We start from the raw sequence: 461,373 nt of genomic DNA, 5'->3' as shown, positions 1-461,373 counted from the left end.
CTTTCAATAGGTCATTGCTGTACAATTGAAAATCATCCAAGAATTTGTACTTGAAATCCTGCCTTACATCTCCAGTTGTTCCCGAAGGGAAATATACGCTCATCACCGAGGCTTTATCAAAGTCCGCACGGATAACTCTACCTTCAAAATCATAATCTTCATGGCCACAACCATATTCAATATGATTTGGGGTAATCCTAGTGAATATTGCAGTACCGCTATAGCCTTTTTTCTGGGCAGGGTACCAATAGTGTTCATAGCCCATCTCCTCTAATAATACCAGTTCAGGAACCTGATCTGGGCTTGCTTTAATTTCTTGGATACAAATTACATCAGGGCTTTCGGCCTTGAACCAATCCAACCAGCCTTTTTTCAAAGCAGCACGGATTCCGTTCACATTATAGGTAATGATCTTCATCTTAAGGGAGTTTGTAAGTTTTGGATTTCATGGAATCAAAAAGCTTGGTAAAGAAGCCTTTCTTAGGCGGAAGTCCTTGAAGCTTGCGCTCAAGATCCAATGCCTGCCTTCTATCCAATAATTTCATCGCAAAACGCTCATCGTTATATGGGCGGTCGTTGTCATCGGTTTTCACGGCAGCAATGCTATCCACAACACCGATTCCTTCGATTAATTCGCCAAATACGGTGTATTCACCATCCAGATGCGGGGTTCCACCAATTGTGGTATAGGTTTCTCTTTGAAGTGGAGTCAATTTTTTGCCTTTCAACCTGAATTTTTCCAAGGAATCTAGAGCGACTTCAGTAAACACGCGGCCTTGAACCAGGTAAAATTGAGATGCCGAGGATTCTTTGGCAGGATTATTATCCCGAGCAGCACCTAAAGCCCCTTTCTTATGGATGATATCTGCTTGAATTTCGGCAGGAACCTTATAATCAGGACCACCATTACCCAGTTGCTGCCTGCTACCTGCATAGCGGGAGTCAGGGTCACCACCTTGGATCATGAAATTATGGATCACACGGTGAAACAATAAGGAGTCGAAATAGCCTTCATTGACCAATTTGACAAAATTATCCCGGTGTTTTCGGGTTTCGTTATAGAGTTTGATAATTCCGTTGCCTTTACCGGTTTTTACTTCAACATAGTAGTTTTTAGGAGTCTGTGCATACACAAAGCTCAAGCCCATCACAAAGGCAAACAACAATACAATTCTTCTCATATATTAAATGAAATTTACATCTTCAAAATAATCAATTATCAAGGACTTGATAATCATTTCCTGCTCCATTAGGGTGTAATTAGGAATCGGCTTAATAAGCTTCCAATGTGGCCAGCCTTGTTCATCTTGCCCTTCAAGTTCATAGAATCCTAAACTACTGAAAAGCCTACAGGTTGCGATGTGCATCAATTCTTCTTTTTCTCTTTTTGAAAACTCCTGAGGTCCTTTTCCCAACTCCTGAACACCGATCAAGAATAGCATGACCTTGATGTCAGGAATGTCCATATCGAAGTTTTTGGCGATTGCACCTTGCAGTTCCGCCCACTTCTTATTTATTTCTGCTGCTTGCATGGATTTAATTTTCTGACCAGTCTTTAATGAGTTCTTTACATCTGGATTCAATCAGTTCAAAGACTGGAACGAACATGTTTGAATCGTAGTATGGATCAGGAACAATATCATCGATCAGAAACAGGGAAACTTTATCCTTATCTTCTTCAGAAACGGCCATTGCCACAACGTCTGAATAGTTTTGTTTGTCCATCACCAATATATGGTCGTATTTAGAAAAAAGGGAAGGATTAAAATGTTGGGCTCTTTGATTTGAAATATCAATACCTCTTTCTTTCGCCACTTGGATAGAACGACGATCCGGCGCTTGACCAACATGCCAATCACCCGTACCTGCAGAATCTATTTCCCATGACAATCCATTCTCTGCAACCATGTGCTCCATAATGCCATGAGCCAACGGAGACCTGCAAATATTCCCTAAACACACCATTAGTATTTTCATGGTTTCAAATATAACATTATCTAGTTAGTATTGAGATGTGAGATATGAGATATGAGACAAAAGAAATTTATAGCGGCCAGTATAGGGGGAGATAAGAAATAGCTTCCTCATATGGTGATTCTGAGCGAAAGCGAAGAATCTGGAGCCTTTTATTATTTTTTGGATGTCATCCTTAACCGAAGGTTAAGGAACTGTTCGGATGTAGGGTCAATTCTTGGGTTATTAAAAGTCTCCTTTTCTAGCTGAGGATTTCTTAAGCGAACGGTTCCTATTTGCTTCGCAAAAGGATGACAGCATTCCCGTGAAAAAGAAGCGTACAGATTCTTCACTTTCCGTTCATAATTAGAAATGCGGTAGAGAGGGATACTGAACGAGTCATTCTAAATCTCCGATTTAGGACCTGTAAGCCAATGTATTCAAAAAAATAGTTGTTTAGGCCTGCATTATTCCAAGGTATCTCAAATAAAATCCCTCGCTAGGCTAGCTCCTACGGTCTTGTGTCTATTGTCTTATGTCTATCAGTCTAAAAAGCAAAAGGGGCCACAATCTCTTGGGCCCCTTTTGCTTTTTAATATTTTTACTAGTATTTCAATGGAACATTGAATTGTACGGTACTTCCTTTTTCAGGCACACCGGTAATACGGACGATGTCTCGACGGGTGCTACCTAGAGCAGACTCTACATCATCAACATTATTTACTGGTTTACCATTTACTTCAGTAATGACCAATCCTCTTTCAACGCCGAAGTATTCGAAAACACCACCTCTGTGTACTTGTGAAACAACTACACCGGATTTGATGCCTAATTCTTGTTTGCGCGCATTGCTTGCAGGCACAAAACTAGCACCTAATTTATTGAATATCTCTGTTGCTGACGCACTAGATTCTGAATCTTCTGTTTTAGGTTTGCTTTCTTCACCTTTCAAGGTCAATGAAACGTCTTTCTCTTTACCGTCACGTTTGAAAGTGATCTTCACTTTATCACCTGGACGTAAGCGAGCAACATATTCTTGTAGGTCTGGAGTTCCATAGATTACGCGGCCTTCAACCTTGGTCAAGATATCACCAGATTTAATTCCGGCAGCTTCTGCAGCTCCACCTTTTAATACATCACGTACATAAAGACCGTTTACATCTTCAATACCTTTCTCGGCACGTAACTGATCGTTGATTTCAGTAAATGTTACACCCACATAACCACGTTTAACACTACCGAATTCTTTGAAGTCATCGACAATCTTTTTAGCAAGGTTAATTGGGATAGCGAATCCATATCCAGCATAAGTACCGGTTGGAGATGCAATAGCGGAATTGATACCGATCAATTCACCTCTAGCGTTTACCAAGGCACCACCACTATTACCTCTGTTGATCACGGCGTCAGTTTGCAAGAATGATTCAACAGCATTGCTGATCATTTGCTCTTGCTGCCCCATACCTCCATAACCACGACCTTGAGTCGGTTCATCTAAGATACCGATACGACGGCCTTTAGCACTGATGATACCGGCTGTAACGGTAGATTGTAATCCTAGTGGATAACCTACTGCTAATACCCACTCGCCAATCTGAACGTTATCTGAGTTGCCTAACTTCACCATAGGTAAGCCAGTTGCATTTACTTTAATCAAGGCCAAGTCAAAGTTCGGGTCTCTTCCGATCACCTTAGCTTCGTATTTACGTTTATCGGTCAAGACCACTTCGATCTTGTCTGCCTCTTCCACTACGTGGTTGTTGGTTACGATATAGCCATCAGGAGAGATCAGTACACCAGAACCCGACGCTGTTGCAGGACGAGCCTGACCGCGTTGTTGGGGTACTCCAAAAAATTCCTCAAACATATCGAAAGGCGATCCGCCACCACCACGGTTACCGCGGCTTGCCATTGTTACTTGAATGTGTACTACACCCGGAGATACTGCGGCTGCAGCTTGGGTAAAATCCGGATTTCCAGTAGAAGAAAGAATCTCTTCACCAGGGTTGTTTGCATAATATACTTTTTGACGCTCTTCAAACGTCATGTTGTCCATCTGTTTGTTTTCAAAGAGCTTAAACCCACCCACGGCTATGGCTCCTCCTATGATGGCTGCTAATAAAGTTGCACCTATCTTTTTCATATCTATAATTAATCTAACTTTTTTATTTATGTTTCCTAATTCAAATGTAATACCATTCAAAAGGCCTTAAAGACTTTTGTCAGTTAAATAATGTTAAGGAGAGCCTACTATGTCAGGCATTTAACAAGATTTAACAAAAGTTCGGTTTATTGTAACAAGAATATTAAATTTACGGCAGAAACTCAACAAAATGTCAAAAGAAATCCAATTCTATAAATACCAAGGTGCAGGTAATGATTTTATCTTGATTGACAACAGAAAGGGCTCGTTTGATGCCAATAACCAACAATTGATTCAGCAGATTTGTGACAGGAGATTTGGAATTGGTGGGGACGGATTAATGCTGCTTCAAGATACAAATAATTATGATTTCCAAATGCTTTACTTCAATGCAGATGGAAAGGAAGGCACCATGTGTGGGAATGGGGGGCGCTGTTTGGTAGCCTTTGCCAGAGACTTGGGAATCATCTCACGCGATACTGTCTTTTTGGCAGTAGACGGAAGGCATGATGCTCAAATTCAGCAAAATATTGTAAATCTTGGCATGATTGACGTGAATGAATACAGCATGGATGGGGAAGCATTTGTCCTAAACACAGGTTCTCCACATTATGTCGAGTTTGTTGAAGATTTGGCACACAAGAATGTCTTCCAAGACGGCTATGCCATTCGGAACAACAGCACCTATGGCGAAAAAGGAATCAATGTCAACTTTATCGAAGCGGAAGAAAACGGATATTTCGTAAGGACCTTTGAACGTGGTGTAGAGGATGAAACCTATGCCTGTGGCACTGGCGCTGTCGCTTCAGCCATGAGTGTTGCTTTGAAATCGGGCAAAGACGGTGATTTTCAAATTCCAATCCGGGTATTGGGTGGGCAGCTTAGCATTTCTTTCCACAAAGTGGGCCATCAATTTAGCAAAGTGTATCTTTCGGGACCTGCAATCCAAGTATTTCAAGGAAAAATCGATATTTCATAATAATTTAACCTCCTTAATTTTGGAGAAAAAGACCTAATACACGTATATTAGTAGCTTTTTCTACAGAGTCTATAGGATGCAGCAGGTCGACACAATAACTTCATATCGTTTGGTTTACTCATTAGGGAAGCACCCCTACTTGGGCTACCTGATTGAACCCCATATTGTACAGCTCAACCAGAATGGATCTTATTCTCTCTCCTATAAAAGGGTATTCAGCAATACCGTAGACGAATTTTCGGATGCATTGGATGAAATCGATTACGAACTGATCCGTCTTTGTGATGAGATTGAACAAACGCAATTGATCAAAAGATTCCATAAGAAAGCCATCCGACCCGCCGATTACTTCTCCAAGATCTTTGATCAAAAGATTTATGAGCATATCCGTCCAAAGATTGAAAGCCGCTTGCTGCACATCTTGAACAACATTGGCGACAAGCCACTGTTCTTGATGAGCAAGGATGGATATCCGGCAGAACAGGAACTCAAAATAGCGGATAAACCAACCAGCATCTTGTTCCATTTCAGAAGGAATGAAACGGAAACACGCTATTTCCCAACCCTCAAATATGATGGGCTCCGCATGGAATTCATGTACAAGAATGCGGATGTGATCGTCAATCAACAGGCCTGGTTGCTTTTGGAGAATGTTCTCTATCATTTTGATGAGGAACTGGAGGGCAAGAAATTGACTCCTTTTTTGAACAAGAGGTTTATTTCAATCCCAAGGAATACGGAGAAAAAATACTTCGAAACCTTTGTGACCTCATTGATCGAGAAGCACCATGTTTATGCCGAAGGTCTCGAGATCATCAATTATAGGGAACAGGCGATTCCTCAACTAAGGATTGTCTATAGTCCAGACCAAGAGGCTCAATTGCAATTGTATTTTGAATATGGGGAATATAGTTTTCCTGCCGGTGCACAGCATCCCGTAACGGTTCGCTATGTCTATGACAAGGAAAAGGATTCCCATCAATTCTACAGAATAAAAAGGTCTCTGCAATGGGAGGAAAAGAAAGCCAAGACCTTGGAAGATTATGGCTTGGAACGAGCGGATGCCCTATTTGGATCATACCTGCCTGTTACCGGGATCAATGGCTATCGGATTTCCAGCATTGAATGGGTCAATGAGCATCTTTCGGAATTGACTGAAGCCGGTTTCCACATCGTCCAAAACCATAATGATAAAAAATTCCTGATCGGCAAGACTACTATCAGCATTGAGGTCACGGAGAAGAATGACTGGTTTGATATTTCAGCGATCGTAAGATTTGGCGAGTATGAAATTCCTTTTATCAATCTCCGTCAGCATATATTAAACCGGATCCAGGAATTTGAATTACCAAATGGTGAAATTGCGATCATTCCTCAAGAATGGTTTTCACAATACGAGCATCTTTTCCAATTTTCTTCCCAAAAGGAAGGTATTCGATTAAATCGAACACATATCGGCTTGTTACACGATGTCACCGAACATACACAAGTCAGTATGCAACGGAAGCTGAACAAGCTTGGCGAGTTTGATGAAATTGCAGACATCGAGGCCCCAGTGGAATTTAAGGGATCTTTACGCCCTTATCAGAAAGCTGGTTACAATTGGTTCCATTTCTTGCAGGAATACCGCTTTGGAGGTCTTCTGGCAGATGATATGGGCTTGGGTAAAACCGTGCAGACCTTAGCATTATTACAGCATCAAAAAGAGAATCTAGCCGCTGATCAGCCTAAGACCTCCCTTTTGATCGTGCCGACTTCCCTGATCTTTAACTGGCAAAAGGAAGCAGAAAAGTTCACTCCTAAATTGCGGGTCTTGTTACATACTGGAACTTACCGCAGCAAGAACAATTTTGCTTTCAGCCATTTTGATTTAGTGATCACGACCTACGGCGTGGCACGTATTGATGAGGAATTATTATCTGGTTTTTTCTTCAATTATATTATTCTGGATGAAAGCCAGAACATCAAAAACCCAAGGTCAAAATCCTTCTCCGCGATCAAACATATCAAGGGGAAGAACAAATTAGCCTTGAGCGGTACCCCTATCGAGAATTCAGTAGCCGATATCTGGTCACAGATGTCTTTTGTCAATCCTGGACTTTTGGGCAGTTACACTTATTTCCAAAAGGAATTTGTCCTAGCTATTGAAAAAAAGAAGGATGAGGAGAAAGCTAGACGTTTGCAGGCTATCATTAAACCCTTTGTCTTGCGAAGGACCAAGTCTCAGGTTGCAACGGAATTGCCACCAAAATCAGAGCAGATTTTCTACTGCAGCATGACCGAAGAGCAATCTGAATATTACGAGAAGGTAAAGTCGGAATACAGGAATGCCCTATTGGACGGCGCTTTCACAGGGAAAGCTACTCAGATCGCCCTATTGCAGGGTCTTACCAAGCTCAGACAATTGGCAAACCATCCTCTGATGATCGACAGCCAATACAAGGATGGTTCCGGAAAATTTGATGCAGCTATAGAGACCATGGATTCTATCCTGAAAGAAGGAAACAAGGTCCTGATTTTCTCCCAATTTGTAAGGCATTTACAGATTTTCAGGGAATACTTCGACAAGAATAAAATCCGATATGCTTATTTGGATGGATCTACCACAGATAGGAACAATGCCGTAAAAGAATTCAAGGAAAATGAAGAAACCCAAGTTTTCCTGATTTCCATTAAAGCTGGTGGCGTTGGGTTGAACCTAACGGAAGCGGAATATGTTTTCATTTTAGATCCTTGGTGGAATCCAGCAGTAGAGCAACAGGCCATAGACCGTAGCCATCGAATCGGACAGACTAAAAATGTATTCATCTATAAATTCATCGCGAAGGATAGTATTGAAGAGAAAATCCTCGCTCTCCAAGGTATGAAAAAGTCCTTGGCAAGTTCGTTGATCAGCACGGAAGAAAGCTTTGTGAAATCACTGAGCAAAGAGGACATCAATGAACTATTTAGCTAATCCAATTTTGCTAAATATTACAATTCGCAGCTCACAGGTATTTTTCTTATAAATCAGGTATTTATCCTAGAATTGATGGATATCGATGCTTCTATATTGAGAAACAGTAATTGCCTTTTATCCCACACCTCAATTAACCCAATTTTATCTTCTAGCCAAACTAAATTTAACTTCTTACTAAATGACAGTGGCAATTTTTACCCTCTTTCTATAATCTATTATTAGCTCTCTTTGAAGAAAACCTAACCCAAACTACAAGAACAAAAATTTCACTTCCAATTGTAGATTACGATTAAAATTCCCCTCCTCCACATACACACAAATATTATCTTGAATTAAATTTTAACCGTTACACTTTTTCTTAAAAAGACTGTATTGTCTTTTAAGATTATCGAATTTAAGGCATATTAATCTTTTGTGTTTAAACAATTACAATTTTTCTCATTATTTAATAACTGAATTAAATATATTTACATAATAGTACAGCAAACACCTAAAAAACCATTCAAATGTACAAACTAGATTTTTTCACGGAATATTGTCAGTTCTACCTTGTGAACAAGACAGAGGTCAGTGAAACAGACAGCCTCGATTTCTGGAGTGACGAGGCACTTGAAGAGCGCTTAGCGGTGGACAGGGATGTGCTGGGTGTATCAGTAGAGAATGATTTCTCCATCGTGAAGGGCGAGCTTGAAGTTTTAAATTCCCCAATTGAAGAATTGGATCCCCATGCCGACCATATTGTCGAAGGGAGCCTGAAAATTACAACTGGGGCCATGGAAATACAAGATTGCCCAACAAGCGAAACCATTCTTTCTGTTCCACTGGACAATGACGATTACAGGGTTAGGATTTACTCCTATAACTTGGACATGCCCTATAACCAAAACAACCCAGGAAAGCTGCATGATCATTATCGGATAGAAGTTTGGAAAGAAGCTCCTTCTGAACGGAAAGTACTGAAACTATGGTCCCCAAACTATTAAGTAAAAAATGATACTTTGATTAACGCCTTACAAAGTATCCTTCAACGCTTAATGCTCAGCCCCTTTATTATCCTTCTCCTCATCACTGTACAATAGAAACCTATCAGCAAATAGTTGGTTCTTCTTCAAGTCAAAGTAGGTATGGCTCCTTATTTTGCCTTCTATATTGATGTCCTCCGTAAATTCATAATAATGTGCCTTTTTGAGGGCTTCTTTCTGAGCATTGTCAATTATTAGGAAATCGACTTGATAATAATAATCGTCAGGGCTAGATGAGGCTAAACTCAAGTCTTTGGCATTGAATGGTACGATTTGAATGGTCCTATCTTTTAAAGTCCATTCCTGAGCCTTTATTCCAATAGCTTTATTAACGTCCGTTTCAAGGTTGGGCTTTCCTAATTCTTTATAAAGAAGAGATAGTACGCTGTCCCTAGTCTCCTTAGATTTATAAAAAGCCAAGGCTTGATAAGCTACTGGTTTTTTATGGAGGTCAGTCAGCACGGAAACAGTCTTGAAAAAAAGTGGCCCATAGGCAGCGATACTATCTTTGAAAGGACTTTCTAGAAGATATCCGAAATCTTCCTTGGGAACTTGGATATGAAGGGCGCTAATAACAGGGTCTTTAATCCGATATGCCAGCTTCTCCTCACTTAGCTCATGTTGTTTTAATGATTCAAGGCTGGCTTCATTTTCTTCGACCATCCATTTTCCAAAAACAGCCATAACATCTTCGTCGAACTTAGAGTTCTTCAACTCCAAAGTATTGCCATGGTTATTGTTTTCCATTCCTTCTTTACAGGAAATCAATAAAAGAAGTAGCATACATAAACTGATTAGGGAATTTCTCATAAACGGAATGATTGGGATGATCTACACTATAAATATACCCAATTTACAGTTGGGTATAGCGTTAATTTCCAAACATTTGTGAATCTGGTTAAGTCCAAAAGAAGAATAGCCCCAAAAGAAAATGGGCAATAAGTCGCCTTATTGCCCATTCAATAAATCAATTATTCCTTAAAGAGCGGCTCTAAAGTTAACCACGCTTTCAGTTACTTCTGGAAGACTGTTTTCCCAGTTGTATTCATATTCAGCAGAAAGCATTCCTTTGAAATTCTGACGCTTTAATTCTGCCTGTACTTCTTTCATTCCTAATTTACCTGTTCCCCAAATCACATCGTGTGCTTTTTTGTCACCAAATGCATTTAAGTCTTTAAAGTGAACATGGTACACTCTGCCCTCCAATTTTTTTAGGCACTCAATAGGATTTAATCCTGATCTCATCCAGTGGCCAACATCAGCTGCTGCTCCCATTCTCTTACTTCTTCCTTCTAAGGCTTTAAGCACTACATCAGGATTCCAATAATGTGATGGGTCTGGGTGGTTGTGGATCGCTACTTTGATATCGTATTTATCACAAAGTTTTGAGATATAGTCCAATTGGTTTTCCGCTGGCTCGGCATTGATTACCTTAATATCAAAGTCTTTTGCAAATTGGAATACTTTTTCCCATTCAGCTTCATCCTTTGCACCAACAACGCCATAAGCATGTACAGTAATTCCCCTATCTTTTAAAAGTTTCTTTACTAATTGACGTCCTTCAGGTGATAGTTCATAAGTCATTTTCTCGGTGCTACCGCCACCTACCGTTTGGCCTGGAAAGGCTTCTACATAACGTAGGTTTGCCGCAGCGATCTTATCCAATGCCTCCGCAAAAGAAAACAATCTGAAGGTATAAGCTTGAGAACCTAAATGCCAGCCTAACTTTTCTTCAGGAAATGGTCCTTTGGCCTTTGCGGTTCCTTTTGCCGCAGGGACATTGCTAGAGCAGGATGAGAAAATTACCAAGGCAACTGCCATGCATCCTACAAACAATTTACTAAGTTGTTTCATATAATTTGATTTAAGTTGAGTTCTTAGTCTTGAAATTTTGGCACAGCTATCTGGATTCGCTCGATGACTTCATCCTTGCCTAATACCTCGGCAATCTTGAATACATCAGGACCGAATTTCCCTCCAACCAACATGATACGGAATGGCATCATCAATTCACCCATCTTCATCCCTGAGTCTGCGATCTTTTGCTTGAAAAGAGGCTCAAGTGTTGCAGCATCCCATGAGGACTGATCTTTGAATAGATCGGCTACTTCATTAAAGAAAGATGTCTTGTCTTGATTCCACTTAGGTTTTACTGCATCGATATCGTAATTTGCTGGCTTTTGAAAGAAAAATGACGCTTGCTCCCAAAAATCTTCTATGTAAGTTAATCTTTCTTTAACTAAATCAAGAATAGTTTCCACAAAATCATCTCCATATTCCGCTGTTTGAACAGCATGTTTCTCTAATACTGCCTTCACTTCTGGCAAAAGTTCTGTATTAGGAGCACGTTTAATCCATTCTTGGTTGTACCATTTCGCTTTTTCGAAGTCGAATTTAGCACCAGCCTTGCTGATACGCTCCACAGAGAATTTCTGGATCAGCTCATCCATATCAAACAGCTCTTGTTCGGTCCCGTCGTTCCAACCTAATAGCGCAAGCATATTGACAAATGCCTCCGGAAGGAAGCCTCTTTCACGGAATCCGGTGGTCAGATCACCTGTTTTAGGATCATTCCAATTCATCGCATAAACCGGGAATCCTAAACGGTCGCCATCACGTTTGCTTAGTTTACCGTTTCCATCAGGTTTCAAGATCAATGGAAGATGCGCCCAATTAGGCATTTCATCTTTCCAACCTAGGTATTCCCATAATAAGATATGTACTGGCGCCGAAGGCAACCACTCTTCTCCTCTAAAGATGTGGGAAATCTCCATGGCTCTATCATCAACCACAACCGCTAGGTGGTAGGTAGGCATACCGTCAGCTTTCAACAGGACCTTGTCATCAACAAGATTTGTCTCAAAGCTCACTCGACCACGAATCATATCATCAAAGGATACTACTTCGTTTTCTGGCATCTTAATACGGATGGTATGTGCTGCACCCTCAGCCAACAAGCGTTCTGTTTCCTCTTTCTCTAGGGAAAGGGAATTCCTTAAACTCATGCGGTTATCGTGGGCATAGCGAAAGTTAGGATGTATCTTTCTCTGTTCTTCTAGTTCTTCAGCAGTGTCAAAGGCATAGTAAGCATGTCCTTTTTCCACAAGTTCTTCAGCAAACTTCCTATACGAAGGCTTACGTTCGCTTTGACGGTAAGGACCAAAGTTGCCAGGTTGGTTAGGACTTTCGTCAGGATTCAAACCACACCATGCTAAACATTCCATAATATATTCTTCGGCACCGGGAACAAAACGGGTCTGATCGGTATCTTCAATACGTAAGATGAACTCGCCATTATTGTGTTTCGCGAAAAGATAATTGAACAATGCGGTACGGACGCCGCCTAAATGTAATCCGCCTGTAGGACTAGGTGCAAAGCGGACCCTTACTTTTTTGTCTGAACTCATAAACACAAAATTAAGCAATTATTACTTTTCTTTCTCGTAGCAATCTTAAAATGATTAATTTGGTTGAATTGAAGAGTTATGAAGCAACATCCCTATCGGTACAATAAACAACAATGGAAGTTTTTCCTTTTTTTATTTGCGGCATTAATTGCTGCTGCATCGTTGCTTTATTCTAATTATTTAGTCAAGAACCTTTCAAAATCAGAGCGGACCAAGGCGGAAGTCTGGGCTATGAGCACCCAAAGTATTGTTTCCATGCCCGATGTGGACGATCAGTTCATCAGTTTTATCTACGCCGTGCGGGACAGTCTTTCCCTCCCTGCCATTATCACCAAGGAATCTGGGGAAATCATTTTCTGGAGAGACCTGGATAGCACAAAGACCAATATCCATCCCTCCGCTCAGGATTCGTCGATTTCCTTGGTCTATGATCCTCCTTACTTCGAAAAGCAATTAGAGAAAATGAAAAAAGCCCATCCGCCAATCCATATTTCCTTGGATACCGGCGAGAAGTGGCTCGTATATTACCATGATTCCAAAGCGCTGAGCCAATTGAGGATTTTCCCTTATATACAACTATCCTTGATTGCCGTCTTCCTGATTGTAGCCTATACTGTATTTAATTCCATCCGGGATTCGGAACAGAATTTAGTTTGGGTGGGTATGGCGAAGGAAGCCGCCCATCAGCTAGGGACTCCTATTTCTTCTATGATGGGTTGGCTTGAACTGGCCCGGATAACCTACCAAGGAAAGGACAACTCCCTATTGGACGAAATGGAAAGGGATGTGCAGCGACTGGAAATCGTAGCAGACCGTTTTTCCAAAATCGGATCAACTCCCTCATTATCAAACCATGTCATCTTTAAGATTGTAGAAGATTACGTGAATTATTTCAAGGTGCGGACCAGTAAAAGGATATCTTTTGAGCTGACTGGAGACCAACAGGTAGAAGCCAAATTGAATGTACAGGTATTTGACTGGATCATCGAAAACTTACTGAAGAATGCTGTAAATGCCATTGAAGGAGAAGGAAAAATCACGGTCAACATTTCGGAAAACATTGCAAAAGAAGAAATTTTTATAGACATTAGTGATACAGGAAAGGGAATCCCGAGATCAAATTGGGAAACCATTTTCCAACCAGGATATACCACCAGACAACGAGGCTGGGGATTAGGCTTAAGTCTCACCAAGAGGATGGTATATTATCATCGAGGACAAATTTTTGTTAAAGAATCTGAATTAGGAAAAGGTACAACATTTAGAATTGTATTAAAAAGTAATTTACGCTATGAACCAACTCAAATCTGACGAATACCCAGCGATTTTCAATGACTATATCGAAACCATTACTGGCGACGTTATGGAAGAATTGAACGAACAAATCGAATCTTTTCCTGAATTTATTGCGAGTATCCCGGAAGAATTGGGCACTTTTACTTATGCCGAAGGGAAATGGACCATCAAAGAAGTGCTGTGCCATATCCTGGATGCGGAACGGATCATGACCTACAGGGCCCTGAGGTTCGCCCGCAACGATATGACCGCATTGGCATCCTTTGAGCAAGACGAATTCGTTGCCAATGGTAGACACAACGAAAGAAAACTAAAAGAGATCTCTGAAGAATTTGTCCACCTTCGAAAAGCAAATATGTTCCTGTTCAACTCCTTTGATGACACAGAACTAAATAGAAAAGGAATGGCTTCGGATCGCTTGATCAGTGTGAGAGCCTTCTTATACATAATTGCAGGACACCTAAACCACCATGTTACTTTATTGAAATCCCGTTATCTAAAAGATCAAAATTTAAACAACAATGTGGTATAGAGAATATAGTCTAGAAGAAATTAATGGCCTCTTCGCCATCAATATGACTGGTTTCTTGGACATCAAGGCCGTTTCCATCACTCCGGACTGCCTTGTGGCCGAAATGCCAGTAACTGAAAAAGTAAAACAACCCTATGGCCTATTGCATGGCGGTGCCTCCTGTGTATTGGCAGAATCAGTAGGTAGCATAGCTTCCAATATGGTCATCGATTCCAATGAATGGGCTGGTGTAGGATTGGAGATCAATGCCAACCATATCAGACCAGTAACGAAAGGTTTGGTTCGCGCAACTTGCAAGGCTTACCATATCGGAAAGACTACCCATGTATGGGACATCCAAATTCACAACGAACGTAATCAGCTGGTATGCATTTCAAGGCTTACCATTGCTGTGATAAAAAAACCAACAGCCTAAAAAAACAATTTGTTCCAACATCTGTTGAGCCTGTATCATAACGATATGGTTTTATGATACGGTTTAGGTTTTTAGAAGAGACATTAGCTTAATGTCTCTTTTTTATTAAATAAAAATTTCTTCTGCCCTGACTTCCTAGACTCTTGACTGAGTGGAATAAATGGATTTTTTCTTCCAAATGCAATCGATTGCTTGTTATTTTGCGTTTTAAAATACCGAATTATTTTATTAGCCTTGTAGCTACCTTATTATTAATTTGTAAATCAAATTTATGAGTAATCAAAATAATCAATCGACCGTAGGGCCAATGATCATCATATCATCCCTTTTTTTCATTTTTGGTTTTGTCACTTGGTTAAACTCCCTTTTAATCCCCTATTTAAGGATTGCCTGTGAGCTTTCCGAAGTACAATCTTACTTTGTGACCTTTGCCTTTTATATCGCTTACTTGGTAATGGCACCGGTATCCACTTGGGTGTTAAATAAATTTGGTTTTAAAAACGGGATGGCCGTTGCCTTGGGTATCATGGCCTTCGGAGCATTATTATTTATCCCAGCAGCATATACTAGAACCTATTTACTGTTCCTTTCTGGACTGTTTGTTATGGGTGGTGGTTTGGCTATTTTACAGACGGCATCAAACCCATATATCACAATCATTGGCCCTGTGGAAACTGCGGCTAAAAGAATCAGTATTTTAGGGATCTGTAATAAATTAGCTGGAGCAATCGCAACTACATTATTCAGCTACTTATTGAAAGTAGATGAAGTTGATAAACTTCAAAACGAGATCCTATCTTTATCACCTGCTGAAAAATCAACTGCCTTGGATAACATGGCTCTTGAGGTGGTAAATCCTTATATCGGTATTATAGTCGTATTGTTAATATTAGCCTTCTGGATATCTAAAACCCATCTCCCAGAGGTAAAAGGAGATGAGGAGGAAGATGCTCAACATCATAATTTAACTGAATCTAAGCAGTCTATATTCGATTTCCCGCATGTATTATTAGGCTTTGTTGCTCTTTTCGCTTATGTTGGAGTAGAGGTATTGGCTGGAGACACCATCATTGCTTATGGTAAATACTTGGGTATTCCTTTGGCAACCGCCTCATTCTTCCCTTGGATTACCATGTTATCGATGGTTGCTGGTTATATCATCGGTATCATCGCCATCCCAAAATATTTAAATCAAGAAACCGCATTAAAACTTTGTGCAATTCTAGGTATCATCATGACCATTGGTATTGTTTTCACAGATGGAATCTTATCATTGGCTTTGGTCGGCCTGTTAGGTTTTGCAAACTCGTTGGTGTGGCCGGCAATATGGCCATTAGCGTTGAAAGGTGTGGGTAAGTTCACGAGTGCTGCATCGGGTATTTTGGTGATGGGTATCGCCGGTGGAGCAGTAATTCCATTGTTATATGGACAATTAGCCCACGTAACTAATTCGCACCAAGCCTATTGGATCGCTTTACCTTGTTATCTATATATCCTGTACTATGCCGTTTCAGGGCACAAAGTCAGGAAAAAGACACATGCTTAAAATTAAGCAAGGCAATGGAGTTAGTGTACTAACTCCATTGTTTTTTTGAAGTTTTTCTTATCTTCGAATATTCTATTAAAATGATTATGAAAAAATTAGCATTAAGTATCCTTGTTGCGGCAGGGCTTGTATTGACGGCTTCACAAGCTGAAGCACAATTAAAGCTGCCTCAACCAAGTAGTACCCAGTTTATCCTACAGGATTTGGGAACCGAACAGATTAGTGTGGTTTATCAGCGCCCAAGTGCTAAAGGACGTGTTATTTTTGGAGATCTAGTTCCTTATGATCAAATATGGCGTACGGGTGCAAATGATGCAACCAATATCACATTCCAATCAGAGGTTATGATTGAAGGTAAAAAACTAGAAGCTGGTACCTATGCTTTATTTACCATCCCAGGAAAAGAGGAATGGACTATTGTTTTCAATACGAATGCAAAACAGTGGGGTGCTTATACCTACAATGCTGAAGATGACGTATTGCGTGTAAAAGTAAAACCTACAACATTAGAAAGTCCAGTTGAGACTTTCACCATTGAATTTGATGATGTTCATGAGCAATCTCTAGACCTATCATTAAGCTGGGAAAAAACAAAAGTTTCTTTCAATATCGCTGTAGATCAAAAAGAAGAGATCATGGCTGACATCGAAGAAGCCATGAAAGGTGATAAAAAACCTTACTTCCAAGCGGCTATGTACTATTTCAGCAATGATATTGATATGCAGAAGACTGTAGCTTGGATGAAAGAAGCTGATAAAGGAAACACCAAAGCGCCACATATCAAATATTGGAAATCAATTGTATTGGCGAAAGCTGGTGATAAAGCAGGAGCGATCAAAGCCGCTGAAGAAGGTTTAGCGATTGCAAAAGCGAGCAACAACCAAGAGTATGTGAAATTGAATACTCAAGCGCTAGAAGCAGCTAAAAAATAAATATTATTTTAAAAGAGAAAGCGGAGGTCGATAATACGGCCTCCGCTTTCTCTTTTATAAAATCTTCAGGTTTCTCTATTTAAGTGCATTAAATAAGATCTCTACCGGATGAAGCGCTCCAGTTCCCGTACCATCCATGATCTGATGTCTACAACTTGCTCCTGGAGCCGCAACCAAGGTCTGTTCAGACTTTCCGCGAACTGCCGGAAACAGCACCAACTCACCTATCTTCATGGATAACTCATAATGCTCTTTCTCATAACCAAATGACCCCGCCATACCGCAGCAACCAGAAGGAATCTCTTTAACCTTATAATTCGCAGGAATCTCCAAGATCTTTGAAACAATGGATGACAATCCCCATGCTTTTTGCTGGCAATGTCCATGCAAAAGTATGTTTTCTTCCTTCGAGACAAACTGGTTAGATGAAATATTACCAACCATATATTCTTCCCAAATAAACTCTTCGATTGTCAATGCAAATGGCGCAATCCTTTCCGCATCAGCGATCAAATGTTCATCCACAAGGTCGACATACTCATCCCTAAAGGTCAAGATGGTCGATGGTTCCACAGACACCAGTTTTGTATTAGAATTCAACCTTCCACGGAAGGTCTCCACATTCTTATTCGCTAATTTCTTGGCTTCACGGAGCAGGCCTTTCGATAATAAAGCTCTCCCTGAAAACGCATGCGGCACCATCAGCACCTCATAGCCTAACTTCTCTAGAAGAATGATAGCTTTCTTGCCAATTTCCACATCATTGAAATTGGTAAACTCATCACAGAAAAAGTAAACGGATTTGATCGGTTCTTTATGCCCAGAAAAAGGTTTATCCTTCCCTTGGAACCATTTCCTTAAGGTTTTCGAAGCAATTTTAGGGATGTGTCTTTCAGGAGCAAAGCCTAGAACATTCTTCACTAGACCTGAAGTCAGTTTTGACTCCACAACCCAATTATACAGGCCTGATATCGGCTGCATCAACTGCGTTAAAGTATCCACATGGGCTATCATTCTAGAGCGGAATGGAATACCGTGGCTATCGTAGTAAGCCTGAAGGAATTCGGCCTTCAACTTAGCCATATCAACGCTGGATGGGCATTCAGATTTACAGCCTTTACAGCTAATGCAAAGGTCCATGACCTCCTTGATTTCCTCATGGTCAAAAGGATTGGCCTTCTCCGAATTGGTCAGCATTTCGCGCAGAATGTTGGCTCTCGCTCTGGTCGTATCCTTTTCATCCTTTGTGGCCATATAGGAAGGACACATCGTACCTCCTGATAAATGCGACTTTCTACAGTCACCAGAACCATTGCACTGTTCAGCATGTTGTAAGATAGTCTGCCCCTTATACCTAAATACAGTCTTGATCTCTCGATTAGTTTGCCCAGGCTTATAGCGCAGGGAGCTATTCATCGAAGGGGTGTCCACTATCTTCCCGGGATTAAAGATCCCTTCAGGGTCCCAAGTATTTTTAATCTCTTTTAGCAATTGGTAATTATGCTCTCCGATCATCAGTGGTATAAATTCTCCACGCAATCGGCCATCACCATGTTCTCCACTCAATGAACCATGATACTTCTTAACCAAATGAGCAATCTCAAGAGCTATTTCACGAAACAATAGATTCCCTTCCTCAGTCTTCAGGTTGATAATGGGCCGTAGGTGCAGTTCGCCTGTTGCCGCATGGGCATAATGAACCGCATATAGATTGTACTTCGTTAAGATCTCATTGAAATCCTTGATATAGGCAGGTAGATCCTCCACATCAACGGCGGTATCTTCTATCACCGCAACGGGCTTCTCATCCCCTGGTACATTGCTCAACAAGCCCAACCCGGCTTTCCGAAGGTTCCAAACCTTCTTCTTATCATCTCCCAAAACCAATGGGAAGTGATAGCCTAGTCCATGGGCCAAAAGATCCTCTTCAACAGCCTTTACCTTGCTCAGGATTGCCTCTTGATCTTCCCCGTCATACTCCGCTATTAAGATTGCTTCAGGATCACCTTCCACAAAAAAGCGGTTCTTGGACTGCTCCAGATTACTCTTCGTACATTCCAGTATATATTTATCCATCAGTTCACTGACCAATGGATGGTGCTTCAACACGATAAGATTACCCTTTAGGGCATCTTCCAAAGAATTAAAATGAACGCAAAGCAACCCACTTGGATTTACCGGCAATGGATTGGCATGTACTTTTATTTCGGTAATGAATGCCAACGTACCTTCCGACCCACAGATCAGTTTGCAGAAATTAAAAGGTTCTTTCCCTGCTGTAAAAGGATCGGTTTCCAGAAGCATATCAACGGCATAGCCCGTATTCCTACGATGGATAGAAGGCTTTGGAAAGTTCTCACGGATCTGCTCCTGATTATGATAGTTCCCCAGCATACTGCGGATTTCATGATAGAGCCGCCCTTCTAAATCGGATTGCTTGCATTTGTTGTCAAACTCTTCAAAGCTCAACGCTTTAAAAGTTACTTCAGAGCCATCGCTCAGCAAGGCCTCGACCTCCAGTGTATGCTCTCTTGCACTTCCGTATATCAACGAATTGGATCCACATGAATTATTTCCAACCATACCGCCAATCATAGCACGGTTTGCCGTGGAGGTTTCAGGACCAAAATATAATTTATAGGGCTTTAAGAAAAGGTTCAGTTCATCGCGGATCACACCCGGCTGAACACGTACCCAAGATTCTTCTGGATTGACTTCCAGTATCTCGGTAAAATACTTAGAGACATCCACCACGATTCCAGCTCCCACGACCTGTCCTGCCAACGAGGTCCCTGCTGTCCTTGGAATCAATGAAGTCTTTTGTTCTCGGGCAAATTTAATAAGCAAAAGAAGGTCTTGCTTATCTTTGGGGTAAGCTACTGCAAGTGGCAACTCACGATAAGCAGACGCATCTGTTGCATACAACAGACGCATCTTTTCATTCCAATATAGTTCACCACTTAGTTGTTCCGAAAGCAGGGTTAACTGCTCTTCCATAAGTTATGATCCTTTAATTTGTGATGTATAGGTACTTTCAAATATTTTATCGGCATTGTTCGTTTCGAAGCCGTCACGACGATGCTCTCGCTTAATTTCCGCTTTGGCTAAATCTTTAAATTGGGGCAATACACTGCGTTCGGCAAATTCTACATAACTACCTGCAATTTCCAATGTTTTACCATCAGCAAAATTGGCGTCATACAAAGCTGAAACGGTACTGCTCTGTCTCAAGAGGTTATCATCGCTTGTTTTGATCTTGCCACCAGAAGTATTCAATTTAATGCCAATGCTTTCCAAAAATGCATTGAACTCTTCTAGGGTATTATATCCATCCTTCAACTCATGGATAGAGATGGTATAATGATTTAAATAATAGCGATTATAGATAACCCAAGCAGCATATTCACTCTCTGCAAGCAAGGTTTCATATTCAGTTGAAGTAGGTAGGTCCCATAAAGGCTTCTGCAAGAAGTCAGCCACTTGCTGTCCATTGTTCAAATCCAGCTGATCTACCGGGTCAGAAGTTATTGCAGCAGTATATTTCAGGATGATTTCTTGGGCAGCTTGGCTCAGTTCAGTTACCCTTAATTGGGAAACAAATATTCTAGGATAGCTATCCGCTGGGGGTGCATACCAATGTGCGTCTAGTTTCTTGCCTTCAAAATAATAGTAATCCATCTTTTTGTAGCCAAAAGAAAGGAAGATCTTCTCGAAGGAAGCAATTCCTAAATTCGGGACACCTAAAGTACGGAATGCAATATGGTCATTTACGATGTCAGCTTGTGATTGTACCACCCCACGCTCAAGCAGCGCTTTGGTGATCTTATCTACATCTGAAACATTCGCTCGGTAATGTTCAAACAAATCGTTCAACACTATATCAATAGGCTTTTTTTCGTCGAAATGCATAACAATGAATTTAGTCTTATAATTTGAATAAAGTTATCTAAAAATTATCAAACAAAAACTATTGTTCAGTAAAAAAGAGATAACAAAAAATATTATTCAGGAAAACTACAATTCTTCCGCTAAAATCTTCTCCAATTCCTCCGCGGTCAGGTTCATATTGATATTTCCATCCTTTGCGAAGGAAATCTCTCCGGTTTCTTCCGACACAATAACGGCGACAGCTTCTGACACTTCCGTAACACCGATTGCTGCTCGGTGCCTCAGACCAAACTGCGGCGGCAGATCTTCACTATCCGACAATGGAAGTACCGAACTCGCGGTCATGATCCTGTTGTCTACAATAATGACAGCACCATCGTGCAATGGGGAATTTTTGAAAAATATACTCTCCAATAATCTTTTGGAAATCGGCGCATCGATCACGGTCCCACTGGTTTGGTAATATTCCTCATCGAAATACCTTGAAAACACCAAAAGTGCTCCAGTTCTCGACTTGGACATATTCTGGCAAGCCTCTACGATAGGCTTGATAAATTCCACATTCTCTCTATGGGTAGATTTCTTACCACCAAAGATGGACCATAAGAACTTTTTCCGTCTCAGGGAGATATTTTTACCGATATGTAAAAGGAAGCGACGTATTTCCTGCTGGAAAACGACAATCAATGCAATGGATCCCACAGAGATAAATCCACCGAATATCTCGGTCAATAGGCGCATCTCCATCTGCTTTACAACTAGATAGATACCGTAAAACAAACCCACACCGATTAAGATATTTACGGCTATAGTCCCTTTGATCAAGCTATAGACATAGTAGATGATAATTGCCACGAGCAATATATCGATGAAATCCAGTAGCCTGAAGCCACTTAATAGATTGAAGTCCAAACCATCCATACTTCCTGCAATTTAAAAAATATTATCCATTGATGAACCTATTTAAAATCATAAAATGATAGGAATATGGCAGTGCAAAACAGTAAATTTGTAAAAAGGAGCTAAACTATGACTAAACTTTCTGTAAATATCAATAAAATCGCTACCCTGAGAAATGCCCGTGGTGGAAATGTTCCAAACCTTCTTGCTGCAGCCTTGGCTTGTGAGAAATTCGGCGCACAAGGAATTACCGTACATCCAAGACCTGATGAGAGGCATATCCGCTATCAGGACGTTTATGACCTAAAAGCTAATATCAGTACCGAATTTAATATCGAAGGCAATTGCCGCGAGCAGAAATTTATAGACTTGGTCCTTGCCAATACACCAGCACAGGTTACTTTGGTTCCTGATGAAGAAGGACAGATAACTTCAAACCATGGTTGGGACACCATCAAACATCGTGATTATTTGTCTGAAATGGTGAAGCTTTTCAAAGATCAAGGAATCCGAGTTTCCATCTTTGTCGATCCAGTGGAGGAATTGGTCGAGGCTGCCGCTGAAACCGGAACCGATCGTATTGAACTGTACACCGAAGCTTATGCAACCGATTTTACCAATGATCCGGAACAAGCAATCGAACCTTATGTCAAGGCCGCACTAGCCGCCCAAAAGGTAGGCTTGGGATTAAATGCAGGCCATGATCTTGACCTCAATAACTTACAGTATTTCCATCAGAACATCCCTGGTCTATTGGAAGTCAGTATCGGCCATGCCTTGATTTCCGATGCTCTGTACCTAGGTCTGGAAGAAACCATCAAAAGATACTTAGCTTGTCTGAAATAGAATAGACAAAGCCGCAAATAAAAAATGGGAGACAGTAATACTGACTCCCATTTCTATTTTATTTCGACCTTAATGAATCGGTCTAAAGATTCTATTCCATCTAATTTTGGACAGGAATGAACCATTTTCGTCCCAGCTCAACCAAGTAAACAAGGCTTTACCGACAATATGGTCTTCCGGCACAAAACCCCAGCCTCTCGAATCCAATGAATTATGGCGGTTATCCCCCATCATCCAATAGTAATTCATATTGAAAGTATAGCTGTCGGCTTTCTGTCCATTGATATAATAGCCATCCGATTTCTTTTCAAAAGTATTCCCTTCATATACTGAAATAGCTCTTTCGTACAATGGCACCGTCAATGAATCTAATTTCACGGTCCATCCTTTTTTAGGAACCTGGATTGGCCCAAAGTTATCATAGTTCCAAATGATCCCATTGGTATACATTGGGAAAGCTTGGAAACCTGGATTGGCATCCCCGGGCTCATAAACAATCTCTTTGAATTCTTTGATGTTAGACCATTTCTTCACTTCTTCAGCCTCAGATTTCGTCATGTGCATCGCATACTGACCCATACTTGGATCTGTATACAGCATGTCCATTTCGATACGCATATCCAACAATTTCTGCAGGTTAAGACCATTCGGATCAGTGATCACCAAATAGTTGGTTTGAAAATCCTCATCTGTAAAAGCAGGCTCTCCATTGACAAACAGTTTCGTGCGTTCCATGGAAATAACATCGCCTGGCATCCCTACACAACGCTTAATATAATTTTCTCGTTTATCGATGGGTCTATTGAATGGTGCATCAGCTTCCATTGGGTAGTTGAATACAACCACATCATTTCTTTTGATGTCCTGAAATCCCGGAAGTCTCTTATACGGGATTTTGATTGCTTCAGAATAAGCTTTACCCCCTGTGATAGGCATGGTATGATGCGCAAATGGAAATGCCAAAGGAGTCATCGGAACCCTAGGGCCATAGTTCAACTTACTTACAAATAAGAAATCACCAACCAAAAGGCTTCTTTCCATCGATCCAGTCGGGATCATATAAGCTTCAATTAAGAAGCCACGGATCAATGTAGCGGCAACTGTTGCAAAAATAATGGCATCTGCCCATTCCCTAGCTACTGATTTTTTATATGGATATTTCTTTTTGAATTCTTCGGTAGTGGACTGTCCTAGATATTTCACATTAGGATCTCTGCCCCACATCGGCAATACGATAAATGGAACTAAAACTGCAGCCGCATTTTCCCAAAATCTACGTTTCCCAAAAGATTTGATCAGGTTTAATAAGAGATCATACCCAATAAAGATATTTACAATCGGAACAAATAGCCACACTATCCACCAAGTTGGCCTTCCGACCAATTGCGCCATGACATATTGTGCATAAACAGGAACAAAAGCTTCCCATCCTTGCTTGCCTGCTTTCCTATACAATAAGTAAAGTCCGTAAGCAGAACCAATGATGTATATGGCTAAAATGATATACCACATATATTATTTATTAAAATCAAACATTTCAGTCACCTGATAGAACCCTTTTTTACCTAAAAGCCATTCAGCCGCAATAACCGCACCCAAAGCAAAACCTTCCCTGCTATGGGCAGTATGCTTAAATTCGATTTGGTCAACCTCTGAGCTGTACAGCACGGTATGGGTACCAGGAACCTCTTCTATCCTCAAACTTTCAATCAGCAATTCATTTGGTTTTGGAATAACTTCCTCGCCTGATCCCTCCACCGAATTGACCCAGGATTTCTTTTCATCACTGTTCTCCAAAATTCCTTCAGCAATGGTGATTGCTGTGCCGCTTGGCGCGTCTAATTTATGGATATGGTGGATTTCTTCAACCTGAACATCGTATTGTTTATAGGGATTGACTGCCTTTGCCAACATCTTGTTGATATGGAAGAAGATATTCACGCCAATACTGAAATTAGAGCCATATAACAAGGCTTGATCAGCTTCCAAACAAGTGTCTTTTACTTCGTCCAAATGTTCGTACCAACCGGTAGTACCAACTACTAATGGCAGGTTGGATTCAAAACAAAGACTGATATTTTCTAAGGCTGCATTTGGAGTACTGAAATCAATAGCCATATCTGCATCTTCCAGATCTTCGGAAGTAATGCTGTCCCTATTTCTTTCATCAACGATCAGAACCACTTCATGCCCTCTTTTCATGGCGAAGCGCTCGATCAGTTGCCCCATTTTTCCATAACCTAATAAAACGATTTTCATATAGTTAATTGGTTTTTATTTAATGGTAAAGGTCATTTTCAAACCCGGAGATACAAATCCATTTCCAGAAAAAGTACCCATCCCCGGTGTATAAGCGTAATTTGGAAGTAAAGTCGGTGAAACTTTAAAACTTAGATCATTGCTGATATTCCAACGGTTCTTTAAGATTGAATCCACATAGGCCTCAACCACGTTCAATCCGTACCAACCTACAGTCAGCAAGATCGTCAGATCTCGGTTCCTACGTCCATAATCTTTCTGTTGGACCAAGCCCTGAACAGTCCAGCTACTATTGATCCCTAAGGATTCATGATTGGAAGGCTGTCCAAATTCTTCCCGGTACTGTAACTCATTTAAGAACTCCTTATAGTACCATTGCCAGTAATTAAAGGTCAGACCTGCACCCACAAATCCTCCATAGATTACTGGAACTTTAATCCACCAAAGGCCTCCGTTGGTATATTGTCCCCAACCAGGTAATATCAAAGACCTTTTCCATGCTATCCTGGTCAATCTTTCGATTGCCAACCTTGCCGAATCCTTACGGATATCCTTATAATAAAATTTCTCGCGCTCCTTTTCAGCTTTTATTCTGGCTTTCCGTTCTGCGCGAGTCTCTTTTTTGACAGTATCTTGTGCCGCTTTCTTCAGAGAATCCTGCACTTGAACCATCTTCGTAGAGTCAGGAATGGTATCTTTCACTTGGCTTTTGAGGCAAGTAAAAGAAAAGATCATCCCAAAGAGCAGTAAAAATTTATACATTACCAGTCTAACAACTCTAAAATTCGGCTCAAATCATCCTCCGAATTAAAAGGAATCTCAATGGCTCCTTTTCCTTTCGTAGATTTCACGTTCAATTTTACACGAGTGGCAAATTTTGAAGCCAGGTCATCCTCAATCTTTTGATATTGAAAAGTCAATGGAGCCTCTTTCTTGCCCTTTTGCTTTTTATCCTTAGCTTGTTGAACTTCACGGACCAATTGCTCGGCCTTACGAACCGACAGTCCTTTTTCAACAATCTCTTTGAAAATAAATAATTGCTTATCGATCTCACCGACATTGATCAAGGCCCTAGCATGTCCCATGGATAAATCGCCATCACGGATTGCCGCCTGGATCACAGGAGGAAGTTTTAACAAACGAAGGTAATTGGTCACCGTAGAACGGTTCTTACTCACGCGGTCACCCAACTCCTCTTGTTTCAGACTACACTCTTCGATCATACGCTGGAAACTCAATGCAATCTCAATGGCATTCAGGTTCTCTCGTTGAATGTTCTCGATCAAAGCCATTTCTAGCATCTGTTGATCGTTTGCAGTCCTTACATAAGCAGGGATTTCGGTAATACCGGCCAATTTGGATGCTCTCAACCTTCTTTCACCAGAAATCAATTGGTATTCATTCTTTCCAATCTGACGTACGGTGATAGGTTGGATCAAACCTTGTACCTCGATAGACTCTGACAGTTCCCTCAGGGCTCCTTCATCAAAATCTGTCCTAGGCTGAAAAGGGTTGATCGATATCTGTTCTACTTTAATAAAGTTTATGCTACCGGCAGGAGAGCTCGGTGTCTTGCTCGCAGGAACATCGGCCGTCTTGTCTTTAGGACTGCTGATCACTTCTTGCTGAAGCAATGCCCCCAAACCCTTGCCTAATCCTGTTTTCCGCTGTTGTGCTGCCATACTATACTGTTACAGTTTGCTTATTCTCTTTTAATAATCCATTCTTCTCCAAAATCTCACGCGCAAGGTTCAAATAATTGATTGCTCCTTTACAAGATGCATCATGCATGATCACTGAAATCCCGAAACTTGGGGCTTCACTCAAACGTGTATTTCTCTGAATAATTGTATCAAACACTAAATCATGGAAATGCGTACGCACCTCTTCCACCACTTGGTTCGATAACCTCAAACGAACATCGTACATCGTCAATAATATACCTTCGATCTCCAGTTCGGTGTTCAATCTTGTCTGTACAATTTTAATCGTATTCAACAACTTACCCAATCCTTCCAATGCAAAATACTCACATTGTACCGGAATGATCACTGAATTTGAAGCTGTAAGTGCATTGATGGTAATTAGCCCTAAAGATGGCGAACAGTCAATGATCACAAAATCATAATCATCCTTCACTTCATCCAAAAGCCGTTTCATCTTATATTCACGCTCCTCCAGGTTGATCATCTCAATCTCCGCACCGACCAAGTCGATATGGGCTGGCAATAGATCTAAATTTGGAGTATCGGTGGCTTGTATTGCTTCTTTTGCTGTCACATCATTCACCAAACATTCATAAATGCTGGTTTTAATGGCGCGAGGATCAAAACCAATTCCAGAAGTGGAGTTTGCTTGCGGATCAGCATCCACCAACAAAGTCTTATATTCTAACACAGCTAAACTCGCAGCAAGATTGATGGAGGTGGTTGTTTTACCAACTCCTCCTTTTTGATTGGCTATGGCAATAATCTTTCCCATTGTGATTCCTCAATTTTTGAAAATAATGTCGACTGGCATTCTTCCCCTTCGATATGCAAATTAACATACCTTAATGATATTAGACACTTAAATGATGTTAAATTTGCTAATTTTGAAGCGAATCTCATTCTATCCAGTCAGGATGCTAAGATACGAAAAATAGATTTAGGTATTGATACCGAACGCTATTGCTTTTTACATGTAACATCAAACAATGAATTTAATTATCTCAGGCACAAATAGAAAACGTTCCAACTCATTAAAAGTTGCAAAATTTTATCAAAAGGAATTGTCAAAAAGAGGCGAAGAGTTTGAGATACTTTCCCTTGAAGATCTTCCTCTTGATATCATTGACACGGATCTCTATGGAAAACGCAGTGAAGCCTTTGCCGAGATACAGGAAAAAGTGTCCGCCGCTAAAAAATTCGTGTTTATCATACCTGAATACAATGGTTCCTACCCAGGTATCCTAAAGGTCTTTATCGATGCCTGCGCCTTCCCCGCCTCCTTCTACCATAAAAAAGCGGCCTTGGTTGGCGTATCGACTGGTAAATATGGGAATATCCGTGGAGTCGATCACTTTACTGGCGTCTGCAATTACATGCGGATGCATGTATTACCCTTAAAGATCCACATCCCTTTGATCCAGAACGAATTGAATTCAGAAGAAGAGTTCCAAGACCCCATTTCCTTGAAATTTATCATGGAGCAAATCGATGAAATTGAACGCTTTTAATCCCAAGCTCCTCTTTTAATTTCCTCTGTCAAATTTTCTTTATACTGGCCAATCTACTGGGTGGTCCAAAAATTTTATTGATTTTTATTTTTACATTTAATCCTTTGTAAAATTTTAAAAATCAACAACTATGTCGACCAACCCTATCAAATCCTTGGCAATCGTACTTTCATTAGCCTTGGCTTCCTGCAACCAAACTTCATCCGTAAAGGAAAGCTCAGTAACATCAGATTCTAGCATATTTTTCAACGCAAAGGACTTGACCGGATGGCATGTTTACAACCGTGGAAACATGGAATCCAAATGGAAGGTGGACAATGGCGAACTGATTTGCGACCCGAAGGCAAAGGGTGAATTCGGAGATCTGATCAGCGACAAAGAATATCAAGACTTTGAACTAGATTTTGAATGGAAAGTCAAAAAAGGAGGCAACAGCGGTGTTTTCATCAATGTCCATGAAGACAGCACCTATGCGGCAACCTTTGCCACCGGACTGGAGATGCAACTGCTGGACAATGCCAATGCCGAACCCAGACACCAAGTCGATTCGACTCACTGGGCGGGCTGTCTTTATTCAGTAGAATGCATTGGCAGCAACTCCAAACCAAACCCTTATGGCGAATGGAACAAAGGCAAGATCAAACAGCAAGACGGACAGGTGACCTTCTGGCTCAATGACAAGATTACCTTCCAAGACAGTATCAATAGCCCTGCATTCAAGCAAAAGATAGCCAATAGCAATATGAAAAACTATCCCGCTTTTGCTACCTATCCAAAAGGAAAGATAGCTTTCCAAAACCATACAGACTCGGTTGGTTTCAGAAATATCGTGATCAGGGAATTATAGCCCAGAATGACCAAAAGGAGCAATTTCTTTAATTAAATATTAACCCAGACGACAAAATATAATCCCAATGTCATAAAGGAACTATTATTTATAATCATTCTAAATAATACCTACTTTTACTCCAGCAAAGAAAACAGTTTCAATTATACAGAAGTCCTGTTTACCCGCATGAAAATAGGCATGCGGGTAATGCAGGCACAATAAAAAAACGGGATTGGCTATATATGGACAACTGTCGCCTAAGAATTCTCTCCAAACATGACCAAGGCTTCATCAGTATGCCGGAGGGTCAGAATATCATTCACCTTTGTTTCAATAATATTCTCATCAACTTTAGTAAAGAAGATTTCATTATGTTCCGAAAGATCGTAAAGGACATCTATGCAGACAACAGTCCTGTAGCTTTTCCAGATGGCCGAGAACGGATCCTCTTGAATAGCCCCTATTCAGGAATTAATTTCTCCTTTAACCACTTTGAAATGACTGAATTGGTCAGGTCCCTAGATGAGGCTTTTTACATGGAAAGAATCTATTCATTTTTGCAATAAGCAGGCTTCAAGAAGCTTCTTTCCTATATTCTCTCCTTTCCGAAGGTCAGCTCGTCCAGCTGAAAAACAAATTAATTATTTGGCTTTGAATAATTTGCCAATCCAGTAGCAAAAAATATCTATAAAATATTTTGTAAATCAGAATTAACACCTATATTTGCACACCGCAACAGGGAAAAGGAGAATTAGCTCAGCTGGTTCAGAGCATCTGCCTTACAAGCAGAGGGTCACTGGTTCGAATCCAGTATTCTCCACCAAAAAAGACCAAGCTCAGTTCATTCAGAGCATTCCGACTAAGGTCGGAACTGGTCAACAAAAAAAGGAGGCTTAGCTCAGCTGGTTCAGAGCATCTGCCTTACAAGCAGAGGGTCACTGGTTCGAATCCAGTAGCCTCCACTACCGAAAGAAAAGCATCAAGAAATTGATGCTTTTTTGCTTTACCCCTGTTTAGTTTCAAACCAACGAGCTAAAATAATGTTGCCCCTATAGGGCAATACAACTCCAATAAGTTTATTTTAACAGTGTCACCTTGAGAAACGAAAGGTCTCGGAACTCTACAAACCATGATTACATTTGCGGCGGTCAGGTTCTACAAAAAATGTTGCCCCCATAGGCAATACATCTCAAATAAAGGTTATTTTAACAGTGTCACCTTGAGGAACGAAAGGTCTCGGAACTCTACAAACCATGACAGCATTAGCGGCGGTCAGGTCCTACAAACAATGTTGCCCCCATGGCCAATTCATCTCAAATAAAGTTTATTTTAACAGTGTCACCTTGAGGAACGAAAGGTCTCGGAACCATACAAACCATGGTTGCATTTGCGGACAGGTTCTGCACCTTTCGGTGTAGAATGACAGGATCAAAGTGGGGAAAACCAGACAGATTCTTCACTGATCGTTCAGAATAGAAAATACCCAAGAGATGGATTCAGAGCGCAGCGAAGAATCTATTTCTTGTTATTTATAAGAAAACGGAGTCATTCCGAAATCGTAAGATGAGGAAACTATTTCAAATGAAGAGTGGAACGTTCCGAGACCCTTCGGGCTGGCCCTCAGGGTGACACGAAAAGGTTACAAAAAAATATTTCACCCCCGCTGGGGGTTGGGATTAGATCATATTCAAAGATAGCCCCTAGCCACTATCCTGACCTCATTCGAGACACATTCGGAATTTTCGCAATATGTCTCGAACATGCCTCGAATAAAACCCAAATCTCATCAACAAAAATCCCTTCAAAAACCTACACCTTTTCACAAGATTTACCCTGTAATCCACACAAAAATCTCCCTCCCTGGCAAAAATTTTCACCAAGTCTAAATACTAAATACTCTCTACTAAATACTACTAAACGCTAATCGTAAAACTTCCAGGATACACCAAACCTAAGGTTTGCAGGCGCCATTGGATAACGTCTTACACTGTAATACCCATTAGGGTAGACATGTTGGTTGACGAAGTTATAGCTTAAGAAAAGATTGACACGATCAATGTTTCCGGTAAACCATAGGTCGGCAATTGGATAAGTGGAGAATTCGATCCCTGCGTTGTCATTATAGAACTGCCCGGAGTTGATGGAATAGGAAGGCGTACGGAATGGGGTATTGAAGCGCACGTCCATCCCCAATCTAAAGTCCATAACATTGTATAGCTTATTTGCATAGTAGAAACTGTGCCAAGTATACAACTCAGGAGTCGCCAATACTGCCATCGCATCAGACTTTTGATAGACTACACGATTGTCCAAGTGGAATCGACGGAACTTGAAGTTCTGGCCGACGGTCAGTTTCAGAAGGTTCAGGTTTCCTTCTTGGGCAGGCAAGATGTTTCTAGCACCCAATATATTGTTGTCCGGATTTGGTACTTCTTTAAAATAAGTATAATTGTTGATCAAGAAATATTCAAGCTTACCATTGAAACCCAACTTCTCATTGGCATATTGGAAGGAAAGGTTTTGGGTCTTGATCTTTTCAAGATTCAGGTCTTCCTCTTTCCAAGAGTGGTAAGAGAGGTTTGCATTTTGGAATATCATCTCTGGCGACTTATTCTGGGAATAAGCACCGATTCTTAATTTCCCTAAGGTTTCATTCAAATGGATGTCTGCATAGGCCTCATATAGGAAATCACCAAAATTTCGTCCAACCACAATCTGGTTGGCGGTAAAGTTGACATCCACTTTGTCGGAAAACTTATAGCCTATGGCACCCTTCACCATGGAGTTTTGATAAAACTTGTTCAACACACTATCCGCATACCAGATCAGGTCGTTTTGGAAGCCCAGTTCGACCTTTGCCTCATTCTTGAGGTTTTTCCCTCGGAGATAGAAACTATAGGTAAAATCGTTGGAAATGGTTGTTATTTTGGTTGTATCCTCTACCCGCACCAGGTTGTTGAAAGGTAGGGCATTATAAAGATCCGCTTGGTTCTTGAAGAAGATAAATTTCTGTTGTCTGATACTGGAATTATGGGCAATGACATTCGTGGGATGAATTTCGGCATCAGGGCCATTTCCACTAACCGTATCGATCCTACCCATAAAATAGGATTGCCTAATAAAGAAGCCGAGGTCCTTCCATTTGCTGTACGGACGATTGGCCTGAATACCATCTAATTTCACTGGGTAACGAGAGGGCGAAGTATTACTGGAAGTATCCCTGAACAAGGTATCGTTCCTAACCGAACCGTTCTCTGTCGCATCTAGGGTATTGAAGGTAAAGTTGGACAAGAGGTTGTACCTTTTGCTCGGGGATTCGTACCAAGCGAATACGGCTCCTTTTCGATCACTATATTGTTGGTTATTATAAAACCCGTCGGTATTGGTAGCATGGTATTCTGCACCTATATTCAGGTGGGGATTGATATTCTGCGCCAATTTAGCTCGAAAGACTTGATCGTCGAAGAAGAAACCAACAGCATATAGTTCCGAATACCGAGCTCGAGCACGGTAGTACTGGATAGAATCCGAATGCAGGAGGTATCGTTCCATGGCATGGTAGCCCGATTGAAAACCAATGGTCTTATTTGGGTTGAACAACAAATCACGAGTCGCCAAGCCATAAGAACCCAGGTTGATGGATGGATCCCAAGGGAGGTTCTGTTTATTGTAATATTGGAAATTGACATGGGAAGTATCGATCTGAAAGGTCTTGGTTCCCTGTTTCATTGTTTTCAGGTTGGTAAACCTAACGTATTTAGCCGTGAAGATCACCGAGTCTTTCTTATTATCCTCTGCATTACGCGCAGAATCCAATGCAGAACTGAACTCATCTTCAGTCTGGGCGTATAGTTTAGGAACAAGGCTAAACAACAACAATACAAACAATAACCTTCTTAGCATACTCAAATCAGGAACGGTACAAAATTTATGCCCTCAAAAATAGCGCAAAAAACCAAAATTATTGCAATGCAATCAATTCTTTTAAAATACTTGTCATTTTTGGTTCTGCCTGAGCAGCGACTTCCACTATTTCTTTGAGCGACACCGGTCTTAAATTCGGGTGGAAACCTTCATCTGTGATCACTGAAATCGCAAAAACAGGCAAGCCCATATGGTTGGCTACGATCACTTCAGGAACCGTACTCATCCCAACGATATCACCACCGATAATGCGCATATAACGGTACTCTGCCCTGGTTTCAAGATTAGGCCCCGGTGCCGAAACATAAACCACTTTATGCGTCCTATACCCTAGGTTACTGGCGATCTCCATGCCCTGTTCTATCATTTTGAAATTATAGGGCTGGCTCATATCTGGGAAACGAGGACCTAGATCCTCATCGTTGGTACCCCTTAATGGATTGTCTGGAAGTAAGTTGATATGGTCTTCGATAATGCCGATATCGCCTTTGCGGATATCAGGGTTTAAGGAACCTGAAGCATTGGACACAAATAGTTTTTGGATACCTAGACCTTTCATCACACGAACCGGGAAAGTGATCTCCTGCATGCTGTAACCTTCATAATAATGGAGTCTACCTTGCATGGCTACCACCTTACGGCCATTGAGGGTTCCAAAGATCAATTTTCCGGTATGGAATTCAACGGTAGAAATGGGGAAATTGGGAATATTGGAATACATCATTTGAAATTCCACTTCAATTTCCTCAACAAGTTTTCCAAGGCCTGTGCCTAAGATAATTCCGAATTCTGGGGTGAAATCGCCGATTTTACGACGGATAGATTGGATAGATTCTTCAATCATTTGATACATGTGTGCAAAAAAACTAGTTAATCAAACTTACTGTTATTTTTTTGCACACACAAATCAAAGGAATAGGCTTACTTTACAGCTGTCATGGGCTTTCTAACTTTCCCTGGGGAAGTTAACCATAACAAGATAAAGGTTGTCAAGCCATTATATACGATTAGTTCGAAACCGATTTTATATTCAGTCATCGGTAATAAGTAGGTCGTCAACAAGTACATCAATATCGGCGACACTACACAGATATAAGGTACAAGGTTATCCTTGACACGCATCTTGGTCAGGATACCGAAAGAGAACAAACCTAACAATGGACCATAGGTATATCCCGCAATTTTGAAGATCGCTGAAACTACAGATTCATCGTTGATGACATGGAACAACAAAATAACCAATAACATGACGATGGAGAATGCAAAGTGTACATAGTTACGTTGTTTGACCAATTTGGGATCATTAGGATTTTCTTTTTTATTGAAGTTCAAGAAATCCACACAATAGGATGTGGTCAAAGCCGTCAAAGCAGAATCCGTTGTTGCAAAAGTTGCTGCCGTCAGACCCATCATAAAGATAATTCCAGGCACAATGGACAGGTGTCTCAATGCGATTTCAGGGTACAGGTAATCCGACTTGCCAAGATCAGCAATATTGATTCCGTTTGCATCGGCATAGAAATATAAAAGGGCACCTACCGCTAAGAAGAATAAATTGATCACCACAAAGATACCAGTAAAGGTCATCATATTGGTTTGAGCTTCCTTAATGGTTTTCATGCTCAGGTTTTTCTGCATTAGATCCTGATCAAGTCCGGTCATGGCAATAGTCACGAAGATACCGCCGATCACATGTTTCCAGATATTCCTTGGATCACCCAATAAGTTCTCCCAAATGAACACCTTAGAATAGGTACTTTCTTTAACCTTTTCGAATGCCTCCGTTACGGTCCAACCTAAGCCGTCTGCCATAAAATAGATGGACAAGACTACAGCTAAAAGCAGGAAAGTTGTCTGTAAAGTATCGGTAATAATAATAGTCTTTAATCCGCCTTTATTGGTATACAACCAAATAAGAATAAGACAGACTGCCACTGTTAAGATGAATGGCACATTCCAAGCATCGAAAATATAGCGCTGTAAGACAATGGCAACGAGATATAACCTAAATGCAGATCCGATGGTCCTGGAGATCAAAAAGATCATAGCTCCGGCTTTATAACTTTTGTGGCCTAAACGTTCTTCCAAATAGGTATAGATGGAAGTTAGGTTCATGCGGTAATAAAGTGGCAACAAGACATAGGCGATGATAATGAAGCCAATGGCATTCCCGAGGACAAATTGGAAATAACTGAAATTATTGGGATCGCTCAGGCCTGCAGGCGTATTGCCCACATCACCGGGAACCGAAATAAAGGTAACTCCCGATAGGGCGGTACCGATCATACCAAAGGCAACCATGTACCATTTGGCATTTCTGTTTGCGACAAAGAACGTGGAGTTATCTGAGGAATTCCTGGATGTAAAATAAGCTACAGCCAAAAGGAGCCCAAAATAAACCACAATAAAAGTTAGCAGGATAATTGGTGACATAGGTAGATCTAAATTTTATTTATTAAGGTTAAAATTATCGATCGCTTTTCGAACATTTCCGAATTCTTCGATCAGTGCGGTTGCAGTCTCTTCGTCAGTTCCGGTTTCCGCCATCACCATACGAACCCCTCTTCCGACCAATTTATGGTTAGAAAGCTGCATATCGACCATTTTATTTCCTTTAACTCTTCCTAATTGGATCATGACAGCAGTGCTGATCATGTTCAATACAAGCTTTTGAGCAGTCCCAGCTTTCATACGCGTAGAACCCGTCACAAATTCAGGGCCCACGATCACTTCAATAGGGTATTTTGCGCGAGCAGCGATCGGTGAGTTTCCATTACAAACCAAGCAACCGGTTGCAATGCCTAATTCATTAGCTTTATCAAGTCCGCCGATAACATAAGGTGTGGTTCCAGATGCGGCTATTCCAAGGACAAAGTCGTTTTCATTGATGGCGTATTCTTCTAGGTCTTTCCAAGCTTGTTCAACATCATCTTCAGCGAATTCTACCGCTTTACGGATCGCAGTATCACCTCCGGCGATCAATCCGATCACCCAGTCAAAAGGCACACCATAAGTAGGAGGACATTCAGAAGCATCTAGAATTCCCAAACGACCCGAAGTACCGGCACCGATATAGAACAATCGACCACCAGCTTTCATGCGGTCTGCAACAACCTTCACTAGGGCTTCGATTTGAGGGATAACCTTTTCAACTGCCAACGGCACTGTTTTATCTTCATTATTAATATTGGTCAGGATCTCAAGAACCGACATCTTATCTAGGTCTTGATAGTTGGAATCTTTCTCCGTGGTGTTGATCATAGCCTTCAGCATTTGCAATACATTCAATAACTTTTCGTAAATATGCGACTTTTTGCTAAAAAACGCAAAAACACGCAGGTTAATTTTATATCTCGTCGAGTGGGACGAATTTATAATTTTTATTCTTCAATAAATCAATTAACCTTTCTAATTGATTAAATAATTTATCTTCTCTTTTAGGGTCTGTGCCGAGGTGAACAATAATCTGGAATCCATTTAGTCCATTGCTCTGTTCATACTCAGTTAATTGTTTCAGAATCCCTTCTGAGGACAGATACCTTGTACCCATTTCAGGATAAGTGTAATCTGCCGCTGTTCTTAAACCTGGAGTAAAATTATACAGGTCCATGCCTAATTCCTTCGTCCAGGCTGCAATTTGCTTATTGTACCATTCATATGGAGCAACAAATTTGTCCATTCTCTTGATACCGATTGCATGGAGCTTGCCTAAGTTTACCTGTAAATCATTGACAAACTCCGTTTTAGATAGCAAAAGGCTATCTCTATTCTCCCAAGGTGCATACAATAGATGTTGGTCAGAATGTGGACCTACATAATGTCCTTGGCGATATAATTTGTAGAGCAACTTTGCCGATTTCTGATCTTCCAGAAATCTTCCTGTAACAAAAAAGCTCCCTTTTACTTTTTCTTTTTCGAGTGTTTCTGCAACTGTTTGCAGTCCTTCCCTGAATTCGTCACCCGTAAAAATCAAGCTGACCTGCCTTTTACTGGTATCGCCCCTAATGATGGCGCCTTGTGAATCCGTTAATCTTTTTTTTTTGATTCACTCTCTTTTGCCGACAATAGATAGATCAAAGAAGCTGTACCATCCATAGTTGGTTCATTGGTGCTATAATCACCGAAATCGTCATGATAAACCACCAAATCACTTTGGAATGGAGCATATACATCCGGCTTGTACAATTGGATCCCGATCAGATTATTGTAGATCGCTGAATATACCGGTCCATCAACCAATCCCCCATCAATTGGGTAATTGTGTAAATATGTAAACGATGAATGTGGCTCGGTTGGTGTGTCACCATGAGCAGGTAATCCATAAACCATACTGGTTCCCCAAGGATTTACTCCGAACAACCAATCTATATTAGCTTGTTCTAACTCTTGGAACTGCTTGTCACCCGAAGCTTCACGGTACCAAAGACATTGGATAGCAAAGGAGGTCGTCAAGTTATTGCTGCACCAAATAAAAGGAACACCGCGGTAGAACATGTTGTCCTTTGCACGAGCATTTACCGCTTCGATTCCATCTTTATAATAGCCTAGGGCTTCTTTCTTTACCTTTCCATCTACAGATTTTGCTAATTCAAAATGTCCAAGGTTAATGAAAGGATAATATTGATAGTGGTTAGCAGTATCGCGAACCATCCAAGGCGTAACTTTTTCCTGTCGGGCAAAGTCCATCGCTTTTTGGATATGTTCTTGGTCTTGGTTCAGGTTGAACATAGTCGCTTCGGCCAATTCCATATCATCGACCCAGTTATCTTCTGCATAAATATAAGGAGATTTAACTGATACCGTCTGGGTTACACCCGGTTTGATATATGCATATTGGTAAGCAGAACCAGCTTTCTCCTTTAAAAGGGAAGCATAATCCGCGTTCTGATCTTTTAATAATTGATGCCCCAATCCAAAAGCACTCACGAATTTTGCCGCAGTGGAACTGGTCCCTGTGGTATTGTTCATGAATTTTCCTCTTTGTTGCGGCTTGCCATCAATAAAATAAACTGGTCTTTCATGTCCTCTTCCATACACAGAGTCTTGACCCGGTAAGCGCATAGCAGTATGATCACGGTCGTCTGCGATCTGGTTGAACATGATATTCGGTTTAGGATGCATTTTCACCAACCAATCTAATCCCCAGATTGCTTCATCTAAAACATCAGCAATCCCGTTTTTTCCATCCAGCCCGTTTGCTTGTTTCTCATCAGTGAAAACCGAAGGAAAATCACGATAGGCCGCTAATAAATGATAAGTTGCATTAGCTGATGTGGTAGCATATTGCAAATAATCCGAAGCATCATGCCATCCTCCAGCAACCTCTACACGGGTACTATCCGGCATGCCAACCGAGCTGGCATACATGGTAAAGCCATCGTGGGTATGGCAAGAATCTTGGAGGAAAGGATTAAACAGGGTCCTTTGCTGGCGCATGTATCGCAAGGTAAAGTCAGCGGTGCCTTTATACACATCTTCGTTGATCTTAAAGCTTGGAGACTTGGTGCCATCATCGGCGAGCAGGTAGTATTCGCCATTTTTATTGAACTTACTGAAATCCAATCTATAGCCCAATTGGAAAGGTCCATATTGACCGAATTGCTTACCAGATTTCCCTGTGTAAACGGCCTTATTGTTGTTTTTGTCTATTAAACTAAATTTCTTGATCCCTTTATTTCCTTTAGTCACCCATACAGCCACCTTTTTATTATCGGGAAGATAGCCTAATTGGTTAATCCTTATCCAGGAATTCTCTTGTGCAAATGCCTGAAAAGCACATACAAGTAAAATAAGCAAGGAAAGCACTCTATTCATCATTATTGGTTTAGTAGGTTAGCATTACGATTTTTCCGTCCATTGTACTTACAACAACTCTATCCTTCAGCATTAATGGCGGATTGATCATACCATTGGAAATCTTGTATTGCCAAGCTGTTTTTCCAGTTTTAGGTTCAACAGCAGACAACAATCCTTTGTCGCTGGGTACAAATATATATTTTGCGTTGGTATAAATTGCAGTTGGAGCTAATTCATATGGTAATTTTATTTCAGCCTTCCAATTTACATCCATCTTGTCGGCATTAACAGGTACTCCGATCAGCTCGCCATCCATGGTTTTTGCTAGGACTAACTTCCTATCTCTTGAAATTCCCATGGACTCTCTAACGCGGTATTCATCTTTCTTTTCACGCCAAATGGTTTGGCCCGTTTTTAGATCGATGGCTGTCATAAAGCGATCTGGAGCGACGATGAAAACGCGATTGTTTTCTACGACTGGATAACATGCCGCTGCAGAGAACATTCTATTGCTATGGCCATTGTCCCACTTCCAAACTAATTGACCGGTCTTTTGATCTAGGGCATAGAAACCGTTTTTCCAACTTCCAAAAATCACTTTATTATCAGCTAAGGTTGGCAAAGTCGAAACATACCCTTGAACATCGTTATAGCTCCAGATTAATTTTCCAGTCTTAACATCAATACAACGGAAGATGCCATCTGATGCTCCGATGTAGGCTTTACCATTTTTAACCGCTGGTGAACCTAGCACAGCTTTATCAGCTTCCAGCTTCCAAAGTTCTTTTCCAGTTTTCGCATGGATTCCATAAATAAAATGGTCTGAGGAACCTACCACTACCACGCCTTTATGTACTGCAGGAGTGGAATATACTTTTCCAGCAGTCTTGAAGGTCCATTGTTGTTTTCCGGTTTTCAGATCCAATGCATAGACCTCACCAACCGTATTGGCAGTGTACATCCATTTTTTATCGGCCGTAATACCGGCACCAATATCCCCATGATCCTCGAATTCCCAAACCACTTTGGCTTGGCTATTCGCATTCAATGCGTAGTTTGGTCGTTTTACACCTTGAGCAGCATTAGGAGATACACGTTTAAGCGGGAGTTTTAACCAATAATCTTCGGTAATCATCAGAGGTCTTCTGACCCTGAAAAATACCGAGTCGGAAGAAACCGTTATAATATTATATCCACCAACAGCATCCTTTGCACGCAGATTAGATCTAGCCATTACACCTGGGATCCCTTCCCAATCATACAGTTTATTGATGTGGCCATGACCACAAAGCGCCAATTGCACGTTTTTGGTCTTGATGCGATCGATATTCTCATACCAGTTATTCAAGGAAGAATCTAAAGGATAATGGTTGATGGCGATCAAGGGTTTATCTTGATCAGGATTGGCCTTAAAGATTGAATCCATCCATACCAGGTTTTCCCTAGGTACTTGACCCGGACTCATACGCATATTAGGCCCTGAGGTAGTCCCTATAAACTGAACTCCATTGTGTTCGAAAAAGAATGTTTCTGTACCAAAAACCTTACGGAAAGAGTTAGCTCCACTCTCCGACCAATTACTGTCATGGTTTCCCGGAATGACATATAGTGGTAAGTTTAGGCTGTCCAAAATCTGCTTTGCCAAAGTCAGTTCCTCATCGGAACCAAACTCAGTGACATCACCCGACAGGATCACGAAGTCGATGCCTTGCTGCTGATTTAAGTCCAGAACCGTTCTGCGTAAATCATCAGCTCCTGTAGCACCACCAACATGGGTATCGGTTACTTGAGCAAATCTGAAAGTCTGAGAAAATAGGTTTAATGGTATTAGGAACAGCAAAAATAATAGTCTTCTCATAGCATAAATATAGAGCAAAAGGTCAATTGCTTGACCTTTTGCTTAAAATTTTCATTAATTCCAACCCGGTGTTTGGGTCAAAGTATAACCTTGGTCTTGGTATGCTTGGATCAATCCAATACTTACTGGAGAAAGGTAGTTTTTAGGTAGGACAGGTAAACGGTTAGTGAAATTTCTAACCACATAGTAACCTTCCATTTCAGCATCATTCTTTCCATCATAAGTTACGATGGTACCATCTGCTTTTTTAACCTGTAGGCGATCTATGAAAGCCTTTAAGATTTTTCCAGGATTTTTCTTGTCGCCGAAATCTTTCAAACCGATAACCCATGAACCTAATTTATAAGTATCATCATTAAAGTTAAGGTTTTCCAATTTTTTCCAACGGCGGATATCTTGGATACGTGCATATTCGAATACAAATTCCATACGACGCTCGCGACGGATTTCCCACATTAGTGAAGATACATCAGCATCTTTATTAGGATCTGCAGGAATAGCACCAAGCATCAAAGGTTCTGTCTGTTTAACTCCCTTACCTACAGCAACTGCATCCAATGGTCTTTTACGGATGGCATTGATGGATTTATCCAAGTCAGCTTGAGAAACCGCAGCGCCACCGTAGTTTTCAGCTAAGATCTGTTTTGCCTCTACCCAGTTTAATACCACCTCAGCGTAACGAGCTACTGGTGCATCATTGGTGTTGGTATTTGAGCTCCATTTAGCAGGATATGCTTTTCCAGAGTTCAAAAAATCTAAAGCCTCCCTACCCGCAAATTTATGGGCATAAACTAAAGTACCTACAGCTGGTGAGTTTACCGTATCCATAAAAGTAGCTTCGAAACGAGGGTCACGAGTTTTTACCAATTCTTTTAATCTGAAGTTTTTAGCATTGGCTACTCCAGAGTTTTGGTAAGTCTTGCCATCGTTACAGATGAACGCTTCGATTAAGTTCAAGTTTGCTGAACGTGGTTGGTTTTCTGTACCATTGCTATAAGAAGCTACCGCATGTCTGATTGCCAAAGCATCATCATAGGTTCTGAAGAAAATAACCTCAGGGTTTCCAGCTAAGCTTTCCGATGCGAATAAGCTCTTGAAATCAGAACCAAAGGTATATTTACCTGATTCCATTACGTATTGCGCAGCATCACGAGCTAGTTCCAAGTATTTCTTTGCTCTAGTTTTATCTAGATTGTGGTAATGTTGCCAAGAACCTTCAAATAACATCATGTTGGACATCAAAGTGGCTGCTACGTATCTATTCAGATTGCTAACTCCATCATTATCACGCATGTTTGCCAACACATATTTAAAGTCATCATATACATGATCCATTACCTCAGCACGAGGCGTACGGTCTTTGTATTGTTCGTCCAAATTGGTCGGGTCAACGATATCGCCATAATATGGAACATCACCGAAATTACTAACCAAACGGCTATATTCATAAGCTCTAAAGAAACGAGCAACTGATGACCAGTGCTTGTATTCATCTTCTGTCAACTTTGGTTTTGCTAAGTTTTCGATACGGTTCAACATTAAGTTCGCTTTTCTGATCCATACGAAGTTCCAGTTTGGACCTGGGTGTTCAGCACGTAAAGATGCTACCGCCGTACTTGACGAACCGCCAGGATCAGTAGGCAAACTTGACAACAGGGCTAACTGTTGGTTTTCGGAAGTTAAATCGTCGGAAAAGTTATAACCAGTTAACGGCGTATAAGCTGTCCCGAAGCTGGAGTTATAGCCAACAAAGAAGTTGGTATAAAAGTCATTAGCAAAAAGACGTAGGTCATTTTCATTTCTCCAGTAGGTCGGCTCTGAGTCCACCATGGCGTTTAACTCCGGTCTATCTAGCAGGGTATTACAGCTGCTGAAGAACAGGGCTGAACCTAAAAATAAATATGATAATTTTTTCATTGTCGTAAGGATTAGAAGTTTAACTGTACACCGAATGAAGCAGATTTGAATGATGGAGTACCAACCCCAGTTCTACCTGTGTTATAGTTACTTTCATTAAACATGGAGAATCCAGAAACCACCTCTGGGTCGATTGGCAAGCCATTCAATTTATCCCATGTAAAGAAGTTTTCTAAAGCCACATAAACACGTACATTGCTCAATTTAGCTGGAGCGATAAAGCTCTTAGGCAATACATATCCGAATGTGATGTTCTTGATTCTAGTGTAAGATAGATCCAATAAGTATTTAGACTGAACCTGCATGTTGTTGGCATCGTTGCTACCCGCATTGTTGAACGCAGCTGGATAGAAAGCCCCTGTGTTGTCTGGCGTCCAGTAATCATCTACGATTGCTGCTGGCATAGCACCATCCGCGGTATTATAACCAGCGATTGCCAATGCACCATTACCCCACATTGCACGTTGTCCTGTTCCCTGGAAGAAGATAGAGAAATCGAATCCTTTGTAATCTGCGCCTAAACGTAAACCGTAGTTATAACGTGGAGTCGTGTTACCAATGATTTTTCTATCACCTGGATTATCTACTGTACCATCACCGTTATCGATTTCACCATCACCGTTCAAATCCTTGAATTTCACATCACCAGGACCGAAGTTGAAGGTATTAGTGTTTTCTAAACGTGGTTGGTAAACTCCATTAGGATCTTTCAATTGGTAAGCTTTACCATCACCATTTGCAAAGTATTTGGTCATGTCTTCGGTCAAAGCGATCAACTTAGGTTTTCCATCAGCGCCTAATACGAAGTCATCCATTTGGTAAAGTCTGTCGGTTTCATAACCCCAGATATCTCCATAAGCAGAACCATCATAGTAAGAACCTGTGGTTCTTTGGCTAGTCACATTATAGAATCTTGAGATCGCATCATCAAAGTTTGCACGAACATTGATGCCTAGACCATTATTAAAGCGGTGGTTATAGTCTACTGCTACTTCATAACCTTTTGTTTTTAAAGTACCGAAGTTTCCAAGAGGTGCAGCGCCACCAGTAGTCCATGTTGTACCTTGCAATCCAACGAACATGTTGTTGGTATTACGAACATAGTAGTCGAATACCAAACCTAGTTTGTTGTTTAAGAAACGAGCATCAACACCAAAGTCGATAGTTTCCAAATCTTCCCAAGAGATATCTCTTAAGCTGAAAGTAGGCGTTGGTACGCCATAGTATTTATTCTGACCACCGATCCATAATGTCTCGTATGGGAACATGTTTGGTGTATATAAACTTGCAGGAACGGCTTGGTTACCGATTACTCCGTATGAACCTCTAAATTTCAAATGAGATAATGCTGGTTTTGCCCATTGCATGAAGTTTTCTTCTGAAGCCACCCATCCAGCAGAAGCTGATGTAAACCATCTCCAGATCAAATCATCCACGAATTTTGAGGATCCATCATAACGTGCATTCGCTTCCAAAAGGTATTTGTTTTTGAAGGCATAGTTTACACGACCGAAGAAACCTACCTGACTAGTCCAGAAAGTACCACCAGAACCTGTTACTGTACCTGAAGCAAGATCGAATTGCGGATTGCTCAAGTCAAGTAGGTTAGTTTTTTGAGTCCAGTTGTATTTACCATAATCAGACACCAAGTTAGAGCCCAGCATAAATTTGAATTCATGGCCGTTTTCAAGGTTTAGATTATAAGTAGAGAAAGCATTGAAAGTATGTTTGTACTCATATGCTGCACGAGCATATACATGGTCAGGGTTTGCTCCTGGCGCCGTATATTCATGAGTATTTAAGTCATACGCTGCGATAGCTCCTGGAGAACCTGCAGGTACTACAGCACCTGTATTATCCACATAAACCTGGTTACCATTGGCATCTAAACGTTGAATCGGAGCGATCCAGCTATTTGCTGCTGTAAAACGAGTACCCGGTCTAAACCAATCGTAATCTTCATTGGTAAAGTTGTAATCCACATCTAATCTCCAGTTCTTGGTCATATTGACTGTTGCACCAGCATTCAAGTTGATGTAGTTACGTTTCATTGATGCTTCGTTTGCATCTTCGTATTCTGACCAAGGGCTACGGATTTTGCTTCCATTCTCATCCAATCCCATTGGATAAACTGATGACCAGCGGTACATGTAGTACCAAGGATCGGCAGTGGTAGAGTTGGTGGCATAAGGATAAAGCTTTTGACGTTGGGCAAACATTGCTCCGGCACGTAAAGTCAAGTAATCACTTACATCTGTTGATACCCTTACTGCTGCATTTGCTCTCTTAAATTTATCGGAGTCTCCTGCTTTCAACATACCGCTTTGAGCGATGTGTCCAAAAGTAGCGGTATATTTAGTCCTACCTACAGAACCATTTAAGGATGCATTATTCGTAATGGTTGGCGCCCATTCTCTAACCATGTAATCGTAAGGATCGTAGGTTCTCAAACCTATTTTACGAGAAGTATTGGTTGGGTCAACAACCCAGTCACGTCCGAAAACAGTTGGATCATTTGGACCTAAAGTGGATCCATATTTATCATCCCATTCTTTCGCCATTTCATATCCTTCCGGTGTTACATAGTAGAAAGCACCAGAAATATTTGATCCAATACGTTCCATGGCATCTTTGGTATATTTCAAGGCATTGATCCTACCCATTTCATATTGTTTGAAAGGGTTCTGGAACGAGAAGTTATTGGAATAGGAAATATCGATTTTTTCACCTTTAGCACCGGTTTTGGTGGTAATCAAGATAACACCGAATGCAGCTTTAGCACCGTAGATCGATGATGAAGCGGCATCTTTCAATACCGTAATGGACTCGATATCGTCAGGGTTTACATATTGGATACTTGGGATCTCTACGTTATCCAATAAGATCAGAGGATCTCCTGAAGCCTGCAAGGAAGCAACTGCACCACGGATTTTGATACGTGGATCAGAACCTACCTCACCCGATGGAACCGTCACGGTCAAACCAGGGGTTACCCCTTGAATACCACGACCCACATCTGCGATCGGACGACCTTCCAAGTTATCTTTTACACTGATTGTTGAAACGGCACCAGTTAAGTTACCTTTCTTTTGAGTACCATAACCCACCACAACAACCTCATCCAACAGGTCGCTGGAAGATTGAAGCGTTACGTTCATGGTATTTCCAGCTACGGTAACTTCTTTGGATTCATATCCCACATAGGAGAACCTTAAAGTCGAACCTACAGCGGCCGAAATTGAGAATTTACCTGATTCATCTGTAGAGGCTTTCACGGAGGAGCCTACTACCGAAACAGTAACACCAGCTAGGGGACCATCCGGACCACTTACCGTACCTGTTACGGTATTTTGCAGCACCGATGAAGCATTGGTCCAGCTAGCATGGTTTCCAAGTGCAACAACACCTTTGTTTGTCTCAAAAGACGCATAAGTCGGCATTGTTAAACCCAGAGCGAGAGAAAAGAGTATAAGTCTTCGCATTGCTTTAAGATTAATAATTTATAATTTTTGTTATCATAATTCGGCTTATTCCCATCTAACTGAAACAACCGAGTTTGTTTGCGTGATAAAATGTTTTCCAAGCATCAAATGTCCCATTATGCGAATAGGCTCAATTAAATTGAGCCCTCACATGCTTGTTTTTCATTTGAAGTCTGGGTAGATCAAATATTTTGTTCTCATTTTCTTGTAATCATCCAATTCAGGTTTCCAGCTGGCACGGATTTCATCTTCTGTCTTTCCAGCAATGATTTGCTTTCTAAGTTCATCCGTTCCGGCTAGCTTGTCGAAGAATTCTGCTCGCACAAAAAACTTAGACTTGTCTGGCATTTTATTATAGAAATCGAGTATGTATTTTAAGGTAAATTTCTGTTTGTCGGCATCTAGACCTCTTAAGTCTAGTCCATAATTGGTAGCGCCCTTTCCTTCTACGTGTTTAGCCATACCTGCTTTTTCACCTGGAGTAAAAGTAAAATCTCCATAAACAGGGTCAGTAAACCCAACCACTTGGAAAGGCCAGTCTGTACCTCGGCCAACTGAAATATCAGTTCCTTCAAATAGACATAATGAAGAATAAAGGCGTACGGATAAATGGTTTGGTAAACTTGGTGATGGAATAACAGGAAGGTCGTACATGCTATCGTGTGTATATCCTTGAACTGGGATTACGGTTAATTTGCATTGGCTACCATTCTCTAACCACTTCTCACCATTGATCATCTTTGCTAATTCCCCAACAGTCAAGCCGTGGACCATAGCAATTTTATGGTAAGAAACATTGGACTTGAATTTATCGTCTTTACGAACAGGTCCATCAACCTGGTCACCACAAGGATTAGGTCTATCTAGTACGATCAGTTCTTTGTTGTGTTTAGCGCAAAGCTCCATAACTCGGTGCAAAGAAGTGATGTAAGTATAGAACCGGGCACCCACATCTTGAAGATCGAAAATCATGACATCAACCGACTGAACGATTGAATCTTGCTTTTCATTCCCGCCATATAGGGTAAATAAGGGAAGACCCGTTTTAGCATCAACATCATTGCTGACCTTTTCGCCTCTTTCGATATCCCCACGAAATCCGTGTTCAGGAGCGAATCCAAATTTAAGGTCTACTTTCTCTCTTAACAGTACATCCACCAAATGTTCCTTTTGCGGACCTACAACAGAGGTCTGGTTACCCATCAAACCGACTTTCTTTCCCTTCAACAAAGGCAAGTAAGCAGTAAGCTGATCGGCAGCAGGTACAATGGTTTCTTGTTTTACAGTTTCAACGACGGGCTGTGAGGCATTTGAAGAGCTATTCTTCTTAGTTGAACCACAAGCACTTGTCAATAATAAACCAAGAACGGCAGAATATAAGAGTATGTTTCCCATTAATTAAGATTCGGTAAATTAGTTTCGCAATAAAAACTGGATAAAATTAAGACAAATACCGCACAATAAAGCAAATGAAACTGCAAAATCTGTCATATTCCGCAAAATAAAACGCAAAACACGCATGAATCAGAAATTAGAGGTGTAAAAATCTGCATGAATAATAGAATAGAATCCTTGAAATTTAACTGATTAAAGCATTTAGCTCCGCAACCGATTGCATGAGGAAGTGTAAATACTACACATATAAGTAACATTTACGTGACACTATCGTTACAGTAAATATTTGTAAAATAAAAAAGCAGGAAAGAACATACTTTCCTGCTTTTTTATAAAATATTTTTGTTTAAATACTATTCTATAGCTTCACCAGCATAGTCGCCTTCGTTTCCTAAACGGTCAATTGGCTTTACTGCAACAGCATTTAATTTATGTCCATCCTTGCTCTTAGGCAAGCTCAATTCGGATTGTGGACCATCCAAGATCTGAATGTCCCAAGTATCTCCATAACGCGCATAAGTAACCCATTTAAATACTTGTTCTGGCTGTTTGTGGAGCCATTTCACAAATACACTGCTCGGTTGATTGGTCAACAACAGGGTTGGCTTCAAGATCGGATTAGCAGACAACCATGGGGATGCCGGAACTAAAGCTTTCTGCGAATATGGACCATCATGCAATGCTTTTAATAACATGGGGTTTTTGGTCAATCCCGCAATACTCCAATGCACTGCACCTACGCTATTCGGAATAACTTCGCGAGTAACCGCAATTTGGCGTTTGATCTCATCCGCTCTGTTGGCAGCTCTAACTTCTACAGTATTTAAGCCCGGCCATAAGTGGCGGTTATGCTTGTTTTCAGATTGCCACCATTTCAATAAGCTGGTAAAGCTCTGTCTCGGTGGATCGATAGGCCAATATAATTGAGGTGTGAAATAATCAATCCAACCTTCATTCAGCCATAATTTTGCGTCGGCATATAATTCATCATATTGGGAAGAACCAGTAACCCCAGAAGGATAACCTGGTTTCCAGATACCAAAAGGACTTAAACCAAACTTAACGGAAGGTTTTTCCTTTTTAATCTCTGTATAGATACGTTTAATGAATTTATTGACATTATCTCTTCTCCAATCAGGGCGGGTCAGGTTGCCACCATTCTTTTTATAGGCAAACCAGGTCTTATCATCTGGAAAGTCTGCTCCACCATTATAAGTTGCATAAGGATAGAAATAATCATCAAAGTGAACTCCATCGATATCATAACGTTTCACAATATCCATGACCACCGAAGCGGCATGGTTTTGCGTTTCTTGACTCGCTGGATCAAACCAGTACATTCCGTTCCTAAGCCTAACTACATTCTCTGGTGACTTGCGGACTAGGGATTCGCTGGTTACCTGGCCTCCATTGCTATGGTGCGCGCGGTAAGGATTTAACCAAACATGCAGTTCTAACCCTCTTTTATGGGCTTCCTCAACCCAGAATTCTAATGGATCGTAATAAGGGCTTGGTGCTTTTCCGATGGTCCCGGTCAAGAAATATGACCAAGGCTCTAAACTGGATTTATACAGGGCATCAGCAGAAGGTCTTACTTGGAAGATCACCGCATTGAAATTGTTGTTTTTCAACATATCCAATAGTTTGATAGCCTCTTGCTTTTGTTGTTCTGTCGATAGATTGTTTTTACTTGGCCAGTTGATATTGGCTACTGTTGCTACCCATGCTGCTCTAAATTCGCGGGGTACATTAGGTAAGTTTGCCTTGAATACCGGTTTTTCAACAGGCTTCTTTTCCGCCACTTTCTCACCTACAGGTTTCTTGGCAACCGGTTTCTCAACGGGTTTTTCATCAGTTTTTGGAGCTTCTGTTGGAATCTCCTGGGTAACCGTAGCGGTTGGCTGCTGCAACACTTTTCCTTGCCTTCTCTTCGACCCACAGGATAATACCACCACCGTCATCAGCACAAAAAGACAAAGACTTAAGATTTTTCTCATCATAAATTCATTCTTAACCCACAAAATTAAGACTTTTATGGGCTATCCTACTAATTGTAACTTATTCTTTATATGTTAAATAATTCTTTTTCCTTGAAAAACAATTTGTTGTACTTGGAAATCTTGGTCAAAAACCAGGACATTGGCGATAGATCCTGAGTTCAGATTACCTAGATCATGGCGACCAAAAAGTCGTGCAGGGTATAATGTGGCCATTCGCAAGGCTTCTTCTAGACTGATTCCAACCTTTTCGACACAGTTCTCTACGGCCTTCAGCATCGTCAAGGCAGATCCGGAAAGAGTGCCATCCGGCATGGTATAATGATCCTCATTGAAAACATGCTGATATATCCCTTTGTCACATTTTGCTACGGCATCTGTAATCAGGAACAAGCGTTCTCCCATTAATTCTTTGGATATCTTGACTGTTTCAAAATCGGAGTGAATCCCATCCACGATAATTGAAGCGCAAACCGCATCATGATTGAAAGCTGCGCCCGGCAAGCCAACATCACGATGATGGAGCGGTGACATGGCATTCCAAAGATGGGTCACGGCAGGAACTCCATGGTCAAAAGCATGGGTTGCTTCCTTATAAGTGGCTGCACTGTGCCCGGCTGTTACCAACACGCCTTTTTCATTTAGGTAGTCAATACATTCTTGCTCGGTAAGCTCAGGTGCTATGGTCATCATTTTAACCACATCCTCTTTGCCTTCAACAACTGACCCTAACAGTTCTAAACTAGCTTTTTGAATCAGTTCCGCAGGATGCGCCCCTCTTTTGGCTGCATTTAGGAATGGCCCTTCCAAGTGAAGCCCTAAAGCAACTTTGGGTTTTGCTTCTTCAAAAACTTGAATGGCTTGATTAAACAGCTCCAAGGTATTGGTCGCCAAAGTGAGCACAAAAGAAGTACAGCCTTGTTTTAATAGATTCTGTTCTATGCGATGGATGGAATCCACGGTCAATTCAGCAGAAAACAAGTCTTCACCTGTTCCATAAATCTGCAAATCAATCAATCCGGGACTTATATTTGCTCCTTTCACGTCCATTAATTCGAAACCCTCTGGGACATCGGCTTCTGAGACAATACCAGCGATTAGTTCTGAATCTATTATGAGAGCATGTTGTTCATATATTTCATATTCGGTAAAAATCCTACCGTTTACTAGGGCAAGTTTATGTTTCATCCTGCAAGTTACTTATTGTTCGCTTTTGTTGAAAATCCAAGTGCCTAATCGTATATTAGACCAGCGAAATGAGATTTCTGTCCTATATCAGAACCTCATTTTTTAAGAATTATTATCAAAGAACAATAAAATCATGGCACAAAAAGAAATTCTGAATACAGATAAGGCTCCAGCAGCCATCGGTCCATACAACCAAGCAATAAAAGCAGATAAAACCCTTTATGTTTCGGGTCAGATTCCATTGATCCCAGAAAGCATGGAATTGATCACGACTGGTGTAGCTGACGAAGCTCATCAAGTATTGAAAAATGTAGGCGCAATCTTGAAAAACGCTGGTTATGACTATTCAGACGTTGTAAAGACTTCTATCTTTTTAAGCAGCATGGACTATTTTGCAACTGTAAATGAGGTTTATGCCGAATATTTCAAAGAAAACCAACCAGCAAGGGAATGTGTTGCGGTAAAGACCTTACCTAAAGAGGTAAATGTGGAGATCTCCGTAATTGCCTGGAAAGGATAAAGAATAGTAGAAAAACTATTAATAAAGGAATGCCAACAATTTACATTGTTGGCATTTTTTGTTGATTCCTATTGCTAATTATCAAAATTTCCCCTTACCGAAAAACAGTATGCCATTTCAACTGTTACTCACCCATATCTATATTACGGAAAAACAGCCATTTATTTTAAGAAGGTAACCTAGGTCACTTTTTTAATGAAAGAAGCTTATGATATTTATTCACGAAAAAACACTACTATGAGATTAAAAGGCAAAGTCGCCATAATTACCGGTGCAGCATCGGGGATGGGTGAATCCATGACCTATTTGTTTGCAAACGAAGGCGCAAAAGTAATAGCAACCGATATACAAATTGATAAATTGAATGCCATCGTGGAGAAATTGCAGTCCGAAGGCTTTGATGCTGTCGCTGTAAAACATGATGTTTCAAATAGAGAAGCTTGGTTTAATGATGTCATCCCTGCGGCATTGAATAATTTTGGAAAGATAGACGTTCTGATCAATAATGCGGGAATTTCAGTCCCTACTCCATTTGAAGAGCAGGATGAGTCGCTTTGGAAAAAGACTTACGACATCAATATCAACAGTGTGATGCTGGGGATGCAGGCGGTTCTTCCCCACATGAAGGAAAACGGAGGTAGTATCGTGAATATTTCTTCGATAGCCGCATTGACCGGAATGTCTGGACCTGGCTCTTACACCGCATCTAAGGGTGGTGTATCTGCAATTACACGTGCAGCAGCCGTAGATTTCGGCAAGATGAAAATCCGCGTGAATGCAATCAACCCCGGCTATATTATGACCCCGATGGCTGAAGCTCACCTGAATAACCCGCAGCACAAGCCTTATTTTATGTCCATCATCCCGATGAAGGACTATGGAAAAGCAGAGGACATTGCCTTGGCGGCTTTATTTCTAGCTTCTGAAGATGCCCGCTATATTACAGGGGTAAATTTGGCAGTGGATGGCGGAACAACCATCATTTAACCCTAAATCTATCTATATAAAACAGTGAAAAGCTCCTCGTTTCTGGGGAGCTTTTGTTGTAAACAAAGCTTGAGTTGAAAGTTTTTATTATTTTAGTGGGATTAACTATCCCATGGCAGATTTATCGTTAATAACTCCCATAGAATATCTCAAAGGCGTAGGTCCGCAGAAAGCGGATGTCCTCAAGAAAGAGCTCCAGATCTTTACGATTGGAGACCTTTTGCAGGATTACCCATTCCGGTATATCGACCGAACGAAATTCCATAAGATCCGAGAACTGCATCCCGATATGGTTGGCGCTCAGGTATTGGGCAGGTTGATGAGTCTCCAGGAGGTTGGCAAAAAACGGGCTAAACGCCTGGTTGGCCAATTCAAGGATGATACCGGGATGATGGAATTGGTTTGGTTCCAAAGCATTGCATGGTTAAGAAAAGGCCTTAAGGTCGGCTCTGCTTATATTATCTACGGGAAACCAACGGAATTTAATGGAGCAATTTCCATTACCCATCCCGAGATGGAACTCTACCAGCAACAAGGAAAAAAGGTCGGAAACATGACCATGCAACCCGTCTATTCTTCCACGGAAAAACTAAAGAAATTCAATCTGGATTCCAAAGGCATCCAAAAGCTTCAACAAACAGCCTTAGAAACTACTTTAAGGACGGTTGCTGAGACTTTACCTCCTTATATTCTTGATAAATACAAACTCTTACCGCTTCAACAAGCCTTGCTGAGCATTCATTTCCCTCAAAATGAGCAGTTGATGAAGGCCGCTATAAACAGATTGAAGTTTGAGGAGCTCTTCTTTATTCAACTCCGTTTGTTGAAAAACAAGCAGCTGAATACCCAACGATATAAAGGCCATCAATTCAACAAGGTCGGAGACAAGTTCAACACCTTTTTCAATGAAAGGCTGCCCTTCCCACTTACCAATGCCCAAAAAAGGGTGGTTAAGGAAATCCGCATCGACTGCAATACGGGCGCTCAAATGAACCGATTGGTGCAGGGTGATGTGGGTTCTGGAAAGACGGTGGTTGCTTTAATGAGCATGCTCTTGGCTATCGACAATGGCTACCAAGCCTGTATGATGGCTCCCACAGAGATCCTTGCTACTCAACATTACAATGGTTTAAGGGAATTATTGGGCGATGATATCTGCACAGTTAAGCTTTTGACAGGCTCAACACCAGCAAAGGCTAGAAGGATCATTCACCAAGAATTGGAGGACGGCACGCTGGATATCCTGATCGGTACCCATGCCTTGATTGAGGACAAGGTGAAATTCAAGAATATTGGTTTTGTGGTTATTGATGAACAACATCGTTTTGGAGTGGAACAAAGAGCCAAATTATGGCGTAAAAACCTCATTCCTCCACATATGTTGGTGATGACCGCAACGCCAATCCCTAGGACTTTGGCGATGACCATGTATGGTGATCTCGATATCTCCATTATTGATGAATTACCAGCCGGAAGGAAACCGATCAAGACGGTTCACTTTTTCGAAAACCAACGCTTACGTGTTTTTGGATTCATGCGTGAAGAAATCGCAAAGGGTCGCCAGGTCTATATCGTCTATCCTCTGATCAAGGAGAGTGAAAAGATGGATTTGCTATATCTAGAAGCAGGCTTAGAAGGCTTAATGCGAGAGTTTCCATTACCCGATTTTAGGATCAGTATTGTTCACGGAAAGATGCCTGTGAAAGATAAAGACTTCGAGATGCAGCGATTCATCAAAGGGGAAACCCAGATAATGGTTGCTACGACGGTGATTGAGGTAGGGGTAAATGTGCCGAATGCATCCGTGATGGTCATTGAAAACTCCGAACGCTTTGGTCTTTCCCAGTTACACCAATTAAGAGGTCGAGTGGGTCGAGGAGCAGAGCAATCTTTCTGTATCCTTATGTCCAGCAACAAATTGAGCAAGGAAGGCAGAACCCGATTGGAAACCATGGTGCGAACAAATGACGGTTTTGAAATCGCAGAGGTGGACCTTCAACTCCGTGGCCCTGGTGACCTTTCAGGCACCCAGCAATCAGGAGTGTTGGAAATGAGAATCGCCGATCTTGCTAAAGATCAAGCCATCCTTTCCGAGGCAAGGCAATTGGTCATCCAGATCTTTAACGAGGATCCAAACCTGCAGGAAGAACGCAATCAACTCTTAGCCCAGTATTTAAGCAGAAGCTCCCCTGCTATTTCTTGGGACAAAATCTCGTAAAAACCGTAACTTTGTAAACTTGTTTCTACTTAAACAAGGTTTAAACAGGCTAGAACCATTTCATTGGCGGGCTTGTTCACTATTTAAAAACAATAAATGGCAAGATTTAAGATATATGACACGGCAGTAAAGCCAGAAACAGCAGTATTGGTGAGTGTAATCACTCCCGATGTTTCGGACGAGACCGCCAAAGAATATTTAGAAGAATTAGAATTTTTAGTGACTACCGCAGGTGGAGTAACCAAAGGTATATTCACCCAGAAGTTAGCTTTTCCAGACCGTGCAACCTTTGTAGGATCAGGTAAGCTGGATGAAATCAAAGAATTTATCCAAGCGGAAGAAATTGACATCGTGGTGTTTGATGATGAACTTTCTCCTTCCCAATTGAGGAACATCGAGAAATATTTCGGCATCAAAGTGCTTGACCGCTCCAACCTGATCTTGGATATCTTCGCTAAACATGCGAAAACCGCTCAGGCAAAGACCCAAGTGGAGCTTGCCCAACTGCAATACCTATTGCCCAGATTGACAAGAATGTGGACCCACTTGGAGCGTCAGCGTGGTGGTATTGGTATGCGTGGTCCGGGTGAAAGCCAGATTGAGAGTGATAGACGGATGATCTTGAATAAAATCTCTCTGTTGAAGGATAGGTTAAAAGTCATCGACAAACAAAACGAGACCCAACGCAAGAACAGGGGCGAGATGATCCGCGTGGCATTGGTCGGCTATACCAACGTTGGTAAGTCCACCATCATGAACATGGTCTCAAAATCTGATGTATTGATCGAGAACAAACTCTTCGCTACGTTGGACACAACGGTTAGAAAGGTCGTAATCGACAACCTTCCGTTCTTATTGTCAGATACCGTTGGATTTATCCGCAAGCTTCCTCACCATTTGGTGGAATGTTTCAAATCTACCTTAGATGAGGTTAGAGAAGCTGATGTCTTGATCCATGTGGTTGACATCTCCCACCCTTATTTCGAAGATCATATCCGAGCGGTAAATGAAACCTTAAAAGATATCGGTGCAGTTGACAAACCAATCATCACCGTATTCAACAAGATCGATGCCTATAAACCTCCTGTTGAACTGGATGAAGATGGCGAAGAGATCAAAGTGACCTTGGATGATTTCAGAAACTCTTGGATGGCAAAAAATGCCGATCCAGCGATCTTTATCTCTGCAACCAACAAAACCAACGTAGAGGAATTCAAGGAAAAACTATATGATATCATTGTGAAAATGCATAACGCCAGATATCCATATAACAACCTGTTGTATTAGTAGAATAAAATGCAAAACAAAGAAGTAAAGTTTATTGATTGGGGATTATTGGATTATCAAGATGCCTGGGACAAACAAGAAGAGATTTTTGCAAAGACCCTCGCCATAAAACACGATAACCGAGTAAATAACACACAGGATCCAACACCAAACTTTTTGATATTCACCGAACATCCTCATGTCTATACACTTGGTAAAAGTGGACATTTAGAATACCTGTTGCTGGATGAAGAAGGATTAAAAGAAAAAGAAGCCACCTTTTATAAGATCAATAGAGGTGGCGACATCACCTATCATGGCCCCGGACAGATTGTAGGCTATCCGATCTTAGATCTGGATAATTTCTTCACAGATATCCACCTGTACCTAAGAACCTTGGAAGAAGCCATTATCCTGACTCTTGCTGATTACGGAATCGAAGCCGGCAGATACCCCGGATACACGGGAGTTTGGCTAGATTCTGACAATGAAAAAGCAAGGAAGATCTGCGCTATGGGCGTTAGAGCTTCTCGTTGGGTCACCATGCACGGTTTCGCCTTTAATGTCAATGCTGATCTAGCCTATTTTGGCAATATCGTCCCTTGTGGAATTGATGACAAAGATGTCACCTCCATGGAAAGAGAATTGGGCCATAAAGTGGATGTAGAAGAAGTGAAAGCCAAACTCAGAAGCCATCTGGCGGAGCTATTTAAAATGGAACTGCAATAAAAATATGCAATACAAAAAAGGAGCTGTTATGATCATAACAGCTCCCTTTTTGTACAACTTACTCTTGGAATTACCCCGTAATGATCTGAATCGATTGATAGGAGAATTCTTCCACGTATATTTCAGTTTGAATCGGCTTACTGATCTCAAACAGCGGAGTCGACTCTGTCCGTTTAGCTACCGACATCTTAAATTCTTGGCAATGCGGCTGAAAGACCTGCTCTACCAACTCAACCGAATTGTTCTCACCAGAAAGGTGACCCAATATCAAATGTTTCAAGCGGTCGGACTTATTTTCAATAAAAGCGTCTAAAGAGATCTTATTGGACAAGTGACCCCAGCCTCCTTTAATTCTGTTTTTCAGATGATAAGGATACCTTCCGGTCAACAACATTTCCTCATCGTAATTTGCCTCCAAAAACAGAATATCCGCAATACGGATTGCCTTCTTCACATTATCACATATCCTTCCCAAATCAGTAAGGACAGAGATATTCAACTCTCCATCAGAAACCAAAAAACTGCAAGGTTCTTGGGCATCATGGTATTTAGGGATACCATAAACTGAAAAATCCGCTAAATTGATAACAGAATTCGGCTTGATGAAATTGATAAGGTAATTCGGCAACTGCAATCTAGATGAGACATAGGTCCCCTCCGTCAGATAAACAGGGATCTGATACCTTTTCAAGAAAACAGAGAGTCCAGAAATATGGTCGGTATGTTCATGGGTGATAAAGATGGCATTGATGCTGGCAGGGTTTATCCCCAAAGATGCCATCCTTAAATGCAGGTGCTTGCTATTGATTCCGGCATCAATTAAGATGGAAGTATTGCCCTTAGCAATATAATAGCTATTTCCGTTACTTCCAGAAGCTAGTGCCGCATATCGAATCATTTTACAAAGATAGAAAAATCGAAAATAAAAGAGCCGCCCTTTTGGGCAGCTCTAATTCTATTTTGAAAATATTTCTTTTTGAATTAACACTCCGGCAAACTCAGGGGAACTTTAATCGCCAATCCACCATCTGCCGTCTCTTTATATTTCACATTCATATCCTGCGCAGTGTCCCACATGGTGCTCACTACCGCATCCAAACTCACTTTTGCCTTGTCAGGATTCGATTGAAGAGCCAATTGAGCAGCCGTAATCGCTTTAATGGCTCCCATGGTATTTCGTTCAATACATGGAATCTGCACGAGACCTCCGATTGGGTCACAAGTCAGTCCAAGGTGATGCTCCATAGCGATCTCAGCCGCCATCAAGACCTGCCTTTGCGAACCTCCCAGACACTCGGTCAAAGCACCCGCAGCCATAGCGGATGAAACCCCAATCTCTGCCTGACAGCCTCCCATCGCAGCAGAAATGGTTGCCCCCTTTTTAAATATAGATCCTATTTCAGAAGCAGTAGCAATAAATTGAATGATCTTATCTTCCTTATAGCAATCGTGGAACACGATGTAATATTGCAGCACCGCAGGAATCACCCCTGCTGCACCATTGGTAGGAGCAGTCACCACGCGACCAAACGAAGCATTCTCCTCATTCACCGCCAGAGCAAAGCAGCTCACACAATCTAAGATATAACCGAAATCTCTACCACCTGCACGGATTGCCTCTACCCAACTGTCAAAATCCGAATATTCTCTACCCTTCAGCATCTTTTTGTTCAGTTTAGAAGCCCTTCTTTCCACATGCAATCCACCCGGCAAGACCCCATCCGTATGGCAGCCCTTATAAATACATTCCTTGATAGTCTGGAAGATCTTTAAAACACCATCCCGCGTTTCCTGCTCCGAGCGCCAAGAACATTCGTTTTCCAAGACCAACTCCGAAATTTTCAATCCGGTCCGCATACAAGAAACCATCAGTTCTTGAGCGGTATCAATTGGAAAGGGAAGGTCGATCTCCGACAATACGCTTTCTGTATCATTTTCCTGAACCACAAATCCACCACCTATAGAATAATAGGTTTCAGAGATGGCTTTTCCATTGTCCAAGAAAGCCTGGAAAGTAACGGCATTCGGATGGAATGGAAGACTTTGGTCATAAAGGAAAAGTAAATCGTCAGCATAAGAAAAATCAATTTCCCTTTTTCCCCCCAGATCCAACTTCTTGTTGGATTTGATGCGATTGACCTTTGGCAGGACATCATTTACATCAAAGGTCACAGGGTCATCCCCACTCATGCCCAGCAGCACTGCGATATCAGTACCATGACCGATACCAGTCTTTGCCAAAGAGCCATATAGAAGGATCTTGACCTCCTGCACATGCTCTAAAGCCTCTCGTTTCTGCAACGCTTCAACGAATCGCTGGGCTGCTCGCCAAGGGCCTAAAGTATGCGAACTGGATGGTCCAATCCCTATCTTAAACATATCAAATATCGAAATCTGCTCTTTTGCCATAATTCTCAATCTACATAGCAAAATTAGTCTTTCTTTTGAATAAAAAAAGCCAGTAAAATTTACTGGCTACTTTATTTTTATGTTAACAAAATTGGATTACAACCCTTTTCCGTTTTCTAAATGCTCAGAAATAGTTACAGGTAATTTACCTTCTGGTTTAATTTGTTTCAACAACACCTTTAGAACAGCTTTTTGCATGAAAAAATCATTTTGATATCCTAAAAGAACGGATGAACTACGCATCACATCCACAGAATTCATCGCGTATGGATTGGTAAACATCACTGAAATCGTTCTTCTACCCGCAATCTTATCGATAAAATCTTTTGTAGCATCGTTCAACAGCAATTCACTGCGTGGTCTACTGCGATTATCATGGATGACTAAAACAATCTGACGGTTATCTTTAGAATCCTTCATCAAATCTTTCAATTGCTCTTCTGTTTCATCACCTTTGATAAAAAACTGATCAAAATCTGTCAACTGCAAAGCCAGACCCTTCTCAAAATCTTGAACCTGATCAATCCCCACACTTACAATCGAAGTTGATTTCTTAGGATCAAATCTCTTCAAGCCACGATCAGATTTCAACAGAGTAACCGCTGCATCTGAAATACGTTGAACCAAGCTTTGCGCAGCAGGTGTATTCAAATCCTCATAAAGTCTATTGGTATTAACCGGTTTCACTTGGTTTAAACCCAACCATAATTTTGCTGCCAATACTTTTTTCACTCTAGCATCGATATCAGCTTGAGACAGTCTACCCGATCTAATCGCTTTCTCAACCAAATCAATGGCACGACCACTGTTCTCAGATACTTCCAATAGATCATGTCCAGCTTCAATAGCCATCACATCAGCTTCCCCATTTGGGAAGAATTTCTTCACCCCACTCATATCCATCGCATCAGTCACAGTCAGGCCTCTAAAGCCCAACTCCGTACGGATAATGTCCGTTACCACTTTCTTAGAAATAGAAGAAGGGATATTTGGCGTATTGTCCAATGCCGGAATATTCATGTGTGCCACCATCACAGAAGGAGCACCATCTTTGATCAACTGTCTAAACGGATACATTTCAAGGCTATCCAATCTTGCTCTATCAAACTTCAATTGTGGCAGATCATGGTGCGAATCCACATCAGTATCCCCATGGCCAGGGAAATGCTTCAATGATGCCAGGATACCGCCTTGAACCATCCCGTCCATATATGCTTTTGCCTTTTCAGTAACCTTATACTTATTGTCACCAAAAGAACGGAAGTTAATGACAGGGTTCTTAGGGTTGTTATTGATATCCACAACGGGCGCAAAGTTAAAGTGCATACCCATGCGGTGGAAATCACGCGCAACTTGTCTACCCATTTCATATAAGAGATTATTGTTCTGGATAGCCCCCAAAGTCATCTGATAAGGGTATGAAATCGTCGAATCTGGCATACGCATACCCAATCCCCACTCTCCATCAAATGTAATCAACAAAGGAACCTTGCTCGCCTTTTGGTATTGGTTGAACATATTTGCATGTCTTACCGGCCCTCCTTGGAATACCACCAATCCACCCAACTGCTCCTTTTCAATCACCTGTTTTACGGAGTCAACATATTTTTGCCCCAAGTTCGTATGGGCTCTCACCAAAAAAAGCTGACCTATACGTTGCTTCGGTGTCAAGGTATTGAACACAGAATCAACCCAGGAATGCTTTTGATTGATAAAATCTACGAAATTGGGTTTGTTCTGAGCGAATGCTGCAGAAATAAGCATCATGGATAGCAATCCAAAACTGAAGAGTTTCTTAATCATCACAATATAGTTTACACGAAATAAGGCATTTTTACTTGTTTTTTAAAATATTTTGCGCTTTTAAAAAACAACACGCAGGAACACGCAATACTAAAGGTTGTATTTTTCCTCAACCAAAGAGGCTAATTCGGATGCATTCTCGAGCTCCCCACAGGCCTCTTTTTTCCATAACATATCAATGATCAGCAATAAATATTGCGTTTCCAGGTCTGGATTGGCATAACCCAATTCTTCAAACGCTTTATGGACGATGGGTTGAACGGGCTTAATGAAGAGTTCGTGTTGAGATTTGGAGAAACTATGATGAGAAAGTCTTTCTTGCAATTTCCAGAACAAAGGATCATCGGCTACCAATTTACTCGGGAACTGAACCATGTTCTTTAGAAAATCTTTGGCCCCCTTATAGGTCATCATCCCTTTATGGTGAAGGAGTACCTTCCTATAACCAGACTTCACGATATGTGCCAACAAAGCATCTTTGTTTCCGAAATGCTTAAAGATAAGTGCTTCAGAAACTCCAGCTTTTGCAGCAATCTCCTTGGTCGAGGTATCAAGGTATCCCTTAATTGCAAATAACTGTAAGGCAGTTTGCAAAATCTTTTCCTTCCTACTAAGTGTCGTTTCTTTCATTGATTATTAATAAGCAAATATATCCAATTTTTCTGAAAATGTCCTTGTCAACGGATTTGGCCCCTCTGTAACATCTCTAATGCGACTCGCCTTTCCGAGATTTTCAATTCTGCTGTAACCTATTGATAATCTATCTTTTTCAATTTTTCGGTTTTTACCATTGTCATAACAACAATGTATCTTTTTTGTGATTATCAGGCTGTTATCGTCTAAAAATTATATAATTGAAAAAAATCCATCAAACCTTACCATGAAATACCTGCTTACCTTATGTTTAGTTTTATTAAGCTGTGCCTGTGTATTGGCTCAAGTCAATATCGCTGGAAAGGTACAAGACAAAACAAAGGGTAGCAACTTACAGGATGCCAGCATCCAACTCCTTAACCTGAAAGACTCAACCATCCGCACCGCCAAATCCAATGAGAAAGGCGACTTTTCTATCCCAAGGGTAGCGAATGGAAACTATAAATTGACAGGTACCCTATTAGGATTCAAAAAATTCGAGCGAAACATCGTGGTAAAACCTTCCATGGAAACCTTAATGGTCGGTTTAGAGCCCGGAGAAATCGTGATTGAAGAAATCACCATTGCTCCTCCTCCGAGTGTGGCCGTCAAAGGTGACACCATGGAGTTCAATTCACGCAATTTTGCCACTAGGGAATACGCTGATGCTGATGAAATGGTCGCTCAGGTCCCAGGAGTAACCATCGATGAAGATGGAAAAGTTACGGCTCATGGCGAAGAAGTCACCAAAATCATGGTGGATGGAAAGGAATTTTTCAGTACCGACCCTAAAGTAGCACTAAAAACCCTCCCAGCTGACATTATTGACAAGCTTCAGATCATCGATGAGAAATCCGAACAGACTAAATTCTCTGGATTCGACGATGGTAAAAGGTCCAAGGTCATCAACATCGTCACCAAACCCGACAAGAAAAAAGGCTTGTTCGGAAAGTTCAATGCCGGAAAGGGAGATTCCGATAAATTCTCCATCAACTCCGGTGTCAATGCCTTCCGTGGCGACGAAAAGATTTCCATCAACGTCATGGCAAACAACATCAATGAAACGGAATTTTCAGAGCAAGGCCGAGGTGGATTCAGAAGGGGAAACAACAATACCGATCGCGGTCTATCTGACACCTATGCCGCTGCAGCCAACTATACCAATACTTTCCTCGACAAAAAGATGGAAGTAAATGGAAACTATAGGTTCCGCAACAGCAGCACCTTTACCAACACCCTATCAGATATTGAATTTACGACAGGAAGCCGCGCTAATCAGTTCCAAAACCAGCAGCAAACCGGAAACAACGGGAATATATCCCATAACCTACGGGGTCGATTGAAATGGGATATCGACAGCATGAACCGTATCGATATTAACCCTAACCTTTCTTATACAAAAACTGATCTTGCCAATAGCTCCATCAGTAGCATGAGCAAGGACAGGACAGAACCTTTGAACAATTCCAACCGAAATTTTAACAATAATAATGAAGCCCTCAATTTTGGTGGCGGCATGACCTATATGCACCGCTTCAAGAAAGCGGGGCAAACCATTTCCCTAAGTCTTGACGGGAACAAAAGCAGCAACGAAGCTTTGGGAAAAACCTTGGCATTCAACCAATACTACAAAGACGCAGTCTTGGACCGCATCGACACCAACAACCGCGAAAGCACCACCTACGGATATGGAAATGGATACAACGGTAGACTTTCATATACCTATAATGTCTCCAAGATCTCCAGATTGCAGGCCAATTACGGCATGCGCAATACCAGCAACTACTCCGATAGGAAAACCATGGAGTTTTTAGCCGAAACCGGTCAATATGAAGAATTGAACGATCGATTATCCAATGAATTCCGAAACGATTTTACCCATCATAGCGCTGGGCTTTCTTATTCCTACAACAAACAGGATACCTTTAGATTCCAGGTCGGAATGAACTATGAACACGGCTACCGGGTAAACAACCGAACCGTTCCCATAAACTTGCGAACCACTGCAGACTTTGGCGCCTTCCTTCCTGAATTGACCGTAGCTTATTACTTCAACAAGGAAAGACGATTGGAATTTAACTATAACGGAGCGACCAATACGCCTTCCATTGATCAATTGCAGGATTATATCGACAATTCCAACGAACTGTTCGTCCGGAATGGTAACCCTAATCTAAGCCAAGAATACACCCACAGGCTCCGCCTTCAATATCGAGACGTGAACCGCAGCAATGGCCGGAGTTTCAACAGTAGCCTCAATTTTGACTACACCAACAACAAGATCATCAACTCCACCATGACCACCGATAGTACCATCACCTTGTTTGAAGATATTATCCTCGGTGCCGGCGGACAATATATGGTTCCTGAAAACATCGATGGAGTATTCCAACTGCGAGCCAACAATAACTATGGGCTTCCATTAAAAAAGCTAGGCTTCAACTTGAACTTGAACAATTACATGTATTACAACCGTAACTATGCCATCCTCAACAAGGACCTGATGCCAAACCACAGTTATGGCTTCAGTCAGCATGTCGGCATATTCACCAATTTCAGCAAAAAGATCATTATTGGATTCAATTACAATCTCAATATGAATTTCACCAATAACCCAATGAGTGAAATAACCCATTACAGGATCACCAACCACAGGATCAGCAATTCCTTGAACCTGGAATTCTTCAAGAACATGACTTTGGGCTACAATTATTCCTTCTACCGTAATGGTGGTATAATGGGCGCTGAGGCTATCTCTACAAACTTGTTGAACGCTTCGATCGGTTATAAGATCTTGAAGAAAAGAAATGCTGAAATCTCCTTAAAGGCTTTTGATTTGTTCAACAATGCCCGAAATGTCAATCGCCGGGCTTCAGAGATTTCAATATCAAACATTACCTCAAATACCCTGACCAGGTACTTCCTTTTGAGTCTGAACTATAATTTAAGAAGTTTTGGAGGAAGGTCGGACCGAGATTAATCCTGATTGCCATATGCAGACACTAAACCTTGCAGATCCGACCAGCTCTTGGAACTAATCGGGCTCTTATAGCTTTTAGGGTCTGTCTCGATCCGGTTGATTTTTTGACCAAGGTATTTCTTACGGTCTGCAGGTACAGGATGCGAAGAAATCCAGCTGACATCCCCATCCGAACTCAAGTACACATCAAATAATTCCATAACCTTCATCAGGCTATTAGGATCAATATGGGCTTCTTCTAAATACTCCACCGCCATTTCATCGGCTTCTTTTTCAAGTTTCCTGGAAAAAGCTTGCCCAGTCAAGAAATTGGTCACCTCTCCCGTCCCAGAACCGGAAAGCAAAAGATCCAAACCGAAATTAGTGATCAATGAACGCATCACATGGTTCTTTTCACAATGGGCGATCTCATGCGCCAAGATGGCTGACATGTAATCCGCACTATCTAAGAAATTGATCAAGGCGGTCGTCACAATGATTTTATCATCAGGAAGCGCAAAGGCATTCACCTCTTCGCTCTCGACCAACAATAGATCGTAGTTTTTTGTAGGGATATAGTTTTCCTTTAATAGGGGAATAAATAGCGAATCTAGGGTGCTGTCGATCTGCTCATCCTCAATCACATCATACAGGTCACGAACTTGTTCCAAGACCAACTTACCCAATTTAGATTCTAAGCGGACCTGATTTTGCTGAACCTGAAATAAACTGGTCCAATTCACTTGCAACAGCAGTAAATAACAGACTGCAATACCCGCAGCTAAAATCAGAAACTTGCCTAGTATCTTCATTTTTTCAAAAGATTATCGGTAATATCTGAAAACAGAAACCAACGTACATGAATTCCTTTCCTGGTCTTTATGGAAGTATAGATCGTGGAAACAATTTCAATCCCATTCAATAGTAAAATCAAGATGATATAGGCGATATAAGCATTGCTCACTTCTTGCTTATGGAAAATAATCGCCAAGGTCCACCAAAAACCAACAGTATTGAAAAAGAAAATGGCAAATTGCGATATGAGCGCTTGGGTACAATGCCACTTCACAAAACGGGTAGACTTCCGATTTCCCAAATAGAAAATCACGGTTGCCAATAGATTGAATATTGGCAAGGGTAGTCCAATAAATAAAGCAAACAAAGACATCAAATAACTATTTGACGCATATTCACGTTCATCCTCAGTAATCTCCCTCGGATTAAAATCTAAAGACCCTTCGATATGTTCCATGCCCAATTTAAAATAATTAATAAAACCAGAATGGCACTGAATGCCTTATGTTGCTGAAGAAATTTCTCTGCCCGACTATATACCTTAAAATAATAATCTCGCTTAGTCAGCAGATCAAGCAACATCAATAACAAAACAGTGATGATAATGATGCTTGACACAATCCCCAAGGGATTGATCATAAAAGCATCTACGATCTTTCCGTTAAACAGTGCTGATATAGACCTTGTCGTTCCGCAGGAAGGACAAGGATAGCCAGTAACTAATTTTACTGGACATAGTGTGACGTTTGCGGCAGCATAATAATCCAGCAACAACCAGACAATCCCAAAGAAACAAACTATTCCTGTCGTAATATACAGTCTGTTCCTTGGACCTCGCATTGAATTAGTAATTCAAAGATGTGATCAGCTTTTCGAAATTCTTGGTTTTTGTTGCTCCCATGATCAGGAACCAATCAATGATAGTCCAAATACCCAAACCTCCACAAGTCAATAATTTAGCGATCCCCAAACCAGTATCTCCAATCATAAAACGGTCGATTCCAAAGGATCCAGCCAAAATGGAAACAATCAATACAGTAGTTGGATCTTTATATTGTTGGATCTGAACATTCGTGTATTTGCTCTCATCCGACCTCGTTAATAAATCCTTGATCTCCATCAATTGATATGACTCAAAAAACTTGTTGTTTGACATTAAAAACATGTCTACTTTCTGACTATCCATTTCGCTTTTCTAATTTAGATTATAATAAAAAATCCATTTACCTATTGAAAGATAAACGGATTTTTCGAAATATTTTAATAAACTTTTAATTTTTCACCAACTTCTTGTGCTTACGCTTAGAGATTTTCTCAATGTTGACAGGTTGTGGAACTTTCACATAATATCCTGTGCCATCATACTCACGTTTCTTCGGATGCGACTTACATGCATCAGAACAGCAACCATCTAATTCCCAACCACATTCATCACATTGCGTAAAATGCTCATTGCAAATCGGGTTTGCACAATTGATCATTTTTGAAGTTATCTTTCCACAGTTTTTACATGTTGAAACAACTGTTGGGTTCACTGAGTTGACTGGAACTGTAACACGATTATCAAAAACATAGCACTCCCCTTCAAAATCTTCTCCAGCTGCTTCCTTACCATATTTTATGATCCCCCCGTGCAATTGATATACATCTTCAAATCCCTCCTTCAACAAAAGAGCGGATGCTTTTTCACACTTGATACCACCCGTACAGTAAGTCAAGATTTTCTTGCCCTTTAGGTGTTCCAACTCTTTCACTTTTTCTGGAAATTCACGGAAATTCTCAATATCCAATGTAACAGCGTTTTTAAAACGACCTACATTATGCTCATAGTTTGAACGGACATCTAGGATAACCACATCCTCTTGATCCTTCATGGCCAAGAAGTCCTTAGGTTCCAAGTGCTTACCGGTTTGTTTGTTAGGATCGATCTCAGCAGGATTTCTCAAACCTGAATGCACGATCTCCTCTTTGTAACGACAATGCATCTTGATAAAAGAAAGCTCCTCTACATCATCCACCTTAAATTCGGTTTTTGCAAACCTTGGATCCGCATGTACATGCTCCATATAGGCTTTACAAGCTTCTGGAGTACCTGAAACCGTACCATTAAGACCTTCTTCAGCAACGATGATACGTCCTAATAAGCCAAGTGATTTACAAAATTCTAGATGATCTTCTGCGAACTTTTCCGCATTCTCGATAGGGCTGTAGCAATAGTACAGCAATGTTTGATATTGTGCCATATATTCATTGATACCGCTGCAAACGGCGTTTAATGTTTAAAATTATGCTGCAAAGATAAAAAAATTGGACGAGCAAAAATTGATATTCATCACTTTTTGACCAATGGCTTCAATAAATACTCCAGGCCATTGAGTTTTATTTCATAGAGGGTCTCCAATAAGATCCCGATTTTGCCCGGTGGAAATCCCTTTTGTTTGAACCAAGCCAAATAGGGCTCCGGCAAGTTCATCAAAAGATAGCCTTGGTACTTTCCAAAGGGCATCCTACTGTTTGCCAGCTCCACCAAAAGGTTGGGATTTAAAAAATTAGTCTCTTGTTTTGCCATGCTTCAATCGATGTACCACTAATCGCATCGCGATCACACCATGGTTAATAAGGTTTGGTACAAAACCATAGTATTTCTTAAAGATATCATAGCGCTCCTTCAAGCTCTGCTTATGTCGCTGTTGGGACATCCCACCAACTAGGTATTTGGCAACATAATCTTTTACATTGACTACCTTGTTCGCCTTTTGGGCTGCACGGATCACCCAATCGATATCTGAACTCAATTTATATTGCAGATCATAGGGCGCTGTTAAGCTCCGCTTGATATAGATCGCCTGATGACAGACGTTCATCCCATATTTAAAGGATTGCCAATCAAAATGGTCTGGTGTCTTATGGCGACGATCGCCAATGATCTCTCGATCCTCATTGATCAATTTGGTCTCTCCATAATAGATATCCGCATTGTCCTCATTACCGAATATCTTTTCCAAGGTATTGGCAGCAAAAAGCTCATCCCCCGAATTCAAGAACAGCACATAGTCACCAGTTGCCAGAGCCAAACCCTTGTTCATGGCATCATAGATTCCATTATCCTTCTCAGATACCAAAATATTGATCGTTTCTTTATACTCGGCAATGACATCCAAGGTACCATCCGTAGATTTCCCATCCACCACAATATATTCAATATTGGGGTAAGTCTGTTGGTCCACAGATGCTAGGGTAAATCCGATATCCCTGACATTATTGTAAACAATGGTAATGATTGAAACCTTAGGATAAGCCATGCTTAAGGATATTATTAATATAAGTCAACCCTGCAAAAATAGGCATTTGAACCTTATAAACGCAGTGGAAAAATACTTAAAAACGCCATTGACATTTTAAATCCCATAAAGAAATGAAGGGAGAAAATGTTTATTCATGCAGAGAACCCTCAGAGAGGGTGAAATGTTTTTCTAGCCCCCTTTTGTATCACCTTGAGAAATAAAATTTTTGGTAAAATTTATCGGAAGATGATGATAGCAAATCGCAAGGAAAAAAATTGGCTTATTATATTCTAGAGTTATAACCCCATCGGGGTTATATTATTTTAGATAATTGGCTCGCTAGCCTGGATGTTGCGCAAAAACGATGTTCGATTAATCGAACATCGTTTTTGCATTAACCCTTTTTTGTTCGATACCAATGCTAAAATAATTCTGCCCATCCAGGGCAGTAAGTCGCAAAAAAGACATCCTTTCCAGTGTCAGCCTGAGGAACGAAGGGTCTCGGAACTATTCAAACCATGATTGGAATGGCGAACAGGTCCTCAATCTTCGATTGAGAATGACAAGATCATGAGGGGCATTATCGTACAGATTCTTCACTAATCGTTCAGAATTGGAAGTGTCTCAAAGAGGAATTCAGAGCGCAGCGAAGAATCTATTTTTTGTTTTTTTAGGATTGCTGTCATCCCGAATCGCAAGATGAGGGAACTGTTTTTTTATTGCTTATGCCGGTAAAGAAGATTTATTGAAAAAGATTTCACCCCCGCTGGGGGTTTTCCGGTAGACAATGCACACTTCTACAAAGATTTCACCCCTTCCAGGGGTTTTCTACAAACATCCACCCTTCCGAAGGAAGCCCTTTAGCCCCCGGCTCATTTCCAATGGCGGAAAAATGGAAAGAATGCCGATGCCCTGTGCGATGGGATTGGCCTTGGAATGCTTTTCCCAGATTATCCCATCAAAAGGGATGATCTGGAAAAAGATATTCCCGACATCAAGGCATTCTTTTCATGTGCGGATGACTGTGCGAAAAGCCATCTTAAATGAGCCGAAGCCTTTACGGATTCGAGCTGTTTTTGGTATCCGTGAGCTCCTTCGTCGGTTTGGTACTTTTGGGCTTCAAAAGCAACAAAGATTCCCTCCAAAAAGATTAAACATTCAGCCACAAAACTGTTAAATGCTCCTAAATTTTTTATCAGCTTTACTTACCTAAAAAAATAAATTGTACATTGATTGCAAAATATTAACGATTATAAATTGCTTTGGCCCAATGTCTAAAATTAAGAAAGCTGTCTTAACTTATTTCCCGATACATAAATTTTTCCATGCGCGTTCATTTTCACAAGAGGGCGAGGACATGGTCCTTAGAGGATTTTATGAAGGTCGTAAAAACTACAAAGGATTCTATGTGGATGTAGGTGCCCACCATCCCTATAGATTCTCCAACACCATGTACTTCTATAAAAAAGGATGGCGTGGTATCAATATAGAACCTTCCCCGGAAGCTATGAAATGGTTCAATTGGTTTAGGACCAAAGACGTCAATCTCAATATCGGCATCAGCGAAAGTCCGCAAGAATTGACCTACTATTGCTTCAATGAACCCGCACTAAACGGATTTTCCCAAGAAATATCTGAAAAAAGAGATGGCCTGAATGCCAAATACCATTTGATAAAAACGATCCCCGTACCAACATTACCTCTAAAAGAGGTCTTGCAAAAGCACCTCCCAAAAGGAAAAAAGATTGATTTCCTATCTGTCGATGCAGAAGGATTTGACCTGATCGTCCTCAACAGCAATGATTGGCAGCAATATAGGCCAACATTTGTCTTGGTAGAAGAGGAATTGTCTATCGCTGACTTGAATAAATCGGAAGTCTTTCAATTGATGCTTGAAAAGGGATACTCTTTGGTAGCAAAAACCAAAAGGACTTTATTCTTTAAGAATTTAGAAGAGAATTAAGCCTTCAGTTTTCGCATCTTCCGTTCCAATAGCTTCTTTTCTATGAATTTCGCCAACCTTTCGAAGAAGGTTCCCTTTCGATTTTTATAGAAATGCTTAATGGCCTGGAATGCCAAGGGATCTTCTTCCAAGATAATCGGGAATTTGCGAACAGGCTTTTTGGAAAGCTCCACCCGATAGACCTTATCTACATCGGAATGGGTACCCGAACCGTCGGTCCCCGTATTTTGGATAAATGAAAAACGCGGATACAATACTAAGCCGCCTCTGTTGAATACCGATAGGTACCAACGAATTGCCCAGGAATTGATTTTACCCGCCTTGAACTGTTTGACCTGCTTCCAGAAATTTTCCGAATTATCTACGCTGAAAGCCTTCCTTTGTTTACGGGTAAAATCCTTGGTCAACTCTTCAATATCGGGATTGAAATGTTGCCAAGCCCTATCCCATGTTGCCCAGCCCCAACTATTGGCTACCCGGAAGAAAAAGGATTGCGGCAGTTTCTTGGGCTTATCCACAGGATACATATAGCCCGATATCTCCATCACCTTTTCCTGATCTTGATATTGGTTCAGTGCATCATTGAAGTATTGAAGGGCAAAACTGGAGGTTTCCAGGTCATCCTCCAAAACAATGATCTTTCCATGTTTCTGTACCACCTGGGTTACCCCTTCAATGATACTGTTGGCAAGCCCCTTGTTTTGAGAACGCTCGATAATATAGATATGCTTAAACTTCCAAGGTTCCCGGATAATGGAACGAACTTGGTTGACCGAATCGATATCTTGGGCCGTCTTGGCACCATCTGAAAAGATGTAGATATCGGATTGTTCCGCCAAACTGTTGGCCTCAAGAGCTGATAATGTCTTACGGGTATGTACGGGTCTATTGTAAACAAATAAAGCGATTGGTGCTAGCATGTGAAAAGGAAAATCAATCTATTCTAAATCAAATATATGAGTAAATCTTGTAATGCATTAAGTATAATGCTTTTTTCTTATGCTGTACAAGAATCTTTCCTAAATTTGTTGATTAATCCAATACATGAGCGAAAACACGAAAAACATCACCCTCAACGGGCTATTCTGGAATGCCTTAGATCGATTCGGTAATCAGGCCATCGTCACTATCGTCGCCATCATTACTGCCAGGATCATAAGCCCCGATGAGTTTGCTGTGATCGCCGCCTTGGCGATATTTTCCATTATCGCTACAACCTTTGTGGATAGCGGATTAGCAACTTCGTTGGTCAGGACCAAAGTAGTGGATGAATTGGACTATTCGTCCATGTTCATCTTTAACCTCTCTGTAAGCGCCATTATTTACCTGATTCTCTATTTTGCATCCCCCTATATCGAAAAATACTACAATATCCCAGGCCTTGCACTATATGCTAGGGTCTTGTTCCTGCAGATAATAATCCAATCTTTTAGTATTGTACAATACGTAAAAATCCTCAAGAAGTTTCAATTCCATTTAACGACCAGGGTCAATGTATTGGCAGTTCTTTTTGCCGGCATTATTGTGATCGTTGTTGCCTTATTGGGCTATGGGGTATGGGCATTGATTTTACAACCGCTTTTGTACACGCTGTTCAGGACAATCATGCTATGGATATGGGGCGATTGGAAAGTAAACTTCGCTTTCAGTGCAGAATCCTTAAAAAAGCACCTTTCATTCTCCCTATCCTTTATGGTTTCAAATATGTTGGGAAAGATACTATCCCCTTTTTATGCTTCTTTTATCGGAAAACATTACACTGCTGACCAAGTAGGGTACTATTACCAAGGGAATAAATGGGGAGAAACGGCAGGACAGACCATTACCGCCATTTTGCAAGGAACGACTTTGTCTACCTTGACCCCTATCCAAGACGACCTCCCAAGGTTCTTGAATGCCAGCCGAAAAACATTGTCAAGCCTTGCATTCGCATTGATCCCGATCAGCTTTCTGGCCATTGCAGTGGCAAAACCAGGCTTTGTTTTCTTCCTAACGGACACCTGGGTTTCATCGATAATTTTGTTCCAAATATTATGTTTCGCCAGCATCTTCACTTCATTGACCGACCTGAATGCGAACTTCCTGAATATCAAAGGACGCTCTAAATTTTTCCTGAGCTTGGAAATCATCAAAGTTTCCTTAGCCATCATAGCCCTGTTTTTAACCTATAAACATGGCCTGGTCATGATTGCTCTTGGCCTCGTTGCCGTTAGGATCATTTGCTATATTATTGCAGCGAGCATGAGCGGAAGAGTTTATGGCTACAACCTGTTTATGCAGGTTAAAGACCTTTTACCAACTACCCTTATATCCATCATAGCAGCAGGACTGGCTTATTTACCGCTGTATTTTAACCTTATCCCGAATTACTTGCTTCTCATCATTGTACAAAGCCTTATATTCGTAGTTATTTATGTTGGAGCCAACCATTTGATCAAAAATGATATCTGGATGGAAATATTGGGCATGTTAAAGAAGAAATTAGCGAAAAAATCTTAATGGAAGTTGCAAAAGGAAATTGGGTAGGTTATCAAACCGTATTCTATAATCTTAAAACCGGAAAATATAGCCAAGAGATCAATGAAGTCATTGATTACGCCAATCTGGAAATTGATCCAGAGGGCTTAGCTGCCTATCTAGATTTTGGCTATAGCGTATTTGGACATACACCGGTCAAAGACGTAAAATACCTCTTGCCCAACCAAATACTGTCTCTTGAAAATGACAGGCTTTCTATCAAAGAGGGGAATGATGACACCTTAAACCTCTTGGGCAAAAAATCTCATGAAGACGATGTCTTCCATAAATTAAGCACTGCTCTCCATAATTGGGCCGATGGATTTAAAGATGATATCCTGATCCCCACCAGTGGTGGTTTTGATTCCAGGTTGATGAATGTCCTTTTGGAAGACAAGAGCAGGATCCACGCTTATACATATGGTACCTCCTTAAACCAGGATGAATCGCGGGAGGCCGTATATGCAGGTTTGTTGTCCAAAAGATTGCATACCCAATGGAAAAGAATTCCACTTGGCAAGTTCAATGTCTATATGGATCAATGGTATGACCAATTTGGTCCTGCTGTAGCGGCATCTGGAACTTACCACATGGAATTTTATGACAAGATCAAGCAATTGGAAGCCGGCAACCCTATGCATCTCTTGAGCGGCATTATTGGTGATGCCTGGGCTGGAGCTGTCAAAGTGCCCATGATAGATAGCGCAGCCTCTTATCGTACTCTTGGATACACCCACGGAATGAGTGCCGATTCTAAATTGGCGATGGACATAGATTACAGTAGCATCGTAGAGCCTATTTATGATCGTCAAAAAGAACATTTAGGTTCACCTGAATACCGCATCATCACCGCCATGCGGACCAAGATGATGATGCTTCAGTATTTGATTTCTGTGCCCGCAAAAATGGGATACCCTGGCTACTCTCCATTCGTAGATGAGGATATCGCCATTTCCATGTTGAACCTTCCTCTGGATAGAAGGGAGAATCGGGCTTGGCAAAGGGATTTCTTTAGAAAAAACAACCTCCTTTTTGAAGAGGAAAAACATAAATACACCTATCAAAATTCACTCAATTATTACGCGCTGCTCAATGAGAGGCTGACCCCATTAAATGTGGAATTATTGAAGGAATGCCTCAATCCGGAATATTTAAACTGGATCAACCAAAAGATCATGCACATCGGAAGGAAGGAAAAGATCTTCCAAACCTTGATGCATACCCCTAAGGTCAAGGGAGTTTTGAAACTATTAGGTGCAAAAAACGATTTGTTGGAAGCTTATTTTGCTTATATTACAATCAAACCGATTGAAAATTTATTGATAAGAAGAAATGCCAGCCACATCCAAGCATAAGTTTGTCTTTGTTGGAGATATTGTTTGTGAAAAAGCACCGCAATTTTCCCCAAGCCTCAAGGAACTTTTCAACTCAGCAGATTTGAAATCCTGCAATTTTGAAGCACCACTACAGGGGCTGGGCCAACCTATCCATAAAACAGGTCCTTTGGTAGCCCAAAACAAAAATGCTCCAAACTGGCTGCAAGACCTCGGTTTCAACTGTTTTTCCCTAGCGAACAACCATATTTATGACTTCGGTGAAGATGCCCTCCTGAAAACAATGGAACAATTCCCGAGAAAAGAAATCTTGGGAGTAGGCTCCGAAGAAGAAGCCTATGGCTTAAAAACTTGGACTTTTGATGAGGTCAAATACGGTTTCTTGGCCTATGGAGAAAATGGATATGGGGCATTGAACGGAGACCGCTTGGTTGGACATGCTTGGGTAAATGCCAAGCGCGTAAACGCTGATATCCAACAGTACAAGAAGCAGGTTGATGTGCTGATCGTGCAAATCCATGCCGGTGTTGAATTATTGGATGTGCCTATCCCAGAATGGAAAGACCGCTATAAGGAATTGATTGACCTGGGTGTTGATGTCATTATCGCCCATCACCCCCACGTCGTACAGGGAATCGAAGAATATAATGGCAAATTGATTGCCTATAGCCTTGGCAATTTTTATTTTGAATATCCCGCAAATCATCCACAATGGAATGTGGGTGGAGTATTGGAGCTGGAATTCGAAAACAAAAAGCTGAGCAAGCATTTCCTACATATCGTAGAAAAGAAAAAACAGCTCGTAGAATTGAAGGACGAAAAGCTCTCTGCAAATTTTGTGAAGCCTCTTTCTGCCAAGTTGGGAAATGAAGAATACCTGGAATATGTAAATAGGAAGGCATTGGAGGAATGGAAAAAACACCATGCTTCCTATTATGCCAAGCCATTTAATGGATTAGCAGGCTACAGTGTCTTTAAACTACTTAAACATGCCAAGCGGACCCTTTTCAACCGCAGGATCAATTACAACCTTATTTGGCACAACCTTTTTATAGAAAGCAACAAATGGCTCGTTGAAAGAGCCATTCGTTTAAAAACCTTTGGAAAGAAACCAAATTAGATAATGGTTATCTGTTTACTGAATTCTTCTAAACTTGGATGCTTTGGATTTAAGTCCGTGATGAGATAGGTTATATCTTTCAATGGACATACCCTAAGTTTCTGGTTGGAGTTCAATTTCTCCACGATACTCAATACCCCTAATTTCTGCGAGCATTTGATCATCGCTTTCTTGATCTGAACGACCTCCCAATCGGAATCGGTCACCCCCTCTTCAACAGAAAGACTGTTGGTCCCTAAAAGACATAGATCTACCTTGATATCAGACAGTTCATTGATGACCTGCGAGCCTGATACCACATTGGTATTTCTCGAGAGCTTACCTCCTAAGAGGAAAACCTCAAGGTTCTCTTTCTCCGCTAATTCCAACGCGACAAGTGGACTGATCGTGAAAAATGTACACTGCACATCCTTTGGAACCAAACGTGCCAACTCAATCATACTGGTCCCGCCACCAACTAAAATAGTCATTCCGCTTTGAATCAACGAAATAGCCTTCGAAGCAATCTCTTTCTTAGCTTCTTTGGCATATACATTCCCTTCTTGGAAAGGATATTGAAAAGACTTAGATAATGCACCCCCATATACTTTTAGCACTTTACCGCTCTCTGCCAATTCGTTTAAATCACGACGAATGGTATCTTCAGAAACATTCAGCTGAACGCTTAGATCAGAGGATAAAACTTTATTATGTATGTTGATTTGATGTATTATATAGGCTTGCCTTTCTTCTTTTAACATAATTTTTACGCGATTTTGTAATTAAAATTATAAAATAAATGGGATTATCCATATTAATTCTAATCCTCTTTATCTTTTTGATCTGATGATTTCTTGGCCACAAAACGCGGCTTGAATCCTACTGGTTTCGTTGTTGTTTGGGTAGATGGTTCTTCAGTTGGAGTACTTGATTGCTCAGGATTGGGATCCTGGTCCTCCTGGTTAGTAGCTGCTTTGGTAACACCAGCTTTAAAACGTGGTTTAAAGCCAGTTGGTTTAGATGTAACTTCTTCTGTAGCTGTAGTTGCTGCATCATCGGATGCAGATGGTTCCTCTGCTATTTTATTTTCTTGTACAGATTCCGCACTGGGCTCTTCCTTCTCCTCCAGCTTCTTAGGAAGGTTCGCAGCCTTAAACCTTGGCGTAAAGCCTTTAGGTTTAGGCGCTTCTATGGAAGCTTCTTCTTTTGCTTCAGGTGCTGATTCCTCTTGAGCTTCACTTTCTACCTTCTTCGGTAGATTCGCGGCCTTAAACCTTGGCGTAAAACCTTTAGGCTTTGGCGCTTCGATTGTGGCTTCTTCTTGAGCTTCAGGCGCTGCCTCTTCTTTATTTTCGTCTTCTACCTTTACCTTCTTCGGTAGATTCGACGCTTTAAACCTCGGCGTAAAACCTTTTGGTTTCGCTGGGGTCGCTGCCTCCTTGTTCTCTTCGGTATTATCTGCCGGAGTTTCCGCTTGGCTATCTTTTGGCTTTTCTGATTCTACTTTTTTAGGAAGGTTTGCTGCTTTGAACCTTGGTGTAAAGCCTTTTGGCTTAGCAACAGCTTCCTCGCCCTCTTTAGGGCCGTCAGCCGGCTTATCGGACACACTGCCTTCTATTGGCCCGTCCAATCTTTCAGGCGGAGCAGTCGCCTTAAAACGAGGTTTAAAGCCTGCCGGTGCTTTTGCAGCTGGCTTCTCTTCTGTTTCCGCTGTTGGCTCAATCGCATTCTCCTCAACGGTTTTGACAGCAGCTTTGAACTTAGGACGGAATCCTGCTGGCTTAGCAGCAGACGGAGCAGTGCTCGCCGAGCTTCCAGTTGCTGCTGAAGTCGATTCTGCCTTGACTTCCCCCTTCTTCGGTTCCGTAATTTCGATCTCTTTCAAGAGGTAATCTTTTCTGAGCCTATTGAACCAGAACTTCTTGCTATGATCAAAGCTTTTTTCACCCATCAAGGCATAATCCCTATCAAATTCATGATAGAGATCAGGCTTCGCTTTTTGCAAAGCATTGATGTCAATTTTCTTTTTCGTGAAAAACTCGGTGAACGAAAGCATATACAAATGTATACATTTAGACCAAAAAACGCACAGGAACTGAACTTTCTTCCAATCCTCCTACATATAAACATAAAAAGAGGGCAAGCCCTCTTTTATGTTTTCATATCCTAATCTGGATTAGTCCATGTTGTGATATACTGCTTGGACGTCATCATCCTCCTCGATCTTATCGATCAATTTTAGGACGTCAGCAGCTTGTTCTTCAGACAAGGTTGTATGCGATAATGCGATACGTTCTGTTTTAGCAGAAGAAACTTCAATACCTTTTTCTTCCAACAGACGTTGCATGTTTCCAAAATCTTCAAAAGAAGTCTGTACCACGATGATATCGTTTCCTTCTTCATCAGCCTCCACATATAACTCTTCCAGACCGCCATCGATCAATTCTAATTCTAATTCTTCCACATCCAATTCATCTGTAGCCGGAAAACGGAAAACAGATTTCCTTTGGAAGATAAAATCTAGAGATCCAGTTTTACCTAGGGAACCTCCAGCTTTTGTAAAATAACTTCTAACGTTTGCTACGGTTCTGTTGGTATTATCAGTAGCAGTTTCGATCAATACCGGTACACCATGTGGACCGTATCCTTCGTATACAAATTCTTCGTATCCTTTTGAATCCTTCTCAGAGGCTCTTTTGATTGCCGCTTCAACACGGTCCTTCGGCATGTTTACTGCCTTGGCGTTTTGAATAGCGGTACGTAAGCGGGAATTGTTCTCCGGGTGAGGACCGCCTTCTTTTACTGCGATTGCAATTTCTTTTCCAAGACGCGTAAATTGAACGGCCATCTTGGCCCAGCGTTTAAATTTTCTTTCTTTTCTAAATTCGAAAGCTCTACCCATTTTATTTTAGTTTTGTTTTAAGATTCTCCAGCATGTCTTTTGCCATCCCTGCCAGATCAAATGTCGGCTTCCAGCCCCAATCTGCTCTTGCTTGATCATCATTGATGCTCTTTGGCCATGAATCAGCAATTGCTTGACGCGGATCATTGTCTGAATAGGAGATTTCAAAATTAGGGAGAATTTTTTTAATTTCTTCAGCAATTTCTGTCGGAGTAAAACTAACCCCCGAAAGATTGTAGCTGGAGCGGATCGTCAAACCCGCTGAAGGAGCGTCCATTAGCTCGATGGTGCCGCGAACCGCATCATCCATGTACAGCATCGGTAACTCAGTGCCTGCATTTAGGAATGAAGTATACTTACCTTGACGGATAGCCTCAAAAAAGATATGGACAGCATAGTCGGTGGTACCCCCTCCCGGCTCTGTACGCCAAGAGATAATTCCTGGATAACGGACACTGCGGATATCCAAGCCATACTTATTATGGTAATATTCACATAAACGTTCACCAGCCAATTTACTGATCCCGTAAATGCTGTTTGGATCCATCACACAATATTGCGGTGTGTTCTCTTTTGGAGAATGCGGGCCAAATACGGCAATGGAACTAGGCCAGAAGATCTTCTTGATCCCCAACTCTACAGCTAGGTCCAATACATTCAAGAGACCGTTCATGTTCAGGTCCCAAGCTTTCTGTGGGTATTGCTCCCCAGTAGCCGATAGCATCGCTGCCAATAAATAAATCTGAGTAGGTTTATATTTAAGGATCAAGGCTTTGATCGCTTCTTTGTCCAAAACATTCAGGGTTTCAAAGATCTCGCCTTCGGCAATCTCTTTAGGTTCGCGTATATCTGAGGTGATGACATTCTCGTTTCCGAACTTGATTCGCAATGCTGCAGCTAACTCTGAACCAATCTGACCATTGGCTCCGATCATCAAAATGACTTCTTTCATTAGAGAAATGATAGTTTTATAAATTTAGTTATTTCAATAACTTCTAAAATAATATGGCGAAATTACCAATTAAATGCCTGAATATGATGCTTCCCAACATTTTGCGCAAACGTATGATTTAATTTTTTACAATCAAAAGGCATTCGGACGTTTACGCTCTGTAAAACCGATTTTTCAATGAAACATTGTCAATAAAAACCCATTTTGTCTGAACGTTTTTCATTAAATAGCAAATCCTGTTGAACTTTATTCCATCATAGTGATAATCAATTATTAAAAGCGAAAATATTCCAAAAATGTTCAGGTTTATTTAGTATGTTTGTTACCTTAAGAAAATCAATAATAATTAAAATTTTAAGCAAATATTATTTATGAAAGTTGCAGTAGTAGGCGCGACTGGTCTAGTCGGGTCAGAAATGTTGACAGTGTTAGCGGAACGTAATTTCCCAGTTACAGAATTGATTCCTGTTGCTTCTGAAAGAAGTAAGGGTAAGGAAATCGAATTCAAGGGAAAGAAGTATAAGGTCGTGACTGCATCTGAAGCTATTGCTCTTAAACCTGATGTAGCCCTTTTCTCGGCCGGTGGTAGCACTTCTACGGAATATGCGCCTCTGTTCGCAGAAGCTGGAATTACCGTTATCGATAATTCTTCGGCTTGGCGTATGGACCCGAGCAAGAAATTGATCGTCCCTGAAGTAAATGGTGATGTATTGACTGCGGAAGACAAAATCATCGCAAACCCGAACTGCTCAACCATCCAGATGGTTGTGGTGATGAAGCCTTTGCATGAAAAATATAAAATCAAACGTGTTGTCGTTTCTACCTACCAATCCGTAACTGGAACTGGTGTAAAAGCTGTTGATCAATTGATGAACGAGCGTAAAGGTATCGAAGGTGAAAAAGCTTATCCTTACCAGATCGACTTAAACGTAATTCCTCATATCGATGTTTTCCAAGACAATGGATACACCAAAGAGGAAATGAAAATGATCCAAGAGACCAACAAGATTATGGGTGATGATTCGATCAAGGTTACGGCTACTACAGTACGTATCCCAGTTATCGGCGGTCACTCGGAATCGGTAAATATTGAGTTTGAAAACGAATTCGACTTGGCAGATGTTCGTGCCGCATTAGCAGCGCAAGAAGGTGTGGTGGTTGTAGACAACCCTGCAAACCTGGAATATCCAATGCCTAAGGATGCACATGGTAAAGACGAAGTATTCGTTGGCCGTATCCGTAGAGATGAAACACAAGAAAAAACATTGAACTTATGGGTAGTTGCGGATAACCTTCGTAAAGGTGCAGCAACCAATGCCGTTCAAGTGGCAGAACTTTTATCTGCTAAAGGACTTATCTAAAAAACACTAGATATTTCAATAATTAAGTAAAGTGGCAACCCCAAAAAGGTTGCCACTTTACTTTTGTATCATAGCCCTAAAAATTCCCGCAACTTTATCCCGAAGGAAACCCGTCGCTTCGATAAAAAATGGAGCTGTTGCTTCGAGCCTTGCTTTACTCTCGTTCGAGACATATTCGGAAAATTCGGAATATGCCTCGAATAAGACCAAGCTTATTTCCAAGAAACCTCTTCTAAAAAAAGACCCCGCAAAACGAGGTCTTTTCATGCTTAACAAGAAGGTTGGTAAGGCTAAATTCAATAAAAAAGGGATGACCTGTAGGACATCCCTTTTCTATCGTTATATAAAATTATTATCTAACTGGAGTGAACACGTAAGTGTCATCGAAGAAGGTGGTACCGTTGTTACCTGTAGTGATATAACCTTTTCCTTTGATTGCAAAAGAAACTGCATTTTCACGTGCTGAAGGTAATGATTGGCTTCCATCAGACCAAGAGTCATCAGAAGGATTGTATTTCCAAACAGTAGTAACTACACCTGATTGAGAACGACCAGACACAACATAACCGTTGTTTCCAATAGCGAATGCACCTGCTCTAAAGCGTCTAGCGTCTTTGTTGTCTGCGTTTAATGCTTTTTTAGGAACCCAATTGGTACCATCAAAAGAATAGAAATCTTCTGTAGGAACTCCGTTTGAGTAACCACCACCAACATAAGCAACATTATTGATTACGAATGCATAAGCATCACCTTTTTTGTTACTGAATGAAGTTTTGATTTCAGTCCATTTATCGGTAGCTGGATCATATTTATAGAAATCTGAGAAAGTCTCATCTGTAGCTTGAACTTTTCCTAAACCTACGTAAGCAGCATTTCCTAATGTGAATGCTACAGCACCATGACGTGCATCGCCTGGGAAGTCAGCCACTTTTTTCCAAGTGTTGGTTGCAGGGTCATATTGGTAAAAATCTTTAAATGGGGCAGAAGTTTCACCATCTGTACCATATCCTAGACCAATATATCCTTTTCCAGCAACAGCAAAACCTACTGCGCTATGTCTTTTTGGACCGGTAAACTCTGCTTTCTTAACCCATGAAGAACCGTCGAATGCATAAGAGTCACTTAATAACTCATTTGTTTTCATTTGTCCACCTACCAAGTAAGCGACATCACTGATAGTAAATGTTGCAGCTAAATTTCTTGGCTTACCTGTGAATACAATAGATTTTTCCCATTCAGTTGGACCTGAATCAGTATCTGTTGATTCCTCTTTTTTACATGAGTTAAAGGTTGTAATTGCGAAGGCTCCTATCAAAAGTAGTACAAGCCAATTTCTCTTATTCATAGACTATTTAAATTTTGTATATACGATATTTAATTTAACTTTCGGTTTATTTCTTTCTGTAGCAATCACAGAAGTGTATGGCGTAAAACCAAGGCCAGCCGTTGGAGACAAAGTTAAGAATAATGATTTTTCTTCTGAATGTGGCTCCGTAGCAGATTTAATATATTGAATCAGATTAAAAAGGTATCTTCCTTTTTTACCTGCATTATCTCCAACTAGGTAAGTTGCATATTGGGGGTCTCTACCAAACGGTATAGATACAAATGAAATTGGCGCTCTTGAATCTGCAATCATCAACATTGGATTCGGAACTGCCGGCATAAGACCTGTATGTGGGGTTTCTAACTCGATTTCTAATTCTGCCTTATTGATAGCAACTCCAGGTTGCGATAAAAAGTCTTTTAATGCTGGGAACTTGATTTCTGTCACCACGCCTGAACCTCCTTGGAAATAGGCAACACCTGATGTACTGGTACTGGCAATGGCTTTAGTAGAACTTAAGCCTTCAAATGCCGTTCCTTGTACGTTCTTGTCAAATTGATTGTATTGGAATGCCTTTTCAGTCATGTTCAACACTTTCGATCCTGTTTTCTTGAAGCCATCAGTTCCTAAATAGGAATAGTTAACCTTAACCTGTAAGGTATCAGAGAAACCTACGATGGCAGTATTGCTTTCAGCAGGCACCAAACTCAAGCCTTTAAAGTATTCTTGGAAGTTGGACGCTGAATTGAATGCGATATCAGAAGCTTTGATCTTATTAAAGAACTCAGCACCTAAGGCATCATTCAAGCGAATGGAAAGCGTATCTTTCTTGGTCTTCTTAGGACGGAATGTAACCGAACCCAATGCATCGGCAGCATAATTGAACTTTTGGGATCCAAAAATCGCAGGTCCTGTGATGTAAAACGGATTAGGGATTCCACTAGATGAATTCTCTAAGGTTTTAGTTTCAAGGGATTGGGTCAATCGGTGTGCAGAAATGGTCTGCATCTTGGTGGTATCTCCATATGCAATTCTCCAATAACTAGGCACCATCACTAGGTTTAACGAGTCAAACTTAGCATTGGTAGGGATTTCATTTGTAATACCTGTTGGGTTTAGCCTGAAATATGAAGTAGACTTTAAACTACCGGTAATGGGTTGATTGATCTTACCGACCAATACCACTCCGCTACCTGAAGTAGGGATATAGGGCATTTGTAAGGTGGACACAGTAGCGCTCAGCGTATCATCTGAGGTTACGTTTAGGTTGTCTAAATTATCGTTATCCAACGAGATTGACATATCCTTATCACAACTTACTGTAAAGAGTGCAGCACTTAAACCAAGAGTAGCAAAAAGAATAATTCGTAATTGTTTAATCATAAAATCATTAGTCTAGCAAAAGTATGGATTGCAGAAGTTTATCCCATGTTATTAAATGTTAAAATAAACATCCAAAAGCATGATTAATGGACTTATTGACTTCTTCCATGAAAAATCTTTTGTAAGCAGCATAAATCTATTGAGCAAATAACGTATTATTAAGCAGAAATGCGACAATTTAAGTAGCACTTTGTTAATCAGTGTTATAATTTGTTAAAAGCCCACCAATATTTATGCGGAGCAAATCTACTAATTTAAATTTGTTTTAATTATGTTAAAAAAGTATAAAATATTGCTCGCTTCCATTGTCCTCACTATCGCCGGGATCATCGTTGTGCTGGGTTTTTGGTTATTTGGAAGTTATTTCGGCCACAAACAGTTCTTTTTGGGAATGACCGAACACGAGCTATTTGATGTGGTTCAGGACTTTTACAATGAAAACGAAGAGCAAATCCAAAAGGAAAACCAAAATCAACGAAAGGACAGAATTGATAGGCTTTCCATTGCTTTTAAAGAAAAATATCCGCAAATAAATGTCGATACCATAAAAAGTATCTTCGAGAACCAGAATTTCAACCGCAAGAACGATCGACAGAACGTAACTGATTCCACAGGCAATTCCAAGAACAAGATGAGCCGGCATTTTATTTCATCCTATGTCGTGCGCACCATCAATTGGAATGAAGCCACGATCGACTCCTTGCAGATCCGCCTGGAAAAATCCTTACGGGAAAGAGATATGTATTCCCCTTTTGTATTACAGATATCCAATCTGCCTAATGAAGAGGAGCGCAATAAGGAATTTTACCATCAACGCTATAAGGAAAGTAAATCTAGGCCCATCGTGATCGACCAAAGCGAGAACCTTTACCTCGAGGTGGATTTCATCAATCCTACTGTTTACTTATTAAAGCAGATCGGTTGGCAACTTTTATTCTCCTTAATCTTGATCATCGCATTGATCGGAACATTCTGGACCTTATTGGTCACCATCCGCAAGCAGAACCAATTGGCGATGATGCGTAAAGCATTTGTAAACAACATGACCCATGAGCTTAAGACTCCTGTTTCGACCGTAATGGCAGCCATTGAATCCATCCAGCGCTATGGTGCCAAGGATGATAAGGAACGTATGAATAGGTATCTATCCATTTCTAGACAGGAACTGGAGCATCTTTCGGACATGATCGAAAGGGTACTGCAGGTGGATGTAGCGGAAACGAATGGCGTACTGCTCGAGAAGACTTGGTTTGACCTGGAGTCCTTGATCGATGAATCGATGGAGAACGCCAAGCTATTCGCCAAAAAAGAAGTGGATATACAAAAAACGACATCTGGGAATTCCTTCCAGATCTTTGCCGATCAAGCGCATATAAAAAATGTGATCAGCAATCTTTTGGATAATGCCATAAAGTATGCCGGCGATCAAGTAAAAATCAATATCGCACTATCTGAAAACGGGGATAGATACAAGCTTTCCATCCAAGATAATGGAATAGGCATCCCAAAAGCCTATCAAAAGGGCGTGTTTGACCTTTTCTTTAGGGTACCGTCTGGAAATGTACACAATGTGAAGGGATTTGGACTAGGCCTTGCCTATGTCAAGCAAATCGTACAGCAACATCAAGGTACGATAGATTTGAGCAGCGAGGAGTCAGTTGGCAGTACTTTTGTTATAGATTTACCAAAAGAATCCTAATTCGATGGGATGAAGCGGATGTAATTTGATTAGCCAATTCAATTTAGGGAAATGACAAACATCTTATATGTAGAAGACGAGGAAAGCCTAGCGATGATTGTTTCCGACAGTTTGGAGGAACATGGTTTTGAAGTGAGGCATGTGCTGAACGGGCAGCAGGCCATTGTATTCCATAACAAGTATAAACCGGACATTATCGTATTGGATGTGATGATGCCGATCATGGACGGCTTTACAGCAGCCAAGGAAATAAGGAAGACCGACATGCTCACGCCTATTATCTTCCTTACTGCCATGACGCAGACAGAAGATGTGGTAAAGGGTTTTAAATTGGGCGCGAATGACTATATCCGAAAACCTTTTAAAATCGAAGAATTGATTGTCCGGATCGAAGCTGCGCTCAAAAAAGTGGGCCAAAGCATGTCCCCGACCAAGCTTATCCTCGGCAATTACACCTTAGATAGCGGAAAAAATACCCTTAGTATCGGGGATAATGTGGAAAAACTTTCTTACAGGGAGTCTGAACTGCTGAAGCGATTGATCGAAAACAAGGATAAGGTTATCCCTCGCGATGAAATCATCCGTACCTACTGGAGCAATGACACGTATTTTACTGGCCGTAGCCTAGATGTATTCATCAGCCGAATCCGGAAATACCTGGCTCAGGATGAAAGGATCAAGATCACGAACATCCGCGGAGTGGGCTATATGCTGTCCGTCGATTAAATTTTATTACATTAGAACTATGAAGGCACTGATAATTGTAGATGTTCAATACGATTTTTTACCGGGTGGATCATTGGAAGTCGCTAAAGGCGACGAGATCCTTCCTATTATAAACAGTATCCAAAAAGATTACGATTTAGTGGTTGCCACGCAAGATTGGCATCCCCAGGACCATCTGAGCTTTGCCAGCAAACATGAAGGAAAATTGCCATTTGAGGTCATTGACCTGGATGGGCTTGAACAGGTCCTTTGGCCAGACCATTGCGTTCAGGAAAGCTATGGCTCGCAGATCTCTGAAGATCTGGACAGCAGCCGCATTGAGGCCATCTTTAGAAAAGGCATGGACCCTAGGATCGACAGCTATAGCGGATTCTATGATAATGGCAAAAGGAAAGATACAGGATTGGCAGGTTATTTAAAGGCAAGGAAAATCGATGAAGTCCATGTTTGTGGCTTAGCAGCCGACTTCTGTGTATTCTTTACGGCAATGGATGCGATTTCTGAAGGCTTCAAAACCAGCATAATTTCCAAAGCGACAAAAGCAATAGATAAAGGTGCATTCATGGAAAAGAAAAACACCTTTATCCAAGCTGGGGGATCATTGATCTAATTATTTGCCCCAACGCCATTCTCCTGAAATCATTAAAGGCTCTTTCAATCCTTTAGATTCCAAGAATTTCACAATTTCATCATCTGAAAAACGTTGTGCAGGAATTGCTTTGGCGTTCGCTAAGGCATATAGGTAGGCAGCACCTACTTTAACAGTCTGCTCCAACCCTTTTTTATCGACTAGGCTGAATACATCATTGTCGGAATGGTAATACAAGCCGGCATTATTAGGCAATTTGCCTCCCGTAGCAGATCCAGTCGGGATCCCTTGCATCATAAATGGCTGGTGGTCGCTATGCAATCCTGCCCCTGAAGCATTGGTATTCTTAAAATCGGTATCTACTGTAGCATAAATGCCTCCTAAGGAATCCAACAAAGGCATCATTTCTTCTCTACTAGTGGAGAAGCCAGTCGGTGCATTGGTCATGTCAAAGTTCAACATATATTTGATCTGACCAAGAGTGCCATTTTTAATAGCTTCCGCGACATAAGCTTTTGAACCCAGCAAACCTTGTTCTTCACCCATGAACAGGACGAAATCAATGGAACGCTTTGGTTTTAGATTAAGTTTCTTGAAAGCCCTTGCCATATCAATAATGGCATAGGAACCTAAACCATTGTCGATAGCTCCGGTCGCAAGATCCCAACTGTCTAAGTGACCACCGATCACGATCTTCTCTTCCGGTAGCTCAGAACCTTTGATGGAAACGATAATGTTTCTGGCAGTTGCTTCATCTGCCTTATTGCGCATATTGATTTGGGCTTGTACCTTTTCTTTGGATAGGGTCTCCTTCCATTTCATACCGTCTTCAAATCCGATACAGATGGCCGGGATATCAATGAGTTTCCCGGTAATGGATGCTGTTCCGGTTAGCAGCACATTGCCCTTCACGCTGTTGATGAATACGATTCCTTTAGCACCGTATTTTTCAGCTAAGGCTGTTTTTTCTGAACGATGTAGATTTTTAAGTTTCTCTCCAGAATTAGGGAGAATGTGCAGGTAGACCAAGGCAATTTTTCCTTTGACTTGATCCCCAACCTTTTGATAGTCGGCCTCTAAGCCATTCCCAAGATCAACTAAATCAGCATTTAGATCGACCTTAACAGGAGAATGAGCCAAAGAAACTGTAGGAACATCGGAATTGTTTAGTTTTAAACTCAGCGATTCCCTAGCCCAGCTCTGGGCAGAAAAAGGTTGGTATTTGACGTCGTAGCCATAGGACTTCAAGAGGTTGAACACATGCTCTTCAGCTTTTTTGCCGTGCTCTGAACCGGTCAGGCGGTGCCCTAGGTTTTCCGTACTATACTTTAAACGTTCATAGGCTTCCGAATTGGTATTAATATCTTCATAAATACGCTGGAAGTCGGTTTTTAGATTATCTTGCGCGGAGGCAAACTGATAACTTAATAAAAGGCAGATTAGGTAAATTCTTTTCATAATAGATGAATTTACGAAATCATTCTTAATTCGCGATTATTTTGCGAATTTCCATTGCACGTAATTGATGTTTTTGTCCTCAGCCAAATACTTTTTCTCATAGTAGGTCTTGATGGACAATACCTCGTCCACTAAATCAGAATGATAAAGATCTGTGGTTTCCTTCAGTTTTGGCAAGCCTTGTAGCTCGATCTGCTCCACGGTATAAGCGAAAAAGCCATCGTTATCTGTTTTAAGATGCATGATACCTTCTGGCACAAGGATCTCTTTGTATCTCTCCAGAAAGACTGGATTGGTCAAGCGTTTCTTTTCACGGCTATCTTGAGGTTGCGGATCCGGGAAGGTAATCCAGATCTCTGCGATCTCACCTTTTTCAAAATGCTCCAAGATGGTTTCAATTTGGATCCTCAAAAAACCTACATTATCAATTCCTTCTTCAAGGGCAGTCTTGGCCCCGCGCCAAATCCGGTTGCCTTTATAGTCAATACCAATAAAATTCTTTTCAGGAAACAATTTCGCAAGGTTAACGGTATATTCACCCTTACCACATGCCAATTCCAATATCACAGGCTTCTCATTCTTGAAGAATTCCTTAGCCCATTTACCCTTAAATTCTTTTCCTGCATCCAGCTGCACCACATTCTTAAAAGTGGATACTTCAGCGAATTTTCTTAGTTTATCCTTACCCATAGCTGATAATTAAGTCGCAAAATTAACCTTATATTTGTATAAATAATACTTCAGGTGGAAAAACAAGCGAAAATTTACGTAGCAGGACATAGAGGGATGGTCGGATCGGCTATTTACCGCAAGTTAAAAGAGTTAGGATTCGAAAACATAGTGGTTAGGACTTCCAAGGAATTGGACCTCCGTGACCAACAGACCGTGAAAGAATTTTTTGAAACTGAAAAACCTGAATATGTATTCCTTGCCGCAGCTAAAGTGGGGGGTATTATGGCTAATAACGTTTACAGGGCAGATTTTATCTATGAGAATTTGGCCATCCAGAACAATGTTATCCATTATTCCCATGAGAATGATGTCAAGAAATTGATGTTCTTAGGCTCCAGCTGTATTTATCCTAAAATGGCCCCTCAGCCTTTGAAAGAAGATTATCTGTTGACCGGAACCCTTGAACCCACCAATGAACCTTATGCTATTGCCAAGATCGCTGGTATCAAGATGGTCGAGTCTTATAGAATGCAATACGATGATAATTATATCTCGGTCATGCCGACTAACCTTTATGGCATCAATGACAATTATCATCCAGAGAACTCCCACGTATTGCCGGCATTGATCAGAAAGTTCCATGAAGCAAAAGTCAATAACAGCCCCACAGTAAATATTTGGGGTTCTGGTAAGCCTTTGCGCGAATTTATGTTTGCAGATGACCTAGCAGATGCCTGTGTTTTCTTAATGGAAAATTACAATGACCTTCAATTTGTGAATATTGGAGTAGGCGAGGATATCAGCATCCGCGAGCTAGCTGAATTGATAAAAGAGGTGGTCGGATTCCAAGGTGAACTGGAGTTTGACAGTAGCAAACCCGATGGCACTCCAAGAAAATTAATGGATGTAAGCAAATTGACCAGCTTAGGCTGGAAAGCAAAAACCAACCTTAAAGAAGGAATTAAATTAGCTTATGAGGATTTCTTGAAAAAGCAAGAAGCTTAAAAACCTTTAATAGGCTTCGCTATCTTTCGGAATACCGTACTTATTGTCCTGAACACTCTCTTCAGCTGTAATCATTGGAGGATGGTTAGGCGGAATAGGGTTGGCAGCAACGGCTTCCAGGGTCTCTTCGTTTTTCTTTTTCTTCTTTTTGCTTTTCGGTTTGATCAAAGCAGTTAACCTATCGATAACAGCAGTAACTTTGCTTTGATTTACTTGGCTGGCAACGGTTTCAGATCCAAAAAGCACAAGGCCTTTCTTCAACCATCCGGCATTCTTCAATAAAGTTCGGTTTAATACTAATGGAAGTCCCAATTGCAAGGTTTTAGTCAACCAATCGGCTTTGTTGTTCTTGTTGGTAACCTGACTGATTCCTGAAAACAACCCTTTCACGGTGGAAACACCCGGCACACGGTTGAAGATCATATTGGCAATACGCGCAGGAGCTTCTACCTTATGTTTCAGCAATTCATATTGATTCAATAAAAAAGCTTCTTGCTCCTTCTTCTGTACCTTAAGGCGAGCAATCTCTGCTGTCAACTCATCAAAATTCGTAACCTTTGTTCTCATATCCTGATTAAACTCGTTCTTTTTCTTCCTTTAATTCTTCCTCAACTTCATTTACGGCCTCACGCACCTCTTCTTTGATCTCTTCAATCTCATCATCATGATCATCGGCATCCCACTTAGACATAATACGCTTGATGGACATGTTCATGAACTTCTCTTCTAACTTTGGCTCAAAGGCCTTGATCAATAGCAGAACTAGAAAAAAGATCCCTCCTGTTGCCAAAAACCCTAAAGAATAGCTCCCCAGTACTTCCCCTAAATAAAAGCCTAAGGCCAGGGAAACAAAAAACACAATCAGCAAAGACAATAAAACCTTACTGCCATCTACGATCAGAGAGCCCATGATCCTTGAGGATCTGGATAAAGCTTTTAATTTCGCTAGTTCAATCTGGGTCTCAATGTATTCTTTAGACTTATCGAATACTTCAGAAAATGAAAATTTTTGTTCTTCCATGCACGTAATTCCATATCATAGGTTCCAAGACTATCGAGAGATAGTCCTGGAGCTATTATTTAAAAATTTTTAATAATCTAAGGTTTGCTTTTGCACTATGCGTGCTCTTCGATCTCTTCATCGATCGCATCTTCTGCTTTGCCAAGCTTAGATTTTACCGCCGCAACGATTTTATCTTTAAAATCAGTCAGCTGATCGAATTGTTCTTCTGCGCGTTCTTTGATTGCATCAGTTAAATCAGCTAGTGATTCATTCAATTTCTCTCTAGTCTCACTTCCTTTCTCAGGTGCGAAAATAATTCCTAAAACTGCACCTGCGGCTAGTCCAGCCAACAGCGCTGTTACAATTTTACCGTTATCCTTCATTTTATACTGCAATTTAGTTGTTAAACCAATTTCTATTTCTTTTAATACTATTATAACAAAAAATAGACCGAATCGTTTTATTTATTAAAAATTTACCCAATCCCGTCAATTTCAGACTACACAACACAAATTGTGATTCAGTAAAATTTAAGAAATTGTTAGCATTAACCATACATCATTTGTTTTATATATAATTTATTTACTTTTAGTGATATTAAATATCGCTTAAATGTTAGTAAAAACCTATTGCAGTGCAGTCTTCGGTATTAATGCTACGAGCATCACCGTTGAAGTCAATGTTACACCTGGATTATATTACTTTATCGTCGGCCTTCCTGACAATGCTGTCAAAGAAAGTATCCAAAGAGTAGAAAGCGCCATATTGTCAAATGGTTTCTATATGCCCCGCCAAAAGATTATCATCAACTTAGCTCCAGCAAATATCCGAAAAGAAGGCTCATCTTATGACTTAGCGATCGCCATAGGAGTATTAGCCGCCTCTAGACAGATTATTTCGGACCGCTTGAACAAATATGTATTACTCGGAGAATTATCCTTAGATGGAAAGATCCATCCTGTTAAAGGTGTGTTGTCAATTGCATTGCAGGCAAAACAAGACGGCTTTCATGGTATCATCTTACCGATCGAAAATGCTGAGGAAGCAGCTATTGTTTCAGGTATCGAGGTCCTGGGGATCAGGTCCTTTAACGAAGCGGTTCAGTTCATTATTGGGGCAACTAGCATTGAACCCACCCTAGTTGACATCAATAAACGCTTCGAAAAACTAATGAATAGTTACGATTTGGACTTTGCTGATGTAAAGGGTCAGGAGAATATCAAAAGAGCATTGGAGATTGCAGCTGCAGGTGGACACAATGTTATTCTGATTGGTCCTCCAGGTGCTGGAAAGACCATGCTTGCGAAGAGATTGCCAACCATCTTGCCACCACTGACTGTTGACGAGTCCTTGGAGACCACCAAAATACATTCTGTTTCTGGGCAACTGCCTAGCTCCACGTCCTTGATGACCATTCGTCCTTTCCGCTCACCCCATCATACGATATCAGATGTCGCTTTGGTTGGTGGCGGTTCGTATCCACAACCAGGAGAAATCTCCTTAGCCCATAATGGGGTATTGTTCTTGGACGAACTGCCAGAATTTAAAAGATCCGTTCTGGAGGTGATGCGACAACCATTGGAATCTAGATCCATCACAATTTCTAGATCGAGGTTTAGTGTGGATTACCCAGCAAGCTTTATGCTGATTGCCGCTATGAATCCGTGCCCCTGTGGCTTTTATAACCATCCAACCAGACGGTGCATCTGCGGTTCTTATGCGGTCCAAAAATATATCAGTAAAATATCTGGCCCTTTACTGGATAGGATAGACATCCATATTGAAGTCACTCCGGTCGAATTCAACGAACTGAGCAGCCATCAATCTTCTGAAAAAAGCGAAGCTGTAAGGGAAAGGGTAATCAATGCCCGTAAGGTACAAGAACAGCGATTCAAAAAACATCAGCATATCCATAGCAATGCACAAATGAGAGCAAGGAACATCCAAGAAATCTGTATTATTGACGATGGTGGAAGGCGCCTACTCAAGATGGCCATGGAAAGACTGAATCTTTCCGCAAGAGCTTATGACCGAATCTTAAAGGTCGCCCGAACCATAGCCGATTTGGAAGGCTCGATTGAAATCAGCAATGAACACCTTGCAGAAGCTATCCAGCTAAGAAGCCTAGACCGAGAGAATTGGACGGGATCCTAATTATTCCATCTTCTCAATCTTCCTATTGCAACTCACCTTCCACGCAAGCCTTAAACTTATTCAATACCGATTGACAAAACTCGACCTGCAACCCCAATTCCGTTTTCTCTTCTGGTTCAAATTGCTCTATCAATGCAATATTTCCATCTTGCTCTTTAAAATGGATCACGGATTTCCGGCCATCTTCCTGCAAAAGCTCAATCCTTTCATTTGGAACAACAAAGGTATACTCCCCCTTATAGTTAAACCCCTCCGAACCGTCTTTCTTCTCCATTCTAAAATCAAAGCTCGCACCAGTCCTTACCTCATTTATCACTGTCGGACAATGCCAATCCTCAAATGGAACATTCCAGATCTTCACATACTCCTCCTTGGTCCAAACTTCCCAAACTTTCTCCTTGCTTGCCTTTATGATTACCTGAGCTTCTAATGTATCTTTCATAGTATCTTTCGATTTAACCAAAACTATTGGATAAAAACTTATTTATACTTGCCCTATGACAAGAATTAACTGATCCAGCCAAACGAAATATCCCTCCGCTTGTTCCTAAAGAAAAAAATAAACCATGAATCCAAAACTCATTTGGGCAAATTATAGTGTAAAGTCAGCAAATCGCACACATGAATTCTATAGCAAACTAGGCTTTGTATCCAACACGCCCCCAAATAGCACAGACCTTAAGCTAGCGAGCTTCTTTTTTGGAGAGAACAATTTTGTCATCCATTTCTTCGAAGAAAATTCCGGACAAATTGACAAGTATATCCAAGCCGGTTCCAAATCCGATGGAATAATATTTACGCTCTCTGCAGATACAGAGCAGGAAGTACAAGAATTTGAAAGATTAGTAAAGGAAGCAGGTGGAAAGATTATCCAACCGCTAATAAGAGACGAAAACAACTACTATGGCTTTGCCTTCTCAGATCCAGATGGGCACAAGTTCAATGTCCTATTAATGGACAACATGTAAAAGAGATCTTAAAACTGTGCAATAAAGTGCTTGATAATCCAAGGATAGGTAATAATGGTAAACAGCAAACCCGTTAGAGCGCCAAACAAATGGGCATCATGATTAATGCCATCATTCGAATTCTTGGAAGCCCAGATACAGTAGCCCAAATACACAAAAGCAAAAATATACGCTGGCATAGGGATAATCATAAAGATCCCCAACATCATCTTTGGATTAAACAGGATATAACTGAACAGGACGGTACTGATAGCTCCCGAAGCACCAAGGCTGTGATAGCCATAATTATCCTTGTGTCGAATAACCGTAGGGATATCACTTAAAACCAAAGAAATGATATAGAGCAGGGCAAACAATAGGTGTCCCATTGGACCACTTATTTCCACAAAGATCTGCTCAAGACCAAATCCAAAATAATAGAACGTGATCATATTAAAGATCAAGTGCATCCAATCCTTATGGATTAATCCACTTGTCAATATCAAATACCATTTACTTTTAGAGCGAGTAACCGAATAAGGATGCAGCATCAACTTCTCAAACCACTGCGGATTAGAAAAGACATAAATACTTAAACCGATCGTAAGGGCAAAAATCAAACTGGCCACTGGAGTAGCGGTAAGGTAATATTGTATCATCTAAAAACGGTCTTCTAATAAGAATAAATAGAGCTCTTTTGGTCCATGCGCCCCCAATACCAATCTTTTCTCGATATCGGCGGTTCTACTCGGCCCAGTAATGGTCGTAATCATGGTTGGTAGGTCATCCCCATATTTTTCCTTGATTTGCGCCATGGCATGTTTGACATCCATAACCAATTGGGAAGCTCTGGCAATGACAATATGAACAGGAGGGTATACGCTCAATCTACGGCCTGACTCCGAAGCATTAGAAATCATGATACTGCCATTTCTGGCAATCAAAGACTCACAAGTAGTGATACTGGCTTCAATTTCTTCAAAGGCTTGTTGAGACTTCCTGAACGGAAAGCCATATTGATCCAACATCTGCTGAAGCGGCTTCTCCCAAACAAAGATCTTACTGATATTGATCTTCTCTACCAGGATAATCAGGTTTTCGATCAGGTTGATTTCCCCATCGCAGTAAATGAACTTTCCGGACATCTGGGTGAATTCCCGAGCAAAAGTCACGTCCAATGAATCTTCTTCATCTTTGTACAAAGCCGTTTCTTCAAACATAGGGTGTGGGTTCTCCCTTTTTTGAAGAAGTGCTTGCCGAATTTTCTTCAGCATTTTCTCTTTCGCTGTCGTATTCCTGATATTCATATTATAAAAACAAACAGGACTGAAAGTCCTGTCTGTTACTTTATTTTGATAATTTTTATTCTGAATCTAATTGTTTCGGCTCCTCGTTAGATGACTGAACGTCCTCTCTATCCGTTGTAGGAATCGGCAAATCAGTCTGTGGAACACCTCCACCATCAGCACCACCATTGACAAACTCATCATAAGTAGTTTTATTGCTGAAAGGGCGTTTTCCTAAGATTTCCTCCAAGTCTGCCTGGAACAAGATCTCTTTTTCCAATAGCTTCTCAGCGATCTTGATCAAACCATCTTGTTTATCCATCAACAGCTTTTTAGTTCTGTCGTAAACTTCCGAGATCAACACCCTTACTTCATCATCAATCAGCTCAGCTGTTTGATCAGAATAAGGTTTTTGGAATTGGCTATCGCCAGAACTATCCCTGAACGAGACATTACCTACTTTATGGTTCATACCATAAACCGCAGTCATCGCATAAGCCAACTTCGTAATGCGCTCCAAGTCGTTCTGAGCACCGGTACTGATTCTTCCGAATGTGATATCCTCAGCCACACGACCACCCATTGTCATACACATACTATCGATCAATTGCTCTGTAGTGTACAAGAACTGTTCTTTTGGAAGGTATTGCGCATATCCTAATGCAGCAACACCACGCGGAACGATAGATACCTTAACCAAAGGATCTGCATGTTCCAAGAACCAACCTGCAATCGCATGTCCTGCCTCGTGGTAAGCCACGATTTTCTTCTCTTCAGGAGAGATAATCTTATTCTTTTTCTCCAGACCACCGATGACACGGTCAATGGCGTCTTGGAAATCTTGCATTTCAATTGCTTTTTTGTTCTTACGCGCAGCGATCAAGGCTGCCTCATTACAAACGTTCGCAATTTCAGCACCTGCAAAACCAGGTGTCTGTGCTGATAATTTCTTCGCATCAACCTCTTCAGCCAGTTTCAATGGCTTCAAGTGAACATTAAAGATTTGCTCACGGCCGATCAAGTCTGGTTTATCGATAGAAATCTGTCTATCGAAACGTCCCGGACGCAATAATGCCGAGTCCAATACATCCAGACGGTTGGTTGCAGCAAGGATAATTACCCCTACGTTCGTACCGAAACCATCCATTTCCACCAATAATTGGTTCAATGTATTCTCACGTTCATCATTTCCGCCCATGATGGAATTCTTTCCACGGGCTCTACCGATAGCATCGATCTCATCGATAAAAATGATACATGGAGCCTTCTCTTTGGCTTGTTTGAACAAGTCGCGTACACGAGATGCACCTACTCCGACAAACATTTCCACGAAGTCTGAACCTGACAAGGAGAAGAAAGGCACTTGGGCTTCACCGGCTACTGCTTTCGCCAACAAAGTCTTACCTGTTCCCGGAGGGCCTACCAATAAGGCACCCTTAGGAATCTTACCTCCCAAATCAGTATATTTTTTTGGATTTTTCAAGAAATCCACAATCTCCATCACCTCTTCCTTAGCCTCTTCTAATCCGGCTACATCATTAAAAGTGATATTGATCTGCGATTCTTTGTCAAACAATTGGGCTTTGGATTTACCAATATTAAAAATGGCACCTCCACCAGCTCCTGCTCCACCGTTCATACGGCGCATCAAGAATATCCAGATCACCACAATGATCAGCAATGGCAACATGAATGAAATAAACCATCCAGCCCATGGATTGGTTCTATCTTCATAGGTCACACCGATCTTCGGTTGACCAACTGCCAAACTGTCTTGCGAAGCCTTTAGCTTCTGCTCAAGAATCTCTGCTGACGGTTCTGTAAATTGGAATTGGGGCCCTGTCGAATTAGAAAAAGATAGGTTATTCGGACTACTTGAGATGTTTTTGTATTTCTCTTGGTCTAATCTATCGCTCTTTATATATACTTCGACATCGATCAGGTCATTGCTCTTATAGGCAACGAGCTTCTCAACATCCCCAGGGATAAGCATGGTTTGTTCGAACTCCTTGTAGGTAATTTTCTTGGATGATTCTCCACTAAACAAGTATTGAAGCCCAAAAAACCCTACGATCATCGCAATCCAAAGCCATATCATATTGAATTTTGGTGGCATTGGCGTAATCTTCTTACTCGGAACTTTCTTCATTTATTACTCTTATTCTACGTTTCACAACAATTATTATGCGCTCTGGTATTTGCTCATGTGCGCATCCCCCCACAGGTCCTCTATCCTATAATGCTCCCGCTTATCTGTTTTAAAGATATGAACTACTACATCGATAAAATCAAGCAGAATCCATTCGCCGTTGCCCTGGCCCTCTTTATGCCATGGGTCTTGGCCAAATGCTTTATAAACTTCATCTTCAACGCTCTTGGCAATCGCGTTTACTTGAACCGTAGAATCAGCATGGCAGATTACAAAATAGTCAGACAAGGTGCCGTTCACCTCTCGCATATCCATCCTCACGATTTCGTTGCCTTTTTTCTCCTGCATCCCATGGATCACCACATCTGCTAGCTTCTCTGACAACAAAGATTTTTTGTTTTTACTCATTAAGATTTATTATACTTTTGACTAATAAATTGTTTCAAACTATTTTTTAATACAATATCTTTTGCAAAATAACACATTTTCGGGAGAATCACTACGCCAAACACTAATTGTTTTGGACGAGATCGGCTCTACCAATGATTATTTGAAATCTCAATTGTCAAATTTCAAGCCACTAGCCGAATGGTCTGCCATTATGGCAAAAAACCAAACCAAAGGCCGTGGCCAACGCGAAAACTCTTGGACATCCGAACCAAACAGCAATATTACCTTCAGTTTTGTCATCTACCCCACCTTCCTAAACTTGCAGAAGCACTTCATATTGAACATGTTAATCAGTCTAGGCATTATCGATTGGCTAAAATCACTGCAGGTCCAAGCGAGCATCAAATGGCCAAATGATATCATGATCGGAGACAAGAAAGTAACAGGCATATTGATTGAGAATAGCAGCAATAGCAAGGAAATAAAGCATTCTATTGTTGGCATCGGCGTGAATGTCAACCAAAAGCAATTTTTTGGACCGCTAGCGGACACTGCCAGTTCCGTATTTAAAGAGACAGGACTATTTATACCTGACCTAAAATCGGCATGTATTAACCTCTTGTTACAAATTCAGCAAAGAGTGGAAGATTATCGCTCAAAAACCCTATCCGACAAAGACTTATTAGAAGAATACAACCAACATCTCTTCCGACGCGCTATACCCGCAAAATACGCAGTTAATAACGAGATTTTTGAAGCTACCTTATTGCGTGTGGAGGAAAACGGAGCACTGGTCCTAAAGCGGGACCTGCAAGAGCAGCGGTACTATTTCAAGGAAGTTGTATTTATAATGCAATAAAATCATTACATCTACATTAAATATTAGAGATAATACTAACTTTGAATTAAACTTTATGGACTTAAATAAGTCACACATAAGAATAAAACGGTTATTTATGAAAAAAATAAATCTATTAATTGCATTTTTAGTGTTTGCCGTATCTGGGACTTTTGCTCAGGTGGTAAACCCTGTAAAATGGTCAGTAGGCTTTAAGAAACTACCTAACAACGAAGCTGTAATCTTATTAAAAGCCAATGTTGATCAAGGTTGGCATATTTACGGATTAAACGTACCTTCTGGAGGCCCTATTTCAACTTCTTTCACCTTCACTCCAGCGAATGGAGCAAAGATCACTGGAAAACCAGCAGCTAAAGAACCAAAAACGAAGTTTGAGGACGTCTTCAAAATGAATGTCCCTTACTATAACGGCGAGGTTGTCTTCCAACAAAAAGTGAAGTTGGCAAACGACAAACCAACAACAGTTAAAGGTGTAGCAACATTTATGGCATGTGATAAAGAGCGTTGTTTACCACCCGATGAGTACGAATTTGCAGTTACTATTAAGTAACACATCAAATAAAGAAAGAAACCAAAAGGCAGGATACCCCTGCCTTTTTCTTAATTTATCCCGACAATAATCAAATATGTTTAGCTTAAAAAATGCCCTAATAGCCTTCAGTTGGCTATTTCTAATAACAATCACTCCCCTAAAAGGAATTTCCCAAGATACCCTGATCAACATTGAAGACGTTGAATTTAGCTCTGGCCAAGAAGCAACCAGCTCTGGCGACAGCTTGATCACAGACCTCGATGGTGTAGAGTTTTCCGACGGTACCGACACAGCAGCAGCTGCAGATAGCACCGCCGCGGTAAGCCCTACTGTTGTATCTTCCGATAGCCAATCTGAAAGCACTTCCCTATGGGGAATATTCATCGAAGGCCTTCTAGGTGGATTCTTGGCATTCCTAATGCCTTGTATCTTCCCAATGGTACCATTGACCGTTAGTTTCTTCACCAAAAAATCAGCTTCTAAATTACAAGCAGTATCACAAGCCCTGACTTATGGCTTGTTCATCATTGTCATTTACGTTGCTTTAGGGATGTTGATTACGATCGCATTCGGTCCAGAGGCCCTAAATGCCCTATCGACCAATGGTGTGTTCAACTTCTTCTTCTTCCTGATGCTCGTCTTCTTCGCAGCATCGTTCTTTGGGGCATTTGAAATCACCTTACCGAGCAAGTTTGTCAACAAAATCGACGAGAAATCCGACAAAGGCGGTATGATCGGGTACTTCTTTATGGCGGCTAGTTTAGCTGTGGTATCCTTTTCTTGTACCGGTCCGATCATCGGAACCGTATTGGTCAACGCAGCAGTTAAAGGCGACCGCTTAGGACCTGCCATTGCCATGTTTGGCTTCTCATTCGCATTAGCGATTCCATTTGTTTTATTCGCCATGTTCCCTGCTCTATTGAAATCCATGCCTAAATCAGGCGGTTGGTTAAATAGCGTGAAGGTGGTACTTGGTTTCTTGGAATTGGCCCTTGCTCTGAAATTCTTGTCCAACGTGGATTTGGCTTACAACTGGCAATTCCTAGACCGTGAGGTCTTCCTTGCTCTTTGGATCGTGATCTTTGGCTTGATGGGACTGTACCTGATCGGAAAGATCAAGTTTGCCCACGATAGCGACCTGAAATACATGTCCGTTCCGCGGACGGTTATTTCCATTCTGGTCTTTTCCTTTGTGGTCTATATGATCCCAGGAATGTGGGGAGCACCTTTGAAATCAATCGCTGCTTTCTTGCCTCCAATCGGTACTCAGGATTTTGATATCTCTGCTGGATCACAAGCTGGTGCTGGGCATGCCATTTCAGCGGATGCCACAAGCCGTAAATACTTCAACCACTTCCACGATCGTGCTACGATCAAGGGAATGGACCCATATTACGATTACGACGAAGCATTGGCAGCAGCAAAAGCACAGGACAAACCTTTATTGGTAGACTTTACCGGCTGGAACTGCGTAAACTGTAGAAAAATGGAAGCCGATGTATGGTCTGATCCTGGAATCAAGCAAATGATCAATGAAAACTTTATCCTTGCTGAACTCTATGTGGATGACTACGATCTGAAATTACCTGAATCAGAACAATTCGTTTCTGAAACTACAGGCAAGAAAATCAATACGGTGGGCAGAAAGAATACGGATTTCCAGATTTCTAAATTTAACTCAAACTCACAACCGTTATACGCAATGTTAGATAACAACGAAGAACTATTGGTTCCTACCAGTGGTGCCAACTATAACATCGAAAGCTACAGAGCATATCTGCAATCAGCAATTGATGCTTATAAGGCTAAGAAATAGGCTTTCTAACAATTTAATACACAAAAAATAAGTATTTCGGTATATTTGAACTATGAGCAACATTAACAACATCGCAGTATTGACGTCCGGAGGAGACTCCCCCGGCATGAATGCAGGAATTCGTGCAGTTATCAGAACAGGAATATATCACGGTAAAAATATGTTTGGTATCCGTAGAGGATATGACGGAATGGTGCAAGGAGATATCACTCCAATGGACGCTAAATCCGTTGCCAACATTATCCAACGTGGTGGCACCATCCTTAAAACTGCAAGAAGCGATGAATTCCGTACCGTAGAAGGTAGGAAGCAAGCTTATGAAAACCTTAAGAAACATAATATCGATGCATTGGTCGTAATTGGTGGTGACGGTACATTTACCGGAGCGTCTAAATTTATCGAAGAGTTTGACATCCCTATCGTTGGAATGCCTGGAACAATCGATAATGACCTAAACGGTACAGACTTTACCATTGGTTATGATACAGCTATCAATACCGTAGTAGAAGCAGTCGATAAAATCAGAGATACAGCAGAGTCCCATGACCGCCTATTTGTGGTGGAGGTAATGGGTAGAGACTCCGGATTGATCGCTTTACGTTCAGGTATCAGTACCGGTGCCGAGGCCGTTCTTATCCCTGAGTTGGAGGTGGATTATGATGCGATCATGAAACGCCTTGATAAAACCAGAAAGAACAAATCGTCCCGTATAATCATTGTTGCTGAAGGCGATAAAGAAGGAGGAATGGTAGTAGCAGAAAAGATCCAAGCGAACTTCCCTGCTTACGATGTCCGTCTTTCGATCTTAGGCCATATCCAACGTGGTGGTTCACCAACCTGTATGGACCGTGTATTGGCGAGTCGTTTGGGTGTTGCAGCAGTAGAGGGGCTTATTGAAGGCCGTAAGGCTGAAATGGCTGGCTTAATCTGCGGAAATGTCCAATTTACACCATTCAATAAAGCGATCAAGCATATCGATAAGGTAAATGAAAACCTTACCCGTATCGTTGAGATTCTATCGCTATAATAAAAGACTTGTAAATCATGGAGGGGCTGCTTAAAAACAGCCCCTTCTTTTTTGCAAAAACCTGCAAAACCCATTCACTCTTTTCTTGACCTCATTCGAGAATCAGTTTCAAATTTCCGAATGTGTCTCGAATGAGACCAAAGTAAATCCCGAATGCTTCCAATCATTTTTAATTCCTTATTTTATTTTAAAACTGCATGCTTACCTTTGTTTAAATTTAAATGTGATGCAAATAGCTCAACTCTACCAGATTTATAAGGAATTTCCAAAAGTTTGTACAGATACACGTCAAATCAGCAAGGACTGCCTGTTTTTTGCCCTGAAGGGTGATAACTTCAACGGCAATAGCTTTGCGGCTCAAGCTTTGGAGGCTGGCGCAAAATATGTGGTCATTGACGACAAGAACTTTTATCAAGAAGACCCTGCCTTTATCTTGGTAGAAGATGTATTGGCTGCCTTGCAGGATTTAGCGAGGTTCCACAGGAAACATTTAAAAATGCCCTTCGTCGGTATCACGGGTACCAATGGAAAAACGACGAGCAAGGAATTATTGAACAGTGTACTTTCGCAGAAATACCATACCTATGCCACCAAAGGCAACCTGAACAACCATATCGGCGTTCCTTTGACCATCTTATCGCTGACGGAAGATATTGAAATCGCCATCGTGGAGATGGGAGCAAACCATGTTGGTGAAATCGCATTTTTATGCGGTATCTCACAACCTACCCATGGTTTCATCACCAATGTCGGCAAAGCACATTTGGAAGGATTTGGCTCCTTTGAAGGGGTCATGAAAGCCAAAGGTGAATTATATGATTTTCTTCGCGACCATCAAGGTCAGATCTATGTGCAGGGCGACAATGAATACCTGATGCAGATGGCGGCGGATAGAGACCTAAAAGATGTGATCCATTATGGTTTTTCGGATCAGAATGATATACAAGGCGGATTGGTTGTCGCAGACCCGTACCTGACCATCTTCTGGCATGAAAAAGGCGAAGAAGAGAGGCAGGAAGTGAAAACGCATCTCACTGGAGCATACAATATTGAAAACATGTTGGCGGCAGTATCGCTCGGTAAAACCTTTGGCTTGAGCACCGAACAGATCAATGACGGTTTGTCGAATTATGTGCCTCAAAACAACCGCTCCCAGATTACCAAAACGGAGAACAATACCATCATAGCAGATTATTATAATGCCAATGCCAGTAGTATGGCAGCAGCATTGGGCAACCTGGATGTAATCCAAGCAGATCGTAAGGTCGCTATTTTGGGCGATATGTTCGAAATGGGCGATCAGAGCGAAATCGAACACCGAAAAGTCATTGAGAAAGCGAAAAGCTTGAAATTAGACCGTTTGATTTTTGTCGGAAAAGCCTTCTATGCATTGAAGGACGATGAAGCAAGTTTCTTCGCTAGCACTGATGAGCTGAAAAAGGAACTCCAGGAACATCCTTTGGAAGATTATATGATCTTATTGAAAGCTTCAAGGGGCATGGCATTTGAAAAATTAATGGAAGTACTTTAATGCTCAAACTACAGGGTATCCATCATATCGCCATTATTTGCAGCGATTACGCTGTTTCCAAGGCATTTTATATCGAGATATTGGGCTTGACTGTCATACAGGAAGTCTATCGAAAGGAAAGGGATTCCTATAAGTTGGATTTAGCCCTGAATGGGGAGTATATCATTGAATTATTTTCCTTCCCCAATCCAGCCGATAGACCAAGCTATCCTGAAGCCAAAGGCTTGAGGCATTTGGCGTTTAAGGTGGAAAACATAAAAAAGGAAGTGGAAGCGTTAAACAGGATGGGGGTAAAAACAGAGCCCATCCGTATTGATGAAACAAGCAACAAGAAATTTACTTTTTTCACCGATCCAGATGGGCTTCCTTTGGAACTCTATGAAATTTAGTCCTTACCTACTTCTAGGTTCAGTTCCTTTTCTTTATTGATTAAGTTCGAGATACTGGTATCGTTCAAGATCTGCAACATGGCATTTCTCACTTCGATAAAGGTGTCTCTGATGCCGCAGGCATGTTCTTCTACGCATTCTTCACAAGAACGGTAGAAATTCAAGCTGACACATGGCAATAGGGCAATGGGACCATCAATAAGGCGCATGACCTGCGAAAGGTAGATGTCTTCAGGAGCTTTGTTCAAGCTATAGCCACCACCTGCACCTTTTTTGGAATAAAGAATTCCTGCATTACGCATTTCCAGTAAAATCTGTTCTAGGAACTTCTTTGGGATACGTTCTTCTTCAGCAATCTTGCCGATCTGCATGGGTTCTTTCCCATAATTTCTGCCTAATACCATTAGGGCTTTTATCGCGTATTTCGTTTTCTTCGATAGCATAACAAACCGATCTGGTCTTACCTTTCAAAAGTATAAAAAATAAAGCTATTTCTGCAATACGTCTACAATAGGCTGGCCTATAGATCCATTCGGCTCCATAACATGCAGCAAAGAGGAGATCGTAGGCGCAATATCCGTGATGTGAACGACTTTATTCGTCTTACCGGGCTGAATACCCCAACCCATAAAAACCAATGGGATATGGGAATCATAAGGCGTCCAGGTACCATGTGTAGTCCCTGTAGACCTTGGCGTTCCATCATACCATTGTGGTTCCGTGATGATCTGGATAGCACCACTGCGTTTACGGTTATACCCATTGATGATCTTCTCACGGATTTCCGTAGGCACCATCATGTTTTCTCCACCTTCCATATCGACCACATAAGCGACTCCGTCTTCATGTCTCAACATCTTGATGATGGATTTCTTGATTTTCTCTTCGTCCAACTTAGAGTTTTCAATTTCTGCATAGTTCAAGTGAACTTGGTAGTTCATCAAACTGATGATCAAATTCTCTTTTCCGAATTCCTCTTTCAATGAATCGTTCATGTTCCTTTGCAATTGTCTCGAAAAGAAATACCCACCATTACCACGCATATCCATGAAATAACGTGAGTTGTAAGAAGCAGCATGATCGGCAGTTAGGAAGAAGGTATAATTTCCTTTACCCACGGTTTCATCCAAGTATTTGAAGAATTTAGCCAATTCTTGGTCCAAGCGAAGGTAAATATCTTCGATCTCTACAGAAGAAAGCGAATAACGGTGACCCACATAATCCGTAGCAGATAGACTTACCGCAAGAAAATCTGTAGCGTTTTGAGGGTTTTTACCAAGCTTTTCGTTTTTGATTGCTTCCTTCGCAAAATCTAATGTAATGGTATTCCCATAAGGTGTAGATTTAATCAATTCATAACCGGCATCCTTCATCAACAAAGAAGTCTTTCTAGGGAAACCAGCAGTTTCTTCGCCGGCCCATTTTCCTTCATACACATTGTCATCATCGATGCTGTTTGTTTTATAGGTATCAAGCGGATAAAGCGTATTCCAATCTTGTTTCAGGTATTTATCCGCCAGTTTTTGTTTATTGAAACCATCTACCCATTGAGGAAGTTTTTCCATGTAATAGGTCGAGCTGATCCAATCACCAGATTTAGCCTCAAACCAATAAGCAGCATCAGCAAAGTGACCAGCAGGTAGGATTCCGCCCCTATCTTTGATCGCAATACCGATTACTTTAGAATGAAAATTGGTTGCTAATTTCAATTGATCTGTTACTGTTGATGCCAATAGGTTCCTAGGTGATTGCTTGCCTTCTTTTTCAGCCGTTCCTACACCTTCTACCGCATCATCTTGGGTACAATACATGGAAGTACCTGTTTGTTGTTCGATCCAATCATTTCCAGCAATACCATGGATAGAAGGCACACTGCCGGTATACACCGAACTATGCCCGATAGCCGTGAAAGTTGGAACATAATTGATCATGGCATTCTCACAAGAAAAACCATCGCGAAGCAGGCGTTTGAAGCCGTCATTGCCGTATCGGTCTGCAAACCGGTACAGATAATCCCAACGCATTTGGTCTACCATCAGTCCTACCACTAACTTTGGCCGCTCCACCTGTGCTGAAAGCAGGGTGCAGAAGCATAAGAACAACATAGAAATACTTAACTTTCTATACATTATTATTAAATTTTAGGGTTTAAAATTTAGGTGACGTTTTAAAAAATCACCCGTATAAGAGTCTTTATTTTTGACCAAATCTTCCGGCGTTCCGGCAAAGACAATGTTTCCGCCCTTGTCTCCACCTTCCGGACCGATATCGATTACCCAATCGGCAGATTTGATCATATCTAAGTTATGTTCGATTACCAAAACCGTATTCCCTTGAGCAATCAGTGCATTGAATGCTTTCAACAACTTGCTGATATCATGGAAATGCAGACCAGTTGTTGGCTCATCGAAAATAAACATGGTTTTCTTTTGATTGTTTCCTTTGATCAAGAAGGAAGCAAGTTTGATCCTTTGGGCTTCACCCCCAGAGAGCGTGCTCGAAGACTGCCCTAATTTCACATAGCCTAAACCCACTTCTTGCAAAGGTCCAAGCTTGTTCAAGATCTTTGGCTGGTCAGCAAAGAATTCAATGGCTTCATCCACGCTCAGATCCAAGATATCAGATACCGATTTCTCCTTATACTGCACATCCAAGACATGTTGTTTAAAACGCTTGCCATCACAGGCCTCACATGGCAGGATGATATCGGCCATAAATTGCATCTCGATCTTTACAACACCTTCTCCTTGACAAACCTCACACCTTCCGCCTTCCACATTGAATGAGAACGCTGATGGTTTCAAGCCGTTGGCTTTGGCCGCTGGTAAGGAGGAATACAAAGCCCTGATTTCATCCCAAGCTTTCACATAGGTCACTGGATTGGAGCGTGTAGACCTTCCGATTGGATTCTGGTCAACCATTTCCACCTGTTCGATCTGGTCTATAGCACCTTCGATGCCGTCATACAGACCAGTTTGCTCGCCAGAATAAGAGCCAATGGCCTTTTGCAGCGCCGGATATAGGATCCTTTTGACCAAAGAGGTCTTACCGGAACCCGATACACCAGAAACTACGGTAAATACATTCAATGGGAAATCTACGGTTATTCCTTTCAAGTTATTTTCTCTAGCGCCATTTACGCGGATGCTTTCATTCCATTTCCTTCTTTTCTCAGGAACTACAATGGAAAGGTCTCCATGTAAATATTCGCCGGTTAAGCTTTTTTTATCCTTCAAGATTTCTTTATAGGTACCTGCGAACACCAGTTCACCGCCATTGATGCCTGCTTCAGGACCAATATCGATCAGGTAATCGGCAGCTTCCATCATTTCTTGCTCATGCTCGACCACTATCACGGTATTGCCAGCATCGCGAAGTGATTTCAGAACACCGATTAACTTTTGGGTATCCCGAGGGTGCAGACCAATACTTGGTTCATCCAATACATAGATGGAGCCAACTAAAGAGGAACCCAAGGATGTTGCTAGGTTGATACGCTGCGACTCACCACCCGAAAGGCTATTGCTCAATCGGTTCAGGGTAAGATAGCTCAGACCAACATCACAGAGGAATTGCAAGCGGTTGACAATCTCGGCCAACAAGCGTTTGGCAATAATGGCTTCGTTTTCTGTAAGTTTTAAGTTTTGGAACATTTCCAAAGCTTCACTTAAAGGCAATAAAACCACATCGGTAATGGAATGCCCGTTGATCTTTACGTAAGAGGCATCTTTTCGCAATCTGGTGCCTTTACATTCTGGGCAGTCCGTCTTGCCTCTATACCTGGACAACATCACTCTATATTGTATTTTATAGGTCTGTTCTTCCAATTCCGCAAAGAAGTCGTTTAAGCCTCTGAAATATTTATTCCCTTCCCAAAGCAACTCTTGTTGAGCCTTGGTCAGGTCACTATAAGCACGATGTATAGGAAAATCAAATTTAATGGCTGTCCTGACCAATTTATCTAACCAAGCACCCATTTTTTCACCGCGCCATGGCGCAATTGCCCCATCGAACACGGAACGGCTTTTATCAGGAATAACCAAGTCTGGATCGATACCGATGATCTTTCCATAACCTTCACAGCGCTTACAGGCGCCATAAGGATTGTTGAAACTGAAAAAGTTCGGCGTAGGTTCTTCGAAGGTTATCCCATCCAATTCAAACTTGTCCGAAAAATGGAACAGTTCTTCATCGACTTGGATCTCACATTCACCTTTTCCTTCGAAATAGGCCGTTTGCACCGAGTCCGCCAAGCGATTGATGGTATCATCTTCATGATCCAAGCGTACGCGGTCGATTACGATATAGACTTCCCCTTCTTTGAAGCTAGCGTTTGATACCGCTTTATCTTCAATGATGGTTTCAATCTTCTGAATGGAATCTTGGTATTTCACACGAACAAAGCCTTTTTGAAGGAGCAGCGAAAGCTCTTCTTTCAGCTTTCTGTTATTACTCGGAATCAGTGGGCTGTAAATCGTAATGGTTGCATCGTCTGGATAAGCCACGAGTTTATCGACAATGGAACTGACGGTATCTTTGCTGACTACTTCTCCAGAAACTGGTGAAATGGTCTTGCCAATCCTGGCGAACAATAATTTCAGGTAATCATAGATTTCTGTAGAGGTCCCAACTGTTGATCGAGGATTGCTGGATATGACCTTTTGCTCGATAGCAATGGCCGGAGCGATGCCTTTGATGTAATCTACATCAGGCTTGTTCATACGCCCCATAAACTGTCTTGCATAGGAGGACAAGCTTTCTACGTATCGGCGCTGGCCTTCAGCATATAGCGTATCAAATGCGAGGGAAGATTTTCCGGAACCCGACATTCCCGTAATGACAACAAGCTGATTTTTAGGAATATCGACATCGATATTCTTTAGATTGTTGACACGGGCGCCTTTAATTTGGATATGGGTTTTTGGAGAATGAATAGCAGTTTTTTGCATAACCTTCAAAGTTAGGCAAAACTCGTGAAAATGAGCCCGCTAATCCAAAGAAAAACGTTTTCTTTTGAAATAGTTACAATCTTATCGTGGAAGTTTTTCAGGTCTCGGCATGCGATATTTTGTAGCGGTTATCGCATCCAAAAACGCAGCAACTTGGCGGATTTCCTCCTTGCTCAGATCCAATTTTTTCATCAAAGGATCTATCCTTGGATGCATCGGATCGGCCTCCTGTTCTGCATTTCTCGGATTGTTCATTGCCATCCCTGAATTATACATATTGATCACTCCGATGATATTATCGAACAGCCCATTATGCATCCAAGGGTTGGTATTCATCACATCTCTCAAGGATGGAGTCCTGAACTTACCGACGTCTTTGGGGTCTTTGGTCACTTTATAACGGCCTAAATCTTCATACTTTCTTTTGTAGTATGTGAGACCGATATTATGGAAATCCTCGTCTGTAAAGTACTGACCATTATGGCAGTTCATACAGCGGGCTTTCGTGCGGAAAAGGTGCAAGCCTGCGATTTCATCATCATTCAAGGCATCATATTTACCATCTAGGAATTCATCGAAACGACTTCTTCTGCTGGTAATGGTGCGCTGGAATGTAGCTAAGGCACTCATGATCTCTGGCATAGAAAAATCATCATCGCCAAAGGCCTTTTTGAAGAGTTCTTTGTATTCTGGAATAGCTTTCAGTTTAGGGACCAATTTGGTTAGTTCCATTGCCATTTCGTTATGGGCTTCAATAGGGCTCAAAGCCTGTTCTTCTAGAGAATGTGCTCTTCCATCCCAAAACATTGTTTTGCGCTCGCCTACATTCATCAGGGAAATGGTATTTCTATCTCCGACTAAATGATCGTGGCCAACGGGTACCGTTGAATGGTCACCGAAAGAAGTCTGAGGATTATGGCAAGAACTACAGGAGATCTGATTGGAGCCAGATAGGATGGGATCAAAGAAAAGGAGTTTTCCCAGCTTCACCTTAGGTTGTTCCATCAAGGAAAAATAGCTGGTATCGATTTTCGGAAGTGATTTGAATTCTTCATAATTCACTCCAGAATCAATGGTAGGTTTTGGCCATTCACTGATTGGCTTACTGTAAAGGCTTCGCAAATCTTGAATCCCTTTATCACTCAGGAATGCCGTGCTTAAAATGCACATTCCTAAAATCAACCCGATCGCTAATACTTTTTTCATCTCTATCTCTAAAACATCAACCCAATGGTCAATGAATAATACTTTTGTTTTATTTCAGTAGCTGAAAGACCCTCTGCCTGCACAAACGGTTTGATCTGCTTAGATGCTACAAAATCATACCTGGCGCGAGCTCCGATGGAGAAAGGTTCGGCTGTTAGGTAGTTGTAGTTCTGTTGAAGCATATCAGCAATGCCAGTTCCCTGTTTGATTCCGTTGAACTGGGATCTGCTTTTCAGCAGCTTTTGCTTCTGCAAATTTAAACTAATTCCAAATAAACCGCTCTTTAAATCCCATAAATACTGTCCTTCAACCCCAATATTCAGCATATCAGCCAATTGCTCGCGGAAAGGATTGACATATTGTTCTTTAAATTGCGTGAAATTGGCATAAGGTTTAACCGTCCAGTCCTCTTTTCCTACAATGGCTTCCAAGTGGTAGTTGAAATGGTAATACCGATAAGAAGATACTTCGGAAATCTTGATAAGTCCTAATGAGGACCCATCATTATGGAATAAGCCTTCCACTCCTTTACGAGTTTGCAAGTCCAAGGAGGCATTTCCACCGTATTTCCAATCATTAGACTTATGCAGATAGCCGATCTTTCCAGCAATCACTTGGTCCGTCCAATCATTGGCGTTGGATCTAGAAGAGGATAAAGTGCGGGAACCGGTCTGTTGGGACAGACCTGCTTCAAAAAGAAATCCAGAATCCCCTTTGGGCAGAAATGAAATCTTTCCATCGAAGCCATTCATCTCATAGAGAATCACATCACTTTCGCTGGATAAGCCTGAAAGCATTTTATTATATGCCCCTAAACCGTTCATATAAAAAACGGGAGGTTTTCCCAATTGGCTAAGAAAGGATAGTTTATTCCTATGCTTATAGAATTGATACCCTAGGTTTGCACTGAGGATATATTGAGGCAAGATTTGGTAAGAAGCCCCAAAACCAAGCTGGAGCGTGCTACTGTTGTTCTCTGGTCTTGGGTCAACCTTTCGATGGGAAAGGGTGGCTTTATAGCCAGCTTCTCCCCCGATGACCCATTTTCCGATCTCTTTGGCTATACCTCCAGAGAACTGATAGCGCTCTGAATGTAAATCTCCGCCAACAGAATCTGCGGTGAAATAAGGGAACAAAACCTCGAAATCCGAGTTTTCATTGAACTTAAGGCCTTGGATTTTCTTGTTTTCGTATTTTGCTTTTCCCCATAAGGTGATATTAGGGAAAGCGTCTTTTTGGTAAGACTCGGTATTGAATCTAAAACCTTGGTCTCCAGCGCCTCTTTGCAAAGTATAACTATCCTTATTGTCGGAAAAATAGGATAGCTCAACAGGAGTTAACGATTGTTGGTATTGGAATGGTTTTAAAGCAGGACTTTCGTACATGGAATTTCGGAAAGTCCTACTGATATCCATACGTTCTCTGACCCCCATAGCATTTACGCTTAGGGAATCCTGTGCTTTGCCTAAAGAGACAAAACAGCAGCATATAACAACCGTGGATAAAATTCTTAACATGTTATGGTAGCAACAGTGCTTTTGATGAAGGTGTAAAATCTTCAGTAGAGTTATTGGTATCCTTTAAATACGGCTTTCCATTCTCCAAGTTTCCGATTGATTTTCTAATCACAGACTTGCCGAAACGTGTGTCATCGCCTAGTGCTTGGCTTGCATAAGTCCAGCCCATATCCAATGAACTATCGGTTACCAACCATGCAAAGGTGGTTTTAGCAGAAACATTGACCGCATCCGTGATGTAAGAATTAGGGATTTTAAAGGAGTCAAATTTCATTTCTCTACCCGACTCCGCGATATAGCTATAGGAATATGCATTTTCGGCTTTGAATTTCTCAATGGTTACTCCTTCCGGGAATCTTCCCATAACATAGGATTGATGGCCATTGTTATGCATCAATAAGTTTCCTGAAACATTGATCGCATTTGGAACGCTTGGGTTATCGATGTTGATGGTACCGATCAGCTCGATCTCAAAATCTGCTTTGGATAGATCGAATGATTTTGGATTAACCTGCGTATGGTCGATTGCATTGTTGGCAATGATCAAATCATCGCCAGGAGCAACTGGATGTTGTCTTCCTGTTCCCGGAATCATGATAATCTGCTTAGAGGTGAAGGCATCCTTCATCACATCAGGGGTATAATTCCTTCTATTTACGGTTAGAAAATCAGACTGGGCTATAAACAAGCCATCAGCATATAGCGTATCGGATGAGTTGTTGTGGAGGATGAAATACTTATCTCCATTATATAGTTTGCCTGCTTCAGTAGAAGTTCCGGTGAAGAAAATCTCTTTGAAAACAAAATTTGCAGTTGGATCTGAAAGGAAGGTTTCCAAGCTAATGCTGGTGTTCGCAGCATTGACTACGATTCCTTCTTTACGGGCTTTGATTTTCATTTCCTTATCCTTATCGCCAACTTTAATGACGATGTCACCATCCAAAGTAGCGGTATAAGTACCGTAAGCCAAGGTAGTCTTTGCCGTATCAGCACCTTCTACTAATGTTGCTGCCGTAGTGACTTCCGTGTTGGTTTCTTGCAAAGTAATGCGCACATTGTTAAGCTTATATTCTCCTTGCAAACTGGACTTGTCGACTTCGATTAAAACTTCTGACCTAGATTCTAAAAAATCATCTTTCATGCAAGAGCTCATGCCTAAAAGCATCAAGCATAAAAACATCAATTTAAACTTTGTTAAATTTCTCATCGTTTATTCTATCTATTATATTTTAATATTTACTTCCATTCCAAAATAAGGGCTGTCCCCTGGATTATTCCTTCTGATAAATTGATTGCCGTACTGGGTATAATCAGGCTTGTAAATAAAGAGCCTGTTAACAAACATGGCTACCCTAACTCTATTTTTGATAACCTTTGTCGCCTTGAAATTGACAAGCAGATCAATAGGTTCTTTGAATTCATTGTATAAATAAGGGTCGATCTTCCTGTCCAATAGGCGAAGGACTGGATCAGTTCGGTCCGCCTCGGTATATTGATGATAGGTTTGGTTGATATCGTAATAGCCAATCGGAAGGTTATCCCTAAATAATCGCTGGTTAGATTTGTACCAAAAACTTTGTACCGTCATGGATAGGTTCAAACCCAGTTTTGGCAGAAATGAATCGGCCGTAAGATTGGTATTGAAACTCTCATAATGCCCGCCAGTATTGCCATTGGCATATACACCAACATATTGTCTAACCTTGCCATCCGTAATTTCCAGTGGACTGATTACCTCCGCTATGGGTTGGTTATTGGCATTGAATGTCTTAAACCAAGCCCCATTTACCGTAAATCTGGTGTTGATCCCTTGGATACGCTTGGAGCTAAAGTTGTATTCCAACCCTTTTTTTTCGGTGATGCTTCCGTTTGAATTCTGATTGTAGGCATGGAATTCGGCTTGATCGACATAGCTGAAGTCCTCAATTGACGGCTTGGCGGTCAGGGTATTGGGATCGACAGATGTCACATTGTATTTCCTTAAGGAAACGGCATTGAATACGGATATATTCCTAAATCCATTATCCATCTTCTCATTGAAGTAGTTGATGGAGAAGGTGTTTCCTTCAAAGTCCAACTGGGTTCCGATTTCCCATTTAATATTTTTCGCCGCCTGCAATTCATAATTAACAGGGTTGACAATGCTGGTTTTTGCCCATGCTAACCTATATTCGGGGTTATTATGGTAATAGACCAGTTCCGGGATATCCCTATAAAAGTTTTCTGGGTATAGAAGATTCTGGTTAGGAGTAAGGGTTTGGATACCATAACCCGCAAAGATGTTGGATTTCAACTGCTTTCCAAAGACCTTCGTTTGTGGCAGATGCAATCTTCCATTGTATCGCGGATCTACAAAAACTTTGCCTGCAAGCGCATATTCCTTGTTTAGATTCGTCAAGCTAAAGGCTCTGACCCCTAAGCTATTCTCAAAAAGGAAATCGCCCATATTGATAAAGAATCTGTCTTCCGCAAAAAGGGAGAGATTACTCATCGCAGGAATAGATCGCAAGGATCTCGGTCTGGAGTTGATCGAAGTGCTAATTGGAAAATCAAGGTCGTACTGTGGCCCCAAGCCTAGGTTTTTGGCATAGGCATATTCAATACCTGCTTTGAGCTGTTGCTTGAATAACTTATGAAAGTTCCAGTTCCCCATCAGTTTCAGGTTAATATCCAAAGGTCTGCTATCAGACTTAAAGTCAGCAACATAAGTAGGGGTAAGAAATGTCGCTTCATGGCTTCCATCAACCAAGGAATTCATCAAAATGCTGGCAGATCTAGCCTGCACCAGCTTTTGCATATCGATTTGATTGGATGAGAGCCTAGCATTAATGCCTAAGGAAACACTCCTAAAGGTAGATTTAGGATTGGAAGAGAATAATTTGAACGTATTATTGACTCCAAAGAACTGTACATTGTTTTTGTAATTGTCGGTGAGCTTATAGTCATTATTAGGATCGAACCTTTCATTGTCGATCGTAGTATTGAAGTCCAAGCCATGGTTCCAAATGAACCTATAATTGGTTAAGCTATAGGTCTTTTCTCCCCTAATGGACGTGTTTACTCTTTTGAAAGTATTATAGATATCTGTGACGTTGCTTCTCGAGTTTAAATAACCAGCATCAATATTTAGTTTATAAGAATCGAATTCAAAGCCTTTACCAAGTCCTACTAGTTTACTGAAGCCATCAGCCTTTATTCGAGCGGTCCAAGGCTCATAGCCCTTAATTCTATCGATCAGCACTACCCCCGACGTTAAGTTACCATACTCCACAGATGGAATACCGCGGATGATTTCTACTTTTTCAATATTATCCGTGGCAATGGTTCGCATATCAACACCAATATTGGAAGTAATCCGGCCATCATTCATGCTCCCCTGACCTAATCCAAAGCCTGCTGTCGGATCGATCATGGACTGCGAATTCAGCTGCATTCCATCCACAGAAAACATGGTTCCTAAAGAACCGGTCGAATAAGCGGACATGGATGCTCCATTGGCGGTCCTCAGATTGATACCGTTGACTTGATCAAGATCGGGATTCTTGGTTTGACCTCCCGGTAATAATTCCAACAGGTCTGTAAAGCTCGAAGGTTGCAGATGCTGCATGGCATCTCGGGTGATAATCGAACTCGTTCCTATGTTCTTGGACTCTTTTGCTGTCACATATACCTCATCGATATTGACCTCGTCCTGATTGAAAACAATGTGGGTCTCGCGGTTATTATCGAGTTTGATGGTCCTAGTAATCGGCTTGAAACCAATATGGGAAAACTTAAGTTGATAGGTGCCTTGGGGTAGATTTTGAATGATAAACAAACCTTGTTCATCACTTAAACTATTAAAATTAGGCTTCTCTGAGATCTCAATATTCACATTGCTCAATGCCTGCCCTTTGCTGTCCTCAACGGAACCAGAAATAGAGAATAACTGAGCCAATGATACAAATGGAAGGCTCAGGAAGACTAGTAATATGTAGATGTTTTTGAGCAAGGGCAATTAAGACTAATTCTAAACAGCGCAAAATAACGCAAAAATATTTACTTTTAGAAATAGCTTTTCCTTTAACTCCAAGAAGTTATATGCTGATTGATTTAATTTAGATGGCGAAAAGCCTGAAAAAGGTTGCTGGAATTATTCAAAATCTGATTCTCCAGTTTTGTTTTCATTCTCCAGTTTCTGCAGTAGTTTTTCTACTTCTGCTTCTGAAGCTGTTAGTTTAGCCTTGCAGATGGTCAAAAGTTCAGAAGCCCTGTTGATCTTGGCAGTGAGTTCATCGACAGCAATATCTCCAGATTCGATATCGGAGACAATAAGCTGAAGTTCCTCGAATGCATCTTTATAGCTGTATTTATTTTCCATGGTTTGATTCTTTGTTAATTACTTTAGAAATAATCTTTCCGTCTTCCAATTGGATTTCCAATTCGGCCCCTATTTCGACCTGATCCAATTTATGGACAGATTTACCATCTATTCTAACGATGCTGAAGCCTCTTTTTAAAATATGGATGGGATTCACGATTCCCAGCATCCGTTCCAAATGCTGCAATTGCGCTTGATTTTCCTTGATGTTTTGCCTACTGAACCTGATTAGATGGGTTTGCAGGCTGTTTATTTCTGCCTTGTCTTTTAATAATAGGGTCTTTGAGTTCCAGGAAATGGATGAAACGATATGTTTTAATTTGAGATTCTCCTCTTCAAAGTTCCTTCTAACCGCCCTCACCATTCTTTCTAGGGCATTATCTACAGGAATGGCAAAGTTGTGGAACTTCTGTAGCAGGAAGTCGGCAAGTTCACTGGGAGTAATGGCATTCTTATAAGCGACCATCTCACTGACGGTTTCATTCGTCGAGTGACCAATTCCAGTAAGGACGGGGATCGGGAAAATGGCGATAGCTTTGGACAGGAAGTAATTGTTATAGGAGCTCAATCCTACATCACCTCCACCACCACGAATGATCGCAACGGCATCAAAATCCTCCAATTTATTGGCAATAACCTCCAACTGTTTAATAATGGAACTGATGGATTTATCGCCTTGCAACAAGGCGGGGAACAGGGTGCATTCTATTTTATAACCCCAAGGATTGCCATTGATGATCTTAAAGAAATCGGAAAGCCCTTTGCTGGTTTCTACGGAGATAATCGCCAAGCGCTTTGGAATAAGGGGAAATGGGAGTCTTTTATTTGCATCAAAAATACCTTCTTCTGTGAGTTTCTTGATGCTTTCTCGTTTCTCTTTTTCGAGTTCGCCAAGAACGAAAGTCGGGTCAATATCTACTATCTTAAGGCTGAAACCGTACATTGGGTCATAGGATATGCCGGCTTGGAAGAGCATGGTAATGCCTTCCCTTAAGGGTTCGCCAAGGACTTCCAAGAACTGCCTGTTTATGCGTTGGTAGTCCATCTTCCATAAAATAGACCGCATCTCTGCAACCACCTTACCTTCTTTTTTCTCTAATAATTCGGGATAGCAATGCCCTGAATGGGAATAATGGTTCAATTTATTCATCTCCGCCTTAATCCAATAAAGACTCTTGTATCGCTCAGCAATAGTCTTTTGAATGCTTCGAGATACCTCTAGGAGTGTGAAAACGGTTTTATTGTCCATCAATTCGGGCATTCTCAAATATACAGAATTATTACACGTCGGGAATGCGTGTTTGTGCGTTTTATTAGTACATTTACAATAAGAAATCCTAAAAACAATTATGATTCGTTTTTTAAACCTCCTTACAATATTCCTGTTATGCGGGTATTCCATCAGTCAAGCGCAGTATAAACAGGTCATCACTAATCAAACAGTTCTTCTCAACAACCAAAGGAACATCCTGCCTTTTAAGCGCTTGGATGAACGTAGGATTGCTGTGATCAGTGCAGACAGCGTAAAATATGGGCCTTTCATCCAGCAATTACAACGCTATGGGGAAGTGAAAAGTTTTGGTTTTGACCAATATGATGAGCATACAAAATACTACAATACCATCATCGTTGCAGGAACGGAAGAAGAGTTTAGACCAGGACAATTGGCTATGGTCATCCAATCAGCTGTTAATCGGAAGGATGTCATTCTTTGTAAATTCGGTAAGGATATCAATTACATCAATATTGGCTTGTCTGCTGCCAACTTAGGTCGCTTTGCAAGTATATTGACAGCGCCTAGTCTGGAAGAAGAAGCCCAAGAGAACGCAGCGATGTCGATCTTCGGGGGTTTAGGCATCACCGCAGGAACGAATAAAACGACCCAAACAAGATTACAGTACAGCAAAGGTAGACAATCGGGGCTGGATATCGCAAAAATGACCAACCAAATTGATGCCATCGCCAAAGATGCAGTTGAACAGCATGCTGCACCGGGCATGATGGTCATGGCCATAAAAGATGGACAGGTAATCTTTGAAAAGGCTTACGGTTATCATACGTACGAGAAAAAGCAGGCCAATAGCATATATGATATCTATGACCTAGCCTCTATCAGTAAAATAGCAGGAACAACACCGGTCGTGATGCATCTGCAAGAAAACAATATTATCAATTTGGACAGCACCATGGGCCATTACCTGTGGCAAGCCAAACAAAGCAATAAAGCCAATATCACCCTGCGTACCGTCCTGTTGCATGAAGCAGGTTTCACTCCGTTTATCCCATTTTATAAAAATCTAAAACCAGGCGATCTACAGAGCACAAAAGATGAAAACCATCAAGTCAAAGTTGCTGACAATGCTTATCTAAAAAACAACTACTATAGGGATGTCATGTGGCCAGAGATGTTGAACTCTCCGGTAAAGCCGATTGGTAATTATGTCTATTCGGATATCAGCATGTATGTGATGAAGGAGGTTTCGGAACATGAGACCTCGACCCCAATGCAGGACTATGTACAAGATTTATTGTACAGACCAATTGGAATGAAAACCGCTGGCTATCTACCAAGAGATCGTTTCAGAAAAGATCAAATTATACCTACCCAACAGGATACCGCCTTCCGTAAGGTTCTCTTGCAAGGTTATGTGCATGATGAAGGCGCAGCAATGGCGGGCGGAGTGGCAGGACATGCAGGGTTGTTTGCTTCTGCGAACGACCTGGCTATCTACGGACAGCTCTTGCTGAATCGAGGCGAATACGGTGGTGTGAGGTATTACAAACCGGAGACTGTCGATTTATTTACTTCAAAGCAGTCTAAAACAAGCCGCAGAGGCTTGGGATTTGACCGATATGATCCTAAGAAAGGAGCAGACTATCCATCTAAATTGGCGAACCCCTCTGTATACGGCCATACCGGATACACAGGAACTTGTATATGGGTAGACCCAAATAACCAATTGATTTATATATTTTTGTCAAACAGAGTACATCCGCAAGTATCTACAAAAATCTATGATCTAAACGTACGGAGCCGTATACAGGATGTGATCTACGAAACCATTTTTAACGCTAAATAATGAAAAAGAAGTTTTTATTGACCATCCTTTTTGGAGGAGCTATTTTTGCCAGTATGGGGCAAGACTATAAACAGATACACCAAGACCTGATCGTTGTTGATGGCCACAATGACGTTATCGTGGAAAGCATATTGCCCGGCAAAGACATCGGCAAACGAATCAAAACCGGCCACACAGACTTACCAAGACTGAAGGAAGGTGGGGTGGATGTGCAGGTATTTGCCGTTTGGTCTGATGACAAGAAATGGAAGAAGAATGCCTATAAACATGCCAATGACCAAATAGACGCTTTGGAGAAATTGATTGCCAATAATCCCGACAAGATTGAACTGGCAAAAAGTTCAGCTGATATCGAACGAATCAACAAAGACGGAAAGATCGTTGCCCTGATCGGAATAGAAGGAGGTAATATGATCGAGGAGCGCCTGGACAACCTTGAAGCGCTTTACAACCGTGGAGCACGCTATTTAACCCTTACCTGGAACTATAACCTGCCTTGGGTCACTGCTGCAGCGATGGAGGTAAAGACCAAGGACAAAAAAGGAAAGGGATTGACCGAACACGGTAAAGAAATCATCCGCAAGATGAATGAGCTCGGCATGATGGTCGACCTTTCCCATGCCGGCGAACAAACATTTTATGATGTATTAAGCATCACAAGCAAACCAGTGTTGGTGTCCCATAGCAATGCAGCAGCATTGACTCCGCATTACCGTAATTTGAAAGATGCCCAATTGGAAGCCTTAAAGAAGAATGGTGGAGTGGTTGGTGTTAATTTCTATTCGGAATTCCTGGATTCCAACTACCCGAAAAGAGTCAAAAAACTCTACTACAAAACTCACAAGAAAGATAGCACAAACAAAGAAATATCGGTAGGCAAGATGTACGGAGCACTTTCAGCAAAGCAAAAACATGAAGCCAACGCCCCATTTGAGAATGTGCTAAAGCATATTGACCATTTGGTCGCCAAGGCAGGCATTGATCATGTAGCGATTGGATCTGACTTTGATGGTATTGAATCCCCTCCCCAAGAACTAGAAGATGTAACGAAATTCCCAGTCCTGACCAAGGCTCTTTTAGAAAGAGGTTATAGCAAAGAAGATGTAGCCAAAATCATGGGATTAAACTTTCTGAGAGTCCTTAAGGAGAATGAGAAATAGGTTATAGATATAAGACAATACACAATAGACCTTTCTTGCTTCTTATTAGAAATAGTTGAAATAGTTGGCAGTCCTACCCAATCTAATGACTGCTGTCTAAAAAAGAGAAGGGTGGATTTTTATAAAAATCCACCCTTCTCTTTTTTAAATATTTTGTTATCTCGAGTAACGGAACTGTTGTTTGTCCATCATACCCATTTGATTCTTCATCAATTTGATCTGCTCTTCCAGCAATTTGTTCTTATCGGCCTTCTTAGCTTCAGCCAGAAGCTTCTCAGCTTCGCGCTTATTACGTTTCGCCATGGCGATACCCGCTAAGCTTAACTTCGCTAATGCAACGTTATGGTCCATATGCAAGCCCATTGCCAAGGCTTTCTTGAAAAATTTCTCTGATTGTAAAGGTGCTCTTTGCGATTCGATCAAGCCCAAAAGCATGTGGTAATAACCATATTGAGCAGAGATTAACTCAGTCTCGTAGTTCTTGATTTTCTTAAGCCAAACCTCAGCCTTGTCCATGCGTTCTTTGCGCAAGAACCATTGTGCGATAAGCATCTTCTCGTTGAAGAAAACGGTTACCCAAGCTAAAATAGTAATCAGGATTGCTAAAATCCCCCAGCCCCATTGACCAATCCAGAACAATGCAACCGTTCCGACTACCAACAAACTACAAATTATAATGCGAACTAGATTTGACATAATTATGCTTAATACTGTAAGTTTGCAAATATCCGTTAAATTGCTGTAGTATACAACTTGTTTACAGCAAAATAATGTAAAATTTTATATAAACATATGTCTGATCGTTTTGATTCATCTTGGGAACCTATCATTAAGCCCTTATTCAATAGCTCTGTTTTACAGGACTTATCTGATTTTGTAATAAAGGAAAGAAGCTTGCACAAAGTGTTTCCCCCGAAAGATTTGGTTTTTAATGCTTTTAAGTTGACCCCTTTTCAAGACCTTAAGGTAGTGATCCTTGGCCAAGATCCTTACCACAACGATGGACAAGCGCATGGACTTTCTTTTTCTGTCCCTGCAGGAATTGCGATCCCGCCAAGCTTAAGGAATATCTATACCGAATTGGTCACCGACATCCCTGGCTTTACCTATCCTAGCCATGGCGACTTGACCAAATGGGCAAAACAGGGCGTATTGCTCCTGAACGCCACCCTAACGGTCAGAGCACATGAAGCCGGTTCGCACCAGAAGAAAGGTTGGGAATACTTTACGGATGAAATCATCAAGGCAATCTCAGATCAAAGTGAACATGTGGTCTTTGTATTATGGGGAAGCTATGCCATTAAAAAATCAGCGCTGATCGACAGCAGCAAACACCTCATATTGACAGCAGTGCACCCTTCACCACTATCGGTTTACCGGGGATTCTTTGGATGCGCACATTTCTCCCAAGCCAACAGCTACCTGCAACAACATGGTAAACAAGCTATTGACTGGCAGGTGTAAAGGCCTTAAGCATATCTCTCTAACAAATTTTTGAACTTATAGTCCTCTGTAGAAAGAACTTCAATATGATTGATCCGAATCTTCTGATTGTTCTGCAAGATATGGGTGAACTTCAGGTGGCTATCATAGGTTATTTCCCAATCCTCATGGAAATCCACCGGTTGAGTCGCTTCACCCAGCACTACGTACTCCAGGTTCCCCAAAGTAGAATAACGGCTGATCTCGATCTGCGAATCTGGTCTTTCATAAAGATAATACCAAGCACCATCGCCCACACCACCAAGATATTTCGCATGCTTAGGAACAGAGATAGGCTTAGAGCCGAAATTCACCGCACCAATGATCAGATCGTTGGGTAATAAGTTCGCCTTGTTCCTGAACACATTATCCCCTAACTGCTTCACCAAGAAAAAGAAAGATTTCCATCGGTCCATCTTAAACGACTGAAAACCATCAGAAGGACTATAGCTGTTCACGACCCTGGTCTTGCTTACATTAACAATATTGCTGATTGGGCTCGCTTTTATGGTCTCCGGAAGATTGATTCCATGCCAGAAATGGTATTTCTTGGAAGCCTTCATCAACATCCTGGTAATGAACCGCGAACAGTTGTTGTTGTTCTTTGCCACTGCGCCATAGGGGTAAGTACCCTCTTCTACGCATTTGTCACCATAATCTTTCGCGATTTCAAAATTGATATCGTTGGCAACACTAAAAAAGAGCCTTCCTTCGCCATACATCGCGCCTTTCAGGGGTTCGATGGCAGCAATGATCTCTTGGATGTTTTCGATATGGCCATGCTTAAACTTGGCCTTCACCTTGATCTCCAACATGGGGTCCGAATCCTTGGATCGCGCTCGTCCATAGCCGCGAGGGGTAATATATCGGCCAAAATCATAGAAAAGCAACTCGCCCGTCTGGTGATTGACCAGCACGACGCCCGTATGCCCAACCTTGAAGTTTAAATTTTTGACAATACCAATCTTTTTGAAAAACATCATCCATTTTTCATCCCCACGTATGGTAGCATCTGGCCATGTCAATATGATTGCAGAATCTTGATATGCCATCTTTAAATATTAATATTCTAATGGTACAATTGGTTCTTTTTTACTGGTGGACATGATCATCATGGTTTGGAAAGTCTTCACAAATGGGATCTTTGAAATCTTTTCCATAATCACGGCCTCGTATGCCTTAATGTCTTTAACATACACTTTCAGCATAAAGTCGCAATTCCCCGTAACGTGGTGGCATTCGGTCACTTCTGGAATGGCACGAACGGCTTCAACAAATTCCGGAATGGCATTATGGGTATGGAAATCAAGAGAGATCTGGATGAATGATTTTATCCCTAATCCTAGCTTCTCCTCATCAACAAAAGCATGGTAACTTTTGATGAAACCAGAGTTCTCCAATTTACGAACACGCTCCAATGTAGGGGCAGGCGAGAGACCAATATTGGTCGCCAATTGTAAATTAGTTATCCTTCCGTTCTCCTGAAGAAGCTTTAGGATCTTCAAGTCCGTTTTATCTGGTTGGTAAGACATAGGCTTTTCAATAAAATTAAAGAATAGTAAATATACAAAATAATATTTGGTTTAACACAAAATGTATTTCTGATTTATTGGCTAGGTTTAATATAGATTGACTCAATCTGAAAAGAGATATTCAATTGATTTTATTTATATCAATCATTCTATTGTCATAATATAATCATTCTAAATAGCCTTTAATGCAGAAGAAATGACATTTGTCATTTTTTTTGCGGTTTACTGTGTAGGTTGAACACAAAACAAGCTTTTTTCTGCATTATAAACCGTAACTTTGCAATTCAAAACCAATGGGAAAGAACCCATCATTAAAGTGAAAGAGATATGAGCACAAAAGACGACGATTTACTAAAAGAGTTAGAGCTCGAAGAATATAAGTACGGTTTTACCACCGACATTGAGATGGAGATCGCTCCAAAAGGTCTTAATGAAGATACCATCCGTTTGATTTCCAAGAAGAAAAACGAACCGGAATGGTTATTGGAATGGAGACTGAAAGCCTTCCAACATTTCTTGAAAATGAGCATGCCGACTTGGCAAAACTTCAAAAACCCTGAAGTAGATTTCCAGGACATTTCTTATTACGCTGCCCCTAAACCCAAAAAACAACTTGATAGTTTAGACGAAGTGGATCCCGAATTATTGGCAACCTTTGCCAAATTGGGCATTCCTTTGGACGAACAAAAGGTACTTGCCGGGGTAGTAGCCGTTGATGCAGTATTTGACTCTGTTTCAGTAAAAACCACATTCCGTGAAAAACTGAAAGAACAAGGGGTTATCTTCTGCTCTTTCGGGGAGGCAGTTCAAGAACATCCTGAACTTGTAAAACAATATTTAGGAACTGTAGTTCCACAAACCGACAACGTATATGCCGCCCTGAATTCCGCAGTTTTCTCGGACGGATCTTTCGTATACATTCCAAAAGGCGTTCGTTGCCCAATGGAACTTTCCACATACTTCCGTATCAACGCAGAAAACACGGGACAGTTCGAACGTACCTTGATCATCGCCGATGAGGATGCTTATGTATCTTACCTAGAGGGTTGTACAGCTCCAATGCGTGATGAGAACCAATTGCACGCTGCAGTGGTTGAACTAATTGCAATGCGCAATGCGGAGATCAAATACTCAACGGTACAAAACTGGTACCCTGGAGATAAAGACGGTAAAGGCGGAATCTACAATTTCGTAACCAAGCGTGGTATCTGTAAAGGCGACTATTCCAAGATCTCTTGGACCCAAGTGGAAACCGGATCTGCCATCACTTGGAAATATCCAGGAGTAATCCTGAAAGGTGACCATTCTGTAGGCGAGTTCTACTCGGTGGCGATGACCCGTAACATGCAACTTGCAGATACAGGCACAAAAATGATCCACCTAGGTAAAAACACCCGTTCTAAGATCATCTCCAAAGGTATCTCTGCTGGCAAGAGCCACAACAGTTACCGTGGATTGGTTAAGATCGGACCAAATGCAGACAACTCAAGGAACTTCACCCAATGTGACAGTTTGTTGATTGGCGACAGATGTGGAGCCCACACTTTCCCATATATCGAGAGCAAGAACAAAACAGCTACCCTTGAGCACGAAGCGACCACTTCTAAAATCGGGGAAGACCAAGTGTTCTACTTGAACCAACGCGGTATTGACTCTGAGAAAGCCGTAGGATTAATCGTAAACGGTTATGCGAAAGAAGTATTAAATCAATTACCAATGGAATTTGCCGTAGAGGCACAAAAATTATTAGCGATCTCATTAGAAGGATCGGTAGGATAGAAATATAGAATAGAATATGTTAAGCATTAAGAATTTGCATGCGTCTATCGACGACAAACAAATATTAAAAGGACTGAATTTAGAAGTTAAGGCCGGCGAAGTGCATGCCATCATGGGCCCTAACGGTGCTGGAAAGAGTACATTAGGAAATGTATTGGCGGGACGTGACTCCTACGAAGTGACCGAAGGCGAAGCTTTCCTTGACGGAGTAGATCTATTGGAGCTTTCTCCGGAAGATCGTGCTCGCGAAGGTTTGTTCTTGGCTTTTCAATATCCTGTTGAAATCCCAGGAGTTTCAAACATTAACTTCTTGAAGACAGCAGTAAATGATATCCGAGAATATAAAGGATTACCTCCGATGGAAGCCAAAGACTTCCTGAAGATGGTAAAAGAAAAACAACAATTGGTAGAGTTCTCCGCCAACTTGGCAAACCGTTCCTTGAACGAAGGTTTCTCAGGTGGTGAGAAAAAACGTAACGAGATCTTCCAACTGGCGATGTTGAACCCTAAGCTTTCCATCTTAGACGAAACAGATTCAGGTTTGGATATCGACGCATTGAGAATCGTGGCGAACGGTGTAAACCAATTACGCACAAAAGACAATGCATTCATCGTGATTACACACTACCAACGTTTGTTGGATTATATCGTGCCAGATTTTGTACACGTATTGCACAATGGCCGCATTGTAAAATCAGGCACAAAAGAATTAGCACTTGAATTAGAAGAAAAAGGTTACGACTGGTTAAAAGAATTAGATACGCAAAATGCCTAATCAGTTGTATTAAGAAACGAGGTAATGAGCGGATTGACAACAAATAACATGAGTACATTAGTAGCAAACTCCTTATTCCAACAGTTGACTTCAACTTTTCAGGAATTGGAAACAAGCAATGATACGCCAGCGGTAAAGGCTCTTCGCGAAGAGGCTTATACCCGCTTTCATGAACTTGGATTCCCTACTGTAAAGAATGAGGACTGGAAATACACAAATATCCATTCGCTGATCAACAGAAACTATCTGTTGAACGAGGATGTGGATGTTTCAAATTTAGATCTTAGCGCTGCGGACATCCCTGGATTGGATGCTCACCGCATCGTATTGATCAATGGTCAATATGTATTGGCCTTCTCTTCCTTGGAAGATGAAATCGGCTTGATCGTAAAACCTATCGAGGAAGCTCAGAATGAGCCTAAATTCCAACAGCACTTTGCAAAACATGCAGATGCTACTGGAAGCACCACGGTAGCCCTGAACACGGCTTTTCACACTTCGGGAATATTCCTGCAGGTGAACCGCAATAAGGTGGTCTCAAAGCCTATCCAAATCGTACATGTCGCTACTGGAGATCAGGACTTCTTTGCACAAACTCGTAATCTATATATCCTTGAGCAGAATGCTGAGGCTGAAATCATCGAATCCTTTATCACATTAGATGGTTCGGCTTTCAACCTGAACAACAAGGTTACCGAGATTGTATTAGAAGAAAACGCGAAGATGCAACACTATTATTTGCAGTTAGCTTCAAATAACAGCCATTACATCAATCATACTGAGGTTTACCAAACGAAACACAGCTTGTACAACAACTACAACTGTAATTTCCCTGGTGTAGCCTTTGTACGCAATGACTTGAACGTTCGTTTGGACGCTGAGCAGGTTGAATCACACCTTTACGGGATCAATCTATTGGCCGACAATCAATTTGTAGACAACCATACAATCGTAGACCACATGAAACCTCATTGTGAATCTTATGAATGGTACAAAAATATTCCACAGGACGAATCTACAGCCGTTTTCAACGGTAAGATTTTCGTTCGCGAAGATGCGCAGAAAACAAATGCCTTTCAACAGAACAACAATATGTTGATCGGTGACAAAGCGACCATCTATACCAAGCCACAGCTTGAGATCTTTGCAGATGATGTAAAATGTTCACATGGTTGTACCATGGGACAATTTGATGATGATGCATTGTTCTACTTACGCGCTCGTGGTATTGGCGAAGAAAGCGCACGTATCCTGTTGGTTCACGCCTTTGCTTTTGACGTTACATCCAGATTCTCAGATGAAAACGTAAGGAACTTTGTTGAAGACTTAGTAGCAAAAGGATTAGAAAGAAAATAATAGTAGTGTAGTTTTAGTATAAAGGCGTCTTGGCGAAAGCTAAGACGCTTTTCTTTTTTGCTTTGCCCGTTTTCAAGAATACCTCAGCCCTCATCCATTTTGACACCCGAATAAAGTATTTTTCTCAAAACATTTGAACTTCAAGCTCTTTGATTTATATTTGCCACATGAGCGCTCGCCAATTTGCACTATTCTTTATGGACCCTTGGATTTACTGAGTTAAGTAAATCTTACGCGGTTTAATGAATCAGCTGAAATTCCTTTTAGCTGCAAGTACAAACAATTCAATTTTATTTCATGGAAAAGAAACATTGGTTTAAAACCTATATCTATATATGGGTAGGGCAATTTGTCTCCTTGATAAGTAGCTCTGCCGTCAACTTCGCAATGATTATCTGGCTAAGCCTTGAATTTCGGTCAGCTGAGGTCTTAGCCTTTGCCGCCATTTCGGGTCTATTGCCCCAGGCCATAATAGGCCCATTCGCCGGCGTGTATATCGACCGCTGGGACAGGAAGAAGGTCATGATTTTTGCAGATGCCTTCATTGCGTGCTGTACCCTGATGATGACTTTTGCTCTGCATGATGGTCATATTAACCTCTCGCTGATCTATCTGTTGATGGTCTGCCGCTCCATAGGTTCCGCCTTCCATCAACCCGCCATGCAGGCCATTGCTCCACTACTGGTTCCAGAAGATCAGCTATTGCGCGTTTCAGGAGTCAACCAGATCTTGCATTCTGTGAGTGCCATAGCCGGCCCAGCATTGGGCGCATTGGCAATTGCCAACCTTCCGATCAACCAGGTATTATACCTTGATGTTATCGGTGCGGCATTCGCGATCAGCAGCCTAATGTTTATCAGTATCCCCTATTTCAAATCCGAAAGCAAAGCCTCCCTGAGGCAAGTCTGGGGTGATCTAAAACTGGGATTCCTGGCTATTCACAAGAACAAAGGCTTGAACAGGATGTTTCTATACTCCATTATTGCCATGATGGGTATCCTTCCTGTTGCCATTATGTTCCCATTATTGACCATCGAACATTTCAAAGGCGATAAATTTGAGATGAGCGTCATTGAGGTAATCTGGGGCGTAGGCATGTTAGTTGGTGGATCCGCTTTAAGTGCATTTAAGCTGTCTTTCAGAAAGATCCTTTTGATCAATTACATGCATATCCTATTGGGCTTGACCTTTGTGTTTTCAGGAGTGTTGCCCGCGAATATGTTTATCATTTTTGTGGTATTGACAGGAATTGGCGGAGCATCCATGTCCATCTTCAATGCGGTATTTATGACCATTATCCAGGAAGAGATTGCTCCGGAGATGTTAGGAAGGGTATTTTCCCTGTATTTCAGTTTTGCGATCATCCCGAGTTTAATTGGACTGTTATTCGCCGGAAACATTGCAGACCATATTGGCGTAGCCAATGCCTTTATTATTGCAGGTATGTTATGTGTACTGTTGGGGATAGTTTCATTTATGACGCCTAGTTTGATGAGGTTGGGGATAAAGGAGGAGTAGATGCGCTTCATGCCAGTAAGGTTGAAAAGATCTGGGTTATTTCGTGCCATAAAATGACGCGAGAAATGTTGCGACTTTGGTAGGGGAGATTCGCATAAGCCCGCTGCATATTTCTTTTGAATAATTGTTGATTTGATTTTAAGATGTGCAATATTCCGAGATGTTTCGTTCCTCAACATGACAGCATGAGGGATAAGATTGGACAAAACAACCCCCATAAAGGGCAAAAACAAATAAAGAATAGTTTGCTCATCTTACGATTTCGCAATGAACAGCGATCCATAAAAAAAATAAAAAAATAGATTCTTCGAGGTGCTCTGAATCCCTCCGTAGGGCATTTCCAATTCTGAACGAAGAGTGAAGAATCTGTATGGTTCTCCTCTATGCAATCGTGTCATCCTCAATCGAAGATTGAGGAACCGTAAGTCAATGCTATCCATGATATTTTTGATTATTCACGTTTGCAATATTCCGAGATGTTTCGTTCCTCAACATGACATGCAGGAGGATATTAGGAGATATAAAATTTAGCGTCCTGAAATGTCTCAAATCTCAAATCTCACATCTCAAATCTCTCCCACCAATAAAAACCGCCAAACTCTAGCTTCTATTTTTGCTTTTTGTTATGATAGCTAACTTCAATCTCGGGATTGATTTTCTGGAGGGCATTGATAACTTCCTCATTATCTACCGGTGAGATATAAACCTCTTCGTATTTATCATAATAAATAATCAGACCTTTCATGGCGGTTGCTGGTCGCATTCCGCTATATAAATTTTTGCCAACCTCAATCCTCCTTATCGATTCGATCTTGACCTTGCCAAAAAATATTAAGCAACGATATCTTAAATATCCCGAATTGATTTTATAGGAAGTTGTGAAATAAGTAATCAGATAAAAAACGAGAATACAGGCTACTAAGGTGGAAAGGACTGTCAAATACTTTGATAAAGGCGCTTTCGATATGGCCAAAATCCCCGTAAACACTGGTATTAAGATCGCATAAAGAATCAGGAGGTAAAAATTATCCCATTTGGATTTATAATTTGGCATACCCTAAAATAACAAAAGCTTCCAATATTTGGAAGCTTTAGCTTGGAGCGAAAGACGAGATTCGAACTCGCGACCCCAACCTTGGCAAGGTTGTGCTCTACCAACTGAGCTACTTTCGCTTGAAGTGCTACAAAAATACAATAATACTTGGTTCTTGTCAACCTTAAGCGTGATATTTTTGCAAATAATTGTGAAATTATAGCGTAGCCTTAATGGCATCCACACAATTCATTCCATCGATCGCCGCAGACACGATTCCACCCGCATAACCTGCTCCTTCTGCACAGGGGTATAAACCAGCAACTTGCGGATGTTGCAAGCTATCTTTATCTCTTGGGATACGTATCGGTGAGGAGGTCCTAGACTCCACTCCTACCAAAATTGCTTCATTGCTATAATAACCTTTCATCTTCTTTCCAAAGATCGGCAAGGCTCCTTGCAATGCAGAATACACGAATTTCGGCAATACCTCGCGCAGATCGACCGAACGGGTCCCTGGTTTATAGGAATTCTCAGGTAGATCGAAAGATACTTTATTCTGAACGAAATCAACCATTCGTTGTGCTGGAGCAACTAAATTGCCACCGCCCAATTGAAAGGCCTTTTGTTCGATCTGTCGCTGAAATTCCAATAAGGCAAATGGATCTTGGTCCGAGCCTACTACATCTTCCAGGTTAATCTGGATTACGGTACCTGAATTGGCATGTGGATTATTTCTTTTGGATGGTGACCAACCATTCACCACGATCTCATCCTGATCGGTGGCACAAGGAGCGATAATCCCTCCTGGGCACATGCAGAATGAAAAAACACCACGGCCATCAACCTGTTCGACCAAACTATAATATGCTGGCGGCAGGTTCTCTGGACGAATGGAACAGTGGTATTGCGCAGAGTCGATTACGGCTTGGGGATGTTCGATCCGAACACCTAAGGCGAAAGGTTTTGCTTCCAACAACCAATTTTTGGAACGGAACAGCTCAAAAATATCACGAGCGGAATGTCCCGTTGCCACGATCACGTGATCGGCCTTTATGATTCCCTCACTTTCCGTCTTAACCCCTTCTACCTTTCCAAACTGCTCTAATATATCAGTAACCTTACAATCGAAATGCACTTCGCCGCCCATTTCGATTATCCTTTCACGGATACTTTCAATGATATGGGGCAATTTATTGGTTCCAATATGTGGTCTGGCATCCACTAGGATATCTTCCGTAGCGCCATGCTCCACAAAGATGGAAAGTACCTGTTGCACATCGCCACGTTTATTGGAGCGCGTATACAATTTACCATCCGAATAAGTTCCAGCACCCCCTTCTCCAAAACAATAATTGGATTCTGGGTTGACAAAGCCTTCCCTATTGATCTTGGCAAGATCCCTTCTTCTGTCCTGCACTTTCTTTCCACGTTCTAAAACGATGGGTTTAAATCCCAATTCTATGCATCGATATGCAGCAAACAATCCTGCAGGACCGGCACCGATGATAATCACGGGCTTAGCGTCCTTGACATTTTTAAGTGCAGTATGGTAATCTGGGAGCTGTACAGGTTCGTCGATAAAGAAGACGACCCGCATCCGGAAGAGGACTTGTTTTCCCCGAGCGTCAATAGAACGCTTACGGATATGGAAACCATTGATTTTACTTGTTGGAACACGGAGTTTCTTGGCTCCTTCAGCAAGGATGCGCTTATCATCCTGAACAAAATCAGGACTTATGGCAATTTCAATTTCTTTTTGCATAGTCTGTTGGGGATTTATCCCAAAAATCTTGGCAAAGATACCAAAAACTGACAGAATTTCGTGTTTAGCTAGTATTGGTATGTCATTTGATATTGCTTTTTTGTGAAAACAAATTCTTACTTTTAAATATTACTTGTAAAAACATTACACATGAAAAGATTATTAATCGTATTTGTAGGTTTATTAACTGCTCTTTCTTTCAGTTCTTGTGGGTATAACACCATGGTATCCAAGGACGAAAATGTAAAAGGAAAATGGGCACAAGTTGAAAACGCCTACCAACGTAGAGCGGACTTGATCCCTAACTTAGTAAACACTGTAAAAGGAGCTGCCCAGCATGAACAAGGTACATTGACTGCTGTAACAGAAGCTCGTGCAAAGGCGACTTCAGTACAAGTAGACCCAAACAATTTGAGCGAGGAAGCGATCGCTAATTTCCAACAAAACCAAGATGGACTTTCACAAGCCATCGGACGATTATTGGTGAGTGTAGAAGCCTATCCAGACTTAAAAGCGAATTCGAATTTCCAGGAGTTACAGGCCCAGTTGGAAGGTACCGAAAACCGTATTTCTGTAGAGCGTAGAGCCTTCAACGAAGCGGTTCAGGATTACAATACCACTGTTCGTAGCTTCCCGAACAACATTATGGCAGGAATCTTCGGATTCAAGGCAAAAGGAACTTTTAAAGCTACTGAAGGATCTGACAAAGCGCCTACAGTGCAGTTTTAATGAATTTTTATTGTTGTTGACATAACGTAAAGATGAATGTTGGGGGCTTTCACTTCTGCATTCATCTTTTCTATTTTTAGATCCCATGGAGATATTCAATCAAGAAGAACAAGAGAAAATTGAGCATGCCATCAGCCTAGCGGAAAACCTGACATCCGGGGAGATCCGTTTGGTAGTAGAACGCAGGGTTCATGATAAGGAAGCGATTGATCTGGCAAAAGATTATTTTGAGAAACTCAAGATGCATCAGACGGCATTGCGCAATGGGGTATTGATATACCTGGCGACAGATGACCATCAATTTGCCATTATTGGCGATGCTGGGATTGACAGCAAAGTTCCAGCGGACTTTTGGGAATCCACCAAAGATCTGATGTTGGGTTCTTTTAGAAAGGGAGATTATGTTAGTGGATTGATTGCTGGAATTGAAAAAGCCGGTGAACAATTGGGCAGATATTTCCCGAGGAGATCGGATGATGTGAACGAACTTCCGAATGATATTTATTTCGGTAAATCTTAATTTTATGCAGAAAACATCACAAATTGTGAAATTTTCAACCCGTATATTATTCAGCTTTTTTATAGGCTTAATATTTCATTTACAAGCCTTTGCTCAGGATTTTCCGCCTGTGGCGAAGGATTTAGTAACTGATTATACCAACACCCTGAATTCCAGCCAAAAGCAAGAACTTGAACGTAAGTTATTGGCCTTTGAGGATTCAACCAGTATTCAAATTGCGGTCGTGGTCATGAATAGCACTGGCGACTATGACATTGCCGATTATGGCGATCGTCTAGCCAAGCAGTGGGGTGTGGGAAACAAGAAATTCGATAATGGTATTTTGTTCCTGGTAGCCCTTGGAGACCGTGCAGTCACGATCCGTACCGGTTATGGTTTAGAAGGAGCGGTTCCAGATGTTATTGCTTACCGCATCATTGAAAACGAGGTAAAACCCGCTTTCCGTCAAGGAGATTATTTTAAAGGGATCGATGATGGAACTAGCGCATTGATATCCTATTCCAAAGGAGAGTATAAAGCAGACCCTAAGGATGGCTATTCGACAGAAGGAGGCGGCGGAATACCTGTCATATTCATTGTGATTGGTATCATCATTTTAATTTCCATTATCTCCAAATCTGGAGGTGGCGGCAAAAATGGCGGTGGTAAGGTAATGGGTGGACGTGGATCATCTGACTTGTTCTGGTGGACATTATTGAACTCATTGGGCCGTGGTGGCGGTGACAATGATGGCGGAGGATTTGGTGGCGGCTTCGGCGGCGGTGGAGGCGGCGGCTTCGGAGGTTTCGGCGGCGGTGGCTTCGGCGGTGGTGGTGCCAGCGGAAGATGGTAATGGAACGATTAATGTACTATAGTAAAAAACGTAAAACAATAGATATGAAAAAAACAATGTTAGCTGTACTGGCAGCAGTCCCTACTTTGCTTTTTGCCCAAGAGGACTTTTCCATCAAAGGAAATATAAAGAATGTGAATGCGCCAGCGAAAGTGTATTTGATGTATGTAGATGGCGGACAACGCCATATTGATTCTGCTAATGTTGATAAAGGACAGTTTACCTATAACGGAATTGTTTCAGAACCTACGCAAGCACAGATCATTTTATCTGCTGATGGCAAACCATTGAACCAGATTGAAACTCCAGATATGACCATGCTTTACCTTTCTAAAGGTGTAATCAAGGTTACCGGTGATAATATGGCAAATGCTGAAATCTCAGGAAATGAGATCAATACTGATTTTAGCAAATACAAAGCAGCAATTAAAGCTGTAACCGATCAATTTGAGACTTTAAACAAGGAATATCAAGCAGCAAGTCCAGACCAACAACAAGATGAAGAATTCCTGAAAACGTTGCAAGGGAAGGCTGAAGGATTATTCAAGCAACAGACTCAACTCAATGAGCAATTCATCAAGGACAATCCAAACAGTTATGTGACTTTAGGATTGTTGGACGAGATGGTAAGTGCCCAAACGGTTAATAATGTGGTAGGCCCTGCTTATGAGAAGCTTTCTGCGGCATTGAAAAATTCTACCCGTGGAAAAGCATTGGCAGCAAAAATCGAGAAACTACAAAAAGTTGCTATCGGTTCCGTAGCGCCGGAAATCGCATTGCCTGATACAACAGGCAAAGTGGTTGCTTTGTCTTCATTACGTGGTAAATACGTATTGATTGACTTCTGGGCTAGCTGGTGTGGACCATGTCGTCATGAAAACCCGAATGTGGTAGCAGCCTTCAACAAATTCAAAGACAAGAACTTTACGGTATATGGTGTTTCCTTAGACCGTGAGAATGGTAAAACAGATTGGTTAGAAGCTATTAAAGCAGACAATCTTTCTGGATGGACCCAAGTATCTGACCTTAAGTTCTGGCATTCACCAGTGGTAGAACTATATGGTATTGAAGGTATTCCTCAGAATTTCCTATTAGATCCTGAAGGTAAGATTATTGCGGTTAACCTTCGCGGTGAAGCTTTAGAAGCTAAACTAGCTGAAGTAATCAAATAAGCAAAAAGATCATTAAAAAACTCCGAGAGAATTTCTCGGAGTTTTTTGTTTAGGCCTATTCTTAACCAAATAATATCCTGAAGACATCTTCTAAGGTAGCCACTGGCCGGACCAAGATCTGATATCTTTTCACATCCAATCCTTTGGTATTATATTTTGAAATAAAGATCTGTTCAAATCCTAATTTTTCGGCTTCTTGGATTCGCTGTTCGATACGATTTACGGCCCTGATTTCGCCTGATAGACCTACTTCACCAGCAAAGGTGATATTGGAAGGCAGAGCGATATCCTGTTGGGATGAAATAAGCGCTGCAATAACGGCCAAATCAATAGCGGGATCTTCCACCCTTAGTCCGCCAGCAATATTGAGGAATACATCCTGCGCGCTTAAGCGAAATCCAAAGCGTTTTTCAAGGACAGCCAAGAGCATGTTCAATCTTTTCGTATCAAAACCCGTAGAGCTCCTCTGCGGCGTTCCATATGCAGAGTTGGACACCAAGGCCTGCACCTCGATCATCAATGGCCTCATGCCCTCTAACATGGCTGCTACGGCAATTCCACTGACCTGCTCCTCCCTTTGCGAAAGCATGATTTCCGATGGGTTGGAAACTTCCCTTAAACCGGACCCCTGCATTTCATAGATACCGAGTTCAGAAGAAGATCCAAATCTATTTTTAACCGCTCTAAGTATGCGATAAACGTGGTTTCTATCGCCTTCAAATTGCAAAACGGTATCCACCATATGTTCCAATACCTTTGGTCCTGCAATGGAACCATCTTTGGTAATATGCCCTACAATAAAGACCGGTGTATTAGTCTCTTTGGCAAACCGTAGCAACTCAGCCGTACATTCCCGCACTTGAGAGACCGAACCGGGAGCCGATTCTATCTGAGCAGAATGTAAGGTCTGTATGGAGTCGATGACCACTACATTGGGTTCTACTTGATCAATCTGCTTGAAGATGTTCTGCATGGAGGTCTCCGTAAGGATATAGCAATTCGCATTGGAGTTCTGGGACAATCTTTCCGCTCGCATCTTGATCTGCTGTTCACTTTCCTCACCCGAAATATAAAGTGTTTTCACCTTGGGAATAGATAGCGCCAGTTGCAACATCAGGGTAGATTTTCCAATACCTGGTTCACCACCGATCAAAACCAAGGAGCCCGGAACAATCCCACCCCCTAATACGCGGTTGAACTCCTTATCCGGAGATAAGATCCGTTGCTCTTCGGAGTACACGATCTCATGGATGACCGCAGCTTTGTTAGTTCTTTTCTGTATGCTTGGGCCAGCGCTCGTGCTACGCCATTCAGGCACGCGGCTAGAAGCCTTTTCCACCACTTCTTCAACAAAGGTATTCCATTGTTTACAAGAAGGACATTGCCCCAACCACTTTGGAGATTCATATCCACATGATTGACAGAAATATGCTGATTTTGTTTTTGCCATTGAGCGAATTTAAAAAAATGTATCTACATGTTGTAACAATACCTTACTATTGTCGACAAATACCAATAAATGACTGAGAACCTAGAGCAAGAATTTGTAAATCTTTTGGAGGATAATCAAAATATCCTACATAAGATCTGCAAGCTGTATACAACAGATCTTGCATCTCACCAGGACTTGTTCCAAGAGATGGTTATTCAGTTATGGAAATCCTATCCAAAGTTCAAGGGAGAGTCAAAGTTTTCAACTTGGGCATATAGAGTTTCCTTGAATACAGCAATATCATTATACCGAGGCAAAAAGACAAAAATAGCGACCGTTGATTGGGATCAATCCCTAGCCAACATCCGCTATGAGGAATACAATTCAGAGACTGAAGACCAACTAAAACACCTATATGATGCCGTACGCCAATTAAATGATATCGACAAAGCTTTGGTTTATATGTACCTCGAAGACAAGGACTATACCGAGATCGCTGAGACTTTGGGGATTAGCGAAGTAAATGCCCGAGTCAAAATGAATAGAATCAAGAACAAACTGAAAGAAATGCTAACAAAGAAAGGAGTGGTTTAATGGATGAACTAGATTTTCTAAAACAACATTGGCAAAAGGACCAGGGATTTCCTAAGGTAAACAAGGAAGAAATCCGCAATATGTTGCATAAGAATTCATCCTCCCTTGTGAAATGGATTTTTATTATCAGCATCATCGAATTATTCCTTGGCATCATATTAAATGTGTTCGTATTTCTTTTTGATACGGATCCCGAAAAATTACCTTATGCATTGGAACTGCTCACCAATTTTATTGATGTAGCTTCCTATATCATCATTCTCTATTTTATCTATGCCTTTTTCAATTCCTATAGAAAAATAAAGAACACCAATAATACCAAGGAACTCCTATCCAATATTTTGGTGACCAGAAAAACTGTTGCCCATTATATCCGGTTCAATATTTACCTGATCATGATCGCTTTGGGAATAACTGCCATGAGCCTTATTTGGGAGGAAGATGTATTCCATAAATCCATAGGCCATAATATCCTATTTATTAGTCTTCTAGGCTTTATAATTTTTGTGATAGGCTGGGCGATGATATCCTTGGTAAAATGGATCTATAAGCTAATCTATATCAGGTTGGTCAAAAAGCTAGAGAAGAATTACGAGGAATTGGAAAGACTGGAAAGAGAAGAAGGATAGGTATATCCAATAAGTCAAACCGAGTAGTAAAAATTTGGACTAAATTTATCGGAAGGTGATGACAGCAAAGTGGAAGGCAAAAAAATATATTTTTAATTTTAGTGATATATCATATAATCCTATAGGGTAATGTCATTGAGTTAAGGTTATTTTTGTGTAGTACTGAACTTCATCCGATTATCTCATCATGCAAAACTTCAAAATAAAAAACATCAGGGTTTACACTGGTTTACAGTTCCTTAACCTTCGGTTAAGGATGACAAGATCTTAGGGAGAAGAACCGTACAGATTCTTCACTAATTGTTCAGAATCAAAGTATACAAATTGGCATTCTTGTTCCTTGGGAAAGTTCCTCTTTGTTTTTTCTTAACTTAATGACATTGTCCATAAGGGTGCAATTATTTTAGCTGGCATGGCACGTTAGCCTGGAAGTAGCGCAAAAAAGAGTTTTTTCTAGAAAATAAATATAAGTCTAAATACCTATTAACACAGATTTAGCAACCATGTCATTATTAAAAGGTTATTAAAACAATCCATAAACAAGAAAAGGAGCATTACTGCTCCTTTTCTTGTTCAAGGTCTATAAACGCATCGAGGAATTGGCCTTCCTCTTCGAGGGCATTGAAAACGATCTTTACCATTTTCGCGTTCTTAATTTCTTCTGTCATCGGCGTCAATTTCAATTTGATATTGACAGGTTTGTCTTGCTGTAAAAGATAATTCAGGTAATTTTCTCTGTCAGAAAGCTGAACGATCACTCTATCGATCTGCACGGAGGTCAACATATGCGATTCCTCTTGTGCATCGATCAATGCCGTAGCGAAAACATTCAATCTGAATTCCCTAGGGTTCTTATCGTAAGATATGGCAAATAGGTCGACCACCAAAGTATCACCAGATGCCTTTACCGACTTTAGATCAAACTGAATATCATCTACCAAATTTAAGTTAGGATCTTCTTGGGCTTGCGACATTTTAGGCAATAAAAATGCAATAGCAAGTCCAAGAATGTATAAAAATTGTTTCATACGTTCGTATTAACGAAGCCTCTCGGCTGATTTAATTAATTTATTGTCGTTTCTGATTCCACGAATAGCAAAGGATAAACATAGAATAGAAACCGGTAAAAGGAAGAATCCGATACCGATATTGTTCGCTCCAATATGCTGATTGATCAGATCCAGGATATTGTTCGCTGTAATAAACATCCAAATGGCAAATAAACAGATCAATACTACTTGAGCGAGGATCAGGTTCAATTGAAGTTTCCGGTTTTTATATTGGAATATGATAAAGATGGGGATCAAAGCCAGGACTACGGTGGCAATGGTCATCAATAAAAAGCCAGTTTCTTTAGTTGTCACATTGTTTGCTGAGGAATATACGCCAGTTACATAGATGTTTTTTCCAAGTCCTACCAAATCAATGTAGCCAACAAAAGGGAACATGAAAAGAGCAAATAAAACTAGGCTTGTAAGCAATAACCAAACGGTTTGAATACGCTGTATCATATTTATAGATTATTTATATCGCAAATATAATACAAACAACTTAAATAGGTTTTGGTTTCTGCTTTGTAAATCGTTCAAGGGAGGGGATTTCCGTTTTATTTATACCATAATTTCAATATCGATGCTCGTTCCTTTTCCTTCTTCGGAGCGGATATCCAATTTACCGTGCAGGTAATTTACCCTGATCTTCACATTGGTCAACCCAACTCCATCTTTAGGATCATCCTTCAATTGATTAGCCCGGAAACCCTTGCCATCATCTTCAACAGTAATAAAGACCACATTATCTTCGACACTGCACTGCACCAAGATGTGTTTGGCTTCGGAATGTTTCAAGGAGTTATAGATCAATTCTTGGATGATGCGGTAAATATGGGTTTGTTGCTCTTGGCTCAGGATATTAAATTGGCCATACAATTGCAATTCGATCTTGGTTTGGGAATTTTGCAGACTTTTACATAAGTCGCCTAAAGAAATTTCAAGACCGAAACGGCGCAGTGATTCGGGCATAAGGTTATGGGAAATCCTACGCATTTCGGAAATCGCATAGTCCATATCAACGAGAATGGAATCGACCTTATCATTCGGATTGGACAATTGGCTGTCCAAGATCTTATATTTAATAGAAGCCAGTACACTCCCCAGACCATCGTGCAGGTCTCTGGAAAGCCTGTTCCTTTCTTTTTCTTCTCCATGCAACATGGCATCCAGCGACATGAGCTTTTGCTTTTGTTTTTCCTCCAAGAGCTTTTGGTTATTGTTGATTTCTTGCTGCTGAAGCAATCTTTTGTTTTTCTGATGGTTTTTGAACAGAAAATAACCAATCAACAGAAGGATGATCGCCACCAAGGCAATGATGATGCGGGTATTTTTAATATCACTTTCGGTTTTCTCCCTTTCTGTTTTCAGGGAAAGGATCTCACTTTCCTTTTCGAGAGTTTGATATTTAACCTCATAATCCATGATGGACTCCCGGATCCGCCTATTGTACATGGTATCTTGAAGGATATCCTTCTTTTTTACCCATTCCATGGCCTTTTTGTAATCCTTTAACCCTTCATAGATCTTGACATAAGCGATAGCAATATTCAAACTGTCCTGAAAGAAAGAATAGCCCACATCCATCCTTCTTTCTACATATACATTCAAATCCCTGAATGCAGCTTGAAAATCCTCTTTATTAAGGTTTATCAATGCCCTTTGGTAATATAAACTAGTCAAAGTCCTTGGATTGTCTACCCCTTCTTTCTTGAGATTTTCGATAGCTTTGTCCATGTGGGACAGGGATAGATCATAGTTCTGTTTAAATCGGTTATATACCGCATACACAAAATGATAGTCGCTTAAGGGCAATTCTCCTTTATGTTTCTTGATAAATTTTTCATACCCTGACATGACCTCTTCCGACTTCTTACCGTCATCCATGGCATTTAGGGAAACGACCAAAAGCTTATAAACCTCATTCATGGTAAATGGGTCGTATTTTCCCTTATTCAGGTATTCCAAAGATTCTATCAGGTATTTATTGGCCTCTCCATATTGCAGGTTATTCCAGAAATTAAGTCCAATTTTATAGAGGATATTTCCCGTAATCACATCATCTTTGGCTTCTTTGGCCATAGGAAGCGCCTTATTGACCAAGATTTCCAACATTCTGATGTGCTTGTCCTGCCACTGATACGCCGAAGCCAGATTATTCAATAATTTAGCCCTTAACCATTTGGCTTTAATGCCATCAAATTTGGCCAGCTCAGCATCTGCTTCTTCAAATAGGCTGATGGCTTTGGGAAGATCATAATCCATATAAAACAAACCCTCATAAACTTTCCCCATACCATGGGCGATAGGAAATTCATTTTTATATAGGAGTCCTTGTTTTAGATAATTATGGGCTGCAGCGGAATCTGAAAAGGAATAGTAAAAGGAGAGTTCAAAGATATTAAAGGCTTTATCTTCGACCGTAATATTGGTTTTTATGAGTTTTTCTAGGCTGTCAATTTCTGCTTGATAAGGCCTTTTGACTTGTTCTCCTTTTGCAGAGAAAACAAGCAGGCAGCAAAGCAGAAGGAATGGCAATATTTTGCACCTAGCTAGCATATTTGATGTTTAACTAAAGGTTTTATTAAATAGAAATAGGCAGTGAAAATCACTGCCTATGCATGATATGTATAAAGATAAACTATTTTTCGATTTTTATGGCAATGCCCTCCTCTTCGATGGCTTGCACCGTTTCGTCGGTAATCAAAGGACTAGTTTTCTTAAGTGCCTCGAAAAGCTGTTCAGCATCTCCCTTGAACTGTACATTCAATGTCGAACCTGATGCTTTGTATTTCATTTTTACATCTGAAACTTTCTTGTTGGATTCCAAGCCTGTAGAAATGGTCTTTAACTCAGCAAGATTTACTCCTTCAATTAAGACTACCAGTTCGCCTGCCGCATCCTTATCGCCTTTTTTCCCTAAAAGCCCGCCTAATTTCCCACCAATACGACCAGCCTTATTCGAGGCATTGTCTACCTTATTGGAAGTGTTTTCAACCTTGTTCAATGCTCTGTCGATTTTATCCAAAAATCCTTGAGCAGAGGCTGCATAGGTACAGCCAAAAAATAATGTTAGTATGATCAATAACTTTTTCATGAGCTATGTTTTTAAATATAGGACTAAGTTAGAGCTAATTGCAGCTCTAAAACATACCCAGATAAGTGGTAAATTTTGTACTTGAATTCAAGTACAAGGCATTCATCTGGAACAGGTACAACCTGGATTGTCTGTTAATTTTTTACCTGATCTTTATAATTGCAGGTATGAGCTAAATTGATATTAATTACATTTGCATGGTGGAAGAACAAATACCTAAATACTTTTTGGAAATAGCATACAATGGAACTGCTTACCATGGTTGGCAGATCCAGGACAATGCTGTCTCTGTTCAGGAAAAACTGAACCAAGCCCTTTCCATTTTACTTCGCGAGGAAGTGGAAACGATTGGTGCGGGTCGAACAGACAGCGGTGTGCATGCAAAGCAGTTATTTGTTCATTTCTCCAGTAAGGCTAAGGTTTTGGAGAACAAGGATCGATTTGTTCACTCCCTGAATGCTTTAATGCCATTTGATATATCGGCAAAGCGGCTAATTGGGGTATCTGCGGAAGCCCATGCTCGATTTGACGCAACGCAAAGAAGCTATGAATATCATGTACATTTTCAGAAGGATCCTTTCCTGCATGAATTTTCTTGGCAGTTGCGCGATAAACCCGATGTGGAAAAAATGAACATTGCAGCTTTAGATTTGTTAGGTAGGCAAGATTTTTCTTGTTTCAGCAAATCGAACACCCAAGTATTCACCAATTATTGCGATATTAAACGAGCGGAATGGTTGTGGGATGGTGATAGATTGGTATTCCATATTTCAGCAGATCGTTTTCTGCGCAACATGGTTCGGGCAATCGTTGGAACCTTGATGGAAATTGGCCTAGGCAAGAAACCTATAGAACATATTAAAGAGGTAATTCAAAGTATGGATCGCTCCAAAGCTGGCACTTCGGTCCCTGCCTGTGGGCTTTACCTAACAGAGGTTAATTATCCATATATTGATTAAAACTAAGATTTTGGAAAAAGACAAGATTTCAGGAAATGCATACGACAGTAAACTGCTGGGAAGGTTAGCCAAATATATCCGCCCCTACATGCCTGTTTTCTGGGTTTCCGTTATACTCACGATTTTACTCGCAGCGGTAGCTCCTGCCCTTCCGCTATTGGTGGAATATACCTTGGACCACTACATATTATCCGGAAAAAGTGAAGGGTTGACCACAATGCTCTTACTGATGTTTGCCCTGTTGATTGCGCAAACCATCATCCGTTATTTCCATACCTTGATGACCAATACCTTGGGTCAGTCGGTTATCCGCGATATCCGGATCCAAGTATTCAACCATATTACCAACCTCCGCTTAAAATATTTTGATAATACGCCCATCGGAAGATTGATCACTAGGACCATTTCCGACTTGGAAACCATAGCCAATATCTTTTCAGAAGGTCTGATCCAAATTATTGGCGATCTATTGCAATTGGTGGTTATCCTAGGGGTCATGTTCTATACCGATTGGAAATTGACTTTGGTGGTACTGATCCCAATGCCTTTAATGATTGCAGCGACCTATATCTTTAAGGAAGCCATGAAATCTGCTTTCCAAAGCGTCCGTTTATGGGTATCCAATTTGAACACCTTCCTTCAGGAACATATCTCGGGCATGAGCGTGATCCAATACTTTGCTCGTGAAGATCAAGAGATGCGCAAGTTCAAGGCCATCAATGCGGAACATAGGAATGCGCATATCCGTGCGAACTGGTATTTTTCGATCTTCTTCCCGGTTTTGGAAATCATCGTAGCCATCGCCACGGGTCTATTGGTATGGTATGGTTCCAAGCAGATCTTGGCAGATGTGATTTCTCCGGGTGTGGTAGTCGCCTTTATCATGTATATCAACATGATCTTTAGACCTATCCGCGAGTTGATCGATAAGTTCAATACCCTTCAGATGGGTATGGTTTCCGCAGAACGCATCTTTGATGTGCTGGATACCGATGAATTCACTCCAAATGAAGGAAAATATAAACCAGAACATGTTAAGGGTGAGATTACCTTTAATAATGTATGGTTTGCTTATAACGAGGAGAAGTGGGTATTGAAAGATGTAAGCTTCCATGTCGAGCAGGGTGAAACCTTAGCATTGGTAGGTGCTACTGGTGCTGGAAAATCATCTATCATCAATATCCTGAGCCGCTTCTATGAAATCCAAAAAGGAGAGATCTTATTGGATGGTGTAAACATCAAGGAATATGATCTGACCTTCCTGCGTCAGACCATTGCTACCGTGCTGCAAGATGTCTTTTTGTTCTCGGATACGGTATTGAACAATATCAATCTGAATAACCCCAAAATATCCTTTGAATCAATCGAGGATGCCGCCAAGAAAGTTGGAGCTTATGATTTTATCATGCGTCTTCCAGGTAACTTCAACTACCAGGTTCAAGAGCGGGGTTCGACGCTGTCTGCTGGTCAGGCACAGTTAATATCCTTTATCCGTGCCCTGGTTCATGACCCTAAAATCTTGATCCTTGATGAAGCAACTTCTTCCATCGATACTGAAACGGAGGAATTGATTCAAAATGCCATTGAAAACCTGATGGAAGGCCGTACGTCTATCGTAATTGCCCATAGGCTGTCCACCATCCAGAAAGCAGATAAGATTATTGTTCTGGATAAGGGTGAGATCAAGGAAATCGGTACGCACCATGAGCTGTTGGAAATGGAAGGTTATTATAGGAAATTGTATGACCTGCAGTTTAATTCAGCGGGGATATAGGGGGAGGGAGATTTGAGATCTGAGATGTGAGATATGAGACATTTCAGGGAGCTAAATTTTTTGCCTTTTAATTCCATATTCCTGTCATGTTGAGGAACGAAACATCTCGGACTATTGCAATCCTAAAAAACAAATCAACGAAGATTATAGTAGATTATATTGGCGGACGGTTCCTCAATCGTAGATTGAGGATGACACGATTGTATGGACGGGAGCCATACAGATTCTTCACTTATCGTTCAGAATTGGCAATGCCCTACAGAGGGATTCAGAGTGCCAACGAAGAATCTATTTCTTATTTTTTTAAGGATTGCTGTTCATTGCGAAATCGTAAGATGAGCAAACTATTTTTTAATGATTTCATCCTATAAAGTGGATTCCTTGAAAAATATTTCATCACAGCTAGGGTTATCCCTTAAACACATCTTTTTTCTATAAAGATTCCACCCCCACTGGGGTTTAGCGGTCCGCTGAACCAATGTTTCAATAAAGATATACCCCTTTCTGAAGGAATATACTGCGCAAAAGAATCCCCAAAACCAATAATTTGAAAAATAAGATGGGAAAAAACTCTAATGTTAAATACATAAAAAGGGAAAGCTCCGTTTGAGCTTTCCCTTTTACTTCAGTTTTAATAGCCCAGTTTAGAACTTTTGGGTTATTATATTTTTTGAATAGTTCCCATCGACAGTTATTGCAAAAGAGCTGGTTTTGTCTTTTGTTAAATCCTCGAAAAGATTTCCAGAAAGCCTAGTTATTGTATTAGGCATAATTTTTACATCAAGGATATCCCGAGTTATAATTACTTTACCATTAACATCATAAACATTGATTTTAACTGGGGTGACTATCTCTTTAAAGTTAGACCAATCTTGATCAGGAGGTAAGATGTTTGTGGATATGGTTTGATTAGATTGCCCACGAAGAGAATAGATTGAAGACACAGTGGACAATAAGGACGAATTTTGGATTGTTAAAGTAGAGGGATATTCTGCGGATAAAAAACTATAAGCCTTGGATTCCCCATTCACTGCAACGTCAATATGGTTAGCACTTGCTGGGATTTTATCCAAAATATTAATTTCCAATTTTGCATTAAATCTTTTTAGAGTGAGGCCAGCAAATGCAGTATCTCTTGAAACTTGGAATTTCTTTTCAAAAATAAAAGTATCACCAATTTCAGTGGATTCAATATTGTTGAAAGTAATTGAGCCATATCCCAAGTTTGTATTTTTATATTTAGTATAGTATTTAGATACATTTCCTGGATTGTTATAGCCAAAAGCCCTAAGGGTATACTCTCCATTCTGTAAGTTTAGGTCAAGCTTAGATTTTGAATCAACTATCTTACTTGAGAAAGTATCTATGGGTAAGTTTTGGTTATCCAATAAAACATAGAAAATATTATCGATTGAATTTGACTTAGTGGTTCGCTTATTTGTGGAAGCTTTGGTTTCGAATGGTCTGTAGGTTTGGGAAAAGCCTTGGACCGTAAATTTTACTTGGTGGAGTTCTGTTTCTTTAATGGGATTGGGTTTGGTTTGAGGAGTAGTTTCATTTTTTGAACAACTGAAAAGGGTCAGCAAGGAAAGACTTGCGAGGGATAATTTTAATAAATTCATTATACTTTGAGTTAATATATTTTTCAAATATATTTTATATTTATTGAGAAACAATAATATTCAAGGTTAGCTTTTTATTAAATAGCCATGTACGGGAAATTGTTGGCAAGAATTATTGCCATATATGGTACTTCCGATCAATTACTGTTGGCCTTAAAAGTTAGATTGATTTATTCTGGCAATAATCAGAAAAAAAGGGATCAGGAGGATAGGTCGGGAAAGACAAAATATCCCTGCTTTTGACCCAACTGTTTGAGAATTAATCATAAATAAACGACATGCTAATAAAATATTAATAGCAATTAGTAAAAAATGAGGTGCAAAATGTATATCTTTGCACCTCTTATTTTTAATAACACATTATTGCTCAATGCAGAATATCAGAAACATAGCGATCATCGCGCACGTTGACCACGGTAAAACTACCCTAGTTGACAAGATCTTACACTTCACCAATCAATTCAGGGACAATGAAACTTCAGGGGAATTAATCCTGGATAACAACGACTTGGAGCGTGAGCGTGGTATTACCATCGTGTCTAAAAACGTATCTGTTAAATACAAAGACACCAAGATCAACATTATTGATACTCCAGGTCACGCCGATTTCGGTGGTGAGGTTGAGCGTGTATTGAAAATGGCTGACGGTGTTGTTCTATTGGTGGATGCTTTTGAAGGTCCGATGCCTCAAACAAGATTTGTTACAGGTAAGGCTTTGGCTTTAGGTATCAAACCTATTGTTGTGGTAAACAAAGTAGACAAAGAGAACTGTCGTCCAGAAGAGGTTTACGAAAATGTATTTGATTTGTTCTTTAGCTTAGGTGCTACTGAAGATCAATTAGATTTCCCTGTATTATACGGTTCTTCAAAACAAGGCTGGATGTCAACCGATTGGACTAAACCAACGACTGACTTCACAGAATTGCTAGAAGCAATCATTGCACATATTCCTGCTCCAAAAATATCTGAAGGTACTTTGCAGATGCAAGTAACTTCATTGGACTACTCTACATTCGTGGGTCGTATCGCGATCGGTCGTGTGGTAAGAGGAACAATCAAAGAGAACCAACCGGTATCATTGGTAAAACGTGATGGCAAGATTGTAAAATCTCGCGTAAAGGAACTTCAATTGTTTGAAGGACTTGGCCGTGTTAAAGTTTCAGAAGTACATGCAGGTGATATCGTAGCTGTAGTAGGTATCGATGGTTTTGAAATCGGTGATACCATTGCAGACTTCGAAAACCCAGAGCAATTAGAAGTAATGCACATTGATGAGCCAACAATGAACATGTTGTTCACCATCAATAACTCACCATTCTTTGGTAAAGAAGGTAAATTCGTTACATCACGTCACATTTATGACCGTCTTCAAAAAGAATTAGAAAAGAACTTAGCTTTACGCGTTGTTCCTACAGATTCTCCTGACGCATGGTTAGTATACGGTCGTGGTATTCTTCACTTGTCGGTATTGATCGAAACAATGCGTCGTGAAGGTTATGAATTACAAGTAGGACAACCACAAGTAATCGTTAAGGAAATCAATGGTCAGAAACATGAGCCAATCGAAGAGTTGGTAGTTGATGTACCTGCTGAAGTTTCTGGTAAAGTAATCGAATTGGTAACTCAACGTAAAGGTGAGTTGTTGATTATGGAAACTAAAGGCGAGATGCAACACCTTGAATTCTCTATCCCTTCTCGTGGTATCATCGGATTGCGTAACAACGTATTGACGGCTACTGCTGGTGAGGCTGTAATGGCGCACCGTCTGAAAGGATACGAGCCTTGGAAAGGAACAATCCCTGGTCGTATGGCTGGTGTATTGATCTCTTTGGATACTGGTTCTACAACAGCTTATTCAATCGATAAATTACAAGATCGCGGTCGTTTCTTCGTTGATCCAGGAGTTGAGATCTATGAAGGACAGGTATTGGGTGAGCATATCCGTGACAACGATTTAACAATCAACGTAACTAAAGGAAAACAGTTGACAAACATGCGTGCATCAGGCTCTGATGACAACACACGTATTGCTCCTGCTATTAAATTCTCTTTAGAAGAATGTATGGAATATATCCAAGCTGACGAATATATCGAGGTTACTCCTCAAAGTATCCGTTTGCGTAAGATCTACCTTACTGAAAACGAACGTAAAGTAAACGCTAAGAGATTCGTTTAGAATTTAGTTTAGCTGAAAATATAAGAGGCAATCCAACGGGTTGCCTCTTTTTTGTTGAAGGCATTTCTTAACTTGCTATAAATATTAAACCTAGCAGCTGATGGAGAATTTTGAAGATGATGATCTGGAATGGCATAAGGTGCCTGTGAAAATAGATGAGAGCCGAAATTACGTCAAGGCTTTACATGTGGCCGGCAAAAAGCTCTGCCTAATCAAGGAGGGTGATGTATTATCAGTGACCTCAAGCCGTTGCCCCCATGCAGGAGCAGATTTGACTAAGGGCTGGTGTGAAGAAGGGAAATTGGTCTGTCCTTTCCATCGACATCGATTCAATCTGGAAAGTGGCAAAGGGGATGAACCTCAACATAATTTTATCCGAATCTATCCTTTGAAAAAAGAAGATGGTGATTTTTATGTAGGGATCAAAAAGAGTCTTTGGAATAAAATATTTGGCTAAAATAATCGCCTAATCCATTGCAGCATTTTATGGGTCTTTTCAGTATATGGATACCAGAACATAGACGATACAGGTATAATCTTAACATCTGCGATTGCTCTCTCATGGGAGAAAGCCTTGAAGCCATACCATCCTGTGGACTGCCCCAAACCTGAGTTATTTATTCCTCCAAAAGGAAGATTGGGTTGCATAATCTGAATAACCGCATCATTAATACAGGTAGATCCTGCGCTGGTATGTCGGATAATGTGCTTATTGAAATTGGAGTCCTTACTGAACACATATAAGGCCAGTGGCTTTTCCTTTGCATTGATAAAATCGATAGCTTCTTGGACTTGAGCATAATATACTATTGGTAATATCGGACCGAAAATTTCGTCCGTCATCAGCGGGTTATTTGTGGCCACATTGCTGACTACCGTTGGGGCAATGTACTTAAGCCGTTCATCAGTTTGTCCCCCAGCAATGACGTTGGCTCCTAACTGTTTTGCAGAGACTAAGGCATCATTTAACCTTTCAAATTGCTTTCCGTTAATAATTCGCGCATAATCCGGAGAATTCAGGGCGTCCATGCCGAAAGCCTCTTCGATTTCGGATTTAAACATTTCTTCAATCTGTTGCTTTTGATGTCTATGGGCAAGAACATAATCTGGTGCAATACAGGTCTGACCTGCATTGATAAACTTTGCCCAGATCAAGTTTCTGACTACTTGCCTCAAATTGACATTTTTATCGATTACGGCTGGGGATTTCCCGCCCAGTTCCAGAGTAATATCCGAAAGGTTCTTGCTGGCTGCTTCCATCACGATCTTTCCTACCTTAGATGATCCAGTAAAATGGATATGGTCAAACTTTAGGTTCAAGAGATGCGTCGTTTCTTCAACGGCGCCTTCAACTACGGCGATATGATCTTTTGGGAATACCTCTTCAATTATCTTTTTGAGAACCTGGTTACTATTCGGAGAAAACTCAGACAGCTTTAAGATTGCAGTATTACCCGCCGCAATACAAGCCGCCAGATGGATTAAAGGAAGTTGAAAGGGGTAATTCCAAGGTGTGATGATTAAAGCGTTTCCTTTGGGCTCATAATGCAGATAGGCGCTGACATTAGGCATCATCAAGGAGCGTCCAACCTTCTTGTCCTTCATCCAACGTCTCAGTTTCTTGGCAATATGCTTCAATTCCATTTGGACCACCAAGATTTCGGTAATGGCGGTTTCAATTCCTGATTTATGGAAATCTTGATATAGTGCTTGTTCAATGGCCTTTTCTTCCTTGTTGATGGTTTCCAACAGTTTCTTTATCCAGCCTATCCTAATATAGGCGGTACTATGTTTAATAGCCGATTTGTTTTTGAGTTGGGATTGGTAAATGTTGTCTATTTCCGAAAGCGTAGTGTATGCCATATTGTTGCCTGAAGAATAAAAATAAGCAATAAAACAAAAACCCAGGTCATATTCATGTCTGGGTTTTTAAGTCTTTTATAGAAAGGGGGGTTACTTTTTGCTCGGTCTGTCTTCTAGCGCACGGTAAACCTCGTCTGTACTGGTAAAGATCTTGAATCGTACATCATATTCCTCAGGAACATAGACAACGATTGGCATTTTGCCATTATATGGTACCAAGGTAGGCTGTGCAGAAACGAATAAGTTTCTTCCAGGCGCACCAGGACAAGCCATCTGCGTAGAAATTACATCTCCATTGGTTTTAAAAACATAATATTGATATCCCCAACCTTCCAAGTCTTTGGTTTCGATGGTTCCATTTAATCCAAAATGATTACAACCATCTACTTCCATCATCTTACCTACGCTGAATTCAATTTTCTTATTGTTATCTGCGTCAGAATAAGGGACTTCAATGACCATTCTTTTAAAGCCTTTTTCAGGAACAGGGAATATTTCAGTATTGATTTTCATTAACATTTCTTGTGCTTTAGATGCATTTGGCATTAAAAATAAACCTAGCATTAAAATTAAAAGAGCTGGTACTTTGCTTTGTTTCATGTTTTTCAAATTTTATTATGTCTACATAATACGTAAGCTAGCCTAAATCCGCTACAGGGTTTAATTTTGAAGGGTTTATAGCTTGGATCAAAGCCCTGGCTAAGATGCGATTTGGGTCGATGACCGGCAGGCCATAATAGGATTTCTCTCGTAAAGCCAGAGGCAATTCCGTACAGCCTAGGATAATGACCTGAGCACCCTGAGTTTTGAGTTCATGAATAGCAGCCACAAGCTGATCGTGGGCCCGATTGGTAACCGGTGAAGAAAAGGCTTTGATACCATAAGCTTCATCATAAATGGCTGCATGCACTTTGTTTTGCAGCACATCATTCGGTTCAATACATTTTAGGTTATAGCCTTCGATCACCTGTTTGTATAAGCCGGTGTTTCGGGTACCTATGGTTGAAAGCACACCTACGGTCGATCCAGGGAATTTTTCCTGGATGAATTTGGCTGTTTCAGCAACCATGTGCAATAGTTGAATTTTTGAATTGTTCCTGGCCAATTCTTCTTGGACCACTTCAAAGATCCGAGGGGAATGGGCAGTATTGCAGGGAATCCCAATTACAGTAGCTCCTGCTTTTTCAAGTTCTAAAGCTATTTCAGAAATCGCAAGTCCTGGATTGATGGGCTCCTTACCCAAAAGATAGTCAGTTCTATCAGGTATTCTATGCGATTGTGAAGATAATAACACCGGTAAATGATCTTGATCCTTCCTAGCATTGGTCTCTTCAATTATTTTCTTCAGGATGTCGACACCAGCTAATGGACCGACACCTCCAACAATTCCAATCATAATTTTATCCTTTTTAGTCTAACTCACCCTGGCGCCATTTGTACATCCAGAATGTCTGATTATTGTTCAAAAATAACGCCAATATATCGGGAATCGCTACAAATCCATTATCGGTATTGGTAAAAGCAACTACAATTTCTTTGCTTTTTGGATAGGCCAAAAAGAAACAACGAAAGCCGGGATTGGATCCTGTATGCCAATAAGCTGTCCCTAATTCATTGATCTGCATCCGCATGCCTAAGGCACAAGGGACATGTTTATCATCCGGACTGATTTCCTTTGCTTTCTTAGCCTCTGCCAGATGGCTTAAGGCTAATCGATGCGTCTTTTTCTTCAAACCAAAACCATCAAAGATGTAATTCTTGATAAACCTGCTATAATCCTCAGCGGTCGTATATAGGGTATAGGCCGCATTGCTCTTTCTATATTTTCCTAGCTTTCTAGGTTTGTTGTCCTCATAATGTCCGTATGCGGCATTTTGTTCCAATTCATCTTTCCATACAATGGCCGAATTGTTCATCTTCATCGGAATCAGCACTTCCTCTTCAACCAGTTGTTGGAAAGTCTTTCCCGTGATATGCTCCATAGTCTCCTGCAAGAAGTAAAAACCTTCACCAGAATACATATAATCGGCTCCTGGCTCAAATTGGGAGGTTAAGGGAGACTTTCTCCATTCATCTGAGGGAACATCTCCTTCCCAATTTAGGAAGCCTGTGCGATGGGTTAATACCATCCTCGCCGTGATCTTTTCTCTATTTGGGTTGTTTTCTAGGCGATCGTATGGGTAATAGCTCCAAAGAGGTTTATCCAATTCGATCAATCCCTTATCCATCAAACGCAGAAAGGTATAGGCCGCAACCACCTTGGTCAAGGAAGCCGCCTGAAAAACGGTATTTTGATCAATAGGCTTTTTAGCATCTATGTTCTTGAATCCATACTGATAAAGATGGTTTTGCCCATTCTTTTGATAGTTGAGCTGAATTGCAGGAATATGATATTCTTTGGCAATCTTTTCGAGTGCCATTGACTTATCCTGTGCCGAACTCGTAAAACCCACAGAAACAAAAACAGCACATAAAGTGATGGTCTTTGCCTTATTTCTGAACAGCTTTAGGAAGTTTATCATAATCTAGCGCCTTATACTTTTTCAAAATATTTATAGTTTCCTTGATTGGGATTGCCTTTACCGTCCGCCCTCTAATTCCTTTCATATCCTCTGCCATAAACATGGAGTTTAAGATCGCTTCTTCGGTTGCTTCCCAAACTGCCATAAACAAAGGAGACATATAATCGTTGCCGACTTCAGTAGTTTCTAATGTAATGTTTTTGCTTTCGTGGGGAATTAAGTTTGATGGACTAGTGGAGAAAGCGATGGAATAATCGCCACTTCCGTTAGAAGAGAATGAACCAACATTTCCGAAGGCGATATAGGAACGCTTGGCTAATCTTTCTAGATTTCTTGCAGAAAGTGGTGCATCTGTGGCAATAACGATCATACATGAGCCATCCACCTTATGGGTTTCCTTAGGTTCTTGCATGTAATAATTGTGAAGTTCACGACCGACAGGAGCACCATTGATGTTCAATACTCCCCCAAAATTGGTTTGCACCAATACGCCTACGGTATAGCCTCCTCGTGATGCCGGAAGTTTTCTAGACGCTGTTCCAATTCCGCCTTTATAGCCTAAGCATTCGGTTCCAGTACCTGCTCCCACATTCCCTTCGGATACTTTTCCTGAGCTAGCGCTATTTATGGCTTCTAGTACATCTGCCGCTTCCACATGTCGACCACGGATATCGTTGAGTCCGCCATCATTGGTCTCTCCCACAACGGAGTTAACTGATCTTACGTTTTCATTTCCTGGCAAGGAAAGCATATAATCGATAAGGCCATTGGCAACCTTAGGCGCATTCAGGGTATTGGTCAACAAGATTGGGGTTTCGATATTTCCCAGTTCTTCAATCTGGGAGATCCCCATCATTTTTCCAAAACCATTGCCTACAAATACAGCGGCAGGGACTTTTTGCTGAAAGATATTGCCTTGATGTGGAATGATTGCTGTAACTCCGGTGCGTACCGAGTCACCCTTGATAATAGTTTTCTGACCCACGGTAACACCAGCGACATCGGTGATGGCATTATTGCTGCCCGTCGGGAGTATCCCAATCTGAATGCCGAAGTCCCTGATCCTACCTCTTTTTTCTTGTGCTTGTCCTAGGTTAAAAATGGTCATTAACGCGAGCGTCAATAGCAGATTTCTCTTGCTCATATCAATTGTTGGTTTTATTGATGGTTTATGTTTCATAGACCAATCAGAACTTTCATAATCCAATTTATTTATTGAATTATGAAAGTTTTAATTGAATGGCAAGTATACTGAAATCTTTAGATAGGCGGTTTATTCTTCGACAAATTCTTTTTGGAGTTTGTCCATTCTACGCTTGATGGAGGCGTCTATTCGAAAATCGTCGATCTTATCGATTGCTGTTTTCTCCACGGTAACACCTGTGTTGGATTCATAATTATGAATCTCTTTTTGATTTTTGAGTGCGTTGTCATAAGCATCGCGACCACTCATCAATTTCACGAACACGGGCAAACATTCGAAGAAGATAAATAACAGTGCAATAAAGATGACAGCGTTTTCAGTGGATTTATTTACTGTACCATCTGGTTTTATGTGAAGATTGCTCAAGGCAGCGTTCCTATCTGCAAATCCAGCGACATTTACTGCGCTGTCAAGGGATTTATCGGATAGAATCCTTTGGTTCATTAACCCTTCAGAAGCCTTACGCTGTAATAATTCGGATTCTTTGGTCTGTAACCTTCCTCTCAAACTATCTAAATAGACCTGTTGCTTATTGAGGTTCTCCTCCTTCATTTTGGCATAAGGGCCATAACCCATTACGCCAGAGGTTTCATCGGTTTTGGTTCCGAAGATTTCATGGTTCAATTGCTGCCTAGCAGTTTTGATGCTGGCTTCAAGAGAATCGGCATGGGTAGTCAAACTCTTAAGCTGTCCATATTCCACGCGGTACTTATTCTCAAAGGTCTTGTTTAGGGTATCGATTTTGGCATTTTGCTGTACGAGGTATTCTGCGCGGAGGTATTCCTTGATTTCTTTGTCAAATATCTTCAGCTCCAAAGGCCTGGAAATAATCATACCGATCAGAATAGCCAATAAGATACGGGGCAGGGCCTGTAAGAATTGCATCCATCCACTACGGCTCTTATCGATACTCAATACGATATATCGGTCCAGATTGAAGATGGCCAATCCCCAAATCATTCCAAAAAGTAGGGCAAAGAATATTGCAAATGAACTCCCACTAAATACAAAATACAGGGCATAGCCACCTGCCAATGCTGCAAACAGTCCAGTGAAAAAAATCGTCGCACCAATGCTTATATATTTATTCTGCTCCTCAGGGAAGCGGTCCAAGGTTTCCTTATGTACCCCAGCACACCAGAAAAAGAAATCCTTCATATGTTAAAGCTTTAGTAATTAGACGCAAAGGACTCAGTTTTGTTACAGCTAATTAAACAAATATTTTAGAAAATCTTAGTAGTTTGTCAGCTACAAAGAATGGGATTGTTAAGCAAAGAATTAGTACCTTTGCACAAAATTTGAAACAAACTAGAAGAGAATGAATAGAAAAGGTTTTTTACCTTACTGCATGGTGATAGCCAGCTTGTTAGTAGGGTGTAACAACGAAACTAAAAAAGAGGAAGCTGTAGATTTGAAAAATCCATTATTAGCCAAGTACGAAACAAACTTTGAAGTCCCTCCCTTTGACCTGATCAAAGATGAACACTTCAGACCTGCTTTTAAAGAGGCTTTGAAAGTACATGAGGCAGAAATTGACTCGATATTGAAGATCGATGAACCTGCTACTTTCGCAAATACTATCCTTGCATTAGAGAATGCAGGACAATTATTGAACCGTGTATCCACTGTGTTTTACAACTTGAACAGTGCAAATACCAATGATACGATTCAAGCAATCGCTAAGGACCTTGCTCCGGTAATGTCTGCGCACAGAGATGAGATCAATCTTAACCCAGAGCTTTTCAAACGTGTGAAAACCGTTTATGACCAAAGAGCGAATGCGGGTTTGGACGCTGAAGATCAAAAATTATTAGAAGAAACATACAAGGGATTTGTTCGTTCTGGAGCAAACCTGAAAGATGAGGATAAAGAGAAGTTAAAGAAAATCAATGCTGAACTTTCTGTTTTATCAACTCAATATGGTCAAAACCTATTGGCTGAAACCAATGCCTTTGAAATGGTTGTTGACAAAGAAGAAGATTTGGCGGGATTGCCAAAAGAATTAAAAGCGGCAGCTGCTGCTGAGGCTAAAACCAAAGGAAAAGAGGGCAAATGGGTATTTACCTTACAAAACCCATCTGTAATGCCTTTCTTGCAATATGCGGACAACCGTGAATTGCGCAAAAAGATTTGGGATGCTTACCAATTGCGCGGTAACAATAACAATGATTTTGACACTAAAGAAATCTTGGTTAAGATTGCTAACCTACGTTTAGATAAAGCGAAATTATTGGGTTATTCTTCACATGCGGCTTATATCCTTGAGGAATCCATGGCGGAAAATCCAGCAAACGTGAATGCCTTGTTGAATAAAATCTGGACTCCTGCTTTAGCAAAAGCTAAAACGGAGGCTGCTGACATTCAAAAAGAAATCGATGCTGCAAAAGATACATTCAATGTAGCACCATACGATTGGAGATATTACCAAGAGAAAATCCGTCAGAAACGTTATGCGCTGAACGAGGAAGAAATCAAACCTTATTTCAGCTTAACGGATGTTCGTGAAGGCGCTTTTGCTACAGCAAATAAGCTTTGGGGCATTTCTTTTGTTGCCTTGAACAATGTTCCTGTATACCACCCAGAAGTTGAGGTTTATGAGGTTCGTGATAAGGATGGTTCACATTTAGGTTTGTTATATGCAGATTTCTTTCCTCGCGCTTCTAAGCGTTCTGGAGCATGGATGACTTCATACAGATCACAAGGCCGTGAGAATGGAAAACGCGTTGCTCCTGTGATCTCTATCGTATGTAACTTCACAAAACCTGTTGGTGATAGCCCAGCATTGTTGACTTTTGATGAAGCGACTACTCTATTCCACGAATTTGGCCATGCCCTTCATGGTTTATTCTCAAACGTTAAATACAAAAGCTTAGCCGGAACATCAGTTCCTCGTGACTTCGTAGAACTTCCTTCGCAGATCATGGAAAATTGGGCTGCTGATCCAGAAGTTTTGAAAACTTATGCTAAGCATTTCCAAACAAAAGAAGCTATCCCTGATGCATTGATCGAGAAAATGCAAAAAGCTGGTACCTTCGATCAAGGTTTTGCAACAGTAGAATATTTAGCAGCATCTATGTTGGACATGAACTACCATAGTGCAACTGCTCCAATCAAAGCCAAAGCGAATGAATTCGAAAAATCGGCAATGGATAAAATAGGATTAATTGATGCGATTATCCCTCGTTATAGAAGTTCTTATTTCCAACATATCTTCAGTGGAGGATATTCTGCGGGCTACTATAGCTATATCTGGTCTGAGGTATTAGATTCAGATGCATTTGCAGCATTTAAAGAGAAAGGTCTTTACGATCAAAATACAGCAGCTTCATTCCGTAGCAATATCCTTGAAAGAGGTGGCACAGGAAACCCTGCTGAAATGTACCGCAAATTCCGCGGTGCGGATCCAGATCCAATCCACTTGATGAAAAAGAGAGGATTGAACTAACAAAAAATCCCCTCGGCTAGCCGAGGGGATTTTTTTTATGCTATAAAAAGTAATGGGTTATTTAATCACGCCCAATTCCTTACCTACTTTTGTAAAGGCTGCGATAGCTTTATCTAAATGCTCTTTTTCATGTCCTGCGGAGATCTGCACACGGATACGTGCTTTTCCTTGAGGAACTACCGGATAGTAGAATCCGATAACATAAATACCTTCATCCAACATCTTGGCAGCAAACTCTTGCGCTAATTTAGCATCATAAAGCATTACTGGAACAATAGGATGGAAGCCAGGCTTGATATCAAATCCCGCTTCAGTCATTTTATCACGGAAGTATTTGGTGTTGTCCTCTAACTTATCACGAAGCTCAGTAGTTTCGCTCAACATATCCAAGACCGCAACAGATGCTCCGGCAATAGCAGGTGCTAAAGTATTGGAGAAAAGATATGGACGAGAACGCTGGCGCAGCATATCGACGATTTCCTTGCGTCCAGAAGTGAATCCTCCAGAAGCGCCGCCTAGAGCTTTTCCTAATGTTCCGGTGATAATATCCACCCGGTCAATTACATTGAACAGTTCATGGGTTCCGCGACCAGTTTTACCAATAAATCCCGAACAGTGTGACTCATCGATCATCACCAAAGCTTCGTACTTATCAGCAAGGTCACAGATCTTATCCAAAGGCGCTACAGAGCCGTCCATGGAGAAAGCACCATCCGTTACGATAATCTTATGTCTTGCATTAGAAGCAGCTTTTAATTGTGCTTCTAGATCTTCCATATCACAGTTCTTATAACGGAATCTTTGAGCCTTACACAAGCGAACACCATCGATGATGGAAGCATGGTTCAGTTCATCAGAGATGATAGCATCTTCAGGACCTAACAACGGTTCAAAGACACCACCATTGGCATCAAATGCTGCAGCATATAAAATGGTATCTTCTGTTCCCAAGAATTTGGAAATCTTAGCTTCCAATTCTTTGTGGACATCTTGAGTACCGCAAATAAAACGAACCGAAGACATTCCATAGCCATGGCTATCGATTGCAGCTTTTGCAGCTGCCACTACTTTGGGATGCGAAGAAAGTCCCAAATAGTTGTTCGCACAGAAGTTGATTACTTCTTGTCCCGTGCTGATCTTGATATCTGCTCCTTGAGGAGTAACAATAATGCGTTCTTCTTTGTACAAACCTGCATCCTTAATTTCTGCAAGTTCTTTTTCAAGGGCTGGTTTTAGAGTCTTATACATAGTATTTCAATTAATCCGCAATAAATATAACCTTTTTTTATATCACCCCCTTACGAAAACGTTTGCCCTAAATTCATTATCCCATGAAAGCCAGAACTATAGCTCTAGGATTAAAAGGAAATACCCCCAATAGTTGGACTATTGGGGGCATTTCCCTTTTTTAAACTCTTCTTGTGATTACTTTACCCTTTTCCAGGTTTCAGTACGTCCGATAAGACTAATTCCGATGTAGCCACGGATATCCAGCTGGTCATCCCCTTTTAGGGTCATCTTACAGCTATAGGTTTTTCCTGATTTAGGGTCATAGATTTGACCGTCTACATAGGTTTTACTTTCTTTACTGAAATCGGTTAAGATTTCTAAGCCTTGGATATTCCTGCTCCTCAATTTGGGGTCAGGATTTTTCACATCTTTTTTAGAGGCATCTTTAACCCAATAAAGCTTGCCAAAAAACTTGTCGTTCTTCTTGTAGATTTCGATTCTTCCCTCCCCACTTGGATTTTGCCATTTCCCAATAATTGGGTCATTATTTTGTGCGAATAATACCATGGAGAATAATAGGGCGCAGAATGTTGCAACTATTTGTCTCATAACCTTGATGTTTAAAATTGTTGGTTGAATATACATATATTTTTCTATGTTAGCATAATATTATTTTTGTTACCCCTAAAAAAACCATCGAATAAACCGCTTTATTGGCATTAATTTTGAACAATTTTTAACTACACAAATTATTTAAGTTATGAGGTTCATAATTAGTCTCTTAGTTACAGGTTTAGTAGTTGCAATCGCATCATGGATTATCCCTGGAGTAACTGTTGCTGGTTTTGGATGGGCTATCCTAACGGGTTTAGTTATTGGATTGGTGAATGCGATTGTAGGTGGATTCCTACGTTTATTTACATTCCCATTGAATTGGTTAACCTTTGGTCTGGTTTCATTTATCATCACCGTTTTGATGATTATGCTTTCGGATAAGATCATGGGGTCGAAATTTGATGTTGCAGGCTTTTGGCCAGCATTCTTCTTTGCCATCATCGTGGCAATTATCGAAATGTTGATCGGAAGAATGGGCAGCGATAACAAATAAATAACTCAAAAACCGCTAATTTTAAAACAAACGGAATGCTCGGCTATTTAGCTGGGCATTGCTGTTTTTATATAAAAATGGGTTTGACCATGACAGCCAAACCCATTCGATATAAAGAGAAATTGTACTATTACTTTTTCGTTTTCTTCATTTTATTGATCCAGATCATCACACCTGTTACCGGCAAGGAGGTTGCGATAAGACAGGAAATAAAATAAAGTAATTTTGTAAATGGACCATAGATATCGCCGATATGCAAGGCCTTAATAGAAGCCGACGCTCTTTGATTAAATGGTTTTTCGCGGAAAACATCTCTCTCAAGCACCTCTCCACTGTATTGATCCAAGGTTAATTTATCTCCTGCTGAAGGAGCAAAGAAACCTGTTCTATTTTTACTGATAGAAACCGTCCCAACGCTATCTTTTGCAAAGTTGATGGTGACATCGCCTTCATAAGGAAGCACTTTATTGACTGCTAAAATAGTCTCTTCAATGCTCATCGGCTTTCTTCCATCCGCAGGCAATGTGGATAGAATAGCAGCTTTCTCTTCTTTGGGAGCATCAGGAGATTTATAAGTTCCCCAAGTTTTTTGCCAGCCGGCACGATACCAATCAAACGACCAAAATGGTCCGGTAACTGCCATCAAAAACAGAATGATACAGCTGTAGAATCCCAAGGTATTGTGAAGGTCATGATTAAGCCTTTTCCAATTCGCTGACCAACGGATGTTTAACCCGTTCTTCCAGGCTCTCATTTTATTAGGAAACCAGATGACAATTCCTGTGATTACGCCAAACAAAAACAATAATGTTGCTGATCCAGTAATCCAAGAACCAAGCTTCCTGTTTTCAACGCCTTCAATGATAGGCTCTTCAATTTCGTTCAATAATAACCAACGGTGCAAACTGAACATCTTTTGCATAAACTCTGCAGTCTTGGTTTTCACATCCGAAGGATCGCCGATAATTTGCCCTGTATAAGGATTTACGGCCAATTGATTGGCTCGAGGTCCTCGACCTCCGCCTGGTCCAGCAGGGGCGGCTTTTTTCGGACCTTTCTCTTCAGCCAATTTTGCTTCTTCTGCTTTTTGAGGTTTCTCTGAAGTCTTCTCTTCTTTTAACTCTTTAGTACTTTCAGGTTTTTGGCCTTCCTGTGCTTTGGCTGTCTCAGGCTTTCTTTCTTTCCCTTCTTCATCCTTTTCTTTTTTGTTATACATGAAGAAAGTAGGTGAATTATCTGCATAAGGCACTTTTACCCCCACCACTTTACCCTTAACCTCTGCTGTAATTGCCGTTAGCAATTGATCTGCACTTTTCTTTTCTCCTTCAACCTTCACTTTATTAAACTCAGGCATCGCCAAGGCCCTAAGTTCAGTATTGTAGGTGTAGATAGTTCCGGTAATACAAACTATAAAAACTACGATTCCGGAAATCAATCCTCCCCACAAATGGATGTCGTTGAAAAACTTCCTGACTTTCATCCATGTTGTTCTTTTTTGCACTCTTTTACTCATTTTTCTCTTTATACTGCATTAATGAAAAATCAGGTGAGCAAGATTTTGCACACCTGATATGATATATTATTGATTTGTTAATAAACTCCGATATACTGGTTACCTGTTTTATTAACGAGTTTTGCCCCTACGGACATCTCTCCTGATTTTCTGTTGAAGACATAGATGTTACCATCTTTACCAATCGGGGCGATGGCGATAAACACATCGTCTCCATCTAAAGCAATGTTTTGGATCTGACGGAAATTCAATTCATCTTGGTTTGGAATGGTATATTTTTTAGCGGTATTGTTTTTTAGATCAATACGAGCAATGTATCCACCCTTACCAGCTACATTGTACACCACAAATCCGATTCCATCACCTACATATCTCCAGGTTTCGATGTAAGAGTCTTTCACTCCTAAAGCCTGGTCTAAACTGAAAACGAAGGAAGCATCATACTCGTTGCTCGCGCCATCGATTCTCAGGATTTTTGAACCACCATCGCCTGCAGCTTCACCTGAAGTTGCTTGGTAGATATGTCCATCGGTACCCACATATTGAAGGGTACTGCGGTATCCATTTGTATTTCCTCTAGTTTTGTTTGAGGTAAGGATTTTAGGATTGGTCAATGAAGGATAGTCTAAAACCAATGTTTTTGCCCAGCTTTTTTGTCCATTTCTATCATTTTCCCAAGTTGGTTTCCCATCCGTTCCAAGGGTGAATTTTGAAGTATTGTGTTTTGAAACGGCTGCTCCGATAAATACCTTATTTCCTGCTTTATTGATAACTGGAACATCGATACGACTTACGTAATACCCAGCAGCAACTTCTTCAGCAGATAATTTCAAATCGAATTTGGTGGTTTTAGTAATCTTAGGATCATTTAAATCCAATGTAATCACATCAGTCTTTGCAGTTCTTTCTTTATAGACAAAGTTTGGAGCTTCACCTTCATGTACAACATCATTCGCTGCTGCTCTAACCGCAACACCAACGCCTTCTGCTGCTTTCAACCAGCGTGGAGCCGTACTTACATAAGTTGCAGTTTCTACTTCTGGTCCTTCAGAAATATAATTCTTTCCACCACGCACTCTATATTTATTGAAATTACCTCCATCATCACCTGTATATTGGATATTGTATAAATACTTTCCATCGGCAGATGCCTGCAAACGTGCAGTTCTGGAAGATTTCACATGCTGTCCATTCGCAAATACATCAACAGCAAAAGCCGGACTCTTTGCCTCTTCAGGCTTCATACTGAAGACCATTGTCCCAGCATTTCCATCACCTGGTTCCGCATCCATCAATGCCCCTGAAACAGTAATCCAACGGATATCGTCATCAGTAACTTCTTTCGGACCTTCTACTTCATCTGTACAACTTGTAAAAATTAAGCCTGTAGCAAGTATTGCAAACTTTAAAAACTTCGTTTTCATCGTAATTAATTTTAAGAGTAATTATATATTGTTAATTGAGTAGTTCAGTTTTAAATAAAACCCTCTTCCTGGTTTCTGGACGCCGAAATTATCATAAAGCTCAGCATTGAACACGTTCTTTACATCCAGTGCCAGAATGATCTTCTTACTAGGAAAAACATAGCTCACACCTAAATTCTGCGCATATTGGGCCGGTGTAACAAACCAATCTGACTCTGGCCATACAGTGCTGAAAGGTGCTACATAACCAATATTGTAGAAAAGGTTTAATTGAGAGGATTTTTGAATTATATTATCTAATCGGTAATGAACATTTCCATTCATGGTATAAAAAGGTTCATTGGGAATCTGCTTGTTATAGTAGGTCATTTGTTGACCTGAAGTAGGGTCAAATTGTTGTTTGAATAAGGAATTGAATTTAGAAAAATTGAATAGTAAAGTTAATTTATCCTTATGCGCATAGGTCAATTCTCCTTCAAATCCCAAGGATTGTGAAAGTCCCAGATTGATATATTGGGTAAGCTCAATCTCTTGGCTGTTGATCAACTCATTGGCTCTTGGCATAATCCTGTCTTTAGTATTTCTCCAGAAAACATTGGTTCCAACTGAGAACCTATGATCACCGAAATCATAAGTACCTAATCTAAAACCTGCATTATAGTTATCACTGATCTCAGGAGAGATACCCGGATTCGCTAAAACATTATCTTCTGGACTTCCAAAAGTCTCAACATCAACTGGCATCCTTACTGCTCTTTCTCCAGAAGCCAATAGGATCAGACGATTGAACAATTTGTAAGATGCTGCTAAGCCATACCCGTAATTCACACGATTATCCTTGTTAACAGTTTCAACGATCTTCGTTTGACCATTCTCTATCACTCCGGTAAACGTTTTACTGGCAATAGATTGTTGGTAAATCTTATAAAACAGGTTTGTTGTCATCTTATTGCTGAAAGTTTGAGCTTCATAATTAAAGGAAACCACATTCTTTGCGAGGTCGTTCGAACTATTTATTCCGGTATTACCATCCTTTATCAATAAGTTTTTGTCTTTTCTATCCACGGTATAAAACACATGGTTTACAGAGAATCTATGTCCAGAAAGTATATCATAACTAAGGTTAGTCCTGATATTGGTTACTTGACGATCAATATCCGTCATCGCTGGCTTACCCTGTTGTGCCCCATCCAGTCGACGAATAGGATCCCCATTTAAATCAAGGCGAATCTGTCCGTCCCAATTATAAGCCCAAGGAATGGTATCAAGGATATTGGTGCTCCGAAAACTATGGACAGCATTAGTATTTAAGGATAGACCTGGAACAAATAAGTTCTTTTTATTATAGGTCAAGCTCAACACATTTGCCGTAGCATCCGATGTTCTACCCATATATGGAGTCCCCATGGTCTGTCCATGCTGGATCTCTTTATGAGAATCAGATATATTATACCCTAAAAAGAAAGCGTCCGCCCATTTTACATCCGTAAAGCCAAATTCAAACCTTCCAGATAAAGCTCTATAGCCATCAAAGAAGCGTTTGGTTCTATAATTACGACGCACAACACCATTGGGCTCTATGTATTTGGAGAATTTACCCCAGATTTCGTAATCATTGTCTGAATTCAAGAAACTTCCAGAAACCCTAGTTGTAAATCCTGTTTTTGAATTTCTATAAAGTCCAGAGATATCTGATTGCGTAGTATTAAAGGAACCATAAGAAACCGAAGCAGAAAGGTTATTGCTAGAAGTACCTTTTTTCAGCACGATATTGATTGCTCCACCAAGAAGATCTCCGGTTAAATGCGCAGGAAGAACTCCTTTATACACCTCAATACGATCAATCATGGAAGGCGGAATATTATTTAAGTTGAATGAGGAACCATAAGTTGAGATTTCGATCCCATCAATAAATATCCCAACTGATCGGCCAGTCATTCCATTCAAATTATACTGCACCTCTGAACCTAGCCCACCGCTTTGGCGAACTCTCACCCCAACGGTGCGATCCAACAGTTCATTGGTTTGAATATTTCTCGTAGAAGCTTCCTTCGTTTCAATTACATTGACTGCAAACCCCTTGGTCTCTATTTCTCTCTTCACTGAATTGCCCTGCACTCGCACTTCATCAAGACTTATTTCTCCTCGAGGGTCAATATGGATATGAAGATCATAGCTGGGTTTATTTACCTCGATAGGAAGTCTTTTGGATTTTATTTCAATGGAGGTCACCAGAATCGTTTGCTTACCATAAGGAACTTGTTCCAGTTTATATAAGCCCTCATCATCCGAAACACAAACAATCGGAGTCCCTTCAATTCTAACCGTAGCTTTTGAAACAGGTGTCCCATCCAGCAAATGGACTTTACCGGTAATGGTTGAATTTTGTGCAAATCCTACAAAACAGATAAATAAAAATAAAGCGCTGAGGTAAAATTGTTTCATTATTCCAGATTAATACAGTAACTTCGATTTTCTTTAGAACAAGTCTAAATAAATACTGCTGCAAATGTAGAATTATTCTAAATAGCAAAATGACGCAATCAGAAAAAAATACTACGCAATCGGAAATTTTACCTGAAACAACCAACGGTATCTCAGCAAATATGCTGGAATTAGGCACATTAATGTACTTTACTGTTTTAAAAGGCAGGCAAAAGTTCAGTTTCATTTCTCCTATTGATGGGTACTTAAATCTATTGTTACTTGAAGATTCTGCAACCTGTAGCATTCAAATCCAACAAAACAATTACCTTCTTCAGGCTGGCGACAATATGTTGATCCACATGAACAAAGGTGACCTGTTCGATTTAAAAAGCATCTGCTTAGACAACCGCATACTCCTCATGTTGATCCCAAGTGATAAGCTATTGGTCTTCCATGACAAGTACATTGCCGATCAAGAACGCTTTCAGCATGGATTGTTGACCAAAGCAGATAGTAGGATTGCACTCTCCCTTCAACAGATTTTCGAACTTTATGAAGCAGACTCCTATATCAATCAGTTAAAGATCCAGTCATTGCTGTTGGAAGTCATTATCCATCAAGTGGAGAGTCTTTATGTGGAAAATGAAAACAAGGAGATCATTGCTAATAAAAACCATTATGAAAAGATTCAAATGGCCAAAAAGCTAATTGATGAAGATCTTTCAAAAAACCATACCATTTCAGAATTGGCAAAAACAGTGGGTACCAATGAACAATATCTGAAGAAGCATTTCAAGCAGTTCTATGGCAAGACCATTATGAACTACATCACTGAAATGAAAATGGAACATGCGAAGAAGCTGATCTTAATGGGTAAATACCGAATTTCTGATGTAGCAAGAATGACAGGATATAAGCATTCCACCCATTTCACCACAGCCTTTAAAAAGTATTTCGGGATTATTCCAAACTCCCTTCGATACACCTTTTTAGTGGCTCATGAAGGCGTTCAAGCCCTTCCAGAGTTGTTGAGCAACTTACCTATATTCTAAGAACTACTCCATCTATTTTATTAAATAAAAAAGCTGTTTACCAGATGGTAAACAGCTTTACTTTTTATAAGGTGTTATTAAAACTTATAACTCAATGTCCCTGTAAAACTTCTTGGAGGAATAGGGTTTACACTATAGTTCTCATGCACATAATAGTTAAAGGCATTTCCGATATTGCTAACCTTTCCTAAAATGCTCCAGTTTCTATAGGTATATCCCGCTGAGAAATCAAAGGTTGTAAATGGATCAACTGCGATCAATCTATTGACACCATCTTTTTCGTTCAACTTGGTGTTGTTCCATCCAGCATTTCTCTTACCGGTATAGAAAGTTGAGAAACCAAGTTTCAATCCTCTCAAGCTTCCATTCTGAAGGGTATAGAATATAGTACCATTGGCAGAATGTGCAGTCGTACCAACCAAGCGAACACCTTCCACATTTCCATTATCATTGGTTTCCAAATAGCGCATAAAGTTGTAACTATATCCGGCCATAACATTCAAGCCTTCCGCCAGTTTCCCTGTCAAGTCGAGTTCAACACCATCCGAAGCGGTCTTACCGGTAAACTCTTTCATGTTAGGATCTTTTACTGTTCCGTCGGCCTCAATGATGGTTTGAGCAAACTTATTATTTTGGATCCTGTACCAAGTCAAATTAGCCGATAGTCTGCCATTGAAGAAATCATTCTTAATACCAGCTTCATATTGATCGATCAATGAAGGTCCCATTGGTTGGAAGTTCACATCATAACCTGTATTGGAAGTAAAGTTATTGGCATAACTAGCATAGACGCTCATGGTTGGGATTGGCTGATAGATCAATGCCAATTTCGGTGACCAAGCCTTATCCACTTTACTGCCCATATCTTCACCATCTTTTCCTTTGTTCGGGGTTATTGTCGTTTCACCAGTAGCATAGTCATAAACCTCTGCATTCTTGGTTTTTTGATAAGTATACCGGATCCCCGCAAGGATTTTAAACTCCTTAGTCAAGGAAATCAAGTCCTGAGCAAAGACTCCATAACGATTGATATCAGTTGTAGTTCTTGTTTTCAGATCAACACCTGGCATATCAGAACGCATCATTGCAGTATATGGATTAAAGACATTGATGCTGTCATAAGCCGTGCTAGGTTTGTTGTCCAATCCTGCGCCATAAATATTAAAAGCATAATTTTTGGTATTGGATTGATCAGCATCAGCACCAACCAAAATCTGATGTTTGATAGCTCCTGTCTGAACAGTCCCTTTCACATTCAATTGCTGATTGAAACTTAGTTCATCTTGCTCAGTCCTGTTTAGAGCACGAGCTGCCATACCAGTTGCTTTGGCTTGGATACGCTCAGAGCCGTAATAATCACGACCATATTGTTGGTAACTCGCTATGGCCTGCAAGTTCCAGTTGTCTGAAAAAACATGTTCAAAATTGATCTGTCCATTCGAAGAATTCGTTTTATTAAATGCCCATGGCGTATTGATAAAAGTGTTTCTACCAACCTCTTTGTTGATTTTGCCGTCTACCGATCCTATCCCAAAATCAGGCGTATAATCAGACTTCAAGTAATCAAACATAAAGTTCAAGCTGGATTTCTCCGACATTTTATATAATAAGGAAGGATTAATATAGTACCGCTTACTCTCTACATAGTCCCTATAACTTTCAGCATATTCACCTGTTCCCACAACCCTAAAGGCTAATTTTTTAGAGATCGGACCATACACATCTACAATAGGTTTGTATTGGTTGTAACTGCCCATACGCATGGAAACCTCACCCCCATATTCAAATTTTGGCTTCTTGGTAACCAAGTTGACTACTGCACCCCCAGTAACCCCACCATACAAGATCGCAGCACTTCCTTTCAAAATCTCAACCGATTCCAAAGTACTTGCTTCTATAGATCCGCCATTATTCGTACGAGCACCGTTCTTAAAAATATTATTGGACCCAAGGCTATAACCACGAGCAAAGAAATTCTCATTCACACCACCACGGTTAGCCCCCATTGCTACCCCATTGGCATTCTTTAGGGCATCGCTCAATCTATTGATTTGCTGGTCTTCGATCACTTGTGCATTGACAATCTGAACCGCCTGCGGTAGGTCACGATCAAGGATTCCTGCTTTACCAACATTAAGTACTTTATCATTTAGGGAATTATATCCCGTTACTTCCACCTCTTGGATATGGTGATTGGCAGGTTTGATGACAATGGTTCCTAAATTCGTGTTGGTTTCCTTGGGATTAACGAATACAGATTCCTTGACATAGCCCACACCAGAGACCTCCAAGTTGAAGCTTCCAGAAAAAGGCACATACAATTCAAAGTATCCATCCGCATCCGACATGGTCACTTTATCCTTGACTTTGATGTTCAATCCCGAGATTGATTCATTGTTATTGCTACTAACTTTCCCTTTTACAGTCGTTTGAGCATTTGCGGCAGAGTAGATCGTAGTCGCTCCGAGCAGAGCAAGTAGATATGATGTTTTCATGATAATTATTTGTACTGATTCTAAATAGTGCAGCAAAAGTAATGTTGGGGTAACATTAAAAAAATAAACAATCCGACAAAAAGCTTCAAAATCCGAAATATTAACAAAAAAATAAGCTGTCCCTTGGGAGGACAGCTTATCAATATCTATTTAAACCTGGATTAGAATTTCCAACGAACAAAAGCTTCAATAGCTTCATAGTTCGCCAATCCTAATTGGTGGTATAGTCCAGCTGTTTCGCTAGTACGATCTTCCGCACGAACCCAGAACTCTCTTGGATCATCTCCTGGGAATACAGGAAGATCCTTTTGAGATTGGTGTTTAAAGATCGCTAATCTCTTGCGTTTTACCTCTTGTGGAGAAAGTGGAACCGCCATTTCGATATCATGGATTGGATATTCGTGCCAAGCACCTCTATACAACCATAACCAACAATCCTTAGTCCATTCATCAGTTTCTCTCAAGCGTAATAAAGCTTCAAGAATAATATCAAAACAAACTTTATGGGTACCATGAGGATCGGCAAAGTCTCCAGCAGCAAAAACTTGTTGAGGTTTTACTTGACGAAGTAATTCCATTGTCTGTTGGATATCATCTTCAAAATCGATCTCTTTAGAGAATTTTCCACGATCATAGAAAGGCAAGTCCATAAAGTGGATATTCTCATCTGGAAGTCCTACGAAACGAGCTCCAGCGATAGCTTCACCTTTACGGATAAGACCTTTAATGGTTCTGATGATCTCAGGATCTACTTGATTAGGCTTTTTAACCTTAAAGAATTCACGAGCTTCATCATAGATCTTACGGGTAACCCCATTATCATCCTCTACAACAACAGCATAATCTTGAACGAATTCTAAATAACGCAATACATCATCGTCCCAAACGGCCGTATTACCAGAAGTTTGGTAAGCAACATGTACATTATGACCTTGATCAGCCAAACGAATGAATGTACCTCCCATAGAGATCACATCATCATCAGGATGTGGAGAGAATAAGATTACATTCTTTTGTGCTGGTTCAGCTCTTTCAGGGCGGTTCGAATCATCCACACCTGGTTTACCACCTGGCCAACCTGTAATGGTACGTTGTAATTCATTGAAAATACGGATGTTGATGCTATAAGCGGTACCTTGCTCAGTAATTAATTGAGCCATACCGTTATTGTTATAATCATCATCAGTAAGTTTCAAGATTGCTTTATCCAAATGCAATGAAAGCCAAACAACTGCCTTTTTAACTAATTTGTCTGTCCATACTACATCATGTGCCAACCAAGGTAAGTTGAAACGAGTCAATGCCGAGGCAGCATCTTCATCCAGAATAAACTCAACATGATCAGACATCTGAAGGTAAGTCGCTGGAATATCAGAAGAAATTTCACCTTCAACCGCTTTCTTCACGATTTCAGCTTTCTTCTCATTCCATGCCATCAATACAATTTCCTTGGCTTTGAAAATTGTACCTACACCCATAGTAATCGCCTTTGTTGGTACATTTTCCTTACCACCGAAGTCGCGTGAAGCATCTCTTCTTGTAAGGTCATCTAAGGTGACCAAGCGAGTACCTGAGTTTGGCGCAGACCCTGGTTCATTGAAACCAATGTGTCCAGTACGACCAATACCCAATAGTTGGATATCTAAACCTCCGAGGCCGGAGATTTTTTGTTCATAAGCTTCACAGAAAGACTGAACCTTGTCTTCTGCAAGTGTTCCATCAGGAATATTGATGTTCTCTTTAGGAATATCAACATGATTGAACAAATGCTTGTTCATAAACGCTACATAACTTTGCTCTGCTGTCGGAAGCATCGGATAATACTCATCCAAGTTGAAGGTTACAACATTTTGGAAGCTCAATCCCTCTTCCTTGTGCATTCTCACAAGTTCTTTGTAGACTTTTACAGGCGTTGCTCCGGTCGCTAGACCTAAAACTGCCTTTTCCCCTTTTGCATGCTTATCTTTGATGATAGCAGCGATGCGCTCAGCAACTTTTACAGAAGCTTCGTCTTGAGAGGGGTATACCGTTACTGGAACTTTCTCAAAGCGGGTTTCCTCTAATAAATTTAATCTTGCCATTTAAATTGAAAAATACCTTAGTGAGCCTCAAATTTAACAATTTATAAGGCTGTATGCGCATAAAATGCAAATCTTTTTGTTTTTATGACGCATTTCGACAAAAATCACATCTTCTGCAACTATTTTAATCTATAATTATCTCTACCTATTATTTTTTATTTATTAATATAATTTCAAATATTTGACTATATCTATGAGATTTTTACAAAAAATAATCTACTTGTTTGGTAGATTATTGATAATTTTGAACAACATAATTTTTAAAATGAAGAGATTAATATTATTTATAGCATTTATTCCTAGTTTATTATTCGCACAAACAAAGGAAGAACTTATTGCACAAGTAAAGGCAAATCCAAAAGAAGCCAGCTCCATCCGTCTGATCCAGAGGGTAGGAGGATACTTCCCAGAATATCAAGAGTTGGCAGATCTATTCAAGACCTTGGATAAAAAAGTCAGAAAATCGACTGAAGGAAAGATCTTCGATCGTTACTTAGATGCCTTAAAGAATACAATGCCCGGCAAAAAATCGCCAAGTATTACCCAATTTGATTTAAATGGTGAGCCCTATTCTCTTTCTGATCTAAAGGGAAAATATGTCCTGATCGACTTTTGGGCTTCTTGGTGTCCTCCATGCCGCGAGGAAAATCCAAAACTTGTAAAAACTTATGCAGAATTTAAGGATAAGAACTTCGAGATTTTGGGGGTATCCTTCGATAAGGAGTTTGAACCTTGGGCAAAAGCAGTAAAAGATGACAACCTAACTTGGAAGCACGTTTCCGACCTTCAAGGCTGGAACAATTCAGCGAGCCTAGCTTATGGAGTCAAAGCTATCCCTCAGAACATCTTGGTGGATCCTGAAGGTAAGGTGGTAGCAAGAAACCTGCACGGTGAAGATCTCAACAATAAACTCAGGGAAATCCTGAAATAAAAAAAAGGATTCAAGTATTAGCTTGAATCCTTTTTTTATGTCTTATAGTGAGAGTTCTTAGTCTAGTTTATAGGCTACTACGCTATTGTTCAAAAAGGTTGGCACATACAAGATCTTCTCCTTTTGGTTGTATCCTAAATCGGCAGTCTTCATCTTATCCCTTACATCCAATAGTTCTGTAACAGTACCATTAGCTGCAATATGATAGATTAATCCACCCCAACAAGTCACCAAATAACTGCCATCACCTACTGGTTCTAATCCGTCACCACCCAATTGCAGACCTTTAGCAACAACAGTATGGTTTTTATTGGCATCAATTTTCCATAATTCTGGACCAGCCATAGCATATAACACACCATCAATTACGCGAAGCCCATTAACATCCTTTACATCTTTCATAAAAAGTGATGGCTTATTGTTATGGATCAGGTGAATCTCTCCCTTTCTGGTATCAGAAACATAAACCTTTCCATTATTATCCACTGTTACATCATTTAAGAATTGAGAATCTGGGATCTTAATTTGATTGATGACATTACCAGTGATCATATCAATGACAACAACTTCATCAATATCAGCCACATAAAGCAAATCTTTATACATTGCAAGTCCTTTTGGAGCATTCAAACCTTGCACCCAAGTCGCATCCTTTAAACTGCCATCTAAATTCAGAATGGCCACACCGCCTTTTCCATCTTTTGCGACCCCATCACCATCAATCAATGACACATACAAAGCTGATTTCTCAGGCGCATATAATACCGATTCAGGAGTTGGAAGCTGTTCTTTTGACTCCCAAAGTTGAGTCAATTTCGTTTGGCTAAAGCCCAATTGTGAGCAAAAGGCTATCAATGTTATTAATAAGGTAGTTTTCATATTCAATGGTTGAGTTTATCCTTTTATTATAAATATAACATTTTTTAAACCTTTTTGTTAGCTTTTAGCGTAGAATTACTTATTTTCAAGCTCTGTCAATTCTAAACTTAAAATCTAACATTTATAGAATATGAAACCATTCTTGGATGAAAATTTTCTTTTGCAAAGCCAAGTGGCGGAAGAACTCTACCACGACTATGCAAAAGATCTTCCCATTATAGATTACCATAATCACTTGCCGCCGAACGAAGTTGCTGCCAACAAACAATTTTCAAATATCACCGAAATCTGGTTACATGGCGATCACTATAAATGGAGAGCCATGCGGGCAAATGGCGTGGATGAAAAATATATCACAGGAGCTGCCAGTGACCAAGAAAAGTTCAAAAAGTGGGCAGAAACTGTTCCTTATACCTTAAGAAATCCATTATACCATTGGACCCATCTGGAATTACAACGCTATTTTGGAATACATGACTTGCTTTCCGCTGATAATGCCGATGCAGTCTTCGAAAAAGCCAGCCAAGATTTAGCAAAGCCAAATATGTCCGTTCATGGACTATTGGAACAAATGAAAGTGGAAACCATCTGTACCACAGATGACCCCATCGATTCTTTGGAGTTCCATCAAGCTTACGCCAAAAACCCTGGCAAATTTGATATGTTCCCTGCTTTTAGACCTGACAAGGCCATGAGCCCAGAGAACACAGAGGCATTCAACCAATATGTCAACAAGTTAGCAGAAGTTGCAAATAGCGAAATCAACAACCTGCAAGATTACCTTGACGTCTTAAAATCTCGACATGACTACTTTGCCCAGAACGGATGTTGCGTATCTGACCATGGTTTGAGCCATCTGTATGCAGAGAATTTTACAGAGACTGAAATCTCCAATATCTTCAATAAGGTAAGGGCTGGAAATACACTGACACTAGAGGAAATCAATAAATTTAAATCCGCTCTTTTGCTTCATTTTGCAGAATGGGACCATGAAAAAAACTGGGTGCAGCAATTCCACGTGGGAGCATTCCGGAACACCAACTCAGGATCCTTGAAAAAACTAGGACCAGACACCGGCTTTGATAGCATTGGGGACTATTCGCAAGGCTTAGGGCTTGTGACCTTCTTGGACCGTTTGGCTGCAAAAGAAAAATTGGGTAAAACTATATTATACAACCTCAATGCCTCCGATAACGACCTATTCGCCGCTATGTGTGGCAATTTTAATGACGGGAGTATAGCAGGAAAAATACAATATGGCTCGGCTTGGTGGTACCATGACCAGAAAGACGGCATGACCAAACAGATCAATAGCCTTTCCAACATTGGCCTGATAAGCCGTTTCGTAGGGATGCTGACCGATTCCCGGAGTTTCCTGTCTTTCCCTAGACATGAATATTTCAGGAGATTACTCTGCAATATTTTTGCAGAAGATATCGTCAATGGCGAATTACCACATGACATGAAATGGATTGGCAAGATTGTCCAGGACATCTGTTATTACAATGCCAAAGCCTATTTCCCATTCAAGAAACAAAGTTAAATCAGGACTTTTCCAGATTTAACCATTTTGGAACAGGTGGAGCTTCATAAGCCTCCATTTGTTCCAACAGATCCTCGATCTTGTCCGAATACATGATCATCCTTTGGTTTTCCTCCTTCAACAGCCCCGTATCCACCATGTGTTGGATAAAAGCAATCAAATGATCATAAAAACCATCTACATTTAAGATCCCGATAGGTTTTTTATGCAATCCCAGTTGTCCCCAAGTGGTCATTTCAAACAACTCCTCCATTGTACCAAAACCACCCGGCATAGCAATTACCGCATCACATAAGGCATTCATCTTCGCCTTTCTCTCATGCATGGTATCCACTTCGATCAATTGGGTAATCTCACTGTGACCAATCTCCTTACTGTTCAAAAATTGTGGAATAACCCCAATAACCTGACCGCCATTATCCATGACCGCATCAGCAACAGCACCCATCAAACCCACTCTTCCACCACCATAAACCAAGGTAATCCCACGCTCCACAAAAACTTTCCCCACCTCCTCAGCAGCCCTCATAAAAGTCCCATCAAAACCCGGACTCGAAGCACAAAAAACAACGATTTGATTTAGTTTCATGAAACAAATTTAGTATTTAGTAGCTAGTATTTAGTATTTAGATTGATTTTCTAAGTAGTATTTAGGACTTAGTATTTAGTAGCTAGTATTTAGTATATAGACTGATTTTCTAAGTAGTATTTAGGACTTAGTATTTAGTATCTAGTATTTAGTATTTAGATTGATTTTCTAGCTTATTAAGTTGGAGTTGGGTTAGTAGCCCTAGGTCTAAATACTAAATACTTAATACTAAATACTACTTCAAAACAAAGGCCCCAAACAGGGAGTCTGGGACCTCATTAACTAAACATTGAAACAAAGATTTTTATTAGTTGCCTACTCTGTCTTTCTCCTCGTTTTTCGAGTCGCTTTTTCGGATCTGTTGTTTTAGGTTTCCGAATTTGTAAGTGAAAGTAAGGCGTACTGCTTGATTATCATGGTACTGACGGATCCTCGATTGAAACTCATGGAAGTCAGTTGACAAATTATTTCTATTGCTACGGAACACGTCGGTTACCGCTAATTTCAAGGAACTCTTTTGGTCTTTGAAGTTATAGTTTGCGCCGATATCTCCCGACACTCTTGCATGTATCTTAAACAAGTTATAGACAAAAGGTGTATTTCCATTGATGGAAGCTTCTAATGACCACTGCGGATTCAACTTAAAGCTATTGAAACTGTTTGCCTGTACGAAGAACGAACCATTATCAACAACATGTCCAGCGATCGGACCTTTGAAATGCATATAGATTCCGGTGATATTATTGTTCATCGTCCAGATCTTGCCGATCCTGAATGGTAGGTTCAGGTTCAAATAAGAAGTCAAGGACTTTCCTAAGTTCTCCCTGGTTACCCATGTTGTATTGGTAACAGAATCCTGTCCCATACTCTCCACCATGGCATCATTGGTAATATCTGTACCTAGAGTGAAGTTAAACATCTTCATCATGGTATAGTTCAATGTAAATCCATGCGTATATTGCGGATTGATATATGGGTTACCTTGTTGATAGGTTAACTTGTCAATATAGTACCTGAACGGGTTCAAGAAACGATAGTTAGGACGAGTGATTTTCTTCGCATAGCCCAATGAGAAAATATGGTTCTCACTTAGGTTATAACCAATGTTTGCTGAAGGGAAAAAGTCTAGATAATCACGTTTTACCCTTTCATTATTGGTCACCGAATTTCCATCAGAGATAGTGTATTCTGCACGCAAGCCAACCTTAGCGGTCCATTTTCCAAAAGGACGGCTATAGTCTAGATAACCAGCAGAAATCTGCTCCGTATAGATAAAGTGGTTCGACTTATTAGCCACATTCTCCCAAGTATCCCCATCCAATTGGTCAAACACCATATTGTTGTCCGATTTTACATTACTGTATTTTACACCGGCCTCTAGATTTCCTTTTTTGAATGGCTTAACATAATCCAACTTACCCACATAGATATCAATATCCGTTGGCATATTGCTCCGCTCACGCTCTTCAGGTTTATAAAGTTCCCCATCCAATTTCTCAGTCCTATAGGTATAGTTCATGTTCGAACGGTTCTCAAAAGTACTCCAGTCTAGATCCAACGTCAATTTCTGACCCAAAGTATCCATCTTGAATTCGTTATTGAAGTTTAAGGACATCCTATCCAAACTCATCTTGTTGAAAGATGGCGATCGCAATACCGAGTCAATAGTTGTTGGAGTAAAACCTATATCCGTCCTACTTCTGTTCTCAGAGTCTTCGGAATATCTGTTTCCTGATAACTGAAGCATCATGGTATTCCGTTCAGAAGTCTTCTGTTCAATACCCAATCTATAATTATGGTTATTATTATCTTCAATCATCGATGCGTTTTGGTCAAAATAGGTGATCTTGTTACCACCACTGATCTCACGCATGATCTGGATTTCATTTTCCTCTCTATTGTTGGTATAAGCATAGGAACCAAATAAAGTGGTATTGTTCTTTTTATAGTTCAGGTTCAGGGAGCTATTTCCTCTGAAGTGCATACCATGTGCCGCACTGGCCACAAATGATCCGTTGAAACCTTCCGTCCTGTTCTTCTTAAGTACGATATTGATGGTACCTACGGCACCCTCTGCATCATCTTTTGCTGATCTTGTTGTCGTAACTTCTACGCTCTTAATTTGACCAGCATCAGTGGACTTCAAGAAATTCGTCAATTGCTCTCCGGTCATAAAGGTCTGTCTACCATCAATGGTCACATTCACCCCTTGCTGCCCCATCAATTGTAGGTTATCATCCTTGTCCACACTTACTCCAGGCGCACGTTTTACAACCTCCAAAGCATTGTTTCCGGCTGCCAACGTTGAATTCTCTACATTCAATACCAGTTTGCCATTCACATTCTGGACCATTGGTAATTGACCTTGAACGGTCACCGCCTCAATTGCTTGGCTGCTGGTACCCATGATAATGTCCTCTACTTCATAGGTTTTATCGCCTAGTTCAAAAACTGCAGATTTGCCCTTGCTGTAGCCTACTGAACTTACTTCGATATAATATGATCCTTTCGGAGCTTTGATAATGGTATATACACCATTCTCGTCCGTAACTGCACTTTTTATCAATACATTCGCTGTCGATGACATCAAATATACCGATGCAGAGGCGATAGGTTGTTGGTCCTGATTCAGGACCCGCCCCTTGATATCTGTATCCTGGGCCTCAGGCATGGCTATAGCTTTGCTAGCTACTGCCGCTAAAAAGAGGATCAGTATGGTAATTATTCTTCCCATTTTCTTAGGTATTAATGTAATTTTGATTAGTTTTTTTTAGTTTTTATCGTTAGTATTCTATTGCCCCTTATGCGTTATTCTCTTCTGAAGACGCTTCTTCCTCTTCAGAGGTTGCTTCCTTATCTTCTTTTTTTGTCTTTTCTAATTTTTCCTCTGCTTTCTTTTTCAGCTCTTCTGCTTCCTTGGCTTTCTCCTCTTCTAATTTTAAGATGCATTTCAAGCCATTTTTCGTCATGATCCACTCAGAAAATTTAGATTCTTCTTTTCCGTGACATTCATTTGCCCAAATATCGCGCACTTTCCACTCCATATTTCTGTTCAAAAGGACCTTAGTTCCAACTGGCAAGTATAGGTTCATTCTAACATGCTGATCACGGATCAATTGTTTGTCCTCCAAAGCAAAATGACTATCGAACATTAAGTTCTCAGCATTTTGGTTGACCTTATAAGCGATCTTGGAAGCTCTTGCCGATGCCGCTGCATAAGAAGATCCCTTTGCGATATAATTATATTGTATATATGGAGTCTTCAATGAGTCGATCGATTCAATATGTACCGAAATATCATTGCGCAAGTAATTGCCGATTAATAGTCCGCCCTTTCCAGGGTTGATTTTATTCTTGTTGAAGTCCTCATCGGAAGCTTTGATTACGCGAACATCATTTTCTGAAATCACATAGGTGTCTTTTTTATCCAATGTTTTCTCCACCGAAATAGTACTCTCTTCCACAAAATCTTGGTTGGTCACCACCACGAAGTATAAGATCATGACGATGGATACGATCCAAGCTGCCAATAGCGACATACTTGCATAATTGTTCATCGGTTTTGTTTTGAAAACAACACGCAATAACAAGAAGAACAGCGCCAGCAATGGGATGATGATAGCAAGAGTACCTGCAAGGATGGCAAATAAAGCTGAAGCAGGGTCTAACACCTCAAGAGGTGGGAAATACATTGGATTTTGATAACCCATGATATTCAACACGTTGAATACAAAGAATACAAAAAGACCAATGATGCTCAAGCCCGCCCAGATCAACACCAACACCGCTAAAATTTTTCCAATTACCGAGAAAAAAGATCCTAAAGAGTCTCCAACCGAACGAGCGCCTCGACTAATATGCTCGCCGGCTCCCGAAAAATTTTCGCGAACTCCCTTCATTTCTTCATCGAAAGACTTCTTGAAATTGTGCAGGTTTGCCTGCTCACCACGCATCGCCAATTTATCGGCACGGGTTACTGCTTTCGGCATCACTGCCCACAGTACGAAGTACAATAGCACGCCCGATCCACCGAACAAGAAGAACAAAATAAAGATGATCCTTACCCACTTCGCTTCGATGTTGAAATAATGCGATAATCCACTACAAACCCCGCTCAGAACCTTATCGTCCATATCGCGCATTAATTTTTTAGAAGTCAGGTATTCCGTAAAGCTTGGCTCAGCCTGATGCTCCTGCGCTTCTTCTTGTCCAGGTTGTTGCTCTGTCTGGAAGTGTCCAGCATTTTCAGCCTGATCTGCAAAAGCTGCTCTTGGCTCGCTTTCCATACGTGGCTCATCGCCGATTTCAGACTCAAAATCACTTACTCTACCCATTTGGGCAATAACTTGATCCACATCTTCACGGTTGATCACTTCTTTGCGACCCGTTTGGATACGCTCCGAAAACATCTCCGCAATACGGTTCTCGATATCCTCCAAGATCTCACGGCTATCTTCAGAATTCCCGAAATGCCTCTTGATCTCGATCATATATGACCGAAGGATTTCATATGCATCTTCCTCGATATGAAAGACGATACTGTTTATATTGATGATTATAGTTTTGTTCATGGCTGTATTTAGTTAATGGTATAGTTAAATTTCTCTGTTTTGTAAGGACGTTTCTACCGCAAAGACCAATTCTTTCCAAGTAACATCCAATCGTTTCAATACTTCCATCCCCTCGGAAGTAATTTCATAGTATTTTCTTGGTGGACCTGAAGTCGACTCCTTCCAGATATAACTCAATAAACCGTTATTCTTTAATCTGGTAAGCAATGGATATAGTGTGCCCTCAACCACCAACAATTCAGCTTTTTTTAATTCGCTGATTATGTCTGAGGCATATATTTCTCCCCGAGAAATAATTGAAAGAATACAGTATTCCAGTATTCCTTTCCTCATTTGGGTTTGTGTATTTTCAGCTATCATAACAATACAAAGATATATCCTTTGGATGGTACTTTGCAATACATAGTACTATATTTTTTCATAATAGTGGTGTAATACACTGATTATCAGTTCAATAATTTTTTATTAAAATATCTAACTAATTGTTGGAAGGCAAAAAAATTGATTCAAAAGCTTTTTAATCTGACATTTAAATACGATTTTTATCAACAATGAATTGGATAATAAACTATGCATGGGCAATTTTATGGGCTATTGTTATGATGCTCCTTTTATTGTTGCCCGCGAATGACTTTCCTACCGAAGGTTTTTTTCAAGGATTTGACAAACTGGTGCATACCGGAAGCTTTTATCTATTGACGACTTTGATCCTTTTTGGAAGAGTTGTAGACACAAAAAGAAGAGCAACAAAAGTTAAGACCTTTATCATTGTTTTCTGTGTGGCTTCATTTTTCGCTTTCTTTACCGAAGGAGCCCAAATGTATTTTACAGATTCAAGACAAGCTGATTGGTGGGATATTTTCGCAGATTATGTAGGAATTGGAATGGCACTATTTAGCTATTTGCTGTTGTACAATAGAAAATTTCAATATTCCTGATCCTACATGCTAATGGGTCTGGCAGGATAGGATTAAAATCTATGCCCGACCAATGCTAACTATAAAAATCTTACAATTGGGAATAGCGCTGATCAATTCTTCAGCTGCAGCCGCCATCGTCGCTCCAGTGGTCAATACATCGTCTACTAAAAGGATATGACGGGCAGCCCCTTGTTCTCCATCTGTACAATAAAAGGAATCCTCAACATTGCTGATCCGGTCCGAACGGTACATCTTGGTCTGACTTTTTTGGTATTTCCCACGTTTTAACAATTGCATATTCACGGGCACCCCCATGGCCTCTGCCAAACCATTTGCAATGCATTGACTCTGGTTGTACCCTCGTTTCATCATCCTTTTGGGATGGAGCGGAATGGGAACTATGACCTCGATATCGTTGAAAAACCCTGAATCCCCTAATATAGCGCCATACTTCTTGCCCAAGTATTTTCCCACTTGGGGATGATTGTTATACTTCAGGTTATAGATCAATTTTTCAACGATGGAACCCGATCGCAAATGCAGCATGGAAGTAGCAAACTCAAAAGGAAACTTCCCCTTCAGTAATTGGACTGCTTCATTATTCGAATCCAAATGAAAATTAGTATAAGGCAGGTGGTACAAACAGGAAGTGCAGATAATTTCTTCTTGGTCGATTAAGGCAACGTTACATCCCATGCATAACTCTGGATAAAAGAGATGAAGGAGTGAACGCCAGTATTTGACCATTGCATGCTGTTAGGGCCTCAAAAATAAAATCCCTGCATTAAGAAATATTAGCAATAAGATTAAGATTTCATTACTATTTCACTTCTTATCATATATCAACGGTTAAGAACAATTCAGGTTGTATTTTTGTAGACTCATATAAGAAAGGAAAAACAGATGGAATTAGGAATAGGCATGTTTGGGGACTTGCAAATCGATACTCAGACTGGGAAAATACAAGCGCCGCAACAAAGGCTACAAGAAATAATAGAAGAAATCAAATTGATGGATGAAGTGGGTGTTGATTTCTTTGGAATGGGCGAGCATCACCGTGCAGATTACGCCGTGGCAGCTCCTGAAATTGTGTTGGCTGCAGCCGCAACAGTAACCAAAAGAATCAAACTAGGATCAGCTGTCTCTGTATTGAGCTCCGCTGACCCTGTCAAATTATACCAGGATTTTGCAACCGTAGATTTAATTTCCAATGGCAGGGCAGAAATCATGGCTGGCCGTGGATCTTTCATTGAATCATTCCCGCTATTTGGACATGATTTAAAGGATTACAGCTCACTATTTGAAGAAAAACTGGATCTACTGCTTCGCATCAACAATTCACAGACCGTCAACTGGACCGGTAAACACCGTGCCAGCTTGATCAATCAGACCATTTACCCAAGAGCGGTCAATGATAAATTACCGATATGGATTGCAGTAGGTGGTACCACAGAATCGGTTATCCGCGCAGGTCGTTTGGGTTTACCGGTTATGTTTGCCATTATTGGTGGTTCTCCGATCAATTTCAAACCTCTATTTGAAATTTACGAGCAAGCCTATCAGGATAATGGTCACGACATGAGCAAATACCAAGTCGGTGTACACATGCACTCTTTCTTTGGAGAGACCTCTAAAGAAATCGCAGATTGGTATTACCCGTATTATTCAGCACAGATGAACCGAATCGGCGCATCTAGGGGATGGCCTCCATACCAAAGGACACAATATGACTATGGCCGTTCTAGCCATGGCCACCTGATCGTGGCAGATGTCAATGAATCTGTTGACAAAATCTTGCAGATCCAGGAAACCTTTGGATTGACGAGGTTCTCTGCCCATACCGATGTGGGTAGCCCAGACCACAGTAAAATGATGAAAGCCATTGAACTTTACGGAAACCAAATCATTCCAAAAGTGAAAGCGGCTTTGAAATAAACCATTTTTGAAACAAATAAAAAAAGGGCATAAGCCCTTTTTTTATTTTATGGAATTTCCAAACTTCCTGCATCACCCTATAAACTTACAATATGAAAAGAAATCATTTATGGCTTCTCCTTATGCTATTTGCAATGGGAGCCTGCTCCAATAAACAAAGTGAATCGCAAGCCAACGCTGCGAATGTAGAAACTGTAACCCTAGAAGATCTTGCTCCTGCTTCAGGACCAAAAATGTGGAAAGGAAGAACGGTTGATAGAAATGAAGCCCCAGAAAAAGAACCGCTTCATAATCAGCAAAATTCAACGATCAAGATCATCCGTACAGGAAATATATCCCTTGAATCCAAAAAAATTGAGCAAAGCAAAGCAAATCTGGATGCCTTGGTAAAAAAATACAATGCCTACTACGAACAAGAATTCACGAATAACAACAATGATTTCACCTCATATAACCTAACTATCCGTGTGCCATCAAATGTATTGGACAATTTCTTGAATGCACTGGAAAAAGGTGAAGATAAAGTCACCAAAAAAAACTTCAGTGCCGATGATGTATCCATTGAATACTATGACATCGAGTCGAGGCTGAAAAGCAAAAGAGCTTTCCTTGAACGCTATCAGAATATGGTCAGCAGCGCAAAAAATGTAAAGGACCTTCTTGAAATCCAGGAACAGATCCGAAAATTGCAGGAAGAAATTGATAGTAGTGAGGCGACCATGCGAAATCTCAGCAATCAGGTAAACTATAGCACAATTACCATCAATCTTTTCGAATACCAAGCTAATCTCCCAATGGGCAGCAATTCCTTTTGGGTAAAAATCAAGGATTCTTTGACCTTTGGTTGGAATATGATCCAAACCATAGCCTTAGGGATCATCAGCTTATGGCCGATTTGGATGATTGTTGTTCTTGTAGCATGGGCAATCCAGCGAATCAGAAAAACCAGGAAAGCAAAAAAGTCTAATCCACAATACTAATTGTACTACAATCCTTCCTGTCTATGACAAGGAAACTTGCAGAAAAAGCTTTTTGGCGGATATAGGAATCGAGATCCATATCATGCTGCGAAATGGGAATGATCCTTTGGATATTTCTCTTTTCCAAGAACACCAAAAAGGCTTTTTCTGCATTCACACTGCTTAAATAGCTTGGAATAACCAGTCCCGTTTCTTCTTTGATCTGATCACTGTAATGATATGGCGCCAAAATCATCAAGGTATCCCAAGGAAAGCAATTCATCTGCTGGAAATCAATCTTCCCTTCCGAAACTTTCCGCCTAAATTCTTTCTTGAAATCACGAATACAAAAATTGGTTCTCACCTGCTCACAAGACAGGGTAAAGACAGGCACAATGCACATCAAAATCCTGATTATCTTTCCTTTATTCATCATCCAATGATTATATGCCCAATAATAAATAATCAGAAAGAAATCCACGAATCAAAGAAAAGAGATAACAAATTGATAATGATAATTTATTGCTCAGTGCTTTGCCAAGCCCCCCAAGAATATTATTACTTCTAGCTTATAATTTTTGATGTATCTTTGTAACGTGGAAAAAGCAGTAAAAACGGTAGATATCAGGAGCTTGAGTTTAGCTCAATTAAAGGATGCACTTGTTGAAATGGGTGAGCAAGGTTTTCGTGCCAAGCAGATTTACGAATGGCTATGGCAAAAATCCTGTACGGATTTCGATGAAATGAGCAATCTGAGCAAGTCGCTCCGCGAGACCCTGAAAGCCAATTTTACCATCAATGCCGTGAAGGTTAAACAATCCCAGATCAGTTCGGATAAAACTATAAAAAGTACCTTCAGCCTATACGATAACAACGTGATTGAAGGTGTCTTAATCCCTGCAGATGACCGCATGACGGCCTGTGTGAGCTCCCAAGTGGGCTGTAGCTTGACCTGCAAATTCTGTGCAACCGGATATATGGACCGTAAGCGAAACCTGAATGCCGATGAAATCTATGATCAAGTCGTACTGATCGCTAAACAGGCAGAAGAAAAATACGGACATTCATTGACCAATATCGTTTATATGGGTATGGGTGAACCTTTATTGAACTACAGCAACATGATGAAATCAGTGGATCGGATCACTTCTCCGGATGGATTAAATATGGCCGCCAAACGAATTACGGTTTCCACTGCCGGAATCGCCAAAATGATCAAGAAATTAGGTGATGATGAAGTTCGTTTTAACCTAGCCCTTTCACTGCACGCAGCAAATGATGATAAAAGGAATGAAATCATGCCAATCAATGAGCAAAACTCATTGGCTGCCCTGGCAGAAGCATTGAAGTATTTCTATGCCAAAACCAAGAGTCCAATCACCTTTGAATACATCGTTTTCCATAATTTCAATGATGAATTGCAAGATGCCAAAGAATTGGCAAAATTCTGCAAGAATGTACCTTGTAAGGTCAATATCATCGAATACAACCCTATCGCATTGGCGGATTTCGTAAATGCAGAAGCCGATAAAATTGATCAGTTTGCCACTTATTTGCGTAGTCAAGGTGTAATTACCAATGTTCGCAGAAGTAGAGGAAAGGATATCGATGCCGCCTGTGGTCAATTGGCCATCAAGGATAAAGATAAAGAAGCCAGCGAGGCTTAAAAATAGAAAAAGGCATTTCTTTCGAAATGCCTTTTTTAATATCCTTTATTATCCGTGGATCTGTTCTTTCTTACCGTAAGACTGGATTAGATTCCCTTCAAACTCCAACCATTCCTTCCAGCGCTTATCCACATCCACATCTTTCGTGTATTTCTTGGCAAAATTCAAGAAAGTTGTATAATGGTTCGCTTCCGAAACCATAAGATCATGATAGAACTTGGCCAAATCCTGATCCTTGATGTTCTTGGACAATACCCTGAATCGTTCACAGCTCCTCGCTTCGATCATGGCAGCGAACAACAGCCTGTCAATAAAAGCCTGGTTTCTGGAACCATCCTTTTTTGCAAATTTCATCAACTGCCCTACATAATCATCCTTCCTTTCGCGACCTAATTCATAACCACGCTCCTTGATGATATCGATCACCATCTTGAAATGCTCCATCTCTTCAATCGCTATGGCAGTCAGCTCATGCACCAAATCCTCAAACTCCGAATTCTGGGTGATCAATGAAATGGCATTTGAAGCAGCCTTCTGTTCGCACCAAGCATGGTCCGTCAAGATTTCTTCCAAATTAGATTCCGCGATATTGGCCCATCTGGGGTCTGTCAAAAGTTTAAGTCCTAACATAGCATTGAAAATTTCCACAAAGGTAATGAAAACAAAATCATCCCCCTAAATACCAATGTCATTAAGTTAAGCAACTTAAGGATTAGATTCTTCGTTACTTTTGAAGCCCAAAAGTAACCAAAAGGCTTCGGCCCATTTAAGGTGGCTTTTCGCACGACCATCCACACATGGATAGAATGCCTTGTTGTCGGGAATATCTTTCAATAGATCATCCCTTTTGTTGGGATAATCTACTGAAAGCATTCCAAGGCCAATCCCATCGCACAGGCATCGGCATTCTATCCATTTTTCCGCCACTGGAAATGAGCCGGGGGCTAAAGGACTTCCTGCGGAAGGATTGATGTTTGTGTTTTTTGCGAACCCCCAGCGTGGGTGAATTATTTTTCTGAAAATCCCTTCTTAATTCATTTCCAATTCTGAACGTATAGTGAAGGATCTGTACGGTCATCCCCCTAAAGGCTTTGTCATCTTCAATCGAAGATTGAAGAACTGTTTGCCAATTCAGCAATGATGTTTTTCTTTTTGAAGGTTTGCTTTAATTCGAGATCCTTCGAATGAACCTCAGCAAAAAAACCTTTACTTAATGACATCCCCCTAAATACATGAAATAATGTAAATTTGAGACATGGGAAAAAGAATGCTTATCATCGGTTTGGTATGGCCTGAACCAACCTCCTCTGCGGCTGGTTGGAGAATGTTGCAACTCGTGGATCTATTCATTTCCCAAGGATTTGAAATTACCTTCGCCTCTGCAGCCAGTAAATCTGAACATAGCTTTCCGCTAGCAAGCAAAGGCGTAATGGAAGTGGAAATCAAACTGAACGATTCCTCCTTTGATGAATTTATCAAAGAACTAAATCCTGATGTGGTGCTTTTTGATCGCTTTATGACCGAGGAGCAATATAGCTGGCGAGTGATGCAGACCTGCCCTCAGGCAATACGCATTTTGGATACTGAAGACCTTCATTTTGTTAGGCAAGCACGCCAAGAAGCCTATAAAAAAGGGCAAGAGTTCAACAGTGAGATGCTCTATTCCGACTTAGCGAAGCGAGAATTGACTGCCATTTACCGTTCAGATCTCAGCCTAATCATCTCCGGATTTGAGATGGAACTTCTTCAAGATGAATTTGCCATCAGTCCACAGATTTTAATCTATGTACCCTTCCAAATCAAACAGCAGGAACAAGAACTTTTAGGATATCAGGATCGAGAGCACTTTACCTTTATCGGCAACTTCCTGCATGAACCCAATTGGAAGACCGTCCAACGCATCAAGGAAATCTGGCCTGCGATCCGAAAGCAATTACCAAAAGCGGAAGTGCATATCTATGGGGCATATCCCAGCGATAAGGTTTGGCAACTTAACCAACCCAAGCAAGGTTTCCGCATTATGGGGAGGGCAGAGCATGCCATAGATACCCTAAAAAAATACCGCATTTTATTGGCTCCAATACCTTTTGGGGCTGGATTGAAAGGCAAGTTTATCGATGCTCTTTTTGCAGGAATTCCCTCTATCAGCAGCAAGGTCGGTGCAGAAGCCATGTTCAAGGATCAGGAATGGCCAGGCTATATTGCAGATGAAACCGAGGAAATTGTTGACAAAGCCGTCTCCCTGTATCAAGAGCAGCAAATTTGGGAAGCAGCGTCCAATAGATCAAAACAGATATTAAGGAGCTTGATCGACCCTAATTGGGGGAAAGAGCTGACCGATGCACTCGAAAAAATCCAGCAAAACCTCGAAAGTCATCGTCGGAAGAACATAATCGGCCAGATTCTGTGGTCCAATCAATTCCTTTCCAGCAAATACCTATCCCAATGGATTGAGGAAAAGAACAGGAAATAAAAATCACCGCCGCCCGAGCGGAGTCGAGGGCAGGATTCGAGATGCGCTCAGCAGGCGGAGAGGGAATGTGGCTTCGACTCCGCTCAGCCAACGGATGGACCAAGATTATTTTCCCCTAGAAAGGTATCCAGTTTTCGTAGGGGCGTTTCGCAAACGCCCGCCTCATATAATTCTAAATTAACATCAGCCTGCAGGCTGAATGAAACTCATCACGAAATCATTAAACACAATATGTTCAATAAAAACCCCATCGGGGTTTCATTATTTTAGTATAGGCGTATGGTTCTTTTTCTACAATTATTCATGTTGGGTAGAGTTCTTCTTTCTGCAAAAGTTCGTATTGGCGTACAGGTCCTTGACCTGCGGTCAAGAATGACAGGCGGTTTGGGGGGAGAACCGTACAGATTCTTCACTTTGCGTTCAGAATTGAAAGATTCCTGAGAGGGATTCAGAGTGAAACTAAGAATTTATTTTTTTGGATTGGTGTCATCGAAATCGTAAAATGAGAAAACTATTTTTGGTTTGTATTCTATGAATGTGGCTTCGATGCCGCTCAGCCACCATCTGCTTTCCACTTAAACAAAAAAAAGGCACACCCGTAAAACGCATGTGCCAGTTCTCAAAATTAAGTTTAACCTAACGTCTCGTAAATACTATTGTTCTAGTTGTTGTACCGGTTACATTAACACCAGTGAATTTCTTGATTGAACCAATCAAGCTCTCTTGGATTTGATAAGTTACTCCATCAAAAACCAATGTTTTCTTTTCTGGCATTGAATAAGGGATTGCAGGTGCAAAATTTGCGTCCTTCAGCATAATGTATGCATTGTTGTTTGCTCTGAATTCGATGTACTGTGTTTCATCGTCACCTACCAAGGTATCCACCTCAGGTTCTTTACCCTCTTCTTTGGTAGTTTCCACTACGGAAAACCACTTGTTTGCACGAAGTAAATTCAATGCAGTATCACGTTCAGCATAGTTCAATGTCTCCTTGCTACAAGAAGCCAATCCTATTGCCATTAACCCCAAAATCATTAACTTTTTCATAATGCTTGTAATATAGTTTCTTTTAAATTTTCAATTTACTCCTCGGGCATACTTCCAATCTTTATGCCAAGAACTGTTAAGAAAATGAATTGAGCTAACCGGGAAGTATAAAAAAATATCGGTTTTCAGCTCAAAACCAAGTGAAAACAGTGAAAATTGGATAAAAAAATTAGCAATGAAAAATATTACCAGAGCAGAGAGCTTCCCTGGAGTTAACTTAAAAAAAACACTTTCAGAAATTTTAATTTCTTGCTTTATAATATTTTTTATAACTTTTAATTAATTATTATCGCTTGATAAATTTTTAATCAATTATATAAAACCGACCCAAATGGACAAAAGAGTAATATATACTTTGCTTTTAATTTTTTCTATCAACCTATCCTTCGCACAGCAATACTTCGTATTAGAAAAAAACACAGATGAGTATCAAACAAAAAATTATGAACTAAACAGCAAGAACCTCTATGGCATAGATAAAAAGATATATCTCTATAATTTATTATTCGAGGATCTAATGCATAAATCTAGCCCTGAAAAAACGTTAGTGCTATTCTCTGTTTTACCATCTGCGGAAAATAATAATGATTGGGAAGAGATTGGCTTGGACAGTATCCAGAATAAAATTATTTCAGTAGGGACATTGAGGCAATTAAGTGATCAATCGCTTTATAAGAGAACGGATTTAAAATATGGATCGACAACGAAATATTGGAACAATTATAAAATCATTGTTGAAAATTCAGGCAAGTATTATTCCCCTAAAAACTGCTTACTGCAATTTTATGCGATTCAAAATAGGATTGACGTATTTAACCACCCTTATAACAGCATTGATCTTTCCCAAGATTTCCACAGCATGGCAGAGGTTAAAAAACTATATACTACGACCCAAAACAATTCTTTTCCAGTGGACCTACCTCCTAATGACAAATACTTTGACACATTGAGGGAACGTCGTGAATATCTATCCAAAAAAATCTTGATTGACCAACAGGCCTATTATCAATTTTGGACCTTCTCAGATTGGGGACGGATATCAAGCAAGGTTACTAAAGACCCTCATAAAGTCTATTTTGCTTACGAAAGAGGTATAGATCGTTTTCTCTATAGCCCTTCATGCCTGATAGTGGGCGGCTCCTATGATTTTTATTTCTATCATTATCAAAATGAATTTGGAATAAACGCAGATGTATTCCAAAAAAACATAACCGATGAAAAAATAATGATTGCCCTCTAATAGCAAATTAATTCGCTATTGAGGACTGTTGTTTTCGATGATATAACAGATAATACAAAACCAATGTCAAGAGGATCAATCCGCTAACGATCAAATACATATTTGCGTAGCCAAAATAGGAAGCCACGACGGCCAGAGCAAAGGCTCCCAGTCCAAATCCACTATCGTAAAATAGAAAGAAGGTCGCGGTTGCCGATCCGGCTTTGTCCACTGGACTTAATTTGATGGTGATGGTTTGGAAACTTGGGAAAATAGCGCCATAAGCAACGCCTAAAATTACACCCGACACTAAGATCTGGAGCATGGAAGTTGCAGAGCCCATGATCATCAGACCAAGGGCAAATATGATCAGTGAAGGGATAATCAAATAACTAGGCCCTTTGGAATCCAGTAATTTCCCTATAATAGGACGGGTAACCATGATACTGATCGCAAAGGTGATAAAATAGTACATAGCCGCTGCCGGTATTCCTAACTCGCTGGTATAAACAGCCATAAAGGAGATAATGGATGAATAGGAGAATGCAAACAACATGGCAGATATGCATACTGGGACGGCCTTCATTTCTATAAAATTTGAAAAACTGAATTTCTGCTTCCCAATTGCAGTGCGTATAGAAGGATTTGCTGTTTCAGGATTCTTTATGAACAAGGTCAACAGCCAACTAATCACGGAGAAGATTGCTGCAACGAAGATCAACACCTCAAAGCCAAAAGAATTTAAGATATATAAACCCAAAGCTGGCCCCAGCACCATGGAAAGGCTCATCGCCAAGCCATAATAGCCAACTCCCTCGCCTTTTCGACTATTGGGGACCATTGTAATGGCCATAGCCGCATGTGCGGTAGTGGAAAGTGAATGGAATACACCATGTATCATCCTTACGATCAATAAAGGCACAATGGCATGGATCCCAAGGTACATAAATGAACAGATCACAAAGAGGAACATGGTCAGGATGGAAACCTTTTTTGAACCAATCCGATCTGAAATCACCCCAGAAAATGGACGCAACAGCACAATCCCGAGAAGGTAGATAGAAACCACCAAACTCATGTCTCGGGCAGTACCCCCCATATGCTGTTTGATCGCCAAGGGCATGGAAGATAACAGCATGTAGAAGTTTACAAAAAGAAAGAAACAGCCTAAACAGGATAATATAAAATCCCGTGTCCAAATTTTATTTGTATTCATATTGAGGCACAAAGGTCCCCAAATATTGCTAGCTATTTTTTATATAATTGGACATATATTATATATTTCTAGCCAAACCTTTATACCTTTGATTTTATTATGGAAAAGGATTTTTTAAAATGGGTAAGTACAGAGGACAATCAGGTCCTGACTTTTCAAATGAAACCTGAGCATTTTGATTTCCATTCGCACGCCAAAGCACAACTTACTCTTTTAGAAGGTGGAATCACCTATTTACATACCCAAGAAAAGGCTTACTTTATCCCTTCCTATCACTATGTTTGGATCCCTCCACATTTGGAACATAAATTTAGCCATCAGCGTGAACAACATGTCCTGGTGAGGAACTTATACATCCCATTAAATAAAAAACAGCTCAAACCTTTCCATCAGGATATCGGGATTTTCCCAGCGCATCCCTTGATAATAGAAACCCTCAAATTTTGTGGAACTTCAATTTACACTAAAGGACAGGAACAATACAATTTCCTTTATTCCTTGGTACAGCTACTTCCTCAATTGAGTCCTATGCGGTTCAGCCTATCCTTGCCAACTTCCAATCAGCATCAACTAATGCCTATACTTTCCTATATCAGCAATCAGCTCCACACAGATTTACGATTAGAGGTCATTGCTAAAAAATTCAACCTTGGAGTCCGAAGCTTAAGCCGCTTATTTGAGCAGCATTTACATACTTCTTTCTTACAGTTTGTCAAGACTGCCCGGATAATCCGATCCATTGAATTGATCCTTGCAAAGGAAAAAAGTATCAGTGAAATAAGTTATGCGGTTGGCTATAAGAGCATCGCTTCATTTTCCAACACGTTTCTCCAAACCACAGGCAAAAGACCCACGGATTTTGCAAATGATTTGTTACTAAAATAGAATTTAGTGTTGCAAATACACTATATAACGGATTGAATTGTTATATTTAGTAAAACTATAATTTTATGAAAACATTAAAAGGTCCGGGCATTTTCCTAGCCCAATTTATAGCTGATGAGGCACCATACAATAATTTAGAAACTATTAGTAAATGGGCAAGTTCATTGGGTTTTAAAGGTGTACAGATCCCGACTAATGATCCAAACTTCTTTGATGTGCAGAAGGTGGCGGAAAGCAAAACTTATGCGGACGAAATCAAAGGAAAACTTAAAGAACAAGGTGTTGAAATCACGGAGCTATCTACTCACCTTCAGGGACAATTAGTGGCGGTCCATCCTGCTTATGATAAACTTTTTGATGGATTCGCTCCTGAAAAATATAGAAATAACCCTAAAGCCAGAACTGAATGGGCTATCGACCAATTAAAGTTAGCGGCCAAGGCTTCTGCTAATTTAGGTTTGAATGCACATGCGACCTTCAGTGGAGCTTTGTTATGGCATATGGTCTACCCTTGGCCTCAACGTCCAGCAGGTGCTGTGGAAACAGGCTTCAAGGAATTAGCGAAAAGATGGCTTCCTATCTTGGATGAATTCGATAAAAATGGCGTGGATGTTTGTTACGAAATCCATCCGGGTGAAGACCTACATGATGGTGTAAGTTATGAACGTTTCTTAGAAGCAGCAAACAATCACCCTAGAGCATGTCTACTATATGATCCATCCCACTTATTGCTGCAGGGAATGGATTACCTGAGTTATATTGATCACTACCATGAACGCATCAAGATGTTCCATGTTAAAGACGCGGAGTTCAACCCAACGGGTAAACAAGGTGTTTATGGGGGCTATTCAGGCTGGGTGGAACGCGCAGGAAGGTTCCGTTCATTAGGTGATGGACAAGTTGACTTCAAGGGAATCTTCAGTAAATTGGCTGCTTATGATTTTGATGGATGGGCAGTCATGGAATGGGAATGTGCCTTGAAAAATTCGGTTGATGGCGCGACTGAAGGGGCTCAATTTATCAAGAACAACATCATCAAAGTTACCGATAAAGCATTTGATGATTTCGCGGCAACTGGAGCTGATGAAAAATTCAATAAAGAAATATTAGGTATTTAATAACCTATAAAATATTAAATCGGAAACAGTAGTAGCCCCAAGCTGCTACTGTTTTTTTATGGCTATCGATCCGATCTAGGAGAATTTAATCAAGAACGAAATCTTTGGCAATAAAAATGACCAATTTTTAATCCAAGAAAATTCCTAAAGAAGTTCTTGATCTGAATTGTACCTTATTCGGGACACATTCGAAATTTCAGCAATATGTCTCGAATATGGGTAAAACAAATCTCAAAGAACCTGCCCTGTCAAAACTCTGTTTTCAACCAAAAACCAAGAAAATTTTTGTATCAAAAAAGCTCGTTTTACAGTTTTTTTAAACTCCCAATTTAGCTTCTATTCTATCCTTTTTAGCTTAATTATTAAGCATTTAATGAAAATACAATTTGTCATAAATTGTTGTTATTTTAATTATTTCACATTTTTTAACAACAAAAAAGGTTTGTTGTCGTTTAGTTAATACGTATCAATGTAACAAAATTGATATAATGCTAGTCAAAAAAGCACTAATCCTTGTTCTCGCGACAAGCTTTGACAAGCAACACATGAGCGGAATTCTATTAAGAAAATTACCCTGATAAATAATTAACATATGACGCAAATCCTTTACCGTTCGCTTTTCTTAGCATGTGCTCTCATGCTCTTTGTCCATCAAGGACGGGCAAGCACAACAGAAGAGAATCACAAACTAGAAACAAACTTTAAAATCAATCCTCACCTCCATTCCATTGACTCCTTAGATATCATTGGTAAGATTACTGACTCTACAGGCACAGCCATTGAAGGCGTAGTCGTTACGGAGCAAGGGACCACAAACAGTGTACTCTCCAATGAAAATGGCGAGTATAAGATTGCTGCCAATCCGAATGGCATGTTAGTCTTTTTAAAATCGGGATTTGCTACCCAGGAAATCCATGTCAACAATCAAAAACAATTAGATGTAAAGATGCTGGTTGCATCTCCAGAAACGGAAGCTGCTGAAGCGGAAGGGGCTGAACAAACAGATAGTTCGGCTACCCAAACGGATAGCACAACTGTATTGCAGGATAGCAGCCAAGTCCAAACTGATAGTACACAAACAGCCGTTGTGACGGACAGTACGGCACAAAGCGATCCGACTGTTGCGGCCCCATCGGGACAAAATGTGGTTACAGGTACGGTCAACGGTCCTTCGGGTCCCCTTCCCGGAATTACCGTGAAGGTAGTCGGAACGGATCTAAGTGCCAGTACGGATGAAAATGGTAAATTCCAGATTGCCGCCGATGCAAAGAGCAGAATCCGTTTTTCATCGGTTGGATATAAGACCATTACCCAAACGGTGGGTAACCGAAAGGATATCCAAGTCGTGATGGCGACAGAAACCAATACGATCGAATCCGTTCAGGTCGTAGCCGTAGGTTATGGTACGATGAAAAGAGCAACCCTACCTACCGCTGTATCGAGTATCGGTGCCAATGAAATTGAAGATGAGGTATTGCCAAGTGTAACCCAGGCTATACAAGGTAAAGCAGGAGGTGTACAGGTTACCCAAAAATCAGGTTCGCCGGGTGGAGGTATCAGCATCCGTGTGCGTGGTACGACTTCCATCAATGCCAGTTCAGATCCACTATATGTTGTAGACGGAATCCCAGTGAACAGTACAACCAACTTTACCGGGGGCTCGACCTTTGATTTTGGTGGTGGTACCCAAGGGATCAATGTGCTGTCATCCATCAACCCTTCGGATGTTCAATCCATTGAGGTCTTGAAAGATGCAGCATCTTCATCCATCTATGGTTCCAGAGCGGCCAATGGTGTGGTATTGATCACGACCAAAAAAGGTCTTGCTGGACAAAGCCAGTTTACTTTCAACATGTATGAAGGTTTCTCCCAAGTTCCTAAAGAAAGATATTATGATTTCATGAACACGGCGCAATACCAAGATTACATGAAAGATTACTATAGAATCCTGCAAGAGCAGGATCCATCAAAACCTATTCCTGATCAAATCTTTGCTAATCCTGGTATTGATACCGATTGGCAAAATGCAATTTTCAGGACTTCTCCGACCAGGAACTATGAGCTGGCGGCAAGTGGAGGTAGCGATAAAACCCAGTATTATACTTCGGTTGGTTACATGAAGCAAGGAGGAGTATTGCTGTCTTCAGATTTTGACCGATTAAGTGGCCGGTTGAACTTAAACCATCAACATAGTGATAAGTTAAGGTTTGCGACTTCGATCAATTTGACCAGAGCTACAAACCACCGTGTACAGGAAGAGAATTCGAAAGAAGGATCGACCAAATCGGGAATCTTCTCTCCGCCAAATATCCCGGTATATGATCAGCAAGGCAATTATTACTATGACCAAGTGCGCTTGACCAGGGAGAATCCGGTTGCCATGCTGGAATTGCCAACCAATAAGGCGCAGACCTACCGCATCTTGGCAAATGCCAGTGCAGAATACAATATTATCCCAGAATTGATATTGAAGACCAGTTTTGGTACGGATTTAAGTTTTATTGATGAGACCTTCTTTATGCCTCCAACTGGACTGCGTTCATACGCCAGTCAAGGTGGTATAGGAGCTAGCAGAAGTACTCGTGACCAATTATGGATCAATGAGACCACTTTGACCTTTGACAAGACCATAGGTGATCATTATATCAATGCCTTGGGAGGTTTCTCTGTTCAAGGATCTCGTTTAGAGTTTACCCATGCACAAAGGACCGGATTCCCGAACAATGATATACCTTATGTAACTGCAGGGGGTGTGATCACAGGAGCCAATGCTTACCCTGAAGAATGGGCTATTGCATCGGGCTTTGCTAGGGCATCTTATGTATACAAGGACAAATATATCATCAATGCGAATGTACGTATGGACGGTTCATCCCGTTTCGGTTCTGATAATCGTTGGGCAGTATTCCCTTCGATGGCTGCAGCTTGGAGAATTTCGGAGGAAGATTTCTTGAAAGACAACAGTACGTTCAGTGACTTGAAATTGAGAGCCAGTTGGGGTATCACCGGTAACCAGAACATCGGAAACTACGCCAGCCGTTCCTTGTACTCCAGTGGAAACAACTATATGGGCCAAGCAGGCTTTATTCCAAATGTTCTTGGTGACAAGGGCTTGAAATGGGAGACCACTAGACAATGGAACGTAGGTGTCGATGCAGGTTTCTTCAACGATAGAATCTCCCTATTGGCAGATTACTACTACAAGAAGACCTCTGACCTACTGATCGGCCTTCCGATCTTGACGAGTTCAGGATTTATCAACCGATTCACGAATTCAGGAGATATTGAAAACAAAGGTTTCGAGTTTGAACTGAGCAGCAAAAACTTGGTTGGAGAATTCAAATGGAGTACATCCCTGAACATGACTTTCAACAGGAATAAAGTTTTGGCATTGCCAGAAGGACTGACTGAAATGCGTGGTGGTGTTGGTGATCTGAACAGAGCGGTACCAGGGATGCCATTAGGAGTATTCTACGGATGGAAAGCATTGGGTGTAAATCCAGAAACGGGTATGATCGATTATCTAGGTAAGAATGGTGAGGCTGTAGCGCCTACAAACTACGAAGACCATGTGATGATCGGAGACCCGAATCCACAGTTCTTTGGTGGTATCAGCAACAATTTTGAATACAAGAATTTTGACTTGAGCATTCTAGGCCAATTCTCTTATGGCAATGATATCTTCAACTATAACTTGGCATCAGGCCTAGAGGGATTCAACCCAAGTTCTAACCAGTTTGTTGATTTTGTGGACAGATGGCGTGAACCAGGGGATATCACAGATGTTCCAAGACCAGCACCGGGAAGCTTAGATAACGGAGCGGTATCCTCACGATTTGTAGAGGATGGTTCATTCTTCAGGATTAGAAATATCACTTTAGGCTACTCGCTACCTAACGAGGTTGCGGAACGCATCAAAATGAAGAGATTACGTTTTTATGTAACCGTTCAGAATGCATACGTATTCACAAAATATAGAGGATATGACCCTGAGGTAAGTTCTAGCCACGGTGGAGCAAACACAGGTTTAATTTACGGTTATGACTATGGAAGTTATCCACAACCGAGGATTTTCACAACAGGTATTAACTTAACTTTCTAAGAGTCGCAAATATGAAAATGAAAAATAGAATATTATCCATATGTTTCCTTGCATTGACTGTGGTTTCACTGAGTTCATGCAACAAATTTTTAGACAAAGACCCATTGGGGCAGATTGCAGAAGATGAGTTTTTCAACTCGGAGACGAATGCGAATGCTGCCGTAATCGGAGCATATAGGACCATGACCAGTCCTTTTTCCTATGGTCAGTCCACCTTGATCGTACCTGAATTTTCTGCTGTGCATGTAAGGCATTCGGCAGTTTATCCAGAATATGAGACCTTCGCAACCCATGAGATCCAGGCCATCAACCCATGGACCTCTAACATGTGGCAAGCTTTGTACGCAACGATCAATGCGGCAAACAATGTGATTGATGAGGTCCCTAACATGGATGGGTCCATGATCTCGGAAGAAAAGAAAAACATCTTTATCGGAGAGGCGAAATTTATACGCGCCTTGAATTACTTTTTCTTGGTCAGAGCCTTTGAAAGGGTTCCGCTTAAATTAAAAGCGACAAAGGAAGGCGATGACATCAAAACTCCACAGGCCAAAAAGGAGGATACCTATGCTCAGATCGTCAAAGACTTGACTGAGGCTATAGCTGCCTTGCCAAAGGAAAACCCATATACTGGTGATGCCGGTCGTGGAAGGGCTTCCCATTGGGGCGCTAAAGCTTTATTAGCTAAGGTTTACCTATATCAAGCAGCCTATACCAATGATTATAAGAAAGCGGCTGACTTGGCGAATGAGGTCATAACATCGGGCGGTTTTAGTTTGGTGTCAGACTTCAGTACCATCTGGACAACCCAGAATACCAATGAAGCTATCTTTGAATTGCAGTTTGATGACCAGGTGACCAATCCATTGGCAGCAGTAGCCAATGATAATCCATCGGTCTTATTCTTTGCTAAGGACTCGACAGTCCTAGACTTGTATGATGATGCGGATAAGCGAAAAGCATTTACCATCAAGAAGGGAAGCAATAACAATTACTTCATGGGCAAGTTTCCTAACTTTTCGCCTTCCAGCCAAAATGTAACGGTGATCCGATTGGCGGAATTGTATTTAATCCATGCCGAGGCTAAAGCGAGAGTAGATAATAGTGTCAGCCAAGCTGCATATAATTCATTAAAAATGGTACAGGATCGTGCCGGCGTAACCAAACCAATTGGTTCCTTTGGCAGCCTTGCAAATTTCATCACTGCCGTTCAAGAAGAAAAGGAAAGGGAGTTGATGTTTGAAGGCGAGACCTGGTTTGATTATGTGCGCACAAAATTGGCGATGCAAAAGTACAAGACATTAACCAAGGAGGAGTTTATGATCTATCCAATACCTACAGCCCAAATATCTTTAGGTGGAGGATTGACACAGAATCCAGGTTATTAGTAAATAAATGATTCATGGGAAAGGAGGCTTAATGGCCTCCTTTTTTTATGCGCTTACTTATCCTGCACCCGATATAGTTTATCCCGGTCGACGATATAGATATGTTCCTTATCTAATGCATAAATAGCATGGGATTCTCCGATAAAAGTGGAGGAATCGCTGAGCAATAATGGCTTCAATTCCATATTTTCTCTATCCAACCTATAAGCAAAAGCAGTGCGTCCTTCGTCATTATCGGAAGCTGTACTGGTGACATAGATATCCTCGCCTATTCCGGTAATATCTGTTAGGGTCAAATAATCCCCTTCATTATACATTTCAATTGGATTGAAAGGCTTGGGGAAATCCAACCTTGTCCAGTCTTTGGCAAAGTCGCTGGATTTCCAAAAGGACCTTGAACCTACCGCAAACAACTCATTGGGATTGACCAACCAGAGGGATCGAATGGTCGCATCTGCATCGTAAAGCATCTTGGAGCTGATGTCCTGCCAAGTTTTGCCGGCATCTGCAGTAAAATAGCTGATGCCAATGGTATCATCCAAAATAAGCCAGTTCTCTTGATCCAACATGGAGACTTCTACCAGGGCATAATCCTTTAAAATAGATCCTTCCAAATTTATCGCTTCCCAAGAGCTACCGGAATCTTTGGTCAATAGCATGATAGGTCTCCCGTTATCTTTCCTTTGCCCTACTGCAACTCCAAAATTATCATTTAAAAAGCGGAGCTTAAACCAAGTTATGCCCGTCGCATTGGGGAATAATGTTTGGGAATTGAAGACCTCCCAATTTCCAAAGTCCTGATCGGCTCTGAAGATATATTTGCTTTCTCCTAATACAAAGATGTGGTCCTTGGTCTTTGCGATACTGTGAAAGGCATTTGCAAACCTAGAGAAGTCCAAAGCCTGCCAGGATTTGCCTTCATCCTTGGTCGAACGGATACTGAGATTGGTACCACCTACGATCAGCCCTTTTTGAGGGGTAAGGAACAATACATCATTGAAAAAACTAAAGTTGAGGTCGTCGTTTTGATAGAGGATATCGGCTTCAGTACCATTGGCGGCGTTTTTGATCTTAGAGGGATTAAATGGAATATCAAATTGATAATTATCCTTCTCGGTTAATTCAGGAACCTGATCGATTGCTATATAATTTTCTGTGACCTGCGCCTTGCATGAAGTGCAAAACGAAAGTATGAGAAACGACATCAAGAAGGTCTTGAAAGCCCAATTGATAGTTAACATGATTTTCATAGGCTAGATTTTTTATGAACCCACCTCTTGCAGGAAGGATTCCAAGTCACTTTCTTTGGAGAGACCGAATTTCTGCTTCAATCTATATTTAAACATCCTGACAGACTGCGCTTCAATGTGCAGAACCTGGGCAATCTGCTTGGTAGACATCTGTAAATAGATATACGCACAATAACGCAGATCTAAAGGCGTGAGTTTTTGATTCGCTTTTTCGATCAGTTGGGAGAAGAATGTCGGATGCAATTGCTGGATCTGCCATTTGATATCCTCAAAATCTGCATTCAATAAGGTTTCTTCACGCAATAGTTTCTGGATATCGCGTGGGTCGCCATCTTGCAGTTTGGACTGGATCTGTTTGAGCATATCATTTTTATGCTCAATGATCAAGGAATTGGCAAGAGCCTCTTTTTGCAGCTGTTGGTGTTTCAGTTCTAATAGGTCTTGCTCTGCTTTCAACCTTGCTTGCTCTTCTCTTTCCAGCTTAACCTGCATCTCGGCATTTAACTCAGCGTCTTCTTTTTCCATCGCTAGTTTCTTTTCACGTTCAATGGAATAACGAAGTTTGAAGTGATAGGACCTGAACATAAATGCCAAGCCCAGGGTGGCAAGAATGGCTAAACCGCCATATAGATAATTCTGTCTTTGTCGCAAATCGGCGGTTTCACCCAATAGCTTTAATTGCTGGTCTTTTTTCTCGGTTTCGTATTGGATCTCCAGTTTTTGGGAATTGGTTATCTGCTCCTGATCGAAATTCTGTTTTAAGACGCTTTCCGACTTTTTCTGGTAGTTAAGGGCTGATGTAATATCTCCTTTTTTCTCAGAAAGGTCCGCAAGATGCTTATAGAGCAGATATTCCAATCGGAACAGGGAATTATCCCTTCGTGAATCCAGTCGACTGACCCCTTGGATAAGATATTGTTCGGCTAATGCGATATTACCTTCCTTAATGGCGAAATCGCTTTTGATGCCGTAGATATTGATCCATCTACTGAACCTAGCACGCTCGTTTTTCAGTTCTATTTCCGCTTCATCAAGGTATTTATATGCTTGTTCTTTTCTCTTTGCAATTGGAGCCTTGTCGAACTCCAGGTAATAGTTTGCCAAGTTGATGGAGGCGACCACAAAGGTATTGCTGCTCACCTCAGCAGGGAACTGTTCAAAGAGTTGATAGGCTTTTTCTAAGTGGTAGAAATTGCTGTCGATATCTTTTTGTTCATTGGTTTTTCTATATCTGTTTAAGTATACGCTAGCGTAACCTAGATGAACATTGGCGATATAGTTTTTGTTGTTGGTCTTTTTGGCGTATTTATCACATTCTTGGATATAATGCTGCATCTTATCGTTTTCATCCCAACCTGTGTAAGTTGCATAGATCAGGTAATTGAAATAATAATTGAGATTATCTACATTTTTTTCATTTTCCAAAAGCTTTAGGGCTTCCTTAGAATCCTTGATCACTTCATCGGTCAAGTTCAGGTAACTGTTCAAAAATGCTCTTGCCCGCAGTGCCATGGCCCTGCTGACCGGGCTATTGGTTTTATCCAATTGCTGGATGACGATATCTACCGCTTGACTCCCCAGTTTCAAGCTGTCACGCTCCAACAATATCCCGCTTTTGAAGGTGTTCAGATAGATGAGATCATCCGGTCCATTGGCTGGATTCTTCAAGGCTTGGTTCAGTATTTCTAAAGATTTATCGTCCTGATTTTTCAGGTTTAGGAGCTCCACTTGCTTAACCACATCCTCAGTACCATCGAGTAGACTTTGTCCCCATACGGTTACGGTATTTAGCAAAAGAAAAAGGATCAGGGTATTTCTCATATGGATAATTAAACAAAAATTGGAATTGGCAATCTATTATTTTTTTTTGATAGAATGGTTTCTTCCGGAAAGAATCAAAAACCTAGCCAAGGATTTATACAGCTGTAGGACAGATTGTTAGGTTTTATGTATACACTTTGTATATACAGACTTGGGCACTGTATACAGATTGTGATTGAGAGTTATGCAGGCTTTCCGAAAAAGTTTAGGAAATTTAAATTGACAAAAAAGCAAGTTGATAAACCTTCGATAATCTAGATGAAAATTGAAGGCTTGCCAATATTTCAACAACAAGAAAGATTATGAGTCCAAAAGCACAAGCTGTATTGAGTTATCTGGGGATATTATGGTTAATCGCCTATTTTGCTGGTAAGAATAATAGGGATCAATTCAGTGTTTACCATCTACGCCAAGGTTTAGGCTTGATCATTTCTTCTTTTATTTTCGTGATTATCTTGGCTATTTTAATGGCTGTAGCTCCTTCCATTGCCTTTATTTTCAACCTATTCAGCTTGCTAATTTTTATTTTGATGATAGTTGGCATTCTTCATGCTATTAATAATGTTGAAAAGCCACTTCCATTCATTGGAGATTATTTTAAGGATAAATTCTCCTTTATTGAAAACAATAAATTGAATTAATATGAGTGCAATTATTCATTGGTCTTTATTATTTTTGGGATTGATCCTGTTAGGGTTTTCGATATCCCTTTATCTAAAGACAAAGAAAATGTTGGCTAAGGGTGTTTACGGAAATGCGGTGGTGACAGAGAACAAATTAGTGCGTTCTACAGACGAAAAGGGATCCTCGATGATGTATCAACCGGTCATGGAGATTAAATCGGGAAACCAAACCTTTTCCTATAGTCCTAACTTCCGTTCCAATCCACCGCAATACAAGGTAGGCGAAAAGGTTCCTGTGGTCTTTGAGGCTGCAAACCCGCAGTCCGCACGTATTGTTTCTTTTTGGGGCTTGCATCTAGGCAGTCTGATCCTGATGGTTTTTGCACTGCCGATGCTAACAATTGGAGGCGGCTATGTGTTATTCAAATATGGTATCATTTAAACCCTAAATTATGTCTGAACAATGTTCATTATATATCAAAGTACAGGTATCCAAAGAGACTCTTGATGCTTTTCTCAAAGCAAGGCCTATTGCAAGTACAATAAATAGCAATTGGTTGGAATGGTGGGATTCCCGCGCGATGCATTCCAAGATGGAACTGAAAAATATTCCGGCTTATATCGTCCCTACCAATGGGGACATTCTTGAGGATATCTTAGAGGACAAGTATATTGTTGCCAAACAAGCCTATAAAGATGGTTATTGGTATCTGATGGGCCTGCAATTTTCGGAAAACTACACGGAGATCTTGCCGATGGTCTCATGGATCAAGGACTTGGCGGCACACTTGGAGCCCGAAGCGACAGGAGTTGCCTTTATTTATGATTATCTATGGGGCGACAAAACCGTCATGGCCCATATTGAAATCTCGGAAAAATTAGGCAAATTGAGCCGTATAAGCCGAACTACGGAGATCAATAAGGATATACTTGAGGAGGCGAATGAAATGTTCGAGAATTTAATAAACAGTTTAGAAGATAGAGATTAAGAGAAATGAATGAAGTAAAAATTTTCTTTATTATCATTGGCACCTTTTTTATGCGTGAGCAACCGAGCTTGGTTGCGGAAAAGGCTGTTATTAGCGTAGATCCTATAAAAAAGCAGGTCGTAATCGTTCAAAAGAACCTGATATCCACCGTTGAAGAGCAATCTGTTGCTAAAACAGAGGAGTTCCAAAAACTCAAGAACAAGGAGTTACATTGGGTAAATGACCTTAACGTCTTTAAAAATAAGGAAGTTAGTATTCAGGAAAATGGCAATTCCGTATCATTGACGGTTTCATTTACCTATGATAAACCTGAGGACCTCAGCATCATCAATATCGATTACAGTGAATCGAAATTTTCTACTTTCATCGACGAGAAAATAAAAGGCCTAACTGGTGATTTCCAAATTGAAGAACCCTATTTGGTTTTTAAAGGGAATACTCCATTCTCCTTTGAAGTCAGTATTTATGACGAGTGGTTAGAATCCGATACGCCTCCATTACAGTTTAATAAGGAATTTCTTGGCCAGCCTTTGGTCATGAAGAAATCTGATGCCGTAAAAGGCAAAACCTTGACACAGACTGCCACAGCATCGGTCTATGGAACTACTCCTAATTATATCGATAATGGGTTAAATCTATTTTTTGCAGAAGATCAGGATTTTGTCCTGGTAAATGAGGAAACTGAAGTAGAGGTTAGCTATTTTGACAATAATACTTTATTGATCCCTATCACAGAAGCTAATGCAGCTGTTAAAGGGTTAAATAAAGGGGATAATTATTTTGTCTTTAATCTGGACGAGATGAATAATAATCTGACATTATTTCCTTCGGATAAGGCGGGTAATATATTGAAGGATAAAAAACCGCTATACTTTAGCACAATGCCTAAAGAATAAAACATATAAGGTCCAAGGCTACGCTTTGGACCAATTTTGAATTCTGAAATTATAAGGAATAATATCTTAAGTATTAAGACCTGGAAAGTTGCATTCCAGACTTTAAGATAGAATTGATCTTGACAAGCTTTAATACCGCTGGGATGATTACTAAGATCGAAGTAGCCACCAATACAGCAAGCATTAAGGTTTTGTCTTGTTTAACAAAAAGCCCAACAGTAGTAATTAACAAAATCATTGCCATCACTCCTCCACAAATAATTGCGCAAGTAAGTTTACGTTGTAAGTTCAAATTTTTGATAGCCTCACTCATTTTCTTGTTGCTTCCCATAATGCCCAATATTAATTAAGTATCCTAAACCTGATTACTGATAGTTAGATCAAAAAATGTTTTTCGTTTTGTAGCTACAAGTTTACAAAATTTATAAATTAAAAATGCAACAAAAACACAAAATTGTTTGAACAACAGTTGTTTAGGTAAATAATTAACAGTGAGTGCGTTATAAATTATCTATTAATTAAGGAAACGGCAGGTCACTTAACTTCTTTGGCTAAAATATCCCCATAAGAAGCTGTATGATAGGAAAATCCAGAAAACAATAGCTACAATATGGATGATGGTCTCCAGCTTTTTCCCCTTCCAGAGGATGCTGGGATAGATAAAAAATTGAAAAAACAACCTGATTAACCAGAAAACACCTAAACCTAGGCATAGTTTCCTTCCTAGTTCCGTTTGTAACAAATCCTGAGAAGAAGTTACGCAGAGCAAGCCCATTAAAAAAACTGTAAGAGCGATAAAAAAGGTATGCACCTTCATCATCGATCGATTGATCTGTTGTAAAGGCGCTAAATCTTCCTTCCAGCCGAAGTATTTTGGAAAGATCACATGGACACAGGCTAAGACCATTAATAAGTACCCAATAATCTTAATTTGGAGTTCCATTTGGTTTAAGTTTAAATGTGGACACAAATTTCGTTGTTTTAAGCTCTTCTAAAACCTCCAATCCGGCAGCCATAAAACAGGTATTCCAAGTGCTTTTTGGATAAAAGTGCATAAAGCCAATATTATAGGCAATGAAATTAGGGAAATCTCTTAAATGTTCCATAATTATGATTTCACCCCTTGGATCACAAACCCTGGCCAACTCTTTAAGAAAGGCAATCCTTTCATTCTGGTCCCTTATCTCATGAACTGAAAAAATACAGATTACCTTATCAAAGGATGACGATTCAAAAGGAAGCAAATTTGTTTGCACGATTTTGGTATCTAGGCTGGCAGGATAGGCCTTTCTGGCTCGTTTTATGGAAACCTCGGTGTGATGCAAGGGATTATAGAAATCAGCCTTCTGAAGCTGTACTAGAGTGAATCTATGGCTGATAATCTCACTGGTCTCATCAAAACCAGCGCTGATATTTAACACCTTCAAGCCATTTAGATCACCTAGCTGCTTTAATTCATATAAGCCTGATCGGTCGTAAACATAATAAGAAACCAATAATGAGATCAAAACCTGGACTGAGGCCAACTGGATAGCAAGATAAATAACAAGCTGCATAAATCCACTTCTATAGATTCCCCAAATCAGTAAAATCAACGCTGCAATAAATAAGATCAGGTATTGATGCCAGTTAAATCGTACAATATTCCAAACGCCCTGAAACCTTGATCTTTTTAGCATGGGTCAACCACTCCTTTCTTCCAATAATAAGGCACTCCCCGAATTTCAAAGGCATTGGAGAGTTGAATACTATTGAAATTAAAGCTATCTATGAAGTCAAAATTGACAGTCCTCAGTTCTATCGCTTCGGCAGTCCAGTTTTCCCGCACGCCCTCTATAATCAAAACTTTATTATTGGCTTGATCTACCTCGAATGTAAAGGGCAGAGGCCCCACAAATCGACGAGCTTCTTTCCATGAGGGAAATACGGAGTTCTTAGGAAGTCTCATCTCGCCTTCCGATTGTCTTGAATACAGAAGATTAAATTTTGATTGCTTGGACTTTATTTCAACTTGATGGCCGTCTGTTTTTTGTGCAATATCCGTAGTGGTATAAGCGTAACGGGTAAAGATATTACCCAAGAATTCCATTTTCAGTTTATTGGTTTCAGACTTGAGGATATAGAGACCCCGCAAGTTTTTGCCGGTAGAGGTCTGATATCTTACAAAGATCCTGTAGCCAATCAAGAAGAAATCATTCCCGAATATTCTTGGAAGACCCTTCGGTCGAAGGTCCTTAGTATCCACCATCGCAATCGTTAAAAAACCCCATTTATCATCAAATAGATCTAGTTTCAATGGCTTAGGAACATATCTTTCCAGTTCCTCTCTAGCAACAGCAAAGGTCAAGATCGTTGAGCTCTCGAAGTAAGCTTCAACAGCAAAGGGGTGATTTTGCAGGTTAAGCAATTCGGTTCCTCCTTTCTAAACGAGGTTCCAGGACAAAACCTTGGTAGTAAACCAGAGCCGCCAAACATAACGCAAAAATAATATTTAGCCTGCCCCAGAGTAATAAATGTGGTGCTAGGATAATCTCCAAAATATTCATGGTTACAATCAAAAGAATCTGGGTTATTGCACTCAGTCGGCTAAATTTCCTTGAAATTATCCAAATAGCCATCAACATTTCACCCACTCCGATAGCAATTGTCAAAGATTTAGCATAGGTCTCCCCCAAGATCTCAGCAACGATCTGCTGATGTCTAGGAACAAGGTTCAATATTTTGCAGAATAGTCCATTAACCAACCAAATCAAGGAAAAGAAAAGGATCAATAAACGATTTAAAACTCTAGCTCTCTCCATGTATTACTCTTTGGGACTTATCAATTAAATGCGAAACAGTAAAATAAAAATAACATAATTTATCCTCTTGACCTATACACATTATATCTACTACTGTTTCTGATACCATTTTTACTGATTGATTGCTTAGGATGAACTAAATCATCCTAGGATTGTTATTTTCGAATAGAAAAACATCAAGGCTATGCAGGACATCTTAAACTTTGACCACATCAGCGAATACAACGCTTTTAACAATAACAAAACCCTACATCCATTGGTCAGCGTAGTTGACCTGGATAAGGCGGATGTTAGGACATTACGAAAAATGAGGTATGACTTTTATTTGGTATTCCTGAAAAAGATCAAATGTGGAGACCTACGTTATGGTTTGGAAAACTACGATTATGAGGAAGGTACCTTGATTTTTATATCACCTGGCCAAGTCATTGGAGAGAATGGAACTGAGGTCTATAAACCCCAGGGGCATGCCCTCGCCTTTCATCCTGACCTGTTGAACGGCACTAACCTAGCCAAGCGAATGAAAGAATACCATTTCTTTTCTTATGCTGTGAATGAAGCCCTGCACTTATCCGAAAAGGAAAGAAATATCATCTTGGATTGTTTTTCAAAAATTGAATACGAATTGGATCAGAATATGGACAAGCATAGCAAGCAACTAATCGTGTCCAATATCGAATTGTTCTTAAATTACTGCGAGCGATTCTATGATCGGCAATTTATCACAAGGGAGCATGTCAACAAAGGGATCTTGCATCGTTTTGAAGATCTTCTGGATGAGTACTTCCATTCCGACAAGCCAAATCTCTTAGGCATGCCTTCTGTAGCCTATTGCGCTGATCAATTACATCTATCCGCAAATTATTTCGGGGATCTAATCAAAAAAGAAACAGGCAAATCTCCACAAGAATACATTCATCAGAAATTGATCAAGGAAGCAAAGGAGCTACTATTTGATCGAAATAAGAGCATCAATGAGATTGCTTACGATCTAGGCTTTAAGTACCCTCAGCACTTCTCACGGTTTTTCAAGAATGCTGTTGGGAATAGCCCCAATGAATTCAGGACCATAAATAGCAACTAAACACTGTATAAAACAAAGATGCCCGATATACTCGGGCATCTTTGTTATGTTAATTAGCCGTTAAAGCTACTGCGTTCAATTGTCTAGGGGTACCATCCGGTCCTACGGCGATAATATTATCAAATATAACGCGTGATCCCGGTGTGATGCCATTCAATGCTGATTTCATGGCAGAACTCAGTTTCCCTCCTGAAGTGGAAAGAACAATAGCATCTGCACGCGGCTTCGCGATGATCAGTGAGAACTTCGTTACTCTAAACGAGGCATCAAAATCAAAGTTATCCAGCTTAGCGAAAATAGCATTTTGAGCTTTGATGGCAACGGTTGCCATTGCACCACCGGTTTTACCGGCAAACTGTGCAATTGGATCAGGAATCCTTTTCACCCGGAATTCCGTTGTACTCAAGGTCTGTGTTTTTCCAGGAGCTACCTCGGCAGAAACCGAGATCCTTGCCGTTCCCGGCGAGCTCACTTTCACGTTATATTTCCCGCCTGAACCGCTGATGCTACCACCAGACATACTTACTTTGATCTTGTTGGTTGGTGTACCCGGAGCCGACACTGAAATAGGGTTGGTTACTCCGATATAAAGTACATTCATCTTATCTGGCGATACCACCGCTGAAGGTCTTGCTACCTGATAAGTTTGCTGAGGAGTGCGATATTCCTTGATCGACCCGTCAGTCTGCTTCACCTTGACCACACCCGACCAGGTAAAGATACCCTCATGGTTGGTTGGAACACGGTAAACACCTTTTCCATCTACTACCTCCAGATTATTTCCGTTTACCGAAATCGCTGGTTGTGATTTAGAATCCGAAGCCGTCAAGAAGACCTCCGCTGAATAAGGTTGACCTTGAACAAGGTATGAAGTTGGAGCCACAGCAACGGCAGCGAACTTATCCAAATTCACTACGGCTTGGTCCATTTTACCTAAGATCAGTTTCACCATATCCGACTCTGCGTTTTGTGCATCTGTTTGGATCTTTGTCAAAATGGTCATGGCTGCTGTCAAAGGCGTACCACTTCCGAAATTGATTTCCTCCCATTTACGCTTGCCATTTACCGCTTTCTCAGGGTCATTGGCCTCCAAAGAGAAAGAAACAGATTTCTGTTCTTCAGGAGTCAATAGGGCCAATAGCTTAGAACGGGTGCTATTGATCTTCTCTTTCAGTTCCTCCCCTTTTTTCTGGTTTATCATCAAACTAGGGGCGATATCTTCGTTTTCGCGCATTTTCAGGTCGCCGGTTTTCTCATCATAACCGCCACCTTGTTTTACGAACTCCTCTTTGATTCCGTTGATGTACTGGTTTAAGTCGTTTATAATTGCCTGTGCATTCTTAGCCTTGTCGTATATAGGTTTTGCCCTTCCGGGTTCATCCTTCAATTTGGTGCTTTCAAATGCAGTGAACAATTGCTGGACAGAGTTATTTACGTTGGATTTCGAGGTCTCCAAACTATTATTGATATTCTTAAAGGCATCCAATATTGAATCGGGTACATTTAATGCGAGCAAGGCAAGTAACACGAGATAAAGAATGTTTATCATCCGTTGCCTTGGCGTCTCTCTTCCTAATGCCATATTTCTTTTTTAAAATTTTACTTGGATGAATTACACTCGAGGCTGGTTCATAGCGCTCAACATATTGCCATACACGGCATTCAATGCGTTGAGGTTTTTCGCTAATTTGTTTACCTCGTCTTTGAAAGCTTTGGAATCGTCCAAAGATTCATTGAAGTTTTTCATTGTAAAACTTAAATTCTCATAGAAATGGTTCATCGACTGCAAGTGAGAAGACGAATCGCGAAGTTCTTTTTCATACATGCTATTCAACTGGCGCAAGTTGGAAGTCAAGTTCTGAACCTGCTCATGGTAACCTGTTGTATCTGTATTTGAGTTGGCCATAGCCACTAGGTTCGCAGAAGCTTTCTCGAAAGCCAAGCCCAAACTGTCAAACTTGCTGGTCGCTGATCTCAGTTTTTGAGTAAACTCATCGGTCGCCAAGGAAACATCACTGATCCTGTTGATGGCGGATACCTTTTCACCAAAATCTCTCAATCCTCTTCCCAGGTTTTCGATGGTAGCCGGTTCAATATTAGCATCAGCAAACATTTTATCCAATGCAGCTGTTGCCGAAGGACTTTGCGGCGCATTGACTACCTGCGCTGAACGTACTGGCAGCTCACCTTGATATTTTTCATCCAATTCAGGATATACTCTGGACCAATCTGGTTCTTGAGGCGGCGGATTGAAACCCATCAAGAAGAATAGGATGGCTTCAACGGTCAGACCTAATCCGATCATGTAATTAGCCCATGAACCCCCTAAGTGAAGGATTTTAAATAAAACACCGATAATTACGATACTTGCTCCCCAAGAAATGGCAACATGTAGCCATCTTGAATTGTCTTTCTTTCTACTCATAATATAAATTTTGCTAGCCCTCTATTTTTGGGATATTTATTGGATTCTAAAATTGACTTTCTTCGTTATAACTTCCTTCTTCCGTAGAAGAGCCCTCTTCCGTACTACCTTCTTCCGTCCCACTCTCAGTTTCTTGATTGCTCTGCTCACTTTGTTTCAACAATTCCTCCAACTGCTGTTCACTTTGTTGCTGTTGTTGGTTTTGTCGCTGTTGGTGCTGTTGCTCCATCAATTCCTTTTGTCGCTTCTGCTCTTCTTCAATCTTCAGGTCCTGTTCATGACCTTCTAGATTTTCAGCTTTCACGCCTTTAGGCGTAGTCCACAGTTTCTTTTTATAAGCATCAAGTTTATCCTCAAGTACCTGGGAGTTATCCGTCTGTAAACTGTCTGTTCCAGCAAAGGTTGCTTGTTGCAACATACCCGGAGACGATTCACGGACAATCTTGCTGGCAAACTTACGCTGCACAAACAGGTCGTCCATGGTCATATCATAGAGGCCACGGTCTGGATCCGAAATATCCACTTTCACCAAGCTATATCGCAATTGCGGAAAATACAACCAGAATGCAGGAGTAGAACCCACCGAAGTCGCCAATTCAGAAGAAGTGGTGATATCCATCAAAGGCGCAACACCAATGATCCTAGTCTCCAAACGCCCTCTCTGCTTATCAAAAAAGATATCTTCCTTGATCCTGAACTTAGTGACACGTTCTGGGTTGAATTCATTTAGAGTCATCCTTGAATCAATCTGGTTACCCTCATCATCAAAGATTGGAACCAATACCGAGTCAGCAAATCGAGCCATACCTTCACTTGCCGAAAGCTTTCCTTTGAAAGAATCATCCTCAGGGTTATAAGGCGTCAACTTCCCTGTTTCAATACCTTTCATGATCACTTCCATCAAGGAGTTTCCAGGAACAGCATAGATAAAATTGCGCTCATCTTTAAGATCGATATCACGCCAAACCCTTTTGTAGAACCTGATATTCTTCAGGTTTACCTCCGGATAGGCAAAAGGAACGGCATCTTCCAAGTTATTCACTTGGTAAAAACCATCTGTTGTCGGTATCGTGTCAGACAGAACCTCGCCCTGTGGAACTTGCATCGTAGAATCGTCCCGCATTTGGATAACTGTCTGGTTAATTACGGTGCTATCGGGTATCGTATCGATACTTTGTGCCATTATTGGAGTTATTCCAAACGCCATGGCCACTACCATCATCCAATTTTTCATTTTAATAATCTTTAAATCGTTCACAGATTGCTGTTAATATTTACGGGTCTTACTCTGTACAGTTGGCAACTCGAATGCCGACATCACACATCTAAACCCTATATATGAATGTGGTTCATAATCCACTGAATAGTTTCTGGTTTCACTGTTCAACTGTTCACCATTATCTTTCCATGATCCACCACGAACAACTTTTCTTTTCAAGGCATCGGCATCATTTTCATCTGCATCATAAAGCAATACAGGATTCAAGTCATTCACGAATGCCACCGCCGAAGGAGAATAAGCATCTAAAGTCCATTCTGATACATTACCCGCCATGTTGTACACACCGAATTTATTTGGCGTATACGATTTTACCGGCAAGGTAAATGTGGCACCATCCCTGGAATAAGTACCTTCCCCTTGTTTATAGTTCACTGCTAATTTTTCTTTCCCATCATCACCATCAATGGTCAACTTCGTACCCGAAATCGTGTCTCGAGGATCAATCTTTCCTTCCGCAGCATATTGCCATTGCGCTTCCGTAGGAAGGCTAAAGGTCAATTGGTAGCCGCTCAGATAGGAGTTTTTCATCAAATTTGCCATCATTTCCTTACCTCTCCAATCCGAATAACCACGCGCCTGTCTCCATGAAACACCGACTACTGGATAAAAATCAAAGGATTGGTGGTTGAAATAATTGGCATCTAGGGAGGTTAATTGGGCATTTGGAAAGTCTCTAGACCAAATGTCTTCTGCTGGGACAACCGACACCGTATCGGTCACGTATTCTTTTTTCAGGTTTCCTTTAGTCTTCAAAAAGGAGAAACGATATTTGACCACTTCCGGATTTAAAGCCCTGGTTGAACCCTTCATTTCCAACATCGGAGCGATACGCTCTGCAATCGTAGGATCTGAACTCATCCAAATAGGTGAAATGCTCCTTACCTTTTTCCAGTTGATTCGCTTCCCTTCACCGCTTTCACTTGCCACATCCAAGAAATACTGGTCATCCTGCAAGTAGTCCGTAACCGCGATAGAATCTGCTACCCAGTTTACGAATTGGCGATATTGTTTGTTGGTTACCTCGGTCTCATCGATAAAGAAAGCACTCAAACTGACGTTCTTACCCACATTTCCACTGTCCAAAGACCCTTTGAACAAAATGGTTCCCGAAGGGATATACACCATTCCCGGAGGAGCTGGCAATTTTCCGCCACGGAATGCAGATACTTTAGGTGCCTTATAAAAATTATTTGAAGAGTTACAGCCTGCAATAGCAAAAACAAGCAATAAGCATGCTGCAGTATATATTCGATTTAGGAATACTCTATTCATACTTTCCATTGTTTAATTTTATAGTATTTGATAATGATTGATTTAGGATCCCTTATTTTCTTTGAAACAAGGCGTATTTAACCCCTAAAGAGATATAGCTATAGTGATCTTGTTTACTATTGATCACACCATCCAAATTATCCTTGGTCGTGATCGTATGCTGATAGTTTAAGTTGATTGCCCATTGTGGACCGTACAAACCTCTACCAATCGGGAAATCAACACCAAGATTGACTGGAACTACAAATTGGAAACCATCTAGGTCTTGGGAAATTTCACCGCCTTGTGCTACGACAGCACTTTCATAGTTAGGAGCAATGCTGTTTTTGATGTTATTCTTGATCACTCCGGCACCTGCACCTAAATAGATATTTGCAAGTATTTTATGGAAAGGATCTGATTGGAGATTATAATAGCTATAATTATCCGGTAGGTTCATAAATTGACCAATCCTGACCTTTGCATTTGCGTTAAAAGCATAGTAGTCATTCTTAAATGTGCTGGCATAACCATTTCCACTTAAAGCACCTTTTTCTGCATGAATACCGGCCGAAATAAAGGGAGTGATCAACCCATCTACATCAATATGCCCCGCTAAATTGGTCTCGACGTTCGCCAAGTCGGTCAAATTGATCGTAGGTCCTGCTCCAATACCAACACTAAGCGGACGAGAAAATTGTGCTTGCGCTGATTTAAAACCACAAACTGCAAATAATAGTAAAGAAAAAATAGTTTTTTTCATGTTAAGAATTCTTGTTAGCAATACAATACATTATTATTTAGACGAATTTTGAGGCCCTTTATTGTAAGTTCAATAAAATTATAGGCTCAAAATTATTAAGTCGTAAAATTTTACCAGCATTTCTTGTCACAAGAATCTTACCAAAAGATGTTAAACGAAAATGGCAACAACAGGATCTGAGCAAAATTTTCTTTTCAGAAAAATGCAAAAAACCGCATTATAAGTATAGCTAGACATCATTTTGGAACATATACGTTTAAACATATATTGGTTCAAAATTATTTTCCTTTTTTTATTTGAGACAATAATCCAAAGCAAGAATTAGCCTGAACAAATTTTATTTGTTCAAACTTGTACCGCATGTTTTCTTGATAATCGGCAAATAAAAAATTGAAAGAGCACTAGTCTAAGCTTGGGTATATTTATTCACCGATCACTCTAATATTTTAGAATATTTACTATGGATATTTTTATAGCTATTGGATATATTTTTACCGTATCTCAACAAAAAAAGAGGTGCCCATTTGGACACCTCTTTGCATTATTTATTATTAACTATTATTGACTGTTCTTAGTAACCTGGGTTTTGAACAAGTACGCCGTAAGACAAGTCCATCTGAGACTGAGGTACAGGCATCAAATACAATTTATTGTCCCAAATACGTTCTTGCGCCAATGAATTTTTCAGGTTATAGATATTCTTCATCACATCAGGTGCAGTTTTCCAACGGCGGATATCCAAATAACGAACTCCTTCCAATGCCAACTCAACCTTTCTTTCCTGACGGATTGCATTTCTAAGGGCTTCCTTACTTCCATACTTCGTACGGTCAAGCTTAGGCATTCCAGCACGCTCACGGATCTGATCAATAGCCGCATAAACGGTTGCATCTGGTCCAGTTGCTTCATTCTTAGCCTCTGCATAGTTCAAGAGCACTTCAGCGTAACGAATCAGGATCACATTGCTATGGTTGTCTAGGTTATCTCTATTCGCCTTCGTATCGACCATTTTCCTGAAGTTATAGCCTGTCTTAGACATATTGCTCGCTCCATCTACCCAAGAGAACTTGTATCCACCATCGATGGTCAAAGCATTCCAAGGCGCTGTTTCAAAAAGAATGGAAGCATAGAAACGTGGATCTCTATTTTTGTATTCCTGTAGGAAAGCAGTCTTGTCTTTATCGGCATAACGTTGCGCACGCTCTTGATTGCTCGGTACTGCAACGGCTTCACCCGTCTTGAAGTTTTGGTAGCTATTCACCAATTCTTGAGTCGGAGTAAGTGAACTCCATCCTCCAACACCACCTTCTAACAAATAGGTATTTAAGTAGTTAGGCTGTGCTTGTTGGATATACTGTCTTTCCAGGATAACTTCTGAATTTCCTTCGTTTGCCTGATGGAAAATCCCCTCATAACTACGAAGTGCCAATCTAAATTTCTTTTGTTCATCAGCATTAGCGAAATCGACCAACTTACTGTAATCGTCTTTTTGATCAATCTCAGACTCTTGGGAAGTCTTGAACAATTGATAACCCAGACCCATTACTTCCTGAGCAGCTGCAGCCGCTTCTGCATACTTAGCTTCATTCAAGAGAATCCTTGATTTCAAAGCCAAGACTGCACCTTTAGTGATTCTGCCTTTTTCATTGTTCTTTCCGCCAGCATAAGAATTTGGAAGAATATTGGCAACCTCATCCAATTCCTTTAGCACAAAAGAAATCACCTCATCTTTGGAAGCTCTAGGCACGTTCAATTCCTCTTCTGTAAATCCCAAAACCTTAGTGATCAAAGGCACTCCACCAAACTTACTAGCCATGTTGAAATAGCGATAAGCACGCAAAAAGCGAACTTCTGCTTTATAACGATTCTTTAAAGCTTCGTCCATGGTCGCCTTGTCCACATTCTCCAGGAAATAATTGCTCTTACGAACGATCTCATAATTCCATCCGGCATTCAAGGCCGTACTTACGATTCCTGAAGATACCGAAGTTGCCGTGCTCTCCCATGGGTATTGGGCATGTGCGATGTCGGATGCTCCATCCTCGTAAATGATGCCATCACCTGGCAATGTTGCATATATTCCATTTACCGCTAGGTAAACATCATTTTCAGTTTTCCAAAAGGTCTCCTCCGAAACGGAATTCAATGGAATCCTATCCAAGAATTCATCCTTACAGGATGTTAGTGTAAGGGCTGCAAATAGACCGATATATATAAATCTTTTCATTGTTCTAATAATTGTTGCTGGTTAAAAATTAGCATTCAAACCGATAGAGAAAGTTTTCACGCCTAAGAAGCTTGCTCTTCCTGAACCTGTTTCTGGATCATAATCGGATAATCTCTTATCTGCCATGAACGTAAATGGATTATTTGAGGACGCAAACAACCTTAGGTTAGACATTTTTGCCTTTTCGATCAATTTCTTGTCGAAAGTATATCCTAATGTAATGGCACGGATCCTGAAATAATTTCCACTGAATAACCAGAAATCAGAAGTAATGTAGTTTTGTTGAGCATCACCAGTTAAGGTAATGCGAGGGAATGGCGCATTTGCCGAATTGTTCTCCTCTGTCCAACCTTGTAACCATTCTTTTTTGATGTTACCACCGTTAAAGAAAGGATGTGCAGCCTCTTGCTCAAAGTATGTTTTCACGCCTCCAACACCATAAGTAAGGACGTTCAGGTCAAAACCTTTGTAAGATGCGTTTACCGCAAAACCATAGTTGAACCAAGGCACATCATTACCTAGGATCGTTCTGTCTTTTGGATCCAAAACGCCATCACCATTCACGTCTACATATTTGATATCACCGATCTTGGAGTTACCAGCGATACTTTTTTGGCTCGGGTGGTTGTCGATCTCTTCTTGGGAAGTGAATAGACCATCTGATTTATATCCGTAGTAATCACCAACTGATCCACCAACACGGTTAATGTAATAACCACTCACGATCTCATCTCTACCTGTACCTAGGTTGATGATCTCATTATTGATCTTAGAGATATTTCCGGAGATTGAATATTTAAATTCTTCACCAACTTGTCCATTGTAAGTAGCAATCACCTCGATACCTTTGTTCTTGGTTTCACCTTGGTTAAAGTAAGCTGCTGTTCCCCATCCTGAAGTAGCCAAGAAAGTAGGCTGCAACAAGATTCCTTTTGTATTCTTGATATAATATTCAGCAGTTAAGTTCACTTTACCATTGAATAAAGTCGCATCCAAACCTACGTTTGATTGGTACACTTTTTCCCATAGCGCCCCCCTGTTTACTGCAGCAGTCTGTAAGGCACCATCAACTGGAACACCTTCAAAACTATATAGCGAGCTGATACTGATCAAATTGAAGTAGTTACCGATTGCAACCGCATCTTGGTTACCCAATGAACCCCATGAACCTCTTAATTTCAAGGCATCAATCCAGTTCACGTTTTGCATAAACTGCTCCTTATCAATACTCCATCCTGCTGATAGGGATGGGAAGAATGCTCTGCGAACCTCAGGCGCAAAGCGAGAAGAATAATCTATACGAGCGTTCGCTTCGAAAAGGTATTTCTCTTGATAGTTATAGTTGAAACGACCAAAGAAAGAACGGATTGACCATTCATCCTGAATCGTTCTATTCGCTAGTCCAGTTCCATCGCTACTTACATCTGTTTGTGCAGAAGAACCATTGATAATGGTTTCTAGATCATTGTTTACAAAGTTTTTACGACCTAAGAAAGCCTCTCTGTATACATTAGACTCTTGCGTCACACCGGCAGTAATCTTACCATAGTGATCATCAAAACGTCTTTCGTAATTAGCCAATGCCTGAAGCAATAACTCCTCACGTTTACCCCAGTATTCCTTCAATTCATTGATAGGAACTGCCGTTGATGGTAAAGGCTTTTGCGTCAAGAAATCTGTTAATGGATTTAATCGATTGATGAAATCCCAACTATTGGTATTGGTATATTTCAAGGAAACCAATCCGTCCAATGAGAAACCTTCAAAAGGAGTCAAAGAGGCATTACCTGCCAATTGCAAGTAATTATCTCTGTTTCTTCCCTGTCCAGCTTCACGGATATTTCTCAATTGGTTGTTCTTTGCGATCGTCGCATTGGTTACTCCATTGGAAATGGTACCGTATTCACCATTCGACTGCTGCATAACTGTCATAGGCAATGCTCTTCCCATCTCAACCCAACTGATTTCACCACCTTGACGGTCGTAATCTTGTTTTAAGAAGGAAATGTTCGTCCCAACTTTCAACAAGTTTTCGATCACATCACTCTGTGTATTCAACTTGATGTTGATACGGTCCTGTTTCATACCGGGCACGATGGAGTTTTGATCGAAATAATTTAAACCTAAATAGTAATTAGCCAATTTTCCAGGCGCATTAATATTTAAGTTCACATCCCTCTGTGGAGCAGATTGATCGATGATTTCATCAAACCAATTGGTATTCGGGTACATGTCTTTATCAGAACCAGATCTGTACTTTTCGATGATATCATCGGTAAAGATGGTTTGTTTACCGGCATTTTTCATGGCGCGGTTATACAATTCGATATATTCCAATGAGTTCGCAAAGTTCGGCAGGAAGGTTGTGCTTTGCCAACCTTGGTTTGCGGAGAAACCGATGATGGCACGGTCGCCGCCACCACGTTTTGTATTGACCAAGATGACCCCGTTAGCCGCTCTAGAACCGTAAAGAGAAGCCGAAGCTGCATCTTTCAATACCGACATGCTGCTAATATCCGCTGGGCTGATTGCTGCAAATTCTGCTCCTGTAGCAGGAATCCCATCGATGATATACATCGGTCCTGGTGTACCTAGGTTGGAACGTCCGCGGACAGTTAAGGTCGCATTGTTTCCTTTTTTAGGTGCCATTGGTCTACTGATTACCGTAATTCCTGGAGAGACCCCTTGCAAAGCGTTTTGCAATGAAGTCACTGGTCGCTCTGCCAATTGCTTTGGCGTAACCGAAGCCACCGAACCTGTTAAGTTCACTTTCTTCTGGGTACCAAAAGCAACTACGACAACCTCGTCAATATCTTGGTTGGATGAGCTTAATTGAACATTGATGCTATTGGAATCCACCACTTTTTCTTGGGTAGCATAGCCAATAGCTGAAAAGACTAAAGTTTCTCCTAAAGGTACTTGGATCGAAAACTGTCCATTTTCATCCGTTGAAGTCGCAACTCGGGAATTGTTCTTCAGACTTACAGTCGCTCCAGCGAGTGGTCCATTTTCATCTGAAACCGTTCCTCTTACAGTTTCTTGATTTTGAGCAAACAAAGGGCTTACGTCAAACTTAGGCGTTGTGGCAAATCCATAATTCGGCATGGTAATTCCGAGTATAAGGGCTGAAGCTAAGTAGTAAGATTTGTTTACTAATGATTGCTTAGTAAACCTTTTTTTCATTATTAACAGTTATTATTATAAAGTTTAGATTGGTTTAAAATAATTATTAAATTAATGTTGCTAAAATATTAAGCTAACTCAAACGTTTGCGTATTTTGCGCAATCGGTTGTTTTATTAACGAAAATCATTTAATTTAAAACTAAATAACATTTCAACTCGCAACCACCAAACTTATAACTAACTATAAGTCAACAAAAATCTATCACAATACTGTGTAAACTGTATTTTCAGAGGGATGAATAATGAATTTGCTAAAACAGAAATGCAATAAAAAGTAAATCAGCTTATTTTTTAGGAAAATCAGCTCCATAATTTGGACTTCATTTGCACCTCATTCGAGACATATTCCGAAAACACCAGAATGGTCCAAAAAAGAACTTGAACCATCCCCGAAGGATTCTCGAATAAGTCTCGAATATGCCTCGAATGAAACCCCTATTTTTTAGTCTAAAAACACAGGGAAATCTTGCGTTTTTATTACTTCTTTTTGAAGATTAATTCCTTCAAGGAATTCTCGTTCTTAAAGTTATCATCGACCCAGGTCGGCTTCAATTTAAACTGAGTTCCAGAGACAATGGTCAGCGTACCTTTCATAATGGAATTTCCCTTAAAGAACAATTCCATGTTACCTGAATTTGAACTCTGCCCTGTGTATTTCCACGAGCCTAAGGTCTTGATGGTTTCGCCGTCAACAGGTCTCCATGAAGGGGTTGTTCCGCCTGATCCAAGATAGGTAACCGGATAAAAATTAATGGAACCATTTGAATTCAGTTCATAGACTTGGCTGATCATCTTGAAATTTCCATCCTGCGCCGCAACAGCTTCCCACTTACCTACTAATGGTTTATATACATCTTCGGGCTTCTGCATATTGGAATATTTGCGGCCGCGATCGAAACCAAATTGCTCTTTAACGGAACCATTGGGGTTGTACACCGTAAAGTCTCCGTCCAGTTCGCCTATAGAATAAGCTCCTTGAGCTAGAGGTTTATCATTGGATGCCCATAATGCCTTTCCATGGAACATATAGGTATTGGTGTTTTCAAGCTCGGAAACATTTACCGCAAAATGCAATTGATTATTATCGATTCGGTAATATTCATAAAAGAAAAGCAGGACTGGCGTTCCTTTGAAATACTTGCGATCTTCCCAGTAATTTCCGGTCTCATCATCATTAGGAACGATATCCCGGCCTAATAAATCCCTTTTCAAATAGTAGACCGCTTTGCTCTTTTCAACCTGCCTCAGGTTTTTATCGACGTATACCTTATCCTCCGTCTTTACATATTCGCCGAAGGTGGCGAAACTCGTATCAAAACCTAACTTCAAGTCTGGTTGGACTTGATTTTCAGGGTTTGCATTCGAGTCTTTGGAGCAAGACATCAGTTGGAGCAGCATTGGCAAAATCAGGAGTACCCAAAATTTGGGCCGTGTAACTTTTAAAGCTTTCATATCAGTGCGATTATTGTACCCATGATTGGTTACAAGAATGAAATTAGTCCTTTCTCTGATTTTATTAAGCATGTAAAGGGCTCAATATCTGACACATTTATATAATTTGCTTAGGCTTTTTCGATATATTAAACAGGCAAAAAAGAGAAAAGCGAGCATGAAGCTCGCTTTCCAACCATCTATATAATAACTAACAAACCAGCTATTCTCTGATAAAATATTAAGGTCTTACCGGTCTTTCCGCAGTGTATCCCGTTCCTCCTTTTATCCATTTTGCAGACTCTCCGGTTAACCAAAGATAATGATCGGTAGGCAGGTCGTTTTCAATCCCGACAAACCTGTATTTATCTCCATTCAATGGCGTATCCTGTTCTCTTGCCGATTTAAAAATGGCTGTACCTTCGTCGATTTCATCAAACATGGCCACATACAGGGACATGGCTCCTGCTGAAATCGCATTGGACATCTGCTTCCAGATGAAATCGCCTTTCAGTCTTGGGATTTGATAATAGAGCTCTGGATTTTTCTGCAGGTTCCCCCAACTAAAGCCTGGGAAAACCAATGGCACATAATCGACCTTGTTTTGCGCAGCCCACTGCATATCTTCGCGCACGATATTAGGGTTGAAATCTTCCATTTTGTAACGACCTACCGCCCATGGCATAATAATATCTGCCTTTTTGATCAATGCATGCAATGCAGGGTCGGCTTCGGTGTCTCGGTCCAGCGTACGCCAGTAATATGGGATCCCCAACATGATGGAAACTTTCTTCTCTCCAGCTTTCAGTTTATCTACTAGCTTATCTACATCTTGGACCGTATACCGACGATCATCACTAAAGCCGACGCCCCAAAGGGTCATCAGAGGTTTTCCATTATGCCACAGGTAAGTTGGATTAGCCTCCTTATCATAAAGCTTGTGGGTCTCAACCAGTTCTTTCCAGTCTTGTTCCAATGCGGCAAAGTCTTCAGGCCCTGATCCGCTCAGATCGTACATGATGCTAATTGCACGGTCATACTTCTTAGCCGCTTTCAATGCGCTGGTCAAGACCTTGTTGAAATGAGCTTTTCCAGAAGGATTACTCGGTTTCACCTCGCCCAAGAAGCGCTGCATGTGCACCCCATCGATGCCATAATCCTTCATCCACTTGAAATGGAGATCAATGGTTTCTTCATCATTGGAACTGAAAAGGTAGGCATCAGAACCATCGGCAAACTTGAAAGGGGATTTGTACTTCTTGGTATATTCGGTCATGTCTGGCCAAAAATCCACTTTGGTCACTCCGGGTTCAAACACATTGTTGTCGCCTTGGTAATGGTACCAACCTCTATTGGCTCCATCACCTTCGGCATTGAACCAGCCTTGGTAGCCAGCCATCACCAATCCTTCATACTTTGGGTACAATAAACCCGAAGTGTCGTAGCCATCTGTAGAGTCTATGGGATTAGATGCCTCTGGCTCTTCTTTCTCCTGATTGGTCGTTGTCTTTGAACAGGCGCTCAGCATCCCGATTACTAGGGCGAGCAGAAACAGGTTAAATGTTTTCATATTAAATGTCATAGCATGTATCTTTTATTGATTAGCAAATAGTTTTATATCTCATCGGGTTCTAAGGAACCTTGATCACCACTACATCAGAATAGTTGAATTTCTCAAAAGTATCGCGAACCTTTGCTCCCATACGGAAGTAATAGGTGTATCCGGATTTCAAAGGTATATCATTGATGGCATAGGTTTCTTTACCAATACCAGTAGCCATATTACCGATTTCTTCCCAGTTTTTATTGATCAAAATCCTAAATTCATCTTTGTAATAGGCTTCAATACGGTTCCCGGCACCGCAATATGGGGTCAAGCTCAAGAATGGGCGGACCTCAATCACTTGTGGCAAACCTTGGGGAATAGGTGCTTCCAAGGTACAGGAAACATCAATTTTATTCCCTTCCTTCAGCACCCATTTTGCATTTTTTATCTTAAGGTAAGGGGTCACTTGGAAATCTTGGGTCCCCGATCCGCTTAATTTGAAATCTGTAACAATATCTGCTGGCCAAAATGCCCCTGCATAAGGTTGCATGGAATAGGTAGCAGAAAACAGTTTATTGTTGATAAAGGATCCATCTTGCTTTACAGCAAGGTCCTGAGGTGCCGGATTCTCACCATAACTGGTTTCCAAAAGGCGGATCGCAAATTCCCCAGGTCCTGTCAAAAAGGGCTCACCGGTCGTTTTATCCAAAACCTTACCCGAAATAGTGGCATTGGGCGCTTCAAAATTATCGATATCTGCACAGGAACTCAGCCAAAGGACAGGGAGCACCGTGAATAGTAAGAATATCTTTTTCATTGTCATTCTCATTAGGTTAATAAATAGGATTCTGAGGATATAAATTTGGATTCTTGTTCAGCTCTCCACCCGGAAGAGGCTCGTAATACCATTTCTTCTCAAAATTGAAGGTCTTGTTCCAAGGTTCCCTTTCCTTGATAAAGATGTAGGAGTTGATGCGTTCACCATTTGGTTTGTATTTCAACTCATCCAAGACCAAGTATGGCATCAGGGAATTAGGAACAAAGTTGTTCAGTTCGACATCGGCGATCCTCCATCTTTTGATATCCCACCAGTGATGGTTTTCAAAGCATAGCTCTCTTTCTCTTTCCTCGCGGATAAACTTTAGGTTGCCATCCAACGGATAACCATATTTAGTGATGTTGGCAGCTGTAGGGTTGTATGCGTAAGGTTTAGCACCAGCGCGATCACGAATCTTGGCGATATAGGTAAAGGCTTCGGCTTTCAAGGCGTCATTAGACTTCAACAAGCCTAATTCATAGGCTGCTTCTGCCTTGTTCAGCATAATTTCTGCCAAGCGGATGACCTTCCATGGCTGCGTACTGCTATAAAATTTCACTTCTTTGGTAGACATCTTATAGTTGATGTATTTACGGACATAGAAACCTGTACGGCTATTATTGGCATGTCCGTCTTTCCACATACCATGCTCTCCAGTTACCGAAACCTTGGTTCCCTTATAGGTATATTGCGTATTTTTTGGTCCGGCCAAGATTCTATTGGCTTCACTATTGATAGGAGCTGAATTGGAACCCATCTGCGCATCGCTAGCTTTACCCGGAAAAGAAACATAAAGCCCGCGCTGCATATCAAAGCTTCGCTTTTCAGCACCTTCACGTAATTCCATTCCAGAGAAATAAACGGTTCCGCGAAGACGAGGTTCAGCATCGGCATACAGTTCCCTGCGATCCGTATAACGGATCGGAGTTCCAGTAGCGTCATTCAATGGCAATTCGCCAAACAGTTCAACGATATTGTAAACCGGGTAGGCCATGGATTCAGCATCACTGGAAAAGGTTGGGTTAGGGAGCAAAGTAGCATCATAACTATGTTTCAAGCGGGTGCCATAAGGCGCTGTAATATTATATTGCTTGATCAGGATATCTTCAGGACTGTTATCATCGATAAACACATCCACATAGTTCATTTCTTTGTCTTCTGGTTTCTTGTTGTATAAAGAATACGGCCCATTAATCACCACTGTCGCCGCGTCATAAGCTTTTTGATAGAACCATTCGGCTTCCTGTCTTGGGATACCGACAAAGCCTTTGCTAACCGCATCGCCCTGTAAATTGGAGTAGAAACCATATTTGGCAACGCTCGCCGCGTATAACATCGCACGGGACAATAATGCCGCTGCCACATACTTATTCGCCCTTCCTTTTTCAGAAGTACTAGACATGTTATCTACAGCAAATTGTAGATCTTCTTGGATGAACTTATATACATCTGCTTCCTTATTTCTCGGTACTAATAGGGTTTCCTTTTCCGCTTGCGGATCTTGGACTTCTTTTACGATCGGTACCCCGCCATAGCGCTTTACCAAGGCAAAGTAAAAGAATGCACGTAGGAAGTGAGCTTCGCCTAGGATATTATTATATCCATCTTCAGAGAAGTTCTCTTTGTAGGTAGGCAAGCCGGCAATAAATCCATTGACGTTCCGTATACGGTCATAAGGCCAATAGCCGAAACCCTGGGCACCAGCAACGCCCCAGAACTGTCCGGTCATCTCTCCAGATACAGCGGCCAAGATATCGGAATTCACCCAATAATTGTCCCATCGGAAACCTCTTTCTGGATGGTAAACAAAGTCTTCAATTGGAAGGTGGCTATAAATACCGGAAACAAATTTCCTTGCGCCATCTTCATTTCCGTATAAGGCTTTCTCGTCCAAAACGCCTAGAGGTTCAAGGTCCATCTTACGACAGGAACCTACTAAAACCAGCAGCAGGACAGCCAATATTTTTGATAATGTAGTTTTCATAATGTCAATTAAACTTAGAATTTAATGGATGCACCAATGTTATAGGTCTTGTTCAATGGGTATTTGTAGGTATCCACCATGTGTGATGATGAACCTCCTTCTGACCCAGGGTGTTCAGGATCGGAATATTTCATCCCTGTCCAAGTCATCAAATTATAACCACTAACATATAACCTGAAGCTCTTCACTTTGATAGATTCCAACCATTCTTTCGGGAAGGTATAGCCTAGCTCCAAGGTTTTCAACCTGAGGTAGGAAGCATCTTGAATAGCACGGGTACCCTCAGCCATAGGCGATCCAGTAGATGGATAATAGCCTGATATCCATTGGGTATTCGGATTAAACAGATCCGCATTTGGATCTACCGGTCTCCAACGGTCCAAGAACTGTGTCAATGCTCCTCCTTGGAACTGCAATGGTGCGGCAAGTACTTCTGTATATCGAGTATAGACCTTATTCGCTCCTTGGAAGTTCATCGCTAGGTCCACACCTCGCCATGATGCACCGATATTGAAACCGTAATTGATCAACGGCATGTTGAAAGTCGCGATCGGGTGGTCATCATTTCCATTGACAAAACCATCGCCATTCCAATCTTTGTAATAGTAATCGCCGGGCAAGGTTCCACTACCGATCTGTGTTGGGTGGTTATAGATCTGTTCGTACGAGCCAAATTGCCCTACATATTCATTACCCCACCAAATATCTTTGTAGCGGTCTGCATAGCGGTTTCTCCAGTGGTCATAAGAATTTCCAGCTGGGGATTCGATCCTGTTTTTAAATTGGCTTTTGGTCGTCGAAACCTGTGCATTCACAAAATAATTGAAGTCGTTGATTTGATTGCGGTGGGTCAAGGAAACCTCATATCCAAAGGTACGATCGCTTTCTAGGTTCTCCTGTGGCAGGTTTGCCCCTACAGTTCCCGGAATCAGGTCCAGACGGGTTGCCAATAGACCATCGCGATAGCGGTTGAAGTAATCGAAGGTCATGCCGAATAGGCCATTCCATAGATCCACATCGATACCCACATCGGCTGTCTTTGAGGTATACCAAGTCAGGTTCGGGTTAGGAATAGCAGTTGGCAAGGCACCACTAACGATATCTTGTCCAAAGATCCATCCTAGGTTATTCGGGTCTAATGCAAATCCAACAAAGGTGGATGGGTAATTGCCCGCAGAGCGGTCGTCCCCAAGGACACCATAGGAACCACGGATCTTTAAGTTGTTAACAAAGCTTAGGTTGTCCTTGATGAAGTTCTCTTCACTGATCCTCCAACCTACGGAAGCACCCGGGAAGAAGCCCCAGCGTTCATTTTTTGGGAATTTGGACGAGCCATCATAACGGAAACTGAATTCGGCTAGGTATTTACCTTTGTAATCATAGTTGAATTTACCAACAAAACCTCTAGCGGTCCGCTCGCCAATACCCTCCATATCTGCCAATTGGTTTTTAGCCTCACCAGCAAATAGGTATTCGGAGTTGACCTTGATCTCGCGTTGGGCGTAGAAACTATCCCATTTGTTGTATTCCTCAACGAATAATAGCAATCCGGAAACATTGTGCCCTAAACCAAAGGACTTGTTGTAGTTCAAGGAGAATTGCATCAAGGTGTGCGAATCCGGATAAGCCGAACGACGAACGGAAGATGGTGCATTTTTCTCATGGGCATCATAGCGCTCCGGAGTTACGATTTCGCCATTCGGACCTAATACCGGCGGAGTGTAGCTGTATAATGGGTAAGATTTCTTGAAATCGGTATTGTCTGAGTATTTGAAATCATAGTTGTAGGTTCCTTTGGCGATCAATCCATCTACATAGGGGATTTTATATTCCAAGGAAAGGATACCATTGAATTGTTTTCTCAAGAACTTCCTATATCCAGTCTGTGCAGCATCAGTAACAGAAACAGGATGCTCATTGTCGATCATGTCAAAGTTCGGGTACATCGGATTATTGTTCAGGAAGATCGGGATATCTGGTCTTTGTCGCCAAGCCTGCTTGTACACCGCCCACATATCCGTTCTTGGCTGGTTGGTTTCATCGGCATAACCACCTAGATCCAAAGAGGCTTTTAACCTTTCGGTGATCTTGACGTCCACATTGGAGCGGAAGTTATATCGATTGTAGTTTAAACTTCCGCTTTTGTAGGAGCCCATTTGGTCCATGTAGCCCAAGTTGAAAAAGTAATTTACCTTTTCAGAGCCTCCATTGACGGTCAGGTTATGTTGTTGTTGCGGGGAAGTCTTATCGAATGCTGCGTCTAGGAAGTTGGAAGACTGTTTAGTTCCGTCCTCATATTCTTTGATGCTGGCATCATCCCAAGTTGCTGGTAATTTATTTGGGTAGTTGTTATTGAAATTTCTCCATAATTCTTCATTCCGCAACCGTCTGAAGTCGGCTGCACCTACGGTATTAGGCACCTAGAGGAACTGTTGGAAACCACGGTTATAGGAATAGCCAATTTCAAAACCTTGATCAGAACTGGCTCCTCTGCGGGTAGTGACAAGTAAGACCCCATTTGCGGAGCGAACCCCGTAAACCGCAGCCGATGCATCTTTCAGAACCGATACACTTTCGATTTCGTTAGCATCCATTCGGGATAAATAATCTTTGTCTCTAGGTATTCCGTCCACCACGATCAAGGGCTCGCCCATTCCGCGGATATCGATATTGGATTCGAAGGCTCCAGGCTGTCCGGTCTGTTGGGTGATACGCACTCCGGGAAGCTTGCCCGTAAGCATGTTCACGACGTTTTCGTTTTTGGTAATCGTGATTTCTTTATTGGTCACTGAGGATACAGCTCCTGTTAGGGTCGCTTTCTTCTGTGTACCATATCCAACTACCACGACATCTTCCAAAGTGGTATTGTCGTTTGGTAATTCAATCTGGATGTTGGAATTGTTTTCGACCAGGACTTCCTGTCCTAGGTAACCCACATAAGAAATAACCAAGCGATCACCGGGAGATACGGCAATGGAAAACAATCCTTGCGAGTCGGTGGTGGTACTGATGCCGGTCTTGGTGTTTTTGATGGTTGCCCCAGCTAAAGGTTTTGAGTCGGTTGATTTTACTGTACCATTGACATTCCTTTGCTGCCCAAATACGGTGCCCAAGGATAAAGTCAAAACTGGTACTATCGCCAATCGCCAGGATAATTGTTTGAATCGCCTGCCCCAATAGGATGAGCAGGAATTGATGATTTTTAATCCCATAATTTAATTTGTTGAAAATTGGTAGTCACTCTTGATGTCGCCATCAAGTATTAAAATAGGTGTCGATACGACCTCAGGTTTCTAAAACCAGAGGCTCCAGTGGATTAGGTATCAGGCAGGATAAAGGTTTCTTGCTTTCGTCTCATCGTTTATAAATTGATTATGAAACAAGATTAATTTGGGGACTATAACAAAGCATTAATAAAACATTAATGCCGGGGAATTAAAAAATAAGGCGCTGAAATTCAGCACCTTATTTTTTATTAATATTTTACTTTATACGATTTCCCGATAAGATCGGCTATAGGATTCATCGTATAATTGCTGATAAACTTGGGAAAAGTTCTCGAAACATTGGCGGGCTAGGCTGTGGTAACCTCGCTGCACCAGTGCTCTACATTTATAGACCATGGCCTCTTCATGGACCGAGTCGAAATGGAAGATTCTGTTGGCAATTTCAATAATGGTCTCGGAGTCTTTTTCAAAATCCAGACTCTTCATTAAGTTAGATAGCAAGCCGATAGCATGGATGGAGACCTCGTCTTTGATTCCGTCAAGCCATTCATAATCTGTATCGAACATGAACCCTCCTTTTTCCAAGATCTTGAGCAATTGCTCTATATCATCCTTAGCTAAGTTTTCAGATTTATTGAACAGATACATAAAGTCTGAGAAGTCGATATGGATGTTTTCAATGCTCTCTATGCTCCAATAGCCACTTTTTTTAGAGATTTTAACTTCGCCTACTTGTTCCAATAGGGCATTGATCTTGGCAATATTCACCGATCGGTTGTTGGTTGCACTGGAAGTGGACTTATCAGACCAGAAGATCTCCATTAGTTTCTCGGAGCTAACGCCCCTGCCTCGGTAAATAGTGTAAACGACAAACATGGTCAGCAATTCCTTCAATAAGGGCGAGAACTGTTTGGTGATTTCCTCGCCTTGCTGATCAAAGATCTGGATATCACCTCGGAAAAGATTGATGGTCGCTCCTTCGATCTTGCTGTTTTTTATGGCCGTTTCTTTTAGGATAGGAGCAGAAACTGGTCTTTCTTGCTGCTCTACGGATTCAATATTAGGGTTACTTTGGGCTATTGTTCTTTTTCTTTTAGCTTTCCAGATCCAAAATAGCAGCCCTAAACCCGCCAACGTTACTAATCCGCTAATCAAGATCCAGTTATTAGATTTCGATTGGGCACTTCCCTCTAAGATTTGATACGGGAGAGCGGGTGCCAAAAGGCTGTAAATCCGAACTCTGCTCTGACTCAATGCGCTATCATAGAACAGGGTGACAGCAACAAATCGATTGGAGGCTTTGGAGTAAAAGAAATCCGAAAATGATTTGATATCATGGAAATCAAAGGGGATGGTGCTACCCAACTCCTGGAAGTTCTTTCCGTCCTTGGACATGGACACCAGCTGTAAGAAAGACTTGAATTTATTCCTTGGAAACATCAAGCCATACATGGTATTGGTTGCTTCGTCGACGACCAATGAATTGGCCCATACGGCTTCTGGAAAAGGAAATTTGATTTCGCCAAGGGTCTTGAAAGTTTTGGAATCAATGTCCATCAGTACAAAATCGTTGGAGATCTTTGGATTCAACATCTGGTCTCCAGTGGTACTTCCATAGCCACCCAAGAGGTAGACGCCATCTCTATCCACCCCCATAGCCCCTAAATAATGCGGAAATAGAGGATCTCCGCCAAATGAAAGGCTATCCCAAGTATTGCTAGGGACGTGGTATTTATGGATGGAGCTTTTGTACCTGAAATGGCCGTATCCAGCCAGCATGTAAATACTGGAATCTTTTGCGGAGTAGAATTTGTTGAAGGACAGATAATGCGTTCCATGCGCAGGATGCTGGAAGGATTGCGTCCAAGATCTGGTCAGCGTGTCAAAAGCAGATACCACCTTTTGGTCGATGGAAATATTGAGGACTTTTCCTGAGCTCGGATCAAACAAGGATTGACTGCCATTGACCATGTAAAGGGGAGGATTCAGGTAAGGCCATGAGGTACTGACCGTAGCTCCCAGATTGGTTCGGACGAGGGAGTCTTCTGATACGATGTAGACACTTTCGTTCTTATGGTCAAAGGCTACGCTAGCCTGTCCGGAAACATAGAATTCATTCTCCAGTCTCCATTCTTGCCGTTGCCTTTTTATCCAAGAAGGATTTTTGGAAAAGGCTTCCTCCAATCCTTGATTATCTTTCGCCGTATTGCCGGTTATTTCATCTAGCTTCCAATGATGACAAAGCTTTTTATTGCAAGTTATCTGAACATCTTTGATCCGCATGGGCGGCAGGTCAGAACTCTGAAAGAATTTATAGTCATTGAATCCAAAAAGGAGTTTAAAGGCAGAACGGTCCTTTAGGTCCATTTGATGGGTGAAGCTGTTTTTTGCAGTTGAAAGGGTTAATTTGCCCTGCTCCTTATCCAGAACGATCTTGATCTTGTTCCATTGGTAGAAGAGATCGTTTTTTGGGATATCAAAATTGATATCGGTAAACTTATCTCCAACGACCAGCTTGAAATGCCTCCCATTATCTTGCCTGCGGTCATAGATCAGGTCAATATTTAATTTCTCATCCAATATGAGGCGGAAGATATATCCAAAGTAATCTTGTTGATACGGTTTAAACTGAAGGTCAAAGGTCAATTCGGTTTGCTTCGCAAGATCTATCGATTTTTCAGTGCCGATCAATAGGCTCGTTCTCTTATCCAGTTCCTTTTCATGGCTGGAAAATTCTAATCCATACTGTCCATAAGACTCTTGGCAGAATAGAATGAGGGCAAAAACATATATGGTAACAAGTATCTTAAAAAATAAACGTCTCACTATTAGAATTGGCTAGCTAGTACAGAAAAATGATTTAGCAAAATGTAATTTACTTCATATTCGCTGAATAGCAAAAGAGTTTTTAAGCAAAATTTTTAATTTCCTGGAAGAATTCCATTTTCAATGTTTAAAAATCATGGGATTAACCCATCGGTTCCCTGACTCAAATGTGTGTAAATGGCAACCTATTTCTCTGAAAAGAACAACTGTTTTACAGTTTATTTAAAATTTATTTCACTAATATTCAGCCGGTTAATGGTTACCAGAAATAAAGTCTACAAAATTAGTAGACTTTATTTGTAAATACTCTTTACATTTGTTTTGTAAAACAAGCTACAGTCACAATGGATAGAATAAAATCAACCTTCAAAAACCCAACAAAAAACAGAACCACTAATAGGCAGCAAAAGCTTAGTTTAGAAACAAAGCGAATGTGCTACGGCATTATCTTCCCCCAATAGGATAAAGCGGGGATTGAAAAACATTTCCGCTTATCCAATCTTTTAAAGCTCCTGCAGACCGGGAGTAATTATCAACCCTAATACTTACTTCATGATTTTAAAGAAAACTTTTAGCTTTCTAAGCCTTGCTATTGCCTTTTTTGTAAGCAATAACAACTCCATAGCACAAGAAATACCACAAGCGATCATCAACGCTACCCTGAGAGGAACCGTATTGGATTCCATTAGTGGCGAACCAATACCCGACGTCACCCTTCAATTAGATGGGGTAACTCACCAAGTCAAGACTGATGAAAATGGAGAATTCCATTTTATTACTGGGCAAAAACTTCCCTTTAAACTGATTATATCAAGGATCGGCTATCAAAAGAAACGAATATCAGTGAATCAATCTCCTGCAACCATCCTATTAAAACCCAGCTTAGAGAAGCTGGACCAGATCGTGGTGACGTCTAGGAGAAGGAAGGAACAGATCCAGGATATCCCGATCCCGATAACTACGATAAACGCAGCAACCATTGATGATGCGTCAGCATTCAATGTGAACCGGATCAAGGAATTGGCACCAAGCGTTCAGCTTTATGCGTCCAACGCTAGAAATACCACGCTTAATATCCGTGGTTTGGGCTCTACTTATGGCTTGACCAATGACGGAATTGATCCAGGAGTGGGCTTTTATTTAGATGGTGTTTATCTAGCGAGACCCGCGGCAACTTGGCTGGACTTTATTGATATCGAACAGGTCGAGGTGCTACGTGGTCCGCAAGGAACATTATTCGGGATGAACAGCACCTCGGGAGCCTTTAACGTAACATCAAGACCAGCTGAATTTACGCCTTCGGCGAACTTTGAACTAAGCTATGGAAACTATGGTTTCCTGCAAGGCAAAGCATCTTTGACGGGTCCAATTACTAATAAATTGGCTACCAGGATATCTTTCTCGGGAACCCAGCGCAACGGGACACTCTTTAATGTGAATAGCAATCGAGCGATCAACAACATGAATAATCTGGGCCTAAGAGCGCAATTGCTCTATAAGCCCAATGAGAAGATCAACATCAGCCTTGCTGCTGATAAAAGTATCCAAAAACCTGATGGGTACGGATGGGGAATAGCGGGAGTAGTGGAAACACAACGTGCTGATTATCGCCAATTCAATGCCATTATCAAAGATTTGGGTTATGAACAGCCTTATCAAAATGCCTTTGAAAGGAAGGTTGATCTAAACACGCAGTCCAAGGCGGATAATGAACTCGGAGGGATTTCCCTGAATGCAGATATCAAAATTGCCAATGGAACCCTGACTTCTACGACAGCTTGGCGTTATTGGAAGTGGGTTCCCCTGAATGACCGTGATTACCTTGGCCTTCCGGTATTTACCATTTCCGCGGGCAACTCCGCGCATGACCAATACTCCCAAGAGTTTCGTTATTCGGGTAAAATAAGGGAAAATATCGATTTGGTGGCGGGACTATTTGGGTTGTACCAAGATTTACGGACAGACCCTGTCCATACCGAAGAGGCTGGATCAGCACTTTGGCGATTTGCGCAGAACAGTAACAGTGATTTATGGAGTACACCAGGATTATTCGACAACTTTGGAATCAAGACCAAATATGGTATCAAAACAACCAGTCTAGCGGCATATACACAATTAGACTGGGCAATAACGGATAAGCTCCATATCCTTCCGGGCCTACGCTATAACTACGATAAGAAAGAGGCCAACTACGATCGACAGACTTATGGCGGCTTACAAACGGAAGATCCCGCCTTATTGGCCCTCAAAAAAACTGTATATACCAATCAATCCTTTGTTACTGATGCCTCCGCTGGCAATCTATCTGGACAGCTTTCCTTACAGTACAAGTGGAACAGGAATCTGAATGCCTTCGCAACCTATGCTATAAGTTACAAGCCGGTCGGGATAAATGTAGGCGGCTTGCCGACAGCCAATGGCGAGGTCCTACTGGACCTGGCAAGGGTAAAACCGGAAGCCGTAAACCATAAAGAAATAGGCTTGAAATCTAGTCCTAGCCGAAATTCCATCCTTAATCTAACCCTCTACCAAACCGATATCAAGGATTATCAAACATTGGTACAGACACCCGAACCAGGTGTAAACCGAGGGTATCTAGCGAATGCTGAAAAGGTCAGTGTGAAAGGGATAGAACTGGACGGGAGCCTGCGCGTAGGACATGTCCTACGAATTAATGCCGCAGCCGCATATACTGATGGAAAATATGTAAAATTCAGCAATGCGCCTGTGCCCTTGGAGGAGGTAGGAGGTCCTGAAGCCTTTAAAGATATCTCCGGAGGAAGATTGCCAGGTATCTCCAAATGGTCAGCATCATTGGGTGCTGAATTGAGTCAAAAAGGCAATTTGATCGGGCTAGAGGGCTCCTTCTTCTTAGGTTCAGATCTGTTTTATAGGTCGGAATTTTCATCAAGTCCATCGCCATCCCAATACTTGAACATTGACGGTTATGCCTTACTCAATGCCCGATTGGGCTTCAAAGCAGACAATGGGATCTCTTTGTCGGTCTGGAGCCGTAATCTAACGGACAAGAATTATTATGAACAGCTACTGGCTGCTCCAGGTAGCTATGGGCAATATGCCGGCATCATAGCTGACCCTAGAACTTATGGACTAACTATAAGGTACAATTTGAAAAGTTTCTCTAAATAAATAGGTTATCGTTTGGACCTAGCCTTCCCCAAAAGGCTAGGTTCTTTTTTTATTGCCCTTTGAAGCGAATGGTATAGTTACCATCAAAAGGATCGCCTTGCATCAAGCTCTCTCCAACGATCAATTTATAGCCTCCTTTTTTATCCAAGGTATATTGTATGTCCCTTCCAAACGGACCATCGCTATTGTTGTCAGGCAGGATTATCATATTAAAACGGATATTTCCCGGTTTGTCACTGTGCAATTCTGCATTGATCTGCTTGAAATCCTTACTATCGAAGCTAATGGTATCCGACACTTTCGAGATTTTATGTAAGCGGATGGAATCCCAACTTGACTTAAGTTCTATGGCCTTCTCCTGAAGATTGATTTGTGTGCTATCCGAGGTTTCAGGGACAGATTGGACGCTATCTATCGGTATATTTGCGGAATTGTTTTCTTGCTTAGGGCTATTGCAAGCGCTTAAAAATATAGCTACTGGGATAATATATAATATTGATTTCATTGGATATCGTATTATTGACTCACAGCATAGAACAACACAAACTATTCCAAGGTTTTAAAATAAAAAAAGAAGCCTCCAAAAAGTTGGAGACTCCCTTCAATCAATTAAACCTACTAACTAACGATCAAACCCTTTTACATCCATTTTTTCAATAGTTTGAAAATGGATTCTTTACCCTGATAGGGTGGATAGATCATTTTTGAAAAAGAAAACTTAGTTTGTTTCATTATTGCTCTTTCATGGGAAAAGGCCTTGAATCCGTAAAATCCATGACAGCTCCCTATCCCACTGTGGTTTACACCGCCAAATGGAAGGTTAGGATTGGAGACCTGGATCAGCACATCATTGATACAGACCGACCCAGAACTGCAACGCTTCAGCAGTTCATTACTAAAAGAACCGCTATCCGAGAATATGTACATTGCCAATGGTTTCGGCCTAGCATTGATGTGTTCCACCACCTCCTGTAGATCTGTATAGGGAATGACAGGTAACAACGGTCCAAATATCTCCTCCTCCATAATCTTGCTCCCTTGGTCAACATCTGTAATCAACACAGGTGATATCGACTGCTGATCTCCCCCACTAGCCTGCCATAGAATTTTGGCGTTCCGCTGCAAAGCATCATCCAAAAGCCCCTCAATTCGCTGCTGATGCCGGCTATTGATGATTTTCGCATAGCGGTTATAGTCAAGTTCACCATCTTGATAGAACAATTCCCGACAAGCCTCTTGGAAAGCAATGTTAAAACTTTCTATAGCCCCTTGCGGAATAAAGAGGTAGTCGGGGGCAATGCAGGTCTACCCGGCATTGATCAACTTACCCCAAGCAATTTTAAGGGCGGCTGCCTTTAGATCATAATCCTCCGCAATTATGACCGGCGACTTACCACCTAGTTCCAGCGTGACGCTCGAAAGATGCTCCGCCCCTGCCTTCATGACAATTTTACCAACCTCGGGATTCCCCGTAAAAAATATCTTGTTGAATGGTAGCTTTAATAATTCCGTTGCCAGTTCCTTTTCCCCCAATAGGCATTTCACTTCCTTCTCCGCAAAGGTCTCCTCTATTAAGTCTTTTATAACTTCAGAAGTTTTTGGACTATACTCCGATGGTTTCAGAATCACCGAACATCCTGCTGCAATCGCAGAAACCAATGGACTCATGCTCAGTTGGAAAGGATAATTCCAAGGAGAAATAATCAAAGAGGTACCCAAAGACTCGTATTGGATCCAATTTTTCGACAAAAAACTAGTAAATGTATAAGGCTTGCTTTTCTTCCGCATCCACGAAGGAAGATGCTTGATCGCATAATCAATTTCACTATAGATAAAATACACTTCCGTTAAAGCAGATTCATAGGCATTCTTTCGAAGATCTGCCTCCAGAGCTTCGAATATGCGGCTCTCAAACTTTAAGATATTAGCCTTCAACCGCCGTAACTTACCGATACGCACGCTCGCAGAACTCATACGAAGCTCCTGTTGATGTTCTTGCTGAACATCAAACAATTGTAGAATTGAATCATTCATTATTCTAATTCTTTATGCTGTTTTTTCTAATAGTTCTTGATTACAAATGCTTTATCCAATCTTTTATCAATTCCACCCCTTCGGTATGGATTATCGATCGAGCAAGTTCAGGCATAGCCGTCCCCGGTTCTGTACTGTTCATCCTATAATATAATATGGACTTGTCAGGAGATCCAGGCACGAGGTCAAAATCCAAGCCTCCTGCTCCAGCACCTGCCGAAACTGGTCCTTTATGGTGGCCCAATCGTACCGTATCTGTTTCCGTATATTCTAGGAACAACCCCGTATTGAAGGCATCACCCCCTCTACGGTGACAATGGCTACAGTTGATGTCCAAATAGGCCCTTGCACGCTGATCTAAGCTGAAATTTGCTTTATCCAACCAATTCGGCAAGGCTTGGATCTGCTGCAGATCGGGTAAATTTTCCAAGTGACCCTCCTTTGCTAGCCAAACCAATTGATTTTCGGTCTGACCTGCACGAGTAAAATTCATGTTCCTAGCTTTAGGACCTATAGGCAACAATTTGGAATCCTGGATATGGCATCGCTTACAATCATTGGTATTTGGCACCATATAATTGGTTTTGTGCAATTTCCCCTTATCATCCTTCAAACTGATCGGCAAGACTACACCGCGGATAAATTTCACCGCATCGTCCTGTTTCTCATCCCACAGGTAGTTCATTACCTTCCAATTATGGTCTAATGGGTCCTTGACCAATAGCCTCGTCTCGATCATTATCTTCTCATCATTGCTGTTGCGATAGGCAAAATTCTTGATGATGATGGTCGAATCCGGGAACTCCAATTCCTCATTGCCCACATACTTCATCTTGCTGCCTTCTGGCAAAACGATGAAACGATCTTTGATAGCATAATCCGAAAATAGTGCACTGCTCAGGTCATAAGAAATCAATTCAGGATTAGGATTTAACTCCGAAAGCTTTCCTTTGAAAAAGCCATAATCAGATAGCTTCTCCTTAAACTGGAATTCTTTATTGGTATTTTGCTGTTTCTTGCCTTGGTTTTGACATGCTTGAATCATGAAAACCAAGAACAAGAAACAACAAGATATTTTGATTAAGTTAGACATGCTTACTTACATTCAAAAGGTTGAACATTGCTGTTTGGCTTCCAATTCGCTGGATCTTTTACATTAGCAAAGTCCGCATTGACAAACATATTTTCACCCGGCTGATTGATACAAACCTGATCAGGGTTCGGTTCAGACCCTTGGGTCATGATATTACTGGTCACCCCATCATATAAAATCGCAGGGATCCTCTTGTTCTTCCTGTTAGGATCTATTCCGTTCATTTGCTGTTCCGTTGCAATGATCAACTGCCCAACCCGATGTTCGAATGCCGGTTTAGGGAATTCATTACCCATTGTAATGCTGTTGCCATGGATCTTGATATTGGTAGGGATCGGAGAGTATTTATCATTGATTTTTTCCGCTGCCTTATCATCCACGGTAAATCCAGAAGCGATGGTAATGGCCGAACTGTTATTATTGTTAATCTTATTATCATAGATCTCGACATCCGAAGTCGCCAAAATTATGACCCCGCTACCCGGCGAGGCATTTCCAACTCCCCAAGAGGTGCCAAAGCTGCCCGCTTTTGCAAAGTTCCTGAAGTTATTATCGTGGATATTATTGTTGTAAGCCTTGATCCTTCCGCCACGTTGCGACAGATCAGGCAGGTCGAACACCAAGAAACCAGCGGTATTGTCATAGAATTCATTGTTATAGACTTCGGCGTCCGTAGAGTTCTCGATCTCACAGCCAGCCACATTTTTAGCCGCCTTGCTGTTCCTTACGATAGCCCCTTTGGTCTGCCCCACATAGATTCCTGCATCCGACGCGCCTTCCGCATAGCAATTTTCAATGAGCACGTTGCTACATAGCACGGGATAGATGCCATAGCCACCACTAGTGGAATCTGCGGTACTCCAGATCGCATGCAATTCAGAAATCACGATATCCTTACCGTTGTTTATTTTCAACAGGTCTCCTTTAGAATCCCTGATTTCCATACCTTGAATCTTGAAGTTGGTCACATCCGTCACACGGATACCTTCCCCGCCTTGCTCCTGGTCCTTGAAGTTCAGTTTGGTTTTCGTCGGTCCAGCCCCACGGATCAGGACATTATTGACCTGCGCTATACTCAGGTTCTGGAACTTGTAGTTCCCTTCTTTCAGAAAGATCTCTGTACTGTCTTTTAGAGAAAGGAATGCTTCCTCAATTTTTTCTTCTTCCCCAGGGCCAAAACTCAATTGCGTTCCATAACCGCTGGATTTATCAGCCGTATTTTTACAGCCGACCAACAGGGCCAAACAGAAGATTGCAACTATTGAAATGCTTTTCATGTGATTTGTTTTTTTTGGTTAATCTTAAAAAATATTATAGGCATAGCTAACGTAATACATCGCTCCGATCCTCGGGTTAGCAATACCGGTCGAATAGTATTTGTTGGTAATATTGGTTCCTCCGATGCGGATTCCTGAACGTGCTTTCAGAATCTTATAACTGATCTGTGCATCGATGACGGTCGATGAAGGAACTTGGCCTTGGCCCAATCCTCCAGCGGCAACATAATGAAATCCCGGCTTATACCTTAAGGTAGTATTAAAAGACCAAACTTGTTTCTTTCCAAAGCCACTATTACCAAATTCCATGTTCACATGGTAATTCGGCGTGTTGAAATTATTGATCTGGCTATTGTTCTTATTCTTCAGGAAATCTGAGAAGTAGTTCACCTTCGTCAAGAAGTTCTTGCCCAGATCCACACTTACACTGGCCGCATAACCATAAGTATTTACTGTTTCACCACCATTGAAGGCCATATTATAAGTAATGTACTTGCTTTGGTCCTTGAAGGCATTCACATCATCCGTACCTGGGCTATTTGCCACATTCGCATAGCCGATAAAGTTTTCCCAAGTCGAGAAATAACCCAATACATCAAACATGACACGCTTAGCGATCAATGCCGCATAACCTACTTCGAATGAATTCACTGTTTGAGGCTTGATATCATCATACTCAAATCTCTTCAAGACAGATGGATCATTGGTCTGTTGGAATTCCTGTACACTCGCCAAGGTATATGGCGGGAATTCGTTGAAGTGATAATGATCATTCAACAACAGGTTCGAACCTCCAGAAGAGTAGCTGTTAAAACCGTTCATGGTATTCTGCAAGGCCTGTATATTTGAAGGGAAACTGTAGGCATTCTGATAAGATAACCTCAAGTAATTCTGATAGGCAGTCTGGAATACAGCAGATGCTCTAGAAGTCAATCTAGGCTTGCCAAAAAGGGTATTCTTATCCAAACGGAAAGAGGTGTTCAAGGTCAGACGATCCTCCACCAAACGCTTACCAAGGGATAGATATCCACTATATTCTTTCACATTGATTGGTTTGTCCAAATCAGGGAACAGGGTATTTTTAGAATTCAGGCTATATAACCTCCAGTTCACTCCAGCAATAACATCCATAAATGGGATCAATTTCCTGAAGTTATATTGGAATTCGGCGTTATACAGTTTCGAGCGGTCCAAGAAGAGTGTTCCACCTTCTGAGATCGGCGTTTGGGAAATCTGTTTCTTCAGCGCATTAAATCCTTCAGAACCTTCCAGCAATCTTCCTTGATCAGCAAATTGCCTGGCGGCAATATGTGCAGCCTGCATATCAGAACCCGTTGCCAATGCCGTAACCAAGGCCTCGGTATACTCTGGGTACCATCCGCCAACATTGCCATCATAACTTACCTTCCAGCCCTCATTGATCAACTGCGAGGTAGGACCAGCTATCAGTGTATTTCCTGAATTTTCACGGGTGGTATAAGCCCTAACGAACCAATCTTCACTTTTCAGCTCCAGTCGGTACTGCGCCACCTTGAAATCATTGATCTGATAACGGGTATCATTGGTATAAACGATATTACCCGTACCAAAGGTTCCTGATGCGATGGCTTCCAAATCGGAATTGATCTTATAGCGAAGCTCCGCATTCATCTTAAACATATTGGCATTATTGTCCAAATAGCCCCATTCCGGATATCCCGTCCTAGCCACATAATTTGGCTTCGCCAACATCGGCTCGATCAATGGAGCCAAATCTGGATTCCCCATCATAGCAGCATACAGGAAAGGATTGATATCCGTATTTGTAGCACTTCCGTACATATTCATACCATTGTAATTCGGATCCACGTCCGGACCACCCGGTCCATTCTTGTTCTGCATATCATTGGCTACCCAATCATTGGCCTTCGAATACTGCGCATTGATCTTGTAGGCAAATTTATCGTTGACCGTGTTGGCATAGCGGATGACCCAATCGTATACCGGCGATGCCGATACAGGATCATTGTTCTTTTTGCTGTTGACATGGTTCACCCCCTGGGTAACCAACACACTTAAACCTTTATATTTAAAAGGATCTTTCCCGGTCATGACCATGGTTCCGTTCAAACCCCTAGAACCATAGAGCGCAGAAGAAGCTCCCGATAATAACTCAATATTGTCTACATCCAATTGCGTAAGCCCGATAACCGAACCCAAAGGGAAGTTCAATCCCGGAGCCTGGTTATCCATTCCATCCACGATCTGCGTAAAGTTGGTATTACCACTGGTATTGAATCCCCTAGTCGTTACCGAGGTAAAACCCAAACTGGAAACAGTCACATCTACCCCACGTAAACCCTGCACCATATCCATATAGTTGATTTGGGGCGAGTTCTGCACATCCTTGGTACTGATCTGTTCGATCGTCACCGGCGAAGACAGCTTGGTCTGCACAGAGCGGCTAGCAGAGACCACCACTTCCTGTGCCAGCGTAGAAGTCGGGACGAGGTCAATCAAAACAGGGCTCTGATTGCTTTCGACTAGCACTTCCTGTTTTTCATAGCCGATGGAGGAGACCATCAAGGTAATGGGAAAGCCCTTGTTCAAGCGTAGTTGAAAGTGGCCTTTATCGTCAGTAAAAGTTCCTGCACGATCATCTTTGACGCGAATTGAAATAGCCGTTGCGGGCTCTTGGGTAATCTGGTTTTTGACAACACCTTGAACAATTTGTTGGGAAATTGCGGCAAAAGGTGCAAGGAAGCAAATCACCAAAATTAGGTAGGCAATTTTTCTCATGGTAAATTGGTTAGTTTATAATTCGTTACAATTACAAACAAGCTCCATAAAACTCTATTACCTGGGGGATCTGCTAAGTCTACTTTATTCCTTCAAATATTAAAGTCACGAGTGTTTTAATGTCTTTAAGGCTTTGAGTATAGTCTATATTGGTTTCTCTTTTGAGAATAGCTTGTTGTTCAACATTGTGCTTCAGGGCATCAGTGAAATTGATCAATACGGAAGCCACTTCCTTTGGATCTTTCATCCTGATCTTCTTTTCTTGAATGGCCTTTTCCAAAAGTGCCGTCAAGAATTCCTTTTCACGATGCATCAGGGCATCATACAGTTCAAAAAATCTAGGCAGAAGCTTGTTCAGGGTTTCTACCGATACCCGGTTCATATTCAACACCTGGGTGTAATAATTGAACCTGGACTCCAGATAGAATGCCACGCATTCCTCAATCTCGGTCTTCTGTGCTGTAGCTTCCTGTAGCGTTTGGATATATTTTTCACCTTCGCGCAAGGCGACCTCGATAAATATGTCCTCCTTCTTCTTGTAATAATAATATAACGATGTTTTATTCAGCCCAACGGCCTTTGCAATATCTTCTAAAGTGGTTTTATCTAAACCATAGCGTTCAAAACATTCCATCGCGGCCTGTTCGATCCGACTCTTTACCTGTTCTCTTTTATTCATCGCTTGACTAAAGTTAAATAATAGTTTTTCATTTTTCAAACATTTTGTTAAAATATTTGAAAAACTCGTTAGACACATCCGATTTTAAACAAAATTTCGCTTAAAGTTTTTAAAAATGCTCAAAAATCCACTGATTATCAAGGCTTATGCCTGATATTTAGAAACTATTATCCGGTAAATAATGGGGATACCTATTCTAATGCGAACTAGCTATATAGTGCCCGACCCTCTTTCCCGTAAAAATACAACCCCCTAGAAAGGTACCTTCCAATGAATTGTAACCATGCATTCCTCCGCCGCCAAAACCAGCAGCTTCTCCAACAGCAAATAAATTAGGAATACACTCGCCGGATTGATTAAATGCCTGTCCATTTAAATTCGTCTCAATTCCCCCTAGGGTTTTCCGGGTCAGGATGTTCAAGCGTACCGCAATCAAAGGGTAATGATTGGGGTCTAGTATTTTATGCGGCTTAGCCGTCCTCGCTATCTTATCCCCAAAATACCTGCGGGTGTTCTGAAGATAACTCACCTGAAAATCCTTGCTAAATTTATTGTCCAGTTCCAAGTCCCGCGCTTCAATAATCGCTCGCACCTCCTCCAAATGAAGCAAACCTTCTCCACTCAGGGCATTCATGCGTTCCACAAGATCTTCAATGGAATTGGACACGATAAAATCCTTTCCATGCTCTTTAAAGGCTTCCACCGGTGCAGTGGCTTTCTTCCCGAACAGCCTTTTCACGATCAATTTATAATCCTTATTGGTCAAGTCAGGGTTTTGTTCCGATCCTGAAAGGGCAAATTCCTTTTTGATGATGCTCTGGTTCAAAATAAACCAGGAATAGCTCTTTCCGGTATCTTGTATATGTTTAAGCGTGCCCAAGGTATCAAAACCGGGATAAAAAGGAGCCGGCAAGCGCTTACCATAGGCATCCAACCAAATGGAAGAAGGTCCCGGAAGAATCCGAATACCATGATTAGGCCATATCGGAGCCCAATTCTCCAGTCCTTCGGTATAATGCCACATCCGATCCTTATTGATCAATCGCACATTGGCCGCTTCAGCCGCCTGCAACATCTTCCCATCCACATAGGCAGGAACTCCACAGACCATCCTCTCCGGCGGAGTACCTAATCTCGGTGGCCACTGCTTTTTCACCATTTCCAAGTTCGCACCTATTCCGCCACTTGCGATCACCACGCTGTTTACCTCAAATTCAAAAGCACCAATGACTTCCCTATTGCTTTCCTTCCCTCTTTCCGAATCATCTTCCTTTAACTGATTCCCAAACACCTTAATCGAATCCTCAGATATTAGTTCCAAGCGATTTACCTGATGTCGGAATCTAAACTCCAGCAAGCCTTGTTTCTCCATGGCCAAGGCATGCTCTGCAAAAGGCTTCACCACGCCAGGCCCAGTTCCCCAAGTAATATGAAAGCGAGGCACTGAATTTCCATGGCCTTGTGCTTTACCATCGCCTCTTTCCGCCCAACCTACTATTGGAAAGAACCGCATCCCTAAACCTTTGACATAATCATACTTTTCCTGATGGGCAAACTTCAGGTAAGCTTCTGCCCATTGCCTTGGCCAATGGTCCTCAGGCCTGTCAAATGCTGCACTCCCCATCCAATCTTGCCTTGCCAATGCAAAGGAATCCTTTACCGACAGCCTTCTTTGTTCCGGAGAATCGATAAAAAACAGACCACCAAAAGACCAGAATGCTTGACCGCCCAAGTTATTCCGGTTCTCTTGATCCAACATAATGACCTTTTTACCGGATTTTGTGATTTCATAGGCAGCAACCAAACCCGATAGGCCAGTTCCAATGATTAGGGTAGTGGATTGGCTCATAATTGATTTTTTTTAAGAAAGATAGGAAAAATAATCCTTAGATATTTAAGCCTCAAACCAGAACAATGGGCTTTTTTAAGGATAAATCAGTAGCATCTTGATGGGTATCTTTCAATTTCAAGTCGCATAATCATGAGAAATTCAGGCGTTTCAGTTCACTCTTACCAATAATTATATAATGTTCCACGGAAAACATTTAGTTTACAACAAGCGAAACACATGGATATAGTTCGAGCATAAGCAAGCAACCCATACTAGCTTTTTCCTAATTACATGTTGGGGATATAACTTTCCGCTCGGACCTTATTTTACCCATATTCGGGAATCATCTCAGCACAGCCGAAATGTTCCGATCCATTGGGGGATAAAATTCGACCATTTCCCGAATGTGTCTCGAATATGTCTCGAATATGTCTCGAATAAAACCTCTATAAATTCAAGAGTTTATTACCCAAAAATATACCCATATCAAGAGGCAAAAACAGTCGAAAATAGCAAAAGCCCGACTGTTCAAAAACAGCCAGGCTTTTCCGCGAGCATTGATGAAACTTAATTAATTAACTGACATTATAACTATATCCGGCAACCCAATCGACAATCAGCCTACCCGAGGCTCCATTACTTTTGGGTTTGGAATCGGTTTGCAAAATAGGTACAGAGTGGAAACAGGTATAGGTTGGGTTTTCCTCATTTGATTTTCCGCATTTGTCACCAAAGTCCCAAGATAAGGAGCTGTAATTTTGGGATTCATTCTTGAAGTGGACCGAAAGCTTGGCTTCTTTATCAACTTCAAATGAAAAATTAGCTTTGGGCATTTTTACTTCCTCCACATCTTCGCCCCTGTTGTTACACGAATAGAAGATGAGTAGACAGGTCATAATAAAGCAGGCCTTCCGCACAAAATTGTTTGCTCTTTTCATTGTTTTCTTATAATGGTTATTAAATTCTTTGGAATCCCCTTTGGATATCCAAATTGAGCTAAATCAGGCTGGAATCTTTTGCTGAATGCGTTTTTCTTTTTGCTTGATTTGATATTCTATCCGAAAATATTTCCAGTTAATGGAAAATATAAAAAGGCAAATTTTATCAGCACACAGCCTAAAAAAGAACAAAATCAACAAAATATTTAATTCTTTATTTAAAACATTTATTATTAAATAATTTTTAATTTCATTATTTTTAAGTGGGCCATCCTAATTCATAGTGAAAAAAAATGTACAAGTTTCTTACATATTTTTCGATCCTATGTCTTTGTAGTTTTTGTGTATCAACCGTTAGTTCGCAAATCAGGACAAGGATAAAATTTAACCACCTGAGTAATGAGGATGGTCTATCCAGTAGCAGCATACAAGCTATCATACAGGATAAAGAAGGTTTTATTTGGTTTGGTACCGAAGATGGCCTGAATCGATATGATGGGTACCAATTCCGCGTTTACAAAAACAATTACCAAGATTCGCATAGTCTGAGCGACAACTTTATCAATGGCCTGTTCATTGATGGACAAGATAGGTTTTGGATCTCCAGTTCCAATGGCCTCAACCTTTATGATCCCCTAAAGGACAACTTCTTGACCTATTATTTTAATGCCACAGAGGTCGGCAACAACATCTATGGTCTTGTTGAAGATCAGGCTGGAAACCTATGGGTATCCAGCAATGAGGGGCTTTTTACACATTCCAAAAAGGAAAATAAGTTCAAGCGGTATATCCCTCAAAATCCTGTGATGCAGAATTGCCCAAAGAACGAATTTGGAATTCTATTCGTGGATAAACAAAATAGGCTCTGGATAAGCAAACAGCAGCATGGCCTATTCCTTAAAAACTCCAATGGAAGCATCGAAAACGTGGAGAAGACCTACCCCTTACTGAGCTCAATAAGGGATGCCCAAGTAATTCGGCAAGACCAAAAGGGCAATATCTGGATAGGTACGGCTGGACTAGGTTTATTCAAAGTGCATTTCGACAGTCATGAAGTATCACGCTATGAGCATAATCCATTGGATAACAAGAGCCTTTCGAGCAATGTGGTCAAAAGCCTGGAGTTTGACCAGCAAGGGCAAGTGTGGATCGGTACGGAAAACGGAGGCTTAAACCTTTATCATGATAAAGAAGATTGTTTCCATCGGTATGATAACCAGCCCAACAATCCAAGCGGCATATCGCAAAAAACCATCTCCTCCATTTTTGAGGATCGACAAGGAAATATCTGGTTAGGGACACATCGATCTGGTATCAACTATTTCAATCCCTTGATGGACAATTTCCAGTTTTATGGGGATGGTATTCCGTTTCGAGACTTGAGCTATAGAGATGTCAAGACTTTTTACGAGGATTCTGACGGAACCATTCTCATCGGCACCGATGGAGCAGGATTAAATAGCTGGAATCGGAAAACCGACCGATTCAGTTATTTCAAACACAGTCCGACGGATGAAAAGAGCATTGGTTCCGATGCTGTCCTGCATATCATGAAAGATCGGAAGGGCAATATTTGGGTCAGTACTTGGGGTGCTGGTTTGAACCTTTTTGATCGGAAGAGCGATACATTCAAAAGGTTTGTACATGATGACAAAAGACCCCAATCCATTAGTTCAAATTACGTCTGGAGGGTATTTGAAGATAGCAAAGGAAACCTATGGGTCGCAACCTCCTATGCTGGACTCAATCTCTTTGATCCTAAAAAGAATAGCTTCCAAAAGGTAAATTGGAGGAACAAAAATGACCCAAGAATAGCCATGGGACGAAGCTATTACAGCATAGAGGAAGATACAGAGGGAAAATTATGGCTTGGGGCCGATGCTGGAATTCTCCATGTCTATGACCCCAATACCAAGGACCTAAAGGAATATAATTTCTCCGAAATCCCAAATTACCCCAGCTCTACCAATGCAGTGCGGGTTATTTTCAAGGATTCACAAAACAAGCTGTGGATTGGCCAAGAAGGATTGTTCCAATATGAAAAGGCCCAGGATCGGATAGTGCCTATATTTAAAGAATCGAACTTAAGGGATGAAGCGATTCAGGGGATCTTGGAGGATGATCGCGGCAATCTATGGATCAGCAGCAAAAACGGACTGTACCGCTACCATCTGCAAAGCCGGGATATCAAGCAATTTAATCTAAACGATGGCCTACAGGGCATGGAATTTGGACCCAATACTTGCCTGAAGACAGCCGACGGGGAATTGCTTTTCGGTGGTTACAATGGGTTCAATGTTCTGGATCCGCATCATATAGAGACCAACCTGGTTGCTCCAGAGATCTATTTTACTGATTTCCAGATTTCGCATAAGAGCCAAAAACCTAATCAGGAACATTCGCCACTGACCCAGCAAATTGGGGCAACCGAAGAGATCATCTTAGCCTATGATCAAGCAAATTTCACGATAGCCTATACGGCATTGAACTTTATAGCAAGTCCTAAAAATCAATTTGCTTATAAGATGGTTGGGCTGGACAAGGATTGGAATTATGTCAAAGACATGAGGTCGGTAACCTATACAAACCTCAGTCAGGGCGATTACATATTTAAAGTCAAGGCCTCTAATAATGATGGGCTGTGGAACGAAACGGGAAAGAGCATCAAGATCAGCATCCTGCCGCCTTTTTGGCAACGCTGGTGGTTCAGGGCCATGCTAATCTGCCTGACTTTGGGCATTGCCGCTTTCTATCTGAATATGTACCGCAACTTGGAAATCCGTAAGATCAAACTCTTGCAACAGGATGAGATCCATGAGGTACAATCGCAGTTTTTTACCAATATTTCACATGAATTCAGATCACCCCTGACCCTGATCATGGGTGCCCTAGAAAACATAAGAAGCAACCAACATGTCGAAAAAAGCCATCGATTGATGGAAAAGAATGCCGAACGACTTTCGGGCTTGATCAATGAGGTCATGGATTTCCAAAAGATTGAAAGCGGATTACGGACCTTACAGGTGAGCTTGTGCAATATGAACAGCTTGCTGGGCGATATTGCGGAAGACTTTACGGAAATGGCTCAGCAGCGGAACATGAAGCTACAGGTCGACCTGCCCAAGATCCAGAAAATGGCCTATTGCGACCGAAAGGTAATCGAAAAAATAGTGCTCAATCTGCTGAATAATGCCTTTAAGTTTTCACCTGACCACAGTACGGTAACGATTTCATTATTGAGCAGCCTCAGGTATCATGTTACGGAGTTAGAGCCGCTCTTACAGATTGGCAAAGCATTGCCCAATGTGCATTACTGCCATATCCTGGTTGCCGATCAAGGTATTGGCATCCATAAAGAGGCCTCAAAAAGATTGTTTGAGCGCTTTTATAGGATCTCCAAGGAGCACATGGGCTCGGGAATAGGGCTAGCCTTTGTAAAGAGCTTGGTGAGCCATCATCGTGGATATATACAGGTCTTTAGCCAAAAAGAGGTAGGCACGGAGGTCATTGTGAGCATTCCCTATAGACGTTCAGATTATGCAGAAGAAGAGATTACATTTGAGGAAATGCCAAAAGAAAGTAGCCCGGTACAGGGGCTGGACATTAAAGAAGTACCTGCGAGCCTTTATGTTAACGATAATCAAAACCATGATCCCAATTCAGAAAAGATCCTCCTGGTTGATGATGACCATGAGCTAAGGGCTTTTGTCCGCGAAAACCTAGAGCAGGACTACGACATCATGGAAGCAGAAAATGGCGAACAGGCTTTGGAACTCTTGAAGGAACAGTTGCCAGACTTGATCATCAGTGACCTGATGATGCCCAGAATGGATGGGATGGAATTATGCCAAACGCTCCAGGGAAGCCCAGCACATAGTCATATCCCGATTATCATGCTAACGGCAAAAGAAGAGACCACAACCAAGTTGGAAGGGCTCGCTCATGGAGCCAGTGTGTATCTAACAAAACCATTCAGCATGCAGTTGCTCCGATTGACCATTGTCAATCTGTTTAAGCTAGGGAAGAACCAAAAGGAAAGGCATATCCAAGATTTTCAACGATCTGCTGTTTCCATGGTTCAGCAAAAGCGGGATGAGGTATTTATCCATAACCTGATGGAAATTATGGAAAGGCATTTGGACGATCCCAACCTGAAGGTGGAAGTTTTGAGTCGGGAAATGGGAATGAGCCAGTCAAAATTCTATAAAAAGATCAAGGAAATCACTGGGTATAATATATCTGAATATGTGCGCAAGACCCGAATGGCACGAGCTAGGCAGATTCTATTGAGTGAGGATACAACCATTACTCAGGTGATGTACAGGGTGGGTATATCTTCGTCTTCTTATTTTACATCTGCCTTTAAGAAAGAGTTTGGGGAGACACCTTCGGAGTATATGAAGGGGGTTAGGAGGTAAGTTACGCTGGCAAGAGTGTAGGGTACACTATGATTAAAAATTGGAATTCGTTTGTTTTTTATTTGTTCAAGCCGGAACATTACATATAAAGCTTTTTCCTAAAATCATCTAGACTAATTTTGGTGGTTTTATCAGATTTAGCCTCAATGATTGCCTTTTCTGTTTCTTTATTATAACGTGATCCTTTGATCTCAACAAATGGAAGTGTTTTCAGATACTCATAAAATACCTTTGCTTGCTTACTTCGCTTATCTATTTTTATTGTAATTTCCATTTCAAACCAATTAATGAGGCACTCCTCTAATTTACTAAAAAACAAGATTGTTCTTTATCGAATAGCCGCATAAGGGAAAAATTTCACCAATACAATCATGCCATCTGTTTAAAGAGATTGTATGGAGAATAATCCTCTAATAAAATACTCTTCACTAGTACATCCCCTTTTAAGCAATTAGAAGCGATCCAAAACCGAATGAAGTAATAAAAATTTTACAAATCCTAAATTACTGAAGCTTAATTGCTTAACAGCAGCATGTAGTGTTTTTGTCTGTATGTTTTTGGTTTAAATATCGCTACAAGTCCCAAACTGTAGTGACAAAGTAGGGTCTAGATTTTACTCTCGCATAAAAGTTTTGTTGGAACTTTAATAATGGATTTTCCTATCTCGAAATTTTAATCCGTCTTGGGGAATTTGGGCGGCATGAATCAGGGATTCTGATTAACCAATGCTAAAGAAAATCACAATTAAACTATAAACCAAATTTATTATGAGAATCTTTCAAATTAAATGGACAAAGAGCATCCCCTGGGCCATGTCCCTCTTTACATTGCTCGGCATTGTTTCCTGCGAAAAGGAAACTACAATTACAGAGAACCAAACCGAAGAGTTCAAGACGTCTGCACGTGCGGCTAGCTACAGCTTGGTTTGGTCTGATGAGTTCAATTACACTGGACAACCTAACAGTCAAAAATGGAGCCATGTCATTTGGAATCCAGGACAAGTAAACAATGAAAAACAAGCTTATACCAATCGGCTTGAAAACACACGTGTAGAAAATGGGAACCTGATCATCGAAGCAAGACGGGATTGGGCCAATGGACATGAATACACATCAGGTCGGTTAAATTCTAAGGCTGGCTGGACTTACGGCAGAATGGAAGCTCGCATTAAGATTCCTTCAGGTTGGGGGACTTGGCCAGCTTTTTGGCTTTATCCTAATGATGAAACCAAATACGGCTGGAACAATACCACCAACTATTGGTGGCCAAACTGTGGCGAGATCGATATTTTAGAGCATGTCGGCAAAGACCAGAACAATATACACGGTTCAGTCCATAGCAGGGATTATTATTTCAGGATCGGAAACCAACGCACCGGAAAAACCTATGTGGGTGATGCGACCTCGAATTACCATGTATATGCGGTGGAATGGTCTCCAGACCGCATCGACTTTTTTGTCGACAACAATAAATATTATACCGTCCATAACGACTATTCCGGTTGGGGTTCATGGCCATTTAACCATGATTTTCATATCATCTTAAACCTAGCTGTAGGTGGGGATTGGGGTGGAGATCCTGATCCTAATATTTGGCCTAGAAGAATGGAAGTAGATTATGTCCGTGTCTTTAAGATGGATAATGCTTCATCACCGGTGGGTCGCACCATTACCCTGAAAGGGAGCAATAATCAGTTTGTTAGTGGACAAGACGGAAAAAACCCTGTTATGTGCAACAGACCAAATGCACAAGCTTGGGAGCAATTTACAGTGGTGGATGCTGGAAATGGGAAGGTTGCTCTACGCAGCATGAACAAGTACCTCTCTTCCGAAAATGGGCTTAATCCGATTACCTGTAGCCGAGAGAACATCGGGGAGTGGGAGAAATTCACTTGGGAGGTCATGCCTGATGGTAAAGTGGCACTGAAAGGAAATAACGGAAAATATGTCTCTTCAGAAGACGGATTAAAAGCAATGACCTGCCAACGGGATTTTCCGCAAGCATGGGAAACTTTCACATACAATTAGTTATCATTAATAAATTCCCAAAGAAACCAGTGGTCCTGTGGATCACTGGTGTTTTTGTTAACCTGAAATATGTTCAATTACAGAAATATTTTCATTGCTTTTTCCTGTACATGGTTCATGATACCTTCTTTGGCTTTTAGCCAGACTAATGATCGGTTGATTTTTGTGGGCAAAACCGGATTTAGGTTTGAAAAAACCGATTGGTCCATTGCAGAGAATTTAGAAGGGGGCAGTCCGAATATCAGATCAGAGTTGAAGTGGACTGATTTGGTTATTGCTGACTTTACCATTGCTTCTCGATATAAATTTACGCCCGATCTTTCCTTAGAAGTTGCTGGAAGTCTTGGAAGAACCTTGAGCGGAAATGTTTCAGACATCGATTATTTAGGAGATAATCGAACAAACCCTTCCTATCAACTCCAAATAAAGAATAAAAAAGGATCTGACCATTCCTTTTACGCACATGTAGCCTACGCTTTTCATCCGAGTAAAACCTTTGATATCCTGCCTTTGCTTGGATACAAGCTTTCTTCGCATACCTATTGGTTGTCTGATGAAGCGATTGAGCAAGGGGGGATGAAGCTAAACAGCTCGTATAAGACCAATTGGAAAGGGCCATATGCCGGTGTGAACTTAATTTATAGGCCATTGGAAAGATTAAGTATCCAGACAAATGTTCAATACCATCAGATAGACTATGACGCAGAAGGAAATTGGAACTTGATGATGCAATTTGCCCATCCAAAGAGCTTCGAGCATTCCGCCAAGGGCTATCAGATATATGGATCAATCGTGCCAATTTGGACGATCAATAAAAATATAAGTTTGTTAATGGACCTAGGCTACCATTATGCCCATACCGGGGATGGTAATGATTTGGCCTTTATGGCCGATGGAACCCAAGGCTATACAAGGTTGAATGCGGTAACTCGAAGTTATTGGCAAGGAAGAATAGGTGTAATATTTAACTTCCTTGAAATTTAAAAAGCCCTTTAATCAAGCAAAATTATCCTTCGATATGCTTTGTATTCTGCCATTAGCAGCATCTATAAGACTTAGGGAACATTTTAAAGATTTATTTTGTAATATTACATGACAAATTTTAACCTATAGGTTATCTCCCAATTCTATTTTATGAACTATTGCTTTAGATTTCTGTTCCTGGTATTATCAATTATTTCATTGGATTGCTTAGCTCAAGGCACAATTTCTAAACCACAGATTTTCAATTATTCCAGCAGCATCTATAAGGGCGGATTGCAGAACTGGTGTGTTGCCCAAGACTCTAAAGGGGTCATGTATTTTGGAAACAATGAAGGTTTGCTGAGCTTTGACGGTAGAAATTGGCGGATTTACCCCCTTCCTAACGCCACAGTGGTACGTTCTGTTGCCATTGACAAGAATGATCGGATATATGTAGGCGGACAGGATGAGCTGGGCTATTTTGAAGCTGATGATAAAGGCATGTTGGTATTCCATTCCTTGAGGGAGAAGCTGCAGGAATCTGAACGGTTTTTCTCTGATGTATGGCATACAGAGATCCTAGGCGATAATATATTCTTTCATACCTCCCTGTACATATTTAGGCTCAGCCATGAAAAGATGATCGTGGATCGAGCCCGCAGCAGTTGGCAATTTTTGGGGCAAGTGAATGGGGATATGTATGCCTATGAAGCTGAAATGGGCTTGATGCAATATGAAAATGGTATCTGGAAATCCATACTGAAATCGACGGATATTGCTAATGATGTGATTACGGATATCGTCAGTTATAATGCGGATACTTTACTTATTTCTACGCTAAGGAATGGTCTGTATACTTATATCAATGGGCATATAGCACCTAAAATCATAAAGGGTTATACCAACCTCAATTCATATCGTATTTCATGTCTGCAAGATCTTGATAATGAACGATACGCAATAGGCACTAATTCTGGCGGATTATTTATCATCAATGCTTCTGGGGATGTGATGCAACATTACGTCTACAAAGGCGGACTGCAGACCAACCATATCCGTTCTATATTTACCGACAAAAACTCCAATCTCTGGTTAGCAACGGATGACGGGATTGATTATATCACCATCAACAGCAGCGTGGGATACATCCAACCGGATCAGAACACCACGATCAGCGCCTATTCGCATTTAATTTTTGGCAATCGTCTTTTTATTGGAACATCGAATGGGCTCTATGCTACTGATCTGATGAATGGGACGGCCGGCCTGGATATAGGCATGGCTCAGGCCAACTTCAAAAAGATTGCACATAGCGATGGTCAGGTTTGGTCATTAAATGAGTTTAACGGAAGGCTTTTAATGGCGCATGAAGACGGTAGCTTTGAAATCAAGGGGGACCAAGCCACCGCAATCTATCGATCAATTGGAACTTGGCTACATAAAGCGACGACGAGGGTACTGCCCTTTGAGCGCCTGATTTCGGGCACGTATGCTGGCTTATGGTTAATAGGCTTTGATGGTAATAATTTTAATGATTTAGGCCATATCCATAAATCCAACGAATCGCTGCGATTCATCCATTATGATGATAATGCGAATGCGGTTTGGGTTTCCCATCCTTACCGCGGGGTATCTAAACTTTGGTTGTCGAAAGATTTCAAGGAGGTCGTCAAAGAAAAAGCCTATACCCTTCCAGAAGCAGCATCCTCTACCCTTCATAATTATCTGTTTTTCATCAAGAACAAGGTGATTGTTTGTAATCCTAATTTTATCTATGAATATGATGAAAAAGCAGATCAGTTTGTGAAATCATCGGATTTTGAAGCCCTTTATGATTTGCCAATCCAATACATGAAGGAGGACAAGTTTGGCAATATTTGGTTCGTCAGCAATAAGCGCTTGAGCGTTCTGGACTATTCGAAGGCTAGCAAGGATCATCCATTTGTGCTCAACCATTTCCCAATGCTCAATGGAAAGATCTTGGGTGGATTTGAATCCGTTTATGTACATGATTTAGAGAATGTCTTTATCAATGGCCAAAAAGGGGGAATCCTTCTGAACTATAAAGGATACTTGGAGAAGGCGATCAAACCGAATGTGCTGCTCCGTCTGATCAAGATATCGAATCGAGCGAAAGAGGAACAGGTTCTTTATGGCGGAAATGGAAGCACGGAAGCCGAAGAACGTAAAATCCCCAATGCCTTCAATACGGTACACTTTGAGTTTAGTTCAACAAATTATGAGCAACAAGAGCAGGTAGAGTACAGTTACCTATTGGATGGTCTGGAAACAAAATGGTCTTCTTGGAGCAATAAGGGCGACAAGGAATATACGAATCTAAGGCCCGGTGACTATGTATTCAAAGTCAAGTCCCGGAATGGTGTTGGTAATGAATCTGAAGAAGCTACCATTGCCTTCACAGTGGCCCCACCTTGGTACCTGCATCCCATTATGTATGTGCTGTACGCCATTTTCTTTATTTCATTCCCTTTCTGGATCTTGGCTATGCAGCGCAAAAAACTCAGAAGGGTTCATCAGCAAGAATTGCAACTCACGCAGTTGGAGATTGAGAAAAAAGAAAAAGAGGTCATCAAATTGCGCAATCAAAACCTAGAAGCCGAGATAGGCTACATGGACAAGGAACTGGCTAATCTAACCATGAACATTATCCAGCGAGGTGAGGCACTTGGGAAGATCAAGGAGGGAATCAATAAATCTATGGAAGGTATTAAGGATACCGAGCTGAAAAGTAATTTCAAACAATTGACGAGGATCATCCGTTCAGCGGAACAGACTAATGATGATTGGGAGAAATTCAATATCCACTTCAACCATGCCAATGAGAACTTCTTTTTGCGATTGAAGAAAGAGCATCCAGATTTGACCCAGAAAGAGCTGCAGTTATGTGCTTTTTTAAGGATGAATTTGTCCTCCAAAGAAATCGCACAGCTGATGCATGTTACAGCAAAGGCGGTTGAGGTGAGTCGATATAGACTTCGAAAAAAACTGAAGATTGATCCCGAAATCAACCTCTACAACTACCTATTGGAGTTTGCCAAACCTGAAACGCCAAATTAACAGGTTGTCGATTTTTGATTCATTTCCCAAAAATGAAGCAAAAAGCATTTTCCGGAACAGCATCAACATAAAACATTGATAATCAATGTTAAAATTGACTGCTGTAGGGTTACTGTAGGGTGTAAAAAAGATTGAATGAGTCAAAAAATTCTCTGCTGTAGTGGTAATTGTTTAACTGAAAAAATACATCCTATTCTTCCCCAATATAACTTTGATTTATCATGATCGGCCCGTAACCAAGCCAGCATGATTTTTCAATTATATCACCATGTTAATTTATTTTCCTTTTATGAGATTAAAAATTTTACATGCATTCATACTGATTTGCATGTGTATTTCTGTAACGGATCTGAAAGCGCAGACTTTATCGATCCGTGGACAGGTAACGTCCTCAAGTACTGGAGAACCCATCTCTGGCGTGACGGTATCTGTCGAAGGTAAAAGACAAGCTACGAGTACTGATGCCGATGGCCAGTATACCCTTGAATTTCCGGGCACTACTGCGACCCTGAGGTTCTCCCAAATCGGGAAGATCTCTAAGTCGGTGGAAGTGGGCCAATCTGGAGTCTATAACGTCCAGTTGGAAGATGGTTTGGACGAACTAGAAGAGATCGTTGTGGTTGGATATGGCACGCAGAAGAAGAGCGTCGTAACGGGGGCTATCAGTAGTGTAAAGGGCAGTGACCTGGAAACTATGCCGGTTACCCGATTAGAACAGTCTTTACAGGGTAGAGCTTCAGGTCTGACCATTGCGTCTAACTCTGGAGAGCCAGGTGCTTCTTCTACCATTAGGATCCGTGGATTTACTACTTTCGGAAACAATAATCCACTTTGGGTAGTGGATGGAGTTGTTGTGGACGCTGGAGGGATCAGCTATTTGAACCAATCGGACATCGAATCCATCGAAGTGCTGAAAGATGCTTCTTCGCAAGCGATCTATGGTGCTCGAGCAGCTGCGGGGGTTATCTTGGTAACGACCAAAAAAGGTGCTCAGGGAGCTATCCGCATCAACTACAATACCTTTTTGGGTAGTTCAGCTCCTGCCAGGAAGCTTAGTTTATTAAATGCCACGGAATATGCCACATTGAGAAACGAAGCTGCCTTGGCCGCTGGAAATGCACTTCCGTTCAGTGATCCTGCTTCTTTGGGAGAAGGAACAGATTGGCAAGAACATATTTTCAATAGAAATGCCTTCCGTCAAAACCATGAATTGAGTTTGAGTGGAGGAAACGAGGTTTCTACCTTCTATACTTCCTTCGGTCTAATGACCCAAGAAGGTATTGTAGCATCTGAGATTTCAAATTATAAAAGAACAAACATCCGCTTGAACTCCGAGCATAAGGTAGCTAGATGGTTAAGATTCGGTCAAAACCTAGGCTATTCGCATGAAAGAGGTCAAGGTGTGGGAAATACCAATAGTGAGTTTGGTGGTCCTTTATCATCGGCGATCAACTTGGATCCGACTACGCCATTGATCATTACCGATCCAGCGATGCTAAATAATCCGAGCTTACCGTATGCTACGCAGGCAGTTCCTCGTGATCCGAATGGAAATCCTTATGGTATTTCCCAATTCGTTGCGCAGGAAATGTCGAATCCATTGGCGTACATCCAAACCCGCCTAGGCAACCATGGTTGGTCGGATAATATCGTTGGAAATGTATATGGCGAGATTGAGCCTATCAAAGGTTTGAAGATCCGTTCCACATTAGGTTCTAAGCTATCTTTCTGGGGAAATGAAAATTTCAATCCAGTGTATTACCTGAATGCCGTAATGAGAAGAGCGCAGAATGACTTTTCTCGTGGGACCAATAGAGGCTTCGATTGGAACTTAGAGAATACCATTTCTTATCAATATACCATTCAAGACCATAATATTTCTGCTTTGGTTGGTCAAGGAGCATACTATGACAACCGCGCAAGAGGTATTTCGGTAACCTACTTTGATATTCCTGTCAACAATTTTGATGATGCATCGCTGAATTACAATATCCCAGCAGACCAAAAGAATTCATCTGGCTATGAGAACGTGGGACATACAGTTTCTTCATTATTTGCCAGGTTGAACTATAATTACAAGGAAAAATATCTAGCTGAAGGATTGATCAGAAGGGATGGCTCATCTCGATTTGGGGCCAATAACAAATATGGTATTTTCCCTTCCTTCTCTTTGGGATGGGTAGTGAGCAAGGAAGATTTCTTGATCGACAATCCTAATATCAACATGTTAAAGATCCGTGGTGGATACGGTGTGGTTGGTAATGATAACATCGGTGACTTTGCTTTCCTATCGACTATTGGTGGTGGACGTAATTACACTATCGGATTGACTGATATCTACACAGTAGGAAATAGCCCGAATGCACCATCAAACCCTGATTTGAAATGGGAGCAAACCAGTCAAGCCAATATAGGTTTGGAGTTGTCTTTTTTAAGGAATTTCAATTTGACTTTTGATTGGTTCAATAAAGTAACAACAGGCATTTTACAGAACCCGCGTATCCCAGGTTATGTTGGGGCGATTGGAAACCCGGCTGCCAATGTTGCGGATATGAAGAATACAGGGGTAGAATTGGAGTTAGGCTATAAAAACAGATTAGGCGAAGTTAATTTCTCCTTGAACGGAAATGCTTCCTATCTAAAAAATGAGGTGACCGATATCGGTGCGGGCGTTAGTTTCTTGAATGGGGCTGGATTTCAGGCATCGACCTACAACATCACCCGTACCATGGTAGGTGAAGCTTTCAATTCATTCTATGGATTCAAAACGATGGGAATCTTCCAAAACCAAGGCGAGATAGAAGCTTATAAAAATGCGGATGGTGCCTTGATTCAACCTAATGCACGTCCTGGAGACTTCAAATGGGCTGACTTGGATGGCAATGGAGCCATCGACGCCAATGATAGAACCTTTATCGGCGATCCAACACCAAACTGGTCTTTTGGATTTACTTTGAACTTGGAATGGAATAATTTTGATGCTTTAGTCTTTGGACAAGGGGTAGCAGGAAACAAGGTATTCCAAGGTTTGAGAAGGCTAGACATCAACAATGCCAATTACTCTACCCGTGCGTTGGGCAGATGGACCGGCGAAGGAAGTTCGAATGACTATCCACGTTTAACGGATGCGGATGCGAACAACAACTTCACGAATCCTTCCGAATTCTACTTGGAAGACGGAAGCTACTTCCGCTTGAAAACTGTTCAGATCGGTTATTCTATACCATCAGACATAACCAGGAGAATCGGCCTTCAAAAAATTAGGCTATATGCTATGGCTGAAAACCTGCTGACATTTACAAAATATACAGGTTATGATCCGGAAATAGGGGGCGGTATCATGAGTATTGACCGCGGGATCTATCCGCAAGCAAGGTCATATATGTTCGGTCTTAATGTTGCATTTTAATCTAGATTAGTGATGAAATTAAATAATAAATTATTCCTCATACTTATTGCTTTCTCTTTGTTGGGGCAATCCTGTTCTGATAGCTTTTTGGAACTAAAACCTAGGGGTACCGACTTAGAAGAAAACTATTATAGGAATCGACAAGAGGCCTATAACGGTCTTGTCGCGGTGTACGATGTGGTGGGTTTCCAGAGTTCAAGTTATGTGACCAAAATACTAGCTGCTTCTGCGGCTTCTGATGACCACTTTGCAGGTGGTGGTGGATCCTCAGATTTACCAAATATCCAGGCCTGGTCCAATTATTCGGTGAGCCCAGCGGTGGGTCCTCAAGAAGATTTATGGCGTAGAGGTTATATGGGCATCATGAGGGCGAATGTACTGCTTGAGAAATTGCCGAATATCCCTATGGGTGATGATGAAAAGGCTAGGTTTACCGCAGAAGCGAAGTTCCTTAGAGCGTATTTCTATTTTGACTTGATCCGTTACTTCCGCAATATCCCATTAATCCTGAGCCCGCTTGTAGGTGATGCCATTTATACAACTCCTCAAGTGGCACCACAAGAGGTCTTCGCTGCAATGGAGAAAGATTTAACAGAAGCAATTCCGGTCCTTCCGATCAACATAGACTTAGGGACTGAAGCTGGTAGAGCTTCACAAGGGACTGCAAGAGCCTTATTAGGCAAGGTATATCTGCAACAGGAGAAGTTCACGGAAGCTGCTGCACAATTCAGTGAAGTGAATGGCCAACCGGGACAAACCAGCAAATATGGCTACAAGTTATTAGCTAATTATGGAGACCTTTTTAAGGTCAGCAATAAGTTCAATAGCGAGTCGATCATGGAGATCTCCTTTACCAACACTTCGGTTGGAGACTGGGGCTGTATCGATTGTACAGAAGGCAATATCTTGAATATCATGATTGGTCCCCGCGGATATGCGCCAGGTTCAGGAGCTCCTGATTATGTCGCTGGTTGGGGATTCCTGCCTTTGACTACCGGCCTTGTGGACTTGCTAAAAGGAGATCCTAGGTATCAATATACCGTTGCGGATATGAATCAATTGCAAGCAGATGGTAAAGCATCCTATACCCCTGGATATATGGATACAGGCTACTTCTTGGAGAAATATGCTGGTAGAGAGTCTAACAGATGGACTGGCGCCGGATCATTTGAGCTTAACTTCCCACAGAATATTTATGATATCCGCTTGGCTGATACCTATCTGTTGGAAGCCGAAGCCTTAGTTAGAGGCAATGGAAACATAACGCGCGCTGGGGCCCTATTAAACGCTGTGAGAGCGAGAGTTGGCCTGCCGGCAACTACTGCAACCTTCGCGAACATCAAACGCGAGAGAAGGCTTGAATTAGCTGGTGAAGGCCAGCGTTGGTTCGACTTAGTTCGTTGGGGAGATGCAGCAGCTGCCTTATCAGCTAGAGGTTTTGTAGCGGGGAAACATGAAGTATTACCAATCCCATTATTGGAATTAGATAATACGGAATTGGAGCAAAACAAAGAATACGGAGGCACGAAATAATTGACTGAATTATGAAAACGATATATAACAAAATATTTAATGCAAATCTCTGGAAGATCATGCTTTTCTCGATGATCGTGATTGCCTGTCGTCCAGAGGGTGATAACCTCACTTTAAGCGCTTTACCGCAACCAACCTTTCAGGCTGTGGAAATTTCACCAGGCCGTGTGCAGTTGACAAACACGACCAACACCCCTACGATTGCCAGTTGGACAATCGTATCGAGTGGACAGAAACTTACAGGCGATGTTGTAGAAGTCGCTTTGATATTTGCGGGCAATTATGATGTAAAATTGGATGTAGTGGGGCAAGGCGGAATGGCAAGTGTGACCCAGCCTGTTACGGTTAAACAAAACGATCCTAATGCTTGTGATGCTAAGACAGCGCTGGGTTTCATTGCCAGCTGTACCAAGAAGACTTGGAAGTTAAATCCTCAAGCAGGAGCCTTTAAAGTAGGCCCAGGTGCAGACAATGGAGATTGGTGGAGCAGTGGCGCAGGCGAAGTTACAGGCAGAGCCTGTGAATTCAATGATGAATTTACCTTCTCCTTCAATGCAGAAGGAACCTTTGCCTACGATAACAAAGGCGATTACTTCGCGGATGGTTACCTAGGCAATAAGACTACCACTTGTGAACCGGCTACAAACTTAAAAGGTGAACAGGCATTATGGAATTCTGGGAATTTCAAATTCTCTGTTACTGAAGGGACTGGGGTCAAAAAACTTGGCCAATTGCGCTTAGTTGGTAAAGGTGCACATATCGGAGTTAAAAAGGCTCATAACGGCGGTGAGACCCCTACAGGGCCTGCGAATGATTATGTGCTATATGATATATTGGAGATGACCAAAAATAAAGATGGAGCTGGTTATGATATTCTTAAGGTCGGTGTGAACATTGGCGGAGACGCTTGGTGGACCATGACCTTACGTTCATTCTAATCAGTATCAGTTTTATTTAATAAACAATTTAAAAATGAAGAGAAATATGAGCTTTTGGATCTTACCTATCCTTGTATTACTGTCCTGTTCAGATAAATCAAATGTGAACAACATTGTTATTCCTGAGCCTCCTCCGGCTCCGAAACCGAAAGAATATAAGTTCTCGGAGGCACCGGTTTGGTTTGATGAATTCGACAAGGATGGTTTGCCCAATACCGAACTATGGAACTATGATGTAGGTAGAGGTGATAATGGTTGGGGTAATAATGAATTGCAATACTACACCAATGCCCGTCCGGAGAACGTGAATATTGCCGATGGCATATTGAGCATTACGGCCATTAAAGAAAAATTTGAAGGTGCGGACTATACTTCCACTAGATTGATCAGCAAGGGAAAGGGTGATTTCCTATACGGCAGGTTTGTGGTGAGGGCGAAGGTTCCAGCTGGCAGAGGTACTTGGCCTGCTGCATGGATGTTGCCAACGGATTGGGCGTATGGCGCTTGGCCAGCATCCGGAGAGATTGATATCCTTGAACATGTAGGCTATGAACCGGATGTAGTGCACATCACGATGCACACCAATGATTACAACCACATCAAAGGAACCCAAAAAGAAGCCATTAAGAAGATTCAAAATGCGACCACCGAATTCCATGAGTACCGTGTTGACTGGACGCCAGATTATATTAGGGGTTTTGTAGATGGAGAACAGATCCTACACTTCCCGAATGAAGGCAAGGGTAGTGATGTATGGCCATTTGATAAAAAATTCCATTGGTTGTTGAACCTAGCCGTTGGAGGTAACTGGGGAGGTTTGAAAGGCATTGATGAAGATTCATTTCCGAATGTTTATCAGGTAGATTATGTACGGGTTTATGAATTATTGAATCCGTAATTAAGAAGATCGTTTTAAGTGGCTAGTATTTGTACCTTAAATACTGTTACTGATGTGATGATTGGGGGTGAGAAATAGCTATGGTGATTAAGCTAGATCTTGCCCCTTTATCTTTGTTCTTCAGGCTTCACATTGGAGAATTCCTTTCTTTTATAGCCAAAATTTCTCCAAAAGCATAGTGGGCTATCCCTTGTAATCCAAATATTGCAAACCGTAGTCCTTTTATAAGACTTATAACCAGATTAATAGGCGAATCAAGCAATTTCAATTTTTATAGCCCTAAAACTCTGCGTTCCTACAACAGGAATCTCTTAACCTATTATTATTTTGATACAATTTATCCTAATTATTAATCTAAAACCATCTGCAAGGAAATAAAAATTAAAAACTTGACATTTTAAATAAGCAATTAACTACATGGTCGTTTTGGAGTAGACAAAAAGCTACAAAGATTAAATGAAAGTTAATTTATCTTTTCTTTCGGGATTTAAAAAGTTAAATTAGAATAGATAGAGCTCCCAAATATCTGACCAATTGTTAATAGAATTTTGAATCAGAATATTTATTAAATGCAAGTAAGACATGATTTTATCCCTTATCTCCATATTTTTAGTTTTCAATATTTTGCTCGTCTTGAAGTTTATACATGGTGTAAAAAGACAAGCACAACATTGGGGACTTTGCACCATTCTATTACTAACCGTTCTATTTTTAACGATCATCCCCTTCTTATTTCTGATTGATGAAGAAGCACATTTTTACATCCTCAACATTCCAATTGGTTTTCTGTATGGACCTGCGCTCATGGTGCTTTCAAGTAGTCTTCGTGGCATCCCCAAAAAAAATCTCTGGGTACATTTAATTCCATTTGTATGTTTTTTTATTATTTATCTGGTATTTGTCAACAACTTATCTTTCGAATATAATTCCTTCCTGAACTTTGTCCCGTTATTTAATTCGGGCTTTGTTCTACTACATTTTCTGATCTATTTTGTCCTTATTCCTCCCAAATACTTTTTAACAAAGTTGAAGGAAAGGATAGAATTTCTTCCCCGCCTCGTTGTCATCTTTCTATTTGCTTCTATCATTAGCATAATATTCCTTGCATTAACGAGTTTTACCAAGGACATAGAGTTTATTTGGGCAAGTAGGCTCATCTTAATCAGCATATTCCTAACTACTTTAACCGTCCTTTATTCGGCAAATATTAATTACCAGCGTGCAGAACTCACCCTAGTAGAAAGGGAAAGTGAGCCTGGAATTTATGATATCAACTATTACCAGCCCGCAAAACACAGATCCAATTCTTCCCATCCGAATTCAGAGCTGTTCTTGGCATACAATGTAAAGATTATAGAATTTGTCAATTCCTTGGGTTATCTCGATAGTGAGCTAACGAAAGAAAAGTTCAGTTCTGATTTAGGGATCCCGATCCGACATGTGAGTCAATTCTTAAAATACGAGTACGGAGAAAGCTATACGAGCTTTATCAATCAATTAAGAATGGCTTATGCAGAGAAGAAGCTCAAGGACCGCGTGATGGACCATACCATCGAGGATCTAGCCAGTATATGCGGTTTCAGTTCCCGGGCTTCCTTCTACAGGAATTTCCAAGCCATACATGGCTGTTCACCACATAAGTTCAGGAATGACCAACTTATAGCTCAATAATCATCCCCGAGCCTATACCTGGCCCCAATCAGGAGCTTCCATACAGTTTGCTATCCTAGCCCTAGCAAGCATTCCTCTTTTCCAGAGAAAGAAAAAAGCCACTCAAAAAGAACCAATTATTAACCATTCTAAAAGCAGCTGCCATGGGCAAGGTTTATTGCTGATCTATTTTTCAGCCTCCTTCCTATTTCTCTCCAAGTAAAATCGGCTTCTCTCAGGGAATTATCTAGGCTCAGATTATTTTGATTATAGCCCAATGTACACGGGTTGTCCACCCCATTTGTCCTTTTTTGAGCTGCTTAACAAAACGGAAAAAGTTTATTTTAATAGTAAATTTGGTTTTCCACCAAATAGTTTGAAAAACCATCAGTTCAAAATATAGACATCTGAATATCAACGTCATATATATTTAACTAGGCTAATACTCATCCTAAATATCGGTGTCCGTTATTGTCATGTTTTCCGAAACCGGAGAAAATGAGACAATTAATCCAATCCTAATTAATGAGCTTTGTCCAAGCGAGAATCGATGAAATGCAACGCCAATTATACGTTACACTTCCCTCCAATTCTAGGCAAAATCAAGAGATTGCCTTTTAATTAATTATAATAAAAATATTGATTATGAACTTTGAATATATCATGTACTACCTCAATTATATAGGTACTATATTCAGCGGATACCCGCCAATCGCTAGAGTCACTTTTATAATGGTTCTTTTTTTAATAGTAGTAACCCTACTAGCTTTTGGCCGCCTATTAGTCATAGGCTATCAATTAAACAGGACTGAGAGAAAGAAACAGAAAACTTCGGACCATTTCTATGATAAACTTTCCTTTATCATAAAAAACCCTTCGATCTACGAAAAAGAAGAGATCCAAAGATTATTGGAGTTCAACATCACGAATTTGAAAAATTGGAAATCCGATTATGTAACCGATGTTTTATTGGAAGTAAAACACGAACTGATTAAAACCGGCCAATTCAATGACCTCAATTACAAGAACTGTCTTGAAGCCTTAGGCCTAATGGGCTTTTGGGAGAAAAGAATTAGAAACTCAGGCTTTGATAAAAGAAAAGAAGCCTTGTTGGTCATTGGCGAATTTGACAATGGTGTAAATACCGGTGTCCTTTCTAAGTCAACCTTCCATAAAAACAAGGATATCCGGAAAGCCGCAAGAGATCTATATACCAATCAAGACAATTATAACCCCTTCCGCTTTATGGAAGAAAACTTCGATGAGGAGTTTACCCAATTAGACAAGCTTCGTCTGCACTCAACTTTAATCAAGAGATCAAGGGACGGAAAACTACCAAACCTGTTGCGCTGGGTAAATAGCTCCAAGAACCCTAAGTATATCATCTTCATTTTGAGAGAAATTGGATATTTCAAACAAGAAGAAGCCTCGGAGACCTTGATCGACTTGCTGGACAAGTACGAGAACCGAGATATCCGTGTCCAAATGGTGGAAACCATTGGCGAGCTGGGTTACTTTGAAGGTATCCCTAAATTAATAGATCACTATACCATGGAGACTACGGTTGTCCGTGAGGCCATTATCCGGACCATGGCCATATTGCCTTGCCAGGAGTCATTGGCATTCTTGGTCAAGAATTACAAATCAACTGATGATAATAACAGCAAATTAAACATTGCGAGAGCGATCAGCCAACATGGGATCGAGGGCCAACAGGCACTTGAAACACTTAAAAACGAGGTGTCAAAGAACAAAAAGGAAGCTGAAAACATGCTATTAGCACAAGTAACCAATGAAAAGAACTTTACAGTAGCACAATATCAATCCAATGGCCTATTTCTTTAACTATTTGATTTACTTCTATGCCACGACCCTAGCGGTCTTCTATCTGGCATTAATGGTAATGAGCTATTTCAAAACGATTCGCTATCGATTTAAATACACGAAGCGGGAAGAGAACTATTTGAAGAACTATCCTGACCAAGCTCCAGGAATATCAATTGTTGCACCTGCCTTTAATGAAGAAGTGATTATCTCAGACAGTGTTCACTCGCTGTTGAATCTAGATTATCCAACATTTGAAGTGATCATCGTGAATGATGGTAGTACCGACAGGACTCTCGACATCTTGAAAGAGGAATTCGAACTGACGGAAATCCCCTATTACTATGTCTACAAGGTGTTCTGTCAACCCATAAAAAGGGTTTTTCGATCCAGCAATCCCGAATTCAGTAAGCTTATTGTGGTCGATAAAGTCAATGGGGGTACTAAGGCCGACGCCATGAATGCAGGGGTAAATATTGCTCAATACGATCATTTCATCAATACAGATGTAGACTGTATCCTTTCTGAGGACACCTTGAGCAAAATCATTCTTCCTGTCCTTGATTCCGACACACAAGTTATCGCTGTTGGAGCCACCATGCGCATGGTAAATGGTTGTAAGGTCGAGAAAGGAAGGATAACCCGGGTGAAAGCGCCGAGTCGACTGATTCCACTTTTCCAGGAAACTGAATATTTAAGGTCATATCTAGTTGCAAAAATGGGTTGGTCGATGATCAACTGCATTCCAAATGTCTCTGGGGGCTTCGGTCTGTTTGATAGACAGGTCGTAATCTCCGCTGGGGGCTTTGATTCTTCCTCTCATGCGGAGGATATGGACATGACCGTGAGGATGGTTGCGTTTATGCGGGAGAACAAAAGGAAATATAAAATAGTTCAATGCCCTTATAGTCTATGTTGGACTGAGGGGCCTCCTAATATAAGCCTCTTGAACAGGCAGAGAACAAGGTGGGGACGCGGGATGCTTCAGTTCATCGTAGATCACCGAAAATTCCTCTTGAACAAAGATTATGGAAGAATGGGACTGATCGTCATGCCTTATATTGTTTTTTTTGAGTTCCTGGCGCCAATCATTGAATTTGTGGGCTTTCTATTCTTCTTGTTTTTAATGCTAACCAATCAGGTTAACTTCGAGACCTTTTGGATGATGCTGCTCTATGCCTATTTAATCGGATTGGTGGTTTCCGTAGTCACTGTTTCCAATGATTTAGTTCTAGGAAAGTTGTATCGAAATTTCTGGGAATATCTCAAGCTGGTGTTCTTTGCTGCACTAGAGGCTTTCTTATATCACCCTCTGGTGGTTTTTTTCACCTTGAAAGGCTATGTACAGTACATCAGCAAAAAGGATTTCAAATGGGGTCAGATGACCCGACAGGGATACGCACCAAATAAAAACACAAACACCGCAACATAATATGTTAAAGAGATTTATATTCTCCAAAATGATGATTACATCCTTTGGACTGATCTTTTTTTGCCATGTTTCTAATGCTCAAAGCACGGGGAATACCAACCAAAACAATTTGGAGGTGAATCAAATCAATGCCTTATACAGCCAGCAGCGTTGGGAAGAAGGCAAGAAAAAAGCAGAGGAAATCTTGCAAAAAAATCCCAAAGATTCCGATATGAGGATGATGGTTGGTAAATACTATATCCACAGCAAGGAGTATGATAAAGCGAGGTATGAACTGGTCAAATCATTGGAATATGGCCCTAGCAATCTTGAATCTAAGAAGATGCTAATTACGGTCGAAACGGAGACCGCGCGCTATTCAAGTGCAATCTGTTATGTCAATGAGTTGCTGGAGGTGAACCCCTATTTGAAAGATCTTTGGCGAAAAAAGATTGATTTATATCGCGTATCGGGAAATCAAGTGGAGGCCGATCGTTTGTTAAAAAGAATTGCACAGATATATCCTGATGATCCCGAATTGCGCAAGGATCAAACTTATATCACCGCCCAGCGCACTGCTGAAGTCCGCAAATCGGGAAAGATAGATAAGACCATCGAACTGGCAAGGAAATCAGTAGAAGACCAACCCCAAGAGCAGGAGAGTTATTTTTCGGTTATTGACAGCTACATCAAGGCCGGGGATTATAACAATGCCTTGGTCTATTCCGAAAGAGCCTTAAACCAGTTCCCTGGAAATGAAGGTTTCATCAGCAAGAAACTAGCCGTCCTAGAACATCAGAAGCGCTATTCAGAGCTGTTGGGCTTCCTTGGACAAGAGATAAATCGAGGTGGAAGTGCAAATCTCAGGAACCAGTACAACTACTTTCTATTGGAAGCGGCCCGCAATGCCAAGGAAGGCGATGCTGGAACCCTTTATGGAAAAATATTTGATGCTTCGCCCGGAAACGAGGAGGCATTTGCCTATGTATTCAATGAACGTGTTGCCCAAGAACAATATGAAGAAGCTATCGATGTCCTGAATAGGCACCGAAACAGTGTAGGAGGCAGCAAAGAGCTCGACCTGAAGGAACTGACCGTCTATAAAAGGATGCAGAACCAACCAAAGGTAGCCAGCCTTACCAAAGACCTTTTCACCAAGTACCCAGACGACACGGACCTACGCGAATCTTATGTTACCAACACCTTAAGAAGTGCCAAAAACAGCATGGACGAGGGAAAGACCACGCTGGCTATTTCAGAATGGCAAGAAGTTATCCGTTATGGCGACCATGAATCGGTAAAAAGCGCCCAGGTGGGTATCTACAATGCTTACCAGTCTAGCAATCGATTTCAGGAAGCCATCGTCGTATTGGATGAAATGTTATTTGACGACCCAAGCAACTTGGAACTGATGATGAAGAAATCAGATCTATACAATAAACAGGGCCGGTATGACTATGCATTAAGTATTTACGAGCAAGTCCTGGCACAAGCCTCCCCAGAGGATAAACTGCGGTTGCAAAATGGTTACTCAGAAATCATAGCCCCATGGATCAAACAGTTCCGAGAAGAATACAAACTTATTGAAGCCAAACAGCTATGCGAAAGATGGTTGGCCGTGGATGAGCATAACCAAGACGCCCTCCTTGCCATGATCAATATCAGTTACCAACTCAAGGATCATGAAGCAATGCTCTCTTATGCCAAGAAGGCCGAAGAGCTTTATATGGATGATATTCCATTTAAGATCAAGCTAGCAGAGGCCATGAACCATAAGCCTGAAACCTTAGGAGACTCCTGGGAGCTGCTCCACCATCAGGTCACGCTCAACCCTTTCCACCAACCTTTGGTCAATACCTTCAGTAGCACTACCGAAGAATACGCTGCCAGGTTATTGAAAAACAAGGAACATAGCCAAGCGCTAGCCGTCATCGATACTGCCCTTCATTACAATGAAAAGAGCAAAACCCTGAAGTACCTGAAAGGCACCGCCTATGAAGGCTTAAAGCAGTATGATTCGGCTTATTATTACCAAAGGTATTATGATCCATCCCTTTTGGAATTCGAAGATTTTAAACAGCATCTGGATTACCTAGGACAGCGATCTTTCAGGAACACGGTGAGCATTTCGCACCTCAGGGCAAGGTTCGGAGACAATGATGCCCTTACCACCATTTCCACAGCAGAATACAGCCGCTTACATACTGATGGCTCCATATATACCGGGCGCTTGAACTACACCGGTCGTGAAAATGGAAAAGGGATACAAGGACAGTTCGAATGGACCAAACCATGGACACCTGAGATTTCCAGCCGGATTGACCTAGCCCTAGCCAATAAGTTTTTCTTGAAGGTTGCAGCAAATGCCGCCGTCATGTATGAATGGAAACCGACATGGCAACTGGAGGCCGGAGCTGGATTTAGGAAATTTTTCACAGATGAATCCTTGATGAACCTGAATCTAGGCGTCATGAAGAGCATTGATGACTTTAACCTGTCAGGGAAAATCTCCAATTTCATGCTCATGGAGAATGGCAGCAGCAGCTACCTCTACAACGTAGGATTAAAGGCCCAATATTACATGAACAATCCTAGAAACTTTGTCCTTGCGCTTGCCAGTGTGGGTAATTCCCCAGACTTGGACTTAATGGACTTCCAGATCCAAAATAGTTTCGAGGTACTCAATACCATGGTCGGCGCTGGATTCGGCAGGAACATTTCAAGGAATATATCGGCCAATGCTTTAGGGTCATGGTATAACTTCCAAACCAACCTAATTGATGGCATCAGCACCTATAAGAACCTGTACAACATTAACCTGCAATTGAATGTATCTTTTTAGATTCACCATACCGCTGTTCAGCATCTTTGCCATTAGCTCCTGCACAAGTAGCAAGGGCCAAAGCAATGTGTTCAACTTTGCTGAACAGAAGATGTTTATTATCTCTAACGGAGACCAAAACAGTGCTGCCATGGCTGACTATTTCAACCAGCACCTCTCCAAGCGCAATACAGGAAACAAACTATCCATCATTAGAACAGATAGCCCAGATACCACAGAAAAAACAAACCAATTATATTTTGAGCTTGTCCCGGATTTAAGTTTTGATTACGAGATCAAGAACGTTCCGGGAAAGCTCTCCTTATTTGCAAAAAACAGGGAAACCATGATATGGCTGATATATGGTCTTATCTCCCAATTGGGGGAAAAAGTCGATATCGACACGCATGACCTCCCTCCTGCCATCATTAATTTCAGGACAGGCCAATTCAATTTCGCGATGCACTATCGTGAGCCCCACTTACTCAGCAATACAAACCCAGATCTAGCAGGCATCTACAATACCAATAGTGTAGACCGTGATTGGGGAATTTGGGGACACAATTTTAAAAAGATTTTTGATGGAAAGATCCCTGAAAGAGCCTATGCGCAGACCGAAAAGGGTATAAATAAAGATCAATTTTGTTTCTCCTCTGCAGAAACCCTGGGGGCCATCAAAACATATCTGGACGGGCAAGAGGGAAATGGCGTAAAGTACTTTATGATTGCTCCCAATGACAACAACATAGCTTGTACTTGTGAAACTTGCAAAGAATTGGGGAACAAGAACGCTGATGCAACAGGCGCAGTTACAAATCTGCTGAACAACCTTGCAAAGCAGTATCCAGGCTATCATTTTTTCACGACAGCTTACCTGACCACTAAGCATGCACCTTCGGTTCAAATGGAAAAAAACACCGGTGTATTCATCAGTACGATAGATTTCACAAAATCTCCAAAGATCAACACAAGCAGTACCGCTGTCCAAGATTTTGGAACTTTGGTGGGTCAATGGAAAAATAAAGTCAATGCGGTCTACCTCTGGGACTATATTTCAAATTTCGACGATTATTTGAGCCCTTACCCCGTATTAAATCGCTTTCAACATCAGCTGCATTACTTTCGTTCCATCGGAATAAATGGCTTTTTCCTCAACGGTTCGGGATATGACTATTCTCCATTCGAAGACATCAAGACCTATGTACTGAGTGCGATAATGATAGATCCAAGCTTAGACAGCAAAGACCTAGTAGAGAGCTATTACAAAAGGACATATCCAATATCAGGTAAGCTAATAGCTGATTATCTTTTAGCGATTGAACAGCATTCAAGTGGATCAAAATCAGAAATCGGTATTTATTTACCATTCAGAGACCTGATGAAATCCTATTTAGATCAAGACGGGTTTCAAAAATTCCATAGCGATCTATCTGAACGGAGCAAAAAAGCAAAAGGAGAAGAAAAGACCAAACTTGACAAATTATTATTAGGCTTGGCCTATACCCAACTCCAGTTTGACTACCATAGCGGAAATTTTGAAAATGGATTCCTTGCAGAACGAGAAGGAAAGGTATGGATCAATCCCAAGTCCGAGAAGAGCGTAATGGAATTGGCAACCTTTTCCAAAAAATACAAACAAGACCATTATAAGGAAACTGATGGCAAGATAAGCAGCTATATATCCGAATGGAAACAGATCCTAGCCCATCCAATGCACAGGAATCTGTTCCAAGTCGAGAACGTGCTGGAATTAAAGGCCATGCAAGCACTAGAAGATGCTGCTCTATTGGCTGACAACCTGCCGGGATTCCCTTCCGATTTTAATCAAGGCTGGTTATTAGCTGCAGAGGATATCAATGTATCCGGTAAGCTGGTGGCCGTAGAGGAAAGAAAAAAAACAATCCGCATGCGGTTCTTACATAATCCTAGGCACCGAATGCTTAGGCCCGACAAGATTGAAATACTGAAGGACGGGCAGCCCATGGCAAAGGTCTCGGGCATGGATTTGATCCAAAAAGATAACACATTCCAGCTGGAAAAAGAGGTCATGGTCGATGGAGAACAACAAATTGAAATAAGAATAAACAAAAATAAAAGCATTAACAATTCAGTAATAGCATGTGATGAAATTGAAATATTTTAACATTTCGCTTTTAGTACTCATCAACTTGTTGATAACAGGTTGCTTGGACATCAAGGATAGGAAAACCACCGTGGAAATAGAAGATAACTATAGGCATTACTTTCCTATTTTAGCAGGTGAGCTCAAAGATTTGGTCTTTAACATCAAAAACACCGGCGACGAACCTTTGATCCTGACGGACATTATCACTTCTTGTGGTTGTCTGAAGAACTCAGAGGGCATTGGCGGGTTTTCAATCCCACCCAAAAAAGAACGGAAACTTATCTTGAGCTACAATAGCGCTAAGAACATTGGAGCAGTCAAACATTTTGTTACACTTTACGGGAATTTTAAGGATGCCGAATACAAAGAAATTGTTTTCGATATCAATGTCGTCCCTGGCGCCTTGTATACCAAAGATTATGAAGAATTGTATACAGAGGAACTTGAAGAAAACCACTCAGTTGAACTTATGATGGATGGAAGACAAAATGGGAAAGGATATTACATGCCTGAACCGCCTCCAGAAAACCGGGAAACAAAATAATTAATTACATAAATTTTTATCTAAAACAATAAAAGTTTTGTAAAGAATTGGATTCATATAAAAAAATAAGGCAAAAATTGTGGATATTTAACTACATGAATTAACATTTGTCTTAATATGAAACCCGTGGCCTATAACCCTCAAGAAGTCTTGATTTCATTGATTGAAATCGAGAAATCCTTAAAAACGGTTATTAAAGAGAATTGTCCAGAGAAACCTATTGCATTAAACGAAAATCTAGATACGGCTCTTAATGACCTACTAGACGCACAAGGCGCCAATATTGATAAGGTAGAATATTTAACAACCCAATTATCGCTGTTACATCTCAAGCGCGAGCTAGACAAGACTATCCAAGTTGTAATTGAATCCAACGAGCTTAGGGCAGTATTGGATTATTCAAAATATTCACGTGATATATTGAAGAAAACGCAAGAGATAAACAGAGATTGGAGATGGATAGACTATATCCTCCTGATTGTGCTCTGTGCAAACTTTATTGCCATAGTCAGTGCGCTCTATTATTTGAGGTGATTGATTCTGATAAACTGTTGAACTTTCATTTAACCATAATGGAAACAAAATAAATGTGCCCAGAAAACCGGTTTAATTTTGACATCGATGAAATTCATTTTTAGTAACTTATTATTTGCATTGTGCTTCCTTTTTGAATACGCCTATTCACAAGGAAATGCCATAGAAACAATCAATGAAATACCTTGTGCCGCTCCTATTTCTAGTGAGATAAAAGATCTCAATAAAGTGGTGCTGAATGCTGATTCGCTCATTGTTGTTGCCAATAGCGATAAACAACGTATTTCCGCTTTAATGACCAAGGCAAATGTCTATAGGCAACAAGGTAATTTCCCCCTATCGATCAGGACCGCCATGCATGCGGATTCATTAGCTTCCTATACCCTGAACTTCCAATGCCAAGCTGCCATTTCGGGCTTTTTGGCCAAGTCTTTTCGTTCCTTAGGTTTAATGAACATATCCAGCAGGTACCTGGACCGCGCAAAGAAAGCCAACGATATGATCAAAGACTCTGAACTAAAGCAATTTATTTTGGTAGATCTCTTACATGAACAGGCTTATCATTCCTTGGAATTACAGGAATACTTAAAAGCGGGGGCTTTGGCTAGCTCTGCCGCAAAACAAATCCCCAAACAAGCCCAGGATAAAAAGAAAATTATGGTAGCCGAAGCCACCAATGACCAGATCATGGGGATCTTTGAAATGAACTCGGGGAAATTAGAGACCGCAGACTCCCTCCTCAATTCTGCCCTAAAAAAATTGAGCAATATAAACTGTTCCCTAAAACCCCGTGTCTATATCGCCCTTGGAGAAATTGCCATGAAAGAAGGTGACTTTAAAACCGCACAGCAGTACTTGACCTTGGTGGACCAATATTTAGCGGTTGAGAAAGACGATGAACTAGAGAAAATATCCTACGACAGCTGGTCCAGCTATTATAAGGACACAGGGAATATGGAGAATGCGTTCTATTATACCCAGAAATCCGCCGAGCTATTGAAAACAAAGATAAACCGCGCCAATATACTCTCCGCCAGCTTGCTTTTGGAGACTAGGGACAGGGAAGAAATGTACAGGTTTCTTTATATTATTTCCCTGAGTGGAATTATTTTGTTCTTGGTCTTTGCTGCATACTTCCTACTCGTTTGGAAACGCAAAATATGGATCCAGCCAGAACCTGTCGAAGTAATCTTGGAAAGCCAACCAGAAAGTCCAGTGATGCCATCAGAACCTGAGGAAACTAGCTACCCCAACCTCAATGGTCTAGAAAATCACAATACAAAGCTGAACCAAATAAAAATATCTAGGTATACAGAAACCTGTCTCTATAGAAAACTTGGAAAACTAGAAACAGAAAAGTTTTTCTTGGAGAAAAATGTAAAGCTTGACCAAGTCGCCTCCATGATGGGCACAAACTCCAAATATGTGTCCTATATCATCCAGAAATACCGCCACATGGATTTCTATGAATTTATCCAACACAAAAGGATTGAATATTTCCTAACCTTGGTGAAAACCTCACCCGAGCTTTTAGATTTCAAATTGGCATACCTAGCCGAAAAATGCGGCTATTCATCCTTGAGCAAGTTCTCAACCTCCTTTAAGGCGGTCACAGGCATGCCCCCATCGACCTATATCAACCTCATAAAAAAAGAGCTAAACTCCTAACAAAACAATAGGAATAAATTTTATCCTGAAACTTTAAAGCTCCAGGTTAGACGGTTATTATTTTATCTTTCACTTATCACCGCCCTAGCCAATCTAATAAAATTGCCTCCTACTTATTTTACTAGCCCCATTTCTAGAAACCCCGCGAACGCCATGTAACACAATCAACAAAAGTTTTCACGCTCCAAGAAAATCATTCCTAGCCCAAATCTAGACATCTTCAAATATCATAACCACAACACACTGATAACCAATATAATATAAAATTCAGTAAGATCATTTGCAGGATGTGCCAATATTTGAGACAAACAAAACTGAGCTGTTTTTTGGGTTAAATCTGCTTAACTTGCAAGACAAGATTAGCACAAAAGCTCCCAAAAATCACCCTAAGGGAGCATAGTAATAATTAGCTGAACCCATCTCATCCCGGAAGAATGACCATGTTATAAATAGTAAATAGTGAAGCCATGAAATTTGAAGAGTCTATAAAAATTGAAGCCGTAACCGCTATTGTTAAAGGAGATCTTAACATCAAAGAGGTCATGCAAAAATACCATATCAAAAAAAAGAAAACGGTTATCGATTGGATCATTAGGTTATTGCCCAGCGTGACAGAACAAATCAAAAAAAGCAAGGGTAATTAGTTTGATGAAATGAAAAGGATTTTTAATTGAAATCGAGGAGATGGTATGGACCTTATTCGAGAGATATTCGGAATTTTCGCAATATGAGTGAAGGGGGTATGGAGGTATGTTCGAAGAGGTATGGAAAGGGATTCGAGGGATGGTAAAATAGGTTGGGTTGGGACTTAGGTTGGAGTAGGAAAAATGGCCGTAGAAGGGCTGAAATTTTTAGGGAGAAATTCAAGGTATTTCCCGAATATGCCTCGAATGAGAGTGGGCTGAGAGTGGGAAGAAAGATGGGGTGGTTTACGATGATTGCAAATCCATTTCAAGGCTTATATTTCGTTGTGATTAGATCAATAAAATCCATGTGTTCATTTTCTTAAAATAATGAGCTGACTAAAAATAAATCTGCTTCCCCCTATTATTTACAATTTAATTATCAAGGCATAATTACATCCTAAACAGAGAGTTCAAAAACTTGAATAATTCAAAAAGTCCCTATCTTTAAACAGGGAAGTATTTAAATGTTTTTTTTAAGCAAAAAACAGCCGTAATTAGCTGTTTGACAACCCAAAACTGTCACAAAAAGACCATCCCATCTTAAATTATAGATTGAATAATAAATTTTATACGATCCTGTCCAATTTGCTTAATTTGAGTAAAGGACTCGCGGTGACAGTGTCTATATTTTTTTCCGCTTTCGCAAAAGCATTTGGAAGTACGGTGTGGAGTTTTATTTTTATAGATGAATATCAAAATATCTAAAACTTTATCCGCATTAGTTGTATCAAGCATCATATATAAAGATTCTAAGACACCTTTTTTTCCATGAGATCGCTCATTTAAGTAATAGCCTTCTAGTTCCCTAAATGCTTGATTATGCAAATAGGGAACTAAGTGATTTTGTATAAAATCCAATAAGGTAATGCCTTTGCTGCATTGGATGTATTCCTCAGCAGGAGTGCATATACAAAAGTGGCCATCACGATACACGTGCCAATCTATATTGTGTGGAAGTCTTCCTTTTGTTTCATAGACTACAGGAAAGCTATTCGGATAATCTGGGACACATAAAATCTTTACAGAATAAGAGTCATATGGCATTCCGTTTTCATCTAAGAGGTCGATCTTTCCTTCTAAATATGGAAGAGAATCTTCCCGACTTAATAATTTAAGATCGGGAAATTTACTTATAGCATAGGATGCTTCTTCTACAAATTTGAGATATGAATTATTCATAGCCATATGGTATAGATGTACTAGCACCTACTGCTGCAGCTGCTACATTTCTAACTAAGTTCTCTTCTTTATCCTCCCCCAAAGGAAATCGATCTCCGAGATGTTTGCGCCAAAGTTTACTTGCTGTCCTTTGGTTATTCGAACGAATTGCTTCATCTGCATCGGTAATGAAATAATTTAAGGCTTCTAAAAATTTATCCTTGTTTACATAACCTTCGAGCAAGTCATCATTTGGTGTTGCAGGCACAATACAAGTGAATTCATTGGTTAATGCCTTTTTAATTTCTTTAAGAATGTCTCTGAGCGTAATATCATCACGTTCATTTAATACAATTTTCTCCTTTGCATTCGTTGCTAAAATTGTTAAAGCTAATCCACTAGGCATTTTGAACGGACGATCGTCGGCCCATCCTTTTAAATACTTAATATCTCTAATCAAGCGGCCGTCTTTATCTTTTTTTGATACAAACCAATCCACCATAGTTTTTGGGTCACTATCTTCCCATCCATTTCCCTTTACAGCTATTTTATATTCTTGACCCTCAATTTTGTAATACACAGGATGGTCGATTTCATAGTCGTTCACAAAAATAGTGCGTACACATTTTTTTCTATTTTCTGCCGCAGTGTATGTATAACCATCAACTGCCTGCCTAACCCAGTCTTTAATTGTTGATGCCGTTACATCTGGTTCACGGAAGAAATAAATACCATCATCCAAATCACAGATGTCTTGTTTAGTTCTTATTCCGTTCTTCATTTTATATGAGCCCTGGATGTAGAAATGTGGTATATAATCAGGATGGTTATCTTCAAACCATTTTCTGATTTGTTTGCGAAGACCTTCTTTTGAATTCTTCATTTTGTTGTTCTTTACCGAACCGATGGAAATATCACTATGATAATCCAAAAATAAATTGTTGCAGTTTGCCATATTATTGTAGTTTTAAAAATTTTAAAATTTCTGTTAATCGATTTTTTGCTAATTCCTCGCCAATAGACTTCATTCGATCGATATGTTTCTTTTTTGAAGAATTAAGTTCAATAATATCCCCCTTCATGTCATGTTGAATACGTAAATAAGCAAACGTATTACCCATTTTCATTAACGCCCTTTGGAGAAATAACAGATATTGCTCTGTAATCTGGGCCTGTGTATCTAGCACGATATCAACCAATTTAGGATTGGGAAATAACCAGTCAAATACATTTTTTGGTCGCCATGAGCGTTTAATAATCTGCTTTCCTTGCCCCGTTCCCAATGATAAAACTGAAATATCCCCAATGGGTATATCAAGTTTGTCAGTTGCCTCAAAAACACCAATTAATGCCGGGTTATTTGCAAAAATGCCCCCATCAACCATGTTTATGTTTGTGCCTTCACCAAGCTCATTTTTGAACGAAAAGGAATGGGGTGGAAAATAAACAGGGGCAGAAGCACTAGACATAGCCACATGGTATGCAGGAACTTTATAATCCCGTGTGTAATCAGGATGATGTTTTGTTTTAAAAACATTGATAACACCATCATTCCCATTGAAGGCCGGGACACAGACTTTGGTTTTTAAATCATTCATTAAAGGATCTTCACCACCGTTGGCCTCAGCAAACACTTCGCGAAGTTTCTTAAGCAATTTCTTGTTACTATAAATGGCATTTAATAATGCCCGACTTTTTTGAGGTATGAATTTGAATACAAAGCGAGGAAATATAAGCTCAGCATTGTCTTCATAAAATTTGGATAAAACTTTTGCAGGTATACCCAATGAAAGAGCAATTGCCAATATCGCTCCAGTAGAAGTACCACAGATTAAGTCGAAGTGCTCATAAAGTTTCTTTTCAGGGTCCTCTTTTTGAAGTTCAACTTCTAACTCCGCAAGGAGTTTGGCAGGAATAAGACCTCTTATTCCTCCACCATCTATTGACAGAATTTTAAATTTTTGTTTTTGTGTTGATTCCTCCATAAATAAAATATTTTGTTATTTTTAACTAGCATTAACAAACTAATTTGTTTTAACTGCAGGTCATTATTAACTACGAAAAGCGTTACTAACGGTTTTGCGTTTACCTAAATAGATATCCTTATGGATTGGAAGGAATTAGAAGATTCAAGTACAGCAGATTTAATAGAATATATTCAAGGTCGTCAACATTTTTACGAAGCGGCTGAATGCGCATTCAAGGCATTTTTTATAAGATTTGAACCTGATTTAACCAAAAAATGCAGAATCATTGCTATCAAATGGGGGTACAGCAAAGAAGATGGTGATATTTTATCAGAACAGGCACTTGATAAATTTTGGAACAAAGCGCATTTATTTAATGCTCAACAATGTAAAAGTGTAAATCTTGATCGGTGTGTGTTATTTTATATTTATAGGATTGCACAACGGTTATTATGCGACCGTCAAAGACTGGATGCTGACAAAGATCCATATCTTGGAGAAGAAGAGTTAGTTTTGGATTTCCCAGATTTAGAAAATATGGAAATCCCAAAAGAAAAACTAAAAGATTTAAAAGCTGTAACAGAATTGATAGACAAAGCGTTGGAAAGATTAAGTACAAAGCACAAAATTATTTACTTAACATATCGAAGTTACGAAAGAGATGGTAAAAAACTGCCACGTCAATTGCTAAAAAAACTTAGAGAAGAGCTTGACTTATCACAAACATCAATAAGAGTTTATAAAAAAGAAGCATTAGAAACCGTTGGTAAAATAATTGAAATTTATGGCACAAAAAAATAATCTATTTGAAAACCCAGAGCATATTACCGAATGGTTATGTTCTACCGGTTATCTTTTTCCTCGCAATGAGATTGAGTTGAATCGCTTTGATAAACTTTTTTTCAATATTGAGATTAAAGACTCCACAGTTTCTCTAGATCGAATTTTAAATAATGAAGTCCGAAATTTCCCACTTTCTATTGTTATAAAGCAAGAAAATGAGCAAGATGTGATGGATGCATTTAAAATGGTAGCAAGAAAAGGTCTTGAAGATCTACCTGATCATATCTTTAATAAAATGAAAAAGAACCAAGATGATGGCAATCAATCTTCACCGGAAGAAACGGATCAATAGTTTAGCAAATGATGTGTCAGAAGATTTTATTGAAGGTTATAGAGTAAATTTAATAAATATTGCCAAATATGAAGAGCTAGCTATATACTATGATCATTATGAAAATACTTTTGATGGTATGTTAGTTTATATCGACTCGATATTTCATATTCATATAAATATAGATAAAGGAAATACTATTAGCTCTAAAAGAGGGCGATTTACACTCGCCCATGAATTGGGACATTTCCTTATTGATGAGCATCGAATTGCCTTGAAGTATGGTATGATTACTTCACATCAATCTAAAAATGGGCTATTAAATAAAGATTTAATAGAATTGGAGGCTGATTATTTTGCTAGTTGCCTGTTAATGCCTGAAGTATTATTTAAGCAAGCTTGTGCTCGGATGCAATTTTCTTTTACCCTCATCGACACTCTCTCCAACTTATTTCAAGTGAGTATTATGGCATCCATTCTTCGATTTATTGAAATTGGTTCTCGGGAGTTTATGGTTATCATTTCAAAAGATAATATGATAAGATGGTTTGCAAAAAGTAATGACTTTCAAAAGGTAGGTTTCAAATTTAAAGTTAATTCCACTCTTCCCGTAGAATCAAGATCGTTTTCATTTACAAATCATAGTTATGGAAATTATATTTCTGAAATTGAAGAAGTAGATACCGAGATATGGTTCATTAATAAATTTTACAGCGACACTGTATTTGAGCAATATTATTACTCTGAAATTAATGGCTACATGATTACATTGGTGTGGTTTCAATAATTATATTACACAAATTTAACGATTTAGAGATAGAATAGCGATGTATATTATTAAAGTTATAGAGTCGAAAAGAGTTTTTTCTACATCAGTTTTATCACGAACACCTATTCAAGAAAAATTGTTGTCTATAATGTCGCTAAAAACCTTCTTCATAAGCAAGAGGAAGTTGGGCAAACCCTACTTTTCGCCCTTCATGCTGCGCAATCGAGCTGTTGCACATGCTCCAGGGATGCTTTTCTCTTCTTTCTGTTTCTAATCCAACTTTTTAGAATTCCGAATAATAAATATAGGAGGAAAGTATATAGAAAAAGCTATTTATAATTTAAACAGGTTCTTTTGTTAATACTGATTTCCTTAGTTGTACTTCCCCTCTCCTTAAAGCTCCCTATGAATGCATTATGAATTTAATCAAAACAGGATAGGGAATTCAGATTAGTGACTTAGAACAATCTCCAGAGGCTCAAGGCAGAGCTTGTGGAGGAGATGAGGGAAATTTTCAACCTTAATGGCAAAAATGGCATTAAGAGGTTTGGTTAAAGAATACAGAATTCAACGATTCGCTTAGGCTCAAAAGAAACTTAAAAAATAGAAAGGGAGATTTTAATGGAAAATAACAGATAGGTACAGAATACCTTAAACCAAAAAAAGCGACTTTTTCAAGTCGCTTTTTTCCGTAGCCCGTAGGGGAATCGAACCCCTGTTTCAAGAATGAAAATCTTGCGTCCTAACCCCTAGACGAACGGGCCTTTTTGCTTTGGTGATGCAAATATAGAAGCTTTATCTATTCTTCCAAAATATTTTCACTGGCAAAAATATAACTCATTGGCTTTTAAACCGATATTTTTATATAAGATCGAATCCAATGTCGGTTCTGAAGTACTTTCCTTGGAAAAAGATGCGTCCAGCGTCAGCGGTTGCCTGTTGCAAAGCGGAAAATAGGTCATCTTCTAAGGCTGTAACAGCTAGAACCCTTCCACCGGCAGTCAGGACATTCTGTCCATCTAGTTTTGTACCTGCATGGAATACGATGGATTCTTTTACGTTTTCGATGTTTGTGATTACCTTGCCTGTTTCGTAATTGCCTGGATAACCTCCAGAAACAATCATCACGGTTGCTGCCGTTTTATTGGTCACGGTATAGGAGCGGTTTGCTAGGTCTTCCTTAGCCACGCCTTCTAAAAGGTCTACTAAGTCAGATTCGATCCGAACCAATACAGATTCTGTTTCAGGATCGCCCATACGCACGTTGTATTCAATTACAAAGGGTTCACCGTCTACATTCATCAGGCCAATAAAGATAAAGCCCTTATAAGGGATATTATCGTTTTTCAAGCCATCTACGGTAGGTTTGATGATACGGCTTTCTACCTTGTCCAAAAATGCCTGATCTGCAAAAGGAACTGGTGAAACCGAGCCCATACCACCTGTATTTAATCCTGTATCTCCTTCGCCGATACGTTTGTAGTCTTTTGCGGAAGGCAATACTTTATAGTCATTTCCATCGGTCAACACGAAAACAGAAAGCTCGATCCCTTTCAAGAATTCTTCTACGACAACCACATCACTTGCAGCACCGAATTTAGAATCATTGATCATGGCCTTAAGTTCCACTTTTGCTTCATCGTAATTATCGATGATCAACACGCCTTTTCCTTGCGCCAAACCATCTGCTTTTAAAACGATCGGAAGTTTTTGGGTATCTAAATAGGCCAAGCCTTCTTCTAGGTTTTCCTTGTTGAAGGATTTGAAAGCTGCTGTTGGGATATTGTGACGGATCATAAATTCCTTGGAGAAATCCTTAGACCCTTCCAATTGTGCACCTTCTTGTTGGGGACCAACAATGGCGATGCCTTTTAAATCTTCCCTAGAAAGGAAGAAGTCATGAATACCTTTCACCAATGGTTCTTCTGGACCTACCACGATCATTTCCACTTGGTTTTTCAAAGCAAAATCAGCGATTCCTTCAAAGTCGGTCACTTTTAAGGGTACATTTTCACCGTATTGTTCGGTTCCTGCATTTCCAGGAGCGATAAATAATTTGCTTAGTTTAGGGCTTTGCGAGATTTTATAGGCAAAGGCAGACTCTCTACCTCCAGAGCCGATGATCAGAATATTCATACCGCAAAGATATTGAAGCAGATGAGAAATCCGCTCCCAAAAAAAATATTTAGCAAGATTCTTTGCAAATTTTCGTATTATTATGATGATTTAGCCACTCTAATTATGAAGAAACTCACCGCCTTGTTGGCTTTCCTGTGTTTTGTCAGCTTTTTCAAACCAATACATGCACAAACCGCGGATTCCTTTCAAGCAAAAATGGATTTGTATGCCGGAAAATTCCCTCAGGAGAAGATCCATATCCAAACAGACCGCAATAACTATGGTGCCGGAGAAACCGTCTGGTACAAGATCTACTCGACGATTGGTCTGGAAAATCAACTCTCCATTCTTTCCAATATTGCTTATGTGGAACTGATCAGTCCCACTGGGGAAATTGTGTCACAAAAGATCAACTCCCTGTTCACTGGTGTATCTGTAGGCGACATGCTTTTGGCGGATACCTTGGTGGAAGGCTCCTATCGGATGCGTGCCTATAGCAATTGGATGCGGAATAGCAGCTCTGACTATTATTTTGAGAAGGTGCTGAATATAGGGAATGTACGCTCGGACAATATCATAAGCAGCAGTAAACTGATAAAGGAGGCGGAAAACGAGTTCTACCTGTTGAATTTCGAGAACCCCGAAAATAAGCCCCGGGAGAAGACTTCTGTGGGTTATACAATAATGGATGGGGATAAGGTCGTCGATCGAGGCCGGGAGTCCATGCAGCCTGATGGGAGCATAAAGATAAAGGTGACCGATAAAAATCGGGGCAAACCGCTTTCCATTCGTTTCAAGAACTTAGATGGCTCCATTGTCAAGAAGCTGATCAATACGAATGTCTTTGATTCAGAAAATGCGGTGCAATACTTTATTGAGGGCGGGCAGATCGTCAGCAACGAGCTTAACAGAATCGCCATTAAGACCTTGAATCCGCAGGGATTGGGAATAAAGGCAGATATAACGATCATCGATTCTAAGCAGGACACCGCAGCGGTGCTGAGTACCAACGAGCTGGGAATGGGTTCTTCGCCCTGTTATTTTGCAGAGGGCGAGAGCTACCAAATACAGATAAAATTTGAAGATGGTAGCCAGAAGACGATTGATATAGAGGCTGTATCGGGCAATAATATCGCTTTGGCGGTCAACAACAGTAATGCTGACAAGGTATTTGTGCAGGTCAATATTGCAGAGGGAAAAATAAACAATGAGGACCTATATGTCATTGTCCAACATTTAGGGAAAATCTATTATATGGCCAAGAACAAGGCAGCGCAAGCTAATGTGCTGTTCAATGTGCCGCGTAAAGACCTGCCTATGGGGGTATTGACTGTAAGCCTATTGAACAAGGATTTCTTTCCGCTTTCTGAAAGGGCCATATTCAACTATAATAAAAAGTCGATTTTGCCGGCTGAGGTAAAATTAAACAAGAGCAGTTATGGCCTGCGGGACAAGGTAAACACGGAAATTACGGTCGGAAATTCGGATGATAGCATTCGGTTCTCGGCTCTTTCAGCATCGGTGGTTAACCTGAAGAACTATAAAGATGATGTACCTAATTCGGTGAGTATCATGAGTTCTCTCTTCTTGAATGCTGATATCAAAGGTTTTATTGAAAAGCCAAGTTTCTATTTTAACCCAGATGGTACGGTGAAGGCAGTTGATCTGGACAACCTACTGTTAACGCAGGGTTGGAGAAAGATTTCCATCAACAAATTGGACTCCCTCAGTGCATCAAAGGCCGAGTTTAATGAAGAAAAGGGGATCACCATAAAGGGTAGTATCCGCAAGGTCGGCAGAAAGGCGCCGGTTCCAAATGCAAAAATACAGTTGATATCCACGAATAATTTCATGGATTACCTAGATACCTTGGCGAATGCTGAAGGGGACTTTGTTTTTAAGGATCTCTTGTTTCCGGACAGTGTCAAGTTCTTATTGTCGGCGAGGAACGAGAAGGGAAAGAACTTTGTGGACATCATTGCGGATCCATTCAAGGAGCCTGCCATCAACTTCGAAAAGAACAATCCTTTGATCTTGAATGACATCAACAAATTGAATGAAGAGCAGTTGCTGGCCAGCAAGAAGTTTTATGAGCAATTGGAGAAAAAGGGGATCATGGAGAAGGTCTTTCAGATTGAAGAAGTTACCGTTCGGGCACAGCGTCCAAAAGCAGCCGCTAATTCGTCTAACCTGAATGGTCCTGGAAATGCAGACCAGACCCTGACCGCGGAAGACCTGAGCACCTGTCCGAACTTGGAGATGTGTTTAAACGGTCGATTGACGGGGGTGATATTCCGTGGTGGGATCCCTTATAACACGCGTAGCAATGGAGCAATGCAGGTGGTAATAGACGGGATGTATGTGGAAGGCGATATGATTGCCACGATCAACCCTATAGACATACAAAGTGTGGAGGTGTTAAGGAATATTAACTATACTTCCATTTATGGTTCTTATGGTGCCAACGGCCTGATCATCATTACTTCTAAAACGGGTAGGGATGCACGCAGTTCTGCTTATCAGCCGACCGGAATTCTATCGATTTCGCCAAAGGGAATTTCCTTGACCAAGGAATTCTATAAACCGGTTTATGAAACGAATTCTGAAAACCAATTTCAAACGGACCTAAGGACGACGATCCATTGGGAACCGGGAATCGTATCGAACGAGAAGGGCATCGCTAATTTTGATTTTTACACGTCGGATGAAGCTGGAACCTATAGAATGATCATTGAGGGCTTGGACTTCAATGGCAGGATATTGAGAAGGATAATAGAGTTTGAAGTCAAATAATAGAGATAGGCCCATTTATTTGGGCCTATTCTTTTGGTATTCATATTCGATAAATCAAAATATATCCACATTGCCATATATAAGCGCTAATTTTTTATCATAACGACTATTTTTTCCGTAAATTTCCATACTTAACAAATGGAATTCATATGGGTACATTTTTAAATACTCAAGTATCAGAGAACATCTGTTACATTCAATTAGATCGAGGAAAATCCAATGCCATGCATCTGGAGATGATCGAGGAAATCACGACTACTTTCAAATCCCTAAAGGAAGATCCATCCGTTTTTGCTGTTGTCCTTCAAGGTAAAGAAGGTTTCTTTACCTCTGGCTTGGACCTGATCACGCTCTTTCAATACGATGAGGCGCAGATGAAGGCATTCTGGGAGAAGTTTATTGACCTGATCGAAGAATTGGTCTCTTTTCCTAAGCCTTTTATCACGGCGGTTACTGGACATAGTCCTGCAGGTGGTTGTGTATTGGCGCTTTGCTCCGATTACCGTGTGATGGCAGCTGGTGAATATATCATTGGGTTGAATGAGGTTCCAGTGGGAATCATCGTCCCTAGCAGTATTTTTGAACTATATGCCTTTTGGATCGGTTCAGGTAATGCGGCGAGATTCTTATTGGAAGGAAAGCTATTGACTCCGCAAGAGGCATTGAACGTAGGCTTGGTGGATGAGGTCGTTAATTTTGACCGTATCCAGACTACCGCAGCCAGAAAGGCAAAACAGTATTTACAGTTTGAACCCAATGCTTGGAAGGCTTCGAAATTGAATATTCGCAAGCGTCTATTGGAGCAAGTGCAAGAAACCAAAGGTGCTGCAATTGAGCAGGTCCTAGAGCGCTGGTGGGCACCATCCACAAGGGCGATCTTGAAAGCAATAATCGATAATCTCACTAAAAAATCATAAATATGGCAGTACAAGGAGCTTTACAGAAGGATGCCTTGAAAGGTAAAACAGTGGTAGTAACCGGTGGAGGAACGGGATTGGGCAAGGCTATGTCCATCTATTTTTCGGAATTAGGGGCCAATGTGGTCATCACGAGCCGAAAACTGGATGTACTGGAAGAAACTGCCAAAGAAATCCAGGGAAAAACTGGAAACCCCGTATTGCCGGTTGCCTGTGATATCAGGAATACGGAGGAGATTAAGCTGGTGCGCGAGAAAGCCATCGAAATATTCGGGCAAGTTGATGTATTGGTAAATAATGCCGCCGGAAACTTTATCTCCCCTACGGAGCGTTTGTCTGCAAATGCTTTTTCAACCATTATTGATATCGTACTGAAGGGTACTGTGAACTGTACCTTAGAATTTGGCAAGCATTGGATCGAAAGGAAACAAGCTGCCAACGTACTGAATATCGTGACGACCTATGCCTTCACGGGATCGGGTTATGTGGTTCCATCTGCAGTTGCAAAAGGGGGCGTGGTAACTTTAACCAAATCCTTGGCTGTGGAATGGGGCAAATATGGCATTCGCCATAATGCCATTGCACCGGGACCATTTCCTACGAAGGGGGCTTGGGACCGTCTTTTACCGGGAGAATTGGCCCAGAAATTTGACTTTAAGAACCGAGTTCCATTAAAACGTGTCGGAGAACATCAGGAATTAGCAAATTTGGCAGCTTTCTTGATATCCGATTTTGCAGGTTATATCAATGGCGAGATAATCAGCATAGACGGCGGAGAATGGCTGCAAGGGGCAGGACAGATGAACGGCATGGAAGCCATCCCTTCAGAAATGTGGGACACTATCGAGCAAACTATCCGGAAAAACAACAAATAATCATGATTAAAAATTACGCATTAGGACTGATAGCCTTTATTGTGCTATTAGGTTCTTGTAATAACTCATCAAAAACAGCTACGGCACATCAGGACACGGTAACCCGAGCAAGCCTGAACGAACCGGAAGAAGTCCAACAGATTTCAGAGGTCATCACCCGCTTTGTGCGCGCCTACTTGAGCCAAGACAATGAAAAGATCAATGCCTTAATCCATCCTGAACATGGCCTTGCCATTATCTATCGCCCGGGCGTGATGGATGACTTCAAATTAGTGGACAGTTTTGATATCCAAAACCCTGTTCCGGAGTCTTATCCTTACCCTACCTTTGAGAATGATAAGACTTTGACCTTTGAAGCATTGCCAGAATTTAAATGTGAGACGGATAAATGGACCAAGTATGGTTTCTCTAGCGATACGACTGCAACCAGCGTGACGCATCTGTTGGATACCATCATGAAGTACCAAGGGGAATTCAATGAGGCCAAATACGATGAAAAGACCTTGGAAAGGGTTTCAAAATTGGAAGATGGCAGTTATCGGGTTATTTTAAATCCAACCGATGAACACTTTTTGATTTTCCATGTTAAACAGTTTGAGGGCTCTTGGTATGTAACGCTACTGGACCGCTCTTATGGCAACTGCGATGCCTAATAAAAAATTACACTAATATATTTACCTTAAAAAATGTAACCATATGGGTACTCTAGATAAAGAAACACAAGGAAGAGTCAATCAATGGCAGACTGATGAATACGATAAGGACACGGTGTCCAAAGTAAAGGCATTAGTTGATAATAATGAAGAAACCGAGTTATTGGATTCGTTCTATAAGGAACTGGAATTCGGTACGGGTGGTCTTCGTGGAATTATGGGTGTGGGATCCAACAGGATGAACAAATACACCATTGGGAAAGCGACCCAAGGCTTGGCCAATTACTTGATCAAGCAATTCCCTAATCAGGAAATCAAAGTTGCGGTATCCTATGATAGCCGAAATAATTCGCAAGAATTCGGTCAGCTGGTTGCTGATGTGTTCTCTGCAAATGGTTTTCAGGTTTATCTGTTCAAAGAACTGAGACCAACACCTCTGTTGTCCTTTGCTGTGCGCCATTTTAAATGCCAGGGTGGTGTGATGTTGACCGCATCGCATAATCCAAAGGAATACAATGGCTATAAGGCTTATTGGAATGATGGTGGCCAATTGGTTGCTCCGCATGATAAAAATGTGATCACGGAAGTGAATGCCATTACTTCTGTAAAAGAGATCAAATTTGATCGTGTAGAGAAAAACATCCATTTGGTTGGAGAGGATTTTGACCAAATCTATATCGATGCAAACAAGAAATTGAGCATCCATCCTGAAGCGGTAAAAGAGCAAAGCGATCTGAAGATCGTTTATTCTCCAATCCACGGAACAGGCATTACCCTAGTTCCAAAGATATTGGAAGCATGGGGATTTAAGAATGTTCAGGTAGTGGAAGATCAAGCTAAACCTGACGGAAACTTCCCGACGGTAGTTTATCCAAACCCGGAAGAAGAAGAGGCAATGTCGAAAGCAATGGCAATGGGCCAGGATATCGATGCCGACGTAGTTATGGCTACAGACCCTGATGCCGACCGAGTTGGGGTGGCAATCAAATTGCCTTCAGGTGAATTCCAATTGATCAATGGTAACCAAATCGGTAGCTTGTTGACTTATTATGTGCTTTCTTCGAAGAAGGACCTTGGTCAATTGAAAGCGAACCAATATATCGTGAAAACCATCGTGACTTCGAACTTATTCTCTGATATCGCGAAGTCTTTTGATGTGAAAAGCTATGAAACGCTTACGGGTTTCAAGTTTATCGGTGAGGTCATGACTAACCAGGAAGGCAAAGAAACCTATTTGGTGGGTGGAGAAGAAAGTTATGGCTTCTTGGTCGGTGACCTAGTGAGGGATAAAGATGCGGTTAACTCTTGTGCCTTTATCTCTGAAATGGCTGCTTATTTCAAAAGCCAAGGGAAATCACTTTACGATGTGCTATTGAAGCTTTATTTGGATTTTGGCTATTACAAAGAAAAACTGATTTCCTTGACCAAAAAAGGGAAGGCTGGAGCTGATGAGATCAAACAAATGATGGCTGATTTACGTGCTGACCTGCCAAAAACATTGGGCGATATTGAGGTGGTTGAGGTTAGGGACTATGAGACTTCAGAAGCTACGGATATGGCAACAGGCAAGAAGTCGAAGATCGACCTTCCTAAATCTGATGTGCTTCAGTTCATCACCAAAGATGGCGATGTGATTTCTGCTAGGCCATCTGGAACGGAGCCAAAGATTAAATTTTACTGTTCGGTTAGGGAGAATTTGGAGTTTACTTCTGAATTTGGTCAGATTTCAAACCGTTTGGACGATAAAGTAAGATTAATGATGGCCGATATAGTGAAAGATTAATGGAGAAGTGGAAAACAATTGATTCGAAATACATCATACAACGCCCTTGGGCAACTCTACGCGTCGATAAGCTGGAGATGCCCAATGGCAATATTAAAGAGGAATACTACGTACTGGAATACCCTACCTGGGTGAATATGGTGGCTCTGACGGAAGATAATCAGGTTATCTTCGTCAAGCAGTACCGCCATGGCGCCGGAAAAATCATGGTGGAGCTACCAGCAGGTGTGGTTGAGGACAATGAGGACCCAGAAATAGCGGCAAGACGGGAGTTGTTGGAAGAAACAGGCTATGCCTTTGATGATATCAGCTATGTCTGTGAGCTTTTTGCCAACCCTGCTACCTCGGGCAATATTACCTATACCTATCTCCTTACTGGAGGAAGAAAAGTTCAGGAGCAAGAATTAGATCCTTCGGAAGATATTGAAGTGGTTTTAATGGATCTCCAAGAGGCCAAGCAATTTCTTTTTGACAATAAAATAGGACAGGCGCTCCATAGCTCTGCCCTATTCTATACATTGAAAAAATTAGGCGAGTTATAAGCTCGCCTAACTTTATTCTTTATACCAACCTCTTTACACAATTATTGACGCTGTTTTCGTACCTTTGCCGCATGGCAAGAGAAATTTACGAAACCAAGCGCAAAGCGCTTAAAATCAATCTTAACGCTGATATTTATGGTACATTCGCAGAAATTGGCGCTGGACAGGAAGTCGCTCGTAATTTCTTTGAAGCCGGTGCAGCGTCTGGAACCATTGCAAAGACCATTTCTGCATACGATATGGCATTCTCAGATGCCATCTATGGTATTGAAGAGTCTGGCAGGTACGTGAGCAGAACCCGACTGACCAAAATGCTGGACCATGAATATAGCCTCCTTACCGAGCGTCTTCAAGGTGAGAAATACAGCAGTAAAAAATTCTTTGCTTTTGCCGATACAGTAACCACATTGAATTTTACGAAAACCAATGAACCTCACGGTTGGATCGGTATCCGATTCCAGCATGAAGTGGATGGACCGACGAACGATATCATCATCCACGTTAGGTTATTGGACAGTGACAATAGATTGCAAACTAAAGTCCTTGGGATCTTAGGGGTAAACCTGGTTTTTGCGGCTTATTATTACGCTGAGAATCCACAGACGATGATCGAGTCCCTAGTTGACAACCTTTCTGTAGGTTCGGTAGAAATTGACTTGGTAAAGGTTTCAGGACCGCTTTTCGCGAATGCCAATGAGCGCCTACTGAACCTATACCTGATTGCAAAAGGTTTCTCGAAAGCTGCAATCTTCAAACCAGATGGAAAGGCTGCCCAAATCAAGGATTATCTTTATAAAAAGAACATCATTATCCTTCGTACGAAATACCGTCAGAAATCTAATCCAAACTTTGACCTGTTTAACTTGGCCGTGGAGGAGTTCCTGAAAAACACCAAGGCTGTTCCTGAAAATACCGTGGTGCTGATTGAGGTACTGATGGGTAATGTGCTGGATGAAAACAGTGTGATTTCGGATGAGGACTTGATCTATTTCGCGGAACGTGCTGAATATCTATGCTCTACAGGCAACAATATCCTGGTATCCAACTTCAGAAGGAATAACCACTTGGCTGAATTCGTGCAGACCTTCAAGCCGAAGCATGTAGGTATTGCAACCAACGTTTCCAACTTGAAGAACATCTTCAACTCGGATAATTACAACAAAGAAAACTATACCAATGAATTGCTAAGCTATATCTCAGGAATGTTTAGCAAGAACGTTAAGCTTTATGCTTACCCGTATTTAGATAAAAAATTAGAGAAAATCGTTACGACTAAAAACCTTCCGGTTTCCCCAGAAGCGAAACCATTGTTTGATTTCTTGATCAACAACAGATACATTGTTGATATCGAGAACTACGATGAGAAATTCGTAAAAACAGTTTAAGAAGAGTAGTATTTAGTAGTAAGTATTTAGTATTTAGACCTAAAACCTCCTTCCTGGCTTGAGCATTTAGTATTTAGACCTAGGACGCCCTACAAGTCTAAATACTAAATACTAATTACTTTATACTCTTACAAAAACTTCTTAAAGATTGAATAAAGTATCTTAAGGTCGTGTTCAGTTAGGTTGGCGCTAGTGACGTCCATTTGGGTATAATGCTGTTTAAATCCTTTGATGGCAGCATCTAGGTTCTTCACATCATAGCCAATGATCCTTAAGGCTATCTTAGGGTCGAAGCCCATTGGAGGATCTTCCAAGACATCATCATACCAATATCCAAAACCTTTATCAGCTAATACCTTCCAAGGAAACCTTGATGGATCGTTCTTCCTTGTTGGCGCATAGTCCATGTGTCCGATAAAGTTTGCTTGCGGGATCTTATAGGTCTCTTTTAAGTAAGCAAGCAATTGGACCAAGGCATTGATCTGCACTTCTGGCCAAGGGTCACTGATCCCGTTGTTGTCCAATTCAATACCGATAGAAGAGGAATTCAGATCGGTGTCATTTCCCCATCTTCCTAATCCTGCATGGTGTGCACGGTATAGGTCATTGACCATCTGGACAATCTTTCCGTCTCTACCGATTACATAGTGTGAACTCACGCCTACTTTTTCGTTGTGGAAGGTCCTGACTGTCTGGTCAAGGTCTTTTTGCGCGGTGTGATGGATCATCACATAGTTTGGCTTGCGGACACCGAAATTGGTGGAAGCAATCCATTCTTTATGGTTGGAAGCGATCTTTTCGACCTGTCCTTTCACCGGAGCCTCTTTATAGAGTTCAGAGAAATCCTTGGCTTTCTTTTTATAGATCTTTTCTGTGCTGGCATATTTCCCTCCTCCACAAGAACTCACTAATGCAGCAAGTGAAAAATAAATGATGTATTTCTTAATCATGTCCCTTTATATCCTTTTGTTAATCATTTTTCTTATAAGGCATCGACCACAAACTCGGGACGATCCATTCCTGGTTCTAATTCAATTATCTGAAGGTTCCTGAACTCCATTTTAGCGCCTTCAGCTTCTAAACAAAGATAACCTTTTCGTTTGGAGGCCAATCGGATACTGTTTACGAATTTACCATTAACAGCCAATTTCACCGTTCCATCCACACAGACCACGGTGTACTTATTCCACTCTCCTACTCCAAGGCACCTGTTTTCCAAAGACTTGCTTCTCTCGCCCCTTGGATTATCCGGAGATGCGGTCATCCCACCAGCACCGAACAATTCTCCATGTACATAGGCGATCGGCTGTTGTTTGCCATCCACGGCGTTTATATTCACCCAATCCAATTCCAGCATCTGCACCTCCATACCCATCGGAAGCCTGCTCTTAGGGTCTGCCTTGGCATCGCACCACACAAAAATCCCGGAGTTGCCTCCCTTCTCCAAATGTCTCCACTCGACATGCATGATAAAGTTCTCATACATCTTCTCCGATCGCACGACTCCAATTGGATTGCCGCTGTTCTGCAAAAGGTTTCCCTTCGCCTTCCAAGTGCTATCCGAGGTGTTGACATCAATCCATTGGATCGCCTTGCCTTTGGCTTTGGCATTTAAGATGGATTCGTCAAAGCTCTTTTCCACTCCAAACTGGAAGAGTTTCTGCTGTGCTTCTGCAAATTGAGTACCTAAAAGGAATGTTACGAGAATTAATAGATGCGAGAGGTTGGTTTTCATGATCAAAATCAGATTTATTTGAAGACCTAAAATAGTAAAAACCTAAGAGAAATACCATGCTTAAGGGGTTTAAGCTTGTATTCTGCATGAAAAGAGAAAGCCTTTACCCGAAATGGGCAAAGGCTTTCCTGATACTTTATATTTTCAGATCTCCTTAGATCTCTGCGTATGCTTCCATCGGAGGGCAAGAACAGATTAAGGTTCTATCTCCTTGGGAATCATTCACACGACCTACCGAAGGCCAGAATTTATTTACTCTTAAGTATTCGATTGGATAAGCAGCAGTTTGGCGGGAATATGGTCTATCCCAGTCATCACCTGTTACCACTCTAGCTGTATGAGGCGCATTTTTCAATACGTTGTCTTTTTGGTCTGCATCTCCATTCTCAACCGCAGCAATTTCTGAACGGATACCGATCAAGGCATCACAGAATCTATCTAATTCTGGTTTTGACTCAGATTCTGTCGGCTCAACCATTAAAGTACCAGCCACTGGGAATGATACAGTTGGAGCGTGGAAACCGTAGTCCATCAAACGCTTAGCGATATCTGCTACTTCGATACCTACATTTTTAAATCCGCGACAATCCAAGATCATCTCGTGTGCACAACGTCCATTCGCACCAGCATATAAAACTGGATAATGTTGCTCTAGGCGAGCTTTGATATAGTTGGCATTCAAGATAGCCGTCTTAGTTGCGTTTGTAAGGCCTTCTCCGCCCATCATAGCGATGTAAGCGTGTGAGATGACCAAGATAGAGGCTGAACCAAATGGAGCCGCTGAAACGGCTGAAATGCCCTCTTCGCCTGAGATCTCGATAATCTCATGGTTAGGCAAGAAAGGAACCAAATGTGCTGCTACGCCGATTGGACCCATACCTGGACCACCACCACCGTGAGGAATACAGAAAGTCTTATGTAAGTTCAAGTGACAAACGTCTGCTCCAATGAAGCCTGGGCTAGTCAAACCTACCTGAGCATTCATATTTGCACCGTCCATATATACTTGACCACCATTCTCGTGGATGATATTACAGATCTCAACAATCGGTTCTTCAAATACACCATGAGTCGATGGATAAGTAACCATCAAAGAATTCAGGTTAGCCGAATGTTCAGTAGCTTTTGCTTTTAAATCTTCAACATCGATATTACCACGATCGTCACATTTAACCACAACTACCTTCAAACCTGCCATAGAAGCAGATGCTGGGTTGGTACCATGTGCCGATGCAGGGATCAAACAGATGTTTCTATCGAAATCTCCACGGCTATGGTGATAAGCGCGGATTACCATTAATCCAGCGTATTCACCTTGTGCACCAGAGTTTGGTTGGAAAGACATCTTAGCGAAGCCTGTGATTTCACATAACCAATCGTTCAATTCATTGATCAATTGCATGTAACCAGATGTTTGATCAACTGGTGCAAATGGATGCAATCCACCGAATCTAGCCCAAGTAACTGGAACCATCTCGGTTGTTGCATTCAATTTCATGGTACATGATCCCAATGGAATCATAGAGTGGCACAATGAAAGGTCTTTCGCCTCTAAAGATTTGATATAACGTAGCATTTCACTCTCTGAGTGGTAGCTGTTGAATACTGGGTGAGTCAAGTACTCAGAAGATCTTTCCAAGTGCTCTGGAATTGAAGTTCCTAATTCCTTAACGATAGCATCCATATCCACATCAGTGATGTGCTTGCCCTTAACCTTAGCAAATACTTTCACGATGGTTTGGATATCTTCAAAAGTGGTTGTCTCATCGATAGAGATACCTACTGTACCCTCTTGGTAGAAGAAGTTAAGCTCGTGGTTCAAAGCCTCGCTTTTCAATCCATCAACTTCCTTGCCCACATCAAAACGAAGGGTATCGAAGTAAGATTCATTGACTTGTTTGTAGCCTAATGCTTGGATTGCTTTATCCGCTAATTTTGTCAAGTCATTGATACGGGAAGCGATGTTTTTGATTCCTTTAGGACCGTGGTATACAGCATAGAAGGAAGCCATGATAGCTAACAAAGCTTGTGCTGTACAGATATTTGAAGATGCTTTATCTCTACGGATATGTTGCTCACGAGTTTGAAGCGCCATACGTAGTGCGTATTCTCCGTTTGAATCAGAAGTAACACCAATGATTCTTCCTGGAATATTACGTTTATAAGTGTCTTTAGTTGCAAAGAATGCTGCATGCGGGCCACCAAATCCCATTGGTACACCAAAGCGTTGGGAGTTACCCACAACAACATCAGCACCCCATTCTCCCGGAGGAGTCAACAAGGCCAATGACATTAAGTCTGTACCAACACATACAGTGATGTCTTTATCATGTGCATAGGCCGTAAATTCTTTATAGTCATTTACCGTACCATCAGCTGCAGGATATTGAATATATGTGGCGTACACATCGTCCGTTAAGTTCTCTACAGTTAAATCAGCAACACGTATCTCAACGCCGAAAGGAACGGCTCTGGTTTGCAATACATCTAATGTTTGAGGATATACGTTTGGAGTTACCAAGAACACATTAGCATCCTTGTTTTTGCGTGTGCTGTACAGCATGAACATACCTTCTGCGGCAGCAGTTGCTTCATCCAATAGGGAAGCATTTGCGATTTCTAAACCAGTTAGGTCTGAAACCATAGTTTGGAAGTTCAACAAGGCTTGCAAACGTCCTTGAGCAATTTCCGCTTGGTAAGGAGTATATTGTGTATACCATCCTGGATTTTCAAATACATTACGTTGGATAACCCCAGGAAGGATCACATCGTTATATCCCTGACCGATATAAGATTTGAATACCTTGTTCTTTTCAGCTATTTGAGCTATTTTTTCCAAATACGCAACCTCACTAAGTGCAGGAGGAAGGTTCAAAGCTTGTTTCTTACGAATCTGTGCAGGAACGGTCTGATCGATCAATTCATCCAAAGAACCCACTGAAAGCACGTTCAACATTTCCTCTACTTGCGCAGAACTTGGACCATTATGGCGATCCTCAAATTTTTCTTGGTAAAATATGTTACTCATTTTAAGTATTAATTGTAACTTTTGAGACTGATTAACTATCTGTTATCCAAAATATTTCAACAGGATTTCTGTGTAAAAATTTAGATGTGCAAAGATACGCTTTTTATAGGTAATTTTAAGGAGTCCACCCGCTCGAAAAACTTTTATTAACACATCAATCGATTGCACATTTCTTTAAATTCCAAACAACAATAGCAGCAATATTTTATCAATGTAACATCCGTTAGGACCTTTTGCTTCAAAAGACCTAAATGCAATTCCTGTTATACTTTAGGCGGCTAATGGAAGAATTGACACAGCTATTAAAAAAACGGCAAATAAACCTCAAAATCATTCCATTTTCTGCATTGAACACCCCTGATTTCATACTTTAATTCCAGCATTAAAGCTCTTGATGTTAAATATTTACAATAATTTTCATCGGCAATTTTAAGATAGGAATCTTTACTAATTTAGGCCTGAATCAATTAATAAATTATATGCTTAAATTAAACGTGAGGAATGAATCCGATCGCTTGAGCGCTGTAATTCTAGGGATTGCCAATCACAATGGTCCGACTCCCACAGCAGCAGAAGCTTATGACCCCAAGTCATTGGAACATATCCTCGCAGGTACTTACCCCACTGAACCAGACATGGTTCATGAACTTGACCAGTTCAAACAGGTTCTCAATAAATATGGAGTAGAGGTCTATCGTCCCGAAACAATCCCCAACCTTAATCAAATCTTTACGAGAGATATAGGTTTTGTTATTGATGATTACTTTGTGAAATCCAATATCCTGCCCGATAGAGCAGAGGAATGGGAAGCCATCCTGTACATTATCGATCAAATTGACCCCGAAAAGCTGATCACCGCCCCTGAACATATCCATATGGAAGGCGGAGATGTGATCCTCTGGAAAGATTATGTCTTTATCGGAACCTATTCCGGCGCGGATTATTCTGAAATAAACACCGCGAGGACAAACCATCAAGGTGTTGAGTTCATCAAGGAGAAATTCCCAAATAAGACGGTAATAGGATTCGATCTGATTAAATCCATGACAGATCCTCGTTCCAATGCATTACACCTGGATTGCTGCTTTCAACCGATTGGCGAAAATAAAGCCATAATATACCCAGGCGGGTTCAAAAACCAAGAAGACTTTGAGTTCTTGCTGGAATTGTTTTCTGAAGAGAATGTATTCCAAATCACTGCAGATGAAATGTACCAGATGTTCTCAAATGTCTTTTCCATCTCCCCTACAGTCATCGTTAGTGAGCAAAGATTTGCAAGGCTGAACACTTGGCTCCGAGAACAGAATTTCATTGTGGAGGAAATCCCTTATCATGAAATCGGAAAACAGGAAGGTCTCTTGCGCTGCTCCACCCTACCTCTAATCAGAAAATAGCCATGCAAACAACAAATACAATCTTAATGGTTCGCCCTTTCTACTTCCGTAGAAATGAAGAAACGGCTGTAAATAACTTCTTCCAAGCGAAAAACGAACGCAACGACAGGCTTTCTGACCTTGCGGTCACTGAGTTTGACAACTTTGTCAGTATCCTTAAAAATGCAGGTGTCAAGGTTTTTGTTGTTCAGGACCCTGGCAAATTAGATACCCCTGACAGCATCTTCCCTAACAATGTCATTTCATTCCATGTCAACAAGAGCATCATCTACCCGATGTTTGCTGAAAACAGAAGAAATGAAAGACAATTGAATTATTTAGGAAAACTGGACCAAGCGGGAACACATTATGAAACGGTTCAAGACTATACCACTTATGAGGATCAGAACAAGTTCTTGGAAGGCACTGGCTCCATGATCTTGGACAGGGTAAACAAGATTGCCTACTGCTCCTTATCTGAACGTGCAAACGAAGAACTGTTCCATATATTCTGCAAGGATCAAGGTTATACGCCTTTGGTTTTCCATTCCACTCAGCAGGTTGGCGAAGCCTACCTTCCAATCTACCACAGCAATGTGATGATGTCTGTAGGCACAAACTTCAGTGTAATCTGTTTGGAAGTAATAAGGAATCCCGAAGAGAGGGAATTGGTGGTTTCAAGCTTGAAAAACACAGGCAAAGAAATCATAGTGATCACTGAAGATCAAATGAATCATTTTGCTGGAAATATTTTGGAAGTCAGGAACATTGATGGTGATCCGATAATCTGTATGAGCACCCAAGCCTTCGAGACCTTTGAGGAGGAACAGATTGAAGCGCTAGAAAAGCACGGCAGGATAGTCCATGCACCTTTGTTTAGTATTGAAAAATATGGTGGCGGAAGCGCCAGATGTATGATGGCTGAGGTTTTTTAACCTCAGCTATTAAAAACTGTCCTTAGCAATTTCCCTTCTCACCCTACTCAAGCTCTCTGGCGTAATGCCGAGGTAAGATGCGATCATCCATTGCGGTACACGCAATAACAAATTAGGATAGAGTTCGATAAATTCCAGATAGCGTTCCTTGGCAGTCATCGCCAATAAAGAATTGATCCTACGCTGAAGGTAATACACACTCCTCTGTAGGGACCTTTCAGTAAACATGGCAAATTCTAATCGTAATTTTGCCGCCTCAGCGAAGAACTTAGGATGCAAAAACACGACCTTACTCGGCTCAATCGCCTTGATATAATACAAGGAAGGCTCATCAAAGTAAACACTCGAGCGATCACCCATCAACCAATTCTCCGGTGCAAACTGAAGAATATGCTCCACGCCCTTTTCATCCAAGGACAAGAACTGCAATAGCCCTTCTTCCACAAACAAAAAGTGCTTGCACACCTCTCCTGCCCTCAATATATATTGATTGTGCGATAATTCCCTAAACTCAAAAAAAGGAAGCAGCTGTTCGAAATCACTCTCAGTCAAAAAAGCTTTTTCTGTATAGTATTTATAGAAATTACTCTTCAATAACTCTTCCATTTGCATATTAATATAGTATAGTGAATTTAAAGTCCAAAGGGTTAAATGTCTTAACAAGATCAGGGATCAATTCCTTCCCATGTTTCAGATAAAGCTCAGCAAAATTATCAGTTCTCTCCTGCAGAGCGCCTCCAGGAAAGAGTTTTTCCTTGATTCTATCGATCTGGATCAAGGCATCCTGATGGTTCCTTTTCTCGGCTTTCAATAGTTTCTTCTCTAGGTTATTGACCGCTTTTTTCAGTCTCGCCTTAACCGCATCGGTGCTTGGTCCTAAACTCGGATCAATCTTATGGGCTCTCAACTTAATCTTTCCAAATATAGCATTGAACTCCATCCACTCATCCTGCAAATTCAACCGATGCTTGGTGATCCGCTTCACATAATCCTTCTTCAAAGTCTCAGAAGGCTTAAAGATGCTCTTGAAAGTAAAGTCTAATCTAAAGATTTTACCAGCCATCTGATCATCAGTGATCATAGCCGAATTACGCGGAATCAAAATAGGAAATGGCATCTTATACTGATCAAAATTAGCTTTTAACTGCAACCAATAGACAACTTCCGCTCCCCCACCAATATAAGCCAAGTTCGGAAGGATAACCTCCTCGTACATGGGGCGCATCACGACATTCGGGCTAAATCTTTCCGGATGAGCATGGATCTCCTTCTTGATCTCCTCTTCGGTAAAATAGATCCCTTGATGCAAAATCTCAAATTTCCCATCCTCCGTACGAACGATCCTTTCCCGGAATTCATCCGTTAGATAGAAAAAGTTGATTTCCCGAGAATGCACTTGAGTCGCAAAACCTTTATCCTTCAATTGCTCAGAAGTCCTTTCAATAGCTTTAAAGCTCTTTTCTTTCAGAATATCTTCCTCCATGATTGGAGCGAATAATTTTTTCAATTCCTTACGGTCCGCATCAATAATGATCAGACCATATTGCTTAAACAGGGAATTAACAAAGGTTCTGGTGGCATCTGCCAAGCTCAGGCCTTTCAAATAAGCCTCTTCGACAAGTTCGGTTAGCTCCGTTGCATTATCAGAAAGTCCAAAGGTATTGCAGTATTGTTTAACGGTGTCGGCAATGCTCTCCGTATCCATTCGACCAGTTGCCGAATGTGATTCCACATCCCAAAGGATCTTTTTGCCAAAAGCTTTGGTATGGTTTATTTCCTCAAAATCATGGTCTTCCGTTGCCATCCAATACACTGGTACAAACTCATTTTCAGGAAATTCCTTCTTCAGGTCCTGAGCCAATTTGATGGCAGTCACGATCTTGAAAATAAAGTATAAAGGTCCCGTGAATATATTTAATTGGTGGCCAGTGGTAACTGTATAGGTGTTATTATCCTTTAATCGGATAATGTTCTGCGCTACTTCCGGAGAGGAAGAAAGCAGATCTCCATATTGATCAGTTAAAATTTTAGTTAATAATTCCCGATGTGCAAACCCTTTCTTTTTGCCAATCTGATCCTTAAAACCCGCTATATCAGGTTTATTCCCATAAAATGGAGCAAGATGCTCATTATGGTTCAGATAGGCAATTAAGGTTTTGGAGAAACTATTAGTGTCGCTGTAATCAATATATGTGGCTTTCATCTACCTCTTTTAAACTTTTACAAATGTATAGGCATTTAGTATACAAAATACAAAAATTTAAAATAAGCCCGACTACTTGCCACAAATGTTATAGTTATTTGACAATATTTCCGTACAAGTCAAAGTCTTCTGCACGGTCAACCTTCACCTGAACAAAGTCTCCAATGCGGGCATAATTGGATTTCGCTTCCAATACCACCTCATTGTCAACCTCAGGTGAATCATATTCAGTCCTACCGATAAAATAATCACCGTCTACCCTATCCACCAACACTTTATAGGTATTTCCAACTTTCTCTTGATTGATTTCATAAGAAATTCCTTGCTGAACTTCCATGATCTGATCCACACGATCCTGTTTTACTTCTTCAGGAACATCGTCCTCAAGGCTATGCGCATGTGTCTTTTCCTCATGCGAATAAGTAAAACAACCTAAACGATCAAACCTAGTTTCCTCTACCCATTCCAACATTTCCTGGAAGTCTTCTTCGGTCTCGCCTGGATAACCACAGATCAATGTTGTTCTCAAAGCAATATCAGGAACTTTATCGCGGATTTTGTTGACTAGATCGATCTGTTTTTGTTTGCTTGTTCCTCTACGCATAGAAGTCAGCATACGATCCGAGATATGCTGCAATGGCATATCCAAGTAGTTACAGATATTGGAGCGTTCGTTCATGGCATCCAAGATATCCATTGGGAATCCGGAAGGATAAGCATATTGTAAACGGATCCAATCAATTCCCTCCACATCCGATAAATGACGCAATAAGTCCGATAAATTACGCTTTCCGTAAATATCCAGCCCATAATAAGTCAAATCCTGAGCGATCAAGATCAACTCTTTGGTACCATTAGAAGCCAAGAACTTAGCCTCTTTTACCAGATCATCAATAGATTTAGACACATGCTTTCCACGCATCAATGGGATGGCGCAGAATGAACAAGGCCTATTACAGCCTTCCGCAATCTTGAAATAAGAAAAATGGGAAGGAGTTGTCAATAGACGCTCACCAAGCAATTCATGTCTATAGTCCGCACCGATACTGGAAAGAAGATCTGGAAGATCATTCGTTCCAAAGAAAGCATCAACATTAGGGATTTCAGTTTGCAACTCCGGTTTGTATCGTTCTGATAAACAACCCGTAACAATTACTTTATTGACTTTCCCTTGGTCTTTTAATTCTGAAAATTGAAGGATGGTGTCAATGGATTCCTGTTTGGCATTATCGATAAAACCACAAGTATTGATCACCACGATATCATTAGCTTGGATATTGGAAGCTTCATGGACCACCTCCATCTGATTGCCCTTTAATTGGCCCATCAGCACCTCGCTATCATGTATGTTTTTAGAGCAGCCTAAGGTCACCACGTTCACACGAGGTTTAGCCTGTATAGGTGCTGTTTTTGATTGTTTCGTTTTCATATTACGCTGTAGCCTACTTGAATAGTGAGTCTACAAATTCTTTTTTGTTAAATAACTGCAAATCACCGATCTTCTCTCCCACTCCAATGTATTTAACCGGAATTTTAAACTGATCTGAGATCCCTATGACAACACCACCTTTGGCCGTACCGTCTAATTTTGTCAAAGCCAAAGCATTGACATCCGTTGCTTGAGTAAATTGAGTCGCTTGCTCAATGGCATTTTGTCCCGTTGAAGCATCCAATACCAATAAAATCTCATGAGGAGCATCAGGAATAACCTTTTGCATCACATTTTTGATCTTGGTCAACTCGTTCATCAGCCCCACTTTATTATGAAGCCTACCAGCAGTATCTATAATGGCCACATCATCCCCATTCGCAACGGCGGACTTTACGGTGTCAAAAGCAACCGATGCAGGATCCGAACCCATTGGTTGAGCAACAACACGCACACCAACCCGATCACCCCACAATTGGATTTGATCTACCGCAGCAGCCCTGAAGGTATCAGCAGCACCAAGGACCACCTTGTTGCCAGCCTCTTTCAGTTGATGCGCCAGCTTTCCGATCGTTGTGGTCTTACCGACCCCATTCACACCCACTACCATGATCACGTATGGCTTTTGGTTGCCATATTCAAAAGATTCAAAGTCATTGCTGTTGTTTTCAGCCAATAAACCTTGAATTTCATCCTTCAACAGACGATTCAGGTCATCCGTAGTGACATATTTATCCTGTGCAGCACGCTTTTGGATACGGTCCACAATCTTTAGGGTCGTGGTCACACCCACATCAGATGTTACCAGCACCTCCTCCAGATTATCCAACACTTCGTCATCAATGGTAGACTTCCCTACTACTGCCTTCGTAATCTTGCTGAAAAAACCTTCCTTGGTTTTCTCTAAACCTTTGTCCAAAGCCTCTTGAGCTTCAGGTGTCTCTTGCTTCTTTTTAAAAAAATCAAATAATCCCATGATGGATGTGTTATAGATAAAGGATCTGAATCGTATCAAAGATACTTAAATACAGGATACTAAAAAAGCCCTTTTGGTGCTCCCAAAACGGCTAATTATAAGATTTTTAAAGAAAAACTTTAAAAAAAGGAATATCTAACTGCTTATTTAGAAGCCGCAGCAACAACCTCTTTTACTTTGTCATTGTGTACCATACTTTCTTTGAAAGTATAAGCGCCAGTTTTTGCAGATTTTGTAGTGATAATTACTTTAGTAAACTCTTTACCACCACCTTTTTGTAATGATGCAACTGCTTTCTTTGCCATGGTATTATATTTTTAATATGAACCCCGAGGATCCAATCGTGAATTACTTAATTTCTTTGTGAACTGTTACTTTTCTCAATACAGGGTTGAATTTTTTCAACTCCAAACGCTCAGTTGTGTTCTTTTTGTTCTTAGTGGTAATGTAACGAGACATACCTGGAAGACCACTTTCTTTGTGCTCAGTACATTCTAAGATAACTTGTACTCTATTTCCTTTTTTTGCCATTGCCTTACTTTATTTAAACCCTCACGGGTGAATTTCATGATTCTATTTTCTGCTGATATAACAGGCTACTATCTATTAAATATGACCTTTTTTAATAAACTTGTCGATAGCTGCTGTAATACCGTTCTTGTTGATGGTTTTAATAGCCGAAGTAGATACCTTTAGAGTAATCCAACGATCTTCTTCTGGAATATAAAAACGTTTGGTCTGTAAATTAGGATAGAATTTACGCTTAGTCTTAACGTTCGAGTGTGATACGTTATTTCCCTTTAATGCCGTCTTGCCTGTTAAATCACAAATTCTTGACATGATATTCGATTTTTTATTGTTGTTCTAATTCAATTATCGTTCCTCAGAAACGAGTGTGCAAATATCTATATTTCTTTTGGGAAATACAATAATAATTAGCGAATTATTTTAAAATAATCTAGGAATAGGGCAGAAGTCAACAAAAATACTGTATTTTGCATTATATTTTACGCCGAGGCTCACAATAGTTTTCAACAATTCACAATGAACAAGTATTTAATACGAGGATTAGCTTTCACTTTGCTGGGAATAATCTGTATCTATTATGGTACCATCCTCATGGAATCCGACAACAACTGGTACAAACCACTCCTCGTTGTCGGGGTTATCGCTTTCGGATTCGGCTTCATTACCTTCATTTATCGCTTGTTCAGAAAGATTGACCGTAATTCACTTTTGGACGACAGAAAATCCAAAAAGAAAAATAAATAGGGTAGAACCTGATGCTGCAACAAACCAAAGGAATCACCTTAAAAGTCACCAATTACTCCGAAAGTAGCGTCGTTGCTCAAATCTATACGGAGGCGCTCGGCTTGCAATCTTACTTGATCAACGGAGCCAGAAAACCAAAAGCCAAAATCTCGTACAACATGCTCCAACCATTCCATCTATTGGAAATGGTGGTTTATAACAAGGAAAACAACAACCTGCAAAGGATCAAGGAAGCTCAGCAACTTCCGCCCCTTAAAAGCATTCCACTCGATATCGTCAAGAGTTCCATAGCCATGTTCTTGAATGAAGTCCTGTATAAGGTATTAAGACATCAACATCCGGAACCTCAACTGTTCCAATTTTTAGAGAATGCCATCATCTGGCTTGATGAAAGTAAGGAGGGATTGGCAAATTACCATTTGGTCTTCTTGGCAAAACTGAGTCACTATCTCGGTTTTAAACCAATCATCCAGGATCTGCCGTATTTTGATCTGATGGAAGGTCGGTTTTCCAATAGCTTGCCCGCGCATTTTCATGTCCTACAAGAACCGTACAGCACTTATTTCAGAGAAATTTTACAAAGCAGCTTTACGAATTGTAACAAAATTAAGCTGAGCCGAGCAGATCGGACATATCTTCTGCAAAAAATAATCGATTATTATCGGCTTCATACAGAGAACTTTGGCGAGATCAATTCGCTCTATATCCTAGAAGAAATCTTCGGAAATTAAAGGCAAGAAAAAACCCGTTGAGTTGGTACTCGACGGGCTTCCACAATAAATATATATTGAATCTAATTTTTAGATAAGCTTTACATTTACCGCGTTTAGTCCCTTACGACCTTGTTGTACTTCGTAAGAAACATGGTCGTTTTCACGAACCTTGTCTACTAATCCAGAAACGTGAACGAAAATTTCACTCTCGCCAGAATTTGGAATGATGAAACCGAAACCTTTGGCTTCATTAAAGAATTTTACTACTCCTTCTTGCATAATAATTACTATTGTTTTTTTTAAAGGTATCATTATTTTTTGAATACCAATTAAATTTAATCGTTAAATCTACCAAACATTTTTCAAATTATTTAGCAATTTCTTTTCGCCGACAATTTGGAAAGGTTTTTGCCATGAACAATTTATTTAAAATTATTATGAAAAAATTAATTACACTATTTGCGCTGGTTGGTATGATTACCACGTTGAGCGCCCAAACTATTAATATGGAAAACACTAGGAGAGTAGCAACCCGCGGTTATGCTGAAAAAGAAGTAACACCAGATATCATCTATCTATCTATTTCTTTGAAAGAGTATTACCAAGATGGAAACACAAAGAAAAAGGTTGCTATCGACCAACTTGAGAAACAACTTTTTGATGCTGCCATGAAAAATGGCGTCAAAAAAGAAGACTTCACAGTCCAAAACATCTACAGCTATAATGCTGAAACAAAAAAGAAAAACAACGAACTATTGCAGGCTAGACAATATAGGATCAAGGTTACTAACCTGAATAATTTAAATCCTATGTTGGAAGAAGTTGATGCTAAAGGTTTGCAGAGCACCAATATCTCGGGCTACGATCATTCTCAAAAGAAAGAAATCGAGAAGGAACTAAAAACCCTTGCTGTACGTGATGCTAGGGCAAATGCTGAGATCCTTGCAGCGGCAGATGCTGAAAACGTAGGAAAAGTAATCATGATCAATGATAACAGCAGCATGAGCTGGAATGATATCCTGCCTCAACCTCGCATGTACGCTATGTCTGCAAAAACTGGCAACAATGAAATGGACGCTGCAGATCAGGGTTTGGACCTAGAGGTTAAACCAATCAAACTTACTTGTAACATCGATGCCGTATTCGCACTGAAATAACAATGGAGAAACAACCTTCATATAATTTACAGAAGATTGATAAAGATTTTCAATGGGTAAAACGACTATCTGTCCTGATGGATAGTCGTTTCCGCATTGGAAACTTTCGCTTCGGACTGGACCCCATCTTGAATTTTATTCCCTTTGGGGGTCAGATTGCCACTTTCATTATTTCTTTGGTCCTGGTATCTGTTATGTACAGAAACGGAGCAAGCAGTAAAGTAGCCGTAAAAATGTTGCTCAATGTCACTTGGGATGCCCTTTTGGGCTCCATTCCGATCTTTGGGAATGTTTTCGACTTCTTTAACAAAGCCAACGAAAAAAATGTCAAGCTCCTGCGAGAACATTATTACGACAATAAACATCAGGGCAGTGCCAGAAACATCCTGATAACCTTAGGGATCGTTATTTTTATCGGCATTATCCTGTTTATTTATGCCATGTATGCACTCACAATTTGGTTGTTTGGCTTGATATTTTAATCCAATCTCTTCAAAATAATCTATTTTTGTAGCTATGAGCAAAACAAGAATCTTTGCCTTATTAGGGGTGGTCATCATGTTGGTCGCGGTTTTTACCAATCCTTCCAAGGAAAAAATCAACGAAAAACTGACCCTGAAAGCTAAAGAAATCCTCAAGAAACAATTGGACTACAAACATAAGGACGCTGTAGACTTTGGTATGATGCTGGTAGGAGACCAGGTAGTCAATGAATTTGTGAACAATTACACTTACACTGAAAATTACTACCTTTTTTCACTTTGCAAGATCAATTGGAACAGTGAAAAGATTACCATCGGAGGAGGGGCATTCGGTCAGGTTTGGATCAGTTCCAAAATCGATGAAAAAGCCGAAATGTTAATCGACGCTTTAAAGCGATAACCATGCTTGAGATTTTATTTGAAGATGAGGACTTTGTTGCAATCAACAAACCACATGGACTATTGGTCCATAAATCCTCCATTGCTGCAGATACATCCGAGTTTGCTCTTCAGCTCCTAAGGGATCAGATCGGCAAGAAGGTCTATCCAGCACACCGTTTAGACCGCAAGACCGCAGGTGTGCTTTTATTTTCCTTGAACAAGGAAATGGACAGCGCCATACAAACCGCGTTTTCCCAAAACTTAGTCAAAAAAGAATATTTGGCTGTTCTCCGTGGTCACACCGATCCCGAAGGAACCATTGATTACCCATTAAAAAAGGAAAACGGCACCATTCAGGAGGCTCTGACCAATTACCAAACATTGGCTACCACAGAAATAGACCTTCCTTTCGGTAAATTTCCAACATCAAGGTATTCCCTAGTCCTAGCCAAACCAGAAACCGGCAGGATGCACCAATTACGCCGGCACTTTGCCCATATTTTCCATCCAATCATCGGCGATAGACCCCATGGCTGCAACAAACAGAACAAACTCTGGAAAGACACCTTCCAGCACGACACCATGCTGCTACATGCCAAATCACTCGCTTTCACACACCCCAAAACACAAGAAAACATCTTTATCCAAGCCCAGATCCAACCGGAGTTTGAAAGGGGATTAACCATCTTGGAAATTAGATATGAGTATTGAGATTGGAGTATTGAGAGATCAAAATCGCTAAACCTTGCTTAAAGTACACAAAAGCCGAAATTAAATTTCTCATATCTCACATCTCATATCTCAATACTAAATCCTCATTAATTTTCCTATTTTTGTAACAACAAAAAACTCATTGATTTAACATGAAAAAAACTGCGTTAACTGACGTTCATATCGCTTTAGGTGCGAAGATGGTTCCTTTCGCCGGATTTAATATGCCAGTTCAATATACTGGTATCAACGACGAACACGAAACAGTGCGTACCGCTGTAGGGATGTTTGACGTTAGCCACATGGGAGAGTTTATCTTAAAAGGCGAAAAAGCACTAGATCTTATCCAAAAAGTCTCTTCTAACGATGCCTCAAAACTATATGACGGAAAAGTTCAATACGGCTATCTTCCAAACGAAAATGGTGGTATTGTAGATGACTTCTTAACTTACAAGATTGATGACAAAACCTATCTATTGGTAGTAAACGCATCAAACATTGATAAAGACTGGGATTGGATCAGCAAATTCAACACAGAAGGCGTAGAGATGAAAAACATTTCCGACGAAACTTCTCTTTTCGCTGTTCAAGGTCCTAAAGCTGCTGATGCACTTCAAAAATTAACAGATATCGACTTGGCGCCAATGGAATACTATTCCTTCCAAAAAGGTGTATTTGCTGGTGTAGAAAACGTATTGGTTTCTGCTACAGGCTATACAGGTGCTGGTGGTTTCGAAATCTATGTTGCAAATGAAAATGCAGAGAAAGTATGGAACGCTATCATGGAAGCAGGTCAAGAATTTGGCATTAAACCTATCGGACTTGGTGCGAGAGATACCTTACGCCTAGAAATGGGTTTCTGCCTTTACGGAAATGACATCGATGATAACACTTCTCCTTTAGCAGCCGGCTTAGGTTGGGTTACTAAGTTCAGCAAGGACTTCGTAAACTCTGAAAACCTAAAAGCAGAAAAAGAAAAAGGTGTTTCCCAAAAACTGGTAGGATTTGAGATGATCGACAGAGGTATTCCTCGTCATGATTATGAAATCGTAGATGCTGAAGGAAATAAGATCGGACGTGTTACTTCTGGAACACAATCCCCATCATTGAAAAAATCCATTGGTTTAGGTTATGTTGATGCAGCATTTGCTAAAGAGGGAACTGAGATCTTTATCTCTATCCGTAACCAACCTATCAAAGCGATTGTAAGAAAACCTCCTTTTGTAAAATAAGGTTCAAAATATAAAATGAAAAAGGGCTATTTTTTAGCCCTTTTCTTTTGTTGTCTCATTTCTTGTTGCGCCAGCTTCGCCTTTTCCTCTTGTTTTGCCTTCACATCTCGGCTCACCTGTTTTAACAGCACCACCTTCAGATAGATCAACAATACCAATAAGGCAATGGATATACCCAAATACAGTATCTGTCCGCTATTATAACCTGCCCATGCGCTCAATACCAAAAACACAATCCCTAAATTGAGCAGTAAATTCAAGATAAACTTCTTCGTCATTTCTTCTTTATTACTTTAAAACCTGTAACTCGTTCCCGAATAAAATAAAAATACACTATTCCAGCCAAAATATTCCCCATAATAACGAATAATGCCAAGATCATCCGTTCTCCATTGCTAATTCTAGTCGACCGCATGATCTCCAACAAGACCAATACCACCCATATTAAGGAGAGGACCATCGAGATGCTCAATAGGATAGGAGCATAGCCTACTCGCAGGATAAATAATAAGATAGAAAGGATATAAAAAGCCAGACTAAATAGGAATGCCTGTTTAGTCTGGTGGAATAATTTATTCATGAAGCAAAGTTAAGGATAAAATCCCGTCCTCGTTTATGGGAAGATACCCAATTCCTTATAGGATTCTCCAACTTTGTTGATCGCACAGATAAATGCCGCTGTCCGCAGGTCTTCAACCCCATCCATGCTTTTCCAGATCTGATGGATTTCATGGTAGGAACCAATCATGGTGTCCTCAAGACCTGAATACACCAAGTCAACCTCATCTGGTCCTCTCAAAATGATCTTACGCTCCAATTTGGAAACCTTTTGGTTGGTCATGGACTCGATGATATTCAAGATTTCAGCATACATGTTTTCGCTGAATCTCTTTTCAAGACGACCATAGCGCACATGGCTTAAGTTTTTCAACCATTCAAAATAAGAAACGGTAACCCCGCCAGCATTTAAATAGATATCGGGGATCACTAATTTCCCTTTTCTATTAAATACCTCATCAGCTTCAGGTGTCAATGGCCCATTTGCTGCCTCGCCAATGATCTGCGCTTGTACTCTTTCCGCATTATCGCCATTGATCACAGATTCCAAGGCTGCCGGAATCAAGATATCACATGGTTGTTCTAAACCTTTTGCAGACTCTTCAATATTGGTTGCACCAGGGAAATTCAAGATAGAACCTGTTGCCTTTCTATGTGCAACAACTTCTTCTAGGTCTAAACCATTTTCATTATAGATCGCACCTTCATATTCGATCAAACCAACAAGGATCGAACCTCCTTCTTGAAAATATTTAGCAGCATGGTAACCCACATTTCCTAAACCTTGTACAATTACTTTCTTGCCTTCAACTCCCGTAGTCAATCCCAACTTGGCCATATCCTCTTCAATCTTACAAGCTTCCTTTACCCCAAAGAACACCCCTAATCCAGTGGCCTCAGTACGACCTCTTACCCCACCTTGAGAAACCGGTTTTCCGGTTACACAAGCTTGTGCATTGATTTCATTCGGGTTCAATGTCGTATAGGTATCCACGATCCAGCTCATTTCACGTGCTCCGGTACCATAATCTGGCGCCGGCACATCCGTTCCTGGTCCAATAAAGTTCTTTTTAACCAATTCCGTCGTGTAGCGACGGGTAATTTTTTCTAATTCATACTCTGAATACTTCTTGGCATCGATTTTCACACCTCCTTTAGCACCACCAAACGGAACGTTTACTATGGCACATTTATAGGTCATTAAAGATGCTAGCGCCATCACTTCATCCTGATCCACTTCCATGCTGAAACGGATACCACCTTTACAAGGCAGCTTATGATGTGAATGCTGTACACGATATGCTTCTATTACTTCCACATTATCGCCGATCTTAACTGGAAATCGAACGCGTAAGATGGAATTACATGCTTTGATTTGTTCTAGGATGCCAGGGGAAAACTTGGTGAACTTGGCCGCTTTATCAAAATTCCGACCCACTCCTTGAAAGAAGCTGAAAGTTGTGTTTGATTGATTTGACATAAAAATATGTTTTTGTTTATTCTTGGAATAATACTATAAAGTTAGCTCTTTTAATATTTTAATAATAGGCAAGAAAATAAAAACATTATTTTTAAATATATTCTAAAGATAGGTGCTCAAAATTATTATTTAAGCAATAAATTGCCCTAAAAATAAAAAGCTCAAGGAATCCTTGAGCTTTTTATTGATTTACTGTTTCTTAATAAACATCCATCTCCGGATCAAAAGCTTCTTTCCAAGCTAAAATTCCGCCTTGTAGGTTGGATAAATTCGTGTAACCTTCTTGTTCTAAAAGCATAACAGCCTGAGCACTACGCTTCCCTGAACGGCAGTGGATAACCACCGGAATATCTTTTGAAATCTTTTCAGACTCAATCACAACTCCTGATAATGGAATGTTCACCCCATTCAGGTTCGATACTTCATATTCAAAAGGCTCACGAACGTCGATCAACTGAAACTCAACGTTGTGATCCATCATGTCCTTTAATTCTTGAACGCTAATTTCTTTCATAGTAAGCTTTTTATCAAATATATAAAATTTAGAATCAAAGGCCCTGCCAATAGTATAGAATTTTTGTTAATTTCATCACAAACATTTTATTCATGAAAAAACTATTCTTAGCACTCGTATTTTCTGGCTTTTTATTCCAAATGAGCTCCGCTCAGCAAAAGCAGATTACAAGCACGGAAAATATTTCCAGAATCTTGAATACCCTTGCTTCTGACGATATGAGAGGTCGATCGGCTTTAAATCTAGCTGATATTGGCAAAGCAGCAGACTTTATCGCCGCAGAATTCAAAGATATTGGCCTTAAACCGTATGAAGGTGATAACTTCCGCCAATCCTTTCTAGTTAACCGTGGCAGGGTGACTGAACAAAGCGTGACCTTAGGGGATAAAAAACTAAAGGATGATGAATTTTTGATCGTAGGCAATTTAGACGAACCGATTACCCAAAATACCCCTTCCGTAGAAACCATTAAGATTTCGGCAGAAGACGATTTTTCTCAAAAATTTAGGGAAGTCGTTCAACAGAACCCAAATAAGGTGATCGTATTGGTGGATAAGAAACATGCTCCATTTTTGGCTCGTTTCAAAAGAATCTACAATCGCGAGAGCATTGTAATCAAGGGCCAGGAAAAAGCTGCTGGAAGCCCTAAGGTTTTTATCATAGCTGATGAATTACCGGGAAGCCATGAAATCAAACAGACCCGCAAAACAGAAGAGTTCGATATGTTTAATGTGGCTGCTGTCCTTCCTGGTAAATCTAAACCTGAGGAATATGTGGTGATTTCTTGCCATTATGACCATATCGGTATTCTACCGGCCGTGGAAGGAGATTCCATTGCAAATGGCGCTGATGATGATGCATCCGGCACAACAGCGATGATCGAATTAGCGAGATATTACAAGCAATTGAACAACAATGAAAGAACCATCATATTCGTGGCCTTCACTGCGGAAGAAATCGGAATGTTTGGCTCTAAATACTTCTCCAACAATATCGATCCGGAAAAAGTAGTAGCCATGATCAATATCGAAATGATCGGTAAGGATTCTAAGTTCGGTCCTAATAGCCTGTATATCACTGGTTATAGCGCATCTAACCTAGGCAAATTGATGCAAGAGAATCTTAAGGGTTCTGCATTTACCTTCCATCCAGACCCATATACCACCCAAAACCTATTCTACCGCAGCGATAATGCTGTTTTGGCGGCTTTAGGGGTGCCTGCACATACCTTCTCAACCTCCCAGATCGATAAAGACCAATATTACCACACCGTAAATGACGAAGTGGAAACTTTGGACATCAACAATATTAAATCAAGTATTGAAGCTATCGCAACGGGTGCAATTGGAATTATCAATGGAACCCAGACCCCAAGTAGGGTGGAGAAGCTTAGAGATTAAGAATTTCAAAGTAAAATAAGAAAAGACGGTCCATTGGGCCGTCTTTTTCTGTTTATATCTTGTATGAAATTTATTTCTGTTAATCCAGCTTCTTGCGCATCACGTAATCATCTAGCGTAAACTCATAATAGGGGATATCAACCTCTTGGATTACTTCAAAGCCTTGTTTCAAATAAAATTGATAGGCATTGTTGGAGCGGTTCACGTTTAGTTCCAAAGTATCTAAACCCAATTTCTTTGCCTCTTGCGCAGCATAATCGATCAATTGCTTTCCATAGCCCTTACCTTGGGTGCTTGGCAATAGATAAATCTTTTCGATTCTTAAAAGCTCTCCCTTGGGCACAATGCCAATAAAACCTACTGCATTTTTCTCTTCATACAAAAGATGAAAAGCAGTATTGTTTTGGATTGCTGTACTCAATACTTCCACTGAATACATCTTATCCAACATGAAATCGATCTGTTTCTTCGAAAGGATATTTTCGTAGGTAGGATACCAAATGGCATGAGCTAGATCATGGATTAATGATGCATCCTCTATGTTGGCTTGTCTGATCTCGGTCATAGCTCTTCAGATATAATAAAATAGGACCCTTGCTGCGGAATGGAAACAAAACCATCGCTTGCGACAGCAAATAGGATATTTTCTAACGGTTCCAAGTTCTGCTCCGCACCTAATTTATCCTGATAATGTTCAACATACAAATTAAAGCCTTTTGGAAGCCATTTCTCGTACTTTTTCACAAAAAGGCTTCTACCCTCGTTCCTGATAAGATTGATGTTGAAATCGCCTAAATAGGGCAAATATGGATTGATCTCCAGCTTTTCAGTCAGGATATTCACCGCAAAATTGCTTTTCTCTTGTAGATAAGCAAATAAGGGTTCAATGTAAGGGCCTGAATAGGGGATAAGGGTAATATGTTCTTCAAGGATATTGGGTTCCAATCCTAGATTGTCCAGAACCACATCGATCTTAATTTCACGTGCTTTTAAGGATTCGTAATGGTCTGCCAGCGTAATAATGGTCGGACTCCACTCCAAAAGTTGGTTTAAATATTCATCAACCAAGCAATCAGGATTTGCGATGAACAAAGCTGGTTCTTGATTCTCTCGAACGATGTGATGGGAAGACATAATTATTCTCCTAAATGACGCAGAGCAATATAGGACATCAGACCAATACTGGTTTGAAGTGCAGTTTCGTCGATATCAAAAGTCGAAGTATGCACTGCCGACTGAATACCCTTGGCTTGGTTACCCGTTCCCAGTCTATAGAAACAAGCATTTGTTTCTTGGGAATAATAGGCAAAATCCTCTGCTGCTGGCCATAGATCAAGCTCAACCACATTCTCATGGCCTAGGTAATCCTGTGCGTACGAACGGGCAGCTTCTGTAATCTTAGGCTCATTGATCAAGAAAGGATAACCTTTTCTGATTTCAAAATCACAGCTCGCACCCATACCCTCTGCAATACCAACAGCCATTTTATGCATTTTCTCATGGGCTTCCGCTCTCCATTTTTCGTCAAAGGTCCTGAAAGTACCTTCCAGATACACCTCTTCAGGGATTACGTTTGTAGCACCATTTCCAATGATCTTGCCCCAAGATAATACCGAAGGGGTCCTCGGATCGGCAACACGGCTCACGATCTGCTGCATAGCGGATATGATCTGCGCTGTAATAGCGATAGGGTCTATATTTTGATGGGGTTGTGCACCATGACCTCCTTTTCCACGAACCGTCATAAACAATTCGTCGCAGGATGCCATATATTTACCAGAGCGGAAACCAACTTTCCCGGCCTCTATAAAGGGCATAACATGCTGTCCAACAATTCCTTGAGGTTCTGGATTTTGCAATACCCCTTCCTTGATCATCAAGGAAGCGCCTCCCGGTAATCTTTCTTCTCCCGGTTGGAAGATAAGCTTCAAGGTTCCGCCAAATTCAGGTTTCAAATCGTTCAATATCTTAGCCACACCCAATAATGATGAGGTATGTACATCATGCCCACAGGCATGCATCACACCTACATTCTTGGAGCCATAAGATCTTCCTTCCACCTCTGTGATCGGAAGTGCATCCATATCTGCTCTCAGAGCTAGTACTTTATCAGAAGGTAAATCGCCTTTGATCAGGGCTACAACACCAGTATTGGCCATGGATTCGAATGGAATCTCTAGGTCGGTCAGCACTTGTTTGATAAATGCCGAGGTATTGTATTCCTCAAAAGACAATTCAGGATTCTGATGTAGAAACCTTCTGTTGTTTACCGTGTCTTGAAAGTAAGATTGGGCTAAATCTTGAATTCTTTGTTTTGATATTGGCATGTTGATCCTCCACTATTGCCATGTCCAGACATCTTCGACAAAGACAAATACATTATTGTATCTGCCGCGAAGCTGTCTCATATATTCCGTAGCTGCGGAACGGCTTGTAAAGTCGCCTACTTTGACCCTATAGTTTGGTTCTACATAGTCTAGGTAAGCATTGATATCTGAGTTCTGGCTTTGGAAACTACGCTGAACATTTTCAGCATCCCTGCGGCTAGAACCAGAAAAGATCTGAACCCTAAAACCACGGACCTTCACACGGGTTGCGCGTGATTTATCAATGGTTTTAGGCTCCAGACTTACCGTCTTACTGGCGGTAGGATTTAAAGCATAGAATGAACGGAATTCTTGTAAAAGTCCAATTAAAGAATCCTTTTCAACAATTACTTTGTTCTCTTGTGCCTTTGATACTGATACGATGGCGAACAGCATCAAGAAGCTAACTATAAATCCTTTGTATTTCATTTTTTAATTAACCTTGTTTTCCGTGACAGTTTTTATACTTCAACCCAGAACCACAAGGACATTCATCATTTCTTCCAATGGCCTGATCCTTACGGATAGGTTGGGTAACTTGAGCTTCCTGTGTATTCAGGTCCTCTTCCGATACTCCAGTTGGAGAACTTAACTCTTCTTTTGTTTCTTTAACTTTTACCTTTGGCGCTTCTGGGCGTGCTGCTTGAATGTTTTGAGGTTCTTGCTGCTGTCCAGGGATCTCACCTTTGAACAAGAAGCTAACAATATCTTTGTTCATGCCGGCCAACATTGTCTTAAACAAGTTGTAAGCCTCCATTTTATAGATAATGATTGGGTCTTTTTGCTCGTAACGCGCGTTCTGTACAGATTGTTTCAAATCATCCATCTCACGAAGGTGCTCTTTCCATGCCTCATCAATTAAAGCTAGAACGATGCCTTTCTCAAATGATTTGAAAACGTCTTTACCTTTACTTTCTACAGCTTTTTGCAAATTTGTAGCAACTTGAATGCCACGAATTCCATCTGTAAAAGGAACAATGATATTTTCTATCATACCACCACGCTCAGCAAGGACATTTGTCAATACCGGTAAAGTCTGCTCAGCGATGTTTACAGCCTTGCGGTGGTAATAATTGATTACTTGATCGAATAATTTGTCAACCAAAGTGGTTGCTGATTCACTTGCAAATTCTTCTTGTGTAATTTCTGGGTTGATTGCAAATACGCGGATCACTTCGATTTGGAATTCATCAAATGAATTGTCCTCTTTTGCCTCCAATACCACATCTTCAACTACATCATAGATCGTATTGTTCAAATCTACATCTAAACGCTCTCCGAACAATGCGTTCTTACGTTTAGTATAGATTACGGTACGTTGAGAGTTCATCACGTCATCGTACTCCAAAAGGTGCTTACGGGTACCGAAGTTGTTTTCCTCCACCTTACGTTGTGCACGCTCGATAGATTTGGTCAACATACCATGTTGCATTACCTCGCCATCTTCAACACCCATTTTAACCATCAGGTTAGAAATACGCTCTGAAGCGAATAAACGCATCAATGGATCTTCTAATGACACGAAGAATTGAGATGAACCTGGGTCCCCTTGACGTCCTGCACGACCTCTTAACTGACGGTCAACACGACGAGACTCATGGCGCTCAGTACCGATGATCGCTAAACCACCTGCATTGATTACCTCTTGGGTAAGCTTAATATCCGTACCACGACCTGCCATGTTGGTAGCAATGGTTACTTGGCCCGGACGACCTGCTTCTGCAACGATATCTGCTTCTTTTTGGTGAAGTTTCGCGTTCAATACGTTGTGTTTTACACCGCGTAACTTCAACATACGGCTCAATAACTCCGAAATCTCAACCGACGTAGTACCGACCAATACTGGACGGCCTTGTTCTGTCAAGGTCTGGATTTCTTGTGCTACCGCATTGTATTTCTCACGTGCCGTACGGTAGATCAAATCTTGACGGTCATCACGTTGAATAACTTTGTTCGTTGGAATTTCAACCACATCCAATTTGTAGATTTCCCAAAGCTCACCAGCCTCTGTTGATGCTGTACCGGTCATTCCCGATAGCTTATGGTACATACGGAAGTAGTTCTGTAAAGTAATGGTTGCATAGGTTTGGGTTGCATCCTCTACCTTTACGTTCTCTTTCGCCTCGATCGCTTGGTGTAATCCGTCTGAATAACGACGACCATCCATGATACGACCCGTTTGCTCATCAACGATCTTAACCTTGCCCTCATCAACGATATATTGATCATCGATCTCAAATAGGGTATAAGCTTTTAACAATTGGTTGATGGAGTGGATACGCTCTGCTTTGATCGAGTAATCACGCATCAATTCTTCTTTTTTCTGCGCTTTTTCCTCAACAGGAATATCTGATTTTTCGATTTCAGCAATCTCTGTACCTACATCCGGAAGGATAAAGAAGTTTGGATCCTCGCCTGTTGCAGTGATCAACTCAATACCTTTTTCTGTAAGTTCAACCTGATTGTTTTTCTCATCGATTACGAAGAACAGTTCCGCATCTGCCTTAGGCATGTGACGGTTTTGCTCTTGCATATAGTAGTTTTCTACTTTTTGTAGGATCTGACGGTGGTTACCTTCAGATAGATACTTGATTAATGCTTTGTTCTTTGGCAATCCACGGTAAGCACGGAATAAAGCTAATCCCCCTTTTTCAGGATCGGTGTCATTATCCGCAATTGCTTTCTTCGCTTGGTTCAAAACCGTATTGATATATGCTTTCTGTGCATTTACCAAACGCTCGATCCTTGGTTTCAATTGGTAGAACTCATGTTGGTCGCCCATAGGGATCGGACCAGAGATAATCAATGGCGTACGAGCATCATCGATCAATACCGAATCCACCTCATCGATCATGGCAAAGTGCAATTTGCGCTGAACCATTGATTCTTTGGTGTTCGTCATGTTGTCACGCAAATAGTCAAAACCAAACTCGTTGTTTGTACCATAAACGATGTCGCTCATATAAGCCTGGCGGCGTTGTGGTGAGTTCGGTTGGTATTTGTCGATACAATCAACGCTCATTCCATGGAATTCGAAAATAGGACCGTTCCATTCCGAGTCACGACGTGCCAAGTAATCGTTCACCGTTACGATGTGGATACCTTGACCCGCCAATGCGTTCAAGTAAGTAGGTAAAGTTCCTACCAAGGTTTTACCTTCACCCGTAGACATCTCGGCGATCTTTCCTTGGTGCAATACGATACCACCGATCAACTGTACGTCGTAGTGAACCATGTTCCAAGTAACTTCAGAACCAGCGGCGATCCAGGTGTTCTTCCAAATGGCTTTGTCCCCTTCAATGCTTACGTTCGGTTTACGGGCAGCGATATCTCTATCGAATTGCGAAGCCGTAACCTCAATTTCTTTATTTTCTGTAAAGCGACGAGCAGTCTCCTTAACAACAGCAAAAGCTTCAGGTAATATTTCCAATAATACTTCCTCAAGCTTCTTGTCGCGATCTTTTGTCAATTTGTCAATCTTGTCGTAGGTTGAAGTTTTAAGCTCCATGTCCTCCGTAGCCTCAGCTTCTTGCTTCAGACCGTTGATTTCATTGTCGATGTCTTGCAAATAGTTGCTGATTCTTTGTTTAAAATCCAAGGTCTTGCCACGTAGCTCATCATGCGTCAAAGCGGATAATTTCTCGTATTCTTCCTTGATTTTATTTACTAATGGCTGTACTCCCTTAACATCTCTTTCGGACTTACTACCAAATAACTTGCTTAAAAACTTTAACATAATTTTCTATTTCTCTATTCGCATGTACAATAATGACTCCAAATCAAATAAGCAGACATTTTGACATTAATCGGGCAAATTTAATTATTAAGGTTGATAACTAATGCTTTCCTGATTCTTTTTTGTTAATTATTTTATTAAAAATATGTTTTTCTCGGTACTAGGCACTAAGTTGAGTTCCAATGCCTTTTCAAACATCTGCTGGATGGCCTTTTTTCCCTCTTCGCCAAGGTTTTCGGAATACTGGTTTACATAGAGCTCGATATGCTTGTACATCACTGATTCCTCCATTTCTTGGGCATGGGAGCGGATATAGTCCAAACCTGACTTAGGATGGTCAAATCCAAACCTGACACTCTCTGAAATCAACCTGTTGACCTTCTGCTTGACCTCTTCGGGAAGCGACCTCTTGATCACGATTCCACCCAAGGGAATTGCTGAGCCGGTTGTCTTTTCCCAATAATCGCCCAAATCAACGATTTTGTGCAGCCCTTTATCCATATAGGTAAACCTATTCTCATGGATAATCAGGCCAATATCGATGCTTCCGTCCAAAAGTGACTTTTCAATTTCTGAAAACAGCATCACCTGCTTGTTCAACAGGCCTGGAAAGGCCAAGCTCAACAAGAAATTTGCCGTGGTAAACTTTCCCGGGATACCCACCTTCAGCTCTTTGAACTTCTCGGGCAAGTCCTGGCCAGCATATCCGGCCAATTCTTTTGCCAAGTCCGCATTTTTACAGATCAATAATGGCCCTACACCAAAACCCAGTGCAGATCCTGAATCTAAAAGTTCATAATCCTCTACCGCATAAGCAAATGCATGATAGCTCAATTTTGTAATGTCCAGATCGCCCCGGAAAGCTTTGGCATTCAAGGTCTCCACATCGTGGTATTCCACGTGAAACTGTAAGCCTTCGCAATCGATTTTGTTATGGATTAAGGCATCAAATATAAAGGTATCGTTAGGACAGGGCGAAAAACCCAAAGTTAGTTCCATGCTTTCTTTCAATTTTAAAAGATGCTGATGTTCTTGGTCAGCACCAAAAGTATCATTCCCAAAAAGGTAGCCAATACCAAACCGTTTCCTAACTGATCTCGATCTTTTTTATAGCTGATCCAGCAACCCACTAAGTTGATCGCTGCCGCTATAACATAAAGACCGGTCGGTTTATCAGGGAAAACCTGCGATTGGATATTGGTAAATTTCATCGCCAAATATGCTATCAATGGACAAACCAGGCCCAATAGCAAACCCACAAGAAGACTGTTTTTCATGTATTAATTATCAAATGACCAAGAATTCAACTCCGGAATCACATGGTGTGCCGTCATATCAAACTGCGTCGGTACAATGGAAACAAAACCATTGATGATCGCATAAGCGTCGGTATCTTCGCCACGGTCCTGAAGGTCAAACTTGCCGGTCATCCAGAAATATTCCCTATTATACGGATCCAAACGCTCATCAAACTCCTCAAACCATTTGGCATTTGCCTGTCTACAGATTTTGATTCCCTTGATCTCTACGCTCTTATTTGGAAAATTCACGTTCAAAAGGGAGTTTTTAGGTAGTCCATTCTTCAATACCTGCTCAGCAATGGTCTTCACCCATGAACGGGTATGGGAAAAATCAGCATTGTAAGCGAAATCATCTAAGGAATAACCAATGGATGGAATGCCTTCGATAGCTCCCTCCACGGCGGCAGACATGGTTCCAGAATACAGCACATTGATCGAGTAATTCAAGCCATGATTGATGCCGGATACACAAAGGTCGGGTTTCTTGCCCTTAAAGATCTTGTTGACAGCCAATTTGACGCAGTCAACAGGCGTACCCGAGCATTTGTACATCTCAACCCCCGGATACAGGTCGATCTTATCCAAGCGCAATGGCTTGCCAATCGTAATGGCATGACCCATTCCCGACTGTGGACTGTCTGGTGCAACCACCACCACATCTCCAATTTCTTGCATCACCTCTAAAAGAACTTTTATTCCGGGTGCCGTTATACCATCATCATTTACAACCAATATGGTGGGTTTCTTTTTTGTCATAGTGCTAAGTTAGTAAAATATGGTTTCATTATCAGCCTCGCTAAATCATGAAGATGTTAAAGATTCAATAGGTTTCCATTAAGCCTTTGGCTTATAATCGCTATTTGCCTGAGTCAATCCAATTCAAAGAAAAAGTACTGAGGCAATTTATTTATCCTTTGACCTTGTTTTACCCATATTCGGGGCAAGCTTGAATTTTGAAGAACTCTCTCGAATATGTCTCGAACAAGACTCAGTTAAAAGTGCTATGAATATCCTGCTAAAAAGGCCTGATTATTGGTTTGTTTTTTATCTTTTCCCTTAAAAAGAAGAAGGTCGACATGCTGTCGACCTTCCACTTCCTATTTATTACATTAACCTAGTTTGTTCAACCAGTCAATTACTTCTTCTCTTGATTTACCAAGTTTCTGTTGCAATTTGCCTAATAACTCGTCATCTTTTCCTTCTTCGTAGGCTAAATCATCATCTGTCCACTCAGCGTATTGTTGTTTGATTTTTCCTTTCAATTCGTTCCATTTACCTTTTAAATCTAATTTATCCATTTTGATTTTCCTCCTATAATTAAAGTTATATATACGATAAACAGGAAGTTCAAAAAATGGTTTTTAAAAATTTATTTTTTTAATAAAGTACGTTGTAGAGTGGAATTAGGAGGAGTAAAGGCCTTTTTTGTCGATAAAATCAATGACCGAATCGGGGGTATAGAATTTAATGGATTTCCCTTCCTTGATGGCATTCCTCAAGAAAGTGGATGACAGCTCCATCACCGGGGTATCGGTCATGCTGATGGAAGGGTGGTTCTTTAAATCGCCGCCATCATAGCCCGGTCTTGGATAGACTACGATTTTATAATCACGTAGCAGGATATCGGCATTTTTCCATTTCAATAAACCTTGGAGATTGTCTTCTCCCATGATCAGGATAAATTCCTTCGTAGGATACTTTTCTGTTAAATGGGTAAGGGTATCAATGGTATAGGATGGTTGTGGCAAAGAGAACTCAATATCGCTCGCACGAAGTTTATCTGAGCCCTCAATGGCCAGATTGACCATCTCCAGGCGATCATACATGTTGCCTAGGCTCTTTTTCTCCTTAAAGGGATTCTGTGGGGACACGATGAACCAGACCTCGTCCAAAGAAGTATAGTTGGCCATATAATTGGCAATAATCAAATGTCCGATATGGACAGGATTAAAGGATCCAAAGAACAACCCAACTTTACTCTTCGCCATATTATGAATTGATAAAATCTATAACCAGTTTTTCTGCTTCTGCACAGGCTGTTTCCAGATCGTTGTTCTGAAGGATCACATCAAACTTGTCGGCAAAGCTTAATTCATGTTCTGCTTTTGCAAAACGTTCGTTCAATTTTTCTTGGGAATCTGTTCCTCTGCCTGTCAATCTTTCTTTCAAGACCTCTAGGGATGGTGGATTTACGAAAATGGCAAGTGCCTGTTCCGGGAATTTAGATTTCAGACGAAGACCACCCACCACATCGATATCAAAGATCACGTGTTTGCCTTCGTTCCAGATGCGTTCTACTTCGGATCTCAGGGTACCGTAGAAGGTTCCCGAGTATACCTCTTCGAATTCTATGAATTCGTGCTTTGCTACTTTATGCAAGAAATCTTCTTTGGAAATAAAATAGTAGTCGACGCCATTTACTTCGGCACCACGAGGTTGACGGGTGCTTGCAGAGATAGAGAAGGCGATCTTATCGCTATGTTTTTCTAATAATCTTCTAACGATAGTCGTTTTCCCTGCCCCAGATGGAGCAGAAAAAATAATAAGTTTTCCGCTCATGCTATAGTACGTTTAATAGTTGTTCTTTTACCTTTTCCAGCTCATCCTTCATTTTCACGACGATCTGTTGGATCTGGGCATTGTTGGCTTTTGAACCTAGGGTATTGATTTCACGGCCCATTTCCTGGGAAATAAACCCTAGTTTTTTACCATTGGAATCTTGGCTGTTCAAGGCTTCAACAAAATAATTGCAGTGGGAGCGAAGGCGAACTTTCTCTTCTGTGATATCTAGTTTCTCGATGTAGAATACCAATTCTTGTTCGAAACGGTTCATATCTACATTCTCTTTGCCCACAGCTTCTTCCATATATTGGTTGATTCGCTCACGGATCAATGGGATACGGCTTCCTTCAACAGCTTCTACTTCGGTTAGGTATGATAAAATCAAGGAAACGCGGTATTCTAGATCTTTTTTAAGGACAGCTCCTTCATCAGCTCTAAAGCTGTTGAACTGCTTTACAGCAGCATAGAAGGAATCCATCAAAACCTTGCCTTCTGCTTCGTCCACCTCATCATCATGGCTGATCACTTCAGGCATGTTCAAGGCTTGCTCAAACAGATTGGCTTTGGTATCGCCCAATTGGAAAGCAATATCCTGCAATTGTCTATAGTATTCTTTTAATAAATCTGCGTTGATACTTGCTGCCTTTGCGGTTTGGTCAACATATTCGGTGCTGATGTTGATATTTACCTTACCGCGTTCAATCAGTTTGCTGCATTCACCACGAAGCACCAATTCCTTGTCAGAAACAGCTTTTGGTAGGCGTAGGTTAAGTTCCAAGAACTTAGAATTTAAGGATTTGATCTCTACGGTATATTTAACGGTTCCGTTTTCAGCGGTCCCCATACCGTAACCTGTCATCGATTTTATCATATGCAAAGGTAAAAAACTTACAGAAAAGAACGATTTATTTACCAATCATGTTTGGCGATTATCACGCATAGGTAGGTTTTATAGGCTGCACCACGCTTCACCCGTACGAATCCGATGCCTATGTCCTTCAGTGATCCGTTCCACTCATCCATCCCTAAAACATGCTTCCTGTGCATAAAACCGGGCGATCCGCGACCAATGATAAAGGATTTGATGCCATCAATCGCGGTCTCGTGGTTGGCTCCGATGGATTCAAAATTATTGGTGCTTTTTTTCTTCAGCCAATCTGGATTTAGGTAATATCCAGCCTTGTTGATATGGTAATTTGGTCCGTAACCGCTTGGGTCGGTATGGTCAAAGTAATTCTTTCTTGCCATATCTTTTGCCCGTTCCTCAGCTACTTTTGCCAATTGCTCATTCCAGACCAAGCGGGTTTGTTTTACATTTCTAAGATTGTTCACCCGGATTTCGCGACCATATTTCTTGGGGTTCATCCGAAATTCATTGAGGTATTGATAAGCTTTCTTCGCTTCGCGTCTGTCGATTTTGATGTTCTGGGCCAGGATAGGCTGTGCCCAAATGATAAAGGCAAATAAAATATATCTCATAGCTGTCTTTAAGGATAGAGACTTCGGAATAAACTCAACGTTTAAACAGATTTTAGGATTTAAGCTGATTTTTTGCTGCTCTTTTCTTTAAGGACCTCAATTATAGGGGGTAACAGGGAGATACCGATTATGGCAAGTACGACGATAGAGAAATTGTTCTTGACAAAAGGGATCTGTCCGAAGAAATAGCCGCCCAACAAAAACATCGTTACCCATAAAACACCACCAACGATATTGTAAAGACCGAATTTGGAATAAGGCATCTTGACTACGCCGGCAACGAATGGTGCAAAGGTGCGGACAATGGGCACAAAGCGGGCATAAATAATGGTCTTGAGGCCATATTTATTATAAAAACCTTGGGTTTTTTCGAGATAAGATAGCTTGAATATCCTGGAGTCCTTCGTAAAGACCCGCTGTCCAAAATGTTTCCCTATTTCATAGTTGACAAAATCGCCGATAATGGCCGCCGCAATCAACAGGACTAACATGAGCCAAAGGCTAAGGTTGGTTTCCGGTTTTGCGATCAGGGCACCCATGGCGAATAGGACAGAGTCCCCGGGAAGGAAAGGAGTGACAACCAATCCTGTTTCTGCAAAGATGATCAGGAAGAGGATCAGGTAGGTCCAAGTTTGATATTCCTGGGTGATATCGATCAAATGCTTGTCGATATGAAGAATAAAGTCGATCAGGGTTGAAATTAATTCCATGTTTTCAAATTCGATTTTCAACAGCAAGAATTACACCAAGCTAATTCTTTTCTATGAATATGATTTTGATTCTATAATAAGGGGCATAAAAGAGAAAAGGAAGCTTATTCAGCTTCCTTTTTCTTTCCGTATTTTTCTTTGATCACCTCAATGATTGGAGGCAGTATTGACAAGATAATGATGGCGAATACCACTAAGGTAAAGTTGTCCTTGATAATTGGAAGGCCTCCGAAGAAGTATCCAATGAAAAGGAATGATGTTACCCATAAAATGGCTCCGATAATATTGTATGAAGCAAATTTGGCGTAAGACATAGAGCCTACACCGGCTACAAATGGTGCAAAGGTCCTAACGATCGGTACAAAGCGGGCGTAGATAATGGTCTTGCCGCCGTATTTTTCGTAGAACTTCTCTGTTTTATCCAAGTATTCTTTCTTTAGGAATTTATATTTCCCTGAAAAGGCTTTCGGTCCGATGTATTTTCCGATATGGTAGTTTACCAAATCGCCTAATATTCCTGCCACCATCAACAAACCCCACATCAAAAAGACGTTCAGATCTGTTTCAGGTTTGGCGATGATAGCGCCAGTAGCAAATAAAAGGGAGTCTCCAGGTAAGAATGGAGTAACAACAAGACCAGTTTCGGCAAAAATGATCAGAAACAGGATCAAATAGGTCCAAGTCTGATAGTTATTGACGATTTCCACCAAATGATCATCAATATGGAGGATAAAGTCAATTAGGGAATAAATTAAATCCAAAGTTTTGAGCTATTAAATATTGTTCAACATGACTGGCATCACCAACATCAAGATGTCTTCGTGTTCTTCCTTGATAGCTGGCACTAATAAACCGGCACGATTTGGTGTACTCATTTCCAAGACCACCTCTTCGCAGTTTAAGTTATTCAACATTTCTACCAAGAACTTAGCGTTAAATCCAATTTCCATGTCTTCGCCTTCAAACTGACAGCTCAAGCGCTCGTGTGCTTCATTGGAGAAGTCCAAATCTTCAGCAGAGATGTGCAATTCGCTTCCTGAGATTTTCAATCGTACTTGGTGGGTTGTTTTGTTTGCAAAAATAACCACACGACGTAAGGTGTTCAAGAACAAGGAACGGTCTACGGTCAGTTTATTCGGGTTTAAACGAGGGATTACGGCTTCGTAATCTGGATAACGCTCATCGATCAATCTACAGATTAAGTTGATGGTTCCGAATTGGAAGAAAGCGTTGGTATTGTTGTACTCTATTGAAACATTCACATCATCCGAAGGAAGAGATGATTTTAATAAAGTAAGTGCTTTTTTAGGCAAGATGATGGAGGTAGGCTTATCGGCACCTACATCAGTACGGCGGTAACGAACCAATTTATGTGCATCTGTGGCAACAAAAGTGGTTGATTGTTCCGCCAACTGAACTAATACGCCTGACATGGCCGGGCGAAGTTCGTCATTGCTGACTGCAAAAATGGTTTTGTTGATCGCTTCCAACAAAATCGGAGCAGCGATATTTACGGTCGAAATATTCTCTACTACAGGGATTTTCGGGAAGTCGTCTGCATTTTCACCACTAAGCTTGTATTTACCGTCTCCGGCAGAAATCTCGATAGCGAGAGTTTTAGTATCTACTGAGAACGCCACAGGCTGATCCGGAAGAGTTTTTAACGTCTCGATCAAGATTTTTGATGGCATAGCGACGCGTCCTTCTTCCTTGGCTTCGATCTGAAGGGTGGTAACCATGCTGGTTTGCAAATCCGTTGCGGAGATGGTCAGGAGGTTGTCCTTGATTTCAAACAAGAAGTTTTCTAGGATTGGTAGCACCGTGCTGGAGCTAGAGGCGCCACTAATAGCTTGTAATTGTTTAAGTAATATAGATGTAGATACAATAAATCTCATTTCTTTTAGCTAATAGATTTTATTGCAATAATACAGAAAAGAATCTAATTATTTGCTATTCAAATTCGAGTTCAGCTGCATAAACATTAAAAAGCACTGCATTAAAATTTGTACATTTGTAAGATTAGGTATGCAATTTAAAAATATCGTAGGCCATCAGGCACTCAAACATCATCTTATTTCAACGGTAAGAGAAAATCGAGTAAGTCACGCTCAACTGTTCCTAGGTCCAGAAGGATCTGGTAGTTTGGCTTTGGCCCTAGCCTATGCACAGTTTATCAATTGTGAACAGCCCCAAGCCGACGATAGCTGTGGACATTGTCCCTCATGCCTAAAATACGAGAAATTGATTCACCCTGACTTACACTTTTCTTATCCTTTCTTTGCGAAAAAAGCGGATGAAACGGCAAGCACTTATATGGAAGATTGGCGAAAGGCATTCCTTGAAAACCCATATCTGAGCTTGAGCCATTGGCGAAATCAATTGGAGGCGGAAAATAAACAGGCAAACATCAATATTGCAGAAGCCCATGATATCATCAAGAAACTAAGTCTGAAAGCTTTCGAAGCCGAATATAAGGTTCTGATCATGTGGTTGCCGGAATATCTCGATACGCAGGGAAATGCTCTGTTGAAGTTGATCGAGGAACCTCCTGCCAAGACTTTGTTTTTGTTGGTGGCGGAAAATCACGATAAGATCTTGAATACAATTATCTCGAGGACGCAATTGATGAAGGTAAACAAGCTTTCTCATGAGGAATTGATGCAATACCTGATCGAACAGAAAAACGTGGATCCTGTGCGTGCTAATGAGATGGCTTTTATCGCCGACGGAAACATGCAATCGGCCTTGGACCAATTGGAAGAGTCTTCTAACGAAAACTTTGACCTGCTGATCCGCTGGTTGAGGTGCATCGTGACGGATGCCGGTTTGAACATTATCCAGATCTGTGATGATGAAATCAGCAAATTAGGCCGTGAGAACCAAAAACTGTTCTTGTTGTACAGCATAAATGTGCTCAGACAGATCGTGCTTTTAAACCAAGGGCTGGATCAATTAGTCTTTCTAAAGAACGCAGAATTGGAGTTCGTGAAAAAATTCAGCGAGATCAGTAGCTTGGAAAAGTTGCAGGTTGCTATAGAAATGCTGGAAAAAACGCATTATTCTGTTGAAAGAAACGCAAATCCTAAAATATTATTTTTAGATTTATCTTTGCAGTTAGTTTTATTATTTAAATACAATACGTTCCCAACGGGAACTCAATATATATAATTTTAGACATATGGGATGTGGCAGTTGCTCATCCGGGGGTGGTTGCGGAAGTAAATCACTAGGCACAGTACCAGCAGGTTGCAATAACAACGGTACGTGCATGACCAGCGGATGTAATAAATTGGATGTTTACGATTGGTTAGTCGATATGGACTTGCCATCTAACTATAAACCTTTTGATATTGTAGAAGTTCGTTTTAAAGGCTCCAGAAAAGAGTTTTTTGTAAATACGGACAATTTATACCTTGAAATGGGAGAAATGGTGGTTGTGGAGCCTAATACAGGCGGATACGACATAGGCCACGTTTCGTTGACCGGTGAATTGGTAAGACTACAATTGAAAAAGAACAACGTTAAACCTGACGACGTTGTTAAAAAAGTATACCGAAAGGCGACAGAAAATGATGTTGCCAAATATAATCTTGCAAAGGATCTTGAATGGGAAACCATGCACCGTGCCCGTAATTTGGCACTGGAGCTAGGGCTCTCTATGAAGATTTCAGACGTAGATTATCAAGGTGATAAGACAAAGGCTACCTTCTACTATACAGCAGAAGGCCGCGTGGATTTCCGAGAACTGATCAAGAGAATGGCGGAAGCTTTCCGTATTCGTATCGAGATGAGACAGATCGGGATGCGCCAGGAAGCTAGTCGATTGGGAGGTATTGGTTCTTGTGGTCGTGAGTTGTGTTGTTCGACATGGCTTACGGACTTCAAAACGGTGTCTACCTCCGCGGCTAGGTATCAGAACCTTTCCTTGAATACCTTGAAACTTGCAGGACAATGCGGTAAATTGAAATGCTGTCTGAACTATGAATTGGACAGCTATATGGATGCCTTAAAGGATATTCCTAATAATATCGACCGTATTGAAACGCATTCTGGTATGGCTTACTTGCAGAAAACAGATATCTTCAAGAAGACCATGTGGTTTTCATACCCACATGCAGAATCATGGATTCCACTATCTGTGCAGCAGGTAAAAGAATTTGCCGAAATGAACGCTCAAGGCAAGAAACCGCAAGAATTGATCATTCCTGAAAAAGAGGAAATCATCAATGTGGCTATTCCGGACTATGAAAATGTCGTTGGTCAAGATAGTTTGACCCGCCTTGATGAACGCAATAGAAAGAAAAAGAAACGCAAACCAAAACGTAATCCTGGAAAGCCTGAGAATGGACAGAAACAAGGTCCTGATCAAGGCAACCAAAAGCCAAAAGCTGAGAAAAAGCCACAGAATAATGGCAACAATCAGCCTAAGCCGAAGGAAAACAATGGAAATTCGGAAGCTGGAGAAGGCCAAAAAACCAACAAAAGAAGGCCGCAGAACAAGAATAGACGTTTCAATAACAAAAACAAAGACAATAATTCTGAGGGTTAAGTACTAATCCTATGCATAGAACTGTATTCATAGCTATTGTTGTTCTTTTGCTGACCTCCTGTCAGGAAGGGGCATTCTATGAAAGAAATTCCGTTATCCCAGGTCAACTCTGGGATAACGGTTTTAAACCTCATTTTGAGGTAGATGTAAAAAATAAACAAGATAAATACGATGTGTTTATCAACCTAAGGCATACCGCCTACTATCCATATTCCAATTTTTCCTTTGGAATCAAGCAAAAAGGTTTAGGAATTCAAGACAGCAGTGCCCACTTTGACATCAAATTGGCAGAGGCTGATGGTCGTTGGATCGGCGCTTCGGCTGGTAACCTCTATGAGCAGACCAAACTGCTACAGGAGAATTTTACTTTTCCGGATACGGGAAAATATGTATTTTCAATCCAACAGAACATGCGTGATAATCCTCTGAGGGGAATAAACGATGTCGGAATCAAGTTAATCAAGAAATAGATATGCAGCTATTAAGGTGGTTGTTGCTTCCCTTTACCATCCTCTATACCTTTATAATTTGGGTAAGAAACAAGCTTTATGACCTAAATATCCTCTCTTCTAAGACTTTTGACATCAAGACTATTGTCATTGGTAATTTGGCAGTTGGAGGCGCTGGAAAAAGCCCCTTGACCCAAAAACTAATCGATCACTTCAGAAACAAATTCAAGGTCGCTACCCTAAGTAGGGGCTATGGAAGGAAAACTAAAGGTTTCCGTTTGGTGCAAGTGGATGACTTAGTCGAAAATGTAGGGGATGAGCCTTTGCAATTCAAAAAGAACTTTCCAGATATCACCATAACAGTGGATGAAAATAGGGCAGAAGGTATAGAAATACTAAGTAAGGACCATGGCCTTATCCTTTTAGATGATGCCTATCAACATAGAAAAGTAAAACCTAGCACTTCTATCTTGGTCTTTGAATACCAGTCTATCCTCGAACCTATCTTTCTATTACCCACCGGCCAATACAGAGATACTTTTGATCAGACCAAAAGGGCTAATCTTATATTAATTAGCAAATGTCCTGATTATATTCCCTTTGAAAATAAATTAAAGATCCAGGAGAAGATCAGGAAACACAATAATAAAGCAGACATCTTCTACAGTCGGATTGGCTATAAAGAGTGGATTCCATTAAATAATAATGAAATCATGCTGCCTAAATCCAAAAAGAACATCTTGTTGGTCACCGGAATAGCAAACCCCAAACCACTTGTACAGCAGCTCAGCGGCCAAGGAATAAAACTGGAGCATTTAAAATTTTCGGACCACCATAATTTTGATGACTTCGACTATAAAGTAATCATTGGAAGGTTCGAGAAGTTAAATGAAAATAAAGATGCTGTCCTGTTGACTACTGAAAAGGACGCACAACGATTGGATATGGAAAGGTTGAAGGATATACCAACTTATTATATTCCCATTGATATCTTAATTGAAAATGAGAATGAGTTTTTTCTAGAATTAGACTCTTCACTAGAAAAGTATCATTCCTAAATTTATCAAATAACGATAAATGAAAGCTACCTGATATCAGATAGCTTTTTCTTTTTTGTCACATATTGTAATATTTTTTCAATTCAACTGAAATAATTAGAATTTAACTAGAATCTTGCTTAAAACATATATAGAGCCATTATTCTTATAATTTTAACACCCTGAGTTGATAGAATTATCTTGTTAAGAAATGTTAAAAAGTAACAAACATGATACAATCATACAATAAAAGATACAATTCGGCTGTTATTTATTGTACAGAAACGGAGTAAATAATAAAGTTTTAAACAAAAAAATTAAAATCATGAAAAAGTTATTTTTAGCAGTATCCGCAGTATTATTTTCATTAACTCTAACATTTGCTCAGGAAGTAAATCCAGAAGAGAAAGCAAAAGCAACTGTAACAGAATGGACACAACAGTTGAACTTGACAGAAGATCAACAGGCACAAATCTATAACGTAGTATTAGAGCACAAAAAAGCAAAATTAGCTTTAAAAGCAGACACTACTGCAGCAGCTGATGCAAAAGCTACTCAAATTGAGGCTTTGAATTCAGATCTAGATAAAAAAGTATCTGATTTGTTGACTGATGAACAGAAACCATTGTACGCTAAGATTGTAGAAGCTCGCGCAGCGAAAAAAGCTACTATGCCAGAGCCGAAACAAGTACAATAATCTAACTAATATTCATGTTTCATAAATAGAAAAGGGACTGCAGTAGCTGCAGTCCCTTTTCTGCTTTTTTAAAAGATAAGAGTATTTAGTAGTTAGTATTTAGACCGGTCAAATAGTAACAAAATAAAAAAGCTTGGGATGTTCTCCCAAGCTTTTCAATTTCTTTCTTTACAATGTGTTCTTTTAAGATGCTTTTAATTTCTTTTGGATGTCTTGCACATACGTCTTGAATTTCTTATCCGTTTCGATAAGGTCTTCTACAGTTTGGCAAGCATAGATTACGGTAGAGTGGTCACGACCGCCAAAGAAATTACCGATAGACTTCAATGAAGATTTGGTATGGTTCTTTGCCAAATACATTGAAATCTGTCTAGCTTGTACGATTTCACGTTTACGGACTTTGGATTTAACCATTTCAACTGGTACCTCAAAGTATTCACATACTAGTTTTTGGATGTACTCCATTGAGATTTCCTTATGGGTGTTCTTCACAAAGTTCTTTAACATCGACTTTGCTAAGTTCAAATCAATCTCTCTCTTGTTCAAAGTAGATTGAGCCAATAAAGAAACCATTGCTCCTTCTAATTCTCGGACACTGTTGTCAATCTGATTCGCCACATACTCCACTACACTTTCAGGTAGTTCGATACCATCTGAATACATCTTTTTCTTAAGGATCGCCATTCTAGTCTCTAGGTCAGGAACCTGGATATCGGCGGATAATCCCCATTTAAAACGGCTTAATAATCTTTCTTCGAGACCAGAAAGATCCTTAGGCGCTTTATCAGATGTCAAGATGATCTGTTTACCTGTTTGGTGCAAGTGATTGAAAATGTGGAAGAATATATCCTGTGTTTTCTCTTTACCCGCAAAATTATGTACATCATCCATGATGATTACATCCATTGCTTGGTAAAAATTCACGAAATCATTGATGGTGTTATTCTTCAAAGAGTCAACGAATTGCTGACAGAACTTTTCACATGACACATAGATTACCAGTTTATCTGGTAAGTTTCTTTTGATTTCATTACCGATTGCTTGAGCGAGGTGAGTTTTACCTAAACCCACATCTCCATAGACCATCAAAGGGTTGAAAGAAGTTCCTCCTGGTTTATTTGCGACAGCATATCCAGCTGAACGAGCCAAACGGTTACATTCGCCTTCGATAAAATTGTCGAAAGTATAATTTTGATTTAATTGAGGATCAACTTGTAATTTCTTTAAACCCGGAATTACGAAAGGATTTTTGATGTTCTTGTTCAATGCAACTGGAACAGGAATTGATTGCTTCTTTCCCTCAGCACCGTTTCCATTCGATGGAATGTTGGTGGTGTAAGGTGGGTTAGCAGACGACTTTTCTACAACGATGTTGTATTCCAGTCGGCCTTGTTCACCCAAGAATTTTTTAACTGTTTTTCTGAGAATACCTACATAATGTTCTTCCAACCACTCATAGAAGAACAGACTTGGTACTTGAATAGTTAAAACGTTTCCTTCTAGACGTACAGCTTTAACGGGCTCGAACCATGTTTTAAAACTTTGCGTTGGTATATTATCTTTTATGACTGCAAGACAACTTTCCCAAACACTTGTACACGTTTTTTCCATTCTGAATTTGTTAATAACTTGAAAACCAATAATTGACAAAATTTCTGTTCATAACTTTTGCCTACAACGAATATGACAAAAAAAAATGAGCTAAAAAATTAAAATGACAAAAAAAAGGTAAGTCGCTAAAAAACAACATTTTAATTGTAATTTTTAGCATATTTTGTCCAAAATATTAGTACAAAATTATTTTATTAACACATATATTTTGATACCCTATTTCTAGGACTTTTTAAAGCAAAAATTAAGCAAGGAAAAATAAATGTGGAAAACTTTTAATAAAAAAGGAAGCCTGTGGGCTTCCTCATGTAGACTCTTGATTGTCTTTGAAATACCTGCTCTATTAGAGCAATTATCCTACCAAAGTTTCAGTTTTTATGCCTTTTGTTAATTTCCTAACTTGATCTTCGATACCAGCAGCATCGTATCCACAAATATGCCATAACTCTGCCTGCTCGCCGTGCTCTACAATACCATCTGGGATACCCAATCGTAGTACCTGAGCCTCATAATGATGGTCTGCCATAAACTCTAGGATTGCAGATCCAATCCCTCCCGGCAAACAACCATCTTCTACCGTGACCACTTTAGTATATTTTTTGAATACCTCGTGTAACAAAGCTTCATCCAAAGGTTTCGCAAATCGCATATCATAGTGCGCCGGATGGATACCATCTTCACGCAATTTTAAGATTGCTTTGCTAGCTTCATTACCTATATGTCCAAAAGTAAGGATAGCAATTTCTTCACCATCACAGATCTTTCTGCCTTTTCCAACCGGAATCTCCTTAAACGGCAGTTTCCAATCTGGCATAACACCATTACCACGCGGATAACGGATTGTAAAAGGTCCTTGATCTGGCAATTGCGCCGTATACATCAGATTTCTCAATTCCTCTTCGTTCATTGGCGAAGCCAAGACCATGTTCGGAACACAGCGCATAAATGCAATATCATAGGCACCATGATGCGTTGGGCCATCAGCACCAACCAATCCGGCTCTATCCAAACAGAATACCACATTCAGCTTCTGTAAAGCGACATCATGGATAACCTGATCGTATGCCCTTTGCATAAAAGACGAATAGATATTACAGAAAGGTACCAAACCTTGAGCTGCCAATCCGGCACTGAATGTAACAGCATGCTGTTCAGCAATGCCCACATCAAATGCTCTGTTCGGCATCGCTTTCATCATGATGTTCATAGAAGATCCACTCGGCATCGCCGGAGTAATCCCCATGATCTTATCGTTTGTCTCTGCCAATTCCACCAATGAATGACCAAATACATCCTGGTACTTCGGTGGTTGAGGTTTTTCAGAAATAGATTTCTTGATTTCTCCGGTGATCTTGTCAAAAAGACCAGGAGCATGCCATTTTGTTTGATCCTTTTCCGCCAATGCATAGCCCTTACCTTTTACGGTAACCACATGCAACAGCTTAGGACCATTGATATGTTTCAGATCCTCGATGGTTTTCACCAGTTTATTGACGTCGTGTCCATCAACAGGACCAAAATATCTAAAGTTTAGAGACTCAAATAGGTTAGAGTTCTTCAATAAGGTGCCTTTAATGCTCTGCTCGAGCTTTTTAGCCCAGCCGTAAGCATTCGGACCTTTCTTGGAAATCTTCTCCAATACGGACACCAAATCGTCTCTAAATCGATTGTAACTTTTTGAAGTGGTTATGCTGGTCAGGTATTCTTTCATTGCGCCCACATTCGGGTCAATCGACATACAGTTGTCATTAAGAATAACCAACAGGTTCGATTTCTCAATTCCAGCATGGTTCAACGCTTCGAATGCCATACCGCCGGTCAAGGCTCCATCACCGATTACAGCAACATGCTGCCTGTCGGTTTCACCTTTATATGCCGAGGCCACTGCCATTCCCAAAGCTGCAGAAATGGATGTCGAAGAGTGTCCAACCCCAAATGCATCATATTCGCTTTCGCCGCGCTTCGGAAAGCCCGATAGCCCACCTAAAATACGGTTCGTATGGAATTCTTCCCTTCTTCCCGTCAGTATCTTGTGTCCATAAGCCTGATGACCAACATCAAAGATCACTTGATCATAAGGCGTATTCAATGCATAATGCAACGCTACGGTAAGTTCCACTACACCTAAACTGGCTGCAAAATGTCCGCCGTTTACAGAAACGATATCGATGATAAACTGTCTCAGCTCTTTACAAACTTCTTCAAGTTCCGACTCCTTCAAATTACGAAGATCAGATGGAAATTGAATTTTTTGTAATAGCGGTCCTGCTTCTACCTGCATAAATGAAAAAATTTCGAAATAAGATACAAAGTAACAATTTATTCTTTTAACTATGGTATATATATACAATTTAATCTGTAGCATTGTTTTGCTTTATTCGAATGAATTCCATCTTTTTATACAATCAAATCACTATTTTTGAGCATATTCTATGGACGCAACAAACTACGAGATTAAATTAGCACAGTTCGAGGGACCCTTTGATCTATTGTTATTCTTTATTGAAAGGGATGAATTAAATATCCACGATATTCCGATCTCGAAGATCACCGATGATTTCTTGGCCTATATCCAGCATATGCAGTCCTTGAACATCGAATTAGCCTCTGAATTTATCTTTGTTGCCTCGACCTTGATGCGTATCAAGGCCAAGATGCTCTTGCCTCGTCCTGAGCTGGATGAAAATGAAAACGAGATCGACCTTAAAAAGGAATTAGTCCAAAAGCTTGTCCTGTACAAGCAATTCAAGGAAATCTGCGAAGAACTGAAAGATTTGGAAGACCGTAGGTCCAAATTTTATGAAAGAGGTAACACCGAAATCGACCTGAAGATAGCGCGTGAAGCCAAAGCGCAGACCCTAGAGGAGGAATTATCCACTTTTGACCTATATAAACTGATGTTGGTATACGAAAGGGTCATGTACAATTTTTCCCATCGTGTACAGGATGTCACCCACACCGTTGTCAAATATCCTTACAGCATAGAGCAACAGAAAAAAGCAATAGCTGAATTGATTGAAATCAATAAATCATTGGATTTTTCAGCCTTAGCTAAGAATTCTGAGAATAAAGTACAGTTTGTCTATAATTTCTTGGCGGTTTTAGAAATGTTGCAGCAGAAATTATTGGACATAGAAGTAGGTCTTGGATTCAACAATTTCTGGATAGAAAAGAAGGTTTCTTAGTTCTTATTGAGCTTTTCCGCCATAAATTTCTTCACTTCATCCCTGTCTTTCAGTTTTTGCAAAGCATCCAGGAGATAGGCATATTGTTTATCGGCATCCATATTACGGATCGCTTTCAAGGCCTGCATTCCAGCTTGCATCGCATAAATGCTCTTATCAGCAAAGGAAGCAATCAAACTATCCAGTTTATCCTGTTCCAGATAACCATCCACTAGTCCCAATTCCATTGCCCTATCCGTTTGGAAAGGGTTAGGATCAAAGCATAATTGCAAAATCTGCTTCTCGGACATGACCCTCCTCAAACCAGCCATAACCTGAAATGGGAAGATCCCCAAAGCAATTTCAGGCAATCCAAAATTCAGGTCTTTTTTAGCAAATACATAAGTACATCCTAGGATATAAAGAAAACCTCCAGCAATCACATCACCTTCGACGATAGCGATAGAAGGTTTATTGAATTGATCAAAGATCTCGCCCAAGGAGCGTTCAACAGGAGTAATATCAGGATTAGGACTATCAAGTTCCGGGTTTTGATAGGTCTTCAAATCCATTCCAGCACAAAATACAGGTCCATTGGCCTTTAATACCAGCAAATGTACCATATCATTCGCCTCAGCCTCCTGCAAAGCATGCGCAACCTCACTGACCGTTGTTGGGGTAAAAGCATTCCGCTTTGCTTCCCTATCCAAGGTCAAGGTAAAAACATGTTCTTTTATTTCGGTTTGAATGAATTTATAATTCATGCTTGATCAAATTTTGAAATCCCTCCATCAGTCCAGACATGGTATCAAAGTTAGCTTTATTGAAGCGATCTACTAATAATTCCGAAGGAATATTTCCTACCAACTCATCTTTGGCAAAAGGACAGCCCCCATAACCTAAAACAGCACCCTCAAATCGTCTACATCCAGCCGAATAGGCTGCATCGATTTTCAATAAGGCACTCTCGATAGGCGAGTGGAAATGTGCACTGAAGGGAATATCCTCAAAATCCTTGGTAATCTTGTGGAAGAGACCCGTGATGCTCTCCGGAGTAGCTTCTGAAGTAGTATCAGCAATCGAAAAATTCTTTACGCCGATGGCATTCAGATTATAGATCCATTCCGAAACCAGATCCATGTCCCAATGATCCCCATAGGGGTTTCCAAAGGCCATGGAAATATAGATAACCAACTCTTGCTTAGCGTTTTTACTCATGATATCCAGAACTTCTTTGACTGTTTCATAGGCTTCAGCAATGCTGGCATTGGTATTCTTTTTCTGAAATGTTTCCGAAATGGAGAATGGATAACCTAGGTAATCAATTTTCTGCATTTCGGACCCTATTTCAGCACCTCTTTTGTTGGCTATGATAGCCAATAACTTCACCTTATCATCTTTTTCCAATCCCGCTAAAACAGCTTCCGTATCACTCAATTGCGGAACAGCCTTTGGCGAAACAAAACTGCCAAAGTCTATGCAATCAAAGACCTGGCTTTTTATCAATTGGTTGATATAAGCTATTTTCTTTTCCGTTGGAATCTGATACTGAATACCCTGGATAGCATCCCGAGGGCAATCCACTAAGGTTACTTGATCGTTATTGAACATCTTTTTTTATCTCCCTTGCAATGACCATGCGTTGGATAGAGCTGGTTCCTTCACCAATAGTACATAATTTAGCATCTCTAAAGTACTTTTCAGCAGGAAAATCCTTAGTAAATCCATAACCACCAAGAATCTGTACAGCATCGTTGGATACCTCTACAGCCGTTTCCGACGCATATAATTTAGCCATGGCTCCTTCCTTGGTCACTTTCTGACCATGATCTTTCAAATCACCCGCCTGTCTGATCAACAGTTCAGAAGCCGTGATTTTCGTCGCCATATCTGCTAAATTAAAACCAACCGCTTGAAAATCAAAAATTTTAGTCTGGAATTGTTCCCTTTCATTGGCATATTTCAAGGCACATTCATAAGCTCCTCTTGCAATTCCTAGGGATAGGGCAGCAATGGAGATCCTTCCACCATCCAATAATTTCAAGGCCTGAACAAAACCATCCCCAATTTCACCGATCAGCTGATCCTTATGGATACGGCAATTATCGAAAAATAAAGATCCCGTTTCAGAAGCACGCATGCCCAACTTATCCATCTTCGCACCAGCTGTAAACCCTTCCATTCCTTTTTCTACGATAAAAGCAGAGATTCCTTTTTTATCGCCTTTTTCACCTGTTCTAGCCATTACCACAGCTACATCTCCAGAAATAGCATGGGTAATAAAAGTTTTATCTCCGTTTAAGATGAAGTAATCACCATCTTGAACCGCAGTGGTATTCATTCCGCCAGCATCCGATCCTGATCCCGGCTCAGTTAATCCCCAAGCGCCAATCCATTCAGCCTTAGCTAGTTTGGGAAGGTATCTTCTTTTTTGTTCCTCGTTGGCAAAACTCAAAATATGGTTGGTACACAAGGAATTATGGGCCGCCACAGATAAACCTATGGAGCCACAAACTTTCGAAATCTCATCTAAAATGGTAATATATTCTTGATAGTTCAATCCAGAGCCACCATATTCTTCAGGAACTAGAATTCCCATGAATCCATGGTCACCTAAATTTTTAAAAAGTTCAATTGGGAAAATTTGAGCCTCATCCCACTTCATCACGTGAGGCTTTATATACGTGTTTGCAAAGGTACGGGCACTCTCTCTAACTAGTGTCAATTCTTCTTTAGAACCGAGGTTATACATAATATTATTTTAATTAAGTTTATATTTGGGTTACAAATGTTTCTTACAAATATTATAAAAAACAAATAATATTTTATGATATTTATAATAATTTAATATTTCAGAACCTAATAAATTACATTATTTCAATAAAGCTATGCGAGGCCAATTAGAAGAACTCCAAAAGAAAAGAGAAAAACTACTGTTAGGTGGAGGCTTGGACAAAATCCAAAAACAACATGAAAAAGGGAAATTATCGGCATGGGAAAGGGTCCTATACCTTTTAGATGAAGATAGAGATTTCACTGAGATCGGTGTCTTTGCTGCCGATGGGCAGTATGAAGAACACGGTGGCTGTCCGAATGCCGGGGTAGTCGTCGTATTGGGCTATGTTAAGAATAGGTTATGTGTCATTGTATCAAACGATGCTACGGTCAAAGCCGGAGCCTGGTTTCCGATGACTTGCAAGAAAAACTTGAGAGCCCAGGAAATAGCCATGGAAAACCATATCCCCATTATCTATTTGGTAGATTCTGCAGGAGTTTTTCTCCCTATGCAAGCTGAAATTTTCCCTGATAAAGAGCATTTTGGAAGGATCTTTAGAAATAATGCCAAACTTTCATCCATGGGTATCCCACAAATATCGGCCATCATGGGTTCCTGTGTGGCGGGGGGTGCCTATTTACCGATCATGTCTGATTATGCGTTGATTGTAGAAGGTACTGGATCGGTATTTTTGGCAGGATCATACCTGGTTAAATCATCCATCGGCGAAGTCATTGATAATGAAACCTTAGGCGGTGCTGATACGCACTGTGAAATATCTGGAGTAACCGACAATAAATATCCTAATGATGAGAGCTGTCTGGATGCTATCAAGAATATCGTCGATAAATTTGGGTCAGAACCGACCTATCAATATTCTAGGATAGAGGCTAAAGAGCCCGAATATGCTATGGAAAAGCTCTATGATTATATGCCTGAAGATAGATTGAAGCCCTATAACATGGTTGAAATCTTGAAATGTATAGTCGATAAGGGTTCATTGGAAGAATATAAAGCAGATTATGGAAAGACCTTGATCTGTGCATTGGCTAGGGTAGATGGATGGGCAGTAGGGATAGTAGCCAACCAAAGGGAAGTGGTAAAGGCCAAGAAACCTGGAGGCTCTACAGAGATGCAGATGGGTGGTGTTATCTATTCTGATTCGGCAGATAAGGCAGCAAGATTTATCATGAACTGCAACCAACAGAAGATCCCGTTGGTTTTCTTCCAGGACATCACCGGTTTTATGGTGGGTTCCAGGGCAGAGCATGGCGGCATTATCAAGGATGGTGCAAAAATGGTGAATGCCATGGCCAATTCCGTTGTTCCTAAATTCACTTTTATGGTCGGAAACAGCTATGGAGCAGGTAATTACGCAATGTGTGGCAAAGCCTATGATCCTCGGTTGATCTATGCATGGCCTACCGCTAAAATAGCCGTAATGAGTGGTGCTTCTGCTGGAAAAACCTTGTTACAGATCCAAGAAGCAGCCTTGAAATCCAAAAATATCAGCCTAAGTGAAGCAGATAAAAACAAGCTTTTACAGGATATTGAAAAGACCTACAATGAGCAATTGAGCCCTTATTATGCCGCTTCAAGACTATGGGTAGATGGTGTAATCGATCCAGCTGAAACCAGAAAAATTATTTCCATGGGTATCGAAGCTGCAACCCATAATACCGATATCGGAAAATACAATGTAGGGGTGATTCAAACCTAATTCAAAGAGAATATTTTTATAAATAAAATATAAGAGGAAAGCTTTGTCCAAGATGGCAAAGCTTTCCTTTTTTTATGCCCATCTATAGCTGAGAAAACTGCTCATAAAACTGTATTCTTTTATTATTTTAATAAATGTGTTTCTGCTTAATTACGGCATATTTTAGGGACCTCCTTTTACTCTCATTCGAGACATATTCGGAAAATTCCGAACGTGTCTCGAATGAGAGTAAAGTCAAATTGCGCTATATACGAAAAATGGAGCCAACTCATATTGGCTCCATTTCAAATATTTTAATAAAGTAAGCTTTGCTTATTCTTGGTTTCCAAAGGCATTCCAACCTTGGGCTTTGATCTCATGGACATTACCAGATTTAGATACCATGGTACAACCTGCAGCTGCTTCTGTAATATGACCAATAATACTGATTTCCATGTTGTTTTTCAGCTTATCATAATCACTTTGAGCAACTGTAAACAGTAATTCATAATCCTCGCCGCCACTTAAGGCACATACCGTAGGATCCAATCCAAATTCACGGGCAGTTTCATAAGTCATCGGATCGATAGGAATCTTTTCCTCGTATAATTTACAGCCTACATTTGAGGCTTTACAGATATGCAAAATCTCGGAAGCCAAACCATCGGAAACATCGATCATAGCATGTGGTTTAACCTCTAAAGCAGCTAGCAATTCAACGATATCTTTTCTTGCCTCAGGTCTCAATTGACGTTCAATAATATAGTCTTTTCCTTCTAGATCAGGCTGGATATTAGGGTTTTCTAAGAAGATCTGTTTTTCCCTTTCCAGTAATTGCAGACCCACATAAGCTCCACCCAGATCACCGGAAACACAGATCAGATCACCTTCTTTTGCTGCGGAACGATAAGCAATGTTATCCGCATCTGCATAACCTATACTGGTTACCGAGATCACCAATCCTTGTGTAGAAGTACTGGTATCACCACCGATCAGGTCCACGTTATAATTTTGGCAAGCCAATAGGGCACCTTCATAGATTTCTTCTACGGCTTCCAGGGGAAACTTAGAAGATAATCCGATGGAAATGGTCACTTGGCTAGCGATTCCATTCATGGCATAAATATCACTTAAATTTACTTGTATAGCTTTGTATCCTAAGTGTTTAAGTGGAACATAGCGCAGATCAAAATGTACATTTTCCAATAAGAGATCCGTGGATATCAAAGTCTGTTTATTGGAAAAATCCAATACGGCAGCATCATCGCCAATCCCTTTTACAGAGCTGGGTTGGGTCAGTACTACAGATTGGGTCAGGTGATTGATCAGACCAAATTCACCGATTTCGTTTAGGTTGGTTCTATCGCTATTTTCAAATATACTCATCTTATAATCCTAGTTTTGCGGAAATTTCAAGCATGCGTTCAATAGGTTTTTGCGCACGTTGAATGATATCTTCATCTAATGTAATTTCTGGTTGTTCGTAGTATAAGCAGTTATATAGCTTCTCCAAAGTATTCAATTTCATGTGTGGGCAATCGTTGCAAGCACATAAATTGTTTGGAGGAGCAGGGATAAATGTCTTGGAAGGGCTAGCTTTTTGCATTTGGTGCAAAATTCCAGATTCCGTTGCTACGATATAAGTATCGCTTGGATCTTCGATCGTGAATTTTAACATTCCCGATGTAGAACCGATATAATCAGCTTGAGCCAGGATATGATCTTCACATTCTGGATGAGCAATGAATTTTGCATCTGGATATTCAGCACGAAGGGCATCGATTTTTTCTTGCGAGAAAATCTCGTGGACCATACAGGCACCATTCCAAAGGACAAGATCTCGACCTGTTTTTTTCTTCACGTAATCCCCTAGGTTGCGATCTGGACCGAAAATGATTTTTTGGTCAGCCGGTAAGCTTTCAACAATCTGTACGGCATTACTAGAAGTACAGACGATATCTGAAAGCGCCTTCAATTCCGCAGTACAGTTCACATAAGTGATCACTAAATGGTCTGGATATTTCTCTTTGAATTTAGCAAACAAATGTGGAGGACAACTATCTGATAATGAACATCCTGCCTTTAAATCTGGTAATAATACCTTCTTGGAAGGCGAAAGGATCTTAGCCGTTTCTGCCATGAAATGTACACCGGCAAAAACGATGACATCCGCATCTGTTTTAGCTGCTTGTTGAGATAGACCTAGACTATCCCCAATATAATCTGCTATATCTTGTATTTCAGACTCTTGGTAGTAATGCGCTAAGATAACCGCATTCTTTTCCTTCTTAAGTCTTTCAATTTCTTTGACCAAATCTAGGTTAGGATCTATTGCAACATCAATATATCCCTTAGCCACTAAGTCTGTTTCAAATGTTGTATTCATTTGGTTTTTCTAAGTTGATTCCTGCCTGTTTGACTTTCTAACATCACAAAAGTAAAGAAAGAAAACGAAACGAAATCCACATTCCCTTTTTTCAATAAATAATAATCTTTTTTTTAAAGAAGAATCTTGTTGTTTATTAGTCTGTGGAAAATGGGGATAATTCAGGTGATTTTTATTTTTTTTAGTGGATGTTCTATAGTTATTCACAACTTATCCACAGGTCGGGAAGGGTTAAGCGCTGATTTTCAATACTGTCGTTTTTCGGCTTTTATTTTTTGCATATTTTTTTGTGAAATGATAGTTGTGGGGAATATGTTAATATTTCGGTGATATTGTCTTAATATTTTGGTAATAGATGTGTGAAAATTGCTAGTATTGTGGAAACATAAGAAGTTTTACATTTTAATTCACGAGTTATTTACACGTTTTGCACATATTTTGTTAATTTGTTGGTTCAGTAGTAATTAACCGTAGCATCTACAATATACAATCAATGCTGGATAGAAAAGTTGATTTTTTGATAATAGGTTCGGGTATCGCCGGATTGAGTTTTGCACTTAAAGCTGCGAAGCTGGGAAAAGTACTTATTGTGACCAAAGCCAATGAGGATGAGTCGAATACGAAATATGCACAGGGTGGAGTGGCCGTAGTCACGGATGAAGGAGACAGCTTTGATAAACATATAGAAGATACCTTGATAGCAGGTGATGGATTGTGTGATGCACATGTTGTGGAAAACGTGGTGAAAGAAGGTCCAGAACGTATTGCCGAGCTGATTTCTTATGGAACTACCTTTGATCGGGAAGATTCTGGTGAATATGACCTGGCCAGAGAAGGTGGGCATTCTGAACACAGGATCCTTCATTATAAGGACATTACGGGCTATGAGATCGAACGTGCCTTATTGGAAAAAGTACATGCTGAACCTAATATAGAGATGCTGACGCATTATTTTGCGGTGGATCTCATTACTCAACATCATTTGGGCGTACATGTGGATAAACGTACAGAAGATATCAAATGCTTCGGTATTTATGCCTTTAACACCGAAACTGGACATGTTGAAAAGATCCTTTCTAAAATAACCTTGATGGCAACTGGTGGTGCTGGACATATTTATTCTACTACTACTAACCCAACCATTGCTACAGGTGATGGAATAGCCATGGTATACCGTGCAAAAGGAAAAGTTAGGAACATGGAATTTATCCAATTCCATCCAACTGCCTTATATAACCCTAAAGAATACCCTGCATTTTTGATCTCTGAAGCCGTTCGTGGATTTGGTGGTATTTTGAAAAGGGTTAATGGTGAGTCCTTTATGGAGGAATATGATGAAAGAGGCTCATTGGCTCCACGCGATATTGTTGCTCGTGCGATCGATGCAGAAATGAAAAAATCGGGTCTGGATTATGTCTACCTAGATATTAGACATCGCTCAAAATCAGATATTTTATCACATTTTCCGAATATATACGAGAAATGCCTTTCCATAGGTCTAGATATGACCAAGGATCTGATTCCTGTTACCCCAGCTGCACATTATTTATGTGGAGGTATTATGGTGGATGAATATGGAGCAACCTCGATCAATAACTTATATGCTTGTGGAGAATGTTCTTCTACTGGTCTTCATGGTGCTAATCGTTTGGCTTCCAATTCATTGCTAGAGGCAGCTGTCTATGCGCACCGCATATTTCAGGATGCGAGTAAACACATTGCTGATATTGATTTCCAGGATCATGTACCATCTTGGGATGAATCTAATACCCAATTGTTAAATGAGGATATCTTAGTGACACACAATCTACGTGAAACTCAGAAATTAATGAGTGATTATGTAGGCATCGTTCGTTCAGATTTCCGTTTGCAACGCGCCATGAGACGTTTAGGTCTGCTGCATGAGGAAACAGAGGCTTTTTATAAGAATACCAAGCTTTCCGTTAAACTTTGTGAGCTAAGAAATGTTATCCAAATAGCATATCTTGTTGTAAAATCAGCTATGCATCGCAAGGAGAGCAGGGGTCTGCATTATACCACGGATTATCCTAAGCATGCTGATGTACTGGAAGATACCATTCTTTAATTTCAAGTTTTAAGAGCTTTATGGCGACGATTTTACCTGTAAAGGATAAATACCCTGTAATAGAAGAAAATAGCTTTATAGCGCCTAATTGTACCATTGTAGGCGATGTGACGATAGGTTCACATTGTTCTGTTTGGTTCAATGCGGTGGTGCGTGGCGACGTGAATTACATCAAAATTGGGGATTACTCCAATATTCAGGACAATGTAACCATACATGGGACCTATGAAAAGAATGGGACAGATGTTGGTAACTATGTTAATATCGGTCACAACGCCATCGTACATGGTTGTGTGATAGATGATTACGTGTTAATAGGAATGGGTGCAATCGTGATGGATAAAGCCCATATTCAATCCAATGTGATCATTGCAGCTGGAGCTGTGGTTTTGGAAAATATGGTATGCGAATCTGGATTCCTTTATGCCGGTGTACCTGCTAAAAAAATTAAGCCACTCACAGAGGAGCAGCTTAATCTATTGAAAAAATTACCGCACAATTATGTGCTTTATTCTTCTTGGTTTACGGAGTAAAAGGGGCTTTATTTGAATGTAACATCAATGGTTTCATTCTGTTCCCAATTGGCTCTGATCGTAAATGTCCGATCTAAGTACCAGATAGGTTCTGCCTGTCTTTTTTGATAAACATCCCCAGCGTCCCATTTACCATTCTTATTGCTATCTTCAATTAACCTGATGCTGTATTTACCACCTGGAAATTTCACATATCTGAGGATATGGTCGGGTGGGAGAGGGCGTTTATCAAATAATTTTTCCTTGGATTCATCGATTAGTTCGACAATATAATTTGAACTATCATTTAGACCGGTAAAGGTTAAATTGATATCACCATAGTTCTCCGTTTCATTTAAGGTGAACTGTGATTTGAATTCTTTGTTGGTTTCATCAAAAGGACCTAAGATGGCACCTTCTTCCAATACCAGTTCGTAATTCTTGTTTGGTCGCCAATTGAATCGGATATGGTACATTTCACGGTTTACCGAATCTTGTTGTAATTGGAAGTTTCTACGTGAAACAGAGTCTTCCTTGATCAATACCTTATTCTTATCGACGGATGCAATAGGATAGGTTGAAGTTAATTCAATGTGTTTGACACGGTCTACCTTATTGCTGATATTTAATTTTGGAAGAATGGCATTGTCTACTTTTATGTTTCTAGCTTTTCTTAGATCTATGGTATCCAATGGAACGTTCCTTTCGCTTACTTCGAGTTTGAGTGAATCGAATTCCAGGTTTTCCAAGTAGATATTTGCGGTATCTAGAGTGGGTTTGAAACGGACTAATTTATTGGCATCCAGGTTATTAGGGGATAGTATTCTAAAATTTCCATCTTCCAATGGCCTGTTAAAGGTTAGGAGTACGGATCCATTATTATCGACTTTTTTCTCTAAGTTTCTGAAAACTTGTGCTGTACCTTTGGTATATTCCAATTGAAGGCCGGATACATTTTGGTTCAAGGAAATACTATCCTGCAAAAAGCCGATCCATTCATCATTTCCATTGTAGATCTTATCGTTGTTCATATCCTTCAATGCGTATACACGATAGGTATCTTCACGAAGGTTACTGAATTTAAAGTTTCCGGAAGAATCGACAGTGGTATAATAGGAAGCTTTCTTCTTACCGAAAATGGTATCCCGGCTGGTTGGAATTAAGATGGCAATGACCTCTTTGTCTTTTTCCAAACTGAAGTCTTTGGTATATCCATTTTTAACCTGTCCGGAAATACTGAGGGAATCGAGTTCATCACCGGTTGCAAAGACGTAGTTGTAATTGATGAATGGGTTACCCTCATTGAAGTCGACTAGACCTTTTCCAAAGTTGATGGTGTAAGTGGTGTTGGCTTCCAATGAATCAGGCAATTCGATGATGAATCTTTTTTTCTTAACCTTATAGACTGGTTGGGTTTCTACGTCCGGAGAAATATTGAATTCCTTTCCGGGGTTGACCGTTTTGATAAATTCATCGAAAGTCATCTCGATCACTTTCGCTTTGAAATTTTTCGATAGGTTAGGAGGGGTGATCCCCAAAAGTTTTGGAGGCAAAGAATCTTTTGGACCTCCAGTAGGCTTTTGCATGTTCGCACATTGCACGAAGCTCAGTGCAATGATAGTTGCAAGACCTAAAAAGATTAGATTTTTAAATAAAGCTGTTTTTAGTTGATTTAACGGATTTTTATCTCTTTTGGATATCTGAGTCATAAAATTAAAAATAATGTCTTAAATCGCTTTATTTTCGTTTGTTATTTTATTAATGTAATATACTGATATTCAAGTGATTAACTCATGTGTACCATTAAAACGCTGATATCTGCCGGAGATACACCTGAAATTCTGGAAGCTTGGCCTAAAGTTCTCGGTTTTACTTTCAAGAGTTTTTGGCGCGCCTCAATAGAGAGTGAAGTTAATGAATTATAGTCGAATTCAGGATTGATTTCTTTGTCTTCCATTTTCTTCATCTTATTGACGATCTCCATTTCTTTCTCAAAGTAGCTATCGTATTTCACTTTGATCTCGGCTTGCTCAATAGTATCAGCATCAAAGTTAGCAATGTAATCGGCAAAGTCTTTATCGGCTTTGATGAGATCTTCGATTTCAACTTGAGGTCTGCTCAAGATTCCGAAGAGTCTAGATTTTTGTGAAATTGGGCTTGATCCTTTTTCTTCAAGGACAGGATTCATCTCGGCTGTCCCGATCGAATTATTTTTAAGGTAGTCTACGATATCATCTGAATTCTTGATTTTCGCATTTACTTTTTCAAGTCTTTCATCGGATACCAATCCCAATTTATGTGCCATTGGTGTCAAGCGTATATCTGCATTATCTTGTCGAAGCAGGAGTCTGTGTTCAGCTCTGGAGGTGAACATACGATAAGGCTCATCCGTTCCTTTGGTCACCAAGTCATCGATCAAAACGCCGATATAAGATTCCGATCTTTTTAGGATCAGTTCGTGTTGATCGTTTATTCTTTGGTGCGCATTGATCCCAGCGACGAAACCTTGTGCTGCTGCTTCTTCGTAGCCTGTGGTACCATTGATCTGACCAGCAAAGAACAGGTGTTTTACGGAGAGTGTTTCAAGGGTTAAGTCCAATTGCATAGGAGGGAAGTAATCATACTCGATGGCGTATCCCGGTCTGTACATTTTGGCATTCTCAAAACCTGGTATCAATTGCAGAGCTTTTAATTGTACATCCTCTGGTAGGGAAGTTGAAAAACCGTTGACATAGATTTCTACGGTTTTGAATCCTTCAGGTTCAACGAATATCTGATGTCTTTCGCGCTCGGCAAAACGGTTGATTTTATCTTCGATGGACGGACAGTAACGAGGGCCAAGACCTTTGATTCTTCCGGTGAACATCGGGGATTTTTCAAAACCGGTTTTCAGGATTTCGTGAACCGCTGAATTGGTGTATGTAATCCAACAGCATCTTTGTTCCTGTGGAATTTCAACGTCGGTATAGGAAAATCTTCCACGTGAATCATCTCCCCATTGCTCTTCCATCAATGCGTAATTTAAACTTCTTCCGTCTACACGTGGGGGAGTACCGGTCTTCATCCTTCCGGATTCGAAGCCTAATGATACCAATTGTTCGGTCAATCCTGTTGCTGCTTTTTCTCCTGTTCTACCTCCACCGAATTTCTTTTCTCCGACATGGATGACACCGTTCAGGAAAGTACCATTGGTAAGAACGACGGCATCAGCGTCGATACGGATACCCATGGAAGTAACGACTCCTTTTGCTCTGCCATTTTCGACGATGACTTCTTTAACGGTATCTTGCCACATATCGAGATTGGGAATGGACTCCAGTTGAAGTCTCCATTCTTCTGCAAAGCGCATCCTGTCGTTCTGGGTTCTGGGGCTCCACATGGCTGGACCTTTTGATTTGTTCAGCATGCGGAATTGGATGGTTGATTTATCGGCGATGATTCCGGTGTATCCGCCCATCGCGTCGATCTCTCTTACGATCTGTCCTTTTGCCACTCCGCCGATCGCGGGGTTACAGCTCATCTGGGCAATAACGCCCATGTTCATCGTGATGAGTAATACCGATGACCCTAAATTGGCAGCTGCTGCTGCCGCCTCACATCCGGCATGGCCGGCTCCAACTACAATAACATTATATTTATTAAACATATATCTTTCTCTAGTTTCACGTGGAACTCTGTTCTCTGTTTTAGTTTCACGTGGAACGCTATATAAACTCTGCTAGTTCCATCCATCTCTCGGTCTTCTCGTCGAGAGTGGTTTTTATCAAGTCGATCTCCTCGGCGATCTTTTGCAGCTCTACGTGGTCGGTCGTTTTTGACAGTCCTTCCGTTAGGCTGCTCACCTTGGTTTCGAGGTTGGCGATTTCTGTTTCCAGTCCTTCAAATTCCTTCTGTTCCTTGAAGCTCAACTTCTGTTTTTTCTCCTCGGCTTTTGGCTTCTCGATTTTCTTTTCTGGTTTCTTGTTCAGTTCTTCTTGCTCCAATTTGTAGTCGGCATAGTTACCATTATAGATTACGATGTCCCCATTGCCAGGGAAGATGAAGAGCTGTTCGGTCAACTTGTCGATCAAGTAACGGTCGTGAGAAACCAAGACCAGTACGCCTGGATAGTTTTCCAAGAACTCCTCCAACACATTTAAGGTGTCGATGTCAAGGTCATTGGAAGGTTCGTCCAAGATCAAGAAATTTGGGTTCGCCATCAGGACACGCATCAATTGCAAGCGCTTCTTTTCTCCTCCGCTCAATTTGCTGACAAAGCCGAACTGTTTCTCAGGAGGGAAGAGGAATTTGGTCAATAGTTGGGAAGCAGTAATGACTTCCCCGTTTTTCATTTCTATATAGTCGGCAACATTCTTTACAATGTCCAGTACTCTTTCATCAGATTTGAAGGATAGACCTTCCTGTTTGTAATAACCATATTTGGTGGTCTCCCCAACAGATAGATTTCCTTCGGTCGGCTGTATGCTTCCGGTGATTAGATTGAGAAAAGTAGTCTTCCCGCTTCCATTCTTTCCGGCTAGACCTATGCGGTCTGCTTTCTTGAAAGTATAGGAGAAAGGGGAGAGGATCTTCTTGTTCGGAACCGAGAAACCGGCGCCTTCAATTTCAAGGATCTTGTTTCCTTGTCTCGAAATTTGCATGCTCAGTTCTACTTGATCTTTCTTGCGAGGACCTTTGGATTTTTCTTCTAGGTCGTAGAAAGATTCGATCCTTGCCTTGGCTTTTGTACCGCGTGCCTGAGGTTGTCTTCGCATCCATTCCAATTCCTTTCGCCATAAGTTCCGGGCCTTGTCCGCCGCAAGGATTTCATTGGCTTCACGCTCGGCTTTCTTTTCTAAAAAGTATGCATAGTTGCCTTTATATATAAAGACCTGGCCTTTGTCAAGTTCACGGATCTCGGTACAGATGTTGTCCAAAAAGTAACGGTCGTGAGAGACAAGGAGGACAGTCTTGCTTCCGGTGGTCAATAGCTTTTCTAACCACTCAATGGTTTCAATATCCAAGTGGTTGGTAGGTTCGTCCAAGATATAGATATCGGGCTCGTCGATTAAAAGCTTAGCCAAAGCCAAGCGTTTTTTCTGACCACCACTTAAGGAGTCGATACGTTGTTCGAAGTTGTTTATCTGGAATCTGCTCAGGATGGTTTTGATATTGTTCTCATATTCCCAAGCATTGAGTGCAGTCAGTTTTTCAGTAACATCAAGAAATCTTTTAGAGGTAACATCCTCATTTTCAATTAATTCCTCGTATTCTTTGATTAACTGTTGCTGTTCGTTATCTGCGCTGAATATAAAGTCATTGATGGTCTTCAGGTCAGAGAAATCAGGGTCTTGCGGAAGGTATCCTACCTTTAAGCCCTTTTCTTTCACCACTTTACCTTTATTGGGAATGACAAGCTCTGCCAATATCTTTAATAAAGTTGATTTTCCTGTTCCGTTGATTCCAACCAATGCTACACGATCTCCTTTCTGTAAGGCAAAATGAAGATCGGTAAAAAGCCATTTGTCGTTGTAAGAATGGCTAACTTGTTCTGTGCTTAAAATACTCACCTGATATCTTGACGTAATTATCCAAGCACAAAATTATTAAATATTTGTTACTACTTAACTTTTAATATGAAAAGTATACAGTTAGTTGACCTAGGTATCGGTCTAGTTGAGACGGTAGTTGGCGATTAGATTGAATCTCGGGATATGCACATGGAAGATAGAATTGTCCATCTCACGGATCATCTCGTAATAACCTTCCATAAAACCCATGTCGCTTTTTAAATTGCAACCTGATACATATTGATGCATTTGGCCCGGCTCGAGGATAGGTTGTTCCCCAACCACACCATCACCATCAACTTGCTTGTTCAGGCCAATTGAATCGTAAATATTCCAATGACGACGCACCAATTGGACGGTGTATTCACTCAGATTCTCAATGGTAATCCGGTAGGCGAACATGAAGTGCTCGTTTTCTGGATTAGAGTATTCTGACTGATACGTCGACTCAACCGAAATTTTAACGCCTGAAGTTGTTTGTGTTGTCATAGTCAACCAAATATATATATTCTGATCATTTACACAAAAATAACCTAAATATGTATGACCTAAATTACAATTATTAGACAAAAAAAACTCATAAGTGTTTGAATTAAAGTAACAAACAAATTTCTTTTTTAGAAAATAGAACTTAATAATTTCACCATTGTAATTACATAAATAACGAAGGAGTTTGTAAATCTGTATAAATTAATCAGCAAATGATTAGGTTTGTAGCATGGCAAAAGGCAATTTATATCTTCTACCTGTTCCCTTAGCTGAACACGCTGATCGCGCATCCTATACGCTTTTGCACCTGGATATCATCAACAATATCAAGGAATATGTTGTAGAGAACGAAAAAACAGCAAGAAAATTCCTAAAAGAAGCGGGTTTAAAAATTCCTCAGAGCGAATTGGTCATACATGACTACGGCAAACACAGCCGAGAGAAGATGAACTACAATCTTGTTTTCAAAGCCGTATTGCAAGGTGCAGACATAGGCCTGATGTCGGAAGCGGGTTGCCCGGGGGTTGCCGATCCAGGTGCTGATGTGGTATTTGAAGCCCACAAAAGAGGGATCAAGGTAATTCCTTTGGTAGGGCCAAGTTCGATTTTGTTGGGTTTGATGGCTTCAGGTTTTAATGGACAAAATTTTAGCTTTAAAGGCTATCTCCCAATTGATAAGGCAGCCAGAGCGAAGTCCATCAAGGATCTAGAGTTCGTCAGCCATAAGGAAAGGAGCACTCAGATCTTTATTGAAACGCCATTTAGGAACAACCAAATGCTTTCGGAATTACTGAAGTCGCTTAAACCGCAAACTCTTCTCTGTATAGCCTGCAATGTAACAGGCAAGGATGAATTCATCCGCACACAAAGTGTTGCAGATTGGAAAAATACGACAGTAGATTTACACAAGAAGCCTTGTATATTTTTATTATTTGCTCCATAAAATTGTATTTTTATAGTTCATGAGAAAACTTATCCAGATTTCCTTTCTGTTCATGTGCGTCCCTTTTATGCAATTGCGAGCTCAAGAGGCGACCTATGTCCTGGTACATGGTGCTTGGGGCGGGTCTTGGCAGTTCAAGAAAACCGCCGAGAAACTGGAAAAATTAGGAGCAAAGGTTTATCGAGTGAATCTAACGGGCCTTGGGGAGAGATACCATCTCGCGAACCCGGAGGTGAACCTGAGTACCCATATCAAAGATGTAATCAATACAATATTATTTGAAAGGTTGGATTCTGTGATATTGATGGGGCATAGTTATGGCGGAATGGTTGTAACGGGTGTAGCCGACAGTATTCCTGAAAGAATAAAAAAGCTAGTCTATTTGGACGCTTTTGTCCCTGAAGATGGCGAAAGCGTGGCAGCCTATGTCAAGGATGATCCATCAGCTTCGCTGTTGAACAGCCAAGATGCTGCCTATGTATATCCATCTTGGGTTAAGGACACTACGGCCTTCCCTAGGGATGTTCCGCATCCTTTGGCATCCATTAAAGAAGCGATACACCTGAAGAACCCAAAGAGGCTTCAGATTCCTACTACCTATATCTTGACTTTCGAGATCTCACAAGGAGGGACAGAGAAAGATCCATTCTATTTCTTCTCCACAAGGGCAAAGAAATACAATTGGAAAGTGATAGAAATGGAAGCGGACCATAATCCGCAAATAAACAAGTTAGAAGATTTGGTCACGATATTAAACAATGAAAAATAGATGAACGACGTACTTTCTCCCGAATTGACAGCCGAAATCGAAAGAATCAGTATCTTTTTTGTAGTCGTTATCCTTATTATTTGGGCACTTTTTGCCAATACGGTGAGGAATACCTTGAAATTGATTTCCAAAGAAAACCAGTGTATATTGCCAAATCAAGCTTGGTTTTTGGTCGTTCCGTTTTTTAATATCTATTGGAATTTTGAAGTGGCGAGAAGGCTTTCGTATTCCTTGAACAATGAATTTTTTGACCGCAAGATAGCCGTAGAAGAAAATCCTTCTTTGGGAGCTGGTATGACTTATGCATGGTCATTTTTGATATATAATTTCCCCTTCCCGCTATTTTGGAGGATTTTGGGGATGATCGTTAGTTTCGTTTATTTCATCACCTATTGGTTTAAGATCAATCAATACCGCGTATTGTTGATGGAACACAATAAGTGGTTGGAATCTGAAGCAGAGAAAAATAATAGAAATGAAAATTAAAGAGGTAATACAACATTTGGAGGAATTGGCTCCATTAAATTATCAGGAAAGCTATGACAACTCGGGCTTGATTGTAGGCGACCCTAACCAGGAGGTCAGCAAAGCCTTGATTTCATTGGATTGTACCGAAGAAGTCGTTGATGACGCCATTTCCAAAGGCTGTAACCTGATTATATCCCATCATCCCATCGTATTTTCTGGATTGAAGAAGTTCACTGGGAAGAATTACGTGGAGAGAGTAGTAATCAAAGCCATCAAGAACGATATTGCCCTGTATGCCATCCATACAAATTTAGATAATGTCGTAGGTGGAGTGAGCAGCAAGATGGCAGACAAGCTAGGTTTGGAAAATCAAGCGGTATTGCGTCCGAAGGGAGGATTATTGAGGAAACTAGTAGTTTATGTCCCTAGGACTCATGTTGAAGAAGTAAGACAGGCATTGTTTGATGCAGGTGCGGGAGCAATAGGAGACTATGATCAATGCAGTTATAATACAGCAGGTTATGGTACTTTTCGTCCTTTAGATGGAGCAAATCCAGCTATTGGTCAAGTAGGCGAACAAGAGCGCGTGGAGGAAACGAAAATTGAAGTAATCTATCCGGCGCAGGCAGAACGAAAAATCTTGGTTTCTATGCTTGCGGCACATCCTTATGAAGAGGTAGCCCATCAGATCTTTAATATAGAGAACTCTTTTTCCTATGTTGGCTCGGGAGTAATTGGAAATTTAGAAGAGCCCATGGAAGAGTCAGAATTCTTGGCATACTTGAAGGAGCGCATGAACCTGAATGTCATCAGACACACCAAATCATTAGGCAAGAAAATAAGCCGAGTAGCGGTTTGCGGTGGTGCAGGAGGCTTTTTGCTAGGAGATGCCAAGCGTTCAGGCGCAGATATATTCATTACTGCCGATTATAAATACCATGAGTTTTTTGATGCCGAAGGAGAAATAATAATTGCAGATATCGGACATTTTGAGAGTGAGCAATTTACACAAGAATTATTGTTAGATATAATTCAGAAAAAATTTGCTAACTTTGCTGTCCTATTGACGGAAATAGACACAAATCCAATAAAATACTACAGTTAATGGAACAAACCGTAGAACAAAAACTAAAAGCTTTATGGGCGTGGCAATCAATCGAAACACAGATTGACAAAATTCGCCAAGTACGTGGAGAACTACCTATTGAGGTAGCTGACCTGGAAGATGAGATTGCAGGTTTAGATACACGTATCGAAAAAATTCGTAATGAGCTAGACGAATTAGAAGATTCTATTGTGAAGCGCAAAAACATGATCAAAGATGCGCAGACAGCAATCAAAAAATACGAGACACAACTAAACGAAGTAAAAAATAACCGTGAGTACGATGCAATTTCTAAAGAGATTGAAATCCAAGGGTTAGAAATTCAAGTTTGTGAGAAACGTATTCGCGAAGCTGAATTCGAAATCAAGAACAAAACTGAAGCTTACGAAGCAACAGTGAAGAACGTAGATTTCAGCAAAGGTGAATTGGATGCTAAGAAACAAGAATTGGAAACAATTACGTCGGAGACTCAAAAAGACGAAGACAAATTGGTTACTGAGGTTGAGAAATCAGAGAAGAACATCGATGATCGTCTGCTTAAGGTAATCAAGAAACTACGTAAGTCCTTCCGCAATGGATTGGCAGTGGTATCTATCGAGCGTGATAGCTGTTCTGGTTGTCACAACAAGATTCCACCTCAATTGCAATCAGAAATTCGCCAAAGAAAGAAAATCATCATCTGTGAACACTGTGGTAGAATTTTAGTTGACGAAGAAATCGCATCTGAAGAAGCATAGTCTTAAAACACTATAAAGGAACGCCAGCACATTGTGCTGGCGTTTTTTGTTTATTTTCAATTTATTCCGTAATCCTGGAAATATTTTGATGAACTGAGAATGTAGCTCCGATTTTATCCTTATTTTTATCCAACACACCAATTTATCAATATGCTTAAAAATATTTTTTCCATTCTTGCATTAGCTGTTAGCCAAATCAGCTTTGCACAGAATAGCACTGAAACCTTATTATTGAGAAATCCAAGCATTAGCCAGAACCATATCAGTTTTGTTTATGGCGGTGATATTTGGATTGCCGATAAGAACGGACAGAATGCACGCCGGTTGACTGTCAACCCTGCTGTCGAACAGAACCCTGTTTTCTCCCCAGACGGCTCTAAAATAGCTTTTACGGGAAATTATGATGGCAACACCGATGTATATGTGATTTCTATACAAGGCGGCGACCCGCAGCGTGTCACGAGCCATCCTTCTGCAGATGTCCTGCGAGGCTGGTTGTCCAATGATGAGGTTTACTTCACGACCCAACGTGAACTGAATTACTCGCTTGGCGCGCGATTATACCGCACTAAAATCAATGGTTCAGTTGATTATCCCTTATTGATGCCGGAAGCCAACCAAGGTTCTCCATCGGCAGATGGGAGATACTGGGCTTATATCAAGAACGGTGATCCAACTGAAAGAGACCGTGTTGCTTTCAAGCGTTATCGTGGAGGCGGTATGCCTTCCATTTGGATATTTGATACCCAAAGCCATGATGTGCAGGTCGTTCCTGGAGAGAAATGCAATGATGTCAAACCAATTTGGTTAGGCGACAAGGTTTTCTTCCTGTCCGATCGGGATAAGATCGTTAATGTTTTCAGTTATGATGTCAAATCAAAACAGGTTGAAAAACTGACGAATTTCAATGATTACGATGTTCGCACTTTGCAGGGTAAGGGCAATGAGCTGATCTTTGAACAGGCCGGCAAATTGCATTTATTGAACACTTCAAATAAATCCAGCAATCCGATCTCCATACACATCAATGCCGACGCTTTATCAAAAAGAGGACATTATGTGGATATGAAAAAAGACATCCGAAACTTCGAAATTTCATCTACAGGACAGCGAGCGCTATTTGAATCAAGAGGAGAGATCTTCTCGGTACCGAAAGAAAAAGGAGATGCCAGGAATATTTCAAGCTCACCGGGTTCTCATGAGAAGTATCCGGCATGGTCGCCCAACGGAAAATGGGTTTCTTATATCTCAGACAAGAACGGCAAATACGAATTGGTCCTGCGTGATCAGAAGGGAATGGATGAACCTAATTATATCAGTTTAGGGACCAGTAATTTCTATTTCCAACCCACTTGGTCTCCAGATAGCAAGAAACTATTCTATACGGACTCCCATTTAAATCTATATTATGTTGATATAGACTCCAAGAAAGTTAGCAAGGTAGATGATGATTATCTAGGATCCCATACCGGACGTAATTACAATTATTTCCAATCCAGCTGGTCTCCCGATTCCAAATGGATTGCCTATGTCAAGACCCTGAACAATGGACAGAATGCTGTTTATATGTACAATCTGGATACAAAGAAAACACAACAGGTTACAGACGGCATGAGCGAGGTTACCCAGCCTATCTTCACTAGGGATGGCAAATACCTGGTCTTCTCGGCCAGCACCAATGTGGGCTTGACCAATTCCGGTCTACACATGACCGCCTACGACCGGGATACCGAATATTCTCCGTACGCCTTTATCCTTTCCAGCGATTCTCCTTCGATTTTCAAGAATGAAAGCGATGAAGAGACCGTAAAATCGGAAGGATCTAAAGAAGAAAAGGATAAGGAGGAAAAGAAAGACAATAAAAAAGGCAAAAAGGATGACAAGAAAGATGATTCAAAAGAAGAGGAATCAAAAGAAAGCGTCAAGCCTATCAAAGTAGACTTCGACCAGATCAATAACCGTATTATCGCGCTTTCCATTCCAAAAGGCTCTTATGCCTTTGACGGCTCGGTAGAAAACATGTTGATCTATAAACGCGGAAGCAATATCTATGCTTACGACCTGAAAAAACTGGAAGAGAAAACCATCGTTGAAAACGCGGGAGGATTTTCAATCAGTAGTGATGGTAAGCAAATGATCTATAGCAACAAGGACGGTTATTACATCGTGGAAGCAGGTAAGAAGCCTGCAGGAGACGCTGGAAAGCTGAAATTAGATGATATCAAATTACGTGTAGAGCCTTCTCAAGAATGGAACCAGATCTTTAATGAGGTTTGGGCAATGCAAAAGGACTTCTTCTATGTAGAAAACATGCATGGTGCCGATTGGGCAGCCGTGAAAAAGAAGTACGAGAAATTCCTGCCTTATGTCAATCACCGTTCGGATCTGAGCTACCTCTTGAACGAGATGTTAGGGGAGTTGGTCGTGGGTCATAGCTATATTTATCCGGGTGATGAGCCAAGCGCTCCATCGGTGAGCTCAGGTGTGCTGGGAGCAGACTTCGTAATCGAGAACAATCGTTATAAGATCAAGAAAATCTACAATAGAATGGACTGGAACCCTTCCTTCAAGGCTCCGCTTGCAGAACCAGGTTTAGGAGTAAAAGAGGGGATGTACATTTTAGCTGTGAATGGCAAGGAATTGACGGCGGATATGGATATCTATAGTCTATTTGATTTTACGGTAGACAAGCAGATCGGATTGAAAGTCAATGATAAACCAAGCCTTAGCGGTGCCAAGGACATTACCGTTAAGCCGATTTCCTTTGGAAACGAGGTTGCCCTGAGACGCCAATACTGGGTTGAGAACAACCGCAAAAAGGTCGATTCATTGAGTAATGGACAGATCGCCTATGTCTACATGCCAAATACCGGTAGAGAGGGCTATGTGTCCTTCAACCGATATTATTTCTCGCAGATGGACAAAAAGGCCCTTTTGCTGGATGAAAGAAATAACGGAGGAGGCTCTGTTGCCGATTATGTCATCGATCTATTGTCAAGGGAGTTGATCTCTGGCTGGGGTATCCGTGATGGCAAGAGCTTTACCACACCGGGAAATGGGATCTTTGGTCCTAAAGCCATGATCATCAATGAATTTGCCGGATCAGGTGGCGATATGATGCCGTATATGTTCAGGTTCAAAGGCTTAGGTAAGCTGGTAGGAAGGACCACCATGGGTATTTTGGTTGGTATTTCAGGTTATCCGCAGCTGTTGGATGGCGGAATGGTTACTTCTCCAAACTTCGGGATCTTCGATCTAAACGGTAATTATATTATTGAAAACGAAGGTGTTGCTCCAGATGTATTTGTCGAGCAAATGCCAAAAGAGCTTTTACAGGGCAAAGACCCACAATTGGAAAAAACAGTTCAGATCCTTTTAGAGGAGATGAAAACCTATCCATACAAAGAGCTTAAAAAGCCTGCAGATCCAATCCGGGTAAATTAAAAAATATAAGAAAGCCAAGGGTATACTCTTGGCTTTCGTTCTTTTTACTGATTTAAAAGAGTATTTTTGAACATGTTAATAGAAATTTGGTCCGACATTATGTGTCCTTTCTGTTATATCGGAAAGCATCACTTTGAAAAAGCGTTTGATTCATTCATTTATAAAAATGAGATCAAGGTAGCATATAAGAGTTATCAATTAGACCCAAACTACCATCATCAAGATGGCGATAGCACTTATTCCTATCTGAGCCGTTCTAAAGGCATGCCAATGGAGCAAGTCAAGGAGATGACCGGGAATGTGGAGCAGATGGCAAAAAACGCTGGAATCAACATTGATTTTGCAACAAATATTCCTGCCAATACTTTCAAAGCACATGAACTGATTCATTTTGCGGCTATCCAAGGTAAAGGCGCCGAAATGAAAGAACGCCTATTCCAAGCACATTTCTCCGACGGACAGAATATCGAAAAGGATGAGGTATTAGTATCCTTGGCAGAAGAAATAGGATTGGATAAGGAACAAGCCAAAGAGGCCCTGAACAGTGATCAATATGCTTATGAAGTCAAACAAGACCTTGCAGAGGCACAACAGATCGGTATTCGTGGCGTTCCATTTTTTCTTATTGACCGTAAATATGCGGTATCTGGCGCTCAACCGGTAGATGTTTTCGTTGAAGTTCTAGAAAAAAGTTTTTCAGAATGGAAAGAAAAAAATCCATCCATTATTTCCTTTAAAAGTGATGATTCCGCACCGAATTGTACGGATGATAAATGCGATATTTAATCTGATATGAACGGCCTAATGTTTGAACCTAAAAAGAATTCAGCTTGGATGTCAATGATGATCCTTTTGGGATTAACATTTGCCTGCGCCTTTGTCGTTCAGCTCATTGTCATTGTTGGCATTTTGATCAGTACAGGAGATATTAAAAGCATGCTGGAAGGCGGAAGTAACTCCCTCTTTTCAGAAAACGCTTATGTCCTGTATATCATATTGGCGGCAAGTAGCATTTCTACCTTTCTGTTGCCCTCGTTATTCTTACAGATGATCGAGAAAAACCAATACCGATACTTCCCAACCGAGCCGTTTCAGCTCAAGAACTACCTGGTCCTTATTTTCTTGTTTCTATTGGTCTGCAGCCCTGCAATGGAGTTGGTGAGCCGTTTGAACATGGATATGAAATTGCCGGATTTCTTAGAGAATACGGAAAATTGGATGCGTTCTCAAGAAGACCAAATGAAGGACTTGACGAAACAATTGGTCATGGTGGACAGCATCGGTAAGTTGATGCTAAACATGTTGGTCATGGCCGTTATTCCTGCCATTGTGGAAGAATATTATTTTAGAGGCGCACTGCAGAATATTCTCGGCAGGCTCTTTAAAAACATACATGTGGCAATCTGGGTTACCGCGATTATCTTTTCTGCCATTCACGTGCAGTTCTACGGCTTTTTTCCAAGGATGTTATTGGGTTTGATCTTTGGCTATGCCTTTTTATGGTCCAAGAATATTTGGGTACCGATATTTGCCCACTTCCTGAACAATGCCTCGGTGACCATTATAGCATTTGTATACGCCCGAGATGGAAAAACCTATGAAGACCTGCAAAATGCAGATCCATATACCATCCCTTTTTATATCAGCAGCATCATTTTAAGTGTTGCCATAGCTTTCTATTTTTATAAGATTTCGAACCAAAAAACTAAATCAAATGAACTCAAACTGGACTAAAATAAAAGTTTACAACCAAGCCTTTGAGGCTGAAATTGTAAAAAATATGCTTCTTGAAAACAATATACCTGCAGTCGTATTAAACAAAAAGGACTCATCTTATTTATTTGGTGTTGTGGAGCTGTATGTGGAGCATGAAAATGCCAACAAAGCAATGGAATTGATGGGTTCATTTGGAGACGAAGAAGAATAAATGAAAACAAGAGCTATTACAGGATTTTTCTTTGTGGTCGCATTGCTGTGCGCCACGATTTTTAACCAATATGTTTTTGCCATATTCTTCAGTATCGTGGGGATCCTTTCAGCAAGGGAGTTTTTCAGCATCTGTAAAACAGCAGAAACCAAACCCTTAATGGGTTTGGGGATCTTGACAGCAGCCGTGCTAGCGGGGCTTTCAAGCGCTTACTTTCTAGGCTTCCTAGAGCTCAAGTACCTGATGCTGGCCTTGCCACTCTTTTCCTTGTTGTTTATTTCATCATTGTACCTGAAAAGAGAAAAACCATTCCACGATATAGCCTATACCGTTTTGGGGATATGGTATGGAACGGTTCCTTTCCTGTTTTTCATTGGTCTGGGCTTCTTAAAGGGCGATTTTAACCCCTATATCCCAATGGGATTCTTGATTATCCTTTGGTCCAATGATACCGGAGCCTACCTATCCGGCAGAGCAATGGGCAGGACCAAGCTATTTGAAAGGATTTCACCAAATAAGACCTGGGAAGGCTTTATCGGAGGCGTTGTTTTGGCTATGGTTGTAGCCTACAGCTTGGAGCATTTCTTTGGTTCGCTATCGAAAATAGAATGGATCAGCATTGCAGCTATCATCGGTATATTTGGAACATTGGGTGATTTGGTGGAATCCATGCTCAAAAGAAGCTTGGGAATCAAAGATTCAGGACAGATATTGCCTGGACACGGAGGCTTCCTAGACCGTTTTGATGGGCTGCTGATCGCAGCGCCATTAGTATATGTACTGCTTACTTTATTATAAAAGACCATGAAAATAGAAAAATCAACCTTCGATTTTCTAAATAACTTGAAAGAGAACAACAACAGGGAATGGTTTCAAGAACATAAGCCTGAATACGAGGCTGCATTGAAAAATGTCACTGACTTTATTGAGGGCATCATTATGAAGCTTTCAGAGCTAGATCCCCATATCAACCAAGAAATATCAGCCAAGAAATGCTTGTTCCGAATTTATAGGGACGTGAGGTTCTCCAAAAATAAAGATCCTTATAAATCTTGGTTTGCTGCCGGTATTTCTGTTGATGGCAGAAAATTAGCAGGACCGGAATACTATATCCACATAGAACCCAATGGAACCTTTATCGCTGTAGGCTATTGGCGTCCGGAGAAGCATCATTTAGATGCGGTGAGGCAAGAGATAGATTACAATGCCGAAGAGCTTTTCAAAGCCTTGGAAAAGGGCGGTTGGAAAGCCGAAGACATGTCTGCCGAAGACAAACTCCAAAGACCTCCAGCAGGATATGCGGCCGACAACGAGCATATAGAGCTTCTGAAGCACCGAAGCTTCATTTTGTCTACCAACCTGAGCAGAAAACAAATGGAGGCTCCTAAGGCCTTAGAAACGGTAATCGAGCATTATGCTACCATGATTCCTTTCAAGGAATTCATCCACCAAGCGATCGATCAATAGGGCAGAGAGATCTTGCCCATACAAACAGCGGGGGAGTCCTTGATATTGGATACCGATTGGGGATTTCCTGCCAACGTTTCATTTGCCAAAACCGCAAACAGACAAGCCTCTTTCGCATCTGGATTGAGACCAAGCGCCTCAAAGGAATCTACCCTTCCAGGGAATTCGGACTTCAATTCCTCCATCAATAAAGGATTGTGCAATCCACCACCACTCACATATATCTTCAGGTTCTCCAAGCCAGAAGTGGCCTTTTGGATCCCCTTTACCATGGTTTTTGCCGAGAAGGCATTCAGGGTAGCCATAATATCTTCATGACTCAAGTTTTTGGACGAAATATTCTCCAAAGCTTGATCCAGATAGGCTAGGTTGAACAATTCAGGACCCGTTGTTTTCGGAAAGTTTAACCCTAAGAAAGCTTCATTTTCCAACTCATTCAGTAAGTCAGGGTTGATTTGCCCTTTTTTTGCCGTTTCAGCATCTTTATCCATCTCAACCTGAAAATGCTTTTCCATGTATTGGTTCATCATGGTGTTTCCCGGGCCCAGATCCGTTGCGTATGCCTTCAGCGGACTGCCTAATGCTGGAAGGAACGTAAAATTGGAAATACCGCCAATATTTAAAAGGATGCGGTTCTCCGTTTCTGAAGAGAACAATAGATAATCACCATAGGCTGCCAAAGGGGCACCTTCGCCGCCGGCAGCAAGATGTTTCTGTCTAAAATCAGAAAGACAGATAATTCCTGTTCTTACCGCCAGATGGTCACCATCACCTAACTGTAGGGTGCTATTTGGCAAGGAAGTATCATGGGTCAATGATTGCGGCGCATGGAATACCGTTTGTCCATGGCTTGCGATGGCATCGATTTCAATGGCTTGGATATTCCATTTCTGGAGCGCTTCTAAAATCAATGCGGCATGCACCTCCGCGATATAGGGGTTAAGGCCACATAGAACCTGTTGGTCGATGTTGCGCTGCGCAAATATTTTACGGACCCAAGTCCTGAATTCAGGCTTATAGTCCATCGTTTCAAAGGCCAGAAGTTCAATTTTACTTTGGTTTCCATTTCCTTGAATTTTGCATAGGGAAATATCCAGTCCATCCAATGATGTTCCGGACATCAAACCGATGATCAGACGCTGGTCTTTTTGCGCTATTTCAGCTAATTTGGCAATGCTAGGGTTCATAGGATAAAAATACAATAACTTTTGTATTCTCCTTTCTTAATCCTATTTTTGGAGAAATACAAATAGAAAAGACATGAATTTTCCTTCAGAATTAAAGTACACCAAAGATCACGAATGGGTTCGTGTAGAAGGTGATGAAGCAGTAATTGGTATTACGGACTTTGCTCAAAGAGAGCTTGGTGATATCGTATTTGTTGACATCAACACCGTAGGTGATGAGGTAGCAGCAAATGAAGTGTTTGGTTCAGTAGAAGCGGTTAAAACTGTTTCTGATCTATTTATGCCAGTTACTTCTACTGTATTATCAGTAAACGATGCAATTGACGCAAACCCAGAATTGGTTAACTCTGACCCTTACGGTGAAGGTTGGATCATTCGTGTTAAATTAAACAATGCTGCTGATGTAGACGGATTAATGTCTGCTGATGACTACAAAGCTGAAGTTAACGCTTAATATCTAGCAATAAAACATAAAAAAGGCCATTTAGCATTGCTAAATGGCCTTTTTTAATGGTATTCATATCTTATTTGAGAACGGTCAAGGAGATATCCGAAATTACTTTAGAACCTTCAACCTCCATTTCCATTTTCATGTTGGCGGTTTTGGTAAATAAGGTTTCGGGATCTGCAATGTACGTGCTGTTCATCGTTCCTATCTTGGTTTCCGATTCATTGAACATTTCTCCTGTTGTCTCCACTTGGTATCCCTCAGCGGTTTTACCAACGTACTTATTCACCGCCTTGGTTTTGATTCCTTTGTTTGTCGACTCCGAGGTCCAGGTATCACCCGGTTTTACTGGTTTATCAGGGTAGGTCGTGGTCATGGCAAAGTTTTCAAAAGCATTGTCCGCGCCTTCAACTCCCTCCATAGTGATCATTTTTCCTTTATTATTGGTAATCATGGTCATCTTTTTGCCGATCATCTTTTCAAACTGAGCGGCCATCATGGCAGCCATTGGATCGTCAGAAGGGGTCTCAGAATCATAACTGATGGTCATCATTCCAGCATCCATATCGACTTTGATGGCGTCGGTGGTGTTTTCGAAGGTATAATTAGGATCTTCGTATTTAGAGACATTTACGGTGCTTTTCATTACGATATCCATGATCATGCTCTGTTCACCATCAATATCCATTTTCATGGTAGTAACGGATTTGAACGGCTTGTTCAAGGGCATCTTCATAGTAAAGTCAACTTCCTGTGCTTTAGAAACTAATGCCGCAGAAGAGAGTAGGAAAAGGATCAGTAATTTTTTCATTCTTTTGAATTTAGTTCTTTAAAAATACTATTTTTTTGCAGAATTCAAAGTTTTCAGTGCAGAAACTCAAAAACAAAAAGCCCCGGTATTTTCATACCAGGGCTTCCATTATCTTGAATTTCTTATTTTTTGATATAAGAAACTTCTTTAACCGCTTTTACTACTTTCGCAATACTTGGCAATGATGCCTCAACCAATGTAGGCGCATATCCTAGAGGAACGTCTGCAGAAGTAACACGAATTACTGGAGCATCAAGGTAATCGAAAGCATGTTTTTGAACGTGGAAAGTAATTTCAGAAGAAATTGAAGCCAAAGGCCAAGCTTCTTCAACGATTACTAAACGATTTGTTTTCTTAACAGATTCGATGATCGTAGCGAAGTCAATAGGACGTACCGAACGTAAGTCGATCAATTCCACGCTAACACCGTCTTTTTCTAATTCTTCAACCGCAGGAATAACCACACGAGGAACCATCTTACCGAATGAAACTACAGTAACTGCAGTACCTTCTTTCACTACGTTTGCTTTTCCGATTGGCAAGTAGTACTCCTCTTCAGGAACCTCACCTTTATCACCATACATCTGCTCAGACTCCATGAAAATAACTGGATCTGGATCGATGATAGCTGATTTCAACAATCCTTTAGCGTCGTAAGGGTTTGAAGGAACAACCACTTTCAATCCTGGCGTATTTGCATACCAGTTTTCAAAGTTTTGGGAGTGCTGTGCACCTAACTGACCAGCATTACCGGTTGGGCCTCTGAATACGATCGGACAAGAGAATTGACCACCGCTCATTTGGTGGATCTTTGCCGCAGCGTTAATAACTTGGTCAATAGCAACCAATGAGAAGTTGAAAGTCATGAATTCAATGATCGGCTTTAACCCGTTCATCGCGGCACCCACGCCGATACCCGCAAAACCAAGCTCAGCAATTGGAGTGTCAATAACACGTTTTGCACCAAACTCATCAAGCATCCCTTGACTTACTTTATATGCACCATTATATTCAGCGACTTCCTCGCCCATTAAAAAGATTGTTTCGTCTTTACGCATTTCTTCGTTCATCGCTTCACGAAGCGCTTCTCTGAATTGTATTTCTCTCATCAGTATTACAGATAGTGAATTTTGTTTAGATACGCAAAAATACTATTATTTCTCGAATTTTCGTAGTGGCATTGTACTATTTTCGATGTAAAAGGGTCTACACAATCGATTTACAAAAGGGGTTTTTGATCTTGTAGAGCAATTAGAAAGCGCTGTAGCCAAGAATTCAGCTCATTTAACGCTAAAGGGATGTTCCAATTTTCTACATTTCTCTTTTCCACCAAGTTGGAAATTGACCTTACTTGGACACAAGGAAGCCTTAATTTATTCGCCGCATAGAAAAAAGCAGCCCCTTCCATGCTTTCCAACAGGTTCAGTCCATGCTCTTTTTTGATCCGGTCAATGCTGTTATCAGCGCCGTGTACCTTATTCACCGTAATGGCATCCACATAGGGGATTTCATAAAACTCCGCCGGCAAAGCAGTCTCCGGAAGGCTTTCGACAAAGACCGAATTGCCAAAGCCAAGGCTATCGATCGGGATAAAATCTTGGTCATTCTCCGCACCGAACTCAAATACACGGTCGGTTTTGATCTTTAACAAAGCTCCTAACTTATGGTAGGGATTGAAGGTGCCCGAAATACCCACATTGATCAGCAGGTCGTAGGATTTTCCCTGTAGGTATTGACCCAAGGCAAAGGCCGTGGCAACCATGCCCACACCGGTTACCAAATAATCTGTTTTCGTTTCAATAAAAGTGGGGATGGATGCGGCTATTTCTAGTTCCGTTGCTGCTACTACAAGAGTTTTCATATATGTGGCTCAAAGTACTAATTTACGTTAATTTACTTTATCTTTGTCATTATGATTTATATAACACGACGCGAACGCTTTAATGCTGCCCACAAGCTCTATCGTGAAGACTGGTCATTGGAGGAGAATGAACGTGTTTTCGGTAATTGCTCAAACCCAAACTGGCATGGTCATAACTATGACCTATTTGTGACCGTAAAAGGCCTGGTCAACCCTGAAACGGGTTTCTTGATCGACCTGAAGTTGATGAAAGATATTATCACCAGAGAGGTTATCGATAAGCTAGACCATAAAAACGTCAACCTGGATGTTGATTTCATGCAAGGAAAGATGGCCTCTACCGAGGTAATTGCCATGGAAATATTCCATATCCTGAAGCCTTTCTTTGAAAAAGAGAAAGTCTTTTTACATGCAGTCAGACTTCATGAAACCGAAAATAATTATGTCGAGTATTTCGGCGAATAATTCACCTAAAACAAGTACTTAGAATGAGCAAATTTCAACAGTTTGAAGAAGAAGAGCAGGACGGTTATTTAAAGATCGACCAATACAACGAAAAGAATGTTGAACGTATTGCAGAACATTATACAGATATTCTTCAGGCCATTGGCGAAGACCCAAGTCGTGAGGGTTTGATCAAAACCCCAGAACGCGTAGCAAAAGCCCTTCAGTTTTTAACCCACGGCTATGATGTGGATGCTGCTGAGCTATTGCGCGGTGCAATGTTCGAAGAAGAATACAGCCAAATGGTGGTTGTAAAGGACATAGAAGTATATTCTATGTGTGAGCACCACATGCTACCTTTCTTCGGAAAAGCGCATATCGCCTATATTCCTAACGGCCATATCGTCGGATTGAGCAAAATCCCTCGTGTGGTGGATGTTTTCGCAAGAAGACTCCAAGTACAGGAAAGGTTGACCAACGAAATCCGTGATTGTATCCAAGAAACGCTTAAGCCTGCCGGCGTTGCGGTAGTGATCGAGTGTAAGCACATGTGTATGGCGATGCGCGGAGTGCAGAAACAAAATTCTGTAACCACCACTTCGGCATTTACCGGTGCATTCCAAAACGATGTAACCCGATCGGAATTCCTAAGACTGATTACCGCTTCTTTAGGATAAAAGATATCATATAAAATTATGGCCTGGATATAAATATCCAGGCCTATTTTTATTTATTTTCGAAGGAAACAAAATCCGATTCCATTTTCCATTTTCCGACTTGAAATTCCCTGGATTTTCACCAACTATCTTCTTGCTTTTGCTTTGGTTTCATTCGAGACACATTCGGAATTTTCCGAATGTGTCTCGAATGAAACCAAGTCTAAACCAATAGCGAATCCTATGTCAAAAAATATTTATTGAATTACAGGAGTCTGGGTAAAAATGGCCGCAGCCTAAAAGGTCAAAATTCTGACGTAATTTAAATAAAAGTTTAAAAATTTCACTTTTTATGAGTTGCGTTTAAAGGCTTTAAATGCTGTTTGACTTACCTACTGTTACGAACTAAATTATTGATAATCATCTATTTGTAAAATATCTCTTGGTTGGATGCACGGCTAATATTTATCTTTGCGCAGTATGTTTGAAGAGTCTAATCCATTAAACAGCTATCTGGAAGATACTACGGACGAGGAAAATTCGTTGTTAAAAAAGGTCAATAGAGAGACCTATCTGAAGGAGACGATGCCGCACATGTTGTCGGGGCATTACCAAGGGAGAGTCTTGTCGATGATAAGCAAGATGGTACATCCAAGGTTGGCTTTGGAAATTGGGACTTTTACAGGATATGCTACCCTGTGTTTAGCAGAGGGATTGGAAGATGAGGGTGTTTTGCATAGCATTGATATCAATGAGGAACAACAAGAGCGGGTTCAGTCTTATTTTGATGAATCGCCTTATGCCAGTCAGATCAGATATCATATCGGCGATGCAGCAGAGGTAATCCCAAGCATTGAAGGGACTTTTGATTTGGTGTTCATTGATGCCGATAAAAAAAGAAACCTGTACTACTTCAATGCATTGATCGACCGAGTGAGACCCGGAGGGGTGATCTTAGTTGATAATGTGTTATGGAAAGGCAAGGTTTTTGACGAGAACCCCGACAAGCAAACACAGCAAGTAATAGAATTAAATCAAACCTTGGCAGAGGATAAACGAGTTGAAAAACTTATTCTGCCGATTAGAGATGGGCTTTTTGTGCTACGCAAAAAGTAGTGTTAAACTAAAACAAGTTTTATGCTAGAATATTGTAGAAAGATTTTTGTGGTATGTATACTTATCACTCTTTCAACTTTAGGACTTTACGCTCAAGATTTTACGACCAAGTCGTACATTGAGAAACATAGTCCAGCAGCTCAAACGCTAATGCGTGAAACAGGGGTTCCGGCCTCTGTAATTTTAGCAGTAGCAATTCATGAAAGTGCCTATGGCAACAGTAGAATTGCTCGCTATTTGAACAACCACTTTGGAATCAAAGGGAAGAATAACAGCAAAAAGATCCGTTCTGCTTACAAAGGATACGGTTCCGTGTTGGATTCTTACCGTGATTTCGTAGGACTTCTCCAAAGAAGAAAGGCGACGCAGCCACTGTTCGATAAACACAATTCAGAAGACTATAAAGGATGGGTGAAGGGAATTGCTAGATCTGGGTATTCAGAGACGGGTGATTGGTCGAGAAAAGTAATCTCAACCATCGATACCTATGACCTTGAAAAGTACGACGAAAAAATTAATCTTAATTAATCGCATTTGTCAGATAAGATGAAGAAGTTTTTATTGGCCAGTTTAATATTGGCCTTATTTTTTGTTTCGTGTGGAACTAAAAGAAACACTACACTGAAGAATCCAAACGGTAGGCCCAATAGCTCCGTTAACAATTCCAGCGCTTCATCTTCTAGCAACAAAGGAACTTCGACCAGCGGACTGAATTACATCGATCGCTACAAAGGGATCGCCATTGAGGAAATGAACAAATATGGTATTCCTGCGAGTATCAAATTAGCGCAAGCCTTATTGGAGTCCGGAAATGGAAACAGTTACCTGGCTACCCGAGCCAACAACCACTTTGGGATCAAATGTGGCGGTAGCTGGAGCGGGAAATCAGTCAATCGTCCAGATGACTCCAACAACGACTGTTTCAGGGTTTACAACGATCCGGAGCAATCTTTCCGCGATCACTCTCAATTTCTTCTTCGCAAGCGTTATGAGAACCTTTTCACCTTAAGGAAGGATGATTATAAAGGCTGGGCGAAAGGGTTGAAGGCAGCCGGCTATGCTACCAACCCAAGGTATCCTGAGCTATTGATCGATCTGATCGAACGTTATAACCTGCAGCAGTATGATAGGGCGGAAGCGCCGGTAGAAGTCATAGCTCGTGTGGAGAAAGTGGAAGAGGTGATCGAAGAGAAGGAAGTCGAAGAACCCCAAGTTCCGGTTGAGGAAATCAAGAAACCTGTCGCTATGCTGATCTATGAGGTAAAAGCGACCGACACTATGTATTCCATTGCCAGGAAATATAATGTAACTGTAGAAACCATCAAGCAATTGAATGGATTGAGCACCGATGCTGTAACCGTTGGGCAGTTATTGGTCGTATCAAAATAGTTACAAGGCCCATTAAAAGATGTTAAATATTAGCAAGCTATTCTTCTAAGACGTAGTTTTATAGGAGTGAAAATTCTTGTCCGTATTTTTATATTATGTTCTTTACTTTCTCCGGCTTTGCTGTATGCGCAACAGAGCTTGGAAGGTATCGTGTATGACAAGGATAGCAAGCGCAGGCTTGGAGAAGTGCAAATCAGGAACCTAAACACCCAGAAGTACATTTACAACGATGCCAGAGGCGAATTTAAGACTCCTGTAAAAAATGGGGATGTCATTGTGTTCAAAAAGATGGGCTACTTCAGCGATACGATCGTGGTGAATAACCAAGGGGCGCTGATCGTTAACCTGAAGGAGAACATAGCTAATATCGAAACCGTTACGGTGGTCGGGCGCAAGAACCCAGATGACGTTTTAAATGAGATAAAAAGAGATTATGGCAAGGCTTTTGAGTTAGCTAAGCCTGGCGATTTGATTTCGGTGGGCATGACAGGGGCAGGATTGAATATTAATTCGCTCTATGGATTGATCAGTAAGGAGGGGAAAGACGCGCGGAGGTTTACCCAGTTTATCGGGAAACTCCATGAAGAAAACATTATAGACTTTAATTTTACACCGGAATTGGTCAACAGTCTGGTGGGTTTGGAAGGAGATGAATTGAAGGCTTTTATGCAATTATTTAGGCCATCGTACGAGTTTGTTTCGACCTCCAACTACTATCAGATGGTAAAATATATAAAAAGTAAATACGAAGTGTTCAAACTACACCCAAATTTACGACCTTTGCGAGAATTGCCAGATATTCAATTAGACGTAAAAAAAGAAAATTAACATGAATATAAAACTTTACCTATTACCTGTTTTCATTTTTATTTTCGGAATCAGTATGGTTCATGCTCAGGATTTGCGCGAGCTACGCGTAAAGCCAGACAGCAGTATTTCTCCTGAAACGGATGGAAAAGCACTAGGTATCAAAAATATTAATGTCCCGATTCCAAAATTGGACCTACAGGTCAATTATTGGAAACATTGGACCAAACTAGGGGTTAACTTCAACCAAGCGGCTTTCTCCGACAACTGGAAGCTGGGTGGTTTGAATTCATTTGCTGTAGGTGGTATCCTTTGGCATAAATCTGAATTCAACAGGAACAACTTCAACTTTGTTTCGGAGGTGGACCTGAAATATGGTAAAGTGAAGAACGAAGGCCAGTTGGCAAAGCCAAACAATGACCGTATATTCTGGGATAACAAGCTCGCTTATAAATTGACGAAATCATGGGCGGTCTATTTATCCCTAACCTATGAGACCCAGTTTGACAATTCATTCCATTATGCGATGGTGGATGGGGAAGAGGTGATCACGGGCTTGAAATCATCTTTTATGGCTCCGGGTTACTTTACGGAATCATTCGGTTTGGAGTATAAGCCAGATGATACCTTCTCCTTGCGTTTTGGTACAGGTACGGCCAGACAGACCTTGATCTTGGATAATCGTTTGAAACCATATAATGCCCTTGATTATTATAGAAAACACGGAAAGTTCTTTGATCCTAATGATGTGACCAAGGGAACTGGTCCGATGTTCGGTGTTGAGGAAGGCAAAAACTTCAATAATGAGCTGGCTTTTCAGTTAACCGCAAACTTGGATAGAAACCTTTCTAAAAACTTGCATTTAAAAGCACGTTACAACCTGTTTGCAGACTATGAAGACATTACCGATCCAACACACCGTTTGGATGCAACCTTGACGGCTAAAGTGACCTCCTTGATCAATGTAGCGCTAGGTGGAGTTATTTTATACGATTCTGCTCTGGACAACAAGGTGCAATGGAACCAGATGCTTTCCATGGGTGTAATGCTTAATTTACCAAAATAAGATTGATGAGAATAATTTCGGTGAGACTGATTGCTGCGTTGTGTGGGGTAATGTTCTTGGTTGGTTGTTCTACTGCTAAGAAGTCGAAGGTTTTGCAATCAAATACAGCTGTCATTACTCCTTCTGTTATCGTTGAGAATTCTGCGCCGAAGCTTGATACGCTAAATAAACCGGCAGAGGTAATCGAACAGGCAAAAGTGGCTCCCACTCTTGCTGTCAATACAGAGTTGACTCCTGAGCAACAGGCATGGAATATGTTTTTGCAGGGAACCAGCAAACAGTATGATTTTGCCAGTGCCATTCATTTTGATGTCAGGAAGCCATCCTTCGTGATGATCCACCATACTTCTCAGGCCAACCTGGCCCAAACCATTCGCACCTTTCAATTGGCGCATACCAAAGTGAGTAGCCATTATGTGATCGGACGTGATGGTCGGGTGGTGCAGATGCTGAATGATTATTTGCGCGGTTGGCATGCCGGCAGAGGCAAATGGGGCAGCATAACGGACATGAATTCGGTGTCCATCGGTATAGAACTTGACAACAATGGTTCTGAACCCTTCCCAGATGCCCAAATAAACTCCCTGCTGGTCTTGTTGGACACCCTGAAGACCAAGTATAGCATTCCGCAGAAAAACTTCATAGGACACGCTGATTTTGCGCCAGGAAGAAAAGACGATCCAAATGTATTCTTCCCTTGGCAACTTTTGGCCGATCGAGGCTTCGGAATCTGGTACAATCCTAATTATTTAATGGCTCCGCCTTCCAATTTTAACCCGATTGATGCCCTTAAGCTCATGGGTTATGATCTGACCAATCAGGATGCGGCAATCAAGTCCTTTAAACGGAAGTTTGTCAAGTCTGATCTATCGCCCGTCTTAACGGATCGAGACCGAGCTATCCTTTATGATCTCTATCGAAAGTATTATTAATAAATTTTAATGGGTAAGATCCTTTTCAGGATTTAGGCTTCGACAGGTTCGAGGTCCTTTTTTTGTTTATTCGACATAAAGAACTGCAGGATCAGTCCGATCAGGATCAAGAGTACACAGCCTATTAGGTTCAACCAAAGGAAGGCAACAATATTCAATTGCCAAATCCCGATGACAATTACTTCCGTAATCACTGCTGACCAAAAAACCGCTTTTCCACCGATTCTTTTGATGTAGAATGCCACCAGGAATATGCCAAGGATAGTTCCGTAGAACAGGGATCCAAGGATATTAACGGCCTCCAATAGGTTGCCCAATTGACTGGAATATAGGGCGATCCCTATGGTGAAAACTCCCCAGAACAGCGTGCTGATACGGGAGGCTTTTAGGTAATGCGCATCATTGGCATCTCGTTTTACGAATCGTCTATAGATATCGATGACGGTCGTAGAGGAGAGCGAGTTGATGGCACTAGCCGTCGCTCCCATAGATGCTAGGAAGATAATGGCAATCAATAGGCCTATTAGACCTTTAGGGAAGGTATCGGTCACAAACCTTAGGAAGATATAGTTGGTGTCGTTGGTATCGGCATTCGGATCGTTTTTCTTGATCAGGTCTACCAGTTCGGTGCGCAAGCCTTTATCTTTCTCATTAAATTGCTGAAGATTGACTCTGGCATCATCTATTTTATCGTCTTGTTTTTCCTTTAGGGCTGCGGTCAGTTGGTTGATATAAACCGTTTTTTCCTCACTTAGCTGTTCATGTCGCTGTTTGATGTCCTCATATTCTTGTTTATGGGAACTGTTTTCAAGTTTTTCTATGACCTGTTCGTTGAAAAACAAAGGCGGGGTATGGTATTGATAATAAGCAAAGACCAAGATACCGATCAACAGGATACAGAACTGCATAGGCACTTTTAGCAATCCATTCATCAGCAATCCCAATCGGCTTTCTTTTACTGAGGAGCCGGTTAAATAACGACCTACCTGGCTCTGATCAGTTCCGAAATAGGATAGTTGCAAAAAGAATCCGCCGATTAGTCCGGTCCAGACGGTATATTGATTGTCCAGATCAAATTTGAAGTCAATGGCATTCGCCTTTCCTGACTTTCCAGCAATGTGCAAGGCTTCTTTGAATCCGATGTCCTCAGGCAATAGATGCACGACAAGAACGCCAGCCAATAATAGCCCGGCGAATATGATGGACATTTGCAAAAGCTGTGTGTATGATACCGCTTTGGTACCACCATAAACCGTATAGATAACGACCAAAGTACCGATGCCGATGGTGGTCATCACTAGATCTATATTCAATATGGTGGATAGGATGATGGCCGGAGCAAAGATGGTGATCCCTGTCGAGATCCCTCGTTGGATCAGGAACAGTGATGCGGTTAGGACGCGGGTCTTGATGTCGAATCTCTTCTCCAGGAATTCATAGGCTGTATAGACCTTGAGTTTATGGAAGATCGGGACAAAGGTGATGCAGAGCACGATCATGGCCAATGGTAAACCAAAGTAGAACTGTGCAAAGCTCATGCCTGAAGAGTAAGCGAGTCCAGGGGCGGAGAGAAAGGTAATGGCGCTTGCCTGGGTTGCCATTACTGAGAGTCCTACTGTGTACCAAGGTAAGGAACGGTCACTGAGGATATAGCCGTCAATGGTCTTGACGTTCTTGCTTTTGTAAATCCCATAAACCACTATGGAAAGCAAGGTAAGGATGAGTACTATCCAATCGATACTACTCATCCAAAATATCTAGTAAAAATATACATTAGAACTATGCAAACGACTAACCAGATGACAATGATCCAATAGAATTGTCTCCAGCTTCGTACGAATGGCGGTAGTCCTTTATCTGTCATGCGATTTTTCTGGTAATAGAGCGGAGATGAAGATGATTGCAAAAATAAAACCACCGATAAGTCCAGCAATTAATGATAAAAATGTACCACTTGCAACCCAAGCAGTAAGAGCACCTAAAACAGTACCTACTAATAGGATGATGCCTTTTACGTTGATTTCGTTAGAGTTTTCGATTTGATTTTCCATTATATTTTTTAATTTTTTTCGTTCTTAGCCAGCAAATTTACAAATAATCTAGTAGCTCCGGGAACTCCTGCGGGCAATTGTCTGAAAAAGGCCAACGGAGCATAGACAAACTTCCCTTTTCCATAGTTGGCCACCAATAGAGAGCCTTTGTTCTGCTCCTCGTTTTTGTCGGCCATACTCAATGGCGTGCGGTATTCCGGAGATATATTGGTCGCAAAGTAAAGCCCTCTTTCCTGTACCCAGCCTTCAAAATCCTTGTCTGTAATTTTGTTGGGATAATTCAAGATCGGGTCATTCGGATCAGTAAAGGTCACCTTTGCATCCTCTTCCGTTACGCGTTCTCTGTTGATCTCAAATGGATAAGGGCCAAATTTATTGGTGCTCATCCGGGAGTTTACATTGTACTGCGCCAATACCGTTCCGCCTTGCTCTGCATAATTCAACAGGATGGGTAACCATTGATTGGCATTCGGACTGACATTATAAGCCCTGATTCCAATAATAATTGCATCGTATTGTTTTAAGTTAGTGCTGGCAAGCAGGTCGCTATTCAATAGGTCGACTTGTATGCCGATGTTTTCCAATGCAGTAGGAACTAAATCCCCTGCACCATGAATATAACCAATTTTTTTCAAAGGATTGTTAATTTCCAGTGCTTTAACTTTTAGGTTGATCGCTGGAAACCAGGTGATGTCCGGAATATGCTGGTAGGCGATCCTCTTGAAGCCATAGACCGGCTCTCCGTTCAATAGGGGTTGGATTTCGCTGCTTGCGGTGTTTTTGGGATTGGAAATCTCAAAGGTCTTCACGACTATCCCGTGCTCAGGTATATCCAGCGCAGCTTCTTTCGGACTGATGTTCAAACCATCAGATTGTTTAAAGCTTAACTCAGCTTTTTGGGCCTGATCGCTATTGTTTGTAATGGTCAAGCTGATGGTTTTCTTATCACCGGTCTGCAATAGCGCCTGTGAAGAGCTGATGGTCGCGGTAAGTGCCGGAGAAATGGATATGGGTTGGTAGATTTCGCCTTGTACGGGGTCTACGAAACGATATTCAACCGGTTTATCAATGCTTATGGCCAAGCCATCAACTTCGATTACAAACGCTGTCTGTGGATTATCGGTGTTTTCTGGATTTCCGAAGTTGCTGTCTTCGATATCGAATTTACCCAAGGAGTTAGGTTTTTCTAACCAGTAGGGTTGGGTCCAGTGTGCAATCTTCTTCTCCGATGGATATTTCTTGGTTTCATTGGCGGGCAATGCTTCAGCAAGCTGCTTACCATCAATGGAAATCAGTTTAACCGATACATCTGCTGCTCTTTTAATGATTTCGTTGTTTACCGGAAAAGTCTGATTAACCACATAATTAGGCTTAGCAGCAATAGATTCCGCAACGATACCCGCTGAAGACAGGATGATGTCTTCAATATCTTTTATTTTCTTGTCTCTATATACCGAGGGTTTCAAAGCTTTGACCATAGCATGCAGAGCGACTAGGTCCTTGATTGATTTTTCTGGATGATTAATGTCAAAACTGTTTTGAATAGTCTGGATCTTCGTTTCGATGTTCTTCACGGGTTCGCCTAGACGTTCCCAGCTGGTGTTGATGCCATCAAATAAATCTTGGTTTGCTTTCTCTCCGGCAACATGGTCGAAATACTCGGTGGTTTTGCCGCGGTTAGAAGCCGAACCAAATCCTTGGCTCTTATGTTGAGATCTACTCATGGCTGATATCTCGCCATAGGAATAGCCCAAAAGCGGATTGTAATCATTGAGGACTACCTTTAACTGCTCGTCTGAGGTGTTGTTCATCCCTCCAAAATTGGCAGTATTCCAAACTAGGCGCTTAGCCTTCCATGGTTTCAGTTCTTTTAATTGTTCAGGAAAGCGATTGGGATCTGCGGCTGCTTCGTAAGCTTCTTTGGCCAAGATAGCAGATGCTTGATGGTGTCCGTGTCCACCACGGCTATCCGGAGGGAAGCGATTGATGATGACATCCGGTTGAAGTTTGCGAATCATATAGACCGCCTCGCGGAGGATATCCTCTTTTTTCCAAAAACTGAAGGTTTCATCATGTGTTTTGGAAAAGCCAAAGTCATAGGCAGCACTAAAGTACTGTTCTCCTTTGTCGATGCCACGGGCAGCAAGCAGTTCCTGCGTACGGATCAAGCCGAGCTCAATGCCCTGTTCAGTTCCGAGCAGGTTTTGTCCGCCATCACCTCTGGTCAAGGAAAGATATGCTGTTCTATATTTGCGATCATTGGCTAAATAGGCAATTAGCCGGGTGTTTTCGTCATCTGGGTGAGCCGCAAAATAAAGTGCGGTGCCAAGGGTTCCAAGTTTATCGATCTTGAGCTTGATAAGAGAAGCCGAATTGCCTTGCTGTGCAAGCGCAATGGAAAAAGATGATAGGATTAGGAAGAATAGGCCTAAGAATCTGTGAATCATCCTTAAAAGTAATAAGATTCGGCTAAAAAAATAAAAGGAATCAAAATAATTTGATTCCTTTTACCAACAATTAAAAATCTTCGACTTTAAACCTTGGTGTTTATTCCGTTGGTTCAATTTTTAGCAGGATGATGCGCTTTATTTTGGTCTAACCTTTAATAAATATAAAAGTAATACAATTCAATTTGATAAACCGCGGTATTTAAAAAAAACTTTTCCACAAAAACACAGTTATGCACAGGTTTTTGTGGAAAAGAAAAATGTGGCCAACAGCTTGACCTTATGATTATTTATGCGAATTACTTGTCAATAGAGCCTAAAACACGCTTCATAAAGGTGTTCAGGGCTTCTTTCTGTGGCATTCCTTCTTGAACCAACTTGTTGACCTCAATGGCGCCGTACATGTTGGAGATCAATTCACCAATAACATCTAGCTCCTCGTCCTTCAGTTGAGGGACTTCGGTCAACGATTCCAAGGTTTCGATTGTTTCCAATACGAAGTCTGCGTCGTTTTCAGCGATGAATTCGGTGAGATGTTTAATTATTGGTAACTTCATTTAATAGTTCTGTTAATCCTTCGATTTTATTTGTTTGTACTTGATTGATCAACTTTCCACCTTTGAAGGCTGCGAAAGTTGGGAGGTTGTTTACATTAGCAAGTTTCCTGGATTCAGGGAATTTCTCTGCATCTACGATTACAAATTTCACGTTTTCGTTTTCACCTGCTAATTTCTTGAATTTCGGCTTCATGATGCGGCAGTTACCACACCAAGAAGCTGCATATTGGACCATCACGGTATCATTACTGTCGATGACCTCTTGTAAGTTGTCTGAGCTTAATTCTTCTAACATGATTTTTGATTTAAGAGTTGATCTGAAATAAAAAGAGGAGGTTGTTCCTCCTCTTTCGATATGGGGGAATATTAATTGTGTGACAAGTAAGAAGCAACGCCATCACGTGTAGCGTTCATCGCTTCTTTACCTTCTTCCCAGTTTGCTGGGCACACTTCTCCGTGTTTCTGAACGTGCGTGTAAGCATCGATCAAACGGATGTATTCTTTAACATTACGGCCTAAAGGCATATCATTTACTGACTCGTGGAATACTTTACCTGTCTCGTCGATCAAGTAAGTAGCACGGTAAGATACTGCAGAACCTTCCACTAGAGTTCCGTATTCAGGGTGTTCAACCTCTTTCATTTCTAAGATACCTAATACGCTAGATAGGTTGCGGTTAGTATCAGCAATGATAGGGTATTCAACACCTTCGATACCGCCGTTGTCTTTTGCAGTGTTCAACCATGCAAAGTGAACCTCTGCTGAATCACATGATGCACCGATTACGATAGTGTTTCTTTTCTCGAATTCAGCAACAGCTTCTTGGAATGCATGTAACTCTGTAGGACAAACAAACGTGAAGTCTTTCGGGTACCAAAATAATAGGACCTTCTTGTTTTCTTGTTGTGCTTTTTCGAACAAATTCAAAGTGAAATTGTCGCCTAAATAGTCAATAGCATCTACTGTAATGTTCGGGAAATTTTTACCTGTAAAACTCATAATAATTTTCTTTTCTTTTTTGTAGTACAAAGATACACTTTTTACAGCCTAAAAATAATCGATAATAGCTATTAACTATCGGTTTTATCTATTTAAAACCAGTATCACATATAAGAATGACTTATATCACAAAAGGGCTTCTTTTTGATTTACAGGCTGTTGTTTGTTTGGGATATTAGGGAAGAAAAATTTGTGGGATAGAAAAGTGTTTTTGACCTTTGAATGGAAATGCAAAGGGATAAATAGAAATGAGTTGAAAATAAAATTTGCTCTGATTCCATAAAATATTAGTTTTGCAGCACGGCCCTGTAGTTCAACGGATAGAATAGATGTTTCCTAAACATTTGATAGCAGTTCGATTCTGCTCGGGGCTACTAAAAAAGCAACTCATTGAGTTGCTTTTTTGCTTTATAGCTTAATGCTCTTCCACGAACCTTGGCCTTGCAGACCTTCTGCCGAAGACTGTCATCAATACAATTACCAGTAATAGGAAATAAAATGAATAGGACCAGGAGAGGGCATAATCATGCAATTTTCCAAACAAAGGCGGGCCAAAGGCAGCAATCAGATAACCGATGGACTGCGCTTTGCCTGAAATCTTTATGGTCCCAACCATGGTCTTGCTCCTTGCCGACAAGAACAATATGGCTAAACTAAATGCCAATCCCCCTGCAATCCCGAGTAGGGTGGCTGTAAAATAGATATACTGGTCTTTCAATAATAAAAGCATGATAATCCCTGTAGAGTAAAGGACGCCAATTAAATAAATCAGAGATTTTGGATCTTTCATCTTACTGGCGACAATCGGACTGATAAGCATAACAGGCAACATCGCCAACTGAAGGATAGAAAACACCCAACCAGCAGCGGATTTGCTCATTCCGTATTCCATCAGGACAGTCGGTAGAAAAGCTACTAAGCAATAGTAAATTAATGATTGCAAGCCCATAAAGAGGCTGATGTTCCAAGCTTGTTTGGAACGGAAAATATTGAACTTTATGTTTTCTGATGTAATTACCTGTTGGCTTTGTGGTTTATTGCCCCAAAATAATTCAGCAAATGCAATCAGTAAGGCAATGACTGCAACAATGATCCAGACCGATAAGGACCCTTTCCAGCCGGCACCGGTCCATTCGCCTATGGAAATACTAAAGCCTGAGGCTAATGCCGCAACCAAATTCATCGAAACCGAAAATATACCGGTCATTAGCCCGATCTTTGCCGGGAACTCATTCTTGATATAGGCAGGAGTCAAAACATTACCCACGCATATTCCTAAACCTATCAAAACCGATCCCAAATAAAGGGATGTGATGTTCCCTGCTACCCTTAGGTACATTCCGATAATCAGAATCACCAAGGAATAAATCAGGCCATGCCGGATATTTAGCTTTTCAGTGGCTTTACTTACCAAAATAGAACAGGATGCAAATACAATAAGAGGGATGGAGGTCAAAAGGCTGGCTTGGATATTATCTAGGTCCAAGGCCAATTTGATTTCATCCAAGATGGGACCGACAGCGGTAATTGGCGATCTTAGGTTGCTCCCCACCCAAATGATAAGCAATATACCGAGCCATGTATTCCTTGTCTTATTGTTTTGTTGCATTGTTTCACCCATGATTTTACTTGTATCTGATCTTGGCCACAAAGATAAGCCTGTCGTTTTTATTAACTTTGCCATTTACTACATACAGAACGACATGGATAAACAGGGTAATGAGAAGAAATTGATCGGTGAATACGTGGATAATATTGCCGCTGATACCTATGTCTGGTATGATGCACAATGGAAACATGATAACATGGAGCATCAGCATCGCAGTTTTCAATTAAATTATATCACTGAAGGGTATCAGTATTTTCATATCGATAAAAAGATTTATTTAGTACCACAAAACCATATCATCTGGATTCCGAGCGCAAAACCACATAAGACCACAACGGAGTCAAGTTCGGTGAATTTGATGTCTGTTCTCTTTAAAGAGGTTCCAAAAGGGGATTTTTTCATGAACACGCATGTTTTTCCAGCGCCAGCCGTATTAAAGGAAATGTTGCTTTATGCATCCAAATGGAATAGGGTCCTAGATATCGACAAGGAGCAAAAGCTCTTTTTGAAAGCTTTATTGTACAGTCTTCCTAACTTTTGCGAAGTGAGTATGGCCCTTGAAATCCCTGTTCCTTCGGATGATAGGTTGATTCCGCTCTGTAATTACATCAATAAAAACTATAGATTCAATTTTGATATCCAGGCCTTAGCGAATATGGCAAACCTTTCGGTCAGGACGCTACAAAGGATCTTTAAGAAGGAAACTGGGATTACACTGCAGAAGTATTTACAGTTAGTGCGCATTTTAAAAAGTATCGAACTTCTCGATACTAAAAAATATACCCTAACGGAGATAGCTTATAAGGTAGGTTATCAAAGTTTATCGGCTTTCAGCCTTTCCTATTCTAGTTTAATGAAGGATGGACCTAAGCTGAAGCCTTAACTCGCTGAAGATGTAGAAATAAAAAGTGAATTGCCGTCTATCTTCTCTCCGTAAGATTTCCGTCTTTATCAAAGTAAAAATAAACGTCCTTTCGAGCCCCACTCACGGAAGAATACCAATGCGTTACATCCATGTTCGCTACCTTCATGTGAACGAAATATACATGGTCGGCAGGTACACCGCCTTCTATATTTTTTGCTTCTTCGATTAGGCTATCATGGATTTTCTTGGCGGTAGAAAATTTAATGTTTTCTATAGGGAATAGAAGATCGACCATCTTTAAGTTTCCAGTGACCTTTACTGGGGTAGGATCGTCCCACTTCCCATTTGAATAAGTATATTGATCGATGTTTTCGGGCTTATCAGGGTCTTGGATCTTGATTGAGATACGACCGCCCTGAAAGTCAAAGAAATAAAGGTCCTGGTGCATATTGATCTTCTTGCCCTTGAATTGGGGCAGGTTCATGAGTTCAGCTTGTATCTCGTCCAATTTTTCGGCGCTTTCATAAACACTTTGCTGTTTATTTTTATGCGTATCCTTGATTTCTCTACTATTGGATGTCGACTTGCCAGTTAGCAGTGTAGTTTGGTCCGTTTCTTCCTTTCTTGGCTTCGGTTTCATGGTGTCCTCAAAACTTTTCTTGATCTGCTGACAGGAGGAAAACATTGCAAGGATTGCAATGCAGGATATAATATGGTAATAAGTCCTATTCATAAATTAATCAACAACATCAATGGATTGCGGGTCTTCCGCGTCATATAAGATATTTATTTGGTTCCCAACAGCTATTCCGGAAATGTCCAAGAGGCCGTACAACTTCTTAAAAGAAGCTACAATGGTTTTCCCCTTGTCCTGAAACTCTATGGTAACGATTATTTGAGGCTTTTCATTGACCGAAAGATTCGTTTGTTGAGTCGACACTATGGTCGCGACAGCGGACTTTCCATAGAGAAGTAAACGATCCGATTTAGTAGATTTTGGCAAAAAAGCATTGAAAATAGAGAACACCCCGAGATATATCAATGCCAGAAAAGGCGAGAGAATAAAGGGATGCCCAAAGGAGAGATAGCGCCATCCTGCGCCTTGGCTCTCATAAAGCATTCCATAAATCAATAGCCCTATGGGAGTCAAAATCAAAACGGCAAGTACGGAATAACCATAGATCAACATGCTTTTGTCGATTTTTACCTTTCCATCCTCCAACATGATCCTTGGTTTATTCGGATCCGTGCTGACCATCAATCCAATATCCTTACCCACTTGGTAGCGGTTCATTTCAGGCTTGGTATCAACAAACGGCAAACTAAATGTCATCTCTGATTTTACTAGGTTTACAAAAGAGATCCTAATCATTTTGCTTTCTCCATCGGCAGTTTGCTGTAAGATCCTTTGTTCGACTATTTTGCCTTTAATTCTTTTACCATCTTGAATTAGGTTTTTATATTCTCTTTTTGCTTTTAATAGGTTGGAAAGGGATCTCTTAAAAAACAGATAGATTACGGTAAGCCAGAGAACTAGGCCCAATCCTAAATAAAAGAAAGCGGTTGCTGGAGATTTATCGAAATCGTATTTCCAATCACCTTGTTGTGAATGGATTAGGATCGGAAGGCCGATGGCCATCAATAATAAGAAGATGGTGCCAAAGGATAATCCTAAGACTACATTGAAAGTCTTAGCAGGAGTTGGACTGTGGTTTAAGCTACTCATTTTAAACACAATATAAATAAAATTAATCCATGAATTAAAACAAATGTTATTATTCTATAGATTTTTAATTTTGTTGAATCTTTTGGCAATTAATATCAATAAAGCGACCTGTAAAAGATCAAATTTTCGTATCCTTACTTCCACATTCACTCCAATTCATGGGAATAGATAAAGAACATATTCTTCCTGCATACAATTTCAGCACGCTTTCCGTATTTGAGATCCTCAAGCATGTCGAGAGGGCGGGCTTTATGGACAGTAAGGATTATAAAAACATCATTCCCATCAGCCTGGAAAGAAACTGTGGAGTCTTTACAAAGGCTATTGTTGGGCTTGAATATCCAAGAATATCCGTGGTTCAGATGTCGGATCGAATTGTAACGAGTTGTTCTTGTCAAAACTATTCCAAGAAGATGTGTGAGCATCAGGGCGAGACCATACATGCCATTCTTGAAAAACCAGAATATCGGGTTTTCTTTGATGCTGCGCTTCGAGAAAAAACGCTAAAGCAATTCGCTAAGGCTTATGGATTGGAAAATGAAAGCCATTTGGACAACTTCTTTGAATTGCATAATATCGATGGAAAGTTGTCCGTTGAACCAAAGGTCCAGGGTTTAGTAGCTTATGACAAACAAGCTTTTGCCAAAGGATTAAGTCCAAAAGAAGTTAAGCCTAAAGCCCTCCGTCAAGAAACGAATAGCAAGAAGCCTTTTATTCTTATCGATAAACATCGGTATTATAACCAATTGAATTTCCAATTGATGAAAGCCGACCAGACTAAGACTGGAAAATTAAAAACACCTTTTGAGGTTATGGATCCCATGGCTCAGGTCTGGAAGACTGATGATCCGGACCTGCTCAAGTTCTATACGGCGATCCATAGCTTTCAGGATAAATACAATGATGATGAGCTTGACCTGGATGCTGAACCTTTGAAACAGATCGTTAAGAATCCTTTAGGTTTAGACTTTTACATCCATGAGCGGAAGGTCTCGGAATCAATTTCACCCAAATCCCTGACTTTAGTAAAGTTTGAACAGCTACATGCCGAAATCAAATTGTCCGTCTTTAAAAAAGAGCCATTCTATGAAATTACTGGCGAGCTGCTCTTCAATGATAGCACCTTAGGTTTCCAGGTGTTAGATATCCGCAATGATTACCTCCTTTACTTCAGTAAAACGCTCTATTTTATCGATAATCCAGACCTATTGCGGGTTATCAAGTTTTTCAAGGCTAATAATGAAATCTTGATCATGCATGCCAACAAGTACGAGGAATTCCTTCGGGATATCCTTTCGCCTTTGGAGGATATCCTGCATATCAATTACAGTTATATCAAGCAGGCGACCCAAGCTCAGCTTAAGGAGAGGAGCTATGAGCGGCAAAAGCTGATCTATCTGCAGCAAGATGGGAATTATATATCCATCGTGCCTGTCATGAAATATGGAGAAATAGAGGTGCCGACCTATTCAAAAAAGCAACTCTTTGATACCGATAGAAATGGAAATGTTTTTCAGATCCATCGCAATTACGCCGAAGAAGATAAATTGCTGTCCAGCATCATGGATAAGCATCCTGACTTTGAAGTGCAGGTTGCTGAAATGAAATATTTCTATCTGCATAAAGATAAGTTCCTCGATGACGATTGGTTTATTGAGGTCTTTGAACAATGGCGTGAAGAAGATATTTCCATCCTAGGCTTCAGTGAGATTAAGAACAACAGGATCAACTCCCATAAGGCCAAGATTAGTATAGAGATTATCAGCGGTTTGGATTGGTTCAATGCCAAGTTGAAAGTAGGTTTTGGACAGCAGCAGGCCTCCCTAAGACAGATCCATCGAACGATCCGCAACAAAGGCAAGTACGTGCAGCTTGATGATGGAAGCCTAGGTCTGCTTCCTGAGGAATGGATCGAACGCATTGCTGGCTATTTCCGTATCGGAGATATAGAGCATGATATGATTACCATTCCGAAGATTAACTACTCCGAGGTGTCCGATCTTTTCGAAAAAGAAGTGATAAGTCAGGAGGTGCAGCATGAAATCGATTTGTTGAAATCAGATTTTTCTTCGGAGCTGAAGATAATGCCTGTCCCAAAACCGAAAGCCCTTCAGGCTGAATTAAGGGGCTACCAACAAGAAGGCTTGAACTGGTTAAATTTTCTGGACACCTATAATTTCGGGGGCTGTCTAGCAGACGATATGGGCTTAGGGAAAACCGTTCAGATCATAGCCTTTATCCTTTCGCAAAAAGAAAAGCATGGTCAAAAAACTAACCTGATCGTAGTGCCCACCTCGCTTCTCTTCAATTGGGAGGAAGAAATATCAAAATTTGCACCATCGCTCAAAATAAGGAAACATTATGGACCCGATCGCGAAAAGAGCATAGATCAACTTGATGGCCATGATGTGGTCCTGACGACCTATGGGATGCTGCTTTCTGACATCAGGTTCCTAAAGAACTATAAATTCAATTATATATTCTTGGATGAATCCCAAGCGATCAAGAACCCGAACTCCGAAAGGTATAAAGCCGCCCGCTTATTACAGGCTAGGAACAGGATTGTACTGACGGGAACCCCAATTGAGAACAATACTTTTGACCTCTATGGGCAGCTATCCTTCGCTAATCCTGGTTTATTGGGGAGCAAGCAATTCTTCAAGGATACCTATGCCATTCCGATAGATCAATTCCAGTATAGCAAAAGAGCCATTGAGCTGCAGGAAAAGGTGAGGCCCTTTATCCTTCGCAGAACAAAGAAGCAAGTAGCCAAGGAACTTCCCGAGAAGACCGAAATGCTTATCTATTGCGAAATGAATGAGGAACAGCGGAAGATCTATGAGGCCTACGAAACCGAGTTAAGGGAATTTATTTCAGCCAATGAGGATGAGGATATCAAGAAAAACAGCATGCACGTCCTGACAGGGCTCACCAAGCTCAGGCAGATCTGTAATTCACCAGTGCTACTGAAAAAAGGCCATGCCGCAGAGAATGCGGTTAAGGTCGAAATCCTTTTGGAACAGATCCAAAATAAATCTAAGGAACATAAGATCTTGGTCTTTTCCCAATTTGTAGAGATGCTGGATTTGATCAGAGCCGAATTAGAAAAAAGAAATATCTCCTTTGAGTACTTAACAGGTCAAAGTAAGGAGCGAGGCAAGAAGGTCCACAACTTCCAGAACAACGAGGAAGTCCGGGTCTTTTTGATCAGTCTAAAAGCAGGCGGGGTTGGTTTGAACCTTACAGAAGCAGATTATGTCTATCTCGTTGATCCTTGGTGGAACCCAGCGGCCGAGAACCAAGCCATCGATCGTTCCTATAGGATTGGGCAGACCAAAAATGTAGTGGCCGTGCGTTTGATCTGCTCAAATACCATTGAAGAAAAGATCCTGAAGTTACAGAAGCGGAAAAGCCAGTTGGCCCAAGATCTAATCCAAACAGAAAACGCATTCTTCAACACATTGAGTAAGGCCGACATTTTAGACATGCTTTAATACCGACCTCCTTGTTTTTCAATTAATTGAAAAAACAATCCCTTGGTCTAAATTTTCCTTCGATTCAATTATTTTGTACATTTCCCTTAATTTCAATAATTTAGTTAATAATAATTAACTGCACTAGCTGTTTTTTCAACCTTGACTATGAAGTATATTGTTTCCCTCTGCTTATTATGCTGCTTGACCCTAACTGCTTACTCACAATTGGTTATCCGGATTGATGAAGACCAGGAATATCTGAAGATTTTGGAAAAGAGACTCTCGGAGTCAAAAACAGATAGCGCCAAGGCGATGACCGCTTTCCGCTTGTCTTACATGTACAAGAAATATAGGAACATGGACCTCGCCAAACAGCGACTGGAACAAGGTATACAATATGCGAAAGGAAATAATCTTTTGGAAGGGATAGCCAGCTATAATGAGGCCCTTTTTGGAATCGGTCTGGAAGAAATGTCCAAGATTGAAAGCAACCTCAACCGGAGTGATAGCCTTTTAAGGAACATTCAGGACCCAGAAGCAAAGAAGACCTTGAGTGGCCTATGGATCATGCGTGGCGTACTCAACCAGTTAAGTGGAAATGAGAAAGCAGGACTGGAATCTTATATTAACCATGCTCTTCCTTATGCCAAGGAATCAAAGGATAAGTTCAGCATTGCCAATGCCAATAAATTTGTTGCCACCAGCCTCCTAAACGCCACTGAACGTGTTCGGGGGAATGAATACCTCAAAAACGCACTTGAACTCTTCAAAGAAGCCCCTTCGGAGAGCGAAATCACCAAGTTGGAGGGAATATTGGAAGTGACCATCTTGCTGGCTGAAAACAACCTTTACCTGAACGACCTGCATTCCAGCAAGGCCTATCTAGATGCAGCTTATGCCGTTTTGAAGGATTATCCTGAATCGAATGTTTTCCTTTTCTATTACTTCCCTGAAGGGGTATATTTCGAAAAGCTGGGAAAATATCAGCAAGCCATCAACAGCTTTGATAAAGCTATTGCATTCCAAGGTTCGGGACCGGAAAACTTCTATATCAACCGCTCCAAATTTGCCAAGTTCAACCTGCTACGTAAGATTGGAAGAAATGCTGAGGCTATCGATGTAATGAAGGATCTTTTGAAAAGTGCTACCCTGTTGCCAGGCGACCGTAACTCCTATGCCAACCTCCTTGCTGAGACCTATGCCAACACTGGAAATATGAAAGAGGCCTATGAATGGTCCCAAAAATATATCACGGTGAATGATAGTTTGCATGCCGCGGACTACAAGAGGGACATGCTAGATATGGAAAACAAGTATCAATCCGCAGAAAAAGCAAAACAGATTTCCCAATTACAGGCTGAGAAACAAGCGGCAGAGCTGGTCCAAAAGAACCAAAGGCTCTGGGTGCTGCTCTTGGCTGTCGGAGCTGCGGTATTCCTATTGGCATTCCTATACCTGAACAATATCCTGAAAAACCAGAAAAGAGAGAACGAGTTTAAGTTTAAGGAGCTTGAACAGCAAAGGGAATTACAGGTCACCAAGGCTTTTTTGGAAGGTGAGGACAAGGAAAGGCAAAGGATAGCCCAGGACCTACATGATGGGCTGGGAGGGGCTCTTTCCGGCATTAAAATGAAACTCTCTGCGGTACAGAATAACTTTCAAGAACCTGAAATAGATAGCTCTGTGGATCAATTGGACCGATCCATCATTGAACTACGCCGGATTGCACATAATATGATGCCTTCCAATCTTTTGCGAAGCGGACTCGAGGTTGCCTTGAGAGACCTTTGCAGCGCACTAACCAACAACAGTACCGAAATTGAACTGCAGACCGAGGGCTTAGACCCCAATTTAAATCAGCATTACCAAGTCAATATCTATCGCATTATCCAGGAGTTATTGAGCAATGCCCTTCGCCATGCAGACGCCAACCATATCCTAGTCCAATGCATACAAAATGATGAACAGATCTTGATCACTGTAGAGGATAACGGAAAAGGATTCGATCTATCCAGAGCGAAAGCATCCAATGGATTGGGGCTAAACAATATCCAGAACCGCGTGGACATTATGAAGGGAAGCCTGGACTACGATGTTATGCCAGCAGAAGGGACCATTGTCAATATTGAATTGAGTGTGTAGACTTTAAGATTATACTTCCTATTCTGAACGAATAGTGAAGAATCAGAAGTATCCTTTTATCCATTCCATCCTAGTTCAAAACCCATCTGCGGGCGTATTCGATACGCCCCTACACTGCGTATTACCAATCTAGGGTTTTTATTTATCCCACGCCAATGATCTTGGCCCATCCTCCCATCCTCGTCGGGTGAGCCGTACCCTGAGCGGCGTCGAAGGGGAGTCGAACCCAATCCTGGTTCAACTCCCTAAACAATCACCTTCGTGCCCTTCAAAGCCTTCACAAGACCCTCTTTTTCAGCATCAGGAATAGGATTATTACTGATCCTTAGCTTTTTCAACCCAGTCATCTGTTTCATGGACTCTGGCAGATGCTGCACCTTATTGTTGTCGAAGTCCAGCTCCTTTAATGAAGTCCAATCAACGATGTTTTCAGGAAGCTTGATGTTTGTCTGGCAGCTCCATAACTGGAGGTTCTGCAAACTAGAGAGCTCCTTAACGCTATTGAACAAGTTTTGAAGGTCAATAGGAGGACTGAAATTAGAATTCAGTTTCAGGGTCTTTAGCTGCCCTAGGTTTTTTATTTCAGCCGGGACGGTCTTGATTCCGTTGTGCCCTAAATCCAACAACCTTAAGTCCTTCAGTTCAAAAAGCCCCTTGGGAAGGACCTTGATACCATTGCCTCTGAGGTTCAATTCCTTTAGCCTTGGTAGTTTATTGATGTTTGCAGGAATGCTCGACATTCCAGCTTGCGAAAAGCTCAGGTTCTCTAGCTTTGGAAGAGTGGAAAGAACCTCAATTACAGCTTCAAAATCAATTGGCTTAGCTTTTCCTTCAAACAGGAGCTGCGTCAAAGTAAAGGATTTCAAGTTTACTAAATTTGAAAAGCTGTCGGGGATACTGGTTATTTTTGGGGTGTAAAATTCGATCTCCTCTAGGGAAGTAAGCTCAAAGAACTCATCCGGAAAACCATAGATCTGTTCATGGATCACCAATTTCTTGAGTTTTTTCAAACGTGCCAACTCTTTCGGCAAAGGCTTCTTGATGGGTGAATCAAAAGAAAGGAATTCCAAATCCTTCGCTTTTATTATGGCGGAAGGCAAGGTCTCCATGTCGTTTAAGGAAATATCGAGTTTCTTTAAATGGGGAAGCTCAAAGAGCCAATCCGGTATTTCGTAAATATCGTTTCCAGTCAGTTTAATTTCCTCAACCATCCTGCATTCCCTGAGTACCTCTGGAACTTCTTCCAGCCACTTCTCAGATAAATCAACCTTCTTGATTGTATCCTTCTCTTCAACTATCTTTTTCAGGTATTTTTCCATGCGGTCATAGGTGTTAAAGGTGATTCCTGCTGCTTGCCTTAAATTTTAATAATGCATAGCCCGTTTCTTAAATATATTGAAATTTTTCTATTCAAGACAAAAAACAGAACCCCTGGTATAAATGATTCTTTAGCGTACTGGGGTTCACACCTTGCAAAAAGGCTTATTTTAACTATATTTGGGTAATCACAAAACCTAATCCATGTATAACAAACTAATTTCCTTCCTGGCACTTTTATGCCTTGCATTATCAGCTACAGCTCAGCAAGATTCCGCGTATATCTTTTCCTATTTTAAGGGAAATGGTGAAGATGGCTTGCATCTAGCCTATAGTGAAGATGGTTTGAAATGGACGGCCTTAAAGAACGATGCCTCCTTTCTGACTCCAAAATTGAGCCCTGACAAACTGATGCGGGATCCTTGTATCATCAAGGGAGGCGATGGTCTCTATCACATGGTTTGGACCGTTAGCTGGACCCAGAAGGGCATAGGCCATGCGACCTCCAAGGACTTGATCAATTGGTCAGAACAACAATATATACCGGTCATGGAACATGAGGACAGCACCCGGAACTCTTGGGCTCCAGAAGTCACCTATGATCCCGAAAGCAAAGAATACATGATTTATTGGGCTTCCACCATTACAGGCGAATTTCCTGAAACACAGGTAGAAGGGGATAATGGCTATAACCATAGGATGTATTATACCCTGACCAAGGACTTCAAGAATTTCTCGGAGACCATGTTGCTGTATGATCCAGGTTTCAACAGTATCGATGCTACGATCTTAAAAAAGGGAAATAAATGGATGATGGTCATCAAGGATGAAACCCGAGAACCAAAACCCGAGAAGAACCTAAAGCTTGCCTTTGCGGATAGTTTGGATGGACCTTACAGCGATGCCAGTGAAAAGATAACCGGAGATTATTGGGCAGAAGGGCCTACGGTAGCCAAGATAAATGGGGAATACTATATCTATTTCGATCGCTATATGGACAACCATTTTGGCTTGATCAAATCCAAGGATCTCAAGACTTGGACCGATATCAGCGATCAATTGGAATTTCCAAAAGGTCTAAGACATGGTACCATCTTAAAGATTTCAAGAAAAGAATTGGACAAGCTTAAGGCCGTAAAGCCTTAAGCTTCTATTGTTCCCTGAAGATTTTCAATCGGCTGGTCATGATAAACATCAAGAAGCCGAACATTGAAAACAGGGCGAATGAATATCGTAGATTAAATATTTCTGCCACATATCCGATTAGTGGAGGACCCATTAAAAATCCGAGGTAGGAGATACTGGAAACCATGGCCAAAGCTACGCCGGCAGGAATCGTCTTATGCTTTCCGGTCACACTATAAACCGTAGGGACGTTGCAGGCAACGCCTAATCCGACCAGCATAAACGCTAGGGTACAGACCCAAAGGTTTGGAAAAACAACGGAAGATAACATCCCCACGAACATCAGGATTCCACTGATCTGCAGGGTTCTCTGTCTGCCTATTTTACTGATAATGGTATCGCCAATAAAACGGCCCGTTGCCATCATGATCATAAAGGAGGCATATCCTAAGATCACCAAGTTCTCTGGAGCATGAACGACTTCACTGAAATAAACACCACTCCAATCAAACATCGCCCCCTCGGTTGCCATACTAAAGAAACCGATTATACCCAGCTGAACAATCAATGCATCAGGCTTAAACTTGGTCTTCTCTTTTTCCTTCTTCTCTGTGCCTACTTCTGGAACCAGAAACTGCTTGTTCAACAGGATATTGATGGTCAGCAGGATGATGACACCAATGAAATGGCCAAAAGTGTTAATGCCGAAGTTTAATGTCAATAAACCGATCAAGGCTCCGGTGAACCCAGCCAATGACCAGGCTCCATGGAAGGAGGACATAATAGATCGACCATAAAGCTCTTCAGCGAGTACACCTTGGGTGTTGACGGAGATATTACAGATATTACCCGTTACGCCAAAAAGGAAAAGTGCTGCACCCAAGAACCAAGCATTACTGGAAAAAGCGATGAACAACAGGACCAATGCATAGAAGAATGCGGCCCAAGGCAAGATTTTATGGCTACCATATTTGTTGACCAAAGCAGCCGAAATAGGCATGGTCAATAGCTGGCCAATCGGCAACATCAATAAGATGGTTCCCAGTTGTGCTTCGGAAAGCCCCAATGCGGTTTTTATAGTCGGGATACGGCTTGCCCAACTCGCAAAGCCCAAGCCTTGACCAAAATAGAACAAAGCTACCGCCCATCGGATCCTGCTTTTCATGGATTGAGAGACATGGTTGCTTGCCTCACCTAATGATGTCATCGTTGATAAATTTGTAACAAAAATAGCACATTTTTCATATAAGTAGTACAGATAAGTGTAAAAAATACACAATTATAACTGTTTATTAATCTTATCGTTATATCCTGTTTTTATTGGGTGCTTTTTGATTCCAAGGCTATTGTCGGGAATTTCCAGGGTCAGGTTTTAATAATACTAAAATTGAATTGTACATTTGTTCTGAATCAATTCGAAATTGACCCAATTTATGAATAAAACATTATTGTCCATAGCCTTGTTGTTAGGGGGATCCATGCAATTGAAGGCTCAGGTTCAACCAACCTTTTTGTCCAATCCAACGCTTAGCCCCGATGCACAGACGATTGTCTTCAGTTTTGAGGGCGATCTTTGGAAAGTTCCAGCTGCTGGCGGTCCCGCTCTGCGCCTAACGGCAATGGAGGGAAATGAAGTTATGCCAAGGATCTCTCCAGATGGGCAATGGCTTGCTTTCTCTTCCAACCAAAACGGAAATATGGATGTATACATCATGCCGATGGCTGGTGGAAACATCAAACAGATTACCTTCCACGAAGCTACCGATGAGGTCGATTCGTGGAGCTGGGACAGCAAACAGGTGTATTTTACCTCAGGACGCGAGAATCGCCTCAGCAGCTACAAGGTAAGTAAGGATGGTGGTACCGCAGAGCGTATCTTTCCCCATTTCTTCAACTATATCCACAATATGGTGGAAACCCCTAGCGGGGAATTGCTTTTCACCGATTCTTGGGAAAGCTACAGCGCAGCCAATAGAAAACGATATAAAGGCGCATTTAACCCGGATATCAAGGGCTATAATCCTAAAACTAAAGCCTATAAGGAATACACCAGCTATGAAGGGAAGGACCTTTGGCCAACAGTGGACAGCAAAGGAACGATCTACTTCGCCTCAGATGAAGGCAATAACGAATACAATCTTTACAGCATCAACAATGGGAAAAAACAAGGCTTGACCCAGTTTCCTGAGTCTATCCGCAGTCCTCAGGTCGCTGCCAATGGTGCTGCGGTGGTCTTTGAGAAAGGGTATCAACTCTTTGTCTATGACGTTGCCAGCAAGAAAACCAGCCAACCAGCCATTAGCCTCAGCCGTAACCAGGTATTGGGCAAATCCAAGGAATTTGACGTGACAAGCAATATCAGCAATTTCCATGTCTCTCCTGATGGCAAGAAAATGGCGTTTGTGTCGCGGGGAGAGCTATTTGTATCCGATGTTGACGGTAAGTTTGTCCGCCAGATGCCAAGTCAAGGTGAACGCATTTCTGAGGTCATGTGGCTGAAGGACAACAAGACCTTGATCTTTAACCAGACCTTGAACGGGTATCTTAACTGGTATTCCCGTTCTGCAGACGGTAAAGGCGAGGTCAAACAACTTACCCAGGACAATCGGAACAATCGCGACATCAGCTTTAATAAGGACAATACCAAAGCGGCATACCTGAGTGGGCGCGATGAAGTACGCCTGATGGATTTGGCCAGCTTGAAAAGTGAAACCATTGTTAAGGACGAGATTTGGGCTTTCCAGAATTCCTCTCCTACTTTTTCGCCTGATGGTAAATATGTCCTCTTTACTGCGATGCGCAATTTTGAACAGGATATTTTCGTTTACAATCTCGCTGATAAGAAAACCTTGAACCTAACCAATACAGGGGTTTCAGAAGCTTCGCCGGTATGGTCGCCCGATGGCAAGTACATTTACTTCTCCAGCAACCGAATTAAGCCTGCCTATCCGACAGGAATGGAAAATGCCAGCCTGTACAGAATGGCACTTGAGAATTATGACGAACCTTATCGCATCAGCAAATTCGATGAAATGTTTAAGGAAAGCGATAAGGAAACGGTAAAGAAAGATAGTACAACAACAAAAAACGATAAGAACAGCAAGGACAAAAAAGCAAAGCCTGCCGAAAAGGACGAGAAGAAAGATGATAAAAAGGTTCTTGTAAGCATTGATGTTCAAGGCCTATCTGACCGTATCACCCAGGTAAGTCCGCAAGGAGGGACGCAATACAATCCATTGCTGTTTGCTAAAGGGGATAAAACCTATGTATTCTACCAATCAAACCATGAAGGGAAATGGGCTACTTACCGCATTACCTTTGAACCATTTGTCAACAGCAAAACCGAAAAGGTGTTGGACGGAGCTCTGCAAGGACTACAAGAAGTAGATGGAAAATACTTTGCCATCGTGAATGGAAACATACAGAAATATAATATCGACCAGAACAGACTCGATAATGTAGGTATCAGCTACAAATTCAATCGTGACCTAGACAAGGAATTCAAACAGATGTTCTATGAAACCTGGGCCAATATCGAAGAGAACTATTATGATGAGAAGTTCCATGGCATAGACTGGGAAGGGATGAAAAAGAAATATGGAAACTACCTTTCGGGCATCAACAACCGGATGGACTTAAGGATCCTATTGAACGATATGTTGGGCGAATTGAATTCCTCACACATGGGCTTCAGTACTTTTGGTACCGATGAAAGAAAGCAATATAATTTCATAACGAATGAACTTGGGGTCACCTATGACGCAAATGATCCTTATAAAGTTGCACATATCGTAGCCAAAGGACCTGCTTCCAAGAAAGATGTCAATCTAAAAGTGGGTGATGTGCTGGTAGCGGTGAACGGAAACAAGATCGATAAAACACGCGATCGTGACTCCTATTTTACTTGGCCATCGCTAGCCAATGAAGTCCAATTGACGGTGAATCGTGGCGGCAAGGAAGAGATCATCAATATTCGTCCGCAAAGCAATGCTGCATTCAAAGATTTATTGTACGATGAGTGGATTAGAGGCAACCGAAATAAGGTCGATCAACTGAGCAAGAATAGGATTGCCTACTCGCACATGAAGAACATGAGCGGGGAACAGCTGCAATCTTTCTTGATCGATATGGCGGAACAAGAGAACAACAAGGATGCTATTATTTTGGACCTTCGCTACAATACTGGAGGAAATGTACATGATGATGTGTTGCGATTCCTATCACAACGCCCATACCTTAAATGGCAATACCGTGGTGGCAAGCTTTCTCCACAGAGTAATTTCGCACCAGCCGGAAAACCAATCGTGCTCCTGATCAATGAGCAATCACTTTCAGATGCAGAAATGACTGCGGCAGGTTTCAAGGAACTGAAACTAGGAAAGATTATCGGTACGGAAACCTATAGATGGATCATCTTTACCTCCGGAAAAGGCTTGGTAGACGGTTCATTCTATCGCTTGCCTTCATGGGGATGTTATACCTTAGATGGGCAAGACCTGGAATTGACTGGGGTGGCTCCAGATATCGCTGTCAAAAATACCGTGGCAGATCGTGTGGCGGATAAAGACCCGCAATTGGAAAGAGCTGTACAGGAAATCTTAAAGGATCTGAAATAAAAATAAGTTTCATAAAAAAGCCCGAGTTAATGGATAACATGAACTCGGGCTTTCTTGTTGCATAAACTCACACACCGTGAATTATGCAATTATACATTTTTTAACTGCTTATTCTGCCGTATTAGAACAATAGTCAGGATAGTAAAGGCTATAAATCCAATTCCTGAGCAGATTATCCTCCAGGCTTCCTTGTCAAAAGAATTAATAAGGACATAGAAGCTAAATGAGGCTAATGCTAAGTTGAGTATAAATGCGACTTTAAAGTTTTTCATATTTTCATATTTAACAAGAGGCTGCTGCTCCTGCTAGTCCTCCTGAAATTACGCCTACAGCTGTGCCAATAGGAATGCCTACGACGGTAGGGGTGGTTACAGCAGCGCCGGCTAAACCGCCTAATCCTGCACCTCCAATGATGCCAGCGGCACATTTGCCCCAGCTATCCCACCAGCCTTGCTTTGCATTTGCCGCTGCGGTTAATCTAGCGGAAGCTTTAAATTCCGTATATTTTCCTGAATTTTCAAATGATTCGCCATATTTCACAAAATCTTCCATGGTTTTTGAAATAATCAGGATACTTTTCAATTCATCATTTGTAATACTGCTATTGCTTTTTGCTTCCTTTACAATATTCCTTACATGATTTAAATAATCTGATGAATTGGAGAAGCTGCTTGAATTCTGAATGGCCAATAGGTAATTTGAAAAACTGGAGGATAAGTTCTCTGTATTCAATGCCTTCGAAATCTCATTTTCTTTAGATCGATAATAGGCCTCAAAATCTCCACGTTGTGAAACCTCTTCCAGCTGAACAAATATTTGTTTAGTGTAACTATCAATGTCAGAAAGCTCTTTGCTGCTTAAATTTTGGTCTTTGTTTTCAATTTCTTGATCCTTATTACAGGAATAGGTGGTTAGTAAACCAAAGGTCAAGAATAATAAAATTAGGTTTTTGCTCATCTTTTCTAGTTTAGGGGGTTAGATAGTAGTGTGTGAGTTAACTTTTATTAAGGTAATCAATAAAAATTATTAAACCAAAATAATTATCATAATAATAAGGAATAATTAATGGGGTTTTAGGCTCATTTGTTTGATATTTATTGTCTCTTTTTATGTTTAAGCTTGTTTTTTTTGACATTATATTTTTATGAATCAATCATTATTGACGGAATCGCTAAAACAAAGTTCATATTTCTTAATTATTAATTAATAGGTAATAATTCATTAATCTTGGTTAAATATAGCCGTTCTATTTTTGTGCGATTATTAAAATATTTAGAAAATGAGATTAATTATTACTTTGGCTTTGTCCATTTTTGTGTTGATGTCCTGCGAGAAGGATAATTTCACAACCGATAAGAAAGAGGGGAAAAAAGGGAAGAAGGAAAATTTATTGGATTCAATTGAACAGAAGCAAGAATTTGACGCTCCATTTGTATTCACTAAGGGAGATTCCGTTTATCTGAAGAGGATTCTTAAATCTTCAACGAATTCAGATTTATTAACTAAAACTTTTTCAAAACCAGCAAACGCTGAATTTGAATTCACCGTTTTTATCAATCATATCAATAAAGACTATAAGGATTTCAAGGTCAAAATTAAGCCAAACGTTGCTTTCAAACATGAGGCTGAATGGAAAACCAACGAGCAGATCTTGGTGGTTTCCGATTATGAGGGTGAATTTTTTCACATGGTGGATTTCTTGATCTCTGCCCAAGTGATTGACGATAACTACAATTGGAAGTTTGGCAATAAACATGTCGTATTCCTAGGCGACCTCTTTGACCGTGGCAGCATGGTACACGAATGCCTTTGGTTATTGTACAAATGGGAATCGGAAGGTGCCAACATCCACATGCTATATGGCAACCATGAAATCATGAATATTTCAGGTAATCAAACAAACTATATTGCCGAAAAATATAAACAAGCTTTAAAACCACTGGGCTTTGAAGCAATCCAACAAATGTACCAAGCAAACAGCATCCTTGGAGCTTGGTTGAGAAAACAGAATGCCATGGAAAAAGGAAATGATATCCTATTCGTTCATGGTGGTATTTCCGAAAAACTATTCGAATCCCAGAAAGATTTCAGCATTGCCAAAACCAATCAGATCGTCCAAAGAAACCTAGATAACCCAAAGAATGAAGAATCAGCTCCATTCTTGAGATCTAGCAGCGCCTTGACTTGGTTCCGTGGATACTTCAGAAAACCACAGCAAGACCCGAAAGTGTTGGATAAGGTATTAAAGCATTTCGATGCAAGGCTTGTCTGTGTTGCCCATACGGTACAACCTAAAGCAGGTCTTTCCTATAATGGAAAAGTAGCCTGTACGGACGTAAATGTTCATAAGGGACAAAAAGAAGGTTTGTTATTTGATCAAAAAGACATCTTCAGGATTGAAGTGAAAGATAAGCATACTGCTTCAGTTAAAACCAAACTGTAAGCGTTGTTGTAGGTTGTAATTTTTATTTGTTTGAAAGGGTTGCCTCATTAGAAAAGAGGCAACCCTTTTTGTTTTGCTGATCCTCTTTTGCAAGATTAGGATATCCGCCATAATTGCACATTCATGTCAACAATCATATTTCTTCCTGAACTTCCACAATCCATTTTCCCAATCCTTTGCCAAGCAACATTACTTAACAAAAAATAAACCTCAAAATTTTCTTCTACTCCTGAAAAATTTACGGATTCGTTCTTACTCTTGTTCGACCCATATTCGAGACATATTGCGAAAATTCGGAATATGTCTCGAATAAGATCCACTGCTGCTTTACTTGCCATTCATTATTTTAATATTATGCAAGACACATGAATATAAGATTAACTTAACATTGTCTTAATCTTTTATTTAACTTCATACCCTAAGTTTGGAGCAAACAACCATAAACACATGAAAAAATTATATTGGTCCTTGCTAGCATGTTTATTGACAGGAACAGCTTTCGGTCAGGAAATGGCAAAGGGAACTGTCTTTATTGATGCTAATGCGAACGGTCGTCTGGACAAAAAAGAGGCTGGATTAGCTGGCGTGAGTGTCAGTAATGGCAAGGAAGTCGTACAAACGGATAAAAACGGAAAATATCAGATTCCGGTTGAAAACGATAACATTATCTTCGTCATCAAACCTTCTGGGTATGCATTACCAGTAGATGCCGATAATCAACCAAAGTTTTATTATATCCACAAACCAAACGGTTCTCCAGCTTTGAAATACCCTGGCGTAACTGCTACAGGTGCTCTTCCAAAATCAATTGATTTTGCCTTAACGGTGAAGGAAGAACCAGCTAACTTTAGTGCATTTGTTTTTGGTGACCCTCAGGCATATACCGCGGAGGAAATGGAATTCTTCAAAAATGGGGTGGTAAGTGAAGCGAAAACCAGAAAAGGTCCACTTTTTGGAATCAGCCTTGGTGATTTGGTTGGGGATGATCTTTCCTTGCACCCTAGTTATAAACAGACTATCGGCCAGATGGGTCTCCCTTGGTTCAATGTAATGGGTAACCACGATATGAACTATGATGTCAAAGAGGATAAATACGCCGATGAAGGTTTCGAGAAAGCCTTTGGCCCGGCCAATTACTCTTTCAATGTGGGCAATGCGCACTTTATCGTGCTCGATGATATCATATATCCACATCCGGAAACTGGAAAAGGTTACCAAGGTGGATTGAGACAAGATCAGATTGATTTCGTTGCTAATGACCTGAAGTTTGTGCCTAAAGATAAACTGATTGTCCTTGCCTATCATATTCCTCTGTTTCAAGAGAATGAAAAAGCATTCCGTAATGAGGATAGAAAACAACTTTTTGATATCCTTTCGGAATACCCGAACACCCTAGGGCTATCTGCACACACGCATTATCAACAGCAGAATTTTTTAACTGCTGATGATGGCTGGAAAGGGAGCAAACCTTACCATGAATACAATGTGGGAACTACTTCTGGCGACTGGTATTCTGGCCTTCCGAATGAACAAGGTATCCCTACTTCAACCATGCGTGATGGTACGCCAAAAGGATATGCAATCCTGTCAATAGACGATAACCAATATAAATTTGATTATAAGGTCGTAGGAAAAGATGATAGCTATACAATCGGTCTATTTGGTCCAGCAGTCGTGAAAGCGAAATATGCAGGACGCTATAATGTATATGCTAACTTCTTCCTAGGTTCAGCAAAGGATCAGGTTCGTTATAGGATTGATAATGCAGATTGGATCATTATGGACAGGGTAGAAGGTGAAGACCCAGCCTATATGAAAGAACTATTAGCTTATGATGGTGCCAATACCTTGGTTGCCGGCAGAAGACCTAGTGACCCAGTTCAATCGGCACACCTTTGGAAATTGAAACTTCCTAAGCTTAAAGCTGGTAAACATGTGATTGAGGTAGAAGGGGTGGATATGTTCGGAAGGACGCATGCTGCGAAGAAAGAAATTGAGGTGGTTGAGTAAGTGTTTTTGATGTAAATATTTGTGGGATAGCGCTTTGCGTGAAATGTTTCACGGGGAGCGTTGGGATAACAACACCAGAAAGTTAGCCTGCAGTGTAGGGGCGTATTGAATACGCCCGTTGCATTTGAACCAGGATGGAGGGGATAAGAGGATGGGCCAAGATCTGGGTTTTGAACCAGGATTAATGGGATAAGAGGATAGGCCAAGATCTATCCGCAGAGGATAAATTCAATATTTTAAGAAAATAACAAAAGCGGTATTTTTGCAACAAGCAAGAATTCCGCTTTTGTGCATTTTTATTCTGAACGATCAGTGAAGAATCTGTACGGTTCACATTCCCAGGATCTTGTCATCCTGGGCCGAAGGCCCAGGAACTGTACGCCAATAGAATCTATGGTATATTGATTTGAACAATTCTTGAAGAATTGGAAATGGGTTAATCATTTGTATGCGGCGGGCGTATGCGATACGCCCCTACAATGCGTAATAACTTTCAACCGGCTAATAAGTAATAATCTTGGTCCATCCTCCCATCCCGTACCCTGAGCGGAGCCGAAGGGAATCCTGGTTCAAATCTCCACGACCCATTCCCCATAAATTAGTTACAATAAATAAGCCTACATGTATATACAATCTGATTGTTAATTTGTAAATTAGGTTTATAAACCTGATTGCTAAAGCTTTGCGTCGCATTGTTTTATAGACCCAAAAGTTAAAATTTATTGTAAATGAACATATTAAGAATTAGTGCAAATCCAATTCAAAGATTGGTTTTGTTGTTATTGATTGGATGTTTTGGAACCGGTTCTGTCTTGGCGCAGACGCAGAGTGAAAAGGATGAAGGGTGGATTTCGCTGTTTGATGGGAAGACCTTGAACGGTTGGAAGGTCAATGAGAATCCGCAGACCTTTAGCGTAAAGGATGGGGCTATTGTGGTGAATGGAAATGTATCCCATCTATTCTATGAGGGGGATGTGAACAACCATGACTTCAAGAATTTCGAACTTAAGATTGATGTGATGACTTTTCCGAATTCAAATTCGGGGATTTATTTCCACACGGATTTCCAAGAAAAGGGCTTCCCCGGAATTGGTCATGAGGTGCAAGTGAATTTGACCCATTCAGATTGGAAGAAGTCGGGCAGCATTTATAATGTGGTGAATGTGGATAAGGCTCCGGCTGTCGATAATGAATGGTATACTCAGCATATCATCGTAAAGGGCAAAACGGTAAGGATCCTGATCAATGGGAAATTGCTTTATGAATATGTGGAGCCCAATCTGAAAAAGGATTCCGAACGGGGTCAATTTATCTCGCACGGGACTTTTGCTTTGCAGGGACATGATCCGGGGAGCAAAGTCATGTTCAAGAATATCCGCGTAAAAGTTCTACCAAATTAATACGAACCTAAACCTACAATTATGAACAATAAGAATTTAACTTCCAGAAGGAATTTTATCCGTACCGTTGCGGGGGTGGCAGTCTCGGCACCGTTTTTCCTTGATCAAGCTTTCGCGAATGCTCCTGCCAAGAAGCTTAGGCATGCCTGTATAGGTGTCGGAGGAATGGGCGGACATGATCTGCAGCAATTTAAATCGCATCCCGATATCGAGATCGTGGCCTTATGTGATGTGGATGAAAACCATCTGAAACAAGCTGCACAGCAGGTCCCAGGGGCTAGATTGTATACCGATTGGAGGGAAATGCTGCAGAAGGAAAAAAAGAATATCGACTCCGTAAATGTTACGGTGCCTGATCATAATCATTTTATTATTGCTATGGCGGCCATTGATGCCGGCAAGCATGTGTATTGCCAAAAGCCGATGTGCCATGATGTTGCGGAGGTCAGAGTTCTGACCAAGCATGCGGTCAAGGCTGGCGTGGTTACTCAATTAGGGACCCAAATTGCCTCCTCGATTGGCGATCGCACTGCGGTGCAATGGATTAAGGAAGGTCTGATCGGCAAGGTGAAACATGCCTATTTATGTTCAAATCGTTCGGGTATTTCGGGCTATCGCTTGGAAGGTCCAAGACCGAAGGAAACTGTTGAGGTTCCATCGACTTTGGATTGGGATAAATGGATTGGAACGGCTCCTATGCGACCTTATGCGCCGACCATCTATCATCCCGGAATCTGGCGTTCATGGCAGGATTTCGGAACTGGCTGGTCTGGTGATATTGGTTGCCATATCTTTGATGCGGTTTGGAAAGGTTTAGGATTGAAGGCTCCCAAATCGGTATTTGCCGAGGTGCAGCAATCTTGGCAAGATTCTCCTGAACGAAGGGCTGACACCTGGTCGCAAGGAAACCATATCAGTTGGAAATTTCCGGGAAATGAGAAAACGGAGTCCGATGTACTGCCTTTGGAATGGTTTGACGGGGAATTCTATCCACCAAAAGAGGTACAGGCGCTTTACAATAACGGCGAGAAATACCCGGAAGAGGCTGCGATGCTGATCGGTACAGAAGGGGCATTGTTGATTCCACATGGCGGAACGCCGGTATTGTTGCCACAAAGTAAGTTCAAGGACCATCAATACCCTAAGTTAGAAGAAAGAAACCATTACCACCATTATATAGATGCTTGTCTGAAAAAGGCGAAAACAGAATCTCATTTTGCGCAGACGGGTCCAATGACCGAAGCGATCCTTTTGGGTACCGTGGCGATTCGAGTGCCAGGGAAGGTGTTGGAATGGGACGCGGTGAACATGAAGTTCCCAAATGCTCCTGATGCAGAGAAGTTCCTGAAAAGGAAGTACAGGAATGGTTGGGAGGTGAAAGGTTTTTCGTAGGGCTTGATATAATCTGCTGAATGTTGTTTGTTGTTTTAAGGTGATTTATTAAGTCCATTGAAACAACAAACAACATCAATTTGCATAAATTTTCGAGATGTACTTATTGTTAAATAGGCCCAATCTATTTAAATTAACATTAAGGTTCCCAGCCTTAATTTTTCAACTTAGAATGATCCCCCCATTACGATTAAGGTCTGCAAAAATGATCTTAATAGCTCCCGTATTTTAATAGATAGAGTTCTACAATTTCAATAGTTTTTAACAGAAACATTGTAAGAATGTTTACTGTTTGATAGTTTTGTTCGAATATATTTCCTATTAATAATAAACTGTACAAAATAGGTAATTTCAATTTGTTGGTTTCCATATTAGATAATTCGAACACATGTTTAAGTTAACCCTTTCCATTCTTCTTATAGCAGTAGCTTCCTTTTGTTATGGTCAAGTCAGCTTGAAAGGCGAGAACTCATACCCTGAGGGATTATATAAAACCAAAGAAGACTTTATAAAAAAGGTTCCCAGTCAACAGGTTGATTTAGTTGCCAAGACTTTGTTTTGGGCTAAGCGTGAAGTGATCGACACGATCCCTGACGTGTGTTCGTTTTTTTACAAGGAAACGGACAAAAAGGTGAAGCAAATGTTTGCGATTTCTTACAAAGGACAATTATTTATCCAAACAGGCTCAGTTTTATTAAATAGAGATAAAAAAGACAAGTCCCAAAGCGCAAGCGCCCCTTATTCCTTTACGCGCGTCCTGTTCGGGGGTGAAAATTATCTGTATCTGGAGATGGAATTGGCAAATTCCTGGGAACAGGGATTAGGTTATGGGCTAGGAGGTGCTGCTGGATCTGTGATCGCCCAAAATGCAATTAAAGGGAAGGGAATTGTCTGGGATTTCAAGGCTAATCAATTCAATATTTTCAGGAGCTGCAATGATTACAATGAATTTATTGCGGATAAATATGCCGAAGGGGTACAGGAATGCAAGGGCAAACAGCCAGATATGTTGCAGGTACGGGAGGCCATCGATAAGATCAAATAATTTTTGATAGCCAAGGCCAAGATCTACAATATAAGGTAGGATTGGTTTGGTAATAGGGAGCCTTCCTCTAATTAATGTAAATGAACAGAGAACTTCAGCATTTTTTAACATCGATATCCATTCTTCGATTCCCACTCATTTTGATGGTAATCTATATTCACATCATTCATGAGGAAATCAGTCCTGTGCGGTTGAGTATGGATCCAGATGATCTTTATCATTTATTATACACTACGATTTCGCATAACTTTGGACGTACCGTAGTTCCATCCTTCTTTGTTTTTTCAGGATTTCTTTTCTTCATGAAACTCAAGGAAACATTTTCCTTGAGCACTTACAAGGTTCAAATTCAGAATAGGTGGAGATCATTGTTCATTCCCTATTTCTTTTGGAACATTGCCATGGTACTGATTATCCTTTTAAAAAATAAAATATTCTTATCCATTGGCGGGCAACCTGATGATTTTTATACCTCTGTGCAAAGTTCATCTGTATATGACATGTTGTGGAAAGACCCAATCGATTATCCGCTTTGGTATCTAAGAGATCTATTGGTAATGGCTTTATTTTCGCCATTCTTCTTTGTTCTAAAAAAGTACTTAAAGTTGTTTGGACTGGCTTTATTGCTGATTTTCTATCTTTCATGTATCGAAATCCCTATCCCAGGCTTTAGTGCAACCGCTATATTTTTCTTTGGTTTGGGCAGCTATATAACAATGGATCCGCCTGCATTTGTAAAGTTCGTCAACAGATTTGGGCTTGTGCTGATCATTGCCATGTTAGTTTTCCTAGCACTTTCTACTTATAATAATGGGAAACCACTTTATGAATTCTTTATCAGGTGTTTTACCATATTCGGGACCTTTTCGATAATCTATCTAGGGAATAAACTCCAACATATAGACAAGCTCAAACACATTCTTATTGACCTTTCCAAGACAGTTTTCTTTGTTTATGCCATTCATATTATATATATCATTAATTGGACAAAAGGGGCTTTTGCTAAAATCAGCTTTCTGAACAATGGTTATGGGCAAATAATTGGTTACTTTTTGATGCCTCTTGTGGTAGCGGGAGTATGTCTGTTGATCTACTATTTAATGAAAAAACTAACTCCGAAGTTTTTAAATGTGATTATAGGGGGGAGGTAGGGTATTGGTTAATAAAAGTTAATCTGTACTCTCTGTTGGACTTGGAATTTCGTGAATTTTACCTTTTTTGATTTAGTGAGATTATTTTTTGATAATAGTCTTTAACTTTCCATAAAGCCAATCAATAGGGAAATAAACAATCATAAAGATTAAAACCAGTGGTACACTTAGGAACTTAATAAATTCAAATATTTTATCCCGGAATGGAATAGCATTAAATTCCATTTCTTCATTAATAATTCTTCCATTTTCAATGGTTAAGTGAAGAACCTTTGGGAATATGCGTTTTCCATTCTTACTATATCTGATAATCTCATAGAAGCCCGATACTAAGCTGATCTTTCCAGAATACCATTCTGCAAAAACTTTCTTTTGCTCTGGATACAAATAATTTAGATCGATTGATTTATAATCATCAGTTTCATTTGGTAAACCTGAATCAGGATTTACAATTGTGCCGGTAAGTCCGATTAAATAGAGTTTTCCGTTTTCAATTTTCCATTTACAGGTATATGCTGGATAAAATGCAGAATTGAAATAACCCGATGGATCTTTGAACTTTACAGGCTTATCCTCTGGCAATTTAATGGAAGGACATCCTGCTATACATCCGTAGGATTTTCTATTGTATAAAAAATCATCTTCTGGCTCGCCGGTTAAATCGAAACCTGATGATTTGTAGTCAAAATCTATGGTATCCATATTGATAGTTTAATAGATTATACACATTAACAGATTGACAAGTATTCTGATCAATTTTTATTTAAAATTTACTACGGTAATTAAAAAAGCTAGAACTTAAACAGCTCTATTTCATATAATAGGCACTTCTGAAACATCTGATACAAAGAAGAAAATAGTAGTTGTTGCTTCCTAAATTGTCAACAAATCGCAAAAAACTATATTATTTATTTGATTTTTTTGTGCTGACTTGTACCTTTGACTCATCAAAAGACTTCGTAGCTCAGTTGGTAGAGCAACAGACTCTTAATCTGTGGGTCCTGAGTTCGAGCCTCAGCGGGGTCACTGGAAACCATCTCTCGATAATAGGGATGGTTTTTGTTTTTTTATTTACTTGAGGTTTTATCAAATTTTCTGTTTACAAATAAAGAAATAACAAATTATTTCAATTCCTTAATTTCAAAATGATTTATTCGAGAACCATCATCATAATCATACCCTAAATTTCCATTAGTTAAGCTTAAGTATATCTCTTGTACACCAAGAGTTTTAATAACAAAAACATGAGTTTCACCCAACAACCCTTTTTCAATATAGTAATCCATTACTGGAAAACTAAATTGAACTTGTTCCCCCAGAAAATCAGCAACCAGATGAATTATGTTTTTTTGAAAATCGAAAATATGATAGGTTGTTTCTTTATTAGTTTGAACAATAACCCCATTCAATTCTTTATCATTAATTAGACTTTTGAAGGTAAAAACTTTCCCTTTAAAAGGATTTAATTCAAGACTATTCTTTGGGATGTTTGTTTTTGGGACATTAACTTCCTCACTTTCAGTACCAAGTTCTATCTCCTTTTCCTTAACTATATCTTTTTTTGCACTTTGGTCAATTAAAGGTCCTGTAATTGGTATGGGATCAGACGAATTACTTGTTTTTTCAATTTTGCCATTATCTGAATCAATATTATCCTTTTCGTTGACAAATAGACGAAAGCCTAGTAAAATCACCCCAAATATTCCTAAAAAAAGTATTAACCTATTTAGGTTTTTTTCAATCTTTTTAGAATTAACATTTTTATAGTTTGAATTTTCTTCAATTAAAGAATTTTTATTTTCAATATCTTTTTCCTCTGAGCTAGGTCCCATAGATTTTAAAATAGGGGGCTGTACAATTTCAGAAGTATAGGTATATTCAATATTACTCGATAAATCGTCAAATAAGTTTATACTACTAATAATATCTTCAAAAACCTTTTCTTTATAACTTAAGGTATATAATTTCCATATTGAATTTTCATTTATTTCAAAATCTAATGCCTGTAATTTTTCTTTTTCGAGTTCATTATACTTGGAAGGATCCTCTATAGTAAATTTCAACTTGTAACTTAAAGGTTCTTTAGAAAATTTAAAAAACCTGTTATTAACCTCAATAGTCAACAAACCTCCTTTATCAATCAGAATGTTTAATTCGTCTATTAGTTTTTGAGTAAAATGTTGATCTTTCTGAATAATGAGATTAGAGCCACAATTTCCGCAAAAATTGCTAGGCTTTGATAATTGTATGCCGCAATTACTACAAAAGTTAATTTCATTCATGATGTTGAAATTAGGGTATGTTGTGCTTTTAATTAATGCATAGAATATTACAAATGAATTTAAGCGCCTACAAAAATAAATTAATAGCGAAAGTTAAGGTTACGGTAAACCGTAAAAACAATAAATAATGAATTTCGGTTAAGATATTCCGTAAAAACTTAAATCAATTTAGCTGTGATTAAAAAAAGATCAGATGATCACAGACTTTATTAGTGGATCGATTACCACATTCAATAGCTTTTCAAGTATTAGCAATCTCAATTGAACAATCAATTTTATTGCTGGATGATTATGAACAGTCTTGGGTGCAGATGGTATAAATGCAATTCTAAAAAACTTTATTTCAACAGGTAAAAAACAAATTCTCCGTCACAGTCACTTTTTAGTATTTGAAACTTCCTACGGCCTTGGTGTTTAGGGACATCCTAATAACTTGGAATTAGGTTTAAATTTTATTTAAAAGTAACTCAAATGAATTAATATCATTTTGTATTTTGGTTATAGGAAACCATAAACTTAATTAATCCAATATCCACTAATTCATTCCAATAACAACCATGGCACTCTATAAGGCAAACTCGAGAAATTCACGCAATTTTAAGGTGACTCTAGAAAACCAAGAAATAGGCGAATTGCTAATTAAGAAATGGTATTCTTTTGATGCTGATTTAATAATGTCTGATGGCAAGAATTATCAGCTTATCACAAAAGGTTTTTGGGATTCAAAAGTTGAATTAATTGATGGTTCTCAGACCTTATTGGACTTTAAGATGGGTTGGAAAGGAATTGTGATCAAGACTTATTTTGATCATCAAGAAAGACAGTATCTGTTAAAGCTGGAAGGGTTTATAATGAGTAAGTTTATTCTAATTGACGAGTCTGAGCGAGAATTATCGGTTGCCAGTACAGATTTCAAATGGTTATCCCTCAACTTTGATTATGATATAGAAACTACTGCGAACTTTGACCAATTAGGGAATAGAGATTTACTGCTGATGACCATGTTGCATTGCATGAATTATTATATATCCTATCTGAGCGCTGCGACGTAATTTCAAATGCATTGAACATTATATCTTATCGATCCGGGTTCAAATTGCTATATTTAACCTAAACCATTACAAAATCACCTAAATACAGATCCACCTATGTACAGGCTCAAAACAGTTTTAATTCTTGTCTATACTTTACTTTTTATTGCGAATCAATCCTGGGCACAGAATGGACTAAAGGATTTGTCCTTAAAGGAGGCATTTGCTGGGAAGTTTGACATTGGGGCTGCTATAAATCTGAACCAGATTTATGGGCGAGATGAAAAGGCTACAGCATTAATAGAATCGCAATTTAATTCTATTACTGCGGAGAATTGTATGAAAGCCATGTACCTGCAACCAAATGAAGGTGAATTCAATTTTAAAGATGCAGACCGATTTGTTGAATTGGGCGAGAAATATGGTCTGCGACTTATTGGGCACACTTTGATCTGGCATTCCCAAGCTCCACATTGGTTTTTTATTGACAAGGATGGCAAAGATGTTTCTCGGGAAGTGTTGATCGAACGGATGCGAAAGCATGTCCAGACTGTTGTTTCGAGGTACAAGGGCAGGATAAAGGGTTGGGATGTAGTCAATGAGGCCATACTGGACAATGGAGATTGGCGGCAAAGCAAGTTTTATAAGATCATTGGAGAAGATTTTATAGAATTGGCATTTCAGTTTGCGCATGAGGCTGATCCGAATGCTGAATTGTATTATAATGATTTTTCCATGTTCCAAAAAGGGAAAAGGGAAGGCGTGATGAGGATGGTCCGCAACCTCCAGGAGAAGGGGATTAAAATCCACGGAATAGGGATGCAAGGTCATTTGGGTTTGGATTACCCCGCTGTTTCTGCCTTTGAGGAGAGCATATTGGCCTATTCTAAGCTAGGTGTTAAAGTGATGGTAACAGAGCTTGATATCTCTGTGTTGCCGATGCCAGGACCTTCACATGGAGCGGAGATCAGTACCATTTACAAATATGATAAAACCCTAAACCCTTATGCGGAAGGATTGCCTACGGAAGTGGAAAGCAAGTTGGCTAGTCGATATAAGGAGTTTTTTGCTCTGTTTTTGAAGCATCATGATAAAATTGACCGAGTTACTTTGTGGGGAGTAAGGGATGCTGACTCTTGGAAAAATAACTGGCCCGTAAGAGGGAGGACAGATTATCCATTGCTCTTTGATCGGAACTATCAAGCTAAGCCTTTTGTCAAGGATATCGTTGAGATGGCAAAAGAATAAGCAGTGGTTTTTAAAGCGTCATAAATTTCAACCTATACTCCATAGGTGTCATTCCAATAAAAGTCTTGAATTGTTTATTGAAATTGGATAGGGTATTAAAACCTGAATCATAGCATATCTGGGCTACGCTCTTGGATTCGGCAACGGAAAGGAGCTTGCAGGCATGCTTAATGCGTAATTCTGTAATGAAATAGGAAAAGGTCTTCGAAGTTTTGGCTGTAAAATATCGGCTAAAGGATGTAGGTTTCATATTGAGTAGAGCGGCGACTTCTTCCAAGGTTATCTTGTTTCTGAAATGGTTTAGGGCATAATTATAAACGATGTTGATGCGGTTCGTTTCTACATCTTTGGATTGATACTGGAACTCGTCGTAGTGTAATAGTGTGAAATCCTTTCCCTTAGCCAGTACATTCAAGATCTTGAAGAGATGTATGATGCTTTCCATGCCATGCAGGTTCAGCAGTTCATTCATCAATGCGATTATTTCCTTGGCTGTGGCTCCCTGAATCTCCATTCCATGTCTCACTTTTTCCAACAGGACCTTTAATTGATTAAACTCCTCTTTTTCCGTGAATTTCTCCAATTCTGAACCATTGATATATATCACCAATCCTTCGCTGCTTTTTTTGGATTGGGGGTCAAAGTAAATGTCATCACTGCGCCAAAGGTGAGGGATATTGGGACCAATAAAAGACAGATCTCCCTTGACAAAGGATTTCATGGTATTGCCAATAAATCGAGTTCCGGAACCTTCCACTACAAGGAAAAGTTGGTACTCGGAATGGGCATGCCAAGTGGTATCGAAATGTTTGTCGGAAAGCTTTCGCACAAAAAATATGCGCGATGAAGGGATCCTGGTTTTCTGGACTGCGGTCTTTTTGAAATTGATATCCATTAATGGAATATATTGGTCATCCCCAGGTTTGCTGGGGCTCATTTCAAAAATAAGTCTTTAGCAGGCAATTATCAAGATTTTAAGGAGGTAAATGTCTAATTGTTGTCCGATGTTGTGCTGATTATTTATAAAGTGTGGTAAAATACAGTCATCATTGGGTATTTAATAGGTATGTTAAATTCATCTTGAATCTTAATTTAGGGTTCTAGGATTAACCATTTTAAACCAACCTAATGAAATGAAATAGGTATACGCTGTTTCATTTGATGGGGACAATGCTAAAGTGTATGGCCTGTAAACCTTTAAGAATCATTAATTTATTTAGAATATAATATGCAATTACCTGTGAAACTAGGCGTCAGTACCTGGCTTTGGACTTCTCCTTTCCGTACGGAGGATGCCGCAGGCTTGTTTGAGAAAATAGCAAGCCTAGGCTATGAAGTCGTGGAGATAGCTGTGGAAGACCCTTTACTTATCGATACCCAACAGATTTCTAAAGAACTTGAGAAGAATGGCTTGCAAGCATTGGTCTGTGGGGCTTTTGGACCAACCAGGGACTTAACGAGTGATGATGGAGCCTTGCAAAAGAATGGTCTGCAATACATTGAAGATTGCCTAAATATTTCGACAGAACTGGGAGCAAGTTTTTTCGCTGGTCCTATGTATTCAGCGGTTGGAAAAGCACGGATGGTACCGGATGCACAGCGCCAAATCGAATGGAACAGAGCGGTTGATAACTTGGGCAAGGTCTGTGAGATGGCGGCATCTAGAGGCTTGGAATTAGGCTTGGAGCCCTTGAATCGATTTGAGTCGGATCTGATCAACAATGTGGATGATGTATCGCGTTTGATCAATGACCTGAACCATCCAGCGGCAAAGATCTGTTTGGATATGTTCCATATGAACATTGAGGAGCCGGATCCTGGTTTGGCTATCCGAAAAGCTGGGGACAAGTTGATCCACGTTCAGGTTTCGGAGAATTATCGCGGAACTCCAGGCACAGGCAATGCAAGCTGGGGGGCATTTTATGAGGCACTTAAAGCGATCAACTATAAAGGAGCGGTATCCATTGAAAGTTTTACACCAGAAAATAAAGAGTTGGCAGCCGCAGTTTGTATATGGCGAAATCTAGCCGATGACCAAGATTCATTTGCGCGTGATGGGCATGCGTTTTTGAAAAAATGGGCTGCTAATAAATTATAATAACACAATCAATGAACGAAATGATGAAGAAAGAAAAAATTAATGTTGCAATTATCGGTTTAGGCTTTGGGGCAGAGTTTATCCCTATTTATCAACAGCATCCAAATGCTAACCTATATGCTATTTGTCAAAGAAATGAAGCGAGTCTGAATGAAATTGGAAATGCCTTTTCGATTGAAAAACGCTATACCGATTATGATGAGCTGCTGAAAGATGAAAACATTGATGCCGTACATATCAACACACCTATTCCAAACCATGCGGAACAATCGATCAAGGCTCTTCGGGCAGGAAAGCATGTTGCCTGTACTGTTCCGATGGCAACGACAGTGGAGGAATGTAAGCAAATCGTGGAAGCGGTTGAGGAAACTGGACTTACCTATATGATGATGGAAACCGTACTATATGCGCGGGAATTCCTGTTTATGAAAGAACTGTATGAGAAAGGTGAGCTTGGCAAGATCCAATTCCTAAAGGCGAGCCATCAGCAGGATATGGATGGTTGGCCGAACTATTGGCCGGGTCTTCCGCCTATGCATTATGCTACGCACTGTGTAGGGCCGGTATTGGGCCTAACACGTAATGAAGCGGAGTATGTATCCTGCTTTGGTTCTGGTACCATCCGTGAGGATTTGGTTGGTCAATATAATTCTCCATTTGCCATTGAATCTGCACATATTAAGTTCAGGAACTCTGATTTAAGTGCTCAAGTATACCGTTCTCTATTTGATACGGCTAGGCAATATCGTGAGAGTTTTGAAGTGTATGGTTCCAAGCAATCGGTGGAATGGCCATTGATTGAAGGGGAGCCGTTGGTATTACACGTAGCCAAAAGACCTGAACCTGAAATCCCGGAAAAAGTGGACTGTCCGGATTATGCGCATTTGCTACCGGAATCCATCCAGCATTTTACAAGGGCAGGAGTATATGATGAAGGAGAAAACCAACACCTTTCTTTCCTGCAAGGAAGTGGCCATGGGGGCTCACATCCACATTTAGTCCATGAATTTATCAGCGCATTGGTTGATGGCAGACAGCCATTTCCTAATGCTAGGCAATCTGCAAATATTACCTGTGTGGGTATTTTGGCACATGAATCTGCCATGAAAGGGGGAGAGATCATTCCTTTACCTGAATTTACTTGGGAAACAACCTAATTGTTGTTGCCTGAGGAACCTTTATCTCAATATTATTTAAGATGAATAAGATTTTAAAATTATGCCTTCTATTATGTGTTGTTTTTTCGGTGCTGGGATGTGCCGAAGATAACAAACCTAGAAGGTTGGAGTTATTTTTTCTGGGTCATGATAGTAAACACCATGACTCGGAATTATTGGCCGACATCTTGTCAAAGGAGTATTTTGCTGATGGAATAAATATTACCTATTCCATCGATCCTGATGATTTGACCCGTCCAGACCTTAAAAAGTACGATGGTTTGATCTTGTATGCGAACCACGATACGATCAGTCCGGCTCAGGAGAAAGCACTGTTGGATTATGTAGCTTCTGGAAAGGGCTATATCAATATTCACTCGGCTTCTTACTGTTTTCGGAACTCTGATGATGTCGTAGCCTTAATTGGTGGTCAGTTCAAGAGCCATGGAGGAGGTTCTTTTGGCGCTGAAATCATCAAGCCTGATCATCCGGTGATGAAGGGGCTTTCGCCATTTGTGACTGAATGGGATGAAACCTATGTGCACCATCTCTTGGCCAAAGATATCGAAGTATTGATGGAACGTGTAGACAGCACGCACAGAGAGCCTTATACATGGGTTAAAGAGCATGGTAAGGGTAGGGTTTTCTATACGGCTTTTGGACATGATGAGCGCACATTCCGTAACCCGGGATTCCTGCAGTTGGTGAAGAATGGTATCCTTTGGGCTGTGGGTGATAAGCCTGTGGAGCGAATGAAGAAGTATGAAATCGCCAAACCGGAATATGAGGAAGCTCGGATGCCTAATTATGAGCGCAAAGATCCGCCACCACGCTATCAGCATCCATTAAGTCCGGAGCAATCGCAGACCCTGATACAGGTGCCTGTGGGATTCCGTCTGGAACTATTCGCCAGTGAGCCGGACATTAAGAAGCCAATTGCGATGGATTGGGATGAACAGGGTAGGCTATGGGTCATCGAAACGGTGGACTATCCAAATACGGTGAGAAATGACAAGGGGGAAGGTGACGACCGGATTACCATCTGTGAGGATACGGACAATGATGGTAAAGCAGATAAATTCACGGTATTTGCTGAAGGGCTTAATATCCCGACTTCCTTTGTGTTTTCTGATGGCGGGATTATCGTTGCACAGGCTCCGCACTTTTTGTTCCTAAAGGATACTGATGGGGACGGAAAGGCAGATGTGCGTAAGGTATTGATCGATGGATGGGGAACTTTTGATACCCATGCTGGTCCTTCCAACCTAAAATATGGTATGGATAACAAGATTTGGGGAACCGTTGGATATTCAGGATTTGAAGGCAATATTGCTGGGAAAGCATACAAATTTGGATCTGGTGCCTATCGGTTTGGTCCAAAGGCTCAAGATCTGGAATTCCTTGGCAACACCTCGAATAACACTTGGGGCTTAGGATTCTCGGAAGATTTTGATGTATTCCTGTCCACTGCAAATAATGAGCACAGTAACTTTTTGGCTATCCCTGCTCGTTATTATGAGAAAGCGAATCTGAATGAAAGGGGTATCGAGAAAATTGATGCTCACTACAAGATACATGAGTTAACCAAAGAACTGCGTCAGGTGGATGTATTTGGAGGGTTTACCGCCGCTGCTGGCCATAACCTTTATACAGCAAGGGCATTCCCTCAAGAATATTGGAATCGGGTTGCCTTTATTGCTGAGCCGACCGGACGCTTGATCCATAAACATATCCTGGAACCTTCGGGATCTGGATTTAAGGAAAAGGGAGATGGCTGGAATATGGTCGCGAGTTCTGATAACTGGTTTGGTCCTGTAGAGGCTAAAGTAGGACCGGACGGAGCATTGTGGTTCTTGGATTGGTATAATTTTATTATCCAGCATAACCCAACCCCTCAAGGTTTTGAAAACGGACCTGGAAATGCCTATATCGATCCATTGAGAGATAGTTCTAAAGGACGTATCTATCGATTGGTGCATGAGGATGCGGCGAAGCAACGGAAATTTAAATTGGATGGAAAGAAAGGTCGTGACCTAGTTGATGCTTTGTCTAGCGACAATATGTTCTGGCGGACCACGGCTCAGCGTCTATTGGTTGAAGGGGGTGATAAGTCTGTTGCGGAAGACCTGCATAAGCTAATAAATGATAATGCTGTTGATGAAGTCAATGTCAATGGAGGTGCTATCCACGCAATCTGGACATTACATGGTTTAGGTTTGTTGTCCGATGGACAGAGCCCTAGTGTTGCGGTTGTTCTCAAAGCACTTAAACATCCAGCGGCTGGGGTAAGAAGGGCTGCGATTCAGACCTTGCCTAAAAACGCCAAGGTTATCGATGAGTTGATTTCCTCGGGAGCTGTGCAGGATAAGGATCTAAGAGTGAGATTGGCGGCTATTTTGGCCTTATCAGAAGCTCCGCCAAGTCCAAAAGTCGCTAAGGTGATTTTTGATGCGGTGCAGGATCCTGAAAACGAGAAGGACAAATGGCTGTTCCATGCCCTGATGGTTGCAGGAAGTCTGCATCAGCAAGCTTTTATGCATGAATATCATACTAAATTTGGCCACCCAGACTTTTCCAATGCGAATGGATCCTTAGGGGAGCGAATCATTGCCGGAAACAATATGAGCGTACTTTCGCTAAATACTGCGAGAGATGGTATCGTTGGTCCAAGGCAAATACCTGAAATAGCGAATCGAGAGATCCATTTTGTGGGGACTGTTCGTCAGAAGGATCAGAGGCCTTTGGATGGAGCTTTGCTTTCTTTTGGCAATAAAAAAGATGGTTATGCTGTTTCTATCAAAGATGGAAGAGTGGAATTCAGGGTTAACCAAAAAGGAAATAAATCGATCATTCAATCTGAAAAGCTTTCGAAACCAACGTTTAAGGTGAGGACTTCCTTGCTAGCGGATGGAAAGATGCTGTTGTTCATCGATGAGGAGAAAGTGGCTGAGGGCAAAAGTTTAGGCCTGTTCCCTGAAAAGCAGGATGGTTTCCTACTGGTAGGAAGAGCTAGTGCCGCCAGGGTGTCGGATCAAGTTCCAAATGATAGTCCGGGTGATTTTGCAAAGGACTTTAAATTTACTGGAACATTGGAGGACGGTCGACTTGTCGCCATGAACAAGGCGGATGCATCGGAGGGAAAAACGGTTGAGGCGGATAAGGTGCTAAAGATTAAGGCTATCGTAGGGGAGATGAAATATGATATCACCAATTTTACTGCGAAAGCAGGGTCGAATCTGAAGATCATATTTGAGAACCCTGACCATATGCAGCATAATTTGTTGATCCTGAAACCGGGAAGTCTGGACCGTGTTGGACAGGCGGCTGATAAGTTGGCTACCCAAAACAATGCGATAGAGCTTCAATATATTCCAAATACACCTGATGTGCTATTCAGCAGCTCTCTGGTTGATCCGGATGGCAGCTATGAATTGAATATCAAAGTGCCTTCGGAACCTGGAGATTATCCATTTGCATGTACATTCCCAGGACACTGGCGAATAATGAACGGGGTCATGAAAGTGACTAAATAGATTAAAAGGGGAATAAGCTTGAGAAGTTTATTCCCCTTTTTAAAAAGAATAGAGCAACCCAATGAATTCGGCTTTTAGCTGAATTTTGTATTTTAGGTTTAAGGAAAGTCTTGGCGACGGCTCCAAATGCCAGAGAAATATTTGCAGGATTTCTGGCAGGATTGATATAAACCCTATTCAAAATTGACGATTATGATGAAAAAAGAAGACATTCTAAAGCTTGAAAACCAACTTTATGAGGCGATGAAATCTGCTGACATTGAGGCTTTGGACAGTCTATTGCACAATGATTTGCTTTTTGTTATTCCAAGTGGAGAGGTCATCAACAAGGAGAAGGATTTGGAATCTTATCGCACGGGGAATTTAAAGATCATTGAACTTCACCCTGAAGTGGAACATCTAAATATTATAGATGATGTTGCCGTGATTACCCTTAAGCTAAAGCTGAACGGAAGCTTCTCTGGAGAGGCCTTTGAAGCCCAATTTAGATATATCCGTTTTTGGAAAGGATTTGAAGATGGGATCAAAGTGATCGGCGGGAGTGGGGTTGCCATATAATTTTAATCTAAGGGAATTCTTATTCAGTTGGGACATAATCCAATGGCAGCATATAGGCTAGCTTGGAATAGCTAACGGCATAACCACTCAATATCCAACTGGCAGTAGGAAAATAAGAGCCCTGTGGCTCAATAATAATTCCATCTGAATCCATTATGAATAGTTCTGAAACCTCACTGGCCGCTTTTTGCAAGATCTTATTCTTGGATTTTGAAAAATCAGCAGGGTAAATGATATACAGATAATCTGTGTAATTGAGTTTCATCAGGCCCTTCTCCTTATCTTCCCCAACGATGATCTCATCGGGTTGCATAATCCCCATTAAATAGCTGATTTTCTCCGGTTGGATTCTCTGCTTCCGAATGGTATTTACCTGATCTTCTGTAAAGTCTGTTTGTGAGGCATAGAATAATTTCCAATTCCCTCTATATTTCTTCTGTACACTGTCTAATATTGCATTATATTTTTGCACGGCTTCGATCCGGACCTCATTGTCTTTCTTTACCAACTTTCTGACGATATAGCCGTCTTTCTCCCATTCTTTGTTATAGGTACTCCTGATAAACCTGTTCAATGACAGTAAATAAGATGTATTTCGGTTCTTTTTATACTTAGATCTACCCTTTCCGATGTCCTTAAAGAAGGCATAACCTTCGAAAAGAAACATCTTGCTGCCAAAATCCATTCTAAATCCTCCTAGGTCATAGGTCAGTTCATATCCCAGAGCATCATTTCGGATCTTAAGGGGTTCCGTACAGATGGCTGTCAATACATTCGCCTTTTTGTCAAATCGGAACTTCACAACCTCATGGTTCAGGATTTTACAGTCGTCTGCAAAACCGCCCTGTCCTATTAAGTTATCAGTAAAGAATTGCCCCCATTCCTTCCAACCATCTTTTAGGTAGTTGGTAACCACCACTTCTTCAATGGCGGTTGACTTTTCTTTGATCGCAATGATCAGATCCTGCTGCAAGGGAATTTGAATTTCCAAGGCCCGCTTTTCAAATCCCATGCTGCTCACAACCAATTCCACATTTCTGGTAGGTGAATGGATGGTAAACAGGCCTTCTTTGTTCGAGCTGGTTCCCAATGAAGAATTATTGATGTAGATAGACGCTCCGGCAATAGGGCTGCGGTCATCTGCATTAATGATCTTCCCCTTAATGGTATGTTGGGCCAAGAGGTGCTGAGCAAAGAAAATGGAAATGATAGTTAGGTAGATTCGGATCATGTTACGACATTTTCGTAAATATACTAAAATGCAATATTAGATTTCATAGGGTTTTGATTATCTGTACGATGATTAGCATTTTTCAAATGGTTCTTTTCAAAATATCTTATATTTAACTATATGAAAAAGTCTGCTTTACTGATATTGCCTTTGCTGTTAGCGGTCAACTGCCTATTTGCACAGGTTCACTATTCCAACGATATTATTAAGACCGGGGCGGAACGTACCGAAAAGTATATTTCCAAGCTTCAAGGGAAAAGAATTGCTTTGATCGCGAACCAAACTTCTATTATTGGAGAGAAGCATTTATTGGATAGCCTAGTGGCTGCTGGGATTAATATCGTCAAGGTCTTTGGTCCCGAACATGGCTTCCGGGGGAATGCCAGCAATGGAACTTCTGTGGGAGATGAGGTTGATCCGAATACTGGGGTCAAGATTATTTCACTGTATGGGAAAAAGAAAAAGCCTTCAAGGGAAGATCTAACCGATGTTGATATCCTGATTTATGACATTCAAGATGTTGGTTGCCGTTTTTATACCAACATCAATGTATTGCGGGATGTGATGCAGGCTGCAGCAGAAAACGGAAAGGAAATGTTGATCCTGGACCGACCGAATCCCAATGCCTACTTTATTGATGGCCCTGTTTTAGACATGAAGAATAAATCCGGAATAGGTCAGTTTCCAATACCTATCGTACATGGACTTACCGTTGCTGAATTTGCACTGATGGCAAATGGAGAGGGATGGTTGGGGAATGGATTGAAATGTAAGCTTTCGGTGGTAAAAAATGCTAATTACAAGCATAGCCTCATGTATAGGTTGCCGGTTAATCCTTCGCCGAACCTTAATACACCTGAAAGCATTCTTTTATATCCGACAACCTGTCTTTTTGAAGGGGTTTCTCTCAACCATGGCCGCGGGACCGATTTTCCATTTACTGTAGTAGGTGCGCCTATGTTCATGGGAATTTACCAATTCAGTTATACACCCGTTTCTATGCCTGGAAGAGCAGAGGATCCGCTTTATCAAGATCAAGTATGCTATGGTCTTGACCTACGAGGGACTGATTTTGAAGCGCTGGTTAAATCCAAAAAGATCAATCTGGCATGGATGATCGATCTTTATGCTAAAAGCCCCAATAAACCTGCATTTTTTGAAAGGTTCCATCCCCAAATCGGGAATATCGATTACCTTGCTGGAGTGTCAGAATTTAAGGACCAGATCCGTGCCGGCATGACGGAGGAACAAATCCGTAAAACATGGCAACCGGGCATTGAAAAGTATAAGAAAATGCGAAAAAAGTACTTGCTGTATAATTAATGGGCAAACCTATTTTTGATTACCTGTAATCCTAAAAATAACATCTTTTTCAATGTATTCTTTATGTTTGGCCGGGAAAGGATCGTTTTGAATACTCTCGACCGTAGATATTTTTATTCCTGCTATCCGGCTTTCTTCTGTGGCTTGCGTTAGGGAGAAGTGGTACTCCAATTCTAAATAGCCTAAGTCAAGTGCTCTGAAACCTTTTTTGGCCAGGTCATAAGCTAATACGGCAGAGGTAGGGCCTAAGGCTAGAATGATTAATTTATGGGTTCCGTATTCTTTCGCTGCGGATAAGATTTCATTGTAGTGCTTAAAGGTATTGTTATTAGGACATTCAATTCTTTCCACACTTTTTGCATTGGAATAGAAGCCTTGGCTCTTTCCTAAATTGCTCCCTTTGCCTTCGATGATCAGTATATCCTGATCTTCCCAAAGCCTTTTCCAATGCGCAATTCTTTTTTCAATTACCTCTTTGTCCTTGTTCCTATCATCAAGATAGAACCTGCTGATCTGAGAATTGAGATACGTGTAATCCTTACGAAGTAAGGATGAAATTTTGTAGAATAACTCGTGTAAATAATTTTGCCAAAAACCAATTGAAGAATCCGTCAGCTTGCCCTTATCTAGCGAAACCAAGGTTCTAGGGACCGCTATTTTTAAGTTGTATTGGTCGGTGTTTTTGTCCTTTAGAATTTCTACGAGCCTTTTTTTGAGCTCGGGATCTGCATCCTGATGTTTTAATGAAATGTTCCTCGGACAAAGAAATTCTCCATTCAGCATCAAGGTAAATTCCCCATCTCCAAATCTAGATAATGAACATTTTGATTCAATCAAATAGTCTAAGCTCTCCTCAAAAGTCATGACTTTCAGCTTATTGTTCTGGAGTTCTTTGCCGGATCTGGAAACATTGAGTTTCCAATCTATTTTATTCAATAGTCTATGGAGGATGTTCATTTAATAATTAGTTTGGTTAATGTGATGTCGTAAATGTAATATAAAACATTTAGGAATAGAGATGGGACCTCCCAAACTATTGAATTTGTAAATGGATGTCTAAATTTTATTAAAAGATGTACTCGGAATTTCTAATGCTGTATGGAAATATATTATGGTGAAAGTTTATTAAATTATTATATCAACAAAGGATTATCCTGTATATTGCAGCCAAATCAACCCTAAAACCCAAAATGAAAAAAGTTGTCTATCCTATTCTATTTGCCTGTCTGTTATTTTCTGGTTGTAAAACCAATTTATCCCAAAAAGGAAATACTGAATGGAAGCCCCTATTCAATGGAAAGGACATAAACGATTGGTTTGTGAAGATCCATCACCATGAGGTCGGCGAGAATTTTGGGAACACCTTCCGTGTCGAGGATGGCATCATCAAGATCAGGTATGACCAGTACGGAGATTTTAACGATCAGTTTGGACATCTTTATTACAAAACACCGTTTTCCTATTACCATTTGAAATTTGAATATAAGTTTGCTGGCGAACTCCAGCGTGGAGCACCGGAATATACCCTGTTAAACTCTGGTGTGATGTTCCATTCCCAAGATCCCCGAGGGATGCTAAAGGAACAAGACTGGCCTATTTCCGTTGAGATGCAATTGCTAGCCGGACTTGGCGACGGTAAGCCTAGACCTACAGGTAACATGTGTTCTCCGGGAACCAATGTAGTCTACCAAGGCAAAATCGCTGAATCCCATTGCTTGAATTCGAGCTCTAAAACCTATGACAAAGACCAATGGGTCAAGGGGGAATTGATCGTCTATGGCGACTCCCTGATCCAGCATATCATTGAGGGCGATACGGTGCTGCAATACTCCAAACCGCAGATCGGTGGAGGAACTGCCAATGGATACGATCCGAAAATCAAGATCGACGGAAAACTATTGGACAGTGGTTTTATCGCTTTGCAGAGTGAAGGTCAGCCTGTGGATTTCAGGAATATTTATATCAAAGATCTTTCGAAGTCCTTTTAATCGCATAGAGAGGAATGCCCGCGAGGCTCAATACTATGGTTCAGAGGACTTAAAATTTCCAAAAACTAAGCTGTTCTTATTCTATATGGTTTTCAATAATTGCATACCAAAACCCGGTAGATCTGGCGGAATTAATTTTCCGTCTTTTACCGCATAGGCCGTAAGGTCCATATCATCTGAACTGCTTGTTACCCCTTCAATGGTGACGGTATTTCCCAGACCACCAGCCAAATGCGCTGTATAATTGGTTTTCAGTAATGATCCCCAAGCATGTGGAGAGGCGAGGGTGCCCGTCTTTACCAGTTCAGGCATCATCCTTCTCCAATTTGTAAAGCCCAGACCTTCGATATCAGTCAAATGCACATCCAACAGCTTCTGTTCAAAGAGTTTCTGGAGGAAAGCTTGGTCTGGATCTGCTTCACCATCGGCCAACAAGGTATCCAACTTTTCCTGTTGGACGAATTCCCGAAGCTTTTTATAGTCTTCTACCGTTTCATGGAAAGGTTCTTCAATCCAGAAAAGTTTAATCCCAGCAATCCCTTTCAAATATTGGATAAACTCATCACTTGTAAAGCCATTGTTCCCATCGACCAGGATCTCACAATCTGGAAAGGCAGCAGCAACGGCTTTGGTGACCTCGATATCCCTTTGCATACCTTCGGCTTTGGGCATCCATTTATTTCCTCGTCCTATTTTTAACTTAAACTGTCTGTATCCCACACCATAATCGAAAAGACACTCTTCCAGAATCTTGTCAATTCCTGCAGGTTTATCCTTTGGCTCTAGATCGTCAAAATAGATCATACCACTGTAATACTTGGTGATAAATGGATCTTTCTTGCCCAGTAACACGTATACAGGTTTCTGTAAAATGACACCGGCCAGATCATGCAGGGCCATGTCGAAAGCGATATGTTTTTCAGAAAGTGTCCCAGCTTTTGGGGTAAAGAGCTCCGATATTTTTCTGCCAACCAACTCTGGGATCAACTGCTCGGCATCTTTTTTTGAACCCCTAAGGGATGCCCAACCCATTGCTCCTTGATCCGTCCTCAAACAGCAGATGTCTAGTTCAGGGCCATGACCATGGAGATCTAATCTGGCATTTTTTCCAACCAGTCTTGGATAGTTTAGTTTTACTTTGGAAAATACGATACTATCAATTTTATGTTCGGCAAGTTCCCTTTCGTCTGCTGCCAATTCGAATAGATCCGCCAAAGGATTTCCATATCCAGTGGAATTTAAAAGTAGGGAAGAGGCAAAGCCAATTCCTAAGGAGTTGATAAAGGTTCTTCTTTTCATAGGTTTATTGTGGTAAGTTGATTGTACAAAATTACAACAAAAATCATTCCCTTATGTTTGGTTATTAGTGATTTAGCTTAGGTTATCTGCGCTGCAATTGCTCGAGCAACTCATCCAGATTCCCTAGACTTGCCGACATGCCTTCCTTAAATCCATGGCTTACCATATATTCCAAGACCTCCAGACTGCCATATTCTGCCGTCACGCTCACAAAAGTATTTCCATCCAATTCCTCAAAAACATTTTCACAGTTTGTTCTTGGAAAATCAGGGCTGATATTTCCATTTTCGTCGCTGAAGCCCCTTAATTCAACAATCTTTTTTAGCGGATCGATCTCAACATAGTCATATCGGCTCCAGTGCTTCTCCCCGTTTGGACCTACCATGGCATAATGCCAATGTCCGCCTTGGCGAAAGTCCATGGATTTGGTCTCTGCTTTCCAAGGTTTCGGAGCAACCCATTGCTCCAAAAATTGAGGATCTGTCCATGCCTGCCAAACTAAAGCGACCTCCGCATCAAATTCACGTCTGATGCGAATGGTTTTGTTTTCCTTGTCTACGGAAAACTCAAACAGTAAGTTCTTTTTCATGATTTCTGCTTTTTCATGTTGTCTAATAAATCATCTAATTGATTGAATTTGCTTTCCCAGATCTGTCGGAACTGCTCCAGCCACTGATCTATTTCCTGCATCTTCTCCAGTTCCAGTTGATAATAGATTTCCCGGCCTTTTTGTTCTTGTTTGACCAATTCACATTCCGTCAGTATCCTTAAATGCTTTGATACAGCCTGTCTGGAGCTGTGAAAATGTTCTGCTATAGCATTTGGAGTCATCGCTTGAACCGCAATTAATGCGATAATGGCCCGCCTGGTCGGATCTGCTATCGCCTGAAAAATATCTCTTCTCGTTTCCATTGTGCAACTATGTGGTTTCAAATATAAATGCAATTATTTGGTTTCACAAGCATTTTGGATAATTTCTTCTGTCTATTTTTATAAATTTGATCCCATGGATGATCTTCTGCAAGATATCCGGCAAACCTTAATGGATAATGCCGATAAAACTACCTCAGATACCATGGCCCGTTTTTTTAAAGAAGGAGAAGGAGCCAAGCGCTATGGTGTGCCCATTGAAATCGCAAGGAAAATCGGCAAGGAGGTTTTCCGGGAAATCAAGAAGGAGCCAAAGCAGGAGATCTTTTCCCTATGTAACGAGCTTTGGAAATCCAAGATCTTTGAGGAAGCTTATATTGCTTGTATCATCAGCAAATCCATCCGTAAGCAATACGAAGCGAAAGACATGGAAATCTATGAAAACTGGGTCAATCTATATGTCAACAATTGGTCGGATTGCGATACGCTTTGCTGTACGACCATTGGTTATAATCTGATTCAATTTCCAGAAAATGTAAAAGTGCTGAAGACCTGGGCCAAATCCAAAAATCGCTGGACCAAGCGTGCCGCTGCGGTTAGTTTGGTGGTACCGGGAAAAAAGGGCTATTACTTGGCTGATGTTTTCCAGATAGCCGATATCCTCATGATGGATCCAGACGATATGGTGCAAAAAGGCTATGGCTGGATGTTGAAAGAAACCAGCAAAGCCTATGAAAAGGAGGTTTTCGACTATGTTATGAAGCACAAGGCAAGGATGCCAAGGACAGCCCTGCGATATGCCATTGAGAAAATGCCGGATGACCTTAAAGCCGAGGCCATGAAAAGCCATAGTTCTTTTACTGTTCTTGCATCAATGAAAAAGGTCTTGCCTCTTTACTGGTCCCTCTGCTTTTATTTGGGGTACCGCTCATCTGAAAGACAATTTCGCCGCCCTTATTGATGTCATCAAAGCTGATATAGTTTTTATTCAATGCTTTGCCATTTAGTTCAGCAGATTGGATGTAGACATTCTCCGCATTGTTGTTCTTTGCTTGGATAACAAAAGTTTTTCCGTTCTCTAAGCTGATGGTTGCCTTTTCAAATACAGGGCTCCCGATCACATATTGGTCCGTTCCTGGACAGACGCTATAGATCCCTAAGGCACTCAGGACGTACCAAGAAGACATCTGTCCTTGGTCTTCATCGCCCGGATAGCCCTTTTCAGTGGCGTTGTACAATTGCTTGCAGACCATGCGCACCTGTTTTTGCGCCTTCCAGGGTTCACCACTAAAGTTGTAGAGGTAGGGGACATGTTGGGTAGGTTGGTTTCCATGTGCATATTGTCCCATCTTTGCCAATAGCATCTCTCGCATTTCATGGATTTCCTGCTTGTAACTGCCGTATTTTATGCTTTGATCCATCGTGAAAAATGAATCCAACTTGGCATTGAATCTCTCTTGGCCTCCAATCATGCCGATTAAATCCTCAATGTTGTGCAAGACCGACCAGGTATATTGCCAAGCGTTTGCCTCTGTGAATGGACCGCCCCATTCAACAGGGTCAAAATCTGGCCGCCATTCACCATTTGCTAGTCTGCCCCGAACAAAGTTGACCTTTGGATCAAATACATTTCGGTAATTGTACATCTGTCGTCCAAACACATTTTCGTAGAAAGTATTCCCGGTCAACTTGGCCAATTGATAGGCACAAAAATCATCATAAGCATATTCCAAGGTTTTTGCGGTGCTTTCATGGATGTCGCCATAAGGGATATAGCCTAGTGTATAATACTCTTTCCAGCCTTCTCTTCCATTGGATCCCCCATAAAAGCCTTTGTTGGTGGTTTCATGATAATAGGCCCTCAGGGCAGAATCGGGGTCAAAGGTCCGGACGCCTTTCACCCAAGCATCGGTCAGTAGGGAGATGGCATGGTTCCCGATCATAACACCGGACATGCCCGGATTGGACCAAGTAGGGTAAAAACCAGCCTGTTGCTGAGCGTCCAGTAAGGATTGCATATACCTGCCCTGCATTTGCTGATGCAGGATGTTGCTCAATGGAAACTGTGCCCTGAAGGTATCCCAAAAACCATTGTCGGTATACATATAACCAGAATGGATCTTGCCATCATATGGACTGTAATAATAAGGATTGCCCTTGGCATCTATTTCATAGAACTTTCTAGAGAATAGGTTTGCGCGAAACAGGCAGGAATAGAAAGTTGCTCTATCCTCTTCCGTTCCCCCTTCCACCAAAACCCGATTCAAAAGCTCATTCCAAATCTCAAATCCCTTTTTCTTGGTAACTTCTAAATTCTTATGATCGGCTAATTCCTGTTTAAAATTGAGTCCAGCCTGCTCCGGACTGATATAGGAGGAAGCCATCTTGACCTCCACTTTGGAACCCGGCTTAAATTCTAAATATGCACCTACGCCCTTACCTAGGTCTTCCTTGTTGTTCGCCTTGATGCTTCCTTTCTCGTTCTCCCAGGTGCCGTAGGATTTAAAATCTTGATTGAACTCAAGTACAAAATAACTCTTAAAGTTTTCCGGTACTATCCTTCCATTGTTCACATAGCCAATTATTTTCCTTTCTTCCGGTATGATCTTGATCTCACAGTCTTTGGTATAGCCATCAAATACCAAGTTTGCTTTTCCATTCTTGGGAAAACTGAAGCGCATATGTGCCCCCCGTTCCACCGGACTGATCTCTGTCCGTATGCCATTGTCAAATTTTACGGAATAATAATGTGGCTTGGCAATCTCATTTGCATGTGAAAACTTCAATGCGCGCTGATCTTCATTGACGGTCAATTCCCCAATTCCCGGCATCAGAGAAAAAACCGCATAGTCGTTCATCCAGGGTGAACATTGATGCACCTGCTGGAACCCCCTGATCTTATCGGCTTGGTATTGATATTTCCAGCCATCGCCATTTTTCCCGGTCTGCGCAGAAAAGAAATGCACAGCAAAGGGAAGTCCAATGGTGGGATAAGTGTTCCCGTAAGAGAGGGCATATTCAGAATGTGTCCCTTGTAGGGTATTGACGTATTTTACTAAGTCTGGTTTTTGAGCCAAAAGAGAAGCCCCTTGCACCAATAAAATAAAGAGGGATATCAAGGATTTAAGCTGCATAAGGTTTAGAATTGCTGATTAATAGTTGATTAAAAATAATCATTTTTGGAATGGAAGGAGCGTAGAACAATGAAAATTATTGTTTTTGGAAGAGGGGATGAGCCCTTGCGGGCAATGTTATTAAGTTAGGGGTCTATTTTTTATTTTTTTATTCAGAGGTGTTTGTCATACCGAATCGTTAGATGAGGAAAGTATTTTCTTTTGTTTTATGCCGGTAAAGAAGATTAGTTGTAAAATATTCTACCCCTTCCACCGGTTTTTCCAAATTTCAATTCCTTATTGACCAAGGCTCCTGTTTATGGAGCCCTTCCGTCACTAAAACCCTATTAAGGTCTCATACGACTTCGTCAAGGAATCTCTCGGGCTATCGATATAAAAAGTCAATCTTACTTTCTGGTTATCCAAAAAATCAATCACCGAAAATCCTTGTCTATTATAGCCATATTTCAAGGGTTCCCTTTGATGTATATCCGATTGTTTCGACCCAGAACCACTGACCACCTGTCGGATTTTATCCTGCTCAATGTACTGTAATCCATGGTCATGACCTGCGACAAACAGCACCTTTGGATGATCTGCGGTGGCATCCGTAACCCTGTTGGTCAAATCTTGGTATATAGGGTGTTTGAGATCCTCCGCAAATTTTATTACATGCGTACGTAAAAGGGGATATAGCGAACCGATACCGGGAAGAGGGATATAGAGAGAGGACTTCACATCAGTAAGTGGAAAGATATGGTCTTTCCAATTGTAGATCAAGCTGTGGTCACCAAAGGATACCATGGGGTGATGCGAAATCATGAGCACCGTTTTATCCTTGTTTTCTGCCAAGATCTTCTTGATATCTGCAATGAACTGATCCTTTTCAGCTGATACATCTCGGTTATGGTGAGGGAAGAGCCAGAATTCACTGTCATACAATACAGCTATGGAATTGGGGTTAAGGTTCAGTACTGTTGGACCTATTTTTCCGGCTTGAGGCAGATACTTCAGCCCTGGGTCGCCATAGTTGTTCAGAAAATCCGCCTGTGCTTTTATTTTTTCTAGGCCCTCTTTGCCAGAACGGTCCCAATCATGGTTTCCAGCTAAGAAATAGACCGGAACCTGTAGATTTCTAAAGCCTTCAAATTGGGATTTTAGGATTTCCTGTGTTTCTTCTTTTTTCTTGCCGTTAAGAGCCATGCCGCTCGGATATATATTATCACCGATAAAAAAGGCCTTGGTCTTGTTTGGGATTTGCAGGCCATTGGCATTCTTGATCAGGAAGCTCTGTTTGCTGTTGATTTCTCCAGCATCTCCAAAAATGATCAATCGTTGTTCGATTTCCTGCGAAAAAGAGAATTGGCCAAAGAACATACTGGCAATTAAGAGTAGTTTTCTCATGATTATTTCATGTTGATCTGATAGATAAATGCGTTTTCAGCTTTTCCTTTTTCACTGCTGATAAACAATTGGCCCAGATTGTTGAAGCTGATACCTTCGGGTTGTTCCAACTGTTTCTTTTTGAAATGTTGGATTTCTTTAGCTTGGAAATTCTCGTCTAGCACCAATAACAGGCGGTCCACTGAAGAAAGGAGGTACCACTCCTCCGAAGAATTTCGTTTGGTTAAAGAAGAAGGTTTCAAGGTGTCTTTAACTTTAGGGTCTAGATTGCCAATATTGTTCAGGTCAAGGCTAAACTGGTTTTTTAGACTCAGATCCCCTTGGCCCAGGACGTTAAGCACATAACCGGTCAGGCTCGCATTTCCTCTATCGGTTTTACATGATTTGCAGATTACGACCAAGGAGTTGTTTTTTTGGTCATAAGCCATGGATTCGTATTCCCCCTTTTCCAATTTTCCTTTGAAAGTAGCAACCTTTCCTTGGTCTACATCCATGCTGATGGGAAAACTATGGATATCGCCATTGCTTTCCAGGACATAGAAGTATTTTCCATCTGTAGTGATCTCTTCATAATCGCCTGAAGGGCCAAATTCAAATTGAGAACTGATACTGCCGTTCTTGAGGTCATAGGTGAAGACAATACCTTCTTCATCTTGTACGACATAGGCTATGTCCTGGCTGTTCGAAAGAAAGGTCATGCCTGATATCTCATTCAATTCATTGGGTAGGGTATAAGTCTTTTTTGCATAGAGCTCAGCCGTATTGGATCTAGATAAATCTTCTTCGGTACCAGTGTTCTGACCAGTTTGCATCTGGCAGGACATCAAGGCGGATAGCAATAGCAAAAGGGGTAATGTTCTATATTTCATTGTTGTTTCGTGCGAATATTGATCTATTTCGCAAATTAAGCTACGGAAAATTTGAAAAAGCTGAGTCATCAATCGATAATATTTATCTGGGTTAGGAAAAAATGACGGATTTGCTTTGGGCTATAATATTGACCTCATTCGAGGCACATTCCGAATCTACCGGACGTGTCTCGAATATGGGGAAACTAATTCTCGGTAAATCTTTGTCAAGATAATAACGCTAAGAGCTGGAATTAAGCTGAAACAGGTCAGTAAAGGAGAATATAATATCCCATTGGAAACAATCATGGGCCGCCTTTTCTTGACGGTCCGGATATTTGAGATTTTTTGACGATCTCTTCGATTTCCACCCGATTTCCTTCTTTGTCCGATTATACCTCGATTCCATAGTCTAAGATCAATTCGGATTCTTCTTGGTTTTCATCCCCCTTGGAATGGTCCACGATGTTAGCACCTTTGTTTTGCGAACTGGTATGTGTTCGTTTTGCTCGGTAATAAGTCACTATCTACTTTGTCATTTCGGTAGAGGAAACTGTAAATACTGCGATGGCTAGTAGGAACGATAATCCCACTAATGGTTTTTCATAGATCTTTTTTTTCATAGATATTGTTTTTAGTCTTCGATTCCGCCTGGCCTATTTCTTTGCTGAATATATCCACTGCGATGCAAATCGGTGGCCTTAATATCCTTCAATTCCAGTCATTTTGAAGGCAAACGGACTTACAGAGCATCGAGAAGCCAGAAATTGAGCTATAGAGCGGGTTTTGGGGATTTAGCCCATCGCTCTTGCCATTTAGCAAATAGAGGCTGCCTGGGATGGGCAACCTCTATATTTTGGTACATTAGTAAGTCTTATTTTTCCCACCATACCTTAGTGTGGAAGGTATCGCCGCCCATTTGTTGGACTGCTTTGGCATAGTTGTCCGGATTAAATCGGCGAACTTCATTTTTATACATAAAGCGGGTTGGCATTACGCCATCGTGCAGCATGAATTCAGTTTTTGGGAGTTTTGGAAATCCTGTTCGACGGTATTCAAACCATTGTTGGTAATCCACCATAAACAGCGAAAGGTATTTCTGCAGCATGATCCTTTCCAGGGTTCCATCGAATGCTGCTGCTGGATTGTCGAAATAATTCGCTGGCAATGCGCCACCATATTGCTCGATAGAGGCCTTTACCCCTTTTTCATAAGCCGATTTCGCCTCTGCAGTCAATCCCAAGGCATTATAGGTTTCCGCTTTGATGAATTCCACTTCTGCATAGGTCATGATCAATTCCTTGATCGGAGTGCCTACCGCTTCCGGATACATCAAGTCTCCATTCGGGGTGCTTGGGCTATAAGTGATGGAAGAAAGATCACCAGAGTGACCTGCGGGAATTCCTTTATAACCGATGGGGACAATTTTACCATCAACCAGTTCCGTTGCCTGGGTCATGATGAATGGTCTCCTAGGGTCTTCTAAGGTATTCAAGTTATCGACAAAGAAAGAGGCCATCGCTGTAAAGTTCACGTAATCTTGGCGCCTCCCCCAAGCGTAATCATATGGAGAAAGACCTGTGATGCTCAAGATAGCTGCATCTTCATTGGAAGTGAAGATAGGGTATTTTTCAGGATCATCTAAAATAGTCTTGATCTTGGCATATACATTAGCGCGTTTGGAGGTTCTTAAGATATAGCGCAATAGCATGGAATTGTTGAACTTGCGCCATTTGTCCTTTTTATTATTGTACAACAGGTCATTTCCATTCATTTCTGATGGATCCGTGTACTGTATGTTCGCTTTTTCTAGAGCAGCAATCATATCGGTATAGATCTTTTCCTGTGTGTCGAATACCGGTTGATCTACACCGTCCTCGGCTTTCATAGCTTCAGAAAGAGGTACATCCCCAAAACTATCGGTCAAGATACCTGCGATATAGGCTTTCAATGTCGTTGCCACCGCTTCGTATACCGGTAGTTTTGTATTGCCATTGATGGCTGCGCTTTCCATTTCACGGATATTCCTCAGGTACCTATAGCAATTGTTCCATGTCCCATCACCTGATTGTTCGGTGAAGTAATAGCGGTGAATACCATTGGCAGCACTAGGGTTTGCTAGTCCATCTTGCATGATTTCCCAAGTGAAGTCATTGCTCCTGACCGTAAAATAAGTGGCCATTCCATATACCGTGGGGGTTACCAATGTTCCTGGAGCAACAAACTCCAGTTTGTTGGGATTGTTATTGATTTCGTCAAAGTCTTTCGTACATCCTGTCAATCCTGCGGAAAGAACAAGAGCGATAAGGATATTTTTATAGTTGATTTTCATTGTTTTTCAGCTTAGAAGTTTACTTTCAAATTCATTCCAAAGGTTCTTGTACTTGGCATCTGGCCCATCTCTACGCCCGGCATAATGGTTGCGCCATTTAATGCCGCGGTTTCAGGATCGTACATCGGGAAGTCGGTGATCATGAATAGATCACGACCGAAGAATGCGATTGAAGCGTTGTTCATTTTCCACTTTGAAACCAGAGATTTTGGCAATGCGTACTCAAACCTCACTTCACGAAGCTTTAGGTAGGAAGCATCAAAGCTGTTGGTTTCTACGTTGGCCCTTCTGTAGTAATCACCATAATAGGTATTGATCGCTACTTCTTTGGTATTTGGACTGAAAGAACCATCTGCATTTAGGATGACCCCTTCGCCAACAATTTTCCCGGTTTCACGACCGCGTAGCGTGTGTTCCAATTTACCTTGCTCGGACATCTTGTGATGCGTTTGCGAATAAACGATACCACCGTACTGACCATCGATCAAGGCGCTCAAAGTAAAGTTCTTGTACCTGAATTCATTGTGGAATCCACCTCTCCAATCTGCATAGGCATTCCCGATCTTCACTTTGTCGGCAGGACGTACCGGCAAACCGGTCTTGGCATCATAGATCACTTGTCCTTGGTCATTGCGCACTAATCCGTAGCCCCAAAGGTCACCTGTAGAACCACCTACGGTCGCTACGATCTCCGCTGCTCCCGATCCACTGGATGCGATTACCTGTTGCGGTGTTTCAACACCTTCGCTCAGTTCTAAGATCTCGTTGTTGTTCTTAGCCCAGTTGGCTGTAACATTCCATTGGAAGTTTTCATTCCTCACTGGCGTTCCGCTCAAGCTGACTTCCCAACCTTTGTTCTGGATCAGGCCACCATTGATCACTTCAGAGCTGAAACCAGTAGTGACGTCACGCGGAACGATCAGGATTTGGTTTCTCGAGCGGTTGAAATAATAGTTCACGTCAGCAGTCAAGCGATTGTTGAAGAAAGCAACATTTACCCCTGCTTCTGTAGAGGTCGAGATCTCCGGTTTCAGGTCTGCATTATGCAATAGTGATGGTGCTTCTGCTGAACCGGGGAAAATGGAGTTGTTGAAATACTTGATGGTTTGGTATGGATCGGCATCATTACCGACCTGCGCCCAAGATAGGCGAAGTTTGGCGAAGGAGATCTGACTTGGCATCTCTATCATCTCGCTCAGTACAAAACTACTGCTCACAGAAGGGTAGAAATAGGAACGGCTACTGTTTGGCAGGGTAGAAGACCAGTCATTTCTTGCGGTCACATCGACAAAGACCATGTCACGCCAGCCTAGGTTAACCATTCCGAATACACTTTGGATTTCCTTTTGGGTCGCCGTGTTTTCTGCCACTGGGCTTGTCAATGCATTCGCTAATTTGTAAACACCTGGCGAGGTCAATCCCCTAGCCACACCGATATCTTCCTTGATGTCGCGTTTCATGAGGTTTCCGCCTAGGGATACTCGGATATTGAAGTCTTCATTGATCTGATCATTATAAGACAGCAATGCATCGGTGTTGGCTTCCATATAGAATAGATCCTGTTGCTTATAATATCCTTTCGGAAAGTTGGCGGTATCCCATGGGCGCCTCTGTTCCCTGATATCGGAACGCATGGACAGACCCGACCGAAGCATGATTTCCCATTTAGGGTTAAAGGTATAGACCCCTTGTAGCATTCCGTCAATACCATGGCTCTTCAGGCTGTTGGTCATTTCATAGGCAATGACAAATGGGTTTTCTATATAGGAACTGAAAGGGTGGATCTGTTCGATATCTTCTCTGTCCTTTTTCCACATCGGTCTGTACCAATCTAGGCTGATGCTGGGGTTTTGGAAGATCATGAAATAACCAATGGACTGGTTGTTATATCCAGTTCCCGGAAGGTTATCACTGCCTTTGTTGGTATAGTTGGCCTTCATGTTGACCTTCAATTTATCGCTCAGTTTAGCCGAGGAATTGATCGATGCCACCAACCTTTCAAAGCCGGTATTTGGCATGATCCAGGAGTTTTTGGTGTGCGTCAATGATGCTCTTGTAGTGAAGTTTTCATTGCCGCCATCAAATGAAACACTGTTCATGTAGGTTTCTCCAACATTGAAGAAATCCTTTACCCCGCCCTTGTATGGGACCCAAGGAGTCCTGGTCGTTCCTCCGGTTTCGGTGCTTGGGTCATACTGAAAATACTCCTGACCGTCGAATTTTGGTCCGAAGGCACTGGAGGTTGATCCGGTGTTTTTACCGTCTTCGGTCAAACCATAGGAATAATATTGCTCGCCTGCAGCATTGCGCTCCAGGTTACCTTGTCCATATTCATATTGGAAAGCGGGCCATTTCAGGACCGATTGGAAGCTGGTATTGGAATTGATCGAGATCCCGATTCCATTTTTGCTGTTTCTTCCAGACTTGGTAGTAATGATTAAGGCTCCGTTGCCGGCACGGCTACCATACAGTGCGGTGGCGGCGGCGCCTTTAAGTACGGAGATGGATTCGATGTCATCTGGGTTGATATCGCCCAGACCGTTACCGAAGTCAATGGGAATATCTTTATCCGCACCGCTAGATCCTGCGCCATAAGCATCTGTTACACCCGAACTGAATCGGCCTGTTACCATCGGGATACCATCTACAACGATCAGGGCCTCGTTTTTGCCCGGATCTAAGGAGCGGTCTCCTCGTAAATTAATTCTTGCAGTATTTAACGGACCCGAACTTGCTTGCGTGATGTTCAATCCGGCAACCTTTCCTTTCATCGCGTCCACCCAGTTGCTTGGCGTAGCCTCTGTCATTTGTTCTGCCGTAACTTTACTTACTGCATATCCCAGAGACTTTTCCTCCCTTTTGATCCCTAATGCCGTCACCACCACCTCTTGGATGGATTCATCCGATGGGACCATGTTGATCCGGACGGCTTTGGTATCGCTGTTCCATTGTTGAGAATGGCTCTGGAAACCTAGGCTCTGGAAACTGACAGGTTTTCCGGGATCTACCTGAATGGAGAATTCACCATTTTGATTACTGGTTCCTATTGCTTTCCCATCAGCAATAATGGTTGCACCACTGATCGGCGTATTGCTGCTCTGATCGTAGATGATGCCTGCAACGGTGATCTTTTGCTGGTTTTTCCATTCCGCAGTTGTAGCATGCGTATGGAAGGCATGAGACATAGCTGGTGAGAAACCAAGTCCGAGAAGGAGTAAAACGGCGCATGAGGTTCGTTTGGAACTTCGATGAAAAGGAGTAGATACTTTTTTCATATAATTTTAAGATGTTAGATGTTGAGGAATCATGGGTTCTCCCTCAGTTGGTCAAAAGTAATTAGGTAATGTTAAGGTAATGTTACGCGATGGTTAACAATTAATAAATCAATAACCACAGAAATTGTTTTTTATTCCTAATCATTTAATTTTTAATGGTATTGGGCAGGCTGTTTTACCCGGATGTAAAATATATGTTAAAGGCGATGGGAGTGTTTTTAGCCAAAGAAGCTGTGGAAAGGTCACCTTGATGCTGTTCAGTCCGCATTTTGGGCCGTTAAATGGATTGTGGCATTTCTAAATCGATAGAGAAACCCTGTAATCTTTAATGGCTCAATAGAAAGGGAGCCCCCTATTTTTTAACAGAATGGTTAGTCCCATTAAAATTGGAGCTGTTTGAAATGGATGCGAGGAATGTTGGTTTAAAGTAGGGGTAGGAAGAAGGAAAAGATGGAGCTGACCAAAGGAGATCCTGGTCAGCCCTATATAAAATTACAATAATCGCGCTACGATTTTATTATAGATTCTTCTTAGGATTGGCTTTTTCCTTCTGGACTCATCGTATCTATCCCAAGCCACTGAATCTTCACTTGAATTTTTCCTTTTCACAAAGATGGAGTTGTGCCCGTCCTTGAAAGCTACTGCTTCGGTTTCTGGCCTGCCGTTGGAATAAAAATAGAGTGCCAATGATTTTCGGCTCATATGTTCAGGGCAAGTCAATGGGTTCGGTAAACCATGGTAGGATACCGAAGTGGTTGAAAACATAGCAATGGAATTGAAGTTTGGAGCGAACTTATCGACACAACCATTCATTTCCTCGTCCCATAGTTCGAAATGCCCCCCATATTCATCTTTCCAATCCTTATTTAAATATACAATAAGGTTGACACGGCGGTCAAGCCCATTGATAGGGTGTTTGTTGAAATCGGCATGTACTTTTAATAAACCGCCACGCTTGGTTTCATGAAGTCCAGCACCAGAGAAATAAGGGTCTCCGAATAATGTTTCTTCGATGCTGGTGATTTCCTTTACAAAATTCAAAAAAGGCTCTGAGTTCAAGAAATGCATCAGTTGCTTGGTTTTGGGACCAAAAAGCTCCTCTCCGTTTCCTGCCAACTTTTTCTGCAATGGATCATTGTAAACAATATTGTTTCCTTTGGAAAGATCAGGGAATTCTTCTAACACTTCAGTTAAAAACTCGGGATTGAAGAAATTCTCCAATGAAATGGAAGGGAATGGGTTAGCATTCTTGTACTTGGCCTTATGCTTCCTAGCATAATCCATGAGATCTTGATTGTGGGAATTAAGATAAGGATTCATCGTAGTAGTTGTAATAAAGGCTGCTAGCCGATTAAGTTAATATTGATTTTGATTTTATAAAGTTCGATAATTTTAATTCTTTCAGTTGTGATTTACCTATACTAAACTTAGAATTGTCGATTTAATGCTACATCCGGGCCTGTATAAAATTAACCGATGTTTAAATTTTGTCAGAAATCGTGAAATACTTGACCTATGGCAATATGACCTATCGTATGGGTAGATTAATATTAAATGAAAACATTTGTTGTGACAATCTGTTATAACTCAAATTATAAACTTTAAAACATCAAATATGAAAGGAAATTGGATCATTAAATTTCGTCCAATGGCAGTGTTAATGCTGTTGTTTGTGTCCCTTCAAACTTGGGCACAGGACAAAGGATTGGATATCAACGTGGATATCGACAAAGGAGATGAAGGTATGTTTTCGAAGCCTTGGGTATGGGTAGTCGGTGGGGCGGTCTTTATTTTGCTATTGGTTGCCTTGTTGCGAGGTGGCGGAAAGAAATAAGCATATACGAAAAAAAACAAGGCTTCCAATTTTGGAAGCCTTGTTTATTATGAATTAACTTATAAACAGTTCGTGATTTCCCATCCGAATGATGTATTGACCTTGTCTTCCTTCTGATCGGTATTGCTATCGTTTGAAATTTCCTGACGGGTTCCATGTGCTACCTCAACTGAATTTTGAAAAAAGCCCATTGTTTTGGAACTTATGTTTTCCAAGGTGCTACGAAAGTCAAAAGACTGTGCTTTTGAGGCTGTCAAAAGGAATGAAGCCATCAAAATAAAAACATTCAATCCCTTCTTATGGTTTATTCTTCTCATTGTATTTCTCCTCCATTTAACTCGCTAAACCAAAGATGAAGCAAAGTTCTTCGCCACACAAAAGAAGGGTTTGCGGATTTATATAAATGGAGGAGCAATGCCTAGGAATTGCTGTTTAAATTATATAAAATGAATAGAAAGTGGAGCTGGAAAGGCTATTGATTGCTTTTCTATTTTAATGCTGTAATCGATACGATCCTGACTCCATTGAATGGGATGTCTTCATAAGGCTTTAATCTGATACCTACCATGGAAATTATTCCATTGTTATTCGTTTCAAAGATGGCCTCATCGTCTTTGCTTGGAACCAACCAGGTGTCTTTTGCTTTTTGATAGATTTGATCGATGGTCATCGTGAGACCCTTGGGGTCATATTTTCCTAAATTATTTTGATCTTCTTCCCATTCCATACCAGCAATAAAATCGGCAGTAAGCATTTCCTCGATTCGCGCTTTGTCCATGTTGGCAGAAATCAGCGCTTCTCGTATGTTTTCTGCTGTCCAGCCAGTTACTGGCCTTTGAACCAATTGCAGATCCTTTTTATAACCACTTCTTTTTGTTAAAACCCCATTTTCTACCGTTAGGGTAATCCTAGAAGGTAAAGTTGAAAAGATGCGATCAGTTTCAATTACATAAGTATAACTGTTATTGTTTTCTGATTTGAACGCCTCCCATTTTTTTAAACTCTTTTTATAGGCGGATTCATGTTCAATATTTAAGGATTCATCTTTGCTGCAGGAAAATAACAGTATCAGTATCGAAAATATGCTGAATAGGTTTTTCATAATAAGGTTTTTATTGGGGTGAAAATTAACTCTTTTTTATATAACGTTGTTTTTATTCATACTGCTACGCCCAATGTTATTAGGTTAAGGTTTTTTTTGTGCGGAGTTTCATCCGAAATATCTCGGAGAAATGCGAACCTTCAAATTCAATGACAGCTTTTATTGAATTGACGAACAGTTCTTCAATCGAAGATTGAAGATGACAAAGTCTCTAGGTGGAGAACCGTACAGATTCTTCACTTATCGTTCAGAAATGGAAATGAATTAGAAAGGGATTTTCAGAAAAATATTTCACCCCTTCCAGAGGTTATCCGTTAAACGGTACATTTTTCTACAAAGATTCCACCCCCACTGGGGGTTGCCTATCCAGGCAAACAACCAACCTTCCGAAGGTAGCGCTTTAGCCCCCGGCTCATTTCCAGTGGCGGAAAAATGGAAAGAATGCCGTCGACTTGTGCGATGGGATTGGCCTTGGAATGCTTTCATTAGATCATCCCATCAAAAGGGATGATCTAATGAAAGATATTCCCGACAACAAGGCATTCTATCCATGTGCGGATGATTGTGCGAAAAGCCACCTTAAATGGGCCGAAGCGTTTACGGATTCGAGTTGTTTTTGGTATCCGTGAGCTCCTTCGTCGGTTTGGTACTTTTGCGCTTCAAAAGTAACGAAGAATCTAAATTTTGTTTTTTCTTAACCTAGTGACATTGCGCTACGCCATTGGCTTAGAATGTTTTGTATCTGGATTTTGGGATAATTTCATTATCTTAAATGAGCAAATGCTTATGAAAACCTGAAGTATACTCCTAAAACCTGTACGATGAGAAATCAAGCTAACTTTATGTTAAAAACATCCATTATTTCATTCTTGTTCATTTTTATTGCACAATATCCTGTGCTTTCCAAAACATATCCAGCTGATTCTGCTAAAGTGAAGATCATATTTGACACGGATATGGGGCCGGATTATGATGATATAGGAGCCATTGCGCTGCTCCATGCTTTTGCCAATCAAGGGAAAGTAGAAATATTGGACACGGTTTCTTCGGATGCCCATAAGGATATTCCGGGGACTATCGAAGTTTACAATAAGTATTTTAAACGTGGAGATATTCCCGTGGGACAGACTTATAGCCCCTTGGCTCCCAATTTTACAGCAGCGAACAATTGGAATGAGCAGATCATTAAAAAGTTTGAGCCAACGCTATTAAATAAGAAATACGAGTCTTCGGTATCGATTTATAGGAAAGTCTTAGCGGAGCAGCCGGATAATAGCGTCACGATCGTGACTGTGGGCTTCATGACTAACATCAGTGATCTATTGCAATCAAAAGCGGATAAGTACTCCAATCTAACTGGAATGGAGTTGCTGGAGAAAAAAGTAAAGAATTGGGTGGCGATGGCTGGCGGCTTCCCACAAGGCAGGGAGTTTAATATCCATAAGGATGCAGAGTCGGGGGTATATGCCTTTGATCATTTTCCTAAGCCCATTCTGTTTTCTGGATTTGAAATAGGGGATAAGATCAAAACTGGGGGTAAAATAGCCGAACAAAAGTTGGAGAGCAGTCCTGTTTCCGTTGGTTATCAGATCAATTTGGCGAGTTACGCCAAGGAAGCAGTTAAGGCTAGGAGCTCTTGGGATCAGACCGCTGTCTTGATTGCTGCGGAAAATCCGGAAAAGTACTTTTACCTAAGTGGGCCTGGGACGATGAAGACCGAAAAGGATGGTTCAAATTATTGGGAGCCATCAGCTCAAGGGAAGCATAAATTTATTATCCATAAATACCCTTACAAGAAGCTGGAGGAGGTAATCGATAAATTGATGTTGGAACAACCAAGGTAAGCTTTGGCAAAAAGATGCCCAATCCCATTGATCTGGGTGTTTTGATGCTGTAAAGCTGAAATTGAATTCTTCAGCGATATGTACTCTAATGTATTGAACTAAGACAAATTTGATGATTAAGCCTCGGGCGATGGATTAATCTGAATATTTGGTCTGACAATAAATAGAAAATAGAAAATTTAAATGTTGAGAATTAAGGAGCGCTAGTGTGATAACTCTTAATCTCTTTCACGTAGTACATACGAGGATCTATGGCATTGATTGCAAGAATACCTCTTTACGGGCAAGAAAAACAAAAATGACTTGACCCACCACGGTCTACGTACTCGAGAGTAGAGGTATGCTTCTCCACAATGAGGACATAAAGGGTGAGACTGACTCATAGAAGTCGATTTTAAACTAATAATCTTCATACAATAGTTTCAAATAGTTTTTGTGAATTAAAAAAATTAAACATCATCCCAGAAAAGAATGGTTTAGGGTTTAGTTATCAAATAAACGACCAAACTCTATATTTATTTTGTCTTTTATAGGGAGATAAATTACATGTAACAACATGTATGGTTAAACCCTTTGATTTATAGTTATTTAACCGGGTGAAAGTTAGCTGTTTGATATTAACACCCTGTTAAGAAATCTGTAATGTTAAATTAATTGTTCGATGTAAAAATCAGTTTGGGAACAGATAGTGTGTGATGGAAGAGTGTGAAAAACAAATGTTTAACCATCTAATCCTTGTAATTGCAAATAGTTTTGTGTGATTTTGATAATACTTTTTAAAAATAACAAAAAATAATGAAATTTGTTCTGTTAACAATTAAATAATAGATCTGAGCAATATGAGAAAAACCATAATAATCCTTGGTTTGTTGTTGGTTATGCTGAATGTAGGCTTTTCGCAGGAAAAGAGACAAAAAACTGATGGTTGGATTTTTGGTCCTTCGATTGGCTACCAATACCAAAGCGGCAATTTCTTGAAGGCATCGGCATGGGGATTATTTGCTCCGAACCAGTCCCAGTATATCAAGTTTGATGCTGGAGCCAACTTTACTTGGATGATGGATCAGTCTACCGTAATTCCGGAATTTGGGGTTACCTATTATCTCAATAACGTGGCGGTATGGCCTTTCATCAAGGGAGAAATTACGCCCTATACAGCTACGGCGAAAGCGGGGATCAGTGTTTTTTCTATATTGGAGCTTTCTGCAGGATATGGGTTTGATATCAATACCAAGGAAAACTTTAAGCCTATCGATGGTTTTACCTTTGGAGTAGGGCTTAATATCCCACTCAAGATCCACCTGTACTAGCCTATTCTAACCATTCTTTAAAATCGTTTACCCTTTCTCGGCTTACAATGAGTTCTTGAGAAGGGCAATGATTCAGTTGGATCCTTAATCGGGAGCTGGAATGGACCGCGATGTTCTGGATAGCGTTGATGTTGATGATATTTCCTCTACTTATCCTAAAGAATTTCTGGGGGTCCAAAACCGCCTCGATCTGTTCTAATGTTTGATCCAGCAAATATTGACTGTTGTTGTCGCAATAGGCATAAGTTCCCTTGTTTTCTGAAAAGAAACATTCAATTTCTTCAATTGGAATCAGTTTGATGCTGTTACCGACCTTGATACTAAATCGAGTTTTGTATTGGTTCTTATCTGGGCTGATCAGGTTTTTGATTTCCTGCAGATCGATGCTAGGTTGCTTATTCCTTAGTTTTTCAAATTTGGCTATGGCGCTTTCAAGTTCTTCCTCGGCAACCGGCTTGAGGAGATAGTCTATGCTATTGAGCTTAAATGCACGGATGGCAAACTCGTCAAAAGCGGTTGTGAAGATAATGGCGCTTTGGATTTCCATTCCTTCGAAGATCTCAAATGATAGGCCGTCGGATAGTTGGATGTCGAGAAAAATCAAGTCGGGAGCCTGGTTTTCGGAGAACCATTTCTTTGCTTGTTCAACGGAATGCAGCATTTCGATGGGTTGGATTCCCAAGCTGTTCAATTTTCTAGCTAATAGTCGGGCTGCTGGTTTTTCGTCTTCGATAATTAAGGTTTGGTAATCTCTCATGAAACTAGGATTGGCAATTTAACAGTGAATTTCTCTTCGGACCTAATGATTTGGATATCCTTCTTACTGGTCAATAGGTAGCGATCGCGGATGTTCTTTAGCCCAACCTTGGTGGAAGTGTTTTTGTTTTCTTTCTCTTGCAGATTGTTTTCCACCACCAGTAAATCTCTTTCTTGAAAGATTTTGATCTTTAGCGGGCTGCGTTCCGTGGCTTTATTGTGCTGGATACAGTTTTCTAACAATAACTGTAGGGCAAGAGGAACCGTACTGTCGGTTTCTTGGAGGTTTTGGACGTCAATCTTGTATTCTATGGCATCTTCAAAACGGATCTGCAACAGGGATATATAATTGTTCGCAAATTCCAGTTCTTGCTTGATGCTCACATATTCCTTGTCTTTGTGCTCCAAGATGTACCGGTAGATCTTGGAAAGGGACTTGGTGTAGGTAATGGCATTCTTTTGATCCTCCTCGATCAATCCGATCAGCACGTTCAGGCTATTGAAGAGAAAGTGGGGGTCTATCTGGTTCTTTAATGATTCGAGTTGTGCTGTTGCTTCTCCAGCGATCTTTTTTTGTTGGGCAATCTGCTTGTTCTTGTGTTGTTTGAAATAGTAGAACGCATAGAAACCCAGTCCAATCAGGATGGAAATAATGGTGAGCGGGATATAGCTGAACCAGTTTTCATTGCTGATGAACTCGTTGAATGATCTCTTGAGCATCGTTGTAGAGATCAACATATTGATGATGAAAATAACGATCGGAGCTTGGATACAGGTCAGGATGATATAGCCAAGGACCCTATGGGATACCTTGGTTTTATCGGGGACAAAGAGGTTTAAGATACGGTCGGAATTACTTCCGGCAAGGAAAAGGCAAACGCCATAGGCCAAGCCTGCAATGGATTCGGGAGCTTTGATGAAAGACATTTCTAAGCTCCCGGTTTCAAACAGTACATAGATTGCAATGCAGCTGTAGATTGCTAAACTGATGGTTACTGCCGGTATAATGGACCTTAGAAATGGCTTCATTGATTGATTATTTACATTCTTTTAGAAGTGCTTCTGCTCTATCTTTTCCCCAAGATGGATAAAAAGCAGGGTCAGTTTTTTTAGTGTCAAATAAAGGTAATGCTTTTTGGATACTTTCGCATTCCTCCTTGGTGTCACCACCCATAAATTTCTTCGATTGCATACTGAATTCCGCCAATCCAATGATAGCGCGAGGATTATTTGGGTCCATTTTTATCCCTGCTTCATAGTCTCCCATTATGGATGGACTAAGGATGGCAGCTTTGCTCATCGGGTCGGATATCATGTCTGATGTGGTGGCCAATGCTCTAATGACTAGCCATTCTGAATTGAGGTCTTTACCTTCTTTTGGGATTAATTCTCCGATTTTCTTTAAAGCATTCGCTTTCTCAGTTTCATCTTTTATCTGGAAGGAATTTGTTACCAAGGTCAGCGCTTGGTAGTATTTTGGTATCCAATTGTCTTTTTCTACTTGTGCTATTCGCTCAAATTGGGCGCTTGCTTCCTTCACTTTGCCGTCTTTCCATGCCTGTAGTGCTTCGCCCATAGCTTTTTCATAATTTCCTTGTGCAAATACGGAAAAGCTGATTAATGTCAATAAAGTGCAGATTAGAGTTTTCATGTTGTGCGTTTTTTAGTTTATATAAAATTCTGATTATTGTTGATGCCTATAAAATCCAATAGGATGAACTGTTGAATTAGCGGGATGAACTGTTATAATTGATCCAGCTGATTGTCTTTTTTGTTCTTGCTGATGGTCCAAAAGAAGCCTAAGAATGCAAATCGTTTGGCGGTAGGGATCATGGCCCTCCCTTCAAACTGTCCTGATGGATTGCGGGTGTCGCTATATTCATAGCCATAGATGGGCCTGTTGCCCAAGATATTGGTGACGGAGAAAAAGAGGATCTTCTGCTGGGTCAGGAGAAATGACCAACTGAAGGATAGGTCGTTTTGGGCTTTGGTCATGGATTGCATAGAACCATTCAGATTAGGATTGTTGTAGGGTCTTCCGGAGATATAGGTGTTCGTGAGGCCTAACTGGGAGCGCCAGTTAGCAACCCAATACTTACCGACGATGGAGAAATAGTGCTTGGCCAGATAGCTCGGTTGGACTGCATATTCGTAGTTTCTTTCTAACTTCTTGGGATCTGTGAAGGAGTAAGATATCCAATACTGAAGGTTCGGGATGGTCTTGCTGTCCTTCCAGAAAAAGTCGATTCCTTTCACTTTTCCGTAGCCATTGTTGGCAAAGGTTGAGTTGTATTGCGGGATAAAGCTGTTGTAGGTGATCAGCTTGTCGTAATTCTTGACAAAGCCTTCTAAGCGCAGCATCTGACCTTTCTGGTTGAAAGTGTAATTGAAAATATAATGTTCGGCAGATTGCCATTTCAAATTACTGTCGAACTTAAAGATATCTGGATCGGGATCCTGATGGTACTTGCCATAGGAAAAAGACACCATGTGGTTTTTGGAAGGGATATAAGCCAGTGCTGCCCTCGGTTCCAAGGTGTGCTGGTCTTTGAAATTATCCACATATCGCAAGCCTACATCAAGGCTCATAGTGGGGAGGAACTTATATTGTGCTTCGCTGGACACTGCTCCCATAGAACGCTTAAATCCATAAGAAAAGGGGGTATCATTGCCCTGACTGAACTTTTCATCCACATCATTGTAAAAATGTTCCGCTCCAAACATCAGGTTCCAACGGTTTGCATTCTTTTTGAACAAAGCCTTTGCATGGCTACCTATTTCCTTTGTTGGGATTCTGAATTCATAATAATGCAAGTTGCGGTCTAGATAACTTACTCCTAATCCTGTTTCCAGTTTCCAATTTGACGGCAAGTAATAGACTAAATTACTGTTCAGGTAGTAATTATTTGACTTGATCGCTGTCTTGATATCCTGGGAATATTGAACGCTATAATCTGTAAAGCTGAAATCTTCCGCAGCGAATGACGCATAAAGATTGAAAAAATGATGTTTGCCTTTATTTCTGAAGATAGCTTCTCCGGAGGCTTGCTCATAAGGTTTATGCCAGGTAATGTTCTGGTTGATTAAGCTGATGTATGGCTTGAGATTGGTATAACTTGCATTAAGGCTCAGGGAACTGTTTCCCCATTTCTGCGAATTGCTCAATCCTAGACCTACGGTCGAGAAAGAAAGCTCTGTTTTAGGTTCTTCAATGACTTGTGAGCTGGTCAGGTTCAATATGCCGGAGAGTGCATTCCCGAACTCAGCGCCATAGCCTCCTGTAGAGAAATTGGTCCCCTTGAAAAGGAAAGGTGAGAATCGGCCACGCACCGGAACGCCATTAGCTGATGCGGTATAAGGCTGACCAACCAATATTCCGTTGATATACGTTTGGGTCTCACTAGGATCCCCACCGCGGACCATCAATCTGCCGTTTTCTCCAGCAATTTGTGCTCCGGGTAATTTGCCTAGGGCCGCCACGATATTCCCCATGCTACCCGCAGTCGTTACGATATCCATTGGACTCACCACCGCGCCATTCTGGTTCCCAACACTCAATTGTCCTGCCCTGACCGTCACGGCCTCGATCTGATTGTCTTCCGCAATTAAGGTGATCTCCAAAAACAAGCTGTCTTTCACTTCGATTTCGATAGATTTACCGCCATACCCGACCGAGGAGAATTGCAATACCTGCTTGCCCGTTGTTTCAGTCTTGAAATGAAAGGTGCCAGTCGATTCAGTCGATGCACCATCATAGCTACCGGAAATAAAAACATTCACATTGGAAATCGGCTGCTTTTTAAGGTTGATGACTTTTCCGCTAATAATCTGTGCATTAGAAATAGTGCATAAAAAAGAGAGGAGGAGCAGGGCTATTAATGGTTTCATGTGCTGGTTTTTTTCAATTTTAGGCTTAATAAAAAAGATGAAAAACATTAAGTGGCTGAACTGTTGGAATTAAAGGATGAATCGTAAAAAGGGGAGTTTGAAAGGTTTTTGTACATTTGCTTTCAGATAACATTTGCCATGACCTCCTTTAGAAATCTTCAACAAACTACGGGAAGAATTATTAGCCTTGACGGTACTGACTACCACTTTTTTGGTGGCACTGCCTATCTCGGATTATTGGATAATCCAGAATACATCAAACTTTATAAAAAAGGGATAGACCTGCTTGGGCTCAATAATGGAACCTCCAGAACCAACAACGTCCAACTTGGGATCTACCAAGAAACTGAGTCTCATTTGGCAGAGCGTTTTGGTTTCGAAGCCGCAGCCTTACTGTCCAGCGGCTATCTTGCCGGACAGGTTTCGGTGCGAAGCCTTTGCAAAGGAATGCAGGTGATCTATGCACCAGGTAGCCATCCAGCGCTATGGTTGGATGAAACTCCTATTGTGGAAGGGGATTTCGATCAATGGGCAAAGGCTACAGTAGAGTTTATTAACAATTCCGAGAAGCAGGATTTTGCAGTCATATCCAATTGTATTGACAATCTCACTCCTCAGCACTTTGATTTTTCCATCTTTAAGGAATTACAAACGGATAAAAACCTGCTCTTGATCCTAGATGATTCCCATGGAATAGGCGTCTTGCATAAGAACAAAGTTTCAGCTGACCTGTCGGCATTGAAAAAAGATAATATCGAAATCGTTGTGCTTGCATCCTTAGCGAAAGGTCTTGGAACGGATGCTGGGGTTGTTTTGGGGACAAAGAGCACTGTTGATAAGATCAAAAAGCATCCTATTTTCAATGGAGCATCACCGACCGCACCTGCGGCGCTTTATGCCCTGTTACATGGTCGGGATATTTATGAAGAAGCATTCGAGAGGATGCAGTCCAATACCAGTTTATTGGCATCGATTATTCGGGAGACCTCATTGAGTCATATTGAAAATTTTCCGGTATTTAGTTCGACCCAGCCGTTACTTTACAGACATTTGTTGCAAAAAAAGATTGTGATCTCCAGTTTTCCCTATCCATTAGCGACAAGTCCCCTGTTAAATCGGGTTGTTGTATCTGCTTTACACTCAGAAGCTGACATTCGTCATATAGGAGAAATATTGTGTTTAGAAAGTTCATTAATACTTTGATAGTCAATAAAATAATTGTAGCTTTGCAAGCCTTTTGAAATGTAAAATTGGGGAGTGTTGTACTAAATCATTGAATGATAGTGGTTTGGATTTTAAAAAATCACAAAAATATTTCCATTACTCATTTTAAAAAGATACTTTTGCATCCCCAAACGGGCTGATAGGCTTAGGGTATAGATTAATTAGAGTAAAAATAGATATGACTAAAGCAGAAATTATTGCAGAGATCTCTAACAAGACTGGTTTAGAGAAGGTTGATGTACAAGAAACCGTTGAAGCATTCTTCAAAGTAGTTAAAAGCGCTATGATTGGCGGTGAGAATGTGTACGTAAGAGGTTTTGGAAGTTTTGTGGTAAAAAAGAGAGCTGAAAAAACAGCACGTAACATTTCTAAAAACACAGCAATTATCATTCCTGAGCACTACGTGCCTAGCTTCAAACCTGCAAAAGTATTTGTAGAGAAAGTAAAGAACGGAAATAAGAAATAATTCATTTTCATGAAAAACACCAAGCAAATCCAGATCATCGTTGTAGCAGCAGTAGTCCTTGTTATCGGATTCCTATTGTTTAAACCTGTGAAGGGCTTGGTAGATGAAGAAGAAAAAAATGCAGCAGCTACAACTTCTCAAGCTGAAGCTGCTGCATCTCAGTTTAACCTGAGTTCTGTATCTGAAGCTGCTAAGCGTGGATTGAACCCAGCTATTGTCAACGAAATCACAGATCTAGAGGCAAAAGCCAATAAAGCAGAAGGTTCCGAAAGAGTGAAACTTTATCAACAACTTGCCGATAAATGGAACGATGTGGAAAAACCTGCTCCTCAAGCCTATATTTATGAGGAAATGGCTAATATTGACCCTAAATTTGAGTACTACTTGAAATCTGGCGACAATTACCGTAAAGGATATACCAATCTTCAAGATACTGTCTTAGCAAGTGCCTTAAACCAGAAAGCTATTGAAGTTTATCAAAAAGCTGTAGATTTAAACGGCTCGAGCTTAGATGCAAAAACCGGATTAGGGGCAGCGATGGTTACTGGAACCAACAACCCGATGGCTGGTATTGCTATCTTGAGAGAAGTTGTTCAAGCTGATCCAAAAAACCTAGAGGCTAACAAAACCTTAGGTTTGTTCTCATTACAGTCACGTCAATTCGACCGAGCGATCGATCGTTTCAAAATTGTAATTGAACAAAAACCTGATGCCGAATCATATTTTTATTTGGCAACAGGCTATGAAAATATAGGGATGAAGAACGAAGCTATCGCTGCTTTCCAAAAAAGCAAAGAACTGGCTGCCGATCCTAGTCTCTCCCAGTTCATCGATCGCAGGATTGAAGAACTAAGTAAGTAATTAACAATTTTTTTTAAAATCATTTAAAAACATTAAAGCTATGCCAAGCGGAAAAAAAAGAAAAAGACACAAAATGGCTACTCACAAACGTAAAAAACGTTTAAGAAAAAATAGACACAAGAAAAAATAGTTATAGGGCGTTAGCCTTATAAATCATGTGATACAATCTATGATCGATTATCCATCATCATAGATTGTTTTTTTTCATTAAACGGTTTTATGTTTAACCGGACAACATTCGTTGTGGAGCGAGTCCACAACTGTCCTTAATTAAGTAGCTGTTGGTAAAGGAATTAATTATCGATTCAGTCCCCGATAAGGGGGTGACTATTGCTTTACTACAGGACAAACAACTAGTTGAACTAAACAGGGAACAAGCTGGCAATCACTATGCCGTGGGTGATATTTACTTAGGGAGAGTAAAGAAAATCATGCCCGGACTGAATGCCGCATTCGTAGATGTAGGCTACGAAAAAGACGCTTTCCTGCATTACCTCGACTTAGGGCCTCAAGTACAATCCTTGATCAAATTAACAAGGGTAGTAAAGAATGGCAGTTATCAAGAGAAACTGCTCAATAGTTTGAAGCTTGAAAAGGACATTGACAAGGCTGGAAAAATATCTGATGTTTTAAGCCGTAACATGTTATTGCCAGTACAGATAGCCAAAGAACCTATCTCGACTAAAGGACCAAGGTTAAGTTCCGACTTATCCATCGCTGGTCGATTCGTCGTCCTGGTACCATTTTCAAGTTCGGTTTCCATTTCCAAAAAGATCAAAGGCAGCGCCGAAAGAAATAGACTCAAGAAAATTGTAGAAAGCATTAAACCTGCAAATTTCGGTGTCATTATCCGTACGGTATCTGAAGGTAAGGGAGTCGATGAACTCCAAAAGGACCTTCTAGACCTGATCTCTAAATGGGAATTGTTTACCAAACGCCTTAAAACAGCTGAACCCCCTCAGAAAGTACTGGGTGAGTTGGACAGAGCGTCCACCATCCTGCGTGATATCCTCACCGATGAATTTACTCATATCTATGTCAATGATAATGAAATCTACGAGGAAGTAAAATCATATATTCAAGAGATCTCTCCTGATCTGGAAAAAATAGTCAAATTCTATAAAGGGAAAGAACCTATTTTTGACCACTTTGGAGTTGAAAAGCAAATTAAGGCGTCGTTCGGCAAAACTGTAAACCTGCAAGGCGGTGCTTACCTGGTGATTGAACACACCGAAGCCCTCCACGTCATCGACGTCAATAGCGGAAACAGAATTGCCAACAAAGAAAATCAAGAAGATAATGCGCTCCTTGTAAACAAGGAAGCAGCAAAAGAAATTGCCCGTCAGCTTAGGCTGAGGGATATGGGCGGCATCGTGGTAATCGATTTTATCGATATGCACAAAGCCACCAACCGGAAAGAGCTGTATGGTTTCTTGAAGGAATGTATGGCCAGCGACAGAGCCCGTCATACCATTCTCCCTCCTAGTAAATTCGGATTAGTCCAGATCACTAGGCAAAGAGTTAGGCCTGAAATGAGCATTGTGACCAATGAAAAGTGTCCTGCTTGTGACGGAACCGGCGAAATTAGATCCAGTATCGTTTTATTGGATGATATTGAAAACAATTTGAGTTTTATTCTTCAGGAACAGAACGAAGTAGGGGTTACCCTTTGTGTACACCCTTATATCGCTGCCTACATCAAATCTGGTTTTATCTCCAGAAGAATGAATTGGTTTCTAAAATATTGGAAATGGATTAAAGTGAAGGAAATGAGTTCATATCATTTGACCGAATTCCACTTCTTTAACTCCAAAGACGAAGAAATAAAGTTGTAAAAAAAGCTGGTTGCATTATGCAACCAGCTTTTTTTCTTTATAGCAGATTGATCCAATGGATCTTTAAGCCATCTTTTTCCATTTTCCTGAAATAGGTCATCTGCCGCTTTGCAAATCTATGGATCTCCGTCCGTAGCTTTTCCGTGAATTCTTCCAAGGTCAGTTCACCCAATAAATGCAGTGAAGCATATTTATATTCCAATCCAAACCATTGCAACTGCTCATGGCTGATTCCTTGTTCCAACAAACCTTCAACCTCTGCTAACAAACCTTCCTCCATTCTACTTTCTAAGCGTTTGTCAATCCGAGCTCTCCTTATTTCCCGATCAGGGGAAAGCCCAAGGATCATAAAATCCTTGACAAGTTGACCCTTCCTTTCCGGTACCGGATGATGTTCTAAGAACAGCAAGATTTCCAATGCACGAACCAATCGTTTATGGCTGTTCCAATCGATGTTGAAATCGTCAGGAATGTTAAATTGGTTGATCCACTCAATAAGAGCCTCTTTGGAGAGAAGGGAAAGCTCCACTTGCAACTCCTTATCCTTAGGAACCTGGCTGTAGGTCTGTTCTTGTAAGATACTTTGTATATAAGAACCAGTTCCACCGCATAGGATCGGCAATTTTCCACGCTGTTTTATTTCTAAAAATGCTTTCTGGAAATCTCCCCGGAACTGATCCACATTATAGTTCTCCTTCGGCTCAACGATATCAATAAGATGGTAGGGGATATCTTGGTATTCGATTAGGTCCTTGCCCGTTCCGATGTCCAATTGCTTATAAACTTGCCTAGAATCGGCAGAGATAATCTCGGCATCCATGGCTTGGGCCAACTTGACCGCGAGTTTGGTCTTTCCGGATGCCGTCGGACCCAAAAAGATCAGAAGAAAATCAGGCGAAAGAAACTCTTCCGCCTGCTGTATAGATTCAATAAGTTCTTGAATATTGCTTATATCACGAACTTGGTCCATTTTTCATTACTTGCGTTGCTAGCTACAACGGTATCAATAAATGCCATACCGCGTACTCCATCATTCACATTTGGAAAATCCAATTGCTCAGGAGTAGGAGTTTTACCATCTTTTTTAGCCGCTACTGTTGCCGCAAAATTACGGTAGATATTTGCAAAAGATTCCAATAGTCCCTCTGGGTGACCCGCAGGAATTCTAGTGTTATGAATTGCAAATGAACTCAAGGTAAATGGTGCTGCATAGGCGTTTCCAGTGCGGTAATACTGTCTAGGCTGATCCAACATCTTTACGATCAAATTGTTAGGATCCTCATTTGCCCATTCAAAACCTCCTTTTTCACCATAGATACGCATTCTAACTGCATTTTCCTCACCAGCACAGATTTGCGAAGCGGTCAATACGCCTTTTGCACCTTCGGTAAAATGCAATAATACTGAACCATCATCATCCAATTGGCGGCCTTCAACAAATGAAGTCAAATCAGCACAAACCTCCGTGATCCTAAGTCCAGTAACATATTCCGCCAAATGCGCTACGTGCGTACCGATATCGCCCATTGCCAATGATTTTCCAGAACGTTTTGGATCTGTACGCCATGCAGCGCCAGCATTTCCTTCACGCTCAGTCAGGCGGCTTAACCAGCCTTGCGGATATTCTACCAATACTTTGCGGATCTTGCCAAAGTGACCATCTTTCACCATTGCCTTAGCCTGTTTTACCATTGGGTATCCTGAATAAGTATGCGTCAAACATAGGGTGCGACCAGTGCGCTCCACAATTGCCTGCAATTCCAATGCTTCTTCTAGGTTTAGGGTCATTGGTTTCTCAACCACGACATCAAATCCACTTTCCAAAGCTAGTTTAGCCGGCTCAAAGTGTAAAAAGTTCGGTGTTACGATCGTCACGAAGTCCATGCGCTCTCCTTCTGGCAATTGCGACTCCTTCTCGATCATTTCTTGGTACGTCAAGTATACTCTTTCTTCAGGAACAAATAAGTCCTCGCCCGATTGTAAAGAAATTTCTCTATTTATACTGAAAGTACCACATACTAATTCTATTTTGCCATCCATAAAGGCAGCAATTCGGTGTACAGCTCCTATAAAGGCATCGTTTCCACCACCGACCATGCCCATGCGAAGTTTTCGTTTCATAAGGAATAAATTTCGATTGATTAAGCAATAAATATAATAAAATAAAGCTGTTTTTAAACAGCCAATACTAATTTAATGCTTCCTGAATTCTGCGATAGGTAACCATTTGGATGGTTCTCAGTCATTTCCAGCAAGTGTTCTTCGCTTTCGATAAGATATTGCTGTTGGTCCGCAATCCAAAAATTTGCGCCTTCGCGAGATCCCATTTCCTGAAAGCCGATGGTCTTGAGCGAGGAGTCCTGTGACCAGTCCTGATCTACATAGGTCATGATATCTCCCGGATGGAAATCTTTGATAAATGCTCGGATCAGTTTGGATAGCCCACCGATAATGAGATGGTCAGATTTATGGCAAAAACGTAACAGTTCAAAAGAGCGATATTCCTCTGCTTTGTCTTTCATCCTTCTCCCGCCGCTAAATACGGCTATGGAAACCAATTCGCCTTCATAGAATAGTCCATATCTATATTTTCCAGGCAGGGGCACTTGCAAATGATGTTCTTGTAGGAAAGATAGACTTTGTTTCTTATCCAATCGTGCTGCTACAGTCGATCTTGCATGCAGTTTTTTTGCCTTTCCTGCCAGTACCTTCAGTCTATTCTTTATTTTGGTGCCCTCTTGTTCGAGTTGCCCCAATGAAATCAGGATGTACCTATTCCCAGATACTTCGGGTCTTTCTGTAAACTTTTTATAGATAAAGATGTCAAAAGGAAGGGTAGGGCAGATGATATGGGAATAATCGTCCAGCTCTTCTCCATGCGCAGCAGGATCTAAGTCCTGTTGAATAAAGCTTAATAGATTGCGGATTGCTGGATTTTCCATCCTGCAAAAATAAGCCAAATCATTCAATATGCGAGCTGTGCTAAATTATTAATACCTTTGTACCGTAAACAATAACAGATGAAATTACCTATAGTAGCGTATGGAGATCCAGTTTTGCGTCAGAGAACGGAAGAGATCGATGAGGATTATCCAGAATTAAAACAATTGATAGATAATATGTTTGAGACCATGTATGCCGCAAATGGTGTAGGCATTGCAGCTCCGCAAATTGGTTTACCGATCCGCTTATTCGTCATTGATGCCAGCCCTTTTGGCGAAGATGATGAAGATGGACCAGGTGATCCAACGGCAAAGGATTTCAAACGTGTTTTCATCAACCCTATCCTTGTTGAAGAAAGTGGTGATAAATGGGCATTCTCTGAAGGCTGTTTAAGTATTCCACATATCAATGAAGAAGTGTTGAGAAAGAAAGATGTGGTCATCAATTATTTAGATGAAAATTTTGAAGAACAGGAAGAAGAGTTGACAGGTTTGGCAGCTCGTGTGGTTCAACATGAATATGATCATATCGAAGGAAAACTATTTATCGACAAACTTGGTCCATTGAAAAAGGCCATGTTAAAAAGTAAATTAGATTCGATTTCAAAAGGGCAGGTCAAGGTTTCTTATAAGATGTCCTTCCCCCAGATGAAAAAGAAAAGATAAATAGAAAAGCCAGATTCAAATCTGGCTTTTCTATTTATCAGTTATTGCAAGTCTTCAAAATAATTGAAGGCATCGATGATATCGAGATAAGCCCCATCAAATCCCGCATCCAATATTTTTTTCAAATAGCTCTGATCATTACCATATATAATGGACTGCCATTCTTTGTCCCAATACTTCACTTTAAAATTGCCCTTCCAATCGGGGTTTTCCGCTACGATCCAACTCGGTCTGTTCTGTTGCCAAGACGCATTCCAATATGGCCGGTAGTCTTCGGCTTCGCCAATAGACATATAAGAAATCAGCAATCGACTACCGCCGTTTGCCTTTTTCCTCAATTGGGAAAGCTCTTGACCCGTGAATGCCTGTCCATCTGAAAAGTACAGGTCCATGATCAAGACATCGTAATTCGTGGCTGTTACCGCTTGGATAAAGGACTGTTTCGACGCAAATCCACTGGGGTTGATCAGATAGAGGAAATTCTTGACCTCCGAAAGTTTTTGGATGTTCAGTTTATTTTCATGCTGTACAGGCACATTGGGAATAATATTTAATTCACGTTCAGTTGCAGCAAAGGATATAAAGCCTCTTTCTTGGTTCCAAGTATAGGAATTGCTAATGTTTTTGGCGGTAGAACAATAATCGCTGACCAAGATCGTATTCCCTGCCTGTTTAGAGATATTCAGGTACTTTACTAATCGGTTGGTCTCGGCCGGATCAGTTGCCTTGTCATCTTCATCGTATCCAAAGAATAGGTCCTCTTGTCCATTGCCATCTATCGCGTTCAGGTAATCTTCAGCCGGCGGGCCTGTAGGCTCCTCATTTTGGGAGACCAACTCGATCCCATTCTGCGGAATAATAAGGAAATTAGCTTTTTCTTGTTTGGCATATTTGCTCAGTCCAATCACAAAATTTCGCATCTCTTGCCTATAGTCCTGATCGGGTTCGGGGCTAAAGCCTTCATTTTTGGAACAAGCCGTTAAAAGACCTGTGCCTATCATCAATAAGAAAAGGGATTTTCCTAAGTTCATATCGGATCATTTATACCGTGTTTGAATAAAACGGAATAAAGAGATATTTAATATACTTTAACAAAAATTTAGCTTAACTAACTGCTTAATTTATCGGCCTTACTGTTGGCAGGGATAGATTGTAACGGACCGAAAGGAACCGGATGCCGAAAACCACAGCGGCACTGATAAAAGCATTCAAGTTTGTATGGAGTGGAGTAAAGGTAAGGAGCACATAAGTTATGGCGCCCGCCAAGCAGGCCGAGGCATAGATCTCCTTTCTCAATATCAATGGCGTGACGTTCATCAATACATCACGAATCACACCGCCCATACATGCCGAAAACATACCCAGCATCACGGCTGCAATCGCGCTGCTCTCGTATGCCAAGGATTTCTCAACGCCTACCACGGTGAAGAAACCAATCCCCAAAGCGTCGAATAGGAACAATGTGCGGGCAAAACTGTCTAGGTGCCTGTTGAATAGGATGGAGATAAAGACCCCCACAAAGATGGCGATCAGGTAATTCCCATCTTCCACCCATACCGGCCGGATATTGAGAAACACATCACGCAATGAACCACCGCCAATTGCCGTAACAAAACCCATGAACGTCGCTCCAAAAATATCGATCCCATATCGGTTTGCCGCCATCGCGCCTGAAATGGCAAATACCATGGTCCCCAATAAATCAATGTAATAAATCAATTCCATTCAATTCAGTTTACATCCTTTTGCAATAATACATAAAATATGAAATTCTCTGAATTAAATAAAAAAAGGCCTCGAGCGAGGCCTATTAAACTAAACAACGAAACAATGATCTATATATTAAATTTTGGAAAGTCCTTTTTTGGCTTTTAGCTCATTCAATTCTTTCTGGTATTTTTTGTTGATCTCTTTAAATTCTTCTGAATCTTCCAATTCCTTCCACTGCTTGGTTTTCTCTTTCCACTCAGGACTGTTGAAATACTCTTGGATTTTCTTGCCGTCTTCTTGGATTTTTTGCATCTGTGCTTTCCATTCTGGCGAATTGAAATGATCCTTTAGCTTGGCAGATTCCTTCTCTATATTGGCCATTTGTCTTTTCCAATCCTCGCTCTCAAAGTACTTCGAAACCTTGGCTGACTCTTTTTCAATATTTTCCATTTGCTTTTTCCATTCTGTTGAATTGAAATATTCGTTCACCTTACTGGATTCCTTTTCGATATTGGCCATTTGTTTCTTCCATTCAGGTGAGTTGAAGTGTTCTTTCAGCTTAGCAGATTCTTTCTCTATTTTTGCCATCTGCTGTTTCCACTCCGGACCCTCAAAATAGGCACTTACCTTTTTGCTTTGCTCTTCTATATTCTTTACCTGAGCTTTCCACTCGGGTGAATTATAATATTCTTGGATCTTTTTACCCTGCGCCTGAACCGATCTGATCGTATTGCGGACATCTACTGGCAATTCATTGGTGTCCGTGATCACATTGCCTTTATAAACAAGCTCAGATTTGACCTTGGCAGGAGTAACCGGTTTTTGTGCCGGTTGCGGCGTCAATGGTTTCACGGTGTCAATGATCAGCTCATTCGAATGATCGGTCCAGTTCCAATCAGCTTTTATTTCCTCTGCCTGTGCCTCATTCGTTGGGATAATCAACGCTAAGGTTAGTATCGCTAAACCGCTAAGCAATACAGCCAGTAACTGCGGTCTCACGTTTTTATAATTTGTTTCCATTTTGGTGATTCTTTTAATCCGGTTCAATAAATGATTTTTGTTTCCCGTAGCAGCCAAGGTTAGATGCGGATTCATGCTCATGCGCAATTCTTCCAGTTCAACCAATGCCTGTGCATAGGATATCGGGGTGGATACATGTTGCACGACCATATCATCGCATGCATGTTCTCTTTCTCTTTCCACTACTTTGGACAAGGCCCAGATAAATGGATTGAAGAAAAGTACCGTTTCAATGCCCACCTTGAGAAGGTTGAATAAGTAATCTTGACGTTTTACATGGGCCAGCTCATGCATGAGAATTGCTTCCACCTGTGCCAGCTCCATTTTGTTGGCGTAGGCAATCGGGAAGAGGATAAACGGTCTCAAATGACCCAGGGTGATCGGCACACTGATCTTATTGGAAAGATAGATCCCTACGGATTGTCTAACATCCAGTTTTTTCTTGGCTTGATAATAGAGGTTAGTCCATTTTTCCGGGACAGAATCCAATCCCTTGAATTTTAATCTTTTCAATTGGATCAAGCTATTGGTCAGGAGGACGATTTGGACAATAAATCCAAAAACATAGCCTGCCACAACATAAGGTAATAAGCTTTCTAATTTAAAACCGTCCTGTTGGATGTTGGCCATGATGTTTTTTAGGTCCTCAGGATTCAGGGTTCTTAAGTCGATGAATTGGGTCGCGTTCTGGTAGAAGTAGATAAATGTTGCTATAAAGCTCACAAAAATCGATACCTGTGTACCTAAGGCTGCATTATGCTTCGCCTTTGCGCTGATGTTGGATTGTGAAAGTGTATATATACTATATATAATATACCAAATTGCAGCTTGCCATATAGAATGCAGAATGCTCCAGCCTAATGCATTGCCAATATTGATAGTTAGATTTTCCATGGCTAGTTTTGTTCAAGTTTCTTTAAAAATGCTTTGATTTCATCAAGATCTTCTTTGCTGGCCCGTTCATTTCCCAGGGCCTGCATCACCAATCTTGCTGTCGAACCATTGTAAACGGAATCGATCATTCTATCCAACATCTTTTCTTGAATTTCCTCCTGCACCAATTCCGCTGTATACAGATGGGTCTTTGAACTGGTGTCTCGAGTCACCATCCCCTTGTCATGCATGATCTGCATCAGCTTGAGGATTGTTGTATAGCCCACATCTTTTTTATCCAAGGTTTCAAATACCTCCCTTACACTGCTCTGTCCCTTTTTCCAAAGGACTTGCAATATTTCCATTTCGCTTTCTGTTGGTTTCATACGATGATTGTTAGTATCTACGAATGTTTTCGTATTCAAATGTACGAAGCGTTTCGTATAATCCAAATATTTTAAGAAATATTTAACATTTAAATATCATAATCTCTTGATAATTAGTATTTAAAATTCATTTTCGCCCGATTTATTCATTCAAAAATGTTAAATTGAAAACATTAATCGACATCCGATTATCTTATTTAATAATATGAAAGCTATAGTATATCATGAATTTGGGAGCCTGTCTTCCGGCGAGTATAAGGAGCAGCCTGCTCCAGAAATCAAATCAGGTACATTGAAAATTAAAGTAGCCTATGCGGGGATAATCCCATTCGACATCAAGGTCCTTGACAAAACCATTCCTATGCCGCACCTGAAATTTCCTTTTATTCCGGGGGCCGAGTTCTCTGGCGAAGTCTTGGAAGTTGCCGATGACCTGATGGGATGGAAGCGGGGAGACCTGGTCTGTGGTAACCCAAAGAAATATGGAGGCGCCTTTGCCGAAGAGTTTGTGGTCAAGGCTGATGAAATCTGTAAAGTACCAACTGGTATGGCTATGTCCTTGGCGGCAGCCTGTCCGGTTTCTGCTCTTGCAGCCTGGCATGGATTGTTTGATGCCGGTAAATTGGAAGCCAATCAGAAGGTACTGATCGTAGGGGCCTCCGGAAATGTCGGTTCCTTTGCCGTACAGTTTGCCAAACAGAAAAAAGCCGAGGTCTATGCCGTTGGTTCTTCTCGATATGAATTTAATGTGCTCGATCTAGGAGCTGACCATTATCTTGACTATAAAGCGGATGATTACCTCAAAGGACTTCCTGCTTTTGATCTGGTCCTCGACATGGTGGGCGGTAAAGCCCAGGATCAATTGATACCCTTGTTAAAGAAGGGAGGAAGGATCGTTAGCCTCGTGCAAGAACCAAATGAAGATCTGGTCAAGGAATATCAAGTCCAGGCACACTTGCTCAATTCGGGACCAAACCCAAAAGAGCTTGAAAAGATCCTGGATCAAGTCACTAAGGGTATGATTAAAGTAAAGGGGGTCGAGGAGTATCCGCTCCAAGATGCCGTTCAGGCTTTTGCTGCCATGAGCGATAAGGATAAGAATTCTAAGTGCCTGCTGAAAAACTAAAGGGTATGGAATTTGTTTTTAGGATGATCATCTATATATAATACATGGCATATAATGAAAGACTAGCCGATTCGGTGCGAGCATACCTGGCAGAGCATACTGAACTGAAAGTAGAAGAAAAGGCAATTTTCGGCGGGATAGCCTTTTTGGTAGATGGCAAAATGTGCATCAATGTAGGTGAGGACCAGTTGATGTGCCGTTTTGACCCCAAAAACACGGAAGAGTACAATAATAAGCGCGGAGTTCAGCCCATGATCATGCGCGGCAGATTGCTTGATGGTTATTGCTATGTGGATCCCGAAGGCTATAAAAGCAAAGAAGATTTCGAGTTTTGGATGAATACCTGCCTAGCTTATAATCCAGAAGCCAAAGTTTCCAAAAAGAAGAGAACCAAGTAAAACTGCAAACATAATTTATAGGTGCCTCGGAAATGAGGTGTCTTTCTAGGTGGCTGGTTCGGGAAAGCTCCGGAGATGGCAGCTGGAATGCCCACAGCGTGCCCGAGGACGCATAGGAGATGGCATGGTTTGCTTTTCGAGATTTCGGAAGGCGGGTCGAATGGGGTCAGCTGGAAAGGGAGGGAGGATTTTTGGACCAGGGTTCCGATCCACGGTAGGGGCGAATCGAATTCGCCCGCCCCACGCATCTGAACCAGGATGGAGGGGATCCGAGGATGGGCCAAGATCTGGGCAGGGACCAGGATCCCCCGGATGGGAGGATATCCCAGGAGCGTGGCGTACCGTTTCCGTCCCCCATGGCCCCCTTTTGCCCCTTTTTCGCTGTCCCTTGTAAAATTTATCTGGCAATGCTTCAGCGAGTTATGCCCTTCGCCGAAAAATACTTTTGCGGTACCCTTGGAAGTGAAGGTATTTTGTCCCTATCTTTGCACCACTCCGCAAGGGAGGGACGGCCGCAAGGCCACTGAAATTAGGGAAGGAAAAAGGGATGAGGGAAGGCCGAAACTGGCACTACCGAGACCACCGGAAAAGACCACCAAAAAATATTTCAAAAAAGATTTTGCGGTCTCGAAAAAGGTTCCTACCTTTGCAGTCCCAACCAAGGGAAACAGCGACGGACGCGATGTCCGGAGCGGAAAAAAATGACAGATTGCGACCTTCCATTCCGGAAGGGACACAACATAAAAAAGCCGAAGCGAGATGCCCAGGCGCGATAAGTTCTTTAAATGATCATGTAGCGCAGCGACCCGTACGAGAGTACGGTAGCTGAACAAGATTTACAAAATCAATTCAGGTATCCCGGAGCGGGAGGAAAACATTTTTTTAAGACAACGATTCTATTTTTTATAAATAGTCTTGGTCTTACACTTCATTTTACAATGGAGAGTTTGATCCTGGCTCAGGATGAACGCTAGCGGCAGGCCTAATACATGCAAGTCGGACGGGATCCATCGGTAGCTTGCTACCGATGGTGAGAGTGGCGCACGGGTGCGTAACGCGTGAGCAACCTGCCCATATCAGGGGGATAGCCCGGAGAAATCCGGATTAACACCGCATGACACTGCTTTCCGGCATCGGGAGGCAGTCAAATATTCATAGGATATGGATGGGCTCGCGTGACATTAGCTAGTTGGTGGGGTAACGGCCCACCAAGGCGACGATGTCTAGGGGCTCTGAGAGGAGAATCCCCCACACTGGTACTGAGACACGGACCAGACTCCTACGGGAGGCAGCAGTAAGGAATATTGGTCAATGGGGGCAACCCTGAACCAGCCATGCCGCGTGCAGGACGACTGCCCTATGGGTTGTAAACTGCTTTTGTTAGGGAATAAACCCCGCTACGTGTAGCGGGCTGAATGTACCTAAAGAATAAGGATCGGCTAACTCCGTGCCAGCAGCCGCGGTAATACGGAGGATCCGAGCGTTATCCGGATTTATTGGGTTTAAAGGGTGCGTAGGCGGCACTTTAAGTCAGGGGTGAAAGACGGCAGCTCAACTGTCGCAGTGCCCTTGATACTGAAGTGCTTGAATGCGGTTGAAGACGGCGGAATGAGACAAGTAGCGGTGAAATGCATAGATATGTCTCAGAACACCGATTGCGAAGGCAGCTGTCTAAGCCGTTATTGACGCTGATGCACGAAAGCGTGGGGATCGAACAGGATTAGATACCCTGGTAGTCCACGCCCTAAACGATGATGACTCGATGTTTGCGATATACCGTAAGCGTCCAAGCGAAAGCGTTAAGTCATCCACCTGGGGAGTACGCCCGCAAGGGTGAAACTCAAAGGAATTGACGGGGGCCCGCACAAGCGGAGGAGCATGTGGTTTAATTCGATGATACGCGAGGAACCTTACCCGGGCTTGAAAGTTACTGAAGGGCGCAGAGACGCGCCCGTCCTTCGGGACAGGAAACTAGGTGCTGCATGGCTGTCGTCAGCTCGTGCCGTGAGGTGTTGGGTTAAGTCCCGCAACGAGCGCAACCCCTATGTTTAGTTGCCAGCACGTCAAGGTGGGGACTCTAAACAGACTGCCTGCGCAAGCAGAGAGGAAGGCGGGGACGACGTCAAGTCATCATGGCCCTTACGTCCGGGGCTACACACGTGCTACAATGGATGGTACAGCGGGCAGCTACACAGCAATGTGGTGCCAATCTCGAAAAGCCATTCACAGTTCGGATCGGGGTCTGCAACTCGACCCCGTGAAGTTGGATTCGCTAGTAATCGCGTATCAGCAATGACGCGGTGAATACGTTCCCGGGCCTTGTACACACCGCCCGTCAAGCCATGAAAGCTGGGGGTACCTAAAGCATGTAACCGCAAGGAGCGTGTTAGGGTAAAACCGGTAATTGGGGCTAAGTCGTAACAAGGTAGCCGTACCGGAAGGTGCGGCTGGAATACCTCCTTTCTAGAGCCCGCTCCGGGGGAGCTGCGCCACATACATGATCTATACAGAAAAAAGAAGACATTCAGAAGAAAGTGCCCACCCTGTGGGACAGTATCCAGTATTAAGTATTTAGTATTTAGACAGTGGTACTGCCCGACGAACGGTGACACCGAGAGATGAGAGAGATAAGCTAGTCCCGTAGCTCAGTTGGTTAGAGCACTACACTGATAATGTAGGGGTCAGCAGTTCAAATCTGCTCGGGACTACCACACACGGGGGATTAGCTCAGCTGGCTAGAGCACCTGCCTTGCACGCAGGGGGTCAACGGTTCGAATCCGTTATTCTCCACAG

The 461,373-nt window shown here is 40.9% G+C and carries 390 protein-coding genes, 8 tRNA genes, 1 rRNA gene and 1 pseudogene (1 of these 400 only partly in view); 177 read left to right on the top strand and 223 right to left on the bottom strand.

Going from position 1 to position 461,373, the window contains the following annotated elements:
* The 5 genes from ACK2WI_RS13885 to ACK2WI_RS13865 all read right to left on the bottom strand — a co-directional run.
* On the bottom strand, positions 1-418 hold the 5' portion of the coding sequence (locus ACK2WI_RS13885; RefSeq protein WP_093101614.1) for an exodeoxyribonuclease III. 347 nt of this gene lie to the left of the window's left edge; only the first 418 of its 765 coding nucleotides appear in the window; it begins with the start codon at positions 416-418; its stop codon lies beyond the left edge, outside the window.
* Between the two features lies 1 nt (position 419).
* A complete protein-coding gene (locus ACK2WI_RS13880; RefSeq protein WP_093101613.1) occupies positions 420-1,181 on the bottom strand; it encodes a peptidylprolyl isomerase in 762 nt (253 codons plus the stop codon).
* Between the two features lie 3 nt (positions 1,182-1,184).
* On the bottom strand, positions 1,185-1,532 hold the full coding sequence (locus ACK2WI_RS13875) for a hypothetical protein (RefSeq protein WP_093101611.1): 348 nt from the start codon (positions 1,530-1,532) through the stop codon (positions 1,185-1,187).
* Between the two features lie 4 nt (positions 1,533-1,536).
* Positions 1,537-1,977 carry a low molecular weight protein-tyrosine-phosphatase gene (locus ACK2WI_RS13870; protein ID WP_409151394.1) on the bottom strand — a complete coding sequence of 147 codons (441 nt, stop codon included), beginning with the start codon at positions 1,975-1,977 and terminating at the stop codon, positions 1,537-1,539.
* Positions 1,978-2,557: 580 nt separating this feature from the next.
* Positions 2,558-4,096 carry a Do family serine endopeptidase gene (locus ACK2WI_RS13865; protein WP_409151393.1) on the bottom strand — a complete coding sequence of 513 codons (1,539 nt, stop codon included), beginning with the start codon at positions 4,094-4,096 and terminating at the stop codon, positions 2,558-2,560.
* Positions 4,097-4,286: 190 nt separating this feature from the next.
* Between ACK2WI_RS13865 and dapF the strand changes: the two genes are divergently transcribed.
* The 3 genes from dapF (at position 4,287) to ACK2WI_RS13850 (ending at position 9,017) form a co-directional block, all read left to right on the top strand.
* Positions 4,287-5,075: a diaminopimelate epimerase gene (gene dapF, locus ACK2WI_RS13860; RefSeq protein ID WP_312697980.1), complete on the top strand. Its 789-nt coding sequence runs from the start codon at positions 4,287-4,289 to the stop codon at positions 5,073-5,075.
* A 76-nt stretch (positions 5,076-5,151) separates the two neighbouring features.
* Positions 5,152-8,031, top strand: a complete 2,880-nt coding sequence (locus ACK2WI_RS13855) for a DEAD/DEAH box helicase (protein WP_313368570.1) — start codon at positions 5,152-5,154, stop codon at positions 8,029-8,031.
* A 509-nt stretch (positions 8,032-8,540) separates the two neighbouring features.
* Positions 8,541-9,017 carry a hypothetical protein gene (locus tag ACK2WI_RS13850; RefSeq protein WP_409151392.1) on the top strand — a complete coding sequence of 159 codons (477 nt, stop codon included), beginning with the start codon at positions 8,541-8,543 and terminating at the stop codon, positions 9,015-9,017.
* A 48-nt stretch (positions 9,018-9,065) separates the two neighbouring features.
* Here ACK2WI_RS13850 and ACK2WI_RS13845 read toward each other — a convergent pair whose 3' ends face one another.
* From ACK2WI_RS13845 to gltX, 3 genes are all read right to left on the bottom strand, one after another.
* Positions 9,066-9,839, bottom strand: a complete 774-nt coding sequence (locus ACK2WI_RS13845; protein ID WP_409151391.1) for a hypothetical protein — start codon at positions 9,837-9,839, stop codon at positions 9,066-9,068.
* Positions 9,840-10,034: 195 nt separating this feature from the next.
* Complete coding sequence (locus ACK2WI_RS13840) at positions 10,035-10,910, bottom strand: sugar phosphate isomerase/epimerase (protein ID WP_093101599.1); 876 nt, start codon at positions 10,908-10,910, stop codon at positions 10,035-10,037.
* Positions 10,911-10,933: 23 nt separating this feature from the next.
* Positions 10,934-12,463 carry a glutamate--tRNA ligase gene (gltX, locus tag ACK2WI_RS13835; RefSeq protein WP_409151390.1) on the bottom strand — a complete coding sequence of 510 codons (1,530 nt, stop codon included), beginning with the start codon at positions 12,461-12,463 and terminating at the stop codon, positions 10,934-10,936.
* A gap of 78 nt (positions 12,464-12,541) precedes the next feature.
* On the opposite strand from gltX, the gene ACK2WI_RS13830 reads away from it, so the two are divergent.
* The 5 genes from ACK2WI_RS13830 to ACK2WI_RS13810 all read left to right on the top strand — a co-directional run bounded on the left by ACK2WI_RS13830 (position 12,542) and on the right by ACK2WI_RS13810 (position 17,184).
* Positions 12,542-13,774, top strand: a complete 1,233-nt coding sequence (locus ACK2WI_RS13830) for a HAMP domain-containing sensor histidine kinase (RefSeq protein ID WP_093101596.1) — start codon at positions 12,542-12,544, stop codon at positions 13,772-13,774.
* Positions 13,755-14,291, top strand: coding sequence for a DinB family protein (locus ACK2WI_RS13825; protein WP_093101594.1), 537 nt, complete (start codon positions 13,755-13,757; stop codon positions 14,289-14,291). The genes ACK2WI_RS13830 and ACK2WI_RS13825 overlap by 20 nt, the downstream gene beginning before the upstream one ends.
* Entirely contained in the window at positions 14,281-14,706 is a 426-nt protein-coding gene (locus ACK2WI_RS13820) for a hotdog fold thioesterase (protein ID WP_185211397.1), read from the top strand. Before ACK2WI_RS13825 ends, ACK2WI_RS13820 begins: the two co-directional genes overlap by 11 nt.
* Positions 14,707-14,977: 271 nt before the next feature.
* Complete coding sequence (locus tag ACK2WI_RS13815; protein WP_409151389.1) at positions 14,978-16,252, top strand: sugar MFS transporter; 1,275 nt, start codon at positions 14,978-14,980, stop codon at positions 16,250-16,252.
* Between the two features lie 86 nt (positions 16,253-16,338).
* Positions 16,339-17,184 carry a DUF2911 domain-containing protein gene (locus ACK2WI_RS13810; RefSeq protein WP_093101619.1) on the top strand — a complete coding sequence of 282 codons (846 nt, stop codon included), beginning with the start codon at positions 16,339-16,341 and terminating at the stop codon, positions 17,182-17,184.
* Between the two features lie 75 nt (positions 17,185-17,259).
* Here ACK2WI_RS13810 and ACK2WI_RS13805 read toward each other — a convergent pair whose 3' ends face one another.
* From ACK2WI_RS13805 to cdaA, 3 genes are all read right to left on the bottom strand, one after another.
* Positions 17,260-20,181 carry an FAD-binding and (Fe-S)-binding domain-containing protein gene (locus ACK2WI_RS13805; protein ID WP_409151388.1) on the bottom strand — a complete coding sequence of 974 codons (2,922 nt, stop codon included), beginning with the start codon at positions 20,179-20,181 and terminating at the stop codon, positions 17,260-17,262.
* Positions 20,182-20,184: 3 nt separating this feature from the next.
* A complete protein-coding gene (locus tag ACK2WI_RS13800; protein WP_409151387.1) occupies positions 20,185-21,093 on the bottom strand; it encodes a DUF1338 domain-containing protein in 909 nt (302 codons plus the stop codon).
* Positions 21,094-21,198: 105 nt separating this feature from the next.
* Complete coding sequence (cdaA, locus tag ACK2WI_RS13795) at positions 21,199-21,993, bottom strand: diadenylate cyclase CdaA (RefSeq protein WP_169918969.1); 795 nt, start codon at positions 21,991-21,993, stop codon at positions 21,199-21,201.
* 108 nt (positions 21,994-22,101) lie between these two features.
* Between cdaA and ACK2WI_RS13790 the strand changes: the two genes are divergently transcribed.
* Complete coding sequence (locus ACK2WI_RS13790; protein WP_409151386.1) at positions 22,102-22,818, top strand: pyridoxine 5'-phosphate synthase; 717 nt, start codon at positions 22,102-22,104, stop codon at positions 22,816-22,818.
* Positions 22,819-22,887: 69 nt separating this feature from the next.
* On the opposite strand, the gene lepB is transcribed toward ACK2WI_RS13790, so the two are convergent.
* From lepB to ACK2WI_RS13765, 5 genes are read right to left on the bottom strand one after another with little or no spacing between them, the layout of a single operon-like run.
* Positions 22,888-24,330 (bottom strand): signal peptidase I, encoded by a 1,443-nt coding sequence (gene lepB, locus ACK2WI_RS13785; protein WP_093101587.1) that lies wholly within the window; start codon positions 24,328-24,330, stop codon positions 22,888-22,890.
* Between the two features lie 3 nt (positions 24,331-24,333).
* Positions 24,334-25,077 (bottom strand): 4-hydroxy-tetrahydrodipicolinate reductase, encoded by a 744-nt coding sequence (gene dapB / locus ACK2WI_RS13780; RefSeq protein WP_093101585.1) that lies wholly within the window; start codon positions 25,075-25,077, stop codon positions 24,334-24,336.
* A gap of 15 nt (positions 25,078-25,092) precedes the next feature.
* Positions 25,093-25,839 (bottom strand): DUF5683 domain-containing protein, encoded by a 747-nt coding sequence (locus tag ACK2WI_RS13775; protein ID WP_093101584.1) that lies wholly within the window; start codon positions 25,837-25,839, stop codon positions 25,093-25,095.
* The gene (locus ACK2WI_RS13770; protein ID WP_093101582.1) at positions 25,839-26,759 is read right to left on the bottom strand and encodes a ParB/RepB/Spo0J family partition protein; all 921 of its coding nucleotides are present in this window, start codon (positions 26,757-26,759) and stop codon (positions 25,839-25,841) included. Before ACK2WI_RS13770 ends, ACK2WI_RS13775 begins: the two co-directional genes overlap by 1 nt.
* A 1-nt stretch (position 26,760) precedes the next feature.
* Positions 26,761-27,558 (bottom strand): ParA family protein, encoded by a 798-nt coding sequence (locus ACK2WI_RS13765; protein WP_093101580.1) that lies wholly within the window; start codon positions 27,556-27,558, stop codon positions 26,761-26,763.
* A gap of 214 nt (positions 27,559-27,772) precedes the next feature.
* On the opposite strand from ACK2WI_RS13765, the gene ACK2WI_RS13760 reads away from it, so the two are divergent.
* The 5 genes from ACK2WI_RS13760 to ACK2WI_RS13740 all read left to right on the top strand — a co-directional run bounded on the left by ACK2WI_RS13760 (position 27,773) and on the right by ACK2WI_RS13740 (position 30,085).
* Entirely contained in the window at positions 27,773-28,294 is a 522-nt protein-coding gene (locus ACK2WI_RS13760) for an NAD(P)H-dependent oxidoreductase (protein WP_312697993.1), read from the top strand.
* A gap of 130 nt (positions 28,295-28,424) precedes the next feature.
* The gene (locus tag ACK2WI_RS13755; RefSeq protein WP_409151385.1) at positions 28,425-29,141 is read left to right on the top strand and encodes a DUF1080 domain-containing protein; all 717 of its coding nucleotides are present in this window, start codon (positions 28,425-28,427) and stop codon (positions 29,139-29,141) included.
* A gap of 224 nt (positions 29,142-29,365) precedes the next feature.
* A complete protein-coding gene (locus tag ACK2WI_RS13750; RefSeq protein WP_093101576.1) occupies positions 29,366-29,689 on the top strand; it encodes a DUF6686 family protein in 324 nt (107 codons plus the stop codon).
* Positions 29,690-29,868: 179 nt separating this feature from the next.
* Positions 29,869-29,946 (top strand) — tRNA-Val (locus ACK2WI_RS13745).
* Positions 29,947-30,010: 64 nt separating this feature from the next.
* Positions 30,011-30,085: transfer RNA gene (locus tag ACK2WI_RS13740), tRNA-Val, on the top strand.
* A 958-nt stretch (positions 30,086-31,043) separates the two neighbouring features.
* Here the strand turns inward: ACK2WI_RS13740 and ACK2WI_RS13735 are convergent.
* The 12 genes from ACK2WI_RS13735 to nagA all read right to left on the bottom strand — a co-directional run bounded on the left by ACK2WI_RS13735 (position 31,044) and on the right by nagA (position 50,680).
* Positions 31,044-33,026: a putative porin gene (locus tag ACK2WI_RS13735; RefSeq protein WP_409151384.1), complete on the bottom strand. Its 1,983-nt coding sequence runs from the start codon at positions 33,024-33,026 to the stop codon at positions 31,044-31,046.
* 58 nt (positions 33,027-33,084) lie between these two features.
* Positions 33,085-33,900: a purine-nucleoside phosphorylase gene (locus ACK2WI_RS13730; protein WP_093101247.1), complete on the bottom strand. Its 816-nt coding sequence runs from the start codon at positions 33,898-33,900 to the stop codon at positions 33,085-33,087.
* A 68-nt stretch (positions 33,901-33,968) separates the two neighbouring features.
* Entirely contained in the window at positions 33,969-35,480 is a 1,512-nt protein-coding gene (locus tag ACK2WI_RS13725; protein WP_093101245.1) for a sodium:solute symporter, read from the bottom strand.
* A gap of 15 nt (positions 35,481-35,495) precedes the next feature.
* Positions 35,496-36,320: an N-acetylmuramic acid 6-phosphate etherase gene (murQ, locus tag ACK2WI_RS13720; RefSeq protein ID WP_093101243.1), complete on the bottom strand. Its 825-nt coding sequence runs from the start codon at positions 36,318-36,320 to the stop codon at positions 35,496-35,498.
* Positions 36,321-36,393: 73 nt separating this feature from the next.
* A complete protein-coding gene (locus ACK2WI_RS13715; RefSeq protein ID WP_409151383.1) occupies positions 36,394-37,020 on the bottom strand; it encodes a polysaccharide deacetylase family protein in 627 nt (208 codons plus the stop codon).
* Between the two features lie 53 nt (positions 37,021-37,073).
* Complete coding sequence (locus ACK2WI_RS13710) at positions 37,074-38,864, bottom strand: glycoside hydrolase family 9 protein (protein ID WP_409151382.1); 1,791 nt, start codon at positions 38,862-38,864, stop codon at positions 37,074-37,076.
* A gap of 7 nt (positions 38,865-38,871) precedes the next feature.
* Positions 38,872-40,701 carry a PQQ-binding-like beta-propeller repeat protein gene (locus ACK2WI_RS13705; protein WP_409151381.1) on the bottom strand — a complete coding sequence of 610 codons (1,830 nt, stop codon included), beginning with the start codon at positions 40,699-40,701 and terminating at the stop codon, positions 38,872-38,874.
* 54 nt (positions 40,702-40,755) lie between these two features.
* Positions 40,756-42,618 carry a RagB/SusD family nutrient uptake outer membrane protein gene (locus ACK2WI_RS13700; RefSeq protein ID WP_409151380.1) on the bottom strand — a complete coding sequence of 621 codons (1,863 nt, stop codon included), beginning with the start codon at positions 42,616-42,618 and terminating at the stop codon, positions 40,756-40,758.
* 11 nt (positions 42,619-42,629) lie between these two features.
* Positions 42,630-46,100 carry a SusC/RagA family TonB-linked outer membrane protein gene (locus ACK2WI_RS13695; protein ID WP_409151379.1) on the bottom strand — a complete coding sequence of 1,157 codons (3,471 nt, stop codon included), beginning with the start codon at positions 46,098-46,100 and terminating at the stop codon, positions 42,630-42,632.
* A 162-nt stretch (positions 46,101-46,262) separates the two neighbouring features.
* Positions 46,263-47,495: an exo-beta-N-acetylmuramidase NamZ domain-containing protein gene (locus ACK2WI_RS13690; protein ID WP_409151378.1), complete on the bottom strand. Its 1,233-nt coding sequence runs from the start codon at positions 47,493-47,495 to the stop codon at positions 46,263-46,265.
* A gap of 353 nt (positions 47,496-47,848) precedes the next feature.
* On the bottom strand, positions 47,849-49,495 hold the full coding sequence (locus ACK2WI_RS13685) for a glycoside hydrolase family 10 protein (RefSeq protein WP_409151377.1): 1,647 nt from the start codon (positions 49,493-49,495) through the stop codon (positions 47,849-47,851).
* Between the two features lie 72 nt (positions 49,496-49,567).
* Complete coding sequence (gene nagA / locus ACK2WI_RS13680) at positions 49,568-50,680, bottom strand: N-acetylglucosamine-6-phosphate deacetylase (RefSeq protein WP_409151376.1); 1,113 nt, start codon at positions 50,678-50,680, stop codon at positions 49,568-49,570.
* 133 nt (positions 50,681-50,813) lie between these two features.
* Here nagA and ACK2WI_RS13675 point away from each other — a divergent pair, with 133 nt between their 5' ends.
* The 5 genes from ACK2WI_RS13675 (at position 50,814) to lipB (ending at position 56,400) form a co-directional block, all read left to right on the top strand.
* Positions 50,814-51,200 (top strand): RidA family protein, encoded by a 387-nt coding sequence (locus ACK2WI_RS13675; protein ID WP_093101229.1) that lies wholly within the window; start codon positions 50,814-50,816, stop codon positions 51,198-51,200.
* Positions 51,201-51,437: 237 nt separating this feature from the next.
* A complete protein-coding gene (locus ACK2WI_RS13670; protein WP_409151375.1) occupies positions 51,438-52,187 on the top strand; it encodes an SDR family NAD(P)-dependent oxidoreductase in 750 nt (249 codons plus the stop codon).
* A 112-nt stretch (positions 52,188-52,299) separates the two neighbouring features.
* Positions 52,300-54,405: an ATP-dependent DNA helicase RecG gene (recG, locus tag ACK2WI_RS13665; protein WP_409151374.1), complete on the top strand. Its 2,106-nt coding sequence runs from the start codon at positions 52,300-52,302 to the stop codon at positions 54,403-54,405.
* 96 nt (positions 54,406-54,501) lie between these two features.
* Complete coding sequence (gene hflX, locus ACK2WI_RS13660; protein WP_095067834.1) at positions 54,502-55,692, top strand: GTPase HflX; 1,191 nt, start codon at positions 54,502-54,504, stop codon at positions 55,690-55,692.
* Between the two features lie 9 nt (positions 55,693-55,701).
* Positions 55,702-56,400 (top strand): lipoyl(octanoyl) transferase LipB, encoded by a 699-nt coding sequence (gene lipB, locus ACK2WI_RS13655; protein ID WP_409151373.1) that lies wholly within the window; start codon positions 55,702-55,704, stop codon positions 56,398-56,400.
* A 70-nt stretch (positions 56,401-56,470) separates the two neighbouring features.
* On the opposite strand, the gene ACK2WI_RS13650 is transcribed toward lipB, so the two are convergent.
* From ACK2WI_RS13650 to ACK2WI_RS13635, 4 genes are all read right to left on the bottom strand, one after another.
* Positions 56,471-57,298 (bottom strand): MBL fold metallo-hydrolase, encoded by an 828-nt coding sequence (locus tag ACK2WI_RS13650; RefSeq protein ID WP_409151372.1) that lies wholly within the window; start codon positions 57,296-57,298, stop codon positions 56,471-56,473.
* An 83-nt stretch (positions 57,299-57,381) separates the two neighbouring features.
* Positions 57,382-58,809: an L-serine ammonia-lyase gene (locus tag ACK2WI_RS13645; protein ID WP_409151371.1), complete on the bottom strand. Its 1,428-nt coding sequence runs from the start codon at positions 58,807-58,809 to the stop codon at positions 57,382-57,384.
* Between the two features lie 96 nt (positions 58,810-58,905).
* The gene (locus tag ACK2WI_RS13640; protein ID WP_409151370.1) at positions 58,906-60,612 is read right to left on the bottom strand and encodes a glycoside hydrolase family 3 N-terminal domain-containing protein; all 1,707 of its coding nucleotides are present in this window, start codon (positions 60,610-60,612) and stop codon (positions 58,906-58,908) included.
* A 90-nt stretch (positions 60,613-60,702) separates the two neighbouring features.
* Complete coding sequence (locus tag ACK2WI_RS13635) at positions 60,703-61,242, bottom strand: TetR/AcrR family transcriptional regulator (RefSeq protein ID WP_093101217.1); 540 nt, start codon at positions 61,240-61,242, stop codon at positions 60,703-60,705.
* A 250-nt stretch (positions 61,243-61,492) separates the two neighbouring features.
* On the opposite strand from ACK2WI_RS13635, the gene ACK2WI_RS13630 reads away from it, so the two are divergent.
* Complete coding sequence (locus ACK2WI_RS13630) at positions 61,493-64,225, top strand: outer membrane beta-barrel protein (RefSeq protein ID WP_409151369.1); 2,733 nt, start codon at positions 61,493-61,495, stop codon at positions 64,223-64,225.
* Here the strand turns inward: ACK2WI_RS13630 and ACK2WI_RS13625 are convergent.
* The 8 genes from ACK2WI_RS13625 to ACK2WI_RS13590 all read right to left on the bottom strand — a co-directional run bounded on the left by ACK2WI_RS13625 (position 64,222) and on the right by ACK2WI_RS13590 (position 69,449).
* Entirely contained in the window at positions 64,222-65,016 is a 795-nt protein-coding gene (locus ACK2WI_RS13625) for a M48 family metallopeptidase (RefSeq protein ID WP_409151368.1), read from the bottom strand. The two genes, ACK2WI_RS13630 and ACK2WI_RS13625, sit on opposite strands and share 4 nt — an antisense overlap.
* Entirely contained in the window at positions 65,013-65,456 is a 444-nt protein-coding gene (locus ACK2WI_RS13620; protein ID WP_313367359.1) for a DUF4870 domain-containing protein, read from the bottom strand. The genes ACK2WI_RS13625 and ACK2WI_RS13620 overlap by 4 nt, the downstream gene beginning before the upstream one ends.
* A complete protein-coding gene (locus ACK2WI_RS13615) occupies positions 65,432-65,839 on the bottom strand; it encodes a DUF2752 domain-containing protein (RefSeq protein WP_093101209.1) in 408 nt (135 codons plus the stop codon). The genes ACK2WI_RS13620 and ACK2WI_RS13615 overlap by 25 nt, the downstream gene beginning before the upstream one ends.
* Positions 65,840-65,843: 4 nt before the next feature.
* Positions 65,844-66,185 carry a TM2 domain-containing protein gene (locus tag ACK2WI_RS13610; protein WP_093101207.1) on the bottom strand — a complete coding sequence of 114 codons (342 nt, stop codon included), beginning with the start codon at positions 66,183-66,185 and terminating at the stop codon, positions 65,844-65,846.
* An 85-nt stretch (positions 66,186-66,270) separates the two neighbouring features.
* Positions 66,271-67,242 (bottom strand): rhodanese-related sulfurtransferase, encoded by a 972-nt coding sequence (locus tag ACK2WI_RS13605; protein WP_093101205.1) that lies wholly within the window; start codon positions 67,240-67,242, stop codon positions 66,271-66,273.
* Between the two features lie 89 nt (positions 67,243-67,331).
* The gene (locus tag ACK2WI_RS13600; protein ID WP_093101203.1) at positions 67,332-67,568 is read right to left on the bottom strand and encodes a DUF3820 family protein; all 237 of its coding nucleotides are present in this window, start codon (positions 67,566-67,568) and stop codon (positions 67,332-67,334) included.
* Entirely contained in the window at positions 67,549-68,301 is a 753-nt protein-coding gene (locus ACK2WI_RS13595) for a glycosyltransferase family 2 protein (protein ID WP_313367358.1), read from the bottom strand. The genes ACK2WI_RS13600 and ACK2WI_RS13595 overlap by 20 nt, the downstream gene beginning before the upstream one ends.
* Before the next feature lie 932 nt (positions 68,302-69,233).
* Positions 69,234-69,449, bottom strand: a complete 216-nt coding sequence (locus ACK2WI_RS13590) for a hypothetical protein (RefSeq protein WP_409151367.1) — start codon at positions 69,447-69,449, stop codon at positions 69,234-69,236.
* A gap of 104 nt (positions 69,450-69,553) precedes the next feature.
* Here ACK2WI_RS13590 and ACK2WI_RS13585 point away from each other — a divergent pair, with 104 nt between their 5' ends.
* Positions 69,554-70,246 carry an FkbM family methyltransferase gene (locus ACK2WI_RS13585; protein ID WP_093101197.1) on the top strand — a complete coding sequence of 231 codons (693 nt, stop codon included), beginning with the start codon at positions 69,554-69,556 and terminating at the stop codon, positions 70,244-70,246.
* Here ACK2WI_RS13585 and ACK2WI_RS13580 read toward each other — a convergent pair.
* The gene (locus ACK2WI_RS13580) at positions 70,243-71,166 is read right to left on the bottom strand and encodes a sugar transferase (protein ID WP_313367357.1); all 924 of its coding nucleotides are present in this window, start codon (positions 71,164-71,166) and stop codon (positions 70,243-70,245) included. The two genes, ACK2WI_RS13585 and ACK2WI_RS13580, sit on opposite strands and share 4 nt — an antisense overlap.
* Before the next feature lie 124 nt (positions 71,167-71,290).
* On the opposite strand from ACK2WI_RS13580, the gene ACK2WI_RS13575 reads away from it, so the two are divergent.
* Genes ACK2WI_RS13575 through ACK2WI_RS13565 form a run of 3 tightly spaced genes read left to right on the top strand, consistent with a single transcriptional unit; the run spans position 71,291 to position 75,217 of the window.
* Positions 71,291-72,745, top strand: a complete 1,455-nt coding sequence (locus ACK2WI_RS13575; RefSeq protein ID WP_409151366.1) for a lipopolysaccharide biosynthesis protein — start codon at positions 71,291-71,293, stop codon at positions 72,743-72,745.
* Positions 72,745-74,118 (top strand): hypothetical protein, encoded by a 1,374-nt coding sequence (locus ACK2WI_RS13570; RefSeq protein ID WP_409151365.1) that lies wholly within the window; start codon positions 72,745-72,747, stop codon positions 74,116-74,118. The genes ACK2WI_RS13575 and ACK2WI_RS13570 overlap by 1 nt, the downstream gene beginning before the upstream one ends.
* Positions 74,096-75,217: a CapA family protein gene (locus ACK2WI_RS13565; RefSeq protein WP_409151364.1), complete on the top strand. Its 1,122-nt coding sequence runs from the start codon at positions 74,096-74,098 to the stop codon at positions 75,215-75,217. Before ACK2WI_RS13570 ends, ACK2WI_RS13565 begins: the two co-directional genes overlap by 23 nt.
* On the opposite strand, the gene ACK2WI_RS13560 is transcribed toward ACK2WI_RS13565, so the two are convergent.
* From ACK2WI_RS13560 to ACK2WI_RS13545, 4 genes are all read right to left on the bottom strand, one after another.
* Positions 75,214-75,957 carry a DeoR/GlpR family DNA-binding transcription regulator gene (locus ACK2WI_RS13560; protein ID WP_185212958.1) on the bottom strand — a complete coding sequence of 248 codons (744 nt, stop codon included), beginning with the start codon at positions 75,955-75,957 and terminating at the stop codon, positions 75,214-75,216. The genes ACK2WI_RS13565 and ACK2WI_RS13560 overlap by 4 nt on opposite strands.
* 59 nt (positions 75,958-76,016) lie before the next feature.
* Positions 76,017-77,252 carry a hypothetical protein gene (locus ACK2WI_RS13555; RefSeq protein WP_409151363.1) on the bottom strand — a complete coding sequence of 412 codons (1,236 nt, stop codon included), beginning with the start codon at positions 77,250-77,252 and terminating at the stop codon, positions 76,017-76,019.
* Positions 77,253-77,372: 120 nt separating this feature from the next.
* Positions 77,373-78,098: a YebC/PmpR family DNA-binding transcriptional regulator gene (locus ACK2WI_RS13550; RefSeq protein WP_093101186.1), complete on the bottom strand. Its 726-nt coding sequence runs from the start codon at positions 78,096-78,098 to the stop codon at positions 77,373-77,375.
* Between the two features lies 1 nt (position 78,099).
* Complete coding sequence (locus ACK2WI_RS13545; RefSeq protein WP_093101184.1) at positions 78,100-79,050, bottom strand: NAD-dependent epimerase/dehydratase family protein; 951 nt, start codon at positions 79,048-79,050, stop codon at positions 78,100-78,102.
* A gap of 371 nt (positions 79,051-79,421) precedes the next feature.
* Between ACK2WI_RS13545 and ACK2WI_RS13540 the strand changes: the two genes are divergently transcribed.
* Positions 79,422-80,411: an aspartate-semialdehyde dehydrogenase gene (locus ACK2WI_RS13540; protein WP_093101182.1), complete on the top strand. Its 990-nt coding sequence runs from the start codon at positions 79,422-79,424 to the stop codon at positions 80,409-80,411.
* Between the two features lie 352 nt (positions 80,412-80,763).
* On the opposite strand, the gene ACK2WI_RS13535 is transcribed toward ACK2WI_RS13540, so the two are convergent.
* Positions 80,764-81,756 carry a kelch repeat-containing protein gene (locus tag ACK2WI_RS13535; protein WP_093101180.1) on the bottom strand — a complete coding sequence of 331 codons (993 nt, stop codon included), beginning with the start codon at positions 81,754-81,756 and terminating at the stop codon, positions 80,764-80,766.
* Positions 81,757-81,759: 3 nt separating this feature from the next.
* Positions 81,760-83,121, bottom strand: a complete 1,362-nt coding sequence (locus ACK2WI_RS13530; protein ID WP_409151362.1) for a DUF4270 family protein — start codon at positions 83,119-83,121, stop codon at positions 81,760-81,762.
* A 271-nt stretch (positions 83,122-83,392) separates the two neighbouring features.
* Between ACK2WI_RS13530 and ACK2WI_RS13525 the strand changes: the two genes are divergently transcribed.
* Genes ACK2WI_RS13525 through pncA form a run of 3 tightly spaced genes read left to right on the top strand, consistent with a single transcriptional unit; the run spans position 83,393 to position 86,156 of the window.
* Positions 83,393-84,820 carry a sensor histidine kinase gene (locus ACK2WI_RS13525; protein ID WP_409151361.1) on the top strand — a complete coding sequence of 476 codons (1,428 nt, stop codon included), beginning with the start codon at positions 83,393-83,395 and terminating at the stop codon, positions 84,818-84,820.
* 51 nt (positions 84,821-84,871) lie between these two features.
* Positions 84,872-85,546: a response regulator transcription factor gene (locus ACK2WI_RS13520; protein ID WP_409151360.1), complete on the top strand. Its 675-nt coding sequence runs from the start codon at positions 84,872-84,874 to the stop codon at positions 85,544-85,546.
* A 19-nt stretch (positions 85,547-85,565) separates the two neighbouring features.
* Entirely contained in the window at positions 85,566-86,156 is a 591-nt protein-coding gene (gene pncA / locus ACK2WI_RS13515) for a bifunctional nicotinamidase/pyrazinamidase (RefSeq protein WP_093101172.1), read from the top strand.
* Here pncA and ACK2WI_RS13510 read toward each other — a convergent pair whose 3' ends face one another.
* Entirely contained in the window at positions 86,157-87,593 is a 1,437-nt protein-coding gene (locus ACK2WI_RS13510; protein WP_313367350.1) for a M28 family peptidase, read from the bottom strand.
* Positions 87,594-87,629: 36 nt separating this feature from the next.
* On the bottom strand, positions 87,630-88,283 hold the full coding sequence (gene trmB / locus ACK2WI_RS13505) for a tRNA (guanosine(46)-N7)-methyltransferase TrmB (RefSeq protein WP_312696415.1): 654 nt from the start codon (positions 88,281-88,283) through the stop codon (positions 87,630-87,632).
* A 54-nt stretch (positions 88,284-88,337) separates the two neighbouring features.
* Here trmB and ACK2WI_RS13500 point away from each other — a divergent pair, with 54 nt between their 5' ends.
* Positions 88,338-89,270, top strand: coding sequence for a GDP-L-fucose synthase family protein (locus ACK2WI_RS13500; protein WP_409151359.1), 933 nt, complete (start codon positions 88,338-88,340; stop codon positions 89,268-89,270).
* A gap of 6 nt (positions 89,271-89,276) precedes the next feature.
* On the opposite strand, the gene ACK2WI_RS13495 is transcribed toward ACK2WI_RS13500, so the two are convergent.
* From ACK2WI_RS13495 to ACK2WI_RS13485, 3 genes are all read right to left on the bottom strand, one after another.
* On the bottom strand, positions 89,277-89,837 hold the full coding sequence (locus tag ACK2WI_RS13495; RefSeq protein WP_409151358.1) for a hypothetical protein: 561 nt from the start codon (positions 89,835-89,837) through the stop codon (positions 89,277-89,279).
* A 7-nt stretch (positions 89,838-89,844) separates the two neighbouring features.
* On the bottom strand, positions 89,845-90,291 hold the full coding sequence (locus ACK2WI_RS13490) for a hypothetical protein (RefSeq protein WP_409151357.1): 447 nt from the start codon (positions 90,289-90,291) through the stop codon (positions 89,845-89,847).
* A 95-nt stretch (positions 90,292-90,386) separates the two neighbouring features.
* Positions 90,387-90,656: a YtxH domain-containing protein gene (locus tag ACK2WI_RS13485; RefSeq protein ID WP_093101163.1), complete on the bottom strand. Its 270-nt coding sequence runs from the start codon at positions 90,654-90,656 to the stop codon at positions 90,387-90,389.
* A gap of 229 nt (positions 90,657-90,885) precedes the next feature.
* On the opposite strand from ACK2WI_RS13485, the gene ACK2WI_RS13480 reads away from it, so the two are divergent.
* The gene (locus ACK2WI_RS13480) at positions 90,886-92,427 is read left to right on the top strand and encodes a YifB family Mg chelatase-like AAA ATPase (protein ID WP_409151356.1); all 1,542 of its coding nucleotides are present in this window, start codon (positions 90,886-90,888) and stop codon (positions 92,425-92,427) included.
* 22 nt (positions 92,428-92,449) lie between these two features.
* On the opposite strand, the gene ACK2WI_RS13475 is transcribed toward ACK2WI_RS13480, so the two are convergent.
* Positions 92,450-92,869, bottom strand: coding sequence for an SRPBCC domain-containing protein (locus ACK2WI_RS13475; RefSeq protein WP_409151354.1), 420 nt, complete (start codon positions 92,867-92,869; stop codon positions 92,450-92,452).
* 124 nt (positions 92,870-92,993) lie between these two features.
* On the opposite strand from ACK2WI_RS13475, the gene ACK2WI_RS13470 reads away from it, so the two are divergent.
* On the top strand, positions 92,994-93,395 hold the full coding sequence (locus tag ACK2WI_RS13470; protein WP_409151352.1) for a VOC family protein: 402 nt from the start codon (positions 92,994-92,996) through the stop codon (positions 93,393-93,395).
* Between the two features lie 8 nt (positions 93,396-93,403).
* Here the strand turns inward: ACK2WI_RS13470 and ACK2WI_RS13465 are convergent, their stop codons facing one another.
* The 4 genes from ACK2WI_RS13465 to rsfS are packed head-to-tail and all read right to left on the bottom strand — an operon-like array spanning position 93,404 to position 97,217.
* Positions 93,404-94,033, bottom strand: coding sequence for a rhomboid family intramembrane serine protease (locus tag ACK2WI_RS13465; protein WP_409151350.1), 630 nt, complete (start codon positions 94,031-94,033; stop codon positions 93,404-93,406).
* Positions 94,034-94,681 (bottom strand): lactate utilization protein C, encoded by a 648-nt coding sequence (locus ACK2WI_RS13460; RefSeq protein ID WP_409151348.1) that lies wholly within the window; start codon positions 94,679-94,681, stop codon positions 94,034-94,036.
* A gap of 55 nt (positions 94,682-94,736) precedes the next feature.
* A complete protein-coding gene (gene ftsH / locus ACK2WI_RS13455) occupies positions 94,737-96,809 on the bottom strand; it encodes an ATP-dependent zinc metalloprotease FtsH (protein WP_093101307.1) in 2,073 nt (690 codons plus the stop codon).
* Positions 96,810-96,842: 33 nt separating this feature from the next.
* Entirely contained in the window at positions 96,843-97,217 is a 375-nt protein-coding gene (gene rsfS, locus ACK2WI_RS13450) for a ribosome silencing factor (protein WP_093101305.1), read from the bottom strand.
* A 61-nt stretch (positions 97,218-97,278) separates the two neighbouring features.
* On the opposite strand from rsfS, the gene ACK2WI_RS13445 reads away from it, so the two are divergent.
* From ACK2WI_RS13445 to ACK2WI_RS13420, 6 genes are all read left to right on the top strand, one after another.
* Complete coding sequence (locus tag ACK2WI_RS13445; RefSeq protein WP_409151345.1) at positions 97,279-98,058, top strand: biotin--[acetyl-CoA-carboxylase] ligase; 780 nt, start codon at positions 97,279-97,281, stop codon at positions 98,056-98,058.
* 97 nt (positions 98,059-98,155) lie between these two features.
* The gene (locus ACK2WI_RS13440; protein WP_169918966.1) at positions 98,156-98,608 is read left to right on the top strand and encodes a protein-disulfide reductase DsbD domain-containing protein; all 453 of its coding nucleotides are present in this window, start codon (positions 98,156-98,158) and stop codon (positions 98,606-98,608) included.
* A gap of 76 nt (positions 98,609-98,684) precedes the next feature.
* Complete coding sequence (locus ACK2WI_RS13435; protein WP_409151343.1) at positions 98,685-100,406, top strand: protein-disulfide reductase DsbD family protein; 1,722 nt, start codon at positions 98,685-98,687, stop codon at positions 100,404-100,406.
* A 52-nt stretch (positions 100,407-100,458) separates the two neighbouring features.
* Positions 100,459-101,433: a 6-phosphofructokinase gene (gene pfkA / locus ACK2WI_RS13430; RefSeq protein WP_093101297.1), complete on the top strand. Its 975-nt coding sequence runs from the start codon at positions 100,459-100,461 to the stop codon at positions 101,431-101,433.
* Positions 101,434-101,659: 226 nt separating this feature from the next.
* On the top strand, positions 101,660-102,964 hold the full coding sequence (murF, locus tag ACK2WI_RS13425; protein ID WP_409151341.1) for a UDP-N-acetylmuramoyl-tripeptide--D-alanyl-D-alanine ligase: 1,305 nt from the start codon (positions 101,660-101,662) through the stop codon (positions 102,962-102,964).
* A complete protein-coding gene (locus ACK2WI_RS13420) occupies positions 102,964-103,353 on the top strand; it encodes a VOC family protein (protein ID WP_409151339.1) in 390 nt (129 codons plus the stop codon). Before murF ends, ACK2WI_RS13420 begins: the two co-directional genes overlap by 1 nt.
* On the opposite strand, the gene ACK2WI_RS13415 is transcribed toward ACK2WI_RS13420, so the two are convergent.
* From ACK2WI_RS13415 to xseA, 9 genes are all read right to left on the bottom strand, one after another.
* Positions 103,350-103,796 (bottom strand): Rrf2 family transcriptional regulator, encoded by a 447-nt coding sequence (locus ACK2WI_RS13415; protein WP_093101291.1) that lies wholly within the window; start codon positions 103,794-103,796, stop codon positions 103,350-103,352. The two genes, ACK2WI_RS13420 and ACK2WI_RS13415, sit on opposite strands and share 4 nt — an antisense overlap.
* Positions 103,797-103,841: 45 nt before the next feature.
* Positions 103,842-105,482: an alkaline phosphatase PafA gene (gene pafA / locus ACK2WI_RS13410; RefSeq protein WP_409151337.1), complete on the bottom strand. Its 1,641-nt coding sequence runs from the start codon at positions 105,480-105,482 to the stop codon at positions 103,842-103,844.
* A gap of 12 nt (positions 105,483-105,494) precedes the next feature.
* Complete coding sequence (gene uvrA, locus ACK2WI_RS13405; protein ID WP_409151335.1) at positions 105,495-108,302, bottom strand: excinuclease ABC subunit UvrA; 2,808 nt, start codon at positions 108,300-108,302, stop codon at positions 105,495-105,497.
* An 81-nt stretch (positions 108,303-108,383) separates the two neighbouring features.
* Positions 108,384-109,508 carry a cytochrome-c peroxidase gene (locus tag ACK2WI_RS13400; RefSeq protein ID WP_409151333.1) on the bottom strand — a complete coding sequence of 375 codons (1,125 nt, stop codon included), beginning with the start codon at positions 109,506-109,508 and terminating at the stop codon, positions 108,384-108,386.
* 8 nt (positions 109,509-109,516) lie between these two features.
* The gene (locus ACK2WI_RS13395) at positions 109,517-111,025 is read right to left on the bottom strand and encodes a DUF6850 family outer membrane beta-barrel protein (protein WP_409151332.1); all 1,509 of its coding nucleotides are present in this window, start codon (positions 111,023-111,025) and stop codon (positions 109,517-109,519) included.
* Between the two features lies 1 nt (position 111,026).
* Positions 111,027-112,232: a DUF4876 domain-containing protein gene (locus ACK2WI_RS13390; protein ID WP_409151330.1), complete on the bottom strand. Its 1,206-nt coding sequence runs from the start codon at positions 112,230-112,232 to the stop codon at positions 111,027-111,029.
* A gap of 15 nt (positions 112,233-112,247) precedes the next feature.
* Positions 112,248-114,962: a TonB-dependent receptor gene (locus ACK2WI_RS13385; RefSeq protein WP_409151328.1), complete on the bottom strand. Its 2,715-nt coding sequence runs from the start codon at positions 114,960-114,962 to the stop codon at positions 112,248-112,250.
* A gap of 195 nt (positions 114,963-115,157) precedes the next feature.
* Positions 115,158-115,385 carry an exodeoxyribonuclease VII small subunit gene (gene xseB, locus ACK2WI_RS13380; protein ID WP_409151326.1) on the bottom strand — a complete coding sequence of 76 codons (228 nt, stop codon included), beginning with the start codon at positions 115,383-115,385 and terminating at the stop codon, positions 115,158-115,160.
* Positions 115,375-116,646, bottom strand: a complete 1,272-nt coding sequence (gene xseA, locus ACK2WI_RS13375; RefSeq protein WP_409151515.1) for an exodeoxyribonuclease VII large subunit — start codon at positions 116,644-116,646, stop codon at positions 115,375-115,377. Before xseA ends, xseB begins: the two co-directional genes overlap by 11 nt.
* Before the next feature lie 88 nt (positions 116,647-116,734).
* On the opposite strand from xseA, the gene ACK2WI_RS13370 reads away from it, so the two are divergent.
* Both ACK2WI_RS13370 and ACK2WI_RS13365 read left to right on the top strand, forming a co-directional pair.
* Positions 116,735-118,465: a serine hydrolase domain-containing protein gene (locus tag ACK2WI_RS13370; RefSeq protein WP_409151324.1), complete on the top strand. Its 1,731-nt coding sequence runs from the start codon at positions 116,735-116,737 to the stop codon at positions 118,463-118,465.
* Positions 118,465-119,625 carry a dipeptidase gene (locus tag ACK2WI_RS13365; RefSeq protein ID WP_409151322.1) on the top strand — a complete coding sequence of 387 codons (1,161 nt, stop codon included), beginning with the start codon at positions 118,465-118,467 and terminating at the stop codon, positions 119,623-119,625. Before ACK2WI_RS13370 ends, ACK2WI_RS13365 begins: the two co-directional genes overlap by 1 nt.
* Before the next feature lie 156 nt (positions 119,626-119,781).
* On the opposite strand, the gene ACK2WI_RS13360 is transcribed toward ACK2WI_RS13365, so the two are convergent.
* Positions 119,782-120,321: a hypothetical protein gene (locus tag ACK2WI_RS13360; protein ID WP_093101271.1), complete on the bottom strand. Its 540-nt coding sequence runs from the start codon at positions 120,319-120,321 to the stop codon at positions 119,782-119,784.
* A gap of 96 nt (positions 120,322-120,417) precedes the next feature.
* Here ACK2WI_RS13360 and ung point away from each other — a divergent pair, with 96 nt between their 5' ends.
* Positions 120,418-121,089: a uracil-DNA glycosylase gene (gene ung / locus ACK2WI_RS13355; protein WP_409151320.1), complete on the top strand. Its 672-nt coding sequence runs from the start codon at positions 120,418-120,420 to the stop codon at positions 121,087-121,089.
* Between the two features lie 5 nt (positions 121,090-121,094).
* Here ung and ACK2WI_RS13350 read toward each other — a convergent pair whose 3' ends face one another.
* Both ACK2WI_RS13350 and ACK2WI_RS13345 read right to left on the bottom strand, forming a co-directional pair.
* The gene (locus tag ACK2WI_RS13350) at positions 121,095-122,159 is read right to left on the bottom strand and encodes a DUF6695 family protein (protein WP_093101267.1); all 1,065 of its coding nucleotides are present in this window, start codon (positions 122,157-122,159) and stop codon (positions 121,095-121,097) included.
* A gap of 9 nt (positions 122,160-122,168) precedes the next feature.
* The gene (locus tag ACK2WI_RS13345; RefSeq protein WP_093101265.1) at positions 122,169-122,639 is read right to left on the bottom strand and encodes an Lrp/AsnC family transcriptional regulator; all 471 of its coding nucleotides are present in this window, start codon (positions 122,637-122,639) and stop codon (positions 122,169-122,171) included.
* A 327-nt stretch (positions 122,640-122,966) separates the two neighbouring features.
* Here ACK2WI_RS13345 and sufB point away from each other — a divergent pair, with 327 nt between their 5' ends.
* From sufB to ACK2WI_RS13325, 4 genes are all read left to right on the top strand, one after another.
* Positions 122,967-124,418 (top strand): Fe-S cluster assembly protein SufB, encoded by a 1,452-nt coding sequence (gene sufB, locus ACK2WI_RS13340; RefSeq protein WP_093101263.1) that lies wholly within the window; start codon positions 122,967-122,969, stop codon positions 124,416-124,418.
* Positions 124,419-124,434: 16 nt separating this feature from the next.
* Positions 124,435-125,193 (top strand): Fe-S cluster assembly ATPase SufC, encoded by a 759-nt coding sequence (gene sufC, locus ACK2WI_RS13335; RefSeq protein ID WP_093101261.1) that lies wholly within the window; start codon positions 124,435-124,437, stop codon positions 125,191-125,193.
* 48 nt (positions 125,194-125,241) lie between these two features.
* Positions 125,242-126,549: a Fe-S cluster assembly protein SufD gene (sufD, locus tag ACK2WI_RS13330; protein WP_409151316.1), complete on the top strand. Its 1,308-nt coding sequence runs from the start codon at positions 125,242-125,244 to the stop codon at positions 126,547-126,549.
* Positions 126,550-126,846: 297 nt separating this feature from the next.
* On the top strand, positions 126,847-128,067 hold the full coding sequence (locus ACK2WI_RS13325) for an MFS transporter (protein ID WP_409151314.1): 1,221 nt from the start codon (positions 126,847-126,849) through the stop codon (positions 128,065-128,067).
* A gap of 607 nt (positions 128,068-128,674) precedes the next feature.
* Here ACK2WI_RS13325 and ACK2WI_RS13320 read toward each other — a convergent pair.
* The 3 genes from ACK2WI_RS13320 to ACK2WI_RS13310 all read right to left on the bottom strand — a co-directional run bounded on the left by ACK2WI_RS13320 (position 128,675) and on the right by ACK2WI_RS13310 (position 130,865).
* Positions 128,675-129,121, bottom strand: a complete 447-nt coding sequence (locus ACK2WI_RS13320) for a PH domain-containing protein (protein WP_409151312.1) — start codon at positions 129,119-129,121, stop codon at positions 128,675-128,677.
* A gap of 43 nt (positions 129,122-129,164) precedes the next feature.
* Positions 129,165-129,240, bottom strand: a tRNA-Gly gene (locus ACK2WI_RS13315).
* Between the two features lie 77 nt (positions 129,241-129,317).
* On the bottom strand, positions 129,318-130,865 hold the full coding sequence (locus ACK2WI_RS13310) for an NAD(P)/FAD-dependent oxidoreductase (RefSeq protein ID WP_409151310.1): 1,548 nt from the start codon (positions 130,863-130,865) through the stop codon (positions 129,318-129,320).
* A gap of 150 nt (positions 130,866-131,015) precedes the next feature.
* On the opposite strand from ACK2WI_RS13310, the gene ACK2WI_RS13305 reads away from it, so the two are divergent.
* The 4 genes from ACK2WI_RS13305 to ACK2WI_RS13290 all read left to right on the top strand — a co-directional run bounded on the left by ACK2WI_RS13305 (position 131,016) and on the right by ACK2WI_RS13290 (position 134,118).
* Positions 131,016-131,594, top strand: a complete 579-nt coding sequence (locus ACK2WI_RS13305; RefSeq protein WP_093100170.1) for a LemA family protein — start codon at positions 131,016-131,018, stop codon at positions 131,592-131,594.
* An 85-nt stretch (positions 131,595-131,679) separates the two neighbouring features.
* Complete coding sequence (locus ACK2WI_RS13300; protein WP_409151308.1) at positions 131,680-132,114, top strand: TPM domain-containing protein; 435 nt, start codon at positions 131,680-131,682, stop codon at positions 132,112-132,114.
* 4 nt (positions 132,115-132,118) lie between these two features.
* Positions 132,119-132,946, top strand: coding sequence for a YgcG family protein (locus tag ACK2WI_RS13295; protein ID WP_093100168.1), 828 nt, complete (start codon positions 132,119-132,121; stop codon positions 132,944-132,946).
* 44 nt (positions 132,947-132,990) lie between these two features.
* Positions 132,991-134,118, top strand: a complete 1,128-nt coding sequence (locus tag ACK2WI_RS13290; RefSeq protein ID WP_093100202.1) for a TlpA disulfide reductase family protein — start codon at positions 132,991-132,993, stop codon at positions 134,116-134,118.
* Between the two features lie 61 nt (positions 134,119-134,179).
* Here ACK2WI_RS13290 and radA read toward each other — a convergent pair whose 3' ends face one another.
* On the bottom strand, positions 134,180-135,568 hold the full coding sequence (radA, locus tag ACK2WI_RS13285) for a DNA repair protein RadA (RefSeq protein ID WP_093100166.1): 1,389 nt from the start codon (positions 135,566-135,568) through the stop codon (positions 134,180-134,182).
* Positions 135,569-135,637: 69 nt separating this feature from the next.
* On the opposite strand from radA, the gene ACK2WI_RS13280 reads away from it, so the two are divergent.
* Together ACK2WI_RS13280 and ACK2WI_RS13275 are read left to right on the top strand one after the other, a co-directional pair.
* A complete protein-coding gene (locus ACK2WI_RS13280; RefSeq protein WP_093100165.1) occupies positions 135,638-136,144 on the top strand; it encodes an RNA polymerase sigma factor in 507 nt (168 codons plus the stop codon).
* Positions 136,144-136,773: a hypothetical protein gene (locus ACK2WI_RS13275; RefSeq protein WP_409151306.1), complete on the top strand. Its 630-nt coding sequence runs from the start codon at positions 136,144-136,146 to the stop codon at positions 136,771-136,773. Before ACK2WI_RS13280 ends, ACK2WI_RS13275 begins: the two co-directional genes overlap by 1 nt.
* 554 nt (positions 136,774-137,327) lie before the next feature.
* On the opposite strand, the gene ACK2WI_RS13270 is transcribed toward ACK2WI_RS13275, so the two are convergent.
* The 4 genes from ACK2WI_RS13270 to ACK2WI_RS13255 form a co-directional block, all read right to left on the bottom strand.
* Positions 137,328-137,801: a hypothetical protein gene (locus ACK2WI_RS13270; protein WP_409151304.1), complete on the bottom strand. Its 474-nt coding sequence runs from the start codon at positions 137,799-137,801 to the stop codon at positions 137,328-137,330.
* Positions 137,802-137,810: 9 nt separating this feature from the next.
* Entirely contained in the window at positions 137,811-138,284 is a 474-nt protein-coding gene (locus tag ACK2WI_RS13265; RefSeq protein ID WP_409151303.1) for a DUF4293 domain-containing protein, read from the bottom strand.
* A 99-nt stretch (positions 138,285-138,383) separates the two neighbouring features.
* Positions 138,384-140,381: an ATP-binding protein gene (locus ACK2WI_RS13260; RefSeq protein WP_409151302.1), complete on the bottom strand. Its 1,998-nt coding sequence runs from the start codon at positions 140,379-140,381 to the stop codon at positions 138,384-138,386.
* 82 nt (positions 140,382-140,463) lie between these two features.
* Positions 140,464-140,919, bottom strand: a complete 456-nt coding sequence (locus tag ACK2WI_RS13255) for a hypothetical protein (protein ID WP_093100158.1) — start codon at positions 140,917-140,919, stop codon at positions 140,464-140,466.
* 197 nt (positions 140,920-141,116) lie between these two features.
* Here ACK2WI_RS13255 and truA point away from each other — a divergent pair, with 197 nt between their 5' ends.
* Together truA and ACK2WI_RS13245 are read left to right on the top strand one after the other, a co-directional pair.
* On the top strand, positions 141,117-141,878 hold the full coding sequence (gene truA, locus ACK2WI_RS13250) for a tRNA pseudouridine(38-40) synthase TruA (RefSeq protein WP_409151300.1): 762 nt from the start codon (positions 141,117-141,119) through the stop codon (positions 141,876-141,878).
* Positions 141,879-141,966: 88 nt separating this feature from the next.
* The gene (locus tag ACK2WI_RS13245) at positions 141,967-143,652 is read left to right on the top strand and encodes an ABC transporter ATP-binding protein (protein ID WP_409151514.1); all 1,686 of its coding nucleotides are present in this window, start codon (positions 141,967-141,969) and stop codon (positions 143,650-143,652) included.
* A gap of 644 nt (positions 143,653-144,296) precedes the next feature.
* On the opposite strand, the gene ACK2WI_RS13240 is transcribed toward ACK2WI_RS13245, so the two are convergent.
* Positions 144,297-145,274, bottom strand: a complete 978-nt coding sequence (locus tag ACK2WI_RS13240) for a hypothetical protein (protein WP_409151298.1) — start codon at positions 145,272-145,274, stop codon at positions 144,297-144,299.
* Positions 145,275-145,644: 370 nt separating this feature from the next.
* Between ACK2WI_RS13240 and typA the strand changes: the two genes are divergently transcribed.
* Both typA and ACK2WI_RS13230 read left to right on the top strand, forming a co-directional pair.
* The gene (gene typA / locus ACK2WI_RS13235; protein ID WP_093100154.1) at positions 145,645-147,450 is read left to right on the top strand and encodes a translational GTPase TypA; all 1,806 of its coding nucleotides are present in this window, start codon (positions 145,645-145,647) and stop codon (positions 147,448-147,450) included.
* 100 nt (positions 147,451-147,550) lie between these two features.
* Positions 147,551-147,907: a Rieske 2Fe-2S domain-containing protein gene (locus ACK2WI_RS13230; RefSeq protein ID WP_093100153.1), complete on the top strand. Its 357-nt coding sequence runs from the start codon at positions 147,551-147,553 to the stop codon at positions 147,905-147,907.
* On the opposite strand, the gene ACK2WI_RS13225 is transcribed toward ACK2WI_RS13230, so the two are convergent.
* The 6 genes from ACK2WI_RS13225 to ACK2WI_RS13200 all read right to left on the bottom strand — a co-directional run bounded on the left by ACK2WI_RS13225 (position 147,904) and on the right by ACK2WI_RS13200 (position 154,197).
* The gene (locus ACK2WI_RS13225; protein ID WP_409151295.1) at positions 147,904-149,313 is read right to left on the bottom strand and encodes an aldehyde dehydrogenase family protein; all 1,410 of its coding nucleotides are present in this window, start codon (positions 149,311-149,313) and stop codon (positions 147,904-147,906) included. The two genes, ACK2WI_RS13230 and ACK2WI_RS13225, sit on opposite strands and share 4 nt — an antisense overlap.
* 90 nt (positions 149,314-149,403) lie before the next feature.
* The gene (locus tag ACK2WI_RS13220) at positions 149,404-149,913 is read right to left on the bottom strand and encodes an ecotin family protein (protein WP_409151294.1); all 510 of its coding nucleotides are present in this window, start codon (positions 149,911-149,913) and stop codon (positions 149,404-149,406) included.
* 37 nt (positions 149,914-149,950) lie between these two features.
* The gene (locus tag ACK2WI_RS13215) at positions 149,951-150,709 is read right to left on the bottom strand and encodes an aspartate/glutamate racemase family protein (protein WP_409151293.1); all 759 of its coding nucleotides are present in this window, start codon (positions 150,707-150,709) and stop codon (positions 149,951-149,953) included.
* Positions 150,710-150,722: 13 nt separating this feature from the next.
* The gene (locus tag ACK2WI_RS13210; protein WP_409151292.1) at positions 150,723-151,835 is read right to left on the bottom strand and encodes a serine hydrolase domain-containing protein; all 1,113 of its coding nucleotides are present in this window, start codon (positions 151,833-151,835) and stop codon (positions 150,723-150,725) included.
* Positions 151,804-152,979, bottom strand: a complete 1,176-nt coding sequence (locus ACK2WI_RS13205) for a P1 family peptidase (RefSeq protein ID WP_409151291.1) — start codon at positions 152,977-152,979, stop codon at positions 151,804-151,806. The genes ACK2WI_RS13210 and ACK2WI_RS13205 overlap by 32 nt, the downstream gene beginning before the upstream one ends.
* A gap of 129 nt (positions 152,980-153,108) precedes the next feature.
* On the bottom strand, positions 153,109-154,197 hold the full coding sequence (locus ACK2WI_RS13200) for a DUF4407 domain-containing protein (protein ID WP_409151290.1): 1,089 nt from the start codon (positions 154,195-154,197) through the stop codon (positions 153,109-153,111).
* 160 nt (positions 154,198-154,357) lie between these two features.
* Between ACK2WI_RS13200 and ACK2WI_RS13195 the strand changes: the two genes are divergently transcribed.
* Positions 154,358-156,484 (top strand): M3 family metallopeptidase, encoded by a 2,127-nt coding sequence (locus ACK2WI_RS13195; RefSeq protein WP_093100144.1) that lies wholly within the window; start codon positions 154,358-154,360, stop codon positions 156,482-156,484.
* Between the two features lie 57 nt (positions 156,485-156,541).
* On the opposite strand, the gene kbl is transcribed toward ACK2WI_RS13195, so the two are convergent.
* Both kbl and ACK2WI_RS13185 read right to left on the bottom strand, forming a co-directional pair.
* The gene (gene kbl / locus ACK2WI_RS13190; protein WP_312696455.1) at positions 156,542-157,732 is read right to left on the bottom strand and encodes a glycine C-acetyltransferase; all 1,191 of its coding nucleotides are present in this window, start codon (positions 157,730-157,732) and stop codon (positions 156,542-156,544) included.
* 177 nt (positions 157,733-157,909) lie between these two features.
* A complete protein-coding gene (locus ACK2WI_RS13185; RefSeq protein ID WP_093100194.1) occupies positions 157,910-158,323 on the bottom strand; it encodes a DUF2147 domain-containing protein in 414 nt (137 codons plus the stop codon).
* 151 nt (positions 158,324-158,474) lie between these two features.
* Between ACK2WI_RS13185 and ACK2WI_RS13180 the strand changes: the two genes are divergently transcribed.
* Positions 158,475-158,822, top strand: coding sequence for a phage holin family protein (locus ACK2WI_RS13180; protein WP_409151288.1), 348 nt, complete (start codon positions 158,475-158,477; stop codon positions 158,820-158,822).
* 130 nt (positions 158,823-158,952) lie between these two features.
* Here the strand turns inward: ACK2WI_RS13180 and ACK2WI_RS13175 are convergent, their stop codons facing one another.
* The 3 genes from ACK2WI_RS13175 to ACK2WI_RS13165 all read right to left on the bottom strand — a co-directional run bounded on the left by ACK2WI_RS13175 (position 158,953) and on the right by ACK2WI_RS13165 (position 164,204).
* Entirely contained in the window at positions 158,953-160,335 is a 1,383-nt protein-coding gene (locus tag ACK2WI_RS13175; RefSeq protein ID WP_409151286.1) for a PepSY-associated TM helix domain-containing protein, read from the bottom strand.
* Positions 160,336-160,412: 77 nt separating this feature from the next.
* A complete protein-coding gene (locus ACK2WI_RS13170; protein WP_312696457.1) occupies positions 160,413-161,759 on the bottom strand; it encodes a hypothetical protein in 1,347 nt (448 codons plus the stop codon).
* 21 nt (positions 161,760-161,780) lie between these two features.
* A complete protein-coding gene (locus ACK2WI_RS13165; protein ID WP_409151285.1) occupies positions 161,781-164,204 on the bottom strand; it encodes a TonB-dependent receptor in 2,424 nt (807 codons plus the stop codon).
* Between the two features lie 89 nt (positions 164,205-164,293).
* Here ACK2WI_RS13165 and ACK2WI_RS13160 point away from each other — a divergent pair, with 89 nt between their 5' ends.
* Positions 164,294-165,238, top strand: coding sequence for an AraC family transcriptional regulator (locus ACK2WI_RS13160; RefSeq protein ID WP_093100135.1), 945 nt, complete (start codon positions 164,294-164,296; stop codon positions 165,236-165,238).
* 77 nt (positions 165,239-165,315) lie between these two features.
* Here ACK2WI_RS13160 and ACK2WI_RS13155 read toward each other — a convergent pair whose 3' ends face one another.
* Both ACK2WI_RS13155 and nagB read right to left on the bottom strand, forming a co-directional pair.
* Complete coding sequence (locus ACK2WI_RS13155; protein WP_409151284.1) at positions 165,316-167,733, bottom strand: TonB-dependent siderophore receptor; 2,418 nt, start codon at positions 167,731-167,733, stop codon at positions 165,316-165,318.
* Between the two features lie 161 nt (positions 167,734-167,894).
* Positions 167,895-169,814 (bottom strand): glucosamine-6-phosphate deaminase, encoded by a 1,920-nt coding sequence (gene nagB, locus ACK2WI_RS13150; protein WP_093100131.1) that lies wholly within the window; start codon positions 169,812-169,814, stop codon positions 167,895-167,897.
* Between the two features lie 265 nt (positions 169,815-170,079).
* On the opposite strand from nagB, the gene ACK2WI_RS13145 reads away from it, so the two are divergent.
* Positions 170,080-170,745 (top strand): TlpA disulfide reductase family protein, encoded by a 666-nt coding sequence (locus ACK2WI_RS13145; protein ID WP_093100193.1) that lies wholly within the window; start codon positions 170,080-170,082, stop codon positions 170,743-170,745.
* A 57-nt stretch (positions 170,746-170,802) separates the two neighbouring features.
* Here ACK2WI_RS13145 and ACK2WI_RS13140 read toward each other — a convergent pair whose 3' ends face one another.
* Positions 170,803-171,624 (bottom strand): ATP-binding protein, encoded by an 822-nt coding sequence (locus ACK2WI_RS13140; RefSeq protein ID WP_093100129.1) that lies wholly within the window; start codon positions 171,622-171,624, stop codon positions 170,803-170,805.
* 130 nt (positions 171,625-171,754) lie between these two features.
* On the opposite strand from ACK2WI_RS13140, the gene uxaC reads away from it, so the two are divergent.
* On the top strand, positions 171,755-173,167 hold the full coding sequence (uxaC, locus tag ACK2WI_RS13135; RefSeq protein ID WP_409151282.1) for a glucuronate isomerase: 1,413 nt from the start codon (positions 171,755-171,757) through the stop codon (positions 173,165-173,167).
* Position 173,168: 1 nt separating this feature from the next.
* Here the strand turns inward: uxaC and ACK2WI_RS13130 are convergent, their stop codons facing one another.
* From ACK2WI_RS13130 to ACK2WI_RS13115, 4 genes are all read right to left on the bottom strand, one after another.
* Positions 173,169-173,756 (bottom strand): TIGR00730 family Rossman fold protein, encoded by a 588-nt coding sequence (locus ACK2WI_RS13130; protein ID WP_409151281.1) that lies wholly within the window; start codon positions 173,754-173,756, stop codon positions 173,169-173,171.
* Between the two features lie 307 nt (positions 173,757-174,063).
* Positions 174,064-176,490 (bottom strand): outer membrane beta-barrel family protein, encoded by a 2,427-nt coding sequence (locus ACK2WI_RS13125; RefSeq protein ID WP_093100123.1) that lies wholly within the window; start codon positions 176,488-176,490, stop codon positions 174,064-174,066.
* A gap of 67 nt (positions 176,491-176,557) precedes the next feature.
* The gene (locus ACK2WI_RS13120) at positions 176,558-178,327 is read right to left on the bottom strand and encodes a PspC domain-containing protein (protein WP_409151280.1); all 1,770 of its coding nucleotides are present in this window, start codon (positions 178,325-178,327) and stop codon (positions 176,558-176,560) included.
* A gap of 24 nt (positions 178,328-178,351) precedes the next feature.
* Positions 178,352-178,687 carry a PadR family transcriptional regulator gene (locus ACK2WI_RS13115; protein ID WP_093100120.1) on the bottom strand — a complete coding sequence of 112 codons (336 nt, stop codon included), beginning with the start codon at positions 178,685-178,687 and terminating at the stop codon, positions 178,352-178,354.
* A gap of 191 nt (positions 178,688-178,878) precedes the next feature.
* On the opposite strand from ACK2WI_RS13115, the gene ACK2WI_RS13110 reads away from it, so the two are divergent.
* Complete coding sequence (locus ACK2WI_RS13110) at positions 178,879-179,265, top strand: VanZ family protein (RefSeq protein WP_093100118.1); 387 nt, start codon at positions 178,879-178,881, stop codon at positions 179,263-179,265.
* A gap of 39 nt (positions 179,266-179,304) precedes the next feature.
* On the opposite strand, the gene ACK2WI_RS13105 is transcribed toward ACK2WI_RS13110, so the two are convergent.
* A complete protein-coding gene (locus ACK2WI_RS13105; RefSeq protein ID WP_409151278.1) occupies positions 179,305-179,943 on the bottom strand; it encodes a ComF family protein in 639 nt (212 codons plus the stop codon).
* A gap of 207 nt (positions 179,944-180,150) precedes the next feature.
* Between ACK2WI_RS13105 and ACK2WI_RS13100 the strand changes: the two genes are divergently transcribed.
* Positions 180,151-181,182 (top strand): LLM class flavin-dependent oxidoreductase, encoded by a 1,032-nt coding sequence (locus tag ACK2WI_RS13100; protein WP_409151276.1) that lies wholly within the window; start codon positions 180,151-180,153, stop codon positions 181,180-181,182.
* A gap of 92 nt (positions 181,183-181,274) precedes the next feature.
* Entirely contained in the window at positions 181,275-182,162 is an 888-nt protein-coding gene (locus ACK2WI_RS13095) for a DUF4349 domain-containing protein (RefSeq protein WP_409151274.1), read from the top strand.
* Here ACK2WI_RS13095 and ACK2WI_RS13090 read toward each other — a convergent pair.
* Positions 182,146-182,577: a hypothetical protein gene (locus tag ACK2WI_RS13090; RefSeq protein ID WP_409151273.1), complete on the bottom strand. Its 432-nt coding sequence runs from the start codon at positions 182,575-182,577 to the stop codon at positions 182,146-182,148. The two genes, ACK2WI_RS13095 and ACK2WI_RS13090, sit on opposite strands and share 17 nt — an antisense overlap.
* Before the next feature lie 145 nt (positions 182,578-182,722).
* Between ACK2WI_RS13090 and rlmN the strand changes: the two genes are divergently transcribed.
* Entirely contained in the window at positions 182,723-183,808 is a 1,086-nt protein-coding gene (gene rlmN / locus ACK2WI_RS13085; RefSeq protein ID WP_409151271.1) for a 23S rRNA (adenine(2503)-C(2))-methyltransferase RlmN, read from the top strand.
* A gap of 48 nt (positions 183,809-183,856) precedes the next feature.
* Here the strand turns inward: rlmN and ACK2WI_RS13080 are convergent, their stop codons facing one another.
* Both ACK2WI_RS13080 and ACK2WI_RS13075 read right to left on the bottom strand, forming a co-directional pair.
* Complete coding sequence (locus ACK2WI_RS13080; RefSeq protein WP_313368599.1) at positions 183,857-184,438, bottom strand: tRNA-(ms[2]io[6]A)-hydroxylase; 582 nt, start codon at positions 184,436-184,438, stop codon at positions 183,857-183,859.
* A 75-nt stretch (positions 184,439-184,513) separates the two neighbouring features.
* On the bottom strand, positions 184,514-184,681 hold the full coding sequence (locus ACK2WI_RS13075; RefSeq protein WP_409151270.1) for a hypothetical protein: 168 nt from the start codon (positions 184,679-184,681) through the stop codon (positions 184,514-184,516).
* Positions 184,682-185,063: 382 nt separating this feature from the next.
* Between ACK2WI_RS13075 and ACK2WI_RS13070 the strand changes: the two genes are divergently transcribed.
* Positions 185,064-186,281, top strand: a complete 1,218-nt coding sequence (locus ACK2WI_RS13070; RefSeq protein ID WP_409151268.1) for a glycosyltransferase — start codon at positions 185,064-185,066, stop codon at positions 186,279-186,281.
* Positions 186,282-186,917: 636 nt separating this feature from the next.
* On the opposite strand, the gene ACK2WI_RS13065 is transcribed toward ACK2WI_RS13070, so the two are convergent.
* Positions 186,918-187,328 carry a hypothetical protein gene (locus tag ACK2WI_RS13065; protein WP_093100105.1) on the bottom strand — a complete coding sequence of 137 codons (411 nt, stop codon included), beginning with the start codon at positions 187,326-187,328 and terminating at the stop codon, positions 186,918-186,920.
* 331 nt (positions 187,329-187,659) lie between these two features.
* Between ACK2WI_RS13065 and ACK2WI_RS13060 the strand changes: the two genes are divergently transcribed.
* Positions 187,660-188,568 carry a hypothetical protein gene (locus ACK2WI_RS13060; protein WP_409151267.1) on the top strand — a complete coding sequence of 303 codons (909 nt, stop codon included), beginning with the start codon at positions 187,660-187,662 and terminating at the stop codon, positions 188,566-188,568.
* Between the two features lie 7 nt (positions 188,569-188,575).
* Here the strand turns inward: ACK2WI_RS13060 and ACK2WI_RS13055 are convergent, their stop codons facing one another.
* Positions 188,576-189,763, bottom strand: coding sequence for an MFS transporter (locus ACK2WI_RS13055; protein WP_409151265.1), 1,188 nt, complete (start codon positions 189,761-189,763; stop codon positions 188,576-188,578).
* Between the two features lie 99 nt (positions 189,764-189,862).
* On the opposite strand from ACK2WI_RS13055, the gene ACK2WI_RS13050 reads away from it, so the two are divergent.
* The 4 genes from ACK2WI_RS13050 to ACK2WI_RS13035 all read left to right on the top strand — a co-directional run bounded on the left by ACK2WI_RS13050 (position 189,863) and on the right by ACK2WI_RS13035 (position 197,256).
* Positions 189,863-190,648: a helix-turn-helix domain-containing protein gene (locus ACK2WI_RS13050; protein ID WP_409151263.1), complete on the top strand. Its 786-nt coding sequence runs from the start codon at positions 189,863-189,865 to the stop codon at positions 190,646-190,648.
* Positions 190,649-190,713: 65 nt separating this feature from the next.
* Positions 190,714-191,766 carry a sugar phosphate isomerase/epimerase gene (locus ACK2WI_RS13045; protein ID WP_093100099.1) on the top strand — a complete coding sequence of 351 codons (1,053 nt, stop codon included), beginning with the start codon at positions 190,714-190,716 and terminating at the stop codon, positions 191,764-191,766.
* A gap of 592 nt (positions 191,767-192,358) precedes the next feature.
* Complete coding sequence (locus ACK2WI_RS13040) at positions 192,359-195,868, top strand: SusC/RagA family TonB-linked outer membrane protein (RefSeq protein ID WP_409151261.1); 3,510 nt, start codon at positions 192,359-192,361, stop codon at positions 195,866-195,868.
* A gap of 17 nt (positions 195,869-195,885) precedes the next feature.
* Positions 195,886-197,256 carry a RagB/SusD family nutrient uptake outer membrane protein gene (locus tag ACK2WI_RS13035; protein ID WP_409151259.1) on the top strand — a complete coding sequence of 457 codons (1,371 nt, stop codon included), beginning with the start codon at positions 195,886-195,888 and terminating at the stop codon, positions 197,254-197,256.
* A gap of 53 nt (positions 197,257-197,309) precedes the next feature.
* Here the strand turns inward: ACK2WI_RS13035 and ACK2WI_RS13030 are convergent, their stop codons facing one another.
* Positions 197,310-198,506: a WD40/YVTN/BNR-like repeat-containing protein gene (locus tag ACK2WI_RS13030; RefSeq protein WP_409151258.1), complete on the bottom strand. Its 1,197-nt coding sequence runs from the start codon at positions 198,504-198,506 to the stop codon at positions 197,310-197,312.
* 12 nt (positions 198,507-198,518) lie between these two features.
* Positions 198,519-200,327 carry a hypothetical protein gene (locus ACK2WI_RS13025; protein ID WP_093100094.1) on the bottom strand — a complete coding sequence of 603 codons (1,809 nt, stop codon included), beginning with the start codon at positions 200,325-200,327 and terminating at the stop codon, positions 198,519-198,521.
* 302 nt (positions 200,328-200,629) lie between these two features.
* Here ACK2WI_RS13025 and ACK2WI_RS13020 point away from each other — a divergent pair, with 302 nt between their 5' ends.
* From ACK2WI_RS13020 to ACK2WI_RS13005, 4 genes are read left to right on the top strand one after another with little or no spacing between them, the layout of a single operon-like run.
* The gene (locus ACK2WI_RS13020; protein WP_409151256.1) at positions 200,630-200,968 is read left to right on the top strand and encodes a DUF4870 domain-containing protein; all 339 of its coding nucleotides are present in this window, start codon (positions 200,630-200,632) and stop codon (positions 200,966-200,968) included.
* 1 nt (position 200,969) lies between these two features.
* Positions 200,970-201,392: a DUF3592 domain-containing protein gene (locus tag ACK2WI_RS13015; RefSeq protein WP_312696055.1), complete on the top strand. Its 423-nt coding sequence runs from the start codon at positions 200,970-200,972 to the stop codon at positions 201,390-201,392.
* A gap of 10 nt (positions 201,393-201,402) precedes the next feature.
* Positions 201,403-201,939 (top strand): hypothetical protein, encoded by a 537-nt coding sequence (locus ACK2WI_RS13010; RefSeq protein ID WP_409151255.1) that lies wholly within the window; start codon positions 201,403-201,405, stop codon positions 201,937-201,939.
* Between the two features lie 5 nt (positions 201,940-201,944).
* The gene (locus tag ACK2WI_RS13005) at positions 201,945-202,835 is read left to right on the top strand and encodes a hypothetical protein (protein ID WP_409151253.1); all 891 of its coding nucleotides are present in this window, start codon (positions 201,945-201,947) and stop codon (positions 202,833-202,835) included.
* Between the two features lie 73 nt (positions 202,836-202,908).
* Here ACK2WI_RS13005 and ACK2WI_RS13000 read toward each other — a convergent pair whose 3' ends face one another.
* From ACK2WI_RS13000 to ACK2WI_RS12980, 5 genes are all read right to left on the bottom strand, one after another.
* On the bottom strand, positions 202,909-203,166 hold the full coding sequence (locus ACK2WI_RS13000) for a hypothetical protein (RefSeq protein ID WP_409151252.1): 258 nt from the start codon (positions 203,164-203,166) through the stop codon (positions 202,909-202,911).
* A gap of 207 nt (positions 203,167-203,373) precedes the next feature.
* Positions 203,374-203,778: a hypothetical protein gene (locus ACK2WI_RS12995; protein WP_409151251.1), complete on the bottom strand. Its 405-nt coding sequence runs from the start codon at positions 203,776-203,778 to the stop codon at positions 203,374-203,376.
* Positions 203,762-204,514: a class I SAM-dependent methyltransferase gene (locus tag ACK2WI_RS12990; RefSeq protein WP_409151250.1), complete on the bottom strand. Its 753-nt coding sequence runs from the start codon at positions 204,512-204,514 to the stop codon at positions 203,762-203,764. The genes ACK2WI_RS12995 and ACK2WI_RS12990 overlap by 17 nt, the downstream gene beginning before the upstream one ends.
* Positions 204,508-205,242: a DUF2071 domain-containing protein gene (locus ACK2WI_RS12985; RefSeq protein WP_409151248.1), complete on the bottom strand. Its 735-nt coding sequence runs from the start codon at positions 205,240-205,242 to the stop codon at positions 204,508-204,510. Before ACK2WI_RS12985 ends, ACK2WI_RS12990 begins: the two co-directional genes overlap by 7 nt.
* Positions 205,235-205,636 carry a DoxX-like family protein gene (locus ACK2WI_RS12980; RefSeq protein ID WP_409151247.1) on the bottom strand — a complete coding sequence of 134 codons (402 nt, stop codon included), beginning with the start codon at positions 205,634-205,636 and terminating at the stop codon, positions 205,235-205,237. Before ACK2WI_RS12980 ends, ACK2WI_RS12985 begins: the two co-directional genes overlap by 8 nt.
* A gap of 184 nt (positions 205,637-205,820) precedes the next feature.
* Between ACK2WI_RS12980 and ACK2WI_RS12975 the strand changes: the two genes are divergently transcribed.
* Entirely contained in the window at positions 205,821-206,720 is a 900-nt protein-coding gene (locus tag ACK2WI_RS12975) for a helix-turn-helix domain-containing protein (RefSeq protein WP_409151245.1), read from the top strand.
* Between the two features lie 49 nt (positions 206,721-206,769).
* Here ACK2WI_RS12975 and gldM read toward each other — a convergent pair whose 3' ends face one another.
* The 14 genes from gldM to ACK2WI_RS12905 form a co-directional block, all read right to left on the bottom strand.
* The gene (gene gldM / locus ACK2WI_RS12970; protein WP_409151243.1) at positions 206,770-208,302 is read right to left on the bottom strand and encodes a gliding motility protein GldM; all 1,533 of its coding nucleotides are present in this window, start codon (positions 208,300-208,302) and stop codon (positions 206,770-206,772) included.
* 30 nt (positions 208,303-208,332) lie between these two features.
* Positions 208,333-209,145 (bottom strand): gliding motility protein GldL, encoded by an 813-nt coding sequence (gene gldL, locus ACK2WI_RS12965; protein WP_093100072.1) that lies wholly within the window; start codon positions 209,143-209,145, stop codon positions 208,333-208,335.
* A gap of 46 nt (positions 209,146-209,191) precedes the next feature.
* Complete coding sequence (gene gldN, locus ACK2WI_RS12960) at positions 209,192-210,379, bottom strand: gliding motility protein GldN (protein ID WP_093100070.1); 1,188 nt, start codon at positions 210,377-210,379, stop codon at positions 209,192-209,194.
* A gap of 33 nt (positions 210,380-210,412) precedes the next feature.
* On the bottom strand, positions 210,413-211,699 hold the full coding sequence (locus tag ACK2WI_RS12955; protein ID WP_157739325.1) for an SUMF1/EgtB/PvdO family nonheme iron enzyme: 1,287 nt from the start codon (positions 211,697-211,699) through the stop codon (positions 210,413-210,415).
* 52 nt (positions 211,700-211,751) lie between these two features.
* Complete coding sequence (locus ACK2WI_RS12950) at positions 211,752-212,441, bottom strand: outer membrane beta-barrel protein (RefSeq protein WP_093100066.1); 690 nt, start codon at positions 212,439-212,441, stop codon at positions 211,752-211,754.
* Between the two features lie 571 nt (positions 212,442-213,012).
* The gene (locus ACK2WI_RS12945) at positions 213,013-214,668 is read right to left on the bottom strand and encodes a RagB/SusD family nutrient uptake outer membrane protein (protein ID WP_409151240.1); all 1,656 of its coding nucleotides are present in this window, start codon (positions 214,666-214,668) and stop codon (positions 213,013-213,015) included.
* A gap of 21 nt (positions 214,669-214,689) precedes the next feature.
* Positions 214,690-217,851, bottom strand: a complete 3,162-nt coding sequence (locus ACK2WI_RS12940) for a TonB-dependent receptor (protein WP_093100062.1) — start codon at positions 217,849-217,851, stop codon at positions 214,690-214,692.
* A 478-nt stretch (positions 217,852-218,329) separates the two neighbouring features.
* A complete protein-coding gene (locus ACK2WI_RS12935) occupies positions 218,330-219,304 on the bottom strand; it encodes a hypothetical protein (protein WP_409151237.1) in 975 nt (324 codons plus the stop codon).
* 220 nt (positions 219,305-219,524) lie between these two features.
* Positions 219,525-220,853, bottom strand: a complete 1,329-nt coding sequence (locus ACK2WI_RS12930; RefSeq protein ID WP_409151236.1) for a glycoside hydrolase family 71/99-like protein — start codon at positions 220,851-220,853, stop codon at positions 219,525-219,527.
* Between the two features lie 61 nt (positions 220,854-220,914).
* Positions 220,915-221,646 carry a DUF3823 domain-containing protein gene (locus ACK2WI_RS12925; protein ID WP_409151234.1) on the bottom strand — a complete coding sequence of 244 codons (732 nt, stop codon included), beginning with the start codon at positions 221,644-221,646 and terminating at the stop codon, positions 220,915-220,917.
* Between the two features lie 16 nt (positions 221,647-221,662).
* Positions 221,663-223,630 (bottom strand): RagB/SusD family nutrient uptake outer membrane protein, encoded by a 1,968-nt coding sequence (locus ACK2WI_RS12920; RefSeq protein ID WP_409151232.1) that lies wholly within the window; start codon positions 223,628-223,630, stop codon positions 221,663-221,665.
* A gap of 14 nt (positions 223,631-223,644) precedes the next feature.
* Positions 223,645-226,050: a SusC/RagA family TonB-linked outer membrane protein gene (locus tag ACK2WI_RS12915; protein ID WP_409151230.1), complete on the bottom strand. Its 2,406-nt coding sequence runs from the start codon at positions 226,048-226,050 to the stop codon at positions 223,645-223,647.
* Entirely contained in the window at positions 226,051-226,842 is a 792-nt protein-coding gene (locus ACK2WI_RS12910; RefSeq protein ID WP_409151228.1) for a TonB-dependent receptor plug domain-containing protein, read from the bottom strand.
* Between the two features lie 276 nt (positions 226,843-227,118).
* Complete coding sequence (locus ACK2WI_RS12905; RefSeq protein ID WP_409151226.1) at positions 227,119-229,683, bottom strand: hypothetical protein; 2,565 nt, start codon at positions 229,681-229,683, stop codon at positions 227,119-227,121.
* Positions 229,684-230,235: 552 nt separating this feature from the next.
* On the opposite strand from ACK2WI_RS12905, the gene ACK2WI_RS12900 reads away from it, so the two are divergent.
* Positions 230,236-232,833, top strand: coding sequence for a TonB-dependent receptor (locus tag ACK2WI_RS12900; RefSeq protein ID WP_409151224.1), 2,598 nt, complete (start codon positions 230,236-230,238; stop codon positions 232,831-232,833).
* Positions 232,834-232,882: 49 nt separating this feature from the next.
* On the opposite strand, the gene ACK2WI_RS12895 is transcribed toward ACK2WI_RS12900, so the two are convergent.
* The 8 genes and pseudogenes from ACK2WI_RS12895 to ACK2WI_RS12860 all read right to left on the bottom strand — a co-directional run bounded on the left by ACK2WI_RS12895 (position 232,883) and on the right by ACK2WI_RS12860 (position 243,463).
* A complete protein-coding gene (locus ACK2WI_RS12895; RefSeq protein WP_409151222.1) occupies positions 232,883-233,338 on the bottom strand; it encodes a hypothetical protein in 456 nt (151 codons plus the stop codon).
* Positions 233,339-233,472: 134 nt separating this feature from the next.
* Positions 233,473-234,867: pseudogene (locus ACK2WI_RS12890) on the bottom strand (aldehyde dehydrogenase family protein).
* Between the two features lie 40 nt (positions 234,868-234,907).
* The gene (locus ACK2WI_RS12885; RefSeq protein WP_409151220.1) at positions 234,908-235,960 is read right to left on the bottom strand and encodes an SO2930 family diheme c-type cytochrome; all 1,053 of its coding nucleotides are present in this window, start codon (positions 235,958-235,960) and stop codon (positions 234,908-234,910) included.
* A gap of 2 nt (positions 235,961-235,962) precedes the next feature.
* Entirely contained in the window at positions 235,963-237,237 is a 1,275-nt protein-coding gene (locus tag ACK2WI_RS12880) for a parallel beta-helix domain-containing protein (protein WP_409151218.1), read from the bottom strand.
* Positions 237,238-237,261: 24 nt separating this feature from the next.
* Entirely contained in the window at positions 237,262-240,015 is a 2,754-nt protein-coding gene (locus tag ACK2WI_RS12875; RefSeq protein ID WP_409151216.1) for a TonB-dependent receptor, read from the bottom strand.
* Between the two features lie 79 nt (positions 240,016-240,094).
* Complete coding sequence (locus ACK2WI_RS12870; protein WP_409151215.1) at positions 240,095-240,694, bottom strand: TetR/AcrR family transcriptional regulator; 600 nt, start codon at positions 240,692-240,694, stop codon at positions 240,095-240,097.
* Positions 240,695-240,890: 196 nt separating this feature from the next.
* Entirely contained in the window at positions 240,891-242,543 is a 1,653-nt protein-coding gene (locus ACK2WI_RS12865; protein ID WP_409151213.1) for an FAD-binding dehydrogenase, read from the bottom strand.
* A 557-nt stretch (positions 242,544-243,100) separates the two neighbouring features.
* Positions 243,101-243,463: a PKD domain-containing protein gene (locus ACK2WI_RS12860; RefSeq protein WP_409151211.1), complete on the bottom strand. Its 363-nt coding sequence runs from the start codon at positions 243,461-243,463 to the stop codon at positions 243,101-243,103.
* A 293-nt stretch (positions 243,464-243,756) separates the two neighbouring features.
* Between ACK2WI_RS12860 and ACK2WI_RS12855 the strand changes: the two genes are divergently transcribed.
* On the top strand, positions 243,757-247,881 hold the full coding sequence (locus ACK2WI_RS12855) for a two-component regulator propeller domain-containing protein (RefSeq protein ID WP_409151209.1): 4,125 nt from the start codon (positions 243,757-243,759) through the stop codon (positions 247,879-247,881).
* A gap of 79 nt (positions 247,882-247,960) precedes the next feature.
* On the opposite strand, the gene ACK2WI_RS12850 is transcribed toward ACK2WI_RS12855, so the two are convergent.
* A complete protein-coding gene (locus tag ACK2WI_RS12850; protein WP_409151208.1) occupies positions 247,961-248,155 on the bottom strand; it encodes a hypothetical protein in 195 nt (64 codons plus the stop codon).
* A 493-nt stretch (positions 248,156-248,648) separates the two neighbouring features.
* Between ACK2WI_RS12850 and ACK2WI_RS12845 the strand changes: the two genes are divergently transcribed.
* From ACK2WI_RS12845 to ACK2WI_RS12770, 16 genes are all read left to right on the top strand, one after another.
* Positions 248,649-249,908 (top strand): family 16 glycosylhydrolase, encoded by a 1,260-nt coding sequence (locus tag ACK2WI_RS12845; protein ID WP_409151206.1) that lies wholly within the window; start codon positions 248,649-248,651, stop codon positions 249,906-249,908.
* Positions 249,909-249,977: 69 nt separating this feature from the next.
* Positions 249,978-250,892: a hypothetical protein gene (locus tag ACK2WI_RS12840; RefSeq protein WP_409151204.1), complete on the top strand. Its 915-nt coding sequence runs from the start codon at positions 249,978-249,980 to the stop codon at positions 250,890-250,892.
* 150 nt (positions 250,893-251,042) lie between these two features.
* Positions 251,043-253,949 carry a triple tyrosine motif-containing protein gene (locus ACK2WI_RS12835; RefSeq protein ID WP_409151202.1) on the top strand — a complete coding sequence of 969 codons (2,907 nt, stop codon included), beginning with the start codon at positions 251,043-251,045 and terminating at the stop codon, positions 253,947-253,949.
* 289 nt (positions 253,950-254,238) lie between these two features.
* Positions 254,239-257,358, top strand: coding sequence for a SusC/RagA family TonB-linked outer membrane protein (locus ACK2WI_RS12830; protein WP_409151200.1), 3,120 nt, complete (start codon positions 254,239-254,241; stop codon positions 257,356-257,358).
* 12 nt (positions 257,359-257,370) lie between these two features.
* A complete protein-coding gene (locus ACK2WI_RS12825) occupies positions 257,371-258,891 on the top strand; it encodes a RagB/SusD family nutrient uptake outer membrane protein (protein ID WP_409151198.1) in 1,521 nt (506 codons plus the stop codon).
* Positions 258,892-258,902: 11 nt separating this feature from the next.
* Positions 258,903-259,829, top strand: a complete 927-nt coding sequence (locus ACK2WI_RS12820; RefSeq protein ID WP_409151196.1) for a hypothetical protein — start codon at positions 258,903-258,905, stop codon at positions 259,827-259,829.
* 34 nt (positions 259,830-259,863) lie between these two features.
* Positions 259,864-260,727: a family 16 glycosylhydrolase gene (locus tag ACK2WI_RS12815; protein ID WP_409151194.1), complete on the top strand. Its 864-nt coding sequence runs from the start codon at positions 259,864-259,866 to the stop codon at positions 260,725-260,727.
* A gap of 1,026 nt (positions 260,728-261,753) precedes the next feature.
* The gene (locus ACK2WI_RS12810; RefSeq protein WP_409151192.1) at positions 261,754-262,398 is read left to right on the top strand and encodes a helix-turn-helix domain-containing protein; all 645 of its coding nucleotides are present in this window, start codon (positions 261,754-261,756) and stop codon (positions 262,396-262,398) included.
* Positions 262,399-263,022: 624 nt separating this feature from the next.
* Positions 263,023-264,222: a HEAT repeat domain-containing protein gene (locus ACK2WI_RS12805; protein WP_409151190.1), complete on the top strand. Its 1,200-nt coding sequence runs from the start codon at positions 263,023-263,025 to the stop codon at positions 264,220-264,222.
* Complete coding sequence (locus tag ACK2WI_RS12800; RefSeq protein WP_409151188.1) at positions 264,206-265,633, top strand: glycosyltransferase family 2 protein; 1,428 nt, start codon at positions 264,206-264,208, stop codon at positions 265,631-265,633. Before ACK2WI_RS12805 ends, ACK2WI_RS12800 begins: the two co-directional genes overlap by 17 nt.
* Before the next feature lie 28 nt (positions 265,634-265,661).
* The gene (locus ACK2WI_RS12795) at positions 265,662-268,454 is read left to right on the top strand and encodes a tetratricopeptide repeat protein (RefSeq protein ID WP_409151186.1); all 2,793 of its coding nucleotides are present in this window, start codon (positions 265,662-265,664) and stop codon (positions 268,452-268,454) included.
* Entirely contained in the window at positions 268,441-270,576 is a 2,136-nt protein-coding gene (locus tag ACK2WI_RS12790; RefSeq protein WP_409151184.1) for a DUF4838 domain-containing protein, read from the top strand. The genes ACK2WI_RS12795 and ACK2WI_RS12790 overlap by 14 nt, the downstream gene beginning before the upstream one ends.
* Positions 270,557-271,102 carry a DUF1573 domain-containing protein gene (locus tag ACK2WI_RS12785; protein WP_409151182.1) on the top strand — a complete coding sequence of 182 codons (546 nt, stop codon included), beginning with the start codon at positions 270,557-270,559 and terminating at the stop codon, positions 271,100-271,102. Before ACK2WI_RS12790 ends, ACK2WI_RS12785 begins: the two co-directional genes overlap by 20 nt.
* 117 nt (positions 271,103-271,219) lie before the next feature.
* Positions 271,220-271,636, top strand: a complete 417-nt coding sequence (locus ACK2WI_RS12780) for a hypothetical protein (protein WP_409151180.1) — start codon at positions 271,220-271,222, stop codon at positions 271,634-271,636.
* A gap of 87 nt (positions 271,637-271,723) precedes the next feature.
* On the top strand, positions 271,724-273,304 hold the full coding sequence (locus ACK2WI_RS12775) for a helix-turn-helix domain-containing protein (protein WP_409151178.1): 1,581 nt from the start codon (positions 271,724-271,726) through the stop codon (positions 273,302-273,304).
* A gap of 467 nt (positions 273,305-273,771) precedes the next feature.
* Positions 273,772-273,948: a hypothetical protein gene (locus ACK2WI_RS12770; protein WP_409151176.1), complete on the top strand. Its 177-nt coding sequence runs from the start codon at positions 273,772-273,774 to the stop codon at positions 273,946-273,948.
* Between the two features lie 582 nt (positions 273,949-274,530).
* Here the strand turns inward: ACK2WI_RS12770 and ACK2WI_RS12765 are convergent.
* Genes ACK2WI_RS12765 through ACK2WI_RS12755 form a run of 3 tightly spaced genes read right to left on the bottom strand, consistent with a single transcriptional unit; the run spans position 274,531 to position 277,133 of the window.
* Entirely contained in the window at positions 274,531-275,169 is a 639-nt protein-coding gene (locus ACK2WI_RS12765) for an SEC-C metal-binding domain-containing protein (protein WP_409151174.1), read from the bottom strand.
* Positions 275,162-276,103: a cyclic GMP-AMP synthase DncV-like nucleotidyltransferase gene (locus ACK2WI_RS12760; RefSeq protein WP_409151172.1), complete on the bottom strand. Its 942-nt coding sequence runs from the start codon at positions 276,101-276,103 to the stop codon at positions 275,162-275,164. The genes ACK2WI_RS12765 and ACK2WI_RS12760 overlap by 8 nt, the downstream gene beginning before the upstream one ends.
* 1 nt (position 276,104) lies before the next feature.
* Positions 276,105-277,133: a CBASS cGAMP-activated phospholipase gene (locus ACK2WI_RS12755; protein WP_409151170.1), complete on the bottom strand. Its 1,029-nt coding sequence runs from the start codon at positions 277,131-277,133 to the stop codon at positions 276,105-276,107.
* A 120-nt stretch (positions 277,134-277,253) separates the two neighbouring features.
* On the opposite strand from ACK2WI_RS12755, the gene ACK2WI_RS12750 reads away from it, so the two are divergent.
* Genes ACK2WI_RS12750 through ACK2WI_RS12740 form a run of 3 tightly spaced genes read left to right on the top strand, consistent with a single transcriptional unit; the run spans position 277,254 to position 279,016 of the window.
* The gene (locus ACK2WI_RS12750) at positions 277,254-277,916 is read left to right on the top strand and encodes a hypothetical protein (RefSeq protein ID WP_409151168.1); all 663 of its coding nucleotides are present in this window, start codon (positions 277,254-277,256) and stop codon (positions 277,914-277,916) included.
* Positions 277,900-278,250: a hypothetical protein gene (locus ACK2WI_RS12745; protein WP_409151166.1), complete on the top strand. Its 351-nt coding sequence runs from the start codon at positions 277,900-277,902 to the stop codon at positions 278,248-278,250. The genes ACK2WI_RS12750 and ACK2WI_RS12745 overlap by 17 nt, the downstream gene beginning before the upstream one ends.
* A complete protein-coding gene (locus tag ACK2WI_RS12740) occupies positions 278,210-279,016 on the top strand; it encodes an ImmA/IrrE family metallo-endopeptidase (protein ID WP_409151165.1) in 807 nt (268 codons plus the stop codon). Before ACK2WI_RS12745 ends, ACK2WI_RS12740 begins: the two co-directional genes overlap by 41 nt.
* Positions 279,017-279,690: 674 nt before the next feature.
* Here the strand turns inward: ACK2WI_RS12740 and ACK2WI_RS12735 are convergent.
* Both ACK2WI_RS12735 and purD read right to left on the bottom strand, forming a co-directional pair.
* Positions 279,691-279,762 (bottom strand) — tRNA-Glu (locus ACK2WI_RS12735).
* 97 nt (positions 279,763-279,859) lie between these two features.
* Positions 279,860-281,134 (bottom strand): phosphoribosylamine--glycine ligase, encoded by a 1,275-nt coding sequence (purD, locus tag ACK2WI_RS12730; RefSeq protein WP_409151163.1) that lies wholly within the window; start codon positions 281,132-281,134, stop codon positions 279,860-279,862.
* A 105-nt stretch (positions 281,135-281,239) separates the two neighbouring features.
* Between purD and ACK2WI_RS12725 the strand changes: the two genes are divergently transcribed.
* From ACK2WI_RS12725 to ACK2WI_RS12695, 7 genes are all read left to right on the top strand, one after another.
* The gene (locus ACK2WI_RS12725; protein WP_409151161.1) at positions 281,240-283,909 is read left to right on the top strand and encodes a hypothetical protein; all 2,670 of its coding nucleotides are present in this window, start codon (positions 281,240-281,242) and stop codon (positions 283,907-283,909) included.
* A 149-nt stretch (positions 283,910-284,058) separates the two neighbouring features.
* Positions 284,059-284,826: an enoyl-CoA hydratase/isomerase family protein gene (locus ACK2WI_RS12720; protein WP_093100041.1), complete on the top strand. Its 768-nt coding sequence runs from the start codon at positions 284,059-284,061 to the stop codon at positions 284,824-284,826.
* A 2-nt stretch (positions 284,827-284,828) separates the two neighbouring features.
* Positions 284,829-285,701: an SDR family oxidoreductase gene (locus ACK2WI_RS12715; protein WP_409151159.1), complete on the top strand. Its 873-nt coding sequence runs from the start codon at positions 284,829-284,831 to the stop codon at positions 285,699-285,701.
* Between the two features lie 2 nt (positions 285,702-285,703).
* Positions 285,704-286,354 carry a hypothetical protein gene (locus tag ACK2WI_RS12710; RefSeq protein ID WP_409151157.1) on the top strand — a complete coding sequence of 217 codons (651 nt, stop codon included), beginning with the start codon at positions 285,704-285,706 and terminating at the stop codon, positions 286,352-286,354.
* Between the two features lie 43 nt (positions 286,355-286,397).
* Positions 286,398-288,137 carry a phospho-sugar mutase gene (locus ACK2WI_RS12705; RefSeq protein ID WP_409151155.1) on the top strand — a complete coding sequence of 580 codons (1,740 nt, stop codon included), beginning with the start codon at positions 286,398-286,400 and terminating at the stop codon, positions 288,135-288,137.
* Positions 288,137-288,679 carry an NUDIX hydrolase gene (locus ACK2WI_RS12700; protein WP_093100035.1) on the top strand — a complete coding sequence of 181 codons (543 nt, stop codon included), beginning with the start codon at positions 288,137-288,139 and terminating at the stop codon, positions 288,677-288,679. The genes ACK2WI_RS12705 and ACK2WI_RS12700 overlap by 1 nt, the downstream gene beginning before the upstream one ends.
* A 71-nt stretch (positions 288,680-288,750) precedes the next feature.
* The gene (locus ACK2WI_RS12695) at positions 288,751-290,064 is read left to right on the top strand and encodes a nicotinamide mononucleotide adenylyltransferase (RefSeq protein ID WP_093100034.1); all 1,314 of its coding nucleotides are present in this window, start codon (positions 288,751-288,753) and stop codon (positions 290,062-290,064) included.
* Between the two features lie 128 nt (positions 290,065-290,192).
* Here the strand turns inward: ACK2WI_RS12695 and ACK2WI_RS12690 are convergent, their stop codons facing one another.
* The 3 genes from ACK2WI_RS12690 to gcvP form a co-directional block, all read right to left on the bottom strand.
* Positions 290,193-291,014 (bottom strand): N-acetylmuramoyl-L-alanine amidase, encoded by an 822-nt coding sequence (locus ACK2WI_RS12690; RefSeq protein WP_409151152.1) that lies wholly within the window; start codon positions 291,012-291,014, stop codon positions 290,193-290,195.
* A 32-nt stretch (positions 291,015-291,046) separates the two neighbouring features.
* Positions 291,047-291,799 carry a DUF1080 domain-containing protein gene (locus ACK2WI_RS12685; RefSeq protein ID WP_312695994.1) on the bottom strand — a complete coding sequence of 251 codons (753 nt, stop codon included), beginning with the start codon at positions 291,797-291,799 and terminating at the stop codon, positions 291,047-291,049.
* Positions 291,800-291,953: 154 nt separating this feature from the next.
* The gene (gcvP, locus tag ACK2WI_RS12680) at positions 291,954-294,827 is read right to left on the bottom strand and encodes an aminomethyl-transferring glycine dehydrogenase (RefSeq protein ID WP_312695992.1); all 2,874 of its coding nucleotides are present in this window, start codon (positions 294,825-294,827) and stop codon (positions 291,954-291,956) included.
* Between the two features lie 479 nt (positions 294,828-295,306).
* Between gcvP and ACK2WI_RS12675 the strand changes: the two genes are divergently transcribed.
* Positions 295,307-296,221, top strand: coding sequence for a dimethylarginine dimethylaminohydrolase family protein (locus ACK2WI_RS12675; RefSeq protein ID WP_409151149.1), 915 nt, complete (start codon positions 295,307-295,309; stop codon positions 296,219-296,221).
* 2 nt (positions 296,222-296,223) lie between these two features.
* A complete protein-coding gene (ctlX, locus tag ACK2WI_RS12670) occupies positions 296,224-297,135 on the top strand; it encodes a citrulline utilization hydrolase CtlX (RefSeq protein WP_409151147.1) in 912 nt (303 codons plus the stop codon).
* Between the two features lie 9 nt (positions 297,136-297,144).
* Here the strand turns inward: ctlX and ACK2WI_RS12665 are convergent, their stop codons facing one another.
* From ACK2WI_RS12665 to rpmB, 7 genes are all read right to left on the bottom strand, one after another.
* The gene (locus ACK2WI_RS12665) at positions 297,145-297,741 is read right to left on the bottom strand and encodes a Crp/Fnr family transcriptional regulator (RefSeq protein WP_409151145.1); all 597 of its coding nucleotides are present in this window, start codon (positions 297,739-297,741) and stop codon (positions 297,145-297,147) included.
* Positions 297,742-297,748: 7 nt separating this feature from the next.
* Positions 297,749-299,338 (bottom strand): bacillithiol biosynthesis cysteine-adding enzyme BshC, encoded by a 1,590-nt coding sequence (bshC, locus tag ACK2WI_RS12660; protein WP_409151143.1) that lies wholly within the window; start codon positions 299,336-299,338, stop codon positions 297,749-297,751.
* Positions 299,339-299,432: 94 nt separating this feature from the next.
* The gene (gene rimO / locus ACK2WI_RS12655; RefSeq protein WP_409151141.1) at positions 299,433-300,767 is read right to left on the bottom strand and encodes a 30S ribosomal protein S12 methylthiotransferase RimO; all 1,335 of its coding nucleotides are present in this window, start codon (positions 300,765-300,767) and stop codon (positions 299,433-299,435) included.
* A gap of 13 nt (positions 300,768-300,780) precedes the next feature.
* Positions 300,781-301,743 carry a signal recognition particle-docking protein FtsY gene (gene ftsY, locus ACK2WI_RS12650; protein ID WP_093100022.1) on the bottom strand — a complete coding sequence of 321 codons (963 nt, stop codon included), beginning with the start codon at positions 301,741-301,743 and terminating at the stop codon, positions 300,781-300,783.
* A 143-nt stretch (positions 301,744-301,886) separates the two neighbouring features.
* Positions 301,887-302,048, bottom strand: a complete 162-nt coding sequence (locus tag ACK2WI_RS12645) for a DUF4295 domain-containing protein (protein WP_093100020.1) — start codon at positions 302,046-302,048, stop codon at positions 301,887-301,889.
* Between the two features lie 43 nt (positions 302,049-302,091).
* A complete protein-coding gene (rpmG, locus tag ACK2WI_RS12640; protein ID WP_002998409.1) occupies positions 302,092-302,274 on the bottom strand; it encodes a 50S ribosomal protein L33 in 183 nt (60 codons plus the stop codon).
* A 75-nt stretch (positions 302,275-302,349) separates the two neighbouring features.
* On the bottom strand, positions 302,350-302,583 hold the full coding sequence (gene rpmB / locus ACK2WI_RS12635; protein WP_093100019.1) for a 50S ribosomal protein L28: 234 nt from the start codon (positions 302,581-302,583) through the stop codon (positions 302,350-302,352).
* Positions 302,584-302,787: 204 nt separating this feature from the next.
* Here rpmB and ACK2WI_RS12630 point away from each other — a divergent pair, with 204 nt between their 5' ends.
* Both ACK2WI_RS12630 and recO read left to right on the top strand, forming a co-directional pair.
* Positions 302,788-303,015, top strand: coding sequence for a signal peptidase (locus ACK2WI_RS12630; RefSeq protein ID WP_409151139.1), 228 nt, complete (start codon positions 302,788-302,790; stop codon positions 303,013-303,015).
* 11 nt (positions 303,016-303,026) lie between these two features.
* Positions 303,027-303,746: a DNA repair protein RecO gene (gene recO / locus ACK2WI_RS12625; protein ID WP_409151137.1), complete on the top strand. Its 720-nt coding sequence runs from the start codon at positions 303,027-303,029 to the stop codon at positions 303,744-303,746.
* 69 nt (positions 303,747-303,815) lie between these two features.
* Here recO and ACK2WI_RS12620 read toward each other — a convergent pair whose 3' ends face one another.
* Complete coding sequence (locus ACK2WI_RS12620; protein WP_093100014.1) at positions 303,816-304,007, bottom strand: cold-shock protein; 192 nt, start codon at positions 304,005-304,007, stop codon at positions 303,816-303,818.
* Between the two features lie 158 nt (positions 304,008-304,165).
* Between ACK2WI_RS12620 and ACK2WI_RS12615 the strand changes: the two genes are divergently transcribed.
* The 5 genes from ACK2WI_RS12615 (at position 304,166) to gcvT (ending at position 307,691) form a co-directional block, all read left to right on the top strand.
* Complete coding sequence (locus ACK2WI_RS12615; RefSeq protein ID WP_409151135.1) at positions 304,166-304,885, top strand: SIMPL domain-containing protein; 720 nt, start codon at positions 304,166-304,168, stop codon at positions 304,883-304,885.
* Positions 304,886-304,887: 2 nt separating this feature from the next.
* On the top strand, positions 304,888-305,367 hold the full coding sequence (locus tag ACK2WI_RS12610; RefSeq protein WP_409151133.1) for a DUF4112 domain-containing protein: 480 nt from the start codon (positions 304,888-304,890) through the stop codon (positions 305,365-305,367).
* Between the two features lie 34 nt (positions 305,368-305,401).
* Positions 305,402-305,767, top strand: coding sequence for a hypothetical protein (locus ACK2WI_RS12605; RefSeq protein ID WP_312695972.1), 366 nt, complete (start codon positions 305,402-305,404; stop codon positions 305,765-305,767).
* A 2-nt stretch (positions 305,768-305,769) separates the two neighbouring features.
* On the top strand, positions 305,770-306,459 hold the full coding sequence (locus tag ACK2WI_RS12600; protein WP_312695970.1) for a pseudouridine synthase: 690 nt from the start codon (positions 305,770-305,772) through the stop codon (positions 306,457-306,459).
* Between the two features lie 152 nt (positions 306,460-306,611).
* Positions 306,612-307,691 carry a glycine cleavage system aminomethyltransferase GcvT gene (gcvT, locus tag ACK2WI_RS12595; protein ID WP_312695968.1) on the top strand — a complete coding sequence of 360 codons (1,080 nt, stop codon included), beginning with the start codon at positions 306,612-306,614 and terminating at the stop codon, positions 307,689-307,691.
* Between the two features lie 26 nt (positions 307,692-307,717).
* On the opposite strand, the gene ACK2WI_RS12590 is transcribed toward gcvT, so the two are convergent.
* From ACK2WI_RS12590 to ACK2WI_RS12575, 4 genes are all read right to left on the bottom strand, one after another.
* Positions 307,718-307,969 carry a DUF6358 family protein gene (locus ACK2WI_RS12590; RefSeq protein ID WP_093100004.1) on the bottom strand — a complete coding sequence of 84 codons (252 nt, stop codon included), beginning with the start codon at positions 307,967-307,969 and terminating at the stop codon, positions 307,718-307,720.
* Positions 307,966-308,271 (bottom strand): hypothetical protein, encoded by a 306-nt coding sequence (locus tag ACK2WI_RS12585; protein ID WP_312695965.1) that lies wholly within the window; start codon positions 308,269-308,271, stop codon positions 307,966-307,968. Before ACK2WI_RS12585 ends, ACK2WI_RS12590 begins: the two co-directional genes overlap by 4 nt.
* A gap of 33 nt (positions 308,272-308,304) precedes the next feature.
* Positions 308,305-309,729, bottom strand: coding sequence for a Glu/Leu/Phe/Val dehydrogenase (locus tag ACK2WI_RS12580; protein WP_093100000.1), 1,425 nt, complete (start codon positions 309,727-309,729; stop codon positions 308,305-308,307).
* 199 nt (positions 309,730-309,928) lie between these two features.
* Positions 309,929-310,243 (bottom strand): rhodanese-like domain-containing protein, encoded by a 315-nt coding sequence (locus ACK2WI_RS12575; RefSeq protein ID WP_093099998.1) that lies wholly within the window; start codon positions 310,241-310,243, stop codon positions 309,929-309,931.
* 92 nt (positions 310,244-310,335) lie between these two features.
* On the opposite strand from ACK2WI_RS12575, the gene ACK2WI_RS12570 reads away from it, so the two are divergent.
* The gene (locus ACK2WI_RS12570) at positions 310,336-311,643 is read left to right on the top strand and encodes a M28 family metallopeptidase (protein WP_409151129.1); all 1,308 of its coding nucleotides are present in this window, start codon (positions 310,336-310,338) and stop codon (positions 311,641-311,643) included.
* A 79-nt stretch (positions 311,644-311,722) separates the two neighbouring features.
* Here ACK2WI_RS12570 and ACK2WI_RS12565 read toward each other — a convergent pair whose 3' ends face one another.
* From ACK2WI_RS12565 to dnaN, 16 genes are all read right to left on the bottom strand, one after another.
* Entirely contained in the window at positions 311,723-312,208 is a 486-nt protein-coding gene (locus ACK2WI_RS12565; protein ID WP_312695960.1) for a GNAT family N-acetyltransferase, read from the bottom strand.
* Positions 312,205-312,777 (bottom strand): hypothetical protein, encoded by a 573-nt coding sequence (locus ACK2WI_RS12560; protein ID WP_409151127.1) that lies wholly within the window; start codon positions 312,775-312,777, stop codon positions 312,205-312,207. Before ACK2WI_RS12560 ends, ACK2WI_RS12565 begins: the two co-directional genes overlap by 4 nt.
* Positions 312,778-312,779: 2 nt before the next feature.
* Positions 312,780-313,970: a M20 family metallopeptidase gene (locus tag ACK2WI_RS12555; protein WP_409151125.1), complete on the bottom strand. Its 1,191-nt coding sequence runs from the start codon at positions 313,968-313,970 to the stop codon at positions 312,780-312,782.
* 12 nt (positions 313,971-313,982) lie between these two features.
* Positions 313,983-314,438 carry an SPOR domain-containing protein gene (locus tag ACK2WI_RS12550; protein ID WP_093099988.1) on the bottom strand — a complete coding sequence of 152 codons (456 nt, stop codon included), beginning with the start codon at positions 314,436-314,438 and terminating at the stop codon, positions 313,983-313,985.
* Between the two features lie 7 nt (positions 314,439-314,445).
* Positions 314,446-317,745 carry a preprotein translocase subunit SecA gene (secA, locus tag ACK2WI_RS12545; protein WP_093099986.1) on the bottom strand — a complete coding sequence of 1,100 codons (3,300 nt, stop codon included), beginning with the start codon at positions 317,743-317,745 and terminating at the stop codon, positions 314,446-314,448.
* Positions 317,746-317,874: 129 nt separating this feature from the next.
* Positions 317,875-318,744 (bottom strand): 1,4-dihydroxy-6-naphthoate synthase, encoded by an 870-nt coding sequence (locus tag ACK2WI_RS12540; protein ID WP_409151124.1) that lies wholly within the window; start codon positions 318,742-318,744, stop codon positions 317,875-317,877.
* Positions 318,745-318,758: 14 nt separating this feature from the next.
* Positions 318,759-319,022: a hypothetical protein gene (locus tag ACK2WI_RS12535; RefSeq protein ID WP_409151122.1), complete on the bottom strand. Its 264-nt coding sequence runs from the start codon at positions 319,020-319,022 to the stop codon at positions 318,759-318,761.
* A 3-nt stretch (positions 319,023-319,025) separates the two neighbouring features.
* Positions 319,026-319,802: a 5'/3'-nucleotidase SurE gene (gene surE / locus ACK2WI_RS12530; protein WP_093099982.1), complete on the bottom strand. Its 777-nt coding sequence runs from the start codon at positions 319,800-319,802 to the stop codon at positions 319,026-319,028.
* Between the two features lie 353 nt (positions 319,803-320,155).
* Positions 320,156-320,344 (bottom strand): CsbD family protein, encoded by a 189-nt coding sequence (locus ACK2WI_RS12525; RefSeq protein ID WP_093099980.1) that lies wholly within the window; start codon positions 320,342-320,344, stop codon positions 320,156-320,158.
* A 105-nt stretch (positions 320,345-320,449) separates the two neighbouring features.
* Positions 320,450-321,034, bottom strand: coding sequence for a nicotinate (nicotinamide) nucleotide adenylyltransferase (gene nadD, locus ACK2WI_RS12520; RefSeq protein WP_093099978.1), 585 nt, complete (start codon positions 321,032-321,034; stop codon positions 320,450-320,452).
* Between the two features lies 1 nt (position 321,035).
* The gene (gmk, locus tag ACK2WI_RS12515; RefSeq protein WP_312695951.1) at positions 321,036-321,605 is read right to left on the bottom strand and encodes a guanylate kinase; all 570 of its coding nucleotides are present in this window, start codon (positions 321,603-321,605) and stop codon (positions 321,036-321,038) included.
* A 1-nt stretch (position 321,606) separates the two neighbouring features.
* The gene (locus tag ACK2WI_RS12510) at positions 321,607-322,479 is read right to left on the bottom strand and encodes a YicC/YloC family endoribonuclease (protein WP_093099974.1); all 873 of its coding nucleotides are present in this window, start codon (positions 322,477-322,479) and stop codon (positions 321,607-321,609) included.
* 38 nt (positions 322,480-322,517) lie between these two features.
* Positions 322,518-323,087: a CAP domain-containing protein gene (locus ACK2WI_RS12505; protein WP_409151120.1), complete on the bottom strand. Its 570-nt coding sequence runs from the start codon at positions 323,085-323,087 to the stop codon at positions 322,518-322,520.
* 59 nt (positions 323,088-323,146) lie between these two features.
* The gene (locus ACK2WI_RS12500; RefSeq protein ID WP_409151119.1) at positions 323,147-323,797 is read right to left on the bottom strand and encodes a DedA family protein; all 651 of its coding nucleotides are present in this window, start codon (positions 323,795-323,797) and stop codon (positions 323,147-323,149) included.
* 104 nt (positions 323,798-323,901) lie between these two features.
* Positions 323,902-324,558, bottom strand: a complete 657-nt coding sequence (locus tag ACK2WI_RS12495) for a DedA family protein (protein WP_093099968.1) — start codon at positions 324,556-324,558, stop codon at positions 323,902-323,904.
* A gap of 12 nt (positions 324,559-324,570) precedes the next feature.
* Entirely contained in the window at positions 324,571-325,692 is a 1,122-nt protein-coding gene (dnaN, locus tag ACK2WI_RS12490) for a DNA polymerase III subunit beta (RefSeq protein ID WP_093099966.1), read from the bottom strand.
* A gap of 130 nt (positions 325,693-325,822) precedes the next feature.
* On the opposite strand from dnaN, the gene ACK2WI_RS12485 reads away from it, so the two are divergent.
* From ACK2WI_RS12485 to ACK2WI_RS12465, 5 genes are all read left to right on the top strand, one after another.
* Complete coding sequence (locus tag ACK2WI_RS12485; RefSeq protein ID WP_409151117.1) at positions 325,823-326,965, top strand: ATP-binding protein; 1,143 nt, start codon at positions 325,823-325,825, stop codon at positions 326,963-326,965.
* Between the two features lie 100 nt (positions 326,966-327,065).
* Entirely contained in the window at positions 327,066-328,346 is a 1,281-nt protein-coding gene (locus ACK2WI_RS12480) for a stage 0 sporulation family protein (protein ID WP_409151115.1), read from the top strand.
* An 11-nt stretch (positions 328,347-328,357) separates the two neighbouring features.
* Positions 328,358-328,816, top strand: coding sequence for a gliding motility lipoprotein GldH (locus ACK2WI_RS12475; protein WP_409151113.1), 459 nt, complete (start codon positions 328,358-328,360; stop codon positions 328,814-328,816).
* Between the two features lie 2 nt (positions 328,817-328,818).
* Positions 328,819-329,853, top strand: a complete 1,035-nt coding sequence (lpxK, locus tag ACK2WI_RS12470) for a tetraacyldisaccharide 4'-kinase (RefSeq protein WP_409151112.1) — start codon at positions 328,819-328,821, stop codon at positions 329,851-329,853.
* Positions 329,854-330,157: 304 nt separating this feature from the next.
* Positions 330,158-330,529, top strand: a complete 372-nt coding sequence (locus ACK2WI_RS12465) for a hypothetical protein (protein WP_093099957.1) — start codon at positions 330,158-330,160, stop codon at positions 330,527-330,529.
* Between the two features lie 183 nt (positions 330,530-330,712).
* Here ACK2WI_RS12465 and dnaA read toward each other — a convergent pair whose 3' ends face one another.
* Positions 330,713-332,140 carry a chromosomal replication initiator protein DnaA gene (dnaA, locus tag ACK2WI_RS12460; RefSeq protein ID WP_093099955.1) on the bottom strand — a complete coding sequence of 476 codons (1,428 nt, stop codon included), beginning with the start codon at positions 332,138-332,140 and terminating at the stop codon, positions 330,713-330,715.
* A 352-nt stretch (positions 332,141-332,492) separates the two neighbouring features.
* A complete protein-coding gene (gene dxs, locus ACK2WI_RS12455) occupies positions 332,493-334,421 on the bottom strand; it encodes a 1-deoxy-D-xylulose-5-phosphate synthase (protein ID WP_409151109.1) in 1,929 nt (642 codons plus the stop codon).
* A 151-nt stretch (positions 334,422-334,572) separates the two neighbouring features.
* Between dxs and ACK2WI_RS12450 the strand changes: the two genes are divergently transcribed.
* Entirely contained in the window at positions 334,573-335,325 is a 753-nt protein-coding gene (locus tag ACK2WI_RS12450) for a ScpA family protein (RefSeq protein WP_093099952.1), read from the top strand.
* Here the strand turns inward: ACK2WI_RS12450 and ACK2WI_RS12445 are convergent.
* The 3 genes from ACK2WI_RS12445 to ACK2WI_RS12435 are packed head-to-tail and all read right to left on the bottom strand — an operon-like array spanning position 335,322 to position 338,056.
* On the bottom strand, positions 335,322-336,068 hold the full coding sequence (locus ACK2WI_RS12445; RefSeq protein WP_409151108.1) for an enoyl-CoA hydratase/isomerase family protein: 747 nt from the start codon (positions 336,066-336,068) through the stop codon (positions 335,322-335,324). The genes ACK2WI_RS12450 and ACK2WI_RS12445 overlap by 4 nt on opposite strands.
* Positions 336,058-336,915: a hydroxymethylglutaryl-CoA lyase gene (locus tag ACK2WI_RS12440; protein ID WP_409151107.1), complete on the bottom strand. Its 858-nt coding sequence runs from the start codon at positions 336,913-336,915 to the stop codon at positions 336,058-336,060. The genes ACK2WI_RS12445 and ACK2WI_RS12440 overlap by 11 nt, the downstream gene beginning before the upstream one ends.
* Positions 336,905-338,056, bottom strand: coding sequence for an acyl-CoA dehydrogenase family protein (locus ACK2WI_RS12435; protein WP_409151106.1), 1,152 nt, complete (start codon positions 338,054-338,056; stop codon positions 336,905-336,907). The genes ACK2WI_RS12440 and ACK2WI_RS12435 overlap by 11 nt, the downstream gene beginning before the upstream one ends.
* A gap of 136 nt (positions 338,057-338,192) precedes the next feature.
* On the opposite strand from ACK2WI_RS12435, the gene ACK2WI_RS12430 reads away from it, so the two are divergent.
* On the top strand, positions 338,193-339,800 hold the full coding sequence (locus ACK2WI_RS12430) for an acyl-CoA carboxylase subunit beta (RefSeq protein WP_409151104.1): 1,608 nt from the start codon (positions 338,193-338,195) through the stop codon (positions 339,798-339,800).
* A gap of 312 nt (positions 339,801-340,112) precedes the next feature.
* Here ACK2WI_RS12430 and thiL read toward each other — a convergent pair whose 3' ends face one another.
* Both thiL and nadA read right to left on the bottom strand, forming a co-directional pair.
* The gene (thiL, locus tag ACK2WI_RS12425; protein WP_409151513.1) at positions 340,113-341,159 is read right to left on the bottom strand and encodes a thiamine-phosphate kinase; all 1,047 of its coding nucleotides are present in this window, start codon (positions 341,157-341,159) and stop codon (positions 340,113-340,115) included.
* A 7-nt stretch (positions 341,160-341,166) separates the two neighbouring features.
* Positions 341,167-342,165, bottom strand: a complete 999-nt coding sequence (gene nadA / locus ACK2WI_RS12420; protein WP_093099944.1) for a quinolinate synthase NadA — start codon at positions 342,163-342,165, stop codon at positions 341,167-341,169.
* Between the two features lie 493 nt (positions 342,166-342,658).
* Between nadA and nadB the strand changes: the two genes are divergently transcribed.
* Positions 342,659-344,251: an L-aspartate oxidase gene (gene nadB / locus ACK2WI_RS12415; protein ID WP_093099943.1), complete on the top strand. Its 1,593-nt coding sequence runs from the start codon at positions 342,659-342,661 to the stop codon at positions 344,249-344,251.
* Between the two features lie 20 nt (positions 344,252-344,271).
* On the top strand, positions 344,272-344,784 hold the full coding sequence (locus ACK2WI_RS12410) for a gamma carbonic anhydrase family protein (RefSeq protein WP_409151102.1): 513 nt from the start codon (positions 344,272-344,274) through the stop codon (positions 344,782-344,784).
* Between the two features lie 8 nt (positions 344,785-344,792).
* Here the strand turns inward: ACK2WI_RS12410 and ACK2WI_RS12405 are convergent, their stop codons facing one another.
* The 4 genes from ACK2WI_RS12405 to apaG all read right to left on the bottom strand — a co-directional run bounded on the left by ACK2WI_RS12405 (position 344,793) and on the right by apaG (position 350,801).
* The gene (locus tag ACK2WI_RS12405; protein WP_409151100.1) at positions 344,793-346,472 is read right to left on the bottom strand and encodes an Ig-like domain-containing domain; all 1,680 of its coding nucleotides are present in this window, start codon (positions 346,470-346,472) and stop codon (positions 344,793-344,795) included.
* A gap of 77 nt (positions 346,473-346,549) precedes the next feature.
* A complete protein-coding gene (gene mnmG / locus ACK2WI_RS12400) occupies positions 346,550-348,409 on the bottom strand; it encodes a tRNA uridine-5-carboxymethylaminomethyl(34) synthesis enzyme MnmG (RefSeq protein ID WP_093099937.1) in 1,860 nt (619 codons plus the stop codon).
* A gap of 58 nt (positions 348,410-348,467) precedes the next feature.
* Positions 348,468-350,312 (bottom strand): ABC-F family ATP-binding cassette domain-containing protein, encoded by a 1,845-nt coding sequence (locus ACK2WI_RS12395; RefSeq protein ID WP_409151098.1) that lies wholly within the window; start codon positions 350,310-350,312, stop codon positions 348,468-348,470.
* A 102-nt stretch (positions 350,313-350,414) separates the two neighbouring features.
* A complete protein-coding gene (gene apaG / locus ACK2WI_RS12390) occupies positions 350,415-350,801 on the bottom strand; it encodes a Co2+/Mg2+ efflux protein ApaG (RefSeq protein WP_093099933.1) in 387 nt (128 codons plus the stop codon).
* 229 nt (positions 350,802-351,030) lie between these two features.
* Between apaG and ACK2WI_RS12385 the strand changes: the two genes are divergently transcribed.
* The 11 genes from ACK2WI_RS12385 to ACK2WI_RS12335 all read left to right on the top strand — a co-directional run bounded on the left by ACK2WI_RS12385 (position 351,031) and on the right by ACK2WI_RS12335 (position 361,661).
* On the top strand, positions 351,031-351,744 hold the full coding sequence (locus tag ACK2WI_RS12385) for an SAM-dependent methyltransferase (protein ID WP_409151097.1): 714 nt from the start codon (positions 351,031-351,033) through the stop codon (positions 351,742-351,744).
* A 19-nt stretch (positions 351,745-351,763) separates the two neighbouring features.
* Complete coding sequence (locus tag ACK2WI_RS12380; protein ID WP_409151096.1) at positions 351,764-352,513, top strand: alpha/beta fold hydrolase; 750 nt, start codon at positions 351,764-351,766, stop codon at positions 352,511-352,513.
* A complete protein-coding gene (locus ACK2WI_RS12375) occupies positions 352,514-352,999 on the top strand; it encodes a hypothetical protein (protein WP_312695930.1) in 486 nt (161 codons plus the stop codon).
* Entirely contained in the window at positions 352,989-354,086 is a 1,098-nt protein-coding gene (locus tag ACK2WI_RS12370) for a Nif3-like dinuclear metal center hexameric protein (protein ID WP_409151095.1), read from the top strand. The genes ACK2WI_RS12375 and ACK2WI_RS12370 overlap by 11 nt, the downstream gene beginning before the upstream one ends.
* Positions 354,086-354,823 (top strand): zinc ribbon domain-containing protein, encoded by a 738-nt coding sequence (locus tag ACK2WI_RS12365; RefSeq protein ID WP_409151093.1) that lies wholly within the window; start codon positions 354,086-354,088, stop codon positions 354,821-354,823. The genes ACK2WI_RS12370 and ACK2WI_RS12365 overlap by 1 nt, the downstream gene beginning before the upstream one ends.
* 150 nt (positions 354,824-354,973) lie before the next feature.
* Positions 354,974-358,267 (top strand): PDZ domain-containing protein, encoded by a 3,294-nt coding sequence (locus tag ACK2WI_RS12360; protein WP_409151092.1) that lies wholly within the window; start codon positions 354,974-354,976, stop codon positions 358,265-358,267.
* A 72-nt stretch (positions 358,268-358,339) separates the two neighbouring features.
* Entirely contained in the window at positions 358,340-359,053 is a 714-nt protein-coding gene (locus tag ACK2WI_RS12355; protein WP_409151091.1) for a DsbA family protein, read from the top strand.
* Positions 359,054-359,059: 6 nt separating this feature from the next.
* On the top strand, positions 359,060-360,001 hold the full coding sequence (locus ACK2WI_RS12350) for a lysostaphin resistance A-like protein (protein ID WP_409151089.1): 942 nt from the start codon (positions 359,060-359,062) through the stop codon (positions 359,999-360,001).
* The gene (locus ACK2WI_RS12345) at positions 359,982-360,194 is read left to right on the top strand and encodes a putative signal transducing protein (protein ID WP_093099919.1); all 213 of its coding nucleotides are present in this window, start codon (positions 359,982-359,984) and stop codon (positions 360,192-360,194) included. Before ACK2WI_RS12350 ends, ACK2WI_RS12345 begins: the two co-directional genes overlap by 20 nt.
* Positions 360,195-360,992 carry a phosphatidate cytidylyltransferase gene (locus ACK2WI_RS12340; RefSeq protein ID WP_409151088.1) on the top strand — a complete coding sequence of 266 codons (798 nt, stop codon included), beginning with the start codon at positions 360,195-360,197 and terminating at the stop codon, positions 360,990-360,992.
* Positions 360,993-360,998: 6 nt separating this feature from the next.
* On the top strand, positions 360,999-361,661 hold the full coding sequence (locus tag ACK2WI_RS12335; protein ID WP_409151086.1) for a DUF2461 domain-containing protein: 663 nt from the start codon (positions 360,999-361,001) through the stop codon (positions 361,659-361,661).
* On the opposite strand, the gene ACK2WI_RS12330 is transcribed toward ACK2WI_RS12335, so the two are convergent.
* The gene (locus tag ACK2WI_RS12330; protein ID WP_409151085.1) at positions 361,655-362,848 is read right to left on the bottom strand and encodes an anhydro-N-acetylmuramic acid kinase; all 1,194 of its coding nucleotides are present in this window, start codon (positions 362,846-362,848) and stop codon (positions 361,655-361,657) included. The two genes, ACK2WI_RS12335 and ACK2WI_RS12330, sit on opposite strands and share 7 nt — an antisense overlap.
* Before the next feature lie 73 nt (positions 362,849-362,921).
* On the opposite strand from ACK2WI_RS12330, the gene gcvH reads away from it, so the two are divergent.
* Positions 362,922-363,302 carry a glycine cleavage system protein GcvH gene (gene gcvH / locus ACK2WI_RS12325; protein WP_093099913.1) on the top strand — a complete coding sequence of 127 codons (381 nt, stop codon included), beginning with the start codon at positions 362,922-362,924 and terminating at the stop codon, positions 363,300-363,302.
* 70 nt (positions 363,303-363,372) lie between these two features.
* Here gcvH and ACK2WI_RS12320 read toward each other — a convergent pair whose 3' ends face one another.
* The 3 genes from ACK2WI_RS12320 to mqnB all read right to left on the bottom strand — a co-directional run bounded on the left by ACK2WI_RS12320 (position 363,373) and on the right by mqnB (position 365,968).
* Positions 363,373-364,107, bottom strand: coding sequence for a DUF6263 family protein (locus tag ACK2WI_RS12320; protein WP_093099911.1), 735 nt, complete (start codon positions 364,105-364,107; stop codon positions 363,373-363,375).
* A gap of 122 nt (positions 364,108-364,229) precedes the next feature.
* Entirely contained in the window at positions 364,230-365,216 is a 987-nt protein-coding gene (locus ACK2WI_RS12315; protein ID WP_093099909.1) for a pyruvate dehydrogenase complex E1 component subunit beta, read from the bottom strand.
* A 110-nt stretch (positions 365,217-365,326) separates the two neighbouring features.
* Complete coding sequence (gene mqnB, locus ACK2WI_RS12310) at positions 365,327-365,968, bottom strand: futalosine hydrolase (protein ID WP_312695920.1); 642 nt, start codon at positions 365,966-365,968, stop codon at positions 365,327-365,329.
* A 51-nt stretch (positions 365,969-366,019) separates the two neighbouring features.
* Between mqnB and ACK2WI_RS12305 the strand changes: the two genes are divergently transcribed.
* The 8 genes from ACK2WI_RS12305 (at position 366,020) to ACK2WI_RS12270 (ending at position 372,378) form a co-directional block, all read left to right on the top strand.
* Positions 366,020-366,433: a 6-carboxytetrahydropterin synthase gene (locus ACK2WI_RS12305; protein WP_313368714.1), complete on the top strand. Its 414-nt coding sequence runs from the start codon at positions 366,020-366,022 to the stop codon at positions 366,431-366,433.
* A 23-nt stretch (positions 366,434-366,456) separates the two neighbouring features.
* Complete coding sequence (gene folE / locus ACK2WI_RS12300) at positions 366,457-367,089, top strand: GTP cyclohydrolase I FolE (RefSeq protein ID WP_093099903.1); 633 nt, start codon at positions 366,457-366,459, stop codon at positions 367,087-367,089.
* Between the two features lie 459 nt (positions 367,090-367,548).
* Complete coding sequence (locus ACK2WI_RS12295; RefSeq protein WP_093099901.1) at positions 367,549-368,184, top strand: O-methyltransferase; 636 nt, start codon at positions 367,549-367,551, stop codon at positions 368,182-368,184.
* Positions 368,185-368,205: 21 nt separating this feature from the next.
* Positions 368,206-368,712: a glycoside hydrolase family 73 protein gene (locus tag ACK2WI_RS12290; protein ID WP_093099899.1), complete on the top strand. Its 507-nt coding sequence runs from the start codon at positions 368,206-368,208 to the stop codon at positions 368,710-368,712.
* An 18-nt stretch (positions 368,713-368,730) separates the two neighbouring features.
* A complete protein-coding gene (locus ACK2WI_RS12285) occupies positions 368,731-369,573 on the top strand; it encodes a glucosaminidase domain-containing protein (RefSeq protein ID WP_409151081.1) in 843 nt (280 codons plus the stop codon).
* A 66-nt stretch (positions 369,574-369,639) separates the two neighbouring features.
* Positions 369,640-370,401: a hypothetical protein gene (locus ACK2WI_RS12280; protein WP_409151079.1), complete on the top strand. Its 762-nt coding sequence runs from the start codon at positions 369,640-369,642 to the stop codon at positions 370,399-370,401.
* Position 370,402: 1 nt separating this feature from the next.
* The gene (locus tag ACK2WI_RS12275) at positions 370,403-371,446 is read left to right on the top strand and encodes a DUF3078 domain-containing protein (RefSeq protein ID WP_093099894.1); all 1,044 of its coding nucleotides are present in this window, start codon (positions 370,403-370,405) and stop codon (positions 371,444-371,446) included.
* Between the two features lie 5 nt (positions 371,447-371,451).
* Positions 371,452-372,378 (top strand): N-acetylmuramoyl-L-alanine amidase, encoded by a 927-nt coding sequence (locus ACK2WI_RS12270; RefSeq protein ID WP_093099892.1) that lies wholly within the window; start codon positions 371,452-371,454, stop codon positions 372,376-372,378.
* A 32-nt stretch (positions 372,379-372,410) separates the two neighbouring features.
* On the opposite strand, the gene ACK2WI_RS12265 is transcribed toward ACK2WI_RS12270, so the two are convergent.
* The 6 genes from ACK2WI_RS12265 to ACK2WI_RS12240 all read right to left on the bottom strand — a co-directional run bounded on the left by ACK2WI_RS12265 (position 372,411) and on the right by ACK2WI_RS12240 (position 378,432).
* Entirely contained in the window at positions 372,411-374,126 is a 1,716-nt protein-coding gene (locus ACK2WI_RS12265) for a sodium:solute symporter family transporter (protein ID WP_409151078.1), read from the bottom strand.
* 105 nt (positions 374,127-374,231) lie between these two features.
* Positions 374,232-374,429, bottom strand: coding sequence for a hypothetical protein (locus ACK2WI_RS12260; protein ID WP_093099889.1), 198 nt, complete (start codon positions 374,427-374,429; stop codon positions 374,232-374,234).
* An 8-nt stretch (positions 374,430-374,437) separates the two neighbouring features.
* Positions 374,438-376,876, bottom strand: coding sequence for a PIG-L family deacetylase (locus ACK2WI_RS12255; RefSeq protein ID WP_409151076.1), 2,439 nt, complete (start codon positions 376,874-376,876; stop codon positions 374,438-374,440).
* A gap of 299 nt (positions 376,877-377,175) precedes the next feature.
* Positions 377,176-377,433, bottom strand: a complete 258-nt coding sequence (locus ACK2WI_RS12250; RefSeq protein ID WP_093099886.1) for a DUF6952 family protein — start codon at positions 377,431-377,433, stop codon at positions 377,176-377,178.
* The gene (locus tag ACK2WI_RS12245) at positions 377,414-377,728 is read right to left on the bottom strand and encodes a co-chaperone YbbN (protein WP_093099884.1); all 315 of its coding nucleotides are present in this window, start codon (positions 377,726-377,728) and stop codon (positions 377,414-377,416) included. Before ACK2WI_RS12245 ends, ACK2WI_RS12250 begins: the two co-directional genes overlap by 20 nt.
* Positions 377,729-377,799: 71 nt before the next feature.
* Positions 377,800-378,432 (bottom strand): peroxiredoxin, encoded by a 633-nt coding sequence (locus ACK2WI_RS12240; protein ID WP_093099883.1) that lies wholly within the window; start codon positions 378,430-378,432, stop codon positions 377,800-377,802.
* Between the two features lie 302 nt (positions 378,433-378,734).
* Between ACK2WI_RS12240 and ACK2WI_RS12235 the strand changes: the two genes are divergently transcribed.
* Positions 378,735-378,806 (top strand) — tRNA-Arg (locus ACK2WI_RS12235).
* 41 nt (positions 378,807-378,847) lie between these two features.
* Here ACK2WI_RS12235 and ACK2WI_RS12230 read toward each other — a convergent pair.
* Positions 378,848-380,053, bottom strand: a complete 1,206-nt coding sequence (locus tag ACK2WI_RS12230; protein ID WP_409151073.1) for a CynX/NimT family MFS transporter — start codon at positions 380,051-380,053, stop codon at positions 378,848-378,850.
* Here ACK2WI_RS12230 and ACK2WI_RS12225 point away from each other — a divergent pair.
* Positions 380,052-380,924, top strand: a complete 873-nt coding sequence (locus ACK2WI_RS12225) for an AraC family transcriptional regulator (RefSeq protein WP_409151072.1) — start codon at positions 380,052-380,054, stop codon at positions 380,922-380,924. The two genes, ACK2WI_RS12230 and ACK2WI_RS12225, sit on opposite strands and share 2 nt — an antisense overlap.
* Positions 380,925-380,961: 37 nt before the next feature.
* On the opposite strand, the gene ACK2WI_RS12220 is transcribed toward ACK2WI_RS12225, so the two are convergent.
* Together ACK2WI_RS12220 and ACK2WI_RS12215 are read right to left on the bottom strand one after the other, a co-directional pair.
* Positions 380,962-381,639, bottom strand: coding sequence for a hypothetical protein (locus tag ACK2WI_RS12220; RefSeq protein ID WP_409151070.1), 678 nt, complete (start codon positions 381,637-381,639; stop codon positions 380,962-380,964).
* A 3-nt stretch (positions 381,640-381,642) separates the two neighbouring features.
* Positions 381,643-382,632: a hypothetical protein gene (locus ACK2WI_RS12215; RefSeq protein WP_409151068.1), complete on the bottom strand. Its 990-nt coding sequence runs from the start codon at positions 382,630-382,632 to the stop codon at positions 381,643-381,645.
* Between the two features lie 158 nt (positions 382,633-382,790).
* On the opposite strand from ACK2WI_RS12215, the gene ACK2WI_RS12210 reads away from it, so the two are divergent.
* Positions 382,791-386,126, top strand: a complete 3,336-nt coding sequence (locus tag ACK2WI_RS12210) for a DEAD/DEAH box helicase (RefSeq protein ID WP_409151067.1) — start codon at positions 382,791-382,793, stop codon at positions 386,124-386,126.
* Between the two features lie 147 nt (positions 386,127-386,273).
* Positions 386,274-388,250, top strand: coding sequence for an ATP-binding protein (locus ACK2WI_RS12205; RefSeq protein ID WP_409151065.1), 1,977 nt, complete (start codon positions 386,274-386,276; stop codon positions 388,248-388,250).
* Positions 388,251-388,495: 245 nt separating this feature from the next.
* Here ACK2WI_RS12205 and ACK2WI_RS12200 read toward each other — a convergent pair whose 3' ends face one another.
* Positions 388,496-389,569 carry a leucine-rich repeat domain-containing protein gene (locus ACK2WI_RS12200; protein ID WP_409151064.1) on the bottom strand — a complete coding sequence of 358 codons (1,074 nt, stop codon included), beginning with the start codon at positions 389,567-389,569 and terminating at the stop codon, positions 388,496-388,498.
* A gap of 202 nt (positions 389,570-389,771) precedes the next feature.
* Between ACK2WI_RS12200 and ACK2WI_RS12195 the strand changes: the two genes are divergently transcribed.
* Positions 389,772-390,713 (top strand): glycoside hydrolase family 43 protein, encoded by a 942-nt coding sequence (locus ACK2WI_RS12195; RefSeq protein ID WP_312906431.1) that lies wholly within the window; start codon positions 389,772-389,774, stop codon positions 390,711-390,713.
* A 4-nt stretch (positions 390,714-390,717) separates the two neighbouring features.
* On the opposite strand, the gene ACK2WI_RS12190 is transcribed toward ACK2WI_RS12195, so the two are convergent.
* Positions 390,718-391,899 carry an MFS transporter gene (locus ACK2WI_RS12190; protein WP_093099855.1) on the bottom strand — a complete coding sequence of 394 codons (1,182 nt, stop codon included), beginning with the start codon at positions 391,897-391,899 and terminating at the stop codon, positions 390,718-390,720.
* Between the two features lie 226 nt (positions 391,900-392,125).
* Between ACK2WI_RS12190 and ACK2WI_RS12185 the strand changes: the two genes are divergently transcribed.
* Positions 392,126-395,308: a S41 family peptidase gene (locus ACK2WI_RS12185; protein ID WP_409151062.1), complete on the top strand. Its 3,183-nt coding sequence runs from the start codon at positions 392,126-392,128 to the stop codon at positions 395,306-395,308.
* Positions 395,309-395,590: 282 nt separating this feature from the next.
* Here ACK2WI_RS12185 and ACK2WI_RS12180 read toward each other — a convergent pair whose 3' ends face one another.
* Positions 395,591-396,265, bottom strand: coding sequence for a hypothetical protein (locus ACK2WI_RS12180; RefSeq protein WP_409151061.1), 675 nt, complete (start codon positions 396,263-396,265; stop codon positions 395,591-395,593).
* 322 nt (positions 396,266-396,587) lie between these two features.
* On the opposite strand from ACK2WI_RS12180, the gene ACK2WI_RS12175 reads away from it, so the two are divergent.
* The 6 genes from ACK2WI_RS12175 to ACK2WI_RS12150 all read left to right on the top strand — a co-directional run bounded on the left by ACK2WI_RS12175 (position 396,588) and on the right by ACK2WI_RS12150 (position 404,749).
* Positions 396,588-397,751: a metallophosphoesterase gene (locus ACK2WI_RS12175; RefSeq protein WP_409151060.1), complete on the top strand. Its 1,164-nt coding sequence runs from the start codon at positions 396,588-396,590 to the stop codon at positions 397,749-397,751.
* Between the two features lie 447 nt (positions 397,752-398,198).
* Positions 398,199-399,761, top strand: a complete 1,563-nt coding sequence (locus ACK2WI_RS12170; RefSeq protein WP_409151059.1) for a calcineurin-like phosphoesterase C-terminal domain-containing protein — start codon at positions 398,199-398,201, stop codon at positions 399,759-399,761.
* 728 nt (positions 399,762-400,489) lie between these two features.
* Complete coding sequence (locus ACK2WI_RS12165; RefSeq protein WP_409151058.1) at positions 400,490-401,161, top strand: DUF1080 domain-containing protein; 672 nt, start codon at positions 400,490-400,492, stop codon at positions 401,159-401,161.
* 21 nt (positions 401,162-401,182) lie between these two features.
* A complete protein-coding gene (locus ACK2WI_RS12160; protein ID WP_409151057.1) occupies positions 401,183-402,553 on the top strand; it encodes a Gfo/Idh/MocA family oxidoreductase in 1,371 nt (456 codons plus the stop codon).
* 388 nt (positions 402,554-402,941) lie between these two features.
* Positions 402,942-403,598 (top strand): hypothetical protein, encoded by a 657-nt coding sequence (locus tag ACK2WI_RS12155; protein WP_409151055.1) that lies wholly within the window; start codon positions 402,942-402,944, stop codon positions 403,596-403,598.
* 80 nt (positions 403,599-403,678) lie between these two features.
* Positions 403,679-404,749 carry an acyltransferase family protein gene (locus ACK2WI_RS12150; protein ID WP_409151054.1) on the top strand — a complete coding sequence of 357 codons (1,071 nt, stop codon included), beginning with the start codon at positions 403,679-403,681 and terminating at the stop codon, positions 404,747-404,749.
* A gap of 81 nt (positions 404,750-404,830) precedes the next feature.
* Here ACK2WI_RS12150 and ACK2WI_RS12145 read toward each other — a convergent pair whose 3' ends face one another.
* On the bottom strand, positions 404,831-405,451 hold the full coding sequence (locus ACK2WI_RS12145; protein WP_409151053.1) for a hypothetical protein: 621 nt from the start codon (positions 405,449-405,451) through the stop codon (positions 404,831-404,833).
* 251 nt (positions 405,452-405,702) lie between these two features.
* On the opposite strand from ACK2WI_RS12145, the gene ACK2WI_RS12140 reads away from it, so the two are divergent.
* Positions 405,703-405,775, top strand: a tRNA-Lys gene (locus ACK2WI_RS12140).
* A 95-nt stretch (positions 405,776-405,870) separates the two neighbouring features.
* Here ACK2WI_RS12140 and ACK2WI_RS12135 read toward each other — a convergent pair.
* Positions 405,871-407,031 (bottom strand): zinc ribbon domain-containing protein, encoded by a 1,161-nt coding sequence (locus ACK2WI_RS12135; protein ID WP_409151052.1) that lies wholly within the window; start codon positions 407,029-407,031, stop codon positions 405,871-405,873.
* 557 nt (positions 407,032-407,588) lie between these two features.
* On the opposite strand from ACK2WI_RS12135, the gene ACK2WI_RS12130 reads away from it, so the two are divergent.
* Positions 407,589-408,083, top strand: a complete 495-nt coding sequence (locus ACK2WI_RS12130; RefSeq protein WP_409151050.1) for a hypothetical protein — start codon at positions 407,589-407,591, stop codon at positions 408,081-408,083.
* A 96-nt stretch (positions 408,084-408,179) separates the two neighbouring features.
* The gene (locus ACK2WI_RS12125) at positions 408,180-409,310 is read left to right on the top strand and encodes an endo-1,4-beta-xylanase (protein WP_409151048.1); all 1,131 of its coding nucleotides are present in this window, start codon (positions 408,180-408,182) and stop codon (positions 409,308-409,310) included.
* A gap of 10 nt (positions 409,311-409,320) precedes the next feature.
* Here the strand turns inward: ACK2WI_RS12125 and ACK2WI_RS12120 are convergent, their stop codons facing one another.
* Positions 409,321-410,247, bottom strand: a complete 927-nt coding sequence (locus ACK2WI_RS12120) for an AraC family transcriptional regulator (RefSeq protein WP_409151046.1) — start codon at positions 410,245-410,247, stop codon at positions 409,321-409,323.
* Positions 410,248-410,538: 291 nt separating this feature from the next.
* Here ACK2WI_RS12120 and ACK2WI_RS12115 point away from each other — a divergent pair, with 291 nt between their 5' ends.
* The 4 genes from ACK2WI_RS12115 (at position 410,539) to ACK2WI_RS12100 (ending at position 416,656) form a co-directional block, all read left to right on the top strand.
* Entirely contained in the window at positions 410,539-411,408 is an 870-nt protein-coding gene (locus tag ACK2WI_RS12115; RefSeq protein ID WP_409151045.1) for a sugar phosphate isomerase/epimerase family protein, read from the top strand.
* Positions 411,409-411,428: 20 nt separating this feature from the next.
* Positions 411,429-412,565 carry a Gfo/Idh/MocA family oxidoreductase gene (locus tag ACK2WI_RS12110; RefSeq protein ID WP_312697107.1) on the top strand — a complete coding sequence of 379 codons (1,137 nt, stop codon included), beginning with the start codon at positions 411,429-411,431 and terminating at the stop codon, positions 412,563-412,565.
* A 41-nt stretch (positions 412,566-412,606) separates the two neighbouring features.
* Entirely contained in the window at positions 412,607-416,098 is a 3,492-nt protein-coding gene (locus ACK2WI_RS12105) for a PVC-type heme-binding CxxCH protein (RefSeq protein ID WP_409151043.1), read from the top strand.
* Positions 416,099-416,290: 192 nt separating this feature from the next.
* Positions 416,291-416,656 (top strand): nuclear transport factor 2 family protein, encoded by a 366-nt coding sequence (locus ACK2WI_RS12100; RefSeq protein WP_409151041.1) that lies wholly within the window; start codon positions 416,291-416,293, stop codon positions 416,654-416,656.
* 19 nt (positions 416,657-416,675) lie between these two features.
* Here the strand turns inward: ACK2WI_RS12100 and ACK2WI_RS12095 are convergent, their stop codons facing one another.
* Positions 416,676-417,887 (bottom strand): carboxypeptidase-like regulatory domain-containing protein, encoded by a 1,212-nt coding sequence (locus tag ACK2WI_RS12095; RefSeq protein WP_409151039.1) that lies wholly within the window; start codon positions 417,885-417,887, stop codon positions 416,676-416,678.
* Between the two features lie 120 nt (positions 417,888-418,007).
* On the opposite strand from ACK2WI_RS12095, the gene ACK2WI_RS12090 reads away from it, so the two are divergent.
* Positions 418,008-419,210, top strand: coding sequence for an exo-beta-N-acetylmuramidase NamZ domain-containing protein (locus ACK2WI_RS12090; protein WP_409151037.1), 1,203 nt, complete (start codon positions 418,008-418,010; stop codon positions 419,208-419,210).
* A 9-nt stretch (positions 419,211-419,219) separates the two neighbouring features.
* On the opposite strand, the gene ACK2WI_RS12085 is transcribed toward ACK2WI_RS12090, so the two are convergent.
* Positions 419,220-420,167, bottom strand: a complete 948-nt coding sequence (locus ACK2WI_RS12085; RefSeq protein ID WP_409151036.1) for a GT-D fold domain-containing glycosyltransferase — start codon at positions 420,165-420,167, stop codon at positions 419,220-419,222.
* A gap of 233 nt (positions 420,168-420,400) precedes the next feature.
* Between ACK2WI_RS12085 and ACK2WI_RS12080 the strand changes: the two genes are divergently transcribed.
* Positions 420,401-421,198: a DUF1080 domain-containing protein gene (locus tag ACK2WI_RS12080; protein ID WP_409151035.1), complete on the top strand. Its 798-nt coding sequence runs from the start codon at positions 420,401-420,403 to the stop codon at positions 421,196-421,198.
* 81 nt (positions 421,199-421,279) lie between these two features.
* Here the strand turns inward: ACK2WI_RS12080 and ACK2WI_RS12075 are convergent, their stop codons facing one another.
* The 3 genes from ACK2WI_RS12075 to ACK2WI_RS12065 all read right to left on the bottom strand — a co-directional run bounded on the left by ACK2WI_RS12075 (position 421,280) and on the right by ACK2WI_RS12065 (position 423,409).
* Positions 421,280-422,497, bottom strand: coding sequence for an enolase C-terminal domain-like protein (locus ACK2WI_RS12075; protein WP_409151033.1), 1,218 nt, complete (start codon positions 422,495-422,497; stop codon positions 421,280-421,282).
* An 82-nt stretch (positions 422,498-422,579) separates the two neighbouring features.
* On the bottom strand, positions 422,580-423,086 hold the full coding sequence (locus ACK2WI_RS12070; protein WP_409151031.1) for an SRPBCC domain-containing protein: 507 nt from the start codon (positions 423,084-423,086) through the stop codon (positions 422,580-422,582).
* Positions 423,083-423,409 carry a helix-turn-helix transcriptional regulator gene (locus ACK2WI_RS12065; protein ID WP_093099757.1) on the bottom strand — a complete coding sequence of 109 codons (327 nt, stop codon included), beginning with the start codon at positions 423,407-423,409 and terminating at the stop codon, positions 423,083-423,085. Before ACK2WI_RS12065 ends, ACK2WI_RS12070 begins: the two co-directional genes overlap by 4 nt.
* A gap of 94 nt (positions 423,410-423,503) precedes the next feature.
* On the opposite strand from ACK2WI_RS12065, the gene ACK2WI_RS12060 reads away from it, so the two are divergent.
* Entirely contained in the window at positions 423,504-424,328 is an 825-nt protein-coding gene (locus ACK2WI_RS12060; protein ID WP_409151029.1) for a DNA alkylation repair protein, read from the top strand.
* On the opposite strand, the gene ACK2WI_RS12055 is transcribed toward ACK2WI_RS12060, so the two are convergent.
* The 7 genes from ACK2WI_RS12055 to ACK2WI_RS12025 all read right to left on the bottom strand — a co-directional run bounded on the left by ACK2WI_RS12055 (position 424,225) and on the right by ACK2WI_RS12025 (position 435,659).
* Positions 424,225-426,501 (bottom strand): GH92 family glycosyl hydrolase, encoded by a 2,277-nt coding sequence (locus ACK2WI_RS12055; RefSeq protein WP_409151028.1) that lies wholly within the window; start codon positions 426,499-426,501, stop codon positions 424,225-424,227. The genes ACK2WI_RS12060 and ACK2WI_RS12055 overlap by 104 nt on opposite strands.
* A gap of 315 nt (positions 426,502-426,816) precedes the next feature.
* Positions 426,817-427,884, bottom strand: coding sequence for a metallophosphoesterase (locus ACK2WI_RS12050; RefSeq protein WP_409151026.1), 1,068 nt, complete (start codon positions 427,882-427,884; stop codon positions 426,817-426,819).
* Positions 427,885-427,886: 2 nt separating this feature from the next.
* Positions 427,887-428,753 carry an SdiA-regulated domain-containing protein gene (locus ACK2WI_RS12045; RefSeq protein WP_409151024.1) on the bottom strand — a complete coding sequence of 289 codons (867 nt, stop codon included), beginning with the start codon at positions 428,751-428,753 and terminating at the stop codon, positions 427,887-427,889.
* 371 nt (positions 428,754-429,124) lie between these two features.
* Positions 429,125-429,256: a hypothetical protein gene (locus ACK2WI_RS12040; RefSeq protein WP_409151022.1), complete on the bottom strand. Its 132-nt coding sequence runs from the start codon at positions 429,254-429,256 to the stop codon at positions 429,125-429,127.
* 350 nt (positions 429,257-429,606) lie between these two features.
* A complete protein-coding gene (locus ACK2WI_RS12035) occupies positions 429,607-431,064 on the bottom strand; it encodes a SusD/RagB family nutrient-binding outer membrane lipoprotein (protein ID WP_093099750.1) in 1,458 nt (485 codons plus the stop codon).
* A gap of 11 nt (positions 431,065-431,075) precedes the next feature.
* Entirely contained in the window at positions 431,076-434,339 is a 3,264-nt protein-coding gene (locus tag ACK2WI_RS12030) for a SusC/RagA family TonB-linked outer membrane protein (RefSeq protein WP_409151021.1), read from the bottom strand.
* A gap of 492 nt (positions 434,340-434,831) precedes the next feature.
* Positions 434,832-435,659, bottom strand: coding sequence for a 2OG-Fe(II) oxygenase (locus ACK2WI_RS12025; RefSeq protein ID WP_409151020.1), 828 nt, complete (start codon positions 435,657-435,659; stop codon positions 434,832-434,834).
* A gap of 328 nt (positions 435,660-435,987) precedes the next feature.
* Here ACK2WI_RS12025 and ACK2WI_RS12020 point away from each other — a divergent pair, with 328 nt between their 5' ends.
* Positions 435,988-436,173: a hypothetical protein gene (locus tag ACK2WI_RS12020; RefSeq protein WP_313261586.1), complete on the top strand. Its 186-nt coding sequence runs from the start codon at positions 435,988-435,990 to the stop codon at positions 436,171-436,173.
* Positions 436,174-436,232: 59 nt separating this feature from the next.
* On the opposite strand, the gene ACK2WI_RS12015 is transcribed toward ACK2WI_RS12020, so the two are convergent.
* A complete protein-coding gene (locus ACK2WI_RS12015) occupies positions 436,233-436,490 on the bottom strand; it encodes a hypothetical protein (RefSeq protein ID WP_409151018.1) in 258 nt (85 codons plus the stop codon).
* 170 nt (positions 436,491-436,660) lie between these two features.
* Positions 436,661-437,275 (bottom strand): hypothetical protein, encoded by a 615-nt coding sequence (locus ACK2WI_RS12010; RefSeq protein WP_409151017.1) that lies wholly within the window; start codon positions 437,273-437,275, stop codon positions 436,661-436,663.
* A gap of 476 nt (positions 437,276-437,751) precedes the next feature.
* Here ACK2WI_RS12010 and ACK2WI_RS12005 point away from each other — a divergent pair, with 476 nt between their 5' ends.
* The 3 genes from ACK2WI_RS12005 to ACK2WI_RS11995 all read left to right on the top strand — a co-directional run bounded on the left by ACK2WI_RS12005 (position 437,752) and on the right by ACK2WI_RS11995 (position 440,429).
* Positions 437,752-437,904: a hypothetical protein gene (locus ACK2WI_RS12005; RefSeq protein ID WP_409151016.1), complete on the top strand. Its 153-nt coding sequence runs from the start codon at positions 437,752-437,754 to the stop codon at positions 437,902-437,904.
* Positions 437,905-438,096: 192 nt separating this feature from the next.
* Complete coding sequence (locus tag ACK2WI_RS12000; RefSeq protein WP_409151014.1) at positions 438,097-439,119, top strand: nucleoside hydrolase; 1,023 nt, start codon at positions 438,097-438,099, stop codon at positions 439,117-439,119.
* An 839-nt stretch (positions 439,120-439,958) separates the two neighbouring features.
* On the top strand, positions 439,959-440,429 hold the full coding sequence (locus ACK2WI_RS11995) for a hypothetical protein (RefSeq protein ID WP_409151012.1): 471 nt from the start codon (positions 439,959-439,961) through the stop codon (positions 440,427-440,429).
* A gap of 1 nt (position 440,430) precedes the next feature.
* Here ACK2WI_RS11995 and ACK2WI_RS11990 read toward each other — a convergent pair whose 3' ends face one another.
* The 4 genes from ACK2WI_RS11990 to ACK2WI_RS11975 all read right to left on the bottom strand — a co-directional run bounded on the left by ACK2WI_RS11990 (position 440,431) and on the right by ACK2WI_RS11975 (position 445,073).
* Positions 440,431-441,186, bottom strand: a complete 756-nt coding sequence (locus ACK2WI_RS11990; protein WP_409151011.1) for a LytR/AlgR family response regulator transcription factor — start codon at positions 441,184-441,186, stop codon at positions 440,431-440,433.
* Positions 441,183-442,214, bottom strand: coding sequence for a sensor histidine kinase (locus tag ACK2WI_RS11985; RefSeq protein WP_409151010.1), 1,032 nt, complete (start codon positions 442,212-442,214; stop codon positions 441,183-441,185). Before ACK2WI_RS11985 ends, ACK2WI_RS11990 begins: the two co-directional genes overlap by 4 nt.
* A 7-nt stretch (positions 442,215-442,221) precedes the next feature.
* Positions 442,222-442,836 carry a hypothetical protein gene (locus ACK2WI_RS11980; protein ID WP_409151009.1) on the bottom strand — a complete coding sequence of 205 codons (615 nt, stop codon included), beginning with the start codon at positions 442,834-442,836 and terminating at the stop codon, positions 442,222-442,224.
* Between the two features lie 92 nt (positions 442,837-442,928).
* Positions 442,929-445,073: a TonB-dependent receptor gene (locus tag ACK2WI_RS11975; RefSeq protein WP_409151008.1), complete on the bottom strand. Its 2,145-nt coding sequence runs from the start codon at positions 445,071-445,073 to the stop codon at positions 442,929-442,931.
* Positions 445,074-445,211: 138 nt separating this feature from the next.
* On the opposite strand from ACK2WI_RS11975, the gene ACK2WI_RS11970 reads away from it, so the two are divergent.
* The 4 genes from ACK2WI_RS11970 to ACK2WI_RS11955 all read left to right on the top strand — a co-directional run bounded on the left by ACK2WI_RS11970 (position 445,212) and on the right by ACK2WI_RS11955 (position 449,459).
* Positions 445,212-446,276: an aminotransferase class I/II-fold pyridoxal phosphate-dependent enzyme gene (locus tag ACK2WI_RS11970; protein WP_409151007.1), complete on the top strand. Its 1,065-nt coding sequence runs from the start codon at positions 445,212-445,214 to the stop codon at positions 446,274-446,276.
* 199 nt (positions 446,277-446,475) lie between these two features.
* Positions 446,476-446,763 carry an HU family DNA-binding protein gene (locus ACK2WI_RS11965; protein WP_093099732.1) on the top strand — a complete coding sequence of 96 codons (288 nt, stop codon included), beginning with the start codon at positions 446,476-446,478 and terminating at the stop codon, positions 446,761-446,763.
* Between the two features lie 9 nt (positions 446,764-446,772).
* The gene (locus ACK2WI_RS11960; protein WP_409151005.1) at positions 446,773-447,624 is read left to right on the top strand and encodes a hypothetical protein; all 852 of its coding nucleotides are present in this window, start codon (positions 446,773-446,775) and stop codon (positions 447,622-447,624) included.
* Between the two features lie 281 nt (positions 447,625-447,905).
* A complete protein-coding gene (locus ACK2WI_RS11955; RefSeq protein ID WP_409151004.1) occupies positions 447,906-449,459 on the top strand; it encodes an Rne/Rng family ribonuclease in 1,554 nt (517 codons plus the stop codon).
* Positions 449,460-449,496: 37 nt separating this feature from the next.
* Here the strand turns inward: ACK2WI_RS11955 and miaA are convergent, their stop codons facing one another.
* From miaA to ACK2WI_RS11940, 3 genes are read right to left on the bottom strand one after another with little or no spacing between them, the layout of a single operon-like run.
* The gene (gene miaA, locus ACK2WI_RS11950; RefSeq protein ID WP_409151002.1) at positions 449,497-450,429 is read right to left on the bottom strand and encodes a tRNA (adenosine(37)-N6)-dimethylallyltransferase MiaA; all 933 of its coding nucleotides are present in this window, start codon (positions 450,427-450,429) and stop codon (positions 449,497-449,499) included.
* The gene (locus ACK2WI_RS11945; RefSeq protein WP_409151001.1) at positions 450,408-451,580 is read right to left on the bottom strand and encodes a Gfo/Idh/MocA family protein; all 1,173 of its coding nucleotides are present in this window, start codon (positions 451,578-451,580) and stop codon (positions 450,408-450,410) included. Before ACK2WI_RS11945 ends, miaA begins: the two co-directional genes overlap by 22 nt.
* Before the next feature lie 53 nt (positions 451,581-451,633).
* Positions 451,634-452,401 (bottom strand): hypothetical protein, encoded by a 768-nt coding sequence (locus ACK2WI_RS11940; RefSeq protein WP_409151000.1) that lies wholly within the window; start codon positions 452,399-452,401, stop codon positions 451,634-451,636.
* 78 nt (positions 452,402-452,479) lie between these two features.
* On the opposite strand from ACK2WI_RS11940, the gene def reads away from it, so the two are divergent.
* A complete protein-coding gene (gene def, locus ACK2WI_RS11935) occupies positions 452,480-453,067 on the top strand; it encodes a peptide deformylase (protein WP_313367198.1) in 588 nt (195 codons plus the stop codon).
* Between the two features lie 41 nt (positions 453,068-453,108).
* Here def and ACK2WI_RS11930 read toward each other — a convergent pair whose 3' ends face one another.
* The 4 genes from ACK2WI_RS11930 to ACK2WI_RS11915 all read right to left on the bottom strand — a co-directional run bounded on the left by ACK2WI_RS11930 (position 453,109) and on the right by ACK2WI_RS11915 (position 457,056).
* Positions 453,109-454,098 (bottom strand): endo alpha-1,4 polygalactosaminidase, encoded by a 990-nt coding sequence (locus ACK2WI_RS11930; RefSeq protein WP_409150999.1) that lies wholly within the window; start codon positions 454,096-454,098, stop codon positions 453,109-453,111.
* Positions 454,099-454,183: 85 nt separating this feature from the next.
* Positions 454,184-454,792, bottom strand: coding sequence for a trimeric intracellular cation channel family protein (locus ACK2WI_RS11925; RefSeq protein ID WP_313367202.1), 609 nt, complete (start codon positions 454,790-454,792; stop codon positions 454,184-454,186).
* A 117-nt stretch (positions 454,793-454,909) separates the two neighbouring features.
* The gene (locus tag ACK2WI_RS11920; RefSeq protein WP_409150998.1) at positions 454,910-456,691 is read right to left on the bottom strand and encodes a M56 family metallopeptidase; all 1,782 of its coding nucleotides are present in this window, start codon (positions 456,689-456,691) and stop codon (positions 454,910-454,912) included.
* Between the two features lie 2 nt (positions 456,692-456,693).
* Positions 456,694-457,056, bottom strand: coding sequence for a BlaI/MecI/CopY family transcriptional regulator (locus tag ACK2WI_RS11915; protein WP_093100175.1), 363 nt, complete (start codon positions 457,054-457,056; stop codon positions 456,694-456,696).
* A 205-nt stretch (positions 457,057-457,261) separates the two neighbouring features.
* On the opposite strand from ACK2WI_RS11915, the gene ACK2WI_RS11910 reads away from it, so the two are divergent.
* The 5 genes from ACK2WI_RS11910 (at position 457,262) to ACK2WI_RS11890 (ending at position 461,370) form a co-directional block, all read left to right on the top strand.
* Positions 457,262-458,182 carry an NADP-dependent oxidoreductase gene (locus ACK2WI_RS11910; protein ID WP_409150997.1) on the top strand — a complete coding sequence of 307 codons (921 nt, stop codon included), beginning with the start codon at positions 457,262-457,264 and terminating at the stop codon, positions 458,180-458,182.
* A 44-nt stretch (positions 458,183-458,226) separates the two neighbouring features.
* Positions 458,227-458,580, top strand: a complete 354-nt coding sequence (locus ACK2WI_RS11905) for a TfoX/Sxy family protein (protein WP_409150996.1) — start codon at positions 458,227-458,229, stop codon at positions 458,578-458,580.
* 935 nt (positions 458,581-459,515) lie between these two features.
* Positions 459,516-461,043, top strand: a 16S ribosomal RNA gene (locus ACK2WI_RS11900).
* Positions 461,044-461,214: 171 nt separating this feature from the next.
* Positions 461,215-461,291, top strand: a tRNA-Ile gene (locus ACK2WI_RS11895).
* A gap of 5 nt (positions 461,292-461,296) precedes the next feature.
* A tRNA-Ala gene (locus tag ACK2WI_RS11890) sits at positions 461,297-461,370 on the top strand.
* The last annotated feature ends 3 nt before the right edge of the window (positions 461,371-461,373 follow it).

The organism is Sphingobacterium sp. BS-2 (assembly GCF_046161205.1).
GTDB lineage: Bacteria > Bacteroidota > Bacteroidia > Sphingobacteriales > Sphingobacteriaceae > Sphingobacterium > Sphingobacterium mizutaii.
The sequence above is the reverse complement of the archived record's forward strand: the minus strand, read 5'-3'. Positions and strand labels throughout refer to the sequence as shown.

Bases quoted from the DNA above. Each gene is read 5' to 3' on its own strand.
- ACK2WI_RS13880 (WP_093101613.1), bottom strand. From the start codon at position 1,181: ATGAGAAGAATTGTATTGTTGTTTGCCTTTGTGATGGGCTTGAGCTTT.
- ACK2WI_RS13875 (WP_093101611.1), bottom strand. From the start codon at position 1,532: ATGCAAGCAGCAGAAATAAATAAGAAGTGGGCGGAACTGCAAGGTGCA.
- ACK2WI_RS13870 (WP_409151394.1), bottom strand. From the start codon at position 1,977: ATGAAAATACTAATGGTGTGTTTAGGGAATATTTGCAGGTCTCCGTTG.
- ACK2WI_RS13865 (WP_409151393.1), bottom strand. From the start codon at position 4,096: ATGAAAAAGATAGGTGCAACTTTATTAGCAGCCATCATAGGAGGAGCC.
- dapF (WP_312697980.1), top strand. From the start codon at position 4,287: ATGTCAAAAGAAATCCAATTCTATAAATACCAAGGTGCAGGTAATGAT.
- ACK2WI_RS13855 (WP_313368570.1), top strand. From the start codon at position 5,152: ATGCAGCAGGTCGACACAATAACTTCATATCGTTTGGTTTACTCATTA.
- ACK2WI_RS13850 (WP_409151392.1), top strand. From the start codon at position 8,541: ATGTACAAACTAGATTTTTTCACGGAATATTGTCAGTTCTACCTTGTG.
- ACK2WI_RS13845 (WP_409151391.1), bottom strand. From the start codon at position 9,839: ATGCTACTTCTTTTATTGATTTCCTGTAAAGAAGGAATGGAAAACAAT.
- ACK2WI_RS13840 (WP_093101599.1), bottom strand. From the start codon at position 10,910: ATGAAACAACTTAGTAAATTGTTTGTAGGATGCATGGCAGTTGCCTTG.
- gltX (WP_409151390.1), bottom strand. From the start codon at position 12,463: ATGAGTTCAGACAAAAAAGTAAGGGTCCGCTTTGCACCTAGTCCTACA.
- ACK2WI_RS13830 (WP_093101596.1), top strand. From the start codon at position 12,542: ATGAAGCAACATCCCTATCGGTACAATAAACAACAATGGAAGTTTTTC.
- ACK2WI_RS13825 (WP_093101594.1), top strand. From the start codon at position 13,755: ATGAACCAACTCAAATCTGACGAATACCCAGCGATTTTCAATGACTAT.
- ACK2WI_RS13820 (WP_185211397.1), top strand. From the start codon at position 14,281: ATGTGGTATAGAGAATATAGTCTAGAAGAAATTAATGGCCTCTTCGCC.
- ACK2WI_RS13815 (WP_409151389.1), top strand. From the start codon at position 14,978: ATGAGTAATCAAAATAATCAATCGACCGTAGGGCCAATGATCATCATA.
- ACK2WI_RS13810 (WP_093101619.1), top strand. From the start codon at position 16,339: ATGAAAAAATTAGCATTAAGTATCCTTGTTGCGGCAGGGCTTGTATTG.
- ACK2WI_RS13805 (WP_409151388.1), bottom strand. From the start codon at position 20,181: ATGGAAGAGCAGTTAACCCTGCTTTCGGAACAACTAAGTGGTGAACTA.
- ACK2WI_RS13800 (WP_409151387.1), bottom strand. From the start codon at position 21,093: ATGCATTTCGACGAAAAAAAGCCTATTGATATAGTGTTGAACGATTTG.
- cdaA (WP_169918969.1), bottom strand. From the start codon at position 21,993: ATGGATGGTTTGGACTTCAATCTATTAAGTGGCTTCAGGCTACTGGAT.
- ACK2WI_RS13790 (WP_409151386.1), top strand. From the start codon at position 22,102: ATGACTAAACTTTCTGTAAATATCAATAAAATCGCTACCCTGAGAAAT.
- lepB (WP_093101587.1), bottom strand. From the start codon at position 24,330: ATGTGGTATATCATTTTAGCCATATACATCATTGGTTCTGCTTACGGA.
- dapB (WP_093101585.1), bottom strand. From the start codon at position 25,077: ATGAAAATCGTTTTATTAGGTTATGGAAAAATGGGGCAACTGATCGAG.
- ACK2WI_RS13775 (WP_093101584.1), bottom strand. From the start codon at position 25,839: ATGTATAAATTTTTACTGCTCTTTGGGATGATCTTTTCTTTTACTTGC.
- ACK2WI_RS13770 (WP_093101582.1), bottom strand. From the start codon at position 26,759: ATGGCAGCACAACAGCGGAAAACAGGATTAGGCAAGGGTTTGGGGGCA.
- ACK2WI_RS13765 (WP_093101580.1), bottom strand. From the start codon at position 27,558: ATGGGAAAGATTATTGCCATAGCCAATCAAAAAGGAGGAGTTGGTAAA.
- ACK2WI_RS13760 (WP_312697993.1), top strand. From the start codon at position 27,773: ATGAATTTAATTATCTCAGGCACAAATAGAAAACGTTCCAACTCATTA.
- ACK2WI_RS13755 (WP_409151385.1), top strand. From the start codon at position 28,425: ATGTCGACCAACCCTATCAAATCCTTGGCAATCGTACTTTCATTAGCC.
- ACK2WI_RS13750 (WP_093101576.1), top strand. From the start codon at position 29,366: ATGGACAACTGTCGCCTAAGAATTCTCTCCAAACATGACCAAGGCTTC.
- ACK2WI_RS13735 (WP_409151384.1), bottom strand. From the start codon at position 33,026: ATGCTAAGAAGGTTATTGTTTGTATTGTTGTTGTTTAGCCTTGTTCCT.
- ACK2WI_RS13730 (WP_093101247.1), bottom strand. From the start codon at position 33,900: ATGTATCAAATGATTGAAGAATCTATCCAATCTATCCGTCGTAAAATC.
- ACK2WI_RS13725 (WP_093101245.1), bottom strand. From the start codon at position 35,480: ATGTCACCAATTATCCTGCTAACTTTTATTGTGGTTTATTTTGGGCTC.
- murQ (WP_093101243.1), bottom strand. From the start codon at position 36,320: ATGCTGAAGGCTATGATCAACACCACGGAGAAAGATTCCAACTATCAA.
- ACK2WI_RS13710 (WP_409151382.1), bottom strand. From the start codon at position 38,864: ATGATGAATAGAGTGCTTTCCTTGCTTATTTTACTTGTATGTGCTTTT.
- ACK2WI_RS13705 (WP_409151381.1), bottom strand. From the start codon at position 40,701: ATGAGAAGACTATTATTTTTGCTGTTCCTAATACCATTAAACCTATTT.
- ACK2WI_RS13700 (WP_409151380.1), bottom strand. From the start codon at position 42,618: ATGAAAAAATTATCATATTTATTTTTAGGTTCAGCCCTGTTCTTCAGC.
- ACK2WI_RS13695 (WP_409151379.1), bottom strand. From the start codon at position 46,100: ATGCGAAGACTTATACTCTTTTCTCTCGCTCTGGGTTTAACAATGCCG.
- ACK2WI_RS13690 (WP_409151378.1), bottom strand. From the start codon at position 47,495: ATGGGAAACATACTCTTATATTCTGCCGTTCTTGGTTTATTATTGACA.
- ACK2WI_RS13685 (WP_409151377.1), bottom strand. From the start codon at position 49,495: ATGATGAGAAAAATCTTAAGTCTTTGTCTTTTTGTGCTGATGACGGTG.
- nagA (WP_409151376.1), bottom strand. From the start codon at position 50,680: ATGAAACATAAACTTGCCCTAGTAAACGGTAGGATTTTTACCGAATAT.
- ACK2WI_RS13675 (WP_093101229.1), top strand. From the start codon at position 50,814: ATGGCACAAAAAGAAATTCTGAATACAGATAAGGCTCCAGCAGCCATC.
- ACK2WI_RS13670 (WP_409151375.1), top strand. From the start codon at position 51,438: ATGAGATTAAAAGGCAAAGTCGCCATAATTACCGGTGCAGCATCGGGG.
- recG (WP_409151374.1), top strand. From the start codon at position 52,300: ATGGCAGATTTATCGTTAATAACTCCCATAGAATATCTCAAAGGCGTA.
- hflX (WP_095067834.1), top strand. From the start codon at position 54,502: ATGGCAAGATTTAAGATATATGACACGGCAGTAAAGCCAGAAACAGCA.
- lipB (WP_409151373.1), top strand. From the start codon at position 55,702: ATGCAAAACAAAGAAGTAAAGTTTATTGATTGGGGATTATTGGATTAT.
- ACK2WI_RS13650 (WP_409151372.1), bottom strand. From the start codon at position 57,298: ATGATTCGATATGCGGCACTAGCTTCTGGAAGTAACGGAAATAGCTAT.
- ACK2WI_RS13645 (WP_409151371.1), bottom strand. From the start codon at position 58,809: ATGGCAAAAGAGCAGATTTCGATATTTGATATGTTTAAGATAGGGATT.
- ACK2WI_RS13640 (WP_409151370.1), bottom strand. From the start codon at position 60,612: ATGATTAAGAAACTCTTCAGTTTTGGATTGCTATCCATGATGCTTATT.
- ACK2WI_RS13635 (WP_093101217.1), bottom strand. From the start codon at position 61,242: ATGAAAGAAACGACACTTAGTAGGAAGGAAAAGATTTTGCAAACTGCC.
- ACK2WI_RS13630 (WP_409151369.1), top strand. From the start codon at position 61,493: ATGAAATACCTGCTTACCTTATGTTTAGTTTTATTAAGCTGTGCCTGT.
- ACK2WI_RS13625 (WP_409151368.1), bottom strand. From the start codon at position 65,016: ATGAAGATACTAGGCAAGTTTCTGATTTTAGCTGCGGGTATTGCAGTC.
- ACK2WI_RS13620 (WP_313367359.1), bottom strand. From the start codon at position 65,456: ATGGAACATATCGAAGGGTCTTTAGATTTTAATCCGAGGGAGATTACT.
- ACK2WI_RS13615 (WP_093101209.1), bottom strand. From the start codon at position 65,839: ATGCGAGGTCCAAGGAACAGACTGTATATTACGACAGGAATAGTTTGT.
- ACK2WI_RS13610 (WP_093101207.1), bottom strand. From the start codon at position 66,185: ATGGATAGTCAGAAAGTAGACATGTTTTTAATGTCAAACAACAAGTTT.
- ACK2WI_RS13605 (WP_093101205.1), bottom strand. From the start codon at position 67,242: ATGGCACAATATCAAACATTGCTGTACTATTGCTACAGCCCTATCGAG.
- ACK2WI_RS13600 (WP_093101203.1), bottom strand. From the start codon at position 67,568: ATGGCAAAACAAGAGACTAATTTTTTAAATCCCAACCTTTTGGTGGAG.
- ACK2WI_RS13595 (WP_313367358.1), bottom strand. From the start codon at position 68,301: ATGGCTTATCCTAAGGTTTCAATCATTACCATTGTTTACAATAATGTC.
- ACK2WI_RS13585 (WP_093101197.1), top strand. From the start codon at position 69,554: ATGTCTAAAATTAAGAAAGCTGTCTTAACTTATTTCCCGATACATAAA.
- ACK2WI_RS13580 (WP_313367357.1), bottom strand. From the start codon at position 71,166: ATGCTAGCACCAATCGCTTTATTTGTTTACAATAGACCCGTACATACC.
- ACK2WI_RS13575 (WP_409151366.1), top strand. From the start codon at position 71,291: ATGAGCGAAAACACGAAAAACATCACCCTCAACGGGCTATTCTGGAAT.
- ACK2WI_RS13570 (WP_409151365.1), top strand. From the start codon at position 72,745: ATGGAAGTTGCAAAAGGAAATTGGGTAGGTTATCAAACCGTATTCTAT.
- ACK2WI_RS13565 (WP_409151364.1), top strand. From the start codon at position 74,096: ATGCCAGCCACATCCAAGCATAAGTTTGTCTTTGTTGGAGATATTGTT.
- ACK2WI_RS13560 (WP_185212958.1), bottom strand. From the start codon at position 75,957: ATGTTAAAAGAAGAAAGGCAAGCCTATATAATACATCAAATCAACATA.
- ACK2WI_RS13555 (WP_409151363.1), bottom strand. From the start codon at position 77,252: ATGCTTTCGTTCACCGAGTTTTTCACGAAAAAGAAAATTGACATCAAT.
- ACK2WI_RS13550 (WP_093101186.1), bottom strand. From the start codon at position 78,098: ATGGGTAGAGCTTTCGAATTTAGAAAAGAAAGAAAATTTAAACGCTGG.
- ACK2WI_RS13545 (WP_093101184.1), bottom strand. From the start codon at position 79,050: ATGAAAGAAGTCATTTTGATGATCGGAGCCAATGGTCAGATTGGTTCA.
- ACK2WI_RS13540 (WP_093101182.1), top strand. From the start codon at position 79,422: ATGAAAGTTGCAGTAGTAGGCGCGACTGGTCTAGTCGGGTCAGAAATG.
- ACK2WI_RS13535 (WP_093101180.1), bottom strand. From the start codon at position 81,756: ATGAATAAGAGAAATTGGCTTGTACTACTTTTGATAGGAGCCTTCGCA.
- ACK2WI_RS13530 (WP_409151362.1), bottom strand. From the start codon at position 83,121: ATGATTAAACAATTACGAATTATTCTTTTTGCTACTCTTGGTTTAAGT.
- ACK2WI_RS13525 (WP_409151361.1), top strand. From the start codon at position 83,393: ATGTTAAAAAAGTATAAAATATTGCTCGCTTCCATTGTCCTCACTATC.
- ACK2WI_RS13520 (WP_409151360.1), top strand. From the start codon at position 84,872: ATGACAAACATCTTATATGTAGAAGACGAGGAAAGCCTAGCGATGATT.
- pncA (WP_093101172.1), top strand. From the start codon at position 85,566: ATGAAGGCACTGATAATTGTAGATGTTCAATACGATTTTTTACCGGGT.
- ACK2WI_RS13510 (WP_313367350.1), bottom strand. From the start codon at position 87,593: ATGAAAAGAATTTACCTAATCTGCCTTTTATTAAGTTATCAGTTTGCC.
- trmB (WP_312696415.1), bottom strand. From the start codon at position 88,283: ATGGGTAAGGATAAACTAAGAAAATTCGCTGAAGTATCCACTTTTAAG.
- ACK2WI_RS13495 (WP_409151358.1), bottom strand. From the start codon at position 89,837: ATGAGAACAAAGGTTACGAATTTTGATGAGTTGACAGCAGAGATTGCT.
- ACK2WI_RS13490 (WP_409151357.1), bottom strand. From the start codon at position 90,291: ATGGAAGAACAAAAATTTTCATTTTCTGAAGTATTCGATAAGTCTAAA.
- ACK2WI_RS13485 (WP_093101163.1), bottom strand. From the start codon at position 90,656: ATGAAGGATAACGGTAAAATTGTAACAGCGCTGTTGGCTGGACTAGCC.
- ACK2WI_RS13480 (WP_409151356.1), top strand. From the start codon at position 90,886: ATGTTAGTAAAAACCTATTGCAGTGCAGTCTTCGGTATTAATGCTACG.
- ACK2WI_RS13475 (WP_409151354.1), bottom strand. From the start codon at position 92,869: ATGAAAGATACATTAGAAGCTCAGGTAATCATAAAGGCAAGCAAGGAG.
- ACK2WI_RS13470 (WP_409151352.1), top strand. From the start codon at position 92,994: ATGAATCCAAAACTCATTTGGGCAAATTATAGTGTAAAGTCAGCAAAT.
- ACK2WI_RS13465 (WP_409151350.1), bottom strand. From the start codon at position 94,033: ATGATACAATATTACCTTACCGCTACTCCAGTGGCCAGTTTGATTTTT.
- ACK2WI_RS13460 (WP_409151348.1), bottom strand. From the start codon at position 94,681: ATGAATATCAGGAATACGACAGCGAAAGAGAAAATGCTGAAGAAAATT.
- ftsH (WP_093101307.1), bottom strand. From the start codon at position 96,809: ATGAAGAAAGTTCCGAGTAAGAAGATTACGCCAATGCCACCAAAATTC.
- rsfS (WP_093101305.1), bottom strand. From the start codon at position 97,217: ATGAGTAAAAACAAAAAATCTTTGTTGTCAGAGAAGCTAGCAGATGTG.
- ACK2WI_RS13440 (WP_169918966.1), top strand. From the start codon at position 98,156: ATGAAAAAAATAAATCTATTAATTGCATTTTTAGTGTTTGCCGTATCT.
- ACK2WI_RS13435 (WP_409151343.1), top strand. From the start codon at position 98,685: ATGTTTAGCTTAAAAAATGCCCTAATAGCCTTCAGTTGGCTATTTCTA.
- pfkA (WP_093101297.1), top strand. From the start codon at position 100,459: ATGAGCAACATTAACAACATCGCAGTATTGACGTCCGGAGGAGACTCC.
- murF (WP_409151341.1), top strand. From the start codon at position 101,660: ATGCAAATAGCTCAACTCTACCAGATTTATAAGGAATTTCCAAAAGTT.
- ACK2WI_RS13420 (WP_409151339.1), top strand. From the start codon at position 102,964: ATGCTCAAACTACAGGGTATCCATCATATCGCCATTATTTGCAGCGAT.
- ACK2WI_RS13415 (WP_093101291.1), bottom strand. From the start codon at position 103,796: ATGCTATCGAAGAAAACGAAATACGCGATAAAAGCCCTAATGGTATTA.
- pafA (WP_409151337.1), bottom strand. From the start codon at position 105,482: ATGTATAGAAAGTTAAGTATTTCTATGTTGTTCTTATGCTTCTGCACC.
- uvrA (WP_409151335.1), bottom strand. From the start codon at position 108,302: ATGCAAAAAACTGCTATTCATTCTCCAAAAACCCATATCCAAATTAAA.
- ACK2WI_RS13400 (WP_409151333.1), bottom strand. From the start codon at position 109,508: ATGAAAAAAGTATTAGCGATCGGGTTGATTTTAGGAATGTGCATTTTA.
- ACK2WI_RS13395 (WP_409151332.1), bottom strand. From the start codon at position 111,025: ATGTTAAGAATTTTATCCACGGTTGTTATATGCTGCTGTTTTGTCTCT.
- ACK2WI_RS13390 (WP_409151330.1), bottom strand. From the start codon at position 112,232: ATGAGAAATTTAACAAAGTTTAAATTGATGTTTTTATGCTTGATGCTT.
- xseB (WP_409151326.1), bottom strand. From the start codon at position 115,385: ATGGAAAATAAATACAGCTATAAAGATGCATTCGAGGAACTTCAGCTT.
- xseA (WP_409151515.1), bottom strand. From the start codon at position 116,646: ATGCCCGAATTGATGGACAATAAAACCGTTTTCACACTCCTAGAGGTA.
- ACK2WI_RS13370 (WP_409151324.1), top strand. From the start codon at position 116,735: ATGATTCGTTTTTTAAACCTCCTTACAATATTCCTGTTATGCGGGTAT.
- ACK2WI_RS13365 (WP_409151322.1), top strand. From the start codon at position 118,465: ATGAAAAAGAAGTTTTTATTGACCATCCTTTTTGGAGGAGCTATTTTT.
- ACK2WI_RS13360 (WP_093101271.1), bottom strand. From the start codon at position 120,321: ATGTCAAATCTAGTTCGCATTATAATTTGTAGTTTGTTGGTAGTCGGA.
- ung (WP_409151320.1), top strand. From the start codon at position 120,418: ATGTCTGATCGTTTTGATTCATCTTGGGAACCTATCATTAAGCCCTTA.
- ACK2WI_RS13350 (WP_093101267.1), bottom strand. From the start codon at position 122,159: ATGGCATATCAAGATTCTGCAATCATATTGACATGGCCAGATGCTACC.
- ACK2WI_RS13345 (WP_093101265.1), bottom strand. From the start codon at position 122,639: ATGTCTTACCAACCAGATAAAACGGACTTGAAGATCCTAAAGCTTCTT.
- sufB (WP_093101263.1), top strand. From the start codon at position 122,967: ATGAGCACAAAAGACGACGATTTACTAAAAGAGTTAGAGCTCGAAGAA.
- sufC (WP_093101261.1), top strand. From the start codon at position 124,435: ATGTTAAGCATTAAGAATTTGCATGCGTCTATCGACGACAAACAAATA.
- sufD (WP_409151316.1), top strand. From the start codon at position 125,242: ATGAGTACATTAGTAGCAAACTCCTTATTCCAACAGTTGACTTCAACT.
- ACK2WI_RS13325 (WP_409151314.1), top strand. From the start codon at position 126,847: ATGGAAAAGAAACATTGGTTTAAAACCTATATCTATATATGGGTAGGG.
- ACK2WI_RS13320 (WP_409151312.1), bottom strand. From the start codon at position 129,121: ATGCCAAATTATAAATCCAAATGGGATAATTTTTACCTCCTGATTCTT.
- ACK2WI_RS13310 (WP_409151310.1), bottom strand. From the start codon at position 130,865: ATGCAAAAAGAAATTGAAATTGCCATAAGTCCTGATTTTGTTCAGGAT.
- ACK2WI_RS13305 (WP_093100170.1), top strand. From the start codon at position 131,016: ATGAAAAGATTATTAATCGTATTTGTAGGTTTATTAACTGCTCTTTCT.
- ACK2WI_RS13300 (WP_409151308.1), top strand. From the start codon at position 131,680: ATGGAGATATTCAATCAAGAAGAACAAGAGAAAATTGAGCATGCCATC.
- ACK2WI_RS13295 (WP_093100168.1), top strand. From the start codon at position 132,119: ATGCAGAAAACATCACAAATTGTGAAATTTTCAACCCGTATATTATTC.
- ACK2WI_RS13290 (WP_093100202.1), top strand. From the start codon at position 132,991: ATGAAAAAAACAATGTTAGCTGTACTGGCAGCAGTCCCTACTTTGCTT.
- radA (WP_093100166.1), bottom strand. From the start codon at position 135,568: ATGGCAAAAACAAAATCAGCATATTTCTGTCAATCATGTGGATATGAA.
- ACK2WI_RS13280 (WP_093100165.1), top strand. From the start codon at position 135,638: ATGACTGAGAACCTAGAGCAAGAATTTGTAAATCTTTTGGAGGATAAT.
- ACK2WI_RS13275 (WP_409151306.1), top strand. From the start codon at position 136,144: ATGGATGAACTAGATTTTCTAAAACAACATTGGCAAAAGGACCAGGGA.
- ACK2WI_RS13270 (WP_409151304.1), bottom strand. From the start codon at position 137,801: ATGAAACAATTTTTATACATTCTTGGACTTGCTATTGCATTTTTATTG.
- ACK2WI_RS13265 (WP_409151303.1), bottom strand. From the start codon at position 138,284: ATGATACAGCGTATTCAAACCGTTTGGTTATTGCTTACAAGCCTAGTT.
- ACK2WI_RS13260 (WP_409151302.1), bottom strand. From the start codon at position 140,381: ATGCTAGCTAGGTGCAAAATATTGCCATTCCTTCTGCTTTGCTGCCTG.
- ACK2WI_RS13255 (WP_093100158.1), bottom strand. From the start codon at position 140,919: ATGAAAAAGTTATTGATCATACTAACATTATTTTTTGGCTGTACCTAT.
- truA (WP_409151300.1), top strand. From the start codon at position 141,117: ATGGTGGAAGAACAAATACCTAAATACTTTTTGGAAATAGCATACAAT.
- ACK2WI_RS13245 (WP_409151514.1), top strand. From the start codon at position 141,967: ATGCCTGTTTTCTGGGTTTCCGTTATACTCACGATTTTACTCGCAGCG.
- ACK2WI_RS13240 (WP_409151298.1), bottom strand. From the start codon at position 145,274: ATGAATTTATTAAAATTATCCCTCGCAAGTCTTTCCTTGCTGACCCTT.
- typA (WP_093100154.1), top strand. From the start codon at position 145,645: ATGCAGAATATCAGAAACATAGCGATCATCGCGCACGTTGACCACGGT.
- ACK2WI_RS13230 (WP_093100153.1), top strand. From the start codon at position 147,551: ATGGAGAATTTTGAAGATGATGATCTGGAATGGCATAAGGTGCCTGTG.
- ACK2WI_RS13225 (WP_409151295.1), bottom strand. From the start codon at position 149,313: ATGGCATACACTACGCTTTCGGAAATAGACAACATTTACCAATCCCAA.
- ACK2WI_RS13220 (WP_409151294.1), bottom strand. From the start codon at position 149,913: ATGAAACAAAGCAAAGTACCAGCTCTTTTAATTTTAATGCTAGGTTTA.
- ACK2WI_RS13215 (WP_409151293.1), bottom strand. From the start codon at position 150,709: ATGATTGGAATTGTTGGAGGTGTCGGTCCATTAGCTGGTGTCGACATC.
- ACK2WI_RS13210 (WP_409151292.1), bottom strand. From the start codon at position 151,835: ATGATAAACTTCCTAAAGCTGTTCAGAAATAAGGCAAAGACCATCACT.
- ACK2WI_RS13205 (WP_409151291.1), bottom strand. From the start codon at position 152,979: ATGAGCAAGAGAAATCTGCTATTGACGCTCGCGTTAATGACCATTTTT.
- ACK2WI_RS13200 (WP_409151290.1), bottom strand. From the start codon at position 154,197: ATGAAGGATTTCTTTTTCTGGTGTGCTGGGGTACATAAGGAAACCTTG.
- ACK2WI_RS13195 (WP_093100144.1), top strand. From the start codon at position 154,358: ATGAATAGAAAAGGTTTTTTACCTTACTGCATGGTGATAGCCAGCTTG.
- kbl (WP_312696455.1), bottom strand. From the start codon at position 157,732: ATGTATAAGACTCTAAAACCAGCCCTTGAAAAAGAACTTGCAGAAATT.
- ACK2WI_RS13185 (WP_093100194.1), bottom strand. From the start codon at position 158,323: ATGAGACAAATAGTTGCAACATTCTGCGCCCTATTATTCTCCATGGTA.
- ACK2WI_RS13180 (WP_409151288.1), top strand. From the start codon at position 158,475: ATGAGGTTCATAATTAGTCTCTTAGTTACAGGTTTAGTAGTTGCAATC.
- ACK2WI_RS13175 (WP_409151286.1), bottom strand. From the start codon at position 160,335: ATGAGTAAAAGAGTGCAAAAAAGAACAACATGGATGAAAGTCAGGAAG.
- ACK2WI_RS13170 (WP_312696457.1), bottom strand. From the start codon at position 161,759: ATGAAAACGAAGTTTTTAAAGTTTGCAATACTTGCTACAGGCTTAATT.
- ACK2WI_RS13165 (WP_409151285.1), bottom strand. From the start codon at position 164,204: ATGAAACAATTTTACCTCAGCGCTTTATTTTTATTTATCTGTTTTGTA.
- ACK2WI_RS13160 (WP_093100135.1), top strand. From the start codon at position 164,294: ATGACGCAATCAGAAAAAAATACTACGCAATCGGAAATTTTACCTGAA.
- ACK2WI_RS13155 (WP_409151284.1), bottom strand. From the start codon at position 167,733: ATGAAAACATCATATCTACTTGCTCTGCTCGGAGCGACTACGATCTAC.
- nagB (WP_093100131.1), bottom strand. From the start codon at position 169,814: ATGGCAAGATTAAATTTATTAGAGGAAACCCGCTTTGAGAAAGTTCCA.
- ACK2WI_RS13145 (WP_093100193.1), top strand. From the start codon at position 170,080: ATGAAGAGATTAATATTATTTATAGCATTTATTCCTAGTTTATTATTC.
- ACK2WI_RS13140 (WP_093100129.1), bottom strand. From the start codon at position 171,624: ATGAAAACTACCTTATTAATAACATTGATAGCCTTTTGCTCACAATTG.
- uxaC (WP_409151282.1), top strand. From the start codon at position 171,755: ATGAAACCATTCTTGGATGAAAATTTTCTTTTGCAAAGCCAAGTGGCG.
- ACK2WI_RS13130 (WP_409151281.1), bottom strand. From the start codon at position 173,756: ATGAAACTAAATCAAATCGTTGTTTTTTGTGCTTCGAGTCCGGGTTTT.
- ACK2WI_RS13125 (WP_093100123.1), bottom strand. From the start codon at position 176,490: ATGGGAAGAATAATTACCATACTGATCCTCTTTTTAGCGGCAGTAGCT.
- ACK2WI_RS13120 (WP_409151280.1), bottom strand. From the start codon at position 178,327: ATGAACAAAACTATAATCATCAATATAAACAGTATCGTCTTTCATATC.
- ACK2WI_RS13115 (WP_093100120.1), bottom strand. From the start codon at position 178,687: ATGATAGCTGAAAATACACAAACCCAAATGAGGAAAGGAATACTGGAA.
- ACK2WI_RS13110 (WP_093100118.1), top strand. From the start codon at position 178,879: ATGAATTGGATAATAAACTATGCATGGGCAATTTTATGGGCTATTGTT.
- ACK2WI_RS13105 (WP_409151278.1), bottom strand. From the start codon at position 179,943: ATGGGATGTAACGTTGCCTTAATCGACCAAGAAGAAATTATCTGCACT.
- ACK2WI_RS13100 (WP_409151276.1), top strand. From the start codon at position 180,151: ATGGAATTAGGAATAGGCATGTTTGGGGACTTGCAAATCGATACTCAG.
- ACK2WI_RS13095 (WP_409151274.1), top strand. From the start codon at position 181,275: ATGAAAAGAAATCATTTATGGCTTCTCCTTATGCTATTTGCAATGGGA.
- ACK2WI_RS13090 (WP_409151273.1), bottom strand. From the start codon at position 182,577: ATGATGAATAAAGGAAAGATAATCAGGATTTTGATGTGCATTGTGCCT.
- rlmN (WP_409151271.1), top strand. From the start codon at position 182,723: ATGTATCTTTGTAACGTGGAAAAAGCAGTAAAAACGGTAGATATCAGG.
- ACK2WI_RS13080 (WP_313368599.1), bottom strand. From the start codon at position 184,438: ATGTTAGGACTTAAACTTTTGACAGACCCCAGATGGGCCAATATCGCG.
- ACK2WI_RS13075 (WP_409151270.1), bottom strand. From the start codon at position 184,681: ATGCTTTCAGTAGATTATCCCAACAAAAGGGATGATCTATTGAAAGAT.
- ACK2WI_RS13070 (WP_409151268.1), top strand. From the start codon at position 185,064: ATGGGAAAAAGAATGCTTATCATCGGTTTGGTATGGCCTGAACCAACC.
- ACK2WI_RS13065 (WP_093100105.1), bottom strand. From the start codon at position 187,328: ATGAAAAAGTTAATGATTTTGGGGTTAATGGCAATAGGATTGGCTTCT.
- ACK2WI_RS13060 (WP_409151267.1), top strand. From the start codon at position 187,660: ATGGACAAAAGAGTAATATATACTTTGCTTTTAATTTTTTCTATCAAC.
- ACK2WI_RS13055 (WP_409151265.1), bottom strand. From the start codon at position 189,763: ATGAATACAAATAAAATTTGGACACGGGATTTTATATTATCCTGTTTA.
- ACK2WI_RS13050 (WP_409151263.1), top strand. From the start codon at position 189,863: ATGGAAAAGGATTTTTTAAAATGGGTAAGTACAGAGGACAATCAGGTC.
- ACK2WI_RS13045 (WP_093100099.1), top strand. From the start codon at position 190,714: ATGAAAACATTAAAAGGTCCGGGCATTTTCCTAGCCCAATTTATAGCT.
- ACK2WI_RS13040 (WP_409151261.1), top strand. From the start codon at position 192,359: ATGACGCAAATCCTTTACCGTTCGCTTTTCTTAGCATGTGCTCTCATG.
- ACK2WI_RS13035 (WP_409151259.1), top strand. From the start codon at position 195,886: ATGAAAAATAGAATATTATCCATATGTTTCCTTGCATTGACTGTGGTT.
- ACK2WI_RS13030 (WP_409151258.1), bottom strand. From the start codon at position 198,506: ATGAAAATCATGTTAACTATCAATTGGGCTTTCAAGACCTTCTTGATG.
- ACK2WI_RS13025 (WP_093100094.1), bottom strand. From the start codon at position 200,327: ATGAGAAATACCCTGATCCTTTTTCTTTTGCTAAATACCGTAACCGTA.
- ACK2WI_RS13020 (WP_409151256.1), top strand. From the start codon at position 200,630: ATGAGTCCAAAAGCACAAGCTGTATTGAGTTATCTGGGGATATTATGG.
- ACK2WI_RS13015 (WP_312696055.1), top strand. From the start codon at position 200,970: ATGAGTGCAATTATTCATTGGTCTTTATTATTTTTGGGATTGATCCTG.
- ACK2WI_RS13010 (WP_409151255.1), top strand. From the start codon at position 201,403: ATGTCTGAACAATGTTCATTATATATCAAAGTACAGGTATCCAAAGAG.
- ACK2WI_RS13005 (WP_409151253.1), top strand. From the start codon at position 201,945: ATGAATGAAGTAAAAATTTTCTTTATTATCATTGGCACCTTTTTTATG.
- ACK2WI_RS13000 (WP_409151252.1), bottom strand. From the start codon at position 203,166: ATGGGAAGCAACAAGAAAATGAGTGAGGCTATCAAAAATTTGAACTTA.
- ACK2WI_RS12995 (WP_409151251.1), bottom strand. From the start codon at position 203,778: ATGGAACTCCAAATTAAGATTATTGGGTACTTATTAATGGTCTTAGCC.
- ACK2WI_RS12990 (WP_409151250.1), bottom strand. From the start codon at position 204,514: ATGCTAAAAAGATCAAGGTTTCAGGGCGTTTGGAATATTGTACGATTT.
- ACK2WI_RS12980 (WP_409151247.1), bottom strand. From the start codon at position 205,636: ATGGAGAGAGCTAGAGTTTTAAATCGTTTATTGATCCTTTTCTTTTCC.
- ACK2WI_RS12975 (WP_409151245.1), top strand. From the start codon at position 205,821: ATGCAGGACATCTTAAACTTTGACCACATCAGCGAATACAACGCTTTT.
- gldM (WP_409151243.1), bottom strand. From the start codon at position 208,302: ATGGCATTAGGAAGAGAGACGCCAAGGCAACGGATGATAAACATTCTT.
- gldL (WP_093100072.1), bottom strand. From the start codon at position 209,145: ATGAGTAGAAAGAAAGACAATTCAAGATGGCTACATGTTGCCATTTCT.
- gldN (WP_093100070.1), bottom strand. From the start codon at position 210,379: ATGAAAAATTGGATGATGGTAGTGGCCATGGCGTTTGGAATAACTCCA.
- ACK2WI_RS12955 (WP_157739325.1), bottom strand. From the start codon at position 211,699: ATGAATAGAGTATTCCTAAATCGAATATATACTGCAGCATGCTTATTG.
- ACK2WI_RS12950 (WP_093100066.1), bottom strand. From the start codon at position 212,441: ATGAAAAAAACTATTTTTTCTTTACTATTATTTGCAGTTTGTGGTTTT.
- ACK2WI_RS12945 (WP_409151240.1), bottom strand. From the start codon at position 214,668: ATGAAAAGATTTATATATATCGGTCTATTTGCAGCCCTTACACTAACA.
- ACK2WI_RS12940 (WP_093100062.1), bottom strand. From the start codon at position 217,851: ATGAAAAAAAGGTTTACTAAGCAATCATTAGTAAACAAATCTTACTAC.
- ACK2WI_RS12935 (WP_409151237.1), bottom strand. From the start codon at position 219,304: ATGAAAGCTTTAAAAGTTACACGGCCCAAATTTTGGGTACTCCTGATT.
- ACK2WI_RS12930 (WP_409151236.1), bottom strand. From the start codon at position 220,853: ATGAAAACATTTAACCTGTTTCTGCTCGCCCTAGTAATCGGGATGCTG.
- ACK2WI_RS12925 (WP_409151234.1), bottom strand. From the start codon at position 221,646: ATGAAAAAGATATTCTTACTATTCACGGTGCTCCCTGTCCTTTGGCTG.
- ACK2WI_RS12920 (WP_409151232.1), bottom strand. From the start codon at position 223,630: ATGAAAACTACATTATCAAAAATATTGGCTGTCCTGCTGCTGGTTTTA.
- ACK2WI_RS12910 (WP_409151228.1), bottom strand. From the start codon at position 226,842: ATGGGATTAAAAATCATCAATTCCTGCTCATCCTATTGGGGCAGGCGA.
- ACK2WI_RS12900 (WP_409151224.1), top strand. From the start codon at position 230,236: ATGATTTTAAAGAAAACTTTTAGCTTTCTAAGCCTTGCTATTGCCTTT.
- ACK2WI_RS12895 (WP_409151222.1), bottom strand. From the start codon at position 233,338: ATGAAATCAATATTATATATTATCCCAGTAGCTATATTTTTAAGCGCT.
- ACK2WI_RS12885 (WP_409151220.1), bottom strand. From the start codon at position 235,960: ATGTCTAACTTAATCAAAATATCTTGTTGTTTCTTGTTCTTGGTTTTC.
- ACK2WI_RS12880 (WP_409151218.1), bottom strand. From the start codon at position 237,237: ATGAAAAGCATTTCAATAGTTGCAATCTTCTGTTTGGCCCTGTTGGTC.
- ACK2WI_RS12875 (WP_409151216.1), bottom strand. From the start codon at position 240,015: ATGAGAAAAATTGCCTACCTAATTTTGGTGATTTGCTTCCTTGCACCT.
- ACK2WI_RS12870 (WP_409151215.1), bottom strand. From the start codon at position 240,694: ATGAATAAAAGAGAACAGGTAAAGAGTCGGATCGAACAGGCCGCGATG.
- ACK2WI_RS12865 (WP_409151213.1), bottom strand. From the start codon at position 242,543: ATGAGCCAATCCACTACCCTAATCATTGGAACTGGCCTATCGGGTTTG.
- ACK2WI_RS12860 (WP_409151211.1), bottom strand. From the start codon at position 243,463: ATGAAAAGAGCAAACAATTTTGTGCGGAAGGCCTGCTTTATTATGACC.
- ACK2WI_RS12855 (WP_409151209.1), top strand. From the start codon at position 243,757: ATGTACAAGTTTCTTACATATTTTTCGATCCTATGTCTTTGTAGTTTT.
- ACK2WI_RS12850 (WP_409151208.1), bottom strand. From the start codon at position 248,155: ATGGAAATTACAATAAAAATAGATAAGCGAAGTAAGCAAGCAAAGGTA.
- ACK2WI_RS12845 (WP_409151206.1), top strand. From the start codon at position 248,649: ATGAGAATCTTTCAAATTAAATGGACAAAGAGCATCCCCTGGGCCATG.
- ACK2WI_RS12840 (WP_409151204.1), top strand. From the start codon at position 249,978: ATGTTCAATTACAGAAATATTTTCATTGCTTTTTCCTGTACATGGTTC.
- ACK2WI_RS12835 (WP_409151202.1), top strand. From the start codon at position 251,043: ATGAACTATTGCTTTAGATTTCTGTTCCTGGTATTATCAATTATTTCA.
- ACK2WI_RS12830 (WP_409151200.1), top strand. From the start codon at position 254,239: ATGAGATTAAAAATTTTACATGCATTCATACTGATTTGCATGTGTATT.
- ACK2WI_RS12825 (WP_409151198.1), top strand. From the start codon at position 257,371: ATGAAATTAAATAATAAATTATTCCTCATACTTATTGCTTTCTCTTTG.
- ACK2WI_RS12820 (WP_409151196.1), top strand. From the start codon at position 258,903: ATGAAAACGATATATAACAAAATATTTAATGCAAATCTCTGGAAGATC.
- ACK2WI_RS12815 (WP_409151194.1), top strand. From the start codon at position 259,864: ATGAAGAGAAATATGAGCTTTTGGATCTTACCTATCCTTGTATTACTG.
- ACK2WI_RS12805 (WP_409151190.1), top strand. From the start codon at position 263,023: ATGAACTTTGAATATATCATGTACTACCTCAATTATATAGGTACTATA.
- ACK2WI_RS12800 (WP_409151188.1), top strand. From the start codon at position 264,206: ATGGCCTATTTCTTTAACTATTTGATTTACTTCTATGCCACGACCCTA.
- ACK2WI_RS12795 (WP_409151186.1), top strand. From the start codon at position 265,662: ATGATGATTACATCCTTTGGACTGATCTTTTTTTGCCATGTTTCTAAT.
- ACK2WI_RS12790 (WP_409151184.1), top strand. From the start codon at position 268,441: ATGTATCTTTTTAGATTCACCATACCGCTGTTCAGCATCTTTGCCATT.
- ACK2WI_RS12785 (WP_409151182.1), top strand. From the start codon at position 270,557: ATGAAATTGAAATATTTTAACATTTCGCTTTTAGTACTCATCAACTTG.
- ACK2WI_RS12780 (WP_409151180.1), top strand. From the start codon at position 271,220: ATGAAACCCGTGGCCTATAACCCTCAAGAAGTCTTGATTTCATTGATT.
- ACK2WI_RS12775 (WP_409151178.1), top strand. From the start codon at position 271,724: ATGAAATTCATTTTTAGTAACTTATTATTTGCATTGTGCTTCCTTTTT.
- ACK2WI_RS12770 (WP_409151176.1), top strand. From the start codon at position 273,772: ATGAAATTTGAAGAGTCTATAAAAATTGAAGCCGTAACCGCTATTGTT.
- ACK2WI_RS12765 (WP_409151174.1), bottom strand. From the start codon at position 275,169: ATGAATAATTCATATCTCAAATTTGTAGAAGAAGCATCCTATGCTATA.
- ACK2WI_RS12760 (WP_409151172.1), bottom strand. From the start codon at position 276,103: ATGGCAAACTGCAACAATTTATTTTTGGATTATCATAGTGATATTTCC.
- ACK2WI_RS12755 (WP_409151170.1), bottom strand. From the start codon at position 277,133: ATGGAGGAATCAACACAAAAACAAAAATTTAAAATTCTGTCAATAGAT.
- ACK2WI_RS12750 (WP_409151168.1), top strand. From the start codon at position 277,254: ATGGATTGGAAGGAATTAGAAGATTCAAGTACAGCAGATTTAATAGAA.
- ACK2WI_RS12745 (WP_409151166.1), top strand. From the start codon at position 277,900: ATGGCACAAAAAAATAATCTATTTGAAAACCCAGAGCATATTACCGAA.
- ACK2WI_RS12740 (WP_409151165.1), top strand. From the start codon at position 278,210: ATGATGGCAATCAATCTTCACCGGAAGAAACGGATCAATAGTTTAGCA.
- purD (WP_409151163.1), bottom strand. From the start codon at position 281,134: ATGAATATTCTGATCATCGGCTCTGGAGGTAGAGAGTCTGCCTTTGCC.
- ACK2WI_RS12725 (WP_409151161.1), top strand. From the start codon at position 281,240: ATGAAGAAACTCACCGCCTTGTTGGCTTTCCTGTGTTTTGTCAGCTTT.
- ACK2WI_RS12720 (WP_093100041.1), top strand. From the start codon at position 284,059: ATGGGTACATTTTTAAATACTCAAGTATCAGAGAACATCTGTTACATT.
- ACK2WI_RS12715 (WP_409151159.1), top strand. From the start codon at position 284,829: ATGGCAGTACAAGGAGCTTTACAGAAGGATGCCTTGAAAGGTAAAACA.
- ACK2WI_RS12710 (WP_409151157.1), top strand. From the start codon at position 285,704: ATGATTAAAAATTACGCATTAGGACTGATAGCCTTTATTGTGCTATTA.
- ACK2WI_RS12705 (WP_409151155.1), top strand. From the start codon at position 286,398: ATGGGTACTCTAGATAAAGAAACACAAGGAAGAGTCAATCAATGGCAG.
- ACK2WI_RS12700 (WP_093100035.1), top strand. From the start codon at position 288,137: ATGGAGAAGTGGAAAACAATTGATTCGAAATACATCATACAACGCCCT.
- ACK2WI_RS12695 (WP_093100034.1), top strand. From the start codon at position 288,751: ATGGCAAGAGAAATTTACGAAACCAAGCGCAAAGCGCTTAAAATCAAT.
- ACK2WI_RS12690 (WP_409151152.1), bottom strand. From the start codon at position 291,014: ATGATTAAGAAATACATCATTTATTTTTCACTTGCTGCATTAGTGAGT.
- ACK2WI_RS12685 (WP_312695994.1), bottom strand. From the start codon at position 291,799: ATGAAAACCAACCTCTCGCATCTATTAATTCTCGTAACATTCCTTTTA.
- gcvP (WP_312695992.1), bottom strand. From the start codon at position 294,827: ATGAGTAACATATTTTACCAAGAAAAATTTGAGGATCGCCATAATGGT.
- ACK2WI_RS12675 (WP_409151149.1), top strand. From the start codon at position 295,307: ATGCTTAAATTAAACGTGAGGAATGAATCCGATCGCTTGAGCGCTGTA.
- ctlX (WP_409151147.1), top strand. From the start codon at position 296,224: ATGCAAACAACAAATACAATCTTAATGGTTCGCCCTTTCTACTTCCGT.
- ACK2WI_RS12665 (WP_409151145.1), bottom strand. From the start codon at position 297,741: ATGGAAGAGTTATTGAAGAGTAATTTCTATAAATACTATACAGAAAAA.
- bshC (WP_409151143.1), bottom strand. From the start codon at position 299,338: ATGAAAGCCACATATATTGATTACAGCGACACTAATAGTTTCTCCAAA.
- rimO (WP_409151141.1), bottom strand. From the start codon at position 300,767: ATGAAAACGAAACAATCAAAAACAGCACCTATACAGGCTAAACCTCGT.
- ftsY (WP_093100022.1), bottom strand. From the start codon at position 301,743: ATGGGATTATTTGATTTTTTTAAAAAGAAGCAAGAGACACCTGAAGCT.
- ACK2WI_RS12645 (WP_093100020.1), bottom strand. From the start codon at position 302,048: ATGGCAAAGAAAGCAGTTGCATCATTACAAAAAGGTGGTGGTAAAGAG.
- rpmG (WP_002998409.1), bottom strand. From the start codon at position 302,274: ATGGCAAAAAAAGGAAATAGAGTACAAGTTATCTTAGAATGTACTGAG.
- rpmB (WP_093100019.1), bottom strand. From the start codon at position 302,583: ATGTCAAGAATTTGTGATTTAACAGGCAAGACGGCATTAAAGGGAAAT.
- ACK2WI_RS12630 (WP_409151139.1), top strand. From the start codon at position 302,788: ATGAACAAGTATTTAATACGAGGATTAGCTTTCACTTTGCTGGGAATA.
- recO (WP_409151137.1), top strand. From the start codon at position 303,027: ATGCTGCAACAAACCAAAGGAATCACCTTAAAAGTCACCAATTACTCC.
- ACK2WI_RS12620 (WP_093100014.1), bottom strand. From the start codon at position 304,007: ATGCAAGAAGGAGTAGTAAAATTCTTTAATGAAGCCAAAGGTTTCGGT.
- ACK2WI_RS12615 (WP_409151135.1), top strand. From the start codon at position 304,166: ATGAAAAAATTAATTACACTATTTGCGCTGGTTGGTATGATTACCACG.
- ACK2WI_RS12610 (WP_409151133.1), top strand. From the start codon at position 304,888: ATGGAGAAACAACCTTCATATAATTTACAGAAGATTGATAAAGATTTT.
- ACK2WI_RS12605 (WP_312695972.1), top strand. From the start codon at position 305,402: ATGAGCAAAACAAGAATCTTTGCCTTATTAGGGGTGGTCATCATGTTG.
- ACK2WI_RS12600 (WP_312695970.1), top strand. From the start codon at position 305,770: ATGCTTGAGATTTTATTTGAAGATGAGGACTTTGTTGCAATCAACAAA.
- gcvT (WP_312695968.1), top strand. From the start codon at position 306,612: ATGAAAAAAACTGCGTTAACTGACGTTCATATCGCTTTAGGTGCGAAG.
- ACK2WI_RS12590 (WP_093100004.1), bottom strand. From the start codon at position 307,969: ATGACGAAGAAGTTTATCTTGAATTTACTGCTCAATTTAGGGATTGTG.
- ACK2WI_RS12585 (WP_312695965.1), bottom strand. From the start codon at position 308,271: ATGAATAAATTATTCCACCAGACTAAACAGGCATTCCTATTTAGTCTG.
- ACK2WI_RS12580 (WP_093100000.1), bottom strand. From the start codon at position 309,729: ATGTCAAATCAATCAAACACAACTTTCAGCTTCTTTCAAGGAGTGGGT.
- ACK2WI_RS12575 (WP_093099998.1), bottom strand. From the start codon at position 310,243: ATGAAAGAAATTAGCGTTCAAGAATTAAAGGACATGATGGATCACAAC.
- ACK2WI_RS12570 (WP_409151129.1), top strand. From the start codon at position 310,336: ATGAAAAAACTATTCTTAGCACTCGTATTTTCTGGCTTTTTATTCCAA.
- ACK2WI_RS12565 (WP_312695960.1), bottom strand. From the start codon at position 312,208: ATGACCGAGATCAGACAAGCCAACATAGAGGATGCATCATTAATCCAT.
- ACK2WI_RS12560 (WP_409151127.1), bottom strand. From the start codon at position 312,777: ATGTCTTCCCATCACATCGTTCGAGAGAATCAAGAACCAGCTTTGTTC.
- ACK2WI_RS12555 (WP_409151125.1), bottom strand. From the start codon at position 313,970: ATGCCAATATCAAAACAAAGAATTCAAGATTTAGCCCAATCTTACTTT.
- ACK2WI_RS12550 (WP_093099988.1), bottom strand. From the start codon at position 314,438: ATGAAATACAAAGGATTTATAGTTAGCTTCTTGATGCTGTTCGCCATC.
- secA (WP_093099986.1), bottom strand. From the start codon at position 317,745: ATGTTAAAGTTTTTAAGCAAGTTATTTGGTAGTAAGTCCGAAAGAGAT.
- ACK2WI_RS12540 (WP_409151124.1), bottom strand. From the start codon at position 318,744: ATGGAACTAACTTTGGGTTTTTCGCCCTGTCCTAACGATACCTTTATA.
- ACK2WI_RS12535 (WP_409151122.1), bottom strand. From the start codon at position 319,022: ATGAAAAACAGTCTTCTTGTGGGTTTGCTATTGGGCCTGGTTTGTCCA.
- surE (WP_093099982.1), bottom strand. From the start codon at position 319,802: ATGACAAAAAAGAAACCCACCATATTGGTTGTAAATGATGATGGTATA.
- ACK2WI_RS12525 (WP_093099980.1), bottom strand. From the start codon at position 320,344: ATGGATAAATTAGATTTAAAAGGTAAATGGAACGAATTGAAAGGAAAA.
- nadD (WP_093099978.1), bottom strand. From the start codon at position 321,034: ATGGCGAAGAGTAAAGTTGGGTTGTTCTTTGGATCCTTTAATCCTGTC.
- gmk (WP_312695951.1), bottom strand. From the start codon at position 321,605: ATGAGCGGAAAACTTATTATTTTTTCTGCTCCATCTGGGGCAGGGAAA.
- ACK2WI_RS12510 (WP_093099974.1), bottom strand. From the start codon at position 322,479: ATGATAAAATCGATGACAGGTTACGGTATGGGGACCGCTGAAAACGGA.
- ACK2WI_RS12505 (WP_409151120.1), bottom strand. From the start codon at position 323,087: ATGAGATATATTTTATTTGCCTTTATCATTTGGGCACAGCCTATCCTG.
- ACK2WI_RS12500 (WP_409151119.1), bottom strand. From the start codon at position 323,797: ATGGAATTAATTTCAACCCTGATCGACTTTATTCTTCATATCGACAAG.
- dnaN (WP_093099966.1), bottom strand. From the start codon at position 325,692: ATGAGATTTATTGTATCTACATCTATATTACTTAAACAATTACAAGCT.
- ACK2WI_RS12485 (WP_409151117.1), top strand. From the start codon at position 325,823: ATGCAATTTAAAAATATCGTAGGCCATCAGGCACTCAAACATCATCTT.
- ACK2WI_RS12480 (WP_409151115.1), top strand. From the start codon at position 327,066: ATGACCAGCGGATGTAATAAATTGGATGTTTACGATTGGTTAGTCGAT.
- ACK2WI_RS12475 (WP_409151113.1), top strand. From the start codon at position 328,358: ATGCATAGAACTGTATTCATAGCTATTGTTGTTCTTTTGCTGACCTCC.
- lpxK (WP_409151112.1), top strand. From the start codon at position 328,819: ATGCAGCTATTAAGGTGGTTGTTGCTTCCCTTTACCATCCTCTATACC.
- ACK2WI_RS12465 (WP_093099957.1), top strand. From the start codon at position 330,158: ATGAAAAAGTTATTTTTAGCAGTATCCGCAGTATTATTTTCATTAACT.
- dnaA (WP_093099955.1), bottom strand. From the start codon at position 332,140: ATGGAAAAAACGTGTACAAGTGTTTGGGAAAGTTGTCTTGCAGTCATA.
- dxs (WP_409151109.1), bottom strand. From the start codon at position 334,421: ATGCAGGTAGAAGCAGGACCGCTATTACAAAAAATTCAATTTCCATCT.
- ACK2WI_RS12450 (WP_093099952.1), top strand. From the start codon at position 334,573: ATGGACGCAACAAACTACGAGATTAAATTAGCACAGTTCGAGGGACCC.
- ACK2WI_RS12445 (WP_409151108.1), bottom strand. From the start codon at position 336,068: ATGAATTATAAATTCATTCAAACCGAAATAAAAGAACATGTTTTTACC.
- ACK2WI_RS12440 (WP_409151107.1), bottom strand. From the start codon at position 336,915: ATGTTCAATAACGATCAAGTAACCTTAGTGGATTGCCCTCGGGATGCT.
- ACK2WI_RS12435 (WP_409151106.1), bottom strand. From the start codon at position 338,056: ATGTATAACCTCGGTTCTAAAGAAGAATTGACACTAGTTAGAGAGAGT.
- ACK2WI_RS12430 (WP_409151104.1), top strand. From the start codon at position 338,193: ATGCGAGGCCAATTAGAAGAACTCCAAAAGAAAAGAGAAAAACTACTG.
- nadA (WP_093099944.1), bottom strand. From the start codon at position 342,165: ATGAATACAACATTTGAAACAGACTTAGTGGCTAAGGGATATATTGAT.
- nadB (WP_093099943.1), top strand. From the start codon at position 342,659: ATGCTGGATAGAAAAGTTGATTTTTTGATAATAGGTTCGGGTATCGCC.
- ACK2WI_RS12410 (WP_409151102.1), top strand. From the start codon at position 344,272: ATGGCGACGATTTTACCTGTAAAGGATAAATACCCTGTAATAGAAGAA.
- ACK2WI_RS12405 (WP_409151100.1), bottom strand. From the start codon at position 346,472: ATGACTCAGATATCCAAAAGAGATAAAAATCCGTTAAATCAACTAAAA.
- mnmG (WP_093099937.1), bottom strand. From the start codon at position 348,409: ATGTTTAATAAATATAATGTTATTGTAGTTGGAGCCGGCCATGCCGGA.
- apaG (WP_093099933.1), bottom strand. From the start codon at position 350,801: ATGACAACACAAACAACTTCAGGCGTTAAAATTTCGGTTGAGTCGACG.
- ACK2WI_RS12385 (WP_409151097.1), top strand. From the start codon at position 351,031: ATGGCAAAAGGCAATTTATATCTTCTACCTGTTCCCTTAGCTGAACAC.
- ACK2WI_RS12380 (WP_409151096.1), top strand. From the start codon at position 351,764: ATGAGAAAACTTATCCAGATTTCCTTTCTGTTCATGTGCGTCCCTTTT.
- ACK2WI_RS12375 (WP_312695930.1), top strand. From the start codon at position 352,514: ATGAACGACGTACTTTCTCCCGAATTGACAGCCGAAATCGAAAGAATC.
- ACK2WI_RS12370 (WP_409151095.1), top strand. From the start codon at position 352,989: ATGAAAATTAAAGAGGTAATACAACATTTGGAGGAATTGGCTCCATTA.
- ACK2WI_RS12365 (WP_409151093.1), top strand. From the start codon at position 354,086: ATGGAACAAACCGTAGAACAAAAACTAAAAGCTTTATGGGCGTGGCAA.
- ACK2WI_RS12360 (WP_409151092.1), top strand. From the start codon at position 354,974: ATGCTTAAAAATATTTTTTCCATTCTTGCATTAGCTGTTAGCCAAATC.
- ACK2WI_RS12355 (WP_409151091.1), top strand. From the start codon at position 358,340: ATGTTAATAGAAATTTGGTCCGACATTATGTGTCCTTTCTGTTATATC.
- ACK2WI_RS12350 (WP_409151089.1), top strand. From the start codon at position 359,060: ATGAACGGCCTAATGTTTGAACCTAAAAAGAATTCAGCTTGGATGTCA.
- ACK2WI_RS12345 (WP_093099919.1), top strand. From the start codon at position 359,982: ATGAACTCAAACTGGACTAAAATAAAAGTTTACAACCAAGCCTTTGAG.
- ACK2WI_RS12340 (WP_409151088.1), top strand. From the start codon at position 360,195: ATGAAAACAAGAGCTATTACAGGATTTTTCTTTGTGGTCGCATTGCTG.
- ACK2WI_RS12335 (WP_409151086.1), top strand. From the start codon at position 360,999: ATGAAAATAGAAAAATCAACCTTCGATTTTCTAAATAACTTGAAAGAG.
- ACK2WI_RS12330 (WP_409151085.1), bottom strand. From the start codon at position 362,848: ATGAACCCTAGCATTGCCAAATTAGCTGAAATAGCGCAAAAAGACCAG.
- gcvH (WP_093099913.1), top strand. From the start codon at position 362,922: ATGAATTTTCCTTCAGAATTAAAGTACACCAAAGATCACGAATGGGTT.
- ACK2WI_RS12320 (WP_093099911.1), bottom strand. From the start codon at position 364,107: ATGAAAAAATTACTGATCCTTTTCCTACTCTCTTCTGCGGCATTAGTT.
- ACK2WI_RS12315 (WP_093099909.1), bottom strand. From the start codon at position 365,216: ATGAGAGAAATACAATTCAGAGAAGCGCTTCGTGAAGCGATGAACGAA.
- mqnB (WP_312695920.1), bottom strand. From the start codon at position 365,968: ATGAAAACTCTTGTAGTAGCAGCAACGGAACTAGAAATAGCCGCATCC.
- ACK2WI_RS12305 (WP_313368714.1), top strand. From the start codon at position 366,020: ATGATTTATATAACACGACGCGAACGCTTTAATGCTGCCCACAAGCTC.
- folE (WP_093099903.1), top strand. From the start codon at position 366,457: ATGAGCAAATTTCAACAGTTTGAAGAAGAAGAGCAGGACGGTTATTTA.
- ACK2WI_RS12295 (WP_093099901.1), top strand. From the start codon at position 367,549: ATGTTTGAAGAGTCTAATCCATTAAACAGCTATCTGGAAGATACTACG.
- ACK2WI_RS12290 (WP_093099899.1), top strand. From the start codon at position 368,206: ATGCTAGAATATTGTAGAAAGATTTTTGTGGTATGTATACTTATCACT.
- ACK2WI_RS12285 (WP_409151081.1), top strand. From the start codon at position 368,731: ATGAAGAAGTTTTTATTGGCCAGTTTAATATTGGCCTTATTTTTTGTT.
- ACK2WI_RS12275 (WP_093099894.1), top strand. From the start codon at position 370,403: ATGAATATAAAACTTTACCTATTACCTGTTTTCATTTTTATTTTCGGA.
- ACK2WI_RS12270 (WP_093099892.1), top strand. From the start codon at position 371,452: ATGAGAATAATTTCGGTGAGACTGATTGCTGCGTTGTGTGGGGTAATG.
- ACK2WI_RS12265 (WP_409151078.1), bottom strand. From the start codon at position 374,126: ATGAGTAGTATCGATTGGATAGTACTCATCCTTACCTTGCTTTCCATA.
- ACK2WI_RS12260 (WP_093099889.1), bottom strand. From the start codon at position 374,429: ATGGAAAATCAAATCGAAAACTCTAACGAAATCAACGTAAAAGGCATC.
- ACK2WI_RS12255 (WP_409151076.1), bottom strand. From the start codon at position 376,876: ATGATTCACAGATTCTTAGGCCTATTCTTCCTAATCCTATCATCTTTT.
- ACK2WI_RS12250 (WP_093099886.1), bottom strand. From the start codon at position 377,433: ATGAAGTTACCAATAATTAAACATCTCACCGAATTCATCGCTGAAAAC.
- ACK2WI_RS12245 (WP_093099884.1), bottom strand. From the start codon at position 377,728: ATGTTAGAAGAATTAAGCTCAGACAACTTACAAGAGGTCATCGACAGT.
- ACK2WI_RS12240 (WP_093099883.1), bottom strand. From the start codon at position 378,432: ATGAGTTTTACAGGTAAAAATTTCCCGAACATTACAGTAGATGCTATT.
- ACK2WI_RS12225 (WP_409151072.1), top strand. From the start codon at position 380,052: ATGATTTTACTTGTATCTGATCTTGGCCACAAAGATAAGCCTGTCGTT.
- ACK2WI_RS12230 (WP_409151073.1), bottom strand. From the start codon at position 380,053: ATGGGTGAAACAATGCAACAAAACAATAAGACAAGGAATACATGGCTC.
- ACK2WI_RS12220 (WP_409151070.1), bottom strand. From the start codon at position 381,639: ATGAATAGGACTTATTACCATATTATATCCTGCATTGCAATCCTTGCA.
- ACK2WI_RS12215 (WP_409151068.1), bottom strand. From the start codon at position 382,632: ATGAGTAGCTTAAACCACAGTCCAACTCCTGCTAAGACTTTCAATGTA.
- ACK2WI_RS12210 (WP_409151067.1), top strand. From the start codon at position 382,791: ATGGGAATAGATAAAGAACATATTCTTCCTGCATACAATTTCAGCACG.
- ACK2WI_RS12205 (WP_409151065.1), top strand. From the start codon at position 386,274: ATGAAGTATATTGTTTCCCTCTGCTTATTATGCTGCTTGACCCTAACT.
- ACK2WI_RS12200 (WP_409151064.1), bottom strand. From the start codon at position 389,569: ATGGAAAAATACCTGAAAAAGATAGTTGAAGAGAAGGATACAATCAAG.
- ACK2WI_RS12195 (WP_312906431.1), top strand. From the start codon at position 389,772: ATGTATAACAAACTAATTTCCTTCCTGGCACTTTTATGCCTTGCATTA.
- ACK2WI_RS12190 (WP_093099855.1), bottom strand. From the start codon at position 391,899: ATGACATCATTAGGTGAGGCAAGCAACCATGTCTCTCAATCCATGAAA.
- ACK2WI_RS12185 (WP_409151062.1), top strand. From the start codon at position 392,126: ATGAATAAAACATTATTGTCCATAGCCTTGTTGTTAGGGGGATCCATG.
- ACK2WI_RS12180 (WP_409151061.1), bottom strand. From the start codon at position 396,265: ATGAGCAAAAACCTAATTTTATTATTCTTGACCTTTGGTTTACTAACC.
- ACK2WI_RS12175 (WP_409151060.1), top strand. From the start codon at position 396,588: ATGAGATTAATTATTACTTTGGCTTTGTCCATTTTTGTGTTGATGTCC.
- ACK2WI_RS12170 (WP_409151059.1), top strand. From the start codon at position 398,199: ATGAAAAAATTATATTGGTCCTTGCTAGCATGTTTATTGACAGGAACA.
- ACK2WI_RS12165 (WP_409151058.1), top strand. From the start codon at position 400,490: ATGAACATATTAAGAATTAGTGCAAATCCAATTCAAAGATTGGTTTTG.
- ACK2WI_RS12160 (WP_409151057.1), top strand. From the start codon at position 401,183: ATGAACAATAAGAATTTAACTTCCAGAAGGAATTTTATCCGTACCGTT.
- ACK2WI_RS12155 (WP_409151055.1), top strand. From the start codon at position 402,942: ATGTTTAAGTTAACCCTTTCCATTCTTCTTATAGCAGTAGCTTCCTTT.
- ACK2WI_RS12150 (WP_409151054.1), top strand. From the start codon at position 403,679: ATGAACAGAGAACTTCAGCATTTTTTAACATCGATATCCATTCTTCGA.
- ACK2WI_RS12145 (WP_409151053.1), bottom strand. From the start codon at position 405,451: ATGGATACCATAGATTTTGACTACAAATCATCAGGTTTCGATTTAACC.
- ACK2WI_RS12135 (WP_409151052.1), bottom strand. From the start codon at position 407,031: ATGAATGAAATTAACTTTTGTAGTAATTGCGGCATACAATTATCAAAG.
- ACK2WI_RS12130 (WP_409151050.1), top strand. From the start codon at position 407,589: ATGGCACTCTATAAGGCAAACTCGAGAAATTCACGCAATTTTAAGGTG.
- ACK2WI_RS12125 (WP_409151048.1), top strand. From the start codon at position 408,180: ATGTACAGGCTCAAAACAGTTTTAATTCTTGTCTATACTTTACTTTTT.
- ACK2WI_RS12120 (WP_409151046.1), bottom strand. From the start codon at position 410,247: ATGAGCCCCAGCAAACCTGGGGATGACCAATATATTCCATTAATGGAT.
- ACK2WI_RS12115 (WP_409151045.1), top strand. From the start codon at position 410,539: ATGCAATTACCTGTGAAACTAGGCGTCAGTACCTGGCTTTGGACTTCT.
- ACK2WI_RS12110 (WP_312697107.1), top strand. From the start codon at position 411,429: ATGATGAAGAAAGAAAAAATTAATGTTGCAATTATCGGTTTAGGCTTT.
- ACK2WI_RS12105 (WP_409151043.1), top strand. From the start codon at position 412,607: ATGAATAAGATTTTAAAATTATGCCTTCTATTATGTGTTGTTTTTTCG.
- ACK2WI_RS12100 (WP_409151041.1), top strand. From the start codon at position 416,291: ATGATGAAAAAAGAAGACATTCTAAAGCTTGAAAACCAACTTTATGAG.
- ACK2WI_RS12095 (WP_409151039.1), bottom strand. From the start codon at position 417,887: ATGATCCGAATCTACCTAACTATCATTTCCATTTTCTTTGCTCAGCAC.
- ACK2WI_RS12090 (WP_409151037.1), top strand. From the start codon at position 418,008: ATGAAAAAGTCTGCTTTACTGATATTGCCTTTGCTGTTAGCGGTCAAC.
- ACK2WI_RS12085 (WP_409151036.1), bottom strand. From the start codon at position 420,167: ATGAACATCCTCCATAGACTATTGAATAAAATAGATTGGAAACTCAAT.
- ACK2WI_RS12080 (WP_409151035.1), top strand. From the start codon at position 420,401: ATGAAAAAAGTTGTCTATCCTATTCTATTTGCCTGTCTGTTATTTTCT.
- ACK2WI_RS12075 (WP_409151033.1), bottom strand. From the start codon at position 422,497: ATGAAAAGAAGAACCTTTATCAACTCCTTAGGAATTGGCTTTGCCTCT.
- ACK2WI_RS12070 (WP_409151031.1), bottom strand. From the start codon at position 423,086: ATGAAAAAGAACTTACTGTTTGAGTTTTCCGTAGACAAGGAAAACAAA.
- ACK2WI_RS12065 (WP_093099757.1), bottom strand. From the start codon at position 423,409: ATGGAAACGAGAAGAGATATTTTTCAGGCGATAGCAGATCCGACCAGG.
- ACK2WI_RS12060 (WP_409151029.1), top strand. From the start codon at position 423,504: ATGGATGATCTTCTGCAAGATATCCGGCAAACCTTAATGGATAATGCC.
- ACK2WI_RS12055 (WP_409151028.1), bottom strand. From the start codon at position 426,501: ATGCAGCTTAAATCCTTGATATCCCTCTTTATTTTATTGGTGCAAGGG.
- ACK2WI_RS12050 (WP_409151026.1), bottom strand. From the start codon at position 427,884: ATGAGAAAACTACTCTTAATTGCCAGTATGTTCTTTGGCCAATTCTCT.
- ACK2WI_RS12045 (WP_409151024.1), bottom strand. From the start codon at position 428,753: ATGAAATATAGAACATTACCCCTTTTGCTATTGCTATCCGCCTTGATG.
- ACK2WI_RS12035 (WP_093099750.1), bottom strand. From the start codon at position 431,064: ATGAAAATCAACTATAAAAATATCCTTATCGCTCTTGTTCTTTCCGCA.
- ACK2WI_RS12030 (WP_409151021.1), bottom strand. From the start codon at position 434,339: ATGAAAAAAGTATCTACTCCTTTTCATCGAAGTTCCAAACGAACCTCA.
- ACK2WI_RS12025 (WP_409151020.1), bottom strand. From the start codon at position 435,659: ATGAATCCTTATCTTAATTCCCACAATCAAGATCTCATGGATTATGCT.
- ACK2WI_RS12020 (WP_313261586.1), top strand. From the start codon at position 435,988: ATGGCAGTGTTAATGCTGTTGTTTGTGTCCCTTCAAACTTGGGCACAG.
- ACK2WI_RS12015 (WP_409151018.1), bottom strand. From the start codon at position 436,490: ATGAGAAGAATAAACCATAAGAAGGGATTGAATGTTTTTATTTTGATG.
- ACK2WI_RS12010 (WP_409151017.1), bottom strand. From the start codon at position 437,275: ATGAAAAACCTATTCAGCATATTTTCGATACTGATACTGTTATTTTCC.
- ACK2WI_RS12005 (WP_409151016.1), top strand. From the start codon at position 437,752: ATGCTTTCATTAGATCATCCCATCAAAAGGGATGATCTAATGAAAGAT.
- ACK2WI_RS12000 (WP_409151014.1), top strand. From the start codon at position 438,097: ATGAGAAATCAAGCTAACTTTATGTTAAAAACATCCATTATTTCATTC.
- ACK2WI_RS11995 (WP_409151012.1), top strand. From the start codon at position 439,959: ATGAGAAAAACCATAATAATCCTTGGTTTGTTGTTGGTTATGCTGAAT.
- ACK2WI_RS11990 (WP_409151011.1), bottom strand. From the start codon at position 441,186: ATGAGAGATTACCAAACCTTAATTATCGAAGACGAAAAACCAGCAGCC.
- ACK2WI_RS11985 (WP_409151010.1), bottom strand. From the start codon at position 442,214: ATGAAGCCATTTCTAAGGTCCATTATACCGGCAGTAACCATCAGTTTA.
- ACK2WI_RS11980 (WP_409151009.1), bottom strand. From the start codon at position 442,836: ATGAAAACTCTAATCTGCACTTTATTGACATTAATCAGCTTTTCCGTA.
- ACK2WI_RS11975 (WP_409151008.1), bottom strand. From the start codon at position 445,073: ATGAAACCATTAATAGCCCTGCTCCTCCTCTCTTTTTTATGCACTATT.
- ACK2WI_RS11970 (WP_409151007.1), top strand. From the start codon at position 445,212: ATGACCTCCTTTAGAAATCTTCAACAAACTACGGGAAGAATTATTAGC.
- ACK2WI_RS11965 (WP_093099732.1), top strand. From the start codon at position 446,476: ATGACTAAAGCAGAAATTATTGCAGAGATCTCTAACAAGACTGGTTTA.
- ACK2WI_RS11960 (WP_409151005.1), top strand. From the start codon at position 446,773: ATGAAAAACACCAAGCAAATCCAGATCATCGTTGTAGCAGCAGTAGTC.
- miaA (WP_409151002.1), bottom strand. From the start codon at position 450,429: ATGGACCAAGTTCGTGATATAAGCAATATTCAAGAACTTATTGAATCT.
- ACK2WI_RS11945 (WP_409151001.1), bottom strand. From the start codon at position 451,580: ATGAAACGAAAACTTCGCATGGGCATGGTCGGTGGTGGAAACGATGCC.
- ACK2WI_RS11940 (WP_409151000.1), bottom strand. From the start codon at position 452,401: ATGGAAAATCCAGCAATCCGCAATCTATTAAGCTTTATTCAACAGGAC.
- def (WP_313367198.1), top strand. From the start codon at position 452,480: ATGAAATTACCTATAGTAGCGTATGGAGATCCAGTTTTGCGTCAGAGA.
- ACK2WI_RS11930 (WP_409150999.1), bottom strand. From the start codon at position 454,098: ATGAACTTAGGAAAATCCCTTTTCTTATTGATGATAGGCACAGGTCTT.
- ACK2WI_RS11925 (WP_313367202.1), bottom strand. From the start codon at position 454,792: ATGGAATTGATTTATTACATTGATTTATTGGGGACCATGGTATTTGCC.
- ACK2WI_RS11920 (WP_409150998.1), bottom strand. From the start codon at position 456,691: ATGGAAAATCTAACTATCAATATTGGCAATGCATTAGGCTGGAGCATT.
- ACK2WI_RS11915 (WP_093100175.1), bottom strand. From the start codon at position 457,056: ATGAAACCAACAGAAAGCGAAATGGAAATATTGCAAGTCCTTTGGAAA.
- ACK2WI_RS11910 (WP_409150997.1), top strand. From the start codon at position 457,262: ATGAAAGCTATAGTATATCATGAATTTGGGAGCCTGTCTTCCGGCGAG.
- ACK2WI_RS11905 (WP_409150996.1), top strand. From the start codon at position 458,227: ATGGCATATAATGAAAGACTAGCCGATTCGGTGCGAGCATACCTGGCA.